We start from the raw sequence: 457,751 nt of genomic DNA on the forward strand, positions 1-457,751 counted from the left end.
GCGACCAGGACGGCCGAACAGCGGCGCAGCCAGCGGTGTCGGGTGCGCCGGTGCGTCTGAGGGGTGTGATCGTGCGTCATGGGTTCTCCTGTCGTTGGGTTCGGACCCGAATGGTGTGGTCATCGCGGCTGAGTGCGATGGATCCGTGCAGATCGGTACGCAGCACGGTCATGCCGCCGGTCCGCAAGGTCGTGAGGGTGCGGGCGGCTGGATGCCCGAAGGTGTTGTCGGCGCCGACCCCGATCAACGCCAAGCTCGCGCCGCTGTGCCGGAAGAACTCCGGCAGATGGTTGCCCGATCCGTGGTGGGGCACCTTGAGGACCACTGCGGTCGCGGCCGGATTGCCCACCAGCAGGCGTTGTGCCTCCGGTTCGATGTCACCGGTGAGCAGCACCGAGATCCGGTCAACGGTGGCGACAGCGACGATGCTGGCGTTGTTCTCCCCGGGCGACTCCCCCGTCGCTCTCGACGTCTGGACCACCTGCGGCCCGACTGACAGCGTCCGCCAGTCCACCGCCCCGGCGTGCCAGCGCTGGTCGACCCGGGCGACCTGGACCGGAATCTCCCGCCGCTCGGTCCACGTCGCAACCGCACGGGCCGCCGCCGCGGGCGAGGCCAGCGGCGACACCAGCACCATTCCGACCCCGCGGTCACCGATGCCGGCCAGTCCGCCGACGTGGTCGTCGTGGTAGTGCGTCAACACGAGAACCGGGATGGAACGCACGCCCAGGCTGGTGAGGCAGCGGTCCAGCAACTGCGGCTCCGGGCCAACATCCACCACCACCGCTGATCCGGATCCGGCCCACAGCACCGTGGCATCACCCTGGCCAACATCACACGCGACGATCCGCCAGCCCTGCGGCGGCCAGCCCGGCTGCAGCGGTGCCCGGATCCCTGCCAGCACCACGAGTAGCGCCAGCGCGATCACCACCACGGGCCTGCGCAACAGCAGCGGCATCCCCACCAACAGCGCCAGGCAGCAGGCACTCAGCACGGCCAGTCCGACCGCAGTGGTGGGCCAGGTCCAGGTGGCACCGGGCAGCGCTGCCCCGGCGCGAGCGATCCAGATGATGCCTTGGGCACACCAGCCACCGACCCAGCCGAGGAAGGCTGCACCGATCGGGAACACCAGACCCAGTGCACCGGCCGAGAGTCCGAGCACAGTCGCCGGCCCGACCAGCGGGCCCGCCAACGCATTGCAGATGATCCCGACCATCGAGACCACCCCGGACAGCCCCGTCACGATGGGTTGGGTGACCAGCTGTGCCGACAAGGGCACCGTCACCGCTTCGGCCACCCAGCCCGGCAGCCACCGCCGCAGTGCCTGCTGCCAAGGTCGGGCGCACCAGATGATGGCCCCGCTGGCGAGCGCCGACATCGCAAATCCGGCCGATCGGGACAGCCAAGGGTCGATGATGAGCAGGCCGACGGCGGCCACCGAGAGGTGGCGCAGGCCCTTGGTGGCGTCGCTGCCCTGTCCCAAGGCCGCCAACGTCACCAGTCCCATCGCCGCGGCTCGTAACACGCTGGGCTCGGTCCGGCAGACCAACACGAAGGCGACCACGCAGGCCACCCCAATCAGCCGCAGTGGCCAACCTCGTACGCCGATCCACCGCGCCGCGGTCAGGGCAAAGGCCAGGAACAGCGCCAGGTTGGCGCCCGAGACCGCATTGAGGTGGGTCAGGCCGGTCGCCTCGAACACCTGCCCCAGTTCGCCACTCATCTGGGACGTGTCGCCGACCACCAGGGCCGGCAGCAGCGCACGGCGATCGGCTGGTTCGGCGCTGACCGCCGCCCGCAGGGTGGCGCGGAAGTGGTCGACGGCGCGATCGACCGGTCCTTGGTCGTGCACCAGTTCCGGGGGCTGCCGGGCGATGAGGACGGCCGCCAACCCGTCGCCGGGGTCGGCGGGCCGGGCTCGGGCCCAGGTCCGGACGGTGGCTCCGGCGGGCACGGCAAGCCAGTCCTGGTGGGCCGAACTCGCCAGCAGCAGCACTGGCATCTGGGCCCGCCATCCTTCACCACGGCCGACCAGGCCCACCAGGTCGCCCCGAACCACCACGACCGGCCGATTGCTGCTGCTGAGTGAGGGGTCGGTGCCGACCTGGACCTCCACCTCGACCATGGCGCCGGCCTCGGCATGGCCAGCGATCACCGAGGAATCCAGCTGTGCCGCGCGAACGCCGGCCGAGGTGGCCATCGCCAGGGTCACCAACGCCAGCGCGACGCCCCAGCGTCGCCCTCGGCGCAGATGAATTCCTCGCCCTCGGCGCAGATGAACTCCTCGCCCTCGGCGCAGATGAATTCCTCGCCCTCGGCGCGGATGAACTCGTCGAGGGCCTATCCCCCACACCAGTGCCGCCACCCCGACCACGCCGAGGACGGGCCAGGCCCATGCCACGCCGCTGGTCGCCAGCCCGGCAACCGCCCACGATGCCGCCGCGATCGGCACCATCCGCCGGTCCGGGGGTGTCGCCGTCGGCTCGACCGCCGCCGGTTCAGACGGTGACATGCTCGGCCAACTGTTCGAACGTCTTGGGCCCGATCCCGGAAACTTCCTGCAACTCCTCGATGCTGGTGAACCGACCGTGCTCCTCGCGCCAGGCGATGATTCGGGCGGAGGTGGCTGGACCAACACCGGGCAGGGTCTCCAACTCGGCCGCGGTGGCGGTGTTGAGGTTGATCTTCGCTCCCGGTCCCCCGCCGCCAGGTCCGCCGGATCCGTCACTGCCCGAGCCGCCGCCGGCGCCGACCCGGCTCTCCTCCTCGTCGTTGTCGGAGACCAGGATCTGTTGGCCGTCCTGCACGGGCTGGGCCAGGTTGAGCGTGCCGAGCTGCGCGTGTTCAGTGGGCCCGCCGGCCGCGGTGATGGCATCGGCGACCCGGGAGCCGTCTGGCAGATTCACCAGGCCGGGCTGGCGTACGGCCCCCGCGACGTGGACGACCAACATTCGAACGCTGGGCGACGGGCTCGGGGCCGGCTCCAGTTCGGTCGCGGTCGGAGCCAGCGGCACCGCATCGGGAACATCACGGGCCCGCAGCACCACGTAGACGGCGACCACCAGACACAGCACCATCGCCACGGCGACCGCCCGCAGGTGGCTGCGAGTGAAGCGTCGGGGCGACGCGGCGGGCTCCGGTGTGAGGGCACGCCGCGGGGCACCCTCACCCGGGCCGGCCACCAGCGCCGCCAGGCGCTCGCTGGTCTTGTCCTGGTTGCTCACACCTGCACCAGCGGCACCTGATGCCGGAATGTGTCGGCGAATCACCGATCTGTGGAGAACTTCGGTCCGACCCTGGCCTGTGGACAACCACCCCCGGTGTAGCACCGCAGACCGACATGGCTAGCGTGAGTGGCGAGCATTCATCCGGAATGTGGCGTACAACCACCCGTGAAAGGGGACCGCCATGGACTTCGACTCCATTGACTGGCTGGGGATCCTGGGGAAGGTCCTGTTGGCCATCCTGATCCTCGTCGTCACTTTGATCCTCGCGAATGTGGCCAAGTGGGCCGTCGCGAAACTCATCAGCAAGGTCCCCGCCCTGCAACGCAAGGACGCCTCTGGGGCCACCTTGGGCAGCTCGCTCGGGCAGATCGCCAGCCTGCTGATCTGGCTGCTCGGTCTGGTCGCGCTGCTGGAGCTCTTTGGCCTCAACCAGGTGTTGGAGCCGTTGCAGGGCCTGCTGGGTGGCTTCGCCGCGTTCCTGCCGCGCCTGGTCGGCGCCGTCCTGGTGTTCTTCATCGGTTGGAAGCTGGCCGGCGTGGCCCGTGACCTGACTGTCTCGGGGCTGTCGGCCGTCGGCCTTGACCGCCGGGTTGCCGCCTGGACCGGCAAGGGCGAAGCCGCCCACCAGGGCCAGCAGCACCCTCAGGCGCAGCAGCACCCTCAGGCGCAGCAACAGTTCCAGCAGGGCCAGTTCCAGGGTCAGCAGCAGGGACAGGGCCAGCACCAGCCGCAGCAGCACAGCGGTCAGTCCTCGGTCTCGCCGTCGGGCCCGACCGGCATCATCGCCGGCATCGTCTTCGGCATCATCGTCATCCTGATCGCGGTCGCGGCCCTGCAGATCCTCGGCATTGCCGCGCTGTACGAGCCCGCCACCCAGATGCTGTCGACCATCACCACGGCCCTGCCGAGCATCATCACCGCCGTGGCGCTGTTGGCGCTGGGTGTGGTGGCTGCCAACTTCATCGGCAAGATCCTGCAGCCGGTGCTGGCCGGCACCGGTCTGGACCGGGCCGCAGCCAAGGCCGGCCTGCCGGAGGAGCGCAAGGCCTCTGACATCCTCACCCTGATCGTGAAGATCGCCATCGTGCTGTTCTTCGCGATCATGGCCACCCAGCTGCTCAACTTCCCGCAGGTCACCGAGCTGCTCAACGAGGTGCTGGTGCTGGGCGGCAACGTCCTCTTCGGCGCCGCCATTGTGGTGGCCGGTGTCGTGATCGCCAGCCTGCTGAAGAAGGTGCTGGGCAATGGCCTGACCGGCAAGATCGTCTCGGTCGCCACCATCATCCTCTTCGTGGCGATGGGCCTGAAGTTCATGGGTCTGGCCGATTCGATCATCAACATGGCCTTCGGTGCCTTGGTGATCGGCGGCGCTGCCGCAGCCGCACTGGCCTTTGGCCTGGGTGGTCGCGAGACTGCCGCCCGTACGCTGGCCAAGATCGAGGCCGGAGTCGAGGCCGAGCAGGCCAAGGAGGCCGAGAACCCGCCGGTCAAGGGGTTCGGCGACCAGCCCTACGGCAACCAGTCGGGCACCGACCAGGCCTTCGACCAGGGCCAGCAGCCGCCGTTCGACGGCGGCCTGTCCAACTGATCGTCACCGCACCAAAAACCGCCGGCTGCTCAGCAGCCGGCGGTTTTTCGTTGACTCCGGGTCAGATCTCTGTGGCGTCTTCGACCGCGCGCTTGGCGTCGGCCAGACCGACACCAGTCTGCTCACGATAGAGCTTGATCGCCTCGATCTTCTTGCCCTGGGCCACCAGATCGCGTACCTCCTGGGACACGGCATAGGGATCGATCGTGCCGAGGTCCAGCCCAACATGCTGCGCGAGCTGATCGATGAGGTGCTGCTGGGAACGGACCCGGCGGCGCAGGTCGGCGACCTGGTCCTCGAGGTGGCTCTTGAACAACATGGTGACTCCTGGTGAGGCAGAAACGGCGATCAGACAGACGGCGATCAGACAGACACGGGGTCAGGCAGGGACGATGGAGACCAGCTTGGGCAGCCGCGCGATCACCTTGCGGACCTCGCGACCTGCCAGCGCACGCTGGACCCCCTCGTCGGCCAACGCCTGAGCGATGACCTCGTCCTCGGCAGCATCCGGCGAGATCGCCAGCTTGGCGCGGACCTTGCCCTGCACCTGGACCACACAGGTCACGCTGTCCGCGACCAGCAACTCCTCCTGGTACGCCGGCCAGCTCGCGTTGGCCACTGAGGGTGCGTGGCCGAGCTTCTCCCACATCTCCTCGGCGACGTAGGGGGCCACCATGCTGAGCGCGATCGCGATGAACTCGGCCGCCTCGCGTACAGCAGGATCCGCTCCCCCGACCGATTCGATGGTCTTGCGGGTGGCATTGACCAACTCCATCACCCGGGCCACCGCAACGTTGAAGCGGTTCAGCTCGATCAGCTCGGCGATCTCCTTGATGCTGCGGTGGGTGACCCGCCGCAGTTCGGTGCTGCCCCCACTCGGGTCGGTGCCGACCTCGCTGGTGGTGTCGACGGCAATCCGGTGGGCACGCTGGATGAACTTCACCGATCCGGCCGGCGACATGTCCGCCCAGTCGATGTCCTCCTCCGGCGGGCCCGCGAAGACGATGGCCAGCCGGATCGCGTCCACACCGAACTCGTCGATCTGCTTGCCCAGGTCCACGCCATTGCCCAGCGACTTGCTCATCGCCTTGCCCTGATTGATGACCTGGCCCTGGTTGAGCAGCCGCACCATCGGCTCGGTGAAGGGCACCAGCCCCATGTCGTGCAGCACCTTGGTGAAGAAACGCATGTAGAGCAGGTGCAGGATCGCGTGCTCGACGCCTCCGACGTACTGCGCCACCGGCATCCAGGTCGCGACGGCCTCAGGGTCGAACGGCCCGTCTGTGTAGTTCGGGGAGCAGTAGCGGTAGAAGTACCACGACGAATCCACGAAGGTGTCCATCGTGTCGGTGTCACGCAGCGCCGGCGTACCGTCGGCAAGCTCGGTGGATCGCCACTCCTGCGCCGCGGCCAACGGGCTGGTGCCCTTGGGCGACAGCTGCTCACCGCGCATGTCGGGCAGCTCCACCGGCAACTGCTCCTCGGGCACCGGCACCTCGCGGCCGTCCTCGGTGTGCACGACCGGGATCGGGCAGCCCCAGAACCGCTGCCGGCTCAACAGCCAGTCCCGCAGCCGGTAGGTCACTGCGCCCTCGCCGCTGCCGTCGGCCTCCAGCTTGTCGACCGCGGCCCGGATGCCCTGCTCCTTGGTCTGGATGCCCTCCAGTTCCGGAGAGTTGACGTAGGCACCGTCACCGGCGGTGGCGACACCGGACACGTTCGGGTCCTCCTCGCCGGTGTCGACCACCACGCGCACCGGCAACCCCATCACCTTGGCGAAGTCGAGGTCACGCTGGTCGTGGGCCGGCACCGCCATCACCGCACCGCTGCCGTAGTCGGCCAGCACGTAGTCGGCGGCGTACACGGGCACCTGCTCGCCGTTGACGGGGTTGGTGGCGGTGACGCCCAGCGGGACGCCGGTCTTGGGTCGCTCGGTCGACTGCCGCTCGATCTCGGTGACCCGCTTGGTCTGTTCCGCGTACGCCTCCAAGGCCGCCCGCTGGTCCTCCGAGACGATCTCGGCAGCCAACTCCGACTCCGGCGCGACCGCCATGAAGGTGGCGCCCCACAGGGTGTCGGGGCGGGTGGTGAAGACCCGGACAGGGGCGCTTCGGCCCTCGATCCGGAAGTCCACCCACGCGCCCTCGGAGCGGCCGATCCAGTTGCGCTGCATCGCCAGCACCCGGTCGGGCCAATGCCCCTCGAGCTGATCCATGTCATCCAGCAGCCGCTGGGCATAGTCAGTGATCTTGAAGTACCACTGGTTGAGTTTGCGCTTGGTCACGGCAGCGCCACAGCGCTCACAGGCGCCTTGGACGACCTGCTCATTGGCCAGCACAGTCTGGTCGTTGGGGCACCAGTTGACGAAGCTTTCCTTGCGGTAGGCCAGCCCGCGCTCGTGGAACTTGAGGAACAGCCACTGGGTCCAGCGGTAGTACTCGGGATCGGAGGTGTGCAGTCGCCGGCTCCAGTCCAGGCTCAGGCCGTAGCGCTTGAAGGAGGCGACCTGGGTGTCGATGTTCTGGTAGGTCCACTCGGCCGGGTGCGCATTGCGCTTCATCGCCGCATTCTCTGCCGGCAGACCGAAAGAATCCCAGCCGATCGGGTGCATCACGGTGTAGCCGCGCAGTCGCCAGTACCGCGCCAACACGTCGCCCATGGCAAAGGCCTCGGCGTGCCCCATGTGGAGGTCACCGGAGGGGTAGGGGAACATGTCGAGCACGTACCGCTTCTCGCCCTCGGCGTCGTTGTCGACGTGGAAGGTCTGGTCCTCCTCCCAGAATCGCTGCCACTTGTCCTGTGCTGCGGCCGCGTCGTAGCGGCCCGCGTCGTCGGGCTCGGGTGCGTCAACGCGGCTGTCAGGGGACGATGAGTTGTCGGTGCTCTGGCTCACCGGCCCGATACTAGTCGAGGACGGCGGTGCCCGAGAGTCGTTTCGGGCCCTCACTGGTGCGCCGCCCGGGCAAACATGGAGGCGGCGATCTCGTGCCGCTGCTGCTCCCAGGTCCGCGGCGGGGTCTGGAACATCTCGGCCTGCCACAACAGTCCCGCCAATTCGTGGTGCGGATGGTGCGCCAGGCAACTCTCCAGAGCGTCGTTGGCCAGTGCTCCGTTGCCGGTCAGCCAACCCGACAGCGCCACCAGACACAGCGCGTCGGCGGCCTGGCCGGCGGGCACCAGCTGGGCGACCTGGCCCCACAGGTCCAGATAGGTCTCGGCAGTGTCGGTGGTGAGCCGGACGACAGGCAGGTCGCGGACCGCCTTGTCGGAGATCAGCACGGTCAGCTCGGCGGCCTCGGCTCCCGACAGCACCCAGGTGTCGGCCTCGAAGTCATCCAGGATCCACAGCAACTGGGCCATCCGTTCGGCCCGCGGTCGGTCCTGCCAATAGTCGCGGGCCTGGTGCCACAGGTCCTCGGCCTCCTGTTCGTCGGTGACCAGGCAGCCGGGTGTGGCGGCGGCCACACTGGCCTCCCGGCTGGGCATCACATCAGCCAGGTCGGCGACTCCCTCGATCCCGGCCGGTTGATAGGGACCGGACTCAGGCACTTCGGGCATGTTGGTGCCGACCAGTTCCCACTGCTCGCCCTCGATGGAGAAGGCAGCCGCGGCGAGGTTGGTCAGCCCCAGGAAGAGCACGGCTGCCGCGCCGTCCATGCCATCACCGAAGCCGCCGATGACGACGATCTCGCAGTGCTCACTGGTGGCCATCCGCTCGACGTAGTCGATGCGTTCAGCCAGATCGGATTCGGGTGGGAACCGCATCGCCATGACTCCCTCGGGACCGAGGAGAACGGCGACGACACAGTTGTCGGGATGGAACCCGAGGATCAGTGGGATCAGGGGGACGACTTCGTGGGGTCCGGCGACCCGCAAGCGTGCTGGTGTGGTCATACCCTCACCCATCGGTCGCTGGCAGGCGATTGCGCCGACGCGCACCAGATCTGTGGACAAGTTCGTCGGTCTCGCCTGCTGTGGACAACGTCTCGGCCACCGGGGCGCGGTAAACTCGGCGGGGATGTCTCAGTCGCACGGTCAGGGGCCCGGTCAAGAACCTCAGCAGCTCCCCGATTTCCTTCCTCCCCAGGGATCGGGTCCGCAGCCATCCTTCGATGCGCCTCGCGGACCGCAGTTCGACCACGGACCCCAGTTCGGCAGCGGTGGTGGAAGTCATCAGTACGGCGGCCAGCATCAGCAGGGGCATCAGTACCAGGGCTACCAACCCGAGCCGCCGGCGTACGGACAGCCGCTGACCCGCCAGCACGACTCCGTCTCGGTCGATGAATTCGCCCCGCAGAAGAGCAAGTGGCCCGCCATCATCACCGGCATCGTCATCGGCGCGATTCTGCTCACCGTGGTGCTCGGAATGTTCTTCGCGCGCGGCCCTGAAGGCCCCGCCGAGGACCCCTCCCCCAGCGAGACTCCCGCCACCGCCGAGCCGACCGGCTATCAGCCGCCCCCCGGTGACACGGTCCCCTTCGAGGACGGTGACGTGGCCGGCCAGTGGACCATCATGGAGACCCGATGGGACTCCTCAGCCAGCGCCTCGAGCGGCGACTACGGATCGGTGCTGGTCGAGGTCCATCTGGAGCAGGGCGAACTGAGCTATGAGTTCTTCGCCTTCGACATCAACGTCGAGGACGTCCAGCAGGAAACCCGGGCGCAGTACTCACCGGCCATCGCGACGAACACGATGCAGCCCGGTGACACCGTACGCGGCTGGGTCACCTTCGACATGCCGCGCGGCAATTCGACGGTCTATCTGACCGAGCGCTACGGCGGCCCGATCAGCGCCATTCAGATCCAGGGCTGAGCAAATCCAGGGCCGAGTCAGTTACGGGCCGTCTGGGTGCGGATCGCGAGCTCGTAGAGCTCCTCGAACCGGTCCAAAGTGGTGGCCATCGCGTGACTGGCCACGATCTCCTTGCTCGCCTCGCCCATCCGCTGCCGCAACCCACCGTCGCGCAACAACGGCGTCAGTCGGGCCACGAGGTCCTCGACATCGCCCGGTTCGTAGAGCCAACCATTGCGACCCGGTCGGACCAGGTGCGGCAGGGCCATCGCATTCGCAGCCACCACCGGCATCCCGGCGGCCATTGCCTCCATCGTCACCAGGCTTTGCAGCTCGGCCACCCCGGGCATGCAGAACAGGTCCGCCCGGCCGTAGGTCTCCAACAGCTCGTCGTCATCGATGAAGCCCCGGAATTCGATTCGGTCCGGCCCCAGCCCCAGCTCCGTGGCGAGTTGCTCCCATTCGTGACGCATGCCGCCCTGGCCCACGATCTCCAGCTTGGCCGGCAGATCAGCCGGCAGCTTGGCCATCGCCCGGATCGGGTCGTTGACGCGCTTCTCCTGGTCCAACCGCCCGACGAACAGGATCGTCGGGACATGGTCGGCGCGGGCCCGATGAGCGGCCCACCGTTGCTCGGCGGCGGCGTACGGCTCGACGTCAATGCCGTTGCTGACGGCCAGCGCCCGCATGTCGGTGGCTTCCTCGAGCAGGTCGACGGCCTTCTGGGTCGGGGAGGTGACGACTGCGGCGCAGCTGAATGCGCGCTCCAGGTCGTCCCACAGCCACCGCGACCCGATCCCGCGCACCGGCGCCGGCACCGGCACGTGATCGAAGAAGTTCTCCGGCACGAGGTGGTTGGTGGCAACCAGCGGATAGCCGTACTTGCGGCAGGCGTGGGCCAGACCGCGACCGATGAGGAAGTGGTCCTGCAGGTGCACCACCTCGGGGTCGATCACCTTGATCAGCTGCCGCGACACCGGATGAGCCTGCCAGGGGTAGATCACCCGAAAGCTCTTGTAGGCCCAGTAGTCGAAGGCGCGGACATGGTGCAGGATCATCCCGTCGCGCTCGACCGGGCCAACGTGGGCATCAGGCGAGGGGCACACGACGTGGACATCATGTCCGCGCCCCACCAGACCGTGGGCCAACCGCTCGCTGAAGTTGGCAGCGCCGTTCACGGTGGGCGGGTAGGTGTCGGTGCCGATGAGGATTCTCACTGGAGGGGCCCTTCCTGGGCGAGTCGATAGCTTGCTCGCAGTCGTTGGACATGGGTCGGGGTGCTGAACTCTTCCCGCGCCACCAGGGCGGCTCGGGAAGCGGCGACGACACGTTCGGGGTGCCGGGCCAGATCGATGAGAGCGGCGGCGTACGCCTGTTGATCGCCGAAGGCGGGGATCCCGGCGCCGTCGGTGCCGGCCAATCCCTCCACCAGGGCGGGATCCCGGTACAGCACCGGGCGCAACGCGCGGATCGACTCGGCGACGGTCATCGGCTGATTGTCCCACCCTCGAGAGGTCATCGCGCTCAGGTGCGATCCGGCGAGGCGCGCGATGACCTCTTCCCGAGGTAGCGGGCCCAGCACCGAGACGCCAGGAGTGGAACCGGCCAACTGCTGCACCTGGCCGCGCAGGTCGCCGTCCCCGATCACCTCGACCTCGAGCCGGCCCGGTCCCAGCTCGGCTTGGGCACTCCGGACCGCCCCCAGGAAGAACAGGATCTGCTTCTCGGGGCACAACCGCCCGATCCAGACCACCCGTAACGGCCCCTCGACGCCGTCCACCGGTGCTGCCTCGGGCAGCCCGGGGCCAGCGTTGGGGATGACATCGACGTGGTCGATGCCACAATCCCGCAGCCGACCGGCCTGGTGGGCCGAGGGGGAGATGACCCGGTCCACCCGCCGTGCCACCGACAGAGTCATGCCGCGCATCGCAGCATCGCCGGGCCGTTCGGCCAGACCACGCCAGTCCTGGTAAGCAGGAAACCGTAGCCCGGTGAGAGCCGAGTGCAGCGAGCCCGCCGTGGCCGCCAAGGCCTTCTGTACGGGCAGGGTGGTCTGCCAGAAGAAGGTATGGACGGTCTGCAGCACCGGCAGGTGTAACTGTCGCGCCGCAGCAATCGCAGCGGCCGCCAGCCCGAACTCCGAATGCAGATGCACCACCTGGGTCCGGGACCGGCGCAACAGCCCAGCGATCATCGAGACCAACCGGCGTGACCGCCTGGCCACCGGCATCTGGAGATGCGGCAGCCGGCCCAGGATCGGGGTGCCGACTGCTGTCACACCGGGGTAGGCGCCGAGCTTCGCCAACCGTGCCGAGGCCGGGCTGGCGACCAGCACCGGATGACCGGCCTCAGCCAGCGCCAATGCCGCCTGGCCGAAGGCATGCTCGGCACCGCCCAACGTGTCGAGGGTGTAGTCACTGACCAGGGCAACCCTGGCCGGCGGCGGATCAGGCAGCATCGGTCGATTCCGCCGCGGCAAGCTTGTGCTGTCGCTCTGCATTGCGTTCCAGCGCATCAGGGTGATACTTCGACAGCAGGAACACCCCCACAATCGCCAGGACCCCGAAGACCGCCATCCCGGCGCCAACCGGGCCGGTGATGAGGCTGCCCTCCCCCAACACCACCAGACCGAAGATCACGGCAATCAGTGGGTCAACCGTCGTCATCGAACCGACGACGATCTCGGCGGGACCGTTGGCGTACCCCTGCTGGATGAAGAACAGGCCGATGGCATAGCAGGCCAGCATGCAGCCGATGATGATCCACAGGAACGGATTGGTGAGCGCGCCCGGCTCCTTGAGGGTCTCCAGCGCGATCTTCATGAACCCCGACGCGAGACCGTAGAGCAACGCACCGCCGCAGGCACTGGCAAGGCAGCGCCACCAGTCCGCGCCGCGCTGACCGGACAGCGCCAGCACCAGCGCTGCGGCGACGATCGCGCCGCCGCCCCACGCAATGTGGGCCGGGTCGATGGTCATCTCGTCGCTGGCATGGGTGGCCGACAGCAGCGTGAACACCACGACACCAGTGATGGTCAGCGCAATCGACCCGATCACCGGCTTGGTGATCGGATAGCCGTGCAACTTGTTCGAGGCCAGCACCGTCCACGGGATCGCCAGGATGCCAACGGGCTGCACCACCGCCAGTGGTGCCATCGTCAGCGCGATCATGTGCAGGCCGGCACCGGCCAGGACCAGGACGCCACCGAGCACCCAACGTGGGTTGGTGAACTGCCGCAACAGGTGACGCATCGTCATCTGCGTCTGCTCGCCCATGTGCTTCTTCAGGGCCGTCGACTGGAGCATCGCCCCGGCCGCAAACCCGAAGGACGCCAGCACCACGAGCAGGACTGCAAGTGCAATCATCACGGCGCTCCTCCCCCAGTCCACGTCACGCCCGGTGCGTGATCACTGCACAGACTTTCACCAGACGCGGTCTCCGGGCCACCCGGCAGGCTGGAACGGGCCCGTGGTGCGACGGCAGCCCGGGGCAGGTCGGCCCCGGGTCGGATCCGCGTCGGCCAGCTCCGGGCAAACCCTCAGGACCGGAACACGATGACGGTGTCGCCCTCCCGGACCTGGCTGTAGAGCTCGGCGATGCCGTCCTTGTCCCGGACGTTGACGCAACCGTGCGAACCACCCACCTGGCCGCGGCGGGCGAAGTCGGCCGAGTAGTGCACAGCCTGACCACCGGAGAAGAACATGGCCCACGGCATCGGTGTGTGATACAGGCTGGAGACGTGGTTGCGGGACTTCCAGTACACCTGGAACTGACCCTCCCGGGTCGGGCTCAGCTCGGTCCCGAAGCGGACGTCGAAGCTGATCCGGACCGTCCCGTCCACGACCCACCACAGCATGTTGGAGGACTTGTCGATGCAGATCACCCGACCGGTCATGCAGCGCGGATCCAGCTGCGGCGCATTACTGGGCGCCTTCGGGGTCGGGGCGACGTTGTGCAGTTCGTCCTGGGTCGGCGTACGCGTCATGCCGACGAGCCGGTCCCAGGTGGTGCGGTCCACCACGCCGCTGGGCACCAGGCCCCGGCGCTCCTGGAAACTGGACACCGAGGCGACGGTCTGGTCTCCGTAGAAGTCGGTGACATTGCCACTGAACCAGTTGAGCTGTTTGAGCCGGGCCTGCAGTTCGCGCACCTGGTCCCCACGGGCGCCACGCTCCAGAATCACCTCACCGGGCTCAGGACGGTTGGCGAGCTCGGCCTCGGTCGGGGCCTTCGTCATCGACACCAGGGTGTCCCAGGTCTTCTGGTCCACCGCACCGCTGACCGGGAGTCCCCGCTTGGCCTGAAAACCCTCCACCGAGGCGGTGGTGGTGCGGCCGTACAGGTCGGTCACCTGCCCGACGAACCAGTCCAGTTGGCGCAACCGGGCCTGCAGCTCACGTACCTGCGGGCCGCTGCTGCCCGCTTTGAGGATCGCCGGCCCCGGGGTCGGGCTGGCGGCCGTGGTCGGGCTGGCGGCCGTGGTCGGGCTGGGTGAGGGCGTCGTGTCGGCGGGCCGCGTCGCCGCTGGCGTCGGGCTGGGCGCGGGCGTACTCGGCTCGATCGTCGGGGTCGGAGCGGGAGTCTCGGCCCCGGTGGGTTCGGGGACATCCTCAGGTGCGCTGGTCATCGGCGCAGCAGGGGTCGGCTCGACCGACTGGCCCTGCGCCGGATGGGCCAACTCGGGCCCCGGGGCACACCCGGTGATCACCAGGACCGCGATGGCGACGACGGCAGCAAGACGAGACAGATGATCACGCAACACAAGTTCACCTTTGTGACCGGACGGATAGGGGAAGGACAGCACCGTCGTGGCACGAGCGTACGCGGCCAGCGCCACCTGCACGCGGCACGACACGTCAACTTCTGGCCTGAGTGGTCTCGAGCTTTAGGCTGGCCCTCATGACCGCCGTTGCCGAGCTACTCCCCCGGGCCGTCTGGCAGCAGCGCGAGGCCGCCCACCTGGAGCGCTGCGGGGCCCTGTTCGGGGCGGATCTGCGCCGACGCCAGCGCGGCGAGAAGCACCCGATCGACGACTTCTTGTGGCAGTACTACTCGTTCCGGCCCGGGCAGTTGCGGACCTGGCATGCCGGGCACGGCATTGTCCTGACCGGCGCCACCGCGGCGGACCGGGGGCGGGACTATCGCGACACCGGCACGCCCGGCAACGGCCGAATCGTCGACACCGAGCAGATCCTGGCCCGACGAGGAGCGACCATCGGGCGTACCTTGCGGCTGCTGTCCGCCGTCCAGGGCCGCAGCCCGCAGCTGGGGTGTTTCGGCCTGCACGAATGGGCGATGGTGTACGCCGAACCGGACCTTCGCCGCCACCCGGCGCCCCTGCGACTGGGCGCCGCAGGCACCGATGAGGTGGTCCGCGACGGCCAGCTGCGCTGCAGCCACGTGGATGCGTTCCGGTTCTTCACCGAGCAGGCCAAACCGCTCAACCAGTTCACGCCGACCCGTGACAACCAGCTCGACCTGGACCAGCCGGGCTGCCTGCACGTCTCGATGGATGTCTACAAGGCGGCGTACAAGCTGTCCCCGCTGCTCGACTCGGCCCTGGTGCTGGACTGTTTCGCGTTGGCCCGCGAGATCCGCTGGCTCGACATGGCCGCCAGCCCCTACGATCTGGCCGACCACGGCTGCGAGCCGGTGCGGATCGAGACTCCGCAGGGTCGAGCAGAGTATGTACGCCGGCAGCGCACCTTCGCTGATCGGGCCGGGCAGTTGCGCGCCCGGATCCTCACCGCCGCGGGCGCCTTCACCACTCAGGACTGGTGAATCCCACCGCCGGTGCGCTTGATGTGGAAAAATCCCGAGGGAGTTTTCCGAATCATCAGGAGAGGCGATGTCGCGAGGACGCAATGGCAGCCAGGGCCCGACGCTCAAGGACGATCCCAACGTGGATTACCTGTTCAGGTCTCTTGGCCACCGCCTCGCGGGCGCTCAGCGGCGACCACCCGATGACCGCGGAGACTCGCGATCGGGTGCTGACCGCCGTCGAGGAGCTGGATCATCGGCGCAACCGGAAGGGCCGCCAGTCCGAACCTCACGTTGCGATCGTCGCGTCCACTCTGGGACATCTGGTCATCTCCGCCGTCGTTGCCGGGGTTGAGGACGCGAGCGCCCATGCCGGTCGGACCTGCACGATCACCGTCACCCACGCCGATCTGGACCGGGAGATCGCCACCTTGGAGGCGTTGTCCGACGACCCGCAGGTGGGCGCCGTGATCGTCGTGGGCGGGGTCTATCCCGATGGTCGGTGGCGGCGAACCGTTGAGGTGGTCGCCGCTCGCCTGAAGAACCGCGGGGTGCTGCTGGTCTTCTTCGGCCGGGGCGTTGCGGATCTGTCCGCCCCTGGGTTGACCGTCCTGGACTACGACAATGCGGGCGGTTCGGCTGCCGCCTTTGGCGTACTCGCCGGTTGCGGGCATCGTTCCATCGGGGTGATCCGGGGCCCGCGCGGCTTCTCCACCTCTGACGCCCGCAGCGCGGCGTCGCGCAAGCCTTCGCCGACCATGGTCTGCCCGATGAGCCGAGCCGGATTGTCGAGGGACCGCTGTCGACGAGCACCGGGGAGGCAGTCGCGACTCTGGTGGCGGCCCACCCTTACATCACCGTTGCCGCCAGCCGATCCGTAGATCATTCCGTCCCGCGCCGACCAATTCAGGTACGCCCACGCCCAGGTGTACGCCGGCGGATCGGCGTACCGACCGCTCACCGCGCCGAGCGTACGGACCGTGCCGTCAGGACTGACCTTCATCAGCTGTTCCTCGGCGACGCCCCACACGGAGCCGTCTGGGTCGACGAGCAGCCCGGTGACGCCCTCGCGGAGCCGCACCGGCGCCCCGGACCGCACCACCGTGCGGGTTTCCGGGTCGAAGACGACCAGCTGGCCGAGCTCGGGGATGCTGGTCGGGTTGGTGCCCATGCCGCCGTCGATGGTGGTGCCCAGATAGAGCAGCTTGTCGTGGGGATTCCAGACCGCCGACACGATGCCCTGGTTCTCCGCGATCTCGGCGCCGAAGAACTCGACCTTTCCCGTGGCGAAGCTGTAGATCGCCAGGCCACCCTGATAGACACCGTAGGCGGGCACGGAGCCGACGTACATCTCGTCCCGTTCCGGGTTGTACGCCATGCCGAAAGTCGAAGTTCTGGTCGGCGCTGGTGAACAGCTGCTTCGGTGCAGTGGCGGGCACCTCCGCATCCCACTCATACACCTTGCTCCAGGCGTACGCCGCGAGGTACATCTTGTCCTCGCGCACCAGCCAGCTCTCGTACTGGCCGCTGTTGAGGGTCTCGTTGGGCTCACCGCCGGCCTTGTTGCTCTCGGCCAGGCCCAGCATGTAGCCGGAAACGTACATCGAGTCGCCCGGGACGGGGAAGATCTTCTGGATCAAGGTGGGCTGCCGGAAGGACACATTCTGCTCGGTGCGCTCCCCCATCTCGATGTTCACCGTGAACGGACCGCCCTGGTCCGACCCGACGATCAGACCGGGCTCGGCCTCGATGGCGTGGGCGAAGTAACTGCGCACCTCACCTGCGACTGGATGGTAGGTGTGAGTGGCGAACTCGTACTTCTGGATCGTGCCGAACTGGGAGAAGTAGAAGCCGCTGCCATCCAGCGCCGGGGCGACGTGGTAGCCCGCGATCTCCTTCTCGCCGTTCCAGTATTCGATCTTGCCCTCCAGGTCGGTCACGATCATCGCGCCGCCGATCCGGGAGACCAGGTGGCCGTTGACGCAGTCGAGCATGCCGAGGAAGGACGTGGTGTCCAGCAGCGGAATGGCGGAGTCGTCAAGGATCTTCGACTTGGCGCCGAAACCCCCGTCCTCGATCCGCCCGATCGATGCGGACACGCCGCCCGTGGCGCAGAAGACAGCGTCGCTGGCGGGGTCCCAGTCGATGAAGTGGATGAGTCCTCTTCCGGGTTGACCGTGCCCAGGTTGGTGAGGACGCCGGTGGCGGGGTCGTAGCTGTGCAGCCGGGATCCGGAGTAGGTGCCGAGCAGCGCGGTGTTGTTCCGGCCGAAACCGCAGCCCATGACGTAGTCGCGCTGCACGTCGGGATCGATCTCGCCGTGGTCGGTGACCTCCTTGGTAGTCGGGTCGTACACCCACAGCCGATAGTCGTGGTATCCCGGGAGGTATACCTTGCCGTCGGTGGCAACCGAGAGGTCGAAGCAGCCTTCGGCGCTGGGGAGTTTGTAGGTGCGCAGCACTTCCCCGGTCAGCACGTGATGACGAAGGTGCCGGCAGGTCCGTTTTCGGGCAGCTGCACGTCAGCCCGTCAAGGCTTGGGCCGCTCCTCGCCGCTCACGACCAAGGTCAGGATGGCGGTCGCGATCATCGCACCAGCGGCCGCCGCGAAGATCCCGGTGCCCAGCACGATGGACAGCGTCATCATCGTCCACAGGCCCACCACCGCGCCGACACCGCCCACGGCCAAGATGCCGGTCACCGCCTGTTTGCGGATCGAACGCTTCGCCGGCAGCGCCGGGGTCGGCGGTCGGTGTTGCTGCGGCGCCGGCATCGGGATGCGCGGCAAGTCGGCCAGCAACGGGTCCAGATCGGCACGGGTCCGGGCGCTCATGCAGGTGCTCAGTCGTTCGTCGAACTCGCTCTGGGTGAGACGGCCCGCCGCGTAGTGGCTGGCCAACAGATCTCCGACGGCCTGCCGGGTCCGGTCCCCGACCCGTACCGTGCCGTTGGAGCGGCGTGACCGGGTCGGTCGCGGCACCGGTGTGTAGCCGGGGTGCTGGGCACGTTCGGGCAACCGGCGCTCACGGGGTGACTCAGACGGAGTGCTCGACATGCTGTCCATTGTGGGCGCTCCGGGGGTGAATCGCGACCCTGGCGCGACGAGGAAGTGCGCTCCGGGCGTCCGCGTCTGGGCTGGCGGCTGAACCGCTCGGGCATCGGCTGAGGCACGGAAGTCAATCGACATGGGGGCAGTCTGGTCCGCCCACTTGGCTCAGGGAAGAGGTCCGGAGCAGGTCACGACCACCGGCGCAGACGCCCACGACCGCGGTCATACCCCGGCGCGTCGCTCCCGCACCCGGTCGGCGACACTGATGAGCAGCGCCACTGCCATCAGCACGATGATGACCAGCCCGCACAGGTGCAGTGCGGCCAACCAGTCCCCGCCCGCTTCGGTGATGCTGAACAACATGCCGGGGATCAGTGCGGTGCCGACTGCGGTGCCGAGCCGCTGCCCCAGCGACATCACGCCACCGGCCACACCGCCAAAGGCCGGGTCGACCCCTTGCAGGGTCAAGGTCTGGTTGGGTCCGATCGTCATGCCCTGGCTGGCACCGATCAACGTCAATGGCAGCGCGAGCCCCCAGAACGGCATCGCACCGGACTCGACCAGGCCCGCCATGCCGAAGGAGACACCGATGCCGACCATGAGGACCGCCAACCCGATGATCACCATCCGGCGACCGAGCCGCAGCACGTGGCGGCCGGCAATCTGGGAACTGAACCCAGCCGCGATCGAGCTCGGCAGCCCGATGATCGAGGCCTCCAGGGCCGAGTGTGCCAAATGCATCTGCAGGTAGAGCGGCAGGATGATCCAGATGCTGGTGGCGCCCAGGAAGTACACCGCCACGATCGCCGAGCCGTTACGGAACACCGGGTCGCGCAACAATGCCGGATCCACCATCGGAGCCCTGCCGCGTTCCTTCACCCGACGCTCCCAGCGCCACCACACCAGTACGCCGACCAGCCCGATCGGCAGCGCCAACCAGACCCAGCCGGTGGCGCCGCGTTCCAGGAAGGGCAGCATCATCAACAGCACGGACACCGACAACAGCACCGTGCCGACCGGGTCGAGGTCCAACCGGCGCCCGGTGCGCACCCGGTCCTGGGGAATCCACCGCAGACTCAACACGATCGAGGCGACGCCCAACGGCACGTTGATGAGAAACATCCACCGCCAACCCCATTCGGGACCCAACGCATGGATCAACAGACCGCCGGTGACCGGGCCGATCGCGGTCGCCAGCGCGACCGCGGTGCCCAGTGCGGCGAAGGCCTTCGCCCGGTCCTGACCATGGAAGTGGCGTTGGATCAGCCCGATGGTCTGCGGGTTGAGCAGGCCCGACCCCAGCCCCTGCACGATCCGCGCCAGGTTCAGCATGGTCGGGTCCTGGGCCGCTCCCGCCAGCAGCGAACCGAGCGTGAAGAGCAGCAGGCCGATGATGACCATCCGGCGTCGGCCAGTGGCGTCACCCAGTCGCCCGGCCGGCACCAATGGCACCGCGAAGGCCAACGCATATCCCGACAGCACCCACTGCAACTGGGTCGAGCTCGCGCCCAGTGACTCCCCGATCGGGGTCAGCGCGACGTTGATGACCGAGATCGAGACCAGCGCCATGAACAGCGGCACCAACAGCACCACCAGCAGCCGACCGCGATGGATCGGGGCAACGGCGGCGGCGGAAGTCGATCGATCATCAGGCACCTCCGCACCCTAGGCCTTCGGGGCCAACCGTGTCAGAGTGCGCCACAATGGGACCCAGCCCAGCCAGCGCCCGGGCAGAGTTCCAGGGCATCGAGGAGGAACGGTGGCCAAGTCCCGCACCCGATTGACCGGCATCTCCAGTCGTGCCTGGGAGCATCCCGCCGACCGCGGCGCCCTGGTCGCACTGCGCAAGCTGCGCGGCTTCGACCGCGTGGTCAAGGCGCTGTCGGGACTGATCAACGAGCGGATGATCCGGATGGACCTGCTGGGGTCATCGGTACGCGTCAGCGAGCGCCAGTTCCCGCGGGTGCACCGCGCCTACATCGACGCTGCCTATGCCCTGGACGTGCCGACCCTGCCAGAACTGTTCGTGCTGTCGAGCCCGCAACTCAACGCCTTCTGCATCGGCATCGACACCCCCAAGATCGTCGTCACTTCCGGCCTGATGGAGATCGCCTCCGACGAGGAACTCCGTGCCCTGCTGGGTCACGAGCTGGGGCACGCGTTGAGCGGTCACGCCCTGTATCGGACCTTGTCGGTGAGCCTGCTGCAACTGTCCCAGCTGGTGTCGGGGATCCCGATCGGCTACTGGGGACTGCGGATGATCGTGGCCGGGCTGCAGGAATGGAGCCGCAAGTCCGAGCTGTCCAGCGACCGGGCCGGCCTGTTGGCCGGGCAGGACGTACAGGCTTCCATCAGCATCCTGATGAAGCTCGCCAGCGGCGGCAACAGCGACCAGATGGACCAGGCCGAGTTCATGGCCCAGGCCCGGGAAGTGCATTCCAACGACGATGTACGCGACATCGTGGCCCGGGTGTTGCTGGCGGAAACGGCGTCTCACCCGATGTTGGTGGACCGGGCGGGCGAGTTGCAGTCCTGGGTGGACAGCGGGGCGTACAAGCAGATCCTGTCGGGGAGCTACCCGACCCGTGACGGCGATGCCGACGCCACGATGACCGCCGAGGCGACGGCAGCGGCCCAGGAATACCAGGAGAAGTTCAAGCAGGGTCAAGCCACCCTGGTCAAGCTCGCCAAGGACCTCACCGATGGGGTCGCCGATGTGGGGCAGCGCCTCAGCGACCGGCTTTTCGGGGGTTCGCAGACCTGAGCCGGGCGACTCAGGTCAAGCGCGTCAGATCAAACCATGGATCAGGCCGCTGTCCTGATCGACCAGCAGCAGGTGCTCCCCGGCCGGTTGGATGGTCAGGTTGCCGATGAAGGTGGTCTCCCACCGCACTTGGGAGTTGTCCCACTCGACCGATGCCAGATGCACCCGGCCCGGTTCGATCGGAATGCCGCCGTTGTCGACCGAGGTGCCCTCGGGGAAGTAGGCGATGTAGTAGCCGCCATCGGTGATGAAGTAGCGCGGTCCGGCGCCGTCCCCGTCCTGCAGGGCGGCGGCCTCACCGGTCTCGGCGGACAAGGTGATGACCAGCGGGCTCTGGTAGGAGAACAGTTCGATCTGCTCCTCACGGGGCAGCACCAGAGCCACGCTCGGCAGCGGGCGGCTACGCCACATCGTGTCGCCGGTGATCGGATCGAGGCGTTCGATGATGTGGGTGCCGTCCTCCTCGACATTGTTGAGCAGCACCATTCCGTCGCGGATCTCCGGTGACCCTGACACCTCCCGGGCCCAGCTGACCTGACCGTTGGGGTGCAGGGATTCCAGCTTCAGCCCGTCGAAGCGATAGATCGAGTCATCGTCCAGCCAGTAGCTGGCGTACTCGCGCACCCACGGCGCCACGAAGCCAGTCTCGACATCGAGGGCGAGCAGGAAGGCGGCTGGGCGAGGAAATGCCCGGGAACCGTCGGGGCTGAGACTGATGGTGAGCCAACCCTCGCGCACGTCGGCCACCAGTACGCCTTCGGTCGCCATCACCGGCGGCACCTGGGACCGCCACTGGGGTTCGGCGAGGTTGACCGGGTCGTACTGGGCGACCTCGGTCTCGGCGATGGTGTAGAGCTTGTCGTCGGCGGCGACGACCGACCAGACATCAGTCAGCTCCGGTGACTCCGACACCACCTCGCCGCTACCGGCGTCGATGACGAACAGCCGTGCCCCGGCATCGACCGTAGTGGTCCACAGCCAAACCCGACTGCTGCCCTCAATCGGCCCGAACCGGGCGTACCCGCTGCCACCGGGTATGTCGAGGCGCCAGATCTCCTGACCACTGCGGGTGTCGAGCATGATGAGCGGGAGCGGACCCTCACCGCCCAGACCGCCGAGCAGGGCGCGATTGGCGTCGACCGTGACGACCTCAGGATGGACGCCCTCCCCCAGTCCTTCATGGGTCCAATAGGCCTCCGGCGGTTCGGCCTGGGCCTTGATCGGCAACACGCCATCGTGATTCTGGTTCAGCGCCAGATAGCCGCCGACGACCATCAGCGCGATCGCGGCCACAACTGCCACCGGCACCCACCACCAACGACGCCAACCGCGGGCGGGCGTCGGCTCATCCAGGGTCTCCACCTGGGAGCCGTCCTCCTCGACAGCAGCCTCGCGGTCGGGGTTGCTCATCGATTCCTCCTGCGCTGTGGACGTCGGCACGATGATCCCACATGTGCCGATCCCCTTCGCGCTGCCGCGGCCTCAGTCGGTGACAGTCTCCTGCCAAGCCGTCCGCAACGCCTGGGCGAACGCCTCCACCGGCTGCGCTCCGTTGAGGGCGTACTTGCCCCCGAAGACGAAGAACGGTACGCCGCTGACGCCGAGCTGGCGGGCATACAGCAGGTCGGCCTCCACTGCTGGCAGGAAGCGTTCCTGTGCCAGCGCCTCCCGGGTCTGGTCGGGGTCCATCCCGGACTTCTCGCCGATGCCGAGGAGCACCTCGGTGTCGGCGACATTCTTGCCTTCGGTGAAGTAGGCCCGGAAGAGTTCCTGCATCACCTCGTGTTGTTTGCCGGACTCGGCGGCGAGGTGGCTGAGCTGGTGGGCCGGCTTGGTGGTGGCCGTCTGGGCGAGGTCGAAGCGATAGTCCAGACCGAGCTCACGTCCCCGCGTAGCGACCTGCTCGTTCATGGCACGGGCCTGGGCGGGACTGATGCCTTTGGTCTTGCTGAGTACCTCGTCGATCGGCAGCGGGTCGGTGCTGACGAGCTCAGGCATCAGCTGGAAGCTGTGATAGGTGATGTCGACCTTGTCGGCGTGCTCGAAGTCGGCCAACGCCTGCTCCAGCAGCGTGTCGCCCATGTAACAGAACGGGCACACGACATCGCTCCACACGTCAACGCTGAGGCGGCCCGGGGTCGGGGTGAACAGTTCGGTCATCAGTGGCACACTCCGTCGGCATCGCAGAAACCGGCGCCTGCGCCGGTCGGGTCAAGGTTGGTCAGGTTCAGCCCAGTCAGCGGGGTGAGGTGCTGCAGCGGTGCCTGCTGCGGCTGATCCTGCTCGACATCCGGCGCGGTGTCCGGTTCGAGGTCGGTGACCGGTCCGCCTTCGGCGCGGGGATTACTCATGTCGGGGCAACGTCCGGGCGTACGCCCTTGTTCCCCGCCCCCGATTGGCCCCCGCCCTGCAGTACGCTGTCGCCCATGACAGGCCCAAACTCCGAGGCTCCTCGCGTGGTGTCCGCCAGCCGCGACATCGCCGCACCTGCCGCAGTCATCTTCGACCTCATCGCCGACCCGGCGCAGCAACCGCGCTGGGACGGCAACGACAATCTCGAGTCCGCCGATCCGGGCCAGCGGGTCCATGCGGTTGGTGACGTCTTCGTCATGCACAACACCGGCGGCAAGATCCGCCCCAACAATGTCATCGCCTTCGAGGAAGGCCGCCTGATTGCCTGGCAGCCGGCACCACCTGGTGAGCCGGTGCCGGGCCACATCTGGCGGTGGGAACTGGAGCCGGTGAGTGAGGACCGGACCCGGGTCCGTCACGTCTACGACTGGTCCAAGCTCACCGACGAACGGCGACTGCAACGCGCTGCTGACACCACCGAGGCCAACCTGCTGGCCTCCCTGGACCGGCTGGCTGACCTCGCCGAGACCACGGTCTGAGCAGGCTTCCTCGTCGGGATGACCGACGGTTGGACCATGCTCTATTCTTGCCTGCGTTCCCTATCTCGGAGGCGTTGAGCCACACGTGCATGCCGTGACCGGGTCGTCCCTTGACGACCCTTGCCACAGACCCTGTTTCGATCTGATCCAGATCCAGCCTGAGCGACGGTGCCAGTGCTGACAGCAGTCCTGTTACTCCTGCTGGGCCTCGTCCTGGTCTCGTTGATCATTGCCGCCAACGGCTACTTCGTCCTGCAGGAATTTGCCTACATGTCGGTCGACCGGGTCGCGTTGCGCTCCCAGGCCGACGCCGGTGACGACGCCGCAGCCCGGGCGCTGAAGGTGACCCAGCAGACCTCCTTCATGTTGTCCGGCGCCCAGCTCGGCATCACCGTCACCGGCCTGCTGGTCGGCTTCGTCGCCGAACCGCTGATCGGCTCCGCGATCAGCAGCCTGTTGGGGGGCGTCGGTGTCCCGGCTGCGGTCGGGGTCAGCATCGGCACCGTCGGCGCGCTGGTGTTGGCAACGGTGGTCCAGATGATCTTCGGTGAGCTCTATCCCAAGAATCTGGCCATCGCCAACCCGAATCCGTTGGCCCGCAGCCTGGCGCGCTCGACCCTGATCTATCTGACCGTCTTCGGTTGGCTCATCACCGTCTTCGACAAGGCCTCGACCGGCCTGCTGAAGCTGGTGGGCGTGGAGCCGGTGCACGACGTCGACAGCAGCGCCTCGGCCACCGACCTGGAACACATCATCGACGACTCCCGCGCCAGCGGTGACTTGCCCGAGGAATTGTCGCTGATGCTGGAGCGGATCATCGAGTTTCCCGACCAGCCGGTCGTGCACGCCATGATTCCCCGGGTCCAGGTGGACACCGTGCGCGAGCACCACACCATCGCCGAGACCCGCCGGATGATGGCCGCCGCCCACACCCGCTATCCGGTGATCGGCGACCACGACGAGCCGATCGGCGTGGTGCACCTGCTGGACGTGCTCGCCACCGAGATCGACGACCCGCGGCCGGTCACTGAGATCATGCGCGAACCGATCCTGGTGCCGACTCTGATGTCGTTGGGGGATGCGCTGAGGCAGCTGTCCGACACCCACAACGAATTGGCCTGTGTCATCGACGAGTACGGCGGTTTCGCCGGCATCATCACCATCGAGGATTTCGCCGAGGAACTCGTCGGCGAGATCAGCGATGAGCACGACGATTCCGGCCCGGAGGCCAACAGTGAGGCCGAAGGTGTCTGGGTGATGGACGGCGACCTTCACATCGACGAGGCCGAACGCAGCCTCGGTACGCCGCTGCCCGAGGGGGACTTCGAAACCATCGCCGGTCTGGTGATCAGCCACACCGGTCGCTTCCCCGAGGTCGGCGAGAAGCTCACCATCGAGCTGCCGAGCCGTGCCGATGACCACATCGCCGAGGTGCCGCAGCAGCGCCAGCTCGGGGTCGAGATCTTGGCGGTCGAGCGCCACATCCCGACCACGGTGCGGCTGTCGGTGTTGGTCGCACCGCTGGAGTCGGACTCTGAGGAGGTACGCCGATGAACGGCTGGGTCGTGACCTTGGTGACCATCGGGCTGATCATCCTCAGCGCCTTCTTCGTCATCATCGAGTTTGCCCTGCTGGGCGCGCGCCGACACCGTCTCGAGGAACGTGCGGCCGATGACGGTGCCTCCCGGGCCGCGTTGCGGAGCATGAACGAGCTGACCGTGATGTTGGCGGCTGCCCAGTTGGGGATCACGGTGTGCACGTTCGCGCTTGGTGCGGTCACCAAGCCGGCTCTGGACGGTTGGTTGGGGCCGGTCCTGACCTCGGTCGGACTGCCGGCATGGTTGGCCGGCGGCGCTGCGTTCGTGGTCTCGCTGCTGGTGGTCACCTTCCTCCACCTGGTGGTCGGTGAGATGGCTCCGAAGTCCTGGGCGATTGCCCATCCCGAGACCGCCGCGCGTGTCGTGTCGCCGATTGCGCGGGCGTACGTGTGGCCGCTGAGGCCCTTCCTGGAGTGGGTGAACCGGATCGCCAACCGGCTGGTACGCCGCAGTGGCGTGGAGCCGGTGGAGCGAGCGGCGGTCGGTGGCCGCGACGCCGACACGATTCGACACCTGGTGGAGTATTCCTCCCAGGTCGGTGTGTTGGAGCCCGAACTTCAGCACCACCTCACCGATGCCCTGGAGCTGAGCCGCCTCACCATCGCCGATGTCACCGATCCCGGGGAGCCGACCACGGTGGCTGCCGATGCCACGGTCGCCCAGGTGCACGAGGCTTCGCGAAACTCCGGACACCGACGCATCCTCCAGTTCGATGCCGACGGGACCCGCAGCTCGGTCATCCACGTCCGCGACACCTTGCTTGCTGATGCCGCGGAGCCGGCCTCGGACTACGCACGCTCGGCGTACCGCGTGAGCTGGGACACCCCCGCCCACGAGGTGCTCACCCAGATGCGCGAGCACAGCATCCAACTGGTGCTGGTCGACCACCCCGACGGCGTCGGCGTGGCGACGCTGACCGACATCGTGCAGCGGGTGCTGCCCGGTGGTGCGGCGGTCACCTCGTGACCGAGCCGCACGACGCTGAGCCCGAACCGTCCGTCCCGGCCACCATGGCCGACCTGAAGCGATTCCGCGACGCCATGGCGCGTTTCATGCTGAGCTACCGGTTCGGCATCGACGAGATCATGACCAAGATCGACATCCTCAAGACCGAGTTCGAACATCTTCACGAGTACAGCCCGATCGAGCACGTCAGTTCCCGGCTGAAGACGCCACAGAGCATCCTCACCAAGGCACGCCGGCGTGGTATCCCGGTCACGATGACCTCGATCCAGGAGAACATCCTCGACATCGCCGGGGTCCGCGTCGTGTGTAGCTTCATCAACGATGCGTACGCCCTCGCCGACCTGCTGACCGCCCAGCGGGACCTGACCGTGGTGCAGGTGAAGGACTACATCAAGCACCCGAAGTCGAACGGCTACAAGAGCCTGCACCTGATCGTCAAGGTGCCGGTCTTCCTGTCCTCGTCGGTGGAGGACGTGCACGTGGAACTGCAGATTCGCACCATCGCGATGGACTTCTGGGCCAGCTTGGAACACAAGATCTATTACAAGTTCGACCAGGACGTGCCCGCCGACATGTTGGATGAGTTGGCGGCTGCCGCGCACACCGCGAGCGAACTGGATGAGCGGATGCAGCGGATCCATCACGACGTGGCAGCTCTCAAGCCGGTGGCGCCGCCCGATGATCTGCGCAACGTACGCCTGCCTGCCGCATTGGACGAGTTCCTCGGCAACGGGCAGGACCAGCACTGATCAGCTGGGGCCACTTCGGGCGCCGGCGACGGTGAGCCAGGCAAGTGGCACCAGCACCACCATCGCCACCAACGACAAGGTGGCGAAATCGCTGGCGGCCAGCAAGGGTCCGGCAGCGAAGGCCGCCACGGCCGCACCGATGTTCGCCAGCGCGTCGACGCCGCCCTGGGCGGTAGCGCGGGTCTCCTCAGCCACCACGGCAGCGAACAGCGCCGAGGCGGCGACATTGCAGAAGGACCAGCCCAGCCCCAGCAACAGCAACGACACCACCACCCAGGTCAGGTTGTGGGGTCGGAGCGCGCCCACCAGCAAGGAGGCGACGAACAGCCCGATGCCGATGCCGATGGTGGCGCGATGCCCCACCCGGTCGGCCAGCTGCCCGACCACCGGCGACAGGGCGTACATGCCCACCACGTGCAGGCTGATGGTGATCCCCACGATCGTGATGTCACCGCCGGTGTGGGCGATGTGCACCGGGGTCATCGTCATCACCGCGACCATGACGATCTGGGCTGTGATGATGGCGATGACCGCATACCGTGCGCGCCGGTTGACGCGCAGTTCGTCGCGGATCAGGGCGAGACGTTGCCGCGCCGTCACCCGTGCCTCGGGGCGGGCCCGGCCTGCGGCCTGCCGGACCAGCAGCGGGTCGGGGCGCAACCAGATGAACACCACGACCCCAGCCAGTGCCAGACAGCAGGCAGCGATGAGGAAGGCCCCGGCGTACACGTTGATGCCGAGGTCCTTCATGGCTGCGGCGGGTACGCCGAGGTTGGGGCCCAGCACCGAGCCGAGCGTGCCGACCCATACCACCAGCGCCAACGAGCGGCCGCGACGTTGCGGGGTGGCCAGGTCGGTGGCAGCAAACCGGGACTGGAGCGCCACCGCCGACCCTGCACCGATCAGCAACAGGCCCGCGAACAGCGCGGGCACCAACCGGAACTGAGCCGCCGGCACCAGCACGGCTGCGCCGGTGGCCGCCACCCACCAGCCGGCCGCCAGGGCAACCCGACGACCGAACCGCGCCGCCAGCGCTCCCAGCGGAATGCCGAACAGTGCCGCCCCCAGAGTGCTGGCGGTGCGGGCCAGCCCGGCCCAGGCCTCGTTGGCGGTCACCTCACTGGCCGCCAGGATGCCGATCGAAGGAGCCACACCCACCCCGACGGTCCCGATCACCTGCCCTACGACCAGGGTTCGCAGGGTGCGCCGCTGCAGCGTCGCGTACCCACCAGTCGGCTGGTCTGTCGTCGGGGCATCGGGCACAGCAGGCACCCTACTCAGGTGGTGGCCGTCGGCACGACAGAATGCCCCCATGGCTGTCTATGCGCGCCCCTCGTGGCAACTGGTCCGGCAGGTCGTCGCCGACCTCTTCGTGGTCGGCTGGGGCGCGGCGTGGTGGTGGGTCTCGCGGCAGGTCCACGACGTCATCAACCTGTTGGCCGACCCCGCCCGCGAGATGCGCGACGTGGCCCAGGGGCTGCGCAGCAACACCGACGGTCTGGGCGAGGCGGCCGGTGACCTGCCGATCGGCGGCGACCTGTTGGAGCCGCCGTTCCGGGAGATGTCAGGGCAGTTGTTGACCTTGGAGGAGGCCGCCAACGCCCAGATCGCCGCGATCGAGACCACCGCCACCTGGGTGGGCTGGTGCCTCTTCCTGATCCCGCTGCTGACCCTGGTGGCGGTGTGGCTGCCGTGGCGGGTGTCCTTCATACGCCGGTCGGCCGCGGCGCAGGGACACATCGACTCCGGTGCCGATCTGGACCTCTATGCGCTGCGCGCCATGGCGAGCCAACCGATGCACAAGCTCGCGAAGATCCACGACGATCCGGTCGCGGCGTGGCGATCCGGCGACCGCGCCACCATCACCAAGCTCGCCGATCTGGAGTTTCGTCGAGCTGGGCTGCGTGCCCCGAAACAGCTGGACTGACGGCTGTCGGCGGGCCTGCGAATTGGCACCTCACGTTTGAGTCGGCTCGCCCGTCTACCTTGTGATGACGATGAACACGCCTTTCGAGCACGCCGTGGACCGGCATGGGGCAACCGTGCTGCGGGTCTGCCGCGCCGTGCTCGGCCCCGGGCCAGACGCCGACGACGCTTGGTCGGAAGCGTTCCTCGCGGCGCTGAAGTCGTGGCCGGAGCTACCCGAGGACACCAACGTGGAGGCATGGCTGGTCCGGGTCGCGCATCGTAAGTCCATCGACATCACCCGGGCTCGGGCCCGACAGATCCCGACCGACGCCTTGCCCGACCAGGTTGCCACCACAGGCATTCCGGACGCCGGCCAGACGTGGCTGTGGCAGGCACTGGCCGAGTTGCCGGAACGGCAGCGGCTGGCGCTCGCGTACCACTACTTCGGTGGCCTGAGCCATGTCGAGACCGCCGAGATCACTGGCAGCCGCCCCGACGCGGTCCGCCGCGCTGCTGCCGATGGCATCCGCAAGCTGCGGCAGGCCCACGGCGTACTCGAAACCCCACAAGGAGCATCCCGATGAGCACCGATGACATGTTTCCCGTGGCTGACAGTGAGGTGGAGGCACTGTTGACCCGATTGACCGGCCGGGCCGCCGATGAACATCTGCTGGATGTGGCCTACCGAACCATTGACAGCCCGATCGGGACCCTGCTGCTCGCAGCGACCGAAGCCGGTCTGGTGCGGGTCGCGTTCGAGTTGGAGGATTTCGACACAGTGCTGGCCAGCCTGGCGACCCGGATCAGTCCGCGGCTGCTGCAGGCGCCACGCCGACTGGACCAGACCGCGGCACAACTGGAGGAATACTTCGCCGGCACCCGACGGTCCTTCGACGTCCCGTTGGACTTCGGGATGTCCTCGGGCTTCCGCCAGCAGGTGCAGCAGTACCTGCCTCGGATCGGCTACGGCCAGACCCAGAGCTACAAGGAGGTCGCGACCGTGATCGGCAGCCCGACTGCCGTACGCGCAGTCGGCTCGGCCTGTGCCACCAATCCACTGCCGGTGGTGGTGCCATGCCACCGGGTGCTGCGCTCCGACGGCACCCTGGGCGGCTACTTGGGTGGCTTGGACGCGAAGACCACCCTGTTGACCTTGGAAGGGGCATCATGAGCGACACCGACCTCATCATCGGCGAGGACGGGCTGGCGCGGCCGGCGTGGGCCAGCACCGACCCCATGATGTGCGACTACTACGACACCGAATGGGGCATGCCGGTCCGCGACGAGCAGGGACTCTACGAGCGGATCAGCTTGGAGGCCTTCCAGGCGGGGCTGTCGTGGGCGACGATCCTGCGCAAGCGGCCGGCCTTCCGGGAGGCCTTCGACGGTTTCGACCCCGACCGCGTCGCCAGCTACGGGGATGCGGAGTTCGACCGGCTGATGTCCGACGAGGGGATCGTCCGCAACAGGGCCAAGATCACCGCCACCATCACCAATGCGAAGGCGACCATCGCCCTGCGCGACAAGGGCGGCCTGGTCGACTTCGTCTGGTCCTTCCAGCCGAACCAGACCCCCACCCCGCGTACGGCGGCGGAGGTCCCGAGCAGCTCCCCGGAGTCGGTTGCCCTGTCGAAGGCGCTGCGCAAGGAGGGGTTCGCCTTCGTCGGCCCCACCACGATGTACGCCCTGATGGAGGCTGTCGGCATCATCGACACACATCTGGTCGGTTCCCACCGGCGAGGCAGTTCGGGGATCTGGCCGGACTGAGCTGGCCGACCCGACCGGATCTCGCTCAGCGCAGCATGCGCTCCTTGGTCTGATCGATCAGCCCCACCAGCCTGCTGGCGTGGTGCTCGTTGACGATCCGTGCGAAGTCATTCGAGGCGCGCGGATCGTCGCCGTAGACCTCCCGGATCCGCTGGCCCATCGCCTGCGCCAGCCGCCGTGCGACAGCCGGGGTGGTGAGCACGTAATTGGGCGCGACGCAGGTCTGCCCGGCGTTGAGGAACTTTCCCCATGCCAGCCAACCGGCGACCTCGTCGAGGTCAGCGCTCGGCTCCACCCACACCGGGGACTTCCCACCGAGTTCGAGGGTGACCGGGGTGAGATGCTTCGCGGCGGCCTCCATCACGACACAGGCCACCCGGCCGTTGCCGGTGTAGAAAATGTGGTCGAAGCACTGCTCGAGCAGTGCCGTGGTCTCCGGGACCTCGCCCTCCACGACCCTGATCACCCGGTTCTCGGTGTAGCGGGGAAGGTACTTCGCCAGCGCGGCGGAGGTCGCTGGCGCCAACTCGCTCGGCTTGACCACAACGGCATTGCCCGCCGCGATCGCCCCGATCATCGGGCAGAGCGTCAGCTGGACCGGATAGTTCCACGGCGCGATCACCAGGACCACGCCGAGCGGCTGCCGCACGACGCTACCCAGGGCAGGTTGCAGTTGCATCGAGATCCGCACCCGCCGGGGTTTGCTGGATGAGTTCGACTCCGTCCGGCCCCCACATCAGCCGCATCACCCGCTTTTCGATGAGCGGCTGCTGGACGAGCCAAGCCACCGGCAGCGCCAGCTTCTTGGCAGCCACAGCGAGGGCGGATTTCGCCGGGCCGTAGCCCGCCCACCGGCGGGCGCCGCGGCCGAAGGCGCCCATGATGGGCAGTTCCCACAGCACGACCCGGATCTCCCGGACCGGGACCGACACCTACGGGACAGAACAGCTGGACTTCACGATCGAGGTGTTCTTGGCTGGCGTAGGAGCTCAGCTCCGGTGAGCCGAAGGGTGACCAGGAGTTGAACAGAAGAAAAGCCCGGCGGTGTGGCCGGGCTTGTCGCAGAATTCGCGAGTTCTGTGGACGCCGGTGGACTAAACCCCAACACGTGGGAGCGATTGGAGCGGCTGGGCGCCGCGTGGAAGCAGGCGAAACAAGGCGTCGGAAGTGAGAAACCACGAGCGGGAGAACCTGATTTTGGGGTGGTGGTCAACCCAACGAGACGGTCTCGAACACCACTCACCGAGAACGAGGTGGACGCGATCCGAACGGCGCGGGAGGCTGGCGAGACCGTGACGTCAATCGCGAGGCGTTTCGAGGTGCACCGGTTGACGGTCTGGGAACGCACAAGAGACTTGCCCGTTTCGAAGTAGTCCTTTCAGCCGAAACACCTGCGCTCTTCGTTGGCGGCGTTCCAACACCGCATACGAAAGGCCGGCGCTCTAGAGGTTGCCCTCGCACAGAGATAGGAACATATTCCCTCAATAGCGCGAAGTAGCGGGAGGCGGCGCCACCTGGCGCGTCGATCACGAGAGAGAGAACCCAAGCCGAAGACTAGGGTTGCCGGGTTAAGCTGCGGGAAGTAGCGCCTCCGCGGCGGAGACACCGGGGGGCAGAAGTCGTACTGTCCGCGCCACCGTGTCATATTCGATGAGACGGCTCTGGTGTAGTTGTTTCAGGACATCTTTGCGGAAAGACGGAAGCCCGGGATGCTCAAGCCAGCGGAATAGTTCGCTTTCTCCGACGTCACCCATTTCAGTCAACAGCAACAAAAGGGTTTGCTGCTTCCAAGTGAGGCCCGTCCGCAGAACCCGCCTTATATTGTCGTGCGTCCACACCCACGCCACCTCACGCTGGATCAGGCCCTCCACGACGGCGGTGGCTTCATCCGTCGTCAGAGCGTGAAGCAGCCGCACCAACTCAGCAACGAGCCACTTGGCCGTGTAGAGCACTACGGTTGCGCCCATTTGGTTCGGGTCAACCTCGGCACCGGCGTGCCCCACGCCTCGGTTGTTTCGAACGTCGTAGAGCCCGATCATCATCCGCGGGATAAGAATGCGTGCAGAGCGGCTATTGGGAACTTGCTGATAGCTGCTCTCCAACTCCCAACACTTTTGTGCAAAACGACTCGGTTTCTCTGCGCGCGCGGGATAAACTCCGCCCTCCAGCCAACCCTTGCAAATGGTGTATACGACTTCGCAGAGCTTGCCACCGTTGAGCTCTGACGGCTCCCACCGATGCTCTCGATAGTTCTTGATGATCTCATTGAAGGCGGTGAGCAAGTCGTCGCGTAGAGTGTCAGGCAAGACGGTCAGCGCATCCCGTGGGGCGAGCCCCATTTCACACGTCACTCTCGCTGTGCAACATGCCCTGAACATACGCAAGACCTTCGTGAGTCACTTTGTAGGTCTTGTTTGCCTGTCGACTATTGCCAGACTTCTTCAACTGAATCACGCGCTGCGGTTTCTTTCTCATGTTGCTGCTCAGCGCATCAGTAATATTGGGAATGGAGTGGCCTAGATTCTTGAGCTCAGCGTTGAGCAGGCGCGAGGCCCACGATTCATGAGCCTCATGGACCTGAATCCAGTAGGCGGCGACGAGAGCCTTGTCCTCATTAGATTTGGGCGACGCCGCAGCAAACAACTCCGCGAAGTGCTGGTAGTCGGGCACCTCTTCCGCGATCTCTTCTACCCCCGCGCGCGGGGATTCTCCGTTGACGCCACCCCCGACCGCTTGACGGCCGCCAGTAGAGATGGTCACTCCGTAGCGGTCGGCAGCCCACCGCAGAACACGGTCGCGCGACTCCTCCTCCAGATCTGCGAGCGCGTTGGCAACTGCCGACATCGCGTCGATCTCAGGGTCCCCCATTGACTCTCCTATTGCTCAATGCACATCAAGAACCATGCCAATAGTACCATCAGTGTTCTTCTTCAAGTCGACACAAGGACTCCCGCACTGCCGGGCCTGTCCTGTGTTCAACGCTAGGTCGGTCACTGGGGTCGGCCTCACGCGGCCGGACCTCAACCTGGTCGGCGCTCAACGATTCAGCCGGTCCGCCAAGTCCACGAAGGCTGAATCGCGCATCCACTTAGCAGATACCCCATCCTGACAAGCACGCCAGCGTCCGCTCACCCTCGATCTGCAAGACGCGTGGTAGCTCGGAGTGACGGTGTCCGAGCTACCGGTGGGGCGTTGGCTACGTCGATGCTGGGTCGCCGCTTCGCGGTGTGGAGCGCAAGCTCGAAACGAGGTCGTGGCGGTCTGGCGACCTCGGCGAACGCCGTTGAGCGCCTTCCGCTTCAGCATCTCCAGGTACGAACCGAACTGTCCGTCGATTTCCAACGGCGCAACGCAGCGGCATCCGAATCGCCCGCCGGCTCAATGTAGAGTTTCAGAAGTTGTCAACCATTGATCGGCGACGCGAGCGCTTCTTCGTTTCCGGAGTCGGCTACCACGCGAAGTGCACGCTCAAGCACCTGAAGATTCTCCACAGTCTCGACCGAGGTCACCTTGCCCCATTTGAGCGTCATGAACTGATAGACGGTGTTCTCGTAGCGGTTCCCGTCTGGCAAGGGCCCACTGACCTGTGAGCGCACAGCGATGCGGGTATTCCAGGGACCGCCGTTGACTAGCACCTCGCGGACGTCGAACGTCGCACCGGGAAGGAGGCGGAACGTGCGCTCCCACCAACGGATCATGGCTTCCTTGGACATTCGTCACCCGCCGAGGGCATGTTCGCCGTGGAACACGTACTCGAACGGTGTTCCAAGTCCATCAACCATAGCTTGGTAGTTGCCGGAGTTGATCATGGCAAACGTGTCACGCACTTTGCGGCGCACGATCTTCGCGTAGCTCATCTTCGTTGCCGTTCCTTCAAGCAGCCTTCCATGGTTTTGCCCGGCGGCTCCGTCGCAAGGCAATGATCTACTACGCCGAGCCGAAGGTCCAGCAGTCCCGCTCAAGCTTCGAGGGCTTGGGCGACATCGGTGACCGAGTCGAGGAAGGCTTGCGCCTGCTCCGGTGACCAGCGCTCGAACACTGCGCGTAGTTGGGCGATGCTGTCGGCGTAAAGCGTGTCGAAGCGTTCGACGCTGGTGGGGTGAATACGGATCGACCGGCGGTCGTTGGCGTCGGGTCGGCGCTCGATCCACCCTTGTTTCTCCAGCCGGGTGAGTATGCCGGTCATGGTGGCGACGTGGGTGCTGGTGCGTCGGGCGAGGGCGGTTGGGGTCTGTGGCCCTTCGCGGTGGAGCACTTCAAGCACCGTCAGGTCACCTTCTTTGAGATGCACCGACTCGGCGACCATGCGATCGCGAGTGGCGAGGTTGGTGCGGAGTCGCCGAAGCGCGAGCAGTAGGGGTTCGTTTGGGTGTGCGGGGTCGGTCACGATGACAGCCTCCGGGCGATGAGCGGGAACGGTGTGATTCCGACGTCGTGTAGCTGCTTGCGAACCACGCTGTAGAAGCTGGGCCGCATGAGCTGTCCGGCGAGGAAGGGCACCGTTTTCCCGGGGAGCACGGCGTAGTTCATGATGAGGAATGGGGCGTCCGGAGTGAACTCAAGTAGCGTCGAGTTGTCGACCTTTAGTGCACGGGCGTACCACTCGGAGAGCGACTTCCATGCCGCCACCGCTGTGCGGGAGGACGTGTCGCCGGTGAAGTGGTTCAGCAGGATCTCCCCGTCTTGCCCTTCGGTGTCGCCGAATCGGCCGCCGTTGCGGGCCGTCATCGCCAGCTCCGGCTTCGGGAAGCCCAGGGTTGTTGTGCGCTCGATGAGGGCGTCGCGCATCTGCTCGTTGGCGTGCACGAGCAGGGCGAGGTCGTACTGCGGTCCGCCCTTGATCGGTACGACAACCGTGACGGCCAGGGCATGCGCGGTGATTGCCCCTTCGGTGCGGAGTTCGTTGGCCAGGCTGACGAGCCGGTGCTGATATTCGTGGCGCTTCTTGCTCGCCTTCACGAACGGGCCTCGAAGACTCAGGTCGATGTTCCAGGCGAGGTGGGTGAACCAGCCGTCAAGTGGGGTGTCAAAGTTCATCACTGCACTCCTCCTTCTATGGGAATCATATTATATGCGATCCATAGTACTTGGTCAGTGGCGCCGGCCCGCAGCCAGCGCGCAGGAAACCCGGGCGATGCCTGCCCGCTGGGGCTAGGAGGTCGGGGATCGCAGCCTTGACTGAGCGTGATGGCGGCGGTCAGGCGCCGCGTCAGGTCGTCACTCACGGCACGCTCACGTCAGGGAGGCCGTAGGGCAAGGGGGCCTTCGTTGTGCGGGGCATCGCTAGATCAGTACTGCGATCGTCGCGTTCAGGAATGTCAAGACGCCGATCGCCCAGAACAGGACGCTGGGGACCGGCCGGTCGCAACGTTGCCGGGCCCCGCCGATCCCGAGGAGGGCGGCGATGGCGAGCAGCACAACAAGCTTGATGCCGAGCTTCGGGTAGTTGAGCTCATGATCGAGACCCCACGGTGCGGCAAGCGCGAGCCCGGTGATCAGGGCCAGGGACATGCCTCACTGCAGCATGGAGGTGATCCGGGGGCGCCGATGGCTGGCTTCAACGGCCCACGCGCCGAGCAGGAGCGCGAATCCCACCAGGTGCAGCAGGAGGACGATGTCACGAACGGCGTCCATCAGTAGGAACTCCTTCCTTCGCCGGCTAAGGGCTGGTCAGTTGGCGACGTAGATGTGCATGCGGCCAAGGTCGTCGCGCTCTGCAATGTCGAGCAGTGCGGTCGCCATGTCTGGGGCGGTGATCGTCCAGCCGCAAGGGAGGGGCTTGTCGGCGTCGAGACGGTAGCGGCCTTTCGCGGATGCTGATCGGATGCGGGGCGCTCGGATCGCGGTCCATTGCGCGTCGGATTCCCACAGGGTTATGTCCATGCGGCGCATGTCGTCATAGGTGGCGCCGAGGGCCTTCTGCAGCAGTGGTAGGACCACCCAGAGCTTGAACAAGCCCTGGTGGGCCCAGTGTGCGGCAACCTCGGAAGTGATCACGACGATGCGATCGACTCCGTGCTGTTTCATGCCCGCAAGCAGGTTCCGCGTGCCAGCCGAGTACAGGGTTGTGGGCTTCCTGGATGTGCCGATACCGACCGTACTGACGACCGCGTCGACTCCCGCCAGCAGCGGCTCGACCGCGTCAGCGTCGAGGAGATCGGCACGGACTTTCGTGAGGCGCGGATGGTCGATGGTGAGCCTGTTCGGGTGGCGGGCGAGCGCGGTGACCTCATGCCCGCGCCCCAGCGCCTGCTCGACGACGCAACTGCCGACCATGCCGGTGGCGCCTGGCACCAGGATCCTCATGACACTTCCCCTACACTCGCGATATAGTCCCTGTTCGGGATCATTTCATTTCGGGACCATCGAGGCAAGAGGACGGCGGTTCATGAGTGAGGAACTGGTAGCGCAGGTACGCTCCGCATTGCAGCACCAGGTGGTGCAGACGATCTTGGGCAACGACCAGGTAGCCCGTCAGCACGGGCTACGGGTAACCGACCTTCAGACCCTTCACCTGATGGTCCTACAACCCGAAGTGCGCACACCCCGGCAGATCAGCGACGCCACCGGCATCCCTACCAGCACGGTCACCAAGCTGGTCGACCGGCTCGAAGCTGCCGGCTACCTCCGCCGGGTGCCCGATGCCAAGGACCGTCGCAAGACACTGCTCCAGCTCATCCCCGAAGCCATCGAACCCCTCGCGGCACGGTACGGGACCAGCGATGACCAGGTCGACCGAGTCAGCAGGCAATTCACCGACGACGAACTGCGCACGGTCCTGCGCTATCTGCAGGCAGTCAGCGACCTGCTTGCACCACCGCCCACGCGTCCCTGACCTTCGACCGCGAATGCCAGCACGTCGTGCACCCACAGCACCCGCAGGCGGTTCTGGCGGGACCGGTCGCGTGGTACAGCAGACAGCTGTACCGCCCGATCACGTCCGGCCCGAGATCGCTACCGCCATACATGCAATGCACGACGAGCTAGCCCGTCCGTGGACCCTCACCGACCTTGCCGACATCACCCATCTCTCCCCTTCACGGCTGCGTCAACTATTCCTCACCTCCTACGGGTTAACCCCCATCGGGTGGCTAACCCACCAGAGAGTTCGCAAAATGGCGCAACTGCTCCGCGAGACTCATCAAGCAGTACGCGACATCGCTAAGACCGTCGGATGGAGGAATCAGGCTCGTGCTGCCCAGCAGTTCCGCAAACTCACCGGGCTGAGCCCGACCGAGTACCGAGCCAAGGTCCGTGAGGCGGCTGTAGTGGAGTGCTTCTGGTGCGGACAGCCCCTCCCCATCCCAGCTAGTGACGGTGATCCGCGCGTGCTTGACGGGGATCAGAGCGTCCATGGCTGAACTGCTGGACTCCCACTCTCGCCATGAGGTAGGCGTGAAGGCCACCGACAGAGTGCTCCATCCGGGGCGCGGTGCGCACCTGGCTGGTAAGCCTCCATTGGGCTCGCCGTGTCGCGAGGCACCGTGGCGCAACCCGGATCGTGCGTCATTCGGTGCGGATGGACGGCTTGGGAAATTTTCTCCCGCCGTGAACCACCCCACCCGGCACCCTCGTGCCCGATTCCGGAGGAAGGGACGGTCCCGGACATTTTCCGGAACCGTCACCACCCCGACCGTCCCCGCGGGTTCTGGGGTGGGGTGTCCACCTGTGGGGCATGAGGTATGCACGCACCACATCAAACGGGCGGCGCCTAATCGCAGAGCCCGTGCCCCGGGGCGAGCCGGACATGGACCGGCTGGTGGCGCTGGTGCTGCACCTGGCCGATTGTCTCCACGCCCACACCCCGCAGCCCGAACCCGATACAAGCTCGACGATGAGGACCACCGACCATGACCACCGCCGACACGAAGCCCCTGACCGTCCCGGGTGAGGGGCGGGTGACGGCGGTGACCTATCAGCGGGTCTCCACCAAGGAACAAGCCACCACCGGCGGCCGCGACGAAGGATTCTCCATCCCGGCACAACGGGAGGCGAACCGCCGCAAAGCCGACACCCTCAACGCCCACGTCGTCGCCGAGTTCGTCGACGCCGGGGAATCGGCCCGGTCGGCAAAGCGACCCGAGCTGCAACGGATGCTGGACTACATCGCAACCCATCAGGTCACGTATTGCATCGTGCACAAGGTCGACCGGCTGGCCCGGAACCGGCTCGATGACGTCGACATCCACCGCCACCTCATCGACGCCGGCGTCCAGTTGGTCTCCGCCACCGAGAACATCGACGAGACCCCGTCTGGGATGCTGCTGCACGGGATCATGTCCTCGATTGCGGAGTTCTACTCCCGCAACCTCGCCGCCGAAGTCACCAAAGGCATGACCCAGAAAGTCGCCAACGGCGGCACCCCATCCCGCGCACCCATCGGCTACCGCAACATCCGGCGCAAGGATGAGCAGGGCCGGGAGTACCGCACCGTCGAAGTCGACCCCGACCGAGCACCCCTCATCCGCTGGGTCTTCGACACCTACGCCGAAGGCGAGCACACCGTCCCCAACCTGCTGGCCGAAGCCACCGCCCGCGGATTGACCACCGTCCCGACCCCGAAGCGTCCGTCGGGGCCAGTGGGGCGCTCGACGTTCTTCAAACTCTTGCGCAACCCGTACTACATCGGGCAGGTCCGCTACCAAGGAGCCCTCCATCCCGGGGCCCATGAACCCATCGTCAATGTAGAGACGTGGCAGCAGGTCCAGACCCTCCTGGACACCCGCGCCACCGCTGGGGAACGCCGCCGCAAACACGACCACTACCTCAAAGGCACCCTGTACTGCGGCACCTGCAACGCCCGGTTGCAACTCGACTACGCCCGCAACAAACAAGGCATCCGCTACGCCTACTACATCTGCACCGGCCGAGCCACCCGCAAGACCGCCTGCACCCGGAAGGCCGTACCCGTCGGCATCGCCGAACAACTCGTCACCGACTGCTACCAACACATCGCCATCACCGAGCAGACCTACCGGCTGCTCGCGCAGCGGGTCGAAGCGGCCTTCGATGAGCGGCTCGCGGAGCGGTCCCAAGCCCTCGACGACCTCACCACCACCAAGCACCGTCTCGAAGCCGAAGCAGACAAGCTCCTCGAAGCCCACTTCGCCGACGCCATCGACCTCGACACCCTGAAACGGCATCAAGACCGGATCCAGATCGCCCTGGCCGACGTCACCCGCCGTCTGGAAGCCGAACGGCACGACCACGAAGGCCCCCGCCAGCACCTCGCCACCGCCCTACGACTGCTCGCCGACTGCGCCCAGATGTATGAGCGCACCGACGACCACGGCAAACGGCTCGCCAACCAAGCCTTCTACCAACGCATCCTCATCACCGAAGACGAAAAAGCGGCGATCCAGCTCAACGAGCCGTTCGCCGCCCTCGCACCCAACGATGTCAGGTGTTCTACTACGTCCGATCTAGTGGAGCTAAGGGGATTCGAACCCCTGACCTCTTCCATGCCATGGAAGCGCGCTACCAACTGCGCCATAGCCCCGCACTGCCAACCTGCGTCGGCAACCCCGACAGACTAGCGCAGGTTGGCGGCGTACAACAACTCGAGGACTCAGCCCAGCGTGAGGCGCAGCAGCCGGTCGTCACCGTCGCGAACGTCGCCGCGCCCGTCAGTGTTGGAGGTGCCCACCAACAGGGTGGTCTCGTCGATGGCGACGACCGCGCGGAGCCGGCCGTACTCCCCTTCGAACCAGGCTTTCGGCTCTCCCAGTCCGCCGTCTGGAGTCATGGGAATCTGCCACAGCCGCTCGCCCCGCAGACCCGACATCCACAGAGAGCCTGCGGCGTACGCCAGCCCCGACGGCGACGCCTGCGACGTGGGCCAAGACACCTGCGGGGCGGTGAATCCGTCGTTGCCCTCATCACCTTCGGCGTCGGGCCAGCCGTAGTTGTTGCCGGCCTCGATCAGGTTGAGTTCGTCTTGGTACTTGTCGCCGAATTCGCTGGCCCACAGGCGGCCTTCGTGGTCCAGGGCCAAGCCCTGAACGTTGCGATGTCCCATCGAGAAGACCTCGTTGCCGAAGGGATTGCCCTCGACCGGCTGTCCGTCGGGGGTGATCCGCAGGATCTTGCCGCCGAGCGAGTCCTCCTGCTGCGCGGTGGGGCGTTCGTTGCCGTCGCCGGCCGACACGTAGAGTTCATCGGCCGATCCGAACAGCAACTGGCCGCCGTTGTGGATGGTGGCCCGCGGCATTCCAGTCAGGACGTCCCGGAACTCCCCCAGCGTCTGTCCGTCCCAGCTGGCCGCGACCACCCGGTTGTCGCTCGAGGCGGTGTGATGCACGAACAGTTCCTGACCGCCGGGCCGCAGCGCCAGACCGAGCAGTCCACCCTCTCCCCCATGGCGTACGCCGGGCACTTCGGCGAGCTCGCTGACCTGGTCGCCGTCGACCACCTTGATCAGGGCGGTGTCGCGTTCGCTGACCAACAACCGACCGTCGGCCAACAGGGCCACACCCCACGGACTGGTCAGCCCGGTGACCTGCTCGACCACCTCGCCGATCTCAACCGGCTGGGCCGGAATCGCTGACGTGGGAGTCGGCGTGGGGCTGGGGCTCGAGGGAGGCGGGGTCGTGGGGCCGGCGCCGCTGGAGGCCGGCGCAGAGCCACTGGGCGCCAGTGTCGATTCCTGCTGCGGCTCGCTCGAGCAGGCTGCCAGCGCGAGTGCACCACCTCCAGCCAGGCCGAGGAGGAGGGATCGACGGGCAACGCGATGTCCATTCATGCCGCCAGCCTAGGCGCCTCGATTTCTCACGACCCCAGCGTGCTCGCCATTCGCCGGACCGCCTCGGTGATGATCTCCGGGCTGGTCGCCAGGTTGATGCGGACGAACTGTTCCCCGCCCGGCCCGAAGGGACCGCCGTTGTTGAAAGCGACCTTGCCGTGAGTGAGGAAGTGCGCACCCGGATCAGGCAGTCCCAGCGCCGAGCAGTCCACCCACGCCAGGTAGGTGGAGGGCCCCGGGGCGTACGCCACGGCAGGCACCTGCTCAGCCAGCAACGAAACGAGCAGCTTCTGGTTCGCCACCACCTCAGCCAGCATCTCGTCAAGCCACTCGCGGCCGTGATCGAGCGCGGCCTCGTGTGCGATGACGCCGATGTGGCTGATCGAATGGGTGACCTCGTCCGGCAGCGTGAACAGCCGTTCGGCGACGTCGGGGCTGCCGATCGCCAGCGCACCCTTGAGACCGGCCAGGTTCCACGACTTTGACGCCGAGGTCACCGTGACGGCATTGGTGATGCCCTCGATCGACAGCAGCGGGATCAGCTGGTGTCCGGGCAGGACCAACGGACCGTGGATCTCGTCGGACACGAGGCGTACGCCGTGCTGCTGCGCCAGCGCCACCAACGCGGTGAGCTCCTCGCGGGTCGCCAGGGTGCCATGCGGGTTGTGCGGGTTGCACAGCAGGAACGCATCCGGCTTGGCCCCGCCCTCGCCGGAGAACGCCCGGCCCAGTCCATCGAAATCGAGCCGCCCCTCGGCCGTCAGGGGCACCTCGATGATCGGTCGGCCGGCCCACTCGAGGTACTTGTAGAACTGGGGGTAGACCGGCGGGTTGATGACCACCGGAGCGCCGGGCTGACCCAAGTGGTCGAGCACCGCGACGATGCCCTGCATCACGTCGGGCACCGGCACCGCCTGGGTGGCCGGATCGAAGTCCCAGCCCCAGCGGTCGTGCGCGAAGGAGGCCATCGCGGCCTCGTAGCGCTGCCCGATCGGATAACCGGTGTCCCCCAAGGCCATGGCGCGATTGACCGCTTCGACCACGGCGGGCGCCGGCCGGGCATCGGACTCCGCCACGAACAACGGCAACACATCGGGCGGGTAGGCCCGCCACTTCATGCTGGTCCGGTCGCGCAATTCCTCCAGGGTCACATCAAAAACAGTCACGGGTGGACTGTAGCGAGCCCAGCGCGGGGGCTGCCTCAGGGAGCGCCGACGCTGCCCGCGCTGCCGGCCAGGCCGGAGGCAGCGCCGAGGATGCCCGGCGCGGTGAGGTTGTAGGCGAGCACTCGGAAGCCGTCGCGGCGCTGGTGCCGTTGCAGCACCGAGAAGCTGGCATTGGCCAGGCTGCCCAGCCGCAGCGATTCGTGGAAGTCCCAACCGAACAGGTGGCCAATCCCCATCCGGATCGCCAAGCCGTGGGAGGCGATCACGACGGTGTCGTCGGGCCCGGCCGCGGCTTCGATCTCACGAATCGCCTCGCCGACCCGAGCACCGCACTCGGCCGAGGTCTCCCCCTCCGGCGAACGGCGATAGTCGGTCTCATCGGCCCATGCCTGCTTGAAGGGCGGCTCGGCGGCAAAGATCTCGTCCAGCGTGAGTCCCTCCCAGGAGCCCACGTTGATCTCCATCAGCCGCGGATCGGTCGCCACCGCCAGCCCGGTCAGTTCGGCCAACGCTCCGGCAGTGGCGTACGCCCGCTGCAGCGGCGAGGAGATGATCGCGGTCGGCTGCCACTCATCTGCCAACACTCGCGCCGCCAGCCGGACCTGATGTTCGCCAGCCTCGTCCAGCGGAATGTCCGCCTGCCCCTGATGGCGGCCCTGCGCATTCCACGCGGTCTGACCGTGGCGCCACAGAATGATGCGCGGTGTCACTCCTGCTCCTCCTCGACCGGGGTCTCCTCGGTCGAGGAGGGCTGGGACGGTGACTGCGACGACTCGTCCAGGACGTCGCTGAGGTCGATCTCGGGGCAGTCGCGCCACAGCCGCTCCAGGGAGTACAGCTCGCGCTCCTCGCTGTGCTGGACGTGGATGACGACCTCCAGATAGTCGAGCAACACCCAGCGCTTCTCCCGGTCACCTTCGCGGCGGACCGGCTTCAGGTCGAGCTCGCGCAACTTCTCCTCGATCTCGTCCACGATCGCCCCGACCTGGGGTTCGTTGGAGGCCGTGATGACCAAGAAGATGTCGGTGATCGCCAACTGCTCGGAGACGTCGAAGGCGACGATCTGGCGCCCCTTCTTGTCCTCGGCCGCCACCGCGGCCGTCTTGGTGAGCGCAATCGCAGTGTCCGTCGCTGCCATGTCCTGCCTTCGGTGTCAGTTGTCCGAGCCGGCCAGCATCGAGACGGCCGGCCCACCTTCGCCACGGTACAGCCCGCGCTTGGCGATGTACTGCACGATCCCATCGGGCACCAAGTACCAGATCGGCATGCCTTCGTGGACCCGCTCGCGGCACGCCGTCGACGAGATCGCCATCGCTGGGATCTCCAGCAACGTCACCTTGTCCTCGGGCAGGTGCGCCAAGGTGTCCTCCGACAGGTCCACACCGGGCCGGGACACCCCGACGAAATGGGCCAAGTCGAACAGTTCGTCGGCGCCCCGCCACGTCAGGATCTGACTGAGCGCATCAGCGCCGGTGATGAAGAACAGGTCGACGTCACTGCCCCGCTCGGCACGCAGGTCCTTGAGGGTGTCGACGGTGTAGGTGTCACCCGGGCGCTCCACGTCGACGCGGCTGGTCGAGAATCGGGGGTTCGAGGCAGTCGCGATGACCGTCATCAAATAGCGATCCTCGGCCAGACTGACGTCACGATCCTTCTTCTGCCACGGCACACCGGTGGGCACGAAGACGACCTCGTCCAGCCCGAACCGGGCAGCGACCTCGGAACCCGCGACCAAGTGGCCATGGTGGATCGGGTCGAAGGTGCCGCCCATCACTCCCAGGCGGTAGCGGCGACCATTGCCGCGGTCGCGGGCAAGTCCGGTTTCGCTCACGTCAGCTGTGCGGCCGGCTGCGGCCTGCCGTCATCAGCGCCGCCAGGATCAGCGCCAGGAAAAGGCCGACGGCCACGCCGATGACCCAGGTCGGTACACCGCCGATGACACCGGAAGCCACACTGGTAAATGTCCAGAACATGAAGGTGATCCTAGCGATTGGGAGATGGGCGCGCAGCGTACGCCTCAGCCGCGGGTCTGACCCTGACCGTGGACGACGTACTTGGTCGTCGTCATCTCAGCCAGCCCCATCGGTCCACGGGCATGCAGTTTCTGGGTGGAGATGCCGATCTCGGCACCGAAACCGAACTCGCCACCATCAACGAATCGGCTGGAGGCGTTCACCAGCACCGCCGCCGCGTCGACCTCGGACACGAACCGTTCCGAGGCGGACAGGTCGTTGGTGATGATGGTCTCCGAATGCCCCGAGCTGTAGCGGCGGATGTGGTCCAGCGCGGCCCCGAGGTCATCGACGACTGCCACCGACAGGTCCATCGACAGCCATTCCTCCTCGAAGTCGGCCGGCACCGCCGGGACAACGGTGGACCCGCCGATCTCGACGGTGGTCTCGTCGCCGTGCAGGGTCACGCCGAGCCGGCCCAACGCCGGGACAGCCTTGCGGAGGAACTCCTCGGCGACCGAGCGGTGCACCAGCAAGGTCTCGACCGCATTGCACACTGAGCAGCGCTGAGTCTTGGCATTGCCCAACACGTCCAGAGCCATCCGCAGATCAGCCGAGGCGTCGACGTAGAGGTGACAGTTGCCCGTGCCGGTCTCGATCACGGGCACCTGGGCGCCGGTCACCACGGCCTGGATCAGCCCGGCGCCGCCGCGCGGAATCAGCACGTCGACCAGGCCGCGCGCCTTCATCATCTCGTCGGTGACACTACGGGGACCGGTCACCAGCTGGACGACGTCGCGGGGAATACCGAATGACCCGATGGCATGGCGCAGCACCGCGGTGATGGCACGGTTGGAGGACTCAGCCGAGGACGACCCGCGCAACAGCACCGCGTTGCCCGACTTCAGCGCAATGCCGGCAGCATCGGCGGTGACATTGGGACGGGCCTCGTAGATGATGCCGAGGACGCCGAGCGGGACCCGCACTTGGCGTACCGACATGCCGTTGGGCAACATCCATCCGCGCTCCACGTCACCGACAGGATCAGGCAAAGCGGCCAGGTCACGCAGCCCCTGGGCCATTCCTGCGACCCGCTTGCCGTCCAGCCGCAGTCGGTCGATGATCGCGGGATCGGTGCCGTTGTCGCGGGCCCGGGCCACGTCCTCGGCGTTCGCGCTGACGATGGTCTCGGAGGCCTCCTCGAGCGCATCGGCCATCGCCAGCAGCGCGGCATCCTTGCGCATCCGGTCCATCGGCGCCAGCGCCCGGGCAGCCTCCTTGGCAGCGGTGGCCTGCTCGATGAAGGGCTCATCGACGCGGGGGGTCTCAGCAGCTGTCGTCATGGCGCCAGCCTAATGGCGCTCACCCGCCCAGCGGGGTCACCTCGATGTTGCGGACAGCCATCATCAACGCGCGCACCTGGTCCTTGTTGGAACGCGGATTGTCGATCAGCGACATCTGCACCTCAGGCAGCGGCGGCAGGTCTGCGGTGATCTGGCGCAGGTCTCCGGGGATCCGGCCCTTGGCCAGCACACACACCCCGAGTCCTGCGCGAACCGCGGCCAGCACACCATTGATCTCGCGGGTGTTGCAGGTGACCCGCCAGGTACGCCCGGCGGCCTGCAGCGCCTGGATGGCGACGTCCCGACTCCACGACGGCGCCTGATAGGTCACCAACGGCACCGGCTGGTCGCGGGGTACCTGAACCGTTGGCAGCCCGGCCCACGCGAGCCGGTCTCGGCGTACGCGATAGCCACGCCCGGCGTCGGCGGCCTGGTTGACGAAGACCAGGTCGAGGTGGTTGGCCTCCAACCGACGCATCAGGGTGCCGGACTGGGTCACCGTCAGCTCCAGATTCAGCTGGGGGTTGTGGCGTCGGAATTCGCGCAGCACGCCGGGCAACTCGGTCATCGCCAACTCATCGGCCACACCAAACCGGAGCCGACCCGCCATCGCCGAACCGGTGAAGTACGCCACCGCCTCGTCGTGGGCGGACAGGATCTGGCGGGCGAACCCCGCCATCGCCTCACCGTTGTCGGTCAGTTCGACCCGTCTGGTGTCGCGGTTGAGCAGCTGTCGCCCGACCATCTCCTCCAGCCGGCGTACGTGCTGGGAGACGGTGGGCTGGGCCAGCCCCAGCACCTGGGCGGCTTGGGTGAAACTGCGCCGCGCCGCCACCGTCTGGAAGGTCCGTAGCAACACCGGATCGAGTTGGATCTGCTCAGCCATGGTGTCCTCCGACCCCGCTCGGCGTTCATTGCGGAGCACAATACAACATATAGTGCAAATAGGTTTGCTCAATTGCTGGGGCGCTGGCAGACTTGTAGCCAAGTCTTCTTCGCCCGTGACGGGCCCTCTTCCCCTTTTTTTGTTCACCCACCGCTGGATTCTGGTGATTTGTCGTGCCCTGGCACCGCATCCGTACGCTGACCCTGCCCTCCTTCGCCGTCCCCCACCTTCGCCTCCCCAAGGGCTTCGATGCCCTGGCCGTACGTGACTACCGCCTGTTCCTGGGATCCCAGGTCATCGCGAACACCGGCTTGTGGATGCAGCGCATCGCGCAGGACTGGTTGATCCTGCAACTCACCGGGAGCGCCGCTGCCGTCGGCCTGACGGTGGCCCTGCAGTTCGGCCCGGTCCTGCTCTTCGGCCTGTTCGGCGGCGCCCTGGCCGACAAGTTCGACCGGCGCAAGTTGCTGATGCTGACCCAGAGCGCTGCGGCGACTGTCGCCCTGTTGCTCGGTGTGCTGGCGATCAGCGGGTCCATCCAAGCCTGGCACATCTGGCTGATGGCTTTCGTCACCGGCCTCATCACCGTCGTGGACAACCCGGCCCGGCAGGTCTTCGTGACCGAACTGGTCGGACCCAAGCTGATCCGCAACGCGGTCTCGCTCAACTCGATGGTCTTCCAGACCTCCGGCCTGGTCGGCCCCGCGCTGGCCGGCGTCCTGATCGGTCTGGTTGGCGAGGGCCCCTCCTTCATCGTCAACGGTGTCGCGACCGCCCTGGTGGTCTTCGCCCTCGCCGCGATCCGGACCCGTTCGGAACGCTCCGAGGCGACCAACCTGGTGCCGACCCGCTCCGAGCTGGCCGCCGGGCTGAGCGCGATCGCCAACCGACCGCGACTGCTGTGGCCGATCATCGCGGTCGGCGCGATGGGCCTGGTCGCCTTCAACGGAGGCGTGCTGTACGCCGCCTTCGCCGAGCGGGAGTTCGAGATGGGCGTCGGCGGCTACAGCCTGTTCACCGCCGCGGCCGCCATCGGCGCCGTCATTGGCGCGGTGGTCTGCGCCCGGGTCCAGATCAGCATGCGGCTGCGCACCCTGGTCAGCATGGTGGCGTTGTCCGGCGTGCTGTTCACGCTGACCGCCCTGACCCCGACGCCATGGCTGATGGCGATCGTGCTGGTGGTCTACGGCGCCTCCACGATGCTCTTCCTCATCACCGCGAACTCGACGGTCCAGATCACCTGCCCGCCGCACCTGCGCGGTCGCGTGATGAGCGTCTACATCATGGTGCTGTTTGGCGGTCAGGCACTGGGCAACCCGTTGGCCGGCGCCATGACCGACCACCTCGGCGTACGTCTCACCTCACTGCTGTGCGGCCTGTTCGCGATCACGACCGCCCTGGCCGTGGGCGCGGTGCTGGCCCGCCGCGGCGACCTGAAGCTACAGGTCAACCGGACCGTACGCCGTCCGGTCGAGATCGTCCGGGCCCACGCCCACTGAACGCGCACTGAATCAGAAGCCGGCCCGATCGATCGCCGCGACCCACTCGTGGGTCCACAGCTGGTAGCCCCGGACGTTGGGATGGAATGCGTCCGGGGCGACCAGCCGCCGGTATTCCCACAGGGTCGGCTGCTGGCTCGCCTCGAACACCGGCACCAACCGGTGGCCGTGCGCGGCAACCACACGGCGGATCACCTCGTTGGCTCGGATGATCCGTCGGTTGAGCAGCCCGCCGCCGCTGATGCCGGGCAGGTCACCGATGAAACTCCCCGTCGGCACGGTCTCGGCGATGGTGGTCATGTTCGCGGTGAACCGATCCGGGTCAAAGCGGGCCTTCACCGCATCGTTGACCCCGATCGAGACTGTCAGCAGGTCCGGTGCCCCGTCCGTGGCGAGCAGGTCGCGCAACAACGGCAACTGCTCCCGGACCAGGTCCGCGGTGGTGGCGCCGCTGACACTGAGGTTGACCACCCCGACGGTGGTCCCCCATCGCTGTTCCAGATGGTTGGCAACCCCATGCACCCACGCCTGCCGCGGGTCGTCGACGCCGACACCCTGGCTCGAGGAATCCCCCAGTGCGACATAGCGTCGCTCTCCCTGGCTGCCACGGTCCTGCCAGTACGCCCGGTGCCGCTCGACGTGGGGTCGCATCGTCTGGACGCCAGCGAAGTAGTGGAATGCGGCGGCGCCAAGGCCCGCGGCGGCGACACCGGCGAGGATGAGGGGACCAGTCAGTTTCGAGGCAGGGGTCACGACGTCCATGCTGCCAGTCGGACCGAACCGCTCAGCGCTCGGCCGGCTCCGGAGCGACGCGCGCCTCCGGCGGCCTCAGCACCATGACGTCGCGGTGCACGATGGAACGCCGCAATTGCGGATCGAGGTCGCCGGTGGATCGTCCGATCAATTCGGGCAGCCGATCCGAGTCGTACGCCACCAGCCCCCGCCCGATGACCCGACCCTGCGGGTCGCGGAGCTCAACCGGGTCATGGGCCTGGAAGTGGCCCGACACGGCGGTGATGCCCGCCGCCAGCAGGGAGGCACCTCGCTGCTGCAGCGCGCGCACCGCCCCCTGGTCCAACGTCAGCACCCCCCTGGCCTTGCTGGCGTGAGCCAGCCACATGAGCCGGGCCGGCCGCCGCTTGCCGGTGCGATGGAAGAACGTGCCGACGTCCTCGCCGGCCAGCGCCTCGCGGGCCAACTGGGTGGAGGTGACCAGCGCCGGGATGCCGGCCGAGGTCGCCATCCGGGCCGCATCGATCTTGGTCTGCATGCCGCCGGTCCCCACCGAGGTGCCGCCGCGGGAGGTGTCGATCCCCGCCAGGTCGGCGACCGCATCGCGCACCTCACTGATCCGGCGGGCCTCGGGGTCGCTGGGATGGGCGGTGTAGACGGCGTCGGTGTCACTGAGCAACACCAACGCGTCGGCATGCACCAGATGCGCGGTCAGGGCGGCGAGCCGGTCGTTGTCACCGAATCGGATCTCGTCGGTGGCGACCGTGTCGTTCTCGTTGACGATCGGGACCACCCCGAAGTGCAGCAGCCGCTCCAGGGTCCGCAGCGCATTGCGATAGGACTGCTGTCCAGTGATGTCTCCCACCGTCAGCAACACCTGCCCGACGGTCAGGTCACGGGTCGCGAAATGTTGGGCATAGTGCTGGATCAGGATGCCCTGCCCCACCGCCGCTGCGGCCTGCTGGTCCGCGAGGTTGCGGGGCCGGCGCTTCATCGCCAACGGCGAGATGCCAGCAGCGATCGCCCCGGAGGAGACCAGCACCACCTCACGGCCACTGGCCCGCCAGTCCGCCAACGCATCCACCAGCGCGGCGATTCGGTCCAAGTCGGCGCGTCCGTTGGTGGTCAGCGATGAGGACCCCACCTTGACCACCACTCGCGTGGCGGCCGTGATCTCATCACGCATCAAGCATCCTTGACCGGGTCGCCGTCGGAGTCTTCGGCGACCGGGGCATACCGGCTGGTGTGTTCAGCGGCCCGCTCCTTGGCCTGGTGATAGGCCCGGTCGGCCTCCCGGCGTCGTACGGCCGCGGGACGCTGCTCCTCGAGACGGTGGTCCTCGCCACGACGGGCCAGGTTCTCCACCCCGGCCTCGACCTGCGGGGCGAAGTCGAAGACGACCGGGTTGTCACCGGCGCCGATCGCAACGGCGTCGCCGGCTTCGGCACCGAGGGCCAGCAGTTCGTTCTCGATGCCGAGTCGGTTGAGGCGGTCGGCGAGATAGCCCACGGCCTCAGGGTTGAGGAAGTCGGTCTGGCGCACCCAGCGCTCGGGCTTGGCACCGCGGACCCGCCACACCTGGCCACCCTCGCCGTCGCCCTGCCGCTTGATGGTGAAGTCGGCGCCCGGGCCACTGTCGACGGGGGTGGGCCGGATGACGATCCGGGTGGGTTCGTCCTCGACCGCAGCCGTACGCCGCTCCTCGACGAGGGCTGCCATGGCGTACAGCAGCGGCTTGAGTCCCTCGCTGGTCTTGGTGGAAATCGGGAAGACCGGCCAACCGAATTCAGCGACGTCGGCGGCGACGATCTCACTCATGTCGGCCGCATCAGGTACGTCGATCTTGTTCAACGCGACCAGCCGCGGCCGGTCCTCCAATCCGCCGTGGGCGGCCAGCTCCGCCTCGATGACGCGCAGGTCACTGACCGGGTCACGGTCGGGTTCGAAGGTGGCGAGGTCGACCACATGGACCAGCGCCTGGCACCGTTCGATGTGCCGCAGGAAGTCATGCCCAAGGCCACGACCATCCGAGGCACCTTCGATCAGCCCGGGCACGTCGGCGACGGTGAAGGTGGTCTCGCCGGCCTGCACCACGCCCAGGTTGGGGATCAGGGTGGTGAAGGGATAGTCGGCAATTTTGGGGCGAGCCTGGGAGATCGCGGCGATCAGCGAGGACTTGCCGGCGGAGGGATATCCGACCAGTCCGACATCGGCGACCACCTTGAGCTCAAGCTGGATCTCCCGTTCCTCGCCCTCCTCCCCCAGCAGGGCGAAACCCGGCGCCTTGCGGCTGGATGAGGCGAGCGCCGCGTTCCCCAGTCCGCCGCGGCCACCGGGGGCGATGACGACCTCGGCGCCGGCATCAGTGAGGTCGGCCACCACCTCACCTGTGTTCAGGTCAGTGACGCTGGTGCCCTGCGGCACCGTCAGCACGACATCGGCACCGCGCGCACCGTTGGCATGGTCACCCTTGCCGGGCTGGCCGTTCGTCGCCTGCCGCCGCGAGCTGCGGTGGTATTCGACCAGCGTCGTCAGGCCGGGATCGACGCGCAGGATCACCGATCCGCCGTCGCCGCCGTTGCCACCGTCGGGCCCACCGAGCGGCTTGAACTTCTCGCGGTGCACCGATGCGCAGCCATTGCCACCCTTGCCGCCGGCGACGGTGAGCCTGACCCGGTCAACAAAACTGGGAATTGCCATGGTTACTCCTCGGCCGTGGAAGCCCCCAGTCTAGGGTGTGTGGGCCGGTGTGCTCAGTCGATCCGGATCGCGTCGCCGCTGGCGGCAGAACGCCAGATTGCCTCACCTGCGGCCACCGCATCGACTGCCTCGGCCAACGAGGCCGAAGCGCCGAGTTGTTGGGTGCGACCGGTCGCACCCCGAAACAGATCCGCGCGCATCAGTCCATCGGCGCCGCCATGACCGTTTTCGGAGACGGCCGGGACCTCGATCGGCTGCGGTTCCCCGAAGAGCGGCAGCCACCAGGCGTACTCCCCCTGCGGCAGCGGGCCGCCGTCGGCGAGCCGCCCGGTCCGCATCTCCAGCCGCCCGGCCGTGCCGGAGATGCCGATGGTGGCGCCCTCCCACGGCGAGGAGAAGTCGATGGAATAGGTCGCCTGGACGCCACCGGCGTACCCGATGACCGCACTGTAGGTGTCCTCGACGTCGATGGCGTCGTCGTAGAGCCACAGCGGATTCTCGACCGGATACTCCATCGGGTAGCCGACACCGAGCAGGCCGGTCCGCTCGCGGTCGCCGGGCTGCAGAGCGTTGCTGTCGCCCTGCGCCAGGAAGTAGGGGTCCTCGCGCCAGGGCTGCTCGGCGGTGCTGGCGTACGCGCCGTCGGGGCCGTAGAAGTGGCGGGCGCCGCGGCCGAAGACCACCTCGGGCCGGGCGCTGGCCCACCACTGCAGCAGGTCGAGGTGGTGGCTGGACTTGTGCACCGACAGGCCGCCGGAACGGGCGCGCTCCCGATTCCAGCGCAGGAAGTAGCCGGCGCCATGGCGGGTGTCGACGCGGTGTTGGTATTCGATCTGGGTGACCCGGCCGATCGCGCCCTCCTGGATCATCTCCATCAGGCGCAGGTGCTTGGGGGCATAGCGCAGGTTGTGCGCGACCCGCACCCGGACTCCACTGGCCTCCGCCGCCTCCAGCAGTCGGCGGCCGTCGGCCGCCGTGGTGGTGACCGGCTTCTCGACGATCACCTCCACCCCGGCCTCGACCGCGGCCAGCGCATACTCCAGGTGGGTGTGGTCGGGGGTGGCGACGATGAGGCAGTCGCAGTTGGCCAGCACCTCATCGAGCTGGTCCGGACTGTACGCCGGCAGGTCTGCCTTGACTGCGGCGGCGACAGCCTGGGCGCGTACCAAGTCCTTGTCGACCAGTGCGGTGACCTCGGCAACGTCGCGATAGTCCTCGCCACTGGCTCCGTAGCCCAGGGTGGCGTCCTCCTCTCCGTTGACGCCCAGCAACGGCAGCAGGAAGCCGCCGATCCCGCGGTTGGAGGTCCCACACAGTGCGTACCGGATCACCTTTGCTCCTCAGAAGATCGCGTCACTGCAAGTGCAGCAACCGTTTGCACTGTTGTAGTGTAGGCGAGTATGAAGCCGGTTGACACCCCCGGTCACAGCATCCGCCCGAGCCTGGACGGCCATTGGGATGCCTCCCTCGATCTGCTGCGCCACACCACGAGTCGCACCATTGCGGCGGTGGCACGGCAGCGCCGCCAGGACCGCGATCTGCTGGCGGACGGTGGCCTCGATGCCGCCCGGGCCGAGATTCGGGCCCGTCTGGCGGTCGCGCTGACCATGGACCCCGACGCTGAGCCGGAGCCGCTGACCGGGGAGCGGGTGCGCGAGGCGACCGGCGATGCCCCGGAACTGTGGCTGCTGCGGACGCCCGCGGGCTCCCCGCTGACGGCGACGCGACACGTCCCGGCCGGCGACCCGAGGGCTCAGTTGATCATGATTCCCGGCCACGCGCTGGAGGGGAAGGCCTATCCGCAGTATCAGGCGGTGGGTGCGGCCATGGCCCGCGCAGGGATCCAGACCTGGACACCGGATCCGCTCGGGCAGGGGGAACGGCTGTCACGGCCGGGCGAGCTGGCCGGCAGCACGACCGAGCATGCCGACGCCGGATTCGAGGCGTGGCGGCGCGGGCTCAACCCGATGCGGTGGTTCCTGGCCGAGATCCGCAGCCTGGTGTCGCGGCTGCTCGCCGATCATCCCGAGCTGCCGATCTTTGTCATGGGACACAGCGGCGGCGGCACCCAGACCGCGCAACTCGGCGCGGTGGAGCCCCGGGTGGCCGGCGCGGTGATCGCCTGCAGCATCACCAGTCGCGCCGACCATGTCTGGTCGGGCAACCGGATCGACGCCGAGCAGGTGCTGCTGGGCGCCGACGGCCTCGATGCGCACCACCTGCTGGCGGCATGGGCGCCCCGGCCGACGCTGGTGCTCAGCACCACGGCGGACTTCTTCGGGCTGCGGGGCGCTCAGGGTGAGGTGGAGCGCGCGAAGCCCTGGTGGGATGGGTCGTCGCATGGGCCGGACGGGCTGCGCCAGGTCGTCGTGGATGCGCCGCATGCCCTCACCGAGGACATGCGCACCGAGGCGGTGAACTTCGTGGCGGGCCTGTGCGGCGCCGGGGCTTCGGAGTCGCTTGCAGCCGATTCCTCGAGGTCTGCCGCCCCCGCCCCTGCCGCCACGGCGCTGCAGGTGACCCGCAGCGGCCAGGTGCGAGGGGAGGTGGCCGGCCCGCTGCTGCTCGACCTGGCCCACGCCGCACCCGAGCTGCCGCTGACCGCCGAACGGGTCCGGGCGATGGTCGACCTCAAGGGTCGACCGCTGTCCGAACCGTACGCGAGGTGGCTCCCGGAGGCCGACCACATGGCCCACGTCCTGTGGCAGGTTGAGCCAGCACCCGAGGGTTTGGCCGAGGACACGCCGGCCGCGGGCCTGTATGGCGCGGGCATCTGGCAGCAGGCGCCCGACCGCAGCGCCCGCCTCAACCTGCACCTGTGCGATGTGCGGCAGCCGCCGGCGCGCCCGCGACTGCCCGGCGCCACCCTGATGGTCGACGTACGCGGACACGGTGCCCTGACCGTGCACCAGCGCGACGACCTCTCCCCCGACCATCCGGCCAGCAGCACCGCTCGGGTGCTGTCCGAACTGCTGGCGCTGGGCGACAGCCTCTTCGCGGGCCGGGTGCGCGACGTCCTCCAGGCCGCCCGCGTCCTGCGCGACCGCCACGGCGAACCGACTGCCCCGATCACCGTGACCGCCGAGCCAGACCTGGCCCGGGTGGCGTACGCCGCCAGCCTGGCCGACCCGACCCTGATCTGGGACGGGCCGAGCGATCCACCCGGGACCTGGCAGGACGCGGCACCGCTGCCCATGGACTGACGGCCCTGGTGACTCACCCCGCGCAGGTCAGCCGGGTGGGCCCGTAGCTGCGGCTCGTGCCCTCGCTCTGGCGTGCAGGACCTCGGTGAGGGCGCACTGGTCCCTTGACACTGAATCGACTGGTCTTCCGGTGTCGGGATCGAGTCGGTGGGTGCCGTTGGGGGTGACCTCGAAGCGTTGCCCGGCCGGGGTGCACCACTGGATGCTGCTCGGCCCCGTCACCGTGGAGGTGAACCCGGCGTGGGTTTTCGCCCGGTGGGCGCCTGCCACCAATGGCACCAAGTTGGTCTCACAGGTAGCACCGCCCGGCGCGGGGATGACGTGGTCGACCTGGATCGAGCGGACCCTGCTCCGGGTCGTGCTCAACGGGTACGCCTCGTGGTCCCAGCGCCATCGCAGGCGTTGCTTCATCGCCTTGTTCGGGAAGCGGGTCGTCGCCACCGTCGCATCGTTGAGGTTGATCACCGGCTGCACCACGACCTTTCCCGCCGTGCTGAGCACCTCAGCGATCTCACCCGAGGTCGCCGACGTGTCGAACGCCTCCCACCAACCACCACGACCACTCTCGAGGTCGGCGGCTTCGGCGTGGATCACGAGCTTCACGTGGTCCCCACCGCGAACGCCCGCCACCACCTCAGCCGCATGTTCGGCGCACAGTTGCCGGGTGGAGGAGCCCGGCGCGGTCGAGTGTCCGTCAGCCCACTGGTCCGGGCACCCCGGCCGCAGTCCCTGATCGGCCTCGACGTCCTGGTCGACGACCGGGTCCCCGGCATCGTCGACGGGCAGCGGATCCTGCGCCAACAAACTCGCCGCGGCCTGGGGCGTCGCGAGGATGCCGAGCGCCTTGGCGCGATACTCACCCTTGCCCCAATTCCATGCCGTCGTGTCGACCCCGTCCAGGTCGGCCAACCGGCGCGCCAGCGTGTCCAGGGTCTGATCGATCGCGTGCCCGTCCCGGGTATCGACCTGACCGCGCAGGGCCAACGTCCCCAACCCGGCGTCGCGACCATCGAGCTGCACATACCGGTGGGCCAACTGGCTCCGCCGCCGTTCCTCGGCCTCGTCATCGCGGCGTACGACTTCCTTGCGCACCAGCGACCGGATCCGACCCGTCGGCAACGACGGCAGCTTGGGGCTGACCTCCTCGTCCAGCTCCAAGCAGACCGGGAGCGGCAAGAGCCGAGTCTCCCGCGCGACCATCCGCGCATCACCGAGGTCGACCTCGAGATCCACGCACAGCTGATGCAGCTTCGGCAGCCGATGCCGCAGGTCCTGCACATCCCTGATCCAGTCATCGGCCGCCAAGGGCGACAGCCCCAGGGCCGGCCCCAACTCGAGCCGGAGAAACTCCGAGACCTGCGCAGTTCCGTCCCCGCCGAAGGTCACCAGCTTCTCGCCGTAGAGGGTGCGAGCTTCCATGCCCGCCTCATCGACCCCGTCGACCCCGGACCAGGCATCACACGCCGCCCCGATCAACAGCATCTTCTGGGCGACGAGCTCGCGCTCCCGGCGCGTGACGGCAGTCAACTCCGAGATCAACTCACGACGCGACAGCGTGGACAGATCCGCCGCCGGCGCGGTGTCGGGCTCGGCATCAGACTGGTCCATCAGGTCACCTCCTACTCGATGACCTCAGTCAACCACCCACCACCGACAAAAAATCACGCCCAACCGCCAACCGGCCAGAAACTATCGAAAGAACCAGCGAATCACGACGCCTCGCGCTGCGACGGATCGGGCACCGGCACCGCATCCAGGAGCGACTTCGTGTAGTCGTGCTGTGGGTTGTCGAAGATGTCGCCGACCTTGCCGCGTTCGACGATCTCGCCGTGCAGCATCACCGCGACGTCGTCACAGACGCGCTCCACCACCGACAGGTCGTGGGAGATGAAGAGGTAGGTCAGCCCCAGATCGGCCTGCAGTTCGGCCATCAGCTCCAACACCTGGGCCCGCACCGACACGTCCAGGGCTGACACCGCCTCGTCGGCGACCACCAGGCTCGGGTCGGTGATGAGTGCGCGCGCGATGCAGATGCGCTGCCGCTCACCGCCGGAGAAGGCGTGCGGGTAGCGATTCATCACGGCGGACTCCAGGCCGACCCGGCGCAGCATCTCGGCGATCTGGTCGCCCCGCTCCGCCTTGGTCGACTCGCCCTTGAGCATCAGCATCGGCTCCTCGACGATCTGGCGTACGGTCATCCGCGGATTGAGCGAGCCGTAAGGATCTTGGAAGACCATCCGGATCTTGCTGCGGAAGTGCCGTAGCTGCTTGCCGCTGAGCCGGGCCAGGTCCACCTCGCTGTCGCCCTGCCGAAACAGCAGCTTGCCCTCGGTCGGCTCGTACACCCGCAGCACACAACGACCCAGGGTCGTCTTGCCACTGCCGGACTCCCCCACCAGGCCGAAGGTGGATCCGGCCGGCAGACTCAGGCTGACGTCCTTGACCGCCTCCACCTTCTCCTTCTTGCGGGAGAAGATGCCGCCCGAAGCCGACGCGAAGGTCATCGAGAGGTGCCCCACCGACAGCAGCGGCTCGGCCTGCTCGGCGACCTCAGCGGCTTGGTCGGGCTCGCGGATCTCCAGCCGGGCCGCCGCTAACAGCTGCTGGGTGTATTCATGCTGCGGATTGGCGAAGATCTGGTGCACGTCACCGGACTCGACCACCTTGCCGCGCCGCATCACCACCACGTCATCGGCGATCTGCGCCACCACGCCCATGTCGTGGGTGATGAAGATCAGGCTCGTCCCCTGCTCCTCCTTCAGCTCGGCGAGCAGCTTGAGGATCTGGGCCTGGGTGGTGACATCCAGTGCTGTGGTCGGCTCGTCGGCGATCACCAGGGCCGGCTCCAGGATCAACGCCATCGCGATCATCGCGCGCTGCCGCATGCCACCGGACAGCTGGAAGGTGTACGCGTCGATCCGCTCCTCGGGGCGCGGGATCCGAACCCGCTCCAACGCCTCGATCACCAGCGGCCGGGCCTCCTTGCGGGACATCCCGCGGTGCACTTCCAGCATCTCCGAGATCTGATTGCCGATGGTGTGCACCGGTGACAGCGAGGCCATTGGCTCCTGGAAGATCATCGAGATCTGCCGGCCCCGGATCTTGCGGAACTCCGCCCCCGTCACGTCCAGTTTGCTCAAGTCGGTCGTGGGCCCATCGACCTCGGGCTGGAATCGGACGGTGCCCGCCACCTGCTTGCCGGGGTGGGAGAGGATGCCGAGCACCGAGCGTACGGTGACGCTCTTGCCCGAACCGGACTCACCGACGATCGCGAGCGTACGCCCGCGGCGCAGGGTGAAACTGGCGTCCACCACCGCCGGCACTTCGCCCTCAGGCGTGAAGAAGGTGGTCGTGAGGCCGTCCACCTCGAGGATGTTGTCGGTCATCGTCGACTCACTTTCCGTACGGGTCGGCAGCATCGCGCAGCGCGTCACCGACGAAGTTGAAGGCCACCACCGTCAGCACGACTGCCAGCCCCGGCAGCAGCATCCACGGCGCGTTCACGACCACCTGCAACTGCTGGGCGTCGCGCAACAGCACACCCCACGACACGGCCGGGGCGCGCAGGCCCATGCCGAGGAAGGACAGGGCGGTTTCGGCCAGGATCATCGAGGGCACCGCCAGCGACAGCGAGGCGATGATGTGGGACATGAACGACGGCATCAGGTGCCGAAGGATGATCCGGCCGTGGCCGGCGCCATCGAGTCGGGCGGCGGTGACGAAGTCTTCGTCGCGGGCCTGCAACACCCGGCCACGGATCACCCGCGCCATGCCGGTCCAGCCCACCAACGACAGGATGCAGGTCAGCACCAGGTAGGTCTGCACGATCCCCCACCGCGGCGGAATCGCGGCTGCCAGCCCGAGCCACAACGGCAGCGTCGGGATCGACATGATGAACTCGATCACCCGTTGGATCAAACTGTCGGCAACGCCACCGAAGTAGCCCGAGATGCCGCCCACGATGATGCCGATCAGCGCCGACAGCAGCACGCCGATCAGGCCGATCGACAACGAGATCTGGGCGCCGAAGTTGATCTTGGACAACATGTCCACACCGGCCTGGTCCGCCCCGAGCAGATAGACCCGCTCATTCGGATCCGACGGCCCGAGCAGGTGCCGGTCGGCTGGGATCAGGCCCAAGATCTTGTACGGGTCCCCCTTGGCGAAGAGTCGCAGCTCCACCACGTGCTCGGGGTCAGGCACGTACTCCCGGGCCAGGGTTTCCAAACTGGTTTCGGAGGTGAGTCCCAGCACGTGCAGGCCATGTTCGGGCGAGAAGCGCAGTTGTTGCGGGGGCGCGCCGGCATAGTCCGGCGAGGAGGTGGTCGCGTTGTGCGGCGAGAAGAATCCCGGCGCGGCGGCGATCACGTACAACACGATCAGCACGCCCAGACCGATCAGACCCAGCGGGTTGGTGCGGTACTTGCGCCAGATCAGTCGGGTCTGGCTGGCCGACCCGTCCCGCAGCGCCAACGCCTGCTTGCGCCGACGGGCCTGGCGCCGCGATTCCGGCTTGCTGCGGGCGAGCTCCGCCTGGGTCGGATCCTCGTGAGGGCTGTCGGCCTGCGGGGCCGGAGGGGGCATCAGAGACATGTCAGGCCTTCCCGAACCGGACTCGCGGATCGACCACTGCCAGCAGGATGTCGCTGAGCAGGGTGCCGATGACCGTGAGGACGGCGATGATCATGATGATGCCGCCGGCCAGATACATGTCCTGCTCACGCAGGGCCTGCAACAGCAGCGGTCCCATCGTGCCGAGCGCCAGCACCTGGGCGACGACCACCTCGCCGTCGAACAACGAGGGCAGATGCCAGCCGGCGGTCGAGATGAAGGGGTTGAGGGCGATCCGCAGCGGATACTTCATCACCAGCTTGCGTTCGGACAGGCCCTTGGCCCGTGCCGTGACGACATAGGGCTTGGACAGCTCGTCCAGCAGATTGGCGCGGGTGATCCGGATGATGCCGGCGGTGCCGGCCAGACCGATGATGAGCACCGGGATCCACAAGTGACTGAGCAGGTCACCGAACTTCGCCAGTGACCAGGGCGCGGTGGCGTACTCGGGTGAGAACAGACCACCGACGGAGGCGCCGAAGATCTTGAAGGCGGCGTAGGAGAACAGCAACGCGGCCAGGAAGTTCGGCACCGCCAGCGCGATGAAGCCGAGCGTCGAGATCGCGAAGTCGGCGAACTGGCGCTGCTTCATCGCCGACACGATGCCGCCGGCCAGCGCGATCACCCAGGTCACGATCAGCGTCGTGACACCCAGGATCAGCGTCAGGGGCAGCCGGTCGGCGATCTCGGTCGTGACCGGGCGTCCGGTCGAGAACGAGATGCCCATGTCGCCGTGGAAGATGATCCCGTACATCCACTTGCCGTACTGGACCGGCAACGGCTCGCCAAGCCCGTAGCGCTGCCGCAACGCCTCGAGGTAGGCAGAGTCAACCGTCTGACCCTGCGCCTCGAGGGATGCGACCTGCGCGGTGAGGAAGTCACCCGGCGGCAACTGGATGATGAAGAACGCCACCATCGAGATGGCCAGTAGCGTCGGGATGACGTACGCCGTACGGATCAGGATGAACCGAAGCACGCGTCAGCCCTCAACGATGCACAGCTGCTCCGGGGTGGAGAACTTGTCCCGACCCAGCACGAAGGCCAGCTGCGGCTCGTCCTCGCGAACGTTCTTGACGGTGTTGCTCACCACCACGGGGGCGAACGGGTTGCCGACCAGACCGATCATCACGCACTCATCCGAATGCAGCTTCTGGATGGCCTGCCCGGTCGAGATCCGCGCCTGGTCCGACGGAGCGGCGCGCAACTCGTCCCACAGCTTCACCAGTTCGGCGCAGACCCCGGTCGGCTCCTCACCTGCGGTGCCGCCCGAGGCGTACCAGTTGCCGAAGGCCGGCGCCGTGTGGGAGTTGCCCGCGGTCGGGATGTACCAGACCGGCTCGAGGTCGAAGTAGGACCGGGGCACCGGCGTACCGTCGAAGTCGAAGTCGTTGCTGGAGCGACTCTGGGCATAGAGCTGGCTGTCGACCGGTCGAAGGAAGAGCTTGACGCCGATCTTGGCCAAGTCGGCCACCACCGAGTTGTACGCCTCGGTCGGCTTGATTGCCCCGGCCGCGTTGTCGACGTACATGATCACGAAGTCGAGCGGCTTTCCCTTGAAGACACGGGTGCCGTCGGGGCCCGTCGCGGCACCGATCCCGTCCAGCAGCGAGGCCGCCTTGGCCTGGTCGAACTCGAGGTACTGCTCCCCCACCCCGGAGGTCCAGTATTCATCGGACTCGACACAGGTGGCCTGGGCGACCACACCGATCCCACCGAGCAGGGTCTTGTTGAGGGTGTCGCGATTGATGGCGTGCGACATCGCGACCCGGAAGTCGGTCAGGTTGAACAGCTCCCGTACCACCGGGTCGGCATGCGACAGGTTGGGCAGCAGGCCCAACACCGAGGGCTCCTCCCAGCGGCGGATCTGGTAGTTGTTCGCATCGGCGTTCTGCAGATAGACCTGCGCGGCACCGAAGCTGAGGCCGTACCCCTGGAAGTCGATGTCACCGTTGGAGACACGCAGGTCCAGCGCCGAACGGTCCAGCTTCTGGATCTGCAAGTCGTCGATGTAGGGCAGCTGCCGGCCCTCGCCGTCGACCTTGTAGTAGTACGGGTTGCGCTTCATGGTCGCGGTGCCCGAGGGGATGATCGGCTGGTCCAGCACGTACGCCCCCAGCACCGGCCGGTCCGGGTTGGTCCAGGCATTGTCCTTGAGCGCGAACAGCTTGTCCCAGGTGTCCAGTCCGGCCTCGGCCACCGCGGCATCGAGGGCCGCCTTGTCGGCGTAGTCGGCGTGGAACTCCTTGAGGTAGTGCGCCGGCTTGAGGAACTGGGTGCCCACCGCAGGGTTGCACAGGTACTTCCACCACAGCGGGTTGGGCATCGAGAAGGTGACCGTCAGCTCAAAGTCACCGTTCGCCTCAGCCGTCGGGAAGCTCTTGTCCGGCGAGGCCACCCAGTAGGGAGCCGACGGGACCATGGTCTTGTTGCCGAGCCAGTCCTCGAAGAGGAACATCAGGTCGGCAGTGGTGAAGGGCTCACCGTCGGACCATTTCAGCCCCTCGCGCAGCTTGATGGTGTAGCTGCTGAAGTCGTCGCTGGGCTCGAAGGACTCAGCCACATCCTCCACGAAGCTCTTGCCGTCGCTGCTCCACTCGATCAGCGCAGCGCCGGCCAGTGCCAGCAGGTTGGAGGTGTCGGTGTCGTTGAGGGTGGCGCGCCGCAACGTGCCGCCGTACGCCGCGTCCGAGCCGTGCGACTGGGCCACCGCCGGGGTCGCCGGCAGTCGCTCCTCCAGCGGCGGCAACTGGCCACTGTCGACCAGCTGGGTGAGCGAAGGGGCTTCCTTGGCGGCGGTCCCACCGCCACCATTGCCACCCGGACCACCGGGCGGCAGCGGTTCCTGCGGCGAACAGGCCTGCAGCGCCGGCAGCGCGGTCGCCGCGGCAGCAAGTCCCAAGAATGTCCTGCGTCGCAGCTGCGATCGAGGGGTCTGATGGGGAGTTGAAGGCGACATCACTGGATCCTTCCGTGTCGGTCCTGACCGGCCTCGAAGTAGGCGCGGAGGTTGGGGTCGAGGGTGGGAATCGGGAGAGTGCTGCCGCCGGTGCGCAGCGACTGGGTGGCGAAGTCCCCGGCTGCGACGGCATACCGGGCAGCGACTGGATTGGTCAGCGTCGGTACGCCGGTGCGCACGAAGGCCAGGAACTCAGCAAGCATGGTGGGGTCGGCGCCGTGGTGGCCGCCCTGGGCGGCGGGCACCGGAATCTCCTCGTCGCCGCGCTCATTGAAGGCCTTGCGGCGGTCCCAGACCCGGACCTGGCCTTCCATGCCGACGTTCTCGAGCCGGCCGCGGGTGCCGATGACGGTGTAGTTGCGCCAGTCATCGGGGGTGAAGTGGCATTCGGCGTAGGTCGCGTACACGCCGTTGTCCAGCGCCAGGTTGACCTGCTGCAGGTCCTCGACGTCGACCACCGGGTTGACGTCGGGCAGCTCGGTCGGGGGCCAGTTCTGGTCGCTGATCCAGTCGGTGACCCGCTGGCCGGCGTGGTCGTCGCGGCCTTCGATGTCGCCGTAGACGGTCAGCCCGCCCATCGCGGAGACGCGGCTGGTGTAGCCGCCGGCGAGCCAGTGGATGATGTCGAGGTCGTGGCTGCCCTTCTGCAGCAGCAGGGAGTTGACCCGACGCCGGTCGGCGTGCCAGTCCCGGAAGAATCGGTCCCCGCCCTCACCGATGAAGTGTCGCACCCAGACGGCCTTGACCTCGCCGATCCGGCCGGAGTCGATGATCTCCTTCATCAGCCGGATCACCGGCATGTGGCGCATGTTGTGGCCGACGTAGAGCTTGCTGCCGGTGCGATGGGCGGTCGTCAGGATCAGGTCCGCCTCTGCTGTGGTGATCGCCATCGGCTTGTCGCAGAAGACTGCGATGCCGGCCTCCAACAGCGCCACCACCTGTTCGCAGTGGGCGTCGTCGGGTGAGGTCACGATCGCGGCGTCCACACCGGCGTCGATGACGGTGCTCACGCTGTCCCCGACCGCGAGGTCGGCGCCGAAGAGCTCCTGGCCACGCTGTTGGGCGGCTGGCCCCGGGTCGGAGACCGCGACCACCTGGTCACCATGGCGACGGGCCTCGTCGGTGTCGAGGGCGCGGTGAGCGATGATGCCGCGGTTGCCGAAGCCCACCACGCCAATTCGCAGCGACCGGTCCGTCTGCACCAGCTGACCGTCCGTCACGCCCACACCTCCGCGTCTTTGCCATGAGCCGGAGGTTGGTCGATCAACCTCCGTGCACGATGCTGCAATTGCAGCAACCGTGTGCATCAAGAATGCTCATGGCTGGGACCGGTGTCAAGGGGTGCGTCCGCGTCAGCGCGGACAATCGCCGGTCGACCCGCGGACCACCAGCTCGGTCTCGAGCTGGATTGTCTGGGGTTCCACCCGCTTGCCCGAGAGGTGTTCGTTCATGATGTTGACGGCGGTGACGCCGGCGTCATAACAGGGCACCGAGACGCTGGTGAGAGTGGGATAGCTCATCCCGGACAAGGCCGAATTGTCCACGCCGATGACGGAGATGTCCCCCGGCACCGACACGCCACGCTGGGCCAGTCGCAGCATCAGACCACTGGCGATCAGGTCGTCGTACGCGATCACCCCGGTCGCGCCGCTGGCCACCACCAGGTCGGCAGCCCGTACGCCGGCCTGCATCTGTGGGTTGAACGGGCCGTACTCCACCAGTTCGACGCCGACCCGTTCAGCGGCCTCCCGGGCCGCGGCCCGGCGTACCTTGTTGGACCAGGAACGCGCTGGTCCGGCGAGGTAACAGACCCTGCGATGACCCAGTGCGTGGAGGTGCTCCACCGCCTGCCCAACCCCGACGCCGTCGTCGATCAGGACATTGACCGCACCCTCGATCTCACGGTTGATGAAGACGATCACCTCACGCGCGGCCAGGTCGGCCAGCGCGCCCGGATCGCTGCGCGGGGAGACCACGATGACGCCGTCGGAACGCTTCACCAGCTCCCGCACCAGACCCAGTTCGTCGCGAGTCTGCTCATCGGAATCGCTGATGAGGACCGAATGCCCCAGTCGCGCGGCACGCGCCTGGACCGCCTTGATGATCGGCGGGAAGAACGGATTGGCGATGTCGGGCACCACAATCCCCAATGCATCGCGGCGCCCCGAGTTGAGCGACTTGGCGACCTGGTTGGGGACGTACCCCATCGCCTCGACCGCCGCCATGATCTCCTGACGAGTCTGCGGATTGACCTTGTCCGGTGAGGACAGTGCCCGCGACACCGTCGAGGCACTCACTCCGACTCGCTTGGCGACATCTGCCAACGTGACAGTCATGCTCCGGCCTCCTGCCCGATCGGGCTGTTGTGCGTACACGTGATCGGCGTCGATTTCGCGGCACCATTTTCAGCGACAGCATTGCATTCTTGCAGCAAACGCTTGCATACTCACTCCATGACCAGCCAACGCTATCAAGACCTTCGGGTGGAGTTTCACTCCACCACCGCCGAGCTCGGCGCCGCTGCCGCACAGCAAGCCGCCGCGATCATCAACGCTGCCATTGACAGCAATGGCAGCGCCCGAGTCGTCGTCGCCACGGGCAACTCCCAGTTTCCGATCACCGACGCCCTGCCCAGCCAGGACGTCGACTGGTCCAAGGTGACCGTCTTCCACATGGACGAGTACGTCGGCATCGATGCCAACCACCCGGCCTCCTTCCGACGCTGGATCCGGGAACGGGTCGAGGAGCGCCTGCACCCGGCTCAGGTCCACTACATCGACGGCAATGCCGATCCGGAGACCGAGGCCCGTCGCTATGAGGATCTGCTGCACGAGGCTCCGCTGGACCTGGTGTGCATGGGCATCGGCGAGAACGGCCACCTGGCCTTCAACGAGCCCGGCGTGGCCGAGTTCGACACCGAGCGCTGGTGCCAGGAGATCGCACTGACCCCGGAATCGCTGCGTCAACAGGTCAACGAGGGCCACTTCCCCACCCAGGCCGATGTCCCGGCGACCGCGCTGTCGCTCAGCATCCCGGCGTTGCTGAGCAGCACCCACCAGATCGTGTGTGTGCCCGAGGAGCGCAAGGCCGCCGCGGTGGCCGCTGCCCTGACCGGCCCGATCACCACTGATTGCCCGGCCTCGATCCTGCAGCGTACGCCGACCGCCACACTGCACCTGGATCCCGAGTCGGCCTCCCAGCTGCCGAAATGACGCAGCGGCCCAGCGACTGGGTGCTGGTCGGCGGAGAGGTCCTGATCGGCGACGATCGGGTACGCCGGGACCTCGTCGTGACTGGCTCCACGTTGGCCGCAGTGGCCCCGCCGGGCCAGGCGCCGGCCGACCTGCCCCAGGTGGACGCGGCGGGGCGTCTGGTCACGCCCGGCATGATCGACACCCACATCCACGGCGCCGCCGGGGTGTCCTTCGGTGCCGGTGACCCCACGCCGGCGCTGAGCTGGCTGGCCAAGCACGGCACCACCACCGTGGTGCCCAGCCTGGTCTCCGGCCCGGTTGCGGACATGTGCCAACGGGCGGACGAGCTCACCTCGCAGACCCCGGCTCCCGAGGCGGCAGCGATCGCCGGCGTACATCTGGAGGGACCGTTCCTGTCAGTGGCCCAGTGCGGAGCCCAGGATCCCAAACATCTGGTCAGCCCGGCGGAGTCCAGCTGGCAGGAGTGGTTGCCTCGACCCTCGGTCGCGATGGTGACTCTGGCTGCGGAACGGGACGGCAGCGAGGAACTGTGCCGCGCACTGGCCGAGGCTGGCACCATCGCCGCGTTGGGGCACACCGAGGCCGGCGTCGCCGACCTGGCCCGCGCCGTCGAGGCCGGCCTGACCCATGCCACCCACCTGTGGAGCGGCATGACCACCTTCCACCGGCAAGGACCGTGGCGAGTGCCCGGCGCAATCGAGGCGTGTCTGGCCCATCCCAGCATCACCGGTGAGGTGATCGCCGACGGCTGTCATCTGCCGCCGGAGCTGTTGGACATTGCCCGGTCCTGCCTCGGGGAGCGACTCGTGGTGGTCTCTGACGGCACCATCGGCATCGGGATGCCCGACGGCTACCGCTACCGGCTCGGCGACGTCGAATGTGTTGTCTCTGACGGGGTCGGCATGGTGGTTGGCCAAGATGCCTTCGGCGGTTCGGTGACTGCGCTGGACGGCATGGTGCGTCACCTGGCTCTCCGGCTGGGATGGCCGCTCGCCGAGGTGATGGCGCTGGTCTCCGAACGACCGGCGCGACTGCTCGGGCGTACGGATCTGGGCGTCCTCGCCCCCGGCGCCCGCGCCGATCTGGTGCTGTGGCAGGCCGACCTCACCGTCAGCGACACCGTCCTCGGCGGGGTGCTGCTCTGACGCCCACCAGCAGCATCTGACACCCCACTCAAGTGACATCCGCCACAAAAAACTCGAGGCGGCCCCGCCATGGGGCCGCCTCGAGCAGATGCTTCAGATCAGTGGGACTGATTCACTCGCCGGCGATGTTGACGACCTTGCGGCCGCGACGGGTGCCGAACTCGACCCGGCCCGCGATCAGCGCGAAGAGGGTGTCGTCCTTGCCACGGCCGACGCCGTCGCCGGGGTGATACTTGGTGCCCCGCTGGCGCAGGATGATCTCGCCGGCGTTGACTTCCTGACCACCGAATCGCTTCACGCCGAGGCGCTGGGCGTTGGAGTCACGACCGTTTCGCGTCGAGGACGCGCCCTTCTTGTGTGCCATTTCCCGACCTCAGTTCTCGATACCGGTGACCTTGACCTGGCTGTAGCGCTGGCGATGGCCCTGGCGCTTGCGGTAGCCGGTCTTGTTCTTGTACTTGACGATCCGAATCTTCGGGCCCTTGGTTTCGGCCAGGACCTCGGCGGTCACGCTGACCTTGCCGAGGGCGTCGGGGTCGACGGTCACCTTGTCACCGTCCACCACCATCAACGGGCTCAGCTCAACACTGGAGCCGACCTCGTCGACAACCTTGTCAATCTCGACAACGTCGCCAACGGCCACCTTGTGCTGGCGTCCGCCACTGCGCACGATCGCGTACACGCCTGACCTACTCTCTGTCTGTCCCTTGATCCGCTCCCGCATCACCCCGGGGCCGCGAGGCCAGCCGGATGGCTGAGCGAGTCAACATTTGCATCTGGCAACGCTCGCCAGAGGTGGAACTTCCCGGGAGCGCACGCCGAGGACCAACTTTACGGTGTGCCCGGGAAACGGTCAAACCGCGACCGGCAGACCGCGCCGATACACTGCTGGGCGGCTCGCCCTCGACATCCAGGAGACTACATGGAGTGGCTCATTCCGCTGCTGGTCGGCCTGGGCGTCGGCATCGTGGTCGGCGCACTCGGCGCCGGCGGCGGCATCCTGTCGGTCCCCATCTTGATCTACGTGCTGGGCCAGGACCCCCACAACGCCACCGCCGAATCCTTGGTGATCGTGGGCGTCACGGCAGCCGTCAGCCTGATCCAACGCGCCCTGAAGAATCCCCAGCAGATCCGCTGGGGTGAAGGCATCAGCTTCGCCGCGATCGGCGTCATCGGCACCGTGGCCGGGTCCTTGCTCAACCCGCTGGTCCCCCAGGCCTGGCTGCTGACCACCTTCGCGGCGTTGTTGTTGGCCGTGGGCCTGCTGATGCTGCGCAAGGCCCGCCAGACCCGGCACCGGGAAGCGGCGGAGGCAACCCGGGTCAGCCAACCGGACGAGCCGGTGGTCGATCATCCCGAACCAGACACCACCCATGCGACCGGCCCGCAGCCGGGCCTGCGCGGACTGCTGAGCGACCCGCGCCAGCTGGTGGTGCTGGTGGCCGCTGCCTCAGTGACGGGTTTCCTGACCGGCTTCTTCGGCGTCGGCGGCGGTTTCGCCGTGGTGCCAGCCCTCACCCTGGCGCTGGGCTTCTCGATGCGCCACGCCACCGGCACCTCGCTGCTGGTCATGGTCATCACCACCGCGGTCGCGCTGCTCGCCCGGATCGGTCAGCCCGTGGAGATCAACTGGCTGCTGGTGGGACTGTTCACCCTCGGCTCCATGGTCGGCGGGCTGCTCGGCGGGCCGCTGGCGCAGCGAGCACGGCCCTCCACGCTGACGATCGTCTTCGGAGGTCTGCTCTTCACCGTGGCGGTGTGGACCGGCGTACAGACGTGGCTGCTGGGCTAGTCCGGCATGATGTGAACGTGCACATCGACCGACCCAACATCGTGGTCATCCTGACTGATGACCAGGGCCGCTGGGCCATGCCGCACCGGATGCCCGAGCTGCAGATGCCGCACCTGCAGGCACTGCTGGACACCTCCCTCGAGCTCGACAACCTGCACTGCGCCTCCCCGGTCTGTTCCCCGGCTCGCGCCTCACTGCTCACCGGGCGTACGCCATCGGCCACGGGGTGCACGACTGGCTGGTCGGCGGCCGCGACCCGCGCGACCACGCCGATGCCTATCTGGCCGGGCAGCCGACCACCGCCGAAACCCTCAGCCGCGCCGGTTATTGGTGCGCCATGTCGGGCAAGTGGCACGTCGGCGACGCGCGTACGCCGGCGCCGGGCTACGACTTCTGGTACGCCCATCGGTTCGGCGGCGGCCCCTATCTCAACGCCCCAATCTGGCGCGACGGTGAGCCCGCCACAGAACCGCGCTATTTCACCGATGCGGTGGTCGAGGAGGGCCTGCACGCGCTCGACGTACGCCCGAAGGACCGGCCCTTCCTGCTGCAGCTGAATTTCACGGCACCCCACGACCCGTGGTTCACCGGACATCCAAGGCGCTGGACCGACCTCTACGCCGGCACCGACTTTCCTTCGGTCCCCCGGCCGGCCGAACCCCATCCGTGGGCGCGCCGCGGAGCCTTCACGCAGGCATGGGCCGACCCGCGTACGGCCCTCACCGGCTATGCGGCGAGTCTGTCGGCCGTCGATGCCGGCCTGGGACGATTGCGTGCCGACCTGGCGCAGCGTGGTCTGGCCGCGTCGACGATCATCTTCTTCCTGTCCGACAACGGCTTCTCGTGTGGCCACCACGGCATCTGGGGCAAAGGCAACGGCACCGATCCGTTGAACTTCTGGGACAACTCGGTGCGAGTGCCCGGCCTGGTGCACGTCCCAGGCGGGCCGGCCGGGGTCAGCGACGCGCTGCTGTCGGGCACCGATCTGCATCCCACCATCTGCGAGTTGGCGGGGGTGTCGCCCGAGCCGGATCAGTGGGCAGCCGGGGAGTCCTTCGCCGGTCTGCTGCGCGGCGAGGTGGCCGGACGCGAGACCGTGGTGGTGGCCTCGGAGTATGGCGGGGGTCGGATGATCACCGACGGTGACTGGAGCTGGATCACCCGGCCCGACGGGCCGGTGGAGCTCTATCACCGGGGCGAGGATCCTGATCAGAGCGTCAATCGCGCCAGCGATGACAGCTGTGCCGGCATCCGTGCCGATCTCGATCAGGCGCTGCACGACTGGTTCGTCCGACGCAGTCGCCCCGGGATGTCCGGGTGGCAGCAGCCGGTCACCGGAGAGGGTCAGTTGCAGCCGGTCTCGCGGGGACTGCCCGCTGACCAGACCTGGGCCAGCGCCCCGGCGCCGGACGGCAACTGAACCGACCGGCGCCGACGAGCCAGGTCAGTTCTTGCGCCGCCGGCCACGACGGTTGCCGCCGCCGTTGTTGCGGTCACCACCATCGGCTGGGGCCTGGGTGTCCACCGGGGCGTCGTGGGTGTGATACCCGCGTCCCTCACAGTGCTCGCAGGTCTCGGTGAAGGCCTCTGCCAGACCGGTACCGATCTTCTTGCGGGTCATCTGGACCAGACCCAGACTGGTGACCTCGCTGACCTGGTGGCGGGTGCGGTCCCGACCCAGACATTCGACCAGACGGCGCAGCAGCAGCTCCCGGTTGGCCGGCAGCACCATGTCGATGAAGTCGACCACAATGATGCCGCCGATGTCACGCAGCCGCAGCTGACGCACGATCTCCTCGGCCGCCTCGAGGTTGTTCGAGGTGATGGTCGATTCGAGGTTGCCGCCCTTGCCGGTGAACTTGCCGGTGTTGACGTCGATGACGGTCATCGCCTCGGTGCGGTCGATGATCAGCGAACCACCCGAGGGCAGATAGACCGCCCGCTCCAGGGCCTTGGCGATCTGCTCGTCGATCCGGTAGGCCTCGAACACGTCCGGTCCGCGGCGGCGGGCCGGCACGTCAGCCGGCGAGGGTCGCTTCGGCGGGTGCGGCACCGGCTTGGGTGCCTCATCCGGCTCGGCCGTCTCCTCCGCGGGCGCCTCCTCAGCAGCGGCGTCCTCCGCGGGTGCTTCCGCGACGACCTCGGCCGGCTCGGCAGCGTCCTGCTCTGCGGAGTCGTTCGCCTCGGCCTGCTCGTCCTCGGTCTCATCCTCGGAGCCCCATCGGCTGATCCGGTCGGCCAGGTGCGGGGCGACGTTCTGTGCGTACGCCATCACACGCTCGTACGCGTCGTCAGGTCCGCCGAGACCGTCGATGACCAGTTCGGAGAAGTCCTCGGTGAACAGGTCCCGCACGATCCGGACGGTCAGGTCCGGCTCGGTGTAGAGCTGGTGCGGGCCGCCGCCGGACTTGGCCTTCTTCTCGATCGCCTTCCAGGCGTCCTTGAGGCGGGTGACGTCGCGAACGAGTTCTTCCTCGCTGGCTCCCTCAGCCGCCGTACGCACGATGACGGCTTCCTTGTCCTCGACGTGGACATCGAGGATCGACTTCAGCCGCTTGCGTTCGGCATCAGCCAGCTTGCGGGAGATGCCCGACAGGTGACCGTCGGGGCTGTAGACGACGTAGCGACCGGGGATCGAGATGTGGCTGGTGAGCCGGGCGCCCTTGGCGCCGACCGGGTCCTTGGTGACCTGCACCAGCACGGTCTGACCGGACTTGAAGACCTGCTCGATCTTGCGGTCCTGGCCGTGGGCCCCGAAGGCGTCCCAGTTGACCTCACCGGCGTACAGCACGGCGTTGCGGCCGCGGCCGATGTCGATGAAGGCGGCCTCCATCGAGGGCAGCACGTTCTGGATCCGGCCCAGGTAGACGTTGCCGATCAGGCTGGTGGCGCTCGCCTTGTCGACGTAGTGCTCGACCAACACGCCGTCCTCAAGGACGGCGATCTGGGAGTAGTCCTCGGCCTGCCGGATGATCATCTTGCGCTCCACCGACTCGCGGCGGGCCAAGAACTCCGACTCACTCAGGATCGGCGTACGCCGGCGGCCGGCGCTGCGTCCCTCGCGGCGACGCTGGCGCTTGGCCTCCAGCCGCGTGGAGCCCTGGATGGCGGTGATGCCGTCGTCCCCGGTGCTGTCCGAGGAGCTCGAGCCGCTGCGACTGCGACGCCGACGACGCCGGCGCGGCTGACCGTCACCGGAATCATCGCCGGTGTCCTCGCTGCCGCCCTCGCCCTGCTGGGAGTCGTCAGAATCCGCGTCACCGTTGTCGGAGCTGTCCCCCGACTGCTGGCCGTCGTTGTCGTCGCTGCTGCCACGACGGCGCCGACGACCGCCCCGACGGCGTCGACGCCGGCGCGGCTGGCCGTCATCGTCGCTGTCGGAATTCTCGGAGCTGTCGTTGGAGTCCTCGGAGTTGTCCGAACTCTCGTTGTCGTCAGTGTTCTCGTTCTCGGTCGAGTCCGCCGAGGTGGTGTCCTCGTCCTCGGACTCGTCGTTGTCATTGCCGTCAGCGGTGCCCTCGCTGGAACGCTGGGAGCGACGGCCACCACGACGACGACGCGAGGGGCGTCGGCTCTCGGTGGAGTCGTCCTCGTCATCGCTGCTCTCAGACGATGCTGCGCCCAAGGCTTCGGCCAAGGAGTTCAACCGCTCCGCAACCTCGTCGGAGGGTCCGGTCTGGGTGCTCGATGGTGCGGACTTCTGGTCGTCGGCGGGGTGCTCGGGGCTCGACTTCTCGGTGTTTGACTGCTCGGGGCTTGACTGCTCCGAGGTGATCGGCGACGCGGTCACCGGCGCCGGCGTACCTGCCTGGCGGGTGGCGCGGCGACGGGCGGGCCGGGGCGGGGCCTGGTCGGTTCCAGCGGCAGCCACCGGGGCTGCGGTGCCGGTGCGGGTCTGCGGGGCCGCGGCGGTGACAGGTTCGCCGACCGCGAAGACGGTGGCGGGGATCTGCGGCGGGCCGGCGGGACGGCTGGCAGCGCGGCGGCGCGGCGGCTGGGCAGCAGCCGCGTCGGAGGAGGCTGTCGTCTCGGAGGCGGAGAACTGCGGGGCCGGCGGCGTGGTCACCACCGGCTCTTCCTCGAACTCGTCGGCCTCGTTCTCGACTTCGTCGACCTCGACTTCGTCGACCGCCACCGGGGTCTCGTCGGTTTCTTCCTCAGCGGCCGGTTCGGCATCGATTGCCGCGTCGGTGGTGAGGGGAAGCTGTTCATCGTGCTGGTTGTCGTCCATGCACACTCCTTCAGGCGGACCAAAGGGTCCACCCCTGAAAGTCATCGCCCGGTCAGGACCGAGCGACGACCAAAGCTGACGGTGATTGGGCGCCTGCCGGTACCGCGGTCCAAGGGGCTTTCCGGGCCCACCACTGGTCGCGGTGCTCCGTGCTCGGGATCTCACCGGGCACCCAGTTGGGCACCCGGTTGGTGCCCCACCTGCGAGCCAGTATCGCACACCAACCCGAATCCGGTACGGCAACAGCACCCGTGCTGTCGAATGCCTCAGTTGAATTCGTGCCGGATCCGGCGCAGGTGTGCCAAGCCTGGCATCGGGCTCTGCGTCCGGGCCGCGAGTTGAATCACCTCGACCAGCACCGCCCCCAGGTCACGCGGGGAGGCATGGGCCGCCCAGTCCTGGTCGATGCCGAGGCTGACGATGGCGCCGGCGCTGACTTGCGCCTGCACGCGCTCATTGGCCGAGCGCACCAGCTGAGGCTCTGCAGCGCCCAACTCCTCCAACTGCCGACCGGTCTCCTGCTGCAGCGACCACAGCTGCATCAGGTAGTCAGCACGTTCGGCCCGGTCGAGCTGCCGGATCGCAATGCCGGCCCCGGCCTCTGCCTGAGCAGCCTGCTCGTCGGCGAGTGCCACCAGCACCGCCACCGCCAAGCCGGTGGCATCGCCGACCTGCTGCTGCCAGTCCTCGGCGACGTGCACGGCCACAATGCGGTCCAACTCGTCCACGGCCAGGCCGATCACCGGCACCGGCGCCGCCGCTGCATCCGCTGTCGGGGCACCGGTCGGATCGGCGTCCTGGCTGTCAGCCCGGGCCGCCGTCGGATCCTCCTCGATCTCCCACTGACTCATGCGGTGTAGGCCTCCCCGACCAAGAGGCGCAACGGACTGGTCCATGGCGGCAGCTGGTCGGCCAACTGGGTGATGGTGTCAGCCACGGTGCCGACCCGCGCGTAGCTGGTCGCCCACCGTTCCATACCGTCGGCCAGGCTCGTGACCTGCTGACGGATGAACGGCAACGAGATGATGGCACCGAATTCGCTGCTCACCCGACTGGTCGAGCTCGACAGCATCAGGTACGCCATCACCCACTCTCCGGCCAGGTCCAGCAGGGTGTCGTTCAGCTCCCGCTCCAGCGCGGTCAGCTCGCCATGGACCTTCTCGGTGCTCTCGATCAGTCCCGGCAGCGACTCGGCCTGCTTGCTGACCTGGCTGCGGTAGCCCTCACCTGCCAGGCCCTCCCACCATTCGCCCGGATGCAGGTTTTCCAAGGTGACCGGGGCCAGCTTCTCGGTCCAGGTCTCCAGGCCACGCTTGTGGTCGGCGACCTGTTCGGCGTACTGCTCCAGGTCGTCCCCGGTCCGGAAGGTGCTCGCCAGCTCCCGGGCCCGCTGCTGCAGTCGCTCGACTTCCTGACCCAACTCGACGTACTGACGCCGCGCCTGATCGGTCGGCCAGGCGGGCAGGGTCGGGATCTGGGGAATCGGCCGCAGCACCGCGGGGCCCGAGGAGACATCACTGGTGAATCCCGCGTCGGCCTGATGGGCAGGGGCGTAAGGCACCGCGATCGGCATCAGCGCCAGCTGGGCTCGCCGGATCACCGTGCGCGCCTGGTCAAGAGTGCGATTCAGCAGGCTGCTGTAGGGGTCCACCGGCAGCGGGATCATCGGCGGCTTGGGGAGGAAACGCCATTCGGGGCCGCCCTCCAGCCGGGGCCTGCGTTCCAGCCGGGGGCCGTCGCCGCGACCCCATTCAACCTCGGGAATCTCGTGGACCTCGGGCCCGGCTCCACTGCCCGAACCGAGTCGTGGCGCCTCGACCCCAGTGCCACCCAGCCGCGGGGTGCCCGAGATTGTCAGTCGATCACTCATCACTGGCCTCCGAACGGCTTGAAGTAGTGGCGTTCCAACTCGGGCTCGGGATCGGTGTTGTTCGCCAGATCCTCGGCCTCTTGTTCCTGCTCCTCGTAGATCTGTCGGGCCCGCCGCAGCGTGCTCTCGACCGCCGACATGGCATCGGAGGCCGTCGTCAACTCGTCGGTCATTGCCTCATCGAAGCGGCTCAGCGCCGCGCGCAGCCGCTGCCCCTCATCATCTGAACCACCCACGACGTGGGGGAAGCTTCGAAGCTTGGGCTGCAGGTCGGTTCGCTGGGCAAACTGCTCCATGTCATCGCTGACGCCGCCCCAGTAACGAATGTGGGCGTCGAACCATCCGCGGTCGTATCTGATCTCGGACACGTGCTCCCCTAGGTTTCGGGGGCGGCCCGAGTCGGTCGGTCACTGTACGAGCCTGCCCTCGCGGCTGACTCTAGGCGGGCACAGGTTCACCCCGCGCCACAACGTGAACATCCCTGACCCGACTGCGCCCCTTCGACCCTCAGGCGGCCTGTCGTGGCCTCCGGAAGACCGGCACGTCCGGCGTCGACAACTCGGGCTGGTAGCGATAGCCGCCCTCCTCGAAGCCGAGCAGCGCCCGCCGATTCCGGGCGCGATTGCGGACCAACCAACCCGCCATCATGCCGCGCGCCTTCTTGGCCGGGAAGGAAATCACCTTCCAGTCCCCCTTCGGCCCCTGGTCCTCGAAACGTGGTGACACCACCGGGACTCCGAGCCGGTCGAAGTCGACCACGCCGCTGTACTCCCCCGACGCCAGGTTGACCACCAAATCGGCGCCTGGCGATTCGGCCAGATCCTCGGTCAACAGATCACTCACCCGGGTGCCCCACCAGGCGTACAGATTGGCGCCACGGTCGGTGCGCAACGCGGTCCCCATCTCGAGGCGGTAGGGCTGGATCAAGTCCAGCGGCCGCAGCACCCCGTAGAGCCCCGACAGGATCCGTACGCTCTTGTTCGCCTCGGTGAAATCGCGCTCGTCGAAGGACGGCGCCGCCATGCCCCGATAGACGTCGCCGTCGAACATCAGCACTGCCGGACGGGCATTGTCCGGCGAGAACGGAGCGGAGAAGTCGCGGTAGCGCTCGACGTTCACGGCCGCCAACTCCTCGGAGATGTCCATCAACGAGGCCACCTCGGTCACCGACTTGTCGCGCATCACCTCGATCAGCTCACCGGCCTGGGACAACAGTCGCGGCTGGGTGTGCTTGCGCGTCGCCAGCGGCGACGTCAGATCAAGCGATTTTGCAGGCGAAAGGAGGGTCAGCACGGACCCAAGGCTACCGGCCCGAGGTGAGACAGCGGGCCCCATCGGTGCGCGAAACCCTCAGATGTGACAACGTAGGGCCGAATCCTGAGCAGATCTGGAGGGAGACCCATGTCCGAGTCCAGTCGCCCCGAGCGACCGACCAACCATGACGCAACCGAAGAACGTGATCCTCCCTCCGTCAACACGCTCGACCCGGTTGGGGAGATCAAGTCCGATCCGCTCGCCAAGGGACTCCTCGACGATCACGTCGGCGGCGTGGTGCCGATCGCCGAACCCGCCGACCCCACCGACGACGACGCCACCGTCGCCGCGCTGCGCCACCACGGCGTACGCCTGACCAAGGGCGGCGGCATTGCGCCGCGGGTGTTCTATCCCGGAGCCGCCATCGTGCTGGCGGTGGTCCTCGCCGGCATCATCTTCCCCGGTCCCACCGGCGATGCCCTGGAAGGAATCCAGGGCTGGATCGTGTCCAACCTGGGCTGGTACTACACGTTGGCGGTCAGCGCCTTCGTCGTCGTCGCGCTGGTGATCGGCATGTCCAAATGGGCAAGATCGTCATCGGGCGCCCCGGCGACGAGCCGGAATTCGGCCTGCTCGCCTGGTTCGCGATGCTCTTCGCCGCCGGCATGGGCATCGGCTTGGTCTTCTACGGCGTTGCGGAACCGCTCGGCTTCGCGACCGACAACATCAAACCCTCGGCACAAGGCCTGGAACAGAATGAGCTGATCCATCAGGCGATGGCGCAGACATTCCTGCACTGGGGCCTCCACCCGTGGGCGATCTACGTCGTGATCGGCCTGGCGCTGGCGATGGCGATCCACCGCCGCGGCCGCCCGGTCTCGATCCGCTGGATCCTGGAGCCGGTGCTCGGCGCCCGGGTCAAGGGCTGGATGGGTGACGTGGTGGACGTTCTCGCCATCGTGGGCACCCTGTTCGGCGTAGCGACCTCGCTGGGTCTCGGCGTCGGTCAGATCTCGGCAGGCCTGGTCCACCTGGGACTGGTCGATGAGGCAACCAACCCGCTGATGATCGGCCTCATCGTCGTCATCACGATCTTCGCCACCGCGTCCGTGGTCTCCGGTGTCGGCAAGGGCATCAAATGGCTGTCGAACATCAACATCGGCCTCGCCGGTCTGTTCGTGATCGCGGTCCTGCTCGCCGGCCCGACCCTCTTCATCGTCCGCATCATGGTCGAGGCATTGGGTGCCTACCTCGGCGGCTTGCCGTCAATGTCCTTCGACGTCTCCGCGCTGACCGGCGAGGACGGCCAGACCTGGCAGGCCGGGGCCACCATCTTCTACTGGGGCTGGTGGATCTCCTGGGCGCCCTTCGTCGGCGTCTTCATCGCGCGCATCTCGCGCGGGCGTACGGTGCGGGAGTTCGTGCTCGGCGCCCTCATCGTTCCGACCCTGGTCGCCGTGGTGTGGTTCTCGGTGTTGGGGGGTGCCGGCCTCTACCGTCAGTTCTTCACCGACAACCCGATGGTCCCCGAGGGCGGTGAACTCGACGCCAACATCGCCTTGTTCGACCTGGTTGGAGCATTCGCCGGACCGCTGGCGGCCGTGCTGTCGGTCTGCATCCTGATCATGGTCACGCTGTTCTTCGTGACCAGCTCCGACTCCGGCTCACTGGTGGTCGACATGCTCTCCTCGGGTGGCCACCCGAATCCGCCGATCTGGAGCCGGGTGATGTGGGCCGTCCTGGAGGGCGGTGTGGCCATCGCGCTGCTGCTGGCGGGCGGGCTGGGAGCCCTCCAGGCCGGCGCCATCGCCACCGCGTTGCCCTTCAGCATCGTGTTGCTGCTGGGCTGCGTCGGCCTGATCAAGTCGATGCGGGAGACGTACAGCATCGTCGATGCCCAGGAACAGCTGCAGCGACGCCACGACTTCGCCGCCGGGTTGGTTCAGACCGTGGAGGAGCAATTCCCCGAACGGTACGGACCGCTGGTGGACGAACGAATCGACTACCGGCTCAGCCGCAGTTACGAACGACGATCCGACAAGGGCAAGGACAAGAGGACGCCGGGCCAGCAATCCTGACCCCCACCCCGCATGAATCGGCCAGCCATCCCGCCCGGGATGGCTGGCCGATCTGTTTGTCCGGTGTGACCTCAGGCAGTTGCCGGCGCGCCGACCTCGGGCACCGACGTCTGTACGCCCGCGCGTCGCTGCCACCACACCACGATCGCGGTGGTGATGGCACCGCACACCAACGGCAGCACCAGCAGCGGCGAGCCGGTGCCGGCGGACCGGTCGAAGACCTCGGTGAGCTCGGGCAGGAAGGGCAGCGCCGCCAGCGACACCAGATTGTTGACCGCATGCATCACCACGGCCAGTTCCAGACCACCGGTCAACCAAGTCGCGACCGACATCAGCACTCCGAAGAGGAAGTAGTACGCCCACAGCCACGGATCGCTGGCGCCGTGGGCCAGGCAGAACAGCAGCGAGGTGATGACCACCGCGATGATCGAGGCGACCAGCCGGTTCGGCCCCAGCGAACCGATCGCCCGCGCACCGGCGCCACGGAAGAGATATTCCTCGGCGGCCGCCTGGAACGGGGTCACCAACACCACGACTGCAAGCAGAAACCAGGTGTCGGCATGGACGCCGATCTCGACGGACTCCATGCCGGCGCCACCGGCGGCAGGGAACAGACTGGTCAGCAGCGTGTAGATGATCCACAGCGGCAGCGCGACCACCAGCGCCCGCAGCACGCGACCCCAGCGGAAACCACCGGCCACCGAGCTGAGCCACTTCGGGCGCTGTCCCGTCCAGGCCCAGTGCAGCAACAGTGTCGCCGGCAGGCACAACGCCGACCCAAGGTGGTTGAACGCGAACAGCATCGGCGTGGTCTGACCGAGACTGTCCGCATCCACCCGCCCGGTGACCAGGTCGATGGCGATGCCGATGCTCACCACGACGTTGAGGATGGCGAAGAAGCCAACGCCCAGGGTGATGACCAGCAGGATCCCGCGCCACGCCGCCCAGCGGGGTGAACGGTAGAACCGCAAGAAGTCCTGTGGCTCGGTCGGCAACGGGCTCGGCTTCTGCGGCCCGCGTGACGGCGCGTACGCGGGTTGCTGTCCCGGTTGGGCCGGTGCGGGTTGGGCTGGCCCCGGTTGGGCCGGGGTCGGTCCAGCCGGGGTCGGATCAGGCTGCGGGGCTCCGAGGTTGGGCTGATTCACAAGGGTCCTCTCCAGTGCTGCCGTAGGTCGCCCCCAGTGTTCCAGAGCCCGGGCGCCTCCCAGTGCTCGGTGGCCACCCACTGCTCGGCGTCGGTCCCGTTCGTCAGTCCAGGAAGGCCAGGATGTGTCGTGCCACCATCACGGTGCGGCCAGCTTGGTTGACGATGGTGATGTCAGCGGTGGTGCGCTGCCGTTCCTGGTCCTGTTCGGCGATGGTGTAGGTCACCTCGAGGGTGTCCCCGATCGCGACCCCGGCCGTGAACCGCACGCGGTCGTAGCCGTAGGAGACGCAGGAGCGCCCCGACCGTCCACCCATCGCGGTCGAGGTGGCCCCGCAGTACCCCAACACCAGCAGGCCGTGGGCGATCCGGCCACCGTAGGGACCGGCCGCCATCGTCTCCTCGTCGACATGGTTGCCCGCCAGGTCGCCGGTGATGCCGGCGAAGAGGTACACATCGGACTCCCCCACCGTCTTGCGAAATCGGGTGGTGTCCCCGATCGCCGGCAACAGCTTGCGGTTGCTGGGCTGGTCACTCATGCTTCCCCCTCACTGGTGGTGTCCTCGGCGAACAGGCTGGCCGGCATCTCCTTGAGGTCGCCGATGACGGGCTGGAAGCCCATCTGGTCGAGCACGTCGCGTTGCAGGTCGATGCCCGGGGCGATCTCGGTGAGCACCAGCCCGTCCGGCCCGAGCTCGAAGACGGCCCGCTCGGTGACATAGAGCGCGGTGCGGCCATCGGCGTACGCCGTCGGTCCGGAGTAGGTGATCTCCTCGACCTCCTCGACAAACTTGGGGATCTGCCCCTCGCTGTCGATGACGAGCTTGCCGTCCCGGCGCGAGACCCGCAGGCCCTTGGCGGTGAAGGTGCCGCAGTAGACGATGCGGGCGGCGTTGGCGGAGATGTCGATGAAGCCACCCGGCCCCATGATCCGGCCGCCGACCCGGGAGACATTGACGTTGCCGGCCCGGTCCGCCTGCGCCATGCCGAGGGCGGAGATGTCGATCCGACCAGAGGCGAACACGTCGAACTGGTCGGTCGAGCTGATCAGCGCCTCGGATTGGTGCGACATGCCGAAGTAGTCGCCGCTGGCCAGGACGCCGCCGTAGTGGCCCTGCTCGATGATGGTGGTCACCGTGTCGAGCCGACCGTCGATGGCGAGCACGTCGGTGACGTGGGCAGAAATGCCGAAGCCGAGGTTGAGGATGACGTCCTCCTCGACCTCCATCGCTGCGCGTCGGGCAATGATCTGCCGGGCCGGGTCGGCGGGCAGGTCCGGCTTGATGGTGGCGTCGTAGGGGCCGCCGGCCAGCGAGTCGAGGTATTCCCCGGCGTACGTCTGCTGCTGCTCGGGCTCGATGACCACCCGGTCCACCAGCGGTCCGGGGATCTGGACCTGCTGGGGCCGCAGCCTTTCCGGCGCGGCCTCCTTGACCTGCGCCAAGGTCATGCCCCCGCTGCCCTGAGCTGCCAGCGCAAGGGCGAAGCTGTCGAGATAGGCCGCCTCGTGGCGCTGCGAGATGCCGCCCCGCTGGTCCAGCTGCGAGCCGCGGATGATCGCGGCGTCCAGTGGAATCGGCTGGTAGTGCAGGTATTCGGTGCCGTCGATCTCGACCAGGGTGACGAACTCCTCGGTGGCCTTGTCGTTCATCCGGCCACCAGCCTGCCGCGGGTCGACATAGGTGCCGAGCCCGACCCGGGTGGTGAGGCCCGGGCGGCGCGCGCCCGTCTCGCGCATGAGCTGATTGATGACACCGGCCGGGAAGGAGTACGCCTCGATCTCGTTGTTCATGGCGAGCTCGACCAGGCCTGGGGCCCAGGTCCAGTGGGCGCCGATGACGCGGGCGAGCAGCCCGGGGTGGCGCAGTCGGTTCAGGCCAGTGGTGGAACGGTCACCGATACCGAAGCCGTGCACGACGGTGATGCCGTGCGGGTGGCCGGTCTCGAGGAAGCGCCGCTCGATCGCAGCGAGGATGGCGTCGGCTTCCAGGATGCCGCCGCCGGAGCCCGACACGCCGATGGTGGCGCCGTCGGCGATGTCGGCAACAGCTTCGTCAGCGCTGCAGATGCGGGGGGTACGGGTGGTGGACAACGGTGCTCCTGTCAGGCGTTCGGGAAGGTGGCGTCGCGACGCTCGGCAAAAGCTGCCGTGCCCTCGGCGAAATCGTCAGTGGCAGCGGTGAGGGCGCCGCCCAGGCTCTCGCCGAGCTGGCCGGGGGCACCGAAGGGCGCCAGCGCCAGTAGTTCCTTCGCCACGGCCTGGGCCTGCGGGCTGGCGGTCAGCAGTTCGGCGACCAGCTGGTCCGTCTCCTGCTCGAGCTGAGCCGGGTGGGCGATCCGGGTGCAGATGCCCCAGTCCAGCGACTCCTGGGCACTGAGTCGGCGGCGGGTCAGCACCAGGTCGGCGGCGCGGACCGGACCGATCAGTCGCGGCAGTCGGCTGACGCCACCCCAGCCGGGGATGGTGCCCAGCCCGACCTCGGGCAGGCCAACCTCGGCCTTGGTCGAGATGATGCGGATGTCGCAGGCCAGCGCCAGCTCCAGGCCACCGCCGAGGGCGAGGCCATCGATGACCGCGACGGTCGGCATCGGCAGCCGGGCCAGCGCGTCGTACGCCTCGTGGCCGCGTCGCAGCCAGATCCGGTGCATCTGGACCGGCGTGAGCTGCAGGAACTGCTTGATGTCAGCGCCGACACAGAAGACCTTCTCGCCCGCGGTGCGCACAACGACCACCCGGGCGTCGCTGGTCTCGATCTCGTTGACCACCCGGTGCAGGTCGGCGATCATCTCCAGGCTCATCGCGTTGAGCTTGGCGGGCCGGTCCACCAGGATCGTGGCGGTCTGGCCGTCCTCGCTGGTCTGCCAGGTCACCTGGCCCTGCTGTGGGGTGGGCGCGTCGGCGGTGGTCATGCGGTCTCCTTCGTCAGGCTGTCGGGCCGGTGATCGTCTGATGTCGCCGTGGCGGGCAGCGGCTCGGGGCGCGGCGGCGCTGTGGAGCGGCGCACCACCAACGTGGTCGGCAGCGGCTCCGGTTCGGCAGGTGCCTCGTCGTTCAGGCCACCGATGAGCAGTTCGGCCGCCAGTCGGCCGGCTTCGGCGAGCGGCATGCGTACGGTCGTCAGCTCCGGGCTGGTGGCCCGGGACAGTTCCAGGTTGTCCCACGACAGCAGGCTGAGCTGGTCGGGCACCCGTACGCCGCGGCGGTGCAGTTCCGAGAGCACCGCGAGCGCCGTGCGGTCATTGAAGGCGATCAGAGCGGTGGCGTCACTGGCCAGCGTCGCGCGTGCGGCCGCATCAATCAGGTCGGGGCCGGCAGCCGCATCGGTGGGGAGATGCCCGACGGCGGTGAGGTCGATGTCATAGCGGTCGGCGCCGTCCCGCAGCGCACCCCAGCGGTACTGCTGGGTCGGTGCGTCGGGCTGACCGCCGAGGTAGACGACGCTGCGGTGGCCGAGTTCACTGAGGTGGGCCAGCGCTTCGGTGGCACCGATCGCTTCGTCAATCGCGACCGAGGGGATCCCCGGCACCGGGCGACCGGCAGAGACCACGGGTCCCGCCAAGCCGACGAGTTCCTCGTCGGAGGAACGCGGCAACGCCAGAATCACTCCATCGGAATGCAGCAGCAACCGCTGCGCTGCCGCGAGTTCGCTGCCGCGGTCGCCGTTGGAGTCGACCACCAGCAGGTTGTAGCCCTGCTGCCCCGCCGCCGCCTGGACACTCTTGGCCATCGCGCCGTAGAACCCGTTGGCCAGGTCCGGCACGACGAGGGCGATGGTCTGGGTGCGCCCGGTGCGCAACATCCGTCCGGTCGGGTTGGCCTGGTAGCCCAGTTCCCGGGCCGCGGCCAGCACCCGCTGCCGGGTCGGCTCGGCAACGAGATCCGACTTGCCCGAGAAGACCCGCGACACGGTCGGCTGGGACACACCCGCCGCCCGCGCCACGTCCCCAGAGGTCACCTTCGCCATGCACGCATCGTTGCATACGTATGCACGGCGTTCAAACCCTGCTCAAACCCTGTTCCCGCGGCAGGGCAGCAGGGGGGGTCAGTACGCGGAGTGAGGCGGGCTCAGATCAGGCCGGGAAACCACAGCGAGATTTCGCGGGCGGCCGACTCCGGGGAGTCAGAGCCGTGCACCAGATTCTCCCGGTTCGACAGGGACCAGTCGCCGCGGATCGTGCCCGGGGCGGCCTTGCGGCCGTCGGTGGCGCCGTTGAGCTGGCGGACCGTCTCGATCGCCTGGTCACCGTTGAGCACCAACGCGATGCTCGGGCCGGAGGTGATGAAGTCGCGCAGAGGAGGATAGAAGTCCTTCTCGACATGCTCGGCGTAGTGGGTGTCGGCCAGGTCACCGTCCACCTGTCGCAGCTCCATCGCGACGATGCTCAGGCCCTTGGCCTCGAATCGGGCCAGCACCTGCCCAGCGAGGCCACGGCGTACGGCGTCGGGCTTGATCAGGACAAAGGTGTTCTCAGTCACGACGGCAGCCTAACCGTTCTGTGTGGCCTGCTTGTGCTGGATCTTGCGGCCACCGGCGAAAGCCAGAGTCCAGATCAGGGCGAACATGCCACCCATCACATACATCAGCGGGGTGAGCAGGCCCAGCAGGATGCTCAGCGGCTGCGCGATCCACCCCAGCAGGTAGCCGACCTTGCTGCGCCGCAGCATCCCGGCTGCGACCAGGGTGAGCAGCGCCACCCCACCGACGACCGGAGCCACCAGCGACGCTGGATGGTGGTCGACCACGATCGCTCCCGGGATGGCCAGGCCGAGCACAATGAACTGGCAGACCAGGGTGCCCATCATGGCGCTGCCCATCGGATTCTTGCGGGGCAGCGAGACCGCATCGAGCAGGCTCATCGGGGGGTGTCCTCCTCGCCCCAGCTCGCGCCGAGCTCAAGGAGCGGGTCGTCGTGCCCGTTGACGCCGTCGGCCTCGTCGTCGGTCACCGCGACGGTGGAACGGTTCAGTCCGTCGCGTCCGACCAGGAGGTCCCGAGCGGCACCGGCCAGGATCACCGATCCGATCACCAGTACGCCGCCCAGCACGCCGTCCTCATCGGCCAGGCCGACCGCCCGATCCAGAGCATCGGCCAGCTGCGGTTCGACCGAAATCTGCTCCTCGGAGAACCAGTCGTGGGCCACCACCGCCAAGTCGGCCGCGGGCAGCCCGCGGTCGGTGTCCAACTCGGTCACGACGATCCGGTCAGCGATCGGCGCGAGCACCTCGAGCACGGTGGCCTGGTCCTTGTCCCGCATCATCGCCAGCACCACCACAAGTGGGCGCAGTTCGAACGCTTCCAGCAGGCCGGCCATAGCGGCCCGGACCGCGTGCGGGTTGTGACCGGAGTCCAACACCACCAGCGGCGAGCGGCGTACGACTTCCAGCCGGCCCGGTGCCTCGACCTGTGCGAAGCCGTCACGGATCAGCTCCGCCCCCAACTCGCGGTTGGCCAGCAGGGTCTGAACGGCGGTCAGAGCCAGCGCCGCGTTGTCGGCCATGTGGACGCCGAAGATCGGCAGCGCAACGTCCTCGCTCACCCCGTACGGGGTCTGCAGCCGCAGCACCTGACCGGCGACGCCGGGCGTACGCTCCACCAGCCCGAAGTCGACGCCCTCGACGACGACGTCGGCGCCGACCGACGCGGCCCGGGTCAGCAACACCTCGGCGGCATCCGGGCGCTGCCCCGCCATCACGACGTGGCTGCCTTCCTTGATGATGCCGGACTTCTCGGCCGCAATCCCAGCGACGTCGGAACCCAACAGGTGGGTGTGGTCGAGATCGATCGGGGTGATGACCGCAACCTCGGCGGTGGCGACATTGGTGGCATCCCACGTCCCGCCCAGCCCCACCTCGATCACTGCCACATCCACCGGCGCGTCGGCAAAGGCGGCGTACGCCAGCCCGGTCATCACCTCGAAGAAGGTCATCGAAATGCCGTCGATCTGCTCCTGGTCAACCATGGCGACCATCGGCTCGATCTCCTCGTAGATCCGCACAAAGTCCGCCGGCGGCAGCGGTACGCCGTCGATCGCGATCCGTTCGTTCACCTGTTGCAGGTGCGGGCTGCTGTACCGCCCCACCCGCAGGCCGGCCGACCGCAGCAGGGCCTCGATCATGATCGCGGTGCTGCCCTTGCCGTTGGTCCCGGTGATCTGGATCACCGGGCAGGCACGTTCGGGGTTGCCGAGCAGGTCGACCAATCGCTGGATGCGGGACAGCGACGGACCAATCCGGCTTTCAGGCCAGCGCGAGACCAGCCGCGCGGCCAGTTCCTCGAATCGAGCGACGTCAGCGGGGTCGGCAACCGCGGGGCGAACAGAGTCTTCAGTCATGGCCCGGCCAACTCTAACTGACCTGTTGCGAACTGACGCTACGATGTTGGCGGCCGCTTGCGCGCCGACCCATCTCACCCTTGGGAGCCATCATCACCACGCATGCATCACCCAGCACCGGCGGGAAGACTGCCCGTGCGAAGGGGACCAAGAACGGCACCGCCAACAAGTCCGGTGCGCCGCTGCGGGAACGGATCTTTGGGTGGGTCACGCTCGCGTTCCGCATCTGGGTCGGCGCGGTGTTCCTGTGGGCCGGCGCGGTGAAGATCCCGGCCCTGGAGGAATTCGTCATCAGTGTGCGGGCCTATCAGATCCTGCCGTTGGAACTGACCCGCCCGGTGGCCTATGTGCTGCCCTTCGTCGAGGTCGCCATCGGCCTGATGTTGATCGTGGGCATCTTCCATCGCCTCGCCGGCGCGACCACGGCCTTCCTGCTGGTGGTCTTCATGGTCGCCATCATCAGCGTCTGGGTGCGTGGCATCGCGGTTGACTGCGGCTGCTTCGGCGGCGGTGGCGAGGTGGCCCAGGAGGAGACCGAATATGGCATGAAGATCGTGGAGAACACGATCTGGTTCTTGGCATCGATGTGGGTGGTCGTCAAGCCGAAGAGCCCGCTGAGCCTGCAGGACAAAGTCTTTCCCGAAATTGAACTCGAAGGAGCCGACAGGTGAGCATGTCCGATCGATCCAGCGTCCCCGGGGGACGGTCCGGCAAGTCGAACGGGTCGCGCCGCTCCGACCGGACCAGCGCCACTGAGCGGTCCCGCAAAGCGCGTGAGGCGAGCGCGAAGGATGCCGGGGACGTCGACGACGTGGATGAGGCGACCGACGCGGACACCGCGACCGAGTCGAAGTCGACCACTCGCAAGACCGGCACGGCCGGCAAGGCCAGCGCTGCCAAGGCCAGCTCCAGCAGGACCGGCGCCACGTCTGCCGCCGGGCGTACGAGCACCAGCGCCAAGTCGAAGTCGGCGCGTGCCGAGGAGGCCAAGCGCAAGGAGCAGTCCGACCGCCGCGCCGCCCTCGCCGAACGCCGGCTCAAGGAAGCCCGCAAGGCCCGCACCAAGAAGATGGTGCTGTGGTTCCTCGCGATCCTTGCCGCCGTGGCACTGATCGCCGGCGCCGTGTTCGGCTACCAGTGGCTCCAGAACCGCAACCGGGTCCCGGACATTCCGGTGCAGCTGAATGCCGACGAAAGCGCGGTGGCGTTCTATCCCGGCCAGGCCCCCGACGCCCCGGTGGTGACCCTGTACTACGACTACCAGTGCCCGTACTGCCGCACCTTCGAGGACGCCAACGGCGAAACCTTGGTGCAGCTGGCCACCGAGGGCAAGATCCAGCTCGAGTACCACCCCATGATCTTCCTGGACCAGGGATCGGGCAGTGACAACTCGCTGCGCGCCACTTCGGCCGCGATGTGCACCATCACCACGCCGCGATTCTCCGCCTTCCACGACAAGCTCTTCGACACCCAGGGCAGCCAGTGGCCCGATGAGATGCTCTTCGATCTCGCCGAGGAGGCCGACATCACCGGTGACGACCTGGATCGGATGCGGGAGTGCTACGACAACCGCCAGATGGAGTCGTGGGTGCAGAACGCCAACCAGACCGCCTTCGACGCCGGCATCACCGGCACCCCTGCCATGACGGTCAACGGCCAGGAGGTCAACCTCGGCATGGTCACCTCTCCGGAGGATCTGGAGCCGCTGATCATGCAGACTGCGGGCGCCTGATCACGGCGCGCTCCGACGGCCGGGCGACCACACCACTTTTCGGTGTGCGCCCGGCCGTTTGGCTTGGCTAGGGTTGGGCTCATGACTGTGCCCGCTGATGACGCTGCCCGTACGCCCTCCCCCGCCGCCGGCGGCGTACGCCAGGTCCCGGACAAGCCCGTCCTGGAGGGGCTCGAGGCGACGTGGGCGAAGCGCTGGCAGGACGACCAGACCTACGCTTTCGTACGACCGGAGTCGCGCGCGCAGGTCTTCAGCATCGACACCCCGCCACCCACGGTGTCCGGGTCGCTGCACGTGGGCCACGTCTTCAGCTACACCCACACCGACCTGATCGCCCGCTATCAGCGGATGCAGGGCAAGCACGTCTTCTATCCGATGGGGTGGGACGACAATGGCCTGCCGACCGAGCGTCGGGTGCAGAACTACTACGGGGTGCGCTGCGACCCGAGCTTGCCCTACGAGGCAGACTTCACGCCGCCGGCCAAGCCCGACCCCAAGCGTCAGGTGCCGATCAGCCGCCGCAACTTCGTTGAGCTGTGCCACGAGTTGACCCAGGTCGACGAGCAGGCCTTCGAGGCGATGTGGCGTCAGTTGGGCCTGTCGGTGGACTGGTCACAGCTCTACACGACGATCTCTGATGAGTCCCAGGCGGTGGCCCAGAAGGCGTTCCTGCGCAACCTGAGCCGCGGCGAGGCCTACCTGTCGCAGGCTCCGACCCTGTGGGACGTCACCTTCCAGACCGCTGTCGCCCAGGCCGAGTTGGAGGCCCGTGACTACCCCGGCGCTTACCACCGGATCAGCTTCCACCAGGCCGACGGCACCCCGGTGTGGATCGAAACCACCCGCCCGGAACTGTTGCCGGCTTGTGCCGCCCTCATTGCTCACCCCGACGACGAGCGCTATCAGGGGTTGTTCGGCAGCACCGTCACCTCGCCGCTGTTCGGCGTGAAGATCCCGGTGCTGGCGCACCCCGCCGCCGAGATGGACAAGGGTGCCGGCATCGCGATGTGCTGCACCTTCGGCGATCTGACCGACGTGCAGTGGTGGCGCGAGCTGCAGTTGCCGACCCGCACCGTGATCGGTCGCGACGGCCGGGTGCTGCGCGAGAAGCCGGAGTGGATCCCGGACGGTCCGGGAGCCGAGCTGTACGCCGAGCTGGCCGGCAAGACCGTGTTCTCGGCTCGCGAGCTGACCGTGCAGGCACTGCGCGAGTCGGGTGAGATGCCCGAGGATCCGAAGCCGACCCAGCGCAAGGCGAACTTCTTCGAGAAGGGCGACAAGCCGCTCGAGATCGTCTCGACGCGACAGTGGTACATCTCCAACGGTGGTCGCGACGCCGACCTGCGCCAGCAGCTGTTGCGTCGCGGCGAGGAACTGGCCTGGGTGCCGGACTTCATGAAGCACCGCTACACGAACTGGGTCGAGGGCCTCAACGGTGACTGGCTGGTGTCGCGACAGCGCTTCTTCGGCGTCCCGTTCCCGGTCTGGTACGCCCTGGACGCCGACGGTGAACCGAACTACGACCAGCCGATCCTGCCCGCCGAGGATGCGCTGCCGGTCGATCCCAGCGTGGACGTGCCGCCCGGCTATGACGAGAGCCAGCGCCAGCAGCCCGGCGGTTTCATGGGTGATCCCGACGTCATGGACACCTGGGCGACCTCCTCGCTGAGCCCGCAGCTGGTGACCGGCTGGGAACGTGATCCGGAACTGTTCGCGCTCACCTTCCCGATGGACCTGGCTCCGCAGGCCCACGACATCATCCGGACCTGGCTGTTTTCCCGGGTGGTCCGGGCGCATCTGGAGAACGACGCACTGCCCTGGCAGCGGGCAGCGATCTCCGGCTTCGTGATGGACCCGGACCGCAAGAAGATGTCGAAGTCCAAGGGCAATGTGGTCGTCCCGACCGACATCCTGGACCAGTACGGCGCCGACGCGGTGCGCTGGCGCGCAGCTCGGGCCCGGCCCGGCCTGGACTCCCCCTTCGACGAGAAGGAGATGAAGGTCGGTCGCCGGCTGGCGATGAAGGTGCTGAACGCATCCAAGTTCGTGCTGGCCGACCGCGCCGGCGACCGCGACCTCAGCAAGGTCACCGAACCGATCGACCTGGCCCAGCTGGAGGCGCTCAAGCAGGTCGTCGAGCAGGCAACCGCGGCATTCGAGGCCTACGACTACAGCACTGCGTTGGACGTGGCCGAAGCCTACTTCTGGTCCTTCTGCGATGACTACCTCGAGGTCGTCAAGGAGCGTTCCTACGGCGCCCAGGGCGAGGATGCGGCCGCCTCGGCGAATGTCACGCTCACCACGGTGCTGCACATCGTGCTTCGCCTGCTCGCGCCCTTCATGCCCTTCGTCACCGAAGAGGTCTGGTCCTGGTGGCAGGACGGCTCGATCCACCAGAGCTCCTGGCCCAGCACGGAGGAGATCATCACCTCCGGCGACGCCGAGGTGATCGCCGCCGTGGCCGACTTCCTCATCGCCATCCGCGGCGTGAAGTCCACCGCGAAGGTCTCGATGAAGACCGAGGTGACCGAGCTGACCGTCCGCGGACCGCAGCCCACCCTGGACCGGCTGCAGCTGGCGCTGGCGGACCTCAAGGCCGTGGGCCGGATCGTCACCGAGCCGGCCTGGCAGGCCGAGGGTGAGGGCGTACAGCTGGACGCAGAGCTCGCTCCCCCGACGCCGAAGGCCTGAGTCACTCAGAAAACCGCGCCTCAGCGGGTACGCGGTTTTCTGCGGAACGTGCTTCACCTGGAGTGCCCCGGGCGTACGCCGACCTAGCGAGTGGACGTCTGGTGCAAGGTCGTCCCTCACTTGAGCACTCCGGGGTGGGCCAGGTCCGGAGTTGAGACGCATTCCAACATCCATAACGATTCGGTAACGGCCTCGCGACCAGCTTGGCACCATGTTAGCGCGACTCCCATATCGAGGAACTTTCCACGACGGACAAGGACAACCCAATGAAGCAAGCCATCGCGATCACATTGTCCCTCCTGTTTGCCCTCTCACTCTGGTCACCGGCAGCTGCTGCCCAAGCGGACGCCGTGTCACCATCGCAAGTAGCAACCTGGGCCTATCGGAACCTAGCAACAGGCCGATGCTTGGATTCCAACCAAGCGGGAGAGGTCTACGGACTCGCCTGCCAGAACAGTGGCTACCAGCGCTGGGAGATCTACGAGCGTCCGGGTGTCGACGAGTTCATGCTCGTCAACTCAGAGACCGCACGGTGCCTCGACAGCAACGCTGCTGGCGCGGTCTACACCCTTCCGTGCAACTTCGGGGCGAATCAGACTTGGCGGGTCATCTTCGAGGGTAACGTGAGGATGCTGCAGAACGTCGCCACTGGGCTCATGCTCGATGACAACGGCACGAAGATCTACACGCATCCGAGGAACAACAGCTACTTCCAGAAGTGGGCTCACATCTGAGCCTTGGCCCCAGGCCGGGAGCCGTCAGCCAGTGCGGCACGCTCCCCAACCACGCCCGCCGCGACGAAGCCCAGCGCCAGCAGGGCCGACACGGCACCGATCAGCGCTTCGCCGATGCTGTAGTCGACCTTGCCTGGTGCTTGGAAGACGCGGTAGGGCGCTACGGCCACCCAACCGGCGACGATCAGGCCCAGCCATCGGGCGGCAGGAGCGAACGCTTTCCGGTACGCCAAGATGCCCACCGGCAGCACCCAGACCCAGTGATGGGTCCAGGAGATCGGTGATGCGACCAGGGTGGCCATGCCCACCACACAGAGGGCCGTGCTGCGATCCGTGGATCGCAGCGCCGCCAGCATCGCCATCGCGACCACGGCCAGACTGATCACCAGTGCTGCACCGGTCGCGGCGGCGCCCTCCCCCAACAGTCGAGTGGTGGCCGCCCAGACTGACTGGTTGCTCATGTGAACCGTCGCAGAGTCGCCGCCCACTTCGGTCACGAGTTGGGCGAATTCAAGGCTGGCGCCAGGCATCAGGGCGACTCCCGCGGCCATCAACGCCGTGATGGCAACGGCAGCGACGAGCGCCCGGCGCCAGTCCCTCCGACAGGCGTCCGCCAGCACGAACAGCCCCGGCGTGAGCTTGACCGCCGTGGCCAGGCCGGTGAGGACGCCGGCCCACCGGGGTTGGGTGCGGCCGACCACGTCATCCAAGACAATGACCGCAGCCAGGATGACCCCAACTTGCCCGATCCGGATGGTTTCGAAGAACGGCGCGGCCAGGGCGACCGCAACCACGGCAACGAGGCCGGCAGTTAGCGGGGACAGCACCCCCGCCCAACGCACGAGCAGAAGACAGGCCGCTGAGGAGAAGGCGGTCCAGATCAGACCAGCCAGCAGGGAGGGGCCAGCCGCCAATGGCGCGAACAGCACCGCCGCGATTGGCGGATAGATGAAGGGCAGCCCGCCGGAGTGATATGGGGACTCACCGCTCGTGAATGCAGCGCCCGCTCGGACGAAAACCTCGATGTCGTCGGGCGAATGACCGAACCAGCAGCGCACCAGAAGTGCTACCGCGACGGTCGCCGCCAGCGCCAACAGCCACCCGATTGGACGTCCTCGACGCTGCTCCACGATGGTCACCAGCTCAGGCTCAGCCTTCGCCGCCACCCACCTCGGCAGCGCATTCCAGGATCACGTCGGTGGCCAGCTTGGCCTGGGCGTCATCCTGGGGGTCCTGGCCGTCAGAGATCTGGTTGAGCGCCTCGGTGTCGAGCTTGTCGTGCAGCTTCGGAGCGGCGCAGTCGGCCATGGCGGTGGCCTGTTCGGGGGTCAACCCGCTGGAGTTGACATAAATGTCCATCAGACCGGCGTGGACGTCCTCCACCGGCGGCTTCCCGCTGGAGCAGCCCAGCACCAGCAGCGGCGAGCAGGCCAGCAGCAGGCCTGCGGCAGCGCGACGAAGGTTCATGATCAGTGATCCTCTCGGTCCTGGGACTCAGGCACTCTTCTCACGTTTGGCGAGTCGGGCCCGGGGCACCATCTCACACTCGGCCTCACCGCGTACGGCCTCGGCCGTCACCAGCACCTCCGCCACGGTCTCCTCACTCGGCACGTTGTACATCACGTCCAGGAGCAAGGTGTCCAAGATGGCCCGCAGGCCACGGGCGCCGGTGCCACGCTCCAATGCCAGCTCCGCGACGGCAGCGATGGCTTCGTCGGTGAATTCCAGATCCACGCCGTCCAGTTCGAAGAGCTTGCGGAACTGCTTCACCAAAGCATTGCGAGGCTCCACCAGGATCCGCTCCAGGTCCTCGCGATCCAGCGGCGCCACCGTGGTGATCATCGGCAGTCGGCCGATGAACTCAGGGATCAATCCGTACGCCGTCAGGTCCTCGGGCCGTGCCTGCGCCAGCGGATCCTTGTCGGGCTCCTTGCGGACCTCGGCGTCATTGTTGAAGCCGAGTGGCCGCTTGCCGACGCGGGCGTTGACGATGTCGTCCAGCCCAGCGAAGGCGCCGCCAACGATGAAGAGGATGTTGGTGGTGTCGATCTGGATGAAGTCCTGGTGCGGATGCTTGCGGCCGCCCTGCGGCGGCACCGACGCCTGGGTCCCTTCGAGGATCTTCAGCAGCGCCTGCTGCACACCCTCGCCGGAGACATCACGAGTGATCGAGGGATTCTCCGACTTGCGGGCGACCTTGTCGATCTCGTCGATGTAGATGATGCCGTTCTCGGCCTTCTTGACGTCGAAGTCGGCGGCCTGGATGAGCTTGAGCAGGATGTTCTCGACATCCTCGCCGACATAGCCGGCTTCGGTCAGCGCCGTCGCGTCCGCCATCGCAAACGGGACATTGAGCATCTTCGCCAGCGTCTGCGCCAGATAGGTCTTGCCCGACCCGGTCGGGCCGATGAGCAGGATGTTCGACTTGCCCAGCTCGACGGTGTCGTCGTCGGCCGCGCGGCGGGCAGCGCTGGCGGTGGCAACCGACTGGACCCGCTTGTAGTGGTTGTAGACGGCCACCGACAACGCCTTCTTGGCATTGGTCTGGCCGATCACGTACTTGTCGAGGAAGGCGGCGATCGCCTGCGGCTTGGGCAGGTCCTCCAGCAGCCCGACATCGGTGCCTTCGGAGAACTCCTCCTCGATGATCTCGTTGCACAACTCGATGCACTCGTCGCAGATGTATACACCTGCGCCGGCGATGAGCTTCTTCACCTGCTTCTGCGTCTTGCCGCAGAAATTGCACTTCAGCAGGTCGCTGGTCTCTCCAATGCGGGCCATCGGTTCTCCTCCCTCCGTCCACCTGTGTCGCCCAACCCTAACCCGGGCGGCGACCACACGTGTGGAAATTCGCCGCCCGGATCGGATCAGTCGTCAGTGGACTTCAGGGACTCCAAGACCTCGTCGATGATGCCGTACTCCTTGGCCTCGGGGGCCGTCAGGTACTTGTCGCGCTCGACGTCCAGGCTGACCTTCTCGACCTCCTGACCGGTGGCGTCGGCGATCATCTGTTCCATCAGCTTGCGGATCCGCAGGATCTCGTTGGCCTGGATCTCCAAGTCAGAGGACTGCCCGTAGGAGGACTGCCCCATCGCCGGCTGGTGGATCAGCACGGTCGAGTTGGGCAGCGCCATCCGCTTGCCGGGGGTCCCGGCCGCCAGCAGCACCGCAGCAGCGGAAGCAGCCATGCCCAGGCAGACGGTCTCCACGTCGGGCTTGATGTAGCGCATGGTGTCGTAGATCGCGCTCATCGCAGAGAAGGAGCCGCCGGGCGAGTTGATGTAGATGCTGATCTTGCGCTCGGGATCCATCGACTGCAGGCACAGCAGCTGCGCCATCACCGCATTGGCGATGTCGTCGCTGACCGGCGTACCGAGGAAGATGATGCGATCCTCAAAGAGCTTGGTGTAGGGGTCGACCCGGCGTACGCCGTAGGAGGTGCGCTCCTCCCACTGCGGGATGTAGTAGTCCATCCGGGGCGAAATCAGGTCCTGTTGGGCGGCGTTGAAACGCGCCAGACCATCGGCATTGAAATCCATGTTGCTCACAACCTTTGTCGCTGGCGTGCTGGTCACTGGTTCGGAGCCTCGGACCCAGCGATCTGGGAGGCCTTCTCGTAGACGTGGTCGATGAAGCCGTACTCGAGGGCTTCCTGGGCGGTGAACCAGCGGTCCCGGTCGGAGTCGGCGTTGATCTGCTCCACGGTCTGCCCGGTGTGCTGGGCAATCAGGTCAGCCATGACCTTCTTGATGTGAAGCGACTGCTCGGCCTGGATCCGGATGTCGGAGGCGGTGCCACCCAGACCACCCGAGGGCTGGTGCATCATGATCCGTGCGTGCGGCAGCGCGTACCGCTTGCCCGGGGCGCCGGCGCTGAGCAGGAACTGGCCCATCGAGGCGGCCAGCCCCATCGCGACGGTGGCGACATCGTTCGAGATCCACTGCATGGTGTCGAAGATCGCCATGCCGGAGTCGACCGAACCACCGGGAGAGTTGATGTAGAGGTAGATGTCCTTCTCGGGATCCTCCGCGTTGAGCAGGAGCATCTGAGCGCAGATGGCGTTGGAGTTCTCATCCTTCACCTCGGAGCCGAGGAAGATGATCCGATTCGCCAGCAGCGACTGATAGACGTTGTCGGTCAGCCCACCACCGGAGGCCTGGGCGGCCATGAGGGGCGCGGGCACCGGATGTGCAGCAGCGTTGAGATTCACATGGCCGAACTTACCGCGTACCACTGACAGATCGAGAGCATTGGGTGCTGTGTTCGCCAACAGCGCAGCGCGGGACATCCCGAGCTGGGCCTGCCAGACTGCAGCCATGACACTGCCGCCAGCGAGCGAAGCCGCACCGCTGGGACCGACCACGGGCCTGAACGCACGGTGGCGCAATCGGCTCAGCTTCGGGATCGGCACCTTGGGTCGGGACATGACCGCAGCGCTGGTGTCGATGTATCTCATGTACTACCTGACCGAGGTGCTGGACCTGTCGCGTGGCACCATCATCGCCGTCACTGTCATCATCGTGGTGATGCGCGTCTTCGATGCGGTCAACGATCCGGTGATGGGGATCATTGTCGACAACACCCGCACCCGCTGGGGCAAGTTCAAGCCCTGGATCCTCATCGGCGCGGTGACCTGGGCGCTGGCAACGGTGGCGATGTTCTGGGACCTCGGCACTGAGGGCGTCGGCTTCCTGATCGCCTTCACCGTCGTCTATCTGGTGTGGGAGATCGCCTACACCATCAATGACATCTCCTTCTACGGCATGCTGCCGGCGCTGTCGCGCAGCCAGTCCGAACGCGAAGCCATCGGTGTCGTGGCCAGGATCTGCGCCAACATCGGCCTGTTCAGCGTCGTGGTGGGGGTGGTGCCCGTCACCACCGCCTTGGGTGAGTTGCTCGGCGAGCCCAGGCTGGGGTGGCTCGCGTACGCCGCCGTTCTGGCATGCCTGATGCTGGCGCTGCAGCTGCTCACCGTTGTCTTCGCCCGCGAACAGGTCACGGCCGCCCCGGTCGCCACCCCCGTACGCGAGCTGCTGTGGGTGATCGTGCGCAACGACCAGCTGCTGTGGGCGACGCTGGCGATGCTGGTCTTCATGACCGGCTACATGGTGCCGACCAGCCTGGGCATCTATTACTTCCGCTATGTCCACGGCGACGAGGGCATGTATTCGGTCTTCGCCCTGATCCTGGGCGTGGCCCAGCTGGTCGGCCTGGCGATCTTTCCGCTGGTCTCGCGGCGGCTGGGCCGGTTGCGGACCCACACGGCGGCCACGGTGCTGTGCCTGGTCGGGCTGGCGCTCTTCTGGGTGGCGGGCTCCCGGATGTGGCTCATCGCAGTGGCCGGCACCGCGCTCTTCGTGGGGCAGGCCTTCATCCAGCTGTTGATGCTGCTCTTCATCGCCGACTGCGTCGAATACGGCGAGTGGAAGCTGGGGCGCCGCAACGAGTCGATCACGGTGTCGCTGCAACCCTTCGTCTACAAGGGATCCAATGCGCTGGGCAGCGCGCTGGTCGGCCTGGCCCTGCTGGCGTCGGGGATCGCCGACGCCGCCAGCCCCACGGACGTCAGCCAGGCGGGACTGGAGCTCTTCAAGGTCGTCATGATGGGAGTGCCGATGGTCCTGATGGCGGTGAGTTGGCTGATCCTGCACCGGACCTATCGCCTCGACGAGCAGCGGTACGCCGAGATCGTCGCCGACCTGCGCGCCCGGGAGGGCGCCGCCGAAGCCCAGGAGAACCCCGATGCCCGAGCCTGATGCGCCGCTGACGTTGGATTCGCGGATCGCCGACCTGTACGCCCGGCCGCTGGGGCGCGATGTCGTGGACAAGGTGCTGCTCCAGCTGGGCCGCGGCCGGGCCTGGGTCACCAACCCGGCGGTGTCCCGGCTGCGGCTGCGGACCCTGGCACGGCTGGCCCGTCCGGTGGTGGGAACGGGCTTCTTGGAAGTGGTGATCGACCTGGTCAACGCCTGCCCGCCGGCGCCGCCGGTCGACACCGGGCCCACCGAGCCGACCTGGTGGAAGGAGGCCGTCTTCTATCAGGTCTATCCGCGGTCGTTCGCCGACGCCGACGGCGACGGGGTAGGTGATCTGCGCGGCATCATCGACCGGCTGGACCACCTCGCCGGGCTGGGCGTCGACTGCCTGTGGCTGTCGCCGATCTTCGCCTCGCCGGGCGCCGACAACGGCTATGACGTCTCCGACTATCGCGCGATCGATCCGCAGATGGGCAGCCTCGCCGATGCCGACGAACTCATCGCCGCCTGCCACGACCGCGGCATGCGGATCATCCTCGACCTGGTCGTCAACCACACCTCTGACCAGCACCCCTGGTTTCAGGAGGCCAGGCGTGATCCCGACGGTCCCTACGGCGCGTACTACTTCCTGCGGGAGGGCTCACCTGATGCCCCGCCCAACAACTGGACCTCCTTCTTCTCCGGGCCGGCGTGGCGATGGCTCGAGGGTGCGCAGCGGTGGGCGCTGCGGCTGTTTGCGCCCGAGCAGCCCGATTTGGACTGGGACAACCCGGCGGTCCGCGCCGAGGTGGCCGACATCGTGCAGTGGTGGCGGGCCCGTGGTGTCGACGGCTTCCGGCTCGATGTCATCAACTACATCTCCAAGGCGCCGCAGCTGCCGCAGGGCAACACGTTCGTCGGCAAACTGATGGGCTTCACCGGCGTCGAGCACTACTTCCACGGCCCTCGGCTCCACGACCATCTGGCCGAGTTGCGGCGTACCGGCTTCACCGACCCCGCCGACACGGACAACGTCGGCGTGATGATCGGCGAGACGCCAGGGGTCGGCGTCGAGGTGGGGCGGCTGCTCACCAACCAGGACCGCGGCGAGCTCGACCTGGTCTTCAATTTCGACCACCTCGAGGCGCCGGGCAAGCAGCGCTTCGACGACTATCGCTATGACCTCAACGATCTCAAGGCGCACTATCTGGACGTGCAGTCCCGGCTCGGCAGCCGGGAATGGATGAGCATCTTCTGGGACAACCACGACAATCCCCGGATGGTCTCCAAGGTCGACCCGGAGGGCAGCCACCGGGCCGGGGTGGCGAAGGCGTTGGCGACCATCCAGCTGACGATGCGGGGCACGCCGTTCCTCTATCAGGGCCAGGAGATTGGTGCCGCCAATCAGGCCTTCTCCGGGCCGGCCGACCTGCGGGACGTCGAGTCGCTCAACCGCTTGGCCGAACGGGCGACCGCCGGGGTCGATGGCTGGGTCGAGGTGATGGCCGGCAGCCGCGACCACGCGCGTACGCCGATGCGCTGGGACGCGAGCGCATCCCACGGCTTCACGACCGGTACGCCGTGGATCGGCTTCCACGAATCCGGCACCGGCTGGTCCGTGGCTGAGCAACAAGCCGATCCCGCCTCGGTGCTGAGCTGGACGCGTGACCTGATCGCCCTGCGCCGGGAACACCGGGCGCTGCGGCTGGGGTCGATCAGCTTCGTCGACACCCACGTGCGCGACTACTTCGCGTGGTGGCGCGAGTGGCAGGGCGAGCGCTGGTTCATCGAGATCAACCTGCGACCCCGCCCCCTCCCCCGGCGCCAGCGCAACCTGGACCTCGAGGTGGTGCACGGCACCGCCGCCGACCGCCGGAGCCCGATGGCGGCGTACGAGGCGTTGGTCTGCCGGGAACGCTGATGCCCCAGGGACCCTAGACCAAGGTGTCGGCGAGCCGGTCTCGTGCTCGGATGCCGGCCAGCGCCCCCAGCGAAGCGAAGCCCATGACCGCCACGATGCAGCCGACGGCCGCGATCAAGGTGGTTGCCGGCACGTAGAGGGTGTAGTCGTGTCGCGCGGCGACGAACAAGACGCTCGGCAACAGGCCCACGATCAGGGCCAATGGCACAACGATCGCGAGGAGCAACCCGATCTGCGTCGTCAACACCACCCGAGCCGTACGCCCCGGCAGCCCAACTGCGAGGAACTGAGCCCCGTGGCGCCGGATGGCGCGGCCCAACGCTCTGGTCGTGAGGAAGGCACTGAACACCCCGACCAGCCCGAACAGCACGGTTGCCCCGACCATCTCCCACGGGGTCTCCGGCGGTGGCGGCGGCGCATGATAGGTCAACATGCCGGGATTGTGTCCCGCATCAACGATCGCTTGGGTCATCTGGGCGATCTGAGCATCGGTGACGCCGGTGTAGAGCAGCGACTCCGGGGTCACGCGCCCACCGAGCGCTTCGGCGCGGTGAGCGATCAACGCACCACCAGCCGTGCGGGCCCACGCCTGCGAGAAGTCTTCGTGGACGGTCGGCACAGGTTGTCGGGACTCGCCGACCTCGACGGCCAGATCCCCCTCGGCGCCGCTGAAGTCCACCAATGCTCCCCCCTCGAAGGCCTGTGCTGTGGACGCACTGACCGGACCGCCGTTGATCCGCTCCAGGTCGGCGACCGAGTCGACCACGATGATGCCGAAGGCGTTTGACTGTGACCCCACCATGAATCCCTCCCAGCGGGACACGACGACAGGCGCATCGAGTCCGGCGGCGCTCTCGACGGCCTCCACCACCGACTGGTCCGGCAGGGCATTGCCCGCACTGAGGACCGCCTGGCCGGGGGGAAGGACGCTTTGGGCGGCCGTCGAGTACTGCACCGTCGCCACCAGGATGCTGAGGGAAGCCGGAAACCCCATGGTGATCGCCATGATCACGGCGATGACGGCGACTCGTCCTCGTTGCCAAGCCAGCAGCCGGGAGGCCATCATGCCGTTGACCCCCGGAAGCCGCACCAATCCCACCGCAATGCGCACCACATCTGGCACCAGCATTGCGGCCAGCACGGTCAGCCCAAATCCGAACAGCACCGCCTCGGTCAGCCCGTTGTCGGCCTGGCCCGCGTTGACGACCAGCAGGATCACCAGACCAAGCACGGCGCCATGTCGCAGCACCGTCGACCATGGCGCCGGCGACTTCGGCCCAGCCTCGGCAATCGGCTCATCAACCCGCCCTCTTGGTGCCATCCGCAGCAGCGCCATTCCAGCACCACCCAGGACCGAACACGCCACCATGACCGCCGCCGTCGCCCCCACCGCAGGGAAGGGCGAGATCGGCTGCGTCAGGACCATGGGGACGACGGTCACCCGCAGCATCGCTCCGATCGCCACACCAGCCGCAACCCCCGCCACGGCACTGCCCGTCACCACGGCCGAGACCACCGCCAGACCACTTGAAAGCGTGCTCGCCCTGGGTAGTCCGACACGGCCGAGTGACTCCTGCTGACGCCGCAGCTTCGGCGCGATCAGGCCAGCGACGGTGAGGCCAGCCACCAAGCCGAGCGCCATGGACGGATAGGTCAGAAGTGCGGGGATGCGCTCAACCAGCGTGCGAGGAGGATCCTCCAAGTACTGTTCGCGGTCATCGAAGGAAGTCTGCAGCACGTCCTCGGGCTCCCCCGAGACTCGCGCGATGGCCTGGAGGGCGATGCGCGGATCGCCGCCCCGCCAAGAAATGACAGTGGATGCTTCCACGCCGAACCGCTCGGCACTGACGGCGGGGATGAGTTCCCAGGTCCCGACCGCCGAGATCAAGCCGAAGGCCCGAGTCGCGTATCGGTTCTGGTAAACCCCGACGAGCTCGAGCCGTACTCCACCGGAGAAGGCCGTCAGAGTCGCCGGAAGGCGGCCGGCCAGCTCTTCAGAAACCACCTCGCCTGGGCGCTGCGGCCATCGACCGTCGACGAGCGACAAATAGCTCGGACGTTCCCCCGTCTCATACTGCCGGAGCGACAGCACGTCCTGCAGTCCGGTCGCCAGCCCCGACACGCGGACACCGTCGAGAGGAACGCCGCGAACCACGGTCATCACTTGCACATCAGTGGCACCCGACTCGCTCAGAGCTCGGTCCACCTGCTCGGGGACATCCGACCCCCCGGGGCCCCGGGGGCCCACAGAAACTTGATAGTCGGCCGATCCCATCGCCTGTTCTGCCGCCTGAGGCCCACTCAGCACGAAGGCGTTCAGCACAATGTAGATCGACGTCAGCAGCGCACAGGTCAGCCCGACCAACAGACCCGCCCACCAGCGCTCCGACGACCGGATCCACAAGACGACCAGCCGACCGGCCGGCCTCACGGTTCGATCCGCCCGTCACGAATCGTGAGCACCCGATCAGCGACCTTGGTGGCAGCCTGATCGTGAGTGGCAACTACGACACACATGCCATGGTCGTGCGCCAAGCCGGCCAAGTTCAGGAAGAGGGCATCCGAGTTTTCGGTGTCGAGCGCCCCGGTCGGCTCGTCCGCCACCAGCACTGGCAGGGCTCCCGCCAGAGCGCGAGCGATGCCCACTCGCTGTCGCTGTCCACCGGACATCTGGCCTGGCCACCGCTGCTCCAACTCGGCAATGCCCACCTCAGCCATCGCGGCCACCGAACGCTCCCGAGCCTCACCGCGACTCACACCCCGCGCCAACAGCGGCAATTCGACATTCTCAACCGCACGAAACTCAGCAATGAGATTGTCGTCCTGAAATACCGCCGCCACATGTTCCAAACGAAACTTTGCGCGCGCTTCCTCGCCGAGCTTATTGACCTGCAGGTCGTCGACCATAACGCACCCGTCATCAGGCACATCAATCCCGGAAATGAGATTCAGCAAGGTCGACTTCCCCGACCCGCTCGGGCCCATCAGGCAGACCATTTCCCCCGAGCCCATCTCGGCACTGGCCTCGCGAACTGCGTCAACTCGACCGAATGGCGTTGCGTAGCTCCGTGAAACTTTGTCCAGAGCGATCATTACCCTCCCCTTAAGCTCATCGACTGTGCAGGCAGCAGCGGGGGCACGACACGCCACTCCCGCTGCGCCGCCCTCAGGGGCAGGTGCCGTTGGTCGCCCAGGACGTCAACCTGTCGTTGTCATTCCAGCTGACCTCGTTGTCTTCGGTCTGACTGTGCATGTTCACGCACTTTTCGGAACCGTTGGGGCCGTGGTACCACCGTCCGTGGGATGTCGTCTTGTTCTCGTAGGCCGTCATCCTGTCATTTGCGGCCGCGGAGACATTCACAATTCCGCCACCACCGCTCCGATACCCGAGGAGATTTACCCAGCCCTTGTCTGCATACAGACATGCCCTGTACGCGGGGCAGAGATTACTCCCTGCATCTGCGCTAGCTCCGCCGCCCGCTGAGAGCGTCAACCCAGCTACGATTGCAAAAAAGCGCAGTCGCACCACTCGCTTCCTCATGAACCTTCTCCTTTGATGAGATCATGCTGTACGCACGAATCCTCTTGTTGAGAACCGGTGATGCGCCGATGCAGGATCACGGTATCCGGGCTCGAGAGCCGGCCGCAAGCGGTTCGGTCAGAAATCTTCTGTGTCATGACAGCATCCCGCCGCACTCCGTGAGAGCCAGGCCATGGCCGCGCCCGTCCCTGGGCAGCGGTCGCGCACCCAGGGGCTGTTGGACCTGCTTCGGCTAAGTCGCGATCTGTTTGGTGGTCTTCCCGGGTCAGGCGGGACGACACCGCCGCCGACCGCTGGGGCCGATGACGGCGTACGAGGCATGGGACTGCCGGGAGTGGTGGTCACACCTCCCGGGGGCGAGGGTCACCATTCCGGAAGCATCTGTCGATTGCGCCGACAACCGACCAGCTCGATGCTGAGGTTGACGTCCGCCTCCGCAACCCAACGCGGGCGGCATGGTTTCCAGCCCGGGTCTCACGGAGAAGCGAACGGCCCGCCGCAACTGCGACGGGCCGTTCAGAGCTTCAGAGCTGGCAGCTCACTCCGCGGAGTCGGGGCTGTCCGGGGAATCCGGCGAGTCGGGGCTGTCCGGGGAATCCGGTGAGTCCGGGCTGTCGGGCGAATCGGCCGACTCAGCCCCCTCGGCCCCGGGGGCCTGGGGCTCCTCGGCCTTGGGGAACTCGATCTCGTTGCCGTCGGCGTCCTTGACGGTGACCTGCTCGCACAGGAACTGCAGCGCCTTGGTGCGGCGGATCTCGACCATCCACTCCTGGGCGTGGTTGTGCTCCATCATGTGCTGGAGTTCCTGCTCCGGCGAGCTGCCCGACTGCTGGGCGCGCTGGAAGATGTGCTGGGTCAGGTCGGCCTGCTCGACGGTGATCTCCTCGTCCTCGCCGACCTTGTCGAGCACCATCTGGGCCTTGATGGCATCGTCGCTGCGTTGACGGATCGACTCCCAGAACTCCTCGGGGTCATCGGGCTCCTCGTCATTGTCGGCGAGGTAGGCCTCCAGCGTCACGCCGGCCTGGCCGAGCTGCTGGGTGATCTGCTGCTTGCGGGCCTCGAACTCGGCCTTAGCAAGCTTCTGGGGCAGCGGCATGCCGATCTCGGCGATCAGGTGCTCCAGCACCTTGTCGCGAGCCTGGGTCAGCTGCTGATTGCGGTTGATCTGCTCGAGGTTCTTGTTGAGGTCCTCACGCATCTCCTCCACGGTGTCGAACTCGGAGACCATCTGCGCGAAGTCGTCGTCCACCTCGGGCAGGTCGCGCTCGGCGACCTCAGTCACGTTCACGGTGATGTCGACCTCTTCACCCTTGAGGGTGCCGCCGACCAGCGTGGTGTGGAACTCGGCCGACTCGCCGGCCTTGAGGCCGGTGACGGCCTCGGCGAGACCATCGAGCATGCCCTCGGAACCGACGGTGTACTTGACACCCTCGGCCTTGGCCTCATCCAGCTCCTTGCCGTCCTGGACGCCCGACAGGTCGATGGTGACCTGGTCGCCCTCGGCGGCGGCGCGGTCGACCGGGTTGACGGTCGCAAAGCGCTCACGCAGCGTGGTGATCTGGCGCTCGAGCAGCTCGTCGTCGGCCTCACGGTTCTCGACCTCGACGGTGACACCCTCCAGCGCCGGGATGGTGAACTCGGGGCGTACGTCGACCTCCGCGGTGAAGATGACGTGCTTGCCGTCCTCCAGCTCGGTGACGTCGACGTCAGGCTGACCCATCGGGATGATCTCGGTCTCCTGCACCGCATTGGTGTACGCGGTGGGGAGATACTCGTTGATCGCCTCCTGCAGCACCAGGCCCCGGCCGAATCGCTGGTCGATCACCTGCGGCGGCACCTTTCCCTTGCGGAAGCCCGGAATCGTCACCTGCTGGGCGATCTCCTTGTAGGCCTTGGTCAGGGTGGGCTTCAGATCAGCGAACGGCACCTCAATGGTCAGCTTGACCCGGGTGTCCTCGAGCTGCTCAACAGTGGTCGGCAACGGGGTACTCCTGATAGATCGTTGGGGCCAGGGCACCGCCCCGGCGGCCACCCCACCCGGCGGGCAAGGCATACAGACCGAAGAATGCTACCGCGATCCCCTCCCCTGCGGCCAAACCAGCCCCTGCACTTTCGCTGGCGCCGGGTCGTGACCAAGTTGTGACGTCATCGCGTACACCGTCGCCGACACGGGGTTCCAGCCGATTCCAGCCGATTAGGGCGGCCAGGGCTGATCGGCCATCCGGACGCCCAGAAGAATCGGGCGTGAATCGACGAACGGCGGGGCATGTGCCCCGCCGTTGGGCGTATCAGAACCCTCGTCCAGGTGTCGGGGCGACAGGACTCGAACCTGCGATCTCCTGCTCCCAAAGCAGGCGCGCTAGCCACTACGCTACGCCCCGGGGCGCGACCATCCGTCGGCTCCGCTGCAACTGTAGCGGTTTCGCCGTTGTGGTGCGCTACACTGCCGACTGCTGCGGTCCACACTTGGTGGTCCACCACAGCGCGCGGATGTAGCTCAATGGTAGAGCCCCAGTCTTCCAAACTGGCTACGCGGGTTCGATTCCCGTCATCCGCTCCACTCCTCCCCTCGGCGGCGGCATCCCCTCGGAGGCCTCCCACCGGGGCGCCCGTGGCCGGCCACCGTGTCGCTAAGCTCGGGTTCGACCGACCTTGCACCGAATGCGCGATCTGAGCTGACTTCATGACGACTGCCTCTGCGACTGGGACCGCCGCCGAAACGACCCCTCGCACCGGGGCCTCGGAAGCAAAGCCCAACCAGGCCAAGCCGTCACGGACAAAACGGCGCCGCGACATCGAGGGCCTGCGCGGCCTGGCGATCGCGATGGTGGCCGGATTTCACATCTGGGGGCAAGGCCGGATCAGCGGCGGCGTCGACGTCTTCCTGCTGCTGTCGGCGTACCTGATGACACAGAGCTTCTTCCGCAAGCAGGACGACTTCAGCTTGAGCAACTACCTGGTACGCCGGTTTCGCCAGCTGCTGCCCAGCGCCGTCATCGTCATCATCGCCACCCTGATCGGCGCCGCGATCGTGCTGCCGCCGGTGCGCTGGGGCCAAGCTTGGGACCACGCGCTGGCAGCCCTGTTCTATTCACTCAACTGGACCCTCATCGACCAGACCGTCACCTACGGCGCCGACTCCAGCGCCAGCCTGTTCCAGCACTTCTGGTCGATGTCGATCCAGGGACAGATCTTCGTGATCTGGCCGCTGCTGATGGTGCTGGGGCTACTGCTGCGCCGCTGGTTCGGGGTGGCGCTGCGGCCCTATCTGATCGCGGTCTTCGGGGCGATCACGGTGGTCTCCTTCGTGTACGCCTGGCAGCAGACCTTGCTGGTGCCGGGCCGCGCCTACTTCGACACCATGGCCCGCGCGTGGGAGTTTGCGCTGCCCAGCGTCATCGCCGTCATCGCGATCCCGCGACTACCGGCGATCGCGGCAACCCTCCTCGGCTGGGCGGGGCTGCTTGCCGTGATCAGCACTCCCCTGCTGGTCGGCCACGAAGCCTTCCCCGGCCCCGCTGCGCTGATGCCGGTGCTGGGCGCCACGGCGATTCTGCTGGCCCACGACACGGGCCGGTTCAGCGCCGCGGCACTGCTGTCGCAGCGCCCCTTCACCTGGCTGGGATCGCGGGCGTACGGCTTCTATCTGTGGCACTGGCCGATCCTGATGCTGTATCTGCGGGTCACCGAACAGCCCGAGGCGGGCATCGTGGGCGGCATCAGCGTGATTCTGTTGGCGCTCGCTCTGACCGAACTGACCACGTGGCTGGTGGAGGAACGCTTCCAGCAGATCGACATGGTGCAGACCAAACGCGGCGGTGTCGCCGTCATCGCGGTGGCGGTGTTGCTGGGCGTCGGCACCGTGCAGGGGTGGACCACCATGCTCGACCTGCAGGTGCGCATCGGTGATCCGTCACCGGGCGCTGGCGCGGTCACCCCCGGCGCACCGGACCCGCCGACCGCTGCCCCCAGCCGCGGCGCCCCAGCACCGGGTGATGTCCGGGTCCGTGATGACGGCCCCACCGAGTATCCGGCCTGTGACCGCAGCCAGGTCCCCGTCCTGCCCGATGGCGAACAGTGCGAGGAGGTCGTCCCCGACGGCACCCCGACCAAGGTGGTGACCATGGTCGGCGACTCCCACACCCGGGACTGGATGACGGTGCTGGGTCCGATGGCCGAGGCTCGCGGCTGGCACCTGATCATGGTATGGAAGCCGTTCTGCCGCTACACCACCCGCGACTATCCCGACCCGATCGGTGAGGACTGCCTGCAGTACGGCGAGAAGGTCAGCGCATGGCTGCTGGAACTCAAGCCCGACATCGTCTTCACCATCGGCACCCAGGGCCACCCGGACCTGCCGGACCGGCTGACACCGGGGCTGATCGATGCGCTGCGCCCGGTCCACGAGGCCGGCACCACCATCGTGACGATGCGTGACAACCCACGTTTTTGGTGGGAGATGCCCGAATGCGTCCAGCTCAACGGCCTCGACTCACCCCAGTGCGTACGCCCGCGGGAGGAGAAGCTCGCCCTCATCGACCCGCAGGTGCAGATCCCCTACGAGCTGCCGGGGTCGTACACGATGGACATGTCCAACTATCTGTGCCCGCTCGACCTGTGTCCGGCAGTGCTCGGCAATGTGTACGTCTATCGCGACGCCAACCATCTCGCCCGCGCCTACGTCCTCACGCTCACCGATGAGTTCATCCGGCAGTGGGACGCCCAAGTCCCTGCCTGAACTCGTCCCCGCCTGATCCCTCGCTGCGGACTGCCCGGGAGTGTTGTCCGCTTTGCGCCACGATCATCGGCCCCACGTGATGTACTTTCACCGATCTGCACCGCACAATGGCTCCAGATGATTGTTCGGGGCGTACGCCCCTGCCCGTTTTCCAGAAGGCCCGCCGGTTTCCAGCAGGCCCGCCGGTTTCCAGAAGAATGCCCGCCCCGGAGGATTGATGCGCAGACGCGGATGGCTCGCCCTGAGCGGCGTCCTGTCGACCGTCATGCTGGCGTTGGTCATCTTTCAGTTCGTTCCTCGCGCGACCGAAGCCGCCGATCCGCAACCGCCGAAGGTGCATGGCGCCGTCGCCAAGGATCAGGCCCCGATCGCCACCGCCGCGCAGGTCTATCCCGAACCAAAGATGAAGACGCTGCGGCTGCCCGAAGGGGACCTTGACTACTGCTCCAACGGTGACCTGACGGACCTGTCGGCCGTCAACGAGATCGTCATCAGCGTGCACGGGCTGGACCAGGACTCCTGCCGGATCGCCGGCTCCGCCCTCGACTCGGCCGAACGGGCCAAGGCCCGCAACGTCCTGGTGGTCTCGCCCTTCTTCCGGGTCAAGGAGCGCCCCGAACTCCCGCGCCAGCTGCGCTGGACCTTCCTGGGCTGGTCCCAGGGCGATGATGCGATCGGCACCGACCTGTCCTCCTTCGAGGTGGTCGAGCAGATCATCCGCGAGGCCGGCACCATCCCCGTCACCGTCGTCGGTTTCTCCGGCGGCGGCCAATTCACCCACCGGCTGGCCGTGACCAGCCGGGTCGAGGCGCACCGCTACGTGGTGGTCAACCCGTCGTCCTACCTCTATCTGGACCGGACCCGCCCGTTCCCGATCGAGGGCTGCCCGGGCTTCAACGACTACCGCTACGGCTTGGAGAAGCCCAACCGCTACGTCAGCCACGCCGGCTCGGCCACGTCCTTCACCGCCCGTTTCGGCACCCGCAACGTCGTCTATCTGCTGGGTGAGCGGGACAACGACCCGCAGTCGAAGTCCATGGATGCCACCTGTGCAGCCCGGGCCCAGGGCCCCAACCGACTGATCCGCGGCAAGCAGTACTTCGCCTACCTCCAGGAGCTGTATGGCGCCGAGACCCTCGCGCGTACGCAGCAGTTGCTCTATGTGCCCGGCGCCGGCCACAACCACCACGACATGTTCGTCTCCGACCCCGGAGCGAAGGCGATCTACGGTTGAGGCCGGCCGTCCTGATTCAGCGGCTCAGCTGCTGCCAGGCCTGCCCGAAGCCAGCTCGGACCCGGTCATCGACGCCCGGCGAGAATGGTCCGAGGTTGCCGAAGGACCAGAATGAGTACGCCTCGTAGCCGCCTTCGCGCACCATGCGGTCACTGACGATGTAGGCGCAACAGTCGGTGTACCCAATGAACCAGACTTCGCCGCCGACCTGTTCGCGGACGATCTCCTTGAGGTCGTTGCACGGTTCGCCGCCCATGGTGGCCAGCACCATCCCCGGCGCCAGCTCCACCAGACTGCAGTGCAGCGGCAGCGCGTGGGCCTGGCTGTCGTAGTGCTCGGCCATGATCCGACCGCAGGTGACATTCGGATGCCCGGCGCCCAGTGCGGTGTTGGCAGCCTGCGCTTCGAACTCGGCGCGATCCCGTACGTCCAGGGGCAGCTCCACGGTGAACTCGATCCCCCGCGGCGCCAACTCGATCGGCTCGCTCGGCGCCTCCAGCAGGGCATCCACCCGGTCGGCGAGATCCTGGGCGAACGCGTCGACGACACCGAAGTCACGCGGTTCGAAGTGGTCACCGACGATGGTCGCGACCGGCCGGGCGTCACCGGCGGCGCCTTGGAAGTACATCGGAGTGCAGCCGTAGTGGCGAGCCTCCAGCAGCTGACACAGCCGGCCCGGGAACTCACTGGTGAGCACCTGCCGGTCCGGATAGAACACCGGATGGCAGGCGTAGGTGACCATCGCGACCCGCAGCAGCCCGGACCGGTCGTGCACCTGCAGCACCGTCATCTCGGTGTCCCGGGCAGCCTCGTGGTTGGGGGCCATGGTCACCCCCTCGTCGGTGACGACGCGACGGTTGACGTTGAGGTCGATGTCACCGCGAGCCAGGCTGACGTCGCCGGGCTGCAACTGGGCGATCGCCCGGTCCAGGGAGGACATCGCTCGCTCCCGGAGCAGGCTCTCGTACGCCGGTTCGCCGCGGCCGGGGTTGTAGCTCTCGACCGCCGGCGCGTTGTGGTTGTGGACCGCCGCCACGATGACCAGTTCGGGGTCGATGCCGTGCCGCTGCTGGGCATACGCCTGGATGTCCCGGTTGAGGGCGCGGTCATGGAAGAGCAGGTCGAAGGACACCCACACCACCGTGTGCTCGCCGCGCCGCAGCACCAGGGTGCGGACGTACACCTCGTCATGGACGTCGCGATAGATGCTGTCGAAGTCACCGGTGCAGGCCAACCGCATCGGTGCGGGCGGGGTGATGATTTCGCGGGCAACGCCGAACAATGTCTCAGTCACCCGCGCCAGCCTAGTCGAATGCCCACGGCAACCGATTGCTGCGGTCGCCGACAGCGAGAACCGTGACACCTGTCACGGGTGATTCGTGACAGCTCCCCATGGTCGGGCAGCGCTGCCGGGGCGAGTCTGGAGTCATGGATTCTCCCGCAGTGCAGTTGGACCAGTTGACCAAGACCTATGGCCGCGTCCGAGCCCTCGACAACCTGTCGCTGACCATCCAACCGGGTGAAGCGGTGGCGCTGCTCGGCCCCAACGGTGCCGGCAAGTCCACCGCCACCGAGGTGATGCTGGGGCTGACCCGTCCCGACAGCGGCCGGGCCCGGCTCTTCGGCGGCGCTGCGGTGCCCGCCGTGCGCGCGGGCCGGGTCGGCGCAATGCTGCAGGCCGGGGCGCTGCTGGAGTCGGTGACGGTGGGGCGGATGCTGAAGCTGGCGCGCGGTCTGCACGTGCGCGCGCTGCCGCTGGCCGAGGTCGTCGAGCGGGCCGGCGTCGGGGACATCCTCTCCACCCGCACCACCAAACTCTCCGGCGGGCAGGCGCAGCGGGCCCGGTTTGCGCTGGCGCTGCTGTCCGACCCGGACCTGCTGTTGCTCGACGAACCGACCGTCGGGATGGATGTCACGGCCCGGCGCGCGTTCTGGGACCAGATGCGCGGCATCGCCGACCGAGATCGCACCATCGTCTTCGCGACCCACTACCTGCCCGAGGCGGACGAATTCGCCGACCGGATCGTGCTGATGGCCCATGGTCGGGTCGTCGCCGACGGTACGCCGGCCCAACTCAAGCAGCGTTTCGGCACCACTGTGGTCAGCCTGCGCACCGACGACGCCACGGGGGACACCGACTGGCAGCAGCTGCCCGGCGTGACCGATGTCGATTTGGACGGCCACCAGGTCCGGCTCACGACCGACGACTCCGATGCCACCCTGCGGGCCGCGGTCAGGCGGCCGGGCACCCGCGACTACGCGCTGTCGACGACCAGCCTCGAGGACGTCTTCGTCCGCATCACCGGCGAGGACGCGCCCACCGAGACGGACGAACCGGCCGACCACGCGGCCTGACCCGATTCCCCACCAACCCCAAGGAGTCCCCCGTGACCACCGCCACCACCACCGCACCCGTAGACACCGGGCGTACCTCCCGCACCCGACCCGGCCTGCACTATCTCTTCGCCAACCTGGGCGTGGCCATGTCGGAACTCGGCTTCGTCATCTTCACGATCGTGATGCCGGCCTCGTTGTATCTGCTGTTCTCCGAGGTGTTCGGGAGCCCGGAGACGGGTGGTCCGGAGGCGAAGGCGTACATGATGGTGTCGATGGCCGCGTACGGCTCCATGGGTGCTGCCATGTCGGCCGGCGCCCAGATCCAGCACGAGCAGCGCTCCGGCTGGTTTCGTCAGCTGATGATCACGGGCCTGACGGCGCAGGAGTTCACCATCGCCAAGATTGTCGGCGCGATGGTGCAGGTGCTGCCGGCGATCGTGGTCGTCTATCTGCTCGGCATCGCCACCGGGGTCGACCTGAGTGTCGCGACGTTCCTCACCAGCGGCGCACTGGTGTGGGTGTCGCTGCTGCCAATGGTGGTGCTCGGTGTCGCCGTCGGAGTCTGGCTGAAGCCGGAGACCGCCGGCGCCGTGGTCACGTTGCTCATGCTGGCACTCGCCGCGCTCGGCGGGTTGTGGATGCCGGTCGAGATGTTCCCCGGCTGGATGCAGACGATGGCCAAGGGGCTGCCGTCCTACTGGATCGGCGAGATCGGCCGCTCCCCGCTGCTGGAGACCGGGCCGCCGCTGGCCGGCGTGCTGGTGCTGCTGGCCTGGACCGTGGTGCTCGGCGTCATGGCCGCGATCGGCTACCGTCAGGCCATTCGTATGTCGAAGCGATGAGGACGATGACAGCCGACGCCAGTCAGGAACGTGCCGCGGTGGGGTCGCAGCTGCGGGGGTGGCTGCGGACCGGGGTACGCGGCGGGCTACCGATTTATCTGGCCTGCCTGCCCTTCCTGGGTTTCGGCTACGCCGCTCTGTGGTCTGAACCTGCACTGCCGCGCGTCTTCGGTTTTGCCCTGCTGACGGGCTTTGGGCTGTGCTACGTCGCCGCCAGCTTCTCCGGCCCGTGGTCGCTGCGGACCCGGTTGGCGTACGCCGGCACCATCACCGCCCTCTTCCTGCTGCTGACCCCCCAGCTCGGTGCGGCGGTGGTGAGCTTCAACCCCTTCTTCTCGATCGCGCTGGCCGCGACACTGCCCTGGCGGATCTCCCGCTTTGCCATCGCCCCGATCGGACTGATCTGTCTGGCAGTGGCCTACTTCTCCAACAACCCGACCGGCCTGGTCCTCAACCTGATGGCCGTGATGATGGCCTACTCGGTGGTGATGTGGGGCCACAACGCCGAAGTCGCCGACGAGTTGCGGTCGGTGCGCGCCGAGAATGCGCTGCTGGCGGTCGCCGCCGAACGGGAGCGGATCGGTCGCGACCTGCATGACCTGCTCGGTCATTCGTTGACCGCGGTCGCAGTCAAGGCCGGGCTGGCCAGGCGGCTGGCCCAGCAGGATCCGGCCGCTGCCGAGCGAGAGATGGCCGAGGTGGAGAGCCTCGCCCGTGACGCCTTGATCGACGTACGCGCGACCGTCACCGGGATGCGCGAGGTGCGACTGCCCCACGAACTGACCACCGCCCGAGCGGTGCTGGAAGCCGCCGACGTGGCCGTGACGATCTCCCCGACCGTGCCCGACCTGACCGAGGAACGCAGCGAGTTGCTCGGCTGGGCGGTCCGCGAGGCCGTCACCAATGTGGTCCGGCACGCCGACGCTCGCCACTGCAGCATCGAGGTGACCGACACCGGCGTACGGATCCGGGATGACGGGCAGGGAATCCGGGCCGCGGCCGGCAACGGTCTGCGCGGACTGCAAGAACGCCTCGAAGCCGCCGGCGGCAGTCTCAGCCTGACGCCCGGATCGACCGATGCCCGACGTCCCGGGACGCTGGTCGAGGCGAGCGTGATGACATGACCGGAGCTGTCCCCGGCACCCGGGTGCTCCTGGCCGATGACCAGACGATGATCCGCGCCGCGTTGGCGACCATGGTCGACCTCGAGTCCGACCTGGTCGTGGTGGGACAGGTGGGCAACTGCGCCGAGGTGGTCGCTGCCGCCGCGGAGTTGCACCCCGACGTGGTGTTGATGGATGTCCAGATGCCGACCGGCGACGGCGGGCCTGCGGATGGCCTGGCCGCGACGGCAGCGGTGCTGGCTGCCTCGCCGACCACCCGGGTGATCGTGTTGACGACCTTCGGTCGGCCCGGCTACCTGCGCCGCGCGATGGAGGCCGGGGCGGTCGGCTTCATGGTCAAGGACTCCCCCGCCGATACCCTGATCGAGGGCATCCGCCGGGTCGCCGCCGGCCTGCGCGCCGTCGATCCCGAGCTCGCCGCCGCCAGCCTGAGCGCCGGCCCCAACCCGCTGTCGGCACGCGAGATCGAGGTGCTCACCGCCACCGCGGCCGGCGGCTCCACCGCTGCGATCGCGGCCCGCGTACACCTGTCGGAGGGCACCGTGCGCAACCACCTGTCGGCGATCTTTGCCAAGCTCGGCGCCGGCAGTCGGGCCGAAGCGGTGGCGGTCGCGACGGAGCAGGGCTGGTTGGGCTGAACAACCTGCGATGCTGGCCGCATGCGCATCGCACCTGTGGAAGCGGCCTGGCGGCTGGTCGCCGCCGAACTCCCGGAGGCGCCGGGAGGCCCGCGGACGGCGTACACCGCCGCCAGCCTGCTGGTCGGCGACAGTGATGGCGTACGTCTGCACCGCACCGGCGGCTGGGCGGCGTACTGGCGGGATGCGACCACCCCGCTGCCTGCCCAGGACTGTGTCGAGGTGACCGACCGACACCGGTTTGACCTGGCCTCGATCACCAAGGTGGTCACCGCCGTGGTGATCCATCAACTCGCCGAGACCGACACGCTGGCCCTGACCGATCCGGTGGTGGCACATCTGCCCGAGTTCGCCGGCCCCGGCAAGGACGGCGTACGCCTGCACCACCTGCTGAGCCACACCTCCGGACTGCCGGCGATGATCCAGCTGTGGCACCACGACCTCAGCGACCCACTGGCGGCCGTGGCCGGCGCCGGGCTGGCCGCTCCGGTCGGCACCCACACCTACAGCGACCTGGGACCGATGCTGCTGCGCTGGATCGCCGAGCGAGCCACCGGCACCGCGTGGGCCGAGCTGGTGCGCACCCGGATCACCGGCCCGATGGGGATGACCGCCACTGGATTCGGGCCGATCAATCCGGCCGACGCGGTCGCGACCGAGGACTCCACCACTGCGCTGCGCGGTCACCCGCGCGGCATGGTGCGAGGCGAGGTCCACGACGAGAACGCCTGGCTGCTGGATGGTGTCAGCGGGCACGCGGGCCTGTTCTCGACTGCGGCCGACCTGGACCGGTTCGCCCGTGGGCTGGTCGGCGGGCAGCTGCTGTCGGCGCATTCGTGGGCCCGACTGACCACCGATGAACTCGGACTGGAGGCCAATCGGCCCCGCTTCATGGGCCGCCTGGCCAACCGGCCGGGTGCCCGAGCCGTTGGTCACACCGGCTTCACCGGCACCTCGATGGTGATCGACGTCGCGGCACGGGCCTGGGCGATCCTGCTGACCAACCGGGTGCATCCCACCCGGGACGGGCTCTCGATCCAGCCGATCCGAGCCGCCGTCGGCGATGCCTTGGCCGACGCGATCGAGCTCAGCTGAGCGCGGGCTCGGCAGTCGGGGCGGCCGCCTCGACAGTGGCTTGGCTGGCCTTGATGGCCTTGCGCAGGGCAAGGAAGAACAGGATGAAGGCGGCGGTCAGGAACATGTGCCCGAGCCCGGAGATACCGGCGAAGGCGGGGCTGGTCAGCGGCGTGCCGAGCACCGTCATGGAGCCGCGCACCGCCATCATCACGCCGGTCAGGACCAGGCCGATGTGGAAGGTGATCTCGAACCACCCGAACAGCTTGCTCCGTGACATCGCGAACACCTTCTCCAGGGCCAGCACGACCAGCAGGAAGACGGTGCCCAGCACCAAGAAGTGGGTGTGGACCAGCCCGAGCTGGCTGTCCTCGGCGAACTCGTGGCTGCGGGTCAGTTCCCGATAGAACAGGCCTCCGGCCAGGCCGAGAACGGTGTAGAGGGCGGATGCGGTGAACAGGCGATTCACGGGGTTCTCCTTGCTTGGGATGGCGACACCAACCACCTCACCACCCCGGCGTGACGAATCCATCAGCCGTTTTGTTGATCTTCGGCTCGGTTGACCGACGGACCCCGTCGAGTCCGATCCGCAACCGTCCGCAATGTTGCACAAGTGTTGCAATCGGGTCGCGCCGGCCCTAGCGTGAGCCTCACCACCACCCAACGGAGGGTTCCATGCACCCCGCACCCACCCACACCGTCTCGCCGGTCCGCACCGGTCGGGGCTGGCTCACCACTCTCGTCATCACCGCCGCGCTGGCTCTGCTGGACACCGGCCTGACACCGGTGTACGCCCAGTCGACCGAGCCGACCGACCCGCGAGTCCAGGCGATCCTCGACCAGGATCCGGCCATCGAGCACCTCGGCACGCCGGTCACTTCCCACAGCCCCAGCCAGTCCGCGCTGGGCCAGGAGGACGGCCGCTGGATGAACTATCAGGTCTACAAGGGCGTCGCGACCTCGGAGTATCCGGCCGTGTTCGCCGTCACCGACGTGGAGACCGGCGAAATCCTGCGCACCTGCACCCTGGAGGGCGCCGAACATGCTCGCAACCTCAACAAGGCCTCCGACGGCAAGATCTACTGGGGCACCTTCTACAACGACGACTTCTGGCAATACGACCCAGAAACCCAGGAGTGCCGCAACCTCGGTGTCATCGACCCCAATGAGGGCAACTCCGAGGTCTTCGGCCTGTCACCCGGCCCCGACGGCACGATGTTCATCGGCGCCTACCCGGACTCCCGGCTCTATCAGTACGATCCCGCGACCGACGAGATCACGCTGCTCCACGCCGTCGATCCTGACGAGGAGTACATCCACTCCATCGCCTATCGCGAGGAGACCGACACCCTGTACGTCGGCACCGGCGGTCAGCACCCCACGCTCTGGAGCATCGCCGACGGCGGCCACGGCGAGGTGACCCTCTTCGCCGACGACACGACCGTGCCCGGCCTCAACGACACCGGCGAGTGGTTCGGCCGGATGGACATCGTCGAGGACCGGATCGTGGCCCAGGTCGGACTGCGGATGCTGGTGATGCAGTTCGACGGCACCATCGACTTCTGGGAGCCGGAGAGCTCCAACCGCTTCTTCGGTCACCACTCCTGGGCGGGCACCGAGCCGGGCCAGATCCTCTACTCCGGCCCGGACCTGCAGCTGTGGCAGTACGACGTCGCCACCAAGGAGACCGCCACCACCGGGCTGCAGCTGACCTCCTATGTCTCCAACGCGGAGATCGCGGTCGTCGACGGTACGCCGATGCTCTACGGCACCGAGGTCGGCAACGTCATCATCGCCAACCTGAAGACCGCCGAGATCGTCTCCCGGAAGGAGATCGACTTCCAGCAGCCGACCGTGCTGCGCACCCTGATCAACGGCCCCGACAACACCTTGTGGATCGGTGGCGCGTACGGCGGGTTGGCGAAGGCCGACAAGACCGGCGAGAACCACGAGTACAAGACCGAGCGGTCGGGCTTCTTCAGTGGTGTCACCGCTGGCGACAAGCTCTATCTGGGCTCCTACGGCAACGCCCAGTTCTGGGACATGCCGCTGGAGAGCGGCCAACCGAAGCTCATCACCGAGGGCGTCAAGGAGGGTCAGGACCGGCCCTTCACGATGGACTACAACCCCGACCGGGGCGAGGTCTACATGGGCACCGTCGCCGGCTACGGCAAGAACCAGGGCGGCTTGATGATCTACGACACCGCCACCGAGGAGGTCACCTGGTTGACCACCGAGATCACCGTGGACCAGAGCGTGATCTCGGTGGCGTACAACCCGGTCGACCAGCTGGTCTACATCGGCACCACGCTGGACGGCGGCAACGGTGCACCCGAGGCTGAGCCGACCCGCGCCGATTTGATCGTGTGGGATCCGGAGACCCGCGAGGTGGTCTCGCGGATCGAGCCGGTCGAGGGCGGCCGGGAAGGCATCACGGGCCTGGCTGTCGACCCCGACGGCAAGGTCTGGGGCGTCGGCGAGGACTCGTTGTTCGTCTACGACCCCGCCACCGGTGAGGCCGAGGTGACCGGGACGGTGGCGCCGCGCTATCGAGTCGACGGCACCTACTGGAAGTGGGCGACGCTGGGCTGGTCCGAGTCCGGACAGGCGATGTACGGCCACGCCGGGTCGAACGTGTTCCGCATCGATCCGGAGACCGGCGAGCCGACCCGACTGGTGACGGGCGTGAGCGAGTTCGTGGTGGACCCGGTCGGCGACCTCTACTTCAGCGCCGGCGCCCACCTGTTCCGCTACCCCGGCACACCGGAGGAGACGCCGACCCCGACGCCGACCCAGGGGCCCACGCAGACCCCGGCGCCGACCTCCGAGCCGTCCGCGACGCACCCGGCCACCTCGGGGGACCCCTCCCCGAGCGCGTCGGTGACGTCCTCGTCGACCGGCGGCAGCAGCCGACCGGGACTCCCGGACACCGGTGAACCCACGGCGGCTGCGCCACTGGTGGTCATAGGAGCGACGATCACTGCGGGCATCTGGCACCTGCGACGGCGCTGATCGGGCTCGCTGAGCGCCAGTCTGTCTCGAAAACCGCGCCCCAGCGGCGGTAGGTCGCAGCTAGGCGGTGCAAACTGGTCGATCTGACCGTCGTTTGTGCATACCCACGCCGACTGAGTCCACCATCGCGATGGCGCGGGTGCTACGACCCGAAGGGCATGAGCCCGCCCGGCTGACCCTCAGGGAAACAGCGTGAGCCAGGCCCTGACCTCCGGCTCCGGCTCGCGCGCCAACAGCCGCCGCCGATGCAGGCTCGCCAACTCCCCCGGCGTCATCCCCCAGGCCGGGCCCAGGTCGAGCTGGACCGGCTCGGGCAGCAGCGCCAGCGCCACCGTCGCGATGGCCCGTTCCGGCGCCGACGCCGGCCCGCGGCCGGGCAGACCGTGCCCCACCATGGCGGCCCAGCGTTCGGCCACCGCGGCGTCGGCACGCTGCAGCACCGTGGCGACCTCATCGGGCAGGGCCGGCGCCACCCGGCGCAGCGTCGCCAGCGCCGCCCCCGGCGTGATCGTGGCCGCCTGCACCGCGGCCAGCCCGGCCCCCGGGACCGCCGGGCAAGCCGTCAGCGCCGCCACCACCAGGCTTTCGTCGCGACCCCACCGCAGCGCGTCCCCCACTGCCGCCACCACGGCCAGCGGCCCCTCGCCGACCTCGGTGGCCCGGTCCAGGTCCGCCTCGAGAGCCTCGGCGTCATCGGCGCCGCTACGCAGCCACTCCTGCGCCAACACGCGCGCGGCGGCGTCGGGCAACCGCCCGGAGGCGGGCAGGTTCGCCGGTCGCCAGGTGGGCTGCTGGCTGAATTCGACGATCGTGGTGCCGTCGGCCTGGTGGACCAGCCAGGTCTGTTGCTCCTCGCCGTCGAGCGACACCTCCTGCACCTCGATGGCCGCATCGGGCAGCTCGAGCTCGGGGTCTTCACCGGTGGCGAGGTCGATCGCCGGCCACCATGGCGGCAACAGGTGGGACCGCAGCGCCGTCACCGTGGCGAATCGTTGCCCCGACAGGCTCCACAACCCCCGCTGGCCCGCCTCGACGCGCAACTCGATCGCGGCCCCCGGGCCCTGCGCCAGCGGCAGCGTGCCGCGTTGCATCCGCAGCCCGACCGGCTCGGCGCCCAGCCAGGACAGGAAGCCGTGGGCGCCGCCACCCCATGCCCAGGCGCCCGGACCCTGGGCCGCCAGGCGTACGGTCGCTGGCTGTGCGCCCGCCGACAGGCTGGCCCGCAGCAGCCACGGCCCATCGCCGTCGGGCAGGTGGTGGCGCAGCGTCAGCTGGCCACCACCGGGCAGCGAGAAGTCGGACTCGACCTCGTCGATGTCGACGCGGTCCTCCAGCCAGGTCGCGGGCCTGCCGGCCTCGTCGAGCACGCTCAGCTGGTGGTCGCCGAGGCGGGCCACCCCGCTTACGACCTGCAGCCCCGCCAGATCCGGCACCGGCCTCAGCGCAGTTCGGTGATCGGGCGGTGGTCCATGTCGTCGAAGGCCTGGTTTTCGCCGGCCATCGCCCACACGAAGGCGTACGCCGAGGTGCCGACGCCACTGTGGATCGACCAGCTCGGCGACAGGATCGCCTGCTCGTTGCTGACGATCAGGTGCCGGGTCTCGCTCGGCTCCCCCATCAGGTGCACGACGCGGGCATCCTCGGGCACGCGGAAGTACAGGTAGGCCTCCATGCGCCGGTCGTGGGTGTGGGCCGGCATCGTGTTCCACATGCTGCCCGGGTGCAGCTCGGTGAAGCCCATCACGATCTGGCAGCTCTTGACGCCGTTCTCGTGGATGTACTGGTGCAGCGTGCGGCGGTTGGACGTGAGCTGGTCGCCCAGCTCGCGTACGTTGCCGTCCTCGGGACGCACCAAGGTCGTCGGGTACGCCGTGTGCGCGGGGGCGCTGTAGAGGTAGAACCGGCCCGGCGCCGACAGGGTGACCTCGCCGGAGCCGCGCCCGACGTAGAGGCAGCCGGTGGTCGGCAGCGTGTAGGTCTCGCCGTCCACGCTGACCTCGGCCTCCTCGCCGATGTTGATGATGCCCAGCTCGCGGCGGGCCAGCAGCGAATCGGTGTGGAGTTCCTCGGGCGTCGGGATGACCAGCGGTTCAGTGGTGGGCACACCGCCGCCGACCAGCACCCGGTCGATGTGGGAGAAGACGAAATTCACCTCGCCGTCGACGAAGAGGTCCTCGACGAGGAAGCGGCTCCGCAACTCGTCGGTGCCCATCGTGGCAACGTGATCAGGGGCGCAGGCGTACCGAATGTTCATGCCCGCATCCTAGAGCCGCGCCCGCCACGGGTGCACCGGTCTCGCTCAGCCGCGACGCTGGCAGTTGGCGCACCAATAGAGGTTGCGGCCCTCCAGGGTGCCCGAGCGCACCGGCGATCCGCACACCAGGCAGGGCTGGCCGGCCCGGCGGTAGACATAGACCTCGCCGCCGTGCGGATCGTCCCGGGGCGCCCGGCCGGTGACCTCGGGGGCGTCCTCGGGGCGCACGGTGTCGATGCGCCCGTCGCGTACGCCGGCGGCCATCAGCACGACCAGGTCAGTCCAGATCGCCTCCCAGGAGGCCCGACGCAACAGTTTGCCCGGGCGGTCGGGCCGGATCCGCTGCCGAAACAGCACCTCGGCGCGATAGATGTTGCCGACGCCGGCGGTGATCTTCTGGTCCATCAGGAGCGCGCCGATGCTGCGGCCGCTGCGGTGGATCCGCTGCCAAGCGACCTCGGGGTCGGCGTCGGCGCGGATCGGGTCAGGTCCGAGCGGCGCCACCGCGGCGTCCCGCTCGGCGCGGGTGATGAGGGCGCAGTGCTGCGGGCCGTGCAGGTCAGCGGCGGTGCTGTCGTCGGCGATCCGCAGCCGCACCACCCCCACCGGCGGCGCGAGCGGATGGATGCGCAGTTTGCCGATCAGGCCGAGGTGGATGTGGACGATGCCCGGCTCGAAGTCGACGAAGAGGTGTTTGCCGTACGCCTCGGCGCCCAGCAACGGTTGCCCGTCCAGCAGCGCCGCGGAGTCGGCGAACCGACCCTGCGGCGAGGTGACCTGCACCGTCCGGCCGGCGAAGTGCTCATCGAGCGCGCCGGCGAGTCGGTGCAGAACGTGCCCTTCGGGCACTCAGCTGGCCTGGCCCGGACGGCTCGCCTCGTAGGCCGCCATCTTGTCGATGCGGCGCTGGTGCCGCGCCACGCCGGCAAACTCGGTGGCCAGGAAGACCTCTACCATCGCCCAGCATTCGTCGATGCTGTTCATCCGGCCGCCCAACGAGAGCACGTTGGCGTTGTTGTGCTCACGGGAAAGCTTCGCGAGCTCGGTGTTGTACGCCAGCGCCGCGCGTACGCCGGTGACCTTGTTGGCGGCGATCTGTTCGCCGTTGCCCGATCCGCCCAGCACGATGCCCAGCGACCCCGGCTCGCCGACCACGGCCTCGGCGCAGGGGATGATGAAATCGGGATAGTCGTCCTCGGCGTCGTACTCGTGGGCGCCGTGGTCCACGACGTCGTGGCCGGCCTGCTGGAGCCGCTCGACGAGGGCCTTCTTCTCCTCGAAAGCTGCGTGATCGGTCGCAATGTGTACGCGCATGGGGACATCTTGGCAGAGTCTCACCGCGTCTCGCCGCGACGGTCGGCCCACCCGATGCCGGGTGTCTTGCCCGCGTCGCTAACGTGGCTGCTTGTGACTGAGCTCAACCATGACGTCATCCGTACCGCCGAGACCCCCAACGACGACCGCATGCGCGGCTGGTGGGAGACCGTCCGGCTCGGCTTCCACGACACCAGGGGCACCGACGAGACCTTTGAGTTGTGGCGCAGATGGACCGTTGCGGATGAGGGCGTCCTGCGCGCGGCGTACGCCCCTGGTCGCGAGCACGGCCTTCCCAGCGATTGGCCGGTCGGCACCCTGTATGCGGCGCCGGGCTCGATCAATGCCGGCAAGGATCCGGTCAGGGCCACCCTCATCACCGATGTGACGGTGCGTCCCACCCATCGGCGGCGCGGCATCCTGCGCACCATGATGACTGCGCAGCTCACCGAGGCGCGCGAGGCCGGCGTACCGCTGGCGGCGCTGACCGCCTCCGATGCGCGGATCTATGGCCGCTTCGGATTTGGGATGTCGACGGTGCAGAACATCCTCGAGGTCGACACCCGTGGCTTCGAGTTGCGCCATCAGCCGGCCGGCACGGTGGAGTTTGCGGATCCGTGGCAGTTGGGTGAGCTCTATGACGACCTCAATGCCCGCTTCCACCAGTGGATGCCCGGTTCGGTGGGGCGGCTGAGCTTCCACCGACCCCTCGACACCGGCGAGGTGACCGACGAGGGCAAGCCGAATCCGCACCGGCGGGCGGCGCTGCACTACGACACCGACGGCACCATCGACGGGATGGTGCTCTTCAACATCGACGAGGGCGGCAAGTTTTCCGAGCGCACCGCCACCATCGTCGACATCATCTTCACGACCTGGGAGGCCTATCTGGCGCTGTGGTCCTTCCTCGGCAGCATGGAGTTGGTGCTGTCGGTGAGCTGGCGGCGCGGTCCGGTCGCCGACCCGCTGCCGTGGGCGATGGCCGACTCACGCGGCTACACCGTCAAGGGCCGCAAGGACTTCGTGTGGACCCGGGTGCTCGACCCGATCGCCGCCTTCACCGAGCGCGGCTATGACCGCACGGGGCAGGCCGTCATCGAAGTGGCCGACCCGATGGGCTTCGCCGAGGGCCGCTTCCGGATCGACGCCACCGCGGACGGTGCCGAGGTGACGCCGACCAGCGAGGAACCCGACGCGACGCTGGATCCGGAGGCGCTGGGTTCGCTCTATCTGGGCGGCGTCCAGACCCGCGAACTGGCCGCAGCCGGCCGGGTCCGCGGCTCGGATGACGGCATCGACCGACTCGCCCAGGTGATGGACACGGAACGTACGCCGTACAACCAGGCCAGCTTCTGAGGCGACCTTAGGCGTGATCGACGAGTCGTTCACTCACTCTGACTCGACTCGCCGCGACCAGTGACCCGAGGGCGGCGCTGATCAGGGCCGCCGCCGCGAAGCCCAGCACCCGTGGCCACGGCAGGAACTGCGGGACGAACTCCCCCGCGTGGACGCCCATGAACGCGAGGGTGAGCACGGTAGCGCCGACCGTCGCCGCGCCGATCGGCACCACCGCCGTGGCCACGAAGACGCCCAGCTGGGCGTGCCAAGCAAATCTGCGTGGCACCCCGAGAGCCGCAAGCCCGGCGAACACAGCCCGCTGTCCGGCCACGGCTGAGCCCGCAGAGAATCCGCCGATGGCCGCCAGGACGAGGGTCATGCCCACCACGACCACGACGACCTCCGTCCCGATGTCGAAGGTCTCCGTGGGCACGTGGAGGCTCACCACCGTCTGATCCAGGCCCGAGCCGCGCAGCACCACCTTGAGCCGTGCCAGTTCTTCGGGGCTGAAACCGGTGTACACGCTCGTGTCGAAGATCCGGCTAGGCGCGTCGGCAAGCAGGATCATCCCGACAATGCCGGACTGCCGCGCGCGAGGGATGTCCGCGGTCACTGCGGGAACCACCCGTTGCGATCCGTCATCGGCAAGCACCTCCTCCCCGGAGGTTTCCGGCCCCAGCATCACCAGGACGCCATTGGCAAGAGCTTGCAGATCCTGCTCGGTGAGTTCCGGGAAGAGCGCGGCGGCCGTTCGCCGATCAGCCACGGCCCACACCGCGCCCACCCCGGACACCCACCACCGCTCCGACACCATGGCCGGCTCGCCCGGGAGAGACAACACCTCTTGGTAGGTCTCGGCCTCCGCAGCATTGAGGTCGCCGCCGACGGCAACCACGCCTGGCGGCACCGGGGACCGCTGGCTGTCCGTCAGCGCCGCCATGGACGTGCTCGACAGCATGAGGATGCTGACGGTCACCGTTGCGGTCAGGGCGGTTGCCGCAGCGCTCAGTTTCGGGCGTCGGTTACCCGCCAGAATGCGGCCGGCCAATGTCCATCCTGTGGTAGCCAACCTTGCTGCTTGCACAGCAGGGATGGGCACCAAGGCGGTCAGGAGTGCTGCCGCGAGGGCCACGAGTGCAATCTGGGCCATCAGGTCGGTCGGTTTGGTCGACAGGAACAGGACAGCAGGTATCGCGACGGCACCGCACACCGCCACGGCGACCCATCCCACTCGACGTGCCCAGACTCCGGTGCCGGCTGGTCGCACTGGGCCCCGTGCCCTCGCCGCCGCAGTGGCCGACAGCATCAGGGACAGCACCAAAGCAACCTCGGTCACGGCCAGGAGCCCAAGCGGGAGGTCCTCCGACAGGGGTCGGCCCCCGTTGAACTCCTGCGCGATCGGGGCTGCGGCTCGGGCGGCCGCGAACCCCGCGACCGTCCCTGCAGCAATCGCCCCAAGACCCGCGACGCCAACGGCCATGAGCGTTGCCGAGCGAAGAACGGCCAACGGCACACCGAGCACGGCCATCTGTGCGTGCTGGCGCCGAAACCAGCCGCCAGCGGTGACGCCCGCTGCTATGACGAGGGCCGCGCCGGCGCCGATGGTCGGCCACCACAGCGCCAACAACTCGAAAGTGGTCACCGTCTCCTCTGCGGTGCCGCGTAGCTCGACCATCCTGACGCCCTCGAATCGGGATGCCGCCGCGTACGGGTCCGGCGCGGAGAAATAGACGCTCGCCGCCGCGGCCAGCGTCACACCCGGCCGTGGTTGCCACGAGGCCCACGTCCCTGGCGCGCACACCGCCACCGTGACGGTCGGGCGATAGCGCATCACCGCCGTGCCGGTCGGCACGACGGCCCCGTCGACAGCTGCCGAGACGCGTCTGGGTGAAGCCTCTGGCAACACGCATTCACCGGGGACGGCGGGCCATCGACCGGAGGTGAGATCGAATCGCCCCTGGGCGGCAGCACCCTCCGGAGGCAGTTCAAAGTAGTGGAGGACCGCGGCATTGCCGTGGTCGTCGACCATGCCCACCTGCGCGAAGAGCTGCACCTCGACGGCAGTGTCTGCGCTCAGCGCCCCAACCGGATCCTCGGGCAGGCGGTCCCCCATCGCGACATCCGATTCCAGCGTCGCCCATCCGTCTGCGGTGCCGAACTGATCCTCGGACTGTTGGCTCGTCGACAGGGAGAAGCTGGCCGCTGTCGTCGCAAACCCTGCGCACAGGGCGGTGCCCACAAACACCAGGCCGATGGTGAGCCAGAGAGACCGGCTGCGCAGCACCAGAGCCGTCAGCAGCCATCGGCCCTCAGCTGACCGCGCCGTCCGCGATCGCCAGTTTGTCATCACAGTAATCTTCCGCCCCGGGGTCATGGGAACACAGCAGCACAGCCACCGATCGCTCATCAGCAAATTGCTTCAGCAGACGAAAGAGCGCATGCGAATTTTCTTGGTCGAGCGCGCCGGTCGGCTCATCAGCCAGCAGGATCCGTTTGTCTCCCACCAAGGCGCGCGCGATCCCCACGCGTTGCCGCTGGCCGCCGGACATCTCCGGCGGTCGCCGGCGCGCCACCTGCGCAACGCCCATCCAATCCAGCGCTTCGAGCGATCGGTCTCGAGCATCGCGCCACGAAAGCCCACGGGCCACCAACGGCACCATGACGTTCTCCAAGGCGCTGAATTCCCGGATGAGATTGTTGTCCTGGAAGACGACCCCCAAGCCGTTGAGCCGGATCGCGGCACGCGTCTTCTCCGATGCGGCCACGACATCGACGCCCAGCACCTCGATCTCGCCACGGTCGGGCGTGTCCAGCCCCGCGAGCAGATTGATGAGGGTGGATTTGCCCGATCCGCTGGGTCCGGTGAGCAGCATCAGCCGGCCGGCGGAGAGACGCAGGTCCACGCCTTTGACGGCGTGGACCTGCTCAGCGCGAGTCACAAATGTGCGGTGCAGCCCGCGCGCCTCGACCAGGGTCTCAGCACCCATTACCCAGAGTCCAGGAGCTCATCTTGTCGTTGTCCCAGAGTGCGAAGGAGGCGCTGTTCGACCTACGGGGCATTTGGATGCACCGACCCGTGTAGTACGTGTCGTGCCACCACGCCCCGTCCCACTGCGTGTCATTGTTGTACGAGCTCAGAACGTTGTCGAAGCCCAGCCCCATGGCCGGGATACTCTCTGGGGCAGACGCCGTCCTGAACCCGATCCTGAAGTTCGTGTCCATGTACAACGTGAGGACGGCGTGGGCTGGCGCTTGGAGTGACCCAAGCATGGCTGCCGCGACCATTGTGGCCGCGACTACTCGTTTGCGGATCTTCATTGTTTGCCTCCTTTGGCATCGTCGCCCCCTTGGGCCGACTACGCTCAAGCTATCCCGCCACAGGGCGGGAACACAATAGCCAGGAGACACAAAATTCTACTCAACGGTGACCGAGTGTTTACGCCCGCAGCGTCACTCCCAGCCGATCGAGCCTTCCAGCTCAGCCGCGATGGTGGTGTCCTCGCCGTGGCCGGTGTGCACCACCGTCTCGTCGGGCAGCGACAGCAGCCGCGTACGGATCGATTCCTTGATCAGGTCGGCGTCGCTGAAGCTTCGACCGGTGGCACCCGGACCGCCGCTGAAGAGCGTGTCGCCGGTGAAGAGCACTCCTTCGGAGGGCACGTAGAAGCAGACCGAGCCCGGGCTGTGGCCCGGCGTGTGCAGCACCCGGAGCTCCGCGCCGGCGACCCGGATCCGCTGCCGGTCCGCGATCGGACCATCAGGGGCGTCGTCGTGGGTCAGCTTCCAGACCACCACGTCGGCCGGGTGGAGCAGCACCGGCGCATCCAGTAGTCGGCCCAACTCGGGCGCCTGGCGTACGTGATCGTCGTGGGCGTGCGTGCACAGCACCGCGACGGTACGCCGACCGCCCACCGCCGACTCGACCTTCGCCGGGTCGTGCCCGGCATCGATGACGACACACTCCTCGTCGTCGCCGACGATCCAAGTGTTGTTGTCGACCTCATGGGTCTCGCCGTCGAGGCTGAAGGTGCCCGAGGTCACGACCTTGTCAATACGCACACTCATGCTCCTGCCCCGTCCAGCACGACGACCGACCGCAGCACCTTGCCGCTCTTCATCGTCTCGAATGCCTGCTCCACCGATTCCAATCCGATTTCCTCGCTGACAAAGTCGTCCAGCGGGAATCGTCCCTGCTGGTAGAGATCCACCAGCATCGGGAAGTCCCGTTCGGGCAGGCAATCGCCGTACCACGACGACTTCAGCGCGCCGCCATGTCCGAAGACCTCCGCCAGCGGCACCTCCACGGTCATCTCGGGCGTCGGTACGCCGACCAGCACCAAGACGCCGGCCAGGTCGCGTCCGAAGAAGCCCTGCTTCCAGGTCTCCGGCCGCCCCACGGCATCGACGACCACGTCGGGGCCGTTGCCGTCGGTGAAGCCGCGCATCCCCTCGACGGGGTCCAGCTCGCGGGAGTTGATGGTGTGGGTCGCGCCGAAGGAGCGCGCCCGCTCGAGCTTGGCGTCGTCGACGTCGATCGCAATGATCGTGGTGGCCCCGGCCAGCAGCGAGCCGGCGATCGCGGCCATGCCGACACCGCCGCAGCCGATCACGGCGACCGAGTCACCCCGGGTCACGCCGCCGGTGTTGACCGCGGCGCCGAAACCAGCCATCACGCCGCAGCCGAGCAGGCCAGCAGCGGCCGGCCGGGCCGAGGGATCCACCTTGGTGCACTGCCCAGCCGCGACCAGCGTCTTCTCGATGAACGCACCGATGCCCAGCGCCGGCTCAAGCTCAGTGCCGTCGGTCAGGGTCATCTTCTGGGTGGCGTTGTGGGTGGCGAAGCAATACCAGGGCTTGCCCTTCTTGCAGGCCCGGCACTCGCCGCACACCGCCCGCCAGTTGAGGATGACGAAGTCGCCCGGCGCGAGGTCGGTGACGCCCTCCCCGACCGACTCCACCACCCCGGCCGCCTCGTGGCCGAGCAGATAGGGATAGTCATCGCCGATGCCACCCTGCTGATAGTGGAAGTCGGTGTGGCACACACCGCAGGCCTGCACCTTGACGACGGCCTCGCCCGGTCCGGGGTCGGGCACGACGACCTCGACCACCTCGACCGGTTCTGACTTGCGGCGCGCGATCACGCCTCGCACTGTTTGGGACACAGAACTCCTCCTCAGGTCCTGGACTGATCGTAAGAGGCGCGGATCGCCGCCCCGGAAGGGGGGTCGACGGGCCGCACCACGCTGGTCAGATCGCCTCGCATCGATCGACGAATCGCGACAGCCGCGCAAACATCTCCGGGTGCGATTCGGGCGTACGCGCGTAGGCAAAACCATGCTTGGTGTCCGGCTCGATCACGGTCTCGACCGCATGCCCCTGCCGGGCCAGCGCGCCGGCCAGCACCTCGACACCGGGGTGCAGGAAGTAGTGCTCATCCTCCGCCAGCAAAAACAGCCACTCGGCTGGCGTCAGCTCGCTAGGTGGCTGCCCAAACAGTGCCAGGTGCTCATCAGTGAGCCCCAATTGCCGCACCCGGGCCTGGCCGCTCTCGCCGAGGTGGTCATCGGCCATCGAGCCGGGCCCGTTGATCGACAGCACGCCGACCACGGGCTGCGGGGTGCGCTGCTCCAGCACCAGCGCGGTGGCCAGGTGGGCTCCAGCCGAACTCCCCACCAGGATCAACCGTTCGGGACGCAGCTTGTCGGTGACGATCGCCAATCCGGTCTCCAGGTCGGCGACCTTGTCGGCGTAGTCGGTGTCCTCTTCGATCCGATAGCCCAGCGAGGCGGTGGGAAAGCCTCGGCCGGCGGACCAGCGGGCCATGTTGGTGAAGGCATCCCGGGTGCCGCCATACCAGCCACCCCCGTGGATGAAGACCACCGCGGTACGCCGTGGTGCCCCGACGTGCTCGTGGATGTCGAGCTCCTGTCGGGGATCGGTGGCATCGGCGTACGCGATTGTGCGCAGATCCGGTGGGCCGGCGGCCTCGGTCATGGGCGGTCTCCTGAGTCGGTTGCGTCCCAACCCTAGAGGCGAGCCCATCGGCCCCTGCAACCGGTTGGTGACCTCAGGGATTCACGTCCACGATGCGGCGCACCATCGGGTTGGTCACCGCCACCGCTGCCAGCACCAGAACGATCGCTCCGATCGCCACTCCGACGAAGCTCAGCAGTCCGGACCAGGTCTGGACGATCATCCCCAACCCGATGGGCGCGACCAGCACCAGCGCCGCCAGTCCGGCGATCACCACGGCAGCCGTCACCGGCAGGGCCGCCTCCCGCAACCGGATCTGCCGCAGCACCTTCACGTCGGTGCCCGCGAGCCGCAGCCCGCGATAGGACTCAGCCTGGTCCCAGAGCCGGCAGGTCTGCGTGACGGCTGCCGACACCGCCGCCAAGACGCTGGTGAAGGCCAGCGTCACCCACGCTCCCAGACCGATGTCGCTGAAGAGTTGCGCGGTCTCCGCGTCGGTGCTCCACGACGCCATCGCGGGAGCGATGCTCAGCACGCCCGCGATGTAGGTGGCGAACGCGACGCCGGACACCATCCGCCACGCCGCGCGCGGGTCGTCGATCAGCCGCCGCGCCGCGACCAGGGCCGCCGCCGTCGCGGCCTGCCGGGCGGCGATCTTGCCGACCAGCCACAACACGAACGGCCCGACCAGATTGACGATGCCGATGCAGATCGCCAGGAAGGCGAGGATCACCAGCACGCTGGGCTGCTGCATCACCGCCGACCACAGCCCGAGCACCACCACCGCTGCGACGAGCCGCAGCACGCTCATGGCGCGCGGGCTGACCCGCTGCGCGACTCCCAGCGGGGACACCGACACCGCGACCAGCGACAGCGCCGCCGACGCCAGTGCGAGCACGACCATCACTGCCGCCAAAGCCGCGATCCGGTCCGGTCCGAGCCACATCTCCGACACCGAGAAACCAGTGCCTTGGAAGGGCAACAGCGTCATCACCGGGAGCAACAGCGCGTACGCCAGCACCCCCAGCAGCGCTCCCACCACTGCCTGCGCGCCGGTGTCGAGCAGGGCAATCAGGGTCGTCTGGCCACGGGTGCCGCCGGCGAGCCGGATGGCCGCCAGCCGCGCGTTGCGCCGGGTCACCGACAGCCGGGCAGCCGCAGCACCCAGGGTCAGGATCGGTACGCCGACCAGGATCCCGGCGATGCTGGCCGCCACCTGATAGGTGCCAGAGGGGTCGGGGCGCCCCAGAAATGCTTGGACGCCGCCGAGCACCGTGTAGAGGCAGGCGGCGGCTGCAGTGAACGCCACCACCGCCAACAGATCCACGCCACGCCCCTGGGACTGTCGGGCGAACTGCCACCACAACCGCAGGGCCGGCATCAGCGAGCTCCCTGGATCGTCGCGGGACGGCGATGGTCGGCCACGATGTGACCGTCACGCATCTCGATGGTCCGGTCGCAGTGGCGGGCCACGCCCGGGTCGTGGGTGACGACCACCAGCGCCGCGCCGACCACTCGCACCGTGCGTGTCAACACCTGCAACACGTCGTGGCCGGTGGCCTGGTCCAGCGCGCCGGTCGGCTCGTCGGCGAAGATCACCGCGGGCTCGGTGACCAACGCCCGCGCGATCGCCACGCGCTGCTCCTGACCACCGGACAGTTCACCCGGGCGCCGCGCCTCCAGGCCACGCAGGCCGAGTCGTTCCAGCCAGATCTCAGACCTCTTGAGGGCTTCCTTCCTCCCCCGACCCGCCAACAACATCGGCAGCGCCACATTTTCCACGGCCGGCAGTTCGGCCAGCAGCTGCCCGGACTGGAAGACGAAGCCGAAGTCGGTGCGCCTCAGCTTGGTCCGGGCGCCGTCCCCCATTCGCGCCAGGTCCTGGTCGGCGTAGCGCACCTCTCCCCCGCTGGGGCTGATGATGCCGGCCAGGCAGTGCAGCAGGGTCGTCTTGCCCGATCCCGACGGCCCCATGATCGCGGTGGTGCCGCGTTCCAGGTCGAGATCGACCCGGTCCAAGGCATCGATCGCCGACGGGCCGGAGCCGTAGGTCTTGGTCAGTTGTCGCGCAGAAATCACCATGGCCATCAGCCAAGTCCGTGCCCGAGGTCCGCACCATCGGTCGCGGGTCCCGCAGCCCTCGCCGCGCGGTCGCGTCACCGTCCACTCGGGCGGCACCGCGGGCGTACGGGCACTGCGACCGCAGCGGATCGGGCGACCCCGGTCACAGCTTCGTCACCGGCTCGTCATCGTGCGGTAACCTAGGCAAGCTGTACGCACTGATCCGTGACGACGGACGTGACTCGACCACAAGGCAGGTTGGATGTATCCGGCAAACCTCACCCGTGCTGAGGCACAGGAGCGCTCGACAGTCCTGGCGACCCACCACTACGACGTGGCGGTCGACCTCAGCGGTCAGGATGGCCGCGTCAGCGAGGACCAGTTCCTGTCGACCTCCACGGTCCGTTTCACGGCCAATCAGGCCGCCGAGACTCACATCGACCTGATTGCTGACGGGGTGCTGCACGCCGAACTGGACGGCGCCGAGCTCGACCCGGCCGCCTTCAGCAATCACCGCTTCCCGCTGTCGCTGGAGGCCGGCGAGCACACGCTGACCATCATTGCGCTGGGCCGCTACAGCCACACCGGCGAGGGACTGCACCGCTTCGTCGACCCCGCCGACGACAAGGTCTACTGCTACACCCAGTTCGAGGTCCCCGACGCCCGCCGAGTCTTCGCCTGCTTCGAGCAGCCCGACCTCAAGGCCACCTTCACCTGGACCGTGACCGCCCCGGCGGACTGGACCGTCATCTCCAACGCCAACACCGTGGACCCGGAGATCACCGGCGAGATCGGCGTGTGGCGCTTCGCCGAGACCAAGCCGATGTCGACCTACATCACCGCGATCATCGCCGGCCACTACCACGTGGTGCGCACGGCGTACGCCGGTCAGGGCCACGCCATCCCGATGTCGCTGCTGTGCCGCCAGTCCATGAAGGAGCATCTGGACGCGGATCGCATCTTTGCCACCACCAAGGCCGGTTTCCAGGTCTTCGAGGAGGCGTTCGGGATGCCGTACGCCTTCGGCTCCTACGACCAGGCCTTCGTGCCGGAATACAACGCGGGCGCGATGGAGAACGCCGGCTGTGTGACCATCCGCGACGAATACCTCTTCCGCTCCCGGATGCCGGCCAGCGCCTACGAGGGCCGCGACAACACCATCCTCCACGAGCTGGCCCACATGTGGTTCGGCGACCTCGTGACCATGCGTTGGTGGGACGACCTGTGGCTGAACGAGTCCTTCGCCGAGTGGGCCTCGCACTTCGCGCAGGAGGAGATCGCGCGCCAGACCGAGTCGGGTGTCAACCCGTGGGCCACCTTCGCCAACCAGCGCAAGGGCTGGGCCTACACCCAGGACCAGCAGCCCACCACCCATCCGATCGCCGCCGACATGGTCGATCTGGAGGCAGTCGAGCTCAACTTCGACGGCATCACGTACGCCAAGGGCGCCTCGGCGCTCAACCAGCTGGTCGCCTACGTCGGCCGCGACAACTTCCTGGCCGGCGTCCGGGCGTACTTCGCCGAGCACGCCTACGGCAACACCCAGCTGTCGGACCTGATCGGCAAGCTCGAAGAAGCCTCCGGGCGGGACCTGGCCGCGTGGGTGGAGCAGTGGCTCAACCATGCCGGGGTCAACACCCTGCGCGCCGAGTTCGAGGTCGCCGACGGAGCCTTCACCACCTTTGCGATCCGGCAGACTGCGCTGGAACAGTGGCCGACATTGCGCCTGCACCGGATGGCGGTGGGCCTGTACAACCTGGTTGACGGCGAGTTGGTGCGCACCGATCGGGTCGAACTCGACATCGACGGCGAGCTCACCGAGGTGGGCGAACTGGTCGGCAAGCAGCAGCCCGATCTGATCCTGCTCAACGACGATGACCTCACCTACGCCAAGGTGCGGTTGGACGAGCGTTCGATGCAGACGCTGGTCGAGCACATCGACGCCCTCACCGACGGGCTCGCCCGCGCAGTCTGCTGGGGTGCGGCCTGGGACATGTGCCGGGATGCCGAGCTGAAGCCGTCGGCGTACGTCGACGTGGTGCTGCGCGGCCTGGGCTCCGAGACCGACTCGACTGCCGTGGCCTCCTGCGTACGCCAGGCGCTCACCGCAGTGACCGCGTACACCCGACCGCAGGACCGCCCCGACGCGCGCAACCAGCTGCGGGCCGGCTTGGCCCGGCTGCTGGCCGCTGCCGAACCCGGCTCGGATGCCCAGTTGCTGATCGCCAAGGGGTTGGCTCAGGTCTGCGAGCTCGGCGCCGGTGAGGAACTGCTCAGTGGCTGGTTGGCCGGCGAGGAGGTCCCCGAGGGCCTCGAGATCGACACCGACCTGCGCTGGCACCTGGCGCGCCAGCTGGCCCGGATGGGCGCGTGGGACGCGAGCGACATCGACGCCGAACTGGCCAACGACAAGACCGTGAGCGGAGCCGAAGAAGCTGCAGGCGCCAAGGCGGCCCTGCCCGGGGCCGCTGACAAGGCCGCGGCCTGGCAGCTTGCCACCGCCGACGCCAGCGTCACCAACTCGGTGCACCGGATGGTCTGCATGGGATTCCACCAGTACGGGCAGGAGGAGGTGCTCGCCGACTACGCGCAGAAGTATCTGCAGGTCGTCGAGGACATCTCCAATGCCAGCAACGGCTGGGCCGACCGTGGCCAGCAGAGCACCGTTTATGTGCTGCTGGGCCTCTTCCCCGCCGTCACGGCCGATGAGGACTTCATCGCCGAGATGGACGAATGGATGGCACAGCGGACGTTGGCTGAGCAGCCCGCGCGGATCCTGCGGGAACGCCGCCACGACGTCCTGCGGGCGATCGCCTGCCGCAAGCTCTGAGGCGCCGCGGCGTCAGGCATATGCACGCCTGACACCGCGTGACACCAAGTGGTGTCGTCTAGCCCTTGCATGTGACACCATGATGGTGTCACACTGGGGTCATGGACCTGACCCCTTATCTCGACCAACTCCGTGACAGCCTGCTGCGCGGATCCGAGGACGAGGCTTCCACCCGGCGCCTGCTGGACCAGTTGGAACCGAGCTTTCGGCTCACCGTGATGCAGCTCCTCTCCGACGCCGCGGCCGGTCTCTCCCACGACCTGCCACCCGACACCGAGATCCAGGTGCGGCTGGTGGGACGCGACCCCTACCTGCACGTCGAGATCGGCCAACCGATCGCCCCGCCTCCGCCACCAGAGCCCGAAGAAGACCGCTCCGCCACGCGCATCACGCTGCGGCTGCCCGACGGCGTCAAGCGGCGCGCCGACGAAGCCGCCGAGGCCGAGGGCATCTCCCTCAACGCCTGGATCACCAACGCGGTCCGCCACGCCGCCGAACCCGGCCGCAACCGGGGCAGCCGCCACCGGCGCGGGATGCTCGGCAACCAGATGACCGGCTGGGTCTGACCAGCCACCCCGAAGGAGACCATCATGAGCCCCGACCTGTCCCTCCACCTCAGCGGCAACCTCGGTGACATCACCGTGAGGTCACACGACGGCACCGATGTGTCAGCCACCACCACCAAGGGCGACCCAATCTCATGGGATCGCCACCACGGCCATGACGGCACCGTGCTGAGCTGGGATGCCGGCATGCTGCGCCGCTCCCCCGGCGTACGCGTCGAGGTGCCCCACCACACCACCGTCCACATCACCTCACTGCAGGGCGACATGGACTTCGACGGCCAGTTCGGCACCGTGACGCTACGCAGCGCCAACGGCGACATCACCGTACGCGGGGAGGTCGCAGACGCGACGCTCACCGTCGGCAACGGCGACCTGACCCTGGAACGCTGCCTCGGTGACGCCGAATTGACCAGCGGCGCCGGCGACATCCGCGTCACCCACATCGGCGGAGACGCCAACTTGTCCAGCGGCACCGGAGACGTCACCCTGGAACGCGCCGAGGGCGAGGTGACGCTCGCCTCCGGCAGCGGCGACCTGATGCTCAGCGACGCCAGCGAACGGGTCGACCTCACCACGGGCAGCGGCGACATCAACGTCCGGCGCATGGCCGCCGGCCAGCTCAGCGCCACCAGTGCCTCGGGCGACATCCAACTCCAGGTGGTCGCCGGGATCCCGGTGTGGACCGACGTCCAGACCATGAGTGGAGACATCCGCTCCGACCTCAGCGGAGCCGGCGAACCCGCAGCCGACCAGCCCTCAATCCGACTGTCCGTCAACGCCGTCTCCGGAGATGTCGTCCTCACCGAGATCGAGGACGACTTCGGCCCCTACCACGTCCCCACACCCGCCGACACCCAGCCGATCAACTGACCAGACACCACAGGAGAAACTGACATGCTCGAATTCTGGGAGAGCCCCCACCACCACCTCCAGACCGAGGCCGAGGCCATCCGCGCCTGGCGGCAAGCCGCCCAGGCCCTCACCCATCCACTGCGCTGAGCCCATCCACTGCGCTGAGGCCACTGCCACCCGTTGGGTGACAAGATGAGCCCCATGGCCACCGTCTCGTCTGTCATCGCCGCCCTCGAGGAGCAACACCCCACCCACCGCGCCGAGTCCTGGGATCAGGTCGGGCTGGCCGCCGGCGATCCGGCCAGTCCGGTCAGCCACCTTCTGCTGGCCGTCGATCCGACCCTCGAGGTGGTCCGAGAAGCCGCCCGAGTCGGCGCAGAGCTGATCATCACCCACCATCCGCTGTTGTTGCGCGGCATCCATGCCGTCACCGCCACGGACCCCAAGGGCGAGATCCTGCGGGAGCTGATGCGCCACGACATCGCCCTCTACACCGCCCACACCAATGCTGACGTCGGCATCGCCGGTGTCAGCGAGGCGTTGGCAACGGCGGTCGGCCTGACCGATCTGACCCCGCTGGCACCGCAGCCGGCCGAAGCACTGGTGAGTCTGGCCACCCAGGTGCCCCGGGACTCGGCCGATGCGGTACGCGAGGCGCTCGCCGAAGCCGGCGCCGGCTCACTGGGCGACTACCGGGCCTGCTCCTTCTCAGTCACCGGCACCGGCCGGTTCCTTCCGGTCGAGGGCGCCGAGCCCACCATCGGGACCGTCGGCACCCCCGAAGAGGTCGAGGAGGAACGCATCGAGGTGGTGCTGCCGCAGCGGCTGCGCCGCCCCGTGCTGTCGGCACTACTGGCATCGCATCCCTACGAGGAGCCGGCCTGGACCATGACGACGCTGGAGCAGCCGCTGGGCGAGATCGGGCTCGGCCGGGTCGGACGACTGCCTGAGCCCCTCACCGCCGCAGCGTTTGCCGAGCAGGTGTCCGCCGCCCTGCCGGAGACAATCACCGGCGTACGCCTGGCTGGCGATCCCGAGCGAATGCTGAGTCGGATTGCCGTGATGGGCGGCGCCGGGGACTCTCACCTGGACCAGGCTCGAGCCGCCGGAGTGGATGCCTATCTCACCAGCGACCTGCGGCACCATCCCGCCAGTGAGTTCATCGCGCACGACGACGCCCCGGTGTTGCTGGACGTGGCCCACTGGGCAGCGGAATGGACCTGGCTGCCGATGGCAGCTCAGGCCCTGTCTGCTGCCGTCCCCGGACTCAAGGCCACCGTCTCGACGTTGCGCACCGACCCGTGGACACTGCGCGTCTGACCCGAGTCAGCTGAGCGAGACCTCGACGGTCTTGCCGAAGATGTCGCCCTGCAGCAGCGCCACGGTCGGCGTGCTCGCCTCGGGGACATCGAAGTAGACCGTGCCGGTGAGGGTGTTGCCCGGATTGATCTTCTCGTAGATGATCGCGTCGTCGTTGTAGCTGATCGTCGACTCGTACTCCGCACTGCCGTCGCCGACCTTGATGAAGCTGCTCGACAGGTCGACGGCCTTGCTGCCGGTGTTCTTGGCGGTCAGCTGCATCTTGCAGTATTGGCCCTGCGGATCCTCGGCCAGCGGGCTCTCCATCTCCACGCCGCACTCCCACGCGGTGATCGTGTACTCCACGTCACCGGCGAGCACCGGGGTGTTCAGCCCGGCCGGGGCCTCTTGGCCGCCGCCGTCGCTCTTCTCACCGCCGCCGTCGCTCTTCTCACCGCCGCCATCGCCCTTCTCGCCTCCGGCATCACTCTGGGCGCCAGCATCGCCGCCCGCTGCCGGATCACCGGCGGGAGGCGCGGTGTCCGTCCCGCCACCGCCCACGGCGCTCAGGCCGATGAGGACGACCACCACGATCGCGATCCAGACCCACACCCGCTTGAAGAAGGGCTTCTTGGGCTTGCCGGCCGGCTGGGCCGGGCCGGGGCCCTGCGGCGGGGTGTGGGCGTACGTCGGCTGGCTGGGGGAGGTCGGGTGACCGGACATGCTGACTCCTCGGGTCGGCCCCGTGGTCGATCCACGGGAGCGGTGAACGCTTCAAGCTTCGGCCGCAACGACCGTCTGGAGGGTCCTGCGAAAGGTCCGACCCCGCTGACCGAAAGGATGACTCTTGTCTCCGTCCGTCGGCCCGATCGAAGGACGGAAATGTCAGTGCGGACCCCTAGGCTCAGAATGTGCAAACTTCTCGTTCACCGCGATGGGTCAGTCAGGTCTGGTCCGTCGTGGTTTCGCTGCTGCTCTATCCGGCGCTGCTGCTGATCAACCTGCCCAATCATGCGGCGGTGTCCTGGTACTGGCCCACCCCGCTCGGTGCGGGCCAGCCCGTCGTGTCCTCACTCGGCCTCTTCGCGGTGCTGCTGGCGTTCATCTGCAATGCCACCGTCTTCGTCCGTCGCCGCCATCCCTGGGTCACCTGGGGCGCCGGCGCGGTGATGGTGCTGTTGGGGCAGTTCGATCCGTTGCTGCTCTTCGTCGGCACCCACGCGCTGATCGTGCATCGCGGCGGCCGGCAGGCCACCATCGGCACCATTGCCGCCGGGGTGATCGGTGTCTGGGTCGTGATCCGCAACGCCATCGCGCCGCTGCACTGGACCGTGATGCTCGATCCGGTCGGCCTACCGACCGGACAGCGGGTGTTGTTGGACCTGACGATGACGGGGCTGGTCTTCGTGGTCACCGTGATGCTGGGGCGGATGCGCCGCAACCGCCAACAAGCCAGAGCGGCCGACGCCCGGGCCGTACGCGCCGAGGGCACCGCCCGCGACCTGTCCGAACAGCTGACCCAACGCGCCGAACGGGAACGGCTGGCCCGGGAGATCCACGACACGCTGGCCCACCGGCTGTCCCTGGTGTCCCTGCATTCGGGTGCCCTGGAGGAGTTGGCACAGTCCAGCGACCCGACGCTGGTCCAGGCCGCCCAGGTGGTGCGCAACTCGGCCCACCGGTCGCTGGAAGACCTGCGCAATCTGATCGGCGCGCTGCGCGACCCGGCCCCGGCCGGTCCGGTGGAACAGCCCTCCCGGATCCCGCTGCGAGGGATGGCCGATGTCACCGACGTGATCGACTCGACGCTCGCTGCCGGCGTGAAGGTGAACGCGTTCATCATGCTCAGCTCCCCCGAGGAAGCCAGCGACATGCTCAACCGGGCCGTCTTCCGGATCGTCCAGGAGTCGTTGACCAATGTCGTCAAACACGCACCGGGCACCACGGTCGGCCTCGATCTGCGGGGCTCGCCGGGCGCCGGGGTGTCGCTGAAGATCCGCAACATGATGACCCACCACTCCAGCGGTACGCCCGGATCGGGCACCGGGTTGGTCGGAATGCGGGAACGGGTCGGCCTGTTGGGCGGGCGGATGAATGCCGGCCCGACCGGGGACGGCTGGTTCGAGGTCGACGTGCAACTGCCGTGGGCCGCAGCAGCGAAGCAGGGCCGCTAAAGTCACGCCCATGACTCCGGTGCGGGCCTTGATCGTGGACGATGATCCCATGGCGCGGGCTGGCGTACGCGCGATCCTCAGCACCGATCCCGGCATCGAGGTCGTCGGCGAGGCCAGTGACGGCGACGAAGTCACCGAAACCTGCAACCGGCTGCTGCCCGATGTGATTCTGATGGATCTGCGGATGGAACGGGTCAGTGGCGTCGAGGCGACAGCCGTCGTCCAGCGCCGGATCATGCCACCCAAGGTGATCGCGCTGACCGCCTTTGACCTGGATGACTACGTCTTCCAGGTGCTCGAGGCCGGTGCGGTCGGCTTCGTCCTCAAGGACTCCAGCCCTGACGAGTTGCGTCGCGCCGTTCACACCGCCGTTGCCGGGGACGCCTTCCTGTCACCGCGCAGCACCCGGCGGGTGATCCAGCGGCTGATCGCCCGAGAATCCCGCGAGCAGCGCTCCACCCGACAACAGTTGGACGGACTCAGCGAACGGGAACGCGAGGTCGCCCAGTTGGTCTGGCAGGGCTACTCAAACCGCAACATCGCCGACGAACTCTTCGTCTCCGAAACCACCGTGAAGACCCACCTGAATCGGCTGATGGTCAAGCTGGACGTGGAAAACCGCGTCCAGGTCGCGCTCGTCGTCGAACGCGCCGGTCACGACGGCGGGGTCTGAGTCAGGATTCGATGCGCGCGGTGTCAGACTCGGCCTCCAGAGCCTTTTCGGCGCGCTCGCGACGCAGCAACTCGGCCGAACTTGGCTTGTGCTTCCCGGCCAGGGTCGGGGCGTACACGAGCAGGGCAACGACGATCCCGACCACGACCGGAATGATCAGCAGGAGCAGTAGCTCCTGGAACACGGTGGGAATAGGCGCCTCGGGCCAGCCGGGCAGCGTCTGCAATGGCGTGAACACAGCCGTAGCCTAGCCGCCTCACCGCGGCGTGTCACGGCTGCGCGAGCGCACGGTCAGCTTGTATCCGAGCCGATGCCGCAACCGCGCCACCACCAGCAGAGCCGACCCCACCACCACCGCCGCGGTGAGGACGATCACCACCAGCGGCTGCTCGACCACGGCGATGACACCAATCAACGCCACGGCCATGATGAGAGTGAACTCCCGCAGTTCGCCGCGCAACTGTTGCCCCCTCGCGGGGCGCACTCGGACCGTGCCGAGTTGGGTGCCGGCCAGCCCGAGGCGTTCGCGCAGCGCCGCATCGACCAGGATTGCGGGTAGGTCGGGCGCGTGCCCCAGCGCGGTCGCCGCGTCGGGCATCCGAGCACCGAAGCCACCACCGAACTGGTGCCGTCTGCTGTCCAACTCGTGTTCGGGCACCTGGAAGGCCTTGACCTCCAGATGCGGCACCTCCCCCTGGTCATCGGCGCGCCCCTCGATGACGACATTGTCACCACTGTCCACACCAAGGACTTCCAGCGAAAGCGGATCGAGCAGCACGACGTCGCGTTCGGCAGTCGCAACCGTGGACAAATGAACTCGGGCGGAAATGGTGGCCGGTGTTCCCAGGATCGGATCGGCCACCCGGGACCTGCGCAGGGTCACGCCGCGATATCGCACCACCTCACCGGGCTCCAGGCCGATCGCAATCCGCAGCACCTGGTCGACCTGCACCTCGTCGTCGGGCTGGTCCGGATCAATCATCACCTTGGCGATCGTGGTGGGGGCAGGTGCGCCGACCACACGGCGCAACGCCGCGGACTGGAGCTCGCAGTAGTCACGACCGCCCACCGCCCGGTGCTGCCGTGGATTGAGCCGGATGCAACTCTCACCGCGCCGGTCCAAGGTCGCATCGAGCACCTTCCCGTACGCCGTCCTGGTCCCGTCGGCGGACACCGGCGCCACGCCGCCGTCCACGTCGGTTCCGGCAACTCCACCGCCCACCCGCGGGCTGAGCTCGCCGTACTGGACGAGCGGCTGGCTGCGCAGGTCCGGGAACCGGTCCGGATCGTTCCACGCATGGTCAAAGGCGTGGTGTGCCAGGGCTGCTGAGACCTGTTCGCGAAGGTCAGCGTCGGTGGCCAACCGCTGCCACGCGACGAGGTCCTCCCCCAGCACCCGCGCCACGTCGGGCCAGCCAGCACAGCGCTCCAGCACCGCTGGCTGGGCGGCCAACGCACCAGAGCGCGGGGCGTCGAGCTGGGACTGCATCGCCCACCAGTCCGGGGCATCCCCCTCCGCGTGGTCGGCCAGCGCCCCGGCGGTGTGGACATAGGCGTACAGACCGGGCAGCTCCTCCCCCGTGCTGAGGACGGTGCGGGCCTGCTCCCGCCCCAACCACACGCGCCGATAGCCGAGCTCAGAATCATCGACCAAGGCGAGCTGGTCCCGATCCAGGAACTGGACATACAGGCGTACCGACTCGCCGGGCGCCGGCAGCAGCGTGGTCGGCACATAGCCCTTGGGCGCGATGACCGGGGCAAAGCCGACCCGGGCATCACTGACCTCGGCCTGGACCATCGGGATCGTCAACGCCCGGGTCAGGACGTTGTCGACGAACTTGTCGCGGAGCTGGGCCGGTGCAGCATTGGACCCGACACACAGCACCGGCACCCGACTGTTGCAACCGGGCACGTTGAGACTCTCCAGCACCCGCCCGAGCATCGGCGCCGACTGCGCCTTGAGCCCCAGCGCGCGCTTGTCGCTCTCGGGCATCGCCAAACCCAAGTGGGGCAACCGGAAACCATCCCAGTCGACCGGATCATGGGCGCCCAGGGCAACGCCGTCGTAACTCCGCAACGGCCACATGGCCTGTCCGGACAGCAGCACCGATTCTTCGGGCCAGCGTCCGGGATAGAGCATCGGCTGGCGTCGCGGCGCCTGCTCGATGGCGTACGGATCCTCTTCCAGCGCAGTCACACGGCCAGCATAGGGATCGGGTACGGATTCATGTTCTGTGCCGTCACGCAGGGCGGCGGGAACAGCTAGATTGGGTGCCGACATCGTTGCGGAGGAGCGTGCGTGGACACCCAATCCGACCGTCCGGAGACCGGGCTCGGCGGCCGAGTCGTCCTCGACGCCGCCGAGATCTCCAGGGCACTGACGCGGATGGCCCACCAGATCGTCGAGTCCACCAAGGGGGCCGCGGACGTGGTGCTGCTCGGGATCCCGACCCGCGGTGTACCGCTGGCAGTGCGGCTGGCCGAGGCGATGGCTGACCCGGCCGGGCGTGCAATTCCCCACGGCATCCTCGACATCACCATGTATCGCGACGACCTGCGTCGCCACCCCACCCGCACCGTCGGACCGACCACCATCCCGCGGTCCCTGCAGGATGCGACCGTCGTGCTCGTCGACGACGTCCTCTACTCCGGGCGTACCGTCGCCGCGGCGTTGGACGCACTCAAGGACCTCGACGGCCGCCCTCGCTCGGTGCAGTTGGCAGTGCTGGTGGACCGCGGCCATCGACAGTTGCCGATCCGCGCCGACCACGTCGGCAAAAATCTGCCGACGGCAACCGAGGAACGCGTCTCGGTGCGCCTGACCGAGACCGACGACCTGGACCAGGTCACCATCACCCGCCCCAGCGAGGAGATCTGATGCGCCATCTGATCAGCGCCGCCGACCTCTCCGCCGAGGAGATCACTGCCCTGCTCGACACCGCCGCTCAGATGCAACAAGTGCAGCACCGCACCGTCAAGAAGTTGCCGGCGCTGCGCGGTCGCACCGTGGTGAACCTGTTCTTCGAAGACTCCACTCGCACCCGTACCTCCTTCGAGATGGCTGGCAAGTGGCTCAGCGCCGACACCATCAACGTGTCGGCAAAGGGCTCCAGCGTGTCCAAGGGCGAATCGCTCCGCGACACCTTGCTGACATTGGCCGCGATGGGCACCGATGCCCTGGTGATCCGCCACGCAGCCTCCGGCGTCTGCCGGCAGGCCACCGACTGGGTCGACTGCAGCATCATCAATGCCGGTGACGGCCAACACGAACATCCCACCCAAGCCCTGCTGGATGCGTACGCGCTGCGGCACCACTTCGAGGCGCTGGCCAGCAAGGACGAGGGCGAGGCTGGTTTCACCGGCAAGAAGGTGGTCATCGTCGGTGACCTCACCCATTCACGGGTGGTCCGTTCCAACGTGATCCTGCTTCGCGCACTGGGCGCCGAGGTCACTCTGGTCGCGCCCTCAACCCTGCTCCCGTCGGGAGTCGGGACCTGGCCGGCGACCGTGACCACCGAGCTGGACGACCAGCTCACCGATGCGGACGCGGTGATGATGTTGCGGGTGCAGCGGGAACGGATGTCGGGTGGATTCTTCCCCAGTGCCCGCGAGTACACCGTGCAGTACGGACTCACCAAGACCCGACTCGCGACCCTGAAGCCGGGCGCGGCCATCCTGCATCCCGGCCCGATGAACCGTGGCTTGGAGATCTCCAGCGATGCCGCCGACGCGGCCGCCTCGCTGGTGCTCGACCAGGTCGCCGCCGGCGTGGCGGTGCGGATGAGCGTGCTCTATCACCTGTTGGGTGGAGCCGATGAGGAGACCCATGATTGATCCGAGTGCTGGGCCTGACCAGTCCCACGTCGCTGCCCTGTCGACCCGTGATGCCCGGTCGATTCCCGCTCCCCTCTCGATTAATGGCGTCACCCTCCCCGACGGCACGACCACCGACCTGCACATCGCGCAAGGCCGATACGTCCAGGACCCGCCCGAGGGGGCCGAGCAGATCGACGCCGCCGGATTGCGGGTGCTACCGGGCTTGGTGGACCTGCACACCCACCTGCGGGAACCGGGGCGTGAGGACGCCGAGACCGTCCGCAGCGGCGCTGCCGCGGCGGCCCGGGGTGGCTGGACCGCAGTCTGCGCGATGGCCAACACCCGCCCGGTCACCGACACCGCCGAAGCCGCCCAGCACCTGCACGCCCTGGCAGCCGACGCTGATGCCCAGGTGGTGCCGATCGGCGCCATCTCCAAGGGGTTGGGCGGCGAAGAACTCGCCGAGCTGGGGCTGATGAATCGCCATGCGGGCGTACGCCTGTTTTCCGACGACGGTCGTTGTGTCGCCGACAGCCGGTTGATGCGCCGGGCCTTCGAGTACGTCCGCGACTTCGGCGGCGTGTTGGCCCAACACGCGCAGGATCCGGCGCTGGCCGGCGACCAGGCCTGCTGCCACGAGGGCGAATGGTCCGGTCGGCTGGGGCTCCCCAGCTGGCCGCCGCAGGCCGAGTCGGTGATTGTCGCCCGGGACGTCCAGCTGGCCGAGCTGACCCGCTCCCGGTTGCACGTCTGCCATGTCACCAGCGCCGAATCGGTGGAGGTGCTGCGGTGGGCCAAGGCCCGCGGCATCCAGGTGACCGCGGAGGTGACCCCACACCACCTGCTGCTCACCACCGACCTGCTCGCCGACTACGACACCACCTTCAAGGTCAATCCGCCGCTGCGCACCGATGAACACGTCGAGGCACTGCGGGCCGGTCTGGCTGACGGCACCATCGATGCGGTCGCCACGGACCACGCCCCGCATGCCCCCCAGGACAAGCACCACGCGTTCGTCGATGCCCGGCCCGGCATGCTTGGCCTGGAGCATGCCCTCGGGGTGGTCCTCGACACGATGGTCGCCACCGGCGCGCTGGACTGGTCCGGGGTGGCCGATCGGATGTCCCAGGCGCCGGCCCGGATCGCCGGGCTGGCCGATCAGGGACAGGGATTCACCGTCGGGGACCCGGCCTCGCTGGTGCTGGTCGATCCGAGCGCCCGCGCCGTGGTGGACCGCAGCCAGACCGCGTCGCTGTCGCGAAACAATCCCTACCACGGTCGCGAGCTCGCCGACCCGGTGGTGCGCACCATCTGGAACGGGCGCACGACCTGGTTGCGAAGCTGAGGCAACCGGAACGGACCGCCACCGCGTATGGAGTGGGTATGTTCAGCAAACATCGCACTGGCCCAGCCGCGTTCCTCGCTGGCATCCTGCTGGTCGTGGTCGCGATGACCGGCTGCGGCAACACCCAACAGGCGGCTCCCGGCGACACGCCCGACCCATCCGAGAGCACGCCAGGCGCACTCCCCTCGGGCGCCACCCAGGTCTGGCTCCACGGCGACCAGCGGTGGCCCGGCCCCGCCGAACCGCTCACCACCGATGTCCAGAGCGCCATCGATGCCTTCAACGAACTCCCCAGCGCACCTCCCAACCAGGTCTGCACGATGGAGTATCGGCTCGCCTACGAGGCCGTCTTCGACTATCCCGACGGTCGCCAGATCACGGTGGCCGGCGAACTGCACGGCTGCCGAACGGTCAGGCTGGGGGCTGCCGGTGATCCGAACGCCGACCGCCGCCTCGGCGGGGAGGGTTATCTCAACGAACTGCTGCGGCTGTGGCAGGCACAGGGTACGCCGGTCGAGACCCCGTAAGGGCTCAGGCCAGCACCCAGCTGGCCACCTTCTCGCGCATCTCGGCGCCGATCTCGATCGGCTTGCCGGACAGGTCCGCCATCACCAGCACCGTGATGCTGCGCGCATGCGGTTCGGTGGCGTCGCGGTCAGCGAAGAGTTCACTGACCAGGGTCAGCGAGGTCCGGCCCACCTTGATGATGCTGGTGCGAATGTCCAGCAATCCCGCCTGCCATGCCAGCGGCTTGAGGTAGGCGACGTCGTGGCGAGCCACCAACCACAGGTGGTCCATCCCCATCCGCAGGCCGGTCGGGTCCACCGCGATGGTCGCCGCGATCCGCGCCTCCTGGAAGTAGGTCAGGTAGGAGACATTGTTGACGTGGTCATAGCGATCCAGGTCGGACCAGCGCACCGTGCCCGCGTAGTGATGGCTGCGGTCAGCCTGGGTGCGTGCCTGCATCGGCAACTCCCGCAACTCCGGCATCGGGCCCTGCTCGGAACGCAACCACTCGGCCTGCGCCCCAGTGAGGCGCTTCGGGTGACCATTACCGTCGACCGGGCACAGCGTGGTGGTGGCCCGCAGCACCGGCTGGCCACCGTGGGTCAGCACATAACCGAAGTCGAACCGGCTGGCACCGACCTTGCCCACGACGACGTCGGCCACGATCGGCGTACCGTCATAGAGCACCGGCGCCAAGTACTCCAGCTGCTGTGAGACCACGACCACCCCGCTGCCCAGCAGGACACCGATCGGGCTGCCGTGCATCAGCGCAACCCGCGCCTCCTGCAGGTAGTCACCGAAAGAGGCATTGTTGACATGCCCCTGGGCGTCCTGGTCATCCCAGCGGGTCAGTACTTCGGTGCGCAATATCAGTCTTCCTTCGGGTACAGCGAGTCGACGACATCGGCATAGGTCTCGGCGACCTTGCCACGGCGGATCTTCATGTTCGCCGTCACCTGACCGTCCTCGACCGTCAGCTCGTGGTCGAGAATCGCGAAGTCCTTCACGGTCTCCCAGCGGTCCAGACGCTCGTTGGCCCGATCGATGAAGCCCTTGATCGACTCACGGATGTCGGGGTGCTGGCTGAGCTCGGCGTAGTCGGCCTTGAGCCCTCGCTTCTCACCCCAGGCGAGCAGCTGCGGCTCGTCCATGGTGACCAGCGCGACGGCGTACTTGCGGCCCTCGCCCAGCACCACGATCTGCGACAGATAGGGGCAGTTGGCCATGATGACGCCCTCGACCTTCTGGGGCGCGATGAACTTGCCACCGGAGGTCTTGAAGAGGTCACGCTTGCGATCGGTGATGGTGACGTTGCCCTCGGCATCCATCTCGCCGACGTCACCGGTGCCATACCAGCCGTCCTGGATGGCCTCCGCGGTCTTCTCGGGATTTTTGTGGTATCCGCGCATCACGCCCGGGCCCTTGATGAGGACCTCACCGTCGTCAGCGATCCGGACTTCCGTCCCGGGCGAAGCCTTGCCGATGGTGCCGAACAGCGGCGTACGCGGGTCGTTCAGCGTGCTGATGGCACTCGTCTCGGTCATGCCGTAACCCTCGACCACAGTCAGGCCGGCAGAGTAGAACCAAGCCTGCACCTGGGCGTTGAGTTTGGCCGAACCGGAGATGAAGAAGCGCAATCGGCCGCCCATTTTTTCGTGCAGCTTGGAGAAGACCAGCTTGTGGGCCAGGCCGTACTGCGCCTTGAGCAACACCGGCATCGACTTGCCCTCCAGCCGGTACGGACGAGACTTGGCGCCAACCCCGAAGGCCCAGCGGGCGATCTGGCCCTTGATGCCCTTGTTGCCGGTCAGCACCGCGACGCGCACCTTCTCGAAGATCCGCGGGGCGCCACACATGAAGGTGGGGTGCACGACCGACAGGTTCGGCACGATGTTGGGGATGCGGCCGTCGACGGCACTGGCGAAACCGATGATGATCTGGCAGGCAATCAGGCACTTGCCGAAGACGTGTGACAGCGGCAGCCACAGATACTGCAGGTCGTTTTCGGTGACGATGTCGAGGGTGTCCATCGCGGCGCCCTCGTAGGTCCAGTTGCCATGGGTCAGCTCGACCCCCTTGGGGCGGCCGGTGGTGCCGGAGGTGTAGATGAGCGTGCACAACGAATCGAGTCCCAGCGAGTCGACGATCTCGTCCAGGGCATCGGGATGCTCCGCGGCGTACGCCTCACCCTGGGCCACCAGGTCGTCCCAGCTGACCGCGCCCTCCGCGGTGCCGTCGATCAGGATCAGTGAGTCGAATTCCAGGCCGGTCTGGCGCATCTTCTCGAGCTGCTCGACGTTCTCGACGATCACCACCCGTGACTCGGAGTGGTCGAGGATGTACTGCACCTCGTCGGCGGTGGTGTTGGGATAGACGGTGGTGGTGACGCCACCCGCAAAACCGATCGCCAGGTCCGCCAGGATCCATTCGATCCGGGTGCCCGAGGCAATGGCAACCCGCTGCTCCCGTTCCAGCCCGAGCGCCAGCAGCCCATTGGCCAGCGTCTCGACCTTGCTGAGGGTCTCCTGCCACGTCAGCGAATGCCACTGTTCATTGGCGTCAGGAAACCTGAACGCCTCGATGCTGCTGGACTTGGAGACGCGGTTGCGCAGCGCGGCCGGGACCGACACCGGCCGGTTGGCAATCCGCTCCGCAACGTTGACAGGGGCTGCACTCATCTCGTGACCTTTCGAAGCGTGACGTCCACATGCGGACGGTGAAGGTCAGTTTGCCATGCTCTGTCGCTTTCCGCCCACGATCGGACCCAACGATTGAATCATCAACTCTGGGATAGGCTCGGGCCATGACAGCTGGCGCCGACACCGAGCCGGGCGCTGCCGATCGTGAACCGGACCGTCTGAACGTCCGATGGCTGACCGCGGCCCAGCAGCGCGTGTGGCGTACCTATTTGTTGGGCAGCGCCCGGATCACCGAGGTGCTCGACAACGATCTGCGCAGCCACGGCCTGGATCTGGGCGAGTACCAGATCCTCATGTGTCTGGAGGAGGCACCGGACCGGTCACTGCGGATGTCACAGCTGGCCGAACGGGTGCATCAGTCCCGGTCCCGACTCACCCACGCCATTTCCCGTCTGGAAGGGCGCGGCCTGGTCTCACGGCAGCGCTCCCAACGCGATGGCCGCGGTGTGTACGCCACGCTGACCCCTGACGGTTTCGCCCTGCTCGAGAAGGCTGCCCCCAGCCACGTCGAAGCAGTGCGCCGCATCTTTGTCGAATCCGTTGCCCCCGAGGATTTCTCTGCCCTGGGCCGAGCCTTCGACGACGTCCTGAACGTGGAGGAACAGCTGTGACGACGACCGCGCCCCATCCCGGCACTGCCTCCGGCATCGCTGCACTGGCGCGGGACTTGCCCGAGCTGGACACCTCCACGCTGGGGCGCGGCCTCTACAGCAGTGACTCCTCCATCTATCGCGTGGTCCCGCAGGCCGTGCTGCGCCCCCGCAGCCGGGAAGACCTGATCGCCGCGGTCCGAGCCGGGCTGGCGGCCGGCATACCGATCACCGTCCGCGGCGCCGGCACCTCCTGCGCCGGCAACGCGGTCGGCACCGGCTTGGTGCTGGACGTACGCCAACACCTGCGCACCATCCACAGCATCGACCCGCAGACCCGCACCGCCGTCGTCGATCCGGGTGTCGTCCAGTCCGAACTGCAGCGGGCAGCCGCCCCCTACGGGCTGCGCTTCGGGCCCGATCCCTCCACCGCGACCCGCTGCACCATCGGCGGGATGATCGGCAACAACGCCTGCGGTCCCCGCGCGATGGGTTATGGCCGCAGCGCCGACAATGTGGTCGCACTCGAGATCATCGACGGCACCGGCAACCTGGTCACGGTGCGCAACCCGCAGGCGGGTGAGGTGATCGAGGATCCACTCACCAGCGACCTGCGTGCCCTGGTGGGGACGCAAGCCGACGTGGTGCGCCGAGAGTTCGGCACCTTCGGTCGTCAGGTGTCGGGCTACAGCCTGGAGCACTTGCTGCCGGAGTCCTTCCAGCCAGCCTCCTTCTTCGCCGGCACCGAGGGCACCTTGGGCGTCATCGTGAGCGCGACCGTACGTCTGGTGCCCGACCCGGAGCACCGCCGGATGATCGCGTTGGGTTATCCGAGCATGCCCGATGCCGCCGACGCCGTGCCGGCGCTGCGGGCGTACGGGCTGACCGCCTGTGAGGGCCTGGACCGGCGCATCGTCGAGGTGGTCCGGCGTCGCCGTGGCGAGTCCGCGGTGCCGCCGCTGCCCCGCGGTGACGGCTGGATCTTCGTCGAGGTCGCCGGCAACGACCTGGCCGATGTCGACGCCCGCGCCGCAGCCGTGTTGGATCACTCGGGGGCCCTGGACGGCTGGGTCGTCACCGACGAGGCCCACGTGAGCCGGCTGTGGAAGATCCGGTCCGACGGCGCCGGCTTGGCCGGAGTCAGCCTGAGCCGCCCGGCGTACGCCGGCTGGGAGGACGCAGCGGTGCCGCCGGAGCGCCTCGGCGACTATCTGCGTGCCTTCGATCAGTTGCTGGAACAGCACGGCCTGGCCGGGCTGCCGTACGGCCACTTCGGCGATGGCTGCATCCACTGCCGCATCGATTTCGACCTGGACCAGCCCGGCGGACCGCAGCGATACGCCGCCTTCGTCACCGCGGCGGCTGACGTGGTCGCCAGCTTCGGCGGGTCGATGTCGGGCGAGCACGGCGACGGCCGGGCCCGGTCGGCTCTGCTGCCGGCGATGTACTCCCCCGCCGCGCTGGCGTTGATGGCCGACGTGAAGCGCCGATGCGACCCCGACAACCTGCTCAACCCCGGCGTTCTGGTGGGACCTCAGCCCGGCGTGCCGGTGCGGCCCGTGGAGGCCGACATCCGCGTCGCCAGCCTGCCCGATCTGCCGCTGGTGTCCGGCACGCTGGCCGCCGAGGTGCACCGCTGCACCGGCGTCGGGGCCTGCCTGACGGCCTCGGGCGGGATCATGTGTCCCAGTTATCGGGCCACCGGGGATGAGAAGGACTCCACCCGCGGCCGCGCGCGGATCCTGCAGGAGCTCGTCAACGGCAGCCTGGTGACCCGGCCCGATGCCGCCGAGGTGCACGACGCTCTGGACCTGTGCCTGTCCTGCAAGGGCTGCTCACGGGACTGCCCCACCGGCGTGGACATGGCCAGCTACAAGTCGATCGTGACTGACCAGGCCTGGGCCGGCAAAGTCCGGCCCCTCAACCACTACGCGCTCGGCTGGCTGCCGCGCTGGACCCGGATGATGGGCCAGGTGCCCGGACTGGCCCGGTTCGCGAACGCTGCCCTGCGGCTGCCGGTGCTCGGCAAGCTGGGCGCCCGAGTCGCCGGGGTGGACACCCGCCGGAAGCTGCCGAGCTTCGCGGCCCAGCCCGCGAGTCGTCGGCTGCGCCGCACGGATGCGCCGGCCGACGGCGTACCGGTGGTGTTGTGGGTGGATTCCTTCACCGAGGGCATGGCCGGCGCGGGTTCCCTCGAGGCGATCGTGGCGGTGCTGTCGGCCGCCGGATTTGCTCCGCGGCTGCTGGAGCGCAACGCCTGCTGTGGGCTGACCTGGATCTCGACGGGGCAACGCGAGGGCGCCCGGCGCCAGCTGCGGTCGGCCCTCGACGTGCTGCACCCGGTGGTCGCCGACGGGGTGCCGGTGGTCGGGGTCGAACCGTCCTGCCTGGCCGTGTGGCGGTCGGATGCCGCCGAACTGTTGCCTGAGGACCCGCGGGTGGCCGAGGTCGCCGCTGGCGTCCACACATTGGCAGAGGTGCTGGCACGCGCCGAGGAGTGGACCGGCCGAGCGTGGCAACCGCCGCAGCTGACCGGCGTACGCATCGTGGCCCAGCCGCACTGCCACCACGCGTCGGTGCTGGGGTGGGAGACGGATGCGGCGTTGCTGCGGGGCGCCGGGGCCGAGGTCGAGATCGTCGAGGGCTGTTGCGGGCTGGCCGGCAACTTCGGGGTCGAGGCCGGCCATGCCGAGCTCTCCAAGAAGGTCTTCGACCATGATCTCGGGCCGGCGGTCGCGAAAGCGGCTCCGGACACCGTGATCCTGGCGGACGGATTCTCGTGCCGCCATCAGCTCAGCGAGTATTCCGACCGTACGGCGGCCAGCCTGGCTGAGTTGTTGGCCGACCGGATCACAGCAGCAGCAACGCCAACGGCGCGATGATCGCGGCCGACAGTGCCAGCCATTCGAAGGTGGCCTGGGAGACCTTGCCAGTGATGCGGATGCCGATGATGGTGCCGAGCAGCACCACCGGGACCAGGATCGCGACGATGATGAGGTTGTCGGCGGAATAGAGGCCGAGTGCGGCGCTGAACGGCACTTTGGTCACGTTGACGATGAGGAAGTACCAGGCTCCGGTGCCGACGAAGGCGGCCTTGGAGACACCCGCGGCGAGCAGATAGAGCGCCATCACCGGACCCGCCGCGTTGGCGGCCATGGTGGTGAAACCTGCCGCGATGCCTGCGGTGCCGCCGGCCACCCAGCGGCCCAGCTTGCCCTGCTGAGGCAGCGGTTCCTCGTCCTCCGCCTCGACCTTGTGCCGGGCCCGTCGTTTGGCCCGCCACCGCTGCCACAGCTGCAGCGCGACGCAGACCGCCAGGATCGCGCCGATGCTGCGGCGCAGCACCAGATCGTCGACCGAGTTGAGGAACCAGGCGCCCAGGAACAGCCCGGGCAGCACCCACGGCAGCAGCCGCACCAGCAAACCCCAGTCACAGTCCCGACGAAATCGCGTCAGGGCGACGATGTCGCCGACGATGAGCAGCAACAGGATGGTGGCAGTGGATTCCTTGGTGGGCATCACCAGCGCGAAGCCGGCCACCGCCAGCGAGCCGAAGCCTCCGACCGAGGTCTTCGAGATTCCGATGATGAGGGCGCCTGCCACCAGGACTGCCCAGGTCAGCAACTGATCCATGTTCTCTCTCGTCAGCGACGAAGCGGCAGCCACCGATCGGTGGCTGCCGCTCGCGCAGGTGGTTGCCGCCCGCGTGGCGGCGTACGTCTCAGTCGCGGGTGAGGCGGCGGTGGGTGGCGGCGTGCGGTCGGGCCGCCTCCTCGCCGAGTCGCTCGATCTTGTTCTTCTCGTAGTCGGCGAAGTTGCCCTCGTACCAGAACCAGTTCGCCTGGTCCTGCTCGTTGCCCTCCCAGGCGAGGATGTGGGTCGCGATCCGGTCCAGGAACCAGCGGTCGTGGGAGATCACGACGGCACAGCCGGGGAATTCCAGCAGCGCGTCCTCCAGCGACTGCAGGGTCTCGACGTCCAGGTCGTTGGTCGGCTCATCGAGCAGCAGCACGTTGCCGCCCATCTTGAGGGTCAGCGCCAGGTTGAGGCGGTTGCGCTCACCACCGGACAGCACGCCGGCCGGCTTCTGCTGGTCGGGGCCCTTGAAGCCGAAGGAGGCGACGTACGCCCGCGACGGCATCTCGAAGTTGGCGACCTTGATGAAGTCCAGTCCGTCGGAGACGACCTCCCAGACGTTCTTCTTCGGGTCAATGCCGGAACGGCCCTGGTCCACGTAGGAGAACGACACCGTGTCACCGACCTTGAGCTCGCCACTGTCGGGCTGCTCCTCGCCGACGATCATCTTGAACAGGGTCGACTTGCCGACACCGTTGGGGCCGATGACACCCACGATGCCGGCGCGCGGCAGCGTGAAGCTGAGGTCGTGGATCAGGGTCCGGTCGCCGAAGCCCTTCTTGAGATCGGTCGCCTCCAGCACCACCGACCCGAGTCGGGGGCCGGGTGGGATGTTGATCTCGGAGACGTCGATCTTGCGGTTGCGCTCCGCCTCGGCCGCGAGCTCCTCGTAGCGGGCCAGGCGAGCCTTGTTCTTGGCCTGCCGGGCCTTGGGGCTGGAGCGGACCCACTCGAGCTCGCTCTCGAGAATCTTGGCGCGCTTGGCGTCCTTCTGGCCCTCGATCTGGAGGCGCTTGCGCTTGGTCTCCAGGTAGGTCGAGTAGTTGCCCTCGTAGGGGTGCAGCCGGCCGCGGTCGATCTCACAGATCCACTGGGCGACGTTGTCGAGGAAGTACCGGTCGTGGGTGACGGCCAGGACGGCGCCCGGGTAGTTCTTCAGGTGGCCCTCGAGCCAGTTCACCGACTCGGCGTCCAGGTGGTTGGTGGGCTCGTCGAGCAGCAGCAGGTCGGGCTGGGTCAGCAGCAGCTTGCACAGCGCGACACGACGCCGCTCACCACCGGACAGCACGTCCACGACCGCATCCGGCGGCGGGCAGCGCAGCGCGTCCATCGCCTGCTGGAGCTGGGAGTCGATGTCCCACGCGTTGCGGACGTCCAGTTCGGTCTGCAGCTCGCCCATCTCGGCCATCAGCGCGTCGAAGTCGGCGTCCTCGTTGGCCATCTCCGCCGAGATCTCCTCGAAGCGAGCCAGCATCCGCTTGGTCTCGCCGACCGCCTCCTCGACGTTCTCGAGGACCGTCTTGCCCTCGGTCAGCGGCGGCTCCTGCAGCAGGATGCCGACGGTCTTGCCCTTGCCGAGGTTGGCATCGCCGTTGTTGATGTTCTCGATGCCGGCCATCACCTTGAGCAGGGTGGACTTGCCGGCGCCGTTGGGACCGACGACGCCGATCTTGGCGCCCTCGTAGAAGGACAACGTGACGTTGTCGAGGATGAGCTTCTCCCCGACCGTCTTGCGGACGTTCGCCATGGTGTACACGAATTCAGGCATCAAGACCTCTGCGTTGCTGGGATGAGAGCTGGCGTACGCCGCCAGGAACGGTTGCCAGTATGCCAGCGCCCGCTGCAGGCGGCGAGCCAGCCCAACTCAGGTCAACGGCCGGGTCAGAGGAACCAGACGGCCAGGGCGAGCAACGCGACGTTGAGGACCAGTTCGACCGACTGGAGGATGGGCCGCCGGAGGGCCTTGCCGGTACTTCTGGCGCGCAGCACCGCCGCGACCACCGGCATCACCGCGACCGCGACCAGGAAGCCCCAACCCAACTCGGTGGCGTACTCCCAGGGACCGAATCGCAGTCCCAGCAGCGACACCGTCACCGCTGCCACTGTGGCGGTGACCACCGACATCCAGCTGCGGCCTCGCACGGCCATCACCCAGCCGCCGACCAGGACCAGCAGCGCGAGGACCATGCCGATCGTGTTGACGCCCGCCATCGGGTTCGGGGAGTCAGCCACGGTCGACCTCGGGGCATCGGGAGTGCCGACGAGCAGGCCGATGCCGATCACGTCGGTGGTCCGCTGGGTGTCGGCGACCACGAAGATCACCCGGGAAGTGTTGATGTCGAGGGCAAAGAAGGTACGCGTGCCCCCGGTGCCGCCGTTGTGCCATTGGATGGTGCCCGTCGGCGCCTCGGCGATCATCCAGGCGCTGCCGAGGACCATGTCGCCCTCGTGGCGAGGCTCGTAGGACTCTGACGCGCCAGGCACGTCCCCAGCCATGAGAGCCTCGCCATAGCGGCTCATGTCGGCCATGGTGGTCCAAGTGTGGGCGCCCGCCGGAGCGTAGAAATAGCCGTCCCACTCGGGCGCGGTATGTCCGTTGGTCTGGTGCGGGCGCACCCGCCGCTCCGGCAGCTCCGTGCCGGGTAGGTGGAAGGTGGTCGCGTTCATCCCCAGCGGTTCGAGGAACTGTTCGGTCACCATGGTCGGCCAGTCCGGGGCGCCGAAGTGGGCGGTCAGGGCGTGGCCCAACAGCGAAGCGCCGAGGTTGGAATAGACGTGGGTCCCCTGCTCAGCGAGCTCGACCTGCTTGACCTCTTCGAGCCCCTCGGCCACAGGACGGTCGCCAAAAACGTCGTCGTTGGTCCACACGCCCGTGGATGCCTCAAGGACGTCGGAAGGCAGCAGCGGCGGCAGTCCCGAGGTGTGCGTGGCGAGCTGCTCCAGCGTCACTTCCCCCGCCGGCGTACCTGAGAGCTCCGGCAGCAGTTCCTGCACCGGCTGGTCCCACTCCAGATCGCGAGCATCCACCTCGCGCGCCAGCAGGATCCCGTTGAAGGTCTTGGTGACCGAACCGAGCTCGATGGGGTCGTCGGGGCCGATCGGAGCCCCGGTCGAGGACGTGCCCAGCCCGGCGTAGCGGGTGGTGCCGTGGTCGTACTCCATCACCCCGAGCGCGCGGTAGCCCGCATCGGACCCGAGCCGGTCCTGGCTGCGCGCGATCAGGTCGGGATCGCCGGTGGTGGTGTCATCGAGGGAGGCTCGCGGCCCGAAACCGAACTGGGCCGCGGCGCCGACCAGCAGGGCAATCACCACGGTGAGGATCCACTTCCCGCGGAAGTCGAGGTACTTTTTCGTTGCGTCGGCGGACTGGTTCGCTGCTTGGTTCATGGGAGTTTGCTCCTTGGGCGGGTGCGTGCGGGGTCAGCTCGAGGGCAGTGCGATGGTGAGGACGACGGCCAGGGGGACTGCTCGGGCGGGCGGGATCGCGTAGCGCCCGCGGCCTTGGTGCTCCACCCAGCCGGCCGCGATGAGGATGCGGAGGTGGTGGTGCAGCTGACCGGTGCTGCCCAGTGCTTCGTCGGCGGCCAACCCTGCGGTGGTGTCGGTGCCGGCCATGATCAGCCGCAGCAGCTCCAGACGTACGGGGTTGGCCAACGCATCCAACCGGTCGGCCGCCAGCCGCCAGTCCTGGTCGGTCAGCCAGTCCTGAGTACGCGCCCAACTCCAGCCGACTGGGCCGCGCTGGGTGGTGAGGGCGCCGAAGAAGCCGATCGCATCGCGACCCCCGAGCTGGTCGGCCAACTGGTGGGCCAGCTCGCTGCTGGTCGGCAGCCCCTCGGATGGGTCGGCTGTCGCTGCGACCTGCGAGGCGGCTGCGGCCTCCAATGCCGCCACCCGCGCCTCGAGTGCCGCGAGTCTGTCATCACTCATGGTTCGATGATACGCACTTCCGAACTTTCGTACCATCCGGGTCACCGAGAGCCGCTCTAAGGTGGGACTCGTGGCAATCCTCATCGATCCGGCGGTCTGGCCCGCGCACGGCACCACGTGGGCCCATCTGGTCTCCGATGTCTCCTTCGATGAACTGCATGCCTTCGCCGATCGCGCCGGACTCCCCCGCCGCTCCTTCGACCGGGACCACTACGACGTGCCGTCCGATCGATGGACGGAGATGGTCGAGTTGGGTGCCCAACCGGTACGCGCGCGGGTGCTGGTGAAACGAGTCATCGCGGCCGGGCTGCGACGGCGCAAACACGAGGTCTGACACCTACCCGATGGCCCTATGGTGGCGGCATGAAGGTGCTGCTCATTCGCCACGCTGAATCCGCCAACAACCGTTCCATGCAGTCCTCGGGCTCCTCGGCGCCGTCGGCCGAACAGGCGCGTCGCGCCGCCGGGGGCCGGGTCGCCGACCCCGGCATCACCGAGCTCGGTCACCAGCAGGCCGCCGCCCTGGGCCGTTGGCTGGGCAGTGAGGAGCCTCGGCCGAGCCGCCTCTTCAGTTCGCTGATGACGCGCGCCATCGAAACCTCCCGCCCGGTCGCCGAGGCCCTGGACCTGCCGATCGAGGGACGCGACGACCTCTACGAGTGCGTCGGCCCCTACGAGGGCAGCTACGGCAACGCGACACTGCATCCCGGCAGTCCTCGCGAGCAACTGCAGGCGCTCACCCCGCGGCTGCAGCTGCCCGAGTCTGTCACCGACGAGGGGTGGTGGCGTGGCCCCATCGAAGACGCCGCCGGGGCGATGCAGCGGGCGCTGCGGATCGCCGACTGGCTGACAGGCTTGGACGAGGAGTGCGTGGCGATCGTCTGCCATGCCGCGATCAGTTCGATGATCCTCAGCGCGCTGATCGACCCGGATCGGCTCCGAGCCATGAGCGAACAGGACGACCCGGGCGCCCACGACCTGCCGGTCTGGTTTCCCCTGGACAACACCTCGATCAGCTGCGTCGAGCTCAACCCCGGCGAGCAGACCTTCGTGGACTGGGTGAACCGCATCGACCACCTGCGCGAGGTCGCCGACCATCAGCCCTCCAAGGTCAACTTCCCGTTCCCGCCCTCGCGGGCGCGAGCCAACGACAACCTGATGCGCTGAGCCGAGAGTCTTGGTGCGCGTGACTCAGACTCCCGTGGAGTCCAGGTCGGCCAGCCAGCGGTCGATGAGCCGGCGCGACCGGCGCAAGGCTGCCTGACGGCGGGCGATCCCGGCGCGCAGTTGCTTCAGTTGGTCGCGGGCACGGGACACCAGCACGTCTGGGCTGTCAGGGACGGCTGGGTCCGCGCGGGACTTCACGGCGATGAGCGCGCGGACATCGGCCATCGAGAAACCGGCCTCGCGCATGGTGTGGACGACGTGGAGCGCGTCCATGTCGCGCTGCGCAAAGCTGCGCCGCCCCGCGTCGTCACGAGCAGGGTCGACCAGCCCCTCGGCCTCGTAGTAGCGGACCGCTTCGACGCTCACTCCCAGGTGCCGCGCGACGGCGCCGATGGCCAGCGGAGCACCGCAGTCGTGGTCCTCGTCATCGGGATCAGGCACGGTCTCGAGTATGCCCTCCGGGCCACCCGCGCCGGTCACGGTTGCTGGTGCCCCACGACCCACACGACGCCGATGGCCACCGCCACCGCCCCGCGAACGGCGTGGTGCAGCAACACATTGGAGTGTTCGACCAGGGCACCGAAAACGATCGGCGCAATCGAGGCCAGCACCAGTCCGGCGATGACCAGCGCCGTACGCTGACTGATCCCGCCCCAGACCAGGGCACCGGCAGCACACACGAACAGGATGCACGGCAGGATCCGGGTGGCCAGCCGGCCGGGCGCCTCCACCGTGAAACCAGCTACGGCGAGAAAGGCGTTGAGGAGCGCGTAGAGGAGGACCAGGACAAGTCCGAAGATCGACATGCTCGGAACGCTAGGACCTGAAGTGCACTTCAGGTCAAGAGCGTGATCTTCGGAGCCGGCCTCAGAGATCGCGGGCTGGCTGGGGCCGAGGTCGAATCGGCTGGGCGCCGGCCGGCTCCTCCAGTTCTGGTGCGGCCGCGGGGCCTCCGCGCCGGCGTTCCCGCCAGCGCCGCAACCAGGCACGACCCGGATAGTCGACCGGCCCACCGGGCTCATCGATCGCGATCTCGCGCAGCGACCTGATCTCGAGGAGCAACGCCTTCTCGCGGGTGAGTCCTGCCTGGTCCACGATGCCGCGCACCATCGAGTCGCGCAGGTAGGCGAGTTCGAACATCAGGTACTGCATCCGCCAGGTACCGGCCAGGCGGCGTACAGAGGTCGTGAAGTTGGGCCGGAACAGCAGCCATGCGGCACGCCACCGGGCCGAGAAGATCTTCCACGGGCTCGAGAACATCTTCGGGTCAGTCGGCTTCAGCCAGCCCATCCGGCCGTAATCGACCAGCCGCTCGCGGACCCGGCCAACGTGGCGGATGTAGGCGATCACCAGCAGTCCGATGGTGGCAACCAGGAGCGGCAGCGCCACGATCTTGTACATCAGTTCGGCCGACTCGGAGCCGGCCATGCCGTTCCACAGTGCGTGCAGCAGCACCGCGAACAGGTAGCCGGCGACCGGGGCGAGCACGCGGACCAGCTTGCTGCGGGCACGCAGCGCGACGACCACACCGATCGCGGTCATTGCGGTGAACAACGGGTGGGCGAAGGCGGTGGCGAAACCGCGCAGGAAGATCAGTTCGTCGAGGTAGGTGTTGAGATCGACGCCGGCGCCGGCCTCCTGGTAGCCGACGATCGAGGCGATCATGTTGGTGAAATAAAGCAGGTTCTCGGTGAAGGCGAAGCCGACTGCCGACAGGCCCGCCAGCGGCACGATGTCCATCGCAGTGACGAGCCGGTAGCGCAGGAAGATCAGCAGGACGAAGACCACGGTGGCCTTGGTCAGCTCCTCACCGAAGGGCGCCGAGAAGACCGCGCTGGCCATGTCGCCATAGCCGCCCAAGTTGGTGAGCCGCGAATAGAACCAGTTGTTGATGTGCAGCGCCAACTCGGTCGACACCGAGGCGCCCCAGGCGGTGGCGATGATGAGCGCCGACAGTCGTGCCCGACCGAAGGAGGCGATCAGGAAGAAGATGCCGACCAACACCAGCCAGGTCGGCAGCGCACCGGGCAGCGCCAGATCCCAGATCATGTCGCGGGTGACGGTGACGTCGACGATCTTCTCGGGGCCGAGCACCACCTCCCGGGTGCCCGCCAACCGGTCGATGAAGTAGAACCACAAGGCGGTGCAGCCGGCCACCACCGCCAGCGTGATCCACAGCCACGGGTTGGTCAGGGTGCGCTTCCACCACGGGACCGACAGATCCGGCATCGCCGGAATGCCGTTGCGCCAACGCGCTCTCCGGTTGTCCCCGACCTGCAACATGTCACTCAGCCTAGCGACCTCTCGCGCCCCAGGTAGGAGTCGAACCTACAACCGGCAGATTAGAAGGCTGCTGCTCTATCCATTGAGCTACTGGAGCCGGGCAGGTTGATTCTAACGGTGCCCGAGGCAAACCGGACCACAACCCGACAGCGCTATGGTGCTGACAGTGTCCAGCACCGAACCCCCGATCACCATTCGTCAGCTCGCCGTGACGGCGTACCTGCCGACGATGCTGTCCTCGATCGGCTTCGGTGCGGTGGTGCCACTGATCCCACTGACAGCCACCTCCCTGGGCGCCGGCGTGGAGTTGGCGGCCTTCGTGGTGGCACTGCGTGCCATCGGCCAGCTGTTCGGGGACCTGCCGGCCGGCTGGATCGCCAGCCGGATCGGCGACAAGTACGCCCTGGTGGGCGCCTGCATCCTCGATGCGATCGTGATGGGCGCCGTGGTGCTGGTCCCCAACCTGTGGGTGCTGGCGCTGGCGGTGCTGCTGTCCGGGTTTGCCGGTTCGGTGTTCGGGCTGGCACGACATGCGTACCTCACCGAAGTCGTGCCGGTGCAGTGGCGGGCGCGGGCGATGTCGACGCTGGGCGGAGTGCACCGGGTCGGATTCATGGTTGGCCCGCTGGCCGGCGCCGCCCTGGTGAGCCTGTTCGACCTGAGCGCGGGCTACGTCTTCGCGGCCGCCATGAGCGTGATCGCGGCCATCATCATCATGTTGTTGCCCGACACCTCAGGTCCCCGGGGCGCCGCGGCAACCTCCTCGAGCGCCCCCGATCCGAGCCTGGTCAGCGTGCTGCGGGCCCATTCGAGGGTGTTGGCGACGCTCGGCGTCGGAGTGCTGTCACTGATGCTGATCCGCGGCGCACGGCAGGCGATCGTGCCGCTGTGGGCCGAACACGTTGGTCTCGACGCGGCCCAGACCAGTCTGATCTTTGCCCTGTCCTCCGCGCTGGACGTCGCGCTGTTCTTCCCCGCCGGCATGATCATGGACCGGTTCGGCCGGTTCTGGGTGTGCGTACCGGCCATGATCATCATGGGAGCGGCCTTCGTGGTACTGCCGTTGTCGACCGGCGCCTGGTCGGTGGCCGCCGTGGCCGCCCTGTTGGGCATCGGCAACGGCACCTCCAGCGGCATCGGGATGACGTTGGGGGCTGATTTGTCACCCGAAGTCGGGCGGACCAAGTTCTTGGCCGGGTGGCGTCTGTTCGGCGACTTCGGCTCGACGGTCGGGCCATTGCTGATCTCGGCCATCACCCTGTTTGCGCCGCTGGCAGCAGCCGCGGTGACACTCGGGGTGCTGAGCTGGGCGGGCGCTGCCTGGCTGGGGCGTTTCATCCCCCTCGGTGTCGGGCCGGTCCCGCGGCCGGGCGAGCAACGCACCCGCGGCTGAGTCCTACAGCGGCAGGTTGCGCCGGTGGTCCGAGCCCAACGCCGGGATCGGCTGGTCGTGTTCGCGCATGTACGCCAGCAGCTGCTGCGCCAGGGAGTTGCGATTCACGCGAGTCGTGTCGCGCCACAGCCGGCGCAGCACCGAGTCGCCGGAGGTGTCCTGCCGGCCCGGCTCGAGGCGGCCTGAGGCAAGGAGCACGTCATAGATCGGCTGCAGCTCGGCGTCGCTGAAACGCGAATTCATCAGCAGCAACAGCGGCCGACTCCCGCGTCGTTCCAGGTAGTTGGCGTCGGCACCGGCGGCCAACAGCCGGGCTGCCAGTTCGGCGTCACGGCGCGGATCCGCGTGTCCCCGCCTGCCGCCGAAGGGGTTGTACGCCTCAAACTGGATCAGCAGCGCCACCCTGCCGACGGGCCAGCCGTGGTCCAGCAGCAGGTTGGCCAAGTCGAACCGGGCGGAACTGCCGGGGTTGCGCAGGGCGCCGTGCAGCGCGGAGGTCCAGCCGCTGTCCGGGTCCTGCTCGTGGCTGCGATGGGCCGCCACCAAGGTCGGGATGTCGTACGTGGCCGTGAACCGGTCCAGGCTCATCGACTGGGCGTCACTGCTGGCCTGCATCAGATCGCCAACGATGGTCATTGCCGTTCCCCCTCGCTGTGATTGGCCTGGTTCTGATGGGCCTGGTTCTGATAGGCCTCATCCAGCCGGCTCAGCATCCAGTCCGGCATCCAGTCCGCGCTGCGCGGATGGCGCGCCTGCTCCTCGGCGTACGCGCTCGGGGGCACCTCGGGCTGCCAGGCCGGCTCGTGGTCCCAGTTGAGGCTGACCAAGCTGCCGCCGGTCGGCTTGGACTTGCCGATCCTGAGATTCATCGAAGCGGTGAGCCACGCGCCGACGTTCGGAGCCGCATTGGCTTCCCGGTGTTCTTGCAGGACCCGCTGCATCTCGGTGGGCATGTCGCCGGCCCGGACCTCGCCGTCCGGATTGGTCTGGCGCCACAGGCTCTGAACCTGGTCACCGACGCAGCGCAGCACCGCTACCACGGCCGTTCCCGCGGGCAGGTCGGGCAACGTCTCGGCGACGGCCGCCCCGAGGTGATGACCGCTCAGTGGGTTCAACTCTTCCGTTCCCGCCACGGGCAGGCTCGGATACGACTGGTCGGCCCGGGCGCGCGCGTCCGCCAGGGAGGTCTGCGCCCGCTGCCGCAGCTCGGCGATCACGCCGGGGCCGAGCTTGGTCTCCCGGTCGCCGTCGGTGATGGCCAGCCCGAATCCGGGCTCCACCAGCGACAGCACCAGCGGATCGGTCAACAACTCCCGGCCGGTCAGGCGGCGATGGAAGCTGCCGATGCGCGGGGTGCTCTGCAATTCGGCCTCATCGAGGAAGACGCGGAGGTGGGGCGCCTTCTTGATCGACCGAGTGACGAGACTGCCGGCGCCACCGCCCTGCTTGTTGAGCTTGGTGAGAGGCAGGTGAACGACGCTGGCGCACCACGGCCAGCTCAGCGTGTCGACATCGCCTGCGGCCAGCGCGGCGCGCAGATCGGGATGCAGCATCAAGCCTCCTGAGTGATTGCGAGGAGTCTAGCCAGCGACCGGCCGAGAAAAGGGGTGCGGGCGATAGGGTGCGATGGTGAGCACTACCAAGACTGACCATCTGGTCTGGATCGACTGCGAGATGACCGGCCTCAACCTGGAGACCGACGCTCTGATCGAGGTCGCCGCCCTCGTCACCGACGCCGACCTCAACGTCCTGGGTGAGGGCATCGACGTGGTGATCAAGCCCAGTGACGAAGCGCTCGCCTCGATGGGGGATTTTGTCCGCGACATGCACGTCAAGTCGGGGCTGCTGCCGGAACTGGCATCAGGCATGTCGATGGCCGACGCCGAGGCGGCGGTGCTGGCGTACGTGCGCGAGCATGTGCCCGAGGCGCGCAAGGCGCCGCTGGCCGGCAACACCATCGGCACCGACCGGATGTTTCTGGCCAAGGACATGCCCGAGCTGGAGGGGCACGTGCACTATCGCAACGTCGACGTGTCCTCGCTGAAGGAATTGGCGCGCCGCTGGTTTCCGCGGGTGTACTACAACACCCCCGCCAAGAACGGTAACCACCGGGCGCTGGCCGACATCCAGGAGTCGATCGAGGAGTTGCGCTACTACCGCGAGGCCCTCTTCGTGCTCCCGCCCGGACCCGATTCGGTGACCGCGCGACGCATCGCCCGCAAGGCCCAGGGATCGCTGACCGGAGCCACAGCTCCGGCGGAGCAAACTGAAGTGGCGCAGCCCACCTCCGATTGCTAACATTGGGCGCTGTGCCGCAAGGCACACATGGTGGGTATAGCTCAGTCGGTAGAGCGCCTGGTTGTGGTCCAGGAGGTCGCGGGTTCAAGCCCCGTTACTCACCCCAAGTGGTCCGTCGGCCACCGAGGAGTCAGTGCCATGGATCAGGATGAATTCGGCAACGGATGAGCGTCGGGGAGCCGGCCCCGCCGTCGTCACCAAAAAGGACGTGCCGCCGATGAGCGTGGCGGCCGGCGTGCCCGCCAAAGTCATCCGCCAGGTCGAGAACTGAGGACAGCCCGCGCAGGTGGAGCTGCTGCACTACTCGCTGTCGCTCACCGGGTGAGCAGCAGACCGGCCACGGCCAGGGCCGTGCAGGCGAGCAGCATGCCGGGACCGGCCACCAACGCGGCCAGCCAGCGCTTCGCGTGCAGCAGCCGGATGCTGTTCAGGCTGGCCGTGCTGAACGTGGTGTAACCGCCCAGCACACCGGTCCCCAACGCCGCGCCGAGCGGGTCGGACAGCGCGGCGCCGGCGACCAGGCCCAACGCGAAGGAACCGGTGAGGTTGACTGCGACGGTGCCCCACGGGAATCGCTCGCGGACTCGGGCCGGGATGCTCTGGTCGACCGTGAAGCGCAATGCGGCGCCGATCCCACCCCCGACGGCGATCAGCAGGACCCCCAGCAACTCACTCATGGCGAGTTCCGGTCCGGCTCCCGACCAGGATGCCCAGCCAGGTCGCAGCTCCGCCCACCACCACGGTCCCCAGCCCGTACGCCAGCGCCGCTCCGATCTGCTGATCCAGGACCAACTCGGCCACGTCGGTCGCGAGCAGACTGTAGGTCGTGTAGCCACCAAGCAGACCGACGCCCAGGAGCAGGCGTACACCCCGGCGTCGGCTGTCCTCGGGGCCGTGCCCCGCCAGGTGCTGCACCAGCCAGGCCAACAGGAAGGCGCCGGTCACGTTGGCGAGCAGCACCCCCAGCGGCAGCCAGCCAATCGCCGGCACCAGGTGACCGAGGCCGTAGCGGGCCAGCGTGCCGACCGATCCCCCAGCCGCGACCAGGCCGATGTCGCGCGGGTGCACAACCGGCTGGGCGGGCAACTGGAGTCGGGACACGACAGGCACACTAGCCCCATGAGCACACTCGAAGTCCTGCCGGATCAGTCGTGGCGTCGCGTGCTGTGTGTGGTGGCCCATCCTGACGACATGGAGTACGGCGCCTCTGCCGCTGTCGCCACCTGGACCGATCGCGGCATCGAGGTCGGCTACCTGCTCCTCACCAGCGGCGAGGCCGGCATGCAACGCGACCCTGCCGAGGTCGGTCCGCTGCGGGCTGCCGAACAGCGGGCTGCCTGCGACACCGTCGGCGTGACATCGCTGACCATCCTTGACCATCCCGACGGGATGCTGGTGCCCGGCCTGGAACTGCGCCGAGACATCGCCCGAGAGGTACGCCGCTTCAAGCCCGATGCCGTGATCACGGCCAATTTCGACCTGGAGGCGTACGGCGGCTTCAACCAGGCCGACCATCGCGCCGCCGGGCTGGCCGCGGTCGACGGGGTCCGAGATGCCGACAACCCCTGGGTGTTCCGCGAACTCGCCGAGACCGAGGGGCTGCCGAAGTGGCACACCCGATGGATCCTCATCGCCGGCCATCCCGACGCGACCCACGGCGTACCGGTCGACGAGGATGCGGTGGCCAAGTCCGTCGCCTCACTGCAGTGCCATCAGGCCTATCTGGCTGACCTGCCCGGGCATCCTGACCCGGCCGAGTTCATCCCCGAGATCCTTGCCGACGGTGGGAACGCGATGGGCGCCGACCATGCCGTGCTCTTCCAGGCCCACGACTTGGGCCCGGGCCTCAACGGCTGAGCGCGCCGATCACCAGATGACGGCGATGCCTGCGGCGAGCAGCGCCGTGATGCCGACACCCCAGAAGAGCCCGGCCGGTGCAGCCTCGCCGGTACGCCGCTGGCGGGCGTTCGCGATGCCGGTCAGCGCGCCGAGAATCAGCAGCAGCACCACCTTGATGCCGATCTTCATGTAGTTGAGCTCGATGCCGGCCGGCCAGGGTGCGGCGAGCGCCAGCCCGGACACCAGGGAGATGGCGACGCCAATGTCCATGATCGGCAGGGTGCGCATCTTCTTGGTCGCCAGCTGCGTCGCCCACGCGCCGAAGGTCACCGCAAAGCCGATGATGTGGATGTACACGACAACGTCCCGCAAAGTCTCCATGGCCGGATCCTAAGCTCCCCGAACGGCTCTCGGCGATGAGGGCTGCCTTGCTTGGCGGACACCGGGTGAACAATTGGTTTCAATTCCCGCGACATTCTCGCCTTCGATTCCGCCCATGTGGTTCGATCAGGTCATGGCGACAACAGAGTCCCTCGACAACACCTCACCCGCCGACGACTCCACTGCTCCCGCGGCCGCCGGCGGCCCGGCAGCGGGCAGGCAGGACACCCGCACCCTGACCGTCAACGCCGTCACAGCTGCCGTGATCGGCGTCACCGCGATGGTGATGGTCCACGAACTGATCCATCTGCTGACCGGCGCTGCGCTGGGTCATCCCTCCACGATGTACGCCTTTGGCGTCAACCATGGCGGCGACCCCAGCAACGGTCACCAAGTGCTGATGCTGCTGTCGGCGCCGGCCTTCAGCCTGGTCACCGGTCTGGCGATGACGGCATGGCAGCCGCTGCGACGCAGCGGAGGATTCTGGCATCTGGTGTGGCTGTTCTTCGCCTTCGCCTCCACCGCTGAAGGGATCATGTACCTGTGCCTGACGCCGTTCGGGGCGGGTGACACCGGGATGGCGGCCCAGCTTCTCGGCCTGCACCCGGTCGTGCAGATCGTGGCACTGGTCCTCGGACTGGCGGGCATGTTCGGCAACGCGCGACTGTTCGCACCGCATCTGGCCCGCCACGCCCGCGGGCTGGGTGAACGCAATGCGCTGGGCCTCTTCCCCTGGTTGTTCGGATCGTTGGTGACCGTAGCGCTGAGTGCTGTCTACATGGCGATCGCGCCCGAAAGCCCCGATGCTGTCAGCCAGATCGCTGTGCTGACCGCCGGCACGGCGCTGCTGGTCTTCGCGCCGATGGGCAACATCTTCCTGGGCAGGACCCGCGACGTCGAGTACCGGCCGCTGCGGTTGCCACGGATCCCAGTGGCCGGGCTGATGGTCATCGCCGTGCTCGTCGCGATCAACCTCACCATCAGCGCCCTCGGGCTGACCTTGGGCTGAGGCGGTTCGGCGTTGGGGTCAGGAGCCCTTGGGCCAGTTCTCCGGCGCCGGTGCGCCGCCGGGCACCACGGTCTCCTCGCCGGTGAAGCTGACGCTGGAGTCCTGGGGCCGATAGCCGAGCTCGACGGTGGTGTTGTCGATGCTCCAGCGCCGGTTGGGGTTGTCAGAGACGGTGTAGTAGATGCCGTAACCGATCTCGGTGGCGATCGCCAGGCGTACCGCCTGGGCACAGTCGCGGGGGCTCAGCCACATCGCGTGGAGCATTTCGGCATCCATTTCCAGCGGCGAATCGGCGAACCAGCCGATCCGCAAGCAGATCACCGACAGGCCGAACTCGTCGTGATAGAAGCGGCCCAAGGTTTCACCGAAGACCTTGGAAACGCCGTAAAGGGAGTCCGGTCGCGGCAACGTCGTCGGCAGCACCGGCCAGTCCCCGACCCGGTCGTGACCGCCCATGGCGTGGTTGGAGGAGGCGAAGACCACCCGGCGTACGCCCGCCTGACGAGCCGCCTCGTAGACGTTGCGGACGCCGATGATGTTGGCGGGCAACACCTGCTCCCAGGTCGACTCGGGCTTGACCGCGCCGGCGAGGTGGATGACGGTGTCGACGCCCTCCATCAACGGCGTCATCTCCTCCAGCTTGGAGACGTCGCCGGGCAACAGACCAGCCTCAGGATCAGCCTTGAGGTCCTGGCGACGAACGTCGAAGTCGGCGGCGAGTTCGGCGGCAAGGAAGCTTCCCACCCGGCCGCCGGCGCCAGTGATGAGCACGCGCGGGCGTACGTCGGCCGCCTCGTTGGTCGGGGCCATCGGATCCTCCTTGGAGCGGGGCGTGAGGGACAGTCTGCCGGATCCAGTTCTCGATTGGCGCAGCCGTCCCCACCTTGCTAAAGTTGCTCCTCGGCGCGCACCGCTAGCTCAACTGGCAGAGCAGCTGACTCTTAATCAGCGGGTTCAGGGTTCGAGTCCCTGGCGGTGTACCAATCCTTCGCCCTCCGGTCGATGACCGGAGGGCGATTGCTTTTTCCGACCAACCCGGTTCGGGCGACCGCCGAGGGCCCGGGGGTTAGAGGTAGAGCCCCGCTTCGCCGTCGGGGGTTTCTTCCTCCGACACTGCGTGCAGATCACGTTCGCGCAGCAAGATGTAGTCCTGACCGCGCACCTCGACCTCGAGCCGTTCGCTCGGGTCGAACAGCACCCGATCCCCCAGCTTGATCACTCTCACCGAGGACCCGGTCGCCACGACCTTGCCCCAGCCGAGCCGCTTGCTGGTCTCGACGGCCGCGGGGATGACGATCCCGCTGCCGCGGCGGCGTTCGCCGGACTCGCCGGCCGTCGACACGAGGACCCGGTCGTGGAGCATCCGGATCGGGACCCGCTCGTGGGTTGAGTCCGAGGTGGTGCGGTGAGGTTCTGCGGAGGTCACGCGGCCTTCGACTTCTGCGCGCGCGACACGATCGCCCGCAGCGCCAGCACGAAGGTCACCACGCCGACCACAGCGCCACCGATCATGCCGATCCGATCCCAGCGCAGGCCGTCCTCGTCCTTGAACTGCGCCTTGGCATTCTCGAACTCGGCCTGGGCCAGCCCCTTCGCCTCATCCACCGAGTTGCGGACGATCGCCTTGGGGTGGACGTTCTCGACCAGGGATTCGACGTTGGCCGCCAGCCGGGCACGCGCCGCGGCGATGTCTGCCTCGATCTGTTCCCGGCTGCGCGCCGGCTTGGTCGACTTTTTTGCCATGACCAGCCTCTCGTAGGGTTCGCTCATGTCAGGGTATTGCAGATCTCGAAGCCACCGCCAGCCACCCCTGATCCACCCCGACACTCTAGGCTGGCCGGCATGAGCGTACGCCTTGAGCCCGGAGCCATTGCCCCCGACTTCACCCTGCCCGCCGCCGGTGGTGACCAGGTGGCACTCTCCCAGCAGCAGGGGCGGGTGATCGTCTACTTCTACCCCGCCGCGATGACCCCCGGCTGCACCGTGCAGGCCGTCGACTTCACCGGCGCCATCAAGGACCTCGCCGCCGCCGGCTTCTCGGTGCTGGGCATCTCGCCTGACCCGGTCGCCAAGCTGGAGAAGTTCCAGGCGGCCGAGGACATCACCTTCCCGTTGCTGTCCGACACCGAGCGCACCGTGCTGCAGGCGTGGGGCGCGTACGGGGAGAAGAAGCTCTACGGCAAGGTCGTCGAGGGTGTCATTCGGTCCACCTTCGTGGTGAACGTCACCGACGGCGTCGCCACGGTGGAGTTGGCGCAGTACAACGTGCGAGCCAAGGGCCACGTCGACAAGCTTCGCCGCGACCTGGGCATTTGAGACCCAACGGGATCTGCCCTGAAGAAACGACCTGTGCCGGAGAAGGGACTCGAACCCTCACGCGCGTACGCACAGGAACCTAAATCCTGCGTGTCTACCAATTCCACCACTCCGGCGCCGGGTCGAGTCTAGGACAGAAACCGCTAGCCTGACGCCCGTGGCGGCCCCCGCCCGACAACCTCGACGGAGAGCGCGATGTCCTACCTGTGGTATTGGCCCGACAACAACCCCGACAGCTGGCACTTCGAGCGCTGGCGGCAGGCCCAGACTTGGCAGCCGGTCCGCAGCGAGCAGTCCGGACAGGCCGACCCGTTGCCACTGTTGCCCGAGGACGGCACCCTCGAGCAGTGGCGCACCGAACTGGCACCCCACTGGCGAGCCATCAGCGAGGAGGTGCTGGGCCGCCTCGCTGACGTCCCGCCGAGCTCGGCCTCCGGCCCGACGGGTGATCTCGCCATGGGTCCGGAGTTGCGCACCGACGCGTACACGATGCAGCGGTATCGCTATCCACTCACCGACGACGAGGCGGGATACGGCTGGCTACTGACCCCTCACCAGCCGGCCACCGATGCCGCAGTCATCGCCCTGCACCCCACCACCCCGGTCGGCAAGGACCAGAGCGTCGGCCTCGATGAGACCGACGTCCCCACCACCGGCGGTTCGTACGCCCGGGAGCTGGCCGAGCGTGGCTATCCCGTCTTCGCTCCCGACGCGATTGCCTTCGGGGAACGGCAAGCGGCCTCCAAGAAGGCCAAGTATCCCCATGCCACAGCGTTCTTCGGCGCCCAGCCGGAGGCGTCGGTGATGGGCAAGATGGCCTTCGACACCACCCGCGCCGGTGACTTCCTGGCCCGCCGCGGCCACCCGCGCTTGGCGATGATCGGCCACAGCCACGGTGCTTACGGGGCGCTGTTCGGGATGCTGGCCGATGAGCGGGTGCTGACCGCTGCGATGAGTTGCGGCTTCAACCTGCTGCGCGACGACCCCAGGCCGCAGCGGTGGTGGGAGCAGACCGCGATGATGCCACGGCTGGGCCTCTACGCCAGCATCGCCGACACTCCGATCGACTACCACCACTGGCTGGCGCTGGCGGCGCCCCGCCCGATCCTGGTCACGTTCGGCAGCCAGGATCACATCTATCCCGAAGGCGACCGGTTGGCGCCACGGCTGGAGGAGGTACGCCGGGTGTACGCCGCCCACGGCGTTCCCGATGACCTCATCGTCGCCGGCCACGACGGCGGCCACCGTTTCACACCCGAGATCCGCGAGGCCAGCTACTCGATGTTCGACCGGGTGTTCGGGGTCTGACGCCCCGGGTGCAAGGCCGGATCGTCCATCCCGAACGTTCGCACCGGCCCGGGACCGCTCTCGGCCGTCTCGAACCGCACGGTGACCCGCCCGAGTCCGGATCCCCACACCCAGCCCGGGCCATGCTCGTCGTGCCAGACGTCGGCACCGGGACGCCACGGGTCCTCCCGACGTCGGGCCCAGGCCGGGCCGCTGGCCTCGAGCTCATCTGGCCCTGGCTCGGCCACCGGAGCCACGGCTGGCGGCGACTCCACCGCCAACTCGCCCAGACCGAACAGCTCCTCCTGTGCGGCGGCGGCGAACCCGCTCACACCGACACCGAGCAGCCGCAGGCCCTCTCGCCACGGCACTGACTCCAACAGCCCACGCGCCAGTTCGGCGATCACCTCGGGTCGATCGGTGGCGCCCTCGAGGGTGCGCGAACGGGTGTAGGTGGTGAAGTCACCTGCGCGGGCCTTCAGCGTCACCGTCTTGGCGAACTGGCCCGACTTGGTCAGCCGTTGCGCCACCAGTGCCGCGTCCCGCTCGATCACCCGGTGCAACTCGGCCCGGTCGTTGACGTCGACGGCGAAGGTGTCCTCCACCGAGATCGACTTGGCCTCCCGCACCGCTTGCACCGGCCGGTCGTCGCGGGCGTACGCCAGCTGCCACAGCCACTCGCCGGAGGCTCGGCCCAGTTCGCGTACCAGTTCCTTCTCGCTCGAGGCCTGCACGTCGGCGATGGTGTCCAGCCCGATCCGTTGCAGCCGTTGACCGCTCACCGGTCCGATGCCGGGGATCGCGCGGACCGACAGCGGTGCGATGGTCTCGACCTCGGTGCCGGGCACCACCAGCCGTAGGCCGTCGGGTTTGGCGAGTTCGGAGGCGAGCTTGGCGATGAACTTCGAGCTGCCGATCCCCACCGAAGCGGTCAGGCCGCCGGTGGCCTCGGTGACCTTGGCGCGCAGCTCGGCGCCGAGTGCGGCAACGGCGTCATCGGACAGGTCCCGATCCGGGTCGCCGGCCAGATCGACGAAGGCTTCGTCGACGCTCAGCGGCTCGACCAATGGCGACAACTCTCGCAGCAGCCCCATCACGATCTGGCTCGCCTCGCGATAGACGTCATAGCGGCCCGACAGGAAGGCCGCGTGCGGCGCCAATCGCCGCGCCTCACCACCCGGCATCGCCGAATGCACTCCGAAGACCCGGGCTTCATAGGACGCGGTCGAGACCACACCGCGCGGGCCCGTGCCACCCACCACCACGGGTTTGCCTCGCAGCGAGGGTTTGTCGCGTTGCTCGACCGAGGCGAAGAAGGCGTCCAGGTCGAGGTGGAGGATCGCGGCTCGGCTGCGCATCAGCGTCGCCGACGGAGCACCCAGTCGAAGCCCTCGCGCGGTTCGCGCGCCACCTCTGCCCACTCCTGCGGATCGATCGCCGGGAAGTACGTGTCACCCTCGGGTGACTGGTGCACCTCGGTGAGGTCCAGGTCGGTGAGATGTGGCCAGGCCTGTCGATAGATCTCACCGCCACCGGACACGAAGACCTCACGACCAGTGGCACGCGCCTTGGCGAGGGCATCGGTCAGGTCGTACGCCACCTGCACCCGGTCGGCGTCCGCCTCGGCGGGTCGCCAACTCCGATCCCTGGTCAACACCACGAACCAGCGTCCGTCCAGTGCCCCATGGCCCTCGTAGGTGGTGCGACCCAGCACCAGCACACCACCCATGGTGACCTTCCGGAAGCGTTTGAAGTCCTCCGAGATCCGCCACGGCATGCCCCGGTCGGTGCCGATCACGCCGTTGTCGGCGACGGCAGCGATCGCGGTCACGCGCTGCCCGGTCTGGTCAGAGTGCTGCGTCATCTCACACTGCGATGGGGGCCTGGATCGACGGGTGCGCCTCGTAGCCGTCGAAGCGGATGTCGTCCATCCCGAATGCGTCGATGTCGGTGATCTCGGGATTCAGCCACAGCGTCGGCAGCGGCAGCGGCTCGCGCGTGAGCTGTTCGCGGGCCTGGTCGAGGTGGTTGAGGTAGAGGTGCGCATCACCCAGCGACAGCACGAACTCCCCCACCTCCATGCCGACCACCTGGGCAATCATGTGGGTGAGCAGCGAATAGGAGGCGATGTTGAAGGGCACGCCCAGGAAGATGTCGGCCGAACGCTGATAGAGCTGGCAGGACAACCGGTCCGGGCCATCCTCGCGCGGCTCCACCCAGAACTGGAACAGCGCGTGGCAGGGCTGCAGCGCCATCTCGTCGAGCTGGCCGACGTTCCAGGCCGACACCAAATGCCGACGTGAGTAGGGATTGCTCTTCAGACCCTCGATCAGGCCGGCAATCTGGTCGATGGTTCCGCCGTCGCGGTCGGGCCAAGCCCGCCACTGGTGGCCGTAGACCGGGCCCAACTCGCCGTCCTCGTCTGCCCATTCGTCCCAGATCGAGATGCTGCGCTGGTGCAGCCACTCGACGTTGGTGTCCCCACGCAGAAACCACAGCAGCTCGCCCTTGATCGCTCGCCGATACAGCTTCTTGGTGGTCAGCAGCGGAAAACCGGCACGCAGGTCGAAGCGCATCTGGTGTCCGAACCGACTCAACGTGCCGGTCCCGGTCCGGTCCTCCTTGCGTACGCCCTGGTCCAGGACCAGCTGCATCAGTTCCAGATATTGCTTCATGCTTCCTTCTCTCTGGCTTCCGGATCCGGCGCTTGCGCACCGTTCAGCATCTCGACCAGCCGCGCCACGATCGCGCGGACGGCCTTGCCCCGGTGGGAGATGGCATCCTTCTCCGCCGGGCTCAGTTCCGCGGCCGTGCGCTGCTGACCGTCGGGCACGAAGAGCGGGTCGTAACCAAAACCGTTCTCGCCGCGCTCCTCACCCAGCAGCCGGCCCGGCATCTCCCCGCGGACGGTCCACTCGCCCTGGTCGGTCACCAGCGCCATCGCACAGACGAACTGGGCGGTACGCCGCTGCGGCGGCAGGTCGAACAACTGTCGCAGCAACAGTTCGTTGTTGCTGGCGTCGGTGGCCTGTTCGCCGGACCAGCGCGCCGAGCGTACGCCCGGCATCCCCGCCATCGCATCGACCGCCAGCCCCGAATCATCGGCGAGCGCAATCAGTCCGGTCGCCTGGTGGGCGGCACGGGCCTTGATCAGCGCATTGCCCTCGAAGGTGTCGGCAGTCTCGGCCGGTTCGGGATAGTCGGCTACCTCGGACAGGCCCACCACCTCGAACGCCTGACCGGCAGCCTCGGCCGTCACCCGCCGCAACTCGGCCAATTTCTTGGCGTTGTTGCTGGCCAGCACCACCCGCACCGGCGTCGTTGCGGTCATGACCGCTCCCGCGGCTGCGCCTCGAGCGCCTGCCGCTGCAATTGGGTCAGCTCCGCACAACCGGCGATGCCCAGGTCGAGCAGATCGTTGAGGGTGTCCCGCCCGAACGGCGCCGCCTCGGCAGTGCCCTGGATCTCGACGAACTCGCCACTGCCGGTCATGACGATGTTCATGTCGGTGTCGGCAGTGGAGTCCTCGGTGTAGGCCAGATCGAGCATCGGCTGGCCGCCGACCACACCGACCGACACCGCCGCGATCGAATCGGACAGCGGCTCCCCCTTGAGGAGCTTCTGCTCCCGCAGGTGGCTGACGGCGTCCGACAGCGCCACCCAGGCACCGGTGATCGCAGCCGTACGCGTGCCGCCGTCCGCCTGCAGCACATCACAGTCGAGCACGATGGTGTTCTCGCCGAGCGCGGCATAGTCGATGACCGCGCGCAGGCTGCGGCCGATCAGCCGGCTGATCTCATGGGTACGTCCACCGATCCGCCCCTTCACCGACTCGCGATCGCTGCGGTCGTGGGTGGCGCGCGGCAACATGGCGTACTCGGCGGTCACCCAGCCCAACCCGGATCCCTTGCGCCAGCGCGGCACCCCTTCAGTGACGCTGGCCGCGACCAACACCCGGGTCCGGCCGAACTCCACCAGCACCGATCCCTCGGCGTGGTCCAGCCAGTTGCGAGTGATGGTGACCGGGCGCAGATCGGCGGCACCACGGCCGTCCTCACGAACCGGCGCAGCCGTCTGGGCGGAGTTCTGGCGGGATGCATCAGTCATGGTGTTGACCCTACTTCACCGCACCGACAGAAAACCCGGTCGACCGGCTCACTCGAGCGGGGCCGCGTCCCCGCGGGCCGGCGTTGCGAACGGCGATCCGACGTCGGAGACGAAACCGCCCAACAGCTGCCGTCCCAGCGTCTCGAACTGCTCCACATTGCCGGTGGTGAGGAAGCGGTGAGTCGGCTCCCCGGGCGCGGTCCGGGTCAGGCCCCGGCGCACCAACAACCGATAGGTCTCCTGGGCGCATTCCTCCGCACTGGAGACCAGCTGGACGCCCCCACCGAGCACATAGGACAGCGCACCGCGCAGCAACGGATAGTGGGTGCAGCCCAGGATCAGGGTGTCGATCTGCTGCGCCTGCAGCGGCGCCAGATAGTCCCGGGCCGCAGCCAACACCTCATCACCGGTGGTGATGCCCGCCTCCACGAAGTCGACGAACCGGGGTGCCGCCTGGGTGGTCAATTCGATGTGCGGTGCCGCGGCCAGCGCATCGTCATAGGAACGTGACGTGGCGGTCGCCTGGGTGCAAATGACGCCCACGCGGCCGGTGTGGGTCGCGGCGACCGCCCGGCGTACGGCTGGGGCAATGACCTCCACCACCGGCACCGGATAGCGTTCCCGGGCGTCGTGCAACACCGCCGCCGAGGCCGAGTTGCACGCGATCACCAGCACCTTGACGCCGTAGTCGACGAGTCGGTCCAGACACTCCAACGCGTACGCCCGCACTTGCGCGATCGGCCGGGGGCCGTAGGGCGCCCGGGCGGTGTCGGCCAGATAGATCAACTGCTCCTCGGGCAGCAGCTCAGCGATCGCGCGAGCCACCGTGAGACCGCCGAATCCCGAATCGAAGATCCCGATCGGAGCGTCACGCTCGCTCACAGCTCGCGCACCACGAGCTCAAGCAGGAATCCCAGCCACTCATACATCGTGTACGCGAACTGGCGCGGGTCCTCGTCCGGCAGCTGTTCCAACTCCGACAACGACACCTCATCGGTGATGTCGAGCCGGCTCGCCAGCGTCAACCGCAGACTGTTGATGCCCTTCAGCCAGGCATCGGTCTGGTCCTCTGCGATGACCACCACCGAGGACGCCTTCTCCGCGTCGCCGAGCTGGTCCAGGATCACCTGAAGCTGCGCCACCCGGTCGTCGCGCAGCTTCGCCTCGGTGAAGCGGCGATAGTCCGACTCGGCCTGCGGGTCGTGCGGATACGGATTGGGAAACAGTCGCTTGAGCGCCGGATCGGTCAACTCGGTCGGTTCGTCCTCAGCCGCATCGAGCTCGGCTTCCCAGGCGGCGAACGGATCGTCCGAATCGGTCGCCTGGCCCTCACCCATGGTGGCGGTCAGCAGTTCGACCAGCTGCTCGCACAACGACCGCAACAGGTCGACCTCGCCGGCGGCCAGTTCCAGTTTGATGCCCTGACGGGACTTCTTCGCGCGCACCATCGCTCACTCCGCCCGATCCAAGGTCGCCCACAGTCCGAAGCCATGCATGGCCTGGACATCACGTTCCATCTCCTCGCGGTTGCCCGTCGCGACGACGGACCGGCCCCGATTGTGCACCTCGAGCATGAGCTGATGGGCCTTGTCCTTGGAGTAATGGAAGTAGGTCACGAAGACGTGGGTGACGTAGGACATCAGGTTGACCGGGTCGTCCCAGACGATGCAGACCCACGGCGTCGTGTCGAGGATTGGGTCGGCGGGACGCTCGGCGACGGCTGCGCCGCCGGAGGGACTCTCGACCGGGGAACTCATGGGTGCGATTGTGCCACTAGGCTGCCGGACATGAGTGGCACCTCCACGGCCCTGCTGACCGATCACTACGAACTCACCATGGTCCAGGCGGCGCGCGCCTCCGGGACCGCCGATCGGCGCAGCGTCTTCGAATTGTTCGCCCGCCGGCTGCCGACCGGACGCCGCTACGGTGTCGTCGCCGGCGTCGGCCGCGCGCTCGAGGCGATCGAGAACTTCCGCTTCGGACAGCCCGAACTCGACTTCCTCCAGGCCAACTCGGTCGTCGACGACGACACCCTGCAATGGCTGTCGCAGTACCGCTTCTCCGGCTCGATCTGGGGGTACGGCGAGGGCGAGACCTACTTCCCCGGCTCTCCGCTGCTGGTCGTCGAGGGCACCTTCGCCGAGGCAGTGATCCTCGAGACCGTACTGCTCAGCATCTACAACTACGACTCCGCGGTCGCCTCAGCGGCCTCCCGGATGACGCTGATGGCCCAGGGCCGGCCCTGCATCGAGATGGGCTCGCGGCGTACCAGCGAGGAATCGGCAGTGGCAGCAGCCCGCGCCGCCTGGGTCGCCGGCTTCGCCTCCACCTCCAACCTCGCCGCCGGTCAACGCTGGGGCATCCCCACCGCCGGCACCGCCGCCCACTCCTTCACGTTGTTGCACGACAACGAGGAGCAAGCCTTTGCCGCTCAGATCGCCACGCTGGGCCCCGACACCACCTTGTTGGTCGACACCTATGACGTCGAGGCGGCGGTCCGGCTCGGCGTGGAGCTGACTCACGGCAAGCTCGGTGCCGTACGCCTCGACTCCGGCGACCTGGCAGTCCAGGCCTCCGAGGTACGCGAGCTGCTCGACTCGCTCGGCGCCACCGACACCCGCATCATCGTCACCTCCGACCTGGACGAGTGGCAGATCGCGCTGCTGGGCCAGGCCCCCGTCAACGGGTACGGCGTCGGCACCCAGCTGGTCACCGGGTCAGGTGCGCCGACCTGCTCGATGGTCTACAAGCTGGTCGCCCGCGCCCAAGGCGACGAGCCCGATGCGCCGCTGGAGCCTGTCGCGAAGAAGTCCACCAGCAAGACCACCGTGGGCGGCCGCAAGTTTGCGCTGCGCCGCCTCGATGACCGCGGCGTCGCCGAGGCCGAGGTGATCGGCATCGGCAGCCAGCCCGATGGTGACTGGAACGACCGGGAACTGCTGCTGCCGTTGGTGCAGGACGGCGCGATCGTGGGCCGCGAGGATCTGTCAGCCGCGCGGGACCGGCACCAGGCCAGCCGCGCCGAACTACCCCGCGCGATCGCGAAGATGTCCCGCGGTGAACCCGTCATCCCGACGGTCTATCTGGATCCTGACGCCGACCACGCCTGAGCCCGGCCGCGCCGGTGCGCAGAGCGTAAGGGAGAATGTCGGCATGACTCGTGCTCTCATCGTTGTCGATGTCCAGAACGATTTCTGCGAAGGAGGGTCGCTGGCGGTGGTCGGCGGCGCCGCTGTCGCTGACAAGATCGGTGAGCTTCTCGACTCGGACCACGGCTATGACCTGATCGTCGCCACCCGGGACCACCACATTGATCCAGGCAGTCACTTCTCCGACCAGCCCGATTTCGTCGACTCCTGGCCGCCGCACTGTGTGGTCGGCACCCGCGGCGTCGAGTTCCACGCGCCGCTGCAGGCCGACGACTTCGCTGCCGTCTTCGACAAGGGCGAGTACGCCGCGGCGTACTCCGGTTTCGAGGGCAAGAGCAGCGACGAGGTCAGCCAGTCCGAAGCGGGTCTTGACCTCGCGGCTTACCTGCAGCAACACGACGTCGACCAGGTCGACGTCTGTGGTCTGGCCGAGGACTACTGCGTCACCGCGACGGCCAGCGACGCCGCCGCCGCGGGCTTCACCACCCGCGTGATCACCCAGCTGACCGCCCCGGTCCACCCGGACAAGCAGGAAGCGACCTGGGCCAGCTGGGAACAAGCCGGCATCACCCGCGCCTGAGCCCGGACGCTCAGTCGCGGCGCTCCCGCATCACGTCCATCAGGCGGCGGGCGCGCGGGTTGCTGACCAGGTCCTCGAGCAGCACCGGTACGCCGTCGGGTCCGGCCAGTGGCACCCGCCAGTTCGGGTACTCCTGCCAGGTGCCGGGCAGGTTCTGCGGCCGATGGTCCCCGACCGCGTCGCTGAGCGTCGGGCACAGATAACGCGCCGGGCTGAGCGCCAGATAGCGGTGCATCGCCTCGACCAGCGACGTCTCGTCGGGCTCGTCGGGCAACAGCCCCCGCTGGCCGACGGCGTCGAGGATCTGGTTGACGTGCGCGCTCTCCTCCGCCAGCTCCTCGGCCAGCGGCCGGTCCAGCAGCCCCAGGTCGTGGCGCAGCTGCACGTGGCTGTTGGCCAGGTACGCCGGGGTGGTCGGCAGGTCATGGGTGGTGATGGAGGCCATCGAGTCGGCTCGCCACTGTTCCGGCGGCAACGGAGTGTCGCCGTCGTATTCGAACCACAGCAGCGAGGTGCCGCTGACACCGCGACTGGACAGATACTCGCGCACTCCCGGCTCGACCGTCCCCAGGTCCTCGCCGACCACGATCGCACCCGCCCGGGCCGCCTCCAGCACCAGGATGCCGACCATGGCGGCCGGGTCATAGCGCACGTAGGTGCCGTGGTCGGGGGTACGCCCCTGCGGCACCCACCAGAGCCGGAACAGCGCCATCACGTGGTCCATCCGCAAGCCGCCGCCGTGCCGCAGTAGCCCGGCAACCATGGTCCGGAAGGGACGGTACGCCAGCTCCTCGAGCCGGTCCGGGCGCAGCGGCGGCTGGCTCCAGTCCTGCCCCTTCTGGTTGAACGCATCCGGCGGCGAACCGACGGTGACCCCCACGGCGTACGCCTCTGGCTCGGACCAGACGTCGGAGCCGTTGACGCTGACGCCCACAGCGAGATCGTGGATCACGCCGATCGACATGCGAGCCTCGGTCGCGGCGGTCTGGGCGCGGGCCAGTTGCAGGTCGCACTGCCACTGCAGCCAGCACCAGAACTCCACCTCCGCTGCGTGGTCGCGGCTGAAGTCGGCGACGGCCTCCGAACGCGGGTCCTGCAGGTCCGCGGGCCAGTCCCGCCAGCCCATCCCGTGCTCGACGACCAGCGCGCTCCAGATGGCGTGGTTGAGGAGCCCGGCGCCCTCCCGATTGCAGTACTGCTCGAAGGCGATCTGACGGGCCGGCGTACGCCCGGCGGCAAAGATGGTGCGCAACGCCAGCTGCTTGGCTGCCCAGGTCAGGTTGCGGTCCAGCAAGTCGTCGGGGCCGCCGATCCTGGGGACGCCGGCGCGCAGCTGGTCCACCTCGACGCGATCGGCGTCCGACAGGTAGGCGTACTCCTCGATCGCCTCGGGCCGCAGGTAGATCGGGTTGATGAAGCGGCGGCTGGTCGGCAGGTAGGGCGAGTTCTCCATCGGGGCCGACGGTTCGGCCGCGTGGAGAGGGTTGACCAGCAGGAAGTCGGCTCCCTCGGCCCCGCTCCAGGTGGTCAGGTCAGCGAGATCGCTGAGGTCACCCAAACCCCAAGAACGGCGAGACAGCACCGAATACAGCTGGGCGGCGAAACCCCAGCCACGACCGTCGGTCAGGGCAGGTTCGGGCAACGTGGCCGGGGTGACGGCCAGCACGCCGGTGGCGCTCTGGTCACCCCAGTGGGCGGTGAGCTTGTGGTAGCCCAGCGGCAGACCGGCGGGCAGCTCGAAGCTGGCCTCGCCGATCAGTTGTCCGTCGACCTCGCGCGGGTCGCGCCACAGGTCCAGCTGCACCAGAGCGCGGGTCTCGCCACCCTCGGTGCGAAGCTCGACGTGCACCCCAGCGCCGTGGGGGACGTGGATCGCGACAACGTCGGAGTCGGTCTCGGTCATCACCGTGAAGGGCGGCACGACCCGACGCCACAGCCGGGTCTCACTCTCCACCAACGCTTCGGCGATCGCCTCTGAGCTGGTCGCGTTGATGCCCATCGCAGCGAGCACTCGGATCAGGGTTTCAGCGCTGACGGCACGCTCATTGCCCTTCCAATCGTGGAACTGGGTGGCAATCCCGTACGCGTCTGCGAGCTTGCGCAGCTCCGTCGAGGGCGGCTGCGGGACGGAATCGGGGCCTGCGGGCGACTCGTTCACGGGCTCAGCCTAAGCGGCTGGGCAGCTCCGATGCAGCAGGACGCGCCTCCGCGGTCGCGGCGACCACCGCGGTCCCGGAGAGGGTGTCGTGGAAGGCCTGCCCATCCTTGTCCCACAACGGCCGCAGCACGCTGTAGAGCAAGAGCACCCAGATCACCGCACCACCGTTGACCAGCAGCGTCCACAGGATGCTGCGGTGGATGACGGTGCCCCAGCCCAGTTTGTCGGTCGGCTTCGGTTCGGGGGCGCCGGGCCGCAGCCAGCGCGGCTTGGCGATGACCCGGAGCCCGAAGAGGCGCTGCCCCCAGGTCGCCGAACGGGTGCGCAGCAACCAGATGCCGTACGCCAGTGACAGCCCGACCGTGACACCGGTGAGGATCAGCTGCTCCTCGACGGTGATGAACTGCGCCGCATCAGGCATCGGCATCGGCTGGGTGCCGGCGTTGGCGACCATCCAGTCGTCAATCCTGGCGGCAATGCTGCTGAGCACCGACCAACACACCAGCATCGAGGCGAGCTGGACCACAACGACGTCGATGACCGTGGCACCGACCCGGCGCCACCAGATGCCCTTGCCGGTTGCGCCGGTCGGCCGCTGTCCCGGGTTGCGCCCCGCAGCCGTGTGGCCGGGTCGGACTCCGCTGCCCTCACGGGTCTGCGAGGACCATTGCCAGCCGTCCCAGTAGCGTTCCCGGGCGGCGTCCAAAGGGTCGGGGTACCAGCCCGTCGGCGCCGCGTGGCGTCCGGGCGGTGCAGGCGGCGAACCGATCGGCATCTCACTCATCACCCCTGAGTCTGCCACCTCGCGCCAGCAAACGTTGGGTGAAGAATCGCCCCTCGGACGGATCGGGATGGGCATCTTGAGCGTCGATACGCGACACTATGGAGGTCATGGAAAAGATCGGTCGCTACTCCGTCTCCGAGCGCATCGGCGCCGGCAGCTTCGCGACCGTGTGGAAGGGTCACGACGATGACCTCGATGTCCCGGTTGCGATCAAGGTTTTGGCGGACAACTGGACCAGCAATGATGACGTACGCCAGCGCTTCCTGACCGAGGCGCGGTTGATGCGCAGGATTCGCGACGACGCCGTCGTGCGGGTCTATGACATCGGCACCACCACGGGTGGCCAGCCGTACTTCGTGATGGACTACGCCGATGCCGGCTCGCTGGAGGAACGTCGCAAGAATCTGCTGCCTCCCCAGGAGGCGCTGTTGATCTGCGCCCAGGCGTGTCGGGCCCTCGATGTCATCCATCGACATGGCGTCATCCACCGCGACGTGACACCGGGCAACATCCTGCTCAGCCACGACAGCCGCGGCCACATGCGGGCCCTGATCGCCGACCTCGGCGTGGCGAAGTCAACCGTCGGGATGGCCGGCGCGACGATGACGGCGGGTACGCCGGCGTACATGGCGATCGAGCAGGCGACCGGCGTCGGTGTCCTGGACCACCGCGCCGACATCTACTCGATGGGTGCCGTGACGTACGCCATGTTGACCGGCCGGCCGCCGTTCCGGATCAAGAGCTTGCAGGATCTGTTGGCCCACGATCCGCACCAGCCGCCGGCGCCCGTGGCCCAGCGGGTGCAGGCACCGTCGACGTTGGACACCTTGTTGGCCTCGACGCTGTCAGCCGACCCGGAGCGGCGTCCACCGAGTGCGGAAGTGATGGCGCAGGCGCTGGAGCGGATCGCCAAGGCGACCGCGGGCGGTTTCGGGCTGCAGTTGCCGCCCGAGATGGCGGTTGATGCAACCGTGTTGCGGCCGCCGAGTGCCGGCAGCCCGCAGTCGCTCGCACCTGATTCGCTCGCACCTGATTCGCTCGCACCTGATTCGCTCGCACCGCAACCGCAGTCGCTGTCGCCGCAATCACTCGCGCCGCAGTCCCTGCCTCCGCAGTCGCTCGCCCCTCAGTCATTCGGCCAGCCACCACAGGGCCAACCATCGGCGTACCAGTCGCAGATCAGCTACTCGCCAACCTTCACCCCGCACCACCAGTCCAGTCCCAACCCGGTCGCCCCCAGCTCCCAGAGCAGCCCGCAGCCGTACGCCGGCAGCCAGCTGTCCCCGCCGCCGGCCGGCTCCGCCAAGGCCGGGCAACCTCGTCGGGCAGCCGGGCCGGAACCGGAGGGACGTTCCCCGCTGCAGATCGTGTTGCTCATCGTGAGCGGCTTCGCGCTGTTCGGCGTCACCTTGCTCGTCACGATCCTGATTGCCCAAGCCCTGGGGTGATCGACCTGCTGGGTTGATCGACGTGCTGGTCTGACCCTCAGCCGCGGATCGCCCAGTCCCGCAGCATCGCGATGCGCTGCCGAAGCTGTTCGGCATCGGCAACCGCCGACGGCGGGCCGCCACACTTGGCGCGCAGCTCGGAATGGATCACACCGTGTGGTTTGTCAGTGCGGTGGTGCCAGGCCCCGACCAACGAATTCAGTTCCCGGCGCAGCTCCCGCAGCTGCTGGTGGGTTGACTGCGCCTGCTGCGGGCTGTCCTTGCTGCTGCGCGCCAAATGGTCGGCCTGCCGACGCCGCAACAGCTCGGTGACCTGGTCCGGCTCCAGCAACCCCGGCAGCCCCAGGTATTCCTCTTCCTCGGGGGACCCGGCGACCGCCTGCATGCCGAACTCGCCACCGTCGTAGACGACCCGGTCGAAGTCCGCCTCGCTGTCGAGGGCGGCAAATCCGGGCAGGTCCAGGTCGGCGTCCGGCTCGGACTCGAGCCGGTTGGCCGCGGCCAGCAGTTCGGACTCGTCGGCATGCTTGGGCGCCTTCAGGACGTGGTCGCGCTGCACCTCCATGTGGGCGGCGTGCTGCAGCAGCCCCGGGACGCTCGGCAGGAAGACCGAGGCGGTCTCCCCCTTGGCGCGGGCGCGCACGAACCGGCCCACCGCCTGCGCGAAGAACAACGGGGTGGCGGTGGTGGTGGCGTACACGCCGACCCCGAGCCGGGGCACGTCGACGCCTTCGGACACCATCCGGACGGCGACCATCCACCGGGCATCACTCTCGGCGAAGGCGGAGATCTTCTTGCTCGCCTTGGGATCGTCGGACAGCACCACGGTGGGGCTGGTGTCGGTGAGCTGCTTGAGGAGCGCGGCGTACGCCCGGGCATGGGTCTGGTCGGTGGCGATCACCAGACCCCCGGCGTCGGGAAAGTGTCGGCGTACCTCGGTGAGGCGGGTGTCGGCGGCCCGCAACACCTGCGGGATCCAGGCGCCCTGCGGGTCCAGCGCGGTCCGCAGCGCCTGGCTGACCATGTCCTTGGTGAGCGGCTCGCCGAGCCGGGCCGTCATCTCGTCGCCGGCATTGGTGCGCCAGCTCATCTGACCGCTGTACGCCATGAACAGGACCGGCCGGACGATGCCGTCGGCGAGCGCCTCACCGTAGCCGTAGGAGAAGTCCGCAGCCGACCGCATGCCGCCCTCGCCGTCAGGTTCGTACGTGACGAATGGGATCGGGTTGGCATCGGAGCGGAACGGCGTACCGGTGAGCATCAGCCGGCGGGTGGCTGGTTCGAAGGCTTCCCGGACCGCATCTCCCCACGACAGCGCATCGCCGGCATGGTGCACCTCGTCGAGGATCACCAGGGTCTTGGCCTGTTCGGTGCGGATCCGGGCGGCCAACGGGTTGGCGGCCACGCCGGCGTACGTGGTGGCGTAGCCGACGAAACTCCTGCTGGTACGCGAGCGGCGCTGCCCGAAGTCGGGGTCGATCGCGATCCCGGCGCGGTCGCCGGCCTCGGCCCACTGGACCTTGAGGTGTTCGGTCGGGGCGACCACGACGATGCGCTGGATGATGTGGCGTTCCAGCAGGTCGGCAGCGAGGGTCAGGGCGAAGGAGGTCTTGCCGGCGCCGGGGGTGGCCACAGTCAGGAAGTCACGTGGCGCCAGGTCCCGATAACGCTGCAGCGCCGCGGATTGCCAGGCCCGAAGAGTCTTGGCGGTGCCCCACGCGGCCCGGGCCGGGTACGCCGGAGACAGTCCGGGCAGGTCGGGCAATGCGTCAGTCACGTGGGCTCATGTTAGCCCGCCGTGGCGACTCAGGCGTCCTGCATCTCTTCCCAGATGGCCTTGCAATCCGGGCAGACCGGATAGCGTTCCGGGTTGCGCGAGGGGACCCAGACCTTGCCGCACAAGGCAATCACCGGGGTGCCCATCACCATCGCCTCGGTGAGCTTCTCCTTGGGTACGTAGTGGGAGAACCGGTCGTGGTCGCCCTCGTCGGTGCGCAGGTCCTCGCGCTCGTCGACCTCAGGGCGCTCCTTGACGATCGTCTGGCTGCCGGGTGTCATCTGAGTCACGCCGTCCAGTCTAGGCGCATTTGATTACCTGCCCGCGGGGGTGTGGAATCGCTTCAATGAGCCCCTCCCCCGCCGCGCCCGCCGAGGACGGCATCGTCGGCACCCGCGGGCTGGGCGGGATCGGGGCGTTGGGGATTGGGCTGTTCACCGCGATCCTGGCGGTCGCCTTCGAGTCGATCGCTGTCAACACCGTGATGCCGGTGGCGGCCGCCGATCTGGGCGGCACCACGGCCTACACCTGGGCCTTCACGTTGGTGATGATCGGGCAGTTGGGCGCGACCGTGTTGGGGGGCCGCTGGTGTGACCGCGCCGGGCCGGTGCCGGCACTGGCGGTCGGCGTCACCATCTTCACCATCGGGCTGATTGCGGCCGGCGCGGCGCCGTCGTGGCCGGCGTTGCTGGCGGCCCGATTCGGGCAGGGGTTGGGCGCCGGTTTCCAGACCTCCGGCATCTTCGTGCTGGTGGCCCGCGCCTGGCCGCCGCACCGTCATCCGCTGATGATGTCGGTGATATCGACCGGCTGGGTGATGCCGGCCTTCTTCGGGCCGCCGGTGGCGGCCTGGCTGACCCGGGAACTGTCCTGGCACTGGGTGTTCTGGTCGGTGCTGGTGCTGGTAGCACTCGCGCTCGGCCTGAGCTCGATGCCGTTGCTGCGAGCCGGCCGCCAGCTGGGGCGGCCAGAATCGGACCCGGACGTACGCCCGGTGCCGCTGTGGACCGCGGCGGTGTTGCCGGTGGGTTTGGTCGCCACCCAGTTCGCCGGCCAGCAGTTGCGGTGGCAGTCGGTGCCGTTGGCGCTGGTCGGACTGACCATGGTGGTGCTGGCGAGTCGCCAATTCCTGCCGCGTACGCCGCAGGGCCGCCCCAACGTCGGCAGCCCGATCGTGGCGGTCTTCATGACCCGGCTGCTGGTGGCCGGTGCCTTCATGGCCAGCGACTCGCTGATCCCGCTGATGTTGCAGAACGGTCGCGGCGTCTCCCCGCTCTGGTCAGGGCTGGTGCTGACCTTCGGATCGGTCGGCTGGACCGCGGCCAGCTATGCCCAGACCGCGCTGGCGACACGCGTCGCCCGGAACCGCATGATCATGGTCGGTGCAGCGCTGGTGCTGGTCGGGCTGAGCTTCACCACCATCGTTGGCGCCACATCGCTGCCGCCCCTGTTGGCGATCCTCGGCGCCGCGGTCTGCGGGTCGGGCATGGGCCTGGCGATGCCCGGGCTGAACATCTCCTCCATGCGACTCTCCCGGCCGGCCGAGTTGGGTCGCAACCAGTCCGGGCTGTTGGTCCACGAAGGCATCGGGGTGTCGGTCACCGGTGCCGCCGCGGGCACCGTCCTGGCCGCACTGCTGCCGCTGCTGGCCGGTCAGCAGACCTACGCGTTGGTGTTGGCCTGCGTTCTGGTGCCGGCGGTGCTCGGTGTGTGGTCCGCTTCTCGGGTGCCGCGGACCGACTGAGCCGACTGACCACCCGCCTGTCTCACAGCGCGGCTTCGGGGGCGTACGCCTGCTGGCTGCCCTCGGCGATGTCTCCGGTGTAGCCCTTGCGTTGCGCTCTGGCACCAAGGATGAAGGTGTACGCCAGGAACGCCAGCCACATCAAGGTGCCGATCGCCACCCGTGCCCAGGCCGGCAGCGTTGAGGGCGTGATGAAGCCTTCCAGCGCGCCCGAGATCGCCAACCAGCACGCCAGACCGATCGCGATGGCCGCAGCAATCCGGCCCTCCTCGGCCAGGGCACGGGCCCGGGTCCGGGCCCCCGGGGCGATCCAGGCCCACCCGATCCGCAGGCCGGCGGCGCAGGCGACAAAGATGCAGGTCAGTTCGAGCAGCCCGTGGGGCAGCAGCAGGCCGAAGAAGACGTCGGCGCGGTCGTGCAGCAGCATGTAGCCGGCGATCAGACCGATGTTGGCCATGTTCTGCCAGACCATGATCAGGACCGGCACGATCAGGAAGCCGAGCAGGATCGCCATCGCCGAGACCAGCGAATTGTTGAGGAAGACCTGAAAGGCAAAGTCCTGGGCGGGTGACTCGGAGTAGTAGGAGGCGAAGTCGTGGTTGACCAAGGCGTCCTGGGCCTTGGGCGACAGCACTGCGTCGGCCAGCCCCGGCTCGTGGATCACCCGGTACGCCAGCAGCCAGATGATGCCCAGCGACACCAGTCCGACACTGATCCAGGCCCCGCGCAGCCGATACAGCGCGGCCGGCAACGTACCGGCGAAGAAGATCGCGACGTTGCGCAGCAGCGCCGGGCTGGAGCCGGTCACCAGAGCACGAGCGTTGGTGACCAGAGTCGACAGCCGCGCCTCCAACTGCGGGTCGTACGCACTGGCCCGCACCATCGACAGGTGGGTGGCGGTGCGGCGGTAAAGATCGACGGCCTCGTCGGCGTCCTCGCCGACCAGGGTGTCGGAACCACCGCGGCACAGCTCCTGGAGCCGTCGCCAGGTCGGCTCGTGCTCGGCCACAAAGGCATCGATGTCCACGGGGTCACCCTAGCCGGGCACCGGCCCCGGCCACGGGGCACCGATGGGCGTTACCATCGACGACGTGAGCCACATCATCACCGGAGACGCAGTCGTTCTCGACCTGCGCCCGGCGAGGCTCCCCACCCGAGTGCTCGCGGTCCTGCCCGACCTGCTCATCATCCTTGCCCTCAGCTACGGCTGGTGGTGGGTCCAGAGGCAGGCCACCGGCGCATCGGACGCGGGTTTCACCTCCGTGGTCCTGATCGGCCAGATCATCATCCTGTTCGCCGTGCCGATCAGCATCGAAGTCCTCACCAAGGGCCGCTCCTTGGGCAAATGGATGATGGGGCTGCGCGCGGTCCGCGATGACGGTGGACCACTGCGTTTTCGGCAGTCGCTGATCCGGGGGCTGGCCTTCTGGCTGTTGGATTTTGCGCCCTGGACCGGGCTGCTCGGGGGCATCGTGTCGGCCACCCTGCATCCGCACGGCAAGCGGCTGGGCGACCTGCTGTCCGGGTCGATGGTGGTCCGCACCCGGGCGCCGCGGATGACCGGCGAGACCCCCTCCCCCGATCCGACGCTGCGGGACTGGACCGACACCTTGGAACTGAGCCGGCTTGACGACGAACTGGTCGCCGCCGCTCGTTATGTGGTGTTGCGCGGCCCGCGGATGCGACCGGCGCCGGCCCGGCAGCTGGCGCTGGACGTGGCCGGTCAGGTGGAGCGCAAGATCGCACCCCAACCGCCCACGGTGCTGCCGCCGGAACAGTTCCTGGCCGAGGTGTTGTCGGAGCTCAATCGCCGGAGCCGCACCCGGCACACGTCGCGTCGAGTGCCGACGGCCGACCAGCTTCCGGCAGGGTGGCGCTGACGTGCAGGTGCGTCCCGCCGAGGTGCCATCGAGCGTTCCGTTGCCCCCGACCTTGCGCACACTAGGGTGATGGCCGTGTCATTCGTGCGTACGCTGATCCTGCTCCGACACGGAAAGTCGTCGTGGACCGCTGACACCAATGACTCCGACCGTCCGTTGGCCAGTCGCGGCCGGTTGGATGCGCACAATGCCGGCCGCTCCATCAAGCGTCACCGGCTCAACCCCGACTTGGTGGTCTGCTCCCCCACCCAGCGTTCCAAGGACACGTGGGAATGTGTCGCCGACGCCGGCCTGGAGCCGCAAGCAGTCGCGTACAGCACCAGCGTCGAGCACGGCCCGGCCAGCGAGTTGGCCCGCGACCTGGTCTCCACGCCCGGGATGGTCCGCTGCCTGATGATGGTGGGCCACACCCCGACGATGCGCGACCTCATCGATCAGTTGGCGCGCCCCGACGGGGACAATCCGGCGTGGCGCAAGCTGGGCGACCGCTTCCCCACCGGCGCCTTCGCGGTGCTGACCTTCGACGGCGGCTGGGAGGAATGGGTGGGCCCGACCGGTCAGCTCGCCCTCTTCGAGGCGCCCGGCCGGGCCGCCGTCACCGGCTGATTCTCAGTAGCGGTAGTTGTCGGCCTTGTAGGGACCTGCCACCGGGACGCCGATGTAGTCGGCCTGCCGCGGCGTCAGGGTCGTCAGGCGTACGCCAAGAGCGGCCAGGTGGAGCCGGGCGACCTCCTCGTCCAGGTGCTTGGGCAGCACGTACACCCCGACCGGATAGTCCTGCGGTCGCTGGTGCAGCTCGATCTGGGCCAGCACCTGGTTGGTGAAGGAATTCGACATCACGAAGCTCGGGTGACCGGTGGCATTGCCGAGGTTGAGCAGCCGCCCCTCGCTCAGCACGATCAGCGAGTGCGCGGGGCGGTCGTCGATGGCGGGGATCTGCCATTCGTCGACCTGCGGCTTGACGTTGCGCTTGCCGATGCCGGGCACCTTGGCGAGCCCAGCCAGGTCGATCTCGTTGTCGAAGTGGCCGATGTTGCCGACGATCGCCAGGTGCTTGAGGCGGGTCAACTGGTCGGCGGTGACGACGTCACGGTTGCCGGTGGCAGTGACGACGATGTCAGCTTGGTCGATGACGTCGTCGAGCTGCTGCACCTGGAAACCGTCCATGGCGGCCTGCAGCGCGCAGATCGGGTCGATCTCGGTGACGATGACGCGGGCGCCTTGGCCGCGCAGCGCGTCGGCGCACCCCTTGCCGACGTCGCCGTAGCCACACACCACCGCCACCTTGCCGCCGATGAGGACGTCGGTGGCGCGGTTGATGCCGTCGATCAGGGAGTGGCGGCAGCCGTAGCGGTTGTCGAACTTGGACTTGGTGACAGAGTCGTTGACATTGATCGCGGGAAACAGCAGCGAACCGGCGCGGTCACGTTCGTGGAGTCGCATCACGCCGGTGGTGGTCTCCTCGGTGACGCCGCCGATGCTGGTGGCCAACGCTTCGAAGTCGAGCCGGTCCTCGGCGATGACGCGGCGCAGCTGTTCGAGCAGGACGCCGTACTCCTCGGAATCCTCCGGTCCCGGCTGGGGCACCTCCCCGGCGCGGGCGAACTCGAGGCCCAGGTGAACGAACATGGTCGCATCGCCACCGTCGTCGAGGATCAGGTTGGGCTGCTGACCGTCCGGCCAGTCGAAGATCTGGGTCGCGCACTCCCAGTACTCCTCCAACGATTCGCCCTTCCAGGCATGGACCGGTACGCCGCGGGGATCTTCGGGCGTACCGTCGCCGACCACGATGGCCGCGGCGGCCTGGTCCTGGGTGGAGAAAATGTTGCACGAGGCCCAGCGGACCTCCGCGCCGAGCGCGGTCAGCGTTTCGATGAGCACGGCCGTCTGGACGGTCATGTGCAGGGAGCCAGCGATCCGGGCGCCGGCCAACGGCTGCTCCTCGCCGAACCGTTCCCGCAGGGACATCAGGCCGGGCATCTCCTGCTCGGCAAGCTCGATCTCGATGCGGCCGGCGGCAGCCAGGCCCAGGTCAGCGACGCGAAAATCCATGGGCCTCAGGCTACCGGGAGATTCAGTCCTCGCGGGCGTCCCGGCGGGCGGCCAGGTGCGCGAGCGCGAGGTCGTAGCCGCCCAGACCCAGGCCGGCGATGATGCCAGTGGCGTACGGAGCGGTCAGCGAGGTGTGGCGAAACTCGTCCCGGGCGTGGATGTTGGAGATGTGGACCTCGATCAGGTCTGCGGTGCGCTGCGCCACCGCGTCGGCGAGGGCGTACGAGTAGTGCGTCCAGGCGGCACCGTTCAGCACCACCGGCAGTTGCTCGTCGGCGGCCTCGTGCAACCAGCCCAGCATCTCGTGCTCAGCGTCGGTCTGGCGTACGTCGACATCGAGTTCGAGGCGGCGCCCGGTCTCGACGAGGTGGCGGGTCAGCCCCGCGAACGTCGTGGTGCCGTAGATCTCGGGCTCGCGCCGACCGAGCCGTCCGAGGTTGGGGCCGTTGAGGACAAGTACGCGTTGCATGCGGGCAGCGTACCGGGCGGGGCCGATCCGCCCGCGACGGCGTCGGTGGCCGATTCTCCGGCTGCGGGATCAGTGCTCGTCGAGGGTGACGCCCAGGCCGGTCGCAAGGTAGGCGGCCGCGAACAGCCCGGCGCTGAGCAGGCAGAGGTAGCGCTGCACCGACCCGGCCTCACCGCGATCGCCACCAGCAGATCCGGTGTCGTGCTGGACCAATGACACCCGTACCTCTCGGGCCTCGGCTCGGCGCCGCAGCATCACCTCGACGCCATGCGGGTCAGGTGCGCCGTCCGACATCAACACCAGCACCGGTCGGGCCTGGGGCACGGGATCGGCGAACGGGTCAGCGAACACGTCGACCGGTTCGACCGCGTCGATCACAGGCACCAGCGCAGTCGCGTCGGCGGCCAACGCGGCCCGACCGCTCGCCTCCCGCAGCGCCTCGGCGAACCGGCGGCTGGCGCGGGCGGCCAGGACCGATCCACCCCACACCAGCGGCTGCGCGTCAGCCAGTTCATAGGCCAGTTCCTTGGCGGGGTTACCGGCCAGATCCACGCCCGGACCGCAGGCGCCGGCGACCGCATCCACTGCGTCCGCGGCCGCGGCCAGGTCGACGGCCGGGCCAAGTTGCAGCCGGTGCAGACCGGCCAACATCACCACGGCCGCCGACACCGGATCCTCGCCGTCGCTGGGCAGCCAGGTCGTGGCGCGCTGCGAGGTCGCCCCCACCAGCGCCGAATCCTCCGGGGAACTCAGCAACACCCGGCTGCCGCGCCGGGTCGCCTCGGCCACGGCCGGCAGCAGCGCCTGCTCATCGCCGCAGCCCAGCACGACCACCAGATCCAGCGGTCCCACCCAACCGGGCAGCGTCGCGGCGCTCCACGCGACCATCGGGACCGGGCAGACCGGCTCCAGCACCGCGCGTACGAAACGGGCCTCCGCCCCGATCACCAGAATCGCCCGTGGGGTCCAGTCAATGCTGAGCTCGCGCAACGCGTCCTGCGCGGCCCCGGCGCCCACCCGGATCCTGGCGCCGGCGCTGGCAATCCAGCGCAGCCGGCCGTCATTGCTCAGCAGCGCCTGCGGGTCGGCGAGCCGGGAGTCGTCGAAGTCGGGCATCGTTCAGCCCCGTTCGGGCTTGCGAGCCTCATCGACCAACAGCACCGGAATCTCGTCCTGGATCGGGTACGCCAGACCGCAGCTCGGCCCGGTGCAGACCAGTTCCTCGCGGTCGTGGTCGACGGCAAGACCCGAGCTGCAGTTGGGGCAGGTGAGGATCTCGAGCAGTTCGGGTGGCAGGGACACAGCCATGTCAGTTCCTCTCGTGGTGTGTGGTCAGGAGCCTCGGACGATGGCCAGGACCTCATCGCGCAGCGCCACCATCGAGGCCTCGCTGCCGGCCTCGATGTTGAGCCGGAGCAGCGGCTCGGTGTTGCTGGGACGCAGGTTGATCCACCACTCCACGCTGCCGGCAGCCTCGGAGACGACGTCATGGCTGCGGATCAGCAGCCCGTCGTCCATGCTGGCCGAGCCGCGTCCCTCGAAGGCCGCCGCCACCTCGGCCATGGTGGCCTGGGCGTCGGCGACGGTGGAGTTGATCTCGCCAGACGCGGCGTACCGGGAGAACTCCCCGGCCAGCTCCGACAGCGGCATGTCCCGGCGGCCCAGCATCGCCAGCACATGCAGGCCGGCCAGCATGCCGGTGTCCGCGGACCAGAAGTCCCGGAAGTAGTAATGCGCGGAGTGCTCACCGCCGAAGATGGCGTTGTGCTGCGCCATTGCCGCCTTGACGTAGGTGTGACCGACCCGGGAGGTGACGATGTGGCCGCCGGCCTCGGCGACCACCTCGGCCACGGTCTGGGAGGTGATGGTGTTGCGGACGATGGTGCCGCCGGGCTCACGCTGCAGTTCCTGCTTGGCGATCAGCGCGGTGACGGTGGAGGGCGAGACGACCTCGCCGCGTTCGTCGATGATGAAGCAGCGGTCGGCATCGCCGTCGAAGACCAACGCCAGATCGGCGCCGTGCTCGCGTACGGCGTTCTGGGCATCGACCAGGTTTTCCGGCTCGAGCGGGTTGGGCTGGTGGTTGGGGAAGGAGCCGTCCAGGTCGGTGAAGAGCTCCACCAGTTCCAGATTGAGCGGGCCCAGCACCGAGGGGATGGTGTGGCCGGCCATGCCGTTGCCGGCATCGACGACGACCTTGAGGCGGCGATCGCCGTCCAGCGGCACCAGCGAATGAAGATGCGCGGCGTACGCGGGCAGCAGGTCCTGCTCGGTGACGGTGCCGGGTGTGCCGCTCGCGGTGACGCCGCCCTCGTCCTCGATGCGGTGGGCCGCGGCGGCGATGTCGATGAGGTGCTGCGGGGTGACCGGGCGGGCCTGGGCAAGGCAGAACTTGATGCCGTTGTAGGCAGCCGGGTTGTGGCTGGCGGTGAACTGTACGCCGGGCAGGTCCAGGTGACCCGAGGCAAACCACAGGCCGTCGGTGCTGGCCAGCCCGATGTCGATGACGCTGGCGCCGCGAGCGGTGGCGCCCTCGGCGAAGGCGGCGGCGAACTGCGGGCCGGTGACGCGCATGTCACGGCCCAGCACGAAGCTCTGACCGGTCAGGCCGAGCACCTCGACGAAGGCGGCGCCCAGCGCCCGGGCGCCGGCCTCGTCCCACTCAGCCTCGGGCCCACCGGCGATGCCGCGGATGTCATTTGCCTTGAAGATGTCTGCCTTGAGCACGCAGCAACACTAGCCCCACCGGAGCCCCAGATGAGTGCGTGTCGGCCTCAGAGTTCGGGATCGCGCAACACCCGCAGGTGACCGCGTCGGCGTACCTCCACGACCTCGGGCGTCTGCTCGATGACGGCGTCGGGGTCGGCGAAGCCGACAGCCCGGACCGCCTCGGCCAGCGCCAACAGGTCGTCGTGGTCTGGCTCGGGGGTGACGTCCGGCTCCGGCAGCCGGATCACTTCCCAGCCCTTCGGCACCGACATGCCCTGGGAGTGCTGCTGGCACAGGTCATAACTGCCCGGCTCGGCCACGGTGGCGAGCGGCCCGAGGACAACCAGGGAGTCGGCGTACACATAGGTCAATGTCGCCACTGCCCGCTGTCCGCACGCCGTCTTGCTGCACCGCCTCGCACTCACAGGGGTCACCGTACGCCGGCGGCACCGTGGCCGGTGGGAGGCGCGACGTTGGGGTACGTGATGGAGCGGGTCAGCCGGGATCGGTCCAGCGCAGGTGCGCAGCGCCGCCGACCAGCGCCGATGCCAGCACCGTGGCGACCATCGCCTGAACGAGGATGGGCGGAACCAAAACGCCGGGCGCGCCAGCTGCGAGCATCAGGATCAGAGCAGCTGGCAGGCCAGCCACGAAGCCTGCCGCGGTCGCTGCCAGGACGATGCCGCTGGTGGTGGCGAGGAATAGGATTGTCGTCGCCCCGCGGCCCATCCCCAACCCGCGCAGGAGCCGGTAGGTCGGCGCGTCGTCCCATGCCGTCCCCAGGTGGGATACGCAATAGAGCGTCGCCATCCCGATCTGTGCGGCGATCACGATCGCTTCCACCACGGGAGGGGTTCGCACAGGCGGCGGCGCTCCCCAACGCAGGTCGGTGGCAGGAAAGCCCGAGGCCTCGACTAACTGGGAGACGCGTGTGCGAAGGGCCGGATCGATCGCACCGCCCGTACGCGAGACGAGAAGCTCAGGCCATGGCGTGATGCCCTGATCCCGGAGAGTGTCAACCGACATGAGGCAGTCAAATTCCGCCGAATCCCCCGGCGGGGCACTGACCAGTGACAGTGGCTGTCCCTGCACTTGTTCGTCAATGCTGATGATGCCGGTGGACGCGGACACCGGACGAAGTGCCACCACAGCACCCGCCTCAAGAGCCTGCCGCTCGCCGGGCCCCAATCCACGGCCGGTGAGGTTGTACCACGCATCTCCATCGACGTCGATCGCGTTGAGAACGCAGGTGTCGCCACCGGCCATTGCGATCACGGCTCGAGGCGCCGCAGTCCAGACCGTCGTGGGTTCACGTGCGCCTATCGCCTCGAACTCCGCCTCGACAGGAGCCGGCGGGTCTTGCCCACGAAGAAGCAAGGTGATGCCCCCAGGCGGCCAGCCCGATGCCTGTGCTTCCTGCTCCGAGGCGCTGATCGTCGCGACAGACAATCCCAGCACAGTCATGGCGAAGGTGCCTGCTGCCGCAGTGAGGCCAAGCGCCCAGGTGCGGCGAGGATGACTGCGAACAAGTCGCCCGATCACCCCGTCCAAGCCCGAAACACGCGGCTTCAGAGTCGGAGCGAGTGTGGCCGCGTTCGAGCTTGGCCGCGCCTCCAATGCCGCGGCCAGGCCGAGCATGATCACCAGTGCCGTGCCGAGAAGCACGAGCCGGGCGGGCGTGTCGCCCAGCCCCGAATAGGTGAACCCCTGCCGATCGGCCACGAGACGCCCCAGCACGCCGCCGAATCCCAGTGCCACAAGAGCGCCGGCGAAGACGCCCACCATGGCGGGGATCAAGGCCTCCACGCAGGCAGCCGTCCGCCAGATGTGGCCGGGGACTCCCGCGGTTCGGGCCGCTTCAGCACTCGCAGCCCACCCCTTCCCTGTTGCCCGCCTCAGCACGAGCAGAACGGCTGCCGCCAATACGATCGATGTACCGAGCAGCACGATCGGACGGCTGTCCAACGGCGATCCGGTGGCAGTGATCGCGTCGGTAGGGGTCGGCATCAACCCGGCTTCGGATTGGAGCGTCGCTCCAGCGGCTTGGCTGCCCGGGTCAGAGCCGACGAACCACACGCGCGTTGGGGGCCCGACCGAGGGCATGTCTTCGAGGCCGATGAAGACGGCCAGAGAGGTCGGGCCATAGGCCGGAGTGTGCCCGACCCCACTGACGGTGTGCTGCGACTCTCCCAAGTCGATCGCGGATCCGACGGACACATTGGCCCGCCGGGCAAACTCCTCGGTGACAACCACCCCACCCCCCGACGGAATCTGCCCCTGCTCCACGGTGAGTGTCATGCCGAATGCCCTGCCCGCCCAGTCCCGCGCTGAGACCATCGTCGGGAAGGTGGTCGAATCCCCACGGGCCGGCACATCGGCGGCAACAAGGGCAGGCTCGGCCGGGCCAAAGCCCGCCTCCTCAATCTGCTCGGCCAGCTGCTCCACCCGGTCCCACTCCGGCACAGGACCTAACACCTCGAACAGGACGGGGGCGGTGCCGGCTCGCTCGAGCCGCAGGCCTGACGAGGAGATCCGGCCGGCGGTGTCGACTGTCATCACCAAGCCGCCGGCTGCAGCCAACACAAACGCGACGCTGGCGGTGATCCACGCCAGCGTTCGCCTGCCCCGGAGCAATCGCAGGCCGAGCCATAAGACCCGGTTCACGAGACCGTCGCCCCGACCAAGTCGACGGTTCGATCAGCGCGTTTCATTACGGCAGGATCGTGGGTCGCGACGATCGCACCGCTGCGGCCCCGTATCGCCGACCGCAGGGTCCCCATCATCTGTTTCGTTGCGTCAATGTCTAGGGCAGCCGAGGGCTCGTCCAGCAGCAGAACCCGCGCCGATGTCGCTACCGCTCTGGCGATCGCCACCCGTTGCTGCTGACCGCCCGATAACGAGTCGGGAAAGCGCTGGGCGAGCGCCGCCAAGCCAAGCTGATCCAACGCCTTCTGGGCCGGCATCCGCCGGCTTTCAGGAGAGATGATCCCGGGCAACTCAACGTTCTCCAGGGCCGTTAGTTCTCGGACCAACTGGAGGTCCTGCGGCACGAACGCAACAATGGCCGGCCGCAGCAACCTCCGCTGACGGGCCGTGGTGATCTGCTTTCGTCCCAGCCACAGCTCGCCGTCCGTCACCGGCAACATTCCCGCGATCGCGCGCAGGATGGTCGTCTTGCCGGTGCCGCTGGGGCCCGTCAGTGCCACCAGTTCGCCCGCCGAGAGGATCAGCTCCTCCATCTCGATGACCGCATCCGGCGCATACTCATGCCGGAACTCGTGCAGCCTCACCAACGGTTCCGCCGCCCGCATCGATGGCCTACCTCCGTGGTAGCGATTGGCACGCTCCCCTGCGTGCTGTCCTCATCGTCACACTCACACACACGGTTGGCAAGAGGTGGAATATCTAGCCGCCTGCCGCTATCACGGTGGTGCTCGTCCGCAGAGGTCAACTCGCGAAGCAACTAGGCTGCCCCCATGTCTCGTGACCGTCACGACCGTGGGCTGCGCGGCCCGCTCGCCACTCGCAACCGGCTCACCGGGTCGGTGGTGCCGCTGCGGCGCGCCCCCAGTGGCCGGGAGTTCTTCGAGAGCTGCGTCAGCGACGCGGTGGATCGCATCAAGCGCCACGCGCCCCAGGTGTTGGTCAATGTCGAGGTCGGTGTCGAGGAGGTGCCGTTCCTGCAGAGCGGCTGGATTTCGGAACGGATTCCGTTGGCCGCCGCCGTGGAGGCCGACGGGAAGCCCGGCGGCCGGGTGGTGCTCTATCGCCGCCCGCTTGAGCATCGGGCCGCGACCCGGCGTGGACTGCAGATCTTGGTGCACCGCACTCTGGTCGAACAACTGTCCGCGCTGACCACCTTCACCGTCGAACAGATTGACCCGGAGGGTCTCACCGACGAGGACTGAGCCCGCACACTCGTCCCCACCAGGTCAGCCCAGTTGCGGATCCCTGGGCGGCACTGGCTGTTCCTGGGCACCCATCGCCGGCTGCGGCGTCAACACCGCCAGCCCCGCGCGGGGCCCCACCTCACGGGTCAGCTGGACGCCGGCGTACACTCGCGGCGCCGCCCCGAAGGTCACCAACGCGGTGCCCTGCGGGACTTCACTCACCACCGCTGCGCCCGGGCCGACCTCGACCTCTCGGCGTTCCAGTTCCTGCCCGCTCGGGTCGATGAAGCTGAGCTCCACCAGCGCGCTCTCCTCGCCCTCGTTGACCAGGTGGGCGTACGCCTGTCCCTCGCGCGGCAGGACCACCACCGCCGGGTCGATGAGTTGCGCCGCCGCCGGTGCATCGCCCAGGTCGGATCGAGCCAGATCCTCGGCGCTGCCCGTGCGTACGCTGGCCACCACCGGCTGACTGCCGGTCACCACCAGGCTGCCGGCCTCGTCCTGCAGGCCTGCGGTCAGGTCGACCGCGAGCGTGGACTGGGCGGCCATCGAAATGTTCTCGGTGCCGATCGGCACGATCCGACCGGTCTCGGTCACGAACTCGACATCGACCTCGGCACGGCGGTCGTGCGGGGTCGCGAGCAGCAGCGTCCGTTCCCCTTCCCCGCCGGCCGCGACCGGGATGACCTGACTGATGGCGGGCTCATGGGTGGCGACGATGAATCGGTTGAGGGCCGGCTGGCCGACACTGCCCTGCTGCCAGACCGACGAGTCCACCCGACCCACCGAGGCGTGGACTCCGACGGTGACACCAGCCGACTCACCGACGCCAGGCTGACCCGCCAACAACGGCTCCAATGGCACCCGAACGGTGCCGCCTCCCGGCACCTCGATGCCTCGGCTGCCGGGCGCCACGATGCGGCCCTGGCTGCCGTAGAGATCAAGATCGACCACCGCACGTGAGTCGTCGGGGTTGGTGAGAGTCAAGGTCGCGTGCCCGTCCTGACTCTCCTGCACGCCGCTGAACCAGCGTTGCGTCGACGGTGCTGCACACGACAGCGCCGCCAGTCCGCCTCCCGGCGCCTCCGGTTGGGCATGGACCACGGTCGCGCCGGCCAACACGGGGCTGCCCAACGCCACCGCCAGCGGGTCCCGGTAGGTCTCCACACTCGTGACGCCCAGCTCACGTGGGCTGGGCTCGACGCCGACCGGCCCCAGGCTCACCGAGCCCACACCCTGGGCGTCGCCAGTGCCGACAGCATGCGACCCGACCACAGCGATCGACTCGCCGTCCCCGGGCACCGCCGGACACAGGGTGGTGCTGGTGCCGGTCACCTCGACGGCATTGACTGGGGCGGGTTGCTGGGTCGGCATCACGATCGATCCGGCCACGACACCGCCAACCGCGACCATGCCGGCCAGCCCCAATGCAAGGCGTTGTGCAGCACTCATGCCGACTCCTCCCCACTGACCATGACATCACTGACCGCGACCCGGCGGGCGTACAGAGCCGGGTCACGTGCCTCCAGCCGGCGTACGCCCGGTGCCGCCGCCACCAGCACCACAGCCAGCCCCACCAGCAGGCCGACGCCCCACCAGATGTGGCCGACCGTCAGTGGCGCCGCCCCGGTTCGGGGCTGCGCATCGAGCACCAGCCAAGTGGTCGCATCCTGCAGTGACGCGCCGCTGCCGAGGCCCGGCGCATTCTCCACCCGTGCCTGGAGCTCGGCATCGCCGCCAAGCAACCGGACGTGCCCCACCCCCAGCTGGTGCAGGTCAGCGGCCAACTGGTCGTCAGCGACTCCATTCAGCAACCGCAGCACGACCGATTCGGCCAGTTCGCGGCCCTCGACATCGGTCCCGAACGGCGCATTGCGTTCGCTTGAGCCGAGCTGGCCGCTGGTGTTGTCCTGCAGATTCCAAGTTGGCTGGCCGGCGCGGGCATCAATGGTCAGCGTCGCCAGGCCCTGGGCCTCAGCGCCACGCAGATAGGCCGGCACGGCGTCCTCGCTGCGCTCCAGCGGCGTCCCGGTGCCACCCAGGAGCCACCAGCCTGATCCCAGCACCAACACCACGGCGGCGATCAGGCCGCCGATCACGGTCAGCACGTGGGCACCGCCCAAGTTGCGACGCGTCAGGCTCGCCACCAGCCCCTGCCAGCCGCGTCCAGCGACCACCAGCGCCGCGGCATAGCCGAGCAGCAGCCAAGTCTCCACCGCCGGGCGCACCTGCCCCGCCGGCACGATCACCACGAGTTGGCTGAGGGCGGCCGCCAGACCGAGGCCGAACACCATCACGACCAGTCCGATGACCTGGCCACGGTCGGCGCGCAGGAAAAGTCCGACCAGCGCCAGGACCAGGATGCCGCCGGCGGCGATCGCATTCAGCCACAGCGGCGCCTGACCGACCACATCGGTCTGACCGAAGAGCAATTGCCACGGATCCTGGGCGGTCAGCGACGCCAGGACCGGGTCGGTGCCGGTCACGAGCCGGCCCGGATACTGCGCCAGGGTCGGCCACCACGGCGACACCAGCACCGCCCAGGCGCCAATCGCCACCAGCAGCCCGACCCAGGTCCTCCAACCGCTGCGATACAGCAGCCCGGCCACGACAACCACGACCGCGTATGCCGCGACCGCTGTCGGGGTGATGGTGCCGAGCAGCAGCAACGCCAAGGCGCTGAGGGCGGCGCCGCGCCACCGCTCGGTGGGCAGGGAGTCATGAGCCGTCACCAGACGTACGCCAGCGGCCACCGCCAACGGCAGCCCCAGCACCCAGACGGCCAGGTCCCAGATGCCGCGGGTGCCGATGCCGATCAGCACCGGCACCAGGGCGTACGCGACGGAAACGATCCAGCGCAGCCGATTGCCAGGAATCAACTGCCGCAGCGCCATTCGCGCCGCCCACAGTCCGATCGGGACCGCGCCGAGAATCATCACGGTCACCAGCCAGTCCGGCTGACCCAATGTCACCAGACTGCTGAGGCCCAGTGCGCTGACCCACGGCGCCCCCGCCAGTCCGCCGCCGCTGGCAAACATGTCGGCAAGGGTGGACACGAAACCCTGCGGCGGAGTCAGCAGCCGGGGCCCGCTGAGCTCACCGGTGCCGAAGAACTGACGAGAGGCGATCAGGGTCGCCAGCACCGCGATGAGGACCCCGACCCAGGTGCGGGAGCGTTGCGTCTGGACCCGACGCGGGCCGGCGAAGTCGTCGCCGGTGAGTTCATCGAGGCTGGCGCGGTCCTCGTAGTCGCGGTAACGCCCCACCAGGGCACCGGCCACCCCTTCGACGGCGCGCGCGACGCTGGACCACCAGCCCGGCACCATCGCATCGGCGCGTTGGCTGGTCTCCCGGTCGGGGCTGAGCCGCCCCACCTTGGCGCGCAGGTCGCGTACCACCGAGCCATGGCGCAGGAAGCCGCCGACCGCCCGGAACTCGTCCCGGGCCCGGCCCGGGGCCTTGCCGAGCAGGAAGCCCAGCGAGCGTAGGCAGCCGGCCAGCACCAGCAAGACCGTGGTGAGGACGGTACGGGCGCCGCCGCGGTGGCCGGCAATGACGCGCATGCCGAGCTCGGCGTCGACGCTGGCAGGCGTACGCCCCTGCAGCCATGGTGCGTCCTCGCGCAGCCCGGCCCGCCCCACCTGGCGGTGGGTGATCTTCGCCTCGGGACAGGTCTTGACGGTACGGCCGGTGAGGTTGACCCGCCAGCCGAAGTCGACGCCGTCGCGAAACAGCGGCACCGTCTCGGTGAAGCCAACCTCGGTGAGGATCTGCCGGTCGACCAACATGCCGCAGGTGGAGACGCCGAGCACTTCGGCCGGCTGATGTTGGCCCTGGTCGATCTCCCCGGGCTCCAGACTGAGTTCGCGGCGGCCGGTCTCGGCGATGGTGACGCCGAGCTCGCTGAGCTGGGCGGCCTCACCGGCTCGGCGGGGGCGGCGCAGCGCGGGGCCGACGGCAGCGACCTGGGGGTCGGCCGCGGCTGCGCTGAGGAGTTCAGTGAGGCTGGCGGGCTCGACCCGGGCGTCGTCGTGCAGGGTCCACACCCACTCTTGCCGATCCGGATCGGTCCGGGCCTGGGCCGGGTCGGAGGCGAGGGCCTCGGCGTCGGCGGCCAGCGCCCGTTCCACAGCAATGCCGAAGCCGGGGGCATCGGGCATCTCGATGACGGTGGAGACCACTGGATGCGTACGCAACAGCTCGACCGAATCATCTCGGGAGCCGGTGTCGACCGCGATCACGCGGTCCGGTTGGTGGTCCAAGCCCACCAGTGAATCAAGCAGGTCCCCCAGCCAAGCCGCGCCATTGCGGGTGACGATCACCGCGCTGACGTGGTGGTGGGAGAGGTCGACGGAGGAGTCGTCGTCGCGTTCATCCACCCATGCCCATGGGTCCTGGTTCACGTCGTGACTCCTGCTCGCCGGTTCGGACAAGCGGCAAGCCTAGCGCCGCAGGCGCCAAGCCGAAGTGCCTCGGTTCAGACCGCCCTCTTCTTCAGCTTGCGACGTTCCCGCTCACTGAGTCCGCCCCAGATTCCGAAGCGTTCGTCGTGAGCCAAGGCGTACTCCAAGCACTCGGCCCGTACGTCGCAGGACTGACACACCTTCTTGGCTTCCCGGGTGGATCCGCCCTTCTCAGGGAAGAACGCCTCGGGGTCGGTCTGCGCGCACAGCGCTCGTTCCTGCCAGCCGAGGGCACCTTCGTCCTCATCGGCCACTGCAATCACAAGATCCAGCATTCGCCCTCCTCGACCATCGGCCACGCAGCCGCATCCTCGTCAACACGATCGGGACGATCCATGCCGGAACACGAACTACATACGTGAAATTACAGCCGCGTGGGCGCAGCAAGTCAAGCGGGAGGGCAAAAAATCAACGAGCCACGCCGAACTTGGCACAGGATTCATCGGCTTGACACCGCGTTCGACCCACTCGCGCCCTGCCACCTCAGTCCGGGGCCGTCGGAGCCGAGATGGGACCCCTCGCGATCAGGCCTCACAGATAGGCGTCTCCGTGCTGTTCGGCGACGTCGGTGAGGAGCTCCTTGACCCGCTCAGCGTCGCTGACGGGGACCACCATGGTGACTTCATCGGTGTGGACGACGGCGAGATCGTTGACCCCGACCAGAGCCACCAGATGGCCGTCCTGACGGTTGATCGCGAGCGAACCGTGAGCGCCGGTGAGGGTGGTGATGCCCTCGCTGACATTGCCGTTGGCGTCGGCGGGCAACTGCTCCAGGAGGGTGGCGTACCCACCGACGTCGTGCCAGGAGATCGGCAGTCGAACCGCCACGACATGCGCATCCGTACGCCCGCGGGAGGCCGGCTCCATGACGGCATAGTCGATGCTGATCTTGGTCAGTCCGGGATAGACCGCCTCGAGCCGCTCCGGGTGCTCGGCGATCTCGCGTACGCCGGCCGCCACATCGGGTTGCAACTGCTCGACCTGGTGCAGCAGGGTCGCGGCCCGCCACACGAACATGCCGGCGTTCCACCAGAACTCACCGCTGGCCAGGTATTCCTCCGCGGTGGCCAGATCCGGCTTCTCGCGGAACTCCTTGACCCGGACCACGGCCTCGCCCGCCCCGACCGGCTCGCCGCGGTGGAGGTAGCCATAGCCCGTGTGGGCGCGCGTCGGCAGCACACCGAAGGTCACCAGCGCCTGCTCATCGGACTCGGCCGCGTCGAAACCACGGCCCAGCGCGTCGCGGAAGGCGTCGACCGGCTCGATCAGCTGGTCCGCGGTGAGCACCGCGATGGTGGCGTCGGGGTCGCGGCGGTGGATGACCGCGGTCGGCCAGGCCACCGCGTTGAGGGTGTCGCGGCCCTCGGGCTCACCCAACAGGTTGGCGGCGGGCAGCTCCGGGAGCTCCTCGGCGACCACATCGGCATAGTCGGCGCCGATGCAGACATAGATCTGGTCATCGGGCACCAGCCCCTGGACTCGTTCGTAGGCGAGCCGCATCAGGCTCTTGTCCTCGAAGAGTCGGAGCAACTGCTTGGGGGTGTCGCGTCGCGACAGCGGCCACAGACGCTTGCCCGACCCGCCAGCCATGATGACCACGTAGCGCATGCGACCACCCTAGGGATCGGGTCGGACAACCGGGGGTAGCTCGCGGGTGTGTCGCCCTATCCTGAGCCATGTGAGCCTCATCGAACACCTCGCCCGTCGCGTCGCACGCAACCCCGGACCGCCCCTGGTGACCTGGTACGGCCGGGGCCCGGACGGGGTTGCCGACGCCCGTACCGAACTGTCGGCGACCACGTTCGCCAACTGGGTCGACAAGATCGCGAACCTGTTGGCCGACGAGATCGACCTGGCCGACGGGGACACTGCCGCGATGCCGGTGCTGCAGCAGCATCCTGGCCATTGGCAGAGTCTGGCGACTGTGTTGGCGGTGTGGCAACGCGGCGCAACTGTGACCGTCGGCGTACCGGGTGGCGACGCCACCATCGTGGGCCCGGACTCCCCTGCTGGCGCCGGCTGGACCGCCGCGCTGTCGCTGCACCCGCTGGGGCTCGGCCTGCGAGACCAGCTGGTCGACGGTGTGGTGGACCTGTGCCCGGAGGCACTGAGCCAACCCGATGCCCATGACGAGGGCTACCTGGACCTCGAGGCGGAGGCCTGGCAGGAGGAGGGCTTCGACCAGACCCACGCCTCGCTGCTCGAGGTCATGCCCGAGCCCGAACGACGGCTGGTCGACCTGACCAACTGGAGCGGCTCGGTCTGGCCGGTGATCGAGGCCGCCGTGATCGCGCCAATCCTGGGCGGCGGTTCGGCTGTGGTCGTCGACGCCGGCGACGTGGCAGCCCTGGCGGCCGCGGAGAAGGCCACCACAATCGTGCAGCTGTAAGCGCGCGCACTACGTGCAGTCGATTCTCGAAACGGACCCGAGATCGGTGTCCGTGCGAATCGACTGCACGTCTTGCGCGAGAGCTGCGGCTGAACCTTCCCATGCATCTCTCCGAGCCCGAGTTCGCCGCGCTGGCCGCTGACCTTGAGTCGGTGCTCGGCCAGCTGCGGATCCCGGTCACCCTCGAGACCCGGCCCTCCCAGGCCTGACGCCCGCCGGTGCGCGTACGCCGGTCAGCCGCGACCCAACCTCAAGATGCTGTAGTTGTGCAGGTCAAACCGCCCGAATCACCTGCGCATCCACGCGATGCTGTAGTTACGCAGGCCGGCGTACGCCGAGCTCAGGGCCAACCGGCGACCCAACGGCAGGTGGCGGGGCGGTGTCGGGGTGTGGTCGGGCGTACCGGAGGGGTACCCGGCGGAGCCGGGGCCCGCGGAGGTGGGCGGGACGCCACCCCCGCCAGCCGCCGGAGACCTACGCGTCCCAACGCGGGCCGGCGTACGCCGACCTCAGCGCTTCAGGCCACGCAGGAAACCGGCACCCCAGGACAGATGCATGCAGGCCAGGACGGCGGGCAGCCGCCAGCGGACCCGCCAGGGCAGTTCGCGACGCAGCAGGGCGGCGCCGGCGGTGACGATCGCGGCGTACCCGATCGGCGCGGCGATGGCGAGCGTGGCGAGCACCGCCAGCCAGCGAACGCGAGCCAGCGGGCCGCGGCCCAGCAGACCGAGGATTCCCACCGGCGCCACGACCGAGCCGACCGCAACACCGGCGGTGGCGATGGGCGGCGCCAAGTAGCGCAGGGTCGCGGTCTCGGGGTGTCGGCGTACCACCTCGCGGCGCCACTGACCGGTCTCGTAGAACTGCCGTGCCAACGCCTTCATCGTGGAACGCGGCCGATAGGTCACTCGCAGCCGCGGGTCGAACCACACCGTGTGGCCGGCCTTGCGCAGTCGATGGTTGAGCTCCCAGTCCTGGGCGCGCCGCATCGTCTCGTCGAAACCACCGACCTCCGCCAATGGGCCACGCCGGAACACGCCCAGATAGACGCTGTCGCTGGGCCCGGCCGGGGAGCGAACCAGATGGAAGGTGGAGTTGCCCAACCCCAACCGCGACGTGTACGCCACTGCAACCGTCTGCTCGAAGGGCGTGCGTCCCTGCGCGTCCATGACGCCGCCGACGTTGGCGGCACCAGTCTCGGCCATCACCTGGACCGCCAGTGTGATGTAGCCGTCGGTCAGTTCTCCGTGGCCGTCGACCCGCACCAAGATGTCGTGGCGAGCCTCGGCAATGGCCAGGTTCAGCCCGACCGGGGTCCAGCCGCGAGGGTTGTCGACCACCCGCACCTGCGGATGCTGCCGCACGATCTCGGCGGCCACCTCGGCGGTGCGGTCCTTGCTGGGAGCCAACGCGATGATGACTTCGACCTCACCTGGATAGGCCTGATCCATGATGCGCTGCACGGCGGCAACGAGGTGCTTCTCCTCGTTGCGTACCGGCATCACCACCGAGACCGGCGGCCAATTCTGGGGGTCCACGTCTGGAAGGCTAGCGTGCCGCGCAGACCTCACCCAGATCGTCGGTGTTGCCACCCGCCCCTTCGGGCTGCGGATCGGCAGGCGGCGCATCCGCCGGCTCGTCCCGGGGAGCATCGGCTGCCGGCGCATCCGAGGCGGGCGGCTCGTCAGCCGGCGACTCATCAGCCGGCGCATCCGCGGTCTCCGGCGACTGCTCGGGCGCCTTCTCCCCGCCGTCCTTCTCCGCACGCTCGGCGTCCAACCGCTCCGACACCGCAATCTCGTCGGCAACCATCTGGTGCATCCGCGCGAAGTCAGGGTCGTGCGGGGTGATTGCCGGCGGGGTGAACATCACGCTGCGCAGCGGCAGCTTCTGGGCGCCGCCGGCCAGCTTCATCAGGTCATCGATCTGGTCCGGGGGCACGTTCGTGCGCACGATCTGCTTGCCGGCCGCGGCGAGGTCCTGGAACTTTGTCGCCACCGTCACCGGGTCGAGCTGGTTGAGCATCGCCGCCATCACGCACTTCTGCCGCTGCATCCGCGCATAGTCCGACGAATCGACCCGGGAGCGCGCGACCCACAATGCCTCGTAGCCATTCAGCAGCAGGTCCTCGCCGGGGCCGACGTAGGACTCGACCTTCTGGCCACCGCCACCGATCGGCACGGCCTGATTGATGTCCATCCGGATCCCACCGACCGCATCGACCAGGGCTTCGAAGCCGGCCATGTCGATCAGGGCGAAGTAGTTGATGTTCAGGCCGGTGGCGCCGGAGACCGCGTCGATGGTCGCTGCCAGCCCAGGATCGTCAGCGTCCGGGTAGAGGTCGTGGCGGTTCTCGGCGTACGTGTGGACCGCGTTGAGCATGCACTCGTTGTCGGGGCAGTCGAAGCCGGCGGGGAACTCCTGCCGCATCGGCGACCCCTCCGGGAAGGGAATCTTCTGCAGGTTGCGGGGCAGGCTGATCAGCACCGTACGCCCGGTCTCCTCGTCGACACTGGCGACGGTGATCGAGTCCGGTCGGATGCCCTCGCGGTGCACGGTGGCGTCGACGCCGAGCAACAGCACGTTGTAACGGCCCGCATGGGCTTCGGTCTCGCCGCCGCCGCCGAATACCTCACCGATCATCCCGGCGTGGGAGCTCAGGGTGCCGGCCGCGAAGACCGATCCGCCCATGATCGCGAAGGCGAGGCCGCCGGCCAGCAGCGCAAAACCCGGCCGGTGCTGGCGGGAAAGGTCCGGCGGGTTGGCGATCCGCCAGGCGTCCACGATCAGCAACGCCCAACCAATCGCGGCGATCACGACCACGACCGCCGTCAACTGCACCAGCCACGGCTGGGTCGCCCATTCGACCAGCACCGAGGGGGCACTGAATCCGATCAGGACCAGGATCGCAACCAGTGCCAGGAAACCTCCCCAGACCCGCATCCCCCACCGTCCGACGGTGCGGTTGCCGGCTGCGAGCTGGGCGGAGCCTGGGACCATCACGGTCATGGCGATGAGGACGAGGGCGCGACGAAGTTTGATGCGACCACTCGACAGCGCGACAGCGTTCTCGGGGGCGCTCGTCTCGGACGAGCTCGCACCTCGAGGGTGGTCACGGGTCGGGCGTGGCGTCGCAGCAGTCACCGGCGTACCTCGGTCGTTGGGGGAAGAACTGACCGGCTCCAGTATGGGCGGCTCACCAGCCGAGTCGACCGCAACACGCCGCTGGACCACTGGCTCGGCTGGCGCGGTGACGTAGCTTTGTCGCATGGGAGATCGGAAATCGGACCTCGACTGGCTGTATGGGCGGGAGCCTTCGGAGCCGCCCGCGGAGGCCACTCGGCAGATGTCTGCCGAGGAGATCGCGGCGTACGAACGGTCCACCCAGCAGGGCGGCCAGCAGTCCCCTCACCAGCAGTCCGCTCACAAGCAAGCGCCTCACCAACAGGCCCAGTACCAGCAGCCTCAGCCCGCACCCCAGCCGCAGTACCAGCAACCGCAGTATCCCCAGGGCCAGTACCAGCAACCGCAGCAGGCGCCCCAGCAGCCGGCCCCGACACGCACCCGCCGCACCAAGCGGCGCCGCCCGCTGCGTACGTTTCGCCGAGTTCTCACCACCGTCGTGGTGCTGTGGCTGGCGTACCTGGTCGCGGTGCCATTGTTGGCCTGGAATGACGTCGAGCGCGCCGACGTCGGCGAGATCGAGAACCGGCCCCCGGAACAGCCCGGCACCGCGGTGCTCTTCGTCGGTTCAGACTCCCGCGAAGGACTCAGCCCCGAGCAGCGGGAGCAGCTGCGCACCGGCGACATCGAGGGCAAACGCACCGACACCATGATGCTGATCTATCGGCCCCCGCAGGGAAAGTCGGTGATCCTGTCGCTTCCGCGCGACTCCTTCCTGCCGATCCCCGGCCACGGCGAGAACAAGCTCAATGCGGCGTACGCGTTTGGCGGCCCGCAGCTGCTCATCGAGACGGTCGAGCAGGCCACCGGCATCCGCATCGATGGATATGTCGAGATCGGCTTCGGCGGTTTCGTCAATCTCGTGGATGCCGTCGACGGCATCGAGGTCTGCCTCGACGAACCGATGCAGGAGGGCAACTGGCTCGACATCCCCGCCGGCTGCAACACCCTGGACGGGGTGCAGGCGCTGGGGTACGCCCGGATGCGCAAGTCTGATCCGACCGGCGACCTGGGCCGGATGAAGCGACAGCGGGAGGTGCTCTCCAAGGTCGCCGACAAGGCACTCAACCCGATGTCGGTGATCAACCCGGTGCGCTACTGGAACCTGGCCCACGCCGGCACCGCCAGCCTCGTGCTCAGCCAGGACACCAGCCTCCCCAACGCGGTCGGCATGGTGTTGGCGCTGATGCGACCCGACGAGGCGCACACCCTGATGGTCCCGATCAGCGACCCGAATGCCCGCACCAGTGCCGGCTCCTCGATGATCTGGGACGAGGACCAAGCGGCAGAACTGTTCGCCCAGATCGCCGAGGGCAACACCGAGGGGCTGGAGCGGTTCAGCTGACCTGATCTCAGGCAGGATGGGTCAGGTGAGAGGACAGAACGCGATGTCGAGCGAGCCGATGTCAAGCAAGCCGCTGCGGCGGGCCATGGCACTGCTGCTGGCCTTCGGTTGTCTGGTGCTGACCGGCTGCGTACGCGTCGAGGCCCGCGCCACCATCGACGGCGAGGGCAAGGTGCACGCGGTGGTGGACATCAACGTCGACACCACCGCAGTGCAGGCGTCGGGTGAGCAGGTCTGTGACTACTTCAGCGCCGCCTTTGGGCTGTCCGGCACGCCGTATTCGTTGACCGATCGGGCCGGCTGCCTGGCCGAGGGCGACGTCGGCCCCGGCTCGGCGATCACCGTACGCCACGTCGAGGACACCTTCGTCTTCGAATTCGCCCTCCCCGCCGGCGACCCGACCGGCGGCAACATCGGCGCCGCGGGCATCGAGTCCTTCACGGTCGCGGTCAGTTTCCCCGGCACGGTCAGGGAGGTCAGCGGCACTGGTGAGAAGTCCGGCAACACCGCCACCTGGACCGACCCAGCCGACCTCTTCAGCAGCGCCGGGCTCCGGGCCGTGGGCGCCGACGGCAGCGGATGGTCCAGCCTGGTCTGGATCGGCCTGATCGTGCTCGTGCTCGCCGCGGTCGGCGCCATCATCTATCTGGCTCTGCGCAAGCCCAAGGCGCCGCCGCCACCGCCGAACCCGTTCGACCAGGCCGGCGGACCCGGCCAGTTCGGAGGTGGGCAGCAGTTCGGTGGGCAGCAGTTCGGCGGGCAGCAGTTCGGAGGGCAACAGTTCGGTGGACAGTCGGGCAGCCCCTTCGGCGGGACCGGCCAACCGGACGGCTGGAATCCCCCGCCCCCGAGCGGCGGGTCGGGGTGGAACCCCGGGGGCCAGACCGGCGGTTGGGGCCAGTCCAGCTAGTCTGCGGACATGGTCAGCCCACTGCAGGACACGACCCCGTGGCAGGGCGCCCTGCCCCCTCGTGCCACCGCCACCAGCTCCGCTCCCCAGATCAGTCTGGACGGCCCGTGGGCCTTCCGCCTCCATCCCGCCCGCGACATCGACGCCGCGCCGGGAGCTCCGGGTCACGACACCATTCAGGTGCCCGGCCACTTCCAGCTCCAAGGCCTGGAGCCCGACAAGCGGCTCGACGAGGCCAAATGGGGGCTGCCGGCGTACACCAACGTCATCTATCCGCTGCCGGTCGACCCGCCGCGGGTGCCGCTGGGCGACATCCACGGCCAAGCCAATCCGGTCGGTGAATATCAGCGCACCGTCACCGTGCCAGACGATCCCGACACCGAGACCACCCGGTGGGTGTTGCGCTTCGAGGGCGCTGACTCCCACCTGACGGTGTGGTGGAACGGGCACCGGGTCGGGCATTCCACGGGCAGTCGACTGCCGGTCGAGTTCGACGTGACGCCGTGGCTGCGGCCCGGCGAGAACACGGTCGTGGCCCGGGTGGCGCAGTGGTCGGCGGCGACCTGGATCGAGGACCAGGACCAGTGGTGGCTGTCGGGACTGTTCCGTTCGGTAGCTCTGCTGCCGCGCCCCAGCGACGGTATCGACGACCATCGCGTGGTCGCCGACTACGACCCGGCCACCGGCACCGGACATCTCACGGTGACCGCCGAACGGGCCGGCGAACCGGTCGAATGCACCTACGCGCTGCCCGAGTTGGGGCTGCACGAGGCCGTCACCGGGCAGACCTACACCGTGCAGGTGACACCGTGGTCGGCCGAGCGCCCCACCCTCTATCAGGGCGTCCTGCGCGCTCCCGGTGAGGAGATCCGGCTCTCGGTGGGCTTTCGTCGGGTCGAGGTTTCCGGCCATCAGGTGCTTGCCAATGGCGAACCCGTGCTCTTCCTCGGCGTCAACCGCCACGAATGGCACCCGCGCACCGGGCGTACGCTCGACGCCGCCACCATGGAGGCCGACGTACGCCTGATGAAGCGGCTCAACGTCAACGCCGTGCGGACCTCTCACTATCCGCCGCACCCCTATTTCCTGGACCTGTGCGACCGCTACGGCCTGTGGGTCATCGACGAATGTGACCTGGAGACCCACGGTTTCGAGCTGGACGGCTGGCAGGGCAATCCCGGGACCGACCCGAAATGGGCTGACGCGCTGCTCAACCGGGTCCAGCGGATGGTGCACCGCGACAAGAACCACCCCAGCATCATCATGTGGTCGATGGGCAACGAGTCCGACACCGGCCCCAACATCGCCGCGATGGCGCAGTGGACCCGCGACAACGACCCAACCCGGCTGATCCACTACGAGGGCGACCAGGCCGCGGCCTACGTTGACGTCTTCAGCCAGATGTACACGGGCCTGCCGCAACTGGAGCGGATCGGCAAGGTCGAGGAGGGCCCCGAATCCCGGCAGGGTGAGCTGACCACCGAGCAGCATGAGGTACGCCGGACCCGTCCCTACCTGCTGTGTGAGTACGCCCATGCGATGGGCAATGGGCCCGGCGACCTGGCCCAGTACCGCGAGCTCTTCGACCGCTACGAACGTCTGATCGGCGGTTTCGTGTGGGAGTGGATCGACCACGGGATCCTGCGCCGCGCCCTCAGCGGCCCCAACAAGGGCCAGGAGTTCTATGCCTACGGCGGTGATTTCGGCGAGGAACTCCACGACGGCAACTTCGTCATCGACGGGCTCATCTTCCCCGACCGTACGCCCTCACCGGGCGCTCTGGAGATGGCTGCGGTCTACTCCCCGATCGCCATCAGCATCGACCCCGACCAGCGCGTCGCCACGGTCAGCAACCGCTACCGCGAGCTCGACACCACCCATCTGGACTTCCACTGGATCGCCGGCGACGAGACCGGTGCGCGGGCCGAGGGTCCGCTGAACCTGGAGGTCATCGCGGCGGGCGACCAGGCCCAGGTCGACCTGCCGGCGCTGCCCGACGCGAATCTGGGCGAACCCACGGGGGAACGGTGGTGGCGGGTCGAGGCCCGGCTGGTCACCGACCGGCCGTGGGCCGACCGCGGGCACGTCGTCGCCCGCGGCGAAGCCAGCATCTCGACGACGCCGAAGGCCACCGGGCCGGTGTCGACGCCTCGGCGTACCGGCGCAGGCTTCCAAGCTGGCGCAGCTGTCTTCGACGACCGGGGCCAACTGGTGCGGCTGGGCGAGCACGCCATCACCGCGCCAAGGGTCGAGCTGGCCCGCGCCCCGATCGACAATGACCGCCGCTCCCCCGTTGCCGACGACGCCTGGCACCGGCTGACTCCCGGGGCGCAGTGGCACGAACTCGGACTGGACCGGCTCCACGACGAGGTGCTCGAGGCCCAGCTGTCCGGCTCCCAGCTGCGGGTCGTCACCCGCACCGCCCCGGCCGGCCGTCAGCTGGGCGTCCGGACCAGCTGGCAGTGGACGGCGTACGGGTCCTCGGTCGAGCTGGACGTCGCGCTGGACTTCGAAGGTGACTGGCGGGGCATCGAACTGGGCCGGATCGGCCTGACGTTCGCGCTGCCCCGCTCATGGCAGCAGGTGACCTGGTTCGGTCTGGGGCCGGGCGAGTCCTATCCCGACTCCCGGACGGCGGTCTGGCTGGACCGTCACCAGCTCTCGGTGGCGCAGTGGCAGACGCCCTATGTACGCCCGCAGGAGAACGGTAATCGCAGCGGCGTGCGCTGGGCCGAGGTGGCGGATCATCAGCACCACGGCGTCCGGATCAGCTCCGACATCCCCTTCGATATCGCGCTGGCGCCGTGGTCGACGGCTGCCCTGGCTGCGGCCGAGCACACCATCGACTTGGTTGGCGAGGACCAGGTCTGGTTGCATCTGGACCTGGCTCAGCGCGGGCTCGGATCGGCCGCCTGCGGCCCTCGCTTGAGCGAGGAATTCGTGCTGCGGGCCGAGACGTTGACCGAGCAGCAGCGGCGGCGGCGGTTCCGCTTCGACCTGCTGGGGTGAGCGAAGGTCACGATTCGGCACGAGTTGGGCTCCACTGCGGCTCAGGTCTTTCGCCGGTAATCCTTTTCCTCTAAGCTGGAGCGAACTTACACCGGTGCGCCACGACGCCCGGTGCGCTCACCCCGTGAAAGGACCGACGCATGACTTACCCCTGGGGCCCCGCTCCCGCCACGGAGGCGGAGCTGGAGGAACTCCTGTCGACCCCCCGACCGGGGGTCGGCGAGGCACTGGCGGCGGTTGACGGCGACATCGTGATCCTCGGCGCCGGCGGCAAGGTCGGCCCCACCCTGGCGATGATGGCCGTCAACGCGCTGCGCGAGGTCGGCTCCAATGCCAAGGTGATCGGAGTGTCGCGCTGGAGCGACGCCGGCGCCCGGGAACGCATGGAATCGGCCGGCATCACCACCCATGCCGCTGACCTGTCCGACCCGGACTCCTACGCCGACCTGCCCGACGCCAAGGCGATGTTCTATCTGACCGGCCAGAAGTTCGGCACCACCGGGCAGGAACACCTCACCTGGTGGTCGAATGCCGCCATTCCGACGATGGCCGCCAACCGCTACCGCGGCGTGCCGAGCGTGGTCTACTCCACCGGCAACGTCTATCCGTTGGTCCCGATCAACCAGGGCGGTTCGATCGAGTCCGACCCCACCGGTCCCGTCGGCCAGTACGCCCAGTCCTGCTTGGCCCGTGAGCAGGTCTTCAGCCATGCCGCTCACCAGTTCGGTACGCCGGTGACGATCTTCCGGCTCAACTACGCCGTCGAGCTGCGCTACGGCGTGATCGCCGACATCGCGACCAAGATGGTCGCCGGTGAGGAGATCGACGTCACCATGCCGGCGGTCAACGTGGTGTGGCAGACCGACTCGAACATCTGGACGCTGCGCAGCCTCGAGCTGGCCAGCAACCCGCCCCACATCCTCAACGCGACCGGCCCGGAGACCATCGGCACCCGCCGGATCGCCGAGCTGTTGGGCGCCGAACTCGACATCGAGCCGACCATCGTCGGCGAGGAAGCCGACACCGCGCTACTCAACGACTCCAGCCACGCCCACGGCCTCTACGGCTATCCCGAGGTCACCGTCCGCCAGGCCATCGCCTGGGCCGCCGAGTGGATCAAGGGCGGCGGTCGCCAGCTCGGCAAGGCCACCAAGTTTCAGCAGCGTGAGGGGAAGTTCTGATGCAGCAGGCAGATCTGGTCGCGAAGCTTCGCGCCGGCGTCGTCATTCCCGCCCACCCGTTGGCGCTGTCGCAGGATCGTCAGATCGACTGGCGTTCCCAGCGCGCGCTGACCCGCTACTACCTCGACTCGGGGGCCAGCGGCTTGGCGGTAGGCGTCCACACCACCCAGTTCGAGCTGCATGACGACCACGGCATGCTCGCCGAGGTCTACCAATCGGCAGCCGCTGAGGCGACCGCCCATGCCGAGGCCAAGGGTGAGGACCGGCGGCTGCTGATCGCCGGCATCGCCGGCGACACCGAACAGGCCGTCACCGAGGCCCAGCTGGCCGCCGAGGCCGGCTACGACGCCATCTTGGTGGCGGGCCGCGGCACCGCCGGTTGGGACGAGGATCAGCTGATCGAGCGCACCCGCGCCATCGGTGAGGTGCTGCCCACGCTGGGCTTCTATCTGCAGGAGAGCGTCGGCGGTCGGTTGCTGTCGCGTGACTACTGGTCGCGGCTGTTCGAGGTGCCGACGGTGGTCGGCGCCAAGGCGGCCCCCTTCGATCGCTACCGCAGCCATGACCTGGTGACGGCGATGATCGAGTCGGACCGCTGGCAGGAGCTGGCATACCTGACCGGTAACGACGACACCATTGTCCATGACCTCATCACCCCGTTCCGGCGGGAGGTCAACGGCGAGGATCGGGTCCTCTACTGCCACGGCGGCCTGCTGGGCGAATGGGCCGTGGGTACGCGCGCCGCGGTGGGCCTGCTGGATCAGGTGCTGACCGCCCGCGACGAGGGTTCGGTCTCGTTGGCGCTGCTGAGCGCGGCACCGGAGGTCGTCGAGGTGAATGCGGCAGTCTTCGACACCGCCAACAACTTCGCCGGCTGCGTGGCGGGCATCAACGAGATGCTGCGCCAGCAGGGCGTCATCGACACCGCGGTCTGCCTCAGCGACAACGAGCGGCTGTCGCCTGGCCAGGACGAACTCATCGCCCAGGTGCTGCGGATCCATCCCGATTGGTGCGACCAGCAGTTCGTCGCCCAGAACCGCGACCACTGGCGGTCCTGAGTCCGAGACACAAGGAACCCCAACCCGATCGGGTTGGGGTTCCTTGTTGTTGGGGGCGGTCCGCGGCACGGGTGACGCCGAGCGTCGTCAGGGCACCTGCACCGGATCGCCCGTCCACGTCCATGTCATGTCGTGCTCCAGCACCTCGTAGACATCGTGGCGGTCGCGGGGCGATCCGCAGGCGTCGTCGACCGGCACTGCCCAGAAGATTGGTTCGCCCTCGGCCGGGTAGAGGTAGACGATCTCGCGATTGCCGGGCTGCGAGCCGCAGGCCAACACCGCGCCGTTCCGGGTGACGGTCGGCGGCGGCGTCGTCGGAATCTCCTCGATGAGTTCAACCAGCGGCTCCACCTCCGTGGTGAACCGCTCGATGAGTGGATTGTCTGGAACCGGGCGCGAGCACCAGGTCACGGCCTCGATCTCGAAGCCATCCGGGATCTCCTGCCGCGGCCCGCCTGTCTCGTTGTTGTACGCCGCGTCGTCGGTCGGGCAGAGCCCTTCGATCCGCGCCGGCGCAGCGGCAGCGCCTCCGCCACAACCGGTCACCAGTATGCAGGCAGCCGCAGCAACAGCCGCAAACCATCGCGCCATCATCAGGTCAGCCATAAATCAACTCGCCTCCGTAGAGCAACCGCTCGATCTGAACGAAGTACACCACGTTGTTGCACTCCTCCACCGCAGGGTCGACGTTTCCGCACGTGACCTCGTTTGAGCCGGCGCTGATGATTCCAACGGCGTGCACAAGATCCTGGTTGTGGAAATCGGGAACCAGAACAGGGCCGCCGCTGTCCCCTCCGCCCACTGCCACGTAGCTCTGATGATTGGCGCGGGCACGGACCCCAATCACGTCACCGACATCATCGACCCACCAAGAGACATTGGTGTCTTCAACGGTGATCAAGCAGTGCACCCCGACTCCAGTACAACGTAACCGTCTAGGAGTCAACATCGATCTCCACTCCCGCGTAGCCCTCGGACGGGACAGCTTCTTCGATACCTTCGCCAATGAGGGTAGCTGCATCCAGTAGTGGCTCCTGAAGCTGTTGCACTCGCATGGCTTCAAGCCACTCATCTTCCGGATCTTCGGCCCACGCCGCCTGTTGCCCTACTACCACAAGAAGGATTGCCCCCCAAGTGCCGCACACTTGGTCGAGGCCAAGGTCACGGTCTCGCTTCTGGCGGGCGATGAAGCCGCCGGGCAGCCGGAGGTCCAGTCAATCGTAGACTTCACCCCTGAGTCGACCTGAGATCCTGACCGGCGTCAAGGTCGGGACCGCTGGCGTTCCTGACGCCGACACCCAAGAACCCCCAACCCGGTCGGGTTGAGGGTTCTTGTTGTTCTGGCCGGCCCTCAGCTCACTTGGTGAGCTGGTCGTACGCCTGCTGCAGGTGCTCGGCGATGTAGTCGGCGTCCTCGGTGGTGTAGTTCTCGTTCAGCTGCATCACCATCAGGCCCGAATCCAGCATGCCCTGAGCGACCGGGACGTTGACCGCGGCATCGGAGTAGTCGACATCGGTGATCGGCCAGCCGGACTCGCCGAAGGTCTTGTGCTCGGCGAAGGCCGGGGTCTGGTGGATCAGCCGTTGCAGGTAGCCACCGCCGATCGGCAGGCCGGCCTGGCCGGTGATCGCGGTGAACTCCTTGTGCCCGAAACCGAGCTTGGCGCTGTCGATGATCATCGGGAACAGCCAGAACGAGTGCCGGTCCGGCTCGGCCACCAGCTGGATGCCGGGCATGTCCACGGCGTCGATGATGCGCTTGGCGATGCTACGCCGGTCGCCCACGATCGAGGGCAGCTTGGGCAGCTGGGCCCGGGCCACCGCGGCCGTCAGGTCGGTCATCCGGTAGTTCAGGCCGAGTCGCAGGTGGGTGCGCTCGCCCGTGTCACGCGGCCAGCCCTTGTCGGAGAAGAGACGCATCCGACGGGCGATGTCATCGTCGTTGGTGACGGTGAAGCCACCGTCACCCGCGGTGATGTGCTTGGACTGCTGCAGGCTGAAGCAGCCGATGTCCCCGAAGGAACCGACGTAGCCGTCCTCCCCCTTGGGCTGGGCGAGGTAGGCCTGGGCACAGTCCTCGATGACGGCGATGCCGCGCTGCTGGGCCCACTGGCGTACGCCGATGACGTCGGCTGCACCACCGAAGAGGTGCACCAGCATGATGGCGCGGGTCCGCTCGGTCGCCACCGCCTCAATGGTCTCCACCGTCATGCAGCCGGTGGTCGGGTCCAGGTCGGCGAAGACCGGGACGCCGCCGTTGGCGAGCACCCCCAGGACGGTGCCGAAGTCGGTGATCGGCGGGCAGATGAACTCATCGCCGGGCTCGGGCTGGATGCCGGCGACCGCCAGGTGCAGCGCCGAGGACCCCGAGGTCGAGGCTACGGCGTGCTTGACGCCCAGCAGGGAGGCGAACTCCTCCTCCAGCGCGGGGGTCTCGACACCACCGACACGGCTCAGGTGACCGGTGCGGATCACCCGCTCGACGGCGGCGAGTTCCTCCTCGCCGATGCGACGACCGGAAGCATTTTCGGTGGTGGGGAACGTGCGGGTCATGTCACTCCAATGACGGGTATCCTGCGGCACCGCTGCCAGGAATGCCGCGGTGCAATCGTTTTCTAAGGCTAGGCCCCGCGCCGTCGAACTTTCAACCCTGACTCAGCTCAATCTAACGCTCAACCCTGGGTGAGTTCGCGCCGCTGCGCCTGCTGTCGCTCGGCGAACTTGCGCAGCAGCCGTCGATCCCGGCGGTTCGGATGCCGCACCTGCACGGTGCTGCTGGTGACCCCGCGCAGGATCAGCGCCGCCGGGATCCGCGCCTCCATCTCCTCAAAGGTCAGCCGCTCGTCAACGACGGCCTCACGCAGCAGTGTCGCCGCGTGATCCCGCTGGGCCGCCGACACCCGAAGCGAGGCGTCGGGCAACTCCGTCGGATCAGGCATGCGGTACGCCAGCGGTCAGGACCGCGCCGGCCCGGTGGACTCCCGCACGATCAACTCCACCGGCAACTCGATGTCGACGTTGGAGATGTCGCCGGTGCGGGCGCTGAGCTTGACGGCCTCGGCACCCATCTCCTCCAGCGGCAACCGCACCGAGGTCATCGGCGGGTTCAGGTCACGGCTGGGCCAGATGTCGTTGCAGCCGATCACCGACATCTCCTGCGGCACCGTGATCCCCTGCTCACGCAGGTACGCCATCGCCCCCATCGCCATCTGGTCGGCGGTGCCGGCGATCGCGGTGATGTCGTCATGCTCGGCGAGCAGCTGCTGGGCGCCGGCGTACCCACCGTCACGGGTCGGGTCGACCGGCAGGGCGACCGCCTCGGGCAGCACCCCCATGATCCCGGAGACGCGGTCCTTGGTGGAGCTGATGTGGGGGTCACCAGTGAGGATGCCGATCTTGCGGTGCCCCAGGTCCGCCAGGTGCTTGCCCATCAACCGACCAGCCTCGGCATTGTCAGCCAGCACCCGGCCCGCCTGAACGTCGAGCTCGTGCCGACCGATCAGAATGGTGGCGCGACCGTCCCGGCCGAAGGAGCGGATCCGCTGCTCCATCTTGGCCTGGTAGTCCTCGTCGTCATAGCCTGATCCAGCCAGGATGACCACGCCGCAGCGCTGGCCCTGCAGGGTACGGAAGGCGTCCAGCTCGAGTTGCGGGTCGCGGCGGGTGTTGGAGATCGTCACCATCGCGCGACGCTCGGTCGCAGCCTGGTGGATGCCGGCGATGATGCCGGAGAAGAACGGGTCACCGGTGTCGCCCACCAGGACGCCGATCGTGTTGGGGTTGCCGTGCAGCAGGCCCTGCGCCTGCGCATTGGGCACGTAGTCGAGTTCCTCGGCGGCTTCGATGACGCGCTGCCGGAGATCGTCACGGACGGGGTACGTACTGCCGGACAGCACCCGCGAGGCGGTCGCCAGCGACACACCCGCCTTGTGCGCCACGGCTTTGAGGTTCACTACAGCCACCTTGGCACCATAGCGTAAGAAACGATTACTCTCGGGAAAATCAGGCGGACGTCTCGTCCCCCAGCAGTCCCCGCGTCACCAGGACGCCACCGGCGACCGCTGCCGGGAAGACGATGATCGACAGTCCGGGGATGGCCATCAAGGCGAACGTCGGCAGCCCGAAGCCAAAGACGTACATGCGGCGGGACCGCATCGCAGCACTGCGATCAACCAGGTCCATCAGTCCACGGGACTGGAACGGCGTACCCACCACTTCCTTGGTGATCGCCCAGCTGCCCCAGGCAAAGGAGATCGCAATGCCAGCGACCTGCCCCACCACCGGGATCAGTCCGATCGCGAACACGCCGACCGCCACCAACGCACTCTGCGCCAGGGTCACGATCAGCTGGCCGATGGTCCGCACCACGGTGTACGCCAAGGTCTGCGGCGCCGGGTCAGTGAGGCCGAGCTGTCTGTCGACCTCCGCGGCGATCAGGTCATAGATCGGCGCGCCGACCGCCAGCGTCACGGCGACGAAGGTGATGATCGCCAGGAAGGCCGCCGCGATCGTCACCATGATCTGCAGCGCCAGCCGTGCCAACTCGACCACGGCCGGATCCCAGCTGGCCATGAAACCGGTCAGGCTCTCCACCCAGGACGCGGCGTTCATTGCCAGCCAGACGATCGCGGCGATCTCCACGATCGACACGATCAACGGCGGCAACAGCCCAAGGCCGAGCAGTTTCTTGCGCCGAACGATCCAGCCGAAGCCCCGCCCCAGCGTCGCGACCCCGCTGAGGAAGCCGGCCACCCCGTAGGGGGCGGTGGGCTCCGGCGGCGCGGGCGGCGCCATCGGCTCGGCCGGATCGGGCTGATCAGTCATCACTGACCCCTGCGGGCCCCCCGATCCGTAGCTCGGCGGGCAGGTTGGCGTTCTTGGCGTCGGCCACGCGTTCCAGTTCGGCTTGGAAGTCCACCATCGCCTGCCGCAGCTGCGGGTCGCATGCGGCCAGGATGCGGACCGCCAGCAGTCCGGCATTGCGGGCGTTGCCGATCGCCACGGTCGCCACCGGCACCCCGGCGGGCATCTGCACGATCGACAGCAGCGAGTCCAGGCCGTCGAGTTTGGCGAGGGCGACCGGCACGCCGATGACCGGCAGTGGGGTCACCGAGGCGAGCATGCCGGGCAGGTGGGCCGCGCCGCCGGCACCGGCGATCAGCACCTCCAGGCCGCGTTCGTGGGCCTGGCGGCCGTAGTCGATCATCCGCTGCGGCATCCGGTGCGCCGAGACGACGCCGACCTCGTGGGCCACGCCGAACTCGGCGAGCGCGGTCGATGCCGCCTCCATGGTGGGCCAGTCCGAATCCGACCCCATCACGATTCCGACCCGTGCCATGCTCAGTCCCCCGTCGCTTCCTGGTCTGTTTCTTCGGTCTCTTCGATGCCCATCAGGTAGTTGGCGGCGTGCCGGGCGCGCCGGCGTACCTCCTCCAGATCATGCCCGTACGCAGTGACGTGGCCGACCTTGCGGCCCGGCTTCACCTGCTTGCCGTAGAGCTGCACCTTGAGGCGGCGGTCCCGCGCAAAACAGTGCAGCAGGGCTGAGGGCAGGTCCTCGACCGTGCCACCCAGCACGTTGTGCATCACGGTGACCGGCGCACGTACCCCCGGATCACCCAACGGCAGGTCCAGCACGGCTCGCAGATGGTTCTCGAACTGGGAAGTGACGGCCCCGTCGATGCTCCAGTGGCCGGTGTTGTGCGGGCGCATCGCGAGCTCGTTGACGACCACTGTGCCGTCGGCACGTTCCATCAGTTCCACCGCCAGCAGGCCGGTGACGCCGAGTTCCTCGGCGATCCGCAGCGCCAGTCCTTGCGCGTGGATTGCCTGCTCCTCCGACATCCCGGGCGCCGGGGTCGTGGTCTCGACGCAGACCCCGTCGCGCTGCACTGTCTCACTGACCGGATAAGCCACCAGTTGCCCCGAGGGGCTGCGGACCACCAGCGCGGACAGCTCGCGTACGAACGGCACGAACTCCTCGGCAACCACCTGTACGCCAGGTGCCAGCCCCTCGAAAGGCGCGGCCACGTCGGCTGCGGAGTCGAGCTTCCAGACCCCCTTGCCGTCGTACCCGCCCCGCGAGGTCTTGGCGATGATCGGCCACCCCAGTTCGTCACCGAAGGCCGTCAATTCGGCCGGGTCGGCAACGACCCGCCAGGTCGGGCACGGAATCCCCATCGCGGTGAGACGCTCCCGCATCACCGCCTTGTCCTGGGCGTGGACCAGGGCGGCCGGGCCCGGGCGTACGGCAACCCCGTCAGCCTCCAGGCGTTGCAGGATCGCGGTCGGGACGTGTTCGTGGTCAAAGGTGATGACATCGCAGCCGCGGGCGAACTCGGCGACAGTCTCCTCGTCGGTGTGATCACCGAGGACCACCTCGTGCACCACCCGGGCGGCGGAACTGTCAGGCGCCTCGGACAGCAGGCGTACATCGACACCCAAACCGATGGCGGCGGCATCCATCATCCTGGCGAGCTGGCCACCCCCGATGATGCCGATCACCCAACGAGGTCCGTCTGCTGTCTCCACCCGGCCCAGCCTAGTGGAGCTCGCGGCGGGTCGTGGATCAGTCGATCGTGAAGATCCAGACCCGCTGGACGATGAAGTTCACCACGGTGGCGACGCCCTGACCGACCACAAAGCCGACGGTGCGGGCGACCAACTCCAGGGTGGCTGGGTCCTCGATGGTGCCGCCGCCGTTGGTGTTGACCCACCAGTGCAGCAGCGTGGACAGCCCCACCTGGAGGGCGAAGGTGAGGGCGTACAGGATGACGACCGCGATGAATCGCTTGCGGGAGGGTTCGGCACGGAACGTCCAGCGACGGTTGATCAGGTACGCCGTCGTGGTGCCGGCAATGAAGGACAGCGCCTTGGCCGCCCAGAAGGGCAGCCCGGCGTACATGAGGAGGTTCAGCAGACTGAAGTCGACGATCGCGGACAAGACGCCGGTGAGGAAGAACCGCCAGATCTGGGTCCACAGCGTGCTGCCACCCGGATCCCCCTCGGTGCCCGGGGATCCCAGCGGGACCTCCGCCGGTGCGGGGATGCCCGGCGATGCGGGCGCGTTCTGGTCACTTCCTGCCACGGGGCTCAACCCTACTCGTCCAGGACGTGGGTCGGGCGGTGTTGGGCGGCCGCGCGGGCATCAACTCACACTCGTTGCCCCACACCCGACCTTGACACCGCCGTTTCGTGCATCGAGTGTGGATTGGCGCACGCGGACCTGCGCCTCAGGGCTGCTCGAGGCCGAGCTCGGTGTGGACCATGGCGAGCTGACGGCGCGAGGCGGCCTCAGCGCTGGCGGCGTCGGCACCCGCGATCGCTTCGGCGACCAGCAGGTGGTGGCGTACGGCGACCGGGTCGGTGCGGGTGGTGCGGTCCTGGTCAGCGCGGCCCTGCAGCACCTCGGCGACCATGCCCCGCATCGCATAGAGCATCTCGTTGCCGGAAGCTTCCAGCAGCAGCGAATGGAAGTCGATGTCGGCGGCCAGATACTCATCGGCCCAGCCCAGACCCGACGCGTCCAGCTCGACCATCTGGGTGGCGAGCGTGACCAGCCTCTGCCGCTGCGCCGGCGTGGCGGCGGTCACGGCGAGCCGGGCTGCCATCGGTTCGATCGCGGCGCGGACATCAGTGAGCGAGGCCAACTGGCTGCGCCGGTCCCGGGTCGACAGCCGCCACGCCACCACCAGCGGGCTCAGCACCTGCCAACTGGAGCGGGGCTGGATCGAGATGCCGGCGCGGCGCCGGCTCTCCACCAGTCCCAGGGCCTGCAGGGCCATGACGACATCACGGGCCAGGGTGCGGGAGATGGAGTGCCGGTCCTCCAGGTCGGACAGCGTCAGCCGGGTGCCGGGCGGTACGGACTCGCTGACGATCGACAGACCCACTTCACGCAGGACGTCGTCGAATCGGGATCTCGCCACCCCCACACTCCTTTCTGATCCGAACCGGATGCTCCGGGCAAGTCTGCCGCACCGGCGTGCGGGCCGCTCGGAGCCCGCCCTGCCGGGAGACGTACGCCGGGGGATGCGGCAAACAAGACCGGGGCCAGCCGGGCGTAACTACAGCAGGCTGTAGTTATGCAGGCCAACTGGCCCATTTCGCCTGCGTAGCTACGAGAAGCTGTAGTTATGCGGGTCGGTCCGTCGGGCACCAAGCTCCGGCGTACGCCCGCCGCGACAGAACCACAGCAAGCTGTAGTTGTGCAGGTCGGCCGGCGCCTCAAAGGTGGGGATTGGGGGCGGTGTCGGGTGTGGCGGGCGTACCGGATCGGTATCCGCCGGAGGACCAGGCCCACGTCCCGGCAAACTGACCGAACCTCTTGTCAATCATACGATCTTGTGTTTATCGTACTATCAATGCCGCTCAAGCGGCGCCCTGCAGTGCCGCAAACCAAGGAGAAGTCTGTGACAGACACGATCCAGTCCGCTGAGGTCCTCGTCGCGAGCCCGAGCCGCAACTACGTCACGCTGCGCATCACCACAGCCGACGGCATCGTCGGTCTGGGTGACGCGACCGTGAACGGCCGGGAGCTCGCCGTCGCCAGCTATCTGCGCGACCACATCGCCCCGCTGCTGATCGGCAGCGACCCCAGCCGCATCGAGGACACCTGGCAGTACCTCTACCGCGGTGCCTACTGGCGTCGCGGCCCCGTCACCATGGCCGCCATCGGCGCCATCGACATGGCCCTGTGGGACATCCAGGGCAAGCGCGCCGGACTGCCGGTGCACCAGCTGCTCGGCGGCCGGGTCCGCGACAAGATCCCCGCCTACCAGCACGCCTTCGGCTGGGACGTGCCCGCCTTGATGGACGCCATCGACGCCCAGCTCGACCAGGGCGCCACCCACATTCGCGTGCAGTCCGGCATCCCCGGCGTGGACAAGGTGTACGGGGTCTCCAAGAACCCGTCCTATGAGCCTGCCGGCCGTGGCGCCCGCCCCAGCGAGGAGGTCTTCAACTCCGCGGCGTACCTGCACCATGCCCCGCAGATTCTTGCCGCGGCGCGGGAGAAGGTCGGCCCACTGGTCCACCTGCTCCACGACGTCCACCACCGCCTCACCCCGACCGAGGCCGCTCGGCTGGCCCGCGAGGTCGAGCCGCTGCACCTCTTCTGGCTCGAAGACATCACCCCCGCCGAGGATCCCGAGGCGCTGCGCGTCGTTCGGGACGCCAGCATCACTCCGTTGGCGATCGGTGAGGTCTTCAACACCATCTGGGACTGCCAGCGCCTGATCGAGGACCGCCTCATCGACTACATCCGGGTCGCGGTCAACCACGCCGGCGGCATCAGCCACGTTCGCAAGATCTACTCACTCGCCGAGTTGCACGGCGTCAAGGCGGGCCCGCACGGCCCCTCCGACATCTCCCCTGTCGCGATGGCCGCCTCGATCCAGCTCGCCACGGCCACCCACAACTGGGGTGTCCAGGAATACATGGGCTATCCCGAGATCGTGCACGAGGCCTTCCCACACGACTGGCGCTTCGAACAGGGCCACCTGTACGCCGGTGACGCACCGGGCCTGGGAGTGGACCTGGACGAGTCGGTCCTCAATGCCCATCCCTACGAAACCGCGTACCTGCCAACCGCCCGTGATGTCACCGGCGCCGTCCTGGACTGGTGAAGGAGAGCCCGTGACCACTCCCCTGCGCGTACTCGTCAGCGACCCCAACCTCGTCGAGCACCAGAGTCGGCTCGAAGAGTTGGTGGCCGACGTCGCCAACTGCCACTGGGTCGCCGATCCCACCAACAAGGACGGCCTGAACGCCCTCGCCCAGGCCGACGTCTTCGTGGGCACCACCTTCACCCCGGCGATGACCGAGCATGCTTCCCGGCTGCAGGCCGTGCTGGTGCCCGGCGCCGGCCACGACGGCATCGACAAGTCGGCGCTGCCCGCTGGCGTACCGGTCGCCAACACTTTCCATCACGAAGCCTCGATCGCTGAGTACGTCGTGGCCTGCGCGGTGATGCTGCGCCGGTCGCTGTGGCAGCAGGCCCATGCCCTCACCGACGGTGTCTGGGCCTCCTCGGTGCACGACCCGAGCCTGAGCCAGCCGGCCACCCTGGGCGCCAGCACCATCGGCATCATCGGCTACGGCCACATCGGCCAGGCCGTATGGCGGTTGCTGCAGCCCTGCTGGCGTGGGGGTGGCGCACCATCTTCTGGTCCAGCATTCTGGTCACCATCCTGGCCATGATCGTGCGATCCCACCTGCACGAAAGCCCGGTCTTCACAGAACTCAAGAAGGCCGTCGACGTCGAGGACCGGGCCCCGCTCGCGGAGGTCTGGCAGACCGGTCGCGGCACCGTGCTGCGGGTGATGGGCGGCTTCGTGGGCGCCTCCACCCAGTCCTACATGTATCAGGTGTTCATGGCCTCCTATCTGGTCAATGTGTTGATGATGGAGGACGACTTCGTCCCGCCGGTGCTGCTGGCCGGTTCGCTGGCCGCAGCGGTCTCGGCCTTCGTGTCGGGGTGGGTTGCCGACAAGATCGGTCGCCGCCCATGGCTGCTGGTGCTGGCAGCGATCCTGACGGTGACGCCCTTCCTGGTCTTCCCGATGATCAACACCACCAGCAAGGTGCTGATCGCGGCGGTGATCATCTTCGGCTACATCTTCGCCGCCCAGGGCATCACCGCCCCTCAGATGAGTTATTTCTCCGAACAGTTCGGCAGCCGTTACCGGTACGCGGGCGTCACCCTGGGCCGCGAGTTCGGTTCGGTGCTGGGTGGCGGCTTCGCACCGCTGATTGGTTCGGGACTTCTGGCGCTGTTCTCCAATTCCTGGGTGCCGGTGGCGATCTACATGGGCCTGATGATGGCGATCTCGTTCGTGGCAACCTGGCTGTCGCCCGAGACCCGCAACCGCGACCTGACCGTCGAGACCAATGCGGTGCCCGGTGAGGCGCTGGTGGAACGCAACGGCAGCTGGCACCGCGACAGCTGATCCGTAGCCGCGCAAGCAACCCCGCAGGCAGGCCGCCGGTGGGCTGGTTGACTGGAGACATGAACGTCTCCACTGACCAGTCGGCCGGCGGCCTTGCTGATCTTCAGGTGCCGGGCTGGCAGATCGAGCACCTGCCCTCGGTCGGCTCCACCAACATCGAGGCGCTCGCCCGGGTCGCCGCCGGCGTCGCGCCCGGCCTGGTGTTGGTGACCGATGACCAGACCGCCGGCCGGGCCCGATTCACCCGCAGCTGGCGTACGCCGCCGGGGTCAGCCGTGGCGATGTCGGCCGTGGTGGCCCCCCACGGCATCGCCGCAGACCAGTGGGGTTGGCTGCCGCTGTTGACCGGGGTCGCGGTCGACACCGCACTGAACCAGCTGGGCGTCCCGACCGCCCTGAAGTGGCCCAACGATGTCCTGGCCGCCGAGCAGGCACCGGCCCCGGGAAAGCTCTGCGGCATCCTCGTCTCCCGTGCCACCGGGCCGACCGGGACGGACCTGGCCGTCATCGGGATCGGCATCAACACCGCCATGACCCGCGATCAGCTCCCGGTGCCGACTGCCTCCTCGCTGGCGCTCAACGGGGTGGGCAAAGGCGGCGTCGTCTCCGCCGCCGAGGTGGTGACACGGGTGCTGACCGCGCTTGCCGCGGAGCTGGCGGCCTGGGCCGCCGGAGCTGATCCGGCAGCGCGTTATCGGGCCCGGTCAGCGACCATCGGGGCGCGGGTCCGGATCACCCTGGATGCCGAGGATTCCGGCGCAACCGGGGCTCGCAGAGCCGCTGCCGGCGTGGTCGGCACTGCCGTCGACGTCGACCGGACCGGTTCGCTGGTCGTCGAGACCGAGGCCGGTCGGCAGAGTTTTGCAGCCGGCGACGTCACCCATCTGCGGTTGGCCGGGACCGATTCCCCCGATTCCCCTTAGGCTGCCGGACATGAGCATCCGACTCGTGTTGGCCTCCCAGTCCCCCGCCCGGCTGGCAACACTGCGGCGCGCCGGCCTGACGCCTGACGTGATCGTCTCCGGGGTCCCCGAGGACGACGTCACCGGCACCCCCGCGGGGATCGCCGAGCAGTTGGCCCGCCGCAAGGCCCTCGCGGTGGCCACGCAACCGCAGGCTGCCGACGCGCTCGTGCTGGGCTGCGATTCGGTGCTGGAGCTGGACGGGGTCGCGTACGGCAAGCCGTGGCAGCCCGACGTCGCCACCGAACGTTGGCGACTGATGCGAGGCCGCAGCGGGATCCTGCACACCGGTCACTGTTTGGTACGCGGGGAGCAGCGCGCCGAGCGAGTGGGCTCGACCACGGTGCACTTCGCCGACGTCAGCGACGCGGAGATCGAGGCGTACGTCGGCACCGGTGAACCGTTGGCGGTGGCCGGGGCGTTCACCCTGGATGGCTACGGCGCCGGCTTCGTGACCGGCATCGAGGGCGACCCGCACAATGTCATCGGGGTGTCGGTGCCGTTGTTGCGGTTGTTGTGTCAGGACCTGGGCCTCGACTGGCCGTCGTTGTGGCAGCCCAGCACCGGCGCCAACGGCTAGGCTGATGCCAACATGAGCGAGCAGACACCTCCCCAGTCGACTGTCCCCGCCGAGTCGGCCGATCAGGCGCCGGCCGAGCGCAGGAAGTCCCGGCTGCCGGCGCCGATCCGTGCCATGCGGCCCAAGCAGTGGATCAAGAACATCCTCGTTGTTGCCGCGCCGATGGCCTCGGGGCAGCTCTTCGACGGCGAGGTCGCGCTCAACACGCTGGGCGCCTTCGTGGCCTTCTCCCTCATCAGCGCCACGGTCTATCTCATCAACGACGCCCGTGACGTTGAGGAGGACCGGCTCCATCCCAAGAAGCGGTTCCGTCCCATCGCCGCCGGCGAGCTGAGCATCCCGGCTGCGTTGGTGCTGGCCGGGGTGTGTGCGCTGGTCGGTTTCGGGCTCGGATTCTTCATCTCGATCGGTCTGGGTGTCACCCTGGCGGTCTATCTTGTGGCCCAGGTCCTCTATTCGGTCCTGCTCAAGAACCAGCCGGTGATCGACCTGGCGATGGTGGCGTCGGGCTTCCTGCTGCGTGCCGTCGCCGGTGGCGTGGCCTCGGACATCGAGCTGAGCCAGTGGTTCCTGTTGGTCGCCTCCTTCGGCTCGCTGTTCATGGTGGGCGGCAAGCGCTACTCCGAGATGATCGCGCTCGGCGCCCAGGCCGGCACCCGCAAGTCGCTGCAGCGTTACTCCGACACCTATCTGCGCTTCGTGTGGCAGCTCTCGGCTGCGGCGGTGGTGATGTCGTTCAGCTTGTGGGCCTTCGAAATGGGCAACCAGGGCATCGGTGGATTGCCGTGGGCGGCGTTCTCGATCGCCCCCTTCGTGCTGGCGATCCTGCGCTATGCGATGGACATCGATTCCGGCAAGGCCGGCGAACCCGAGGACGTCGTCATGGGCGACCGGGTGCTGCAGGCCTTCGGCCTGATCTTCGTCGTGCTGGCCGCGCTGGCCGTGCTGTCCTGAGCTCGTCAGCACCAGCCGCGGCAGCTCAGCCGAGCAGCACCCGACGCAGGTCCCCGATCTCGTCGACGACGGCATGGGCTGATTCGGCACGGAGCTCGCCCGGTACGCCCGCGCCCCAGGTCACCCCGACGCCCACCATGCCGGCAGCCTGTGCGGCCCGCAGGTCCACCAGCGCATCGCCGACATAGACACAGTCCCCGGGCTCGGATCCGAGCCGTTCGGCCGCCAGCAGCAACGGCTCGGCGGCCGGCTTGTGCTGGGTGGAGTCCTCGAGCCCGACCAGCAGCGGCAGCCGCTCGTCCAGCCCCACCAAATCCTTCAGCCGCTGGGCGCTGCCGCGACGGCGCGACGTCGCGATGCCGACCTTGGCGCCGGCTTCGATGAGGTCGGACACCAACTGGTGCATGCCGGCGTATGGCAGCAGGTGCTGCTCGGCGTTGTCGTGTTGCCAGGTCGAGTAGATCTCGGTGAGTTCGGCGACCCGGTCCGGGCCGGCGAGTTCGGTGAACATGTCGGGCAGGGTGCGCCCGATCCAGGATCGGATGGTGGCCTCATCAGCCGGGGGCAGACCGACCGTGTCGAACGTGTGTCGGTAGGAGGCCAGGATCAGCGGCACCGTGTTGGCCAGGGTGCCGTCGAAGTCGAACAGGATGGTCGGGCGCAGCAGCTCGGTCACGCCCGGCAGCCTAGCCGCGAGTCACGCCCACTCCTGACCGTTGTCACTGCGGCGTCAGGCGTACCTCGAACATCGCCGGCCACAACTTGCCGGTCACCAGCAGCACCTCTCGGTCCAGGTCGTAGGCGATCCCGTTCAACACCGCGTTGCGCGGGTCGCTGAGGCCCTGTCGGTCGGCCTGGCTCAGCAGCCCGCTGGCGTCGATGGTGGTGACCACCTGGCCGGTGGCCGGGTCGATGATGAGGATCTCGTCGGTCTGCCAGACGTTGGCCAGCACCAAGCCGTCGAGGCATTCGAGCTCGTTGAGGTTGAGGATCGGGCTGCCGTCCCGGGTGACGGCCACCTCGCCGATCACCTCGAAGCTGCTCGGGTCGCGGAAGGTCAACGTGTCGCTGCCGTCGCTCATCACCAGCCGGTCCGGTTCGTCGCACAGGCCCCAGCCCTCGCCGTCATAGCTGACCTGACCGGTCTCGGCGAGGGTCTCCCTATCGAAGGTGTACGCCACTCCGGCCCGCCAGGTCAGCATCCAGATCTGATCGCCGACCACGGTCAGTCCCTCACCGAAGTGGTCCTCCGGCAGCGGTGTGCTGGTGATGGTGGCGCCGGTCTCGGGGTCGATCCGGGTGATCGCCGAGGACCCGTACTCGCCGCGGGACTCGTACAGCTGGCCGTCGTGGAACTCCAGGCCCTGGGTGAACGCCGTCGGGTCGTGCGGCAGTCTGCGCTCCACCTCGAGCGTCATCCGGGGTGACAGCTCCCCCAGCGCAGCACTGGTGACCGCCGGTCGGTTCGGATCAGCCGGGACCGGTGGTGCGCTCTGGCAGCCTCCGGGGACGAGGACGGCAACGAGGGCGAGCCAGGCGGCTGATCGGCGCATGCGGCGAGCGTAGTACCGACCCACCCTGTACCGACCGACCCGGTTCACAGGACGATGAGGCCGATGACGGCGGCGCCGATGACAACCGCCCACGACGGTGCCTGCCACTTCGCCAGGGCCAGCCAGCAGGCGACGGCCACCGCCAGCGACGCAGGTCCGGTGACGCCGGCGGTGAAGACCGGGTCATACAGCGCGGCGGCGAGAATGCCGACCACCACCGCGTTGACGCCGGCCACGACTCGCTGCACGCGTACACCGGTGCGCAGCTGCTCCCAGAAGGGCAGTACGCCGATCACCAGCAGTGCCGCGGGCAGGAAGATCGCCAGCAGCGCGATGGTCGCGCCGACGACGCCGGTTGGGCCGCTGGTCATGCTGGCGCCCAGGAAGGCGGCCAAGGTGAACAGGGGCCCGGGGACAGCCTGAGCCGCGCCGTAGCCGGCCAGGAAGGTGTCGTGGTCGACCAGGCCGGTCGGCACCAGTTCAGTCTCCAACAGTGGCAGCACCACATGGCCGCCGCCGAAGACCAGCGAGCCGGAACGGTAGAAGATGTCGACCAGCCGCAGCGTCGCGTCGCCGCTCGCGGCGACCGCCACGGGCAGGCCGACGAGCAACACCACGAAGAGCACCAGCGCACCGATGCCCAGCCCCCGCGACAGGCGGACGGGGCTGCGCGCATCCTGCGGGGCCGGCGTGGCCTCGGGGCGGATCAGCGCCAGTCCGGCCAGGCCACCCAACACCATCACCGCAACCTGGGCGGCCGGGTGGGAGACCAGCAACAGCACGATCATCGCCGCCACCGCGATGGTGGCGCGGCGGGCATCGGGGGTGAGGTTCTTCGCCATCCCCATCACGGCGTGGGCGACGACGGCCACCGCGGCAGCCTTGAGGCCGTGCAGCCAGCCCGCCTGGGACAGGTCTCCGATCGCACCGAGGCCGAGCGCAAACAGCGTCAGCACGATCGCCGACGGCAGCGTGAAGGCGAGCCAGGCCACCCCCAGCCCGGGCAGCCCGGCCCGGCGCAACCCGACAGCCATCCCGACCTGACTGGAGGCGGGGCCTGGCAGGAACTGGCACAGGGCGACAAGGTCGGCGTACGCCCGGTCGGTCAACCAGTGCCGCTTCTCGACGAAGGCTTCCCGGAAGTAACCCAGATGGGCGGTGGGCCCACCGAAGGAGGTCAGTCCCAGCCTGCCGAAAGCCGCCGCCAGTGCGCCGATCCCGCCGGACTCCGGGGCCGTGCCCGGCTGCTGTGTCATGACCCCAAGTCAACCCGAACCGGGACGAGGCCGCCAGCGGGTCAGCTGGCTTGCGGAGCCGCCACGTCTTTGCCTTGCCGGGCGCCATGATGCCGGGCACCAGTCAGGTCGGCGTCATCGGCACAGGGCACCACCATCGGGGTCCCGGTGACCGGGTCCGGCACGACCACACAAGCCAACCCGAACACCTCGCGGACCAGTTCCTCGGTGACGACCTCCTCGGGGCCGCCGGTGGACACCACGACGCCGTCCTTCATGGCGATCAGGTGGGTCGCGTAGCGGGCGGCCTGGTTGAGGTCGTGGAGCACCGCGACCACGGTGCGGCCCTGATGATGCAGTTGCCGACACAGGTCCAGCACGCCCACCTGGTGGGCGATGTCGAGGAAGGTGGTCGGCTCGTCCAGCAGCAACAGCGGGGTCTGCTGGGCCAACACCATCGCGATCCAGACCCGCTGCCGCTGGCCGCCGGACAGTTCGGCAACTGGTCGGGCAGACAGGTGGCTGGTCGAGGTCTGCTCCAGCGCTTCGTGGACGGCGCGGCGGTCGTCCGGGGTCCACTGCTGCAGCAACCGCTGGTGCGGGAACCGACCTCGGGCGACCAGATCGATGACGCTGATGCCGTCAGGGGCCAGCGAGCTCTGCGGCAGCAGCCCCAGTTGTTGCGCGACCGTCTTGGGCGGCAGCCGGTGGATGTCCTTGCCGTCCAGTACCACCGACCCGGCAGTGGGACGCAGCAGCCGCGCCAGCGCCCGGAGCAGGGTCGACTTGCCACAGGCGTTGGGGCCGATCACCACCGTGAATGAGTCCTCGGGCACCGCGACGCTCAGGTCCTGACTGACCGGTCGGTCACCGTAGCCAATGCTGATCCGGTCGGCGTGGAGCCGGCTGGTGTGGGAGGTGGGGGTGGTCATCGTTGCCATGCCTTTCGACCTTCACGGATGAGCAGCCAGACCAGATAGCCGCCACCGAGGGACACGGTGACGACGCCGACCGGCAAGGGGGTGTCGGGGTGGATGCGTTGGGCGATCAGATCACTGCCGAGCAGCAGCACCGCGCCGGTGAGGGCGGAGGCGACCAGCGGCACCCCGGTGGCGTTGACCACCCGGCGGGCGATCTGGGGTGCGGCCAGGGCCACGAAAGCGATGGGGCCGGTGGTGGCCGACACCAACGCGACGGCGGTGATGCCCACTCCCATCAGCAGCAGCCGACGGCGCTCCACGCGTACGCCCAGCGCTGCCGCCATGTCATCGCCCATCTCCATCAGTTGCAGCGAACGGGCCAGCAGCGCGGTCGCGACCAGGATCGCGGCAACGATGCCGGCGGCCGGGATCGCCTGCTCCCAGGTGATGCCGTTGAGGGAGCCGGCGCCCCAGATCGCGACCCGCATCGCGTCCTCGAGTTCAGCCTTGAGGATGAGCCAGCTGTTGACCGCCGACAGCATCGCGGCCACGCCGATGCCGGTGATGATGAGCCGGAATCCGTCGCTGGAGTGGCCGGACTGGCCACGTCGCAGGGACAGCGCGTACACCACCACGGCGGTGGCGATGCCGCCGATCAGGGAGCCCCCGGCCACCGCCAGGTAGCCGCCCTGGAAGACCAGCATCACGATCAGGGCACCGGTGTAGGAGCCGGTGCCGAACCCGATGATGTCGGGGCTGCCGAGTGGGTTGCGGGTCAGCGACTGGAAGATCGCGCCGCCGACCCCGAGCCCGGCCCCCAGCAGCAGCGCCGTCAGGGTGCGGGGCAGCCGCCACTCGCGTACCACCAGCACGTCACCCTCGTCACCGAGGCCGACCAGGGCGGCCACCACTCGGTCCGGGGAAATGGGATAGTCGCCGGTGGCGAGCGCCAGCACTGCGACAGCGAAACCGAGAGCAGCGATGATTCCCGCCACCACCAGGCTTCGGACCGGCAGCGCGATCTCGCCGCCGCGCAGCGGGACCCACCACGTACGCCGGCCCAGGTCGGGACGGCCGAGCTCTGCGTCGCCGGTGGGCGACGCAGTGGTCCGGTGCGTTGTCGAGGTGCTCACAGGCCCGACACCCCCCGACGCCGGCTCATGGCGATCAACACCGGCGCGCCGATGAAGGCGGTGACGATGCCGACCGGCATGCCGCCGGTGATGATGACCCGGCCCAGCACGTCGGCCGACAGCAGCAGGGTGGGGCCGGCCAGCAGCGACAGCGCCAGGATCCAGCCCTGGTTGGGTCCGATCAGCCACCGCAGCAGGTGCGGCACCATCAGGCCGATGAAGCCGATCGGTCCGGCGACCGCGGTCGCGGCGCCGCAGGTGAGCGTGACCGCAATCACCGCGATGATGCGGGTGCGTTGCACCCGTGCACCGAGGCTGACCGCCAGGTCATCACCCAGTGCGATCGCGTTGAGGGAACGGCACACCACCAGGGCCAGCAGCAGACCCACCAGGATCAGCGGCATCGCCATCAGGATCGAATCCATCCCGCGGGCCGACAGCGACCCGACCGACCAGTAGCGCAGGGTGTCGAAGGCGTGGGGGTTGAGCAGGGTGACGCCGGTGGTGAGTCCACTCAGCACCGCGGCGAGGGCAACACCGGCCAGGGTGACCCGGCCCGGGTCGAGGGTGCCGCCCGCCATCCCGATGGCGTGCACCGCCACGGTCGCGACCAGTGCGCCGATCAGTGCGGTCCACAGTTGACCCTGCATGCTTGCGATGCCGAGAGTCGCGCCCACGGCCATCGCCAGCGTGCCGCCGGCGTTGACGCCGAGGATGCCCGGGTCGGCCAATGGATTGCGGGTGACGGCCTGGATCAGGGCCCCGGCCACCGCCATCGCCGCTCCGACCAGCAGCCCAGCAAGGGTCCTGGGCAGCCGCCAGTCCCACACGATGTCGTGGGCCAGGTCACCGGGAATCCGGCTGGTCAGCGCCTGCCAGGTGGTGGCCGCGTCAATGGGCCGCTCCCCCACCCCAATGCTGAGCAGACTGGCGGCGACCAGGCCGGCCGTGAGCAGCACCGCCCAGAGGATGCGGCGCCCCCACTGCGCAGTCGGGGACGCCGCCGCCTCGATGTCGGCCGGCGACTGGGCAGCAGTGTCCAGGGTTGGGGCGAGCGTCACGAGACGATGTCGTCGGCGGACTCGAGCAGATCGGCCAGTTCGGTGAGCCAAGCGGCGTACAGCTTGGAGGTGTAGGCGCGCTTGTCGTCCCAGTCACCGACCTGGCCGGCCGCCACGGCGGGCAACCGCTGATAGAGCGGGACCTCCTTGACGGCATCGGGCGAGGTGGCGGCGAGCAGCACCACGTCGGAGGGGTAGTCGCCAATCACTTCCCAGCTGTTGGTGGCCCAGGCCGATTCGGCCGGCGTGGGCGGGGCGACCAGGTTGAGGCCGGCGGCGTCGAGCATGCGGATCACGCCGAGCTTGTCGCTGGTGTAGACCTCGTCGGCGGTGGCGTTGATGGCCAGCACGCTGATGTCGGGGCGGGCGGCAGCGACCTCGGTGAGGCGCTGCAGGGCGGCGTCGTAGTCGGACTGTTCCTGGCTGGCCGGGGAGTTGGCCACGTCCACGCCGAGCGCTTCGGCGATCGCGGCGTACTCGGCGATCATCTGGTCGGGAGTGTTGCCGCTCATCTTGACCGGCAGGAAGGGCGCCACCTTGCTGGCTTCGGTGGTGACCTTCTCGTCCCACCAGGTCCAGCCGCTGCCGTCGGTGTTGCCGACGCCGATGACGAGGTCAGGGCGGGCCGCCTGCAGCTTCTCGAGACTGAACTCGCCGTCCAGGCCGAGCACGTTCTGGGCGTCCATGTCGAGGTCGCCCTTGCCGGCCCCATCGTGGCCGTAGCCCCAGACGCCGACCGGCTGGATGCCGTAGGGCAGCAGCGCAGCGGCCGAGTAGATGTCGCAGACGACGCGCAGCGCCGGGCCGTCGAGACTGATCTCGAGGCCCTCGTAGCCGGTGGGGCGATAGCTGAAGGGTTCGGTGGGTTGCGGTCCGCCCGCCGGCCCGGTGGCCGGTTCGGTGGTCTGGCTGGTGCAGGCGGCGACCAGAGGCAGCGCGGCCAGGGCAGCAAGCAGGTGACGGCGGTTCACGATGGTCCCTTCGGCGTGATCAATAAGCAAGAGCGAATTTACGGAAACTTAGGTTTGCCTAAATCCACGAGAACAGTAGAGACTCAGAGGGCACCAGCACAACCCATCCCACGGACGGAAACATGACCAGCCTGAGCGAGACCAGCACTGACAACCGCACGCTGTGGCAGGGCCGCACCGAAGCAAGCCCGTGGCTCGCCACGGTCTCGGCGGTGATCGATCCGGCGCCGCGAGTGAGACGGCTCACCCTGCAGGCACCCGAATTTGCCAACTGGTCGGTGGTCGGCGCGGATGAGTACTTCGGGTTGCTGATGGCCCATCCGGAGCGGGGACTCACCATGCCCGAATGCGCCGGGGTGGCCGACCTGCGCAAGGCAGTCGCCGAAGTGCCGGAGGATCACCGCCCCGGGCTGCGGTGGTACACAGTGCGGGCACACCGGCCCGAATCGGCCGAGGTCGACGTCGACATCGTGATCCACACCGACGGCCCGGGTGGCGCGTTCCTGGCCCGCGTGGCGGTCGGCGAGGTGGTCGGATTTGCGCCCGGCAACGGCCACTATCTGGCCAAGGACCCCAGCTGGGAGCAGTTGCTGGTCGCCGACGAGACGGCCTATCCGGCGCTGTCAGCGATCGGCGAACTTGTCGCCCGCGAGGGTGGCGCAGACCGGATCCGGGCCATCGTGGAGGCCCCGAACCCGACCTTCCTCGCGACCGTCGAGCTGCCCTTCGAGACCACCGTCATCGAGCGCCGCGACGAGATCCCGGGCACCGCCGCCCTGGCCCACCTGCGCCACTTCGAGCTGCCCTCATTGGACTACGCGTGGGTGTGTGGCGAGGGCGGCATGGCGACCGCGATCCGCAAGCACCTCACCGAGGACCGCGGCACCCCGAAGGACTGGGTCCTCTATTCGGGCTACTGGCGGCTCGGCAAGGCGCGGCCCTGAGGCCCGGGATCAGTGCAGCTTCGTCTCCGCGTGGTCGCGCAGCAACCGGGCGGCTTCTGCCAGCGAACCCGACAGCGACGGATAGACCGTGAAGTCCTTCGCGAAGCTCTCCACCGTGATCCGTTCGGCGACCGCCAGTGACAGCGGGTGGATGAGCTCGCTCGCGTGCGGGGCGACGACCACGCCACCGACGATGATGCCGGTCGTGGGCAGGCAGAAGACCTTCACGAAGCCCGCCGTGATGGACTGCATCTTGGCGCGGGCATTGGAGCGCAGCGGCAACTTCACCCCGATGGCGCGGGTGCGCCCGTTGTCCACGTCATCCTGGGTGACGCCCACGGTGGCAATCTCCGGCGCGGTGAAGACGTTCGAGGCGACCTTCGTGAGGTCCAGTGGCTCGACCGCGTCACCGAGAGCGTGGAACATCGCGATCCGACCCTGCATCGCCGCCACCGAGGCCAACGCGTGTACGCCGGTGCAGTCGCCGGCGGCGTACACGCCGCGCAGCGAAGTGCGCGAGACCCGGTCCACGGTGATGAACCCGCGCTCGTCCAGCGCGATGCCGGAGTCCTGCAGCCCAACTCCTTCGGTGTTGGGGATCGAGCCGACCGCCAGCAGCAGGTGGGATCCGCTCACCTCGCGGCCATCGGTCAGGGTCAGCGTCACGCCGTCCTCGGTCCGCCTGGCTGACTGCGCCCGGGAACGGGACATGACGGTCATGCCGCCACGCTCGAAAACGTCCTGCAGCACCTGGCCGGCATCGTGGTCCTCCCCCGGCAACACCAGATCCCGCGACGACACCAGCACCACGTCGCTGCCGAGCGCGTCGTAGGCGCCGGCGAACTCCACCCCGGTCACACCCGACCCGACCACGATCAATCGTTCCGGCAGCTTGTCGAGGTCATAGAGCTGCTTCCAGTTGAGGATCCGCTCGCCATCCGGCATCGCCTCGGGCAGCTCGCGCGGGTGGGTGCCCACAGCCAGCAGCACCACGTCGGCCTCAAGGGTCTGCTCCTGGCCGTCGCCCTGCTGCACCAGCACCTGCCCCGCCCCGGCCAACCGCCCGGTGCCCTGCACCAGATGCACGCCGGCGCTGCGCAGCGTACGAGTGATGTCTTCCGATTGCTGTTGCGCCAGGTGCTTGACGCGCCGGTTGACCGCAGCCAGGTCGACGCGCACCGACGACATCACCGTGTTGTCGTCTCCGGTCTCGGCCACCGACAGGCCCAGCTCCAGCGAGTTCGCCATCGTGTTGAGGACCTCGGCGGTCGCGATGAGGGTCTTGGAGGGTACGCAGTCGGTCAGCACCGCCGCACCGCCCAACGCGTCCGCCTCGACGAGGGTCACCTCCGCCCCCAACTGTGCGGCGGTCAATGCCGCCTCATAGCCACCGGGTCCACCGCCAACAATCACCACTGAAGTCACCCCGGCAGTCTTCCATGTCCCACTATCCTGAGCCCCATGGCCTCCGCCCCCGACCGTCCGCCGCTGCGCCGCAGCGCCATCCTCGCCTCGGTCGCCGCGGTCGTGTTGGCCGTGGTGGGCATCGCACTGGTGATCTGGGGGTGGCCGATGACCTCCCCCACCCAGGCGGCGGCCGTGCGCTGGGCGATGGTGCCGATCACCTTGTCGGTGCTGGCCCCGGTCACCCAGATGGCTGCGGTTCGACAGGTCTGGCGACGTGGCGTCGCCTGGCTGTACGCCACCCTGGCCGTCGCCTTCTTGGCCGGCTTCGTCTGGATGGTCGTCTCGATCGCTTCCGGCGGCGACTCCCTGTTGCCGGCCGCGCTGGCCTGGACCGGCCTCGGAATCGCGTTCGTGCACCTGGCTGGCATCGCGGTCGCCCAGGAAGTCCGCACGGTGCGCTGGGAACAGGAACAACTCGACACCGACGACGGCCTCAGCGACGAACCGGCGGTGCCCGTGGAGGTCCTGCGCGGTGAGGATGCGCCAGACGATCACCGCACCGAAACTGATCAGGAGCGCCCATGACCCTCATCACCGACGCTGCCGACCAGCTCCGCGAGGCCGCCGGCGGGCCGCTGCGCGCCGGGGTGGTGCTGGGGTCGGGTTGGGCCGCAGCCGCCGACGCGCTGGGCACCGAGATCGCCCGGTTTCCGTTGTCGGGGCTGCCCGGATTTCGCGCTCCCACGGTTGCCGGCCACGGCGGCGAAGCGATCATCGTCCGGGTCGCTGGCCAGCCGGTCGTGGTGTTCACCGGGCGCACCCACCTCTACGAGGGCCATGGCACGGATGCCGTGGTGCACGGCGTACGAGTGCTGGCCGCTGCCGGCGCCGACCGGATCATCCTCACCAACGGCTGCGGAGGCCTCAACCCGGACTGGCCGGCCGGCACCGTGGTGGCGCTGCGCGACCACATCAACCTGACCGGCGCCAGCCCGCTCAGTGGCCCGACCTTCGTTGACCTCACCGAGGCGTACAGCCCCGAGCTGCGCGCTCGCGCCCAGCAGGTGGATCCGTTGCCCGAGGGGGTGTACGCCCAGTTCCGCGGCCCGCAGTACGAGACTCCTGCCGAGGTGCGGATGGCCGGCATCCTGGGGGCCGATCTGGTCGGCATGTCCACCGTCGTCGAGACCATCGCCGCCCGCGCCGCAGGTCTGCAGGTGTTGGCACTGTCGCTGGTGACCAATCCCGCCGCGGGCACGGTCGCCGGCGCCGCCCTGGACCATGCCGACGTGGTCGCAGCCGGGCGAGCCGCCGGGGATCGGCTGGCCGCGCTGATGGCCGGCATCGTGAGCAAGGTCGTGCAGTGAACGCCAGCCCCGCCCCGCTGGCCGACCCTGCGCTGCAGGCCCGCGTCGATGCCTGGCTGGCCGCCGAGACGGACGAGGGTGACGCCGGCCGGCTCCGTAGTCTGGTGCGGGCTGCTTCCGCTCACGATCCCGAGGCGCAACGCGAACTCGTCGATGCCTTCGCCGGCGACCTGACCTTCGGCACCGCAGGCCTGCGAGGACCGCTGGGCCCGGGGCCGAATCGGATGAACAGCCAGGTGGTGACCCGGGCGGCGGCCGGCCTGGCGGTCTGGCTCACCGAACAGCACCCAGACGACCACGGTCAGCTCCGGGTGGTGATCGGTCATGACCATCGGCACCGCTCCGCCGACTTTGCGGCCGTCTCCGCCGAAGTCCTTGCCGGCGCTGGGTTCGAGGTGATCCGCTGGGACCGAGCCGTGCCCACTCCCCTGCTCGCCTCGGCGATCCGACGTTTGGGAGCGGCGGCGGGGATCATGGTGACGGCCTCCCACAACCCTGCCCCCGACAACGGTTACAAGGTCTACCTGGCCGACGGCCGACAACTCGTTGCCCCGAGGGATGAGCAGATCGCCGACCGGATCCGGGCGGTCGGGCCGGTCACCGACCTGCCCCGTACGCCGGTCGCTGCCACCCCACCGACGGAGCTGGCCGAGGCCTACCTGACCCGGGCGATCTCCCAGCTGGCCGTCACCGAGACCGCGGTGCGCTGGGCGTACACCCCGGTCCACGGCGTCGGCGCACCGTTGTTGACGACGCTGGCGCACCGCTGTGACTTCCCGGCGCCGTCGCTGGTCGCCAGCCAACTCAACCCCGACCCCGACTTCGGCAACCTGCCCTTCCCCAACCCCGAAGAGCCCGGCGTCATGGACGCCGTCATCGCTCAGGCGCTCCAGGTCGACGCCGACATCGCGCTGGCGAACGATCCCGACGCAGACCGGCTCGGGGCAGCGATCCCCGACGCCGGTGGATGGCGCCGCCTCACCGGCGACGAGATCGGTCTGCTGCTGGCAGCCGACGCGCTGGAACGCGGCGTCCACGGCACGTACGCCGCCTCGCTGGTGTCCGGCACGGTCGTTGGTGACCTGGCCCGCAGCCATGGCCAGCCGTACGCCACGACGCTGACCGGTTTCAAGTGGATCGCTCGGGTGCCCGGGCTGGTGTTCGGCTACGAGGAGGCGCTGGGGTTCTGCTGCGATCCCGGCGGTGTCGCCGACAAGGACGGCATCACCGCCGCGGTCGCGCTGCTGGCACTGACGGCGCGTACGCTCGCCGCCGGCGCCACGGTCGCAGAGCGACTGGCAGCCCTCGAAGCCCAGTACGGACCGCAACGCACCAGCCAGATCGCGCTGCGGGTCACGGACCTCGCCACCATCACCACACTGATGCGGCGACTCCGGGGGCAGCCCCCCGGCCAGGTCGCCGAAACTCCGCTGGCCTGCACCGACCACAGCACCGGCACGGCTGAGTTGCCACCGACCGATGCACTGGAATTCACCGGCGGCCCGTTCCGGGTCATCGTGCGGCCCTCGGGAACTGAGGCGAAGCTGAAGTGCTACCTGCAGGTACGCCACCCGGCCGGAACGCCCGGCGCCGTAGCGGATGAGGACCTGAGGCGGTTGACCGCTGCGGTGCACTCCTGGTTGGCCGATGACTGAGACCCGCCCGCCGGCCATCCGGTGGTGGGCGTGGTGGCCGGTGCTGCTGCTGATGGTTGCCGGGGTGGCACTCACCTTTCAACTGTTCGTGATGACCAGCCGCGGCCAGTTGCTGGACCAGTGGGCGATGGACGGCGCCGTCACCCAGTTCGTGGACTCCGGCGCCTGGAGCAAGCGGGTCCTCACCCTGATGCCGGAGATCGTCGGCGTCACCGGGGCCGTGATGTTCGTGTTGCTGACGGTGATCCGGCGCCGGTGGGGCGCCTCGGCGATCGCACTGGCCGGACTGGCCGCCGCCAACCTCAGCACCCAGATCCTCAAGCGGGGCATCCTGATCCGCCCCGAACTCGCCAACGGCGTCCCCTACTACACGGGCAATTCGTTGCCGTCCGGTCACACCACCTTCGCCGCGTCGGCGATGCTGGCGGTGCTGATCATCACCGGCAGCAGGCTGCGTCCGGCGATGGCGCTGGTGGGGCTGCTCTTCGCGGGCGCGGTTGGACTGGCGACTCTGGTCGAAGGCTGGCACCGACCTTCCGACATGGTCGCGGCCTATCTGGTGTCGGGTTTCTGGGCGGTGCTGACCGGTTGGATCGCGATGCGCATCGGGCCACGCTGGAACAGTCGCCGTCCCGACCGGGGCAGCCTCGCCTGGGCCGGGGTGGCGCTGGCGGTGCTGGGCGGCTTGGCGATCCTCTCGGCGTACCTGTGTTTCCTGGCCGGTGGTGGTTGGGCTGCGGTGGACGATCCGGCGCTACGCGAATCGGTCTGGCATGCCAGCTTCGGTCTGTTGTTGTCGGGCGGTTCGGCGACGCTGGTGTTCGGATTCGTGACGGCCCTGATGGCGTGGGAGGAAGGCGTACGCCCGCGGGGCTGAGCCTCACTCCGGGTCGGGCTCGAAGATCTCCTCGATTGGCCGTCCGAAGACCGCCGACATTCGGAACGCCAACGGCAGGCTCGGATCGTAGCGCCCCCGTTCGATCGAGATGACGGTCTGGCGGCTGACATCCAGTGCTTGGGCGAGTTGCGCCTGGGTGAGACCGGCCTCGGCGCGCAGCGCGGCCAGATGGTTGCGCATCAGTACCTCCGCGCCACGACCAGTGAGGCGATCAGCCAACAGGCCATGTAGACCGGCATCGCCCAGATGATCGACAGCTGCGGCAGTCCGGCCTGGCTGAACAGGCCCCAACTGAAGGTCAGCATCGAGCCACCCGCGAAACCGATCGCCAGCGATTCCACCACCTGTCGGGACTCCCGTTCGTCGGCCTCCCGGACATAGCTCCAGACCGCTCGGACGATCAGCACCAGCGAGGGCAGCACCAGCAGCATCGCGGCCGGCCGCCACGGGCTGTCGCCGAGCACCGACAGCAGCCACATCGCCAACGGGAGGGTGATGGCGTACGCCGCCATCCCGATCGCGAACCGGATCAGGTAGCGCCGGTTGGTTGCGGTCATGGAGCCTCCTTGCTCAGGCCGTCACCGTCACGACAGGGCGATCAGCAGGGTCGGCAGCCCGAGCCCGACAATGTCGACGAGGGCGTGCGCAATGATGAGCGGCATCAGCCGCTTGCGCCACCAGTAGAGCAGGCCGAAGACGATGCCGACCAGCAGGGTCGAAACGACCTTGGAGACCAGCGCCTGCGGGGAGGTGAGCGCGAAACCGATGTGCTGCAGGCCGAAGACGAGCGCCACCAGCAGCATCCCGGGCCAGCGGCCCAGCTTGGCCTCGAAACGGGGCTGCAGATAGCCGCGATAGAGCAGTTCCTCGGCGATGGCGATCGTGACTGCGGCGACGATGGCCAGGATGCCCACGGCCAGTGGCAGCCGGAGCTGCTCCTGCGAGACCGGCGGCGCGCCCTGGTAGGCAACCAGGTTGCCGATGATGGTGGCCACGAGGAAGACGACATAGAGGATGACGGCGAGCAGCAACCCCCAGCCGAGGTCGGCGAGCTTGAAGTGGAGCAGTTCACCGATCCGCTTGCCTTCCCGGGCCAGCAGCCAGCCGACGAGCGCGATGGTGAGCAGGTCGACGACAATCACGGTCGCATTGGTCCAGAAGGCGCCCTCGAGTGCGGTGGTGTCCGGCACGGCCAGCCGCACCAGGACTGGGGTGAGCAGCCCCAACGCCAGAATCATCAGGAGCCGGGATACCAGCGCTCCGACCAAGATCGGTGTGGACGGAGGGGTCTGGCTCGTCGAATCAGCAGCCTGTGCCGTAGCGTTCATGATTGAAGTAAAGCTCCCTTGACACTCGGATGTCAAGCTCACTTGACATGGCCTTGCTGAGTCTGAGGGGTCTGGGCCGGGGAGGATCGCCAGCGGCGGGAGGATCCAGGGTTGGGTGTGGTCGATGTCGAGGTGGCCGTCCGGCCCGTGTTGGCACCGACCCGATCCGACCCGCATTGATGCGGAACCCTCCTCGGCCCGCATCCGCCCCACGGGCGGTACAGCTAGGGTGACCCCATCGGTGCCGTGCATCCCGACTCGAGGAGATCCCGTGACAGGCCTGACCGCGTACGTCCTCTACCCCGAAGCGCCCGCTGATCTCGCGCAGGCGTTCGCAGGCTCCGACGGCATCAAGCCGTCCCCCACCGGTCAGCAGGCCACCGTCTCCACCCCCTCCGACTTTCGCGTCGAGCTGACCCTGGGCGAGCGGATCTCCAACCCCGACCTGGCCGCCGACGGGTCGCTCAGCCTGATGCACCAGCGGGTGATGCCGGTGGTCGCCGGCCACCAGGCGACGCTGAAACTGACGGCCGATCCGGAGTTGCCGCCCGCCAGCCAGATCCGGGCGCTGTGCGAGACGATCGCGATGTCCAACCCGCTCACCGACGCGGTGGTGTGGCTGCCGCAGCGACATCAGGCCACCACGCTGGTGCTGTTCGTCGGCGAGCTGTCCGAGGACCCCGCGCGGATGTACTTCTGGGTGCACGCGAGCGGCACCGCCGACGGTGGGTCGGTCGGCACCGTACGCGGCCTGGACGCGCTGGGCGCCACCAACATCCAGATCCGCCACCCCAAGGCGACCGCCCAGGCGCTGTTCAACGCGCTCCGGGAGTACGCCAGCGGCCTGCTCCGCAAGGGCGGCCTGCCCACCGAAGGAGCCGAGGTCAGCTTCGCCGGACAATCCTGGCTGGCGAAGGCTGATGTCGATGTCTTCACCGGTACGCCGCTGCTCGGCCTGGTCAGCCCGGACGCCGCCGAGGAGCCGGCGACTCAGGCCCCTGCGGCCGATGCTGCTGCCACCGACGCTCCTGCCGCTGACGCCCCGACCCAAGCCCCTGCCGCCGAGGTGGCGCCGGCCCCCGCAGCCGCTCCCAGCAACGCTCCGGTGGCCGAGCCTGCGCCAACGCCCGAACCCGCCACCGAACCCGCCCCCGTCGAAGCTCCTCCCGCCGAAGCTGCGCCGGCCCCCGAGCCGGACCTCGACCCGACCGCGGCGCCCGCGCCCGATCCCACGCCGGAGCCGGTCAGCGAGCCGGAGCCTGCCGTTGCGGCGGCGCCCGGTGCTCCCGCTCTCGCTGCTCACGATCCGGCCGCGGACGGCGTCGCCTGGTATGTGCTGCTCGCCGACGTGCCGCCGACGCTGGGGCACGTCATGAACGACCTGATGCCCAACTACGCCCAGCATCTGATCGAGGAGCAGGCGACGACGGGCGAGGTGCCCTACGAGGACCAGCAAGCGGCGCTCCACCTGACGCTGCAGGGCCCGGTCCCCGAGCTGCCCGAGCATGCCGCAGCCGTACGCCTGGTGGCCCGGCCGCTCGACGGCGGCTCGCCGTCGGTGGCCAATCAGGTGCTCCTCCAGGGCGCGATCTCCTCCGAGCTCGCCAAGATCCCCGCCGCCCGCGGGATCTGGATCCCCGACCAGGAACGGTTGCTGACCGACCCGAGCGCCTTCGGCAACGGCGCCCCGATCGAATTCGCCGTGCACCAGAGCACCGGCCCCGACGGCGCCACGGTCCACTACACCCGGGGCCTGCGCCGCTTCGGCGGCAAGGACGTCTCGATCGCCGCCGCCCCCGGTGTCACTCCGCCCCAGGAGCAGCTGCTGAGCCATGCGGTCGCCACCCGCCTCGCTGCGGGTCGGGTGCCGCAGGCCGGCGAGACCGGTGAGGTCGCCACCCGGGACCTGACCGCGACCTTCCGGGACGCCCCGGACCCGCGTACCGGCGAACCTGCCCTCGCCATCGAGCTCGGCAAGCGCAAGAAGTTCCTGGGTCTGTTCTGAGGTGCGCCTGTTCTGAGGTACGCCGGTCCGCAGCGTCGGATTCGGCGCCCAGAGTCAGCTTGCGAGGAAGTCCAGCAGCGCGGCGTTGACCTCGCCGGCGTGGCTGGCCGTCAGCCCGTGCGGGGCGCCTTCGATGACCACCAGTCGGCTGCCGGGGATGTGCTCGTGAGCCAGCTGGGCGCTGACCTCCAGCGGCACGATGGCATCGGCATCGCCGTGGACGATCAGCGTCGGCAGGCTGAACGCAGCCAAGTCACGCCTGAAGTCGGTGCGGGAGAACGAGGCGACGCACTCCACCATCGCGGTGAGGTCAGCCTCGGCCGCCCAACTGAGCAGCAGTTGCCGGGTGGTCTCGTCGACCGCCACCTCGTCATCGACGCCATAGAAGGTGCGCGAGAAGTCCTCCATGAAGCCAGCGCGGTCAGCCCGTACGCCGTCTTGCATGCCGGCGATGGCCTCGTCATCCATCGGGCCGGTCGGGTTGTCCTCGCTGTGGTGCAGGCAGGGCGGCACCGCGCCGAGCAGGACGGCCTTGGCCACCCGCCCCATGCCGTGCCGGGAGAGGTAGCGAGCCACTTCCCCGCCCCCCATCGAGAAGCCGACCAAGGTCGCCCGCTCGACGTCGTACGCCTGCAGCACCTGCGCCAGATCATCGGCGAGGGTGTCGTAGTCGTAGCCCGAGCCGTCCGGATTCAGCCCCGGCTTCTCGGACCGGCCAAAGCCGCGCCGGTCATAGCTGATGACCCGATGCCCGGCGGCTGCCAGTGCGGCTCGCTGTGGCGTCCACATCTCGGCGCTCGCCGGCCAGCCGTGGATGAGGACGACCGGGGAGCCGTCGCGCGGGCCTTCTTCGATCACGTGCAGGTCGGTCATGGTGCCTCCGTTTCTTGGGATGTCAGGCGTGCCGGTGCAGGGCTCCTGCGTCAGGAATCCTGGGCGATCGGCGCGAAGGAGGGCCCATTCGTGGCGAGGCTCTCGTCCAGCTTGGTGAACAGTGGCGCCGGCTTGGACAGCGGCGTACCGGGCACGATCGGACGTGATTCCCAGACCGCCTGCTCGCTGGCGTAGTCACCCATCAGCACCGGATAGGGGGCGTTGCCCGGCTCGGTGACCTCGCGCATCTCCGGCTGCGCCGCCCAGACGCCGCGCCCGCCGAGTGCCTCGAAGACGAGCTGCGCCGAATGCGGCAGGAAGGGAGTCAGCATGGTGTTGACGTCGCTGACCACCTGCAGTGCGGTGTGCAGCACCGTGTCGCGACGGGCCGGATCGTCCTTCAGCTTCCATGGCTCGGTGTCGGAGATGTAGCGGTTGGCCGCCTGAACAATCTTCATCGCCTCGGTGATGGCGTTTTTGATCCGGTTCTTGCGCAACGACGCACCCACAGTGTCGAAACCGGACTTGGCCAGCGTCAGCAGCTCTTGGTCCTTCTCGGTGAGGGTGCCGGGCGCCGGGATCGCGCCGATGTTCTTGTGCGCCATCGACAGCGATCGGTTGACCAAGTTGCCCCACTCGTTGACCAGCTCAGTGTTGTTGCGGCGCAGGAACTCGTCCCAGGTGAAGTCGGTGTCGTTGTTCTCCGGGCCGGCCACGGCGATGAAGTAGCGCAGCGGGTCCGGGCCGAACTCCTCAAGGAAGTCCCGGACGTAGATGACCCGGTTGCGGGAGCTGGAGAATTTCGAGCCGCTCATCGTCAGGAACTCACTCGACACGACCTCGTTGGGGAGGTTCAGCTCGCCGAAGGGACCCGGCGCACCTCCCTTGTCGCCTTGGCCGTTGTGACCGAGCAGGATGCCGGGCCAGATGACCGAGTGGAAGGTGATGTTGTCCTTGCCCATGAAGTAGTAACCCAGCGCCTCGGGGTCGGTCCACCACTTCTTCCAGGCCTCCGGATCACCGGTCCGACGGGCCCACTCGACCGAGGCGGACAGATAGCCGCAGACCGCGTCGAACCAGACGTAGATCCGCTTCATCGGCTGGTCCTGCCAGTCGGGCAGCGGGATCGTGACGCCCCAGTCGATGTCGCGGGTGATGGCGCGTGGCTGCAACTCCTGGAGCAGGTTGCGGGAGAAGTTGAGGACGTTGGGACGCCAGTCCTCGCGGGTGTCCAGCCAGCTGCCCAGCGCCTCGGCAAGGGCGGGCAGGTCGAGGAAGAGGTGCTCGGTGGTGACGAACTTCGGGGCCTCGCCGTTGATGGCCGAGCGCGGGTTGATCAGGTCGATCGGGTCGAGCTGTTTGCCGCAGTTGTCGCACTGGTCGCCGCGGGCGGAGTCGTACTTGCAGTTGGGGCAGGTGCCCTCGATGTAGCGGTCCGGCAGCGTACGCCCGGTGCTCGGGCTGATGGCGCCCTCGGTCTCCTTGGCGACCAGGTAGCCGTTCTCGTACAGCGCGGTCACCATCTGCTGGACCACCTCGGCGTGGTTGCGGGTGGTGGTGCGGGTGTAGAGGTCGTAGGACAGGCCCAGTCCCTGCATGTCCTCGGCAATGATGCGGTGGTACTTGTCGGCGCATTCGCGCGGCGTGATGCCTTCGGACTCGGCCTTCACCTGGATCGCGGTGCCGTGTTCGTCGGTGCCCGACACCATCAGGACGTCGTGCCCGGCCATGCGCATGTACCGCGCAAAGACGTCGGAGGGGACACCGAAACCGGACACATGTCCGATGTGACGGGGGCCGTTGGCATAGGGCCAGGCGACTGCTGCCAGCACGCGATCACTCATGTTTGCCACCCTATCGCCCTCAGCCGGTGCACTCTCGCGCCCGCCGCAGCCCTTCCTCGGGGAAGACCATAGAATCGACAGTCCCCGACTCCGAGAGTGCTCATGACTGCCCCGACCGACACCCGCGGCCGCCCGCTGCGCGTCATCTTCGACCTGCGCTGGACCGCCGATGACATCGCCGGCATCTCCCGTTTCAGCGTGGAACTGGCCAAGGCCCTGGCCGCGCGCCCCGAGGTGGAGCTGATGGTGTTGGTGTGTCGCGACGACCAGACCGACCTGGTGCCCGGGGTGGCGCAGTTGCGGGTCCACGATCCACGGGACCCGGGCCAGGCCCTGGCTGAGGCCCGGCTGCCGAGGCTGCTGAACCAACTGGAGCCTGATGTGGTCTATTGCCCGGTCTTCTACATGGGTTCGTGGGGAAGGCGCTATCAGGCGATCTTCACGATCCACGACATGATCCCCTTCCACTTCCCCAAGCCGCCCTCGGACCTGTCGTTGGGTGCGCGGATCGGCTGGCGGGCCCTGTACGCCACCACCCTCCCGATGCGATGGATGTTGCGGCAGGCCGATCGGGTGGCAACGGTGAGCCAGACCGCTCGGGCCGAGATCGAGGGGCGCTTGGTTTCCGGCGACCTGGCCGTCATTCCCAACGGGGTGGAGCAGTTGGAACCTGCGCCACCGGCTGACCACAGCGGGTCGGACGACATCGTCTACATGGGTGTCTTCTCCCAGCACAAGAACGTCGAGACCCTGATCCGGGCGCTGCCGCAGCTGGCGCGGGTGCGGCTGCGGTTGCTGTCCAGGATCGATCCGGGCCGCCGCGCAGAACTCACCGCGGTTGCGCACGAGGCCGGCGTCGGTGACCGGATCATCTTCCACGACGGCGTCTCCGACCAGGAGTACGCCGACCTGCTGGCGCAGGCCCGGTGCCTGGTGACGGCATCCCGGCTGGAAGGTTTCGGCCTGCCGATCGTCGAAGCCCAACAACGCGGCGTACCGGTGGTTTGCAGCGACATCCCGATCTTTCACGAGGTCACCGGCGAGGTTGCCACCTTCTTCGATCCTTCCGACCCGGCCGACTGCGCCCGCGCCATCGACGAGGCGGCCGATCCGGAGCTGAGCCTGCGCCACAGCACCGACGGGCTGGCCAACGCCGCCCGCTACACCTGGCCCCGAGCCGCCGAAGCCGCGTTGGAGCTCTTCCGGGCTGCAATCTGAGAGCGTGCGCCCGTCAGACGACTTGGCGCACCAAGGCTTCGGCGGCGTTGACGATCTGGGCGGTCTGGTTCTGCCAGTCCGGCTCCTGACCCCGGAACGGGCCCGTCGACAGTGAGATCACCACCGCGGCGGCACGGAGCCGGAGCTCGGTCGGATCGACCCGTTCGTCGAACACCGGCACCCAGGTGCGCAGCAGGTGCTGCACCCGGGAAGCCTGCTCGGCGTTCATCCGCTGCACCGTCGACAGGTGCGCGATCAGACAGGCCAAATCATCGGCCCGGCGCCCCGGCCCGACCGTGTCCACGTCCAGCAACCCCACGATCCGACCACCGGCAGTGAAGACCTGTCCCTCGTGGAAGTCACCGTGGGTGGGTTCGTTGCCGGGCGGGATCAGCCGCAGCCCATCAGAGATCTGGTCCACCATCCAGTGCAGCTGGCGTTCCAGCTGCGGCATCGCCTGGATCACCATCTCGGCGTAGTGGGCCACCGCGTCGGTCCAGGGTGGCCGGCGTTCCAACCCCGCCACCGCCGGCGGCATGGCATCCAGCACCCCGATCAGCTGCTCAGCGGTGCACGGCGGCGTCGGATCAAAGATGGACCGCGCCAGCACGCGGCCCGGCAGTTCGCGCATGATCAACAGGTAGTCCGAGGTGGTCGCCGCCAACGTGGGCGCCGGGATCCCGGCAGCCAGCAACAGTTCGTGGCGCTGCACGACCTCGTGGAACTGGCGCCGCCGCAACACCTTCACGAAGACCGTGGTCCGATACTTCGGGACGCTCACCCGCAGCACCGCTCGGCGCCGGGGCCGATAGCCGATCATCTCCAGTTCGACGTCCTCGGGCACCACGGGCCCCGGCATCACCCGGTGCCGGTTGAGGGTGGCCGTCATGTCCTCCACGTAGGTGGCCCGTGGCAACCCCGGCAGGTCGGGGTCCTTGGGATAGAGCCAGACCGCGACCTCGCGGTCACCGTCGGCGAAGATCTCGGCACGGTCGTCGTTGCGGCCGCGCCCCTGCGCGCGGGCCGACACCCCGAGCAGTTCGTCGCGGCGCCCGAACTTCCAGTCGACCACCGCCGAATAGGTGGCCGTGGTCGAGTGCTGCGGATTGGCATCCACGTGGTCCAGGCTCCACGTCACCAAGGTGCCGCCGGCATGCTCGACCGCGGCGCGCAGCAGTTCCCCCACGCCCTCACCGGTCAGCAGCTGCGAACCATCCGGATCGGTGTGTCCGAGGCTCATTCCTCACCCTCCGGAAGTACCTCCCCGAGCCGGGTCACAGCCACTTGGTCGGCGCGCCGGCCGTCCAACTCAATGATCTCGAAGCCAAACCGGTTCGGCTGTCCCTGCTCGGGGTCGACGGGCGCCAGTACCGACTCGGTACGCTGCCCCACCGCCGGCAGTTGTCCGGTCTGCGCCATGATCCAGCCGGCGACCGTGTCATAGGGGCCCTCGGGCAGCAGATAGCCGCAACGCTCGGCCCACTCCTCCAGCGTCATCAGGCCCTCGACGGTGAACTCGTCATCCAGCAGCGGGGTCTGGTGGTCAGTGGCGTCGGTGTCGTACTCATCGGTGATGTCGCCGACCAACTCCTCCACCAGGTCCTCCATCGTCACGATGCCGGCGGTGCCGCCGTACTCGTCGCGAACGATCGCCAGGTGGGCCGATTCGCGGCGCATCGTCGACAGGGCATGCAGCACCTTGACGCTGTCGGGCAGCGAGACCACCGGGCGTACCAGCTCGGCCACCGTCATCGCGGTGGACTGACCGACCTTCGGGTTGAACAGGTCGCGTACGTGGACGAAACCAATCACGTCGTCGCTGGAGTCCCGGGTCACCGGATAGCGCGAGTGGGGTGCGTTGTAGACCTCGGCGGCGGCGGTTCGGGCCGGCAGGTCACCGGGCAGGAAGTCGACCTCAGTACGCGGCACCATCACCTCCCGCAGGCTCCGAACGCCAGCGGCGAAGACGTCATCCATGATCTGACGTTCTTCCTCGCCCAGTGTCTGGGAACCGTGCACCATCGCGCGCAGTTCCTCGTCTGAGACCTCTTCCTTGGCGGCATTCGGGTCGCCGCCCAGCAGGCGTACCAACACATTGGTCGACACTCCCAGGAACCAGATCACCGGGCGCAGCACCCGGGAGATCCCGTCGATCAGCGGCCCCAGCACAAGTGCGAAACCTTCGGCCCGCTGCATCGCGAGCCGCTTGGCGGTCAACTCACCGATGACGATCGAGAAATAGGAGATGACGATCGTGATGATGACCAGGGTGATCGTCCCGGCTGGCCCCTCCGGTACGCCGAGCTGGATCAGGTAGGGGGTGAAGTAGGGAGCCAGGGTGGCACCACCGAAGGAGGCCGACAGGAAGCCCGACAGCGTCACACCGACCTGCACCGAGGACAGGAACAGGTTGGGGTCGGCCGTGATCCGGGCCACGGCCTTGCCGCGCTTGCCTTTGCCGGACAGTTGCTTCACCTGGGAGTCACGCAGCGACACCAGCGCCATCTCAGCGGCAGCAAAGACACCACCGATCACGACGAACACCAGGATCAGCGCAATGTTGAGCCACAGCGACATCAGGCCCTCCGCCCCATGCCACTCGAGCAGAAGGCCTGGCCAGGCAGGGCCACCACAGGTTGGTTCACAGGCACAGCCTAATGGCGCGAGCCCCACCCTGCCCATCGAACGGATGAGCCAACCGCTGGCCCGACATGCAAGGATGCACGCGTGCCTTTGAACATCGCAGTGATCGGAACCAACTACCTCGGCGCGACCCATGCCGCCGGGATGGCGGAGTTCGGCCACAACGTGATCGGCGTGGACATCGACGCCGACCGGGTGGCCACCCTCAACCGCGGCCAGTCGCCCATCTTCGAAGACGGCCTGGAGCCGCTGCTCGAGCGTCACACCAGCTCGGGCCGGCTGCGCTTCACCACCGACTACCGCGAGATCGCTGACTGGGCCGATGTTCACTTCATCTGTGTCGGTACGCCGCAGGGTGACGATGGCGCCGCGGATCTGTCGCAGGTGCGCGCGGTGACCGAGACCTTGGCGCCGCTCCTGACCAAGCCGACGGTCATCGCCGGCAAGTCGACCGTCCCGGTCGGCACCGCCCCGAAGCTGCAGGCGCGGATGCGGGAACTGGCCCCGGTCGGCGACGGCGTCGAGGTGATCTGGAATCCGGAGTTCCTCCGGGAGGCGCACGCGGTCGAGGACACCCTGCGCCCGGACCGGATCGTGCTCGGCTCCCAGAACGAGGCCGCCCTCCACCTGATGCGCCGGGTCTACGCGATCCCGCTGAGCGAGGACACCCCGGTGGTGGAGTGCGACATCGCCACGGCCGAGCTCATCAAGACTGCCGCCAACGCCTTTCTCACCGTCAAGATCTCCTTCATCAACGCGATGGCGCAGCTGTGCCAAGCCGCCGGCGGCGACGTCGTGCTGCTGGCGGACGCGCTGGGCTACGACAAGCGAATCGGCCGCGAATTCCTCAACGCCGGTCTCGGTTTCGGTGGCGGCTGCCTGCCCAAGGACATCAGTGCGTTGGCGGCCCGCTCCGACGAGCTCGGCGTCGACGTCCTCACCAACCTGATCCGCAGCGTCGAGGCGATCAACGAGGGACAGCGCCGCGAGGTCGCCGAACTGGCCGTGGAGCAACTCGGCGGCGACGTCACCGGGAAGAAGGTCGCCGTGCTCGGCGCCGCGTTCAAGCCGGGCACCGACGACACCCGCAACTCCCCCGCGCTGGCGGTGGCCCATTACCTCGCCGACCAGGGCGCCAATGTCTCGGTCTACGACCCGCAGGCCGTCATCCCCGCCGATGCCGCGATCTCGCAGGCCGCCACGATCGAGGAGTGCCTGCGCGACTCCGAGATCACCCTGCACCTGACCGAATGGCCCGAATTTCGCCACCTCGACCCCGAGGACGTTTCCGAGCTGCCGGCCAACAAGGTCATCATCGACGGCCGCCTCAAGCTGCACCGCAAGACCTGGCAGCGCGCCGGCTGGAAGGTCGTCCAGATGGGTCGCGCCGCAACCCTGTGACCGGCACCACCAGGGAGGGAATTTTGGCAGGAGGGAATCATGACGTCCACTGATCAGGTCCTGACGCTGCAGAGCGCTGACCAGCCCGGCATCGTGCACCGGATCACCGGTGCGATCGTGGAGTGCGGAGGCAACATCACCGAGCTGCAGCAGTTCTCCTCGACCGACACCTTGCGCTTCTTCACCCGGATCCAGGTCACCGGCGCGCGCGGGCTGACCGATGCGGCGGCTGCGCTGGCGGAGGAGTTGGACGCCGAGGTGAGCGTCGACCAGGTCGGGCGGCCGATGCGTACGCTGATCCTCGCCAGCAAGGCCGGCCACTGCCTCAACCAGCTGCTCTATCGGCAGCAGACCGGGCAGTTGCCGATCGAGGTGACCGGCGTCCTCGCCAACCATCCCGACCTGGCCGAGATGGCGGGCTTCTACGGGGTTGATTTCCGACACCAGCCGATCCCGACCCCCGAGGACAAGGACGTCTTCGAGGCGTTGGTACGCGAAGCGGTCGCCGAGCGGGACGTCGAGCTGGTGGTGCTGGCCCGCTACATGCAGATCGTCTCGCCGCAGCTGTGCGAAGAACTGGCCGGCCGCGCCATCAACATCCACCACTCCTTCCTGCCCGGTTTCAAGGGCGCGAACCCCTACCGTCAGGCCCACGCCCGCGGCGTCAAGGTGATCGGTGCCACCGCCCACTTCGTCACGCCCGACCTGGACGAGGGCCCGATCATCGAGCAGAACGTCCAGCCGGTCACCCACCAGCACACCTGGCAGGACCTGCGCTCGGTCGGTGAGGACGTCGAGTCCCGCACCGTCACCGAGGCGGTCCGGCTGTACGCCCAACACCGCGTCTTCCTGGACGGCAACCGCACCGTCATCTTCCCCTGAGTCACGTCAGTTGAGCCGTTCTGCCTCAAGTCGCGCTGATCTGTCTGAGTTGCCGGAGGTGCGCCGATGAACCGCCAGTTCCCCACCATCGACCCGGACCGCCTCGCCGCCGATGACGCCCGGACATTGCTCCGGGACCGGGCCCGCTCCGCGCTGCGCCAGACCGCGGAGTTGCTGCCGGGCCGGGCGGACTACCGGGGTCTGCGGGGCACGTGGAAGGCCGATCTGGTCGCCGGCGTGACGGTCGGCATCGTCGCGTTGCCGCTGGCGTTGGGCTTCGGCGTCAGCTCCGGTCTGACCGCCGAACAGGGTCTGGTCACCGCGATCGTCGCCGGCCTGCTGGCCGCGGTCTTCGGCGGTTCCAACGTGCAGGTGTCGGGCCCCACCGGCGCGATGGTCGTGGTGTTGCTCCCGATCGTCGCCAGCCATGGCGCCCGCGCGGTCGCGGCGGTGACGCTGCTGGCCGGTTTGATCGTGTTGGCCACGGGCGTAGTGCGGCTGGGCCGGGTCGTGAGCATCATCCCCTGGCCGGTCATCGAGGGCTTCACCCTCGGCATCGCCTGCATCATCTTCCTCCAGCAGGTCCCGCTGGTGACCTCACCGGAGCAGGCCGCGCCCGGCGAGCTGAGCACCAATGCGCTGGTGGCCGCCATCCAGTCGCTGGCCAAGGCGGACCCGCTCCATCTGGCGTGGGCGCTGGGGGCGGTGGCGATCGTGGTGGTCTGCATGATCGTCTGCTCCAAGATCAATCCGCTGGTGCCCGGGTCGCTGATCGGGATCGCGATCGTGGCGGTGCTGGCGCTGGTCGTGCCGAACCCGCTGGCGACCATCGGCGCCATCCCGGCCGCACTCCCGGCCCCGTCCCTCCCGGCCCTGGATCCGGACCTGGTGGCCACGCTGTTGCCCGCCGCGCTCACGGTGGCGGCACTGGCCGCGATCGAGTCGCTGCTGTCGGCGCGGGTCGCCGCGGGCCTCGCCGACACGGGCGTCTATGACCCGGACCGGGAGTTGGTTGGGCAGGGCGTCGCCTCGATCGGGTCGTCGTTGTTCGGCGGCATGCCGGCCACCGGCGCGATCGCGCGCACCTCGGTCAACGTCCGCGCCGGCGCCCGCACCCGTCTCGCCGCGATCATCCACGCGGTGATCCTGTTGGCCGTCGTGTACGCCGCCTCCGGACCGGTCGGCACCATCCCGTTGGCGGCCCTGGCCGGCGTCCTCTTCCTGACCGCGGTCCGGATGGTGAATGTGGCGACGGCCCGCATCATCCTGCGGTCCAGCCGCTCCGATGCCCTCACCTTTCTCCTCACCGCCCTCATCACCGTCGCCTTCGACCTCATCGCTGCGGTGCTGATCGGCGTGGTGCTGGCGGCCGTGTTCGCGCTGCGTCGCACCGCCCGCAGCAGCGGCGTCACCCTGGAACCGATCCGGAGCGAGGATCCGCAGCCCGGCGACGAGGAGATCCTGGCGGCGCGGTTCACCGGCCAGCTCTTCTTCGTCTCGGCCGAACGGGTCTTCGAGACCGTGATGGCGGTCGGCCCGGCGACCGTGGTGATCCTGCGGATGTCGCTGCTGGAGGCGGTCGACAGCTCCGGCGCCCGGGTGCTGTCCGAGTTGATCCGTGGCCTGGAGCAGCGCGGCATCACCGTGTTGATCAAGGGCGTCCGGCCCGGCCACGCGGAACTGCTGCGCAAGGTCGGCGTCGTCGACGCGCTGCGACACCACCGGCACCTCTTCGACACCTTCGACGAAGCCCTGGAGCACGCCCGGTCCCACGTCCGCCGTGCCCGTGCCGTCGAGAGTGAACCGGATCGCTGACCGCCGACCACCGACCCCAGCGGTCGGCGCTAGGCTGCTGGCGTACGCCATCTGAGGAGAAGGAAACTGTGACCACACCCGTGAAGATCGCCGTCACCGGCGCCGCCGGCCAGATCTGCTACAACCTGCTGTTCCGGATCGGCAGTGGCTCGCTGCTCGGCGACACTCCGGTCGAACTGCGCCTGCTCGAGATCACCCCGGCCCTCAAGGCTCTCGAGGGTGTCGTCATGGAGCTCGACGACTGCGCCTTTCCGAATCTGACCAACATTGTCATCGGCGATGACCCCAAGGAGATCTTCGACGGCGTCAACCTGGCGATGCTGGTTGGCGCGATGCCGCGCAAGGCTGGCATGGAGCGCGCCGACCTGCTCAGCAAGAACGGCGCCATCTTCACCGCCCAGGGCCAGGCCCTCAATGAGGTCGCCGCCGACGACGTCAAGGTGCTGGTGACCGGCAACCCGGCCAACACCAACGCCCTGATCGCCCAGCGCAACGCCCCCGACATCCCGGCCGAGCGGTTCAACGCGCTGACCCGACTGGACCACAACCGCGCCATGACCCAGCTCGCCGCCAAGGCCGGCGTCAGCGTGAACGACATCACGAAGCTGACCATCTGGGGCAACCACTCCTCCACCCAGTACCCCGACATCTTCCACGCGGAGATCAACGGCAAGCCGGCCGCCGAGGTCATCAACGACCAGGCTTGGCTGGAGAACGACTTCATCCCGACCGTCGCCAAGCGTGGTGCGGCGATCATCGAGGCCCGCGGCGCCTCCTCGGCTGCCTCAGCTGCGAACGCCACCGTCGACCACATGCGTGACTGGGTGCTCGGTACGCCCGAGGGCAACTGGGCCTCGATGGCGGTGCCCTCCGACGGCTCCTACGGGGTCCCCGAAGGCATCATCTCCTCCTTCCCCTGCACCGTCAGCAACGGCGAGTACAGCATCGTCCAGGGTCTGGAGATCGACGACTTCAGCCGCGCCAAGATCGATGCCAGCACTGCTGAGTTGGTCGAGGAGCGTCAGGCCGTCACCGAGCTGGGTCTGATCGAGGCCTGAGCCTCATCCTGGTCCACCTGGGCGGTCCCGACCTGTCGGGGCCGCCCAGTTCTGTCTGTCGAGGCGGCGAACATTTCGGGTACGCCGGCAGCGCGGCATACTGGATCCATGAGTCAGCCCACCGACCCCTATCAGGCCAACGGCAACGAGCAGGACTTCGGTCCCTATTCGGCTGACTCTGCCGCTGATTTCTACGGCAATCCCACCAGCGCCGACTACTACGGGCCCTACTCCGCGGCCTCGGCGAGCTACCCCGACCATCTTCATTCGGCGTCGGCACCGCCGCCGCGCCAGCAGTTGCAGCCCAATCCCTACCTGCACCAGGCCAGCCCCTACAGCTCACCTGCCTACCGACCCGACCCGCGTCGCAGCGCCTCCAACTACGGGACTCCGGCGCTGGTGCTGGGGATTCTGTCGATGGTGATGATGCCACTGCTGGGCCCGTTCGCGTTGGGGCTGGGAATCGCCGGCGTACGCAGCAATCCCGGCGGCGAGAACGGCACCTCGATCGCCGGCATCGTCATGGGCGCCTTGTCCACGCTGGGCATGATCGCCTTCGTCATGCTGATGGTGGTCGCCCTCGGCGTGTCCTGAGGTTCAGGCACGTCTGATTCACGTGCCGCCACCGGGCACCACGATCGCCAACACGATGATCGCTGCACCCAGCAGGGTGTACCAGCCGATGTCGAAGCCACGGTCCCGCACCCGCAACAGACCGATCCGCTGACGAGACAGCACCAGCCGCAACACGGCACCCAGCACCAGCCCGGCACCGATGACGACCGATCCGGTACGCCAGTGGCCCAGCGCCAGGATGACCATCCCCACCGCCCACGGCAGCAGCACCGCGAGCAGCGGCAGCCAGCCGGTGCCGCTGGAGCGGGGCCGCGCCATCATCAGTCCAGTCCTGCCAGCTGCTCGGCTCGGTCGACCACATTGGCCAGCAGCATCACCCGGGTCAGTGGACCGACTCCGCCCGGAACCGGAGCGATCAGCGAGGCGGTGTCGGTGACGTCGGCGGCGAAGTCGCCGACCAGCCCCTCCTCGGTGCGGGTGATCCCCACCGCGACGCACACCGCTCCAGGCCGGAGCATCTGGCCGGTCACCAGGTTCGGTACGCCGGCGCCGGCGATGACGACGTCCGCGGCACGGGTGTGGGCGGCCAGGTCCGTGGTCCCGGTGTGGCAGGTGGTGACGGTCGCATTGACCGCCCGGCTGGTCAGCAGCAGTCCCATCGGTCGCCCGATGGTGGTGCCGCGACCGATCACGCAAACCTCGGCACCGGACAACTCGACACCGTGCGCGCGCAACATGTGCACGATGCCGCGGGGCGTACACGGCAGTGGCCCCTCGGCGTCCAACACCAGCCGCCCCAAGTTGGTGGGATGCAGGCCGTCGGCGTCCTTGTCCGGATCCATCAACTCCAGCACCCGATCTTCGTCGAGATGCTTCGGCAGCGGCAACTGGATGATGTAGCCGGTGCAGGCCGGGTCCTCGTTGAGGCGGATCACCTCGGCCTCCAAGCCTTGCCGGGAGACCTCGGCGGGCAACTCCACCTGGATCGAGGTGATGCCGACCTGGGCGCAGTCGCGGTGCTTGCCACGCACGTACGCCTGGCTCCCGGGGTCGTCGCCGACCAGGATCGTGCCCAGTCCGGGTGTGATCCCCTGGGCGCGCAACCGGGCCACCCGCTGACTCAGGTCAGCCTTGATGGTCTCGGCCAGCGGCTTGCCGAGCATCGGCGTCGCAGCCATCGAAACTCCTCGTCCGGGAAGCGGTCAGTGGAAGAAGTGGCGGGTGCCGGTCAGATACATGGTGATGCCGGCCTTCTGTGCCGCCTGGATGACCTCACCGTCCCGGGTGGACCCACCGGGCTGGACCACCGCGCGTACGCCGCCGGCCGCCAGCACCTCCAGCCCATCGGCGAAGGGGAAGAACGCATCCGAGGCCGCCACCGAGCCGGCCGCCCGATCGCCGGCGCGTTCCACCGCGAGCCGGCAGGAATCGACCCGGTTGACCTGCCCCATGCCGATGCCGACCGCGGCGCCCTCGCTGGCGAGCAGGATGGCGTTGGACTTCACGGCGCGGCAGGCGCGCCACGCGAAGATCAGGTCGGCCTTGGCCTGCTCATCGGCAGGGTCGCCGCTGACGAGCTCCCAGATGCCCGGGTCGTCACCCTCGGCGTCGATGGCGTCGGCATCCATGGCGAGCATGCCGCCCTCAATGAGCCGCAGTTCGCGGCCGCCGACGGCCCGGTTGTCGCACTCGAGGATGCGCAGGTTCTTGCGGCCCTTCAGCACCTCGACGGCGCCGTCCTCGTAGCCGGGCGCCACGATCACCTCGGTGAAAATCTTGGCGACCGCCTCGGCCATCTCCACCGACACCGGCCGGTTGGCCGCGATCACGCCGCCGAAGGCCGACACGGGATCGCAGGCGTGGGCGAGCCGGTGGGCCTCGGCGACGTCGACGCCGATCGCGATGCCGCACGGGTTGGCGTGCTTGACGATCGCGACCGCAGGCTCCTGGAAGTCGCCGGCTGCGCGGCGGGCGGCATCGGCGTCGACGTAGTTGTTGTAGGACATCTCCTTGCCCCACAGCTGCTTGGCGGTCGGCAGTCCGGCGCCGCCAGCGGTGTCGCGATAGATGGCGGCACCCTGGTGGGAGTTCTCGCCGTAGCGCAGGTCACTGACCTTCTCCCAGGTCCGGCCGGTCCACGGGCTGAAGTCGGTCTCGTCCTCGTCGAGGCCGCCCAGCCAGGTCGCCACCTGGACGTCGTACGCCGCGGTGTGCCGGAAGGCCTGCGCGGCCAGTTCGCGTCGTTCCTGGTGGGTGAATCCGCCGGCGGCGACCGCCATCGGGATCCGCTCGTACTGATCCGGGGAGGTGATGATCGCGACGTTGGCGTGGTTCTTCGCGGCCGCACGCACCATCGCCGGACCGCCGATGTCGATCTGCTCAATGCACTGCTCCTGGTCGCGGCCGGCCGCCACCGTCTCCGCGAAGGGATAGAGGTTGCTGATCACCAGGTCGAAGGCGCCGATGTCGTGCTGCTCCAGCTGCTCGCCGTGGCTGTGCTGCCGCAGGTCGGCGAGGATGCCGGCGTGGATCCGCGGGTGCAGGGTCTTGACCCGACCATCGAGCATCTCGGGGAAACCTGTCACCTCCTCCACCGGGCGTACCGGCACGCCGGCATCCTGCAGCCGCTTGGCGGTGGAGCCGGTGGAGACGATCTCGACGCCGGCGCGGCTCAGTTCGGAGGCGACCTCGATCAGGCCTTCCTTGTCATAGACCGACACCAGGGCGCGACGCAGCGGGCGGCGTTCCTGCGGGGTCTCGGGCTGCTGACTCATCGGGGTTCTCCTTCAGTGGTGGGGGTCGGGGTTGTCGCCGGGCGCAGGCCCGGGGTGAGGTGGTCGTGCGGGACGCCGGCGGCGATCTCGGCGCAGACCTGGACCAGCAGCGGCCGCTCGACCTGCTTGATGCGTTCGTGGAGCGAGTCGACGGTGTCGGTGGGCAGCACGCGTACGGCCTCCTGGGCGATGATCGCGCCCGTGTCCAGGCCGGCATCGACCCAGAACACCGAGGTGCCGGCAACCCGTACGCCGGCAGCGAGTGCGTCGCGGGGGCCGTGGACCCCCGGGAAGGAGGGCAGCAGCGAGGGATGGGTGTTGATCATCCGGCCGCCGAACTCTGCCAGGAATGCCGCACCGACCAACCGCATGAAACCGGCGCTGACCACCAGGTCCGGATTGTGAGCGGCCACGGCGTCCCGCAGCCGGGCATCCCATGCGGCCCGATCAGCGCCACGTTCCAGGACCACGGTCTGGCTCGGGACGCCGGCAGCGCGGGCATGCTCGTGTACGCCGGCCTCGGCCCGGTCGCTCACCACGGCGACCACGTGGGCCGGCACCTCACCGGTGCTGCAGGCGGCGATGAGGGCCTGCGCCAGGCTGCCCGATCCGGAGGCGAGCACGACGATGCGCGGCGACGATCCCGATGCCGGGGGCTCCGTGGTTGCAGACACAGCCCAAACCCTAGTTGGTCAGCGGACAGTTGGTCAGTTTGCCGAGCTGGCGGCAGCGTCCGTTCGTGGCGGACGCCGCACGAGTCCCCACACCAGACCGACCGCGACGCCACTGAGGCCCAACACGCCGGGTGCCAGCAGGGCCAGCTCGATCAGCCGCGGGCCCAGGTCGACCAGTCGTCCGGTGCCGAGGTTGCCCGTCGACAGCCACGCGAACAGCAGCAGCACTGCGGCGGCGCCCACTCCCGCCAGACCACCGGCCAGCGCGGTTTCGTCGAATCGGGCCCGCGGCCGCGCCTGCACCACCCATCCGGCCGCGACGGCACCCGCGAGGACGCCCACCAGCAGCCACAGCCACGGGGCGGCGGTCTGGGTGCCGGCCTCGGGCACCACGGCCAACACCGGGATGCCGGGCATCAGGCCAAGTTGGGTCGCCGCTGGGGAGACCAGCGAACCGTCACCCAGGGTGAAGCCGGCGCCGAGGACGTAGGAAACCACCCACAGCAACAGGTTGGGCAGATAGGCGAGCTGGGCCAGCAGCATCACCAGGTTGCCGACCCAGCCGAGGTGCAGGTGGTCGGCCAGTCCGATCATCCGAGCGCCGCCGTCGACGACGGCGTACGCCAGCACGGCGCTGGCGGCCGCCGTCAGCACCAGCAATGACGCCAGCACAGCGCGCGGCACCGCTCGCAACCACCGGGGCCAGCCGCGCCAGGGCAGCTGGGAGGCTCCGGCGTACGCACCCCACAGCGCACCGATCGCGGCGATGACGGTGCCGGCGATGGCGGCTCGGATCAGTTGTTCCTGGCTGCCGAGGGTGCCGGCCACGGTCAGCAGGGGCACCAGGTAGCCGGCGGCAGCGATGCCGGCCGGGCCCAGCAGGGCAGCCAGCGGCGGGTCGTCCTTGCCATCCGGTTGGGCGATCCGGGCGGCCCAGCCGGTGAGCCAGTGCAGGATCAGCACCATCAGGCCGGTGAAGCCGAGTGGAGTCAGCGTCACCAGGACCCCGTCGATCACGCCGCCGGCGCCGTTGGCGAGCAGCCAGAACTGGGTGCCGAGCTGGACCGGGAAGCCGCCCACCGGGGCCGACACCCAACCGACCCCGGCGATCGCGGTCGCCAACAGCCAGCCCGCCGCGGCAGCAGCGAGCCCGGCCAGCGCCGCCGCCACCTGCCACGGCAACCACCGCTTCAGCGGATGCTCCTGATCCGGTTCCGGGTCTGGTCGAGTCACGCGCAGCCGGGTTGCTGAACGTGGGCTCCTGGGGCTTGGCACTGGGTGTCCTCCCAACAAAAATGGTCTCGGTCGACCCGACCGAGTATCGTGGGCTTCCTCTGCCCGCTCGCGGGACCGTCACATTTGCCTCTAGGGAAGGAGTCCGCGTGTCCGATGAGACACCGCGTCGCGCTCGTCGCGCGCTCCCTGAACCCTCCGAGCCGAACGCCTCAACCCTAGACGAAGGCCCGGACGAGCCCGCCGTCGAAACGCCGCGGGGCCGCCGACTTCTCGGAGTTGTCGCTGATCCGGAGCCGCAGGTGGCCGAGGAGTCGCCCGCCGACGACGATGCCGAGGACACCGCCGCGGAGGCCGAGGAGAGCGAGCCCGAGACTGTCGATGACGACAGCGCCTCGGACAGCGAGGACCTCGAGCCCGAGGCTGAGGACGCCGACACCAGCGCCCCGACCCCGGCCTCGACCATCGGATCCGGCAGTGCCCCGGAGTTCCTGGCGCCCGGCGCCATCCACGATCGTCCCAAGCAGTTGCAGACCCGGCAGCAGGCCGAGCGCCGCGCCAGCACGGTCCGCGCCAGTGACATCGCCGTCCACGCCACGGCCCCGGAGTCCAAGCGCGGTGTCCGCACCAGCATTGCCGTCGGGATTGCCGCGGCCACCGTCATCGTCGCCCTCGTCGCCGCCTTCGTGCTGCCGATGAATCGTGGCGAGATGGCCGCTTCTCCCTCGGTGCCCGCCACTGATCCGGAGCCGACCCAGGTGGACAAGCTCACGGATGTCTCGATGCTCGACCCGGTGGACCTGTCGGCCATCGGCGGCCAGACCTGGCAGGTCGAGGAGACCACCGAGCAGATCACGGCCGAGTCCAGCCAACCGCGCTGCATCCAGATGAACGACCCGAGCGCACCGGTGCCCAGCGAAGCCATGCTGCGGACGCTGACGGTGCCCGGATCGGTCACGGCGGTGCTGCACCGCGCTGAGGCGTACGCCGATGTCGCCGCCGCCGAGCAGGTCTTCGACCTGCGCAAGGCCCAGTTGGGTGACTGCACCCTGCAGCCGCTCTACATCATGGGTGCCGCGGAGATCTCCCAGCTCGGCGACGAGGCCGTTGCAGTCCAGGTGGTACGTCAGGAACAGACCGCCGAATATCACGTTGTTGCGCTGGTGCGCACCGGATCGGCGATCAACGTGGTCGACATTGTCACGGCCGAGCGCCCCGCCGACACCCGCGAGCTGGCCCAGGCCATGACCGGTGCGGTGGATCGTCAGTGCAGCCTGACCGGCGGCCTGTGCAGCCTCGATCCGGAAGCCACCCCGACCCCTCCGCCCGCCAGTGGCGCCACCCCGGGCTGGCTCGCCGGCGGCGACCTGCCACGGGTACGCCCGGGCTCGGGTCGCTGGAACGCCTTGGATCCGACCACCAACATCGACTTGACCACCACCCAGTGTGAGGCGGTCGACTTCGCCGAGGACGCTGGCCCGGACGAGCGCGAGCAGCGGACGTACCTGTTGGCCGATGACCCGCGGGCGCCGACCGACTTCGGTGTGGACCAGCTGGTGCTGACCTTCCCTGACGAGCAGAAGGCACAGGAGTACGCCGAGACCATCCTCACCAACATCGAGGAGTGCCCCGAGCGCAGCCTGACCCCGCGCGTCGAGGACCCCGTCCCCTTCGAGGGCCAGGGTGTCGACGGAGCGACCTACTCCGGCAGCACCATCAAGGTCACCCAGGCCGTCGGACAGGGCCAGTCGGCACAGTTCCGGGTCGCGATCCTCACCCAGGGCAACACGATGGTCTACCTGTTGATGACGCCTCGCGAGGACTTCAACTGGACCGACGAGCAGTGGACCGCCGTCGCCAAGCGCGCCGGCGAGCGGCTGACGCAGGCTGCCTGACCACCCCCCGGCTGAGCCGTACACCGCTCAGCGCGGCAGGTGTCGCCGCGGCGCCATTCTGGGGCCGCGTCGGGGCCGGGTCGCACCGGCCATTTCCAACAGTCGCTGCACCCGATAGCGGTGTCCGAGGTAGGGCTGCAACAGTTCGGCGGCGCGCGCATCATCGGCCTCCCGCTCCCCCGCCAGCGCCCAGCCAATGTTCTTGCCGACGTGGTAGTCACCGAGGCTGATCGCGTCCGGGTCGCCGTGGGCTCGCTGGCGTACCTCAGCAGAGGTCCAGGGCCCGACGCCGGGCACCGCCTGCAGCCGTCGATCGGCGTCTTGGCTGCTCATCGCCAGGCTCTCCTCGAGCCGGTCCGCCACAGCGGCCGCCCGCACCACGGCTGCGCTGCGTTCGGGACCGACGGGCATCCGGATCCATTCCCAGCTGGGGATCTGGCGTACGGTCTCCGGCCCCGGCGGCACCATCAGCCCCAGCTCTTTCACTTCCGTCGCTGATCCGGGCGCCGGACTCCCGTAGGCCCGCACCAGCCGCCCCTGCCCCCCGAACGCTTCCTGGCCGGTGACTTTCTGCTCCAGGATCGCGGCGTACAGGGCCGGCCACACCATGCCGCCGCGGGTCACCCGCCAATGCCGGTGGCGCTGCCAGGCCTGCTGCAGCACCGGATGCTGGGGCTGGAAGTCACCCGCGGTGTCGTCGGCATCGCCGAGCATCGCGGGCAACTGGTCCAGCACCCAGTCCGACCCGGCCCCCCATGCCTGCGCGCGCACCTCACGCAGGTCGGCCCGGACGCTGACCGCCAGCGTCGCGGGCCCCGCTGGCGTGAGCAGACCACGCCAGTGCCGCCCCGCTGTGATCCGGTACGTCGGGTCCCCCGACCCGCGTCGCCAGGTCGACCACAGCGAGGCCAACTCAATCGGCCGGTCCGAGATCCAGACCCGCACGTCTTCCGTTTGTCCGGTCACGATTCGGACTGCCCCGCCCCGTCGGGGAGCCGCAAGACAGCCGTGACCGCCGGCATCAGCACCGATTCGAGCATCGTGTACTTCTGGGCGACCGGCAGCGAATGCAGCGCACCGACGCCACACAGCGAGGTGTATCCGTGCACGGCCGACCACAACGTGACGGTGTGGCGAAACAATGCCGCCTCGTCGGCGTCCGGCAGCGCCTCCCGCACGAGCTGCACCAGCAGCCGAAACGGGTCCGGATCCTCAGACGGGTGCATCGGTTGCCGGCTGACCAACGCCCGGAAGAGGTCAGACTCCTCCACCCCGAAACCGAAGTAGCCCCGGCCGGCCGCCAGCAGCACCTCGGCATGACTCGCGCCGGGCGCCAGCCACGCCAGCTCCAAACAGATCCGCCGGTGCAGCGCGGCGAGCGCGGCCTGAAGGATCGCGTCACGGAGTTCATCCTGGCCGCTGAAGTGCCGGTACGCCGCCGAGGCCGAGACCCCTGCTCGCCTGGCCACCTCGCGCAACACCACGGCCTCGGGTCCCCCGTCGGCGGCGAGCTCGACCCCGATCCGCACCAACTCGGCGCGGAGGTTCCCGTGGTGGTAGGCCATGTTGACAGTGTTAACCCAGGCGACCTATCGTGTCAACGCACCATTAATGTGCACGGTGTTTACATTGCTCGCAATCCTGTCCGCCAACCCGAGGAGTTCCGTCGTGGACCTGCTGCTGTTCTTCACTCTGGCCGCCACCGGATTTGTCGGCTGCGCCGAGTTTGCCTCGGTGTGCCTGGTGCACCCGGTGATCCGTCGACTCCCCGAGGACAGCCAGCTCGTGATGGAGCAGGGACTGTTGCGCACGTTCGGCGCGGCGATGCCGGTCGGCATGACCGCCGCGCCGATCCTGGCGGGGATCGGCGCCGGGACCACCGGAAACGCCTGGTGCATCGCCGCCGCTGTCGTGCTCACCATTGCCTTGATCGCCACCATCCTCGGCAACGTTCCGATCAACCTGCGCACCTTCTTCATCAAGGGCACCAGCGCACCGGAGGGATTCATCCCGATGCGGCGCCGCTGGGACATCTTCCAGGCGATTCGAGGCAGCCTGCAGTTGATCGGCTTCCTCCTGGTGTGCGTCGCGGTGGCCACCGCGCCATGACACGCGGTGGCCACCGCGCCATGACACGCGGTGCCGGCCGGCGCCACAGGCGTACGCCGGCCCGACCCTTTGCCCCGCCGCCCCAGGAAAGCACTGAGCCGGGCCCCCGATCGGGGCCCGGCTCAGTCGTGTCGTGCGTGGGTCAGCTCAGCGAGCTCATGATTTCCCGCATCAGGTTGGCGGTCTCGCTCGGGGTCTTGCCGACCTGTACGCCGGCAGCCTCGAGGGCCTCCTTCTTCGCGGCGGCGGTGCCGGCCGAGCCGGACACGATCGCGCCGGCGTGGCCCATGGTCTTGCCCTCCGGCGCGGTGAAGCCCGCGACGTAGGCGACCACCGGCTTGGTGACATTGGCCTGGATGAAGGCCGCAGCCCGCTCCTCCGCGTCGCCACCGATCTCGCCAATCATGACGATCGCTTCGGTCTCGGGGTCGTCCTGGAAGGCCTGCAGGCAGTCGATGTGGGTGCTGCCGATGATCGGGTCGCCGCCGATGCCGACGGCGCTCGAGAAGCCGAAGTCCCGCAGTTCGTACATCATCTGGTAGGTCAGCGTGCCCGACTTCGACACCAGGCCGATCTTGCCGGGGTTGGGGGCGATGTCGGCGGGGATGATGCCGGCGTTGGACTGGCCCGGGGTGATGACGCCGGGGCAGTTCGGACCGATCAGGCGCGTGCTGCCCGATTCGGCGGCCAGGGTGTAGAACTCCGCGGTGTCCTTGACCGGGACACCCTCGGTGATGCACACCACCAGCGGCATCTTGGCCTCGATGGCCTCGACGACAGCAGCCTTGGTGAACTTGGCCGGAACGAAGATCACCGACACGTTCGCGCCGGTGGCCTCCATCGCCTCGGCGACGGTCCCGAAGACAGGCACCTCGGTGTCGCCCTCGAAGGTGACGGTGGTGCCGGCCTTGCGGGGGTTGGTGCCGCCGACGATCTGGGTGCCCGAGTTGAGCATGCGCTGGGTGTGCTTCATGCCCTCGGAGCCGGTCATGCCCTGGACGATGACCTTGGAATCAGCATTGAGGAAAATTGCCATTGTCTACTCGTCCCTTACTCAGTTCGCGGCCAGCTCGGCGGCCCGCTTGGCGGCGCCGTCCATGGTGTCTACCTGCTCCAGCAGCGGCAGGTTCGCCTCGGTCAGGATCCGGCGACCCTCCACCGCGTTGTTGCCGTCCAGACGGACGACCAGCGGCTTCGGCTCGGTGCCGGCCTCGGCCAGCAGCGCAAAGGCCTGGACGATGCCGTTGGCGACTGCGTCACAGGCGGTGATGCCGCCGAAGACGTTCACGAAGACGCTCTTCACCTGGGCGTCACCCAGGATGATGCCCAGACCGTTGGCCATCACCTCGGCGTTGGCGCCGCCGCCGATGTCGAGGAAGTTGGCGGGCTTGGGCTGCCCCGGGAATTCCTCGCCGGCGTACGCGACGACGTCCAGGGTGCTCATCACCAGGCCGGCACCGTTGCCGATGATGCCGACGCTGCCGTCGAGCTTGACGTAGTTGAGACCCTTCTCCTTGGCGGCGACCTCGAGCGGGTCAGTCGCGGAGACGTCGGCAAGCGCAGCGTGGTCCTCGTGGCGGAACTCGGCGTTCTCGTCGAGGGTGACCTTGCCGTCCAGTGCGACGATCTTGCCGTCACCGGTCTTGACCAGCGGGTTGACCTCGACCAGCGAGGCGTCCTCCGCGGCGTACACTCCGCCGAGCTTGACCAGCACGTCGGCGATCGCGGCCCGGTCGGCCTCGTCGAAGCCGGCGGCCTCGACGATCTCGGCAGCCTTGGCCGCGTCGATGCCGACCAGCGGATCGACCGAGACGCGCGCCAGCGCCTCAGGGCGCTCAACGGCGAGCTGCTCGATCTCCATGCCGCCCTCCTTGGAGCACATGGCGAGGTAGGCCCGCTCGCTGCGGTCCAGCAGCACGGAGAAGTAGTACTCCTCGGCGATGTCGGCGCCCTCGGCGATCATGACCTTGTGGACCGTGTGGCCCTTGATGTCCATGCCAAGAATCTGCTCGGCGTGGTCGGCGGCCTCCTGCGGACTGCGCGCCAGCTTGACGCCGCCGGCCTTGCCGCGGCCGCCGGTCTTCACCTGCGCCTTCACCACCACGACACTGGTGCCGAGCTGCTCAGCGGCAGCCTTGGCCTCCTCGGGTGTGGTGGCGACGATGCCGCGAAGCACGGGCACACCGTGCTTCTCGAACATGTCACGCGCCTGGTATTCGTACAGATCCACGACGGCTCCATCCTGTCTGGGTGCCAGTACACCCAACGTCACGTGCACCGGCCCTCCCGGACCGGAGGGCGCCCCTGCGGACGCTCAACCCTGGCTTGGGTTTCTCTTGGAAACACTAGTGCTCAGGCCCTCACAACGCCATCGGGGGCCAGTTTGGGGCTGCCGTGAACAGGTTTTCTCGGTCCCGTGAGAAGATTCCTGAAGCCATTACCGGTTCACCCTGAGAAATGCTAAGGTTGCTCGCGGCTGAGTCGGAGCCCTTCCCACACACCCGGGTGACGCAGCACAGCAGAAGTCGTACTGAGGAGCGAGTGTCGGTGAACGCAGGACTCGTAGGCCGCCTGGTGGGCAAGCGGCGCGCGCGTCGAGCTCTGGAGACAGAGCCCGCCGCAGCGACCGATGACAAGGCCGAAGCACTCGACGCCGCCGACGAGGACCTTTCTTGGGGCGCGATGCTGCGTCACGGACTGGCCACCTGTGCCATCTCCGGTCTCGGACTGGTGCTGATGGGCACGGTCGCCATGACCTCCTCAGCGCAGGCAACTGACACCCACCCGGTGGCGGGCTTGCAGAGTGACCAACCCAACATCACGGCGGCCGAGCCCCGCCCGCTGTCGATCAGCGAGCGCAGCGAGGCCGCGCTCAGCATGACCGAGGAGCGCAAGGCGACCTCCAGCGACGAGGGCGAGGACGGCGGCCTCAGCAGCTTCAACCAGGGTGACGGCCAGAGCACCACTCCCCTGCAGAGCCGATTGGACAAGGCGGTCGGCGCCCAGGTCGAGCAGCAGCGCAGCAGCTCCCTGAACGAGACCAGCCGCAATGCTGACAAGACTTCCGGTGGTGCAGTTGCCGATCGCCGCGAGGAGCAGAAGGCCGAACGCGATCAGCAGATCGCCCAGGAGCAGGAGCGCCTGGTCGAGGAGAAGCGCAAGCAGGAGGAAGAGCAGAAGCGTCAGCGCGAAGCTGCTCTGGCCGGCAACGGCCTCACCCTGCCGCCCAACTTCGAATTCCCGCCGATGGGCGAGATCAGCGGCAAGGGTGCGCTGCCGGTGCCCTCCCCCGCCCGGGTCACCGCTCGCTGGGGTCAGACCGGCCCCTACTGGGGTCGCTACCACACCGGCCTGGACTTCGGCGCTCCCAACGGCACCCCGATCTATGCCGCCGTCGATGGCGTCGTGCTCGCCTCCACCGCGGGTGGCTGGGCCGGCAACCACGTCATCATCCGCGCCTCGGACGGCTCCGGCACCCTGTACGCCCACATGTCCGCCAAGGTCGCCCAGCCCGGCCAGACCGTGACCGCGGGCCAGTTGATCGGCTACGTCGGCTCGACCGGCAACGTGTCCGGCCCGCACCTCCACTTCGAGTACTACCCGCCGGGCACCCGCCCAGGCAGTGTGTACGAGAGCCGCGATCCCGCCGCTTTCCTGCGCAGCCTCGGCGTCCAGGTCGGCTGACCAAGCCCTTCCACACCAGCCCCTCCAGACGGCGTCCGCTTCGGCGGGCGCCGTTTGGCGTACGTGGGGATGGCGTGCGGCTCAGAGCTTTTCGAGCGGGGCGCGCTGCACCAGCAGCCGCTTCAGGCCAGCCGATCCGAAGTCCACATCGGCCTTGAGGTTGCGACCGGCGCCGTGGGTGGCGACCACCGTCCCCATCCCGAAGGTGCTGTGCAGCACCCGATCCCCGGTGGCGACCTGCAGTTCGTTGCGCGTCGACGCGCTGGGGATGCCCGAGCCGATGCTGCGCACCGACGTCTCGGCCTCGCGCTGCCGTGGACCGACGCTGCTGCGCCAGCCGCCGACGGTGCCGACCCGGCGCCAGTCCATCAGGTGCTCGGGGATGTCGCTCCAGAATCGGCTGGCCGGGTTGTGTTGCGGGCTGCCGAACATCGACCGGACCTGGCTGCGGGTGAGATAGAGCCGACGCCTGGCCCGGGTGAGTCCGACGTACGCCAGTCGCCGCTCCTCGGCGATCTCGGCCGGATCGGCCAACGTGCGCTGGTGCGGGAACATGCCGTCCTCGAAGCCGGTGAGGAAGACCGTGTCGAATTCCAACCCCTTGGCGGTGTGCAGCGTCATCAGGGTGACCATCTGGTTGTCCGCATCCGGGATCTGGTCGGCATCGGCGACCAGCGCCACCCGTTCCAGGAAGGCCGGCAGGGAGTCGTCCGGCTCCGGCGCGCCGGCCACATTGAGTCCGTTCTGCGCCAGCTCGGCGCCGGCATCGCCGTCGGGCGGGCCCTGCTCGAGCGCTTCCTCAGCATCCTCCTCGAGGTCCGCCTCGGTGAGGTCGGTGGTGGTCGCCGCGGCGACGAACTCCTGGGCCACCGAGACGAGTTCGACAAGGTTCTCCAACCGGGTCTCGTCCTGGGGATCGGTGCTCTGTTCCAGTTCGGCCACATAGCCTGAGGCCCGCAGGATGCTCGACAGCACCGCATCGGCCGGCTCGCCGGCTGCGACCATCTCGCGATGCTGGTCCATCAACTCCACGAAACCCTGGATCTGACGTACCGATCGGCTCGCCAGCCCCAACTCTCCCGCGTGCGGCAGGGCATCCGCGAAGGACACCCGGTGCTGGGCCGCCCACCGTTCCAGTGCCTCCTCGGCCTTGGCACCGATGCCGCGGCGGGGCACGTTGAGGATCCGGCGCACCGACACGTCATCGCTGGGGTTGGCGATCGCACGCAGATAGGCGATCGCATCACGGATCTCCTTGCGCTCATAGAACCGCACCCCACCGACCACCTTGTAGGGCAGCCCGGTGCGGATGAAGACGTCCTCGAAGGCGCGGGACTGGGCATTGGTGCGATAGAAGACCGCGACCTCGTTGTAGCCCGTGCCCTGGTCGTGCAGCCGATCGATCTCCGAGGCAATGAACTGGGCTTCTTCGTGTTCGGTGTCGGCGACGTAGCCCACGATCTGTTCGCCGTCGCCGGCGGCCGACCACAGCTTCTTGTCCCGGCGCTCGGGGTTCTTCACGATGACCTGGTTGGCGGCCGTGAGGATGTTCTGGGTGGAACGGTAGTTCTGGTCCAGGGTCACCGTGGAGGCGCCCGGGAAGTCCCGCTCGAAGTCGATGATGTTGCGAATCGTCGCGCCTCGGAAGGCATAGATCGACTGGTCGGAGTCGCCGACCACCATCAGGTCCGCCGGCTCCACCACCGGCTCGTCCGGGCCCGCGTCGACCTCCCCGCACAGCTCGCGCACCAGCGCGTACTGGGCGTGGTTGGTGTCTTGGTACTCATCGACCAGCACGTGCCGGCACCGGCGGCGATACTGCTCGCGTACGGCTGGGAAGGCGCGCAGCAGATGGACGGTCGTGGAAATCAGGTCGTCGAAGTCGAGGGCCTCTGCCTGCCGGAGCCGGCGTTGGTACTCCCGATAGGCCTCCACCATCGGCTCGTCGAAGGGCGAGCGTACGTGCGTGCTCGCCGATTCGGGGTCGACCAGCTCGTTCTTGAGGGAGGAGACCCAGTTCATGACCGTACGCACGGGATAGCGCTTGGAGTCCAGGCCCAGGTCCTTGATCACCAGCTGCATCAGTCGCTTGGAGTCGGCGTCGTCATAGATCGAGAAACCGCGCTTCATGCCGAAGGCACCGATCTCGGCCCGCAGGATCCGAACGCAGGCGGAGTGGAAGGTCGAGACCCACATCAGCTTGGCCCGATTGCCGATCAGCTCAGCCACCCGAGAACGCATCTCGGCGGCCGCCTTGTTGGTGAAGGTGATCGCCAGGATCGAACCAGGATGCACGTTCCTCTCCGCGACCAACCAGGCGATCCGACGGGTCAGCACCCGGGTCTTGCCCGAACCTGCGCCGGCGACCACCAACACCGGCCCACCCTCGTGACTGACGGCTTCCCGCTGGGCATCATTGAGACCCTTGAGGAGGTCCGCGGCGGTGAGCCGGGGCCGCTTGTTGCCGGCGGACTTGGTCGCCGGATCCTCCGCTGGCGCGCGGCTGGGAGCGGCTGGATCGGCGGGCACGAAAGCTGGAAACAAGGAATCCGACATGACCGGTCCAGCCTAGTCGAGCCGCCCCCGGTCCGAGGGAGCACCTAGGATGGCGGCCATGCCCGCCCCGCGTCACCGTCCCCGCGTCCGCACCGCTGTCGCTCGGGTCCACCGATGGCCGTGGCGCACGATCGTCAATCGCGGCCTGCTCGGCATCGCCGCCCTGCAGGTGACCGCCGCAACGGCTCTGACACTGACTGATCGGCACCGCAAGCGGGGCCGCCCGGCACCCGACCTGGCGCCCGGTGACCTGCGGGAGGTCACCACCGGTGACGGTGATCGAATCACCGTCTACACCTATGGCCAGGACGCCTACGACGCGATGCTGGAGGCCATCGAGGGCGCGCAGTTCAGCATCGCCTTGGAGTCCTTCATCTGGAAGGGCGACGAGACCGGACAGCAGTTCAAGGAGGCGCTGATCCGGGCGGCCCAGCGGGGCGTGGAGGTACGCTTGGTGTGGGACCGGTTCGCCAATCTGGTGGTCGACCCGCGCTTCTTCCGGTTTCCCCAACACCCCAAGCTGCACGTCCAACCGCACCCGTTGGTCTCCGGTGGCCCCGGCTTCTTCCTGCCCCAGCACTGGGGGCGCAACCACCGCAAACTTCTGGTGGTCGACGAGCACACCGCCTTCACCGGCGGTTACAACCTGGGCAGCCTGTACGCCACCGACTGGCGTGACACCCACGCCCGGATCGTCGGCCCCTCGGTGGCCGAACTGGCCAACGCATTCGAGGACTACTGGAACGCCACCAAGGCCGGTCGCAAGTCTCCGCTGCCCGACTCCTCGGACCGGGGCTGGTTGCCGAGCCTGCGGGTACAGCGCAATGTGCCGCCGCGGTGGGTGTTCCCGATTCGCTACATGTATCTGGAGGCCATCGACCGGGCTTCCGAGCGGGTCTGGCTCACCCACGCGTACCTGATCCCTGACGATGACCTGATGCATGTCCTGCTCAAGGCGGTGCAGCGTGGCGTCGATGTCCGCATCATCGTGCCGGCTGATTCCAATCACGTGGTGGCGGACTGGTTGAGCCGCGGCTACTACGACCGGCTGCTGGCCGGCGGCGTGCGACTCTTCCTCTATCAGAACGCCATGGTGCACGCGAAGACCGCCACCATCGACGGGCAGTGGTCCACCATCGGCACCGCCAACCTGGACCGACTGAGCCTGATGGGCAACTACGAGGTCAACATCGAGGTGATCGACCCCGCGCTGGCGCAGCGGATGGAGGAGGTCTTCGAGGCGGACCTGGAGCGGTGCGTGGAGGTCGACTTGGCCCGATGGCGCCGCCGTCGGGTCTGGAAACGCGCCACCGAGGCGATTCTCGCCCCGCTGCGACCGCTGCTCTGATCCCCGCCCAGCGGGCGCCTTGCAGCCGTTTGTCGACAAAAGCACACGTTTGCTCAGCGACAATTCAGCGGAAGTTGTGGTGCTCAGGGGACAGCCCCCGCTGTCAGCGCCATTACCGAGGGGGTAGCCTGAACCCTATGGGAACTATCATTGCGTACATCGTCATCGGGCTCCTCGGCGGAGCAATCGCCAAGGCCATCCTGCCCGGCAGGCAGGGCGGCGGCTGGATCGCCACCATCCTGCTCGGCATCGCCGGCGCCCTCATCGGCGGCTTCCTGGGCGGCCTCCTCTTCAACGTCAACTACAACGACGTCTTCAGCTTCCAGGGCCTGATCACGTCGATCATCGGCGCCATCGTGCTGCTCGTCATCTACGGTTTCATCACCAAGAACAAGAAGGCCTGACAACCGCCGATCGGTTCCAGGTACGCCGAAGGCCCGCTTCAGATCGCAGCGGGCCTTCCGCTTTCCCGTGACCGATCAGGTGACGCGCCAGACGCCTCAGATCAGGCGCCGGTCCGAGGCCCAGCGAGCCAACTGGTGCCGATTGCTGAGCTGCAGTTTGCGCAGCACCGAGCTGACGTGGGTCTCGACGGTCTTGATCGAGATGAACAGCTCGGCGGCGACCTCCTTGTAGGTGTAGCCGCGGGCGATCAACCGCATCACCTCGCGTTCTCGCTGCGAGAGCCGGTCGAGATCCTCGTCGACCTGGGCGACATCGATGTTGCCGGCGAAGGCATCCAGCACGAAACCTGCCAGCCGCGGCGAGAAGACCGCGTCCCCTTCGGCCACTCGTCCGATGGCCTCCACCAACTCGTCACCGCTGATCGTCTTGGTGACGTAGCCGCGGGCGCCGGCTCGGATGCAGCCGATGACGTCCTCGGCGGCATCGGAAACCGACAGCGCCAAACACTTGATGTCGGGGGCGTCGGTGCCCAGCTGCCGCAGCACCTCCTGGCCACCGCCGCCGGGCAGGTGCACGTCCAGCAGCACCACGTCGGGCTGCTGCTGCTTGATGACGCTCAGCGCCTCGTCCACGTCGCCGGCCTCGCCGACCACCTGGACCCGGGTGCCGATCTCGTGCCGCACGCCGGCGCGGAACATCTCGTGGTCGTCCACGAGGACGACTCGGCGACGACCGTCATGCTTGCTGTGGCTCACGGGCCGCAGTCTAGCGGCGTACGCCCTCGGTCCCCTCGGCGCTGGGCAGCGGCATCTGCAGTTGCACCTCGGTGCCCTGCCCCGGCGCGGTGCGGATCCGTACGCTGCCGCCGTGCCGCTCCATCCGGCCGACCACGCTGTCACGGATCCCGTGCCGGTCCTCGGGCACCTGGTCGGGGTCGAAACCGGCGCCGCGATCGCGTACGAAGACCTCGATCTGGTCGGCGACCTCGGCGTAGACATCGATCTTGGTGGCGCCGGAGTGCTTGGCGGCGTTGGTGGCGGCCTCGGCGGCCGCGTCGATGATCGCCGAACTCTCCAGCTCCGCATCGCCGACCACGACGAGTTCGACGGGAATGTCGTACTTGTCCTCCACCCGTGCGCAGGCCTCGGTGAGCCCGGTCCGCAGCGCGATGCCCGCTCCCCCGTCGGCGCTGTCACCCCGCGGATAGAGCCAGGCGCGCAGTTCACGTTCCTGTCGCCGCGCCAGGGTCTGCACCGCTGCGGGGTCGTCGCTGCGCTTCTGGATCAGTGCCAGGGTCTGCAGCACCGAGTCATGCAGGTGGGCGGCCATCTCGGCGTGCGCCTTGGCCCGGACCTCTTCCTCCCGGGAGGTCGTGACCGCTTGCCGGGCCCGGTAGAGCCACGGCGCCAGCACCAGACCGAGGCCGCCAAAGAGCATGGTGCCCATGGCGATCGCCTGCGGGACAAATGCAGCCTCCTCGGCAAACACGATGCCGATGGCCCACAGGATCAGGCCCAGGCCAACGACCGTGCGAACGATCACCCACTCCCGGGACCGGCTCAGCAGCGGCGCCAGCCAGGCCGGCCGGTCTGCCTGGTCCGAGTCGGGCCGGGACTGGATCCAGACCAGCAGGATGCCGGCACCGCCGAGCAGTGCGGCCAGCCACGGCAGGCTGCCGGTGACGCCATCGAGGATGATCCCCAACGACATCGCGGCCAGGATCGCGAGCGCGATCCAGCGCCAGGTGCCGTGCTTGGCGCGCTTGCCGCGGGATCGGCCGTGGCGGCTGGGCCGGCGTTCGTCGGCGGGCAGCCAGATCCACAGGCCGACATAGACCAACGAGCCGACGCCGTTGAGCATGGTGATGAAGACGAAGAAGGCCCGCAGGATCCCGACCGGGATGCCGGTACGCCGACTCAGCGCAGCGTTGACACCGGCGACCCAGGGGCGGATCGGCGGGCGTTCGGGGCGCTGCGGCAGGGCGGCCGGCGTACGAGCAAGGTCGGTCATGATGGGTCAAGACTCACACGCGCCGGGCCCCCGCACCAGCGTTCCGGCGCCTTCCCCGGGACCTTTCAGGGGATCCCCTGACGACCATGAGGCGTCGACACGAGATGATGGAACCATCCACGAGAGGAGCCGCACGATGTCCACGACCGGCAAGCAACTGAGGCGCAGCACCAGCGACAAGATGCTGGGAGGTGTCTGCAGCGGGCTCGCCAAGTATCTCGGCGTCGATGTGACCATCGTCCGCGTCGGGGTGGCGGTGCTGTCACTGCTCGCCTTCACCGGCGTCCTCGCCTATGTCGTCTGCTGGTTGGTGATCCCGCAGGAGGGCGCGACGGACTCCGAGGCCGAGCGCCTCATCGAGACCGCCAGCCAGCGCTGGCAGGAGCACCAGCAGAGCAAGAGCGATCCGTACGCCCAGGGCGACGCGGATCCCTACCTGCAGCACGACACGAACCACAGCGACACGAACTACACCGACCCGAACCGTCCCAGCGGCCTCTGATCGCCGCCAACGAAAGGACATTCACCATGGCTTCCGGACAGCTTCGTCGCAGCACCAGCAACAAGATGATCGGCGGTGTGTGCGCCGGCATCGCCCGCTACTTCGGCTGGGACGCCACGCTGGTGCGCCTCATCCTCGTCGCTCTGGTGCTGTTTGCTGGCGTCGGCATCCTCGCCTACCTGATCGCCTGGCTGGTCATGCCGGCCGACACCACCTACTGAGCCACCATCTCCTGAACCAGCCAGACCCGAACGGCGCCGCGGACCTCCGCGGCGCCGTTCGCGCGTCACTCCCACTCGCGCGTCACTCCCATTCAATCGTGCCCGGCGGCTTGCTGGTCACGTCGAGGACGACTCGGTTGACCTCGGGCACCTCGTTGGTTATGCGGGTTGACATGGCCTCCAGCAGGTCATACGGGAGTCGACCCCAGTCGGCGGTCATGGCGTCCTCACTGGTCACCGGCCGCAGCACGATCGGGTGGCCATAGGTACGCCCATCTCCCTGGACGCCGACCGAGCGTACGTCGGCCAGCAGCACCACCGGGAACTGCCAGATGTCACGATCCAGGCCCGCCTTGGTCAGCTCCTCACGCGCGATGGCATCCGCGCGGCGCAGCGTCTCGAGGCGTTCGGCGTTGACGGCACCGACGATCCGGATCGCCAACCCCGGCCCGGGAAAGGGCTGCCGCCACACCATCGCCTCGGGCAGGCCGAGCTCGGCCCCGACGGCGCGGACCTCGTCCTTGAAGAGCAGCCGCAGCGGCTCGATCAAGGTGAACTGCAGATCCTCGGGCAGTCCGCCGACGTTGTGGTGGGACTTGATGTTGGCCGCACCCTCGCCGCCACCGGACTCGACCACGTCGGGATAAAGGGTGCCCTGGACGAGGTAGTCAATGCCTTCCTCGTCGGCGATGGCGCGGGCGGCGTCCTCGAAGACCCGGATGAACTCGCGGCCGATGATCTTGCGCTTCTGCTCGGGGTCGCTGACCCCGTCGAGGGCGCCGAGGAAGCGTTCCTTCTCGTCGCGGACCACCAGCTTGGCGCCGGTCGCAGCGACGAAGTCGGTCTCGACCTGTTCGGCCTCGCCGGCGCGCAGCAGGCCGTGGTCCACGAAGACACAGGTCAGCTGGTCGCCGATCGCGCGCTGCACCAGCGCCGCCGCGACGGCGGAGTCGACGCCACCGGACAGCGCGCACAGCACTCGCCGGTCGCCGACCTCGGCGCGGATCGCTTCGACCTGCTGAGCAACGATCGAGGAGGCAACCCAGTCGCCGCGGCAGCCAGCGACGTCCCGCAGGAAGTTCTCGATGACCTGTTGGCCCTGCTCGGAGTGACCCACCTCGGGGTGCCACTGCACGCCCGCGAGCCGCTTGGGGAGGTTCTCGAATGCGGCGACGGGGGCACCGGGCGTACGGGCAAGCTCCGCGAACCCCGCGGGCGCCTTCTGCACCGAGTCGCCGTGGCTCATCCACACCCGAGGCTGGTCGGCCACGCCCGCCAACAGCGCCCCGGCATCGCCGATCACCGCGCCGGTACGCCCGTACTCGCGCTGACCGGTCTGCTCGACAGCGCCACCCAGGGCGGCGGCCATGGCCTGGAAGCCGTAGCAGATCCCGAAGACCGGCACGCCGGCCTCGAACAGCGCCGGATCGATCTGCGGGGCGCCCTCGGCGTACACCGACTGCGGGCCGCCCGACAGGATGATCGCCTTGGGGTCACGGGCCAGCATGTCGGCCACCGACATCGTGTGGGGCACGACTTCGGAATAGACATTCGCCTCCCGCACCCGACGCGCGATCAGCTGGGCGTACTGGGCACCGAAGTCGACGACCAGCACGAGCTCGTGTGAATCCATGGCGCGATCCTATCGGTGTCAGCCGACAGCTCACGCCAGCGAGATCTTGGACTTCCAGGAGACCGCAGTACGCCAGATCAGCACGACCGGCACCAGCACCATGACCGGCACGAATCCCAACGGCACGATGTCATTGCTGCTTGCCAGCTCGGTCAGGGTGATGCTGATCAGGCCGATCCCGCCGCCGCTGGGACCGATCGCCAACGGCAGCAGGAACATCGCTGCCAGCACCAGGACCTGATAGACGAAGTAGAGGACCGTGAAGACGATGATCGGGCCGGCGGCCGCGCCGAGTCGACCGAAGCGGGCCTCGCTGCCGACGGAGGCGGCGAAGAAGTACTGCACCGGCGCCGACACCAGCATCCAGACCATCACCAGCAGCCCGACAACCAGGATCGGGAGCGGCAGCAGGGCGGTCGTCGAGGTCCACAGCTCCTGCAGCGTCGCGCCGAAGTTGGGCACCGTCAGGGCTGAGCCGACCAGGACCAGAGCCAGTGCCCACACCAGTGCGGCCAGGATCACCGTGAAGGACCAGACCAGCTTGGCGGGAAAGATGCGCGGCCCGGGGATGGGCAGGGTCTGGGTGAAATAGCCGGTGCGCCCGTGGCTGGAGCGCCAGTAGTCGATGCCGAGCACCAACGGAAGGGCGCCCACCAGGACGGTCGGGGCGATCAGGATCAGCTGAGCGCCGAGCGATGAGAACAGCGGCAGGTCGGTCACGACGAAGACGACCGCCACCGCGACCACCGCCAGTGCGGCGCCGAAGAGCAGACCGAGCAGGCTGCGGGTGCGAAGGAATTCATGCTTGAGCAGGGTGATCATGCTGCGTGGACCTTCCGGAAGAGGGCATCGAGGGACATTTGGTGTTCGACGCGCAGGTCGTCGACTGCGCCGGTGAGCACCACGGTCCCGGCGCGCATGATGACGGCTGCGTCGAGGACCGGTTCGAGGTCGTGGATGAGGTGGGTGGAGACCACCACCAGGGCTTCGTCTGCCGCGCTGGAGATGATCCCGTCGAGGATGACCTGACGAGCGGCGGGGTCAACGCCGGAGATCGGCTCGTCGAGCAGATACACCTCGGCCCGACGAGCCATCACCAGCGCGATCTGCACCTTCTCCCGCATGCCCTTGCTCATTTGCTTGAGCCGCATGTCCAGATCCAGCCCGAAGAAGTCCAACAGTTCGGCAGCCTTGGTTCGGTTGAAGTCGGCGAAGAAGTCGGCGTACATCCCGATGCAGAAGCGAGGCGTGGCGCCGTCGGACAGCAGGCTGGCGTCGGGCAGGAAGGCGACCTTGGCCTTGGACTGCGGCCCCGGCTCGTGGCCGGCGATGCGGACGTCGCCGCTGTAGTCGGCCAGGACGCCCGCGAGCACCTTGAGCAGAGTGGTCTTGCCGCAGCCGTTCTGACCGAGCAGGCCCACGATCTGGTTGCCGGACAGGCTGAGGTCGAGGTTGTCGACGGCACGATTGGCACCGTAGGTCTTGGTCAGGCTCTGAATTTCAATGGCCGGGCTGTTGTCAATGGCCATGGCTGTTTCCTCCGGTCGCATCGCCGGGCTGAGAGTCGGATGCGGGGTGGTCATGCTGATCCCATCTGTCGTGGAGCAAGGCGGTTGCCTCGTCCCGGGTGAAGCCGTGGCCACGCAGGCCGCGGATGAAGTCGTCGGTGGCGGTGGCGGCAAGGTCCCGTCGCAGCGCCCGGATCCGGTCGGCGTCGTCGGTGACGAAGCGGCCGGTGGTGCGGTGAGCACGACACAGGCCTTGGCGTTCGAGCTCGGCCAGGGCGCGCTGGACGGTGTTCGGATTGACGCCCACTTCCAGGGCCAACTCGCGTACGCCACCAATCCGCTCCCCCGGGGTCCAGACTCCCGTGACGATGCGCCGGGAGAACTCAGCCACGAGCTGCAGCCAGATCGGCTGAGTCGGGTCGAAGTCGGGTTTCACGTCACCTCCTGGGGTTTAGGACCTGTATTGCTGTACTAGGTGCTTAATACAATAACACGCGCATGGCTCCAGGTCCACTGCAAGTGAGGATGAGGCGTACACCCCCGCCGCCACCCCGGCCCCATCCGAGATCTGGACCCGGCTGGAATATCTGGAAGGAATGTGCGTTTATATGCCTATGACGATTTTTGATGATGCCACCGCTCTGGTCGGACGTACGCCGCTCGTCCGCCTCGGAAAGCTCTTCGCCGACAGCCCCGCCAATGTCGTTGCGAAGCTGGAGTTCTACAACCCCGCCAACTCCGTCAAGGACCGCATCGGAGTCGCGATGATCGACGCTGCTGAGCGCTCCGGCGAGCTCAAGCCTGGCGGCACCATCATCGAGGCGACCTCGGGCAACACCGGCATCGCGCTGGCCTGGGTCGGCGCCTCGCGTGGGTACACCGTCAAGCTCGCCATGCCCGAGACCATGTCCAAGGAACGCCGCGCACTGCTGCGCGCCTTCGGCGCCGAGCTGGTGCTGACCCCCGGCCCCGAGGGCATGAAGGGTGCGGTCAACAAGGCCGAGGAGCTCGCCGCCAACGGGGAGGGCGTGCTGGTGCGCCAGTTCGCCAACCAGGCCAACCTGCAGATCCACCGCGACACCACCGCCGAGGAGATCTGGACCGACACCGAAGGCAACATTGACGCTTTCGTGGCCGGCATCGGCACCGGCGGCACCATCTCCGGCGTCGGCCAGGTGCTCAAGGAACGCAAGCCCGAGGTGAAGATCATCGCCGTCGAGCCCGAGGAATCAGCAATCCTGTCGGGCAACCAGCCCGGACCGCACAAGATCCAGGGCATCGGCGCCAACTTCATCCCCGAGATCCTGGACCGCTCCGTCATCGACGAGGTGCTGCCGCAGAACATCACCTCCTCGGTCGAGTGGGCCCGCAAGATCGCCACCACTGAGGGCCTGCTGGTGGGCCTCAGCTCCGGCGCCGCACTGGCGGCCGCCAATGAGCTGGCCGGCCGCGAGGAGTACGCCGACAAGACCATCGTCGTCGTGCTTCCCGATTTCGGTGAGCGTTACCTGTCCACCCTGCTCTTCGAGGGTCTGGTTGACTGACCGGGTGACCGAGCTGAGCTTCTGGGGACGGATCCGCGAGGATCTCGACGCTGCCATGCGTGAGGATCCCGCGGCCCGTTCCCGGGTCGAGGTGGCCCTGATGTATCCGGGCGTCCACGCCGTGTGGGCACACCGGGTCTGCCACCACATCTGGACCACCCAACCGGCGTTGCGTCCGCTGGCCCGCGGGATTTCCCAGCTGGCACGGGCACTGACCGGCATCGAGATCCACCCGGGCGCGGTGATCGGCCGCCGGGTCTTCATCGACCACGGCATGGGCGTGGTCATCGGTGAGACCGCCGAGGTCGGCGACGACGTGCTGATCTATCACCAGGTCACCCTCGGCGGGCGCTCGCGGGGCCGCTTCAAGCGCCACCCCACCGTCGGCAACAACGTCCTGCTCGGGGCCGGCGCCAAGATCATCGGCCCGGTCACCATCGGCGACGGCACCAAGGTCGGCGCCAACGCGCTGGTCGTCAAGGACGTCGCCCCAGGATCGGTGGTCACCGGCGTACCGGGTCACATCAACGAGCCCTCGGGCGACGTCATCGCCTGAGGGCGTACGCCGCTGGTGGCCCGCTGGCCCAACCCAGCCGTACGACTACGCGAAGCTGTAGTTGTGCAGCCCACCGGCCCAATCCAGGCGCGCAACTACCGGATGCTGTAGTTGTGCAGGCCGTCCGGCCCAAACCGGGTGCGCAACTACAGGATGCTGTAGTTGCGCAGGCCATCTGGGCCACCCCCGGCGTACGCCCGTACGGGGCATCCCGCATGATGTAATCTCGGCGCATGTCGAGTCCACCAGCCACGGCCGCGTCGGCCCGCCACCGCGCTGCGGGGTTCATCGAACGGCACGGCCTGACGCTGGCCGGCATCGGCTTCAGCCTCTTCCTGCTCCAGGTGCTGATCAGCATCTTGGGCCTGCCGCCGCTGTACTGGCTTCCCCCGTACGCGCTTCAGGCCATCGTGCTGATGGTGCTGGCCATGGCCGCCACCAGGCTCGGCCCCACGCGGATCGCCCGACTGACAGGGATCGCCCTCACCACGCTCATCGCCGCAGCGATCTTCGGCCTGGTGCTCACGACGCTCCACCGGGGCGGTTGTTACGACGCCGGCCGACAACTCCCCTACGCCAGCGACGTACAGGTGCCGGAGAGCTGGGACCAGTCCGCCATCATGTCCTGGACGTGGACCGGGGACATCCGTTGCGAGCTCTATCTCGACTCGGGAGAGATGAGCTACGAGATGACGTGGTGGGAGTACCTCACCGTGCTGGGTGACTGACCCGGCAACCCCGCGGCAACCCTTGCGCAACGTTTTCTGCGGGCTTACCGTGGTGCTCGGCGTCGACTCGCGACGCCTGCGAACCCAACGGAGGGCTCATGGTTCACCACTCACCCGGCACGGCGCCTGGGAATCGGACGGCGGCCGACGGCGTACGTCGCCTCGGTCGGCTGCTGGCCACCATCACCGTCGCGGGTGCGATGGCGCTCGCGCCGTTCACCCCGGCAAGCGCGCAGGACGTCGCCGGCGGCATTCCCAGCGACGACCCCCGCGTCCAGGAGGTCCTGGCCCAGGACGACAACCTGGACTATCTCGGTACGCCGGTCACCACCCAGATCCCCAGCCAGGCTGCCCAGGGCACCGAAGACGGGCGCCACGTGTCCTACCAGGTCTTCAAGGGCCGACCCGACACCGACTATCCCGCCACCTTCGCCGTCACCGACATCGAGACCGGCGACCAACTCTTCACCTGCCCGGTGACCGGCGCCGAGCACGTCCGCAACCTTGACGTCGCCACCGACGGCCGGGTCTACTGGGGCACCTACTACGACTCGAAGCTGTGGCGCTACGACCCCGCCAGCCAGGCCTGTGAGGACCTCGGGGCGATCTCCGACGGTGACGTCGCCGACCACGCCTTCGGCGTCGCCCCCGGCCCCGACGGCTCCATGTTCCTCGGCGTCTACCCCGACAGCCGCCTCTATCTGGTCGACCCCGAGACCGACGAGATCGAGCTGCTGCGCGAGGTCGACCCGGGCGCCGACTACATCCACGGCATGGCCTACGACCCCGCGAGCGACACCGTCTACGTCGGCTCCGGCGGCGTACGGCCCCAGATTTGGGCCATCACCGAGGGCGGCCGCGGGGAGCAGACCCTGATCGCCGACGAGTCCAACGCACCCGGACTCGGCGACGGCGGCGCGACGACCGTCGGCCGCATGGACCTGGTCGGCGACCGGCTCTTTGCCCAGGTCGGGTTGCGGATGCTGATCCTCGACCTCGACGGCAACGTCGTCCACTGGGACGCCAGCCAGACCCGCTACTTCTTCGGCCACCACGCCATCGAGGGAGCCGAGCCGGGCACCGTGCTCTTCTCCACCGAGGGCTGGAACCTGGTCGAGTACGACATCGCCGCCAACACCTTCCGCGAGACCGACATCAACCTGCGCGGCTACATGTCCAACGGTGTCGTCGACGATTCCAGCGGTACGCCGCTGCTCTACGCGACCTCCTCGCTCGGCGTCGTCGTCGCGGACCTCACCACCGAAACGGTGCTGTCGGACAATCCGATCAGCTTCGCCGTCCCGACGCTGATCCAGAAAGTGCTGAAGGGCCCGGACAACACGATCTTCGCCTCCGGCTACATGGTTGGTCTGGCGCAGGTCGACAAGACCGGAGCCGAGCACGGCACCACGATGCAGCGCGGCCAGTACGAATCCTCGACGGTGCGCGACGGCAAGATGTATCTGGGGGCGTACGGGCACTCGAAGTTTGAGGAGCTCGACCCGGAGACCTTCGACCCGAACGACCCGAACACCGTGCCCCGGCTCTTCGAGAGCGCCGACCAGGGCCAGGACCGGCCCTTCGGGATGGCGTACAACCCCGATCGCGACGAAATCTACATGGGCTCGGTCGCGATCTATGGCCAGACCCAGGGCGGCTTGGCGATCTGGGACGGCGCCACCGGCGAGCACGTCTGGTTGACCGAGGAGATCGGCGCAGGCGAGAACGTCGTCGGCGTCGCCTACAACCCCACCGACGGCATGGTCTACATCGGCACCACCGTCGACGGTGGGCTGGGGTCTGCGCCCAGCGGCAACACCGCCGGCAAGCTGATCGTCCTGGACCCGGAGACCCGCACCGTCGTGAAGACGCTGGATCCGGCCGGTGAGGAGCGCGAGGGCGTCACCGGTGTCATGGTCGCCGATGACGGCCGCGTGTACGGCGTCGCCGAGGAGGCCCTGTTCGTCTACGACCCCACGACCGGCGAATCGACCGTGGTCGGCACCGTCGGCGGCCGTTACGGCTCCGGGACCCAGTGGGCGTACGGCAACGTCAACCAGTCCCCCAAGGACGGCAGGATCTACGTCACCGCGGGCTCGCGCTTCAGCATGTACGACCCGGCCACCGGGCAGACCACCCGGATCGCGAACGGGCTGAGCTGGTCCAACGTCGACGAGGACGGCGACGTCTATCTGGCCACCGGCGCGCACCTCTTCCGCTACAACGTGGAGCCGGCGGTGGCGCAGTGCGACACGACCATCACCGAGGACCACACCGGTCCGCTGACCATCACCGAGCGCATCACCTGCATCGAGGGCGCGAGCGTACGCGGCCCGATCCAGGTCACCGACGGCGCCGGACTTCGCCTGGTCAACGCGGAGATCCGCGGCCCGATCACGGCCAGCGGTGCCGCCGAGGTCACCATCCTCGACAGCGACATCCGGGGTCCGGTGACCATCACCGGCACCACCGCCTCGGTCGAGATCCGGTCCAGCACGATTGCCGGCCCGGTCCGGGTCACCGGCACCGGCGAGGGAGTCACCCCGGTGATCGCCGGCAACCAGATCACCGGTCCGCTCGCCTGCTCCGGAAACGCGAACGCTCCGGTGAACGAGGATGCGGCCAACACGGTCCGGGGTCCGGCCTCCGGGCAGTGCGCCGGGCTCTGACCAGGCCGATGAGGCCCTGACCCGGCCTCATCCCCCGCTGGACCGGGACGCCCCGGGCCCGCTGCGGCGGGTCCGGGGCGTCGTGTGCGCGCACTACGTGCAGTCGATTCTGCACAGGTCCCGAATACGGGGGTCGCGACGAATCGACTGCACGTCTTGCGCGCAACTCTGTCGATTCAGGCGGGTTCTTCGCCGCGGGCGATGGCCTCGTGGTGCCGGACCACCTCGGAGACGATGAAGTTGAGGAACTTCTCGGCAAACTCCGGGTCGAGGTGGGAGTCCTCGGCCAGATGACGCAGCCGGGCGATCTGTTGGGCCTCGCGTTGCGGATCGGCCGGCGGCAATCCGTGCCGGGCTTTCAGGACCCCCACCCGCTGGGTAATCCGGAATCGTTCGGCCAGCAAGTGCACCAGCGCGGCATCCATGTTGTCGATGCTGGCGCGCAGCCGCATCAGCTCGGCGTACACCTCGTCCTCGGGGCTGTTCGGCTCGGCCATGGCCCAGACGATACCGGCGTACGCCCATGCGGGCCGAGATTTCTCGGCCAGCAGGACCGCCTCAGACCAGCACGACCTCGCAGCGCTGGAACTCCTTGATCTCGGTGTAGCCGGTGGTCGCCATCGCCCGCCGCAGCGCGCCGACCAGGTTCATCGACCCATTCGGTTCGTGCGAGGGACCCAGCAGGATCTCCTCCAGGGTGCCGACCTGACCGAGGTTGGTGCGTTCGCCGCGGGGCAGGTCAGCATGCCAGGCCTCCGGGCCCCAGTGGTAGCCACCGCCGGGAGCCTCCACCGCACGGGCCAGCGGCGCGCCGACCATCACGGCATCCGCGCCGCAGGCGATCGCCTTGGCCAGGTCACCGGACGAACCGACCGAACCGTCGGCGATGATGTGGACGTAACGACCGCCGGACTCATCCAGGTAGTCACGGCGGGCCTCGGCCACGTCACTCAGCGCGGTCGCCATCGGCACCGCGATGCCGAGCACCTGGCTGGTGGTGTAGGTGGTGCCGCCGCCGAAACCGACCAGGACACCGGCCGCGCCGGTCCGCATCAGGTGCAACGCGCCCTGGTAGGTCGCGCAGCCGCCGACGATGACGGGGATCTCGACGTCATAGATGAACTGCTTGAGGTCCAGCGGCTCCTGCGCCTGGGACACGTGCTGGGCGCTGACGGTGGTGCCGCGGATCACGAAGAAGTCCACGCCTGCCTTCTCCACCACACCCGCGAACTCCTGGGTGCGCTGCGGCGACAGCGAGCCCGCCACGGGCACGTCGGCATCGCGCAGTTCACCGAGGCGCTGCTCGATGAGTTCAGGCTGGATCGGGGCGGCGTACAGCTCCTGCAGCTTGCGGGTGGAGCGGGTCGGGTCGTCGATCGCGGCGAGTTCGGCGAGCTTGCTGGTGGGGTCGTCGTACCGGGTCCACAGCCCCTCGAGGTTGAGGACACCCAGTCCACCCAGGCGCCCCATGGCGATGGCGGTTTCGGGCGACATCACCGAGTCCATCGGCGCGGCCATCAGCGGGAAGTCAAACTCGATGGCATCGATCTTCCAGCTGAGGTTGACCTCTTCGGTGCCACGCGTACGCCGCGAGGGCACGATGGCGATGTGATCGAGGCCGTACGCCCGGCTCGCCCGCTTGCTCCGACCGATGTCTTCCATGGGACTCCTGTCCACCGCATCCTGCGCCAGCCACGAACGGCCAGCCGCCTGCGGCGTACAGCTTATCGTCGCGGCCGGGGCCGGCCCAGTTCAGTCCGAGCGCCCCGCCGTGACTCAGGAGTAGTTGGGAGCCTCGACGGTCATCTGGATGTCGTGCGGGTGCGATTCGCGCAGCCCCGCGGAGGTGATCCGGACGAAGCGGCCGCGTTCCTGCAGCTCGGGGATGGTGCGGGCGCCGGAGTAGAACATTGACTGCCGAAGGCCGCCGACCAGCTGGTACGCGACCGCCGCGAGCGGGCCGCGGTAGGCGACCTGACCCTCGATGCCCTCGGGGATCAGCTTGTCGTCGCTGGTGACGTCGCCCTGGAAATAGCGGTCCTTGGAGTAGGAGGCCTTGCGGCCGCGCTGCGCCATCGCGCCCAGCGAGCCCATGCCTCGGTAGGACTTGTACTGCTTGCCGTTGATGAAGACCAGCTCGCCGGGCGACTCCTCACAACCGGCCAGCAGCGAGCCGAGCATCACGGTGCTGGCGCCGGCCACCAGGGCCTTGGCGATGTCACCGGAATATTGCAGGCCGCCATCGCCGATCACCGGGACGCCTGCGGGGCGGGCCGCGCGGGCAGCGTGGTGGATCGCGGTGACCTGGGGTACCCCGACACCGGCGACCACCCGGGTGGTGCAGATCGAACCGGGGCCGACGCCGACCTTGATGCCGTCCACACCGGCGTCGACCAGGGCCTTGGCGGCCTCGTAGGTGGCGACGTTGCCGCCGATGATGTCGACCTTGGCTGCCGCCTTCTCCTTCTTGAGTCGGGCAATCATGTCGAGCACGCCGTTGGAGTGGCCGTGAGCGGTGTCGACCACCAAAACGTCGACGCCCTCCTCGACCAACGCCATGCCGCGTTCCCAGGAGTCGCCGAAGAAGCCGATCGCGGCACCGACCCGGAGCCGGCCCTGGTCGTCCTTCGATGCGTGGGGGTACTGGTCGGACTTCACGAAGTCCTTCAGCGTGATGAGGCCGCGCAGCTTGCCGGCGTCATCGACCAGCGGCAGTTTCTCGATCTTGTGGGTGGCCAGCAGCCGCATCGCGTCGTCGTTGCTGATGCCGACCTTGCCGGTGATGAGCGGCATCTTGGTCATCACGTCGGCGACCTTGCGGGTCGGGTCGGTCTCGAAGCGCATGTCGCGGTTGGTGACAATGCCGAGCAGCATCATGTTTTCGTCGACCACCGGGACGCCGGAGATGCGGTACTGGCCGCACAGTTCGTCGACCTCGAGGATGGTGGCCTCGGGCGAGATGGTGATCGGCTCCTCGATCATGCCGGCCTCGGACCGCTTGACCTGATCGACCATGTGGGCCTGGGCTTCGATGGAGAGGTTGCGGTGCAGGATGCCGATGCCGCCCTCGCGGGCCATCGCGACGGCCATCCGGGTCTCGGTGACGGTGTCCATCGCCGAGGACAGCAGCGGCAGCCGGAGCGAGATGCGGCGCGAGAGCTGCGAGGTGGTGTCGACCTCGGAGGGGATCACATCGGACTGCTGCGGCTGCAGCAGGACGTCATCGAAAGTCAGGCCCATCTCCGCGAACGGGGCCGGCACCCCCTGGGGGCTCAGATCGCTGCTCACGTTTCCCTCTCCTGACCTGTGTCACGTCGTACGCACGGAGGAGACACCCGCCGGCCAGCACCGACGGCCTAGCATCCCCGGGTGTGCCGTGCGCCCACTCTAGCGCCCCAAAACCGGGGGTCCGAACGGGTGACGTTCGCCTCCGGCGTACATGGTTCGCCTCCGGCGTACGTGGGCTGGCCTCCGGCGTACCTGCTCCGGCTGAGGAGGGCTCAGATGTTGTCGAGCGTCGAGGTGTGGTGCTCGACGCGGGACTTGGTGAGGCGGTCGGACCAGAAGTAGAGCAGTACGGCGGGCACCAGTGAGATGACCGAGGAGCTGATCACGGTGTACTTGAGGTATTCGTTCAGCACGCTGACCAGCAGCAGGTAGAGCACCAGCGACATCGACAGCCGGGTCAGCAGCCGGCTCGGTTTGGTCAGCGTCAGCAGCGGCAGCCCCCACAGCACGTACCAGGCCTGCAGGCTGGGTCCGAGCAGGGCGACCGCAAGCAGGCTGTAACAGACGAAGTGGAGCGGCTTCTTCCAGCTGTACTTGACGAACCAGTAGCCGATCAGCACCACCATCGCGGCGGTGCCGATGAATTCGAAGATGGGCCGGAAGTCATAGTCGCCGAGATTGGCCACCCCGGCAGCCTTCTCCAAGGTCACGGCCGCCATGTTCAGCGGCGCCATGGTGTCGACCGCGCTGGGCGCACCCGAGCCGAACAACCAGCCCAGATCCAGGCCGGTCGCCACGGTGATGAGCAGGAAGGTGCCCAACGCGATCGCGCCGCCAGCGAGGCTGGTCCACACGATTCGACCCCACCGCTTGGCCGCGGTCCAGGTCTTGATGTCCTTGGGCAGCACGAGCATCACGACGCCGACGCCGGCCAGAGCGGCGGGCTGCTTGATGGCGACTGCGCAGCCGATCAGGATCGCGCCGGTCACCAGACCCCACCGCTTGGTCGCGGCCCACAGCGCCAGCACCATCACGCCGACCATGCCGGCGTCGTTGTGGGCGCCGCCGATGAAGTGGATCAGCGTGAGCGGGTTGACGACCGCGGCCCACAGGGCGATCTGGGGGCTGACGCCGACCTTGCGTGCGAGCTTGGGAAGGAAGACCGCCATCAGGATCACGGCCCCGATGGTCGGCAGCCGCATCCCGTAGACGCCCAGCATCGGGACGAATCCGGTGATGGTGATGACCAGCGCCTGCAGCGCCAACGCGAGCGGCGGATAGACGGTGGTGGTGCCGGCCCAGATGCCGTCCACCAACTGCCAGTACGGGCCTGGCAGGGTGCCCATCGGGGTGACGTACGGGTTGAAGCCCAGATGCAGGATCCAGCCCTGGTCGGTGTAGGCGTACGCGTCACGGCTCAGCATCGGCGGCACCGCCAGCATCGGCAGCGACCACAGGATTGCGACGACGTGGTGGCGGATGTGAGGTTCCACCTGGGGTCGGATCCGCAGCCAGGCGTACGCCATCGCCATGACCCCGAAGATCGCCATGGCCTCGGACAGTTCGCGGCCGGTGCGGGTGCGGGCGACGTGGAGCAGCCAGACTTCCTGCACGATCCGGGGCGGCACCCAGGCCAGCGCGAAGGTGGCGGCGGCGAGCAGGGTGGAGCCGATCAGCCCGATGACGACCGCGCGTACCTGCAGGGTCGCCTTGAGGGTGCGGACCAGTCCCCCGGCCCATTGCGCGCGAGCGCCGGTCGGATGTTGGGTCGCCGCATCGGCGGTCGTGACAGACACGGTCCTCCTCAAGCGGCGATGGGTCGCAGAAAGAGTAGCCGAACGACCCGGCGTACGCCGGTTGTCGTCGCCGCGACGGCGCGATACGTACGAAAACCGCGCCCCAGCGGCGGTAGGTCGCAAATAATGACACCTACCGCCGCTGGGGCGGCGCGTTCACGCTCGCAAAACGCAAAAGGCGGGGCCCGGATCGGGCCCCGCCTTCACGCGATCAGAGGATCAGTCTTCGTCCTCGTCCTCGGGCTTCTCGACCACCAAGGTCTCGGTGGTGAGCAGCAGGGAGGCGATCGACGCGGCGTTGGTGAGCGCGGAACGCGTCACCTTGACCGGGTCGATGACACCCTGGGCGATCAGGTCGCCGTACTCGTCGGTCTTGGCGTTGTAGCCGTGACCGGGCTCCATCTCGGCAACCCGGGTCGTGACGACGTAGCCCTGCTTGCCGCCGTTCTCGGCGATCCAGCGCAGCGGCTCGACGACGGCCTTGGCGACCAGCAGGGCGCCGGTACGCTCATCGCCCTCGAGGTCGAGACCGTCGGACAGCACCTTGGAGGCCTGGATGAGAGCGGCGCCGCCACCGGCGACGATGCCCTCCTCGATGGCCGCACGAGTGGCCGAGACGGCGTCCTCGATGCGGTGCTTCTTCTCCTTGAGCTCCACCTCGGTGGCGGCACCGACGCGGATCACGCAGACGCCACCGGCGAGCTTGGCAACCCGCTCCTGCAGCTTCTCGCGGTCCCAGTCGGAGTCCGTACGCTCGATCTGCGCGCGCAGCTGGGCCACGCGAGCCTCGACGTCGCCAGCCTCGCCGGCGCCGTCGACGATGGTGGTGTTGTCCTTGGTGACCAGGACGCGCTTGGCGCGACCGAGCACCTCCAGACCCACCTGGTCGAGCTTGAGGCCAACCTCGGCGGCGACAACCTGGCCGCCGGTGAGGATCGCGATGTCCTCCATGATCGCCTTGCGGCGGTCACCGAAGGCCGGGGCCTTGACGGCCACGGAGGTGAAGGTGCCGCGGATCTTGTTGACGACCAGGGTCGACAGCGCCTCACCCTCGGTGTCCTCGGAGATGATCATGAGCTGACCCGAGGCGCCGATGACCTTCTCCAGCAGCGGCAGCAGGTCGCTCATCGAGGAGATCTTGCCCTGATACACGAGGATGTAGGGATCCTCGAGCACGGCTTCCATGCGGTCGGTGTCGGTCACCATGTACGGGGACAGGTAGCCCTTGTCGAACTGCATGCCCTCGGTGAACTCGAGCTCGGTGCCGAAGGTCTGCGACTCGTCAACGGTGATGACACCGTCCTTGCCGACCTTGTCGAAGGCCTCGGCGATGAGCTTGCCGATCTGCTCGTCGCGCGCCGAGATGTTGGCGACGTGCGCCATGTCCTCGGTGGTCTCGACCTCACGGGCCTGCTCGCGCAGCGCCTCCTCGACGGCCTTGACGGCCTTGTCGATGCCCCGCTTGAGGGCAATCGGGTTGGCACCAGATGCCACCGCGCGCAGACCCTCGTGGACGAGAGCCTGGGCGAGCACGGTCGCGGTCGTGGTGCCGTCACCGGCAACGTCGTTGGTCTTGGTGGCAACTTCCTTGGCGAGCTGCGCGCCGAGGTTCTCGTAGGGGTCGGACAGCTCCACCTCACGGGCGACGGTCACGCCGTCGTTGGTGATGGTGGGTGCGCCCCACTGCTTGTCGAGGACCACGTAACGGCCCTTGGGGCCGAGGGTCACCTTCACGGTGTTGGCGAGGATGTCGACGCCACGCTCGAGCGAGCGACGCGCCTCCTCGTCAAACTTCAGAATCTTCGCCATGCGTTATCGCCTGCTCACTTGTTGACGACGGCGAGGATGTCACGAGCGTTGAGGAGCAGCAGCTCCTTGCCGTCGTACTTGACCTCGGTGCCGCCGTACTTCGAGAAGATCACGACATCGCCCTCGGCGACATCCATCGGGATCCGGTTGCCGGAATCGTCAACGCGACCCGGTCCGATCGCGATGACCTCGCCTTCCTGCGGCTTCTCCTGAGCGGTGTCGGGAATCACCAGGCCGGAAGCGGTGGTCTGCTCGGCCTCGAGCGGCTGAACGAGGACGCGGTCCTCGAGCGGCTTGATCGTGCTTGCCACGTCAAACCCCTTTCACAAATCGAATCGTTGTCAGTGCGATGCCCGGGGCGTCGTCGCGGTGCCGTCCCGAACCGTTGGCACCCTCACACGGAGAGTGCTAACCCCGAATCTATGCCCGCTTTGGCACTCGGTCAAGCGGAGTGCCAAAGATGTCGCGTTGAGTTCGGCGCGCGTGCATGGAGCCACACTCGATGCACAAAACCCGGTCTCCAGGCCCGGTTTGGCGGATCGAGTGTGACCTGATGCACGCCACGGGCCAGGGCCGGGGTCAGACGCGTTCGACGTGCAACGCGGTGGTGCCCTCGGACGTGGGCGTGAGGACGATCGTGGCGCTGCCGGGCCCCTTGGGTTTCAGTTCCCGGCGCAGCTGGGCCGGGTCGATGTCGAGGCCGCGGACCTTGATCTCCACGGTGCCGATCTGGTTGGCCCGCAGCCAGGACCGCAGCGCCTTGGGGCGATGGTCCAGCCGCTCGATCACCCGGAACCTGGTCAGCCAGGGCGAATCGATCGCCGCGTCCCCGGTGAGATAAGCGATGCCGGGCGCAACCCGATGCAGGCCCTGCGCGGCGAAGCTGCCCAGTGCTTTGGCCCGCGAGGCGGCCGGATCGGGTTCGTAGAGGTGGCTGCCGATCGGACCGGCCGGCAGGTCCTCACCCGTGGCGGGGAGGGTCAGCGAGCCGGGCAGGCGTACGCCTTCGCGGACTGGCTCGGTGTGGGTTTCATGCCAGACGCTGCACTCGACCAGGTCGCCGGCATCGCTGACCCAGCGGACACTGTGCTGGGCTGGGAGATGTTCGTACGCCATCCCGGGCCCGAGCTTCACGCAGCCGGGCCGGTCAGCGAGCCAGTCCCGTACCACCGGCCAGGGTGGGCTCAGGTCCTCGATCCGCCAGCTGCGACCGCGGGCGGTGCGGCGGGCCGGGTCGGCAAAGACGGCCGTGCCGCCGGTCAGCAGCTGTGGGGCGAGTGCGACGGCGTCCCCGACGATGACCTCGGCGGGCAACCCGGCGAGGTTGGCGCGCGCGTACGCCGCGGTGGTCTCGTCCGCCTCCACTGCCACCACCTCGATGCCAACCTGCGCCATCGCCCGGGCGTCCAGCGCCAAGCCGCAGCCCAGGTCGACGATCCGGCGTACTCCTTGGTCCAGCAGTTGTTGGGCGCGCCAGGTTGCGACGCTGGGGCGGGTGGCCTGTTCGAGGCCGTCGCGGGTCCAGAAGAGAGTGTCGGCCAGGCCCCCGAACCTGCCGCGAGCCCGGCGCCGAAGCCCCACCTGGGCAGCGACCTGGGCGGCGCGTTCGGGATCGACGCGCTCGCGGAGCCAGGTCGCCGTCGAGAGCGCGTCGGGGTCCCGAGCCTCGACCTCGGCCAACAGCTCGGCCGCCTCCGGCCCGGTGATCCACTCCACCGCCTCATCATGACGCAGCAGCCAGTGGTGGATGTCAACATTCGAGACTCGAATCGCACCATAAGCAGCATCTGATCTACTAGTCGCCGTCACTGAAACATCAGTGACCCACATCTATCGCATCAGTTGTCTTTCATTGGAGGATCCGATGGCCTTTCCGCGACGCACGCTCCTGGGCGCTTCGCTTGCCGCCGCCACCATGGCCGCCGTCGGTTGCTCTGCCGCTGACTCGTCTGGCTCGCCCAAGATTTCCTTCCTCTACTCCCCCTACGCCGACTACGCCCCCTTCTTCCTGGCGCAGGACAAGGGCTACTTCAGCCAGGCTGAAGTCGAGGTGGAGTTGCTGGCCAAGGGCGGCACCTCCGGAGAGACCTACCAACTGGTCAGCACCAACAACGTCACCTCCGGCGGAGCCACCTGGGGTGCGGGACTGTTCAACGCGAATGCGGCCGGCGCCTCCCTCAGTGTGATCGCCAGCGTCTCCCGGATTCCGCTGTCGGGCCCCAATCCCGCACCCTTCCTGGTCTCCACCAGTTCTGGCATCACCAGCGTCGCCGACCTGGCCGGCCGCCGGGTAGGAACCCCGGGCGATGGCGGTTTCGGCATCTACTCGATCGCCAAGGCCCTGGAGTCCGGCGGCCTGACCCTGGCCGACGTCGAACTGGTCAATGTCGGTCCGCCCGAGACCGGACCGGCCCTGTCCGGTGGATCCATCGATGCCGCATGGTCGATCGAACCGATCTCGACCGCCCTGACCAGCCAAGGAATCGCCGAGGAGCTCCTGCCGATCGACTATCACGCCGGCACTGAGCTCGGAGCCTTGGTCTTCAGCAGTGACTTCGTCGATGAGAACCCCGAGGCCGTGGTGAACTTCACCGCCGCCTACCTCGCGGCGGCCGCGGAGCTGAAGGCCGGGGGCTGGGATGACCCCGACAACCAGCAGATCATCGCCACTTACACCGAGCTCCCGGTGGAGACCTTGACCTCGCTGGCGCTCACCGAACAGGACCCCACCGGCACCATCGATTGGGACGACGTCCACCTACAGGAGACCTTCTTCCGGGAGCGCGGCACCCTGGAGTTCGAGGGCCAGAGCGACATCGAGAACGCATTCCGCTCCGACCTGCTCGAGCAGGCCCGGCAGCGCTCGGCGGAGCTGGGAGCATGAGCGCGGTCGTCGTCGACGGACTGTGGAAAGGCTTCTACGACCAACGTCGCGATGACGTTCTGATTGCCCTCGAGGACGTCTCGTTGCAAATCGAGGAGCACGAGTTCGTCTGCGTCCTCGGTCCGTCCGGCTGCGGCAAGAGCACCCTGCTGCGGATCCTGGCCGGGCTCGAACATGCCGACCGAGGGATCGCCGAAACCAGCCAACGCTCATCGGTGGTCTTCCAGGATCATGGCGTGCTGCCTTGGCTGACCGTCGAGGAGAACGTCGCCTATCCGTTGCGCCTGCGCGGTATGCGGCGCTCCGAGCGCCGCGCTCGGATCGAGCCGCTACTGGAGCTAGTCGGTCTGGCTGACTTCCGCAGCTACTACCCGCATCAGCTCTCCGGTGGCATGAGGCAGCGGACCTCTGTGGCCAGGGCGTTGGCCGATGACGGGGAGACCCTGCTGATGGATGAGCCCTTCGGTGCTCTGGACGAGCAGACCCGGGTCGTCCTGCAGCAGGAGCTGTTGAAGATCTGGGCCGAGACATCCAAGTCAGTCCTGTTCATCACCCACAGCGTCGACGAGGCCCTGGTCCTGGCCGACCGCGTACTGGTGATGTCGGCACGCCCCGGCCGGATCGTGGCGGACGTGACGATCCCCTTCGACCGGCCCCGCGACATTCTGGAACTCCGTCGGGACCCTCGCCACGGTGAGATCACCTATGAACTGTGGCGCCTCCTGCGCGATTCGGAATCCGACCCCATGGAGGAGAGCGCATGAGCACCAAGGTGAGCACGCCATCCCGTACCGCCCCCTCCGGATCTGGCCGACGGGCTGGCTCCAACGAAGCCGAGGCCGTCGAGGTACGGGTGGACCTGCGCCGCTCGCGAGGCCGGCTGGTCCGCATCATCGGGCCGTTCACTCCGCTGCTGATCCTCGTGCTGTGGGAGGTGGCCAGCCGGGTAGGTGTGCTGGATGCCCGGTTCTTCCCGCCGCCCTCGGCGATCGCAGAGACCTTCTGGACCATGCTCAGCACCGGTGACTTGGTGGAACATGCCGCCGTCACGCTGTCGCGGATCGCGATCGGTTTCCTCATGGGCGGCATCCCCGGACTCGTTCTCGGCATCGCGCTCGGCTCGGTGACCTGGCTGCGTACCCTGCTCGGTCCGATCTTCGCCAGCCTGCTTCCGGTGCCGAAGGTCGCGATCTTTCCGCTGCTGCTGCTGGTCTTCGGCCTCGGCGAGATGAGCAAGTACGTGATCGTCGGGATCGGCGTGTTCTTCTACATCTTCTACAACGCGATGGGCGGGGTGCTGCAAACCCCGCAGATCCATTTCGATGTGGCGACCGCCAACGGCGCCAATCGACTGCAGCGATGGTCCACCGTGGCGCTCCCCTCCGCCCTCCCGAGCATCTTCACCGGCCTCAAACTCGCGGTTGGTGGCGCCTTCGTCATCATCGCCGCTTCCGAGTTCGTCGGTTCCCGCAACGGCCTGGGCTATCTGATCTGGAGTTCCTGGACCACATTCGCGGTCGCCAAGATGTACGTCGGGATCGTCACGATTTCCGCCCTCGGCTATCTCTCCACCACCCTGGTCACTCTGCTCGAACGTCGCCTCATCCCCTGGTCGCGGCAGTGATGGTCTCGGCAATGAAACGATCAGCTGACATGGTCACGCCCATGGAACGATTCACGTCGCGTCTGCGGCCTGCCGCGCTCGCACGCCCACAGACAGGGGTGTGGCGATGAGCGTGGCCCCAGCCTCGGAGCGGATCTATCGCGAGCTGCGCCGCCGGATCATCTTTGCCGAACTGAAACCCGCCGAGGAGATTGATGTGACCGAGGCGGCGGCTGAGTTCGGTACCTCCCGGACCCCGGTCCGCGACGCCCTGCACCGTCTTGATCACGATGGCTTGGTTCGGATCCGGCCGCGGGCGCTGTGCCAGGTGAGCCCGGTAACCCTCAAGACGGTGGTCGACGTGCTGGATGTCCGGGAGGCGACCGGCCCGATGGCCACCCGCCTGGCGGTCAATCACGCCACGGCCGACGATGTCGATGCTTTGGAGGCCATTGCCGAGAACGGCTATGCCGGCGCCGAGGACGTCAGGTCGATCCTGTCGGCCTCCCATCTCTTTCACTGCCGGGTCGCCAAACTCTCCGGCAATCGACGCCTGCACGACATCACCGAGATGGCCTTGGAGGACCTGGAGCGGGTGTTTCGGCTGTGCGGTCGGCAACCCTTGGAGCCCGAGCAACCGCTCGCTGACCATCGCGCCCTGCTGCAGGTCTTCCGCGCCGGTGACGCCGAGGAGGCCGCCCGGCTGGAGCTGGATCACATTCGCCGAGGCCGAGAAGTCGTGATGAAGGTCGCCATCGACTCTGGCTTTTTCTTCCGGGAGGGATGAATGAGCACGTCTGCGCCCGATCCGGATGTTCGGGAGGATCTCACCGTCACCGCCGACCAGGCGCGTGACCTCGTTCGCGCCGCCCTGCTGGGGTACGGCGAGGCGGAGGCCGAGCTGGCCGCCCGCGCCCTGGTCAGCGCCCAGGCTTCCGGCTGGCCCGAGTTCGGTCTGAACCTCCTGTTACGCGACCTCGCCGGTCTGCCGTCCAGTCCCCCACCTGCCCCTTCCCCGAATCCGGGCGCGGTCGCGGTGCTGGATGGTGCTGGACTTCCCGGGCCGATCGCCCTGGCGCGTGCGGCCCTGCTCGCCGAACAGCGTGCGCAGACCGCCGGGATCGGAGCGGTCGGGGTCCGCGACGCCACCGGTACCGGCCGGATCGGCGCCTATCTCAGACCGCTGGCCGAACGTGGCCGGCTGGCGTTGACCTGTGCCCAATCGCGGCCGATCGTGGCCCCGTACGGGGGTCAACGTGCCGTGCTGGGCACCAATCCGGTGGCCGTGGCTTGTCCGGCCACCCCGCCGGTGGTGATTGACTTTGCCACCAGCACGGCCAGCCTGGCGCAGGTCCGACGCCAGGCCGAGGCCGGTGAGCCACTGCCGCCCGCGGCCGCCCTCGATGCCGATGGACTACCCACGCAGGACCCGGCGTCGGTGGCCACCCTGCTGCCGGAGGGACTCCTGGGATCCTTGATGGGGCTGACCGCGGAGATGCTGGCCGGTTTGTTGGTCGGCGGACGCGACTTCGGCCCCGATGGCGCCCGCGGGCTGTTCGTCCTGGTGCTCGATCCGGCAGCGTTCGGGGTGGGTGACCTGGCTAAGCGGGGTACCGCCCTGGCCCAGGAGTGGGCTGCCGCTGGCGGTCATGTCCCCGGAGCTTCGCCCGAACCGAGCACCTGCACCGTGGCCGAACCGATCTGGGCGGCCCTGCAAACCGCTGCTTCCGCGCAACGGACTGGAGACCCCGCATGACCCTCACCCTGACCGTGTCCCCCGCCGATGACCTGCTGGATGTCCCTCGCCACATCACCGTCACCGGCGCCCGGCCCGGCACCTTGGTCACTCTCGAGGCGACCACCGTACGGGCGGGGCAGCCCTGGTCGGCGCAGGCCACCTATCGGGTCACCCCCGACGGCAGCATCGATCTGGATCGGGATCCGCCGGCTTTCGGCGACTATGGCCGGGTGGACGGGATGGCCCTGCTGACCTCACAACAGCGCGAGTCGGCCAGCGGAAGGTCCAGTACTGGCCCCGGTATCGCTGCCCTTGTCACCGAACCGTTGGTGACCGCGGTACGGGCGTGGTCCGAGCACGAACCGCACCTGCGCGCCAGCGCCACGCTGACCCAGCGATTCCTCTGCGCCGGGGTGACCCGGCAGGAGGTCCGTACACCCGCTGCCGACGCGTTCCCGGGTCTGGTGGGCACCCTCTTCGTCCCGGCTGGACGCGGGCCTCATCCCACCATCATGGTGCTGAACGGCTCCGGCGGCGGGATCAATGAGGAACGGGCCGCGTTGTATGCCTCCCGCGGGATTCAGGCCCTGGCGTTGGGCTACTTCCGTGCCCCCGGGCTTCCCGACCACATCACCGGCACCCCGCTGGAATACTTCGCTGCCGGACTGCGGTGGATGCACGCTCAGCTGGCCCCTCGCAACGGCGTGGTGGTGGTCAGCGGACAGTCCCGGGGCGGTGAGTTGGCCCTGCTGTTGGGCAGCCTGTTCCCCGATCTCGTCGGGGCAGTGGTGGGCTTCGTTCCGGGCGCTCACGTGCACGGATCCCAGGGCGCCGCTGACCCGGAGCAAGGCTGGGACTCCCCCACCTGGACGCTGGCGGGTGAGCCGCTGGATCATCTCTGGGATGCCAATCCCGGGGTGAGCTGGCAGCCCTGGACCGGTGGCGAGCCCCCGCACCGGCACCGCAATGTCTATGTTGACGGTCTGCGCGACCGCGAGTTCGCGGCGCGCTCGCGGATCGCCATTGAACAGTTCCCCGGGCCGGTCGCCTGTGTGTCGGGCATGGATGACCGGTTGTGGCCCTCCAGCATGTACTCACGCCAAGTGATGGACACCCTCCGCGAGGCCGGGCACACCCAGGAGCAGTTGCACCTGGACTACCCCGATGCCGGGCATGCCATCGGGCTGCCCCAGCTGCCGGTGCCGCAGGGGTTGACCACGCATCCGGTCTCGGGAATCACCTACACCACCGGAGGAACTCCCGCAGGCAACTCCTTGGCCAATGCGGACTCCTTCGCCCAGATCTGCCGCTTCGTCCAGCGCTGCACGCAGCACGCTCCCCAGCCTCAACCGCATCAACCCTGAAAGGACCCCCTCATGAGCCTCAGCCCCGAATACCGCCAGGCCTGGGAAGACTGGCATGCCCGCCGCCTCGAGGAGCTCAACGGCCCGTACGGATGGCGTTCCCTGACCAACCAGAGCTGGCTGACCCCCGGTGAGGCGCTCAGCCTGGAGGGGATCCCCGGCACCTGGTCCGTCGACGGCAACGAAGTCATTCACACCCCTGATGACTCCGGCGAGTTCGCCACTCTCAACGGTGAGCCGATCACCGAGCCGACCGCCATCTCGACCGGGCGGAAGTACTCCCTGGAGCCGGCCTACTTCGGCGACCTGCGCATCGAGACCATCCAGCGCCGGAATGCGGATGGGACCGACATCTTCGGCGTCCGGGTACGCGACCCGAAGGAGGCCGCGAGCAAGGTCTTGGCCGACATCGACACCTACCCGCTCGATGAACGCTGGGTGGTCCCGGCGCGGTTCGTCCGGACCCCGGAACAGCCCTCGGACTATCCGACCGTGGAGCGGGGGGTGTTCGAGGAGCAGATCGTCATCGGCCAGGTGAGCTTCACCCTGGACGGGCAGGAAATCGTCCTCGACGTGGCCGGGCGTCCCGATGATGACACCGGGATTGAACGTGGTAATGCCCACTTCACTGACCTGACCAGCGGCAACGAGACGTACGGGAATGGCCGGATCCTGCGGGTCCCTGACATCGAGACCGATGGTGAGACCACGGTGGACTTCAACCGCGCAATCTCCTTCCCGTGCGCCTTCACCAATTACGTCACCTGCCCACTGCCCCCGCCGCAGAACCGGATTGAGCTGGCGGTCACGGCTGGGGAAAAGAACCCGCCGGTCACCATCGAGCGGATCCAGACCTACGGCGGGTAGGTCCCGGCCCCCTGAACCGCCAGCCCGGCAGCCGTACTGCGTCGACAAATGCGGTGCGGTCTGCCGGGGCGGTTCGCCAGGGTGACGACATGATCTCTTGAGATGTGTGTCCCTCGCCAACGCTGTTGAGCCCCATCTGGAGATCCATGTCTTTTTCGTCCCCCATTTCCCTTCCTTCCTCCACCGGTGGCCGGTGCCACGAAACTGCCGGACCCCAGGAAACTGTCGGAGGCCCGTGAGAGGCTGCCTCCATGTCCACCTCGCCCCCGGATCGCCCCTCGAATTCACCGCCCCACGACCCGCCGCCGACCGAGCTGTGGCCCGACGAGCCACCACCGGAGCCGTGGGAGCTGCCGCCTGATCCCGACTACGACCGCCCCGATGACGCCGACTTGGCGTGGGCAGACGGGACCAGTTCGACAGCCGCTGCTCCACGGCGTACGCCGAAGGCCGCCACGGGAACGGTGGCCCAACGCGGCACCGACGGACTCCGCGAGGAGGCACTGGCGATCCTGCGGGAGCTCACCGGCCGACCAGATGCGGACTTCCACGCCGGACAGTTCGAGGCGATCGAGGCGCTGGTGGCTCGCCACGAACGCGCCTTGGTGGTGCAGCGCACCGGTTGGGGCAAGTCGGCGGTCTATTTCATCGCCGCGCTGTTGCAGCGCCGCGCCGGCGCCGGACCGGCCCTGATCGTGTCCCCGTTACTAGCGTTGATGCGCGACCAGGTTGCCGCTGCCGAACGGGCCGGCGTACGGGCGGCGGCCATCAACTCGGCCAACCGCACCGAGTGGGACGACATCGAGCGGTTGCTGGACGAGGATGCCGTTGACGTGCTCTTCGTGTCCCCGGAACGCCTGGTGAATCCACGCTTTCGCGAGGAGCAACTACCCCGGTTGGTGGCGGCGATGGGGCTGTTGGTGATCGACGAGGCCCACTGCATCAGCGACTGGGGGCATGACTTCCGCCCGGACTATCGGCGGATTCGTACGCTGATCGCCGACCTGCCGACAGGAGTGCCGGTGCTGGCGACCACCGCGACGGCGAATGAACGGGTGGTCGCCGATGTGGCCGAGCAGATGGAGGCCGGTGGGCACGAGGTGTTCACCCTGCGCGGCCCGCTGGCACGGGACTCACTGCGACTGGGCGTGTTGGAGTTGGGGACGCAGTGGCGCCGGTTGGCGTGGCTGGCCCAGCACCTGGCCGAGCTGCCCGGCAGCGGCATCATCTATTGCCTCACCGTGGCCGCCGCCGAGGACACCGCCAGTCTGCTGACCAAGGCCGGCCACGATGTGGTCGCCTACACCGGGCGTACAGATGCGGCCGCCCGGCAGGAAGCCGAGGAGGCACTGAAGGCCAACCAGGTGAAGGCCCTGGTGGCGACCTCGGCATTGGGCATGGGCTTCGACAAGCCCGACCTGGGCTTCGTGGTGCACCTGGGCGCGCCGAGCTCGCCGGTGGCCTATTACCAGCAGGTCGGCCGCGCGGGCCGCGCCACCGACAATGCCGATGTGTTGTTGCTGCCGGGCACAGAGGACCAGGAGATCTGGCACTACTTCGCCACCAACGCGATGCCCACCCAGGCTCGCGCCGACGCCACGCTGGCCGCACTCGCGGACTCCCCCAAACCGCTGTCGGTGCCCGCCCTGGAGTCGCGGGTCGATCTGCGGCGAGGTCAGTTGGAGCTGTTGCTCAAGGTGTTGGCGGTCGACGGCGCGGTGGAGGCTGTCTCGGGCGGTTGGGTGGCGACGGGGCAGCCGTGGATCTACGACGCCGAGCGCTACGACCGGATCGCGCAGGCCCGCAAGGACGAGCAGCAGGCGATGCTCGACTACGAGAGCGGCAAGACCTGCCGGATGGCGTTCCTGACCGAGCAGCTCGACGATCCGCACGCAGCGCCGTGTGGGCGCTGTGACGTGTGCGCAGGCGTCTGGTTCGACCCGGAGGTCAGTGTCGAAGCCGGTCAGAACGCCCAGCAGACCATCGATCGGGTCGGCGTGGAGTTGCCGCCCCGGGCGACCTGGCCGAGCGGTCTGGATCGAGTCGGAGTCAGCGCCGACGGGAAGCCGGTGAAAGGCAAGATCGCTGCCGACGAGCAGGTGCTGGAGGGGCGGGCGGTCGCCCGGCTCACCGACTTGGGCTGGGGCGGGCCGCTGCGCGAGCTGTTCGCGACCGACGAGGACGGCCGGCCCGTCGACGCCGAGGTGCCACGCGAGTTGGTGGCGCCCTGCCTGCGGGTGCTGAAGGAATGGGACTGGGAGCAGCGTCCTGCCGCGGTCGTGTGGATCCCGAGTGTGACGCGGCCGAGCCTGGCGAAATCCTTGGCGACCGGCATCGCGAGCGCCGGGCAGTTGGAACTGTTGGGGCCGCTTGACCTCAACCCGCGCGCCGAGCCGCTGGAGGGTGCCACCAACAGCGCCTTCCGGGTGCGGGACGTGTGGCATCGGTTCGCGGTCCCCGACGAGATCGCCGGGCAGTTGGGCGGTTTGAGCGGCCCGGTGCTGCTGGTCGACGACCTGTACGACTCCGGCTGGACCATGACCGTGGCCGGGCGGCTGCTTCGCCGCGCCGGCGCCCGAGCCGTGCTGCCTCTGGCGCTGGCGTCACAGCGCTGAGACGTTCCTGCGGGAAACCTCCTCAGCCTCGGTCGCGTTGCTGGTAGCCGCGCAACAGTCCGGCGGCCGTCGTCGCGTCATCGACGGTGACCGTGATCCGCTTCCCGTTGGTGCGGGTGACGAGGAGCGCTTCCCCAGCGCGCATCACGATCCCCTGCCCGTACGTGGAATTGAAGCGCCAGCCCCAGCCACCAAAGTCGCCCATCGGGTTGATCTCCACGACCTCCACCGAGGCGATCTCATCGATCGGGATCTGCACCCGAGGCCAACCCACGAGCGACCGCGCTTGGAAACCTGCGGCGTCAAAGCGCACCCGAAACGCGGTCATCATCAACACCAGCAGGGCGATCAGGACCCCGGTCCCGGCGATGGCCCATCCTGCCGCAACCTCGCCGATGACGAAGAGATAGACAGCCATCAGCACCAGCGCCACCTGCGAGACCACCAGCACGATCACCCCTGGCCGCGCCATGGTGACGGTCTGCAGCCAGGCCGCCTGCTCCCCGGGCCGCAACGCAATCGGGTCCGGGCGTACGCCATCGGCGGCCTCGGCCGCCACCCGCGGTGTGAGCTGCCAGCCGACCACGCCCAGGACGACTCCGATCGCGAACGCCGCGGCCATCCCCCACCACGGCAGCGGCACCGAGCCGGCGTCCTCGAGGTCGAGTTGCACGATCACGAGCAGCAGCATCAGTACGCCGAAGAAGCCGACGGTCCACAGGTTGATGGCCGAGATCATCCGCAGGTCGAGCGCCCCGCGTCGGCTGCGGCCCGCCAGCGCCAGCAGCGAGATCAGCGCAATCAGAGCCCCGCAGATCGCGCCGGTTGCCACCGGATAGGCCCATGGCGCACCCCAGCCGTCGGGCGTACCGCTGAATCCCCAGTGGGTCGCGACGCGGTCGGGCAGCCGTGGCAGCAACGCCAGCTGCACGACCACCACGGCCGCCGTCAGCACCAGCGGGATCAGCACCCCGACGAGCCAAAACCGCGCCAGCGCGCGCCGATGGTCCGGGTCCCGGCCGTCAGCAACCTCGGTCACATTGATGTCAGCCGCGTCCATCGGCGTCCCCTTCGATCCTGGTGCTTCTTTCGATCTTGGCGTCCCCGTCGATCCCGGTGTCCCCGTCGATCCCGGTGTCCCGCACCAGTTCGGCCACCGTCGCCTGCGACACTCCGAGCGTGCCGGCCCGGCGTACCAGCGCCTCGATGTCGCCGCGCAGCCCCACCACCGCGGTTGCCAGGTCGGTGACCACCGCGCCGCGTCCGCGTCGGATGTCAACCAAGCCCTCGGCCCGAAGTTCCTGGTAGGCCCGCAGCACCGTGTGGAGGTTGACGCCCAACGAGGCCGCCACCTCCTTCGCCGCCGGCAACTTCTCCCCCGGTCTGACCCGACCCGCGGCCAGCTCCTGCCGGATGGCAGCGGCCAACTGCGCGAACACCGGCACCTCGCTGCCGGGATCAATACGGATGAGCATGGGTTAATTCTAGCGCAACTAGCATTACTTGGATCGAGCCGGGCAAGCACCGACTCGGCTCGGAGGGACCCCTCCCCCACATCCACCACCAACACGAAGGCGAGGCGTTCCCGCGGGAACGCCTCGCCTCGTGAACAGGCCGCTTGTCAGCTCGCCAGCGCCTCCTCGGCGGACTCGGCGATGCCGGCTCGGGGGTCCTCGGCGAGCCGCTTGAGGGCAGCCGTCACCACGGTGCTGTCCGCCTCCCGCAGCGCCTGCTTGGCGGTCTCGACCTCGGCGCTGACCCGCTTGCGGGCGATGGTGCCGCGGGTCATCGGATCGATGATGCGCACCAAGATCTCGGCGACCTGATCCACGATCACCGGGTCATCGGAGCCCAGGTAGGACACCAGCGCGGCGACCGAATCCGGGCCGCGCTGCACGAACGCCCGGTTCAGCGCCTCCCGCCGCTCGGCGTTGTCGCCGCCGAGGTGGGCGGCCAGCGCTGCCGGGTCGGCGTTCAGGCGCGCCATCGCCCACCACGCCTTCGCTGAAACGGCCGGGTCGGGGTCGTCGGCGTACGCCTGCACCTGCGGCAGCGTGGCCGGGTCGCCGACCTTGGACAAGGCATGCAGGATGCGTACCCGGGCTGGGTTGCCGATGTCGGAGTCGAGGGCGGCCAACAGCTTCGGGGTCGCGGTCTCGCCGTACGCCACCACCGCCCAGGTCATCGTCTCCACGACAGGGTCGATGGTCTCGTGGCACAGCAACTCGACGAGTTCGTCCAGGGCCTCGGCCGGCTGGTGGCTGCCGATCTCCAGGGCGGCCTGGCTGCGGATCTCGGGATCGTCGTTGCGGGCTGCCTTCAGCAGCTGGTCCACGGGAGTCTTCATGCCGACAAGCCTAGGCGGGCGGTGCGGCGTACGCATGGGAATATGCCGCAGGCGGAAGGGTGGCTCAGGTCGGCGCAGTCCCAAGGTTTCTGTCGGCGTACGCCGTTAGGGTGAGCCCATGGCGCTGGACAGTTCCCCGGACAACCCGCAGCCGCTGCGCGTGATCGCGCTCGCGGTGCAGCAGTGGGTCGGGCAGCTCGGCGCCGTCTGGGTCGAGGCGCAGATCGTGGAGATCAACAACCGCGGCGGCCGCGCCTACCTGACGTTGCGCGACCCCACCGCCGACGTGTCGGTGTCGGTGTCGACCACCTCAGCGGTGCTCGATGCTGCCGGTCCACTGCCGGCCGGTTCCCGGGTCACCGCCTGGATCAAGCCGAACGTCTGGACCAAGACCGGCCGTCTGAGCTACGACTGCCGGGAGATCCGTCCCACCGGGGAGGGCCGCCTGCTTGCACAACTCGAACAGCGCAAACGGATGCTGCAGGCCGAGGGTCTGTTCGACCCGAGCCGCAAGGCGAAGCTGCCGCTGCTGCCGGCCGGCATCGGCCTGGTCACCGGTCAGGGCACCGCCGCTGAACGCGACGTCATCGACACCATCGCCGCCCGGTGGCCGCAGGCGTACGTCCGCACCGTGCATGCTCGGGTGCAGGGCGACACCACCGTCACCGAAGTCATCGGTGCGCTGCAGCGGCTCGACAACGACCCCACCATCGAGGTCATCATCATCGCCCGCGGCGGCGGGTCCCTGGACGACCTGCTGCCCTTCTCCGACGAGTCCTTGGCGCGTGCTGTCGCGGCTGCCCGTACGCCGGTCATCAGCGCGATCGGCCATCAGACCGACACCCCGATCCTGGACCTGGTCGCCGACGTACGCGCCTTCACCCCGACCGACGCCGCCAAGCAGGTGGTGCCCGACATCGCCGAGGAACGCACCCGGCTGATGCAGGCCCGCGCCCGACTCGACCAGGCCATCGTCGGACGCATCGAACGCGAGACCCAGCAGTTGGCGGCGCTGCGCAGCCGTCCAGTGCTGCAGGATCCGACGGCCAGCTTCCGGGGCCACGAGGATGTCCTGGCCCGACTCCGGGATCGGCTCGACCACGCCGTCGACCGGCACCTGGAACGGGCCAGCGCCGAGTTGGGTCGCAGCCTCGCGCAGGTCCGCGCGATGTCACCAAAGGCGACCCTGGAACGCGGCTACGCGATCCTGGCCGACGCCGACCGGGCCTCGGTCACCTCGGTCGACGACGTTGAGGTCGGGGCGCCACTGTCGGCTTACCTGGCCGACGGCGTACTCGACCTCGAAGTGCTGGGCCACCACAGCCCTGACACCGGCCCACCCCATGCCGATCCCACTGACGCCGACCCCACTGACGCCGATCCGACCGACACCCACGCCGAAGACGAGGAGACTGCATGAGCGAGGAACTCAGCTATGAACAGGCCCGCGACGCGCTCGTCGACGTCGTGCAGAAGCTCGAATCCGGCGGCGTGCCGCTGGCCGATTCGATGGAGCTGTGGCAGCGCGGCGAGAAGCTGGCCGCGATCTGCGAGAGCCACTTGGCCGGCGCGCGGCGTACCGTCGAACAGGGGCGCGCAGCTCGAGAGGCCGACGAAACCGACTGAGGTCGGGTCCGGAGACGTCCGGGGCCCATCCGTGGCGTCAGGTCGGTGGACGCCAACTCAGGCCAGGGTGCTGGCGTACGCCTCGATCGCCTCGTAGCTGGTGTCGGCGCTGACCACGGTGGTCACGCCGTCGGCGCTGCGCACCAGACTGCGGGTCCGGCCGTCCTCGCTGACCAGCCGTTCCCATTCCTGCCCGTTGATGCTGCTGGCGCCGTCGGCGGTGCCTTCCCGACTCATCTCGGGGACGATCCGGTCGGCCGCGGGCCCATCACGTTGGGTCAAGGAGTACGCCACCTGGTCCGGTCCCAGATAGACCAGCCGCCAGGTGTTGCCGGGCTCGGGTTCGCCGTTGAGGCCGGGCTGGCCCTGATTCAGCCAGCTGGCCCGCATCGGCTGCCAGGCCTCCGGCAGGTTGTCGGGGACTAGGACCGCGTACGGGGACTGCTCGCGCGCCGCCTCGATGGCCAGCTCGACCTCGGGGTCACCGGTCGGCCCCTCGCCGGGTCGCTGCGCCAGCCACTGGATCAGGATCACGGGCAGCAGAATCACCAACAACGCCACAATGATGTGGATGGCGGGGGGATTCGGTCGGCGGCTCATCGCTGCTCATCGTGCCACGGGCGACCGAACAAGACGAACCGCGACCAGACACCAACCGCGCCGTCAGCGGCTCGCGCGGTCCCTGCCGTGCCTGCCGCCGCAACGTCTGCGCGTTGGTTAGGCTGACCGCGTGCGCGTGGTGGAGGAGTTCGGCCTGCTGGCCAGCGAGATGCTGAGCCTGTGGCTGCGCTATTTCCCGCAATTGGGCGTGTGGTTCTGCCTCGGCTGGACGCTGAACAACCTCACCCTGTGGTGGGCCGGCAACCTCGGCGGCGACCTGCGCTGGCTCGCGATGATGGTCTTCGTCATCGGCGTGGTCGGCATGGTGATGGGTCTGGTGATGATGATCCATTCCATCGAACCTGGGCTGCACACCCCCGCGGAGATCCTGCGCCGCCAGGGCCGCGGGGAACCGCTCACCGTCCCCGAAGGCCTGGTCACCAGCGAACGCGCGATGGATGTCGCGACCTCGGCACTGGGACCCTTTCTGGCCGTGTACGCCGTCTGGGGTCTGGTCGAGGACCAGGTCAGTGCCCTCTTCCTGACCACCTCCCTGCACAACCGCGAACTCGATGATCGCAGCATCGACCTGCGTGACTGGCAGCTCTATCTGGTGATGGCCATCGGCGCCTGGGTGCTGAAGAGGCTGCTGACCTGGCTGTCGACCAAACGGCCCGGGCCATGGTTCAGCCTGCCGGCGCTGCTGGCTGAGGGCGTGATGGTGTTCACCAGCTTCTTGGCAATCTTCCGGATCAGTTCCAATGTCATCGACTGGCTGTCCGGGCGCCGCCTTGGCGAAGCCATCGACCACGCCTGGCGGACTCTCGTCGACGCCATCCCGGACCTGCACCTGCCCTTCGACCTGACGCTGCCCAAGGTGATCGAAGGCGCGCTCAGCTGGCTCTGGTCTGACTTCCTGCCGGCCATGTGGCAGGGCCTGATGCTGCCGCTGATGTGGCTGGCCCTCACCGCAGTGGTCTTCGGTTGGCGCGAGATCCGCGGCCGCGACCTGCTCGAGGGCACCCGCTTCGACCTCACCAACGAGGCCGTCGCCGCCCGCGCCGAACGCCTCGCTCCCCTGGTCCGCGGCCCACTGGGCCAGGTGCTCGACGCCCTCACCGCCGACCTCAAGGACAAGTACATCCCCGTCGTCCGCGCGCTGCGCCTGATCGCACGGTCGGGGCTGCCGTTCATCGGGGCGTACCTGGTGCTCGCGACGCTGATCGCCGTCGCCGGCGACCTCTTCTCCGTGCTGCAGCTGCAGTTGATCGGACCGCAGTCGGCGCCGGTCGCGTTGGCGTGGATACCCCTGCTGGATCTGATCCAGGGCCTGCTGTTCACCAGCTTGTCGATCGCCCTGTACGCCGCCGCCTTCGACCGCGGCATCGCGGACGTGACCGGCGCGGACTGGCGCCGCCGCCGCATCCAGCGGGCCACCCGCATCGCCGCTCCGAACTGAGCCCGCCTCAGGGCCGCAGGTCGATGCTGGTCTGGCCGTCCCACCGGACCCGCAGGCGCAAGTCGTTGTCGACGACGTCGGCCGGGACCACGAAATAGACCTGCAGCTGCCGCGGTTCGCCGGGCACCAGCGGCTGTTCCTCGGTGCCGGAGCAACTCGCCATCGGTGTGTCGGCGCCCTGCAGTAGTACGCCGTCCCGGGCCCAGACCCGTTCGTCGGCGTCGCGCAGTTCGAAGACGCAGTACCAGCTGGCCGGGACCTCGGCGACGGTCACCTCGACCGTGGCAACAACGATCACCGAACCGTCCGGGGCGGCGATCGTCTCCCCGTCCCGGGTCGCCGGCACCGAGGCGCGTTCCTCGAAGCCGAGCAGTCGAAACTCCCGCCCTTGATGGGCTGCCGTCCCGCCATTGGCCGCCGCGGCGACGACGATGTCGCGCTGGGAGGACCCGTCGGTGAAGCCCAGGAAGCCAGCCGCTGCCAACGCCACCGCCAGCATCGGCAGGAAGAACCACCACGCTCGTCGGGTGCCGACCTTGGTGGTGGGTTCATCGGGCACCGCCCGAAACCACTCCGGATCGACCGGGTCGGCCGATTCGACCGGCTGTTGCTGATCGCTGGCGGGCACGGCCCGAAACCAGTTCGGGTCGACCGGATTGCCCGGCCCCTGCTCCCCCGTGCTCATCTCGTCGTCTCCACGGTCCGGCGCTCGGGCACCCGCGACTCCGCCACCGGGCTGGGGTCCAGGTCAATCCGGAGGCCCTCGGCGTACACGATCACAACGCCGTACTCGGGCCGAATCTCCAGTCGTGCAGGGGTCGCGTCGGCGGGGATCTCGAAGACCACCGAGGCTGTCATGGTGAAGCCGGCCGGCAGCGGCGCGAAGCTCCAGCCACCGGTACGGACCTGTTCATACTCGCGGCCATCGGTGGTCACCAGCCAAATCTTGGTGAGCAGCTGCTGCTCGCGCAGCGCGCCGACCTTGAGCCGTGCGACCACCAACTGGTGGTCGGTCTCCACCACCGGGGCGGTGGACTCGCCGGCGTACATCACCGTGGTCGTTTCGCTGGACAGCACTTCCCCGGCGATCCATTGACCCTGCCCCGGGTCCCCCTCCGCGACATCCACCCAGCTGATCGGCACCTCGTTGGGCGGCGGTCGCAGCAGCGTGATGCCGCCTGCCACCACCAGACACACGAGCAACCCGACCACCCCGGTGCGATACCACCGGGGCCGCGGATCGTACTGATCGCGCTTCATGATGACCCCACCCGGTGTGCGCTCACAGCGGCCTCACCGGCAGGTCAACATGACCGACCACATCACCCAGCGTCCATGACGAGCTGCGGCTCAGCAGGCTTTCGGAGGTGGTCTCGTCGCGGATGACCACGCGGATCCTCTGCGGCGCCTCCGGTACGTCGACCGTCAGCTGCCCGGCCTCGGGGATGTCGGGGCCGAAGCTGCCGGTGCGCGCCTCGCGCCTCACTCGGGCATCCTCCAGCACGGTGCCGTCCTCGGTCTGGATCGTCACCAGGCCGGCATCGAGGTGCTCGGAGGCCTCGTCGGTGAGGAGGACGTCGAGGCTGACGACCAGCTGGATCCCGTTGTAGGTCTCCTCGATCCAAGCTTCGCCTACGGTGATCTCCCAGCGCTGCAGTTCGACCGTCTCGCCGCTGGCGTACGCCCGCCCCACGGCCTCGTCGGCCGGCCGGAAGCCACCCAGCACCCAGACCAAACCGACCAGGACCACCAGCGAGCCGGCGACGATCGCGGTGATGCGCCAGGCCTGTCGGCGTACCGCCTCCTCGAGCAGGAGTTGCTCCAGCTCGGGGTCAGCCCCATCGTCGCGGGAGTCGACTTCCCGCGGTGAGGCCGGCGACGCGTTCATGACGGCAACTCTAACCGCTCGGCCCCGCTCTGCGACGGAGGCGAAATCCGGGCACAATGACGCCATGACTGACTTCCGCATCGAGCACGACACCATGGGTGAGGTGAAGGTCCCGGCCGCGGCGCTCTACCAGGCGCAGACGCAGCGAGCCGTCGAGAACTTCCCGATCTCCGGCACCCCCATCGAACCCGCCCTCATCAAGGCGCTGGCCCAGATCAAGAGCGCCGCCGCCCGCACCAACGCCGAGCTGGGCACCCTGGACCAGGGCCGCGCGGACGCGATCGCCGCGGCGGCCGCGGAGGTCGCCGAGGGCCGCCACGACGGCGAATATCCGATCGACGTCTTCCAGACCGGTTCGGGCACGTCGTCCAACATGAACACCAACGAGGTGCTGTCGACGCTGGCGACGAAGGCGCTCGGCGAAGAGGTCCACCCCAACGACCACGTCAACGCGTCACAGTCCTCCAACGACACCTTCCCGTCGGCGATCCACGTCGCCGCCACCGACGGCCTCGTCAACCAGCTGATCCCCGCGCTGGAGCACCTCCAGGGCTCGCTCGAGGCCAAGGCGGGCGAGTTCGCCGAGGTTGTGAAGTCCGGGCGTACGCACCTGATGGACGCCACCCCGGTCACCCTCGGGCAGGAATTCGGCGGATACGCCGCGCAGGTCGCGTACGGCATCGAACGCGTCCAGGCCGCGCTCCCCCGAGTCGCCGAGCTGCCGCTGGGCGGCACCGCCGTCGGCACCGGTATCAACACCCCGGCCGGCTTCGCGGCCGGCGTGATCAGCAAGCTCGCCACCGACACCGGCCTGCCGCTGACCGAGGCCCGCAACCACTTCGAGGCCCAGGGCGCCCGCGACGCGCTCGTCGAGGCCTCCGGCGCGCTGCGCACCATCGCGGTGAGCCTGGCCAAGATCGCCAACGACCTGCGCTGGATGGGTTCGGGGCCGCGGGCTGGCCTCGGCGAGATCGCGCTGCCGGACCTGCAGCCGGGCTCCTCGATCATGCCCGGCAAGGTCAATCCGGTGCTGTGCGAAGCAACCCTGCAGGTGTCGGCGCAGGTGATCGGCAACGACGCGGCCGTGGCGTACGCCGGCACCACCGGCAACTTCGAGCTCAACGTGATGCTGCCGCTGATGGCGCGCAACCTGCTCGAGTCGATCCGGCTGATCTCGAACGTGTCGCGCCTGCTGGCCGATCGTTGCGTGGCCGGCATCACCGCCAACGTCGATCACTGCCGCGAGCTGGCCGAGTCCTCGCCCTCGATCGTGACGCCGCTGAACAAGTACATCGGCTACGAGAACGCCGCCAAGGTCGCCAAGACCGCGCTGAAGGAAAACAAGACAATCCGCCAGGTCGTCGTGGAGTCGGGTTTCGTCAGTGACGGCAAGCTCACCGAGGCGCAGCTGGACGAGGCGCTCGACGTGCTCAGCATGACCCGCGCACCCCAGTGACACGCAGCTGACCGAGTTCGCGCGCAGGGCGTGCAGTCGATTCCCCCCGAGTCCGGTTCTGGGCCCTTCCGGAGGATCGACTGCATGCCCTGCGCGCGTTTGGGTGACAGACCGTGCACCAACTCACACTCGATGACCACAACCGGGGCTCAACGGAAGCTGTCAAGCGGCAGTTTCAGCGATCGAGTGTGAGTTGGTGCACGCGGGGCTCAGCCCTCCAGCAGGTTGGTGACCAGGGCGGCGATCTGGGAGCGCTCAGACCGGGTCAGGGTCACGTGGCCAAACAGCGGGTTGCCCTTGAGCTTCTCCACCACCGCCACGACTCCGTCGAAGCGGCCGACCCGCAGGTTGTCGCGCTGGGCGACGTCGTGGGTCAGCACCACCTTGGAGTTCTGGCCGATCCGCGACAGCACGGTCAGGAGCACGTTGCGTTCCAGCGACTGCGCCTCGTCGACGATCACGAACGAGTCGTGCAGCGACCGGCCCCGGATGTGCGTCAGCGGCAGCACCTCGATGAGGTCCCGCGCGATGATCTCCTCCATCACGTTCTTGTGGACGATCGAGCCGAGCGTGTCGAAGACCGCCTGCGCCCACGGCGCCATCTTCTCGCCCTCGCTGCCCGGCAGATAGCCGAGCTCCTGGCCGCCGACGGCGTACAGCGGGCGGAAGACGACCACCTTGGAGTGCTGGCTGCGTTCCATCACGGCCTCGAGCCCGGCGCACAGCGCCAGCGCCGACTTGCCCGTACCGGCGCTGCCACCCAGCGACACGATGCCGACGTCCGGGTCGAGCAGCAGGTCCAGCGCCACCCGCTGTTCGGCGGAACGCCCGTGGATCCCGAACGCCTCCCGATCGGCGCGAATCAGCTGCAACTCCCCGCTGGGGAGCTTGCGGGTCAACGCCGACGAGCCGCCGCCGCGTACGACGACGCCGGTGTGGCAGGGCAGGTCCTCGACCCCGGGCACCTCGGCGGTCTGGGTGTCATAGAGCGCGTCGACGACGTCAGCAGTGACATCGATCTCGGCCATCCCGGTCCAGCCCGAGGTGATCGCCAGCTCGGCGCGGTATTCCTCCGCGGCCAGACCGACCGAGGCGGCCTTGACCCGCATCGGCAGGTCCTTGGAGACCAGCACCACCTCGCGACCTTCGTTGGCGAAGTTCAGCGCGACCGCCAGGATCCGCGAATCGTTGTCGCCGAGCCTAAAACCCACCGGCAGGATCGTCGGATCGGTGTGGTTGAGCTCGACGTGGAGGCTGCCCTCCATCTCGTTGACCGGCACCGGGGAGTCGAGCCGGCCGTGCTTGATCCGCAGATCGTCCAGCAGCCGCAGTGCGCTGCGGGCGAAGTAGCCCAGATCGGGATGGTGGCGCTTGGCCTCGAGCTCCGTGATGACCACGATCGGGACGACCACCTCGTGTTCGGCGAAGCGCGTCAGCGCGTTCGGGTCGCTGAGCAGGACGGAGGTGTCGAGGACGTAGGTCTTGAGGTCGGTCTGCTGGCCGGCGTCGTCGTGGACGCTCGGTGACAACTGGATCTCCGGGCTGTCCGGAGTGAAGGAGCTGCTGTGGGACACGCGTGAGTCGGACACGAGGTTCCTCTCCAGGGCCGCGTGTCACCCACACCCGGCCCGCCTGGTTTCAGGTCAGGGCCGGTCAGCTTCGGGGCCTGGTGGTGGCCCTGTGAGTACGTTCACGAGAATCCTCCCGGGTGGCCGGCTTCCCCACCGACCACGTGCCCAACGTAGGCCGCGAAGGGCCGGGATCGGCGTCGCCACACCGACCGTCACCGATTGTTCACCTGGACCTCAGAACACCCTGCATCTCAGAACACCCGCCCCAACAGCACCAGCAGCCCCCAGATCACCGCCACGGCGACCGCAATCATGATCGCCAGCGTGATGAGGACCACGCCGATGGCCTTGATGAGGTACGCCGTGGTGCTCTCGTTGCTGGTGTGCCCCTTGCTGAGTGCATCCTCGAGCAGCCGGTAGTTCTTCCGGTTCGCCCGATGCGCGGCATCGGCGACGTCGCCCACGGCAGGAACCAATCCCAGACCGGTGTCGATGATGAGGTTGCCGGCCATCCGCAGCAGGGTCGGGACCGGGACCCGCAGGCGTACGGCATCGATGAGGATCACGCTGGCCAGACCGGTGGTGGTCGCATCACCGATGCCGGGCACCAGCCCGATCAACGCGTCCAGGCCGAGGCCGAACTTGGTGCCGGGCACCGTGACGAGGTCGTCCATCAGCCGGGCCATGCCGCGGCTGATCGGAGCCGGGCGGTCGTCGGCCTCATCGGGGTCAGGTTGCTTGTTCACGGAGCAACCTTACGGCCGGCAGCCCGCCCGGCCATCGGGGAAACCCCGGGTTTGGCGTCGGTCCGCGCCGGCTGATCGTTCAGGATCCGACGACCCGCCACGCGAAGGCGTACATGAGGGCGCTCATCCGGGCCCGCTGCTCGTTGGTGGCAGCGCCGCCGTGGCCGCCCTCGATGTTCTCCCAGGACCTGACGTCCGCCCCCAGCGATCGCAGCGCCGCCGCGAACTTGCGGGCGTGTCCGGGGTGGACCCGGTCGTCGCGGGTGGAGGTCAGCACGAAGCTCGGCGGGTACGTCACGTCCTCGCGCAGCAGGTGATAGGGGCTGAAGTGCTGGATGAAATCCCAGTCCTCGGTGTCGGGGTCGCCGTACTCCGCCATCCACGACGCGCCGGCCAGCAGGTGGCTGTAGCGCTTCATGTCCAGCAGCGGCACCTGGATCACCACCGCGCCGAACAACTCCGGATATTGCGTCAGCATGTTGCCGGTCAGCAGCCCACCGTTGGAGCCGCCCTGGGTGGCCAGGTGCGCGGCATCGGTCACGCCTCGCCGCGCGAGATCGCGGGCTACGGCGGCGAAATCCTCGTACGCCCGGTGCCGATGCTGCTTGAGCGCCGCCTGGTGCCAGGCGGGGCCGTACTCCCCGCCGCCGCGGATGTTGGCCAGCACGTAGGTGCCGCCACGTTCGAGCCAGGCCTTGCCCATGACGGGCTGGTAGCCCGGCGGCAGCGAGATCTCGAAGCCGCCGTAGCCATAGAGCATCGTCGGCGCGGGACCGGCGTCCGGCGCCTCCGGCCCGACCTGGAAGTAGGGCACCCGGGTGCCGTCCTCGCTGGTCGCGAAGTGCTGGCTCACCACCAGCCCGGTCGCGTCGAACCGTTCGGGGGTCGTCTTGATCTCCTCGGTGGCGAACTCGGCGTCGCCCACGTCGGCCAGCAGCAACCCCAGTGGCGTGGTGAAACCGGAGGCGTCCAGCCACACCCGGTCATCGGCATCGGCGTCATAGGGGCGTACGTGGACCGAGTCGAGCCGCCCCAATCCGAGCGCGTCGAGGCCGAGCTCGGTGCGGCGCCACTGCCCGGCGTCATCCCGCGTGTGCACCTCGAGGCGCTGCACCACGTCCTCCAGCACCGCCAGTACGACGCAGTTGCGGGTCAGCGTCACGTCGTCGAGGAACGCCTTGTCGGTTGGCTCGAACAGCGTCGTCGGCTCGGCATCACCGGCCAGGAAGTCGGCCAGGTCCACCACGGCAACCGAGCCGGCCAGATGCGTGCGGCCGGCGTACGCCCAGTCGCTGCGGGGACGCAGGACCAGCAGGCCGCGGTGGATGTCCACCTCGATGTCGCGCGGCAGGTCGAGGGCGGTGAGCTCGCCGGAGGTCGGGTCGAGGACGTGCGTCGTGGTGTTGTAGAAGGCGTGCATCTGCACGACACCCCAGCGTTCGTGGTCGACGCTGTCGTCGTGCCACGGCGAGGCGACCATGTCCTCGGCGGCAGTTTCGAAGAGCAGCTCGGCCTCCGCCAACGGGGTGCCGCGGCGCCACCGGCGTACCTGCCGGGGATAGCCCGAGGTGGTCATCGTGTCCGGTCCGAAGTCGGTCGCGACCAGCAGGGTGTCGGCGTCCATCCACACGGCGTCGCCCTTGGCCTCGGGGCGTACGAAGCCGCCCTCGCCCTCGGGCACGAAGCTGCGCGTGGTCAGGTCGAACTCGCGCGTCACGTCGGCGTCGGCGCCGCCGCGGGAGAGGGTGACGAGCACCCGGGCGTACGGCTCTCCCTCGACGGGGCGCAGGGACTGGGAGCCGTGCCAGACCCACTTCTCCCCCTCGGCCTCGCTCAGCTCGTCGAGGTCGAGCAGCACCTCCCACTCGGGCGCGTCGGTGCGATAGCTGGCCATGGTGGTCCGTCGCCACAGCCCTCGTACGTGCTCGGCGTCGGTCCACAGGTTGTAGACGAAGTCGCCGTGCACGCCGACGTGCGGGATCTTGTCGGTCGCATCGAGGATGGCGACGAGCTGATCCTGCAGTTCGTCGGTGATCGGCTCGGCGTCGAGCTCGGACTCAGCCTCGGCGTTGCGCTCACGCACCCACGCCAGCGGCTCGTCGCCGGTGACGTCTTCGAGCCACTGCCACGGATCGGTGGTGCCGTCGGGACTGGGCAGGCTCAGTCGGGTTTCGTCGGTCTGGCCGGGTGCGTCAGTCATGGCCGCCACCCTACTGATGGGGTCAGACGACAGCCATGGTGATGGCGGCGAAGTGGCAGGCGGCCGCGATCACGGTGCACAGGTGGAAGACCTCGTGGAAGCCGAACGTGCCCGGCCACGGGTTGGGACGCTTGAAGGCGTACGCCACCGCCCCGAGCGAATAGATGAGGCCGCCGACGATGATCAGCGCGACCGCCAGCGGGCCGCCGGCCTGGTAGAACGGCACGATCCAGCCGATCGCGATCCAGCCCATCGCGACGTAGAGGACCGTGTAGAGCTTGCGCGGCGCGCCCAGCCAGATCATCCGCGACGCCAGGCCGAGCAGGCCGACGCTCCAGACCAGGACCAGCAGCACCGTACGCGAGGTGCCCTCCAGCAGGCCGACCGCCAGCGGGGTGTAGGTGCCGGCGATGAAGACGAAGATGTTGGAGTGGTCCCAGCGGCGCAGCACGTTCAACGCCTTCGGCGACCAGGTGCCGCGGTGATAGGTGGCACTGACGCCGAAGAGCATCAGGGCCCCGAGCAGATAGACGACCACGGCGATCCGGGTGCCGGTGTCGCGGGCGAAGAAGAGCAGGATGCCCGCGGCGATGACCAGGATCGGGCAGGCGACCAGGTGCAGCCAGCCCCGCATCCGCGGCTTGGTGACCGGCGCAACGGCGTTGGTGTGGCTCGACGGGCCGCTGGTCGGCTGGGCGTCGGTGTGGGTCATGCGGTCCTCCGCGAAAACATGGCTACGCGAGCGTAAGTTACTCCTCCGTAGGTAACTGTAACCGCTATTGGTGACGTACCCAAGACTGCGCCGCCACAGATCCGGCAGCAACCGGTTGTCGACACCAGACCGCGGTGGTACGTGCAGCTGGCCGGTGGCTGAGTACTCTGTGCCGCATGGCTTGGTGGCACGATCTCAAGGAGCGCCTCGCGGGGGCGCCCCGGGACCTGGCGTACCAGACGTATGAGCAGCAGCTGCGCAATGAACTGGTACGCGAGCGGCTCCCCAAGCACGTCGCCGTCCAGGCCGACGGCAACCGGCGCTGGGCGCGTACGAATGCCCCCGACCAGCCCCTGATCGCGGGCTATCGGGCCGGCGCTGACAAGCTCGTCGAGTTTTGCCAGTGGTGCGCCGACGTCGACATCGAAGTCGTCACCTTGTGGGTGCTGTCCACCGACAACCTCAACCGAGCCGGATCCGAGGTCGACGAGATCCTCACCGCGATCGAGGAACTCGTGACCGCGCTGGCACGCGTGCCGGAATGGCATGTCGGCACGGTCGGTGACCTGTCGTTGCTGCCCGAGTCGATCGCCGGGCGGTTGCGAGCAGCGGCGAGCGAATCCGAGGCCACCGCCGGTTCGCTGCGGGTCAACGTCGCCGTCGCCTACGGCGGCAAGCACGAGCTGCGGGATGCGGTCCGTTCCCTGCTCGCCGCCGAGGCGGACAAGGGCACCACGCTCGCCGAACTGGCGCGCACCGTCGAAGTCGAGGACATCGCCGACCACCTCTACACCAAGGGCCAGCCCGACCCCGACCTGATCATCCGCACTTCCGGTGAGCAGCGGCTGGGCGGCTTCCTGATGTGGCAGTCGGCGCACAGCGAGTACTACTTCTGTGAGGCGCTGTGGCCCGATTTCCGCAAGGTCGACTTCTATCGCGCACTGCGCTCGTACGCCCAGCGGGAGCGGCGCTTCGGCAAGTGAGGGGTTCGCCCGGGCTGGATGAACCTCAACTTGTTGAGGAAACGTACGTCGGCACGGCCGGTCCGGTCTCGCACCGTCGCCAGCACCGCCTCAGGAGCGCAACAGGTCCCGCACCAGCGAACCGGCGCTGCGCGGCGTACGACTCAGCACCGCATCGGCCGACCGGGCCCAACTTTCGGCGCGCTGATCCCACTGGCTGTCCCCCAGCTCGGCGAGCAGCCGGGCCGCGGCAACCGCACTACCCAACCCGGAAGGGGTCGGCGAATCGTGCGGGTCGCGGGGGCGCAGGATGAGTTCCTCGGCGTCGGAGGCGGTGTCGGCCAGCCCGTCCCCGACGGCGTACTGGTCGGCAACCGCCTGCATCAGCGCGGTTGCACGTTCCTGCCAGACGTGATCGCGGCCGGCGATGGCGAGCCGCGCGTACGCCAGCGCCACCGCCGCATGGTCCTCCAGCAGGCCCCGCGCCGGGCCCGCCTCGCCAGCCATCGACACCCGCGCCAGCCCGACGGTGCTGGTGTGGACCCGGTGCAGGTGCGTCGCGATGCCTTCGGCGAGATCGATCCAGTCGCGGCGTTCCAGGGCTGTGCCTGCGACGACGAGCGCGGCGGCGAGCCAACCGTTCCAAGCGGCGACCACCTTGTCGTCGCGGCCGGGCCGGAAGCGTTGACCGCGTTCGGCCCGCAGCAACAATTTGGCCTCCTGCCAGCGGCGGCGCTCGTCCTCGGCGGGTTCGCGGAGCCGGCGCAGCGTCGACAGGCCGTGCTCGAAGGTGCCCTCGTCGGTTACCCCGCACAGGTCGGCGACCCAGCCGGCATCGTCGGTGCCGAGCGCGTCGCGCAGCAGCGCCGGGCTCCAGGCGTAGTAGATGCCCTCGTGCTGGTTGCCGTGGATGTCGGCGCTGTCGGCATCCAGGCTCGAGGCAAACGCCCATTCCTCGCCGGTCACCACCGCCAGGTCGCGGACCAACCAGTCGATGGTGTCGGCGAGCACTTCGGTGTAGCGGCGGCGGGTCGGCTCATCGGGTGCGGTGCGGGCTCCGATGGCGTACGCCTCGATGAGCAGCGCGTTGTCATAGAGCATCTTCTCGAAGTGGGGCACCTGCCAGTGGGCGTCGACGCTGTAGCGGTGGAAGCCGTCGCCGAGCTGGTCATAGATGCCGCCGTCAGCCATCTGGCGCAACGTCAGGTGGGCCTGCTCCGAGGCGGTCGGGTCGCCGCTGGTGAGCAGCGCCGGCAGCAAGGTGTGCGGCGGAAACTTCGGCGCCCCGCGGAAACCGCCATGGGCCTGGTCGTAGTCGTTGGCGAGCGCGGCGAGCACCTCGGCGGGCGCGGGTTTCGCGCCGGGGGCGGGCATCTCGCTGATCTCGCGGAGCTGGTCGACGATGGCGGTCGCTGACTCGGTGACCTCGTCGCGCCGGTCGGCCCAGGCGCCGGCCAGGGCGGTGAGGACCTCGTCGAAGCCGGGCATTCCCCCGCGGCGGGTGTCGGGGAAATAGGTGCCGGCGAAGAACGGTTTGCCTTCGGGGGTCGCGAAGACCGACATCGGCCAGCCGCCCTGCCCGGTGAGGGCCTGGGTGGCGCGCATGTAGACGGCGTCGACGTCGGGCCGCTCCTCACGATCGACCTTGATCGCGACGAAGTTGTCGTTGAGCAGCGCCGCGATGTCGGGGTCCTCGAAGGACTCGTGCGCCATCACATGGCACCAGTGACACGCGGCGTACCCGACGGAGATGAAGACCGGGACGTCTCGCCGCTTTGCCTCGGCGAAGGCCTCCGGACTCCACTCCCACCAGTGCACCGGGTTGCCGGCGTGCTGCTGGAGATAGGGGCTGGACGAGCTGCCGAGACGGTTGACCATGCCCGCAGTGTGCCGCATCGGAGGTAACGGCGGCCCCGGCCACCGAGTGGGGGCGCGGTTTTCGTGCGGAACCGGCCCGACTGACGCCCGCCCAGCCGGCCAGGGCCCGCGATCTGCTCGTTTACGCGCATCCCCATCCCTCAAATGTGCGTGAAGTGGGCGTTCACGCACATTCGTGGCCTGTGGGGCGGCCCAGATTAGGCGACGTGTTAAGAATCGGCGGAAAAGTTGACACATTCTCGCGACCTGTCAGCCTTCTTCACACATGACAGCGGGCAGCCGCAGCCGAGCCCGGAATCAGACATCGACACGAGCGAGCAGCTCGTCCTGCGACCGGCCCACAGCCAGACACTGGACCGCGGTTCGATCGTGAACTGCTCGTTTACGAGCATCCCCATCCCTCAAATGTGCGTGAAGTGGGGTTAGAGTTACATTGTGGATCTGACGATGTTTCAGCCGGCGGCACCCGGGAGCCTCGTGCCCATCACCGGCAGCGACCCCGCCCTTGGCGCTTGGGAGCACCGGGCCTTCCTCCCAAGTCCGCTGTCGACCACCGCACCGAACTTGTCCGTCCAGACGAATCTCGTCATAGGCAACGCCCGCGCCGCGCTCGCAGCCTTGGACAGCACGGCGCGCCAGTTGCCCAATCCGAGGCTGCTGCGCCTCCCCACCCTGCGACGCGAAGCGCAGAGCACGTCAGCACTCGAAGGCACCTATGCCCCACTGGCAGACGTGCTGATCGCCGACGACGAAGCACCGACGACGCCCGAACTCACCGAGATCCTCAATTACGTGGCTGCAGCGAACTTCGGATTCTCCTGGATCGCCGATGGCCGTCCGTTCACGACGTCCTTCGTGTGTGACCTCCAGGGGCGGCTGATGAAGGGGACCCCGCTCGAGCCGATCTCTGGTCGTCTGCGAGAGGGGCAGGTCGTCATCGGCCAACGCCCTGATGCCGACCCTCGTGAGCACCCGGTGCACAACGCTCGATTCATCCCCTGCCCGCCCGGCTTGGAGCTCGAGGCGGGACTCAGCGCTCTGGTGTCCTGGTTGAAGGAGGATCACAGCCAGCAGATCGACCCGGTCGTCGCAACCGCGATGTCGCACTATCAGTTCGAGACGCTCCACCCCTTCCATGACGGGAACGGACGAATCGGACGCCTTCTGATCGTCCTGCACCTGGTCACATCAGGCATCCTGAGCGAGCCCACCCTGACTGTCTCACCATGGTTCGAAGCACGCCGCACGCAGTACTACGACGCGCTGCTGTCAGTCAGCACGGCGGGGGCTTGGGACCCGTTCGTTGCATTCTTCGCGGAGGGCATTCGCCAAGCCGCGGAGACGACGCATGCCGAGATGCTGGACCTGGTCACGGTCCAGGCCGAGCTCAAGGCGATCATTCGAGACTCCAAACTCCGGGCGGACAGCGCACACTCGCTCGTGGACGTGGCCATCGCCAACTCGAGCTTCACTGTCCGCAAGGCGGCGGCGGCACTCGGCCTGTCCTACCACCGGACCAACACCCTCGTCGGACAACTCGGCGACCTGGGGATCCTTCAAGAGGTCGGCGGAGGCTACAACCGGATCTTCTATGCACCGCGCGTCCTGGAGGTCCTGACCAATCGCACGTCGGAGTGACGCATCCACCGGAGGACCCATGGCGTACGACATCAAGAAGGACCTCAAGCATCTCTACCGCCCGGGCGCGGGAGACTTTGTGGAGGTGACCGTGCCGCCGCTGCGGCACCTGGCCGTCGACGGGCACGGCAACCCGAACACCTCCCCCGCGTACGCCACCGCCGTCCAGTGCCTGTACGCCGCCGCGTACACGATCAAGTTTGCAGCCAAGGCCGGCGGCAACGACTTCGTGGTGCCACCGCTGGAGGGTCTGTGGAGTTCGGCGGACCCGGCGGCGTTTGCCGCGAGCGACAAGGACAGCTGGGACTGGACGATGCTCATCGTCATCCCCGACCTCGTGCCGGAGGCCGACGTCGAGACTGGTTTGGCGCAGGCGGTGAACGAGAAGCCGGAGCTGCCGGTCGGCGATGTGGCGATCCGGACCCTCGCCGAGGGTCGGTCCCTGCAGATCCTGCACGTCGGCGCCTACGACGACGAGGCCGCGACGTTGCACCGGCTGCACCACGAGGTGATGCCGGCCCGCGGCCTCACCTTCAACGGCCACCATCACGAGGTCTACCTGAGCCACCCGCGCCGGGTACCACCCGAACGTCTCAAGACGATCCTGCGGCAACCGGTGCGGCGGGCTTCATGAGGATCTGCGCGCAAGAGCCGCAGTCGATGCACCGCAACCCCCTGATTCGGGCCGAGGCACGAATCGACTGCGCGTATTGCGCGCGGCCGTACCAACGCTCGACCAGAACTTGGGTAGATGGTGCGGCAGGCCCCGGAACCCTGTCCCACCCCGCCGCACTGGCCCTGCGGCCTGGGCCGGCACCGCTGGGCTAGCGCCTCAGGACGATCCAACGCCCGATTCGTCCAGCCGACGGCTGAGGCGCGCCCCGCGCGGCCGGTCGACGGTGCAGTAGGCCAGCTGCAACGCGCCGAACCCCAGCCCAAGGCGGCGGGGCCGACGGCGTACGCCCAGCACCCGGGCCTCGGCGATGTCGAACAGGTCCTCGATCAGTGCGTCGTGCAGGCTCACCACGACGTCGAGCAGCCAATCTGCGCGCAAGACGCGCAGTCGATGCGCCGAGACCGCCGGAATCAGCCCTCAGCGACCATCAACTGCGCCTAGTGAGCGCAGAGTTGCCCACAGGTCCGAAGAGCCAGGGAATTTTGCACAGCTTCGCGTCGGTGCGACGAAAACCGCCCGCGGCGACCGCTGATGTAGGCATGAACGAACTCCAGCAGCACCTCGAGGAGCGCGGTGCGGTGTCCGCACGCCGACGCCCGCATCTCCGCCACCGAATCCGCCATGCCGTCGACCGCGGCGAACTGGTGCGGGTCCTGCCAGGCCTCACCTGCGTGCCGGCCGGCGAGGAACGCCACTGGCGAAGCCTCGCCCTCGCCGCGGTCGAGCAGGACCCGCGCAACGTCATCATCGGCACCGCCGCAGCCGCGCAAACATACTGGCCAGCCCGCCAGGTCCACACGGTCGATGTGGCGTCCCCCTTCAGCCTCACCGCGAAGGGGTTCCACTTCACCCGCACCTGGGTCGACCCCACCTACGTTGAGCAGCAGATCGCCACGGACGTGTGGGCAGCGGTCGACCTGCTCGGCACCATCGGCCCGAGGGCAATTGACCGGCTACGGCGGTCGCGCATTGTCGACCGCACTGAGCTCGAGACCGCGCTCAACTCGATGAAGGGCCGCCGAGGAAATCGGCGGCGTGCCTCCATCATCAGCGCGGACGCGTGGTCGGAAGCTGAGCGCCGCGCCCATCGACTCCTGGCCAACGCCGGGGTCACCGGCTGGTTGGCGAACCATACGGTGTACCTGCAGCACGGGCACCAAGTCGTCGACCTCTGCTTTCCCCGCCACCGACTCGTGATCGAGATCGATGGCTGGGAGTTCCACGGCACCCGCAAGGCTTTCGAGGACGACCGTCGCGAGGACGCAGACCTGGTCCGCGAAGGATGGCGGGTCGTCCGAGTCACCTGGATGCAACTGCTGGAGCGCGGCTACTTCATCGACCTCGTGACAGACCTGCTGGCGGGTCGCGCGCACTACGCGCACTCGATTCGCTGAACACCCCAGATCTGGGTCGCCTGCAGCATGCACTGCCGCTCTTGCGCGCACCACCACCGGCCCGGGCGGGAACACCCCAGAGAGCGCGGCACCGCAACCGCGTCCTTCGGCCAACACCGTCACCCAGGGTGCAACCGGTCGGCCCAGCCGCGCGCACTGGCCGCACTCGATTCGCTGAACACCCCAGATCTGGGTCGCCTGCAGCATGCACTGCCGCTCTTGCGCGCACCACCACCGGCCCGGGCGGGAACACCCCAGAGAGCGCGGCACCGCAACCGCGTCCTTCGGCCACCACCCATGATCAACGGGCCTCCAGCACCGTACCGGCGTCAGGCTCGAGGCTGCCCAGCCGCGCACTACGTGCAGTCGATTCACTGAGACCCCCCGAAAACCGCACTCTCTGAGGATCGACTGCACGTAGTGCGCACCAGCCTCACTCAGCCTTCGCGTTCACCTCGTAGGCCGTGTTGGTGGACTCGAAGAAGTTGACCAGCTGCAGGGTGTCGTTGGCGGTCGCCATCCACTTGGCCGGGTTGGCGACCCGATACTCCGGTTCGAAGCCGAGCTCCTCGAGGCGCCGATCGGCCAAGTACTGCACGTATTGGTTGATGTAGTCCGCATTCAGGCCCAGGATCCCGTTCGGGAGCATGTCCCGGTTGTACGCCGCCTCCATCTCGACCGCGTCCAGCACCATCTGCCGGATCTCGTCGGCGAAGTCGTCGGTGGCGATCTCGGGGTTCTCGTCCAGCACGGTCAGGATCAGGTTGATCCCGAACTTCAGGTGCAGGCTCTCGTCGCGCACGATCCAGTCGATCAGCGATCCGAAGTTGCGCAGCAGATTGCGCTGCCGGAAGCTCAGCGCCACCATGAAGCCGGAGTAGAACCAGATCCCCTCCAGGATCACGTTGTACGCCACCAGGTTGCGCACGAAGTCCTGCTTACCTTCCACCGTGGTGATGTCGAGGGTTTCCTCGGTCATCCGGCGGATGTACTTGACCTCGAACTCCTCCTTCGCCGCCATCGATGGTTCGGTGACATGGGACTCGTACGCCTGCTCCCGGTTGATCGGGAACGTCTCCAGCACGTACTCGAAGCTCATGCAGTGGTTGGCCTCCTCCCACATCTGCTTGGCGAGATAGAGGTGGCATTCGGCCGCGTTGACGTACGGGTACACCCCGAACGCCAGCGCCTTGTTGACCAGCAACTCGTTGGGGTTGAAGTAGGACATCAGGAAGGTCAGCGCCTGCCGTTCGTCCTCACTCATCCGGGCGAAGTCCTGCAGGTCCTCGCCGAGCTGGATCTCGTTGGGAAACCAGGTGTTGGCGACGGCCTGGTCATACAGCTCCATCGCCCACGGATAGGTGACGGGCTTGAGCAGCAGCCCCTCCTGGATGCCGGTGCCGAGGATGGAAGTCATGGTGGTCCTCTCGTTCGTGTCGTTGGTGAGGCGGGTGTCGGTCGGCAGGTCAGTGCTGGTCACTGGCACGACTCGCACTGGAGCCGTTCCTGCGGGTCGACCGGGCAGGCGGTGCCGTCGACCTGTTCGGTCTCGGACTCGATCACCGGCAGCGCGACCGGAGCCGTACGCCCGAAGCCCACCTTGGGCGGCGTACCAGAGTCGGCCGGCGTAACGGGGGCCCCGGATTCCACAGCCGGGGCAGGCGCCGTACGCCCGAACCCAGCGCGGCCGCCGAAGCCCCGCCGTCCCCCGGTGTCGTTGGCAGCCTTGTTGACCTTGACGGTCGACTGTTCGGCGGTGTGGCGCTGCATCATGTGCAGGTAGTAGGTCGTCTTGACGCCCATCCGCCAAGCGGCCTGATAGAGCTCGGCCATCCCGCCGACGTCGCGGCTGGCGAGGTAGATGTTGCGGCTGATGGCCTGGTCGATCCACTTCTGCGCCCGCGCGGCGACGTGGAGGAAGGCGTACGGGGAGACCTGGAAGGAAGTCTGATAGATCTCGCGGAGGCGTTCCGGGATCCCGTCGACCTTGGTCAGGTCCCCCTGGTGGCGCAGCAGCTCCTCGCGTACGTCCTCCCACAGCCCGGCGTCCTTGAGGTCGGCGACGAGGTTGCGGTTGACCTCGAGGAACTTCCCCGAGCTGGTGGCGCGGGCAAAGATCTGGCTGAACTGCGGATCCAGTCCCGGCGTGGTGCCGGCGACCAGCCCGATCGAGGCAGTCGGGGCGATCGCCATCAGGGTCGAGTTGCGGATGCCGCGGCGTACCTTGATGCGCAGTTCGTCCCAGTCCATCCGGGAGCTGCGGTCGACCTCGACGCTGCGGCCGCGGTCGGCCTCCAGCAGCTCCAGGGTGTCGATCGGCACCATCCCCTCGCTCCACCGCGAGCCCTCGAAGTTCGGGTACGCACCGCGCTCGCGGGCCAGGTCTGCACTGGCATCAATCGCATGCCAGGAGATGAACTCGGTGAGCCGGTCGATCAGTTCGTACGCCTCGGGCGAGGCATAGCTCCAACCCATCCGCTCGACGACGTCGGTGAACCCCATCACGCCCAGGCCGAGCGCCCGGTTGAGTTCGTTGGAGCGTTCGGATTCAGGCACCGAGCTGATGGTGATGTCGATGAGGTTGTCGAGCTGGCGTACGGCCCGTCGGGTCGAGTCCGCGAGCCGGTCCCAGTCGATCGTGACCTCGCCGGCGCCGTGGCGGCCGTGGACGTGGCGGGACAGGTTGATCGAGGCCAGGTTGCACACCGATACGTTGTCGCGGTCCTGCGGCAGCGTGATCTCGGTGCACAGGTTGGAGCTGTGAATGGTGCCGGTGTTGTGGTTGAGGGCGCGGGTGTTGATGCTGTCCTTCCACGTCAGCCACGGGTGGCTGGTGGTCTGCAGCGACACCAGGATCGCCTTCCACTGCTCGCGGGCGCGGATCTTGGTGTGCCGGATCTGCCCCTGCCGGGCCTGCTCGACGTACTCGGCGTAGCGCTTCGAGAAGTCTGCGCCGGTGAGTTCGACCAGGTCGCCGACCTCGAGCGGGTCGAAGAGATACCAGTCCTCGTCGGCGGCGACGCGCTTCATGAATTCGTCGGAGATCCACACGGCGGTGTTGGCGGTGCGGGTACGCCGGTAGGGGTCACCGGAGTTCTGCCGCAGGTCGAGGAACTGGCCGAAGTCCAGGTGCCAGTTTTCGAGATAGAAGCACAGCGCGCCAAACTTCTTGCCGCCACGGCTGACGGCCCGCAGCGTCGAGTCGATGGTGTGCATGAAGGGGATCGGCCCGGTGGAGACGGTGTTGTTGGAGCGGATCGGGCTGCCTTCGCAGCGCAGCTTGCTGACCGACATGCCGATGCCGCCGGTGCCCTTGGTGAGCCACATGACGTCGCGTACGGACTTGGCGATGTGCTCGATGTCGTCCTCCATCTGCATCACGAAGCAGTTGGAGAGCTGGCTGTACGCCGTGCCGGCGTTGACCAGGGTGGAGCCGGCTGCGAGGTATTCCAGTCGCGACATCGATTCGTAGAAGCCGAGGGCAGCGGTGGTGGGGTCGTCCTCGTTGAGGGACAGGCCCATCGCGACGCGCATCCAGAAGTATTGCGGGGTCTCCAGCACCCGGCGGTCGGGGCCGACCAGGGCATAGCGGGTGCGCAGCGTCTGGGCGCCGATGTAGCGCAGCAGGTCGTCGCGGGTGGGGTCGAGAGCCGCGGCGAGCAGGTCGAGGTCGAAGAGGTCTCCGAGGCGGCTGTCGAGCAGGCCCAGGCGTACGCCCTGGTGTACGTAGCCGGCGAAGTGGTCGCGGTGCTTGGCGGCGATGATGTCCGGCTCGTCCTCGCCGAGCAGGTCGCGGGTGTCGCCGAAGACGGCCTTGTAGAGGGTCTTGATCAGCAGCCGGGCTGCGATCGTGTCGTAGGCAGGGTCGTCCTTGACGTTCTGCAGGGCGACCTGGATGACGGCCTGGTCCAGTTCTTCGCTGGTGATGCCGTCAAACAGGGTGATCTCCAGTTCGGACTGGAGCTGGGTGCTGCGCAGCACCGCGTCGTCGAGTCCGCGCGCCGCGGACTCGATGGAGCGGGCGATTTCGTTGCCGTCGTACGGTGCGCGGCTGCCGTCGCGCTTGATCACTGTGATCATCGGTTCATCCCTCGTGAACTCGCAGGTGTGCGCCTGGACCGAGGGGAGGTGGCGGTGGGTGCCGGCGTACGCCCGGAGGGTGCCGGTTGCCCGATTCCAGCCCTGACCCTCCCACGGGGTCGTGAGCCACGGGCAGCGTTGGGTTGCCCGTGCACTGGCAGGTCTTCGGACTCGTGGGCGATCCGCGCCACCGGCGTACCGGCGGGTGCGGAACCTAATGGTCGCGGCTTCCCGCGTCTGTCGACGCAGTGCCACCAGTGCGACGGTCGTTCCCATTCACCGCTGCGGGGCAGTCCCGGAATCTCACCGGGTTCCCTCTTGCGACGACCCACCGTCACGGCGACGGCGAATCGAACCAGCTGCATGAGACACCATATGTAGTGAATGACACCGATGCAAGTACCAATATCTAGGGGTGGGCGGAGGTCCCGCCCCCAGCGCGAACCCCTCGCCCGGCGGAGCCCTAGTGTGGGCCCATGGCCGTCGATCTCGCGCTCGCTGAGCAAGTCCGCACCCTCCTCGCCGAGGAGAATCCCACCGAGAAGTCGATGTTTGGCGGGCTGGCCTTCCTCGTGGCCGGTCACATGACGGTGGCCGTCGGCGACGACGGGCTGCTCGTCCGCGTGGACCCCGACGCGCAGTGGCCCACCACGGACCCGCGCGCCAGCGAGGCGATGCCGGGCCGCCCGATGCGCAATTGGCGATCCTTCGACGTGGACGCCGACACCGAGGACCTGCCCGACTTGGTGGCTCACGCCCTGGAGCAGGTACGCCGACTGCCCCCGAAGGGCTGAACGCGGGCACCCGCCACCGGGGCCCTCCTTATTGGACAGGTGCTCCCCACCCACTGTCCAGAATTGGCCAGTTCCGGAATCGGCCACCCGGCCGTTTGTCGGCACCTGCAGCGCTACCGTTGACATCCGAAGCGTCGACATCTGGGGGGATCGTGTTGACCGGTACGACCACCTGGGGACCAGTGGGGCTCATCGACTTGGTCGCCCATGCGCAGCTGTTCGGCGTCGAACTCACGCCAGCCAAGGTGGCGCTCGCACTGGCCATGGTGGCCGTGGGTGTGGTGCTGGTGCTGATCGTGCGGGCTGCCAATTCCGGCACCGAGATGGAGCCCCGTATGCCGGACGCACCCCAACCAGAGCCGACGGTTGGACCGGAGGCGCCCACCGAGCCGGACAGGACTACTTCGGATAGTCCTGCTGGTAGTACTCCTCCATCGAGTCGTTCCGCAGCGCCTCGGACATGAGCCGCAGCTGCTCCGGATCAGGATCAGCGACCCAGGCGCCGTTGCGCATGCCCGTGAAGCCGACCGGCACCTGCATCGAGCGGATGTCGCGCGGATTCATCCGAATGCTCAGTGCCAGGTCGCGGATCTGGTCATTGCCCAGTTCGTTGTCGACGGTCATGGCACGACCAAGCACGGCCATCGCATCACCGAACTTGCCGGGGTTGGCGATGGTGTCGCCGCTGGCGAGCTTCTCGAGGATCGCGGCGACAACGGCTCGCTGGCGTGCCTGTCGATCGAAGTCACCATTGGCCAAGCCGTGGCGCTGGCGTACATAGGTGAGCGCCTCTTTGCCCTCGATGGTGATCTCACCGCGGGGAAAGTCGTAGCCCGCATAGCTCGACGCGGTTCGGTTGAAGACCGTGACCCCGCCGAGCGCGGTGGTGAGCTCCATGAAGCCCTCGAAGTCAATGACGGCGACATGGTCCATGCGCACTCCGAACAGCTGCTCCACCGCGGCGACGGTCAGCGGCGCGCCGCCGTAGGCGTAGGCGTGGTTGATCTTCTGGTTCGCGTGGCCGGGGATGTCGACGGCCAGGTCGCGCGGGATCGAGATCAGCTGAGCGGACTTTCGGTCGCCCGACAGGTGGGCAATCATCAGCGAGTCACTGCGGCCCGGGTCATTCGGTGAGATGTTGCCTTCGTCGGATCCGATCAGCACGAAGGTCACCGGCGCCGGTCCCGCCTCTGGCGCCGGTCGCGGCTCCGGCCGGGGCACCTGGGAGTCGGTCGGCGGCATCAGGTCGGTCCGCTTGATCTGGTCGAGCGCCGAGTCGGCGCGATAGGCGTAGTAGGCGACCACGCCGACCACACCGAGGATGATCACGAGCAGCCCGCTGAAGAAAATCAGCGCAAACTTGCGACCGCGCCGCCGCCGCGCCGGTGACTCCTCGGCATCGCCGAGCAGGGCGTCGTCGAGACGCTCGTCGTCGGTGTGGTCGTGTTCAGTCATGGTTCTCCCCGGCAGGCTGCGACCGATCGTAACCCTCAGCCAAGAGTCTGTCTGCAACCTGGCGTCACCATTGTCTTGACCATGGCGCCGGTTTCATAAACCAGCTGGCCGACCACAATCGGCCAACCGAACTCCACCCCGTCGGATCGGTAGCGCAGCGGCCCGTCGTGGCAACGGCCCATCAGGATCGAGGTACGCCGCAGGTGTGCCCGGTGGGTGACCACGGTGATGTCGGTCCACCCGTACGCCGCCGCCAGCTCGGACAGCTGGATCGCTTCGCCCTGGGTGGTCATCGGATCAGGCTGCGGACACAGCACGAGGTGGCCACGATGATCTCCGGTGCGGCAGACCTCCCGCTGCGGGTCCGCGGCGGACAGGACCAACACCTCGGCCTCGCCCCGGTCCAGGGCGGCGAGGCCGAGATCGATGCGATCCTCCGAACCGAGCACATAGAGCACCTCGGTGCGGGGATCCTCGCTGGTCCGGACGGTCAGGAAGAACGTCGGTGCCGCGACCGCCCACGCCAGTAGCAGAGCCCCGAGCACCACCAACGCACGCGGCACCCGCCGCCGATCCGATGCCATGGTCGCGATTCTGCCACCGGTGGCAGAGTACGGAAATTTTGCTACTTTGAGGGGGACATCAGCATCACCGCCTCAACCGCCAAGGATCTGACATGGGCGTCGAGCATTCGACCTATCCCCGGACCAGGGTCTCCTGGAACCGGCTCGCCGTCGCGACCTGGGACGTACTTGCGTGGCCGGTGGCGACGCTGGCGATGGTCGCCGCCCGCTATGACTTCAACCTCAACGACGCGCAGTTGGAGGACGTCCTCTACTACGCGCTGATCTGCATGGTGCTGCAAGGCATCTTCGGTGTCGTCTCGAAGATCTACATGGGTCGCAACCGACTCGCTTCCTTCGAGGATGCCATCAGCATGGTGCTCGTGGCGGCCGCGACGGCGCTGGTGGCGACCGCTGTTGTGCTGGCGATCCCGCCGAACGTGCCCCGTGGGCTGCTGGTCACGGTGCCGGTGTTTGCGGTGTTGCAGATGATCGTCGGCCGGTTCGTCTACCGCGCCATCTCCGAGGCCGCGCTGGCCAGAAACCGTTACGCACAGGAGCGTCAGCCGGTCCTGATCTATGGCGCCGGTGAGGCCGGCCGTCAGCTCGCAATGTCGATCAACACCGATGAGAGCACCGAATACAGCGTGGCGGGATTCATCGACGACGACCCCCGCAAGGCCAACTTGCGGCTGGGCCGGGCACGGGTGGTCGGCAACCGTTCGACGCTGCTGCGGGAGGCCGAGCGGCTCGGGGTCCGCACCGTCCTGGTGGCCATCCCCCAGGCCAGCAAGGAGTTGCTGAATCTCATCGACGAGACCGTCGTCGAGGTCGGCGGACTGCGGCTGCTGACGCTGCCCCCGATGTCGCAGATCGTCGGCCGACAGGTGACCTTCGGGCAGCTCAAGGAGGTCGACATGACCGAGCTGCTGGGCCGCTCGCAGGTGGAGCTCGATCTCAGTGAGGTCGCGGCGTACATCACCGGCAAGGTGGTGCTGGTCAGCGGCGCCGGCGGCTCCATCGGTTCGGAGATCGCCCGACAGGTCCACCAGCTCGGTCCGGCCGAGCTGGTGATGCTGGATCGCGACGAATCCGGCCTCCACAGCACTCAACTCTCAATTTATGGTCGAGGTCTTCTCGACACCCCCGACATGGTGCTCTGCGACATCCGCGACGAGGAAGCCCTGGACCGCGTTTTTCGCTATCACCAGCCCCAGGTCGTCTTCCACGCTGCTGCGCTGAAGCACCTGCCGATGCTGCAGCAGTATCCCGAGGAGGGCTGGAAGACCAACGCCCGCGGCACCCAGAACATGCTGGCGGCCGCCACCCGCTATGGCGTGGAGCGGTTTGTGAACATCTCCACCGACAAGGCCGCCGACCCCAGCAGCGTGTTGGGCAAGACCAAGCGCCGCGCCGAGGAGCTGACCGCGTGGTTCGGCACCCGATATCCGGGCGACTACATCTCGGTGCGCTTCGGCAACGTGCTCGGCTCGCGCGGGTCGGTGCTGCACACGTTCGCGCACCAGATCGACAGCGGTGGCCCGGTGACCGTGGTGCACCCGGACATCACCCGCTTCTTCATGACGGTCCAGGAGGCCTGCCGACTCACCCTGCAGGCCGGCGCGGTCGGCAACGACGGCGAGGTGCTGGTGCTCGACATGGGCGAGCCGGTGAAGATCCTCGACCTCGCCAATCGGCTGATCCGCCGCTCCGGCAAGGAGATCGAGATCCACTTCACGGGTCTGCGAGAGGGCGAGAAACTGCACGAGGTGCTCTTCAGCGACGGCGAGGAGTACCGCCCGACCCGTAACCCCAAGATCCGCCGGGTCGAGGTGCCGCCGGTCGCGCCGACGTCGATGGAGCCGATCCACGTGCAGGTGAGTGCTTCTTCTCCCCCGTCGGCCGGCCAAGGTGACGCCTCGACCGCGGATTCGCTGAGGTGAGCGCCCGTATTGCCCTCTCGCTGCCCGACATGACGCAGCTGGAAGAGGATGCCGTTGTCCGGGCGATGCGTTCGGGCTGGATCGCACCCCTGGGCCCCGAGGTTGATGCGTTCGAACGGGAGCTGGCCGACTACTGCGGGCGTACGCATGCTGTCGCGTTGGCGTCGGGCACCGCCGCGCTGCACCTGGGGCTGCTGTCGCTGGGCATTGGCCCGGGCGATCACGTCCTGACCTCCAGCTTCACCTTCGCTGCCACGACCAACGCGATCACCTACACGGGCGCCACCCCGGTGCTGGTGGATGCCGACGAGTCGGGCAACATCAATCCGGATTTCTTGGCCCAGGCCGCCGACCGGCTCCGCGCCGAGGGCCGGCCTGCCAAGGCAATCGTCCCGGTCGACATGATCGGCAAGGTCGTCGACCACGAGGCGATCGGCGAGGTTGCCGCCGCGCATGACATTCCAGTGCTGTCCGATGCGGCGGAGTCCTTGGGCGCCACCCGTCACGGTCGGCCGGCAGCCTCCTTCGGTGTCGCTGCGGCAGTGTCCTTCAACGGCAACAAGGTGATGACCACCTCCGGCGGCGGCGCGCTGCTGACCGATGACGCCGAATTGGCCAAGCAGGTCCGCTATCTCGCGACCCAGGCCCGGAAGCCGGTGGTGCACTACGAGCACACCGACATCGGCTACAACTACCGACTGTCCAACATCTTGGCTGCGTTGGGCCGGGCCCAGCTGTCCCGTCTGGACGACATGATTCAGCGACGCCGCGACCTGCGCGGCCACTATCGGTCCATGGTTGACGGGATGCCGGGCGTCGAGATCTTTGGGGAGCCGTCGGGATGGGCCGGCGGTGAGACCCGGGACAATTGTTGGCTGACCTCAGTGCTGGTTGATCCCGAGGTTGCTGGCTTCACGGCCGAGGACCTGCGGCTGGCGCTGGACGAGGCCAACATCGAGGCCCGACCGCTGTGGAAGCCGATGCACCTGCAGCCGGTGCACGCCCACCTGCCCGCCGTCGTCGACGGCACCGGCGAACGTCTCTTCCGCACCGGGCTGACGCTGCCCAGCGGCTCGGTGCTGACCACCGAGCAGATCCAGCGCATCACCCATGTCATCACCGAGTTTGTGGAGTCGCGTCGTGTCCGCTCGTGAACGCCGCCCCTACGACCGCACCAAGCGGGCCATCGACATCGCCGCCAGCGCGATCGGGCTGGTCGTCAGCGCTCCCCTCCAGGCCGCAACTGCTGCGGTGGTGTTCGCGGCGCACGGGCGCCCGGTGCTGTTCCGGCAGGAGCGGCCGGGCCGGGACGGCAAGATCTTTCAGCTCGCCAAGTTCCGGTCCATGCGCCATCCCGACGCGGCCCACCAGACCGACGCGGAGCGACTCACCAAGGTCGGCAAGTTCATTCGGGCGACCAGCCTCGACGAGCTGCCCTCGTTGTGGAATGTCCTCAAGGGCGACATGAGTCTGGTGGGCCCTCGTCCGCTGCGCACCTATTACCTGCCGCTGTACAACGAACGGCAAGCACGCCGCCATGAGGTCCGCCCCGGCATCACCGGCTTGGCGCAGGTCAACGGACGCAACCTGCTCAGCTGGGAAGAACGCTTCGAGCTCGATGTCGAATACGTCGACAACCGGTCGCTACGCCTGGACCTGAAGATCTTGGCAATGACCGTCACGGCAGTGTTCAAGCGATCGGGGATCTCAGCGGAGGGCCAAGCGACGATGACCGCTTTCACTGGGACCCCCGACCATGCCTGAGGCCGGACGTGAGTTGGTGGGCATCGGAGCCGGCGGCAATGCCACCTGCATCGCTGAGCTGGCGGACAGCTGCGGCCATCGCATTACGCGTTTCTTGGATGACGCCCCCGACAAGTGGGGCGCCTCGATCGACGGCATTCCCGTCACGGGCCCCATCTCGGCCGGCCTGGACGAGTTGGCTCCCGGCGCTCCGGTGGCATTGACGTTCGGCAACAACCAGTTGCGCTGGTCGTGGCACGCCTCGGTGCGCAGCCGCGGGCTCAGCATTCCGTCCTTGATCAGCCCGTTGGCAGTGATCAGCCCATCGGCGAAGCTCGAGGACGGTGTGTACGCCCATCCCCTCTCACACGTCTGGTCTCATGCCCGGATCGCGACCGGCACCATCCTGCATCCGCACGCGACGGTCTCCCACCACTGCACCGTGGGGCGCGGCAGCTTCTTGGCCACCAACGTCAACATCGGCGGATCCATCACGATCGGCGAAGGAGCCATGTTCGGCACCAGTTCAACCGTGTCGACCGGGGTGCATTCCGTCGGCGCCCAGACCTATGTCGGCGCGGGCGCAGTGGTCATCCGCGACACCGAGCCATTCGGCGTCTACGTCGGCAATCCGGCCCGCCTGATTCGCCGCCTCGATGACATCGCGTTGGACGATTGGAAGGCTGAAGGATGAACCCTCGCAAGCTCGTCGTCGGCCTGACCATCGGTGGCAGCGCCTGGGCCCTGATGCGGGGGCAGCTGGCCTGGTTCCGGGAACAGGGGTGGCAGATCACTCTGGTCACCTCACCCGACGATCGCGCGAAACAGACCGCCGACCGCGAGGGCGTGCCCGTACGCGGCATCCCGATGCATCGTGGCCTATCACCGGTGAAGGATGTCGTCGCGCTGCTGCGATGGGTGTCGTTTCTTCGTACGGAGCGGCCCGATGCCATCAACGTTGGGACACCCAAGGCTTCCCTGCTCGGTGGCATTGCGGCATGGCTGACCGGCGTCAAACGCCGTCTCTACGTGGTGCGCGGCCTGCGTCTGGAAGGGTCCACCGGCCCCACTGCCCGACTCCTGTGGGCAATGGAATGGCTCTCCCACAAGCTCGCCACCGATGTGCTCTACGTCAGCCGCTCACTGGCCCAGGAGGCCGAGCGGCGAGGGCTCGTCATGCCGGGCAAGTCCTGGCTGATCGGATCCGGAAGCAGCAACGGCGTCGACACCGAGAAGGTGCGAGCCAGGGCTGGCACGGTGGACGCCGCGGAGCTCCGGAGCAGGTTGGGACTGGGCGCCGAGGACTTCGTGGTGGGCTTCATCGGCCGCATCGCCGCTGACAAGGGCGTCGAGATGATCCTGGACGCAGCGGCCAATCCGCAGCTTCCCACCAACGCAACATTTCTCTTGATCGGGTCCACCGATGATCCGGCGCTGGCGGCCCGAGTCTCCGCTCAGCCGGACCGGATCCGCACCGTCGGGTGGACCGACGACGTCTGGGGCCATCTGGCGGTCATGGACGTGCTGTGCCTGCCGACGCGACGAGAGGGCTTCCCCAACGTCGTCCTGGAAGCCGCTGCGGTCGGCGTACCGACGATCACCACCCGCGCCACCGGAGCAATTGATTCGGTGGTGCCCGAGGTGACTGGCCTGCTGGTCGACGTCGACGATGCCGACGCACTCACCCAGGCGATCAGCCGCCTCGCAGCCGACCCCGAGTTGACCACCCGCCTCGGTGAGGCGGCACAGCGCCGGGTCGATGACGAGTTTCGCCCCGAACAAATCTGGAGTGGGGTCGAAGAGATCCTTTCTGGAGATCCCAACCCTGTCCACGCTGCCCGCTTCACCACCAAGGGAGACCGTTCGTGAAAGTTCTCATCACCGGCGGGGCCGGTTTCATCGGCCACAACCTGACCCGGGCGCTGCTCGACACCGACGGGATCGACGAGGTCCGGATCCTCGATGACCTGTCGACCGGCTCGGCGGACAATCTGGCCGGAATCGGTGAGGCTCAGTTCACCGAAGGCAGCTTCTTGGACATGGACCTGCTCGGCGGCGTGGTCGCCGGTGTCGACGCGATCGTGCACTTGGGTGCCATCCCGAGCGTGCCGCGCTCAGTGGCCAACCCGCGGGCGTCGCACGAGGCCAACACCACCGGCACCCTCAACGTGCTGGAAGCAGGCCGGGCCAACAATGTCGGCCAGGTCATCGTCGCCTCCTCCAGTTCGGTCTACGGCTCCAACCCGAAGCTGCCCAAGAACGAGAACGACTGGACCCGCCCACAAAGCCCCTACGCGGTCACCAAGGCCGCCACCGAAGGGTATGCGCTGGCCTACCAGGCCTCCTACGGCCTGAAGACCCTCGCCTTCCGCTTCTTCAACGTCTATGGCCCCGGCCAGTCGGCTGGGCACGCGTACGCCGCAGTGATCCCGAAGTTCATCGAGGCGGCGCTGACCGGCAAGCCGCTGGAGGTGCACGGCGACGGCACCCAGTCGCGCGACTTCACCTATGTGAAGACCGTCTGTCGTGTGATCCAGTCCGCGCTCCTGCGCGGGGTGTCCAGCCCGGATCCGGTCAATCTGGCCTTCGCCACCAACACCAGCCTGCTGCAGCTGATCGACGAACTGGAGCGGGTGTCGGGCACGGAGCTGGAGAAGAACTTCACCGATCCTCGGGTAGGTGACGTCAAGGCATCCCAGGCCGATGCGATCCGACTGCGGGAGCTCTTCCCCGAGATCGAGTTGGTGCCGCTTGCCGAGGGGCTGGCGGAGACCTGGAACTGGTACGTCCAGCAGCAGGGTCAGCAGTGATCGGCTCGTCACTGCGCCACACCGCGGCCGTCGCGCTGACGCGAGGGCAGCTCGAGCCGGTGGCCGCGGAGGTTGAAGCCGCCTTGCGGGGCGGACAGCCGACCCCCGCCAAGCGCATCGCCATCATGAAGCATGCCCTCGAGCAGGTGCCGTTCTACCGACGATTGGGGGAGGTCGCCTTCATTGATCTCCCTGTCGTCGACAAGGCCCTGATTCGCGCGTCCCAGGACGACTTCTTGGCCGCCGGTTTCGACCGGAGCAAGCTGGCCGCGACCCACACCTCCGGCTCGACTGGAATTCCCTTCACGACCTACCAAGATGGCGCAAAGGTCCTTCGCCACCGAGGCTCGCTGGTGGCGAATTACCGCTTTGTCGGTGCGGATCCTTGGGGCCCGTTCCTGCACACAAAGCAGTGGGGAACCTTGACCTCCCGCCAGCGATGGGTTATGCAACTCACCAAGAACCACTTCGCGTATGCCGGAGTCCATCAGGACCCCCGACCTCCCGCCGCGATCGCGGGCTGGTTGAAGCGTCATCCGGGCGCTGTGGCGATGGGATACTCGTCCTACTTGGAGGGGCTGTTCCGCGCTTGGGACGAGTCTGGCCTCTCCATTCCGCCAGGGACGGTACGGGCTGTCGTTGGCATCTCCGAGCCGGCCTCCCCCTTCCTCACCATTCTGACGAAGCGCCTCTTCGGGGTGTCGCCGAGGATGCGTTACTCAAACATGGAGATGGGCCTCATCGCCTTCTCCGGTGAGGACATGTCCGTCTATCACATCGACACAAGCTCCTTCCATGTTGAGATCCTCGAGGTGGATTCGAACCGGCCAGCCGACCCTGGGCAGTCCGGACGGATCATCGTCACCGATCTCACCAACCGCGCCATGCCATTGCTTCGTTACGACACGGGCGATTTGGGCCGGTTCGTCGTGAGCAACGACGGCGTGCTGGACCGTAGCCGACTTACCGACATTCAGGGGCGACGGCTCGACGTCATCCACGCCGGCGACGCCGAGCACCCCCGCCGCCTCCATGCACTGCAGATCTGGGGTCTCACAACACGCATCAGCGAGATCCGCCAGTTCCAGCTCCGGCAACATTCCTTGGGCCATTTCACTTGGATCCTCAACGCCCCCGCGTCGGCGGAGCTGGAAGGTCGCCTGCGGGCGATCCTTGAGGCCGTGGTCGGGCCCACCGAGCAGTGTGACTTCACCTACGTCGATGAAGTCCCCGTCCTCGCCTCGGGCAAGCGGCAATTCTTTGTGAACGAGATCGAAGAGAGCCCATGATCATCAACGAAGGAAGTCCGATGCACGACCTCAGCACCACCACCATCGCAGTCCTCGGCCTGGGTTATGTCGGGCTGCCGCTGGCGGTGGAGTTTTCCAAGAAGTATCGGGTGATCGGCTTCGACATCGCCGCCGACCGGGTCGCCGAACTGCGCGAGGGCCGCGACCGCACGTTGGAGGTGCCCGAGGACGAGTTGGCCGCCGCGACCACGCTGCGGTTCACCGATGATGCCGAGGAGATGCGGGAGGCGAACGTCTACATCGTCACCGCGCCAACCCCGATCGATGAGCACAAGCAGCCCGACCTGAGCCCGCTGCTGGCCGCCGCCCGCTCCATCGGTGGCGTTCTCGCCGCCGGGGATGTGGTGATCTTCGAGTCCACGGTCTATCCAGGCGCCACCGAAGAGGAGTGTGTACCGGTCCTGGAGGAGGTGTCGGGGCTGCGGTTCAACGAGGACTTCTTCGTCGGTTACAGCCCCGAACGCATCAATCCCGGCGACAAGGAACACCGGCTGCCGACCATCATGAAGGTGACCTCGGGCTCCACCCCCGAGGTCGCTGAGTTCGTCGATGACCTGTACGCCAGCATTATCACCGCCGGCACCCACAAGGCTCCGTCGATCAAGGTGGCGGAAGCCGCCAAGGTCATCGAGAACACCCAGCGCGACGTCAACATCGCGCTGATCAACGAGTTGGCGATGCTGTTCGGCCGGCTCGGCATCGACACCTCTGACGTGCTCGAGGCAGCCGGCACCAAGTGGAACTTCCTCAAGTTTCGCCCCGGGCTGGTGGGTGGTCACTGCATCGGAGTCGACCCCTACTACCTGACCTACAAGGCGCAGGCGGTGGGCCACAATCCCGAGATCATCCTGGCCGGTCGGCGACTCAATGACGGTATGGGCGAGTTCGCCGCAGCCCGGCTGGTGAAGGCGATGACGAAGAAGGGCGCCCGCGTCAGCGACGCTCGCATACTCATCCTGGGGCTCACCTTCAAGGAGGACACCCCCGACCTGCGCAACACCCGGGTGGTCGACATCGTCGCGGAGCTGGCCGACTACGGCGCCAACGTCGACGTCCACGACCCGTGGGCGGATCCGGCGCAGGCCAAGCGCTTCTACGGCATCGACCTCATCGACACGCCACAGGAAGGCTCCTACGACGCCGTCATCCTGGCGGTGGCCCACCGGCAGTACCGTGACTATGACACCGCAGCGATCCGCGGCCTGCTGGCCGATCCCGACTCCGGTGTGGTGATGGATCTCAAGGCCGCGCTACCGCGCGAGGCCACCGACATCAGGCTCTGAGAGACCGGAGGACTCATGGGCACCTTGCAACGCATCTATGACCGCTCTCCGGCCGTCGTGCAGGACCTGATGGCCTCGGCCAAGGGGGCCGTCAACAACCGTCGACGCTACGGCAAGACCTACTGGGAGCAGCGCGCCTGGTTGCAGCACTACGATCATTGGTCGCTTGACCAGATGATGGCCGATCAGCAGCAGCGGCTCACCGAGTTCGTCCGATTCGGCGCCACCGAGAGCCCGTTCTATCAACGCTTCTGGGCAGATGTGGATTGGCACGCAGTCCAGGGCTCAGACGACCTTCCCGAGCTTCCGATCTTGGAGAAGGAACTGCTCCGGGAGCACATGTCCGAGCTTTACACCGTCGACCCCAAGCATTCGACCGAGGGTCATACCGGCGGCACCACCGGCAAGTCACTGGTCGTGCGCTACACGCTGAACGACGGCATGAAGCGGATGGCCATGCTGGATCATTTCAAGGCCAAGCACGGCTTTGAGAATCGAAAGATGCGCAAGGCGACCTTCAGCGGCAAGCACATCGTGCCGCCGGGATATCAAGGCGATCGTTACTGGCGCTACAACGCCCCGGCACGGCAGATGCTCTATTCCACTTTCGACATGTCCGAAGCCAACCTCCACCACTACGTGGCTGGGCTGAATGACTTCAAGCCGGTGGCCATGGAGGGGTTCTTCACGTCGATGTGTGATCTGGCCAGCTACATCGAACGCCACGAACTGCCACTGACATTTACTCCCACGGCCATCTTTCCGACCTCAGAAGCCGTCACCCCACGCGGTCGGGCGCTGCTGGAACGAGTCTTCAAGACCAAGGTCTACGACCAGTACGCCTCCAGCGAGGGCGCCCCCTTCATCACTGAGTGCTCGGCCGGCAAGCTGCATCTTGAACCTGCCAGCGGCATCTTCGAACCGCTCCCTGGTGCGATCGAGCCCGATGGCACCTGCGAGACCTTGGTGACAAGCTTCACCACTCACGGCACCCCCTTGGTGCGCTATCAAATCGGTGACGCACTGAAGTTTGGCTCCGCTACCGGCGACCGGCACTGTGAATGCGGCTATGCGGCGCCGACGGTGGCTGGCATCCGTGGCCGATCCAGCGATCACCTGCTCCGTGCGGACGGCACGAAGATCAACGGCGGACACGTCGCCAACCTCTTCAAGAACATGCCCAACGCCTTGGTGCAGGCCCAGGCGATCCAGACCGAACTGGGGTCAGTGACGATCAACCTGGTCATCGACCCGCAGCACTACGAGGCCGACTTTGACGACCTCCTTCGCCAGGAGTTCGTCCACACCTTCGGCCACGAGACCGAGTTGCACATCAATCACGTCGACGAGATTCCGCGCGAGAAGAGCGGCAAGCTGCGTCTGATCAAGAACAATGTTTCTTCGTCCTGAGGCAGCACCGATGCGGAGCCCCTCGCGGGCCGACCTGTTGCTGGTCGGAGGCATTGCGCTGTCCCCGGTCACCGAGCTGGGCATTGGGCCGCTCAACGCCGGCGAGATCATGGTGCTGCTGTGGTGCGTGATCGAATGGACGATTCGACGTCCCCGCCCAGCGATCCGTCTTCAGGACGGCTTGTGGTGGTACCTCTTCTTCCTCTGCATCGTCATTGGAACGTGGATCGGGATCCAACTGACTCCCCATGCCACGGGCGTCGCAGGGCTCCTGACGTGGGCGTACTTCGCCTTCGTCTTCTTGACCATCGTGGCTGCATTGCGGGCCTGCACACGTGACTATCTGGAGCTCCTTCTGACACGAGTCGGCAGTTGGGGAGCGATCTTCTTCAGTTTCCTCCTGACGTGGTCGATCCTCGTCTCGAGGTCACTGTTCGGGCTCAGTCTCTGGTACTCCGGGTCTCGGTTCTCGGGCGGTGGCGCCAACCCCCACTACGTTGCGCTGGTCGCCGTCGTCTGCGCTTCCATCAACCTGCGAACCGCTGTCAGAGCGAGCACGCTCCGCTCCCGTGTCTGGGCTGGCCTGCTCATGCTTGCCAGTCTCGTGGCCGGCGCCGCCACCCTGTCGACCACGCTCGCGGCGGCGATCGCGCTGACCGGCTTGGTCATGCTCCTGTGTTACATGCTCCACGCCCGCAACGTTGGGCTCCTGTGGTTGGTCATGCTCATCGCCGCCGTCGTCGCAGTCATCAACGTCGGCTGGGTCCTCGATACTGCCGTGAAGGTCGTGGAAGGGGACGCCAACGGCCTTGGCCGCATCGACATCTGGGCCAGCTACACCCAGACCTTTGCCCTCAGCCCCGTGTTTGGCCTGGGCCCTGGAACACACGGAATGGGCGGCACGATCGAGTACCACAATGCGTTCATCGAGATTGCTGCCATGTCCGGGCTACTCGGCCTCCTAGTGTTCCTGATCCTCTGGGGCCGCGTCTTCCTCGCTGCGCTCCGCACCGATCTATGGCTCACGGCCCCGGTCCTCGTTGGCCTGATGTACGGCGTCGGTGGATTCTCGGTTCGGCGGCTGGTCTTCTGGGGCGTCCTCGGCATCATCGCCGCCCTTGTCCAGAGCGCGCGGGCAGAGGAGTCCTCGACCGAGAAAGCCCTCGCGGTCCATCCCACCGCCGCCGTCACACCGCGACCATGACCTGCTTGGAGCCCTCAGGCTCCGTCTTGGTCACCCCTGCGTCGCGTCGTCCACGGTCGCAATCTGGCGTCGGACGACGACTGCCATGACCGCGAAACGCGTCATCCCGCCCGCGGCAGCCATCGCCGCTCCGACGAGAACGTGCGGCGATCCGAGCAGGATCATCAGGCCGCCCACAGCGATCGAGGCAATGCACGCCATCGCGACCGCTGCGGTGACCGAGCCGTAGCGGTTCAGCACCTGCAGTGTCACGTCCTGGATGTAGGCCACCACGATTGAGGCCGCTCCGACCCCGATCAGCAGAAGCGAGGTCCAGTCCATCCCAAACTCCGGGCCGTACACCAGTCGAAGGACCGGGTCTCCCACCAGCGCCACCAGCGCCACCAGCGGGACGGCCGCTAGAGCCGCCCGCCGTGTCAGCCGCGCGGAGTATGACTTCAAGAACTGAGTCCCCGATTCATCGCGACGTCGTCGCAACGGCGTGATGATGATGGTCTGCATCGTCGAGCCCAGCAGGGCAGCGGCGGTCAGGAGGTAGGCCGCCGCCGTGAAGACACCGGTGTCCACGGGGCTGGCGATGATGCCCAGGACCAGCACAGGGATCTGGAACAGCAGGGACGCCAAGGCCTGACTTCCAGCCGCGAACATGCCTCCCTTGAGGATGTTCGACACGGCTCCGTCGACGGCGTCATGCTCGTAGGGGACGCTGCGACCGTTTGACCGTGCCCAGACCGCAGACACCAAGGACATCACGGCCGACATAGCAACGCCGGTCCATCCGAGCCCGGTGAGCACGACCAGCACCGTCGCTCCGACCGCGGTGCCGATAGCCGAGACGATGAGGATCTGTCCCTGCTTGGCCATCCGGTTGCCGTACTGGACCCTCCCCAGCTGGAGGTCGCTCAGAGAACTGGTGACCTTGAGGGCCGCCATCGGCAGGCCCATCTCCCAAGAGATCATCGGCACCAGCCAGGTCAGCCCAACGACGATGACCACGCCAATGACACACCCCAGCCAACGCAACCGCACGTAGGTGTGCCAAGGCCAGCGCACGCTCGCGGACAAGAAAATTGTCCGAAGTCCCATCTGGCACAGGACGAAGATGGGAGTGAACAGGGCGAGCACAAACCCGTACTCGGCCACCGCGGCCGCGCCGCCCTCGGTCCGCGCAAAAAGCCAGATGAGATACCAGCGCACCAACGAGGAACTGGCGATCCCGAGGGTGACCAGCATCGCTCCGCGCTTGGCCATCAACGGTCCGATTCAACGGGTCTGGTCAGCATGATCTCCAGAAACATCACCATGATTGCCGCGCAGGCTCAGACGGCAGCGACGGGCCGCTGTTCGTGCGAGGTGTAGTAGGAGCTGTAGTAGCCACCCGCACGCTTGTCCACCGGCACACCGTTGAGCACCACACCCAGCAGCGTTACGTCACCGGATTTCAGAAGGTCCAGCGACGTGGTCAACTGTGGGCGATGCACCACTCCGGAGCGCGCCACCACGATGGCTCCACCGGTCTGCGCGGACAGCACCACGGCGTCGGTGACCGGGAGCAATGGCGGGGTGTCGAAGAGCACGTAGTCATACTGACGCTCGACTCGTGCCAGCAAGTGTGCCATGGCCTCCGACCCCAGCAGCTCCGAGGGGTTGGGCGGCACGGTGCCGGCCGGCAGCACCGACAGGAATTGGGTGACCGGGATCGTCAGTGCTTCCAGGGATCCCCGGCCGGTCAGCACGTCCGACATGCCGAGCTCGCTGTCGAGCCGCATCCGGGCCGCCACCTGGGGGCGTCGCAGGTCAGCATCGATGAGCAGCACCGACTCGCCGGCCTCGGCCAACACGCGGGCAAGGTTGACCACCGTCTCCGTCTTGCCCTCAGCCGCGACCGAGGAGGTCACCACCATGGAATTGCGGCGTTCCCCGCCGAGTCCGACAAAGCCGACATTGGTGCGCAACCGCCGATAGGCCTCGGCATTGGCCCATTGCTCACCATCGGGCAGCGCCCGATCAGCCGAGGCAACGATCTGACCGATTGACGCAAGCACGGGCGCCGGGGTGATCTTGGCGACGTCATCCTTGTTGCGGAGTCGGGTGTCCAGCACCGACCGCAGCACCGCTTGCCCGAGCCCGATGAGCACTCCGACGACCGCACCCAGCGCAATGTTGAGGGCCGGGCGAGGCGCCACCGGACTACCGGGCACCACGGCTGGATCGATCACCGATGCGCTCACCAGACGTGTGCCGTCGGCACCAGCCGGCGACAACTGCCCCACGGTCCGGACCAAGCTGGCGCTGACGTGGTTGGCCAGCAACGCCGCCTGCTCAGGATTGGCGTCATTGACCTGAATCTTGATGATGGAGGTCGAATCGGGGGCGCTGACGGTCAACTTCCCCGCCAACTGCGACGGGGTGAGTGGCAGACCGAGCTCGTCGATGACCGGTTGCAGCACAGTCGCCGTCTTCGTGACCTGAACATAGGAGTCCACCTGACGCTCGGCATAGGTGGCGCCCGAGGACAGTTCCCCAGCGGTTTCGCCGGCCTCCACCGTCAGGAACACCTGCGCGGCTGCGCTGTAGGTCGGCGACTGCAAGAGCGTCATGCCGGCCGCGATCGCGATGCATACCAAGACGCTCGCAACGGCACTACGCCAGTAGCGCCGGAAGATCCGCGCGTATTGCTGCAGCTCCATCAGCAGTGTCCTTCTCCGAGCCGACGGCCCTGGGTTGTTCTCTGTGCCCCGCGCCAGTGCTGCGCCTAGGATGGTCCAACGCTGGCCGGTCTGGGCCAAACACTAGCGCACCGCAACCGGTTTCGAGGCCCCGAAGGTCGACCCGGGGTTGAGGGCACCAACGTCCGAGATGAGGAGTGATGGCATGAGTCAGGCGCACGCCGAGCGGACCGACATCCCGGGGCTGCTCGTCGTCCGGCTCCAACTGCGCCACGACGAGGTTGGTTGGATCAAGGACGCCTGGCACCGGACTACCATGACTGCCGCGGGCCTGCCCGAGTTTGCCCCGGTCCAACACCGGTTGCGACAGGTCGCTGCGCGCGGCACCACCCGTGGCTTTCACGCCGTCGCCTGGGACCAACTCATCGGACTGAGTCACGGCCGGGCGTTCGCGGCCTTCGTGGACCTGCGCGAGGGCGACGGCTTCGGGCGTACGTTCTCCGTCACCTTGGACCCGGGCACGTCGGTGTTCGTGCCGCGCGGGGTCGCCATGGCGGATCAGGTGTTGGAGGACGGCACCACATTTGGTCACCTGCTCTCCCACCACCCCACCGACGGCGCACCCACCGCCCAGGTCCACCCCTTCGACCCCGCCCTCGACATTGCCTGGCCGCTGCCGGCGGCAAGAGCGGCGCTGAGCCGTCGCGACGACCTGCTGCCGCTGCTGAGTGAGACCACCCCAATGCCACCCCGACGCACGCTGGTGGTGGGCACCGACACCTCATTGGGCCGGGCGTTGCTGGCTGAGATGCCGGGAGCCGGCGGGATCACCGAATCGGAGCTGGCCTCTGATGATCTCGACCTGTCCGGCTGGAACACCATCATCAACGCCTACGGCGCTGTCGCCTCGGGTTGGGACCGGGATCCACTGCGGGTCGAGCACTGGAACGAAGCCGCCGCCAGGGCTCACCGCATCGCCGTCCTCGCCCAACGGCACCAGTTGCGCCTGGTCCACGTCTCGGCCGACCCGTCATTTGAGCGGCACGCGCCCGAGCATGACGAAGCCGCAGATCTGGACCTGCGTGACCCCCACGCCGAGGCGCTGGCTGCTGGCGAACTCATCGCCACCGGCGTACCGGGCCACCTGATCATCAGGACCACCTGGGTGATGCGTGCCACCGACGGATTCCTGACCGAACTCGCCGCCGAAGCCCGACACCACGCCCCCAACGAGGTCACCGCCGCCACCGGCCGGATCACCTTTGCCGACGAGCTGGCCGCCGCCATCACTCACCTGTTGGACTCGGCAGCGCCTGCCGGCACCTACAACGTCACCGGTGAGGGACCGGTGGTGTCGTGGGCTGACATCGCCCGACGGGTCTATCTCACCCTCTGTGCTGACCCTGCCCTGATCAGCGAGAGCCACACCGGTCCACGCCAGGATCAGGCCGCCCTCACCTTGGCCCGACTTCGCGGCACCGGCTTCCGCACCGGCAACTCGTGGCTGGAACTGGACGAACTCATGTCGGCCCAGGCCGGGCGTCGCGCCCGGACCTCACCCGCCCCCGCTCCGGCAGCGGGCGCACCGTCCCGCGTGCCAGCGCCGGTGGCTCAAGCTGCGGCCCCGGCGCCAGACCCCACCCGGCCCTACCGGGTGCTGTTCGTGTGCACCGCCAACATCTGCCGGTCCGCCTATGCCGATGTCGCGGCACGCCATCTCTCCCCCGAGGGGCTGCACTTCAGCTCGGCCGGCACCCAAGCCCTGGTCGACCAGCCGGTGGACCCACCGATGGCAGCCCATCTGGCTGTCCCCGAGACCGGCCAGCAGCATCGAGCACGTCAACTGACCCGGCACCTGGTCGACGAGGCCGATCTGGTCCTCACCATGGCCGCCGACCACCGCCGCCACATCCTCGACGACTGGCCCACAGCTGCGCCCAAGGTCTATGTCATCGGCCACGCCGCCCGGGAACTTGCCCACCTCCCCACGGAGGTGGACCTGCCGGGCGTCACCCAGCATCTGTGGACCCACCGCTCCTCCGACCCGGGCGATCAGGTGCCGGACCCCTACCGGCGCGGCCCGGAACGCGCCGCCCAAGCCGCCAGTCAGATCGATGGCTATCTCGACACCATCACCAGCACGCTGAGCGGCCTGGCGCAGACTGGTGCGTCCACCCAGCCAAGCTGAGTGTGAGGTAGCGGTCGAAGGTCGCGGGTCACCTCGCCGGTGATCCGTGTAGCCTCACATCCGCAGCAACCGGATGCAGGAGGGGGACAGCCGTGAGCATCAGACAGTCACCGTGGGCCTCGGCGACGGGTTTGGCCGTCCTCGCGATCGTCACGATCGTCTTGGTGGCAATGGCGCTCAATCGCACCGCGCCTCATTCGGACCCCAGCCAGATCGGCGCCACGCCGGCACCGCCGCCGGTCACCCAGCCAGCCCCGGCCAGCACGCCTGAACCGACACCGGACGACTCGGAGCAGGCCCCACGCAACGACGAGTCCCCGGGCAACGATGAGACTCCCAGCGACGACCGGACTCCGGGGAACTCGGAGAGCCCCGGCCCTGGTTCGTCGAGCAGCCCCCGCCCTTCGACTGAGGGCAATCCCAGCCCGGGCCGCGAGAGCGTGCTCGAACCGGGCGGCTTCTGCGGCACCCTCGGCTCCCGGATGCGGTACGCCGGGGAGTACTACTTCTGCGTCGACTGGGAATGGGTCCACGAGGACGACGCCTGACCCGTCGAGGCCTGACCCCAAGCGGGCCGGCCCCGATCAGTCGGGCCAGCGCGGCGTGTCCGGCTTGGGGCGCAGCAGTGTCTCGCGATCGAACCAGTTCCCGTCGGCCATCGTCGGCTTCGGCGCCGGCGCATCCTCATCCACCGGATCCGGATTGGCCATCGCGGCCTCATGGTCGGCACGGTTCTTGGTCATCGCTGCCCGGTCAAAGACGTATGGCGCACCCTGACTGGGGGCGCTGCGCGGGGCCTCCGGTTCGCTGACCGGGTCGTTGGTCTCCGGGGTCGGGTCCGGCCGAGCGGGAGCCGCCGGATGCGCGGTGCCCGCGTCGGTGGCCGATCCCTCAGCAGCCGGCTCGGCGGTGTCTTTGCGCAGCGACGGTCCAGCCGGGACCACCCAGGCATCGGGGTCCTCGGGCTCGGACCGGTTCTGCCAGTCGGGCCACTGCCGGCGCAGGAACCGCAGCGCGACAAGAGCACCGATCGCACATACCAGCAAGATCGCTTCGACGGCGATGATGTCGAGGCCGAAGTAGACGCCCAGGCCCGCGCCCAGGTTGGCGACGAAGTGCGCCAGCACCGCCAAGCCCCAGCCCAGCTTCTCGCGGCCCTTGATCAAGCCCCACATCACCAGGGCAGAGAAGGCGAGGTGGAGGCACAGCGCAAAAATCCGTTCCAGACCACCGGCAAACGCCATGAAAGGCGACATCGCCGCGAACTGGGCCAGCACCTCCTGCTGACGTTCGGGCGGCAGCGCTGCCAGCACCTGGTCGGCGGTGCCACCGTCGATCGCGAGCGCCACCATCAGGTTGTTGATCGCGGCCAGTCCGACGATGACCAGCATCTCCAGCCCGGCGTGGCCCCAACCGAACGCGATCGCGTCCTTGAAGCGACGTTCCTTGGCCATCAGGTACTTCATCGCGATCCAGCGCCCGGTCTCCTCGAAGAGACCAGCAGTCAGGGCCGCGATCACCACGCCGGTGACGCCGACCATGACCGCACCCAGCGGTGTCGCACCTATCGCCGACATCAGCGGCATGCGGACGATCAGCTGGCTGACGAAGAAGCACAGCATGCCGATGAAGAAGACCTTGGCGATGCGCCACTTGCGCAGCTGCATGACGATCAGCCCCGCCCAGGGCAGCAGCAGTGCAACGACCGCAGTGAAAAACAGGCCCCACATGACCATCAGTGGCATGAACGTGACTCCAGCAACCTCGCCCGACAAGTGCGCTCAGGCTAGCAGCGGGCGCGTCATTCAGTCCGGGAGTCGGCCTCGCCCTCGGCGGTCGGAGCCGAGTCAGCCGCCGGCTCCGGATCCTGGGTCGTCGGCTCCGGATCCTGGGTCGGCTGCTCCGGATCCTGGGTCGGCTGCTCGGGATGGTCGGTCGGCTCCGTCTTGGCCTGCTCGGCCTTGGCCTGCTGAGCCTGCGCGTACCGAACCTCGTCCCGCCGCGGCAGGTCCACCCGCTTGGTGGCCCGCTTCATGAACTGGTAGCCGACCAACAACAGCACCAGCAGTCCGACGATCAGGAACAACGGCAGCAGACCAGCCACCACATCTTCTGGCTCCGGCGGCGCCACAGGTGTCGCCTGAAGCACGGTGAAGAACAAACCGATCATGGCCGTCATGCTAGTCCTGTCAGCCCGACCGACAGGACACCCGACAGAGAGGGCTCAGCTGGCCCGCGACGCGGCCTCGACCGCGATGCCGGTGAACAAGTCGTCCTCGGGTCCGATCTCGCCGACCTCACTGCGGACCAGTTCGTACTCCTCGGTCGGCCAGGCTTCCTGTTGCACCTCCAGCGGCACCGCGAAGAAGAAGCCGTTCGGGTCGATCTGGGTGGCGTGGGCCAGCAGGGCCCGGTCGCGGGTTTCGAAGTAGTCGCCGCACTCGACATGGCAGGTGGCCCGGTCCCGGCGGTCGTCGGGGAAGTTGGCCAGCCGTTCGGCGTACGGGGACTCCAGACCCCGCGCGGTCATGGCCTGGTCGAGGGCCTCGAAGCGGGCCTTGCTGAATCCTGCGTGGTAGTAGACCTTCTGCACCTGCCAGGCCGGGCCGTGCTCGGGCCACGCCTCCGGGTCGGCGGCCGCGTCGACGGCAGCCATCGAGATCCTGTGACACATGATGTGGTCGGGGTGCGGGTAGCCACCGTTCTCGTCGTAGGTGGTGAGCACGTGCGGTCGGAACTCGCGGATCGCCTTCACCAGCCGACCGGCCGCCTCGTCGACGTCCTCCAACGCGAAACAGCCCTCGGGCAGCGGCGGCAGCGGGTCACCCTCGGGCAGGCCGGAATCGACCCAGCCCAGCGCCACATGGTCCACGCCCAGGATGGCGCGGGCCGCAGCCATCTCGTCGGCGCGGATCCGGGTGATGTTGGCCAACACGTCGGGCCGGTCCATCGCCGGGTTGAGGATCGAGCCACGTTCCCCGCCGGTGCAGGTCGCGACCAGCACCTCGACGCCCTGCTCGACATACATCGCAGTGCTCGCGGCTCCCTTGCTCGACTCGTCGTCGGGGTGGGCGTGCACATGCATCAGTCGCAGCGGATCGCCGGCGGCATCGGTACGCCGGGGGGACACAGACATGTCGACCTGCCTTCGCTGGTGGATGAACTCGGGTGGCGGATGAATCAGGGTGCGTCGGTGTGCGGCCGGAGGCCTGCGACAGCCCGCAACAGCCGCCCAGAACTGTAGTCCATCGCCGCAATCGTGCGATCCGGCTTGAGGTGCGCGAACATGGGCGACAATGGGACGGTGAGCAGCACCGAGGACACCGCATCAACTCTCGACACCACTGGGGTCCACGCACCCTCGGCCCAGGACCCTGAGGTCCAGCAGAGACTGGAGCGTCGCTATCCGCCGGACCGGATCTCCCGTCCGGTCAAGATCACTGCCACGGTGGCCTTCGCCGCGATCGCGCTGGCCTGGTTGGTGTGGGCGGCGCTGTTTCACTCCAACCCGCCGGTCGGCGCCCAGGTCAGTGAGTTTGCCGTGGTCGACGCCGGAGAGATCACCGCCACCTTGGTGGTGGACCGTCCCGACCCGTCGGTGGCCGTCACCTGCCAGGTGTATGCGGAGGCGGTGGACTACGAACGCGTCGGCGAGAAGGTCGTCCACGTCGGCCCCGGCACCGAGACCGTGGAACGCATCACCGTGTCGGTGCGGACCTTCCGTGAGGCCGCCTCGGTCGGCACCACCGGTTGCACCGTCGACTGAGCCCGAATCGCCCTAATCCGTTGGAAAAATGGGGCCTTCTGCTAAGCTCTCCCGATGGCTGAAACCATCGATACCCACGACACGGTGTGGCTGACGCAAGAAGCGTTCGACAAGCTCACCGCCGAATTGGCCCACCTCGAGGGCCCCGGGCGTACCGAGATCGCTAACAAGATCGCGGCTGCCCGCGAAGAGGGCGACCTCAAGGAGAACGGCGGCTACCACGCCGCCCGCGAGGAGCAGGGCCAGAACGAGGCCCGGATCCAGATCCTCAAGGACAAGCTGCAGCGCGCCAAGGTTGGCGAGAGCGCAGCCAAGTCCGACACCGCCGAGCCGGGCACCCTGGTGACCGTGGCCTACGACGGTGACACCGACGACACCGACACCTTCCTGCTCGGCTCCCGTGACGTGCTGGGCCTGGACGACTCGGTCGACGTGCAGGTGTTTTCCCCGCAGTCCCCGCTGGGAGCGGCGGTGGTCGGCCAGAAGCTCGGCGCCGAGGTCAGCTACGACGCACCCAACGGCAAGCCGATCGCGGTGACCATCACCAAGCTGGAGCCCTGGACCTGACCGAATCCTTCCTTCGGCCATACGACAGCCGCACCGGTGAACTTCGCCGGTGCGGCTGTTACGTATGGGCCTTTTGTGCGAGGCGCGACTGACAGGGGTCAGTCCTGGTTGCCGACCTTGATCTGGGCATACCCCATGACCACCGACACATCCAGGCGCGCGGCACCGTTGCCCATCACGACCTCGTCACCGGAGCCGGAGTGCTGACCCGACCAGGCGATCCGGCCCAGCTGAGTGTCGGCGTGCACGGTCACGTTGGAGCCCTCGGCCAGGCGTACGATCAGCGACCCCGACTCGCACCGGATCCGGTTGCGGCCGGTGCGGATCCGCCCCTCGACAGTCACCTGACCGGCCTGCACCAGCAGGTTGTCCAACTCGTTGACGTCCTGCAGGTGAGCGCCTGAGGCGGTCACCCGGACGGTGCCCAGCGCCGGCATCGACTGGGTCGACAAGCTGCCGGCAATCAACTCCACATCGGCCAGCAGGCCCGGGTTGACGCGCACGATCAGCTCCTTGCCGAGCCCCATCGACTTGATGTCGTCGAAGCTGCCCGGCAGCTTCGGCAGCCCCAACAGACCCCGCTCCGGCTTCTCGTCCCCATCGCTGGTGACCTCGATGACCGCACCGTTGCGCCGCAGCACGTGCGGACCCTCCACCTCGACCGCGGCGACCTTCGCATCGCCGACCACGCGCAGCCGACGCCCCACCACGCGTACCGAAACCCGCTCGACCTCGGCATCATCGTGCTTGCTGAAGTCCTCCTCGGCTTCGGTCGCCGACTTGGCCTCGGGTTCCGGTTCCGCCTTGGTTTCGGCAGTCTTCTCCTCTTGGGCAGGCTCGCTGCGGAAGCTCTCCCGGCTGTACGCCCGCCAGTCGCCGTTGCTGCGCCAGTCGGTGGGCTTGTCGCCGGTCTTCTCGGTCGACTTCTCCCCTGCCTGCGCCGCATCCGTATCTGCGGCAGCGGTGTCCTCGGGCTCGACATGCTCGGCCACGTCCTCGACCTGATCGACCGTCTCAGCCTCGGTCCGACCGCCGCCCGGCTTCACTCTGCGGGCGCCAGCGGCATCCACCGGATCATCGGCCTGACGGAGCTGCTGGATGCGTCGCTGGGCCTCGGCTGCGTCAATACGTCCGGCGGCGAGATCGTTGAGGATGGGGGTGAGATCGGGCGCGTCAGTCATGGGTCCGAGCCTAGTCCGATGTGCGGTCGAGTGATCACCCCGGAGTCTGAATTCTTCGGACTAGGGTGGGGCCGTGAACCGACTGGCGAGGTGGTGGCGTGACCGCAGGCAGGGATCAGCCACTCTCCCCCGCGACGTCTACGTGTTGGCGATCGTCGCCTTCTTGGTGATGGTCGGCTTCGGGGTCGTAGTGCCAGTGCTGCCGCCCTTCGTACAAAGCTTCGGCGGCGACAACCTGGCCGTCGGATTCGCGGTGTCGAGCTTCGCGCTGATGCGGCTGCTGACCAGCCCTTGGGTGCCCAAGGTGGTGTCCGCACTCGGCGCCCGCAGCACCTTGGGCATCGGCATGTTCATCGTCGCTGCTTCCAGTGCGCTGGTCGGCTTCGCCGCCAACTACCCCCAGCTGGTCGTCTTTCGGGCGATGGGCGGCATCGGGTCGGCGATGTTCACGGTGTCGGCGATGGTGCTGCTGGTCAACGCAAGCCCGGCCAACCGCAGGGGTCGCACCATGAGTCTCTATCAGGGCGGCTTCCTGCTCGGCGGCATGGCCGGGCCCGCCGTCGGTGGGCTGTTGGCGCAGATCTCGCTGACCGCCCCGTTCTTCTTCTACGCCGGCACCCTCACCGCCGCCGGCGTGGTCGCCCTGGTGCTCATCCGCCCGACCGACGCCACCTCTGCCAAGCGCGACACCACGGTGGTGCCGCTGCGGACCCTGCTGCGCGACTCCCGCTATCAGGCCGCATGTGTGGCCGGCTTCGCCAACGGCTGGTCCAGCATGGGCGTACGCAACTCGCTCATCCCGATCTTCGTGGTCTCCACCCTGATGCTGGAACCAGCCTGGACCGGCTACGCCTTCGCCATCGCCGCCGTGGTGCAGACCATCACCCTGACCCAGGCCGGCAAGTGGAGCGACACCTTGGGGCGTCGTCCGGTCATGATCGCCGGCGGTCTGATCGCGGCTGGCGCGATGATGGCGGTGCCTTTTGTTGGCAGCTACTGGCTGCTGGTGGTGGTGCTGTGCTTCTACGGCATCGCCGCTGCCCTGCAGGGCACCGCGCCGGCCGCGCTCGTCGGCGACATTGCCGGCGGTCGCAGCGGCCCGCCGTTTGCGCTGTGGTCGATGACGGTCGACTTCGGGAGCATCCTCGGTCCGCTGGCAGCCGGTTGGCTGGCTGACCACACCAGCCTCTACGCGGCCTACGGGATCAGCGCCGCCTTCCTCGCCCTGGGCGCGCTGATGGCGATCCGGATGCCCGGTGGTCGGCCCATCGACGAGGATGCTGACACCCCAGCCCCTACCAGGAGCAGAACCGATGACCGCCCAACCCCTGACCGAACTGATCGCCCCCGACTGGGCCGAAGCGTTGGCCCCGGTGGCACCCGTGGTCGCCTCGATGGGTGAGTTCCTTCGCGCCGAAGTCGCCGCCGGCCGCGGCTACCTGCCCGACGGAGCCGACGTGCTGAAGGCCTTCACCCGCCCGCTGGCCCAGGTGCGGGTGCTGATCGTGGGCCAGGACCCCTACCCCACCCCGGGCCATCCGATGGGGCTGTCGTTTTCGGTCGCACCCGGCGTACGCCCGCTGCCGCGCAGCCTGCAAAACATCTATGCCGAGCTGGAATCCGACCTGGGCATCCCGCCGGCAGCCTCCGGTGATCTGACGCCGTGGTTCGATCGAGGCGTCCTGCTGCTCAACCGGTGCCTGACGGTGGCGCCTGGCCAACCCGCCTCCCATCGCGGCAAGGGCTGGGAGCAAGTCACTGACCGGGCCATCGAGGTGTTGTCTGAGCGCGGCGGGCCGCTGGTGGCGATCCTGTGGGGTCGCGACGCCCAGTCCCTGCAGTCCCGGCTGGGCGGGATTCCGGCGATCACCTCGCCCCATCCCTCGCCGCTGTCGGCCAGCCGCGGATTTTTCGGCTCCAAGCCGTTCTCGCGCGCCAATGCCGCCTTGGAGTCCCAGGGCGGGGAGCCGATCGACTGGCGGCTGGGCTGACCGTTCATGGCTGACGCTGTCGTTGGACGGCGGTGGAAGAATGACGCCATGTTCGGTTCTCTCTTCGGTGACAAGCAGACCATGGTGACTCCTGAGCGCGCGCTGCGCGGTCGCGAGACGCCCGTGCTGACCAGCTTCCCCGAGCACCTGGTGCTCGAGGTGCCGATCGACGCCGAACCGCCGGGCAGCGAGGTCGCCTACTTGGCAGGCGGCTGCTTCTGGGGAATCGAACGGATCGCGTGGCGGCTGGACGGTGTCGTTAACACCGCCGTCGGCTACATGGGTGGCTACACGCCGAACCCGACCTACGAGGAGACCTGCACCGCCAAGACCGGCCATGCCGAGACGGTGAAGGTGGTTTTCGACCCGAAGCACATCAGCTACGCGGAGCTGCTCCAGGTCTTCTTCGAGAACCACAACCCCACTACCGCCAACCGGCAGGGCAACGACATCGGCACCCAATACCGCTCGGCGATCTTCACGACCTCCGAGGAGCAGGCCCAGATCGCCAACGACGCGATCATCCAGCTGGACCCACGTTTCCGTGACGCCGGCCACGGCCCCATCACCACCCAGGTCAGCCCTGCCGGAACCTTCTACTATGCCGAGGCCGAGCACCAGCAATACCTGGACCGCAACCCGAATGGCTACTGCAATCACGGGCCCAACGGGATGAGCTGCCCGATCGGCGTGCTCGACTGAGGCAGGGCGACAGGAGCGAGAGGCACCACGTGTCACGGGTGGTACGATTTCTTGTACCAACAGGAGGTTCTCATGCCCGTCACTGCCAGTGAAGCCCGGTCGCGCCTGTTCCCGCTGATCGAGCAGGTCAACGACGACCGGAGCGCTGTCGAGATCACGTCGAAGCGCGGCAACGCCGTGCTGATGTCAGCCGATGACTACTCGGCGTGGCAGGAGACGGCGTACCTCTTCCGGTCCCCCGCCAACGCCCGGCGGCTTCTGGACGCCCTGGCGGCCGTCGAGAACGGCGAGGCCGTGCCCCGTGACCTTGACCGATCATGAGGATCGTCTTCGCGCCCCAAGCGTGGGAAGACTACGTCCACTGGCAACAGGTCGATCGGACCTTGGTCAAGCGCATCAACCGGCTGATCGACGACTGCGCAAGGGACCCGTTCGACGGCATCGGTAAGCCCGAACCCCTCAAGTACGGCGTGCCCAATGCCTGGTCGCGCCGCATCACCGACGAGCATCGCCTCGTCTACATCGTTCGCGACGACGACCTGATCCTGCTCCAAGCGCGCTACCACTACACGCGCTGAGCAGCGCCGAACACCGCCTCAGCCCCGGTCGCTGCGCAACATCGCGTAGATGAAGGTGTCGGTCCACTCCCCCTTGGACCACCAGTCCTGCCGCAGGTGCGCTTCCCGGCGCATCCCGACCGCTTCGGCCAGCCGTGCCGAGGCAGTGTTGCGCGCATCCATGTTGGCCACCACTCGATGCAGTTGGTGGTGGTCGAAGGCCAGGTCGAGCACCGCAGCGACCGCCTCCCGGGCGTACCCATGGCCGCTGTGGTCAGGTGACAGCACCCAGCCGATCTCGGCGACGCTGCCGCGGTCGTGCGGGGCATCCCGGGTGAGCCACAGCGCCACGTCACCGATCAAGGCACCGTCGTGTTCGATCGCCAACGCGATCGCCGCAGCGGTGTCGATACCGGTGCGGCCCAGCCGGGTCTCGATCTGACGCTCAGCTGCTGCCTCGTCCCACGGCTCCTCCAACAGAAACCGCGCCACCTCAGGTCGACGATAGATCCCGTGCAGGGCTTCCCGGTCGGCGGCGGTGAACAGCCGCAGCCGAAGCCGTGGCGTGGTCAGCGGCAGCGGGCCACTCATGCGCGAGGGTTCTCCGGGTCCGGCGGATAGTGGGGCTCGGTGACCTCACCCGGCTCCGGCACCGTCGTCGGCGCCACCCGTGGGGTGGGCTGGTCCGAGCCGCTGCTGTCGGTGCCGGTGACCTTCCCGAGCAGGTTCATCAGGTGATAGATGCCCAGCGCCCCGATGGTGCCCAGCGCGATGCCCTTCAGTTCGATGCCACCCGAGGCCCACGTGACGTCGGCGATGCCGATCACCAGCGCGACGCCGGCGGTGAACTGGTTCTTGGGCTTGGCGAAGTCGACGCCGGCATCGACCCACATGCGTACGCCGATGATGCCGATCAGGCCGTAGAGGATGAAAGTGACACCGCCCAGGACACCTGCCGGGATCGAGTTGATCACCGCGCCGACCTTGGGCGACATCGACAGCAGGATCGCGAAGATGCCAGCCACCCAGTAGGCGGCGGTCGAGTAGACCCGGGTGGCGGACATCACGCCGATGTTTTCGCCGTAGGTGGTGGTCGGCGAACCACCGAAGCCGGCCGACAGCGCGGTGGCGACACCGTCGGCGGTCAGGGTGCGGCCGACCATGTGGTCCAGGTTGCGGTTGGTGAGCAGGCCGACGCTGGTGACGTGGCCGACGTTCTCGGCGATCAACACCAGGATCACGGGCAGGAACATCGGCAGCAGTTCGGGATGGAAGGTCGGCGTGGTGAAGTCGGGCAGCCCGATCCAGGCCGCCTCACCGACGGCGGAGAAGTCGACCTCGCCGCGGACCACCGCGGTCACATAGCCGATGGCGACACCCACCAGCACGGCGATCCGACCGAGGAAGCCCTTGAACAGCGCCGTGCACAGCACCACCGCGAGCAGGGTCACCACCGCGGTCACCGGACCCTGCTGGAAATTCTGGTACGCCGTCGGGGCCAGGTTGAAGCCGATCAGCGCCACGATGGCACCCATCACGACCGGCGGCATCAGCAGGCTGATCCACCGGGTGCCCACCACGTTGACCAGCAGACCGATCAGCGCCAGCAGCACACCGACGACCAGGACGCCGCCGAGCGCTCCGCTGGGGCCGGTTGAGGCGGTCGCGGCGACGATCGGGGTGATGAAGGCAAACGAGGAGCCCAGGTAGCTGGGCACCTTGTTCTTGGTGATGAGCAGGAACAGGATCGTGCCAACGCCGGAAAACAGCAGCGTGGTCGAGGGCGGGAAGCCGGTCAGCAGCGGCACCAGGAACGTAGCGCCGAACATGGCGACGACGTGTTGGGCGCCGATGCCGATCGTCAGCGGCCAGGCGAGCCGTTCTTCGGGGGCGACGATGCTGTCAGGGGCGACGCTGCGCCCGTTTCCGTGCAGTTTCCACAGCGGCATGAGTGTCTCCTAGGCTGATCGCCGCGAGACCTTCCTCACAGCTCAGCCGGAAATCTTGCCACAGGTTTGCCCGCCCTGTGCAGCGTGAGTCGTGTGCAGGTGTGAGCCGAGGGCTCAGGCGATGCCCATCTTCGCGAAGGCGTTGCGGAAGATCTGCAGTCCGTCCAGACCCGGCATCCGCTGGACGCGCTTGTCGAGACCGTCGAGGTCGTCGCGGCGACCTTCGAAGAGGTGGCGCATGACCGCCTGGACCTCGTCGTCGCTCATGATCCCCGACCCGACGGGGCGCCAGACGCGGCCGAGGATGAGGCGGACGAGCTTCTGCGCCTCGGGCCGTTCGGCCATTTCCTCACGGGCCTGAGTGGTGTAGAAGGCGACGTGGCGAGTCTCCTGCTGCGCGATGCGTTCGAGCAGGGGCGACAGGGCGGGGTGGTCCTGCATGGCGGCGAGGCGACGGTACGCGGCGACGGCGGACAGTTCGTTGGCGGCACCCCAAGCCATGTGGACGGCGATGAAGTTGCGGCCGATGAGGTTGGACAGGGCGCCCTGCTTGGCGGGCCCGAGCGCGTCGGCCCAGCCGAGCTTGACGCGGCGGGCCTTCACCTCGTCGTAGTCGACGATGATGCCGTGGCGACGCAGGACGTCGGCGAGGGCCTCGCCGTGCCAGAACTCCTCGCGATTCCACACGGTCATGAAGCCGGCGGCCTCGGTCTTGTGGCGCGAGGGGGTGACGAGCAGGTCCCGCAGATAGCAGGAGGTGTGGTATTCGACGTCGCACATGTAGCGCAGGGATCGCAGGGTCTGCGCGTCGAGGGGGCGGTCGTCGAAGGTGTCAAAGTCGAGGTCGTCCCAGTTGACCCGTTCGGAGGTCTCGGCGAAGCGTTCCAGGTCGAAGGCCATGATCAACTCTCTTTCGCGCGGCGAGCGGGCGTGGGGCGGCGTGCCGGGGCGGCGTGACGCAGCGCCCGGCGTACGGACCGCAGCGACGGGGTCGGCCTCCCCGGCACGAGGTCGGCGATGACGGCATCGGAGGCGGCGAGGGCGGACTGGGCCGCGGCGCTGCCGTAGAGGCTACGCAGGGAGCGGCGGGCGTCCGCGTCGCCGACGCCGCCGACGCGCAGCGGCGCCCAGTTGGCCAGCGCCCAGGCGGCGGCGAGGCGTTCCTGGGGACTGCGGGCAAGGCGGGCGGTGGCCTCGGCGCGGAAGAACGCGATCATGGGGCGGCGGCGTTCGATGAGTTCGGCGACGGCGGCGTACGTCCCGCCGCTGAGCTCGGGCAGGAGTGTCTCGTACGCGACCTGAAGCGCGCCCTCGTGGATCGCCATCTTGGCCATGTGGCCGGCGGTGATGGGTTCGCGGATGGCGAAGCCGACGACGGGGGTGACCAGCGGGAGGATCTTCTCGACGTACGCGCTGCGGGCCCGGTCGAGGCCGCGCGGCGGCAGCGGGGTGGGGGCGTCGCCGTCGACGGCGAGGATGTCGCGGATGGCCACGGCCATCCAGTGGCGTTCGAAGGCCCAAGTCGCGAGGAAGGCCGTGATGCGTGCCTCGACGCCGGTCCACGACGAGATGACTTCGCGGAGTTCGCTGATGGCGCCGTTCTCGACGCGCCACAGGAAGGCGAGGTCGGCGCGGCGGGCGTCGGGCAGTTCGCCGGGGCCGGGAGTCTCGCGGATGCGGCCCTTGGCCTGGCGGGTGTAGGCGGCGACGTCGAAGTCGGTGTGGAGGACGGCGTGGGCGGGGTCGCCGTCGAAGTAGACGTGGCCGTTGCGGTAGCCGAGTTCGTCGGCGGCCGAGCGGGCGGTTGGCGGGGTGGAGGGTGCGGCGGTGGAAGGGTCGTCCTGCTTGTGGACCTGGGTCACCCGGCATCTCCCTACGCGTGGCGTGTCAACGACCCCTATCTTGCCCCATCGGCGCGGCGGATCCCACGCGCTGTCGTCTATCGGTCATCCCGCGGACGACCGGGTGCACAGGTGGTCACGGGCTCGTGTTTCACTGGGCGCCATGGCCTTCGAGATTCCGCCGGTGACCGCCTTCGTCCTGTTGAGCGGGGCCGACGCCGGCCTCCTCGACGGGGAACGGATTGCCGCGCAGCTCGCGGCGGACTGGTCGCTCGACACGGGGGTGTCGCCGGTCCAGGCGGCGCTGCCCAGTGATCGGCCCGAGCCGGCGACGGCGGTGGCGGCGGCCGCGCTGACGGTGGCCGACTGTGCGGTGGACCTCTTCCTGATGCAGGGGCGGCTCGCCGAACCGGACGGGCTGTCGGAACTCGCGCTCGAGGGCAGCGGCTGGTATGCCGACGAGCCCTTCGACGGTGAGCATGTCGCCTATCTGGAGGTCCGGATCGCCGAGGGGGACGGGGAACGGTCGCGCCCCGTCCTGGGGACGCTGCTCACCCAGGTGGTGGCGAGCCTGCTGGCCCTCGAGGAGCGGGCGGTGGCCGTGCACTACATGCCCAGCTTCACCATCGTCGACCCGCCGTCCTTCCGGGAGGTCGCGACCGGCTTCCTGCCGGACCGGTCGCCCTATCCGATCTGGCTGCAGCTGCGGATGCTGGAGGCGGAACTCCCCGACGGAGAACCGATCACGAGCGGCTTCACGCTCGGCCTGGCGTGGCTGGGGTTCGCCGAGCTGGAACTCGAACCGCTGCCCGCACCCGGCGACTACGGCGCGGCGGTGCTACGCGCGGCGGCGGCCTCGGTGATCGGCGGCGACCTCGAACTGCGCGACGGCGCCGAATTCGGCGGCGACCAGAAGTTTCGACTCACCCGCAGCGACGAGCCCCGCTACTCGAACGCGGAGGTCGTGTACGCCGTCACCCCGGTGTTCGAGGACTGAGTCCGGTGGGTTTGCTCGGCTCCCTCGGACCGGCTCCCACCGATGGCCCCCAGGGCCACGCCAAGTACGGATATGGTGAGCGCATGCTCCCGGCCCTCCTTCGCACAACGATTGGCCGCCGTCGGTCCCGACGCGGGGAGTCCCGCGCGGCCTGGTATAACAGCCGTCTACCCCGGCCCGAGGCTGAACGCTTCCAACTAGCTCGGTTCAACACCGTCTGGTCCAAGGCACTGCACGAAGTCCCCTTCTACCAGTCCTGGGCCAAAGAGCATGACTTGCCCGACAAGATCGCCGCGCTGTCCGAACTGCGCGCGTTTCCGGCCCTGACCAAGACGGTCATCCAAGAGCGGCACGATGAGATCTTCACGGACGGCGGGGGGAGGACAATCGAGCGCGCGTACTCCACGGGCGGGACGACGGGCACCCCGACGCGCTACCCCCAGGGCGACGGAGAAGGAGCCAACGCGTACGCGAACGCGTACGCCGCGCGCGGCTGGTGGGGCATTCGACCCTTTGATTCATACGTGCATGCATGGGGTCACGCCCACCTTTTTGGTGGCGGCCGACTCGCGAAGGCTAAGCGACAGGCAAGGGACCTGCTGGTCAATGCGACCCGGATTAATGCCTACGACATGACGAGCGAGGCTTTGGCTTCGCACGCTCGCACGATTCTGCGACGCAATCCGTCATACCTAGTAGGGTATACCTCCGCGGTGTTCAAGATCGCTCGCCACATCGAGGCAACAGGCTTGGACACGTCGGGGCTTACGAACCTGCGAGCGGTCATCGTCACAGCCGAAACAGTCACTGCCGCCGACGCTGACGTGCTCGGCAGCGTTTTCGGCGTCCCTGTGGTCATCGAGTACGGCGCAGCCGAGACGGGCGTCATGGCGTATTCGCGGGGAAGAACGTGGCCCTTGCAGGTGCTTTGGCGCAGCTTTATCCTCGACGTCCAATCTGACTCCAGCCTTCGCGTCACAACCCTGGATGACGCCGGCCTCGTGGGCACCTACCGATTCATGGGCGCGGACCCCTACGGCGCCTTCGTGCACTGCCGCGCGTGGTCCGGCATGAGTCGACGCCAGCGCCTGGTCATGGCGGCCAAGAACCATCTTCCCTACTCCGGCGTACATCACGCGTCCGCGACTCCCGCGGACGTAGCGCACTGGATGTCCCGGCGTCGTGGTGTCGGCATCATGGGCTACTCCTCCTACATTGAGGGCCTCCTGCGTGCGCTCGAGGACGGCAGAGTCCCGGTGAGCCCCGGCGCGGTCACAGCCGTGGTCGGCGGCTCCGAACCGTCCACTGCCTACTTCGCCGCAGCCTCACAGCGGCTCTTCGGCGTGACCGCGCACATGCGGTACGCGAACATGGAGATGGGCATCATGGCCGTCACCGGCGAGGACGTTGACGTCTACCACGTCCTACCACCTCGAGATTCTGGACGATGCCGACACCCCCGTCAGCCCGGGCGAGTCCGGCAGAGTCGTCATGACCGACCTGCACAACACCGCGATGCCCTTCATTCGCTACGACACTGGCGATCTCGCGCGTTACTTCGTCGACGACAAAGGCGTCGAGCACAGAGATCGAATCACCGACATCAAGGGTCGCCGCCTCGACGTCCTGTTGGCCGGCAGTACGGAGCGGCCAATCAAGCTCCACGCCCTTCAGGTCTGGGGACCCACCGCGAAGATCCAGGAGCTTCGGCAGTATCAGTTGCGCCAGCACGCGATCGGCCGCTTCACCTGGATTCTCAACGCACAGCCATCTACGGACGTGGAGGAGCGGCTGAGAACGATTCTGACCGATGTCGTCGGACCGGTCGAGCAGTGCGACTTCACCTACGTGGACGAGGTTCCGGTCATGGCGTCAGGGAAGCGGCAGTTCTTCGTCAATGAGGCGCACGCCGGCGAACCGCCGGCGAGGTAAGCCTCGATCGACTAGCTATTGGCGACCTCAGCGCCGGGCACCGGCCAGCGACCGAAGGACGGCGAGCGGCCGCAGCCGTGGCATCTGTTGCACATTGAAGCCGATTCCGGCTTCGTTCTGCATTAAAGCCACGAACTCATCGGTCAGCATTCCCTTCGACCCGATCTGGGCGTGCGCGACGTCCCAATCATGGTTCCCCTCAACGAACACCGGACCATCGGGCGTACTAGCGACGTCCCAACCTATGAAGCGATTCCGCCCGGCTTCCCGCGCGAAAGATGTCGCCAAGTCCACAACCCTGTCCCAGAACGGCACCGATCGCCCCGCGAACGTCACCCCTGAGTCCGCGTGCGAATCCACCGTCTCGAGGGCAAACTTCGCCTTCTGATAGCCGCGAGCAGCAAAGGCTCCGGTCGACGGGTCCACACGCACGCTGTAGCCGCCTTGATTGTAGGTATCGATCTGGGAGTGGACGCGCCCCAGCCTCAGGACCGCAAAGAGGATCAGTACAGAACCGTCACGGCGGCGAAACGTTCCGAGGCGCAAAGTGTTCAGGGAGGTCGAGTTGAGCGCATCCAGATCTGGATGCTGAGAAAGACGCGGCTGAATGATCCACACCCCCTCTCCCGTTGTCTCTATCAGTTCTTCGACGTGCATCCGCTCATTCGTTGAGAGGACAACCTCCTGGCCATCCACACTCGAAATGACGGTAACGCCCTGACCTTGCGAAGCGGCAGCCGGCTTGACCACAACCCCCCGTCGCTGCGCCTCATCGAGGACAAAGTCGCGTACCTGACGAGCCGAGGTAAGAGTCAACCTCCCGTGTGGATCAGCCTCTGTGGAAATGACCGCCAGCGTCGGAGGCACCGGAAGGCCCAGGCCACCGAAGTGCCGCTCGAACTCCAGCTTGTTCTCGAGCACCTCCGGCTCTGGGTTGAGCGCCGGCCGCAGCGCCTTGGCGCGCGGCCCCGACAGGAAGCGAAGGGCATCCCGTCTGCGCACCCCCCTCATGTAGAGGCGATGGGTACGATAGTCGTTCGGTGTAGCCAACAGCCGGCCACCCCATGACAATGTCTCCCAGACTTGGCGCGGGGTGCTCTTTGCCCCTTGCACACGGACTGGCCGCAGCTTATTCAGCATCTGACCTCCTTGATCGCACCTCGGACGCTCCCGTGTTCATGCCCCCGCGACTCCAAGGCTGTCGATGGCCATGACTTCACATCATGAACGGAAACCACCTTCTCCGCCAGTACCATACACTTCCCGCCCTCGGCCCCGAGCCATGCAACAGCCAGCAGCGCACCCCAAGCTACGCCTTGTTGATGAGCTTGCTCCGGTGGATGCGGAAGTCGGTATCGGTGACGTCCGGCGGGGGCGACTCGACCCAGCCGCCACGTTCGGCGAGTACCGCCTCGATGCGCGCGACCTCGGCCTCCACCGCCTCGATATTGGTGGCGATGTCGATGCCGTCCTCGTAGAGCACCCGGTAGGGCATGTTCTCGTCCGCCGGCCGCTCCACCGCCACACCACCCAGCTCCTCGATGACCGCGGTGGCCTCGGTACGCAGCGGGTTGTCGTCGCCGGGCTCCGTGGTCGGCAGCAGGCCCGCGACCAGCCACACGACCAGCACGAGGGCGACGACCCCGCCGACCACGGCGAGCACCAGGCGGGATCGTGACGGACGGGCTGTACTGGGCGAAGTCATCACTCCAGTGTGAGGCGAGCCCGGGCCACACGCTCCCCCGCAGGCGAACGCTGGCATCCAGGGAAGAATGATCCCGACACTCTCACGCCCACTCGAAGGTCAGCGACCACGTGGTGGTGGTGGGCACCTCTTCGCCGGGGGCGACCGGTCGTACGAAGGCAGCCATGGTCACCATCGCCTGGCGTCCGTTGATGAGCTTGGTGCGGTGGATCCGGACGTCATGGTCGTTGATGTCGAGATAGCCCGCGTCGGACCAGCCGCCACGTTCGGCGAGCGCCGCCTCGACACGGGCCACCTCGGTCTCGACCGCCTCGCGGGTGGTGGCGATCTCGATGCCGCCCTCGTGCACCACCCGGTAGGGAAGGCCTCCCTCGGCCGGCCGTTCGAGCGCCACGCCGCAGAGGTCCTCGATGACCGCGGAGGCCTCGACATGGAGCGGGTTCCCCTTGCCGGGCAGTGTCGTCGCCACCAGGCCCCCCGCCACCCACGCGAGGCCCAGAACCACCACCCCGCCCACCAGGATGAGCACGATTCGGGAACGTGACGGACGGGCGGTACGGCTCGAGGTCATCAGCCCAGTGTGAGGCGGGCCGGGTCAGGGCGTACTCAAGACAGGCTGCCAGCGCTGGGAGCGTCAGCGCCAAGGTGTAACATCGAGAGCGAAGGCCGGTGAAAAGAGCTCCAGGGGAGCCTTTCCCTTACGGGATAGCCGGCCTTCCTTCATGCCTAGTCCCAAGGCCCGTACGACGACTCTGTCAGCGGCTGGACGACCGTCGGATACCACTGGCACGGCTTGTCATCCATCTCGCGCTGCATCGCCCAGGAGCAGTAGTCGGCGACCTGGATCCCCCACGAGCTTCGGGCCTCCCATAGGCAGGCCGTCACGGTCTTGTCGAACGACAACTGCTCACAGACATCGGCGAGGGCCACGCGCGCGCCGCGCTGAGAGTGTTCTTCGTCAGGTGGATCGTGCCGGCGATCACGTACACGGTCGCCAGCGTGAGCAAACGAGGGGACAAGGTGCTTCAGGTGGAGAAAGAGGGCCAGCTGGTAGAGGTACGGCTTCCCTTTGGCCCTGACGGAGGGATACGCCTTGGCCTTCGTGAGGTAGGTGAAATCGAAGCGCGAAGGCGGTTGCTCCTGGATGACCGCGAAGACATCGCCACGGGTTCGTCGGGAGTCGTCGGCCGCGTGGAACCCCTTCTCGAGCCGGATCCCTTCGGACTCAAGCCGGGCGCGAAGCTGAAAGCCCTCCCAGATGCTGTCGCGGTGGTCCCCCTCGAACGTCGCACTTCCGATCGCAAACCGCGGACCGGATGCTTCCGAGTAGTCAGGCGATCCGGTCTCGTCGAGGTACACGTAGAACTCAGCCACGTCGGTCGACCCTGACACGCGAGCCGGCCACTGCGGTGCCAGCGGCACAGAGCGACGAACGAGACATCTTCACGAAGGCAAGCTGGGTGCTCAGGACGCCTGCGCGGTCCCGAACCGCTTCGCGCTTCGGGCCTTGGCCTTCTCACGTTCGACGTCGCGGTCCTTGGGCGGGGCGGTGGTGACGAGGGAGTCCAGAAGTTCGGCCGTGATCGCCGAGATCTGCTCGACGGCGCGGTTGAACGCCTCCTCGTTGGCCTTCGACGGCTTCGTCGCGCCCGAGACCTTGCGCACATACTGCAGGGCGGCGTCGTGGACCTCGGTGTCGGTGGCCGGCGGCTCGAAGTTGTTCAGGGGACGAATGTTGCGGCACATGGACACAGCGTAAGCCCGCGGCGTACGTCCGATCCAGACCCTGAGCCCACCCCGTGGCGCCGCCCCCTCCGGTCGGGCAAGCTTGGCCCCATGGCGGAGTTCTTCGGAGTGCGGCACCACTCCCCGACCGCCGCGCGGCTCGTCGCCGAACGCATCGCTGCCGACCCGCCGGCCGCCGTCCTCGTCGAGGGCCCCAGCCATTACACCCCCGAGCTCGACCAGCTCCACCTCGGCCACCAGCTGCCCCTGATGATCTACAGCTGGGCCCCGCTCTTCCCCGACGCGCCCGAGGGCAGCGAGGAATGGGCCCACCGCCGCGGCTGCTTCTATCCCCTCACCGACTACTGCCCCGAATGGACCGCGGTGCAGGCCGCGTACGCCGCGAACGTCGAGACCGCCTTCATCGACCTGCCCTGGCTCGGCGTCGTCGACATCGCACGGGCCGAGAACCGCTGGGCCGAAGCCACCGCCGACGCCGACGACGACCCCGCGATCGCCCAGCTGCTCAAGGAGTTCGGCGCCGACGACGTCCCCGCCCTCCTCGACGAACTCATCGAGATCGACTCCCACCTCGACCACGACACCTATCGCGAACGCGCCCGCCTCATCGGCGCCATCCTCCGCCGCGCCGACGAGGACCCCGAGACCGAGGCCCGCGAACGCTTCATGGCCGCCCGCATCCGCGAGGCCGAGCAACGCCACCCCGACGGTACGGTCCTGGTCGTCTGCGGCGCCGCCCACATCAGCGGCCTCACCGCCCTCCTCGAGGGCGACGCCCCGCTCGAAACCGGCACCGAGGACTGGCAACCCCCCGCCGACGACGACCGTTACGGCGTCGCCCTGACCCCCACCTCGTACGCCGCCCTCGACGCCCTCGACGGCTACAACGCCGGCCAGCCCAACCCCGGCTTCTACGATGCCCTGTACGCCGACCGCGCCGCCGGCCGCCTCGACACCGCCGAACGCCTCCTCATGCAGGTCGCCGCCTCCCTGCGCGACCGCCAGCAGTTCGTGGCCCCGGCCGACCTCGTCGCCGTCCTCGGCACCGCCCGCGCCCTGGCCCAACTCCGCGGCCACCCCCAGGTGTGGCGTACCGACCTCGTCGAAGCCATCGGCACGGCCCTGGCCAAGGACGACCTCGGCGACCGCAACCCCCTCCTGCGCCACGTCCGCGCCGTCCTGCGCGGCGACGCCGTCGGCCGCCTCGCCGCCGGCACCCGCCAACCACCCCTGGTCGAAGAACTCCGCGCCGCCCTCACCAGCCTCGACCTCGAACCGGCCGCCGCCGAACGCGTCATCGACGCCAACCTGCTCGACCCCACCGGCCTCGAACGTTCCCGCCTCCTCCACAGCCTCCTCCTGCTCGACATCCCCATCGGCGAGCTCACCACCGACCTCGGCGACGACGGCACCGAACGCTGGACCATCCGCTGGAGCGACAACTTCGAGACCGCCCTGGTCGCCGCCGCCCGCTTCGGCGGCAGCCGCACCGACGCCGTCAGCGCCCGCCTCCTCGACCGCGCCGCCGACATCACCCACGACCTCGCCGCGGCCGCCAACCTCATGTTCGAAGCCGCCCTGTGCGGCGTCGAACGCCTCTCGGCCGACCTCCAGGCCCGCACCCAAACCCTGCTGTCCACCACCGGCGACCTCGCCCACCTCGGCGCCGCCCTCACGACCCTGATGCAGCTCTACCGCTACGACCCGATCCTGCGCGCCACCGGGCGTACGGACCTCGGCGGCCTCGTCGCCACGGCGTACGACCGCGCCGTCTCGCTGACCGACCGCCTCGCCCCGCTGCCCGAGGACGCCGACCTCGACGACCTCGTCGACGCCATCCGCGCCACCACCGACACCGCCGAACGCGTCGGCGAAGACCTCGGCCTCGACCGCGCCCGATGGGACCGCGCCCTCGCCGGCGTCGTCGCCGACGACCGCCAAGCCCCCGGGCTGCGCGGCGCCGCCCTGGGCGCCCGCTGGCTCACCGACGCCGTCCCCGACGACGCCATCGCCGAAGCCATCCACCTCATCGCCACCCCCACCGCGCTCGGGGACTTCGTCGCCGGCCTGCTCACCATCGCCCGCGAAGCGGCGCTGCGCCGCCCACCGCCCTGCACGAACTCGACGCCCGCATCACCGCCACCACCCCCGCCGACTTCCTCGCCGCGCTGCCGGGCCTGCGCCGCGCGTTCTCCGGGTACGCGCCCCGCGACCGCGCCCAGGTCGCCGACATCCTGCTCGGCGTCGACGCCGCCCGCGCCCTGCAGTCCTTCAGCGGCGACGCCCTCCGACGCCGCCGCCATCGCCGGCTTCGAACAGGCCGTCGTCGACCAGGTCCGCCGCTTCCTCGGCGTCGACCTCACCGAGGAGGCGTCATGACCGACCCCACCGACACCAACCCCACCGACCCCCTCGACCCAGAACGGCTCCGGCGCTGGCGCCTCGTCCTCGGCGCAGGGTCCGAGGCCCTCGGCGACCTCGACGCCGCCTCCGCCGACCAGGACCGCGCCCTCACCTTCCTCTACGACCGCGAAACCAACGCCGGCCAACGCTCCGCCCCGGGCGCCCACCGTCGCGGCGCCGGCCGGGGCCCGAGCACCATGACCGTGCCCGAATGGATCAACACCCTCCACGAACTCTTCCCCGCCGCCGTCGTCGAGACGCTCGAGGCGGACGCGCTCGACCGGTACGGGCTCACCGATGTCGTCACCACCCTCGAGGCGCTCGAGCGCGTCCAGCCCTCCGAACACCTCCTCGCCGCGATCCTCCAGACCAAACACCTCATGAACGCCGACGTGCTCGCCGCCGCCCGCACGATCGTGCGCAAGGTCGTCGCCGACCTCCTGGAACGGCTCCGCCCCGAGATCCGCCAGTCGATCCTCGGCAAACGCGACCCCCAGCGCCGCAGCCACCACCACGTCGCCGCCAACTTCGACCCCCACCGCACCATCCGTGCCAACCTCAAGCACCTCGACCCCGCGACCGGCAAGCTGATCATCGCCGAACCGATCTTCGCCGCCCGCACCCGCCGCGAATCCCAGAAGTGGCAGACGATCATGGTCGTCGACCAGTCCGGCTCCATGGCCAGCTCAGTCATCCACTCCGCCGTCACCGCCGCGATCTTCCACGGCATCGGCGCGCTGCGCTCCCACCTGGTCGTCTTCGACACCGATGTCGTCGACCTCAGCGCCGACGTCGCCGACCCCGTCGAACTCCTCATGCAGGTCCAGCTCGGCGGCGGCACCGACATCGCCCGCGCCATGGCGTACGCCGAGACGCTCGTCTCCGAACCCCGCCGCGCCATCGTGTGCCTCATCACCGACCTCTACGAGGGCGGCTCGGCCTGGTTCGGGGACGGCACCCCTCGCGGCGCCGACCTCGCCGAAGCCCTGGTCGGGGCCGCACTCAGGACGACCCCGAGGACCGGTCGAGGCTGCAGGCGTACCTCACTGCCCGCGTCAAGGACCGCACCGGGGAGCTCTGGGACGAGCTCTACCGGCAAGCTGCTGAGTGAGGGGTGGGGATGATCGCTGGGACGTCGTCCGATGGGGAGCTTCGCGTACGCCCGTGCCTCAGGTCAGCATCTCCCGGGCCACAGCGGTGATCCGCTGGTCGGCGGCTGTCTGGTCAAGTCCGGCAGTCATCACGGCCAACACCCGGAGCTGGTCCCCCTCCCCGACGAAGGCGACGTCGTGGCGGAAGCCCTCCACCCAGCCGGATTTCGAGCCCCAGTCGACGCCGGGTGGCAGCGTGGTGCCGATGATCGGGATCTGTTGGTCGCGCAGCGCCGCCATCAGCGTCGGGTCATCGCGACGTACCACCGACCGCATCGTGTACGCCAGGTCCGCGGCACTGGTCTCATTGGTCGCTCCCGAGGCCAGCGCGGCCGCATCGCCGATCAGGCGTTCTACCCGGGTGGCGCGGAGGCCCAGGTCGGCAATGGTTGCCGCCACCGCGGGCAGTCCGACCAGCTCAATCACGTGATTGGTGGCCTCATTGCTGGACCGGTCGATCATGCGCCGCAGCAGCTCCCCGACCTCGATCGGGCTGCCGTCGGTCGGATGGGTCGGCTCCAGGTGGTCGCCGGTGAGCGTGAATGGGGCGCCGTCTGCGCCGGTGAAGGTACGCGTCGCGGATACCTCGGCGGTCAGGTCCAGCTCGCCCCGGCCCGCCGCTGCCAGCACCGCCAGCGCCACGTGCAGCTTGATGGTGCTCGCCGCGTAGTAGGGGCGATCGGCATCCTCGCCGCCCAGCACCCGCCCCGTCGCATCCAGCAACTGGAAGCTCACCATGCTCTCGTCCGGCGGTGTCGCCGTGGGGATGGTCATGGGGGCGAACCTATCGCGAGTCGGCGGCCCACAAACGGCCGATGCGTACGAAAAGGCCACCCGGTCGGCACCCACGAGCTCGAAGGTGGGGTGGCGGGGCGGCGTCGGGGTGTGGCGGGCATACCGGACGGCAAACCCGACTCCCACCTCCCCCGCTAGGCTGCCGCCCATGGCCATCCAGCACATCGTTCTGATCGACCTCGCCGGAGACGTCACCGCCGAAGACTCCACCTACCTCACCGAGGCCGTCGGGAGCTGGGGCGAGCGGATCGGCTTGGCGACCGAGGCGCGCATCGGCGCGGACACCAGCGGCCGCGCCGGCGAATGGGACTTCCTGCTCTACACCGTCTTCCCGACCCAGGCAGATCTGGAGGCGTACGCGATCCACCCGGTCCACCTGGAGTTCGTGGCCTGGCTGGATCAACGCGGTTCGAAGCGGATGGCTTTCGACTACGAGATCTGAGTCGCGCGGGTCGGTGTTGCTCCCGGCCCGAACGCCGTCACGCCCGTAGCATTGCCCCCATGGCCTGGCAGTCGACTTCCTCCCACGTTCTGGCGGCTCCCGCTTCCTTGGTCTGGGAGCTGGCAGGTGACCCCAGGCTGCTGCCCGAATGGCACCACTGGTTTGCCGATCTGCTGCTCGACCACGATGTGCCCGCGCTCGGCGGACGCGGTGAGTACGTCCCCAATTCGCCGCTGCGCGCGATGCACCAGATGGTCTCCCAGCCCTTCACCGTCACCCGCCTCGACGAGCGGGTCCTCGAGATCCGCCAGCTCCATCCCGGCGGCGACCACATCATGCGCTGGCAGATCCAGGACCACCCCGACGGCTCCGAGTTGGTCCAGACGATGCGCATCAGCGGACGCCTGCCCGGCCCGATGATCCGGATGGCCGGCCGCCCCTCGGCTGCCGACTTCGGCCTCGACGCTGCCCGGCTTTGGGGTCTGCTCTCGACCCGCCCCGTCACCCGCAACAGGATCAAGGCGATCATCGCCGGCGGCAGCGGTTCGCTGGGCCGGCGGCTCGCGGCCGACCTCCTCACCCGCGGCCACGCCGTGGTGATCCTGACCCGTCAGGTCGACCCGGAGTTGCCCTTCCGACAGGCCGTTTGGGACGGCCAGACGGTCGGTCCCTGGGCCGCCGAACTCGCCGACCCGGCGGCCTGCATCGTCAATCTGGCCGGCAAACTCGTCGACGTCCGCCCCACCAAGAAGAACATCGACGAACTGCGCGACAGCCGCGTCAACGCCACCCGCGCCCTGGTCGAAGCCAGCCAGCAACACCCGGTACGCCGCTGGCTCCAGTCGAGCACCACCGCCATCTGGGCCGACTCCGGCGACACCGCGCTGCAGGAGGACTCGCCGGTCGACGCGACCGGGCTGCCGCAGATGACCGGCGTCGCCGACGCCTGGGAGCGGGCCGTGAACGGCGCACGCACCGACCACCTGGGCATCCTGCGTACCTCGATTGTGCTCGCGCCCGACGCCCCGGCCTACACCCGACTGGCGGGGTTGGCGCGCGGCGGGATCGGACGGATCGGCACGGGTAAGCAGTGGTTCAGTTGGATCCACGTCGAGGACTGGCTCGCGATCGCGCGCAGCATTCTGGGCGTCGGTCCGGTCGACCTGCCCGACGGCCTGGTCGTCGCAGCCGCGCCAGAGCCGGCACGCAACGCCGACCTGATGAAGCAGCTGCGGGCCTCGCTGCGCGACACCGGACTGGGCGGCAGGATCGCCTTGGCGACGCCGAGCGCGATCACGAAACTCGGCGCCACCGCGATGGGGACCGACCCGGCGCTGGCGTTGACCGGCCGTCACGCCACCAGCACCGTTCTGGAGCAGGCCGGCTTCCAGTTCCAGCACCCCGACCTGCCGTCGGCGCTGGAAGCGCTGGCGACCTGAGCGACGACGCGCAACCTCACGACCCCAGTCGCAGCGGAACTGTGGCGAGTCGGCGTTAGGCTGCGCCTGTGACCGACTCCGCCGCCATCGCCCTCGCCATCGTTCTGGCGGTCCTCGCCTCCTTCGCATACGCCTTCGGGATCGCGTGGCAGCACCGTTCGGTCGACGCCAGCAGCGACGGTTCCGAGACGGTCGGGCTGAAGAAGTTCCTGGCGCTGCTGACCAACCCCCAGTGGCTGCTCGGTCTGGCCGGCATCGGCGTCTCCGCGGTCGGGCACCTGATCGCGGTCTCGCTCGCCCCAGTGACGGTGGTGCAGCCCATCGGCATCCTGGCAGTGGTGTGGGCGGTGCTGATCTCGCGCCGGGTCTACGGCACCCCGATCCCCCGGCGCACCTGGCTTTTCGTCGCCCTCACCGTCGGCGGCCTGACCGCATTCACCGTGCTCAGCTCGATGCACGCCAACACCGCCACCGTCATCGACCCCTCCCGGATCCTGCCGGTCGCCGGCACCATGTATGTCCTGGCCGGCATCCTGTGCCTGGTCGGCTGGCGTGGTCCGCACTGGATCCGCTGCATGGCGTGGGCCGCAGCGGCCGCCTGCCTCTACGGCCAGGCGACCGGACTGATCAAGGTCGGGCTGACGTCACTGCAGCGCGGTGAGGGCATCACCAGCCCCTGGATCTGGGGCACCGTCCTCGCGCTGATCGTGCCGTACGCCCTCGGCGCCTGGATCGTGCAGCAGGCGTACGCCACTGGTGCGGCCGAGATCGCGGTCGGCACGATGACCACCATCGATCCGATCTGCGCGGTGATCTTCGGGATGCTCGCTCTCGGTGAGGGCGAAGGAGTCGGGCCACTCACCCTGCTCGGGATGGCGGCCTTCGGGCTGATCGCCGCGGTGGGCGTCGCGCTGCTGTCGCGCTATCACCCCGACACGTTGGCGCGGCAGGAAAAACGGGCGCTGGCCGCCGAAACGGTCTGAGGCGGCGACCTCAGCCCGACCCGGTGAGCCGGGCTGCCACCTGCGTCAGGGCCGGCGCGGGATCCTGTCCCTGGTCCAGCGCGTACAGCACCCCATGCCAGGGCGCCAGCAACCACCAGTCCCGCGCGCGGGCGGCCAGCTCGTCGTCGACCCCGTACGCCTGCCCGAACGCCGCCGCGTACGCCGGGCTGGTCCCATGCAGCCCCCACGCCAGGTCCAGCGCCGGATCGCCGGCGCCGGCGTCCAACCAGTCGATGATCCCGGCGGGCCGCCCGGGCGCGGTCCGGATGTGCACCGCGGTCAGGTCCCGATGGATCAGCGCCGGCGCATCGACCAGCACCTCCTCGGCCTGGGTGAGTCGCATCAGCAGGCCCAGTCCGGCAATCCGGGACTGGGGGTCCAGCAGCGGCACCACCTCACGGGCGCACCGATCGCGTACCTCGGCCGCCTCGGCGGCGGCCCGCTCGGCCGACAGGGCGCCATGGGCGACAGCCTCGTCGAGGTCAATGCGGTGCAGCGCCGCCGCGAAGTCGCCGAGCTGCCGGCCGCGTTCCGGGTCGGTGCCCGGGTCGGGATCGCCGGGCAGCAGGGTGTGGCGGACGCGCAGCGGCTCGTCGCTGTGGACCACCGGCTGCGGCACCGGCAACGGGAGCTGATCCGCGAGCCAGCCCAACAGGGACACCTCGCTGAGCAGCCGTTCGGCGACCTCGGGGCGGCGCGGACCGCGCCACACCTGGTCCCCGGTCAGCGCCGCGCGGCAGTCCCAACCGTCGTCGAGGAAGGCCGCCACCTACTGCAGACCCTGCTCGATGAGCCGCCCCAACGCGGCGACGGCCTCGTCATCGCCGTCGATGCTGATCTCCTCGGCCCCGGTCGACAGGATCGGGAGTGCCTCGGCGCGGCCCCACAGCCACAGATTCAGCGCCGCCACCGAACCGGTGACCTGCGCCCGCGGCAACTCGGCCGCATCGGCATCAGCGGGCAGCCGCCTCCCGAGCAGAAACTCCTCGTCGGCGCCGTTCTCGCCCTCTCCCCACCAGTGGGAGATCTCGAGGATCCGGCCCTCCCCGATCTCCGCCAGGGCCACCCGCTCCACCTCGGCCGAGTCGGGCACCCACGCGTACACCTCGGCCATCATCACGTCGATGCAGTGATCGATGCCGGCCGTGGACACCTGCTCGCTCGGCGTGGTCACCTGTTGCCCGGCGGTCAGTTCCGCATCGACGCGGTGGATGGTCGCCTCCTGCACCTGCATCCGGCGGGTGGAGCCGACGGTATGGTCCGCTCCCCAGAACCACGCCGCCTCGGTGTCCTCGCGGCGCCCCAACTCCTCGACCAGATTCTTGGTGGCGGCCGTACGCCGGGCCGCGATCCGCTGAACGTCCTCGGGACGGGGCTCCTTGGCCTCCTCGATGGCACCGACTTCCTCATCGGTCATGGCGCCGCTGGACAGGACCTCATGCCAAAACTCATGCACCTCGGTCAGGTGCCACAGCAGGTCCACCGCCGTCCAGCCCGGACAGGTCGGCACTTCCCGGCGCGGATCGGTGGCGGCCAACACCGCCGCCAATCGGTCAGCTTCGTCCTTGATCACCGCTGTGGGGTCCATGCGCTCAATCCAACCACGCGGAGTCACCGGCGTACGGTCGGGGCCGGTCGGTTGCCCGCGGGCAACCGACCGGCCCACTCCCCCTAGGCTCGGCACCATGGACGTCATCGACATCATCCGCACCAAGCGCGACGGCGGCGAACTGTCGGCCGAGGAGATCGCCTGGGTGATCCAGCGGTACACGGCCGGTGAGGTCGCCGAGGAGCAGATGGCGGCCTTGGCGATGGCGATCTTCTGGCGCGGCCTCGCCCCGGCCGAGCTCGCCAGCTGGACCACGGCGATGATCGATTCCGGGGACCGGCTGGATCTGTCCGAGGTCGGCCGGCCCACCGTCGACAAGCACTCCACCGGCGGGGTCGGGGACAAGATCACCTTGCCGCTGGCACCGCTGGTCGCAGCCTGCGGGGTCGCCGTCCCGCAACTGTCCGGCCGCGGTCTGGGCCACACCGGCGGCACCCTCGACAAACTCGAAGCGATCCCGGGCTGGCGGGCCGAGCTCAGCACCGAGGCAATGATCCGGCAGCTACGCGAGGTAGGCGCGGTGATCTGCGCGGCCGGCGCCGGTCTGGCGCCCGCCGATCGCAAGCTCTATGCGCTGCGGGACGTCACCGGCACCGTCGAGTCGATCCCGCTGATCGCATCCTCGATCATGAGCAAGAAGATCGCTGAAGGCACCGACGCACTCGTGCTGGATGTGAAGGTCGGCAGCGGCGCTTTCATGCGGGACCTGCGCCAGGCCCGCCAGCTTGCCGAGACCATGGTCGAGCTCGGCACCGCGGCCGGTCTCACCACCACCGCGCTGCTCACCCGGATGGACCAGCCGCTGGGCCGCGCCGTCGGCAACGCCATCGAAGTGGCCGAATCAATCGCGGTGGTGCGAGGCGAGGGACCCGCCGACGTCACCCACCTGACACTGGAACTGGCCCGCGCGATGGTCCAGGCTGCCGGCGTCGACGCGGATCCGGCGGCGCGGCTGGCCGATGGGTCGGCGTACGAGGTCTGGCAGCGGATGATCCGCGCCCAGGGTGGCGACCCCGACGCGCCCCTGCCGAGGGCGGCCCACCGGCGTACGGTCACCGCCACCGAAGAGGTCACCATCGGCCGGATCGACGCGCTCGCGGTCGGGCGGGCATCGTGGCAGCTCGGCGCGGGTCGGGACCGGCCGGGCGCCCGGGTGCAGGCCGGCGCCGGCATCGAGATCCTTGCCCAGGCAGGGGAAACCGTACGCCGGGGCGACCCGCTGTTCGAACTTCACAGCGACACCCCGGAACGATTCGAGGACGCCGAAGCCACGCTGGCCGGGGCTGTCGTCGGGGGCGAGCACCAGCCCGCGGACCGCGTCATCGAGAAGGTCGGGACCTGACGAAAGCGTCAGTCGCGATCGGAGGCGACGTACGCTGCGCCGGCGGCCACCGCGGTCACGGTCAGCACCGCCGGCCAACCGCCCATCTTCTTCGCGAGCGGGTGCGACAGGCCGAACGCCCCCAGATAGGTCGCGCTCAGCGCGGCGGTGGTGGCCGGGCCGCGCTTGGTCAGCCACGACCGCGCCGCGTACGCCCCAGCGGTGGCGAGCACCACCCCACCGAGGCCCCGGACACCGGACTCGCGGGCGGTCAACCAGCCGCCGATGAGACCCCCGGCGACGACGGTGGCGGTGGATACGGTCCAAGCAGGGCGAAGAGACATGCCGTGATCGTACTCGGCCCGGCCAGCGGGTCTCAGCGACGACCGCGGGCGGCCAGATCCTTCAGCTGTTCCCAGACCCGCAGCACCTGGGAGGTGAGCTGTTCGGGGGTGCCGTCGTTGTCGATCCAGATGTCAGCCACTGCGGCCCGGGCCTCGTCATCAGCCTGGGCGGCCATCCGCTTGCGCACCTGCTCTTCGGTGACGTCCCGGGCCCTCAGCACTCGCTGCAGCCGCAGTTCCTCCGAGGCGCCGACCACGATCACGACGTCATAGTCGTCCGCGCGGCCGGTCTCCACCAGCAACGGGATGTCGTGGACCACCACCGCGCTCGAACAGGCCTCCCGCGCCCGCCGGGTCAGCTCCCGGATCCGCGGATGGGTGATCGCCTCCAGGTCGGCGCGGGCCTGCGGGTCGGCGAAGACGATCCGGCCCAGCGCGGACCGGTCCAGACTGCCGTCGTCGCTGATCACGTCGGGGCCGAACCGTTCGGCGACCTCGGCCAGCCCGTCAGTGCCGGGCGCGAGGACATCGCGGGCGAGCCGATCCGCATCGATGACGGCCGCCCCGAGACCGCCGAGCTCGCGCGCCACCGTCGACTTGCCCGACCCGATCCCACCGGTCAGCCCGACCCACAGATGATCCCTGCCACCACTCACGCTGACCCTCCGTTGCGACTCATATCACCACCCTAGATTCACCGACCGACCCGGCCACCATCAGGTGAATGATGGGTGAAAACCCTTCCCTTGCCCCGGGACGGGTGTGGAAGAGTGAGGCCCATGTCGAGCGGTGTCGAGCACTACCCGGTCCCCGAGGAGCCACCCCGGTACGACACCGCACCCACCAAAGTCATCGTCGCTCCCCGAGTCGGCATCTACGGCCTGCTGGACGCGCTCTTCATCGCCGCGGCCCTGCTGTTGGCGCTGTGGATGGCAATCGTCCTCTTCCTGGAGGGACTGTCGTTCTCGCCCGCCCGGCTGGCATACCTGCTGGTCTTCTGGCTGTTCGTCACCTACTTCGCGCTGCCGCGGGCGCACCAGCTCTTCACGCTGGTCTACGTCCCCAACTACTTCATCGGCCGCACCCGCACCAGCGACGGCCTGCTCGGCGACCCGGTCAACCTCGCCTTCGACGGCGCCCCTGCCGACATCCACGCAGCCATGCAGAAGGCCGGCTGGGTGCTGGCCGATGAGCGTACGTTGCGCTCGGCCTGGCGGATGATCGTCTCCTCGGTGCTGGGCCGCTCCTACCCGGAGGCGCCCGTCTCGGACCTGCACCTGCTCGGCAACCGGCACGAGTTCGCCTACCAGCAGGAGGTCGACGGCAACACCGCCAAGCGACACCACGTCCGCTTCTTCAAGGTGCCCGCCGGCTGGGTGCTGCCCGGCGGTCACCGCGCCGAATGGCTGGCAGCAGGCACCTATGACCGGTCGGTCGGGCTGTCGAGTTTCACCTTCCAGATCACCCACAAGATCGACGCCGACACCGACCGGGAACGCGACTACATCGTCAACTCGCTGCGCTACCACGACCCCGAGATCCAGGTCCGTGTCATCGAAGACTTCTCCACCGCCTATCACCACCGCAACGGTGGCGGCGACCAGATCCACACCGACGGCGACCTGCCCGTGGTCGACGTCTCCCGCGCGTACGCCCGATACGCCGAAAACACCGAGCTGCCGCAGCCGCGGGACAGCCACGACCACGAGATCCCGCCGCCGCCACTGCTGTTTGCGATGTTGGTGATCGCCCTGGACCTCCTGGCGATGGCGCTGCTGTGGATCGGCCTGGGCATCACCGGCCAGGCCCCCGAATTCCTGTACGCCGGTCGCCAGGCCGGCGTCGAGATCGGCTTCCTGACCGCCAGTTCGGTGTTGTCGGTGATCTTCCTGATCGGCACGCTGCGGCGCAGCCGCTGGGCCCGAATCGGGCTGATGGCGGTCGCCAGCCTGACCGCGCTGCGGCTGATGTTGGCGTACGGTCCCCCCGGCGACGGCCACCTCACCACCATCCTGGAGTGCAGCGTCGCGGTGCTGGTGCTGCTGTCGGTCAGCGCCGACCGGGTACGCCAGTGGGTGCTGACCGAGCGAACGAATCGTCGCTGGGGAGCGCCGCTGCTCGACTAGCATCTGGCCCATGCAGAGCCTGAGCCCACGGTCCCTCTGGCGGTTGTTGGCCGCCCTGCTCATCGCGACCGCCGGACTGCTCGGGTCGACGGCGTACGCGCAATCCCCCGACCCGGACGAGGTCTCCATCGAGGGCGTCGACTTCACCTATTGGTTGGGCCGCGACGCCGACGGTCTCGCGACCCTGCAGGTCACCGAGGTGTGGCGGATCAATTTCCCCGCCAGCGGCGACTACAGCAACTTCAACCGGGACATCCCCCGCCACTACCGCGACGCCGACGTCTGGGGTGAGGAGCCGACCGCGCAGGCGAGCTCGACCGGCGTACCGATCGAGACGTCGGTGACCACCCGCGACGACGGCGACGAGGTCCGCATCCGGCTCGAGGGCCAGGGTGAGGTCACTGGGCTGCAGGTGTGGACCATCGAATACTCGCTGGTCGGCGTCGCTTTCGACCCCAACAGCAGCGACAACGACACCAACGACCAGCTCTATTGGCAGGTCGCTCCGGCCGAAATGCCCGTGCCGCTGGGTGAGGTGACCGCGCGGGTCGAGGTCGCCCCGGATCTGATGGGAGCTCTGGACGGCCGGACCCGTTGCCTGATCGGCGCCTCCTATGACGACCACGCCGCCGCGGCCGACCTGCCCGACGTCGACTACGGCTGGACCACGACCCTGACGATGCCGGCCTGGGACACCGGGCTCGCCGCCATCGGCACCGGCTCCACCCTCGACTCCGGCGGCAGTGGCGGTGGCAGCTACGACGGCGGCGGTTTCAGTGGCGGCAGCGACGTCGGTGGTGGCGGTGGCGGGGGCGGCGGCAGCTTCGACTGAGGCTGCCGGCGTACCGCAGACCGCCCCACCGACACCTCCCGAACCGGCCCGGGGCCGGTGGGCGTACGAAAAGCCCGCCCCAGCGGGGGCGGGCTTTTCTGTGGCATCAGTGCCGGATCAGTGCAGAGTGACCCGCGCCGGCAGCCAGGTCAGCACCCGTTCCCGGCCCAACGGCCACGCCAAGCTCGACAAGCTGACGCTGCGCCCCTGCTCGGGCAGCAGGCCGGCGAGCTTCCCGGGGCTGACCACTTGGGCGGGGGCGTCCTCGGCCAGCCCACCCAACTCCCGGGCCAGCGCGATGCCGGCCTCGAGATCACCCAGGTCGTCGATCAGACCGTGCTCCTTGGCCTCGGTGCCGGCCCAGATCCGGCCCCGGCCGAGCTCGTTGACCCGTTCCTTGGTCAGGCCGCGACCGTCGGCGACCCGTTCCAGGAATCGGTCGTAGACGTCGTCGATCATCGCGGTCAGCCAGACACGTTCTGAGTCGGAAAACTCCCGCGAGCTCGAGAAGATCAGCGCCTCGTCGCGGCCGACTCGTTCGGGGTTGATGCCGTGTCGTTCCTGCAGTTCGGCCAGCACGGCCTTGCCCGCGACCACACCGATGCTGCCGGTGATGGTGTAGGGGCTCGCGAGGATCTTGGTCGCGTGGGCGGCGACGTAGTAGCCGCCGCTGGCAGCCACCTCCCCCATCACTGCAACCACCGGCTTGGATGCCCGGCGTACCTCCCGGTCGATCAGGTCCGAGGCCAGGGCTGAACCGCCGCCGGAGTCGACGTGCAGCACGATCGCGCGGACGTCGGGGTCCCGATCGGCCTTGCGCAGCGCCGCCACCACGGTGTCGGATCCGGCGGTGGCGCCGCCGAAGAGCGGCGAAGGCGAATAGCGGCTGCGTCCGGTCACGATCCCGCCGTGCACCTGGACCACCGCGACATGGGCGCCCTTCTTGGGCCGCTGCGGCATCACCAGGTCGAGGCTGCTGCCGAAGTCCGGCTCGGTGATGGTGAGGATCTCGTCGTCGTAGGCCACCCGGGTGATGAGACCGGCCCGGTGCAGATCGGCCGCGCTCACCGGCGGTGAGTCCAGCACCCCGCGTACGGCGTCCACCGACAACTCCCGGGCCTTGGCCAGGTCGGCCACCCAGGTCTGCTCGACGGCGTCGAGATAGGCCTGCATCTGCTCGCGCTGGTAGTCATCCATCGCGTCTTCGCTGAACGGAGTGAGCGCCGACTTGTACTCCTTGATGCGGAGGTTTTCGAAGCCGATGCCGTGCTTCTTCAACAGCCCACCGAGATAGAGCTGCTCGACCGCGAAGCCGTGGATGTTGACCGCGGCCGACTCCGGCGCGATCACCTCGGCGACCTGGCTCGTCAGCGCCAGTTGAAACATCGTGACGTCCGGCAGGTACGCCACCACGCGCTTCTTCTTGGCGAGGTCGCCGAGCAGCCGGCTGATCGCCCACGTCGTCGCCGGGCCGCCGGTGTAACCGCCGGTGGTGACGAAAACCGCTGAGTAGGAGGACTCGCCGATGCGTTCCAGGCGCTGGGTCAGTCCCGCCAAAGTGTCGTTTCGCTGGCGGATCGCTTCGAGGGGATTCTGGGGGCGACGGGACGGAAACGAACCACGCAGGTCCACCACCACCCAGTCCGCGCCTTCGTCAGACTTGCCGAACTTTCCGAACAACCGCGGCAGCGAAATCATGCAGCACAGTGTACGCAGCGGCCCAATCTCGCCCCGGTGCCCGGCCTCGTTCCAGATGCCTGCGACGGCTCTCACGTTAGGCTGGGGCCCGTGAGATCAACCCGAGGTTTGCGGGCGTTGGCCGCCGGCGCCTTGGTGGCAGCGGTCGGCGCCAGCGCCTGTGCGCCGGCCGGCTCCCCCCAGCCCGGCGCGACGACACCTGCGACCACGCCGACCCCGTCGCCGGTCGCGTCGGCGACCCCGCAGGCGGTCGATCTCACCCGCCCCGGCAAGGCTCGCGACGTCCTCGAACAGTTGCAGGCAGCGGCCGGGTCCAACCGGATCGTGCAGGTCGAGGTGACCCGCTGGACCGCCAAGATCCAGATCCTGCGCGGCAACGACGTGATCGCCTGGCAATGGGACCGCGGCGTCATCGACACGGTCGTCAGCGATGTCGAGTATGTCGGGCAGGCCGTCTTCACGTTGGACGACTTCGAGCTGGATGACCTCGGATCGCTGTTTCGGCAGGCCAAGCTGGTCTCCCAATCCGGCAACGAACAACAGCTCCAGGTGGTCGACTACAACCGCGGCACCGTGATGATGACGGTGGCTACCGAGCCGGAGTCGACGTCGGTCTTCTTCCATCCCGACGGCACCATCGTGCCGGAGGTGGACACCGCCGATCCGGAGTCTGTCGCGCTGACCCTGGATGAAGTGGTGGGCGACACCGACAACGTACAGCTGATCGAGATTCAGACGACCGGCATCCAGGCCGATCTGCCTGCCGGCCCCGACACGGTGATCCGGCGCACCCGGCTCGGCCGGATCCCGCTGTTGGAGGCACAACGAACCGAAAGCCTCGACCAGCGCGCCTTCGACCCGGACCTGATCGACCCCGAGGTGATCGCCGACCTGGTCGCCACCCACGAGGGCACGCCCCTCACGATCTCCCAGGAGGCCGGCGACCGCCGACCCCGGATCCGAGTGTCCGGGCTGACCGGGACCACGGTGTACACCTTGAACGGCGAAGAGTTGCCGCAGGGCTGAGGCGTACGCCCTGCCCCGACCACATCCTCCCCACAGCGCACCGTCCCAGAACGCAGCCGATCCCGGCCCCACTGGGACCGGGATCGGTGTGCGTGATCGCGAGGAGCGTCAGCGCCGCAGGTAGGACAGCAACCGCAGCATCTCGAGGTAGAGCCAGACCAGGGTGACGGTCAGACCGAAGGCGCAACGCCACGAGGTCTCCACCGGCACACCGGCCTTGACGCCCTGCTCGATGAAGGCGAAGTCGCTGACCAGCGAAAGTGTGGCCAGCACCACCGCGAGGATGGTGATGCCGATCGACAGCAGGCCGGCGTTGGGGCCGATCTCACGCAGGCCCAGCCCGGAGCCGCCGTTGAACAGTGCCACGCCGAGGTTGAGCAGCATCGCCGCGGCGAAGCCACCGATGGCGATGGTGAGGTAAGTGTTGAACTTCTTGCCGACCTTGCGGCCCAGGTCGAAGAACCGGTAGACGATCAGCGTCACCGCGGCGACGGCAAAGGTCGCCAGCACCGCCTGCATCACGATGCCGGGCCACAGCATCTCGAAGAACTTGGAGAAACCACCCAGCACGACGCCTTCGACCAGGCCGTACGCAATCGCGCTGACCGGCCCCATCTGGCGGCGGAAGGCGAGCACCAGGGCCATCACGAAGGTGATCACCGAGGCGCCGATGACGAAGGGCAGCACGACCTCCACCGGCACGAAGAGCCACGTCAGCGCAGCCGTCACGAGGAGGCCAGCAAAGATGATCGCGGTCTTGGTGACCACGTCGTCGATGGTCATGGTGCGCTGCGGCTGCATCTGGCCGACGCCGTGGGCGTACGGGTCGAAACCACCCTGCGCGCCGTGCGGCTGCTGGGCATGCCAGCCGTAACCCTGCTCATTGGTGAACTGCTGCTGGTAGCCGCCGTACTGCTGCTGGTACTGCTGGCCCTGGAACTGCTGCTGGTGCTGCGGTGTGACGTTGTCAAACGCCCGACTGAGCGCTGGGTTCGGCGACGGCATGATCCTCCTCGAATGGCGTGACATGATTCTACCCAAGTCCACCGACATTCCCAGTCGATGGCCAACGCGTCGACGCTCAGATCTCAGTGCGGCGTACGCCCCCGTAGCCCAACGGCAGAGGCAGGCGGCTTAAACCCGCTTCAGTGCGGGTTCGACTCCCGCCGGGGGCACCCCTCGGGTGTCAGCTCAACCGAGCGTCCCGCGTACGCCGCGGGCAATCGCCTCGATGTCGGTGCTGATCGCAAACGCCTCGAAACCGATCGCCCGGGCCGCCGGCTCCCGCTCCGGTACGCCCAGGAACATGCAGGGTCGCTTGCCGGCCCGTCGGGTCGCCGCCACGACGCGCGGCAGCGGATCGTCCTCACCGGTCGCAGCGAGCAGCGATTCGGGGTCGGTGCCGAGCGCGAGCGAGAGGTCCATCGGACCGACCAGGATGCCGGCAACGCCGTCCACCGCAAGGATCTGGCCCAGATTCTCCAGGGCGCGGGCGGTCTCGATCATCACCCAGACCTCGGGCTCCCGGCGTACCTCGGTGTCGCCCCACAGGCCATTGAGCGGGCCCCAGCTGCGGGCGCCGCGCGGCGGATAGAACGCGGCCCGCGCGACCTGCTGCGCCTGGTCGGCGGTCTCCACCATCGGCACGATGACGATGTCGGCGCCGGCATCAGCGGCCCGCCCCACCGCCGGCCCCGGATCCTCGGGCACCCGCACCGCGACCGGCGGGCGCTGCGGCAACCCGGCCAGGACCTGCATCGCGGCCAGGGTCGAGGCGTCGTCGAAGGCGCCGTGCTGCTGGTCCAGGCACAGCCAGTCGGGAGCGGCCATGGCGACCTGGGCCACGGTCAGCGGATCATCGAGCAGGCACCACAGCCCAGCACCCCTGGCGTCGATCTCGACGCCGCCCTTACCGACGCCGTCGTTCTGCAAACCGTCGCCATACCCAGCCATGACGCCTCCTTTGACATCGACGCGGTCGCGCCTGCACTCAATCTAGCCAGCCACCGGCGGCCACTCCTCGCGTCGCCACCGATTGGGCGGCCGGCCAAACCCCGAGTTTCGGCGGGCCCAGTCGCGCCCGCGCACCCCCGATGCAACGCCCGTGAGGGTGGGGCAAGAATGGGGGGCGTCGGCAGGGTCTGGGCCGACGAAACTGGCACGCGGAAGGTGATCACATGCAACTCGGAATCGTCGGGCTGGGCAAGATGGGCGGCAACATGCGCGACCGGTTGCGCGCAGGCGGCCACACCGTTGTCGGCTACGACCAGAATCAGGAGATCTCCGATTCGACCTCGCTGGCCGACATGGTCGACCAGCTCGGCGGCGAACAGCGGATCGTGTGGCTGATGGTGCCGGTGCAGGCGATCGACGCCGTGCTGAAGGACCTCACTCCCCTGCTGAAGGCAGGCGACATCGTCATCGACGGCGGCAACACCCGCTGGAGCGAGGACGGCCCGCGCGCCGCCGCGCTCGCCGCGTCTGGCATCCATTTCCTCGACTGCGGAGTCTCTGGCGGTGTCTGGGGCAAGGACCTGGGCTACGCGCTCATGGTGGGCGGCCCGGCCGAGGTCGTCGAGACCTGCCTGCCGATCTTCCAGACCCTCAAGCCCGACGGCGAACACGGCTACGTCCACGCCGGTGACCACGGCGCCGGACACTTCGCCAAGATGGTCCACAACGGCATCGAGTACGCGGTGATGCAGGCGTACGCAGAGGGCTGGGAGTTGCTCGAGGCTGCCGACACCGTGACCGACCACGTACCGGCGATCTTCGAGTCCTGGCAGGACGGCACCGTGATCCGATCCTGGCTGCTGGAGCTGTTGGTGCGCGCCCTCAAGGCTGACGACGACCTGTCCGAGATTCGTGGCTACGCCGAGGATTCTGGTGAGGGCCGGTGGACCGTCGAGGCTGCCATCGACATGGCCGTGCCGGTGCCGGCGATCTCCAGCGCCCTGTTTGCCCGCTTCACGTCGCGGCAGGAGGATTCGCCGGCGATGAAGATGATCGCGGCGATGCGCAACCAGTTCGGCGGGCACGCGGTGATGCCCGAGACCGAGGACTGACCCCGGCAGCTAGCATTTTTCGGTGCCCAACCCGTACGCCGAACGCGCCGCCGCTGAGCTGCAGTCCCAAGGCTGGACCGAGATCCGGACCCGTGAGCTCGGCGTGCGAACCGCGATGCTGCTGTTTCTGGCGATCTCGCCGCTGCCGCTGGTCGGCGGCGTCGGGATGGCCATCGGCGGCCTGGTCGGCGGCATCACCGAGTTGATTTGGATCGGCCTCGTCATGGCGCTGGTGGGGGATGCGGGGCTCATGATCGGCTTGCAGATCCGGCGTCGATCCTTGCGACCCACCGGCCCGGTGTGGCGGCTGGATCCCGCCGGCATCACCGTCGCCGGGACCGGGCCGGTGCCGTGGTCGGACCTGGAGCCGGCCAAGCAAAGAATGGAACGCAACCCTTACGACGACGGCTGGCAGCTGGCGTACGGCATCCCCCTCACCCCGGCCGGACAACAGCGGGCACTGGCGTTGGCGCCGGCCCACCGCCGCGTCCTCAACCCCGGCGTACGGGTGACCGTGATCGGTGGCCCGCAGCCCCTGCAGAGCCTGCGGGTGCCGACCCCGGAGGGCATGTCGGACGCCGAATTCACCCAGGTGCTCAACTCAGCTCGCGCCCACTTCTTGGGCCAACGCTGAGCGCGGGCAAACCGAACCCGAGCCGCGCGCAAGACGCGCAGTCGATTGCCGTCGACCCCCAAAATCCGAGAGTCTGGGCGATCGACTGCACGTAGTGCGCGCAGGCGCTGGCCGCCGCCAGCTGCGGCCGGGGCCTCAGCCCAGGTCGCGGTGTCGGAATCCCCACAGCCCGACCGCCGTCAGCGCCACGGCGATCCCGCCCAGCACCAGCAGCGGAGCCGCGGTGACATCGGCGCCGGGCACCGCCGGGACGTGCCAGAACGGGGAGATCCCGGCCAGCCAGTCCGGCAGTTGCAGCAGTTCGCCCAGGAAGAGCACGATGGCGGTCCACCCGACCACCACCCAGGCGATCACCCGCAGCCGCGGCGAAGCGCCCTGCAACGCCGCAGCCACGCCGACCGCGGCCACCAACGCCGGCAGATACACCAGCGACGCGACCACCAACTCGCCGAGCCAGGACCAGGTCCCGGTCGCTGCGGACACGCCGATGCCGACGCCCACCCCACACACCAAGGTCAGCGCCACCACCTGTACGACGGTGGTCAGCAACCATCCCGACAGCACCGAGGTACGCGAGCGGCCCCCGACCAGCAGCCCCTCCAGCCGACCGGTGCTCTCCTCCGCATTGAGACTCAGCACCCCACTGACCCCGACCACCAACGGCGCGATCAACGTGAAACCAAGGATGATGCCGGCGAAATCGGCGGTCAGATCGCCACCGGTCAACGCGATCCACTGAGCCAACTCGGGGTTGCTCTCCAGCAGCGTGTCGACCTCGTTTGCCAGCGCTCCCATCGCGACCGCGAAGAACGCCATCCCGACGGTCACCGCGAGGAAGGAACCGCGCATCAGCGCCTCGGCGAGGCCGGCCGGCGTACGCAAGGCCGCCCCGGCTCGGGCCGGACCGGAACGGGCAGAACGCAGGCCGGCGCCGATGTCGCGACGCCGGATCAGCGCGGCGGCCACCCCGAAGAGCAGCAGCGTCGCGCCGGCGGAGACCAGCAGCGGCCACCAGCGCAGGTCAACGTAGAGCCTGGTCTGCTGGGCCCAGGCCAGCGGCGAGAACCACGACAGCCAGGACCCGGTCGGCTCGATCACGTCGCCGACCCCGCGCACCAGGAAGGCCGCGGCGAGCAGCCCCAGACTGGCTGCGCTGACCGTACGGGCGCTCTCGGTCAGCTGCGCCACCACGGCCGTCAGGCCGGCGAACACCATCCCGGTCAGCATCGTCGCCAGCCCGAAGGCCAGCGAGTCCACCACGGGCATCTCGGCGGCGACCAGCGCACCGGCGGTGGCGGCGCCGACCAGCCCGGTCGCGACCAGCAGGGTCAGCATCGCGGCGGTGGCCGGGGCGTACCGGCCCACCGGCAGTGCCCGGACCATCTCCAGACGACCACTCTCCTCCTCGGTGCGGGTGTGGCGTACGGTCCACAGGATCGCCATGATCGCGACGGCGAGCAGGACGTAGAGGGACAGCTCGTTGGCGGTCGCCGCGGCCAGCGTGTAGTCGTCCACCGCGAACGCCGGGCCGGTCATCATCACCGCAGCGGGGTTGCCGAGCAGCGCGGCGCGGGCATCCAGGGCGGCCTGGTCGGGATACGCCTCGGCCAGCGCGACCACGCTGCTCCAGACGCCGACGAACATCGCGACCACCCAGATCGCCAGACCGATCCGGCCCAGTCGCAGGTTGAGCCGCAGCAGCCGCCCAGTGCCGGTGAAGTCGCTTGACCGGCCGATCGGGTCCGTGTCGGTCCCACCCGAGTCGTTGACTGTCGTGTCGGAGTTCATCGGTCAGCCGCCTCGCTGCCGTCGTAGTGGCGCATGAAGAGTTCCTCGAGCGAGGGCGGGGTGATCGTCAGGTTGCTGACGCCCGCCTTGGCGATCAGCCGGACCACCTCATCCAGGTGGCTGTCATCGACCTGGAAGTGGACTTCGCCATCAGTCCCGGTCAGGTCGTGGACGTGCGGGCTGCGGTGCAGCGCCCGCAGCGAACCGTCACTGACCAGGCGGACGCTCGAACGGGTCAGGTGCCGCAGCTCGGCGAGCGTCCCCGATTCGACCGCCCGACCCGCGCGGATGATCGTGACGGTGTCACACAGCTTCTCGACCTCAGCCAGGATGTGGCTGGAGAGCAGCACTGTACGCCCCTCCGCCTTGAGCCGGCGTACTTCCTCGGTGAAGACCGCCTCCATCAGTGGATCAAGCCCCGAGGTCGGCTCATCCAAGAGATAGAGGTCGGCCTCGGAGGCGAACGCCGCGACCAGCGCGACCTTTTGCCGGTTGCCCTTGGAATAGGTGCGGGCCTTCTTGGTGGGGTCGAGCTCGAAACGTTCCAGCAGCTCGTTCAGCCGGCTCTGCTGAGGGCCCCTTCGAGATCCATGATTGCCCCGCAGGTTGCTGAGCACGTCGATGGCCTGGCCGCCGGTGAGGTTGGGCCACAGATTCGTGTCACCCGGGACGTAGGCCAGTCGCCGATGGATCGCGACCGAATTGGACCAAGCGTCCTGGCCGAGCACCCGAGCGGTGCCGGAATCAGCGCGGATCAGGCCGAGCAGGACTCGAATGGTGGTGGACTTGCCGGCGCCGTTGGGACCCAGGAACCCGGCGACGCCGCCGGTCGGCACCTGGAGGGTGAAGTCGTCCAGCGCGCGGGTGGCGCCGAAGGTCTTGACGAGTTGGGAAACGTCGATGGCCAGGTCAGACATGCGGGCTCTCTTCGCCGGGTGTTGGAGTTGCGGGTGCTTCGCTGTGGTCAGTCATCGGGACGGTTGGCGAGGTCGGAGTTTGAGATGACGCGTAGGCCTCGAGCAGACTCGGGTCGGTCAGCAACGGCACCGTGTACATCTCCAGTGCCGGGGTGAGGATCCGATCGGAGTAGCGCCGGAACCAGCCGGGCAGCTCGTCGATCGAGGGGGTGCCATCAGTGGCAATGGCGACCAACATGCCGCCGAGTGCTTGTTCGACCAGCAATCGGGCGCGCTGCTCGGGAGCCTGGCTGGGACTGACCATGCCCGCGGTGACGGCGTCGGCGAGGTAGCTCTCGGTCTCCTCCACGAGCGCGTCGACCAGCTGCCGGGTGAAGGAGCCACCGGCCTGCAGGCAGCGCAGCACGTAGCCGACCACTGGGGCGTACCCCTCGATCTGGGAGAGCTGGATCATCAGCGCGCTGGCGCCGCCGCCGGGCATCAGGGCGTCGCTCTTGGTCTCACCGATGACCTCGACGACGGCGGCATCACAGGCTGTGATCAGGCCGGCACGGCTGCCGTAGTGGTGCAGGATCAGGGCCGCGCTGACGCCGGCCTCCGCGGCGATGGCGCGCAACGGCACCTGCAGCCCCTGCGCTGCGACCATCCTGATGGCGGCATCGCGGATCCGTGCCCGCACCGTGAGGTCCTCGGCCCGAGTCTTGGATCCAGCAGGGGTTGAACGCATGTTCAGTAGTCTAAACGCCTGTTCAACGGAGGGCAAGCGGGAGGTGTCCACAGACAACCGCGCCCCAGCGGCGGTAGGTCGCGTCAAACGACAGCTACAGCCACTGGGGCGCGTTTGCGTCACTCAGCCAGGCAGGGCTCCAACCAGAACTCCCCCAGCAGCGCCACCGTCTCGTCACCCAGCGGGTTGACGCCGGGCCCAGCAGCCAGCGCGTGGCCGACCAGGGCGTGGAGACACTTGACGCGACTCGGCATGCCACCGGCGCTGAAGTCGTCGATCTCGGGCACGTCCCCCACCCCCGAGACCCGACCGAGCTCAGCACGGGAGGCCAGATAGGACCGGTGGGCCTCGGCGTACGCCTGCGCGAGGTCCTCGTCGTATCCGAGCCGGGCGTTCATTTCGTTCATCAAACCGCTGGCCTCGAGCCGGGAACAGCCGCGGATCGCGACCGGACAGCTGAGATAGAAGGAGGTCGGGAAGGGGGTGCCGTTCGGCAGCCGGGGCGCGGTCGCGACCACGCCGGGGTTGCCGTCGTGGCAGCGCCACGCGATGCCGACGACACCTCGCATCGGGCGGCCCAGCTGGGCCTCGAGCACGGCCAGGTCCCGGTCGGTGGCGATGTCGATGCTCATCAACGCCCTCCGGTCGGAGTGGCGCTCGGCGAGGGTGACTCCAGGGTGATCGGCGGCCCGGTCGGCTCTTCTTCCTCAGGGTCGGGGATCCCGTTCGGGTCCTCGTCAGTCGCCTCTGCGGGGTTGTCGGCGGCCTTGACCGAATCCCAGACGTTGCCCCACCACGGCGGCGGCGCCTCCTCCTCGGTGGCAGTGTTGAGCTGAGCGGCGGGCTCGATCGGGCGACCGTCGGCGCCGACCACGCGATAGCCGGTGTCGCCAGGCACCACCCAGCCGAGCCGGTGCCGGGCCTGAGCGGCGATGTAGTCAGGGTCGTTCCAGCGTTCCAGCTCGTCGTTCAGGGCGGCGATCTCCTGCTCCCGCTGCACGATCTCGGCGTTGGCCTCGGCCAGCGCGCGCTCCTGATCGAGATAGACCCGCAGCGAGTTGGCGTACGACACCATCAGCACCGCGACCACCACGATCAGCGCCACGGCCCGGCGAGTGATGCCGAGCTTGGCGGGCAGACCGAAGTCCGGGATCAGCGGCTGCGGTTGGCGGGCGTCCTCGGCGGGGCGCTCATCGCCACGGACCGGCGTACGGTCCTTGGCGGTGCGTCCGGTGGTACGCGACTGGGTGCGCGTACGCGGCGATCCTCGACCGGGGCCGGATCCGGCCCGGGAGCTGCCGGTGCGCGAGAGACGGCGCGGGGAAGTTGGCGGCATGCGCCCCATTGTTGCGCGATCGCGCGGTCTGGCCGGACTGACGCGCCGGGCGGCGGGCGCACCCGGCCTCGGACCCCACCGTTGCGTACGAGAACCGCGCCCCAGCGGCTGCAGGTCGCACTATTGCGAGCAACGTCGTCCTGGGCGGGGTTTTCGTACGGAAACGCGACTCGGCCCGGGCCGCGGCACCACCGCGACCCGGGCCGAGAAGGGCGGGATCAGCCCTGGAAGTTCGGGAAGGCCGAACGACCGGCGTACACCGCTGCGTCGTCGAGCTCCTCCTCCAGGCGCAGCAGCTGGTTGTACTTGGCGACCCGGTCCGTACGCGCGGGGGCGCCGGACTTGATCTGGCCACAGTTGGTCGCGACCGCGAGGTCGGCGATCGTGGTGTCCTCGGTCTCACCGGAACGGTGGCTCATCATGCTGTGGAAGCCGTTGCGGTGGGCCAGGTCGACCGCATCGAGGGTCTCGGTGAGCGAACCGATCTGGTTCACCTTGACCAGCAGCGCGTTGGCGGCCTTGGTCTCGATGCCGCGGGTCAGCCGCTCCACGTTGGTGACGAAGAGGTCGTCGCCAACGATCTGGACCTTGTCGCCGAGGGTGGCGGTGAGGTGCTGCCAGCCCTCCCAGTCCTCTTCGGCCAGCGGGTCCTCGATCGAGACGATCGGGTACTTCGCGGCCCAACCGGCGAAGACGTCGGTCAGCTCCTGGGCGGACAGCTGCTGCCCGTCGAAGCTGTACTTGCCGTTGTCGAAGAACTCGGTCGCGGCGGCGTCGATGGCCAGCGCGATGTCGGTGCCCAGGCTCAGACCGGCGGCCTCGACAGCCTCGGCGATGACCTCGAGGGCAGCCTCGTTCTTGGGCAGGTTCGGGGCGAAGCCGCCCTCGTCGCCCAGGCCGGTGCCCAGACCCTTGCCCTTGAGGACCTTCTTGAGGGCGTGGTAGACGGCGGCGCCGTTGGCGACGGCCTCGTGGAAGGACTTGGCGCCGATCGGGGCGACCATGAACTCCTGGACATCGACATCGGAGTCGGCGTGAGCGCCACCGTTGAGGATGTTCATCATCGGAACCGGCAGCACGTGCGCGTTGGGGCCACCGACGTAGCGGTAGAGCGGCAGGTCCGCGGAGTTGGCGGCAGCCTTGGCCACGGCCAGCGAGACGCCGAGGATGGCGTTGGCGCCGAGCTTGCCCTTGTTGTCGGTGCCGTCGAGCTCGATCATGGCCTGGTCAATGGCGCGCTGGTCGGTCGCCTCGAAGCCGAGCAGCTCCTCGCCGATCGCCTCGATGACGTTGTCAACGGCCTTCTGTACGCCCTTGCCGCCGTAACGGGAATCGTCGCCGTCACGCAGCTCAACCGCCTCGAAGGCACCGGTCGAGGCGCCCGAGGGCACCGCGGCGCGACCTTCAGCACCGTCATCGAGGAAGACCTCGACCTCGACGGTGGGGTTGCCGCGGGAATCGAGGATCTCGCGGGCGTGAATGAGTTCAATGCTTGCCACGTGTCATCCCTTTCACATGTGGGGGTTGTCAACCATCGGGATTGTTGGGGGCGAATGTCTTTCGAGCTCCACCCTAGCCCTGTCGCGCGGAGGCGTACGCATGGTGGCCCGGCGTGGTCGTGAGCTGCCGCTCAACGTCCCAGAACGCTGGTGTTGTGCAGATTTCGGCGTTGAGCGGCAGCCGGTGACCAGCGTCCCCTTCGCGTCTCAACTCTCGGCCTCGACGACGCGGGCCTCCAGCGCGCGCAGGGCGGCGCGCAGCGACTGGTCAGCGTCGATACCGCTGGCGTGGGCGCGCGCGATCAGCGCCAGGATCTCGGCGCCTACCTCATCGCCCACCGGTTCGGCGGGCAGGTCGAGCTCGAGACCGTGGCTGCGGGTCCGGGCGATCACCTTGTTGGCACGGGCAACTGGCGCGGTCAGTGCGATCCCGTCCAACGCGGACCGGCGCCCCTTCTCGGCCTTCTTGCGGGCCTCCCAGGTGGCATCCAGATCGTCGGGCGCGTCCTCGTCGCCGAAGACGTGCGGGTGCCGGCCGATCAGCTTGTCCGCGATCGCGTCGGCGACCTGAGCCAGGTCGAAGCGACCCTGCTCGGCGGCGAGTTCGGCATGGAAGTAGACCTGCAGCAGCAGGTCGCCGAGCTCCTCCCGCAGGTCACCGGCGTTGGCGTCCTCGATGGCCTCGACAACCTCGGCGGTCTCCTCGATGAGGTACTGCACCAGACTCTCGTGGGTCTGCTGGGCATCCCACGGGCATTCGCGGCGCAGCCGATGCATCACATCGGCCAAGCGCTGCAGCGAGGCGGCCGGCTGGGGCAGCCTGTCGTGCCGGGCACCCCGGCCAGCCGTCTCGCTCATCTCAGGCCGCTGTCGTACGCTCAGCGCATCGCCGGCACGCTGAGCGAGCCAGTGGTCGGCAGCAGCGGCATCTGGCCGGTCGGATCCCAGTCGCCGTAGCGGGGGTTGACCTCGACGTTCACGTTCAGCACGGCATCGGTGAGCTCGCGGCGCTCCTGGGACAGGGTCGCCAGCGCATTCCAGCGCGCCAGGCCGCGGTAGAGGTCCGCAATCTCCGGGTTGGCGAGGTAGGGGCCGTAACCCATCCGCTCGGCAAACGAGTTCAACTGGGCCTCGCTGAAGCTGATGCCGAGATCGTTGCCGGCCTGTTCGCTGACGTCGCCGGCGATCAAGGAGGTCAGCACCGAGTAGCGCAGCTCGAGCGACAGTTCGTCGCCGCTGGCCTCGGCGACCTTGGCGGTCAGCTCGTCCAGTTCGGCCTCGGTGATCCGGTCACCGGCCACCGTCGCCACCGTGTTTCCGGTCTGGCAGGCCGTCAGGCCAAGGGTGAGCACTACCGTCACGGCGGCCAGTAGCCGCATCCAAGTCGTCTTTGCACGCACGACCGTGATCATAACGTGACCTACCCCAGGGCGGTGACCAACTGCCGGGCCCACGCCAACAGTTCCCGCCCGATGATCGGCGGAGCGCCGACTCGTCCGGGCCGGGGTCGCGGCACCATGACCTGCTTGGAGGCTGCCCGGACCTTCGTTCCCGGATGGAGACGCTGGAGCCGCATCACCGTGGAATCGGGCAGTTCCAGCTGCCCCAGGCGTACCTGATTGCCCTGCAGGATCAGCTCGGTCAGCCCTGCCGCCCGGGCCGCGATCCGCAGCCTGGCCACCTCGAACAGCGCCTCGACCGGCTCGCCGGGCTCGCCGTACCGATCCACCAACTCGGCATGTACGCCGGCCAGGTCCTCCTCGGTGCGGGTCTCGGCGAGCCGCTTGTACATCTCCAGCCGCAGCCGCTCGGACTCGATGTAGTCCACCGGCAGGTGGGCCTCCACCGGCAACTCGATGCGTACCTCCGGCTCCGGTTCGACACCATCGCCGCGATACTCGGTGACGGCCTCGCCGACCAACCGCAAATAGAGGTCGAAGCCGACATCGGCGATGTGCCCGGACTGTTCACCGCCGAGCAGGTTGCCCGCGCCGCGAATCTCAAGGTCCTTCATGGCGATCGCCATGCCGGCCCCCAGATCGGTGTTGGCAGCCATCGTCGCGAGCCGGTCGTGCGCGGTCTCGGTGAGCGGCTTCTCGGGCGGATAGAGGAAGTAGGCGTAGCCGCGTTCCCGACCTCGGCCGACCCGACCCCGCAGCTGATGCAGCTGCGACAGGCCAAGCAGGTCAGACCGTTCGATCAACAAGGTGTTGGCGGTGTTGATGTCCAGGCCCGCCTCCACGATCGTGGTGCACACCAGGACGTCGGCGCGGCGCTGCCAGAAGTCCTCCATGACCTGTTCCAGCGCCTTCTCGCTCATCTGCCCGTGGGCGGTCGCGATGCGCGCTTCGGGGACCAGCTCGCGCAGCGTACGCGCCGTCTTCTCGATCGACTGGACTCGGTTGTGGATGTAGAAGACCTGCCCCTCCCGGGCCAGTTCACGGCGAATTGCTGCGGTGACCTGAGCCCGGTCGTAGGGCCCGGCGAAGGTCAGCACCGGGTGTCGTTCCTCGGGCGGGGTCGCGATCACCGACATCTCACGGATGCCGGTCACCGCCATCTCCAACGTACGCGGGATGGGCGTGGCCGACATCGCCAGCACATCGACATTGGTCCGCAGCCGCTTCAGCTGCTCCTTGTGTTCGACGCCGAAGCGCTGCTCCTCGTCGATGATGACCAGGCCGAGATCCTTGAACCGCACCTCGCCCGACAGCAGCCGATGGGTGCCGACGATGACGTCGATGGCACCGGATTCGACCTCCTCGCGGGTCTTGGCCGACTCCTTGTCCGACTGGAACCGGCTCAACTGCCCGACCCGGACCGGGAAGCCGGCGTACCGCTCGGCGAAGGTCTGGTAGTGCTGGCTCACCAGCAGCGTGGTCGGCACCAGGACCGCCACCTGCTTGCCGTCCTGGACCGCCTTGAAAGCCGCGCGGACCGCGATCTCGGTCTTGCCGTAGCCCACGTCTCCACAGATCAGCCGGTCCATCGGGACCACCTGCTCCATGTCGTGTTTGACCTCGTTGATCGCCGACAGCTGGTCGGGAGTTTCGACGAAGGAGAAGGAATCCTCCAGCTCCCGCTGCCAGGTGGTGTCCGGGCTGAACGCGTGGCCGCGGGTGGCCTGGCGGGCGGCGTACAGCTGGATCAGCTCACCGGCGATCTCGCGGACGGCCTTGCGGGCGCGGGACTTGCGGCGCTGCCAGTCGCCGCCGCCCATCCGGTCCAGCGTCGGGGACTCGCCGCCGACGTAGCGGGTGAGCAGGTCGAGCTGGTCCATCGGGACGAAGACCCGGTCGCCGGGTTGGCCGCGCTTGGAGGCGGCGTACTCGACGACGATGTATTCGCGGGTCGCGCCACCGACCGCACGTTGCACCATCTCGATGTAGCGGCCGACACCGTGATGTTCGTGGACGACGGCGTCGCCCGGCGACAGTTCGAGCGGGTTGACCTGGTTCTTGCGGCGCCGGGTTGGCATCGGCGCGTCGCGTTCGGCGCCGCTGCGGCCGGCCAGGTCGCCGCCGGTCAGGTGCAGCAGTTTGATCGCGGGCCACTCGATGCCGCCCCGCAGCGGGGACTGATCGATCACCACCACCGCCGGGTCGAGTTCGCCGCCGACCCGCACCGGCAGGTCAGCCTCGCGCAACACCGCGGCCATCCGGTTGACCAGACCCTGGCCCTCGGCGGTGATGACCACCTGCCAGCCCTCGGCCAGAGCCCGGCGGGCCCGCGCCACGACCGCGTCGGTGTCGCCACGCATCGATTCCGCAGGCTTCGCATCGACCGTCACCGAGGTGACCACCCGAGCATCGGCGCCGGCGCCGGACAGGTCGATGATCTCGCCGTCGTCGGTCCGCACCGGCTCCGCGGCGGGGCCAGCCGAGAACGGGGACAGACTCCACCAGCCCAGACCGCGGTCCAGGGCGTGTTCGCGGACCTCGCCGAGCTCCCAGTACGCCGACTCCCCCAGGTCGATCGGGGCCTCGCCGCCGCCGGCGGCAGCCGCCCAACTGGCGCCCAGGAATTCCTGGGAGGTCCGGGTCAGGTCGGCTGCTCGCGTACGCACCAGCTCTGGGTCGCAGACCAGCACCACCGTGTCGGCGGGCAGCACGTCGACCAGCAGCTCCATCGCGTCGACGAGGACCGGCGACATCGCCTCCATGCCGTCGACCGCGTGTCCCTCGGCGATCCGGTCCAGCATCTCGGCGAGCTCGGGGTGTGCCTGGGCAAGCTCGGCGGCGCGAGCCCGTACGCCGTCGTCGAGCAGCAGTTCCCGGCACGGCGGTGCGATGATGACCGGGCCGGCCGGGTCGGTGGAGCGCTGGTCAGCAACCTGGAACCAGTGGATCTCCTCGACCTCGTCGCCGAAGAAGTCGATGCGCACCGGATGGTCGTCGGTGGGGCAGAAAATGTCGACGATGCCGCCGCGGACGGCGAATTCGCCGCGTCGCTCCACGAGGTCGACGCGGTGGTACGCCGCCGCCGAGAGGTCGGCTGTCAGCTCGTCGAGGGGATACTCCTGGCCAATCTCGATCCGCACCGGCGTCAGCTCGGCCAGTCCCTTCACCTGGGGCTGGAGAACGCTACGTACCGGCGCGACGACGACCCGCGGAGCCGGCAGCGTGTCGTGGCCGGCGAGCCGGCGCAGCACCGTGAGCCGCTTGCCGACGGTGTCGGAGCGCGGACTGAGGCGTTCGTGCGGCAGGGTCTCCCAGGCCGGGTAATAGGCCACGTCGTCGGCGGGAAGGAAGGCTGCCAACTCGGCGGCGAGCTGCTCGGCCTCGCGATAGGTCGAGGTGACGACCAACTGGGTGGGTGCAGGCGTACCGTCGGCACGCGGCTGAGCAGCCAAGCCGACCAGCCAGGGCCGCAGCTCGTCAGGGCCGGTGACGTCACCGGTGTCGGGGCCCGGGATCGACCGATCCCGGCCAAGGATCGGGGTGAGGACCGGGTCCTGGCCGGCGCGCTGCAAGAGTCCGGAGTTCACAGCGTGCCAATCTAGCGCGCGCGACTGACGGGCACGATCGTGACGCCTGCACCAGGGGCGGCTGGCCCGAGCCGGTTGCCGACGACAAGGCCGCCCTGAACGACACAGGTCGCACTATTTACGACCTACCGCCGCTGGGGGTGTTGGTAGCAGCCCCGCCCTCAGATCGCCTGCATCGCGGCGATCAGGTCCCCCGCCCAAGGGCTGTCCGCGCGTACGAAGGCGGCCGGGTGCCCGATCGGCGCCGCCACCGTGTGGTCGGTGTCGCCGGCGTACACCTCGCCGGTGAAGAGGTGGCGCCACTGCCCCGGCGGCAGCGTCACCTCCACCTCCTCGGCGTCGAGGTCCAGCACCGGGGCCAGGAAAACGTCAGGGCCGAAGAAGAACTGGTCGTCGCGTTCGGCGGCACGGCTGCCCGGCGCCATCAGCCAGGCGTGCCGAATCGCCGGCATCCCGGTCTGCCGAGCCTCGCGGACCACTTCCTTCCGGTACGGCTCGAGCGCCGCAAAGATCTGGGTGTTGCGCGCGTACGCCGCCAGCTCCTCGGGGTCGTAGACCTGCGGGTTCGGCCCGGGGCGGTTGCCCTCGTGACTGCGCATCACCACTCCGAACGCGGCGAACTCACCCCACCGCGCCAGCAGTTCGGGCGCGCGTACGTAGTCGTGAACGACCGCGTTGATCGAGGTGTAACCACCCAGATCCGCGTGCGCCAGCGGCCAGCCGGACACTCCGGCGTGGAAGGTGCCGAGCAGCGCCGAAGCCAGCCCGTCGTCGGGGTCGGTGGTGACGAGCTGGTCGCCGTTCCACAGCAACGCGGCGTGCTCGGGCGTGCTGGAGGATCCGACGCGGAACCAGGTCGCGCAGTCGGGCCGTTCGGCGATCTCGCAGGCCCGCGCCACCGTCTGCGCCCACAGCGTCGGCCAGGCATTGTGCAGGTCCTCGGCGCCGCCCCCGGCCGGCCGAGCATCCGGCGGCGGCCCCTCACCGAAGTCCGCCATGAACCCATCGACCCCGTGCGCGAGCACCTCGGAGGCGATCACCTGGGCGTACCACTCGCGCGACTCAGGCCGGCTCAGGTCGACCATCGCGGCGTCGAACTCGCCCTGATCCATCAGGTACGGACCACCGTCCGGACCCAACACCAGGTGCCCGGCGGCGGCCGCCTCGGCGTACAGGTTGCGGATGCCCTCATCCTGCTTCGACTCGGCCTGTTTCGGCGCAGCGTTGACGACGAACGCATTGACGTAGCTGGTGGTGCGGATCCCCTCGGCGTGCAGCTCGGCGACCAGCTCCTCCCAGTCTGGGTAGAGCTCCCGGTCGACCTGCCAGGTCCACCAGAGCCGATCACCGAAGGAAGTGGTACGCCGGCCGGTCCAGTCCTGCAGCCACACCCCCGAGACCACCGCACCGGCGTCTCGGGCCGCGGCGACGCTCGCGCGGACCTTCTCCGAACCGCCCTGGATGCCCAACACGGCGCCCTGGTAGAGCCAGTCCGGCGGCTCGGCCGCCCCGGTCAACTTGCGCTGCTCCAGCAACTCCGCAGGGCTGTCGGCGGCCACCAGCTGCGCGGTCAGTTCGGTGCCCCAGACCTCCAGCGAAACCCGCCGCGTACCGGTCGTGTCAGCCACCACGAAGGCATCGGTGCCGGCAGCGCCGGGCTGCAGGCGTACGCCGGTGAGGTCCGCGGTGACGTAGCTCGGCCACGCCGCGTAGGTGAACTGGTCGGTCGCGCCGGCGCCGGCGTTGGTGAGGTCGGCCAGCAGGGTCAGGGGCTGGACGCCGCGGCCCACGCCCTGCTCGCGGGTGACGATCGGGATGACCCGTCCGGACAGGTCGAAGCCGGCGAACTGCTCCCCCAGCCCGTGCACCGCCGCGTCCGGCGTACGTCCACTGACCAGTGCGATCGAGTCGACCTCAGCGGCGGCCAGGTGCAGCGCAGCACCCGCCCCGTCGGCCCGGATGGTGGCAGTCCAGGCCGGCGCGGCTGGCCCGCTGCCGAAGACACCGGTCAGCTCGACTGCTGCACCGGTGACCCGTACGCCAGTGACCTGCTGGTGGCGCAACCGCTCGGTCCGTTGGGTGTGCGGCCACAGGTAGCCGCGATGTTCCTGCCAGCCGACCTGGCCGCGGCCCGCGACCGCGAAGGGTTTGCCTGCCTCCGATGCCCACACCTCCCGGTCGCCACGCAGGATCCGCATCCGGTCCTCGGCCAGATCGACGCTGAGGTCACCCACGGCGTACGTTCCACGCACATCGGACGCAACGCTGAGCCGGCCCACCGGCAGCGACGAGACCCGATCCCGGGGCAGCTGAATCAGAAATCCGACGAGCAGGGCGGCAACGACCAGGGCAACGAGGAGACCGACGCGGCGGGTACGGGAGGCAGGCACGCGCCCATCCTCCCGCAGCGGCGCCCCGACCGCGCCGAAGCGGCCCCACGATTCCAAGGCCCGGACAATCGAGGGTAGCGGCGGCGGAGTGCTGCAGAAAACCGCGCCCCAGCGGCGGTTGGTCGCAAATATCTGTCCCGAAACGCTGGGCCGGGCCATCGCAGCGGCCCTGGGGGGCGAGCTCGTCATCGATCCTCGGGTCGCCCGGCTGGCGGTCGGGGCCCGCCCCGAGGACGTCGACGAGGACCCGCTGGCGGTGCTCACGTCGGCCGAACACCGGGCCGCGCGCGGCCTCAGCAATGCCGAGATCGCTGCCGACCTGGTCCTCTCGGAGGGCACCGTCAACGCTCGGGTTTGGACGCCGTGCCCGTCGCGCTGGACGGCTGTGCTCACAAACAACCGGTGCCCTCCACCCGCTCCTGCCAGAATGGAGCCGTGCCACCGTCATCCCCGCTCGAGCCGGACACCCCGACCCGGCTGCGCCGCTGGGGTCGGCGCATCAGCCGCGGCGTGGACGCGATCGGCGAACGGCTCGGCATCACGATGCGCGACCACGCCCCGCGGGAACCCCGCCGGCGCCAACTCCCCCGCACCGAGTGGCACAGCGAGACCCATCGGGTGGGTGAGATCTGGGTGCGTCATCACGTACGCCCCGGGCGCCGTCGCGCATCAGCTCCTCACCCGACCGGCGCGGCGCCAGCTCCGGGCTCGCCCCGCACCACCGTCGTCTTCGTCCATGGGTTGGGGATGGCGGCACGGTCCTTCCTGGCCCTGGCCGACCAGTTCCGCGACCACGACACCGTGCTGATCGACCTGCCCGGATTTGCCGGCCTGCCGCACCCGCCCGAACCGCTGCGGATGGATCAGTTCGCCGACGCGGTGGTCGGGGCGTGCCGCCAGCTCGCCATCACCGACCTGATCCTGGTGGGACACTCGATGGGGTGCCAGGTCGCCAGCCTCGCCGCGCAACAGCTCGACTGCCGCGCAGTGGTGCTGCTCGCCCCGCCCGACACCCGCGCCCCGCTCCCGCTGACGGCCTGGCGGTTCCTCCGCACCGTCCACCACGAGCCTTGGATCGCGCGCCGCAAGGCCGTCGCCAACTATCTGTGGGGCGGGGTGCACTGGGCTCTGGAGGTGCTGCCGCTGATGCTGGAAGACCGCACTCGTGAGGCGCTGCGGGACGTGCATGATCCCGTCATGGTGGTCCGCGGCGAGCATGACCGAGTCAGCCCGGCGGCCTGGGTCGACGAACTCTGGCACACCTGCCGCGCCACCGAGCGGGTCGTCGACGGCGGTGCACATTCGATGATCTTCGACCGGGTCGGCGCACTCACGATCCACCTTCACGATGCGGTTCGCTGACCGGGTCGCGGACTACGCCAACGTCCTTGCCGCGCAGGCACGGTCGCTGGTGCCGCGGCGTACGCCCCCAGCCGCCCCGTGGGGACGGGACCAGCGGGTGCTGTTGCTGCCCGGGGTCTGGGAGAACCCCCGCTATCTGTCCGGCCTTGCGGACTGGCTCGGCGAGCACGGCTGGTCGACACGCACGGTGCCCAGGCTGAACTGGAACACCTTCACGCTGGCCCGCTCGGCCCGGATCGTCGCCGCAGAGTTGGAGCGGCTCGGCGCCGCCGAGGACCCGGTGTTGGTGGTGGCCCACTCCAAGGGCGGGCTGATCGCCAAGCACGTGATGGCCGACCCGGCGTACGGAGACCTGATCGCTGGTTGCGTCGCGGTGTCGACACCCTTTGAAGGGTCCTGGCTGGCGGGGCTGTTCCTGCCGGGCTTCGGGGTGCGCAACCTCCGCAGCCGCAATGCTGCCATCCGCGCCCTGGCGCTGCAGGCCGAGGTGAACGCGCGCATCGTGTCGATCTATCCCCGCATGGATCCGCACGTGCCCGAAGGCTCCCGGCTGGCCGGCGCGGCCGCCAACATCGAGATCGACACCACCGGCCACTTCCGCGTGTTGGACCATCGCGACGCCCGTGCCGCGATCCTGGCGGGGCTGGATCAGCTGGCCGGCTGAGAAGCCGTGCCCCCGACAATGGCGACTCGTCAGCCGTGGTGTTCCATGCCCAGCTCCACCCCGTGGGCGAGCACCTCGGCGACCTGGGCCGGGTGAGTCGTCGGCATCAGGTGGGTGGCGCGCGGGATTGTGACGATCTCGACCGGCGCCCGTTCGACCGCCCTCGCATACCGGGTGACGTGGAGACGCATCTGGTCAAACTGCCCGTTCGCCAGCACCACCGGGCAGGTGACGTCGTGGAGCAGGTGCGGCCCGGCGTGGTCCATCACGGCGGCCCAGGCCGCGGGCAGTGCCGCGTACGCCGACCCGTCCGGCAGATTGTCGGCGGTCTCGCCCCGAGCGCCGAGCCCCCGCATCACCCCGTTGGTGAGTTTCGCCAGCCGCTCATGCCCGATCACGGGCACCGCCTTGGCGAAACCCCGATACAGCGCTGTGAACGGTCCGGAGGGGTCCGCGGTCGCGCCCAGGATCACGAGCGCGTCCAGTTCGCCGGGGTGGGCCGCGGCGTACCCGGTGGCCAGGTAACCGCCGAGGCTGTGGCCGGCGAGGATGACCGGCCGGTCGTCGTCGGGGTCGCGGTCGCGATGGATGCCCTCGCTGATCGCCTCGAAGGCGGCTTCGGTGGTGAAGGGCTGCCCCACCTTCGCTCCGTGCCCCGGCAGGTCGATCGGCACCAGCTCGGCCGCAGGGATCCGGGCGTCATAACCCGCCCACTGGGTGGTCGAAAACCGGGTGCCGTGGACCAGCACCAACCGCGGGCGTGGCGTCATGTCGCCAGATTAGTCGGCGCCCGAGCCGCTGAGGCGTTGCGGCGGGAACGCCTCAGCGCTGCTGCTGGATGATCGCGACCTTCTGCCAGATCTTGCGGGCCATGTCCGAGGTGAGCGATTCGATGCCCTCGACGGCATCGACCACCTCGCCATCGGAAGTGTCCTCGGCGAACAGGGCTGCGGTCTTGCCGACCAGCGACAGCAACTCGGTGCACTGGTCCAGATAGACGGCGACTTCGGTGCGGGTGAGGCCGAGCTGCGCCTCCTCAGTGGAACTCTCCAGGCGTTCGGGCACCTTGCTCAGCTGATGCATGTCGATGACGTGGGCCAGCGAGCGAAGCCGGTGCAACACCCGCAACACCCGGGCGCGTTCCATCCGCTCGGGGACTGCGATCAGGAAGAAGACGGCAATGCCACCGAAGACCAAGTCATTGACCAGGGTTTCGATCAGGCTGAGCCAGTCCAGGGGTCCGACGGTGTCCGGACGGCTCCAGATCTCCACCGCCGCCAGGGCCACGGCACCACCGAAGATCAGGACCACAATCGCGACGCCGACGCGGGACAGCACCCGCGCCAGCCGCACTCGCCGGCTGCTCACGCCATCGTCCGAACCGATCTCGTCGACCAGTCCGACCAGCTCACCGCTGACTTCCCACAGGCTCCGCCGCGGGAACCGAGCCTTGATCCGCCGCTGCAGGTCGACGGTGGCCCCGCGTACAGCCGCATGATCCAGCCGCTGATAGCGACTGCCGCGCGGCGGACCATCGGGATGCTCCGGCTCCCCGGTCAACGCAGGCAGCACCGGTTCGTCGGGCAGCCGCGCAGGCTCATTCGCATCAGGTCGGGGCACGCCGCCAGCGTAGAGCGTCGCCTTCGATGGTCACCAGCTGACGCTCAACGCCCCAACTGCACAGAAGGCCGTTTCTCGGGGTTGAGTGGCGGCTGGTGACCACGAGCCGGGCCGTCGAGACGTTCCCACGGGAACGCCGGCCGACATGCACATCCACAGCAGGCTGTAGAAATGCAGGTGGATCCGACCGTTTCGGCTGCACAACTACAGCATGCTGGAGAAGCGCACCTCGGTGCCGGCGTGGCGGGGCAGACGACGGGCGCCGGCGTACGCCGTCGAGACGTTCCCGCGGGAACACCGCCGCGATCAGAGCCCACATCGCGCATGGCATGCAGTCGATGCTCCAACGCACCCCACAACTGGGCTCTCGCCGAATCCACTGCACGTAGTGCGCGCGAATCTTCGTCGCTTCCCAAGTCCGTGCCAACACTGGGCCATCTGAGGGTGCGATGCTGGCGCCGTGGACTCGTCAGCCGCCCTCAATGCGATCGCTCAACGTGCCCCGGTCGGCTCGGGCTCCGGCCGATGGATGGTGGCCGTGGACGGCGTCGGCGGATCCGGCAAGACCACCTTCGCCCGCGAGCTCGCTGCACTGATTCGTGGACGGCCCGTGATCGTGCTGCACGCCGATGACTTCCTCAACCCCGCTTCCGCCCGGCATGTTCGAGGACCGAACTCCGCCGAGGGATTCTGGTTGGACGCGTACAACTACCCGGCACTCCTCGATCGTGCCCTCCTCCCGCTGCGGTCAGGCGCCAGCACCTTCGCAGCCTCGGCCATTGATCACGCGACCGGTGAGGTCATCGAGCCTGACCTGACACCTGCTCCGCCAGATGCGGTGATCATCACCGAAGGGACTTTCCTCCTGCGAGACGAGCTCGTCGATGTCTGGGACCACTCCATCTATCTGGATGTCGACCTCAACGAGGCAACGCGCAGACTCGCGCAGCGGAACAGACTTCCCCAGGACAGCCCCAAACTGGCGCGCTACACGGGGGCTCAACGGCGCTACTTCGCCGAGGCCCGGCCATGGCTGCGCGCGTCAACCGTCATCGACAACAGCACGCCCGGGGCACCGCGCCAGATCGCCGCGGGCGCTGCCCGCGCCGCCATGGACCATCGCCGGGGGCCGACATCGCCGGACTCCAGCCAGACGTAGCAGTTGGAGAAATTCCCATGCCGGGGCTGACCGCCTATGTGAGATTTCGATCATGCAACCACTGCTTGGGGACGCCTTCGGTGAACTCCTCCTCGCCAGCACCGCGACTGAGACCGCGCCCACAGGAAATCATCGAGCGCGACGACCGCTTCATCAGCGCCAGCGACGCACGGACATACTTCTCGACCGAGGACACCTGGCACCCGTTGGACCGCCTGGTGTGTGATCAGGCCCGCGGCCGCGTCCTCGACATCGGCTGTGGCGCTGACCGCCACAGCCTCGCCCTCCGCGAGCGGGGGCTCGAGGTCACCGCCCTCGAGCCGTCCCCGGGCGCTGCGCAGGTCTGCCGCGACCGCGGTGTGACGGTGATCGGCTCGGCGGTTGAGGACCTCACGGTCGGCGGCTGGGACAGCCTCGTCCTGCTCGGAAACAACCTCGCGCTGCTCGGCAGCCCCATGACGGCCGTATCCACGCTGCGCAGTCTGGCCGACCATGCTGCGCCCGGCGCCGTTCTGCTTGGGCTTGGCACGCAACCGTACGCCACGACGGATCCGCTCCATCTGGCCTACCACGAGCGCAACCGCGCCGCCGGTCGCCCCGGCGGCCAGCTCCGGATCCGAGTGCGGCATCGAGAACTCGCCACCGGCTGGTTCAACTACTGGTTCATGGCTGTCGACGAGGTCACTCGGGCCGTCGACCAGACGCCCTGGCGCCTCGTCGATGTGACCGCCTCGGGCGCGGCGTACCTGGTCCACCTCGAGCTCGGGCGCTGAGCGCCCCCACACCGTCGAGGCGTTCCCACGGGAACGCCGGCCGACATGCACATCCACAGCAGGCTGTAGAAATGCAGGTGGATCCGACCGTTTCGGCTGCACAACTACAGCATGCTGAAGAAGCACACCTCGGGCACCGGTCGTGGGCGGGGCAGACGACGGGCGCCGGCGTACACAGGGCCGTCGAGACGTTCCCACGGGAACTCCGCCGGCCAACGCGTACGCCCTACAGCACGCCGTCGCGGTGCAGGGCCCAGCGGATCGGGTCCAGGCACCGGAACGAGGCGATGCCACGGTCGTGCAACTGTTCGCCGTCGGTGGGGGCACCGAGCGCGGACACCGTGAAGAAGCGGTGGTCCAAGGTACGCCCGGAGTTCGGCCGTTCCACGGCCGTCACCAGGTTGGTGGCGCCCAGCCGCTGCAAGAGGCTACGCACCTCGGCATGGAGCAGCGCCGCATCCTCGAGGTCGAAGCTGGTCTGCTGGGCGCCCGGGTCCCGCATGAACGCCGCGCCCATGTTGGACATGATTCGCGACAGCCCGGTCCCCTCGACCTTCCGCAACGCCTGCATGGTGTCGAACTTGCTCAGCACCACCGCCAGCCGCGGGCGGCCGGCGCCAATCAACAGGTTGAGGTTGTTGAGCACCACCGCCGGGTCGCCGCCCTCGTGAAGCTGGGCCGGGATCAGGTCCTGCAGCTGGTCGCGTACTTCGCTGACCCGGGTCGGGTCGAACATGAACAGCACGGCCGACGCGTTCGCGAAGAACCGCAGGTGGTGGTGCTGTTCGACCTGACCCTCCAGATCCTCACCGGCGACATCACGGAACACCAGGAAGCGGCGTTGCCCACCGACCACGCCCAGCGACAGGATGATCGGGTCGCGCTGGTAGGAGTCAGCCAGGTTGGCGCGCGGAGTCGGCGGGATGATGCCGCGGGTCTCGTACAGCGGCCGTTCATAGACCGTGTGATAGGTCTCCCGCGACGCCGAGTTCACGAACGACAGCGTCGTGCCCATCGCCTGCGCCAACAGCTCCAACTGCTTGATGACCACACCGATGTAAATGCTCTTGCCGGTGGCACGCGCCCCAGCCAGCGCAAAACAGGTCGCTGTCCCCTCGCGCCACTGCCCCGGCAGGATGTAGTGGCAGATCGGACAGCATTCCCGGGTCGGCCCGCCGCACCGCTGACACTGCACATTGGCCGGCGGCCGCCATCCCGGTACGCCGCGGGGCGCGTTCGCGATCACCGTCGGGCGCCACGTCGTCGGCGCCCCGTGAAACAGGCTGCCCTGTTCGTCGGGGACCGCATCGCACCGACCCGAGTCGCACTGGAAGGCGTACCGCTCCGGGCTGAGGAAGTTGAAGCAATGGGGACAGCGCGTCATCGGTTGGCCACCCCGGCCTCGGCCAGCCCGAGTTGCGCGGCCCGTTCATCGGTCAACACCCGCCGCAGCAACGGCAGCACCGCCACCCGCAGACTGTTGGGGTCGGCCAACAGCTGTTCCCGGATCAGTTCGGCAGCCGGGCTCTCGGCCTGGCCGACCTGCTCGGGAGTCAGGTCGCACCACAGCGGCGATGCCCCCGGCAGCCGATGCTCCATCACCTGCCAGGTCGAGGGGCGTACGGCCACCATCGGGTGCACCTCGGGCGGGGTCGCAGCGACGAGCCCGTCGGTGAGCATCACCCAGACCTGGCCTGCTGCCGAGCTGACCAGATGGGAGGGGTCGAAACCGCTGCTGTCCTCGGCACCGGTGACCTGTTCGGTGACGGCAGCGATCGGGTCGTCCCCACCGGCAACGGACCGATCGGTGCTGCCGGCGTACACCTGCGGCGTCTCGTCCGGCGCGTACACCCGCCCCACACCAACCAGGATCTCGGTCGCCACCGCGGCAGCGCCGACGCTCAGCGGCAGGTGCATGGAGGCGGAGGTGTCGATGAGCAACGCCAGCGAGCCCTGCTCGGCCGGCGGCAGCGCCTCAGCGCCCAGCACCGAACGACACAGGTCACGGGCGGCGGTCGCCAGCGGCGACAACGGGGCTTCGACCCGGCGACCCTGCGCAGTGATCGCGACCCGGCTGCCCTCGCTGCGGATCACCACCAGCTCGCGGCGTCGCAGGCCGGACACGTCGACTCCGGAGAGCACGGCCCGCTCCGGGTCGACCTCGCCGCGGACGTCGCTGCCGATGGTGACCGTCAGTCGGGAGCCGGCACCGAATTCGTCGGCGCCCAGCGGCACCACGGCCACCTCGACGTCGTCGTCGATCCGCGGCAGCACCAAGGTCCCGGCCGCGGGCAGGATTGCCTGTTCGGCGGGCTGTCCGGCCACGGTCGCGCGCAACTCACAGGGCGCACCCTGCACCCGCAGCGTCAACGGTCGCGCCGGCAGCCGGGTGGTGTTGCCACCATCGAGTACGTAAGTCGGCATCAGCGACTCCTCTCTGTCCCACGTCCCCACACGTTGGTGATCCGGTCAGCGATGCCGACCTTGGGTCGGTTCTTGCGGACCCAGCCCTTGAGGAACTTCTCCACTCCCCGCTGCCCGCCAGCCCGGCTGCGCGGGGTGTCGACCTCGTCGGCGAGCCGGCCCGACATGGCGATCAGGTCGGTGCCGAAGTCCTCGCCCTTGCGCTGCGGGACCTCGCCCTGCCACCCCAACTCGACCACCAAGGCGGTGGGCAGCGTACGCCGGGTGTGCCGGCGGTCCTCACCGACGACCTGCATCGCCCGCCCGAACCGACCCAACACGTCGTCCTCGGCGGCGGCCGGCGAATCGGGTTCGGTACGCAACAACCAGGTCGCCACCGCGGGGATCTCGGTGCCGTGGCGACGGCACCACCGCACCAGATCGGACAGGTCGCTCGCCGACACGTCGGCCTCGGCCACCAACCCGAACCAGGAGGTCGGCACGTCCTCACCGGCCAGCAAGGCCAGGGTGAGCAGCAGGCCGTACTGGGTCGCCACCCCGGGCTCCATCGCCTGTTCCGGGTCGCTGGTCTGCTCGGCGGCCCCGGCCAATGCCCGCGCCAGCTCAGCAGCCTGATCGGCCCGGGTGTGCTGCAACCAGCCCTGTCGGGCGACATGCTCCCGGGCCCGGACCGCGCCACCCAGCGGCGTCGATGCGAGCACCTGACACAACGGCGCCAGTGCACTGTCGAAAGGGGATCCGAGCAGCGACCGGGCCGCCCACGGCATCGGTACGCCGGGCCCGAACCGCCGCAACAAGGTCGCGACCCGGTCCGCGGGCCAGTCCGGTTCGACCAACAGGTCAGCAAGGTGACTCTGCGGATCAGGCGCTGGCTGGCGATTCTGTTCCCGGTGTTCCAGCGCGGACCAGACCGCGATGAACCGTGCCGACGCCATCACGCGCTCGTCGGGGACCGGCTGGCGTACCCGCTGCCAGGCCAACTCGGCGGCCAGCGGCGGCATCCGGCCGTCCCGGTCGGCCCCGGTGAGGATGAGCGGATCCGGGGTGCCAGGGTCGGCGACCGGGGTGACCCAACTCAGCACCGCCGGCGGGATCCGGGTGCCGGGCGCGGCGGCCCCGAGGGGACGGTGCGCCAGCATCCCCCACAGCCAGGACCGGGCCGCCTGGTGCAGCTGACCGTCGAGAGACGCGACCAGCCGTTCGCCGGTGGATCCGTCCATGAGGATCGGGATGATCACCCGCTCACACATCTGGGTGCTGAGCCGGTTGACCTGCTCGTCGTGGGCCAGACCCAACAGCAGCACCAATTCCAACGTCCGTACGCCGCAGCGCGCCAGCCGCAGCTGGGCGGCGTCGCCGGCGGGCCCCGGGACTGCCACCGCGGCCGGGTCGGGCAGCGCCATCAGCGCGTCGGCCGCGATCGACAGCAACGGATCGTCGGCGTCGGGTTCCTCGGGGGCGCCGATGCTGGGCAGTTTCGACGTGCCGCTCTCGCCCAGCCAGTTCGGGTCCCGTAGCGCCAGTTCGGCGTACTGCCGACCCAACAGCTCCGAGACCACCCAACCGCTGCCCGATTCGGCCTCGGCGACCGCCTGCCAGGCGGCGGCGACGTCGTCGCCGGTGTCCTCCCGCAGGTGTTGCGCGGTCAGTGCCCACAGTTCGGCCTCGTCGCGCAGGTGCGCCGGGGTGGACCGCCGCATGATCCGGCGTGCCTCGGTGACCACATCGGGGTCCAAGCCCTGGGCGACCAACATCGCGACCGGCCAGTCCGGTTCCAGGCCAATGTCGCCGACCCGTGCCGCCAGCGCGTCGATCTGCCCGATCACGCCGGGCACCTCGTCGGGGTCGGCGAACAACTCAGCGATGATCGCGGACCATTCGGTCACCACGATCTCGTCGCCGTGATCGGTGCGGTGCGGCTGCCCGTCGAGGTCGCCGAGCTGGACCGGTTCCTCAGCGTCGATGACGACCACCGACCGGTCCCGCGCCAGGGCATCCAGGTCCCCGGGCGGCACACAGGCCAGATGGACGCCGCGACGCCAGGCCTCGGCCAAGGTGGTGTGGCGTTCGGAGGTCGAGAACGAAAACCGGCGTGCGGCACCGGCCGACATGCACCACTGCACCGCGGCAATCCAGGCGGCAGCCTCGTCGGTGTCAGCGGCGGCCAGCACCACCCGCTGGCCACCGGCCAACGCTGCCGCGCAGGCGTCCAACACTGCGGCCAGGGTGCCGATTCGGGTGGTGCGGGGCTCGAAGAGGAAGTCGGCGATGTTCTCGGGCGTGAACGGCCCGGGCGCGGGCGGGTCGACGCTGGTCAGCGTCGCGGCCACCACATTGTCGGGGCCGTACGGCGCCAACCAGCCCGAGCTGCGCCAACGCTGGATTGGCCGGATCGGGTCGGCGGCCTGCTCCGGGGCCCGGTCGGTGATGACGTGGGCAAAGACATTGCCGGGGCGACCGGAAGCGTCGATGCCGGCGGGGACGGCATGCCAGTACGCCATCGCGCCGTCCTGACCGGGGGCGTACAGCAGCCGCCGCGGCAGTTGGCTGATCTGCTCGGCGGTCGGAAACCGCGGCAGTTCGACGCCGGAGTCGAACTGGGTCGAGACCCGGGACCGCAGAAACTCGATCTCGCCGGGCGCCAGACCGCCGGTGGTGTCCTTGACCTGCCAGCCGCCCGGCTGGTCACCCCGGTCGAAGGAGGTGTAGGTCAGTTGACCCCAGCGCTGCGCCGGGGCCGCGGCAGCGGAACTGGCCGAGGAGGCCGAGCCGGGCTGCCCAGCACCGTACTGACCCGCACCGTACTGATTTGCGCTGGGCTGACCCGCGCCGTACGGATTCGCGCTGGGCTGACCCGCGCCATAGGGAGGCGCACCGTACCCGCCAAGTGCTGGCGCGGCACTGCCGCTTTCTCTCTGGCCGATACGCATCATCGGCGAGGTGCTGCTGCCCGGATCCCAGTTGCCCGACTGCGGCAGAACCGGATCCGAATGGTGGCCAGCAGGGTCGGGGTGGTCGAGCGCGGGCCCACCAGCATGTGACCCACCAGCAGATCCGGCGCCGCCCGCACCGCTGTCCGGCGTGGCGAAATCCGGATGCGCCGGCTCGAAGTCGCCGTGCATCTCATATGCCCCGTGCCCTGCCTCGAACCCGGGCTGGCCCGGCTGACTCATGCCCGGCCTCCCAACATCAGCGCTCGCAGCGGCGGATCCAGCAGGGCGACGGCTGCCTGGTGCTCCGGGCGTACGTCGATGAAGACCCGCAGATAGCCCGAGCTGAAGCGGGACAGGTCCGCATACCAGGGCTGGGACCAGGCCGTCGTGAGGCCGTTGAGCGGGGAGAACCGGGCCCGGGGCTGCTGGTCACCGCCAGCGACCACTGACACCGGGGTGCCGTCGTTGGCGTCGAGTGGCAGCCGCCCCGGGTTGTGGACCAGCACCATCGGCGGCGCCGACCGATTGTCGCGTTCGGCGCGGACCCGCACCTCGGCGGTACTGCCCTGCAGTTGGATGCCGTACCAGATGCGCAGCAGGCCCGGGTAGTTCACCGTGGTGATCCGGCCCTCGACCCGCTCCCCGGCCGCGAACGAGACCGGCAACAGGTGCAGGTCGCAGCCGCGACCGTCCAGCTGTTCGGTGAAGTGCAACCCACCCAGGCGCTGGTACGCCTCCGCGGAGATCTCGGCCAGCGGCGGGCCCTCGAGCACATCGTCAATCGCCTCGCCGGGCACCGAACTGTAGACCTGCACGGTCGCGGCGCCGTCGGGCCAGGCCATCGTCAACACCTGAGAGGTGACCCGCTCATAGACCTCGGCGTCGGTGACGGCGCGGGTGCGCACCTGCGGCAACGTACGCCCGACCCGGGCCTTGCCGTCCAGCACCGTCACCGGGGTGAAGTAGGTCCGCACCCATTCCCGGGGCCAGGGCACCTCGCGCATCATCGTGCTGCCCTCGTCGCCGGCGCTGATCGGGTGCGCCAGCCGATCCTCAGTGCGCAGCTTCATCTGGGGCAGCTGTTCCTCGCTCACCGTCTCCGCATCGGCACCGGGCAACGGCCCTGACGCGGTCCGGTAGATGTAGACCCGGCCCGCCGGCGGCGCGGTCCAGCGCAGGTCAAACCGCGGCCGTTGCTCGTCGTCGCTGAGGGTGCAGGTCAGGTCCGTGACCGGATCCAGCACCGCGGTGACGTTGACCGGCACCGACGTCGGCGAGGACAACTGCGCGACACCGTCGACATCGGCCTCGGCCAGCAACTGATAGATGTAGCGCCGACCGGTCTCGGCGTCCTCGTCGACGAAGCCGCCCAGGTTGGCCTCGTCGGGCAGGATCCGATAGCTCGGGTCACCGGCCGCGGCCTGGGCACGCTCGGCCGGCACCCGATAAACCTGCACCTTGCGGGCGCCAGGATGCACCGACCACTGGCCGATCACTCGGCCCTCATCCTCGCGGATGTCGACATTCTGAGGCCGGGCCACCATCGGCAGCTTGGCGTGCAGCTTCGGCTGCGCAAACAGGGCGTCGGTCCGGTCCGTGCCGACGTTGACCCAGACCTGGTAGTGCCGCACCGCCGAGCTGAACTCGCGCCGGTCCTGGGCGTTGGTGTTGGTGGTCACGGCCACCACATCGGAGGCATCCGGCGAGTAGGGGACGTGGTCGTCGTCGGCGATCAGCCGATAGACCACGAAGCTCTCGGGGTCGTCGGGCTGGTACGCCGGCCAGCGCAGCTGTTGGCCACCATCACGCAGCGACGAACTCCGCATCCCGCCGGGCTCACCGACCGGTTCGGAGAAGTCGGTCTGGGCAAAGTCGGACAGCAGTTGCAGCATCGCCTCGGTGTGGTGCCAGGCGACCTCGATCCGGTCACCCTCATCCAGCGGGCCGGGGTCCGGCGTACGCTCCGGCTCCGCCTGGCGCTGCTCGGGCTGACCCGACGGCTGGGCCGATGAGCCCTGGCCGGACGGGATGCTGCCGTGCTGTGCCGGGTCGGCGGAACCGGTCTGGCCGCCGCTCGGCTTGGCGCCACCGGCACCACCGGTCAAGCCGGCGATCAGGTCGGCGATGGTGCCGGCGTGGTCCTTCGCCGAGGCCGGCAACAGCCCGGCGATCTCCTCGGGCGTACGCGCGTCGGCGTTGGCGACCTGCCGCAGATGCCGGTCCTTGACCTGGCTGGCATCGGAATCCTGCCGCCAGGCCCGCAGCCGGGTCAGCACCCGGTCGGCCAAGGGGGCCGAGTCGGGCTGCAGGTCCGTCGGCGCCGGGGCCGGGTTGTCGGGGTGGGGTTCGGCCGCCGACTGGGGCTGCGCGGGGCCGGCGCCGCCCTCGGTGCCGGCGTCGGGCTGGATCGCCGCCGAGGTGGCCGCCGAGGTCGAGGAATGCGGGCCGATCGCCGACGACTGCGGATTGGGGGCCACCGCCGACTGCGGCGACAGGCCCTGCCCGGCGTTGGCCGGTGCCCAGCCGCCGGGCCGGGCCGGCTGCTGGGAGGCACTGGGCTGTGACATCGCGCTGGGTTGCGACATCGCGCTGGGCTGGAAACCGGGCTGGTTGGGCTGCTGCGTGACCGGCTGGCCCGGCCGGGCCGGCTGTTGCATCCCGACCGGCGGCTGCCCCGGCAGCGGTTGCCCCGGCACGGGCTGGCCCTGCGGCGGCGGGAACTGCCCGCGCCGCTGCGGCTGGCCGGGCGCCTGCGGCTGGCCGGCTCGCGGCTTGCCCCGCAGCACCTGCGGCAGCGGATCGGGGTGGCCCGAGTCCGACAGCCACATCAACTGGTTGAGCACCGGACGCCACCGCATGATCAGCGGTCCGTTGGCGCCGGGCGGGAAGCCCCGGCTGTTGGCGACCAGGGTCAGCGTCTGGTCATCGGGCACCGGCAGGCCACGGACCCGAGCGTCCTGGGCCCACTGCAACAACACTGCGCGGCGACGTTGTGCCTGATTCATCATCGGGGTGCCGCCTCAGAAGACCAGGCCGTCGGGCATCGCGGTCCCGGCCGGCGGTCCGTCATCGGTCTGCGCGGCGCCCGGCGTACCGGTCGCGGCCTGGGAATCGGCCGCGGACGCACCGGACTGCTCCCAGGTGGTCTGTGCCGGCGCACTGGCCGGCTCGGCCTGCCAGGAGCTGTCCGCCCAAGAGGCGGCCGCGGTTTGCTCGGGCTCCTCGGTGTGGGTCAGGTCGATCTCGTAGCTGGGGAAGGCATCACCCAACTCGACCAGCACGGCGCGCCGGGACAGGCCCTCGGCGCGGACCTGGGGCCACCGCTGGCGTACGGTCGCCCGCCCTGACATCCGAGCGTCACGATTGAGCACCCGGGCGTCCAGATCACCCGAGGCGGGCGGCTGCTCGTCACCGATGCCACGCCAGAACTTCGCCGCCGGCACGGTGTCGCCGTCGGCGGTGCGGACCTGACCGATCAGTTCCTCGCGCAGCTGATGGGAGTTGGGGTCGGTGAGGCGCCGCATCACGTAGTCCCACAGCTCGTCGCCGCCGGTCCGGGAGACCCCTTCGGCCTCCAGCACATCGGCCCACCGGGTCAGGAAAGATTCCTGTACGCCGGCCCGCTGCAGCCACATCCGGCGCGGGTCCTCGGAGATCTCGTACGCATCGGGTCCCAGTCGGCGCCCGGCATCGGCCAGCATCGACTCCCACGGCCGGCTCAACCAGCCGGCTCCGAAGGTCTCGCGGCGCAGCAAGGAGACCACCTTGGCGATCGCGGCCGGCTCGGCCTGGGCAGCGCCGAGGGCCACATTGCGCGGCAGCCCAGCCGACAGCTGGTCCACCGACTCGGGTGGCGGCACCGGCGGCCCAAAGGGGCGGTGCGCGAGCACGCCCAGGGCACGGGTCCACTCCAGGAACTGGCCGTACGCCTCGGTCTGGCGCCGCAGGTCACGCATCGCGGTGCGCAGGTTGCGTTGGTCGGCCTCGGACTGGGAAACGGCGACCTTGCGCCGGTTGATGTCACGGAAGAGTTCCCGCTGCCCCATCACGAAGAGCACGAAGGAACCGATCAGCCACACCAGGAAGCTGATTCCGATGGTGATGCCACTGGTGGACCATTCCCACCACTGCTGCCAGCCGCCGACCAGCATCAGCGCGACCACGACCAGGAAGACGATGAAGAGCACCCGCATCCACAGCGCGATCGACTTCTGTCGCGCGGCGCTGCCGGAATCGACCTGTTCGGCCTGGGCGGCCTGTTGCACCCGCTGCATCAGACCGCGCACCTCGTCGGCGGTCCGCATCAGCTGCTGGGCGATCATCCCGCCCATCCGGGAGGCATAGGACTGTTGGCCGCGAGCCTCCCAGGCGTCCAATTCCTGCAGCGTCGAGTCGACGTCGCGGGCCAGATTGGGCCGGCCGGACACGTGGTGCAGCCGCTGCCGCAGCGTGTGGGTGCCGAGCGGATCGGCGGCGCGCACCTTGGTGATGCCGACGGCGCTGGCGACCCGCGGCGGGATCTTGTCGAAGCCGCTGGCCGGCACCAGATCGGTCATCCGACGCAGCACACCGCGTTCGTTGCCGACCTGGATCGGGGCAATGTTGTGGGAGCGGTCACCGGCATCGACCAAGGTCAGACCACATTCGATGTAGTCCCGCCAGACCGCCGAGAAGTCACCGGTCACCTCGTGCTGACGCGGCGTACCGTCCGAATCCAAGGCATCGCCCAGGGTGGCGCTGGCGCGGGCCAACTGCTGCCAGTCGGCGTTGCCGCCGGCCAGTTCACCCTTCGCGACGACGTTGTACGCCGACGGGTCGGATCCGAAGACGACCGAGTGGACGCCGCGGGCAGCCGCCGAGGAGACGTTGCCGACCACCATCGAATACCACTTCATCGGCGCCAACGTGATGGAGGCCCAGATGAAGCCGAAGAGCATCGTGATGGCCTTCCACATGCCCACGTTGTCGGCCTCCACGGCCGCGGGCTGCACCCGTTGGCCCCGGAAGGTCGAGGCGTGCTTGCGCAGCACCGCCGCGGCCATGTCATTGGTGGCCATCTGGGTGTCGTCGATGTAGACCGCAGGCCGGCCGTGCTGGTTGGGCAGCGGCACCTCATCACGCAGTTCAGTGATCTCGTTGCGCACCGTGGCCTGGATCCCGCTCGCGTCGAGGTCGCGGTAATAGCCACGCATCAGGCGTACGTTCTGGCCGTACGGCGCCGGCGCGTCGTCCAGCGGACCCTCGTCGATCCCCTGCCACAGGCCCGTCAGACCGGCCAGCGCAGCCGCGGCGTACGGGGCGATTTCGTGGGGGTCCACGCTGGGCGGCAGCGGGCTGTGGCCGGCGCCCGGGCCGGGCGAATCCTCCGGCGACAACAGCACGTTGTGCCAGCCCTCCCGCACCAGGTCGACCCGGCCCTGACCGCTGCCGGGGCGGGTGACGATGGCGCGGATCAACTCCACCTTCGGGACCGCACCAGTCCCCAGGATGGCTTGGTGAACGCCGTGTTCGGCAGCGGCCGACAGCCCCGGCGCCTCCCCGATCGCGGGCACCAGGACACACAACCGCGCCCGGTCGTAGCGCTGCGAGGTGAGCACCTGCTGGATGTTGCCGCCCCACCGCTGCCCGTCGGCGACGTAGCTGACCGGGAAATCCTGTCCGCGTACGCCACTGGGGTCGAGCACGACCATCGGCGACAGCAGACCTGCCGCCGACCAGTCGACGAGGGTTTCGGTCACAGCATCCAACGGGCCCGGAGGCACCACCACCACGACGAGTGCGGTCATCTCAGAAGATTCCTCCCTCGGGGATCTGAATCGTGTTCTGCTGCACCTGGCCCGGCGCCGGCGCCGCCGCCTGCTCCGGAGCGGTCGCCCGCGACGCCGCCTCATCGACCATCGCGGTCAACTCGCCGGTGGCCCAGAAGACGTCCGGGGCGAGGTCGCGGAAGATCGGCGACTGGGCGGCGACGGAACGGTCTTTGACCTGTGAGAAGGCGCCGCCACCGGGTGCCCCGTCCTGACCGGGCGCCATGAAGTGGGTGCCGGCCAGGTCGTGGATGGTGGCGAGGAACTTCTTGGCGGCCTCGGCACGTTCCTCGACGGTCGTCGCCTCGGTCGCACCGGGGACCCGCGACAGCGCACCCGAACCGATGTCGCCGTCGCGCAGCCAGTCCTCCAGCAGCTTCTTGCCGCTGCGCTCGACGATGCCGGCGGCAGGCCCCAGCTGGCTGGAGTCGAAGACACTGCGCAGCGCGTGATAGGGCGCCAGCGAGGCCATCGGCGGGTTGTCGTGGCTGCGGGCGTACGCCAGCAGGATCGACTCCATCACCGCGGGCAGCCAGTCATAGCTCGCCTTGAACCGCTCCGGCGGAGTCAGCAGCGGATTCGGGAAGGCGTACCACTCCCGCTCGGTGCTGCTGAAGACCTCCACCGGCTTGGTGTAGGGCGATTCGGGCAGGCGCAGCGCACCGACCAGCTGGGCCAGGAACCAGCCCGCCACCATCGCGCGACGTTCCGGCTCGGCCATCGGCAACGCGGCCTGCAGAGGCCGGGCGCGGCGGTGGGTCCAGAAGGCTTCCCGGCCCGCCGGCGAGGTGGTCGCCCACTGCTCGGCGACCGGGCGCAGCACCGAGTCGAAACAGATCGGCGCATAGAGCGGGTAGGAGCCGAAGACGTCCAGCCGGCGTACGTGGTCGGAGTCGTTGATGGAGCGCTGGAAGTTGTCCCGGGTGGAGGTGTCGATCTGCGGGTTGTTGACGATCACCCGGTCCAGTTCGTCGGCCACCGGCAGGTCCGCGAACGGGGCCGCGGAGAACTTGTAGCGATATTCGACCGAGTGGCCGCCGTGCAGCAGCTGCACCGCCGCATCGTTGGCGGAGCTGAGCGGCAACGCCAACGTCAGCGTCTCGGTGAACTTCTTCAGGATGTCGCTGACCCGGCCCTGACGTTCGGACTCGGCGGCGCCGACGCCCCGGACGTAGTCGCGCAGCGACACCGAGCAGAACCGTTCGAAGCTCTCCTCCGGCCGTGCCACGAAGAGGCGGGCCCGTTCCAACACCTCGGCGGGACGGGCATGGACGTCAAACTTGGCGCGGCTCGGCACGATCGATTCGCCGTTGCCCGGATGGGTCGGGAAGACCCGCGACTGCCAGCCGGTGGTGATCTCGATCAGGCCGCCGGGCGGCTGCATGCCACCGGTGGTCTCCCACTGCCCCACGATGACACGGCGGGCGACCGCATTGCGGGCCGGCGGGAAGCCGGGCGACTGGGTCTCGACCGCGGCCTGGATGTCGGCGACGTACTGCGGCAGGAACTCCCGCGAGGAGGTCAGCAGCACCTCGTTGTTGGCCTCGTCGAACCGCTCCGGCGCCTTCATGTCCTCATCGGAGGGCCAGGCGGTGTACTGGTCGGTGGCGAGCCGGGCCAGACCGTCGTGGCGGACCGCCGCCGCCCGAGCCTGCTCCAGGATCCGTCGCTGCTCGTTGATCGCGTCCAGCAGCGGCGTGATGACGTCGGTCGAGTAGGACCGCAGCACCTCCACCAGCATCCGCGAGGCCTTGGCGTACACGTGGTTGCGCAGGTTGTCGCGCAGCCCGTCGCTGATCTGGCCGACGATCTGCGCGCCGCCCACGATCTTGCCGCGGGTGCCCGACAGGGTCGCCTGAACGTTGCCGGGCAGCGCGGTGATGTCGCTCTGGTCGTGCCGGCTGAGCTCCTGCGCGGCCGGGATGATGGTCTCCTTGGCGTGCGCATCGACCCGCTGCAGCAGCGCCGCCGCGTAGGACAGACCCAGCGTCGAGATCGCCTGTTCAGTGGCAGCGAGGGTGTTGTTCAGCAGTTGCTGGTGCCAGTCGAAGGCCCAGCCGTACGCCATCCGCTCGGCCTCCTCCGAGACCGCGCCGCGGCGGGCATTGAGCACACCGGACAGGATCGGCATCCATTGGCTGGACTCGTGGCCGTCGGGCGGCGGCAACTGGCTGATCACCTGGCGGGTGACGATGCCGTTGGCGTTCTGGTCGACGACGCTGCGCGGCATCGCCTGTCCCATCAGCCAGCGGGCCACCTCGACCGAGTTCTGCGCGGAGCCGTTGTAGAGCCCCATCTGGGCGCAGGCCTGGGCAAACTGGGACTGCACCAGCGCCTTGACCTGTTCGGTGCCCGAGGCGGTGTTGCCCTCCTGCAGGTGGCCATCCAACATCCGGTCCACCGAGGTCCGGGCGATCCGCTGGGCCGAGTATTCGGCGTACCGGTCCCGCCCCATCGACAGCGACGCGAAGCCGAACGAACCCCACGGCAGCGGATCCATCTGGGCGCCCCAACCGAGGTAACGCGAGTCGGGCGGGACCGAGCCGGTGTTGCCGAGGTCGTAGGAGACGAACTGGCTGGTGGCCTGCTCCGACATGATCATGCCGGCCAGGCCGCGGGCCAGGCCGCGATAGATCGCCTTGGGCGAGCCGTCGCCAAACATCGTGCGCTGGGAGCCGACGAAGCGGCCCACCGGGAAGACCCGGGCGAACGGAATCTCGGCACCGGCGCCGGCGGACTGCCCCAGCGCCTTGAGCAGGTGGGTGTCGTGTTCCCGGGAGGTGCCGGTCTGGGCGGCGACGATCTCGCCGAGCATGGCCAGCGCGTTGGAGCGTACGCCGCTGCGGGCGGACTCGGGCAGCGAGTCGAAGATGTCGGCCGAGACCATGAACACGGCCATCAGCTTGGGATCCAGGCCGGTGATGAGGGTGAGGATCCGGCAAACGTCGAGGGCCATCGAGGCGCCGGCGCCGCCGGCCATCGAGGAGACCACCAGCACGATCGGAACGTCCTGGGGGCTGTAGCCGCTGCGGGTCTGGCGAGCGGTGGCTTCCATCTCGGAATGGGTCTCGACCCGATGCAGGTCGTCCCAGGCCGACTGGAGTCCGCCTCGAAGCGTGTCGGCGCGGCTCAGCGAAATCATCCGTCCGACGGCGCGGTACTGGCCCGCACCGACCGAGATCGGCGTGGAGACTGCGGCCGGGTTGCGCGGTGCCCAGGTGGCAATGTCGCCGAGTGCGTCGTTGGGGGCCAGCTTGCGGGACAGGGCGTGGTCCAAGTCGGCGTACGACCCGGCCTTGGGGCCCAGACCGAGATAGCGGCCGCCCTGCTGTTCGACGTTCCCGATCCCGTCCGGGCCCGGTTCCTCACCGCTGGGCACATCGAGGTGCACGAACTGCCAGCCGGCAGGCAACTTCTGGACCTGGTTTGCCGCTAGGTCCGAACGGAGCTGGTCCATGATGTACGCGAGCGTGGCGCCGCCTGAGCCGCCGCAGCCCACCACAAGGAATCGCCTCATTGTGCCGTGCTCTCCTATCCGTTCCTGCGTGTCGGAGACCGGCTGAGCCGGCCCCGTCCCTCACCTCTCCGGCAGCCTATCCAAACGGGGAGCCGCTGCCCCCGAACGGACCCCCGGAAGATCCGGTTTGCTGCTGAGGAGGTTGTCCCTGTTGCGGGGGCGGTCCCTGCTGCGGCGGCCCCTGCTGCTGCGGCGGCCCGACGCTGAAGCCGCCGCCACCGCCACCGCCGAACGGGTCGTCGGAGAAGGGAGCCGGGCCGCCACCGGGTCCGCCGGATCCACCGGGGCCGCCGAACGGCTGGTCCTGACCGCCGCCCGAGCTGGGCCCGGGCGCGATGCCGGCCAGGTTGCTGATCGCATTCGGTGCCTTGGTCGCGAGGTCGTTGAAGAGTTCCTCACGCTGCTCGGGGGTGGAGTTGCCCGCCACCAACACCACTGCCATCGCCTGATCGGCCGGCATACCGGGCTGGCGCAGCAACGCCCAGGTGTTGTGGACCGCCAGCGGCAGCCGCGCGTGTTGCTCCTTGCCGTGCGGCGTCGGGTATTCACTGGACACGCCCACGGCGGAACCGCTGACTGCCTCGACCCAGCCCATCCCGAACGGCGAGCCGCCGGTCTTGGCGAGCAGGTCGATGTCTCCAAAGCTGAGCTTGCGGGCACCGCCGGAGGTGATCGGCACCATCTGGGTGAAGTCGCCCTCCCGGATGCCGACCTCGGCGCCGTCGCGCAGGGTCTGGCCGTGCTCGACCTGGACCAGGAAGCGCGTCACCAGCAGCGGGTTGTCCGGAATCTTCGCCGTCGCAAACTTGGTGAGATAGAGCAGCCCGATCGGGATGCCCGGGCCCAGGATCAGCGCCACGATCAGCGCCACCACGAAGTTGACCTGGTTCAGCGGCTGGTAGAGGTCAGCGGTGTAATCCACCGTGACCGTGTGGGCCCGGCTGAGATCCTCCAGCGGGGCGACCGTGACGGTGAAGTCACCGTTGACGCCGCCGTTGCCCGCCTGCTCGCTGACCAGCCGCAACGGCAGTTCGGCGGTCTGGCCCTCCTCGATCTTCAGGCAGGTCTCTGCGCTGTTGTTCGGTGACTCGAGCCGAAGGTCGGTGACCTCTTCGGGCGCGGCGCGGACCCTCATCGGCGGTTCGGCGCCGAGCCAGACACAGCCCGGCCCCTCCACCGGCAGCACCGCGCTGAGGTCCACCGGGCCCTCGACCGAACCGAAGTTGACCTGGCCGGTGGTGACGTTCGGGAAGCCCAACGGCGGCTGCACCGAGAACGGGATGTCGACCCGCTGCGGCGCCAGTTCGGTGCCGGGGATCTGTTCACCGGCCTGGTTGGTGGTGCCGGCGGTGGTGATGCTCAGATTCAGCTGCAGGGTGTACGCCCCCGGCGCCAGGTCGTCGCTCTCCAGCAGCACCGGCTGGCTCATCTCGTTCTTGTCCAGACCGGTGGCGAGCTCCTGTTCGACGCCGTCGGGACCGTAGATCGAGACGTCCAAGGTGGCCTGGCCGAGCAGTTCGGTCGGGTCGATCTCGGTGCCGGCGGAGTTGGTCAGCGTGAACTCGAGCTCGGCATTCTCCTCGGCGCGAATCACCGGACGGTTGTCGTCGGGCCAGCGCGGGAAGATGTCGGCGTACACGTGCAGGCTGGTGCGCGACTCCGCGTCGGCCGGGGCATCGGGGGCAACGAAGACCACCTGCCACTGGCCGGTCCAGGAGTCCGCGCCGTTCTGGTCGGCGTTGATCGCGACCGTCTTGTCGGTGTGCCAGGTGTAGTTGACCGCGACTCCGTCGATGTCGAGGTCATTCGGTTCGCCGAGCTGCCCCTTGTCGAGCTTGGTCTCCAGACCGCTCGGGGACACCAGGTAGACGTCGGCCGGGATGTCAGCCTGGGCGAGGATCGAGACACCGCTGACCGACGCGTCCAACACGAACGAGTGCGCGCCCTCGGGGCAGACGGTGCCCTCGCAGACGTCGCCGGTCTGCTGGCCACCCTCCGAGCCGCCCGGGGCATAGTCGTTGAACGCCCACAGCAGCGAGTCGATGTCGGAGGCGAGCGTGAACTCACCGGGCGAGGGTTCCTGCACCTCGCCGCAGGGGCCGTTGGGGCCCTGGCCGGTGGCAACGCCCTGCATCAGCGCGAAGTTGTCGGCGCCGGCCTCGGCCGAGGTCAGACCAACCGCCAGGATCACCGCGGGTGAGAGCCGGATCTGGTCGGCGAGGCCGCCGGGACGACACATCGACTCGGCGGCCCGGTCGCGGGCCCGTTGCCGGTCCGCGTCGTTGTTGAGCGGATTCTCCGGGTCGTAGGGCCGGTCGATCGGGTTGGAGTCCTCGTCGGGGGCCTTGTCGATGTCAAGGGCGCCGTCGGAGAAGAAGACGATCGACTGGCAGTTGGTGGGCCGGTTCTGCTTGCGGGCCGCCAGGTCGCGGCGGGCACCTTCCAGGCCGAGCCAGTAGTCGGTGCCGCGGCCGGTGTCTCGGCTGGCGTACTCATCGATCCGGTTGAGGACCTGGTCCTGGCTGGAGGGGTTGAGCTGGACCCAGTCACCACTGGGCGACTCGTAACGGTTCGCGAAGCCGGCCAGGTTGACGGTGAGATCAACCCCGGCGCGTTCAGCGAAGCTGGCCAGGCTGGTCAGCAACAGTCGGCCGGCCTGGACGCGGGCCGCGTCGGCGTCAGAGGACTGCAGGCTGGCCGAGGTGTCGATGAGGATCAGCAGGTCGCCCCGCTGTTCGTTGGCCATGCAGGCGGTGAGGCGCTCGACGGCACCGTCCTCCTCCTGGGCCTGGGCCGGCGCCGCGCCGCCCAAGCCGAGGCCGGCGGCGAGCGCCATGATCAGGCCTGCCAGCACGGCCAAGCGCGCCAACGGGCGTACCGGGGTTGTCATCACAGCCTCCCGGCCCACTCGGCGATGCGCCAGGCCGGCGCGAGGATGCACAGCAGGCACACCACGACGGTGACCCAGTAGAGCGGTTGCACGAAACCGGGCGAGGCGTACAGGCCGGACGCCCGGGCCTTGCTGTCGCCGCGGACGTAGAGCCCGATCATGCCGATCGCGACCGGTCCAGCGAGTGCCCAGCAGATGAAGGCCACTGCGATGTGACCGAAGATCAGTGCCACCACGCCGGCGGCCAGGCCCAGCCCGAGCGCAATCAGCAGCATCCAGAACGGCGGCGCGGCTGCCACCAGGGCAGGGCGGGAGGTGGACATCATCGCCGCGGCGCCGCCCCCGGAGACCGCGGGGCCGCCGAAGGGATCGTTGCCGTTGTTGCCGGCGAAGGGGTCGTTGGCGAAGGATGGCTGAGGGCCCTGCTGTCCCTGCGGGCCGCCACCGAAGCCGCCACCCTGCGGGCTGCCGAAACCGCCCTGCTGCGGGGGCTGCTGGGCATCGGCGAACGGGTCGGTGCCGCCACCGAAGGGCTGGCCCTGCCCGGAGGACGGCTGCCCACCCTGACGTGACCCGGACCCCTGCCCGTAGCCGGAAAAGTCGAATGGATCGCTCATCGGACCCTCCAGTCGTTCCCCATCACGGGGTCAACTGTAGGGGGAGGTCGGTCAGATCGGGAGGAATCCCGGCGGGGGCGCTCCCCTGCTGAGCCGATCCTGGGCCGCGTCGTACCGACAGAAAACCCGCCGCTGGGGCGGGGTTTTCGTACGCCACCGACCGTGGCGCTCAGGTGTTGAACTTGTTCTGGGCCGCCGCCAAGCCCTCGGTGATGAGCACCGTCAGTGCCGCGGCAGCCGATTCGAGCGCCTCGGCGAGTTGGTCCTGTTCGCTGCGGTTGAACTTGCTCAGCACCCAGGACGGGCCGGCCTTGCCGCCCGGCGGCCGACCGATCCCGAGGCGTACGCGATGGAAGTCGCCGGTCTTGAGGTGGGCGCGGATCGACCGCAGGCCGTTGTGGCCGTTGTCCCCGCCGCCTTGCTTGAGGCGGAGCCGGCCAAGGTCCAGATCGAGTTCATCGTGGACGACGACGACCTGCTCGGCCGGGATGGAATGAAACCGGGCGATCGCGCCGACGGCCTGCCCCGACTCGTTCATGAAGGTGGTGGGGCGGGCCAGAATCACCTTGGTCGATTCACCCTTGTCACTGACGACCAGCCGGGCCGTCATCGCCTGGAACTTCGACGTGGACCAGGTCTGGCCGGCCGATTCGGCGATCAGCTCGACGACATCGAAACCGACGTTGTGTCGGGTGTTCTGGTAGGTCGGGCCCGGATTACCGAGCCCGACCACCAGCCAGGGCGCCTGGTCAGCGCGTTGCGCCACCTCGACCTCCTGTGATGTACGCGGGGGTGAGGATCAGTCCTCGGAATCGCCCTTGGAGCCGGACGCCTCGCCGCCGTTGTCGGCCTCGGGCTCGTCGCGCTCGATGCCGGCCTCGGCCTCAGCCTCGGCGAGCTCCTCCTCCAGCTGGTCCGCGGTCGGAGCAGCGTTGACGGCGACGATCAGGTCGTCGTCCTCACCCTGATAGACGGTGTCCGCGGGCAGCTTCAGGTCGGCAGCCTTGATCTGGTCGCCGACGTTCAGGCCCTCGACGGAGACCTCGATGCTCTCGGGAATCGCGATGACGGGCACCTCGACGCTGATCTCGTTGCGGTCGACCGACACCAGGGCCTCGGGCTCGGCCTCGCCAACAAAGGACAGCGTGACGTCGACGACAACCTTCTCGTCGCGACGCACGATGATGAAGTCGACGTGCTCCAGGAAGCCAGTGATCGGGTCACGCTGGACCTGCTTGGGCAACGCCAAGGTCTTGTTGCCGCCCTCGACGGTGACCTCGACCAAGGCGTTGGAGTTGCGCAGCGCCAGCTGGGTCTCGTGGCCGGGCAGCGTGATGTGCAGCGGCTCGGTGCCATGGCCGTAGACGACGGCGGGCACCTTGTCGTCGCGACGGATGCGGCGGGCAGCGCCCTTGCCGAATTCGGTGCGCTGGGTGGCAGGAAGCTGGATGATGTCAACGGCCATGGGAGGCTCCTCGGATCTGTGGGCCCTGGTGGGCCTTGACGGGACGGCGGCGGCCAGCAAGGAAACAAGGGACCTTCACAGAAGGTGGCCTTCGTCGATCACGGACCCTTGGGGTCCCTCGCCGGGCAACCCGGGCACTCTACCGCAGCGCTTGCTCGCCGCTCAAGCCCCGGATCCGGCGTACGGGTGCCGCCGCTGCGTGCAGAAACGACGGCAACTCGGCCCGATCTGCAGCGGAGAAGCAGACTGGGCGAAGTTACCGTCGTTATCGCACAGACGGAGGCCGTACGCCGGCGGCGCGGACCGGCTTGAAGCCCGGCCCGCGGCCCGGATGGGGCGGTGTGCCGGGCGCCGGCGCGCCCCGGGCTCAGGCCTGGCCGTCGAAGAGGCTGGTGACCGAACCGTCCTCGAAGACCTCGGTGATCGCGCGGGCGATCAGCGGCGCGATCGACAAGGTGGTGAGCTTGTCGATCTGGTGATCCTCGGGGATCGGCAGGGTGTTGGTGACGATCACCTCGGCGAAAGCCGAGTCATTCAGCCGCTGGACCGCGGGGCCGGACAGCACCGCGTGGGTGGTGGCCGCAATGACCTTCGAGGCGCCGCGGGCCTTCAGCGCGTCGGCGGCCTGGCAGATTGTCCCGGCGGTGTCGATCATGTCGTCGACCAGCAGGCAGACCTTGCCGTCGACCTCACCGACAACCTCGTGCACGGCGACCTGATTGGCGGTGTTGGGATCACGACGCTTGTGGATGATCGCCAGCGGTGCGCCGAGCCGGTCGGTCCACATGTCGGCCAGTCGCACCCGGCCTGCGTCGGGCGAGACCACCACGATCTCCTCGCCGGCGTACTTCTCCTTGACGTAGTCCGACAGCACCGGCAGCGACCAGAGGTGGTCAACCGGGCCGTCGAAGAAGCCCTGGATCTGGGCGGCGTGCAGGTCGACCGACATGATTCGGTGCGCGCCGGCGGCCTTGAAGAGGTCGGCCATCAGCCGGGCGGAGATGGGCTCGCGGCCCAGGTGCTTCTTGTCCTGCCGGGCGTAGGGATAGAACGGTGCGACCACGGTGATCCGCTTGGCGGAGGCGCGCTTGAGCGCGTCAACCATGATCAGCTGCTCCATCACCCATTCGTTCACCGGCGCCACGTGGGACTGGATCACGAAGGCATCGCTGCCGCGCACCGACTCCTCGAACCGGACATAGATTTCGGAGTTGGCGTAGGTGACCTTGCGCGTGGGGACCAACTCGACGCCCATCAGCTCAGCGACTTCCTCGGCCAACTCGGGATAGGCCCGCCCCGAAAACAGCATCAACTGCTTGTCGTTGGGCCGCTTGACTCCGCTCACTGATCCTCCTCGCGGGCGGCGCTGCTCGCGTCGTCCTGCTGTGCTGTCGACTGTTGAGGGGTGCCCGGGGCCTGGTCCCGCGCCACCCGACCGGTCACTGTATCGGGCCGGTTGCGCTCGACCCAGTCGGGAATGTTGCGCTGCCGGGCGCGGCCGATCGCCAACTCCCCCGCCCCGACCGCGTCGGTGATCGCCGAACCGCCGGCGACGAAGCTGCCGCCGGCGATCTCCAGGGGTGCCACCAGAGTGGAGTTCGACCCCACGAAGGCCCCCTCCCCCACGGTGGTGCGGTGCTTGGAAACCCCGTCGTAGTTGGCGAAGATCACCCCGGCACCAATGTTGACGCCGGCGCCGATGGCCGCATCGCCGACGTAGGACTGGTGGGGCACCTTGGCGCCGTCACCAATCTGGGAGTTCTTGGTCTCCACGAAGGTGCCGACCTTGGCCTGGCTGCCCAGTTGGCTGCCGGGCCGCAGATAGGCGTACGGCCCCACCTCGGCGCCGTCGCCGATCTCCGACAGCAGCACGTGGCTGCGAACGATCCGGCAGTCCCGTCCCACGCCCGCGTCGGTGAGCGTCACCTCGGGGCCGATCACGCTGCCCGCCCCGATCGAGGTCGCGCCCTCGAGATGGGTGTTCGGCAGCAGCGTGACGTCCTCCTCCAGCGTCACCGACTCGTGGATCCAGGTGGTGGCCGGATCGAGGATCGTGACGCCCTCACGCATCCAGTGGTGGCACAGCCGCCGATTCTGCTCGGCGTTCATCCGCGCCAGCTGGGCCCGGTCGTTGACGCCTTCGGTCTGCCACAGGTCGGTGGTGGTGTACGCCCCGACGCGGTTTCCCCGCTCCCGCGCGATGCCGAGCACATCGGTGAGATAGAGCTCCCCCTGGGCGTTGTTGGTGTCCAGATGTGACAACCCCTCGCGCAGCGCCACCGCGTCGAAGAGCAGGATCCCGGAGTTGATCTCGTTGATCAGCAGCTGCTCCTCGTCGGCGTCCTTGTGCTCGACGATGCCCTGGACGTGACCGGCCTCATCCCGCAGGATCCGGCCATACCCAGTCGGATCGGGGACCTGGGCGGTCAGCACGGTGACCTGGTCGCCGTACTGGCGGTGCTGGCTCAGCATCGCCTCCAGCGTGTGGCTGCTCAGCAGGGGCACATCGGCGTACGTGACGATCACCTCGCCGGAGAGCTCGCCGAGCTGTTCGAGTGCGACCGCGACGGCGTGGCCGGTGCCGCGCTGTTCAGCCTGGAAGGCGGTTTCGATGGCGAAGGGCAACGCAGCGAGGTGTTCTTCGACCTGTTCGCGGCGGTGCCCGACAACCACGACCGTACGCTGCGGGCCGAGTCCCTCGACCGCGTCCAGCGCCCGGTCCAACATGGTCCGGCCACAGACTTCGTGGAGCACCTTGGAACGACTCGACTTCATGCGGGTGCCGCCGCCGGCGGCCAGCACCACTGCTGCTGCGACCCCTGGATTGTCGTTGTCCACCACGTAACTCCTCGGGTTGGGGTAGTTGTGGAAACGACCCTAGCCCGCGCGCGGGTGGAGCGCGAGACCTGTGTTCCCCGGGTAGGAGTCGAACCTACGTCGCTAAATCCTGATTCAAAGTCAGGCGGGCCCTGCCGGCAGACCAACCGGGGAATGTGCCCCTCAGCCTCAGGGGAACAACGCAGCCCACTCTAGAGGACCGCGGGCCGGTCGTGCTCAAGTATGTCGGATCGGGGGAACCCGTCCCCCCCACACACCGTTTAGGCTGGCAGCCATGTCCGACAAGCGGCGCCGCCAACGCATGACCAGCCACGAACGTCGTGAGCAGCTCATCGCCGTGGCCCGCGCCGTCTTCGGCAGCAAGGCCTTCGAAGCCGCCACGGTCGAGGAGATCGCTGCCGAGGCGGGCGTGTCCAAACCGGTCGTGTACGAACATTTCGGCGGCAAGGAAGGCCTGTACGCCGTGGTGGTGGACCGCGAGGTCAACACCTTGTTGGATGCGATCCGAACCAGCTTGACGACCCCGCAAGGACCACGACAGACCCTGGAGGCAGCCACCATCGCCTTCCTCGACTACGTCGAAACCAACTCCGACGGCTTCCGGATCCTGGGCCGCGACTCGGCGGTCGGGTCGGGCAGCGGCTCGTTTGCGACCATCCTCAACGACATCGCCAGCGAGGTGGAGGGTATCCTCGCCGATCAGTTTCGCGACAGCGAACTGGATCCGAAGATGGCGCCGATGTATGCCCAGATGCTCACTGGGATGGTCGCCATGACGGGCCAGTGGTGGCTCGACGCGCGCCGCCCCAGCAAGGCCGACGTCGCCGCCCACGTGGTCAATCTGGCCTGGAACGGGTTGCGGGGGCTGCGCCCGCAGCCACGCCGCAACCGCTGATCGTTCTAGGATCGAGCCGTGGACACGTACGCAGCCGAGGACGAGGTAGAGGGCCTGATCGAGGCCTGGCACCAGGTCCGGCCCGATCTGGACACCGCGCCGATGGCGGTGCTCTCCCGAGTGCATCGGATCTCCCAGCAACTGGCCCAGCTGCGGGCCACGGCGTACGCGAAACATGACCTGGAGATCTGGGAGTTCGACGTGTTGGCGGCGTTGCGCCGCGCCGGCGAGCCCTACACCCGATCACCTGGCCAGCTCGTCGCCGAGACCCACGTCACCTCCGGCACCATGACCAACCGGGTGGGCAGGCTGCTGGCGCGCGGTCTGGTGGAGCGCTCCAGCCACCCCAGCGACAAGCGCGGGGTCGTGGTGCGCCTGACACCGGCCGGTCTGGACCTGGTCGACGGCGCGATCAGCGACCTGCTGGACGCCGAACGAGAGTTGCTCGCCGACATGAGTGCAGCGGACCAGCAGACATTGGCAGGGTTACTGAGTCGCCTCATGGGGTGACCGGCTCGCTGGGCTGGGGCGAGAAATCCTCAGCCGCGAGACCTTCAGCCGATGATTTTGGCGCCTGCGACCGGGGCCTGCACCCGTACCACTTGGTGCCCCTCGGCCTTGAGCTGGCGGGCCACGTCCAGGGCGGCGGATTCGCTGGCGGCGAGGAAGGCGGTGGTCGGGCCGGAGCCGGACACGATTCCGGCCAGCGCACCAGCTGCCCGGCCGGCCTCGAGGGTCTCCCCCAGCTTCGGCTGCAGCGAGATCGCGGCCGGCTGCAGGTCGTTGAAGAGTTGCTCGGCGACGGCGTGCGGGTCGCCGGAGGTGAGCGCCTCCAGCAGGTCCGTCGGTACGCTCGGGCTCGCCGGGGTCGGGTTCAGTTCGTCGAAGCGCCGATAGACCTCCGGCGTCGACAGGCCGCCCTCAGCACCGAACACCAGGACCCAGTGGTAATGGCCCCGCGACAGCGCCGGCGCCAGCCGGTTGCCCCGATCGGTGCCCAACGCTGCGCCGCCCATCAACGCGAACGGGACATCACTGCCGAGTTGGGCGCCGTACATCAGCAGGTCGTCGGGATCCGTGTCGAGGTCCCACAAAACCGAACAGGCCAGCAGCGCGGCGGCGGCATCGGCCGATCCTCCCGCCATCCCGCCGGCGACCGGGATCCGCTTGCGCAGCCGCAGTCGTACGCCGCTGGTCGGCTCGAACCGCGCCATCAACAGCCGCGCGGCACGTATGGCGAGGTTGTCCTCGCCGACGGTGACCCCGTCGGGCAGGTCGCCGAGGAGCTCGCAGACGCCTGGTTCGGCGAGTTCGGCGACCAGCTCGTCATAGAGCCCGACGGCCTGGAAGACGGTGGCAATCTGGTGATACCCGGACACGACGGGACCCACGGCCAGCCCCAGGTTGACCTTCGCCGGTACCCGGACCTTGACCATGGTCGGTTCCATGCTCATGCTCGACGCCACAGCGGCAGGCTAACCGGGTCAGTGCTGGGCCGGCGACTCGCCACTCTCATTCGAGTGATCGGGTTCGAGTCGATTGGGTTCGAGTCGATCGGGTTCGAGTCGATCGGGTTCGAGGCGGGCGGGAGTGATTCGTTCCAGACTTTCCGCGACCGCGATGAACTCGGCCAGTTCGAGTCGTTCGCCGCGCGCCTGCGGGTCGACGCCTGCGGCCTCGAGCACCGCCGTGGCCTGCTCACTGCCACCGCAAATCCCGGCCAGGGCGCCGCGCAGCATCTTGCGGCGCTGCGAGAAGGCCGCATCGATCACCCGGAACACCTTGACGCGGCTGACCTGGGAGGTCGGGGCGGGGTGTCCCGTCAGGCGTACCAGTCCGGAATCGACCCGGGGCACAGGCCAGAACACCTGGGGCGCGACGTTGCCCACCCGGGCAACCGAGGCGTACCAAGCGAGCTTGACCGTGGGGATCCCATAGGTACGCGAGCCGGGCGCGGCAACCATCCGGTCGGCGACCTCGGACTGCACCATCACCAGGCCGCCCCGTAGTCCGACGGCGCCGTCGGCGGGCGCCATCAGCGCGAACAGGTGCAACAGCACCGGGACCGCGACGTTGTAGGGCAGATTCGCGACCACCCGCACCGGCTGGGGGTCAGGAAAGGCGGTGAGCTGCAGGGCATCAGCCTCGGTGACGGTGAGGCGGGCCGGGTCGCCGTCCTGCTCGGCGACCGTACGCGGCAGCCGCGCGGCGAGCACCGGCTCGATCTCGACGGCGTGAACGTGGGCGACAGCATCGAGCAGGCCCAGGGTCAGCGAGCCCAGGCCGGGGCCGACTTCGGCGACCACGTCGTCGGCTTCGACCTCGGCCAGTGACACGATCTTGCGGACCGTGTTGGCGTCGGTGACGAAGTTCTGGCCGCGGGTCTTGGTGGGCCGCAGGCCGATCTCCTCGGCGATGATGCGGAGTCGGCGCGGGTCGAGCAGCCTGGTCATGCCGCACCCGATTCGCGCGTGCCCGATCCACCCGCGCCCAATCCACCCGTGCCCGATCGACCCCAAGGCCCGTTGAAGGCGGCATAGGTGTTGGCCAGGAGCTGGTCGCACCAGTCAGTCAGGGCGTCGGTGTCCTCCGGGTCGATGCCGCGCTGGGCGGCGGTGTAGCGGACCGTGATCGGCAGCAGATAGGGCGAGTTCCGGCGGCCCCGCAGCGGCTCCGGGGTCAGGAATGGCGCGTCGGTCTCGACCAACACCTTGTCATCGGGCGTGATGGCCAGTGCCTCGCGGAGGTGATGGTTGGGCTTGAAGGTGACCGTGCCGGGGAAGGACAGCCAGGCGCCGCGGTCGAGACAGGCCCGGGCGAAGTCCGCATCACCGGAGAAGCAGTGCATGATGACGCGGTTCGGGACCCCCTCGGCATCGAGGATCGACAGGATGTCGCTGTGGGCGTCGCGGTCGTGGATCACCAAGGTCTTGTCGAAGCGGTGGCACCAGGCGATGTGCGCGGCAAACGAGGTCTGCTGCCGCGCGATGCCGTCCGGCGTACGGGTGCGGAACCGGTCCATGCCGGTCTCGCCGACGGCTCGCAACCAGTCCTGGTCGGCGTACGTGGTCAGCAATTCCTCGATCCCGGCCAGCGCCTGGGGCAGGTCATCGCCCAGCGTCGCGGCGTCGTTGGGATGGATCGCGACGGCGGCGATCACGCTGGGGTTGTTCGCGGCCAGTTCACAGGAGAACCGGGAGCCCGGCAGGTCAAAACCGATCTGCGCGGTGCGGGTCACGTTCACCTGGGCGGCGGCCCGGATCGCCAACTCCGGGGAGATGCCACTCATCTCCACCGAGCTGTTGTAGTGGGTGTGCGAATCGGCCACCGGTGCCGGCAATGGCTCCGGCAGCCCGGGCAGCCCCAGTTCCTCAAGTGCCGCGGCAATCGGTTCAGTCACCCCGCGAGCGTATCGGTTCGGGACCGTGCCACCGGGCGTACGCCTCAGATCCAGCTGTGGAACCACATCCGGTTCAGCCACTGCTCCCGGGTCAGCAGCCCGTCGGTGTAGATCGGCCAGAAGTACGCGAAGTTCAGCACCACCAGCGCGACGATGATGCCCGCCGCCCAACTGCCGAGCAGACGCCGGCGCCTGGCCGCCGGTGGCGATTCCTCCGTCACCGCGGGGCCGATGAGTTTGCCGAGCATCAGGGCGACCGCGGTCACCGTGAACGGGATCAGCAGGATCGCGTAGAAGAAGTAGAGCGGCCGCTCGTCGTACTGGAACCACGGCAGCCAGACACTCATGAAACCCACCACCGGCACGCTGAAGCGCCAGTCCCGGTCCCCGATCCACCACAGGATCGCCAGCACCAGCGCCACGCAACCGATCCACCACAGCAGCGGAGTGCCCAGCGCATTGATCACGCGCAGACAGCCCTCAGCCGCATCGGTGGGGCAACCCTGCTGGCCGGCCTGGATGCCGTTCTGGGCATCGAAACCGATCCCGCGCACCATCAGCGGCCAACTCCACGGGTCAGTCGCATAGGGGTGGGTCTGTTCGGCGATGTAGTCGCCGGTGTGGAAGTTGTAGGTGTTGATTTGGTACGCGATCAGCGACGCCAGCGGTTTGCCGAGCAGCCGGGTGCTGAGCGCGTCCGGGTTGTTCTCGCCCCAGTCGCGCATGTAGCCGCCGGTCGACAGCAGCCACGGCAGGTAGCTGAGCAGGTAGATGATGCCGGGCACCACGACCTGCAGCACAAAGGCCGGGATTCCGTCCCGGAGCAGCCCCCAGATCGCGCTCTTGCCGCCACCGGCGAGGTGCCGCGCGCTGATGTCCCAGGCCAAGGTCAACAGGCAGAAGGCCGCCAGCACATAGAGCGTGTTCCACTTCGTCGCGACCGCGCAGCCGAACATCAGCCCGGCCACCAGCCGCCAGGGCCGCCAGTAGATCACCGGCCCGAAGCTGCCCTTCAGGTCCGGCACCGGCAGCGTCTCCAGATGGTCGGCGAGCTTGCCGCGGAACCAGTCGCGGTCCACCACCATCGCGAGCACCCCGGCCATGATGAAGAACGCTTGGAAGATGTCGAGCAGGCCGATCCGCGACATCGTGAAGACCAGTCCGTCACAGATCATCAGGATCCCGGCGACCGCGCCGATCATCGTCGAACGGGCCAACCGGCGTACCAGCAGCACCGTCGCACCGATCAACAAGGTGCCGAAGATCACGGCCATGATCCGCCAGCCGAACGAGTTCATCCCGAAGAGCACCTCACCCAGCCCGATGAGGATCTTGCCCATCGGCGGGTGCACGGCGTTGGCGGGACCGTCGTTCCAGACATTGGTCTGACCCTGGATGATCAGGTCGTTGGCGCCGTCGGGCCAGCTGCGTTCGTAGCCGAAGTGCCACAGCGACCAGGCGTCCTTGGGGTAATAGGTCTCGTCGAAGATGAGCCGATTCGGGTACGCCAGGTTGGCGACCCGCGTGATGAACGCCACCAGCATCAGGCCCAGCGCCACCAGCCAGGCGGTGCGGTTGTCCTGCGGCATCCCCGCTCGGAGTCGGTCGATCGCCGACAGGGGTGTGCGGCGTACCGGTGGCCGGGTGGTGGCAGTCACGGCGACCATCCTAGGCATCCCGGAGCCCTCGAGAGGCGGGGCGACGCCGGGAGTGGCCGAACCGCGATCCGGGAGGCGGCGTGGGGTGACTAGGGTCGACGCGTGAACGAAACCTCTGGCGTACTTGTCCTGGCCGGGACCCCGATCGGCAATGTTGCCGACGCTTCGCCGGCGTTGGCACGGGCGCTGCTGGCAGCAGACCGGGTCGCAGCGGAGGACACCAGACGGTTTCGGCAGCTGTGCGACCGGCTCGGCATCGAGGTGACCGCGCCGGTGGTCTCCTACTTCGACGGCAACGAGGCCAGCCGTACGCCGACACTGACCCAGCACCTCGCCGACGGGGAACGGGTGGTGCTGGTGACCGACGCCGGGATGCCGTCGGTGAGCGACCCCGGCTATCGGCTGGTGGTGGCCGCAATCGAGCTCGGCGTCGAGATCACCGCGGTGCCCGGCCCCTCGGCCGTCACCACAGCACTGGCCGTGTCGGGCCTGCCGGTGGACCGGTTCTGTTTCGAAGGGTTCCTGCCGCGCAAACCCGGCCCGCGCCGGCGCCGCCTCGAGGAACTCGCCACCGAACCTCGCACCATGGTGTTCTTCGAGGCCCCGCACCGGCTGGAGGCGTTCCTGACCGATGCGGCCCAGGCGCTCGGTGCGGAGCGGACCGCTGCGGTCTGTCGGGAACTGACCAAGACCTACCAGGAGGTCAAGCGCGGCGGCCTGGCCGCCCTGGCGAGCTGGGCGGCTGAGGGCGTACGCGGGGAGATCACCGTGGTCATCGCGCCGGCGCCCGAGGAGCAGACCGATCCTGACGACGCGCTCGCCCAGGTCGCGGCGCTGGTCGCCAGCGGCACCAAGATGTCGGCCGCGGTGCGCCAGGTGGCCGCCGCGACCGGGCTGGACCGGACCGAGCTCTACAACCAAGCGGTGGCGAAGAAGTAGCCGCGAACCACGGTGGGCGTACGCCGACCTCCCCCTGCCCCACCCTCAACCAGCCCCTCCGGCTCGGATTGGGCGTTGCTCCCCCCACAGGCGTATCTTGTCCGCTCGAAGCAGGTGCGGACCTTGTGTCCTGTTCTTCACGTTTGGGTAACGGTGGCGTTGGGTTGTTGACTCTTATTCCCGTCGGCAGCAAACTCACAACGACGTCGTGGGCGTGGTCAAGATCGGCCAAGCTTCCGGCGACAACCATGGGAGGCCCAGGCGCGAGGAACCGCAGTCTGAACTCAACATCAGAAAGGCCGAGGATTCCTCATGCCACGACAGGTAGCTGACCCCCGTGCGGGGGTGACGAAGCGGTGATCAAATACATCATCCGCAAGGCCTTGGGCTGGATCTTGATGATCTTCCTGGCCACGAACATCACCTACTTCCTGGCGAACAACTTCCTCGACCCTGCATCGAACTATCAGGAACGTCGGCCGCAGCCCAGCCCCGAGCAGATCGCGAACATGCTCGAGCCCTACAACCTGGGCGCCAACATCCCCCTCTTCGAGAAGTGGTGGACCTGGCTCACCGGCATCCTGCTGCGCTGGGACTGGGGCCAGTCCCCGCTCGGTCAGGACGTCAACACCGAGATCTCCTACCGGATCTGGACCTCGGCCCAGCTGGTGCTCGGCGCCACCATCATCTCCACGCTGCTCGGCGTCGGCCTGGGTGTGTTCACGGCCGCCCGGCAGTACAAGCTGGCGGACCGCTTCTGGCAGGGCGTCGGCATCATCACCATGAACATCCCGATCGTGGTGGCGGCGTTCATGATCGTCAGCGCCGCCATCTGGTTCAACCAGTCCACCGGCCAGCAGTGGTTCTACGTGACCGGCTCCGGCACCCCGGGCCTGTCGGGCATCGACGCCTTCGTGAACATGCTGCAGCACCTGATCCTGCCGACCACGGCACTGGTGCTGACCGGGTACGCCGGCACCCACTTCACCCAGCGCTCGCTGCTGCTGGACAACATCAACGCCGACTACGTGCGTACCGCCCGGGCCAAGGGCGTGCCGAAGGCGCAGGCGATCCGTCGCCACGCGCTGCGTACCTCATTGATCCCGGTCGCCACCGGCGTGGCCTTCGCCATCCCCAACGTCTTCACCGGCGCCCTCCTGACCGAGCGGATCTTCGCGTGGCGCGGCATGGGTGACTACTTCACCATCACGTTGGGCCGTTCCGACATCCACGGCGTGGTCGCCGTCGCCGCCTTCGGCGCACTCATGACCGCCATCGGCGCCATCCTCGCTGACATCGTGGTCGTCGCCCTCGATCCGAGAGTCCGGGTGAACTGATGAGCAACGACCAGATCGAAACCCAGACCGTCGAGACGGCGACGCCGACGACCCGCAAGCGGTTGTCGCGCAGCCAGCTCTACGTCAAGCGCTTCTTCCGCAACAAGCTGGCCGTCATTGGCCTGGCGGTCTTCTTCCTGCTGATCCTGTTGTCGATCTTCGGCAAGGTGATCTCCCCCTACGACTTCTCCGAGCTCGACTTCATGGCGTTCAACCAGCCGCCGAACTCACAGCACTGGTTCGGCACCAACGCGCTGGGACAGGACAACTTCACCCGGACCGCACATGGCCTGCAGCGCTCGATCATCATCGCGGTGTGTGTCTCCAGCGCCACCACGCTGATCTCGGCGATGGTGGGCGCGACCGCGGCGTACTTCGGTGGCGCCTACGAGCGGATCGTGCTGGCCATCATCCACTTCCTGTTGGTGGTGCCGACCTTCCTCATCCTGGCGATGCTGTCCAACAGCGCCGGCGGTGACTGGCGGGTCCTCATCGTCGTGATGATCGCGATCGGCTGGATGTACGCCGCCCGCGTCATCTGGTCGCTGTCAATGTCGATCCGCGAACGCGAGTACGTCACCGCCTCGCGATACATGGGCGTCAACCCGTTCGTGGTGGTGTGGCGCCACATGGTCCCCAACATCGGCTCACTGCTGGTGATCCAGTTCACCCTGGGCATCGTCGGCACCGTGATGTCGGAGACCGGTCTGTCCTTCCTCGGCTTCGGCATCAAGCTGCCCGATGTCTCGCTGGGCACGCTGCTCCAGGAGGGCAACGCGACCCTGACCACCACCCCTTGGCTCTTCTACTTCCCGGCTGGAGTGCTCACTCTGCTCACCACCTCGATGGCTCTGATCGCTGACGGCCTGCGCGACGCGCTCGACCCGTCCTCCGCGGCAGGAGGTCAGGCATGAGTTCAGCTCCGCAGCATCCCCACGCGACCGGTCCTCACCCGACCGGCCTGGAGCCCAATCCCGACGCGCTGCTGTCGGTACGCGACCTCAAGGTCGCCTTCCCCTCGGAGGCCGGCCGGGTCAATGCCGTACGCGGTGTGAACTTCGACCTGATGGCCGGCGAGAGCCTGGCGATCGTGGGCGAATCAGGTTCGGGCAAGTCGGTGACGGCCCTGTCGATCATGGGTCTGCTGCCCGATTCGGCCAATGTCTCAGGTCTGGTCTCCCTCAACGGGCGCAACCTGTTGGGGTTGACCGACAAGCAGCTGTCCAAGGTCCGCGGTTCCGAGATCGGCATGATCTTCCAGGACCCGCTGTCGTCGCTGACCCCGGTGTTCACCGTCGGCTGGCAGATCGTCGAGGCGCTCAAGGTCCACAATCCCGGCATCGCCGAGAAGGATGCGTGGAAGCGCGCCGTCGAGTTGCTGGAATTGGTCGGCATCCCGCGTCCGGAGCGGCGCGTGAAGTCCTTCCCGCACGAATTCTCCGGCGGCATGCGGCAGCGGGTGGTGATCGCCATCGCGATCGCCAACGATCCGAAGCTGATCATCGCCGACGAGCCGACCACCGCATTGGACGTGACCATCCAGGCTCAGATCCTGGAGGTGTTGCGTACGGCCCAGAAGGAGACCGGCGCCGCGGTCATCATGATCACCCACGACCTGGGTGTGGTGGCCGGCACCGCCGACGACGTGCTGGTGATGTACGCCGGCAAGCCCGTCGAGCACGCCGAGGTGGACCGTCTCTTCGCCCAGCCGAAGATGCCCTACACCATCGGCCTGTTGGGTGCGATCCCGCGCGTGGACCGCAAGGCCAAGGAGCCGCTGGTCCCGATCAAGGGCAACCCGCCGATCCTCATCGACCTGCCCGACGGCTGCCCCTTCGCGGCCCGCTGCCCGGTCGTCATCGACGCCTGCCGCAACTCCGAGCCGCCGCTGGAAGAGTTGGGGCCGGATCATCAGGCCGCCTGCATCCGGGCCGGTGAGATCAACGACCAGCAGATCCAGGGGCAGCCGATCTATCCGCTGCCCGAGCCTCCGGAGCCGATCATCAGCGCGCCGCGTGAGGAACGCAAGCCGATGTTGGCGGTGGACGATCTGGTGCGCAGCTATCCGCTCATGAAGGGTTCGGTGCTCAAGCGCCGTGTCGGCACGGTCCACGCGGTCAACGGCATCAGCTTCGACATCCGCGAGGGCGAGAGCTTCGCGATCGTGGGTGAGTCGGGCTGTGGCAAGTCGACCACGCTGCTGGAGATCATGGACCTCGGCAAGAACTCCACCGGCGAGATCAGGATCGGCGACCTGTCGGTACGCAACCTCAAGCGCAGCCAGCGGCGTACGGCCCGCGGCGATCTCCAGATCGTCTTCCAGGACCCGATGGGCGCCTTGGATCCGCGCATGACGGTGTACGACATCATCGGCGAGCCGCTCAAGGCGATCGGCGTACCGAAGGCCAAGTCCAACAGCCGGGTCGAGGAACTGATGGACCTGGTCGGCCTCAACCCTGAGCATGCCGACCGGTTCCCGGGCGCCTTCTCCGGCGGTCAGCGACAGCGCATCGGCATCGCCCGCGCACTGGCGACCGAGCCGAAGCTGCTGGTGCTCGACGAGCCGGTCTCGGCGCTGGACGTGTCGATCCAGGCCGGTGTCATCAACCTGCTGGACTCGCTCAAGGCGAAACTCGGTCTGTCCTACCTGTTCGTGGCCCACGACCTGTCGGTGGTGCGTCACATCAGCGACCGGCTCGCGGTGATGTATCTGGGCAAGTTCGTGGAGACCGGCGACATCAACTCGGTCTTCGACGATCCCCAGCATCCCTACACCCAGGCCTTGCTGTCCGCGATCCCGCTGCCTGATCCCCAGGCGGAGCGGACCCGACAGCGCATCATTCTCACTGGCGACCAGCCCAGCCCGACCGATGATCAGGTCGGCTGCTCGTTCGCCAGTCGGTGCCCCCTGTTCCCGACGCTCAGCGCGGAACAGCAGGAGAAGTGCACCACGCAGACTCCCGCTCTGGTGGCGAGCCGGGAGGGGGTGGACCACACCAACGCGTGCCACTTCCGGTAGACCCCCTACCGCAGTCATCACCAACACCTGACAGCAACCGCAGTCAGATCAACACCATCTCGTGGCGGGCGCGCCACGAGGGACAAGGAAGCGAAGATGCGAAACGTTCGCAAGGGCGCCTTGGCTGCTGTCGCGGCTATGGCCCTGGCCTTCACTGCCGCTTGCACGCCTGCCGACAACGGCACCGGCGGCAACAACGGCGGCAACGGCGGCGGCAACGGTGGTGGCAACACCCACACCGAGCTGGCCGAGCCCCAGATCAACGAGACCCCCTACGACCAGGTCAAGGACGGCGGCACCTTCACCACCGCGATCGGTGAGATCACCCCGCAGTGGAACATGTTCCACGGCAACATGACCACCGACACCTCGACGCTGTGGCAGTGGTACAACCCGCAGATGGCCTTCTACACCCCCGAGGGTGAGTGGTCGTTCAACGAGAACTACCTCACCGACGTGCAGGCCGAGGAGAACGAAGACGGCACCATCGTCACCTACACGATCCGCGAGGAAGCCGTCTTCAACGACGGTACTCCGATCGACTGGACCGCCTTCGAGGCTGTCTGGAAGGGCAACAGCGGCCAGGAGGGCTACAACGCCAACTCCACCGACGGCTACGACAAGATCGAGTCGGTCACCGCTGGCGAGAACGACAAGCAGGCCGTGGTCACCTTCGGCACCCCGTGGCCGTGGTGGAAGGGTCTGTTCAACAACATCCTGCACCCCGCCGCCGCCGAGGTGGACGTCTTCGAGCAGGGCTACGTGGACAACCCGCACCCGGAATGGGGCGCCGGCCCGTACAAGCTCGAGAGCGTGGACCAGGCTTCTGGCACCGTGACCTTCGTCCCCAACGAGAAGTGGTGGGGCGACCCGGGTAAGCTCGAGAAGCGCATCTTCCGCCAAATGGAGTCCGAGGCCACCATCAACGCCTTCCTCAACGGTGAGATCGACGCCGCCGGTGTGGGTTCGGCTGACTACTACGCTCGCGTTGCCGAGCGTGGCGACGAGTTCGAGATCCGGACCGCTTCGCGTCCGGCGACCTTCCTCCTCACCCTCAACTCCGACAGCCCGAACCTGTCCGATGTCGAGGTCCGCAAGTCCATCGCCATGGGCATCAACCGTGAGCAGTTCGCCCAGGTCCGCTTCCAGGGTCTGAACTACACCGAGACTCCTCCCGGCTCCTTCACCCTGTTCCCGTGGCAGGAGGGCTACAAGGACTCCTTCGGCGAGCTCGCTCCCTACGATCCCGATGCCGCCAAGGCCAACCTTGAGGCCGCGGGCTACACCCTGAACGGTGAGGGCATCTACGAGAAGGACGGCCAGCCGCTGTCGCTGAACTACCCGATCTTCGGCGACTCGCAGCTGAACCGGAACACCGCCCAGGCCATGCAGGCCATGATGCAGCAGATCGGCGTCAAGGTGAACGTTCTCGAGAAGCCCAGCTCGGACTTCTCCAGCACGATCGCGGCGAAGGACTTCGACTTCCTGCTGTCCGGCTTCGCCTCCTCCGACCCGTTCGGTGTGGCGTACTTCTGCCAGATCTACTGCTCCGACAGCTCGCTGAACAACTCGGGCACCGGTTCGGCGGAGATGGACGCCAAGATCGACGAGGTGGCAACCCTGCCGACCGCTGAGGAGCAGATCGCTGCTGCCAACGAGCTCGAGACCGAGCTGCTCAGCAGCTTCGGCCTGCTGCCGATGTTCGGTGGCCCGATCATCGTCGCTGTGAAGCCCGGTCTCGCCAACTACGGCGCCGGCATCTTCTACACCGGCCCGGTCGAGAACGTCGGTTGGACCGAGTGATCGAGTGACCGTGCTCGGATCCCAGTGATCCGAAACACCATGCGCGAGGGCGCCGGGGATCTCCCCGGCGCCCTCGTCGTTTTCCTGCCCCGACCGGTCCATGCATGCCATAGTGGGGGCGTGATGTTTGACGGGATCAATCGCCGTACGCTGCTCGGCCTGGCTGCGGCCGCGGTGGTCACGACGGTGGTCGGCTGCAGCGATCCGGGATCGGAACCGCCACCGCGTCGCCCCTCGGTCGTGATGCCCGACGAGGATGTCACCCGCGCCGAACCCAAGGACCTCCGCGTCGGCGCCGGCGAACTGCGCCTGCAGGTGCGCGGTCTGCCCTCGACCTGGAATCCGCTGCACAGCGACGGTCCGCGCGCCAGTCAGACCCCGATCCTCTCGGCCGTGATGCCGCAGTACTTCCACTTCTCCGCCCGCGCCGAACCGAGCCCCAACCCCGACTATCTGGTCGAGGCCATCGCATCCGAGGACGCCACCCAGGTCCGGTTCGAGCTCAACCCCGACGCGGTCTGGGGTGACGGCGCGCCGCTGACCTCCGAGGACTGGGTGGCGACCTGGCGAGCCATGTCCGGTCAGCTCGGTGACGTACGCCGGCGTACCGGGCTGGGCTGGGAGCGGATCACCGAGGTCCGCGCCGACGGCGCCACCGGCGTCGAGTTCAGCTTCGATGCGCCCTTCCCGGCATGGCCGGGTCTGCTGCGTACGCCGCTGCGCGCCAGCGCGATCGGCAATTCGGGCGCGTTCAACGAGGGTTGGTCCGAGCTCGCACCTGCCATGCAGGCAGGCCCCTTCCAGGTCGCCCAGGTCACGGAGGACCGGGTGGTGCTCAGTCCCAACATGCGCTGGTGGGGCATCGAACCGGCCCTGCTGCGGGTCACCTTCAAGGTGATGGACGACGAGGACGCGGCGGCGGCGTACAGCACCAACGAGATCGACGTCCTGGAGATCGACACCGACACCCAAGCCCTGACCCGCGCCCGGGAGGTCAGCAACGGCACCATCCGCCGCGCGGCCGGCCAGACCGCCCGGCAGCTGCTGCTCAACACCGCCAGTCCTCAACTGGCCGATGTCGCGGTGCGCCTGGCAGTGCTGCGGTCGATCGATCGCGACGAGATCGCGGTGTCGGACCTGTCCGGGCTGGAGCCGGTCACCGCGCACGGCAACACGATCTTCACCGCCAACCAGACCGGCTATGTCGACCATTCCGAGCTGGCCCGGTTTGATCCGGAGGCAGCCGGGCTTGAGCTGGATGCGGCCGGGCTGGCGCGCGGCGCTGACGGCGTCCGCACCCTCAACGGTCAGCCGTGGAAGCTGCGGGTGCTGCTGCCCGAGGGCGATCCGCTCGCTGAGAACGAGGGCCTGCAACTGCAGCGGATGCTGTCCGAGGCCGGAGCCGAGGTGGAGTTGGTGACCGAGCCCGAGCCTCGGGTACGCGAACGGCTGGCCAGTGGCGAGTTCGAGTTGGCGGCGCGGCTGCGGACGGTGGATGCGATGCCGACCGCGACGGTCGCGGCCCGATTCGACGACGGCGGCGACTTGGCCGCGACGGCGCTGCAGCACGAGGGCTTGGCGGCTGAGCTGGAGGCGCTGCGGCAGGCGCCGACACTGGCTGACCAGGCCGCGGCCGCCAACCGGGCCGACGAGATCCTGTGGCGGGAAGGTGCCTGCGCGCCGCTCTACAGCGCCCCGCAGTTGGTCGGCGTACGCCAGACCGTGGTCAACATCGGTGCCATGGGATTTGCCACCGTCGACTGGACCCAGGTCGGCTACACCGGCTGAGGCGGCTCCCGTCGGCGTACGCCCTCAGCGCAGCCCGGCGGCCGTCAGTGCCGCAGTGGTGCCCTGGATGACGCTGCCGAGTTCGCCGCGCTGTTGCTGCAGCACCGGGGCGACCGGGCCGCCGATGCGGGCGATCCGGTGTTCCAGGAAGGCAAGTTCGGTGACCGCTTCGATCAGGCTCTTGGCGTCAGCGCGGGCCGGTTTGGGGAGCGACTTCAGGTGGTCACGGCGACCCTTCAGCGAGGACATCCAGCTCACCTCCTGGGCGCTGATGAGGCCCACCTCAGCCATCTTGGGCAGTTCGGCGGCGATCAGCCGGCCCTCGTGGCGGCGAGCAAACCAGGCGATGACGGCCAACGCGACCAGCACGACGAAGGTGAACGCCTTGACCAGATAGAACAGCGTCATGTCATCCGAGGTCCCCGCCGCGACGGCGGCGCCGTTGTGGATGCCGTGCAGCAGCACCGCGACGGCGTACCCACCGACACCGCAGCCGATCCGGGCCAGCACGCTGCGCCGATTCATGGCAAACCAGATGCCGAGCGAGAAGCACATCGTGTAGAGGCCGTGTCCCAGCGCGGAGCCGCCGATGCGGATCGAGGCGAGTTCGGCGGACTGGTCAAAGGTGGTGGTGCTGGCGATGTAGAGCTGGTCCTCCAGGAAGGAGAAGCCGGCGCCGACCAGGACGCCGTAGATGACCCCGTCGGTCAACGCGTTGAACTCGAACCGGCCTCGCTTGCCGGCCACCAGCAGCAGGATGAACAGGCCCTTGGTGAACTCCTCGACCACCGGCGCCTGCAGCCAGATCCCTGCCTCCGGGGTGGGCGCCAGGAATGGCGTCATCAGCGTGAACGGCAGCGACAGCGAGGTCGCGATGCCCGATCCCCACAGGAACGCAGCCACCAACAATACGACGGGTTCGGGCTCCCAGCGATCCAGCCACCACAGGATCAGCAGCGCCACCAGCAGCACCGCGGTCGCGGCCACGAAGCCCAGGTCGGTGCCCTCGACATTGGCGGACAGACCAACCGCGAGCAGGAAGAAGAAGGTGGTGAACAGACCGATCGCGATCGCTGCCACCGGCAGCACCATCGGGCGACGCTTGCGCCGCGGGCCGCGGCTCTTGGCGGCTGTCGGGCTCCCCGCGGGCGAAGTCTGCAGGTCGGCGGGACCCTGCGGCGGCGCGGGCTGCGGGTGCCGTTGCTCGGGACCTACCTGATACTGGCCGGCCTGCTGCGGACCGCCGTACGGTGTCGGGCGCTGCGTGCCGGGCTGCTGGGGTTGTCCGTTCGCCGGTCGCTGCGAGTCGCCGTAGAAGTTGCTCACCCAACGATGTTAGGACCTGCCGGGGCCGGGCAAATTCCCGGCCACTCCCCCGCTGTCGCGCGCAAGACGTGCAGTCGAATCTCACCGACCCCGCTGTTCGGGGGTCTGGGCAAATCGACTGCACGTCTTGCGCGCAGTTCGCGTGTACGCCTCGCCCGAGAACGACCATGTGGAGACCACCGGCGCGGCAACGGAAGGCCGGGGCCGGGTGCCGGGCGGCGCCGATCCGCACCTCAGCTGCACTACCTCAGGACCCTGTAGTTGTGCACGTCAAACCGCCGATGTGACCTGCGTAGCTACGTGATGCTGTAGTTACGCAGATCAGGCGTGCCCCGGGCCTCCCGCACTGGAAGCCACCCCGAGGCGTACGCCCACGCAGCCCAGGTGCCCGGGCCAGCAGGGGGACGCTTCCTCAACAAGTTGAACTTCTACGCCCCAGATCCCCGATCCGGGGCCAACTTCGTCAACAAGTTGAGGTTCTGTCTCCCCCGTACCCGACAGGTGGCCTCCCGTTCCGGACTCGCTAGGGGTGGTGTTCCCCGCTTGTCGCGCGCAAGAGCCGCAGTCGATTCTCACCAACCCCGCTGCAGGGGCGCCCGGACGCATCGACTGCGCGTCTTGCGCGCAGCTCTCGCGTACACCTCGCCCGAGAGTGGCCAGGGAGACCACCGACGCAGCAACGACCGAGATCGGCCGGGCGGCGCCGATCCGCACCTCAGTTGCACAACCTCGGGCCCCTGTAGGCATGCAGGTCAAACTGCCCATTTCGGCTGCGCAGCTACGTGATGCTGTAGTTGTGCAGCCAAGGCGTACGCCGCCTGGCCTCAGATTTCGTGGCCGCCGGCGGCGTGCCAGCTGTCGGGTCCGTCGTCGATGCTGCCGTCGGCACGGCGCACTGGGGTGACGCTGTTGGTGATCGGCACCACCGTGGGATAGTTCGGCTGCCACATCTTCTTGTAGACCTGCTGGATCGGGCTGTCGAGCTCAACCTCGGCGACCCCGTCGGCCACCGCAGCTTCCGCCACCGCGATCGCGACCGTCGCCGACACCGACCGCAGTTCGGAGGCAGCCGGCAAGATCGCGCTGCCGAGCCGGCGTCCGTCCGCCAGCCCCGCCAGCGCCTGCGCCGCCGCCGAAATCATGCCCGGGGTGACCCGGGAGGCCTGCGAGACGATGGTGCCGAGCCCGATGCCAGGGAAGACCAGCGCGTTGTTGGCCTGCGCGATCGTGTACGTCTGCTCGTCACGTTCCACCGGGGCGAACGGGGACCCGGTCGCGATCAGCGCCTTGCCGCCGGTCCAGGCGAGCAGGTCGGCCGGCAACGCCTCTGACTGTGAGGTCGGATTGGACAGCGGCAGGATGATGGGCCGCTCGACGTGGGCGGCCATGTCCTTGACGATCGCCTCGTTGAAGGCGCCGGGCTGCGCGGAGGTGCCGATGAGGATGGTCGGCTTGACGTTGCGAACGACGTCGGCGAGGGCGTACCTGTCCGGTTCGTCGAGCTGCCAGCCGTCAAGCTCGGCCTGGCTGCGGGCGTACGGCTCCTGGAAGTCGCGCATCCGGGTGCCCTCGCGGAGCAGGCCGCGGCTGCCGAGACCCCAGAAGCAGGCCCGGGCCTGGTCGGGATCCATGCCTTGGTCGACCATGATCTCGACCAGCAGGTCGGCGATGCCGATGCCGGCCGAGCCGGAGCCGTGGATGACGACGCGCTGATCGGCCATCCGAGTGCCGCTGGCCTGGACCGCGGCGAGCACGGCAGCGGCGACCACGGCGGCGGTGCCCTGGATGTCGTCGTTGAAGGTGCGGTAGTCGTTGACGTACTTGGCGAGGACCCGGTGGGCATTGCTGGCGCCCAAGTCCTCCCAGTGGATCAGCGCGCGGGGATAGAGCCGGGCGGCGGTGGTGACGAACTTCTCGACGAACTCGTCGTAGGCCTCGCCCCGGACGCGCGGATGACGCAGACCCAGATAGCCGTCGTCGTTGAGCAGCGCCATGTTGTCGGTGCCCGGGTCGAGCACGATCGGCATCACCCGCAGCGGATGGATGCCGGCGGCGGCGGTGTAGACCGCGAGCTTGCCGATGGCGATCCGGATGCCACCGATGCCCTGGTCGCCGATGCCGAGGATGCCTTCGGAGTCGGTGACCACGATCAGGTCGACGTCGTCGGGTCCCTGTCCGTAGTTGCGCAGCGCCAGCTCCATGTCGTCCTGCTGGTCGATGCCGAGGAAGACGCCACGGGGCCGGGTGTACCAGGCGGAGTACTCGCGGATCGCCTCGCCGATGGTCGGCGTGTAGATGATCGGCAGCATCTCCTCGAGGTGCTCGGTCACCAGGCGATAGAAGAGGATCTCGTTGCGTTCCTGGAGGTCGGTGAGCAGGACGTACTTGGCGAGGTTGTTGGGCTGGCGTTTGAACTGTTTGTAGAGCCGTTTGAGCTGATTGCTCATCGACACCACTGCCGGCGGCAGCAGGCCGTTGAGGCCGAGCTGGTCGCGCTCCTCGTGGGTGTAGGCGGTGCCGAACGCGATCATCGGGCGGGCAAGGATCTGCCTGCCCCGCACCGCGATCTCGACGATCTCACCGGCTTCGGTCTGCTTGTACTCAAACTGGCGTGCCACGGTTTTCAGCCTAGTGGCCCGAGCAGACCAGTGGCCACACTGGTAGGCCGTGCCGCCATGGTCGTCAGTTGCCCCGCGCCGCCGGCGCCTGCAGAGAAAGGTCGTCTCTCGTTGGCGTCAGCTGAGGCGCGGTTTTCTGAAACGACGAGCAGATCAGCCGCCGTGCAGAGCCTCCAGATGGCCCTCGTCGACCGGCAGCCGGCCCTGTTTGATCGCGGCCAGCAGGGCTTCGTGGTCGGCCAGGGTCTGATCGGCGTACGCCTTGGCGAACCGGGTGAACGCCTCGGCGACGGAGTCGTGTTTGCCGACGTAGCCGGCGATCATCGAGGCGCCGCTGGTACGTGAGTGCCCCCGCGCCAGCAGGTCGCCGGCGATCCGGGAATAGTCGGCCAGCGCCTGCCCGGTGACCCGGGTCAGGTCGATAGTGCCCTTGAGATTGCGCCACTGGCGTACATAGAGCTGCTGCCCCAGCGCATCCGTCCAGCCCAGCAGCGGGTCGGACGCGGTCTGCACCGTCTGCTGGTATTCGACGACCCGCTTGCCCTGGTGACGGTGCCAGGCCCTGTCACCATGGACGTAGGGCGCGATGACCGACCGCTGCGCCTCCTTGAGCTGCAGGAAGAGCACGTCGTCAGGACCGGATCCTTCCAGCAGGGCGATGTACGCCCCCAGCCCCACCGAGCCGATGCCGACCACCTTGCGCGCGACATCGACCAGCGTGTACCCGTCCAGCACCCGGCGCCACGCCGGCGGGATCGTCTGCAGATAACGATCCAGCGCCAGCCCCAACTCCTGGGCGTCCCCCTCCCTGAGCCGGGTCAGCAGCGGCGGATCCTCGATGATCCGGCGGGTGCCCTGTTCCTCGGCGGTGACCTTGGGCAGCTTGCGGTCCGAGGTGTGTTTGGTGGCCTTGCGGATGGTGCGGTCCAGTTCGGGGGCGAGCGCCTCCGAGGCAGTCGCCTGCAGTTCGTCGACGTCGAGCCGGTTGAACGCCCGGGTCAGCAGCGGCTGGCGCGCCAGCGAACGGATCCGGTCGCGGTAGGCATTGACGCACGACATCACCGCCTCCGCGCAGGTGTCCTCGCTGGCACCGTTCTCGAGGCCGGCGATCCACACGCTGGCGACCAGCCGGCGTACATCCCACTCCCAGCCGCCGGTGTGTGCCTCGTCGAAGTCGTTGAGGTCGAGGACCAGTGCGCCTTCCTGGGTCCGGTAGAAACCGATGTTGGACAGGTGCATGTCGCCGCAGATGACCGGCTGGATGCCGGTGGCGGGCAGGCTCGCGGCGTCGCGGGCGCTGATGTTGGCGGCGCCGCGGAGGAAGCCGTACGGGGTGGCCGCCATCCGCGCCATCCGCAGCCCGATCAGGTCAGGATTGCGGCCCTCATGGGACTCGATCACCATGTCGACCGGGTCGGGGCGGGTGTCGTCGGCGCGCCAGTACGCCAGCGCCTCGTGGGGCACTTGGTCGCGCAACGATTTGCCGTGGGCCCAGCGCTCATCCCGGCCAACGCCCGGGTTGAGGACGCTGACGTTGATCAGGTCCGGGTCCGGGGTGCCCTGCATGGGTGAATTCATCGCTTCATCGTCCGCCCCGGAGCCGGGTCACCGCAACCTTCAACCTCCGCTTCTGAGCTGTCGCGGATGCTGGACAGGCTGGCCGACCCCGTCGCTAGACTCAGCCGACACCTGTCGCCCTAAGGAGCGCTGTGAGCATCAATTATCCCCCACAGGCGGAGGCCGATCCGGCGCCGCCGACGGCGACCAATCGCCAGACCACCCTGGGCCCGCAGCTGAAGCGGATCCTCCATCCGGGCGAGATGCCATTCGTCGTCACCGGTGCGGTCATCGCGGTGATCGTCTACGTCGCCGCCGCAGTGCTGATCCTGCCGGTGTTGGCGGTCCAGTTCATCAACTTCGTCACCAACACCCCAACGGATCCGGCGCCGCCGCCCTCGCCCTACCCGTGGGACCAGGTGATCAACGACGGCATCGGCTGGGTGGTCGTGCTGCTGATGGTGGCGACGGTGTCGCCGTTCTTGGTGCTCTTCATCCGTGGTGTCTACTACGCGCAGTATCGGGTCAGCGGCGTACGCATGTCGCCGACCCAGTTCCCCGAGGGCTACAAGATGGTGGTCGAGGCGGCCCTGTCGGCTGGCCTGCGCAAGATCCCCGATGCGTACGTGATCCCCGGCCAGGGCGTGGTCAACGCCTTCGCGTCCGGGCACGGTTGGCGGCGGTTCATCGTGCTGCACTCGGACATGTTCGAGGTCGGCGGCGCGGCGCGTGATCCCGAGGCGTTGCGGTTTGTGATCGCGCACGAGGTCGGTCACATCGGCGCCGGGCACGTGTCCTACTGGCGAACCCTGCTGATGCAGATCATGCAGCAGATCCCACTGCTGGGCATGTTCCTGTCCCGCGCGCAGGAGTACACCGCCGACAACTTCGGCTACAAGCTGACCGGTCAGCAGGGCGGCTACGGCGCGATGAAGGTGCTGGCTGCCGGCAAGTACCTCAACGCCAACGTCAACCCCGACGAGCTCGCCGACCGCGCGATCACCGACCGCGCACTGTGGGTGCCGCTGGTCAACGTGCTCGGCAGCCATCCGATCATCACTTGGCGCATCCAGGCGATCCGCGACCGTTCCAAGGGCGGGTCGCTGCTGCTGTGGCCCAAGGGCCCGCTGGCCGGTACGCCGTCGCTGCCGGATGCCTCGAAGCCCACCAAGGACTACCCCTCGCCGCAGGAGGCCAGCGCCTTCATCGAGACCTACCCGCCGACCGGCGAGCCGCAGTTCGGCAAGGTCTTCCCGTCCCCGCTGCCCGGCGCAGAGATCCGTCAGGGCGAGGACTCGACCTATGGCCAGCGGATGCTGCGCCGCGGCTGGCGTACCGCTGAGCTGCCTCCGGGTGGCCAGGGTGGTGGATTCGGCGGTCAGGGCGGATTCGGCCCGGCCGGCCCGCAAGGACCGGGCGGACCCGGCGGCTTTGGCCCGCAGGGGCCGCAGGGTCCGGGTGGCTTTGGCCCCCAGGGGCCGCAGGGACCGGGTGGGTTCGGTCCGCAGGGTCCGCAGAGCCCCGGTGGCCCCGGCGGTTTCGGCCCGCAGGGCGGTCAGCCCGGCGGTGCCGGGATGAGCCCGCAGAGTGCCGGGTTCAGCCAGGACCAGGCCGGTTCCCAGCCGAGCGCCGAATGGCCGTCCTCGGCCCAGAGTGCGTCGTGGCCCGAGCAGACCGGTCCGGTCTTCCAGGGGCAGGGCTTCCAGGGCGAGCAGTCCGGGCAGGGGTTCCAGGCTGAGGGTCAGTCCGACCGCGGCCAGCACTTCCCCGCCGAGCAGGGTTCCTCCGAGCCGGCCTTCGCCGATCAGCCCCGGTCCGATCAGGGTCAGGGCCAGGCGTACCAGGCTGAAAGCGAGGACTGGCGCAACTCGACCCGCTGGCAGGACTGGGACTCCGGTCGTCAGGACTTTGGCCAGCAGGACTCGGGTCGGCAGGCTTCCGGCGAATCCGGCTCGGGTCAGTCCGAGCAGCACAACGAGGGCGACCAGCAGGATCCTCAGCAGGGCGACTCCGGTCCGCAAGGGACTCGCTGGTGATCACCACTGATCGCGGACCGCTCACGGTCGCGCTGGTGCATGCCGGCGCGGCGGTGGTGGCCGCGCTGCGGGGAGCTGGGCACACCGTGCTCGAGCCGGACCCTTCGGCGTACGCGGACACCACGGCCGCCGACGTCCTGGTGATCGGCAACCCGCATCCGGGGCAGCCGATGCCTCGCGGTGAGGACCTCCTCGCGCTCACCTCGCTGCCCTATCGCTGGATCGCTGGCAGTGACGTGTGCCATGTCGTCAGCCTGGGCAGTACGTCGGTGATGGATGGGTACGCCGACGGCTGGCACTGGGATGAGGACTGGGCGCCGCGCCCCAGTTCGGCCGCGTTGCCGGACTGGTTCTTCGAGACCGTCGCGCGGGAGGTGCTGCGGGCCGCGCCCGGGCTGACCGGGGTTGCCCTGCGAGCCGACCGTCCTTGGGCGCAGCCCACCGACGACATGATCGCCGCGGTGCTGGAGGCGGTCCAGCCGCCGCCGGCGCTGCGCGTGATGACGATCGACGATGCGCTGTGGCGACCCCGCCACATCCTTGCCGACCCGCTGCCGAGCAGTGCCGAGGAACCAGCGTGGCCGACGGTGACTCCGGTCCGTCAGGTGCCGCGACCTCGTCGGATCACCCTCTACGGCGCCGGTCCGCTCGGGGTCGCGACAGCTGAGGCAATCATGGCTGCCGGCATCGAACTGGTCTGGGTGGACCTGCGATCGCTGGAGGAGATCGCCGCCGCGCCGCCGCAGGCGCCGGGCGCTCCGGTGCCGGGGCCGATCGCGGCGCCGCATCGGGCCGCGATCTGTGACGTCACCGACGCCGACCAGGTGCTGGAGGCGGCACGCGGATCGGACTGCCTGATCAACGTGACGGTGCTGCGGCACCAGCTTGACGGCGGCATGCAGGTCAACCTGCAGGGCGGGATGAATGTGGTGACCGCCGCGATCGAGCTCGGTCTGCAGCGGATCGTCCACACCGGCCCGACCCGCCTGATCTCGGGGTTCCCGTGGGGTTACAGCGAGGCCACCGGGGTGGGCGATGCGTCGCCGTCACGGCCCGGCGCCGACCCGTATTCGCTGTCGAAGCACCTGGCCGCCGAGTACGTCCGGACCCTGGCGGCCGAACATGGCCTGATGGCGCCGATCCTGGAGTTCTGCCAGTTGGTGCACCCGGATTACGTGGACGTCCAGCCCTCCCCGCTCCAGCAGGCGATCAACCCGTACACGATCTCCTGGCGCGACGCCGGCGAAGCGGTGCTCGCGGCCGCACTGGTGTCCGACCTGCCCGAGCCTGCGCCGGTCATCCAGATCCTGGCTCCGCATCCCGCGGGCCGTTATCTGGGCGATTCGGCCGAGCGGCTGCTGGGCTGGCGGCCGCAGGACCGGTTCCTGCCGGTGGTCTGAGCCGTGCGCGGCGGGCGCCCCTTGGCCCCGCCGCGTCGCGCCCCCTTCCCCGGCCCCAGCCTCGGTAGCGCTCGGGGCCAACCACCGGTCCGGGAAGGCATAGGACAACTCCCGGATCTCCGGTGGAAACGCATGTGGCCCGCGATCCATCAGCGAGACGAACCGGTCCTCGTGTCCGAGACTGACGTACAGCTCCATGCGCTGGACGTACGCGTCACCGATCGCCTTCCAGTTCGAGAAGATCGAATCGCCTTGCGCGAAGTGGTCGAGCATCGGCGTCGGTGCCACCAATGCGGCGATCTGGGTGTACCTTTCACTGGCGCCGCGGCAGCAGGCGTCCCTCAGCCGGGTCGCCGGCGGCGAGCCACACCTCGCCGTCGCGCAACCCCAGGTAGGGCTCGCCGGCGGCTTCGTGGATCTCGGCCACCCGCGCCAGGACCGCCGTCTCGAAATGATCAGGTGAATCGAGGTGGGGTACGACCACCCGGTCGAGCACGCCGAGCCCGTCGAAGCGGGCTTGCGCTCCGTATGCCTCGGTCAACTCCGCGACCGGGTCGCAGATCTCCAGCCCACGCAGGTGCGGGCCCAGCACGCAGGGACCGGCGCTGTATCCGCCGTAACAGAAGGTGTCCCGCGCCAGGTGCTCGACGATCATGGCGTCGGCGCCAGTGACGGCGAGCAGGTGACGCAGCACGAACACGTTGCCGCCGCGCACCCACACCAGCTCGGCGGCGGCCAGGCGGTCCGCCAGCCCGGCGCGGTCAGACAGGTGGTCCCGCAGATCGAGTTCGGACACCTCGTACCCCAGCCCCGCGACCCGGTCGAGTTCCTCTGCTACCCGCTTCGCACGATCCTCGCTCGGGGCGGCGTCAATCGCGTTGGCGATCACCACAGCGGGACCCGGCGGCGGAGCCAACTCCGTCAATGCCTGGGTGTGATCGCCCAGCCGAAAGGAGGACAGGTAGAGGCGCATGCGCCGAGCATGTCAGGCGACGCCGAGGCGGGACGCCGCCGGTTGCCGACGAAAACCGCGCCCCATGTCACGTCGCGCACTGCGTGCAGTCGATTCCCCAGAACCGCCGGAAACGGGCCTCGCTGAGAATCGACTGCACGTCTTGCGCGCGGTTCGCCGCTTCGGACCGCCTCCATTTAGTGGGACTCGGTCAGTTCTGGTCTACTGATGACACCAATGACGGGAGGACATCATGGCAGCGTGGGTCGTGCGGGCAGGCGGGCTCGGCGAGAACGAACACTGGAACATTGAGCACGGGCGCGCCACGATCGGGTGGTCCGAGATCGGTGACCTGAGCGGCTGCCAGAGCCGAGATGACGTCCGGGCCCTCGTCGAAGCGGCGTATCCGGAGGCGTCACTGGGCCGGCAGACCAACCACACCGGCCAGCTTTGGGCCTTCCGCAACTCCATCAAGGTCGGGGATTTGATCGTCCTGCCGCTGAAGACGAAGCCCGGCTACATCCAGTTCGGACGAGCGACTGGGAGTTATGCGTACGACCCGTCCCAGCCCGACAAGTCTCGCCGGCACCACCTGCCGGTGAAGTGGGCAAGCGAACCAATAGCCAAGACGGTGCTGAGTGAAGACCTCGTCTACACGCTCAACGGATCGATGACCGTCTTTCAGGCGACCCGCAACGGCGCAGCCGAGCGTCTGGAAGCCGTCGCAGCTGGCGAGACCGACACCGGCGCGACGCCAGAAGCCAACGCCACGACCACCCAAGCGCCCGCCCCTGACTCATCGCTGGACGTCACGGACCCGGAGACCGCGCCGACCATCGAGGCGATCCGTGATCGGGTACGGACTCACGTCGCCGAGCGGTTCAAGGAGCACCAGCTCACCCACCTCGTCGCTGACATTCTCACGGTGCTCGGCTTCCGATGTGAGGTCTCCCCTCCCGGCCCGGACGGCGGCGTGGACATCGTGGGAGGCATGGGCCCACTCGGACTCGACGCCCCGACCCTCATCGTCGAGGTCAAGTCGGAGCCCTCGGCCATCGACGTGAAGGTCGTCCGCGGCCTGCATTCGGCGATGGTGCAACACAAGGCCGACCAAGCCCTGCTCGTCGCGTGGGGCGGAGTGACCAAGCCAGCCCGCAAGGAATTCCAGCGCGACCGGACCATGCTGCGGGTGTGGGATGCAGAACAACTGCTCGACCAGCTCTTCGCCACCTACGAACGCCTCCCCGCCGCCACCCGAGCGCAGATTCCGCTGCGCCAAGTGTGGGTGCTGGAGGACGACGCCTGACCACCGCACCGGTGGCCGGCCCACTCGATGCCTGGCTGCCGGTGGCCTGAGGTCGACGCCAGCTTCCGTGGTCACCCGGGATCCCGCGCACTACGTGCAGTCGATTCGCAGGAACCCCCGAAAACAAGGCTCCTCAGGAATCGACTGCACGTAGTGCGCGCGGTTGCCCCGCCGCCGCGCGCTGACGCGCTGCCCCTAGGATCGGGGCGTACGCCAACGCCGCCGAAGGGAACCGCCATGGATCTGCGACCACTGGCCCGCACCGGAGTGAAAGTCAGCCCGCTGTGCCTGGGCGCGATGATGTTCGGGCCGATCGGCAACGACAACCGCGCCGACGCGGTCCGGATCATCCACGCCGCATTGGATGCCGGCATCAACTTCATCGACACCGCGGACACGTATTCCAAAGGGGTCTCGGAGGAGATCGTCGGCGAGGCGCTCCAGGGTCGCCGTGACGACGTGGTGCTGGCAACGAAGTTCTATTCGGCGATGGACAAAGACCCCAACCACCGGGGCGGCTCCAGGCGCTGGATCATGCGTGAGGTCGAGGACTCGCTGCGACGTCTGGGCACGGACCACATCGACCTCTACCAGATGCACCGGCCCGATCCGGACACCGACATCGAGGAGACCCTCGGCGCGCTGACCGACCTCGTCCGACAGGGAAAGGTCCGCTACATCGGCACCTCGTCCTTCTCCGGATCGCAGATCGTCGAGGCGCAGTGGGTTTCGAAGGAACGGCGCCTGGAACGGTTCGTGACGGAGCAACCGCCCTACTCCCTGCTGGTCCGCGGCATCGAGACTGACGTGCTGCCCACCCTGCTCCGGCACGGGATGACCAGCCTTGTCTACAGCCCGCTGTCCGGTGGCTGGCTGTCGGGCAAGTGGGGCAAGGACAACCCACCGCAGCCTGCCTCGAAGGGGCGGCCGGCATTCCGCTTCGACATGGCCAACCCGGCCAACCAGCGCAAGCTGGAGATGGTCGATGACCTGTCGGCGCTCGCCGCCGACCTCGGCATCACTCTGACCGAGCTCGCCATCGCCTTTGTGATCCGCCACCCCGGTGTGACCTCGGCGATCATCGGGCCCCGCACGATGGAGCAGCTGGAGACGGTGCTGCCGGCCGTCAACGTCGAGTTGTCCGACGAGACGCTGGATCGGATCGACGAGATCGTCGCGCCGGGCCTGACGGTCAGCCTGGCCGACCACAGCTACGGCGAACAGGAGCTGAAGCCCGAACGCCGGCGGCGCTGAGTCGGCTTTCTGGCACGGTGTCGGGTGGACCGCTACGAAAAGCCCCAGCGGCTGTAGGTCGCAAATCACGCGACCTGCCGCCGCTGGGGACGACTTTTCTGCGGCACTCAGGCCGATTCGGCCGGCCGTCGCCGCGGCTGCATCGCCAGGCCGGCAAAGGCCACGATCACCAGGCCGCTGATCGGGGCGACCAGCAGACCGACCCGGAGTTCGGTGGCGTCGGCGATCGCGCCGACGATCGGCGGAGAGGCCAACATCCCGACCCGCAGCAGCCAGGTCACGATCGTCAGGCCCATGCCGGCCCGCAGCCCGGGCAGGTCGTCGGCCTCCTGCATCGCCAACGGGATGGCCGCCGCGCAGCCGAAGCCAGCCGCCGCAAAGCCGAGGATGGTGCCGGGCACGGTCGGAAACGCCAGCGCCGCCCCCATGCCGATCGTGACGACTGCACCGCCCAGCCACAGCACCGCCCGCTGCCCCATCCGGTCCACCATCGCGTCGCCGACGAACCGTGCCACTGTCTGCACCGCGACCATCGCGATGTAGCCCATCGCGGCGATCTCGTGCGGCGCTTCCAGCGAGTCCGACAGATACAAGGTGGCCCAGGAGTTGCCGGCGTCCTCGACCAGCGCACCCGCCACGGCGATCAGCACCAGCGCGGCCAACATGATCCAAGTACGCCGCGGCACCGCGACCCGGCGCCTCGCGTCCGTCGCGGCCTCCCCCGACTGGACCGGTTCCTCGTCATGGCCGGGCAGCGCAAACCGCAACGCGACGCAGGCGACCACGATCGCCAGCCCGCCGCTGGCCCCCAGGTGAATCGGCAGCGGGATGCGCAGCGCGATCGCGCCGGCCGACATCAGACCGCCGGTGACAGCCCCCACCGACCACACCGCGTGGAAGGAATTGATGATGGAACGCTTCATGTGACGCTGCACCCGCAGCCCGTGCGCGTTCTGCGCCACGTCGGTGATCGCATCGGCACCGCCGGCGACCAGCAACGCCAGGATCAGCGGCAGGTACGCCGGCGCCACCGCCGCCGAGATCACGCCCAGCGAGGACACCACCGTGCCGACCACCGCCACCGGACCGGATCCGAACCGGCGGATCAGCGAAGGCGAGGCCAGCCCTGCCAGGAACGCGCCGGCCGGAAACGCCGCGACCGCGATGCCGAACTGGGTGTTGTCCAGCTCCAGGGCAGCCTTGATCTCAGGCAGCCGCGGCAGCAGGTTCGACAGCAGCAGGCCGTTGGTGAAGAAGAAGGCCGCAACGGCGCCGCGGGCACGGCGTACCGCGGCAGGAGTGGGGGCGTCGGTCACCCGGGCGATCGTAGTCGGCCCGGATCAACCTCGCGGACGCCAGACCTGCACAACTACAGCAACACGTAGCCACGCAGGCGAAACAGACCAGATCACCTGCACAACTACAGCATCACGTAGTTACGCGCCAGATGTAGTTACTGCGCGCGGACCAGCGGGACCCAGCGGCGTACGCCGGGTTCCCACGTCCCGCCCCGGATCAGCCCTGCCGCCGCGCGGCCACGGCGCTGCGCAATCGGGCGATGCTGCGGGTCACCTTGGGAACGTCGGCCTCGTGGAATCGCACCACGACCACGCCCTTGCGGCCCCGGCCCGGACCGAAGATCCGGGTGAAACTGCGGGCGTTGGCCAGCCGGGCATCGAAGTTGTCCGGGTCCGGAGTGAGGACCAGGTCGGTGCCATCCATCTCCACCGCCGCCAGGTTGCCGACGGTCGCCCGCCACCCTCGCGGGCCCTCCATGACGATGTCGGAGGCGTTGATGACGATGTCGCTGCGGCTGACCTGCCGATTCGCCCATCCCTGGAAGGCGAACAACAGCATCAAGAACACCGCGACGGACAGCCCCAACGTGATGCCACTGTCGACGATCTGGAAGATGATCATCCCGACAGCGCCCACAATCCCGACCAGAAAAAACCACATTAGGTTGCGGGCCACGGGGTTGTCGGGGCGTACGCGCATGATCAGCCTTCGTCGGTACGCCCAGCGAGCTTCTCCCGGGTCGACCACAGACCCGCCGAGGGGGTCGAGATGTAGAAGACTTCCTCACCGTCGGGCATGGTGTTCCAGCCATCGGTCATGGTCTCGGGGTTGTAGCGCGCCAGCGCCTCGTCCAGATCCATGTAGCCGTAGCCGACGCCCTCGATCTCTTCCTTGGTGAGGCCCGAGGGGGCGTACGTGATGGTGAACCGATCCTCCGAGGAGCCGTGGATCAGGTGTGCGGTGCCGTGCGGGATGTCCTGCATGTCGGCCTCGGTCTTGTACAGCTCCAGGATGGTGTCCTTGGGGCGGTAGCCGTACTTGCGGACCAGCGCGTCGACCTCGGGCTGCTCACCGAACCGCTCCACGCCGGGCGCAATGATGAGCAGTTCGCCGCCGTCGGCGATCGCCATCCGGGTGCGATAGACGGCCTTGTTGGCCACCCAGGTCGCGTGGAACTCGTCGGCCTGCATGACCGCCACGACCTTCTTGACGGGCTCGTCGAAGACGGTGATGTTCTGGTCACGGCTGGCGCGGGCAGCCGACAGGTAGGTCTCGAGGTCGTCGCCGACGAAGACGCCGGTGTGGCGCAGCTTCTGGTCCTCGTCGTAGTCCATGACGACCTGGAAAAAGACGTCAGGCAGGTGGCTCAGGAAGCGTTCCTGGGCCTCGTTGAAGCACTGGCGTACGGGGGTGAGCAGGTTGGCGAGGTTGTTTTCGATGCCATACATCGCCGAGGCGATGTGGGAGGCGCCGAGCAGCCGCTTGCCGCCCAGTCCGATGAAGTAGTTCTTGTTGTGGTTGGCGAAGCCGAGCACCTCGTGGGGCACGACGTGGCCGATGTTGATGATGAGGTCCCATTCTTCGTCGACCAGCATCGAGTTGAGGTCGATCGGGATGTCCCAGTCGGCGATCCCGCCGGTCTTCTCCTTGAGGAAGTCGCCCTCCAGGGTGCCGACGTTGGTGACGGTGTTCTTCCAGTCGTGGGCGTGGATCTTCTCGTGCGGGATCGACCCGAACATCCACGTGTTTTCCTCGGGCGTGTGCGGCACATGCTGTCCGAGCGTCGGGATCACATGCACGTCGCAGCCCTGCGCATCGAGCAGCTCATAGAAGTGCTCGGTGATGTAGCCGGCGCCGGAGTGCGCGCGGGTGATGTCCGGCGGCAGCAGCAGGACCCGGTTGAACTTGTCGATGTTCATGCGCTGCGCGGCCTCGTCGAGGGTACGCGCGGCGGCCTCCAGGACCTGTGCCCGCTCGAGGAAACGCTGCTCTTCTGCAAACCACACCATGGCGGCAGCCTAGCGCTCAGCGGTCCTGCGTGTCCGCCGGGAAGTGTCGTCCGAGCCACCTCACCAGCTGCTCGGTGTCGACCTCGTGGCCGCCGTCGAAGATGTGGATCTCGGCGCGGTCACCGACACCGAGCTCGTCCCAGAAGCGGCGGCTGCGCTCGAACTCCTCGGCGATCGCCGGCGCCCAGCCGATCGGATCGCGCTGGCCGTGCTGCACCAGGAAGGGCCGCGGGCACACCAGCGAGGCCAGTTCGGTGTCGCCGAAGATCCCCAGCTGGTTCCAGTAGTACGCGTGGTGTTCGGCGCGGCCGAGGAAGCTGCCGAACTTCGGGTCGCCGGCCGGGGCGGCCATCTTCAACAACCGGTCGTTGTAGAAGCCGATGGTCGCGGCCACCGCGAAGCGCGGCTCCAGCGGGGTCCAGTACTGGGTCGCCAGCCCACCCCAGCTG

417 protein-coding genes, 9 tRNA genes, 4 pseudogenes and 1 riboswitch (2 of these 431 cut by a window edge) are annotated in these 457,751 nt (G+C 68.3%); of the genes and pseudogenes, 171 read left to right on the forward strand and 259 right to left on the reverse strand.

Going from position 1 to position 457,751, the window contains the following annotated elements:
* The 3 genes in view from CGZ91_RS00295 to CGZ91_RS00305 are tightly spaced (each overlapping or abutting the next) and all read right to left on the reverse strand, a layout consistent with a single transcriptional unit that may run on beyond the window.
* Positions 1-80 carry the beginning of an LPXTG cell wall anchor domain-containing protein gene (locus CGZ91_RS00295; RefSeq protein ID WP_094452035.1) on the reverse strand. Its footprint begins 1,183 nt before the window's first position, so only the first 80 of its 1,263 coding nucleotides appear in the window; the start codon lies at positions 78-80; its stop codon lies beyond the left edge, outside the window.
* On the reverse strand, positions 77-2,512 hold the full coding sequence (locus tag CGZ91_RS00300; protein ID WP_144008434.1) for a ComEC/Rec2 family competence protein: 2,436 nt from the start codon (positions 2,510-2,512) through the stop codon (positions 77-79). Before CGZ91_RS00300 ends, CGZ91_RS00295 begins: the two co-directional genes overlap by 4 nt.
* The gene (locus tag CGZ91_RS00305) at positions 2,499-3,224 is read right to left on the reverse strand and encodes a helix-hairpin-helix domain-containing protein (RefSeq protein ID WP_229116321.1); all 726 of its coding nucleotides are present in this window, start codon (positions 3,222-3,224) and stop codon (positions 2,499-2,501) included. The genes CGZ91_RS00300 and CGZ91_RS00305 overlap by 14 nt, the downstream gene beginning before the upstream one ends.
* A gap of 184 nt (positions 3,225-3,408) precedes the next feature.
* Between CGZ91_RS00305 and CGZ91_RS00310 the strand changes: the two genes are divergently transcribed.
* Positions 3,409-4,815, forward strand: coding sequence for a mechanosensitive ion channel (locus CGZ91_RS00310; protein ID WP_094452037.1), 1,407 nt, complete (start codon positions 3,409-3,411; stop codon positions 4,813-4,815).
* Positions 4,816-4,876: 61 nt separating this feature from the next.
* Here the strand turns inward: CGZ91_RS00310 and CGZ91_RS00315 are convergent, their stop codons facing one another.
* From CGZ91_RS00315 to CGZ91_RS00325, 3 genes are read right to left on the reverse strand one after another with little or no spacing between them, the layout of a single operon-like run.
* A complete protein-coding gene (locus CGZ91_RS00315; protein WP_094452038.1) occupies positions 4,877-5,134 on the reverse strand; it encodes a ribosomal protein L7/L12 in 258 nt (85 codons plus the stop codon).
* Positions 5,135-5,194: 60 nt separating this feature from the next.
* On the reverse strand, positions 5,195-7,708 hold the full coding sequence (leuS, locus tag CGZ91_RS00320) for a leucine--tRNA ligase (protein WP_094452039.1): 2,514 nt from the start codon (positions 7,706-7,708) through the stop codon (positions 5,195-5,197).
* Positions 7,709-7,758: 50 nt separating this feature from the next.
* Positions 7,759-8,709, reverse strand: a complete 951-nt coding sequence (locus tag CGZ91_RS00325; RefSeq protein ID WP_179229147.1) for a DUF4192 domain-containing protein — start codon at positions 8,707-8,709, stop codon at positions 7,759-7,761.
* A gap of 124 nt (positions 8,710-8,833) precedes the next feature.
* On the opposite strand from CGZ91_RS00325, the gene CGZ91_RS00330 reads away from it, so the two are divergent.
* Positions 8,834-9,628, forward strand: a complete 795-nt coding sequence (locus tag CGZ91_RS00330; RefSeq protein ID WP_094452041.1) for a hypothetical protein — start codon at positions 8,834-8,836, stop codon at positions 9,626-9,628.
* 17 nt (positions 9,629-9,645) lie between these two features.
* On the opposite strand, the gene CGZ91_RS00335 is transcribed toward CGZ91_RS00330, so the two are convergent.
* The 4 genes from CGZ91_RS00335 to CGZ91_RS14735 form a co-directional block, all read right to left on the reverse strand.
* Complete coding sequence (locus CGZ91_RS00335; RefSeq protein ID WP_094452042.1) at positions 9,646-10,824, reverse strand: glycosyltransferase; 1,179 nt, start codon at positions 10,822-10,824, stop codon at positions 9,646-9,648.
* Positions 10,821-12,065, reverse strand: a complete 1,245-nt coding sequence (locus CGZ91_RS00340) for a glycosyltransferase family 4 protein (protein WP_179229148.1) — start codon at positions 12,063-12,065, stop codon at positions 10,821-10,823. The genes CGZ91_RS00335 and CGZ91_RS00340 overlap by 4 nt, the downstream gene beginning before the upstream one ends.
* Complete coding sequence (locus CGZ91_RS00345) at positions 12,055-12,972, reverse strand: hypothetical protein (protein ID WP_094452044.1); 918 nt, start codon at positions 12,970-12,972, stop codon at positions 12,055-12,057. The genes CGZ91_RS00340 and CGZ91_RS00345 overlap by 11 nt, the downstream gene beginning before the upstream one ends.
* A 173-nt stretch (positions 12,973-13,145) precedes the next feature.
* Positions 13,146-14,462, reverse strand: a complete 1,317-nt coding sequence (locus CGZ91_RS14735) for a L,D-transpeptidase family protein (RefSeq protein ID WP_267490214.1) — start codon at positions 14,460-14,462, stop codon at positions 13,146-13,148.
* Positions 14,463-14,506: 44 nt separating this feature from the next.
* Between CGZ91_RS14735 and CGZ91_RS00355 the strand changes: the two genes are divergently transcribed.
* Complete coding sequence (locus CGZ91_RS00355; RefSeq protein WP_094452045.1) at positions 14,507-15,388, forward strand: 3-methyladenine DNA glycosylase; 882 nt, start codon at positions 14,507-14,509, stop codon at positions 15,386-15,388.
* Between the two features lie 134 nt (positions 15,389-15,522).
* Here CGZ91_RS00355 and CGZ91_RS14420 read toward each other — a convergent pair whose 3' ends face one another.
* On the reverse strand, positions 15,523-16,041 hold the full coding sequence (locus CGZ91_RS14420; protein ID WP_094452046.1) for a hypothetical protein: 519 nt from the start codon (positions 16,039-16,041) through the stop codon (positions 15,523-15,525).
* Positions 15,984-16,745 carry a hypothetical protein gene (locus tag CGZ91_RS14425; RefSeq protein WP_094452047.1) on the reverse strand — a complete coding sequence of 254 codons (762 nt, stop codon included), beginning with the start codon at positions 16,743-16,745 and terminating at the stop codon, positions 15,984-15,986. Before CGZ91_RS14425 ends, CGZ91_RS14420 begins: the two co-directional genes overlap by 58 nt.
* Between CGZ91_RS14425 and CGZ91_RS14430 the strand changes: the two genes are divergently transcribed.
* Positions 16,744-17,583, forward strand: a complete 840-nt coding sequence (locus CGZ91_RS14430; RefSeq protein WP_229116322.1) for a hypothetical protein — start codon at positions 16,744-16,746, stop codon at positions 17,581-17,583. The two genes, CGZ91_RS14425 and CGZ91_RS14430, sit on opposite strands and share 2 nt — an antisense overlap.
* Before the next feature lie 313 nt (positions 17,584-17,896).
* Here the strand turns inward: CGZ91_RS14430 and CGZ91_RS00375 are convergent, their stop codons facing one another.
* Together CGZ91_RS00375 and CGZ91_RS00380 are read right to left on the reverse strand one after the other, a co-directional pair.
* Positions 17,897-18,421, reverse strand: coding sequence for a DUF1707 SHOCT-like domain-containing protein (locus CGZ91_RS00375; RefSeq protein WP_179229150.1), 525 nt, complete (start codon positions 18,419-18,421; stop codon positions 17,897-17,899).
* A 216-nt stretch (positions 18,422-18,637) separates the two neighbouring features.
* Positions 18,638-20,071: an MFS transporter gene (locus CGZ91_RS00380; protein WP_229116324.1), complete on the reverse strand. Its 1,434-nt coding sequence runs from the start codon at positions 20,069-20,071 to the stop codon at positions 18,638-18,640.
* A 103-nt stretch (positions 20,072-20,174) separates the two neighbouring features.
* On the opposite strand from CGZ91_RS00380, the gene CGZ91_RS00385 reads away from it, so the two are divergent.
* A complete protein-coding gene (locus CGZ91_RS00385) occupies positions 20,175-21,179 on the forward strand; it encodes a M48 family metallopeptidase (RefSeq protein ID WP_094452050.1) in 1,005 nt (334 codons plus the stop codon).
* Positions 21,180-21,203: 24 nt separating this feature from the next.
* On the opposite strand, the gene CGZ91_RS00390 is transcribed toward CGZ91_RS00385, so the two are convergent.
* From CGZ91_RS00390 to CGZ91_RS00400, 3 genes are all read right to left on the reverse strand, one after another.
* The gene (locus CGZ91_RS00390; RefSeq protein ID WP_094452051.1) at positions 21,204-22,589 is read right to left on the reverse strand and encodes a PQQ-binding-like beta-propeller repeat protein; all 1,386 of its coding nucleotides are present in this window, start codon (positions 22,587-22,589) and stop codon (positions 21,204-21,206) included.
* Between the two features lie 72 nt (positions 22,590-22,661).
* On the reverse strand, positions 22,662-23,339 hold the full coding sequence (locus CGZ91_RS00395) for a DsbA family oxidoreductase (protein ID WP_094452052.1): 678 nt from the start codon (positions 23,337-23,339) through the stop codon (positions 22,662-22,664).
* Complete coding sequence (locus tag CGZ91_RS00400) at positions 23,339-23,530, reverse strand: hypothetical protein (protein ID WP_094452053.1); 192 nt, start codon at positions 23,528-23,530, stop codon at positions 23,339-23,341. Before CGZ91_RS00400 ends, CGZ91_RS00395 begins: the two co-directional genes overlap by 1 nt.
* A gap of 75 nt (positions 23,531-23,605) precedes the next feature.
* Between CGZ91_RS00400 and CGZ91_RS00405 the strand changes: the two genes are divergently transcribed.
* The 4 genes from CGZ91_RS00405 (at position 23,606) to CGZ91_RS00420 (ending at position 27,383) form a co-directional block, all read left to right on the forward strand.
* Entirely contained in the window at positions 23,606-24,070 is a 465-nt protein-coding gene (locus CGZ91_RS00405; RefSeq protein WP_094452054.1) for an SRPBCC family protein, read from the forward strand.
* Between the two features lie 168 nt (positions 24,071-24,238).
* Complete coding sequence (locus CGZ91_RS00410) at positions 24,239-25,624, forward strand: hemolysin family protein (RefSeq protein ID WP_229116325.1); 1,386 nt, start codon at positions 24,239-24,241, stop codon at positions 25,622-25,624.
* Positions 25,621-26,634, forward strand: coding sequence for a CNNM domain-containing protein (locus CGZ91_RS00415; RefSeq protein ID WP_094451345.1), 1,014 nt, complete (start codon positions 25,621-25,623; stop codon positions 26,632-26,634). Before CGZ91_RS00410 ends, CGZ91_RS00415 begins: the two co-directional genes overlap by 4 nt.
* Complete coding sequence (locus CGZ91_RS00420) at positions 26,631-27,383, forward strand: GTP pyrophosphokinase (protein ID WP_229116326.1); 753 nt, start codon at positions 26,631-26,633, stop codon at positions 27,381-27,383. Before CGZ91_RS00415 ends, CGZ91_RS00420 begins: the two co-directional genes overlap by 4 nt.
* On the opposite strand, the gene CGZ91_RS00425 is transcribed toward CGZ91_RS00420, so the two are convergent.
* Positions 27,384-28,646, reverse strand: coding sequence for an MFS transporter (locus tag CGZ91_RS00425; RefSeq protein ID WP_229116328.1), 1,263 nt, complete (start codon positions 28,644-28,646; stop codon positions 27,384-27,386).
* A gap of 49 nt (positions 28,647-28,695) precedes the next feature.
* Between CGZ91_RS00425 and CGZ91_RS00430 the strand changes: the two genes are divergently transcribed.
* From CGZ91_RS00430 to CGZ91_RS00445, 4 genes are all read left to right on the forward strand, one after another.
* Positions 28,696-29,310 carry a hypothetical protein gene (locus tag CGZ91_RS00430; RefSeq protein WP_094452056.1) on the forward strand — a complete coding sequence of 205 codons (615 nt, stop codon included), beginning with the start codon at positions 28,696-28,698 and terminating at the stop codon, positions 29,308-29,310.
* 70 nt (positions 29,311-29,380) lie between these two features.
* Positions 29,381-29,875 carry an RNA polymerase sigma factor gene (locus CGZ91_RS00435; protein WP_094452895.1) on the forward strand — a complete coding sequence of 165 codons (495 nt, stop codon included), beginning with the start codon at positions 29,381-29,383 and terminating at the stop codon, positions 29,873-29,875.
* Positions 29,872-30,462, forward strand: coding sequence for a methylated-DNA--[protein]-cysteine S-methyltransferase (locus CGZ91_RS00440; RefSeq protein ID WP_094452057.1), 591 nt, complete (start codon positions 29,872-29,874; stop codon positions 30,460-30,462). The genes CGZ91_RS00435 and CGZ91_RS00440 overlap by 4 nt, the downstream gene beginning before the upstream one ends.
* Positions 30,459-31,058 (forward strand): DNA-3-methyladenine glycosylase I, encoded by a 600-nt coding sequence (locus tag CGZ91_RS00445; protein WP_094452058.1) that lies wholly within the window; start codon positions 30,459-30,461, stop codon positions 31,056-31,058. Before CGZ91_RS00440 ends, CGZ91_RS00445 begins: the two co-directional genes overlap by 4 nt.
* A 25-nt stretch (positions 31,059-31,083) precedes the next feature.
* Here the strand turns inward: CGZ91_RS00445 and CGZ91_RS00450 are convergent, their stop codons facing one another.
* The 10 genes from CGZ91_RS00450 to CGZ91_RS00490 form a co-directional block, all read right to left on the reverse strand.
* Positions 31,084-31,737 carry an aldehyde dehydrogenase family protein gene (locus CGZ91_RS00450; protein WP_094452059.1) on the reverse strand — a complete coding sequence of 218 codons (654 nt, stop codon included), beginning with the start codon at positions 31,735-31,737 and terminating at the stop codon, positions 31,084-31,086.
* Positions 31,712-31,990 carry a hypothetical protein gene (locus CGZ91_RS00455; RefSeq protein ID WP_094452060.1) on the reverse strand — a complete coding sequence of 93 codons (279 nt, stop codon included), beginning with the start codon at positions 31,988-31,990 and terminating at the stop codon, positions 31,712-31,714. The genes CGZ91_RS00450 and CGZ91_RS00455 overlap by 26 nt, the downstream gene beginning before the upstream one ends.
* 636 nt (positions 31,991-32,626) lie before the next feature.
* Positions 32,627-33,397: a hypothetical protein gene (locus CGZ91_RS00460; RefSeq protein ID WP_094452061.1), complete on the reverse strand. Its 771-nt coding sequence runs from the start codon at positions 33,395-33,397 to the stop codon at positions 32,627-32,629.
* 1 nt (position 33,398) lies between these two features.
* The gene (locus CGZ91_RS00465) at positions 33,399-33,926 is read right to left on the reverse strand and encodes a hypothetical protein (RefSeq protein WP_094452062.1); all 528 of its coding nucleotides are present in this window, start codon (positions 33,924-33,926) and stop codon (positions 33,399-33,401) included.
* Between the two features lie 533 nt (positions 33,927-34,459).
* The gene (locus tag CGZ91_RS00470) at positions 34,460-34,771 is read right to left on the reverse strand and encodes a nuclear transport factor 2 family protein (protein ID WP_229116330.1); all 312 of its coding nucleotides are present in this window, start codon (positions 34,769-34,771) and stop codon (positions 34,460-34,462) included.
* A 3-nt stretch (positions 34,772-34,774) separates the two neighbouring features.
* Entirely contained in the window at positions 34,775-34,915 is a 141-nt protein-coding gene (locus tag CGZ91_RS14435) for a hypothetical protein (RefSeq protein ID WP_229116331.1), read from the reverse strand.
* 101 nt (positions 34,916-35,016) lie between these two features.
* Complete coding sequence (locus CGZ91_RS00475) at positions 35,017-35,445, reverse strand: MarR family winged helix-turn-helix transcriptional regulator (RefSeq protein ID WP_229116333.1); 429 nt, start codon at positions 35,443-35,445, stop codon at positions 35,017-35,019.
* Complete coding sequence (locus CGZ91_RS00480) at positions 35,442-36,095, reverse strand: hypothetical protein (protein WP_144008439.1); 654 nt, start codon at positions 36,093-36,095, stop codon at positions 35,442-35,444. Before CGZ91_RS00480 ends, CGZ91_RS00475 begins: the two co-directional genes overlap by 4 nt.
* Positions 36,096-36,341: 246 nt before the next feature.
* Positions 36,342-36,569 (reverse strand): hypothetical protein, encoded by a 228-nt coding sequence (locus tag CGZ91_RS14440; protein WP_229116335.1) that lies wholly within the window; start codon positions 36,567-36,569, stop codon positions 36,342-36,344.
* A 159-nt stretch (positions 36,570-36,728) separates the two neighbouring features.
* The gene (locus CGZ91_RS00490; protein ID WP_094452064.1) at positions 36,729-37,364 is read right to left on the reverse strand and encodes an NAD(P)-dependent oxidoreductase; all 636 of its coding nucleotides are present in this window, start codon (positions 37,362-37,364) and stop codon (positions 36,729-36,731) included.
* An 82-nt stretch (positions 37,365-37,446) separates the two neighbouring features.
* Between CGZ91_RS00490 and CGZ91_RS00495 the strand changes: the two genes are divergently transcribed.
* From CGZ91_RS00495 to CGZ91_RS14870, 3 genes and pseudogenes are all read left to right on the forward strand, one after another.
* On the forward strand, positions 37,447-37,893 hold the full coding sequence (locus CGZ91_RS00495) for a MarR family winged helix-turn-helix transcriptional regulator (protein WP_094452065.1): 447 nt from the start codon (positions 37,447-37,449) through the stop codon (positions 37,891-37,893).
* 136 nt (positions 37,894-38,029) lie between these two features.
* Positions 38,030-38,419 carry a helix-turn-helix transcriptional regulator gene (locus tag CGZ91_RS14865; protein WP_407670826.1) on the forward strand — a complete coding sequence of 130 codons (390 nt, stop codon included), beginning with the start codon at positions 38,030-38,032 and terminating at the stop codon, positions 38,417-38,419.
* Between the two features lie 489 nt (positions 38,420-38,908).
* Positions 38,909-39,985: pseudogene (locus CGZ91_RS14870) on the forward strand (recombinase family protein); the annotation flags it as partial.
* Between the two features lie 499 nt (positions 39,986-40,484).
* Here CGZ91_RS14870 and CGZ91_RS00510 read toward each other — a convergent pair.
* From CGZ91_RS00510 to CGZ91_RS00545, 9 genes are all read right to left on the reverse strand, one after another.
* A tRNA-Ala gene (locus tag CGZ91_RS00510) sits at positions 40,485-40,557 on the reverse strand.
* A gap of 69 nt (positions 40,558-40,626) precedes the next feature.
* Complete coding sequence (locus tag CGZ91_RS00515; protein WP_094452066.1) at positions 40,627-41,799, reverse strand: PQQ-dependent sugar dehydrogenase; 1,173 nt, start codon at positions 41,797-41,799, stop codon at positions 40,627-40,629.
* 26 nt (positions 41,800-41,825) lie between these two features.
* Complete coding sequence (locus CGZ91_RS00520) at positions 41,826-42,965, reverse strand: MalY/PatB family protein (RefSeq protein WP_229116336.1); 1,140 nt, start codon at positions 42,963-42,965, stop codon at positions 41,826-41,828.
* Positions 42,966-43,000: 35 nt separating this feature from the next.
* Entirely contained in the window at positions 43,001-43,675 is a 675-nt protein-coding gene (locus CGZ91_RS00525) for a histidine phosphatase family protein (protein WP_094451337.1), read from the reverse strand.
* The gene (rsfS, locus tag CGZ91_RS00530) at positions 43,672-44,103 is read right to left on the reverse strand and encodes a ribosome silencing factor (protein ID WP_094451336.1); all 432 of its coding nucleotides are present in this window, start codon (positions 44,101-44,103) and stop codon (positions 43,672-43,674) included. Before rsfS ends, CGZ91_RS00525 begins: the two co-directional genes overlap by 4 nt.
* A 15-nt stretch (positions 44,104-44,118) precedes the next feature.
* Positions 44,119-44,736 (reverse strand): nicotinate-nucleotide adenylyltransferase, encoded by a 618-nt coding sequence (gene nadD, locus CGZ91_RS00535; RefSeq protein WP_407670827.1) that lies wholly within the window; start codon positions 44,734-44,736, stop codon positions 44,119-44,121.
* 61 nt (positions 44,737-44,797) lie between these two features.
* Positions 44,798-44,938, reverse strand: a complete 141-nt coding sequence (locus tag CGZ91_RS14155; RefSeq protein ID WP_179229085.1) for a hypothetical protein — start codon at positions 44,936-44,938, stop codon at positions 44,798-44,800.
* Positions 44,939-44,982: 44 nt separating this feature from the next.
* On the reverse strand, positions 44,983-46,260 hold the full coding sequence (locus CGZ91_RS00540; protein ID WP_094452067.1) for a glutamate-5-semialdehyde dehydrogenase: 1,278 nt from the start codon (positions 46,258-46,260) through the stop codon (positions 44,983-44,985).
* Between the two features lie 19 nt (positions 46,261-46,279).
* Complete coding sequence (locus tag CGZ91_RS00545; RefSeq protein WP_094452068.1) at positions 46,280-47,146, reverse strand: LysR substrate-binding domain-containing protein; 867 nt, start codon at positions 47,144-47,146, stop codon at positions 46,280-46,282.
* Between the two features lie 173 nt (positions 47,147-47,319).
* On the opposite strand from CGZ91_RS00545, the gene CGZ91_RS00550 reads away from it, so the two are divergent.
* The gene (locus CGZ91_RS00550; RefSeq protein WP_094452069.1) at positions 47,320-48,645 is read left to right on the forward strand and encodes an MFS transporter; all 1,326 of its coding nucleotides are present in this window, start codon (positions 47,320-47,322) and stop codon (positions 48,643-48,645) included.
* 12 nt (positions 48,646-48,657) lie between these two features.
* Here the strand turns inward: CGZ91_RS00550 and CGZ91_RS00555 are convergent, their stop codons facing one another.
* From CGZ91_RS00555 to CGZ91_RS00570, 4 genes are read right to left on the reverse strand one after another with little or no spacing between them, the layout of a single operon-like run.
* Positions 48,658-49,407, reverse strand: a complete 750-nt coding sequence (locus CGZ91_RS00555) for an SGNH/GDSL hydrolase family protein (RefSeq protein WP_094452070.1) — start codon at positions 49,405-49,407, stop codon at positions 48,658-48,660.
* A gap of 22 nt (positions 49,408-49,429) precedes the next feature.
* On the reverse strand, positions 49,430-50,563 hold the full coding sequence (proB, locus tag CGZ91_RS00560; protein WP_094452071.1) for a glutamate 5-kinase: 1,134 nt from the start codon (positions 50,561-50,563) through the stop codon (positions 49,430-49,432).
* Positions 50,563-52,077, reverse strand: coding sequence for a GTPase ObgE (gene obgE / locus CGZ91_RS00565; RefSeq protein WP_094452072.1), 1,515 nt, complete (start codon positions 52,075-52,077; stop codon positions 50,563-50,565). Before obgE ends, proB begins: the two co-directional genes overlap by 1 nt.
* Positions 52,078-52,130: 53 nt before the next feature.
* Positions 52,131-53,408 carry a Gfo/Idh/MocA family protein gene (locus CGZ91_RS00570; protein WP_094452073.1) on the reverse strand — a complete coding sequence of 426 codons (1,278 nt, stop codon included), beginning with the start codon at positions 53,406-53,408 and terminating at the stop codon, positions 52,131-52,133.
* A 69-nt stretch (positions 53,409-53,477) separates the two neighbouring features.
* Here CGZ91_RS00570 and CGZ91_RS00575 point away from each other — a divergent pair, with 69 nt between their 5' ends.
* Positions 53,478-55,280, forward strand: a complete 1,803-nt coding sequence (locus CGZ91_RS00575) for an alpha/beta hydrolase (RefSeq protein ID WP_094452074.1) — start codon at positions 53,478-53,480, stop codon at positions 55,278-55,280.
* 27 nt (positions 55,281-55,307) lie between these two features.
* Here CGZ91_RS00575 and CGZ91_RS00580 read toward each other — a convergent pair whose 3' ends face one another.
* The 7 genes from CGZ91_RS00580 to CGZ91_RS00610 form a co-directional block, all read right to left on the reverse strand.
* Positions 55,308-56,888: a DUF222 domain-containing protein gene (locus tag CGZ91_RS00580; protein WP_094452075.1), complete on the reverse strand. Its 1,581-nt coding sequence runs from the start codon at positions 56,886-56,888 to the stop codon at positions 55,308-55,310.
* 101 nt (positions 56,889-56,989) lie between these two features.
* The gene (locus tag CGZ91_RS00585; protein ID WP_094452076.1) at positions 56,990-58,666 is read right to left on the reverse strand and encodes an ABC transporter ATP-binding protein; all 1,677 of its coding nucleotides are present in this window, start codon (positions 58,664-58,666) and stop codon (positions 56,990-56,992) included.
* Between the two features lie 7 nt (positions 58,667-58,673).
* A complete protein-coding gene (locus tag CGZ91_RS00590) occupies positions 58,674-59,873 on the reverse strand; it encodes an ABC transporter permease (protein WP_229116337.1) in 1,200 nt (399 codons plus the stop codon).
* A gap of 1 nt (position 59,874) precedes the next feature.
* A complete protein-coding gene (locus CGZ91_RS00595; protein ID WP_094452077.1) occupies positions 59,875-60,867 on the reverse strand; it encodes an ABC transporter permease in 993 nt (330 codons plus the stop codon).
* A 3-nt stretch (positions 60,868-60,870) separates the two neighbouring features.
* A complete protein-coding gene (locus CGZ91_RS00600; RefSeq protein WP_179229151.1) occupies positions 60,871-62,790 on the reverse strand; it encodes an ABC transporter substrate-binding protein in 1,920 nt (639 codons plus the stop codon).
* A gap of 56 nt (positions 62,791-62,846) precedes the next feature.
* The gene (locus CGZ91_RS00605) at positions 62,847-64,067 is read right to left on the reverse strand and encodes a Gfo/Idh/MocA family protein (RefSeq protein WP_229116338.1); all 1,221 of its coding nucleotides are present in this window, start codon (positions 64,065-64,067) and stop codon (positions 62,847-62,849) included.
* 132 nt (positions 64,068-64,199) lie between these two features.
* On the reverse strand, positions 64,200-65,183 hold the full coding sequence (locus CGZ91_RS00610; RefSeq protein ID WP_094452080.1) for a LacI family DNA-binding transcriptional regulator: 984 nt from the start codon (positions 65,181-65,183) through the stop codon (positions 64,200-64,202).
* 117 nt (positions 65,184-65,300) lie between these two features.
* Between CGZ91_RS00610 and CGZ91_RS00615 the strand changes: the two genes are divergently transcribed.
* Positions 65,301-66,059 carry a 6-phosphogluconolactonase gene (locus CGZ91_RS00615; RefSeq protein WP_094452081.1) on the forward strand — a complete coding sequence of 253 codons (759 nt, stop codon included), beginning with the start codon at positions 65,301-65,303 and terminating at the stop codon, positions 66,057-66,059.
* The gene (locus CGZ91_RS00620; RefSeq protein WP_094452082.1) at positions 66,056-67,207 is read left to right on the forward strand and encodes an N-acetylglucosamine-6-phosphate deacetylase; all 1,152 of its coding nucleotides are present in this window, start codon (positions 66,056-66,058) and stop codon (positions 67,205-67,207) included. The genes CGZ91_RS00615 and CGZ91_RS00620 overlap by 4 nt, the downstream gene beginning before the upstream one ends.
* 112 nt (positions 67,208-67,319) lie before the next feature.
* Here the strand turns inward: CGZ91_RS00620 and rpmA are convergent, their stop codons facing one another.
* Positions 67,320-67,571: a 50S ribosomal protein L27 gene (rpmA, locus tag CGZ91_RS00625; protein WP_094451314.1), complete on the reverse strand. Its 252-nt coding sequence runs from the start codon at positions 67,569-67,571 to the stop codon at positions 67,320-67,322.
* A gap of 9 nt (positions 67,572-67,580) precedes the next feature.
* Positions 67,581-67,889, reverse strand: coding sequence for a 50S ribosomal protein L21 (rplU, locus tag CGZ91_RS00630; protein ID WP_094451313.1), 309 nt, complete (start codon positions 67,887-67,889; stop codon positions 67,581-67,583).
* Positions 67,890-68,129: 240 nt separating this feature from the next.
* Between rplU and CGZ91_RS00635 the strand changes: the two genes are divergently transcribed.
* From CGZ91_RS00635 to CGZ91_RS00640, 3 genes and pseudogenes are all read left to right on the forward strand, one after another.
* Entirely contained in the window at positions 68,130-68,999 is an 870-nt protein-coding gene (locus CGZ91_RS00635) for a sulfite exporter TauE/SafE family protein (protein ID WP_094452083.1), read from the forward strand.
* An 89-nt stretch (positions 69,000-69,088) separates the two neighbouring features.
* A pseudogene (locus CGZ91_RS14875) lies at positions 69,089-69,172 on the forward strand (hypothetical protein); the annotation flags it as partial.
* A gap of 53 nt (positions 69,173-69,225) precedes the next feature.
* Positions 69,226-70,419 carry a sulfatase-like hydrolase/transferase gene (locus CGZ91_RS00640; protein WP_179229152.1) on the forward strand — a complete coding sequence of 398 codons (1,194 nt, stop codon included), beginning with the start codon at positions 69,226-69,228 and terminating at the stop codon, positions 70,417-70,419.
* 24 nt (positions 70,420-70,443) lie between these two features.
* Here the strand turns inward: CGZ91_RS00640 and CGZ91_RS00650 are convergent, their stop codons facing one another.
* From CGZ91_RS00650 to yaaA, 5 genes are all read right to left on the reverse strand, one after another.
* On the reverse strand, positions 70,444-73,230 hold the full coding sequence (locus CGZ91_RS00650; RefSeq protein ID WP_229116339.1) for a ribonuclease E/G: 2,787 nt from the start codon (positions 73,228-73,230) through the stop codon (positions 70,444-70,446).
* A gap of 266 nt (positions 73,231-73,496) precedes the next feature.
* Positions 73,497-74,081 carry a hypothetical protein gene (locus CGZ91_RS00655; protein WP_094452084.1) on the reverse strand — a complete coding sequence of 195 codons (585 nt, stop codon included), beginning with the start codon at positions 74,079-74,081 and terminating at the stop codon, positions 73,497-73,499.
* Complete coding sequence (locus CGZ91_RS00660) at positions 74,078-75,100, reverse strand: hypothetical protein (RefSeq protein WP_094452085.1); 1,023 nt, start codon at positions 75,098-75,100, stop codon at positions 74,078-74,080. Before CGZ91_RS00660 ends, CGZ91_RS00655 begins: the two co-directional genes overlap by 4 nt.
* On the reverse strand, positions 75,100-75,468 hold the full coding sequence (locus tag CGZ91_RS00665; RefSeq protein ID WP_094450426.1) for a hypothetical protein: 369 nt from the start codon (positions 75,466-75,468) through the stop codon (positions 75,100-75,102). The genes CGZ91_RS00660 and CGZ91_RS00665 overlap by 1 nt, the downstream gene beginning before the upstream one ends.
* A gap of 139 nt (positions 75,469-75,607) precedes the next feature.
* Complete coding sequence (gene yaaA, locus CGZ91_RS00670) at positions 75,608-76,393, reverse strand: peroxide stress protein YaaA (protein ID WP_094452086.1); 786 nt, start codon at positions 76,391-76,393, stop codon at positions 75,608-75,610.
* 108 nt (positions 76,394-76,501) lie between these two features.
* On the opposite strand from yaaA, the pseudogene CGZ91_RS00675 reads away from it, so the two are divergent.
* A pseudogene (locus CGZ91_RS00675) lies at positions 76,502-78,432 on the forward strand (BCCT family transporter).
* A gap of 71 nt (positions 78,433-78,503) precedes the next feature.
* Here the strand turns inward: CGZ91_RS00675 and CGZ91_RS00680 are convergent.
* The 8 genes from CGZ91_RS00680 to CGZ91_RS00715 form a co-directional block, all read right to left on the reverse strand.
* Positions 78,504-79,577 carry a CPBP family intramembrane glutamic endopeptidase gene (locus CGZ91_RS00680; protein WP_179229153.1) on the reverse strand — a complete coding sequence of 358 codons (1,074 nt, stop codon included), beginning with the start codon at positions 79,575-79,577 and terminating at the stop codon, positions 78,504-78,506.
* Positions 79,578-79,680: 103 nt separating this feature from the next.
* Positions 79,681-80,115, reverse strand: coding sequence for a MaoC family dehydratase (locus tag CGZ91_RS00685; RefSeq protein ID WP_094452088.1), 435 nt, complete (start codon positions 80,113-80,115; stop codon positions 79,681-79,683).
* Complete coding sequence (locus tag CGZ91_RS00690) at positions 80,112-81,668, reverse strand: acyl CoA:acetate/3-ketoacid CoA transferase (RefSeq protein ID WP_229116340.1); 1,557 nt, start codon at positions 81,666-81,668, stop codon at positions 80,112-80,114. Before CGZ91_RS00690 ends, CGZ91_RS00685 begins: the two co-directional genes overlap by 4 nt.
* A gap of 11 nt (positions 81,669-81,679) precedes the next feature.
* Positions 81,680-82,486 carry an enoyl-CoA hydratase/isomerase family protein gene (locus CGZ91_RS00695; protein ID WP_094452090.1) on the reverse strand — a complete coding sequence of 269 codons (807 nt, stop codon included), beginning with the start codon at positions 82,484-82,486 and terminating at the stop codon, positions 81,680-81,682.
* Positions 82,483-83,541: a LacI family DNA-binding transcriptional regulator gene (locus CGZ91_RS00700; RefSeq protein ID WP_094452091.1), complete on the reverse strand. Its 1,059-nt coding sequence runs from the start codon at positions 83,539-83,541 to the stop codon at positions 82,483-82,485. Before CGZ91_RS00700 ends, CGZ91_RS00695 begins: the two co-directional genes overlap by 4 nt.
* A 101-nt stretch (positions 83,542-83,642) precedes the next feature.
* Positions 83,643-84,053: a nucleoside-diphosphate kinase gene (gene ndk / locus CGZ91_RS00705; RefSeq protein ID WP_094452092.1), complete on the reverse strand. Its 411-nt coding sequence runs from the start codon at positions 84,051-84,053 to the stop codon at positions 83,643-83,645.
* Positions 84,054-84,062: 9 nt separating this feature from the next.
* Positions 84,063-84,434: a DUF4233 domain-containing protein gene (locus tag CGZ91_RS00710; RefSeq protein ID WP_094450434.1), complete on the reverse strand. Its 372-nt coding sequence runs from the start codon at positions 84,432-84,434 to the stop codon at positions 84,063-84,065.
* On the reverse strand, positions 84,431-85,909 hold the full coding sequence (locus CGZ91_RS00715; protein WP_094452093.1) for a bifunctional folylpolyglutamate synthase/dihydrofolate synthase: 1,479 nt from the start codon (positions 85,907-85,909) through the stop codon (positions 84,431-84,433). The genes CGZ91_RS00710 and CGZ91_RS00715 overlap by 4 nt, the downstream gene beginning before the upstream one ends.
* A gap of 80 nt (positions 85,910-85,989) precedes the next feature.
* Here CGZ91_RS00715 and CGZ91_RS00720 point away from each other — a divergent pair, with 80 nt between their 5' ends.
* The 4 genes from CGZ91_RS00720 to CGZ91_RS00735 all read left to right on the forward strand — a co-directional run bounded on the left by CGZ91_RS00720 (position 85,990) and on the right by CGZ91_RS00735 (position 91,066).
* Complete coding sequence (locus CGZ91_RS00720) at positions 85,990-86,580, forward strand: MauE/DoxX family redox-associated membrane protein (protein WP_179229154.1); 591 nt, start codon at positions 85,990-85,992, stop codon at positions 86,578-86,580.
* A 2-nt stretch (positions 86,581-86,582) separates the two neighbouring features.
* On the forward strand, positions 86,583-87,641 hold the full coding sequence (locus CGZ91_RS00725) for a DsbA family protein (protein ID WP_094452095.1): 1,059 nt from the start codon (positions 86,583-86,585) through the stop codon (positions 87,639-87,641).
* Positions 87,642-87,722: 81 nt separating this feature from the next.
* A complete protein-coding gene (valS, locus tag CGZ91_RS00730; protein ID WP_094452096.1) occupies positions 87,723-90,332 on the forward strand; it encodes a valine--tRNA ligase in 2,610 nt (869 codons plus the stop codon).
* Positions 90,333-90,598: 266 nt separating this feature from the next.
* The gene (locus CGZ91_RS00735) at positions 90,599-91,066 is read left to right on the forward strand and encodes an RICIN domain-containing protein (RefSeq protein WP_094452097.1); all 468 of its coding nucleotides are present in this window, start codon (positions 90,599-90,601) and stop codon (positions 91,064-91,066) included.
* On the opposite strand, the gene CGZ91_RS00740 is transcribed toward CGZ91_RS00735, so the two are convergent.
* The 5 genes from CGZ91_RS00740 to CGZ91_RS00760 all read right to left on the reverse strand — a co-directional run bounded on the left by CGZ91_RS00740 (position 91,057) and on the right by CGZ91_RS00760 (position 95,234).
* Positions 91,057-92,205: a glycosyltransferase 87 family protein gene (locus CGZ91_RS00740; protein WP_179229155.1), complete on the reverse strand. Its 1,149-nt coding sequence runs from the start codon at positions 92,203-92,205 to the stop codon at positions 91,057-91,059. The two genes, CGZ91_RS00735 and CGZ91_RS00740, sit on opposite strands and share 10 nt — an antisense overlap.
* Positions 92,206-92,215: 10 nt before the next feature.
* A complete protein-coding gene (locus tag CGZ91_RS00745) occupies positions 92,216-92,533 on the reverse strand; it encodes a hypothetical protein (RefSeq protein WP_094452099.1) in 318 nt (105 codons plus the stop codon).
* A gap of 27 nt (positions 92,534-92,560) precedes the next feature.
* Positions 92,561-93,847, reverse strand: coding sequence for an ATP-dependent Clp protease ATP-binding subunit ClpX (gene clpX / locus CGZ91_RS00750; RefSeq protein ID WP_094452100.1), 1,287 nt, complete (start codon positions 93,845-93,847; stop codon positions 92,561-92,563).
* Positions 93,848-93,933: 86 nt separating this feature from the next.
* Positions 93,934-94,605 carry an ATP-dependent Clp protease proteolytic subunit gene (locus CGZ91_RS00755; RefSeq protein ID WP_094452101.1) on the reverse strand — a complete coding sequence of 224 codons (672 nt, stop codon included), beginning with the start codon at positions 94,603-94,605 and terminating at the stop codon, positions 93,934-93,936.
* Between the two features lie 32 nt (positions 94,606-94,637).
* Positions 94,638-95,234, reverse strand: coding sequence for an ATP-dependent Clp protease proteolytic subunit (locus CGZ91_RS00760; RefSeq protein WP_094452905.1), 597 nt, complete (start codon positions 95,232-95,234; stop codon positions 94,638-94,640).
* Positions 95,235-95,382: 148 nt separating this feature from the next.
* Here CGZ91_RS00760 and CGZ91_RS00765 point away from each other — a divergent pair, with 148 nt between their 5' ends.
* Positions 95,383-96,822: a glycoside-pentoside-hexuronide (GPH):cation symporter gene (locus tag CGZ91_RS00765; RefSeq protein ID WP_229116341.1), complete on the forward strand. Its 1,440-nt coding sequence runs from the start codon at positions 95,383-95,385 to the stop codon at positions 96,820-96,822.
* Positions 96,809-98,722 carry an alpha-glucosidase gene (locus tag CGZ91_RS00770; protein ID WP_094452102.1) on the forward strand — a complete coding sequence of 638 codons (1,914 nt, stop codon included), beginning with the start codon at positions 96,809-96,811 and terminating at the stop codon, positions 98,720-98,722. Before CGZ91_RS00765 ends, CGZ91_RS00770 begins: the two co-directional genes overlap by 14 nt.
* Positions 98,723-98,735: 13 nt before the next feature.
* Here the strand turns inward: CGZ91_RS00770 and CGZ91_RS00775 are convergent, their stop codons facing one another.
* The 4 genes from CGZ91_RS00775 to CGZ91_RS00790 form a co-directional block, all read right to left on the reverse strand.
* On the reverse strand, positions 98,736-100,883 hold the full coding sequence (locus CGZ91_RS00775) for a hypothetical protein (protein ID WP_144008441.1): 2,148 nt from the start codon (positions 100,881-100,883) through the stop codon (positions 98,736-98,738).
* Between the two features lie 266 nt (positions 100,884-101,149).
* The gene (locus tag CGZ91_RS00780; protein ID WP_094452104.1) at positions 101,150-101,815 is read right to left on the reverse strand and encodes an ABC transporter ATP-binding protein; all 666 of its coding nucleotides are present in this window, start codon (positions 101,813-101,815) and stop codon (positions 101,150-101,152) included.
* Positions 101,816-102,801: 986 nt separating this feature from the next.
* Complete coding sequence (gene tig, locus CGZ91_RS00785) at positions 102,802-104,247, reverse strand: trigger factor (protein WP_094452105.1); 1,446 nt, start codon at positions 104,245-104,247, stop codon at positions 102,802-102,804.
* Between the two features lie 327 nt (positions 104,248-104,574).
* A tRNA-Pro gene (locus tag CGZ91_RS00790) sits at positions 104,575-104,647 on the reverse strand.
* Between the two features lie 105 nt (positions 104,648-104,752).
* Between CGZ91_RS00790 and CGZ91_RS00795 the strand changes: the two genes are divergently transcribed.
* From CGZ91_RS00795 to CGZ91_RS00805, 3 genes are all read left to right on the forward strand, one after another.
* Positions 104,753-104,826 (forward strand) — tRNA-Gly (locus CGZ91_RS00795).
* Between the two features lie 123 nt (positions 104,827-104,949).
* Complete coding sequence (locus tag CGZ91_RS00800) at positions 104,950-107,004, forward strand: acyltransferase family protein (protein ID WP_094452106.1); 2,055 nt, start codon at positions 104,950-104,952, stop codon at positions 107,002-107,004.
* A gap of 217 nt (positions 107,005-107,221) precedes the next feature.
* Positions 107,222-108,238 carry an alpha/beta hydrolase gene (locus tag CGZ91_RS00805; protein WP_094452107.1) on the forward strand — a complete coding sequence of 339 codons (1,017 nt, stop codon included), beginning with the start codon at positions 107,222-107,224 and terminating at the stop codon, positions 108,236-108,238.
* A gap of 16 nt (positions 108,239-108,254) precedes the next feature.
* On the opposite strand, the gene CGZ91_RS00810 is transcribed toward CGZ91_RS00805, so the two are convergent.
* On the reverse strand, positions 108,255-109,532 hold the full coding sequence (locus CGZ91_RS00810; RefSeq protein ID WP_144008443.1) for a hypothetical protein: 1,278 nt from the start codon (positions 109,530-109,532) through the stop codon (positions 108,255-108,257).
* A gap of 134 nt (positions 109,533-109,666) precedes the next feature.
* On the opposite strand from CGZ91_RS00810, the gene CGZ91_RS00815 reads away from it, so the two are divergent.
* Genes CGZ91_RS00815 through CGZ91_RS00835 form a run of 5 tightly spaced genes read left to right on the forward strand, consistent with a single transcriptional unit; the run spans position 109,667 to position 114,274 of the window.
* Complete coding sequence (locus tag CGZ91_RS00815) at positions 109,667-110,593, forward strand: ABC transporter ATP-binding protein (RefSeq protein ID WP_094452109.1); 927 nt, start codon at positions 109,667-109,669, stop codon at positions 110,591-110,593.
* Between the two features lie 32 nt (positions 110,594-110,625).
* Complete coding sequence (locus tag CGZ91_RS00820) at positions 110,626-111,417, forward strand: ABC transporter permease (protein WP_094452110.1); 792 nt, start codon at positions 110,626-110,628, stop codon at positions 111,415-111,417.
* Positions 111,414-112,541 carry a sensor histidine kinase gene (locus tag CGZ91_RS14445; protein ID WP_229116342.1) on the forward strand — a complete coding sequence of 376 codons (1,128 nt, stop codon included), beginning with the start codon at positions 111,414-111,416 and terminating at the stop codon, positions 112,539-112,541. Before CGZ91_RS00820 ends, CGZ91_RS14445 begins: the two co-directional genes overlap by 4 nt.
* Positions 112,538-113,179 carry a response regulator transcription factor gene (locus CGZ91_RS00830; RefSeq protein WP_094452111.1) on the forward strand — a complete coding sequence of 214 codons (642 nt, stop codon included), beginning with the start codon at positions 112,538-112,540 and terminating at the stop codon, positions 113,177-113,179. Before CGZ91_RS14445 ends, CGZ91_RS00830 begins: the two co-directional genes overlap by 4 nt.
* A 21-nt stretch (positions 113,180-113,200) precedes the next feature.
* Entirely contained in the window at positions 113,201-114,274 is a 1,074-nt protein-coding gene (locus CGZ91_RS00835; RefSeq protein WP_094452112.1) for a serine hydrolase domain-containing protein, read from the forward strand.
* On the opposite strand, the gene CGZ91_RS00840 is transcribed toward CGZ91_RS00835, so the two are convergent.
* On the reverse strand, positions 114,267-114,722 hold the full coding sequence (locus CGZ91_RS00840) for a DUF2871 domain-containing protein (protein ID WP_094452113.1): 456 nt from the start codon (positions 114,720-114,722) through the stop codon (positions 114,267-114,269). The two genes, CGZ91_RS00835 and CGZ91_RS00840, sit on opposite strands and share 8 nt — an antisense overlap.
* Before the next feature lie 206 nt (positions 114,723-114,928).
* Between CGZ91_RS00840 and CGZ91_RS14160 the strand changes: the two genes are divergently transcribed.
* On the forward strand, positions 114,929-117,265 hold the full coding sequence (locus CGZ91_RS14160) for a ligand-binding sensor domain-containing protein (protein ID WP_094452114.1): 2,337 nt from the start codon (positions 114,929-114,931) through the stop codon (positions 117,263-117,265).
* Between the two features lie 179 nt (positions 117,266-117,444).
* Here the strand turns inward: CGZ91_RS14160 and CGZ91_RS00850 are convergent, their stop codons facing one another.
* The 4 genes from CGZ91_RS00850 to CGZ91_RS00865 are packed head-to-tail and all read right to left on the reverse strand — an operon-like array spanning position 117,445 to position 120,833.
* Positions 117,445-118,698, reverse strand: a complete 1,254-nt coding sequence (locus CGZ91_RS00850; RefSeq protein WP_094452115.1) for a serine/threonine-protein kinase — start codon at positions 118,696-118,698, stop codon at positions 117,445-117,447.
* A gap of 5 nt (positions 118,699-118,703) precedes the next feature.
* Positions 118,704-119,519, reverse strand: coding sequence for a 5-dehydro-4-deoxy-D-glucuronate isomerase (gene kduI, locus CGZ91_RS00855; protein ID WP_094452116.1), 816 nt, complete (start codon positions 119,517-119,519; stop codon positions 118,704-118,706).
* Between the two features lie 45 nt (positions 119,520-119,564).
* On the reverse strand, positions 119,565-120,368 hold the full coding sequence (locus CGZ91_RS00860; protein ID WP_094452117.1) for an Fpg/Nei family DNA glycosylase: 804 nt from the start codon (positions 120,366-120,368) through the stop codon (positions 119,565-119,567).
* Entirely contained in the window at positions 120,369-120,833 is a 465-nt protein-coding gene (locus tag CGZ91_RS00865) for a ribose-5-phosphate isomerase (protein ID WP_094450459.1), read from the reverse strand.
* A gap of 93 nt (positions 120,834-120,926) precedes the next feature.
* On the opposite strand from CGZ91_RS00865, the gene CGZ91_RS00870 reads away from it, so the two are divergent.
* Complete coding sequence (locus CGZ91_RS00870; RefSeq protein WP_179229007.1) at positions 120,927-122,189, forward strand: GNAT family N-acetyltransferase; 1,263 nt, start codon at positions 120,927-120,929, stop codon at positions 122,187-122,189.
* A gap of 7 nt (positions 122,190-122,196) precedes the next feature.
* On the opposite strand, the gene CGZ91_RS00875 is transcribed toward CGZ91_RS00870, so the two are convergent.
* From CGZ91_RS00875 to CGZ91_RS00910, 7 genes are all read right to left on the reverse strand, one after another.
* Entirely contained in the window at positions 122,197-124,518 is a 2,322-nt protein-coding gene (locus tag CGZ91_RS00875) for a hypothetical protein (RefSeq protein ID WP_144008444.1), read from the reverse strand.
* On the reverse strand, positions 124,481-125,158 hold the full coding sequence (locus CGZ91_RS00880) for an ABC transporter ATP-binding protein (protein ID WP_094450462.1): 678 nt from the start codon (positions 125,156-125,158) through the stop codon (positions 124,481-124,483). Before CGZ91_RS00880 ends, CGZ91_RS00875 begins: the two co-directional genes overlap by 38 nt.
* A 463-nt stretch (positions 125,159-125,621) precedes the next feature.
* Entirely contained in the window at positions 125,622-126,236 is a 615-nt protein-coding gene (locus tag CGZ91_RS00890) for an MBL fold metallo-hydrolase (RefSeq protein WP_094450464.1), read from the reverse strand.
* Entirely contained in the window at positions 126,233-127,333 is a 1,101-nt protein-coding gene (locus CGZ91_RS00895) for an S-(hydroxymethyl)mycothiol dehydrogenase (RefSeq protein WP_094452118.1), read from the reverse strand. The genes CGZ91_RS00890 and CGZ91_RS00895 overlap by 4 nt, the downstream gene beginning before the upstream one ends.
* Positions 127,334-127,418: 85 nt before the next feature.
* Positions 127,419-128,165: an alpha/beta hydrolase gene (locus CGZ91_RS00900; RefSeq protein WP_179229156.1), complete on the reverse strand. Its 747-nt coding sequence runs from the start codon at positions 128,163-128,165 to the stop codon at positions 127,419-127,421.
* 73 nt (positions 128,166-128,238) lie between these two features.
* The gene (locus tag CGZ91_RS00905; protein ID WP_094452120.1) at positions 128,239-129,525 is read right to left on the reverse strand and encodes a hypothetical protein; all 1,287 of its coding nucleotides are present in this window, start codon (positions 129,523-129,525) and stop codon (positions 128,239-128,241) included.
* The gene (locus tag CGZ91_RS00910; protein ID WP_229116343.1) at positions 129,525-130,226 is read right to left on the reverse strand and encodes an ABC transporter ATP-binding protein; all 702 of its coding nucleotides are present in this window, start codon (positions 130,224-130,226) and stop codon (positions 129,525-129,527) included. Before CGZ91_RS00910 ends, CGZ91_RS00905 begins: the two co-directional genes overlap by 1 nt.
* Before the next feature lie 241 nt (positions 130,227-130,467).
* Here CGZ91_RS00910 and pepN point away from each other — a divergent pair, with 241 nt between their 5' ends.
* From pepN to CGZ91_RS00930, 4 genes are all read left to right on the forward strand, one after another.
* Entirely contained in the window at positions 130,468-133,035 is a 2,568-nt protein-coding gene (gene pepN / locus CGZ91_RS00915) for an aminopeptidase N (RefSeq protein ID WP_094452122.1), read from the forward strand.
* Between the two features lie 101 nt (positions 133,036-133,136).
* The gene (locus CGZ91_RS00920; protein WP_094450471.1) at positions 133,137-133,601 is read left to right on the forward strand and encodes a YlcI/YnfO family protein; all 465 of its coding nucleotides are present in this window, start codon (positions 133,137-133,139) and stop codon (positions 133,599-133,601) included.
* A gap of 24 nt (positions 133,602-133,625) precedes the next feature.
* Entirely contained in the window at positions 133,626-134,471 is an 846-nt protein-coding gene (locus CGZ91_RS00925) for a DUF4097 family beta strand repeat-containing protein (RefSeq protein ID WP_094452123.1), read from the forward strand.
* 183 nt (positions 134,472-134,654) lie between these two features.
* Positions 134,655-135,773 (forward strand): Nif3-like dinuclear metal center hexameric protein, encoded by a 1,119-nt coding sequence (locus CGZ91_RS00930; RefSeq protein WP_229116344.1) that lies wholly within the window; start codon positions 134,655-134,657, stop codon positions 135,771-135,773.
* Between the two features lie 6 nt (positions 135,774-135,779).
* Here CGZ91_RS00930 and CGZ91_RS00935 read toward each other — a convergent pair whose 3' ends face one another.
* Positions 135,780-136,475 (reverse strand): DUF4352 domain-containing protein, encoded by a 696-nt coding sequence (locus tag CGZ91_RS00935; protein WP_094452124.1) that lies wholly within the window; start codon positions 136,473-136,475, stop codon positions 135,780-135,782.
* 188 nt (positions 136,476-136,663) lie between these two features.
* On the opposite strand from CGZ91_RS00935, the gene CGZ91_RS00940 reads away from it, so the two are divergent.
* Both CGZ91_RS00940 and CGZ91_RS00945 read left to right on the forward strand, forming a co-directional pair.
* Positions 136,664-137,926, forward strand: coding sequence for a sensor histidine kinase (locus CGZ91_RS00940; RefSeq protein ID WP_144008445.1), 1,263 nt, complete (start codon positions 136,664-136,666; stop codon positions 137,924-137,926).
* A gap of 10 nt (positions 137,927-137,936) precedes the next feature.
* Positions 137,937-138,599, forward strand: a complete 663-nt coding sequence (locus CGZ91_RS00945) for a response regulator (protein WP_094452126.1) — start codon at positions 137,937-137,939, stop codon at positions 138,597-138,599.
* Position 138,600: 1 nt separating this feature from the next.
* Here CGZ91_RS00945 and CGZ91_RS00950 read toward each other — a convergent pair whose 3' ends face one another.
* Together CGZ91_RS00950 and CGZ91_RS00955 are read right to left on the reverse strand one after the other, a co-directional pair.
* The gene (locus CGZ91_RS00950) at positions 138,601-138,837 is read right to left on the reverse strand and encodes a hypothetical protein (protein WP_144008446.1); all 237 of its coding nucleotides are present in this window, start codon (positions 138,835-138,837) and stop codon (positions 138,601-138,603) included.
* A gap of 18 nt (positions 138,838-138,855) precedes the next feature.
* Positions 138,856-140,796, reverse strand: a complete 1,941-nt coding sequence (locus CGZ91_RS00955; protein ID WP_094452127.1) for a hypothetical protein — start codon at positions 140,794-140,796, stop codon at positions 138,856-138,858.
* A 102-nt stretch (positions 140,797-140,898) separates the two neighbouring features.
* On the opposite strand from CGZ91_RS00955, the gene pyrR reads away from it, so the two are divergent.
* The 4 genes from pyrR to CGZ91_RS00975 are packed head-to-tail and all read left to right on the forward strand — an operon-like array spanning position 140,899 to position 144,287.
* Positions 140,899-141,477: a bifunctional pyr operon transcriptional regulator/uracil phosphoribosyltransferase PyrR gene (gene pyrR / locus CGZ91_RS00960; protein ID WP_094450479.1), complete on the forward strand. Its 579-nt coding sequence runs from the start codon at positions 140,899-140,901 to the stop codon at positions 141,475-141,477.
* The gene (locus CGZ91_RS00965; protein WP_094452128.1) at positions 141,477-142,433 is read left to right on the forward strand and encodes an aspartate carbamoyltransferase catalytic subunit; all 957 of its coding nucleotides are present in this window, start codon (positions 141,477-141,479) and stop codon (positions 142,431-142,433) included. The genes pyrR and CGZ91_RS00965 overlap by 1 nt, the downstream gene beginning before the upstream one ends.
* A complete protein-coding gene (locus CGZ91_RS00970) occupies positions 142,426-143,760 on the forward strand; it encodes a dihydroorotase (protein ID WP_094452129.1) in 1,335 nt (444 codons plus the stop codon). The genes CGZ91_RS00965 and CGZ91_RS00970 overlap by 8 nt, the downstream gene beginning before the upstream one ends.
* Before the next feature lie 38 nt (positions 143,761-143,798).
* Complete coding sequence (locus CGZ91_RS00975) at positions 143,799-144,287, forward strand: hypothetical protein (protein ID WP_094452130.1); 489 nt, start codon at positions 143,799-143,801, stop codon at positions 144,285-144,287.
* Between the two features lie 4 nt (positions 144,288-144,291).
* On the opposite strand, the gene CGZ91_RS00980 is transcribed toward CGZ91_RS00975, so the two are convergent.
* Entirely contained in the window at positions 144,292-145,134 is an 843-nt protein-coding gene (locus CGZ91_RS00980; protein ID WP_094452131.1) for an acyl-CoA thioesterase, read from the reverse strand.
* 2 nt (positions 145,135-145,136) lie between these two features.
* Positions 145,137-146,945: an AMP-dependent synthetase/ligase gene (locus CGZ91_RS00985; RefSeq protein WP_094452132.1), complete on the reverse strand. Its 1,809-nt coding sequence runs from the start codon at positions 146,943-146,945 to the stop codon at positions 145,137-145,139.
* Between the two features lie 125 nt (positions 146,946-147,070).
* Here CGZ91_RS00985 and CGZ91_RS00990 point away from each other — a divergent pair, with 125 nt between their 5' ends.
* On the forward strand, positions 147,071-147,577 hold the full coding sequence (locus CGZ91_RS00990) for a MarR family winged helix-turn-helix transcriptional regulator (RefSeq protein WP_094450485.1): 507 nt from the start codon (positions 147,071-147,073) through the stop codon (positions 147,575-147,577).
* Positions 147,574-150,438, forward strand: a complete 2,865-nt coding sequence (locus tag CGZ91_RS00995; protein WP_229116345.1) for an FAD-binding and (Fe-S)-binding domain-containing protein — start codon at positions 147,574-147,576, stop codon at positions 150,436-150,438. Before CGZ91_RS00990 ends, CGZ91_RS00995 begins: the two co-directional genes overlap by 4 nt.
* On the opposite strand, the gene CGZ91_RS01000 is transcribed toward CGZ91_RS00995, so the two are convergent.
* The 4 genes from CGZ91_RS01000 to CGZ91_RS01015 all read right to left on the reverse strand — a co-directional run bounded on the left by CGZ91_RS01000 (position 150,407) and on the right by CGZ91_RS01015 (position 155,122).
* On the reverse strand, positions 150,407-151,189 hold the full coding sequence (locus CGZ91_RS01000; protein WP_094450486.1) for a sulfite exporter TauE/SafE family protein: 783 nt from the start codon (positions 151,187-151,189) through the stop codon (positions 150,407-150,409). The two genes, CGZ91_RS00995 and CGZ91_RS01000, sit on opposite strands and share 32 nt — an antisense overlap.
* 88 nt (positions 151,190-151,277) lie before the next feature.
* The gene (gene ettA, locus CGZ91_RS01005; protein WP_094450487.1) at positions 151,278-152,960 is read right to left on the reverse strand and encodes an energy-dependent translational throttle protein EttA; all 1,683 of its coding nucleotides are present in this window, start codon (positions 152,958-152,960) and stop codon (positions 151,278-151,280) included.
* A 113-nt stretch (positions 152,961-153,073) separates the two neighbouring features.
* A complete protein-coding gene (locus CGZ91_RS01010; RefSeq protein WP_094452133.1) occupies positions 153,074-154,579 on the reverse strand; it encodes a serine hydrolase domain-containing protein in 1,506 nt (501 codons plus the stop codon).
* Between the two features lie 33 nt (positions 154,580-154,612).
* Positions 154,613-155,122 (reverse strand): winged helix-turn-helix domain-containing protein, encoded by a 510-nt coding sequence (locus tag CGZ91_RS01015; protein ID WP_094452134.1) that lies wholly within the window; start codon positions 155,120-155,122, stop codon positions 154,613-154,615.
* Between the two features lie 70 nt (positions 155,123-155,192).
* On the opposite strand from CGZ91_RS01015, the gene CGZ91_RS01020 reads away from it, so the two are divergent.
* Complete coding sequence (locus tag CGZ91_RS01020; protein ID WP_094452135.1) at positions 155,193-155,456, forward strand: DUF4031 domain-containing protein; 264 nt, start codon at positions 155,193-155,195, stop codon at positions 155,454-155,456.
* Between the two features lie 29 nt (positions 155,457-155,485).
* Positions 155,486-156,289: a histidine phosphatase family protein gene (locus tag CGZ91_RS01025; protein ID WP_094452136.1), complete on the forward strand. Its 804-nt coding sequence runs from the start codon at positions 155,486-155,488 to the stop codon at positions 156,287-156,289.
* A gap of 24 nt (positions 156,290-156,313) precedes the next feature.
* On the opposite strand, the gene CGZ91_RS14165 is transcribed toward CGZ91_RS01025, so the two are convergent.
* From CGZ91_RS14165 to CGZ91_RS01040, 4 genes are all read right to left on the reverse strand, one after another.
* Positions 156,314-156,730, reverse strand: a complete 417-nt coding sequence (locus tag CGZ91_RS14165) for a MerR family transcriptional regulator (RefSeq protein WP_179229157.1) — start codon at positions 156,728-156,730, stop codon at positions 156,314-156,316.
* Positions 156,731-156,765: 35 nt separating this feature from the next.
* Positions 156,766-157,095, reverse strand: coding sequence for a hypothetical protein (locus tag CGZ91_RS14170; RefSeq protein WP_179229158.1), 330 nt, complete (start codon positions 157,093-157,095; stop codon positions 156,766-156,768).
* Between the two features lie 61 nt (positions 157,096-157,156).
* Positions 157,157-158,572 carry a PrsW family intramembrane metalloprotease gene (locus CGZ91_RS01035; protein ID WP_094452138.1) on the reverse strand — a complete coding sequence of 472 codons (1,416 nt, stop codon included), beginning with the start codon at positions 158,570-158,572 and terminating at the stop codon, positions 157,157-157,159.
* A 24-nt stretch (positions 158,573-158,596) separates the two neighbouring features.
* A tRNA-Arg gene (locus CGZ91_RS01040) sits at positions 158,597-158,669 on the reverse strand.
* Positions 158,670-158,738: 69 nt separating this feature from the next.
* Here CGZ91_RS01040 and CGZ91_RS01045 point away from each other — a divergent pair.
* On the forward strand, positions 158,739-159,965 hold the full coding sequence (locus CGZ91_RS01045) for an MFS transporter (protein WP_229116346.1): 1,227 nt from the start codon (positions 158,739-158,741) through the stop codon (positions 159,963-159,965).
* Positions 159,966-159,968: 3 nt separating this feature from the next.
* Here CGZ91_RS01045 and CGZ91_RS01050 read toward each other — a convergent pair whose 3' ends face one another.
* A complete protein-coding gene (locus tag CGZ91_RS01050) occupies positions 159,969-160,601 on the reverse strand; it encodes a hypothetical protein (protein ID WP_094450494.1) in 633 nt (210 codons plus the stop codon).
* Positions 160,598-161,518, reverse strand: coding sequence for a hypothetical protein (locus tag CGZ91_RS01055; protein WP_094452140.1), 921 nt, complete (start codon positions 161,516-161,518; stop codon positions 160,598-160,600). The genes CGZ91_RS01050 and CGZ91_RS01055 overlap by 4 nt, the downstream gene beginning before the upstream one ends.
* Positions 161,519-161,594: 76 nt before the next feature.
* Here CGZ91_RS01055 and orn point away from each other — a divergent pair, with 76 nt between their 5' ends.
* The 3 genes from orn (at position 161,595) to CGZ91_RS14740 (ending at position 162,534) form a co-directional block, all read left to right on the forward strand.
* Entirely contained in the window at positions 161,595-162,263 is a 669-nt protein-coding gene (orn, locus tag CGZ91_RS01060) for an oligoribonuclease (protein WP_267490215.1), read from the forward strand.
* A gap of 30 nt (positions 162,264-162,293) precedes the next feature.
* Positions 162,294-162,369, forward strand: a tRNA-His gene (locus CGZ91_RS01065).
* 42 nt (positions 162,370-162,411) lie between these two features.
* The gene (locus tag CGZ91_RS14740; RefSeq protein WP_267490216.1) at positions 162,412-162,534 is read left to right on the forward strand and encodes a hypothetical protein; all 123 of its coding nucleotides are present in this window, start codon (positions 162,412-162,414) and stop codon (positions 162,532-162,534) included.
* Between the two features lie 43 nt (positions 162,535-162,577).
* Here CGZ91_RS14740 and CGZ91_RS01070 read toward each other — a convergent pair whose 3' ends face one another.
* Both CGZ91_RS01070 and CGZ91_RS01075 read right to left on the reverse strand, forming a co-directional pair.
* The gene (locus tag CGZ91_RS01070; protein WP_094452141.1) at positions 162,578-162,940 is read right to left on the reverse strand and encodes a fluoride efflux transporter FluC; all 363 of its coding nucleotides are present in this window, start codon (positions 162,938-162,940) and stop codon (positions 162,578-162,580) included.
* The gene (locus CGZ91_RS01075) at positions 162,933-163,364 is read right to left on the reverse strand and encodes a fluoride efflux transporter FluC (RefSeq protein ID WP_229116347.1); all 432 of its coding nucleotides are present in this window, start codon (positions 163,362-163,364) and stop codon (positions 162,933-162,935) included. Before CGZ91_RS01075 ends, CGZ91_RS01070 begins: the two co-directional genes overlap by 8 nt.
* 18 nt (positions 163,365-163,382) lie before the next feature.
* Between CGZ91_RS01075 and CGZ91_RS01080 the strand changes: the two genes are divergently transcribed.
* Entirely contained in the window at positions 163,383-164,120 is a 738-nt protein-coding gene (locus CGZ91_RS01080) for a PIG-L deacetylase family protein (protein ID WP_094452917.1), read from the forward strand.
* Between the two features lie 9 nt (positions 164,121-164,129).
* On the opposite strand, the gene CGZ91_RS01085 is transcribed toward CGZ91_RS01080, so the two are convergent.
* The gene (locus CGZ91_RS01085; RefSeq protein WP_094452142.1) at positions 164,130-164,483 is read right to left on the reverse strand and encodes a Fe-S protein; all 354 of its coding nucleotides are present in this window, start codon (positions 164,481-164,483) and stop codon (positions 164,130-164,132) included.
* 133 nt (positions 164,484-164,616) lie between these two features.
* On the opposite strand from CGZ91_RS01085, the gene CGZ91_RS01090 reads away from it, so the two are divergent.
* Positions 164,617-165,492 (forward strand): hypothetical protein, encoded by an 876-nt coding sequence (locus CGZ91_RS01090; RefSeq protein WP_229116348.1) that lies wholly within the window; start codon positions 164,617-164,619, stop codon positions 165,490-165,492.
* Between the two features lie 18 nt (positions 165,493-165,510).
* Here CGZ91_RS01090 and CGZ91_RS01095 read toward each other — a convergent pair whose 3' ends face one another.
* Positions 165,511-166,302, reverse strand: a complete 792-nt coding sequence (locus CGZ91_RS01095) for an NAD-dependent epimerase/dehydratase family protein (protein WP_094452143.1) — start codon at positions 166,300-166,302, stop codon at positions 165,511-165,513.
* Between the two features lie 97 nt (positions 166,303-166,399).
* On the opposite strand from CGZ91_RS01095, the gene CGZ91_RS01100 reads away from it, so the two are divergent.
* A tRNA-Lys gene (locus tag CGZ91_RS01100) sits at positions 166,400-166,475 on the forward strand.
* A gap of 83 nt (positions 166,476-166,558) precedes the next feature.
* Here the strand turns inward: CGZ91_RS01100 and CGZ91_RS01105 are convergent.
* Positions 166,559-166,918, reverse strand: coding sequence for a GroES family chaperonin (locus CGZ91_RS01105; protein WP_267490217.1), 360 nt, complete (start codon positions 166,916-166,918; stop codon positions 166,559-166,561).
* The gene (locus CGZ91_RS01110) at positions 166,915-167,262 is read right to left on the reverse strand and encodes a DUF3618 domain-containing protein (RefSeq protein WP_229116002.1); all 348 of its coding nucleotides are present in this window, start codon (positions 167,260-167,262) and stop codon (positions 166,915-166,917) included. The genes CGZ91_RS01105 and CGZ91_RS01110 overlap by 4 nt, the downstream gene beginning before the upstream one ends.
* Positions 167,263-167,334: 72 nt before the next feature.
* On the opposite strand from CGZ91_RS01110, the gene CGZ91_RS01115 reads away from it, so the two are divergent.
* A complete protein-coding gene (locus CGZ91_RS01115; protein WP_094450504.1) occupies positions 167,335-167,808 on the forward strand; it encodes a peroxiredoxin in 474 nt (157 codons plus the stop codon).
* 34 nt (positions 167,809-167,842) lie between these two features.
* Here the strand turns inward: CGZ91_RS01115 and CGZ91_RS01120 are convergent.
* Positions 167,843-167,924, reverse strand: a tRNA-Leu gene (locus CGZ91_RS01120).
* A 79-nt stretch (positions 167,925-168,003) separates the two neighbouring features.
* Here CGZ91_RS01120 and CGZ91_RS01125 point away from each other — a divergent pair.
* Positions 168,004-169,116: an alpha/beta hydrolase family protein gene (locus CGZ91_RS01125; RefSeq protein ID WP_094452144.1), complete on the forward strand. Its 1,113-nt coding sequence runs from the start codon at positions 168,004-168,006 to the stop codon at positions 169,114-169,116.
* Here the strand turns inward: CGZ91_RS01125 and CGZ91_RS01130 are convergent.
* The 8 genes from CGZ91_RS01130 to clpS are packed head-to-tail and all read right to left on the reverse strand — an operon-like array spanning position 169,083 to position 174,959.
* Complete coding sequence (locus CGZ91_RS01130; protein ID WP_094450506.1) at positions 169,083-170,453, reverse strand: DNA polymerase IV; 1,371 nt, start codon at positions 170,451-170,453, stop codon at positions 169,083-169,085. The two genes, CGZ91_RS01125 and CGZ91_RS01130, sit on opposite strands and share 34 nt — an antisense overlap.
* A complete protein-coding gene (locus CGZ91_RS01135; protein ID WP_094452145.1) occupies positions 170,453-170,959 on the reverse strand; it encodes a dihydrofolate reductase in 507 nt (168 codons plus the stop codon). Before CGZ91_RS01135 ends, CGZ91_RS01130 begins: the two co-directional genes overlap by 1 nt.
* A 1-nt stretch (position 170,960) precedes the next feature.
* Positions 170,961-171,770: a thymidylate synthase gene (locus CGZ91_RS01140; protein ID WP_094450508.1), complete on the reverse strand. Its 810-nt coding sequence runs from the start codon at positions 171,768-171,770 to the stop codon at positions 170,961-170,963.
* Complete coding sequence (gene rdgB / locus CGZ91_RS01145; RefSeq protein WP_094450509.1) at positions 171,767-172,426, reverse strand: RdgB/HAM1 family non-canonical purine NTP pyrophosphatase; 660 nt, start codon at positions 172,424-172,426, stop codon at positions 171,767-171,769. The genes CGZ91_RS01140 and rdgB overlap by 4 nt, the downstream gene beginning before the upstream one ends.
* Complete coding sequence (gene rph / locus CGZ91_RS01150) at positions 172,423-173,202, reverse strand: ribonuclease PH (protein WP_094452146.1); 780 nt, start codon at positions 173,200-173,202, stop codon at positions 172,423-172,425. The genes rdgB and rph overlap by 4 nt, the downstream gene beginning before the upstream one ends.
* Positions 173,203-173,250: 48 nt before the next feature.
* Entirely contained in the window at positions 173,251-174,084 is an 834-nt protein-coding gene (gene murI, locus CGZ91_RS01155; protein WP_094452147.1) for a glutamate racemase, read from the reverse strand.
* On the reverse strand, positions 174,081-174,650 hold the full coding sequence (locus CGZ91_RS01160) for a DUF2017 domain-containing protein (protein ID WP_094450512.1): 570 nt from the start codon (positions 174,648-174,650) through the stop codon (positions 174,081-174,083). Before CGZ91_RS01160 ends, murI begins: the two co-directional genes overlap by 4 nt.
* A 3-nt stretch (positions 174,651-174,653) precedes the next feature.
* The gene (gene clpS / locus CGZ91_RS14450; RefSeq protein WP_229116003.1) at positions 174,654-174,959 is read right to left on the reverse strand and encodes an ATP-dependent Clp protease adapter ClpS; all 306 of its coding nucleotides are present in this window, start codon (positions 174,957-174,959) and stop codon (positions 174,654-174,656) included.
* A gap of 30 nt (positions 174,960-174,989) precedes the next feature.
* On the opposite strand from clpS, the gene CGZ91_RS01165 reads away from it, so the two are divergent.
* Positions 174,990-176,312 (forward strand): nicotinate phosphoribosyltransferase, encoded by a 1,323-nt coding sequence (locus tag CGZ91_RS01165; RefSeq protein WP_229116349.1) that lies wholly within the window; start codon positions 174,990-174,992, stop codon positions 176,310-176,312.
* A 43-nt stretch (positions 176,313-176,355) separates the two neighbouring features.
* Positions 176,356-176,931, forward strand: coding sequence for an isochorismatase family protein (locus tag CGZ91_RS01170; protein ID WP_094452149.1), 576 nt, complete (start codon positions 176,356-176,358; stop codon positions 176,929-176,931).
* 10 nt (positions 176,932-176,941) lie between these two features.
* Here CGZ91_RS01170 and malQ read toward each other — a convergent pair whose 3' ends face one another.
* A complete protein-coding gene (gene malQ, locus CGZ91_RS01175; RefSeq protein ID WP_407670810.1) occupies positions 176,942-179,089 on the reverse strand; it encodes a 4-alpha-glucanotransferase in 2,148 nt (715 codons plus the stop codon).
* Positions 179,090-179,093: 4 nt separating this feature from the next.
* Positions 179,094-179,873 carry an RDD family protein gene (locus CGZ91_RS01180; protein ID WP_179229159.1) on the reverse strand — a complete coding sequence of 260 codons (780 nt, stop codon included), beginning with the start codon at positions 179,871-179,873 and terminating at the stop codon, positions 179,094-179,096.
* 107 nt (positions 179,874-179,980) lie between these two features.
* On the opposite strand from CGZ91_RS01180, the gene CGZ91_RS01185 reads away from it, so the two are divergent.
* Positions 179,981-181,321: a serine/threonine-protein kinase gene (locus CGZ91_RS01185; protein ID WP_179229160.1), complete on the forward strand. Its 1,341-nt coding sequence runs from the start codon at positions 179,981-179,983 to the stop codon at positions 181,319-181,321.
* Between the two features lie 37 nt (positions 181,322-181,358).
* Here CGZ91_RS01185 and CGZ91_RS01190 read toward each other — a convergent pair whose 3' ends face one another.
* Both CGZ91_RS01190 and CGZ91_RS01195 read right to left on the reverse strand, forming a co-directional pair.
* Positions 181,359-183,098 (reverse strand): DEAD/DEAH box helicase, encoded by a 1,740-nt coding sequence (locus tag CGZ91_RS01190; protein ID WP_456095291.1) that lies wholly within the window; start codon positions 183,096-183,098, stop codon positions 181,359-181,361.
* 29 nt (positions 183,099-183,127) lie between these two features.
* Entirely contained in the window at positions 183,128-183,379 is a 252-nt protein-coding gene (locus tag CGZ91_RS01195; protein ID WP_094450517.1) for a DUF3039 domain-containing protein, read from the reverse strand.
* Between the two features lie 65 nt (positions 183,380-183,444).
* On the opposite strand from CGZ91_RS01195, the gene CGZ91_RS01200 reads away from it, so the two are divergent.
* Positions 183,445-184,842, forward strand: a complete 1,398-nt coding sequence (locus CGZ91_RS01200) for an MFS transporter (protein WP_094450518.1) — start codon at positions 183,445-183,447, stop codon at positions 184,840-184,842.
* 22 nt (positions 184,843-184,864) lie between these two features.
* Here the strand turns inward: CGZ91_RS01200 and CGZ91_RS01205 are convergent, their stop codons facing one another.
* The gene (locus tag CGZ91_RS01205; protein WP_094452152.1) at positions 184,865-185,869 is read right to left on the reverse strand and encodes a stage II sporulation protein M; all 1,005 of its coding nucleotides are present in this window, start codon (positions 185,867-185,869) and stop codon (positions 184,865-184,867) included.
* Positions 185,870-185,933: 64 nt separating this feature from the next.
* On the opposite strand from CGZ91_RS01205, the gene CGZ91_RS01210 reads away from it, so the two are divergent.
* Complete coding sequence (locus CGZ91_RS01210; protein WP_179229010.1) at positions 185,934-186,722, forward strand: RDD family protein; 789 nt, start codon at positions 185,934-185,936, stop codon at positions 186,720-186,722.
* Positions 186,723-186,791: 69 nt separating this feature from the next.
* Complete coding sequence (locus CGZ91_RS01215) at positions 186,792-187,328, forward strand: SixA phosphatase family protein (protein WP_094452153.1); 537 nt, start codon at positions 186,792-186,794, stop codon at positions 187,326-187,328.
* Between the two features lie 3 nt (positions 187,329-187,331).
* On the opposite strand, the gene ahcY is transcribed toward CGZ91_RS01215, so the two are convergent.
* The 8 genes from ahcY to CGZ91_RS01255 all read right to left on the reverse strand — a co-directional run bounded on the left by ahcY (position 187,332) and on the right by CGZ91_RS01255 (position 195,242).
* Positions 187,332-188,774, reverse strand: coding sequence for an adenosylhomocysteinase (gene ahcY, locus CGZ91_RS01220; protein WP_094452154.1), 1,443 nt, complete (start codon positions 188,772-188,774; stop codon positions 187,332-187,334).
* Positions 188,775-188,796: 22 nt separating this feature from the next.
* Positions 188,797-189,243 (reverse strand): type II 3-dehydroquinate dehydratase, encoded by a 447-nt coding sequence (locus CGZ91_RS01225; protein ID WP_094450523.1) that lies wholly within the window; start codon positions 189,241-189,243, stop codon positions 188,797-188,799.
* Positions 189,244-189,312: 69 nt separating this feature from the next.
* Complete coding sequence (locus CGZ91_RS01230) at positions 189,313-190,359, reverse strand: phosphoheptose isomerase family protein (protein ID WP_094452155.1); 1,047 nt, start codon at positions 190,357-190,359, stop codon at positions 189,313-189,315.
* Between the two features lie 3 nt (positions 190,360-190,362).
* Positions 190,363-190,551 carry a Trm112 family protein gene (locus CGZ91_RS01235; RefSeq protein ID WP_094450525.1) on the reverse strand — a complete coding sequence of 63 codons (189 nt, stop codon included), beginning with the start codon at positions 190,549-190,551 and terminating at the stop codon, positions 190,363-190,365.
* Positions 190,552-190,575: 24 nt separating this feature from the next.
* Complete coding sequence (gene manB / locus CGZ91_RS01240; protein ID WP_094452156.1) at positions 190,576-191,970, reverse strand: phosphohexomutase domain-containing protein; 1,395 nt, start codon at positions 191,968-191,970, stop codon at positions 190,576-190,578.
* Positions 191,971-192,017: 47 nt separating this feature from the next.
* The gene (locus CGZ91_RS01245; RefSeq protein WP_267490218.1) at positions 192,018-192,377 is read right to left on the reverse strand and encodes a DUF3499 domain-containing protein; all 360 of its coding nucleotides are present in this window, start codon (positions 192,375-192,377) and stop codon (positions 192,018-192,020) included.
* A 70-nt stretch (positions 192,378-192,447) separates the two neighbouring features.
* Entirely contained in the window at positions 192,448-194,508 is a 2,061-nt protein-coding gene (locus tag CGZ91_RS01250; RefSeq protein ID WP_144008447.1) for a hypothetical protein, read from the reverse strand.
* 104 nt (positions 194,509-194,612) lie between these two features.
* Positions 194,613-195,242 carry an ABC transporter ATP-binding protein gene (locus CGZ91_RS01255; protein WP_179229161.1) on the reverse strand — a complete coding sequence of 210 codons (630 nt, stop codon included), beginning with the start codon at positions 195,240-195,242 and terminating at the stop codon, positions 194,613-194,615.
* 186 nt (positions 195,243-195,428) lie between these two features.
* On the opposite strand from CGZ91_RS01255, the gene CGZ91_RS01260 reads away from it, so the two are divergent.
* Positions 195,429-195,860 (forward strand): metallopeptidase family protein, encoded by a 432-nt coding sequence (locus CGZ91_RS01260; RefSeq protein WP_094452160.1) that lies wholly within the window; start codon positions 195,429-195,431, stop codon positions 195,858-195,860.
* A gap of 24 nt (positions 195,861-195,884) precedes the next feature.
* Here CGZ91_RS01260 and CGZ91_RS01265 read toward each other — a convergent pair whose 3' ends face one another.
* From CGZ91_RS01265 to CGZ91_RS01280, 4 genes are all read right to left on the reverse strand, one after another.
* Positions 195,885-197,294 (reverse strand): DUF5719 family protein, encoded by a 1,410-nt coding sequence (locus tag CGZ91_RS01265; protein ID WP_094452161.1) that lies wholly within the window; start codon positions 197,292-197,294, stop codon positions 195,885-195,887.
* Positions 197,291-200,245, reverse strand: a complete 2,955-nt coding sequence (locus tag CGZ91_RS01270; RefSeq protein WP_179229162.1) for a glycosyltransferase — start codon at positions 200,243-200,245, stop codon at positions 197,291-197,293. The genes CGZ91_RS01265 and CGZ91_RS01270 overlap by 4 nt, the downstream gene beginning before the upstream one ends.
* A 74-nt stretch (positions 200,246-200,319) precedes the next feature.
* Positions 200,320-200,580, reverse strand: coding sequence for a WhiB family transcriptional regulator (locus CGZ91_RS01275; protein WP_094450533.1), 261 nt, complete (start codon positions 200,578-200,580; stop codon positions 200,320-200,322).
* 256 nt (positions 200,581-200,836) lie between these two features.
* Positions 200,837-201,913 carry a mannose-1-phosphate guanylyltransferase gene (locus CGZ91_RS01280; RefSeq protein WP_094452163.1) on the reverse strand — a complete coding sequence of 359 codons (1,077 nt, stop codon included), beginning with the start codon at positions 201,911-201,913 and terminating at the stop codon, positions 200,837-200,839.
* A gap of 70 nt (positions 201,914-201,983) precedes the next feature.
* Between CGZ91_RS01280 and CGZ91_RS01285 the strand changes: the two genes are divergently transcribed.
* Entirely contained in the window at positions 201,984-202,694 is a 711-nt protein-coding gene (locus CGZ91_RS01285) for a TIGR03089 family protein (RefSeq protein WP_094452164.1), read from the forward strand.
* Positions 202,695-203,203: 509 nt separating this feature from the next.
* Here CGZ91_RS01285 and CGZ91_RS01290 read toward each other — a convergent pair.
* Both CGZ91_RS01290 and CGZ91_RS01295 read right to left on the reverse strand, forming a co-directional pair.
* Positions 203,204-204,232, reverse strand: coding sequence for a glycosyltransferase family 2 protein (locus CGZ91_RS01290; RefSeq protein WP_267490219.1), 1,029 nt, complete (start codon positions 204,230-204,232; stop codon positions 203,204-203,206).
* A 10-nt stretch (positions 204,233-204,242) separates the two neighbouring features.
* A complete protein-coding gene (locus tag CGZ91_RS01295; protein ID WP_179229163.1) occupies positions 204,243-205,838 on the reverse strand; it encodes an LCP family protein in 1,596 nt (531 codons plus the stop codon).
* Positions 205,839-205,962: 124 nt separating this feature from the next.
* On the opposite strand from CGZ91_RS01295, the gene CGZ91_RS01300 reads away from it, so the two are divergent.
* The 5 genes from CGZ91_RS01300 to CGZ91_RS01320 all read left to right on the forward strand — a co-directional run bounded on the left by CGZ91_RS01300 (position 205,963) and on the right by CGZ91_RS01320 (position 213,380).
* Complete coding sequence (locus tag CGZ91_RS01300; protein WP_144008448.1) at positions 205,963-207,222, forward strand: LCP family protein; 1,260 nt, start codon at positions 205,963-205,965, stop codon at positions 207,220-207,222.
* A gap of 58 nt (positions 207,223-207,280) precedes the next feature.
* A complete protein-coding gene (locus CGZ91_RS01305; RefSeq protein WP_179229164.1) occupies positions 207,281-208,132 on the forward strand; it encodes a hypothetical protein in 852 nt (283 codons plus the stop codon).
* Positions 208,133-208,141: 9 nt separating this feature from the next.
* Complete coding sequence (locus tag CGZ91_RS01310; protein WP_094452169.1) at positions 208,142-211,141, forward strand: glycoside hydrolase family 2 TIM barrel-domain containing protein; 3,000 nt, start codon at positions 208,142-208,144, stop codon at positions 211,139-211,141.
* Positions 211,142-211,281: 140 nt separating this feature from the next.
* Positions 211,282-212,322 (forward strand): NAD-dependent epimerase/dehydratase family protein, encoded by a 1,041-nt coding sequence (locus CGZ91_RS01315; RefSeq protein ID WP_094452170.1) that lies wholly within the window; start codon positions 211,282-211,284, stop codon positions 212,320-212,322.
* Positions 212,322-213,380: a dihydrodipicolinate synthase family protein gene (locus CGZ91_RS01320; protein ID WP_094452171.1), complete on the forward strand. Its 1,059-nt coding sequence runs from the start codon at positions 212,322-212,324 to the stop codon at positions 213,378-213,380. The genes CGZ91_RS01315 and CGZ91_RS01320 overlap by 1 nt, the downstream gene beginning before the upstream one ends.
* Before the next feature lie 87 nt (positions 213,381-213,467).
* Here the strand turns inward: CGZ91_RS01320 and CGZ91_RS01325 are convergent, their stop codons facing one another.
* From CGZ91_RS01325 to CGZ91_RS01375, 10 genes are all read right to left on the reverse strand, one after another.
* Positions 213,468-213,986 (reverse strand): hypothetical protein, encoded by a 519-nt coding sequence (locus CGZ91_RS01325; protein ID WP_094452172.1) that lies wholly within the window; start codon positions 213,984-213,986, stop codon positions 213,468-213,470.
* Positions 213,979-214,281 (reverse strand): hypothetical protein, encoded by a 303-nt coding sequence (locus CGZ91_RS01330; protein WP_144008450.1) that lies wholly within the window; start codon positions 214,279-214,281, stop codon positions 213,979-213,981. Before CGZ91_RS01330 ends, CGZ91_RS01325 begins: the two co-directional genes overlap by 8 nt.
* A 455-nt stretch (positions 214,282-214,736) precedes the next feature.
* Complete coding sequence (locus CGZ91_RS01340; RefSeq protein ID WP_094452175.1) at positions 214,737-215,933, reverse strand: DegT/DnrJ/EryC1/StrS family aminotransferase; 1,197 nt, start codon at positions 215,931-215,933, stop codon at positions 214,737-214,739.
* A 119-nt stretch (positions 215,934-216,052) separates the two neighbouring features.
* Positions 216,053-216,319 carry a DUF1707 domain-containing protein gene (locus CGZ91_RS01345; protein WP_094452176.1) on the reverse strand — a complete coding sequence of 89 codons (267 nt, stop codon included), beginning with the start codon at positions 216,317-216,319 and terminating at the stop codon, positions 216,053-216,055.
* A gap of 15 nt (positions 216,320-216,334) precedes the next feature.
* Positions 216,335-217,342 carry a LacI family DNA-binding transcriptional regulator gene (locus tag CGZ91_RS01350; protein ID WP_094450545.1) on the reverse strand — a complete coding sequence of 336 codons (1,008 nt, stop codon included), beginning with the start codon at positions 217,340-217,342 and terminating at the stop codon, positions 216,335-216,337.
* A 40-nt stretch (positions 217,343-217,382) separates the two neighbouring features.
* Positions 217,383-218,204, reverse strand: a complete 822-nt coding sequence (locus CGZ91_RS01355; protein WP_094452177.1) for an EI24 domain-containing protein — start codon at positions 218,202-218,204, stop codon at positions 217,383-217,385.
* On the reverse strand, positions 218,197-218,718 hold the full coding sequence (purE, locus tag CGZ91_RS01360) for a 5-(carboxyamino)imidazole ribonucleotide mutase (RefSeq protein WP_094452178.1): 522 nt from the start codon (positions 218,716-218,718) through the stop codon (positions 218,197-218,199). Before purE ends, CGZ91_RS01355 begins: the two co-directional genes overlap by 8 nt.
* A 2-nt stretch (positions 218,719-218,720) precedes the next feature.
* On the reverse strand, positions 218,721-219,911 hold the full coding sequence (locus tag CGZ91_RS01365; protein WP_267490220.1) for a 5-(carboxyamino)imidazole ribonucleotide synthase: 1,191 nt from the start codon (positions 219,909-219,911) through the stop codon (positions 218,721-218,723).
* A 37-nt stretch (positions 219,912-219,948) separates the two neighbouring features.
* Positions 219,949-220,467: a GtrA family protein gene (locus CGZ91_RS01370; protein ID WP_324252644.1), complete on the reverse strand. Its 519-nt coding sequence runs from the start codon at positions 220,465-220,467 to the stop codon at positions 219,949-219,951.
* 145 nt (positions 220,468-220,612) lie between these two features.
* Entirely contained in the window at positions 220,613-221,308 is a 696-nt protein-coding gene (locus CGZ91_RS01375; protein WP_094452179.1) for a FadR/GntR family transcriptional regulator, read from the reverse strand.
* 483 nt (positions 221,309-221,791) lie between these two features.
* Here CGZ91_RS01375 and manD point away from each other — a divergent pair, with 483 nt between their 5' ends.
* Genes manD through CGZ91_RS01405 form a run of 6 tightly spaced genes read left to right on the forward strand, consistent with a single transcriptional unit; the run spans position 221,792 to position 226,825 of the window.
* The gene (gene manD, locus CGZ91_RS01380) at positions 221,792-223,006 is read left to right on the forward strand and encodes a D-mannonate dehydratase ManD (RefSeq protein WP_229116350.1); all 1,215 of its coding nucleotides are present in this window, start codon (positions 221,792-221,794) and stop codon (positions 223,004-223,006) included.
* 10 nt (positions 223,007-223,016) lie between these two features.
* Complete coding sequence (locus tag CGZ91_RS01385) at positions 223,017-223,580, forward strand: Rossmann-fold NAD(P)-binding domain-containing protein (RefSeq protein WP_094452181.1); 564 nt, start codon at positions 223,017-223,019, stop codon at positions 223,578-223,580.
* The gene (locus CGZ91_RS01390; RefSeq protein WP_094452182.1) at positions 223,499-224,329 is read left to right on the forward strand and encodes an MFS transporter; all 831 of its coding nucleotides are present in this window, start codon (positions 223,499-223,501) and stop codon (positions 224,327-224,329) included. The genes CGZ91_RS01385 and CGZ91_RS01390 overlap by 82 nt, the downstream gene beginning before the upstream one ends.
* Positions 224,330-224,388: 59 nt before the next feature.
* Positions 224,389-225,252 carry a biotin--[acetyl-CoA-carboxylase] ligase gene (locus CGZ91_RS01395; protein ID WP_094452183.1) on the forward strand — a complete coding sequence of 288 codons (864 nt, stop codon included), beginning with the start codon at positions 224,389-224,391 and terminating at the stop codon, positions 225,250-225,252.
* A gap of 10 nt (positions 225,253-225,262) precedes the next feature.
* Positions 225,263-225,871, forward strand: a complete 609-nt coding sequence (locus CGZ91_RS01400; protein WP_094452184.1) for a Maf family protein — start codon at positions 225,263-225,265, stop codon at positions 225,869-225,871.
* A gap of 12 nt (positions 225,872-225,883) precedes the next feature.
* A complete protein-coding gene (locus CGZ91_RS01405; protein WP_094452185.1) occupies positions 225,884-226,825 on the forward strand; it encodes a decaprenyl-phosphate phosphoribosyltransferase in 942 nt (313 codons plus the stop codon).
* Between the two features lie 25 nt (positions 226,826-226,850).
* Here CGZ91_RS01405 and CGZ91_RS01410 read toward each other — a convergent pair whose 3' ends face one another.
* From CGZ91_RS01410 to CGZ91_RS01440, 7 genes are read right to left on the reverse strand one after another with little or no spacing between them, the layout of a single operon-like run.
* Positions 226,851-227,501, reverse strand: coding sequence for an HAD family hydrolase (locus CGZ91_RS01410; protein WP_179229165.1), 651 nt, complete (start codon positions 227,499-227,501; stop codon positions 226,851-226,853).
* Positions 227,502-227,544: 43 nt separating this feature from the next.
* Positions 227,545-228,378, reverse strand: a complete 834-nt coding sequence (locus CGZ91_RS01415) for a glutaminyl-peptide cyclotransferase (protein ID WP_094452187.1) — start codon at positions 228,376-228,378, stop codon at positions 227,545-227,547.
* Between the two features lie 44 nt (positions 228,379-228,422).
* The gene (chrA, locus tag CGZ91_RS01420) at positions 228,423-229,634 is read right to left on the reverse strand and encodes a chromate efflux transporter (RefSeq protein WP_094452188.1); all 1,212 of its coding nucleotides are present in this window, start codon (positions 229,632-229,634) and stop codon (positions 228,423-228,425) included.
* A 41-nt stretch (positions 229,635-229,675) separates the two neighbouring features.
* Positions 229,676-230,554, reverse strand: a complete 879-nt coding sequence (locus CGZ91_RS01425) for an ABC transporter ATP-binding protein (RefSeq protein ID WP_229116351.1) — start codon at positions 230,552-230,554, stop codon at positions 229,676-229,678.
* Entirely contained in the window at positions 230,542-231,666 is a 1,125-nt protein-coding gene (locus CGZ91_RS01430) for a FecCD family ABC transporter permease (protein WP_229116352.1), read from the reverse strand. Before CGZ91_RS01430 ends, CGZ91_RS01425 begins: the two co-directional genes overlap by 13 nt.
* Positions 231,663-232,727: an iron chelate uptake ABC transporter family permease subunit gene (locus tag CGZ91_RS01435; RefSeq protein WP_229116353.1), complete on the reverse strand. Its 1,065-nt coding sequence runs from the start codon at positions 232,725-232,727 to the stop codon at positions 231,663-231,665. Before CGZ91_RS01435 ends, CGZ91_RS01430 begins: the two co-directional genes overlap by 4 nt.
* A complete protein-coding gene (locus tag CGZ91_RS01440) occupies positions 232,724-233,698 on the reverse strand; it encodes an ABC transporter substrate-binding protein (protein WP_094452191.1) in 975 nt (324 codons plus the stop codon). Before CGZ91_RS01440 ends, CGZ91_RS01435 begins: the two co-directional genes overlap by 4 nt.
* 122 nt (positions 233,699-233,820) lie before the next feature.
* On the opposite strand from CGZ91_RS01440, the gene CGZ91_RS01445 reads away from it, so the two are divergent.
* A complete protein-coding gene (locus tag CGZ91_RS01445; protein WP_094452192.1) occupies positions 233,821-234,642 on the forward strand; it encodes a siderophore-interacting protein in 822 nt (273 codons plus the stop codon).
* A gap of 9 nt (positions 234,643-234,651) precedes the next feature.
* On the opposite strand, the gene CGZ91_RS01450 is transcribed toward CGZ91_RS01445, so the two are convergent.
* Entirely contained in the window at positions 234,652-236,067 is a 1,416-nt protein-coding gene (locus tag CGZ91_RS01450) for an NAD(P)H-quinone dehydrogenase (protein WP_094452193.1), read from the reverse strand.
* Between the two features lie 36 nt (positions 236,068-236,103).
* Here CGZ91_RS01450 and CGZ91_RS01455 point away from each other — a divergent pair, with 36 nt between their 5' ends.
* The 4 genes from CGZ91_RS01455 to CGZ91_RS01470 are packed head-to-tail and all read left to right on the forward strand — an operon-like array spanning position 236,104 to position 239,948.
* The gene (locus CGZ91_RS01455; RefSeq protein ID WP_094452194.1) at positions 236,104-236,634 is read left to right on the forward strand and encodes a hypothetical protein; all 531 of its coding nucleotides are present in this window, start codon (positions 236,104-236,106) and stop codon (positions 236,632-236,634) included.
* Positions 236,631-237,416, forward strand: coding sequence for a purine-nucleoside phosphorylase (locus CGZ91_RS01460; RefSeq protein WP_094452195.1), 786 nt, complete (start codon positions 236,631-236,633; stop codon positions 237,414-237,416). Before CGZ91_RS01455 ends, CGZ91_RS01460 begins: the two co-directional genes overlap by 4 nt.
* Positions 237,413-239,071, forward strand: coding sequence for a phospho-sugar mutase (locus CGZ91_RS01465; protein ID WP_094452196.1), 1,659 nt, complete (start codon positions 237,413-237,415; stop codon positions 239,069-239,071). Before CGZ91_RS01460 ends, CGZ91_RS01465 begins: the two co-directional genes overlap by 4 nt.
* Positions 239,064-239,948: a phosphatase PAP2 family protein gene (locus CGZ91_RS01470; RefSeq protein ID WP_094452197.1), complete on the forward strand. Its 885-nt coding sequence runs from the start codon at positions 239,064-239,066 to the stop codon at positions 239,946-239,948. Before CGZ91_RS01465 ends, CGZ91_RS01470 begins: the two co-directional genes overlap by 8 nt.
* Positions 239,949-239,951: 3 nt before the next feature.
* On the opposite strand, the gene CGZ91_RS01475 is transcribed toward CGZ91_RS01470, so the two are convergent.
* The 3 genes from CGZ91_RS01475 to CGZ91_RS01485 are packed head-to-tail and all read right to left on the reverse strand — an operon-like array spanning position 239,952 to position 241,297.
* The gene (locus CGZ91_RS01475; protein WP_094452198.1) at positions 239,952-240,149 is read right to left on the reverse strand and encodes a helix-turn-helix transcriptional regulator; all 198 of its coding nucleotides are present in this window, start codon (positions 240,147-240,149) and stop codon (positions 239,952-239,954) included.
* A complete protein-coding gene (locus tag CGZ91_RS01480; protein ID WP_094452199.1) occupies positions 240,149-240,526 on the reverse strand; it encodes a hypothetical protein in 378 nt (125 codons plus the stop codon). The genes CGZ91_RS01475 and CGZ91_RS01480 overlap by 1 nt, the downstream gene beginning before the upstream one ends.
* Before the next feature lie 27 nt (positions 240,527-240,553).
* On the reverse strand, positions 240,554-241,297 hold the full coding sequence (locus tag CGZ91_RS01485) for a CPBP family intramembrane glutamic endopeptidase (protein WP_179229166.1): 744 nt from the start codon (positions 241,295-241,297) through the stop codon (positions 240,554-240,556).
* Positions 241,298-241,568: 271 nt separating this feature from the next.
* On the opposite strand from CGZ91_RS01485, the gene CGZ91_RS01490 reads away from it, so the two are divergent.
* On the forward strand, positions 241,569-243,302 hold the full coding sequence (locus CGZ91_RS01490) for a hypothetical protein (RefSeq protein ID WP_094452201.1): 1,734 nt from the start codon (positions 241,569-241,571) through the stop codon (positions 243,300-243,302).
* 54 nt (positions 243,303-243,356) lie between these two features.
* On the opposite strand, the gene CGZ91_RS01495 is transcribed toward CGZ91_RS01490, so the two are convergent.
* Positions 243,357-244,175 (reverse strand): alpha/beta fold hydrolase, encoded by an 819-nt coding sequence (locus tag CGZ91_RS01495; RefSeq protein ID WP_094452202.1) that lies wholly within the window; start codon positions 244,173-244,175, stop codon positions 243,357-243,359.
* A 50-nt stretch (positions 244,176-244,225) separates the two neighbouring features.
* The gene (metG, locus tag CGZ91_RS01500) at positions 244,226-246,019 is read right to left on the reverse strand and encodes a methionine--tRNA ligase (RefSeq protein WP_094452203.1); all 1,794 of its coding nucleotides are present in this window, start codon (positions 246,017-246,019) and stop codon (positions 244,226-244,228) included.
* Positions 246,020-246,121: 102 nt separating this feature from the next.
* Here metG and CGZ91_RS01505 point away from each other — a divergent pair, with 102 nt between their 5' ends.
* A complete protein-coding gene (locus tag CGZ91_RS01505) occupies positions 246,122-247,237 on the forward strand; it encodes a glycosyltransferase family 4 protein (RefSeq protein ID WP_094452204.1) in 1,116 nt (371 codons plus the stop codon).
* Positions 247,238-247,250: 13 nt separating this feature from the next.
* Here the strand turns inward: CGZ91_RS01505 and CGZ91_RS01510 are convergent, their stop codons facing one another.
* Positions 247,251-248,477 carry an aminoglycoside phosphotransferase family protein gene (locus tag CGZ91_RS01510; protein ID WP_094452205.1) on the reverse strand — a complete coding sequence of 409 codons (1,227 nt, stop codon included), beginning with the start codon at positions 248,475-248,477 and terminating at the stop codon, positions 247,251-247,253.
* Complete coding sequence (locus CGZ91_RS01515) at positions 248,474-249,814, reverse strand: hemolysin family protein (protein WP_094452206.1); 1,341 nt, start codon at positions 249,812-249,814, stop codon at positions 248,474-248,476. The genes CGZ91_RS01510 and CGZ91_RS01515 overlap by 4 nt, the downstream gene beginning before the upstream one ends.
* 150 nt (positions 249,815-249,964) lie before the next feature.
* Between CGZ91_RS01515 and CGZ91_RS01520 the strand changes: the two genes are divergently transcribed.
* From CGZ91_RS01520 to CGZ91_RS01540, 5 genes are all read left to right on the forward strand, one after another.
* On the forward strand, positions 249,965-251,281 hold the full coding sequence (locus tag CGZ91_RS01520) for a UDP-glucose dehydrogenase family protein (protein WP_094452207.1): 1,317 nt from the start codon (positions 249,965-249,967) through the stop codon (positions 251,279-251,281).
* Between the two features lie 36 nt (positions 251,282-251,317).
* On the forward strand, positions 251,318-252,163 hold the full coding sequence (locus CGZ91_RS01525) for a formyltetrahydrofolate deformylase (protein WP_179229209.1): 846 nt from the start codon (positions 251,318-251,320) through the stop codon (positions 252,161-252,163).
* Between the two features lie 66 nt (positions 252,164-252,229).
* Complete coding sequence (locus tag CGZ91_RS01530; protein ID WP_094452209.1) at positions 252,230-253,978, forward strand: SulP family inorganic anion transporter; 1,749 nt, start codon at positions 252,230-252,232, stop codon at positions 253,976-253,978.
* Between the two features lie 68 nt (positions 253,979-254,046).
* Complete coding sequence (locus tag CGZ91_RS01535; RefSeq protein ID WP_094452210.1) at positions 254,047-255,036, forward strand: malate dehydrogenase; 990 nt, start codon at positions 254,047-254,049, stop codon at positions 255,034-255,036.
* Positions 255,037-255,144: 108 nt separating this feature from the next.
* Entirely contained in the window at positions 255,145-255,630 is a 486-nt protein-coding gene (locus CGZ91_RS01540) for a DUF4190 domain-containing protein (RefSeq protein ID WP_094450580.1), read from the forward strand.
* Positions 255,631-255,648: 18 nt separating this feature from the next.
* Here CGZ91_RS01540 and CGZ91_RS01545 read toward each other — a convergent pair whose 3' ends face one another.
* The 5 genes from CGZ91_RS01545 to CGZ91_RS01565 are packed head-to-tail and all read right to left on the reverse strand — an operon-like array spanning position 255,649 to position 260,293.
* The gene (locus tag CGZ91_RS01545; RefSeq protein WP_094452211.1) at positions 255,649-255,933 is read right to left on the reverse strand and encodes a DUF3017 domain-containing protein; all 285 of its coding nucleotides are present in this window, start codon (positions 255,931-255,933) and stop codon (positions 255,649-255,651) included.
* Positions 255,933-256,790, reverse strand: a complete 858-nt coding sequence (locus CGZ91_RS01550; protein WP_094452212.1) for a bifunctional methylenetetrahydrofolate dehydrogenase/methenyltetrahydrofolate cyclohydrolase — start codon at positions 256,788-256,790, stop codon at positions 255,933-255,935. The genes CGZ91_RS01545 and CGZ91_RS01550 overlap by 1 nt, the downstream gene beginning before the upstream one ends.
* A 24-nt stretch (positions 256,791-256,814) precedes the next feature.
* Complete coding sequence (gene purH / locus CGZ91_RS01555) at positions 256,815-258,386, reverse strand: bifunctional phosphoribosylaminoimidazolecarboxamide formyltransferase/IMP cyclohydrolase (protein WP_094452213.1); 1,572 nt, start codon at positions 258,384-258,386, stop codon at positions 256,815-256,817.
* Entirely contained in the window at positions 258,383-259,060 is a 678-nt protein-coding gene (gene purN / locus CGZ91_RS01560; protein WP_094450584.1) for a phosphoribosylglycinamide formyltransferase, read from the reverse strand. Before purN ends, purH begins: the two co-directional genes overlap by 4 nt.
* Before the next feature lie 33 nt (positions 259,061-259,093).
* Positions 259,094-260,293, reverse strand: coding sequence for a cell division protein PerM (locus CGZ91_RS01565; RefSeq protein WP_094452214.1), 1,200 nt, complete (start codon positions 260,291-260,293; stop codon positions 259,094-259,096).
* A gap of 149 nt (positions 260,294-260,442) precedes the next feature.
* Here CGZ91_RS01565 and CGZ91_RS01570 point away from each other — a divergent pair, with 149 nt between their 5' ends.
* Positions 260,443-262,188, forward strand: a complete 1,746-nt coding sequence (locus CGZ91_RS01570; protein WP_144008452.1) for a hypothetical protein — start codon at positions 260,443-260,445, stop codon at positions 262,186-262,188.
* 27 nt (positions 262,189-262,215) lie between these two features.
* Here CGZ91_RS01570 and CGZ91_RS01575 read toward each other — a convergent pair whose 3' ends face one another.
* Both CGZ91_RS01575 and CGZ91_RS01580 read right to left on the reverse strand, forming a co-directional pair.
* Positions 262,216-263,154 carry a DNA-3-methyladenine glycosylase family protein gene (locus tag CGZ91_RS01575; RefSeq protein ID WP_229116354.1) on the reverse strand — a complete coding sequence of 313 codons (939 nt, stop codon included), beginning with the start codon at positions 263,152-263,154 and terminating at the stop codon, positions 262,216-262,218.
* The gene (locus tag CGZ91_RS01580; RefSeq protein WP_094452217.1) at positions 263,151-263,753 is read right to left on the reverse strand and encodes a TetR/AcrR family transcriptional regulator; all 603 of its coding nucleotides are present in this window, start codon (positions 263,751-263,753) and stop codon (positions 263,151-263,153) included. The genes CGZ91_RS01575 and CGZ91_RS01580 overlap by 4 nt, the downstream gene beginning before the upstream one ends.
* 103 nt (positions 263,754-263,856) lie before the next feature.
* Between CGZ91_RS01580 and CGZ91_RS01585 the strand changes: the two genes are divergently transcribed.
* Positions 263,857-264,297: a DUF1772 domain-containing protein gene (locus tag CGZ91_RS01585; protein WP_229116355.1), complete on the forward strand. Its 441-nt coding sequence runs from the start codon at positions 263,857-263,859 to the stop codon at positions 264,295-264,297.
* Positions 264,298-264,439: 142 nt separating this feature from the next.
* On the opposite strand, the gene sucD is transcribed toward CGZ91_RS01585, so the two are convergent.
* Together sucD and sucC are read right to left on the reverse strand one after the other, a co-directional pair.
* Complete coding sequence (gene sucD, locus CGZ91_RS01590) at positions 264,440-265,333, reverse strand: succinate--CoA ligase subunit alpha (protein ID WP_094452219.1); 894 nt, start codon at positions 265,331-265,333, stop codon at positions 264,440-264,442.
* 18 nt (positions 265,334-265,351) lie between these two features.
* A complete protein-coding gene (gene sucC, locus CGZ91_RS01595; protein WP_094452220.1) occupies positions 265,352-266,527 on the reverse strand; it encodes an ADP-forming succinate--CoA ligase subunit beta in 1,176 nt (391 codons plus the stop codon).
* A gap of 317 nt (positions 266,528-266,844) precedes the next feature.
* Between sucC and CGZ91_RS01600 the strand changes: the two genes are divergently transcribed.
* Positions 266,845-267,981 carry a M23 family metallopeptidase gene (locus CGZ91_RS01600; protein WP_179229167.1) on the forward strand — a complete coding sequence of 379 codons (1,137 nt, stop codon included), beginning with the start codon at positions 266,845-266,847 and terminating at the stop codon, positions 267,979-267,981.
* A gap of 81 nt (positions 267,982-268,062) precedes the next feature.
* Here CGZ91_RS01600 and CGZ91_RS01605 read toward each other — a convergent pair whose 3' ends face one another.
* Positions 268,063-270,537 (reverse strand): UvrD-helicase domain-containing protein, encoded by a 2,475-nt coding sequence (locus tag CGZ91_RS01605; RefSeq protein WP_094452222.1) that lies wholly within the window; start codon positions 270,535-270,537, stop codon positions 268,063-268,065.
* A gap of 58 nt (positions 270,538-270,595) precedes the next feature.
* On the opposite strand from CGZ91_RS01605, the gene CGZ91_RS01610 reads away from it, so the two are divergent.
* Both CGZ91_RS01610 and CGZ91_RS01615 read left to right on the forward strand, forming a co-directional pair.
* Positions 270,596-271,885, forward strand: coding sequence for a phospholipase D-like domain-containing protein (locus tag CGZ91_RS01610; RefSeq protein ID WP_094452223.1), 1,290 nt, complete (start codon positions 270,596-270,598; stop codon positions 271,883-271,885).
* A 137-nt stretch (positions 271,886-272,022) separates the two neighbouring features.
* On the forward strand, positions 272,023-272,289 hold the full coding sequence (locus CGZ91_RS01615) for a GlsB/YeaQ/YmgE family stress response membrane protein (protein ID WP_094452224.1): 267 nt from the start codon (positions 272,023-272,025) through the stop codon (positions 272,287-272,289).
* Between the two features lie 96 nt (positions 272,290-272,385).
* Here the strand turns inward: CGZ91_RS01615 and CGZ91_RS01620 are convergent, their stop codons facing one another.
* Together CGZ91_RS01620 and CGZ91_RS01625 are read right to left on the reverse strand one after the other, a co-directional pair.
* Entirely contained in the window at positions 272,386-273,045 is a 660-nt protein-coding gene (locus tag CGZ91_RS01620; RefSeq protein WP_407670812.1) for a response regulator, read from the reverse strand.
* A gap of 10 nt (positions 273,046-273,055) precedes the next feature.
* Positions 273,056-274,300 carry an ATP-binding protein gene (locus CGZ91_RS01625; RefSeq protein WP_094452225.1) on the reverse strand — a complete coding sequence of 415 codons (1,245 nt, stop codon included), beginning with the start codon at positions 274,298-274,300 and terminating at the stop codon, positions 273,056-273,058.
* A 136-nt stretch (positions 274,301-274,436) separates the two neighbouring features.
* On the opposite strand from CGZ91_RS01625, the gene CGZ91_RS01630 reads away from it, so the two are divergent.
* The gene (locus CGZ91_RS01630; RefSeq protein ID WP_094452226.1) at positions 274,437-274,802 is read left to right on the forward strand and encodes a PspC domain-containing protein; all 366 of its coding nucleotides are present in this window, start codon (positions 274,437-274,439) and stop codon (positions 274,800-274,802) included.
* Between the two features lie 26 nt (positions 274,803-274,828).
* Positions 274,829-275,023: a PspC domain-containing protein gene (locus tag CGZ91_RS01635; protein ID WP_094450598.1), complete on the forward strand. Its 195-nt coding sequence runs from the start codon at positions 274,829-274,831 to the stop codon at positions 275,021-275,023.
* A gap of 82 nt (positions 275,024-275,105) precedes the next feature.
* On the opposite strand, the gene guaA is transcribed toward CGZ91_RS01635, so the two are convergent.
* Genes guaA through CGZ91_RS01655 form a run of 4 tightly spaced genes read right to left on the reverse strand, consistent with a single transcriptional unit; the run spans position 275,106 to position 278,600 of the window.
* Positions 275,106-276,656 (reverse strand): glutamine-hydrolyzing GMP synthase, encoded by a 1,551-nt coding sequence (gene guaA / locus CGZ91_RS01640; RefSeq protein ID WP_094450600.1) that lies wholly within the window; start codon positions 276,654-276,656, stop codon positions 275,106-275,108.
* 30 nt (positions 276,657-276,686) lie between these two features.
* A complete protein-coding gene (locus CGZ91_RS01645; RefSeq protein ID WP_094452227.1) occupies positions 276,687-277,478 on the reverse strand; it encodes a hypothetical protein in 792 nt (263 codons plus the stop codon).
* Positions 277,475-278,185 carry an ABC transporter ATP-binding protein gene (locus CGZ91_RS01650; RefSeq protein WP_094452228.1) on the reverse strand — a complete coding sequence of 237 codons (711 nt, stop codon included), beginning with the start codon at positions 278,183-278,185 and terminating at the stop codon, positions 277,475-277,477. The genes CGZ91_RS01645 and CGZ91_RS01650 overlap by 4 nt, the downstream gene beginning before the upstream one ends.
* Complete coding sequence (locus CGZ91_RS01655) at positions 278,175-278,600, reverse strand: GntR family transcriptional regulator (protein ID WP_094450603.1); 426 nt, start codon at positions 278,598-278,600, stop codon at positions 278,175-278,177. Before CGZ91_RS01655 ends, CGZ91_RS01650 begins: the two co-directional genes overlap by 11 nt.
* A gap of 178 nt (positions 278,601-278,778) precedes the next feature.
* Here CGZ91_RS01655 and cysK point away from each other — a divergent pair, with 178 nt between their 5' ends.
* The 4 genes from cysK to CGZ91_RS01675 all read left to right on the forward strand — a co-directional run bounded on the left by cysK (position 278,779) and on the right by CGZ91_RS01675 (position 283,661).
* Complete coding sequence (gene cysK / locus CGZ91_RS01660; protein ID WP_094452229.1) at positions 278,779-279,708, forward strand: cysteine synthase A; 930 nt, start codon at positions 278,779-278,781, stop codon at positions 279,706-279,708.
* Positions 279,709-279,712: 4 nt separating this feature from the next.
* Positions 279,713-280,264, forward strand: coding sequence for a serine O-acetyltransferase EpsC (gene epsC, locus CGZ91_RS01665; RefSeq protein ID WP_267490221.1), 552 nt, complete (start codon positions 279,713-279,715; stop codon positions 280,262-280,264).
* A gap of 233 nt (positions 280,265-280,497) precedes the next feature.
* Positions 280,498-280,992 carry a hypothetical protein gene (locus CGZ91_RS01670; protein WP_094452231.1) on the forward strand — a complete coding sequence of 165 codons (495 nt, stop codon included), beginning with the start codon at positions 280,498-280,500 and terminating at the stop codon, positions 280,990-280,992.
* Positions 280,993-281,090: 98 nt separating this feature from the next.
* Positions 281,091-283,661 carry a PQQ-binding-like beta-propeller repeat protein gene (locus CGZ91_RS01675; RefSeq protein WP_094452232.1) on the forward strand — a complete coding sequence of 857 codons (2,571 nt, stop codon included), beginning with the start codon at positions 281,091-281,093 and terminating at the stop codon, positions 283,659-283,661.
* A gap of 176 nt (positions 283,662-283,837) precedes the next feature.
* On the opposite strand, the gene CGZ91_RS01680 is transcribed toward CGZ91_RS01675, so the two are convergent.
* The 7 genes from CGZ91_RS01680 to CGZ91_RS01710 form a co-directional block, all read right to left on the reverse strand.
* Positions 283,838-284,158, reverse strand: coding sequence for a chorismate mutase (locus CGZ91_RS01680; protein ID WP_094452233.1), 321 nt, complete (start codon positions 284,156-284,158; stop codon positions 283,838-283,840).
* 61 nt (positions 284,159-284,219) lie between these two features.
* A complete protein-coding gene (locus CGZ91_RS01685) occupies positions 284,220-285,323 on the reverse strand; it encodes a GuaB3 family IMP dehydrogenase-related protein (protein WP_094452234.1) in 1,104 nt (367 codons plus the stop codon).
* Between the two features lie 114 nt (positions 285,324-285,437).
* Positions 285,438-286,901, reverse strand: coding sequence for an IMP dehydrogenase (gene guaB / locus CGZ91_RS01690; RefSeq protein ID WP_094452933.1), 1,464 nt, complete (start codon positions 286,899-286,901; stop codon positions 285,438-285,440).
* Positions 286,902-287,161: 260 nt separating this feature from the next.
* Positions 287,162-288,808, reverse strand: coding sequence for a polyprenol phosphomannose-dependent alpha 1,6 mannosyltransferase MptB (mptB, locus tag CGZ91_RS01695; protein ID WP_267490222.1), 1,647 nt, complete (start codon positions 288,806-288,808; stop codon positions 287,162-287,164).
* 96 nt (positions 288,809-288,904) lie between these two features.
* Complete coding sequence (gene groL / locus CGZ91_RS01700; RefSeq protein ID WP_094452236.1) at positions 288,905-290,494, reverse strand: chaperonin GroEL; 1,590 nt, start codon at positions 290,492-290,494, stop codon at positions 288,905-288,907.
* A 14-nt stretch (positions 290,495-290,508) separates the two neighbouring features.
* A complete protein-coding gene (gene groES / locus CGZ91_RS01705; protein WP_094452237.1) occupies positions 290,509-290,805 on the reverse strand; it encodes a co-chaperone GroES in 297 nt (98 codons plus the stop codon).
* A 268-nt stretch (positions 290,806-291,073) separates the two neighbouring features.
* Entirely contained in the window at positions 291,074-292,210 is a 1,137-nt protein-coding gene (locus CGZ91_RS01710; RefSeq protein ID WP_094452238.1) for a class I SAM-dependent methyltransferase, read from the reverse strand.
* Between the two features lie 148 nt (positions 292,211-292,358).
* On the opposite strand from CGZ91_RS01710, the gene CGZ91_RS01715 reads away from it, so the two are divergent.
* The 8 genes from CGZ91_RS01715 to CGZ91_RS01750 all read left to right on the forward strand — a co-directional run bounded on the left by CGZ91_RS01715 (position 292,359) and on the right by CGZ91_RS01750 (position 301,565).
* A complete protein-coding gene (locus CGZ91_RS01715) occupies positions 292,359-293,378 on the forward strand; it encodes an ABC transporter substrate-binding protein (RefSeq protein ID WP_229116356.1) in 1,020 nt (339 codons plus the stop codon).
* Entirely contained in the window at positions 293,375-294,142 is a 768-nt protein-coding gene (locus tag CGZ91_RS01720) for an ABC transporter ATP-binding protein (protein ID WP_094452239.1), read from the forward strand. Before CGZ91_RS01715 ends, CGZ91_RS01720 begins: the two co-directional genes overlap by 4 nt.
* Positions 294,139-295,002: an ABC transporter permease gene (locus CGZ91_RS01725; RefSeq protein WP_094452240.1), complete on the forward strand. Its 864-nt coding sequence runs from the start codon at positions 294,139-294,141 to the stop codon at positions 295,000-295,002. Before CGZ91_RS01720 ends, CGZ91_RS01725 begins: the two co-directional genes overlap by 4 nt.
* 106 nt (positions 295,003-295,108) lie before the next feature.
* Complete coding sequence (locus tag CGZ91_RS01730; RefSeq protein WP_094452241.1) at positions 295,109-295,768, forward strand: GntR family transcriptional regulator; 660 nt, start codon at positions 295,109-295,111, stop codon at positions 295,766-295,768.
* Entirely contained in the window at positions 295,769-296,737 is a 969-nt protein-coding gene (locus CGZ91_RS01735) for an Ldh family oxidoreductase (RefSeq protein ID WP_094452242.1), read from the forward strand. It abuts the gene before it with no gap.
* Entirely contained in the window at positions 296,734-298,083 is a 1,350-nt protein-coding gene (locus tag CGZ91_RS01740) for an acyl-CoA thioester hydrolase/BAAT C-terminal domain-containing protein (RefSeq protein WP_094452243.1), read from the forward strand. The genes CGZ91_RS01735 and CGZ91_RS01740 overlap by 4 nt, the downstream gene beginning before the upstream one ends.
* Before the next feature lie 12 nt (positions 298,084-298,095).
* Entirely contained in the window at positions 298,096-298,950 is an 855-nt protein-coding gene (locus tag CGZ91_RS01745) for a DUF1684 domain-containing protein (protein ID WP_094452244.1), read from the forward strand.
* 251 nt (positions 298,951-299,201) lie between these two features.
* Entirely contained in the window at positions 299,202-301,565 is a 2,364-nt protein-coding gene (locus CGZ91_RS01750) for a RecQ family ATP-dependent DNA helicase (RefSeq protein WP_094452245.1), read from the forward strand.
* Between the two features lie 22 nt (positions 301,566-301,587).
* On the opposite strand, the gene CGZ91_RS01755 is transcribed toward CGZ91_RS01750, so the two are convergent.
* The 3 genes from CGZ91_RS01755 to CGZ91_RS01765 form a co-directional block, all read right to left on the reverse strand.
* Positions 301,588-302,625 (reverse strand): DUF1648 domain-containing protein, encoded by a 1,038-nt coding sequence (locus CGZ91_RS01755; protein WP_094452246.1) that lies wholly within the window; start codon positions 302,623-302,625, stop codon positions 301,588-301,590.
* The gene (locus CGZ91_RS01760; RefSeq protein WP_094452247.1) at positions 302,612-303,040 is read right to left on the reverse strand and encodes a GntR family transcriptional regulator; all 429 of its coding nucleotides are present in this window, start codon (positions 303,038-303,040) and stop codon (positions 302,612-302,614) included. The genes CGZ91_RS01755 and CGZ91_RS01760 overlap by 14 nt, the downstream gene beginning before the upstream one ends.
* 146 nt (positions 303,041-303,186) lie before the next feature.
* Positions 303,187-303,912: a HEAT repeat domain-containing protein gene (locus CGZ91_RS01765; protein WP_179229170.1), complete on the reverse strand. Its 726-nt coding sequence runs from the start codon at positions 303,910-303,912 to the stop codon at positions 303,187-303,189.
* Positions 303,913-304,030: 118 nt separating this feature from the next.
* Between CGZ91_RS01765 and xseA the strand changes: the two genes are divergently transcribed.
* Positions 304,031-305,332 (forward strand): exodeoxyribonuclease VII large subunit, encoded by a 1,302-nt coding sequence (gene xseA / locus CGZ91_RS01770; protein ID WP_094450625.1) that lies wholly within the window; start codon positions 304,031-304,033, stop codon positions 305,330-305,332.
* Positions 305,329-305,538, forward strand: a complete 210-nt coding sequence (locus CGZ91_RS01775; protein WP_094450626.1) for an exodeoxyribonuclease VII small subunit — start codon at positions 305,329-305,331, stop codon at positions 305,536-305,538. Before xseA ends, CGZ91_RS01775 begins: the two co-directional genes overlap by 4 nt.
* Positions 305,539-305,595: 57 nt before the next feature.
* Here CGZ91_RS01775 and CGZ91_RS01780 read toward each other — a convergent pair whose 3' ends face one another.
* Entirely contained in the window at positions 305,596-306,138 is a 543-nt protein-coding gene (locus CGZ91_RS01780) for a DUF4245 domain-containing protein (RefSeq protein ID WP_094450627.1), read from the reverse strand.
* A gap of 130 nt (positions 306,139-306,268) precedes the next feature.
* On the opposite strand from CGZ91_RS01780, the gene CGZ91_RS01785 reads away from it, so the two are divergent.
* Complete coding sequence (locus tag CGZ91_RS01785; RefSeq protein WP_094452249.1) at positions 306,269-307,597, forward strand: hypothetical protein; 1,329 nt, start codon at positions 306,269-306,271, stop codon at positions 307,595-307,597.
* Between the two features lie 7 nt (positions 307,598-307,604).
* On the opposite strand, the gene CGZ91_RS01790 is transcribed toward CGZ91_RS01785, so the two are convergent.
* The 3 genes from CGZ91_RS01790 to CGZ91_RS01800 are packed head-to-tail and all read right to left on the reverse strand — an operon-like array spanning position 307,605 to position 309,485.
* Entirely contained in the window at positions 307,605-308,282 is a 678-nt protein-coding gene (locus tag CGZ91_RS01790) for a hypothetical protein (protein ID WP_094452250.1), read from the reverse strand.
* The gene (locus CGZ91_RS01795) at positions 308,279-308,857 is read right to left on the reverse strand and encodes a DUF4352 domain-containing protein (RefSeq protein WP_094452251.1); all 579 of its coding nucleotides are present in this window, start codon (positions 308,855-308,857) and stop codon (positions 308,279-308,281) included. The genes CGZ91_RS01790 and CGZ91_RS01795 overlap by 4 nt, the downstream gene beginning before the upstream one ends.
* 22 nt (positions 308,858-308,879) lie before the next feature.
* Entirely contained in the window at positions 308,880-309,485 is a 606-nt protein-coding gene (locus CGZ91_RS01800) for a hypothetical protein (protein ID WP_094452252.1), read from the reverse strand.
* Positions 309,486-309,549: 64 nt separating this feature from the next.
* On the opposite strand from CGZ91_RS01800, the gene CGZ91_RS01805 reads away from it, so the two are divergent.
* Positions 309,550-310,941 carry a class II fumarate hydratase gene (locus tag CGZ91_RS01805; RefSeq protein ID WP_094452253.1) on the forward strand — a complete coding sequence of 464 codons (1,392 nt, stop codon included), beginning with the start codon at positions 309,550-309,552 and terminating at the stop codon, positions 310,939-310,941.
* Positions 310,942-311,150: 209 nt separating this feature from the next.
* Here the strand turns inward: CGZ91_RS01805 and CGZ91_RS01810 are convergent, their stop codons facing one another.
* The 4 genes from CGZ91_RS01810 to trhA form a co-directional block, all read right to left on the reverse strand.
* A complete protein-coding gene (locus tag CGZ91_RS01810) occupies positions 311,151-312,476 on the reverse strand; it encodes a PhoH family protein (protein ID WP_229116424.1) in 1,326 nt (441 codons plus the stop codon).
* A 287-nt stretch (positions 312,477-312,763) separates the two neighbouring features.
* Positions 312,764-313,258 carry a DUF4112 domain-containing protein gene (locus tag CGZ91_RS01815; RefSeq protein ID WP_229116357.1) on the reverse strand — a complete coding sequence of 165 codons (495 nt, stop codon included), beginning with the start codon at positions 313,256-313,258 and terminating at the stop codon, positions 312,764-312,766.
* Positions 313,259-313,337: 79 nt separating this feature from the next.
* Positions 313,338-315,458, reverse strand: coding sequence for a prolyl oligopeptidase family serine peptidase (locus CGZ91_RS01820; protein ID WP_094452254.1), 2,121 nt, complete (start codon positions 315,456-315,458; stop codon positions 313,338-313,340).
* A 22-nt stretch (positions 315,459-315,480) separates the two neighbouring features.
* Entirely contained in the window at positions 315,481-316,170 is a 690-nt protein-coding gene (trhA, locus tag CGZ91_RS01825) for a PAQR family membrane homeostasis protein TrhA (RefSeq protein ID WP_094452255.1), read from the reverse strand.
* A gap of 176 nt (positions 316,171-316,346) precedes the next feature.
* On the opposite strand from trhA, the gene uppS reads away from it, so the two are divergent.
* Positions 316,347-317,153 (forward strand): polyprenyl diphosphate synthase, encoded by an 807-nt coding sequence (gene uppS, locus CGZ91_RS01830; protein WP_094452256.1) that lies wholly within the window; start codon positions 316,347-316,349, stop codon positions 317,151-317,153.
* Between the two features lie 90 nt (positions 317,154-317,243).
* Here uppS and CGZ91_RS01835 read toward each other — a convergent pair whose 3' ends face one another.
* Positions 317,244-319,010, reverse strand: a complete 1,767-nt coding sequence (locus CGZ91_RS01835) for a thioredoxin domain-containing protein (protein ID WP_179229171.1) — start codon at positions 319,008-319,010, stop codon at positions 317,244-317,246.
* A gap of 435 nt (positions 319,011-319,445) precedes the next feature.
* Between CGZ91_RS01835 and CGZ91_RS01840 the strand changes: the two genes are divergently transcribed.
* Together CGZ91_RS01840 and CGZ91_RS01845 are read left to right on the forward strand one after the other, a co-directional pair.
* Entirely contained in the window at positions 319,446-320,648 is a 1,203-nt protein-coding gene (locus tag CGZ91_RS01840) for a Fic family protein (protein WP_179229172.1), read from the forward strand.
* Positions 320,649-320,667: 19 nt separating this feature from the next.
* On the forward strand, positions 320,668-321,282 hold the full coding sequence (locus CGZ91_RS01845; RefSeq protein WP_094452258.1) for a GyrI-like domain-containing protein: 615 nt from the start codon (positions 320,668-320,670) through the stop codon (positions 321,280-321,282).
* Positions 321,283-321,480: 198 nt separating this feature from the next.
* On the opposite strand, the gene CGZ91_RS01850 is transcribed toward CGZ91_RS01845, so the two are convergent.
* The gene (locus CGZ91_RS01850) at positions 321,481-321,702 is read right to left on the reverse strand and encodes a hypothetical protein (protein ID WP_094452259.1); all 222 of its coding nucleotides are present in this window, start codon (positions 321,700-321,702) and stop codon (positions 321,481-321,483) included.
* 62 nt (positions 321,703-321,764) lie between these two features.
* On the opposite strand from CGZ91_RS01850, the gene CGZ91_RS01855 reads away from it, so the two are divergent.
* On the forward strand, positions 321,765-322,718 hold the full coding sequence (locus CGZ91_RS01855; protein WP_144008454.1) for an endonuclease domain-containing protein: 954 nt from the start codon (positions 321,765-321,767) through the stop codon (positions 322,716-322,718).
* A gap of 433 nt (positions 322,719-323,151) precedes the next feature.
* Here CGZ91_RS01855 and CGZ91_RS01860 read toward each other — a convergent pair whose 3' ends face one another.
* A complete protein-coding gene (locus CGZ91_RS01860; protein ID WP_094450672.1) occupies positions 323,152-324,135 on the reverse strand; it encodes a ribonucleotide-diphosphate reductase subunit beta in 984 nt (327 codons plus the stop codon).
* Between the two features lie 59 nt (positions 324,136-324,194).
* Positions 324,195-326,798 carry a ribonucleoside-diphosphate reductase subunit alpha gene (locus CGZ91_RS01865; RefSeq protein WP_094452943.1) on the reverse strand — a complete coding sequence of 868 codons (2,604 nt, stop codon included), beginning with the start codon at positions 326,796-326,798 and terminating at the stop codon, positions 324,195-324,197.
* A gap of 139 nt (positions 326,799-326,937) precedes the next feature.
* Positions 326,938-327,174: riboswitch (cobalamin riboswitch) on the reverse strand.
* A 100-nt stretch (positions 327,175-327,274) separates the two neighbouring features.
* Here CGZ91_RS01865 and CGZ91_RS01870 point away from each other — a divergent pair.
* Positions 327,275-327,592, forward strand: a complete 318-nt coding sequence (locus CGZ91_RS01870) for a TfoX/Sxy family protein (RefSeq protein ID WP_094452261.1) — start codon at positions 327,275-327,277, stop codon at positions 327,590-327,592.
* Between the two features lie 399 nt (positions 327,593-327,991).
* Here the strand turns inward: CGZ91_RS01870 and CGZ91_RS01875 are convergent, their stop codons facing one another.
* Together CGZ91_RS01875 and CGZ91_RS01880 are read right to left on the reverse strand one after the other, a co-directional pair.
* A complete protein-coding gene (locus tag CGZ91_RS01875; RefSeq protein ID WP_094452262.1) occupies positions 327,992-329,047 on the reverse strand; it encodes an LCP family protein in 1,056 nt (351 codons plus the stop codon).
* 35 nt (positions 329,048-329,082) lie between these two features.
* Entirely contained in the window at positions 329,083-329,631 is a 549-nt protein-coding gene (locus CGZ91_RS01880; RefSeq protein WP_144008455.1) for a YdcF family protein, read from the reverse strand.
* A gap of 92 nt (positions 329,632-329,723) precedes the next feature.
* Between CGZ91_RS01880 and CGZ91_RS01885 the strand changes: the two genes are divergently transcribed.
* From CGZ91_RS01885 to CGZ91_RS01930, 10 genes are all read left to right on the forward strand, one after another.
* Entirely contained in the window at positions 329,724-331,553 is a 1,830-nt protein-coding gene (locus tag CGZ91_RS01885) for a nucleoside-diphosphate sugar epimerase/dehydratase (protein WP_094452264.1), read from the forward strand.
* Positions 331,550-332,707, forward strand: coding sequence for a DegT/DnrJ/EryC1/StrS family aminotransferase (locus tag CGZ91_RS01890; RefSeq protein ID WP_229116358.1), 1,158 nt, complete (start codon positions 331,550-331,552; stop codon positions 332,705-332,707). The genes CGZ91_RS01885 and CGZ91_RS01890 overlap by 4 nt, the downstream gene beginning before the upstream one ends.
* The gene (locus tag CGZ91_RS01895; protein ID WP_324252645.1) at positions 332,694-333,317 is read left to right on the forward strand and encodes a sugar transferase; all 624 of its coding nucleotides are present in this window, start codon (positions 332,694-332,696) and stop codon (positions 333,315-333,317) included. Before CGZ91_RS01890 ends, CGZ91_RS01895 begins: the two co-directional genes overlap by 14 nt.
* Positions 333,310-333,990 carry a PglD-related sugar-binding protein gene (locus CGZ91_RS01900; RefSeq protein WP_094452266.1) on the forward strand — a complete coding sequence of 227 codons (681 nt, stop codon included), beginning with the start codon at positions 333,310-333,312 and terminating at the stop codon, positions 333,988-333,990. Before CGZ91_RS01895 ends, CGZ91_RS01900 begins: the two co-directional genes overlap by 8 nt.
* Positions 333,987-335,165 (forward strand): glycosyltransferase family 4 protein, encoded by a 1,179-nt coding sequence (locus tag CGZ91_RS01905; RefSeq protein ID WP_094452267.1) that lies wholly within the window; start codon positions 333,987-333,989, stop codon positions 335,163-335,165. The genes CGZ91_RS01900 and CGZ91_RS01905 overlap by 4 nt, the downstream gene beginning before the upstream one ends.
* Positions 335,162-336,106 (forward strand): NAD-dependent epimerase/dehydratase family protein, encoded by a 945-nt coding sequence (locus CGZ91_RS01910; RefSeq protein ID WP_094452268.1) that lies wholly within the window; start codon positions 335,162-335,164, stop codon positions 336,104-336,106. The genes CGZ91_RS01905 and CGZ91_RS01910 overlap by 4 nt, the downstream gene beginning before the upstream one ends.
* On the forward strand, positions 336,103-337,395 hold the full coding sequence (locus CGZ91_RS01915; RefSeq protein WP_094452269.1) for a phenylacetate--CoA ligase family protein: 1,293 nt from the start codon (positions 336,103-336,105) through the stop codon (positions 337,393-337,395). Before CGZ91_RS01910 ends, CGZ91_RS01915 begins: the two co-directional genes overlap by 4 nt.
* The gene (locus CGZ91_RS01920; protein WP_324252646.1) at positions 337,392-338,699 is read left to right on the forward strand and encodes a nucleotide sugar dehydrogenase; all 1,308 of its coding nucleotides are present in this window, start codon (positions 337,392-337,394) and stop codon (positions 338,697-338,699) included. Before CGZ91_RS01915 ends, CGZ91_RS01920 begins: the two co-directional genes overlap by 4 nt.
* 15 nt (positions 338,700-338,714) lie before the next feature.
* A complete protein-coding gene (locus CGZ91_RS01925; RefSeq protein WP_094452271.1) occupies positions 338,715-340,109 on the forward strand; it encodes a phenylacetate--CoA ligase family protein in 1,395 nt (464 codons plus the stop codon).
* Between the two features lie 109 nt (positions 340,110-340,218).
* A complete protein-coding gene (locus tag CGZ91_RS01930) occupies positions 340,219-341,313 on the forward strand; it encodes an O-antigen ligase family protein (RefSeq protein WP_144008456.1) in 1,095 nt (364 codons plus the stop codon).
* A 30-nt stretch (positions 341,314-341,343) separates the two neighbouring features.
* On the opposite strand, the gene CGZ91_RS01935 is transcribed toward CGZ91_RS01930, so the two are convergent.
* Both CGZ91_RS01935 and CGZ91_RS01940 read right to left on the reverse strand, forming a co-directional pair.
* Entirely contained in the window at positions 341,344-342,564 is a 1,221-nt protein-coding gene (locus CGZ91_RS01935; RefSeq protein WP_094452273.1) for a lipopolysaccharide biosynthesis protein, read from the reverse strand.
* 68 nt (positions 342,565-342,632) lie between these two features.
* Positions 342,633-344,003: a polysaccharide biosynthesis tyrosine autokinase gene (locus CGZ91_RS01940; RefSeq protein WP_094452274.1), complete on the reverse strand. Its 1,371-nt coding sequence runs from the start codon at positions 344,001-344,003 to the stop codon at positions 342,633-342,635.
* Between the two features lie 184 nt (positions 344,004-344,187).
* Between CGZ91_RS01940 and CGZ91_RS01945 the strand changes: the two genes are divergently transcribed.
* Positions 344,188-346,170 carry a dTDP-4-dehydrorhamnose 3,5-epimerase family protein gene (locus CGZ91_RS01945; RefSeq protein ID WP_179229173.1) on the forward strand — a complete coding sequence of 661 codons (1,983 nt, stop codon included), beginning with the start codon at positions 344,188-344,190 and terminating at the stop codon, positions 346,168-346,170.
* 92 nt (positions 346,171-346,262) lie between these two features.
* Positions 346,263-346,718, forward strand: a complete 456-nt coding sequence (locus CGZ91_RS01950) for a hypothetical protein (RefSeq protein WP_094452276.1) — start codon at positions 346,263-346,265, stop codon at positions 346,716-346,718.
* A 36-nt stretch (positions 346,719-346,754) separates the two neighbouring features.
* Here the strand turns inward: CGZ91_RS01950 and CGZ91_RS01955 are convergent, their stop codons facing one another.
* From CGZ91_RS01955 to mca, 3 genes are read right to left on the reverse strand one after another with little or no spacing between them, the layout of a single operon-like run.
* Positions 346,755-347,915: a YhfC family intramembrane metalloprotease gene (locus tag CGZ91_RS01955; RefSeq protein ID WP_094452277.1), complete on the reverse strand. Its 1,161-nt coding sequence runs from the start codon at positions 347,913-347,915 to the stop codon at positions 346,755-346,757.
* A 56-nt stretch (positions 347,916-347,971) separates the two neighbouring features.
* The gene (locus CGZ91_RS01960; RefSeq protein ID WP_144008457.1) at positions 347,972-348,340 is read right to left on the reverse strand and encodes a hypothetical protein; all 369 of its coding nucleotides are present in this window, start codon (positions 348,338-348,340) and stop codon (positions 347,972-347,974) included.
* A 54-nt stretch (positions 348,341-348,394) separates the two neighbouring features.
* Positions 348,395-349,306: a mycothiol conjugate amidase Mca gene (gene mca / locus CGZ91_RS01965; RefSeq protein ID WP_094452279.1), complete on the reverse strand. Its 912-nt coding sequence runs from the start codon at positions 349,304-349,306 to the stop codon at positions 348,395-348,397.
* Between the two features lie 168 nt (positions 349,307-349,474).
* Between mca and CGZ91_RS01970 the strand changes: the two genes are divergently transcribed.
* Together CGZ91_RS01970 and greA are read left to right on the forward strand one after the other, a co-directional pair.
* Complete coding sequence (locus CGZ91_RS01970; RefSeq protein ID WP_179229174.1) at positions 349,475-349,936, forward strand: DUF4307 domain-containing protein; 462 nt, start codon at positions 349,475-349,477, stop codon at positions 349,934-349,936.
* Between the two features lie 54 nt (positions 349,937-349,990).
* Positions 349,991-350,503 carry a transcription elongation factor GreA gene (gene greA, locus CGZ91_RS01975; protein WP_094452281.1) on the forward strand — a complete coding sequence of 171 codons (513 nt, stop codon included), beginning with the start codon at positions 349,991-349,993 and terminating at the stop codon, positions 350,501-350,503.
* 98 nt (positions 350,504-350,601) lie between these two features.
* Here the strand turns inward: greA and CGZ91_RS01980 are convergent, their stop codons facing one another.
* Entirely contained in the window at positions 350,602-351,684 is a 1,083-nt protein-coding gene (locus tag CGZ91_RS01980; RefSeq protein ID WP_094452282.1) for a hypothetical protein, read from the reverse strand.
* Positions 351,685-351,757: 73 nt separating this feature from the next.
* Between CGZ91_RS01980 and CGZ91_RS01985 the strand changes: the two genes are divergently transcribed.
* The 5 genes from CGZ91_RS01985 (at position 351,758) to CGZ91_RS02005 (ending at position 354,955) form a co-directional block, all read left to right on the forward strand.
* Complete coding sequence (locus CGZ91_RS01985) at positions 351,758-353,086, forward strand: MFS transporter (RefSeq protein ID WP_229116359.1); 1,329 nt, start codon at positions 351,758-351,760, stop codon at positions 353,084-353,086.
* Positions 352,998-353,675, forward strand: coding sequence for a uracil-DNA glycosylase (locus CGZ91_RS01990; RefSeq protein WP_094452283.1), 678 nt, complete (start codon positions 352,998-353,000; stop codon positions 353,673-353,675). The genes CGZ91_RS01985 and CGZ91_RS01990 overlap by 89 nt, the downstream gene beginning before the upstream one ends.
* A 48-nt stretch (positions 353,676-353,723) precedes the next feature.
* Positions 353,724-354,377 carry a peptide-methionine (S)-S-oxide reductase MsrA gene (gene msrA, locus CGZ91_RS01995; RefSeq protein ID WP_094452284.1) on the forward strand — a complete coding sequence of 218 codons (654 nt, stop codon included), beginning with the start codon at positions 353,724-353,726 and terminating at the stop codon, positions 354,375-354,377.
* Positions 354,378-354,449: 72 nt separating this feature from the next.
* A complete protein-coding gene (locus tag CGZ91_RS02000; RefSeq protein WP_094452285.1) occupies positions 354,450-354,698 on the forward strand; it encodes a type II toxin-antitoxin system Phd/YefM family antitoxin in 249 nt (82 codons plus the stop codon).
* The gene (locus CGZ91_RS02005) at positions 354,695-354,955 is read left to right on the forward strand and encodes a Txe/YoeB family addiction module toxin (RefSeq protein ID WP_094452286.1); all 261 of its coding nucleotides are present in this window, start codon (positions 354,695-354,697) and stop codon (positions 354,953-354,955) included. The genes CGZ91_RS02000 and CGZ91_RS02005 overlap by 4 nt, the downstream gene beginning before the upstream one ends.
* An 18-nt stretch (positions 354,956-354,973) precedes the next feature.
* Here CGZ91_RS02005 and CGZ91_RS02010 read toward each other — a convergent pair whose 3' ends face one another.
* From CGZ91_RS02010 to CGZ91_RS02025, 4 genes are all read right to left on the reverse strand, one after another.
* Positions 354,974-355,525 (reverse strand): GNAT family N-acetyltransferase, encoded by a 552-nt coding sequence (locus CGZ91_RS02010; RefSeq protein ID WP_094449615.1) that lies wholly within the window; start codon positions 355,523-355,525, stop codon positions 354,974-354,976.
* Positions 355,522-356,883, reverse strand: a complete 1,362-nt coding sequence (locus CGZ91_RS02015) for a uracil-xanthine permease family protein (RefSeq protein WP_094452287.1) — start codon at positions 356,881-356,883, stop codon at positions 355,522-355,524. The genes CGZ91_RS02010 and CGZ91_RS02015 overlap by 4 nt, the downstream gene beginning before the upstream one ends.
* A 114-nt stretch (positions 356,884-356,997) precedes the next feature.
* A complete protein-coding gene (locus CGZ91_RS02020; protein WP_094452288.1) occupies positions 356,998-357,783 on the reverse strand; it encodes a ferritin family protein in 786 nt (261 codons plus the stop codon).
* 2 nt (positions 357,784-357,785) lie between these two features.
* Positions 357,786-358,745: a hypothetical protein gene (locus CGZ91_RS02025; RefSeq protein ID WP_094452289.1), complete on the reverse strand. Its 960-nt coding sequence runs from the start codon at positions 358,743-358,745 to the stop codon at positions 357,786-357,788.
* A 142-nt stretch (positions 358,746-358,887) separates the two neighbouring features.
* Here CGZ91_RS02025 and CGZ91_RS02030 point away from each other — a divergent pair, with 142 nt between their 5' ends.
* Positions 358,888-359,721: a hypothetical protein gene (locus CGZ91_RS02030; RefSeq protein WP_094452290.1), complete on the forward strand. Its 834-nt coding sequence runs from the start codon at positions 358,888-358,890 to the stop codon at positions 359,719-359,721.
* A gap of 1,491 nt (positions 359,722-361,212) precedes the next feature.
* Positions 361,213-361,653 carry a hypothetical protein gene (locus tag CGZ91_RS02035; protein WP_144008458.1) on the forward strand — a complete coding sequence of 147 codons (441 nt, stop codon included), beginning with the start codon at positions 361,213-361,215 and terminating at the stop codon, positions 361,651-361,653.
* 27 nt (positions 361,654-361,680) lie between these two features.
* Here CGZ91_RS02035 and CGZ91_RS02040 read toward each other — a convergent pair whose 3' ends face one another.
* The 5 genes from CGZ91_RS02040 to CGZ91_RS02060 all read right to left on the reverse strand — a co-directional run bounded on the left by CGZ91_RS02040 (position 361,681) and on the right by CGZ91_RS02060 (position 365,104).
* Entirely contained in the window at positions 361,681-362,793 is a 1,113-nt protein-coding gene (locus CGZ91_RS02040; RefSeq protein ID WP_094452292.1) for a sugar-transfer associated ATP-grasp domain-containing protein, read from the reverse strand.
* Positions 362,794-362,962: 169 nt separating this feature from the next.
* Positions 362,963-363,358, reverse strand: a complete 396-nt coding sequence (locus tag CGZ91_RS02045) for a hypothetical protein (RefSeq protein WP_144008459.1) — start codon at positions 363,356-363,358, stop codon at positions 362,963-362,965.
* A gap of 82 nt (positions 363,359-363,440) precedes the next feature.
* The gene (locus tag CGZ91_RS02050) at positions 363,441-363,929 is read right to left on the reverse strand and encodes a hypothetical protein (protein ID WP_094452294.1); all 489 of its coding nucleotides are present in this window, start codon (positions 363,927-363,929) and stop codon (positions 363,441-363,443) included.
* A gap of 155 nt (positions 363,930-364,084) precedes the next feature.
* A complete protein-coding gene (locus CGZ91_RS02055) occupies positions 364,085-364,732 on the reverse strand; it encodes a DUF3800 domain-containing protein (protein ID WP_179229175.1) in 648 nt (215 codons plus the stop codon).
* A gap of 90 nt (positions 364,733-364,822) precedes the next feature.
* Positions 364,823-365,104: a DUF2277 domain-containing protein gene (locus CGZ91_RS02060; RefSeq protein WP_094452296.1), complete on the reverse strand. Its 282-nt coding sequence runs from the start codon at positions 365,102-365,104 to the stop codon at positions 364,823-364,825.
* 90 nt (positions 365,105-365,194) lie between these two features.
* Here CGZ91_RS02060 and CGZ91_RS02065 point away from each other — a divergent pair, with 90 nt between their 5' ends.
* Both CGZ91_RS02065 and CGZ91_RS02070 read left to right on the forward strand, forming a co-directional pair.
* A complete protein-coding gene (locus tag CGZ91_RS02065) occupies positions 365,195-367,483 on the forward strand; it encodes a DUF5682 family protein (RefSeq protein ID WP_094452297.1) in 2,289 nt (762 codons plus the stop codon).
* Positions 367,480-368,631 carry a VWA domain-containing protein gene (locus tag CGZ91_RS02070; RefSeq protein ID WP_094452298.1) on the forward strand — a complete coding sequence of 384 codons (1,152 nt, stop codon included), beginning with the start codon at positions 367,480-367,482 and terminating at the stop codon, positions 368,629-368,631. The genes CGZ91_RS02065 and CGZ91_RS02070 overlap by 4 nt, the downstream gene beginning before the upstream one ends.
* A gap of 45 nt (positions 368,632-368,676) precedes the next feature.
* Here the strand turns inward: CGZ91_RS02070 and CGZ91_RS02075 are convergent, their stop codons facing one another.
* Positions 368,677-369,432, reverse strand: coding sequence for a serine hydrolase (locus CGZ91_RS02075; RefSeq protein WP_094452299.1), 756 nt, complete (start codon positions 369,430-369,432; stop codon positions 368,677-368,679).
* 169 nt (positions 369,433-369,601) lie between these two features.
* Here CGZ91_RS02075 and CGZ91_RS14175 point away from each other — a divergent pair, with 169 nt between their 5' ends.
* From CGZ91_RS14175 to CGZ91_RS02090, 3 genes are all read left to right on the forward strand, one after another.
* Complete coding sequence (locus tag CGZ91_RS14175) at positions 369,602-369,895, forward strand: Dabb family protein (RefSeq protein WP_179229176.1); 294 nt, start codon at positions 369,602-369,604, stop codon at positions 369,893-369,895.
* A gap of 59 nt (positions 369,896-369,954) precedes the next feature.
* Positions 369,955-371,334 carry a DUF1731 domain-containing protein gene (locus CGZ91_RS02085; protein ID WP_094452300.1) on the forward strand — a complete coding sequence of 460 codons (1,380 nt, stop codon included), beginning with the start codon at positions 369,955-369,957 and terminating at the stop codon, positions 371,332-371,334.
* A 68-nt stretch (positions 371,335-371,402) separates the two neighbouring features.
* Positions 371,403-372,317 (forward strand): DMT family protein, encoded by a 915-nt coding sequence (locus tag CGZ91_RS02090; RefSeq protein ID WP_094452301.1) that lies wholly within the window; start codon positions 371,403-371,405, stop codon positions 372,315-372,317.
* Positions 372,318-372,327: 10 nt separating this feature from the next.
* Here the strand turns inward: CGZ91_RS02090 and CGZ91_RS02095 are convergent, their stop codons facing one another.
* On the reverse strand, positions 372,328-373,107 hold the full coding sequence (locus CGZ91_RS02095; protein WP_094452302.1) for a phosphotransferase: 780 nt from the start codon (positions 373,105-373,107) through the stop codon (positions 372,328-372,330).
* Positions 373,108-373,926 carry a maleylpyruvate isomerase N-terminal domain-containing protein gene (locus tag CGZ91_RS02100; RefSeq protein WP_094452303.1) on the reverse strand — a complete coding sequence of 273 codons (819 nt, stop codon included), beginning with the start codon at positions 373,924-373,926 and terminating at the stop codon, positions 373,108-373,110. It abuts the gene before it with no gap.
* 97 nt (positions 373,927-374,023) lie between these two features.
* On the opposite strand from CGZ91_RS02100, the gene CGZ91_RS02105 reads away from it, so the two are divergent.
* Positions 374,024-375,289, forward strand: coding sequence for a thymidine phosphorylase (locus tag CGZ91_RS02105; protein WP_094452304.1), 1,266 nt, complete (start codon positions 374,024-374,026; stop codon positions 375,287-375,289).
* An 8-nt stretch (positions 375,290-375,297) separates the two neighbouring features.
* Here the strand turns inward: CGZ91_RS02105 and CGZ91_RS02110 are convergent, their stop codons facing one another.
* Together CGZ91_RS02110 and coaE are read right to left on the reverse strand one after the other, a co-directional pair.
* The gene (locus CGZ91_RS02110; protein ID WP_094452305.1) at positions 375,298-375,612 is read right to left on the reverse strand and encodes a hypothetical protein; all 315 of its coding nucleotides are present in this window, start codon (positions 375,610-375,612) and stop codon (positions 375,298-375,300) included.
* Positions 375,613-375,644: 32 nt separating this feature from the next.
* The gene (gene coaE / locus CGZ91_RS02115; RefSeq protein ID WP_229116360.1) at positions 375,645-376,268 is read right to left on the reverse strand and encodes a dephospho-CoA kinase; all 624 of its coding nucleotides are present in this window, start codon (positions 376,266-376,268) and stop codon (positions 375,645-375,647) included.
* 123 nt (positions 376,269-376,391) lie between these two features.
* On the opposite strand from coaE, the gene CGZ91_RS02120 reads away from it, so the two are divergent.
* A complete protein-coding gene (locus CGZ91_RS02120) occupies positions 376,392-377,738 on the forward strand; it encodes an LssY C-terminal domain-containing protein (protein ID WP_094452306.1) in 1,347 nt (448 codons plus the stop codon).
* Between the two features lie 10 nt (positions 377,739-377,748).
* Positions 377,749-378,570, forward strand: coding sequence for a DUF2207 domain-containing protein (locus tag CGZ91_RS02125; RefSeq protein WP_094452307.1), 822 nt, complete (start codon positions 377,749-377,751; stop codon positions 378,568-378,570).
* 117 nt (positions 378,571-378,687) lie between these two features.
* On the opposite strand, the gene sppA is transcribed toward CGZ91_RS02125, so the two are convergent.
* Positions 378,688-380,268 carry a signal peptide peptidase SppA gene (gene sppA, locus CGZ91_RS02130; protein ID WP_094452308.1) on the reverse strand — a complete coding sequence of 527 codons (1,581 nt, stop codon included), beginning with the start codon at positions 380,266-380,268 and terminating at the stop codon, positions 378,688-378,690.
* A gap of 90 nt (positions 380,269-380,358) precedes the next feature.
* On the opposite strand from sppA, the gene CGZ91_RS02135 reads away from it, so the two are divergent.
* Entirely contained in the window at positions 380,359-381,294 is a 936-nt protein-coding gene (locus tag CGZ91_RS02135) for a hypothetical protein (RefSeq protein WP_144008460.1), read from the forward strand.
* A gap of 108 nt (positions 381,295-381,402) precedes the next feature.
* On the opposite strand, the gene CGZ91_RS02140 is transcribed toward CGZ91_RS02135, so the two are convergent.
* Positions 381,403-382,299: a Bax inhibitor-1/YccA family protein gene (locus CGZ91_RS02140; RefSeq protein WP_229116361.1), complete on the reverse strand. Its 897-nt coding sequence runs from the start codon at positions 382,297-382,299 to the stop codon at positions 381,403-381,405.
* A 97-nt stretch (positions 382,300-382,396) separates the two neighbouring features.
* Between CGZ91_RS02140 and CGZ91_RS02145 the strand changes: the two genes are divergently transcribed.
* Positions 382,397-382,469, forward strand: a tRNA-Leu gene (locus CGZ91_RS02145).
* 16 nt (positions 382,470-382,485) lie between these two features.
* On the opposite strand, the gene CGZ91_RS02150 is transcribed toward CGZ91_RS02145, so the two are convergent.
* Positions 382,486-383,247, reverse strand: a complete 762-nt coding sequence (locus tag CGZ91_RS02150; RefSeq protein ID WP_094452310.1) for an HpcH/HpaI aldolase family protein — start codon at positions 383,245-383,247, stop codon at positions 382,486-382,488.
* Positions 383,248-383,471: 224 nt separating this feature from the next.
* On the opposite strand from CGZ91_RS02150, the gene gnd reads away from it, so the two are divergent.
* Together gnd and CGZ91_RS02160 are read left to right on the forward strand one after the other, a co-directional pair.
* Entirely contained in the window at positions 383,472-384,359 is an 888-nt protein-coding gene (gene gnd, locus CGZ91_RS02155; RefSeq protein WP_094452311.1) for a phosphogluconate dehydrogenase (NAD(+)-dependent, decarboxylating), read from the forward strand.
* 22 nt (positions 384,360-384,381) lie between these two features.
* Positions 384,382-384,993 carry a hypothetical protein gene (locus tag CGZ91_RS02160; protein ID WP_094452312.1) on the forward strand — a complete coding sequence of 204 codons (612 nt, stop codon included), beginning with the start codon at positions 384,382-384,384 and terminating at the stop codon, positions 384,991-384,993.
* Positions 384,994-385,128: 135 nt separating this feature from the next.
* Here the strand turns inward: CGZ91_RS02160 and CGZ91_RS02165 are convergent, their stop codons facing one another.
* The 10 genes from CGZ91_RS02165 to CGZ91_RS02210 all read right to left on the reverse strand — a co-directional run bounded on the left by CGZ91_RS02165 (position 385,129) and on the right by CGZ91_RS02210 (position 398,637).
* Positions 385,129-386,781: an ABC transporter permease gene (locus CGZ91_RS02165; protein ID WP_229116362.1), complete on the reverse strand. Its 1,653-nt coding sequence runs from the start codon at positions 386,779-386,781 to the stop codon at positions 385,129-385,131.
* Complete coding sequence (locus CGZ91_RS02170) at positions 386,778-387,698, reverse strand: ABC transporter ATP-binding protein (RefSeq protein ID WP_094452313.1); 921 nt, start codon at positions 387,696-387,698, stop codon at positions 386,778-386,780. The genes CGZ91_RS02165 and CGZ91_RS02170 overlap by 4 nt, the downstream gene beginning before the upstream one ends.
* Complete coding sequence (locus CGZ91_RS02175) at positions 387,691-388,425, reverse strand: TetR/AcrR family transcriptional regulator (RefSeq protein WP_094452314.1); 735 nt, start codon at positions 388,423-388,425, stop codon at positions 387,691-387,693. Before CGZ91_RS02175 ends, CGZ91_RS02170 begins: the two co-directional genes overlap by 8 nt.
* 119 nt (positions 388,426-388,544) lie before the next feature.
* Positions 388,545-389,057 (reverse strand): DUF501 domain-containing protein, encoded by a 513-nt coding sequence (locus tag CGZ91_RS02180; protein WP_094452315.1) that lies wholly within the window; start codon positions 389,055-389,057, stop codon positions 388,545-388,547.
* Positions 389,057-389,761 (reverse strand): FtsB family cell division protein, encoded by a 705-nt coding sequence (locus CGZ91_RS02185; protein ID WP_179229177.1) that lies wholly within the window; start codon positions 389,759-389,761, stop codon positions 389,057-389,059. Before CGZ91_RS02185 ends, CGZ91_RS02180 begins: the two co-directional genes overlap by 1 nt.
* Before the next feature lie 218 nt (positions 389,762-389,979).
* Positions 389,980-391,260: a phosphopyruvate hydratase gene (eno, locus tag CGZ91_RS02190; protein ID WP_094449578.1), complete on the reverse strand. Its 1,281-nt coding sequence runs from the start codon at positions 391,258-391,260 to the stop codon at positions 389,980-389,982.
* A 207-nt stretch (positions 391,261-391,467) separates the two neighbouring features.
* Positions 391,468-392,118, reverse strand: a complete 651-nt coding sequence (locus CGZ91_RS02195; protein ID WP_094452317.1) for a MazG family protein — start codon at positions 392,116-392,118, stop codon at positions 391,468-391,470.
* Between the two features lie 20 nt (positions 392,119-392,138).
* Entirely contained in the window at positions 392,139-392,660 is a 522-nt protein-coding gene (locus CGZ91_RS02200; RefSeq protein WP_179229178.1) for a SurA N-terminal domain-containing protein, read from the reverse strand.
* A gap of 20 nt (positions 392,661-392,680) precedes the next feature.
* Entirely contained in the window at positions 392,681-396,247 is a 3,567-nt protein-coding gene (mfd, locus tag CGZ91_RS02205) for a transcription-repair coupling factor (protein ID WP_094452319.1), read from the reverse strand.
* A 161-nt stretch (positions 396,248-396,408) separates the two neighbouring features.
* The gene (locus CGZ91_RS02210; RefSeq protein ID WP_179229179.1) at positions 396,409-398,637 is read right to left on the reverse strand and encodes an alpha-glucosidase; all 2,229 of its coding nucleotides are present in this window, start codon (positions 398,635-398,637) and stop codon (positions 396,409-396,411) included.
* Positions 398,638-399,072: 435 nt separating this feature from the next.
* On the opposite strand from CGZ91_RS02210, the gene CGZ91_RS02215 reads away from it, so the two are divergent.
* Positions 399,073-399,999: an alpha/beta fold hydrolase gene (locus CGZ91_RS02215; RefSeq protein ID WP_094452321.1), complete on the forward strand. Its 927-nt coding sequence runs from the start codon at positions 399,073-399,075 to the stop codon at positions 399,997-399,999.
* Positions 399,986-400,663, forward strand: coding sequence for an esterase/lipase family protein (locus CGZ91_RS02220; protein WP_094452322.1), 678 nt, complete (start codon positions 399,986-399,988; stop codon positions 400,661-400,663). The genes CGZ91_RS02215 and CGZ91_RS02220 overlap by 14 nt, the downstream gene beginning before the upstream one ends.
* 29 nt (positions 400,664-400,692) lie before the next feature.
* Here CGZ91_RS02220 and CGZ91_RS02225 read toward each other — a convergent pair whose 3' ends face one another.
* Entirely contained in the window at positions 400,693-401,433 is a 741-nt protein-coding gene (locus tag CGZ91_RS02225) for an alpha/beta fold hydrolase (protein WP_094452323.1), read from the reverse strand.
* Positions 401,434-401,485: 52 nt separating this feature from the next.
* Entirely contained in the window at positions 401,486-402,283 is a 798-nt protein-coding gene (locus CGZ91_RS02230; RefSeq protein ID WP_229116363.1) for a hypothetical protein, read from the reverse strand.
* A gap of 460 nt (positions 402,284-402,743) precedes the next feature.
* Between CGZ91_RS02230 and CGZ91_RS02235 the strand changes: the two genes are divergently transcribed.
* The gene (locus CGZ91_RS02235) at positions 402,744-403,442 is read left to right on the forward strand and encodes a nucleoside/nucleotide kinase family protein (RefSeq protein WP_179229180.1); all 699 of its coding nucleotides are present in this window, start codon (positions 402,744-402,746) and stop codon (positions 403,440-403,442) included.
* Positions 403,443-403,660: 218 nt separating this feature from the next.
* On the forward strand, positions 403,661-404,215 hold the full coding sequence (locus CGZ91_RS14180; protein ID WP_179229181.1) for a class I SAM-dependent methyltransferase: 555 nt from the start codon (positions 403,661-403,663) through the stop codon (positions 404,213-404,215).
* Positions 404,216-404,441: 226 nt separating this feature from the next.
* Here the strand turns inward: CGZ91_RS14180 and CGZ91_RS02245 are convergent, their stop codons facing one another.
* The 13 genes from CGZ91_RS02245 to CGZ91_RS02305 all read right to left on the reverse strand — a co-directional run bounded on the left by CGZ91_RS02245 (position 404,442) and on the right by CGZ91_RS02305 (position 426,859).
* A complete protein-coding gene (locus CGZ91_RS02245) occupies positions 404,442-405,599 on the reverse strand; it encodes a hypothetical protein (protein WP_094449563.1) in 1,158 nt (385 codons plus the stop codon).
* Positions 405,596-406,639 (reverse strand): hypothetical protein, encoded by a 1,044-nt coding sequence (locus CGZ91_RS02250; protein WP_094452325.1) that lies wholly within the window; start codon positions 406,637-406,639, stop codon positions 405,596-405,598. The genes CGZ91_RS02245 and CGZ91_RS02250 overlap by 4 nt, the downstream gene beginning before the upstream one ends.
* Positions 406,639-409,812, reverse strand: a complete 3,174-nt coding sequence (locus CGZ91_RS02255) for a GAP1-N2 domain-containing protein (RefSeq protein ID WP_144008463.1) — start codon at positions 409,810-409,812, stop codon at positions 406,639-406,641. The genes CGZ91_RS02250 and CGZ91_RS02255 overlap by 1 nt, the downstream gene beginning before the upstream one ends.
* Positions 409,809-412,577 carry a hypothetical protein gene (locus tag CGZ91_RS02260; RefSeq protein ID WP_144008464.1) on the reverse strand — a complete coding sequence of 923 codons (2,769 nt, stop codon included), beginning with the start codon at positions 412,575-412,577 and terminating at the stop codon, positions 409,809-409,811. The genes CGZ91_RS02255 and CGZ91_RS02260 overlap by 4 nt, the downstream gene beginning before the upstream one ends.
* A 15-nt stretch (positions 412,578-412,592) precedes the next feature.
* On the reverse strand, positions 412,593-415,358 hold the full coding sequence (locus CGZ91_RS02265; RefSeq protein WP_094452328.1) for a hypothetical protein: 2,766 nt from the start codon (positions 415,356-415,358) through the stop codon (positions 412,593-412,595).
* A gap of 1 nt (position 415,359) precedes the next feature.
* Positions 415,360-418,896 (reverse strand): tubulin-like doman-containing protein, encoded by a 3,537-nt coding sequence (locus CGZ91_RS02270; RefSeq protein ID WP_094452329.1) that lies wholly within the window; start codon positions 418,894-418,896, stop codon positions 415,360-415,362.
* A 76-nt stretch (positions 418,897-418,972) separates the two neighbouring features.
* Complete coding sequence (locus tag CGZ91_RS02275) at positions 418,973-421,786, reverse strand: vWA domain-containing protein (RefSeq protein ID WP_094452330.1); 2,814 nt, start codon at positions 421,784-421,786, stop codon at positions 418,973-418,975.
* On the reverse strand, positions 421,786-422,403 hold the full coding sequence (locus tag CGZ91_RS02280) for a hypothetical protein (RefSeq protein ID WP_094452331.1): 618 nt from the start codon (positions 422,401-422,403) through the stop codon (positions 421,786-421,788). The genes CGZ91_RS02275 and CGZ91_RS02280 overlap by 1 nt, the downstream gene beginning before the upstream one ends.
* A gap of 169 nt (positions 422,404-422,572) precedes the next feature.
* Positions 422,573-423,169 carry an aminoacyl-tRNA hydrolase gene (gene pth, locus CGZ91_RS02285; protein ID WP_094452332.1) on the reverse strand — a complete coding sequence of 199 codons (597 nt, stop codon included), beginning with the start codon at positions 423,167-423,169 and terminating at the stop codon, positions 422,573-422,575.
* 33 nt (positions 423,170-423,202) lie between these two features.
* Positions 423,203-423,868, reverse strand: coding sequence for a 50S ribosomal protein L25/general stress protein Ctc (locus tag CGZ91_RS02290; RefSeq protein WP_094452333.1), 666 nt, complete (start codon positions 423,866-423,868; stop codon positions 423,203-423,205).
* A 367-nt stretch (positions 423,869-424,235) separates the two neighbouring features.
* Positions 424,236-425,213 (reverse strand): ribose-phosphate diphosphokinase, encoded by a 978-nt coding sequence (locus tag CGZ91_RS02295; RefSeq protein WP_094449553.1) that lies wholly within the window; start codon positions 425,211-425,213, stop codon positions 424,236-424,238.
* Entirely contained in the window at positions 425,210-426,706 is a 1,497-nt protein-coding gene (gene glmU, locus CGZ91_RS02300) for a bifunctional UDP-N-acetylglucosamine diphosphorylase/glucosamine-1-phosphate N-acetyltransferase GlmU (protein WP_229116364.1), read from the reverse strand. Before glmU ends, CGZ91_RS02295 begins: the two co-directional genes overlap by 4 nt.
* A gap of 73 nt (positions 426,707-426,779) precedes the next feature.
* Positions 426,780-426,859 (reverse strand) — tRNA-Gln (locus tag CGZ91_RS02305).
* Between the two features lie 148 nt (positions 426,860-427,007).
* Here CGZ91_RS02305 and CGZ91_RS02310 point away from each other — a divergent pair.
* A complete protein-coding gene (locus CGZ91_RS02310) occupies positions 427,008-427,601 on the forward strand; it encodes a TetR/AcrR family transcriptional regulator (RefSeq protein WP_456095292.1) in 594 nt (197 codons plus the stop codon).
* Between the two features lie 18 nt (positions 427,602-427,619).
* Positions 427,620-428,111 (forward strand): MarR family winged helix-turn-helix transcriptional regulator, encoded by a 492-nt coding sequence (locus CGZ91_RS02315; RefSeq protein WP_229116365.1) that lies wholly within the window; start codon positions 427,620-427,622, stop codon positions 428,109-428,111.
* Between the two features lie 44 nt (positions 428,112-428,155).
* Here the strand turns inward: CGZ91_RS02315 and CGZ91_RS02320 are convergent, their stop codons facing one another.
* The 4 genes and pseudogenes from CGZ91_RS02320 to CGZ91_RS02335 all read right to left on the reverse strand — a co-directional run bounded on the left by CGZ91_RS02320 (position 428,156) and on the right by CGZ91_RS02335 (position 432,590).
* On the reverse strand, positions 428,156-429,055 hold the full coding sequence (locus CGZ91_RS02320) for a 4-(cytidine 5'-diphospho)-2-C-methyl-D-erythritol kinase (RefSeq protein ID WP_094452334.1): 900 nt from the start codon (positions 429,053-429,055) through the stop codon (positions 428,156-428,158).
* Between the two features lie 147 nt (positions 429,056-429,202).
* A pseudogene (rsmA, locus tag CGZ91_RS02325) lies at positions 429,203-430,054 on the reverse strand (16S rRNA (adenine(1518)-N(6)/adenine(1519)-N(6))-dimethyltransferase RsmA); the annotation flags it as partial.
* Complete coding sequence (locus tag CGZ91_RS02330) at positions 430,051-431,001, reverse strand: TatD family hydrolase (RefSeq protein ID WP_229116366.1); 951 nt, start codon at positions 430,999-431,001, stop codon at positions 430,051-430,053. The pseudogene rsmA and the gene CGZ91_RS02330, both read right to left, overlap by 4 nt.
* A gap of 44 nt (positions 431,002-431,045) precedes the next feature.
* Positions 431,046-432,590, reverse strand: a complete 1,545-nt coding sequence (locus tag CGZ91_RS02335) for a dolichyl-phosphate-mannose--protein mannosyltransferase (protein ID WP_229115886.1) — start codon at positions 432,588-432,590, stop codon at positions 431,046-431,048.
* A 171-nt stretch (positions 432,591-432,761) separates the two neighbouring features.
* Between CGZ91_RS02335 and rsmI the strand changes: the two genes are divergently transcribed.
* The 6 genes from rsmI (at position 432,762) to CGZ91_RS02365 (ending at position 441,545) form a co-directional block, all read left to right on the forward strand.
* A complete protein-coding gene (rsmI, locus tag CGZ91_RS02340; protein WP_094452336.1) occupies positions 432,762-433,598 on the forward strand; it encodes a 16S rRNA (cytidine(1402)-2'-O)-methyltransferase in 837 nt (278 codons plus the stop codon).
* Positions 433,599-433,954: 356 nt separating this feature from the next.
* Positions 433,955-434,935: an ABC transporter permease gene (locus tag CGZ91_RS02345; protein WP_094452337.1), complete on the forward strand. Its 981-nt coding sequence runs from the start codon at positions 433,955-433,957 to the stop codon at positions 434,933-434,935.
* The gene (locus tag CGZ91_RS02350) at positions 434,935-435,849 is read left to right on the forward strand and encodes an ABC transporter permease (RefSeq protein WP_094452338.1); all 915 of its coding nucleotides are present in this window, start codon (positions 434,935-434,937) and stop codon (positions 435,847-435,849) included. Before CGZ91_RS02345 ends, CGZ91_RS02350 begins: the two co-directional genes overlap by 1 nt.
* Entirely contained in the window at positions 435,846-437,954 is a 2,109-nt protein-coding gene (locus CGZ91_RS02355) for an ABC transporter ATP-binding protein (protein WP_094452339.1), read from the forward strand. Before CGZ91_RS02350 ends, CGZ91_RS02355 begins: the two co-directional genes overlap by 4 nt.
* Before the next feature lie 96 nt (positions 437,955-438,050).
* Positions 438,051-439,757 carry an ABC transporter family substrate-binding protein gene (locus tag CGZ91_RS02360; protein ID WP_094452340.1) on the forward strand — a complete coding sequence of 569 codons (1,707 nt, stop codon included), beginning with the start codon at positions 438,051-438,053 and terminating at the stop codon, positions 439,755-439,757.
* Between the two features lie 123 nt (positions 439,758-439,880).
* On the forward strand, positions 439,881-441,545 hold the full coding sequence (locus tag CGZ91_RS02365) for an ABC transporter substrate-binding protein (protein WP_229116427.1): 1,665 nt from the start codon (positions 439,881-439,883) through the stop codon (positions 441,543-441,545).
* A gap of 24 nt (positions 441,546-441,569) precedes the next feature.
* Here the strand turns inward: CGZ91_RS02365 and CGZ91_RS02370 are convergent, their stop codons facing one another.
* The 3 genes from CGZ91_RS02370 to CGZ91_RS02380 form a co-directional block, all read right to left on the reverse strand.
* Positions 441,570-442,871, reverse strand: a complete 1,302-nt coding sequence (locus CGZ91_RS02370; protein WP_094452342.1) for a PrsW family intramembrane metalloprotease — start codon at positions 442,869-442,871, stop codon at positions 441,570-441,572.
* 824 nt (positions 442,872-443,695) lie between these two features.
* Complete coding sequence (locus tag CGZ91_RS02375; RefSeq protein WP_094452343.1) at positions 443,696-445,489, reverse strand: NAD-dependent malic enzyme; 1,794 nt, start codon at positions 445,487-445,489, stop codon at positions 443,696-443,698.
* Between the two features lie 153 nt (positions 445,490-445,642).
* The gene (locus tag CGZ91_RS02380; RefSeq protein ID WP_094452344.1) at positions 445,643-447,067 is read right to left on the reverse strand and encodes a DUF2252 domain-containing protein; all 1,425 of its coding nucleotides are present in this window, start codon (positions 447,065-447,067) and stop codon (positions 445,643-445,645) included.
* Positions 447,068-447,198: 131 nt separating this feature from the next.
* Between CGZ91_RS02380 and CGZ91_RS02385 the strand changes: the two genes are divergently transcribed.
* Both CGZ91_RS02385 and CGZ91_RS02390 read left to right on the forward strand, forming a co-directional pair.
* Positions 447,199-449,082: a M48 family metallopeptidase gene (locus CGZ91_RS02385; RefSeq protein WP_094452345.1), complete on the forward strand. Its 1,884-nt coding sequence runs from the start codon at positions 447,199-447,201 to the stop codon at positions 449,080-449,082.
* Positions 449,079-450,482 carry an NAD-dependent epimerase/dehydratase family protein gene (locus CGZ91_RS02390; protein WP_094452346.1) on the forward strand — a complete coding sequence of 468 codons (1,404 nt, stop codon included), beginning with the start codon at positions 449,079-449,081 and terminating at the stop codon, positions 450,480-450,482. Before CGZ91_RS02385 ends, CGZ91_RS02390 begins: the two co-directional genes overlap by 4 nt.
* Positions 450,483-450,795: 313 nt before the next feature.
* Here the strand turns inward: CGZ91_RS02390 and CGZ91_RS02395 are convergent, their stop codons facing one another.
* Positions 450,796-451,455, reverse strand: coding sequence for a Type 1 glutamine amidotransferase-like domain-containing protein (locus CGZ91_RS02395; RefSeq protein WP_094452347.1), 660 nt, complete (start codon positions 451,453-451,455; stop codon positions 450,796-450,798).
* A 232-nt stretch (positions 451,456-451,687) separates the two neighbouring features.
* Between CGZ91_RS02395 and CGZ91_RS02400 the strand changes: the two genes are divergently transcribed.
* Together CGZ91_RS02400 and CGZ91_RS02405 are read left to right on the forward strand one after the other, a co-directional pair.
* Positions 451,688-452,740 carry a restriction endonuclease gene (locus CGZ91_RS02400; RefSeq protein WP_094452348.1) on the forward strand — a complete coding sequence of 351 codons (1,053 nt, stop codon included), beginning with the start codon at positions 451,688-451,690 and terminating at the stop codon, positions 452,738-452,740.
* Between the two features lie 237 nt (positions 452,741-452,977).
* Entirely contained in the window at positions 452,978-453,994 is a 1,017-nt protein-coding gene (locus CGZ91_RS02405) for an aldo/keto reductase (RefSeq protein WP_094452349.1), read from the forward strand.
* A 107-nt stretch (positions 453,995-454,101) separates the two neighbouring features.
* Here CGZ91_RS02405 and CGZ91_RS02410 read toward each other — a convergent pair whose 3' ends face one another.
* The 4 genes from CGZ91_RS02410 to CGZ91_RS02425 all read right to left on the reverse strand — a co-directional run.
* Positions 454,102-455,310: an MFS transporter gene (locus CGZ91_RS02410; RefSeq protein ID WP_229116367.1), complete on the reverse strand. Its 1,209-nt coding sequence runs from the start codon at positions 455,308-455,310 to the stop codon at positions 454,102-454,104.
* A 199-nt stretch (positions 455,311-455,509) separates the two neighbouring features.
* Positions 455,510-455,992: a hypothetical protein gene (locus tag CGZ91_RS02415; RefSeq protein ID WP_144008465.1), complete on the reverse strand. Its 483-nt coding sequence runs from the start codon at positions 455,990-455,992 to the stop codon at positions 455,510-455,512.
* Positions 455,993-455,994: 2 nt separating this feature from the next.
* A complete protein-coding gene (locus CGZ91_RS02420; protein ID WP_094452351.1) occupies positions 455,995-457,302 on the reverse strand; it encodes a lactate racemase domain-containing protein in 1,308 nt (435 codons plus the stop codon).
* A gap of 16 nt (positions 457,303-457,318) precedes the next feature.
* Positions 457,319-457,751, reverse strand: the 3' portion of a protein-coding gene (locus CGZ91_RS02425; RefSeq protein WP_094452352.1) for a dienelactone hydrolase family protein. 608 nt of this gene lie beyond the right edge of the window; 433 of the gene's 1,041 nt are visible here — the last part of the coding sequence; its start codon lies beyond the right edge, outside the window — the gene reads right to left on this strand; it ends in the stop codon at positions 457,319-457,321.

The organism is Parenemella sanctibonifatiensis (assembly GCF_002250565.1).
Taxonomy (GTDB): domain Bacteria; phylum Actinomycetota; class Actinomycetes; order Propionibacteriales; family Propionibacteriaceae; genus Parenemella; species Parenemella sanctibonifatiensis.

Excerpts from the sequence above, each read along its gene's own strand:
- CGZ91_RS00300 (WP_144008434.1), bottom strand. The coding sequence starts at position 2,512 with ATGTCACCGTCTGAACCGGCGGCGGTCGAGCCGACGGCGACACCCCCG.
- CGZ91_RS00310 (WP_094452037.1), top strand. The coding sequence starts at position 3,409 with ATGGACTTCGACTCCATTGACTGGCTGGGGATCCTGGGGAAGGTCCTG.
- CGZ91_RS00315 (WP_094452038.1), bottom strand. The coding sequence starts at position 5,134 with ATGTTGTTCAAGAGCCACCTCGAGGACCAGGTCGCCGACCTGCGCCGC.
- CGZ91_RS00325 (WP_179229147.1), bottom strand. The coding sequence starts at position 8,709 with ATGACCACACCAGCACGCTTGCGGGTCGCCGGACCCCACGAAGTCGTC.
- CGZ91_RS00330 (WP_094452041.1), top strand. The coding sequence starts at position 8,834 with ATGTCTCAGTCGCACGGTCAGGGGCCCGGTCAAGAACCTCAGCAGCTC.
- CGZ91_RS00340 (WP_179229148.1), bottom strand. The coding sequence starts at position 12,065 with ATGCTGCCTGATCCGCCGCCGGCCAGGGTTGCCCTGGTCAGTGACTAC.
- CGZ91_RS00345 (WP_094452044.1), bottom strand. The coding sequence starts at position 12,972 with ATGATTGCACTTGCAGTCCTGCTCGTGGTGCTGGCGTCCTTCGGGTTT.
- CGZ91_RS00355 (WP_094452045.1), top strand. The coding sequence starts at position 14,507 with ATGACCGCCGTTGCCGAGCTACTCCCCCGGGCCGTCTGGCAGCAGCGC.
- CGZ91_RS14420 (WP_094452046.1), bottom strand. The coding sequence starts at position 16,041 with ATGCCCGCAACCGGCGAGTACGCCAAAGGCGGCAGCCGAACCGCCCGC.
- CGZ91_RS14430 (WP_229116322.1), top strand. The coding sequence starts at position 16,744 with ATGCCGAAAGTCGAAGTTCTGGTCGGCGCTGGTGAACAGCTGCTTCGG.
- CGZ91_RS14425 (WP_094452047.1), bottom strand. The coding sequence starts at position 16,745 with ATGGCGTACAACCCGGAACGGGACGAGATGTACGTCGGCTCCGTGCCC.
- CGZ91_RS00375 (WP_179229150.1), bottom strand. The coding sequence starts at position 18,421 with ATGTCGAGCACTCCGTCTGAGTCACCCCGTGAGCGCCGGTTGCCCGAA.
- CGZ91_RS00390 (WP_094452051.1), bottom strand. The coding sequence starts at position 22,589 with ATGAGCAACCCCGACCGCGAGGCTGCTGTCGAGGAGGACGGCTCCCAG.
- CGZ91_RS00395 (WP_094452052.1), bottom strand. The coding sequence starts at position 23,339 with ATGACCGAACTGTTCACCCCGACCCCGGGCCGCCTCAGCGTTGACGTG.
- CGZ91_RS00400 (WP_094452053.1), bottom strand. The coding sequence starts at position 23,530 with ATGAGTAATCCCCGCGCCGAAGGCGGACCGGTCACCGACCTCGAACCG.
- CGZ91_RS00405 (WP_094452054.1), top strand. The coding sequence starts at position 23,606 with ATGACAGGCCCAAACTCCGAGGCTCCTCGCGTGGTGTCCGCCAGCCGC.
- CGZ91_RS00415 (WP_094451345.1), top strand. The coding sequence starts at position 25,621 with ATGAACGGCTGGGTCGTGACCTTGGTGACCATCGGGCTGATCATCCTC.
- CGZ91_RS00430 (WP_094452056.1), top strand. The coding sequence starts at position 28,696 with ATGGCTGTCTATGCGCGCCCCTCGTGGCAACTGGTCCGGCAGGTCGTC.
- CGZ91_RS00435 (WP_094452895.1), top strand. The coding sequence starts at position 29,381 with ATGAACACGCCTTTCGAGCACGCCGTGGACCGGCATGGGGCAACCGTG.
- CGZ91_RS00440 (WP_094452057.1), top strand. The coding sequence starts at position 29,872 with ATGAGCACCGATGACATGTTTCCCGTGGCTGACAGTGAGGTGGAGGCA.
- CGZ91_RS00445 (WP_094452058.1), top strand. The coding sequence starts at position 30,459 with ATGAGCGACACCGACCTCATCATCGGCGAGGACGGGCTGGCGCGGCCG.
- CGZ91_RS00450 (WP_094452059.1), bottom strand. The coding sequence starts at position 31,737 with ATGCAACTGCAACCTGCCCTGGGTAGCGTCGTGCGGCAGCCGCTCGGC.
- CGZ91_RS00460 (WP_094452061.1), bottom strand. The coding sequence starts at position 33,397 with ATGGGGCTCGCCCCACGGGATGCGCTGACCGTCTTGCCTGACACTCTA.
- CGZ91_RS00465 (WP_094452062.1), bottom strand. The coding sequence starts at position 33,926 with ATGGGGGACCCTGAGATCGACGCGATGTCGGCAGTTGCCAACGCGCTC.
- CGZ91_RS00470 (WP_229116330.1), bottom strand. The coding sequence starts at position 34,771 with ATGTCCAAGGAAGCCATGATCCGTTGGTGGGAGCGCACGTTCCGCCTC.
- CGZ91_RS14435 (WP_229116331.1), bottom strand. The coding sequence starts at position 34,915 with ATGAGCTACGCGAAGATCGTGCGCCGCAAAGTGCGTGACACGTTTGCC.
- CGZ91_RS00480 (WP_144008439.1), bottom strand. The coding sequence starts at position 36,095 with ATGAACTTTGACACCCCACTTGACGGCTGGTTCACCCACCTCGCCTGG.
- CGZ91_RS14440 (WP_229116335.1), bottom strand. The coding sequence starts at position 36,569 with ATGTCCCTGGCCCTGATCACCGGGCTCGCGCTTGCCGCACCGTGGGGT.
- CGZ91_RS00490 (WP_094452064.1), bottom strand. The coding sequence starts at position 37,364 with ATGAGGATCCTGGTGCCAGGCGCCACCGGCATGGTCGGCAGTTGCGTC.
- CGZ91_RS00495 (WP_094452065.1), top strand. The coding sequence starts at position 37,447 with ATGAGTGAGGAACTGGTAGCGCAGGTACGCTCCGCATTGCAGCACCAG.
- CGZ91_RS14865 (WP_407670826.1), top strand. The coding sequence starts at position 38,030 with ATGCACGACGAGCTAGCCCGTCCGTGGACCCTCACCGACCTTGCCGAC.
- CGZ91_RS00515 (WP_094452066.1), bottom strand. The coding sequence starts at position 41,799 with ATGAATGGACATCGCGTTGCCCGTCGATCCCTCCTCCTCGGCCTGGCT.
- rsfS (WP_094451336.1), bottom strand. The coding sequence starts at position 44,103 with ATGGCAGCGACGGACACTGCGATTGCGCTCACCAAGACGGCCGCGGTG.
- nadD (WP_407670827.1), bottom strand. The coding sequence starts at position 44,736 with ATGGGCGGCACCTTCGACCCGATCCACCATGGCCACTTGGTCGCGGGT.
- CGZ91_RS14155 (WP_179229085.1), bottom strand. The coding sequence starts at position 44,938 with ATGTTCTGGACATTTACCAGTGTGGCTTCCGGTGTCATCGGCGGTGTA.
- CGZ91_RS00540 (WP_094452067.1), bottom strand. The coding sequence starts at position 46,260 with ATGACGACAGCTGCTGAGACCCCCCGCGTCGATGAGCCCTTCATCGAG.
- CGZ91_RS00545 (WP_094452068.1), bottom strand. The coding sequence starts at position 47,146 with ATGGCTGAGCAGATCCAACTCGATCCGGTGTTGCTACGGACCTTCCAG.
- CGZ91_RS00555 (WP_094452070.1), bottom strand. The coding sequence starts at position 49,407 with ATGGACGTCGTGACCCCTGCCTCGAAACTGACTGGTCCCCTCATCCTC.
- proB (WP_094452071.1), bottom strand. The coding sequence starts at position 50,563 with ATGCGTGATGAGATCACGGCCGCCACGCGAGTGGTGGTCAAGGTGGGG.
- obgE (WP_094452072.1), bottom strand. The coding sequence starts at position 52,077 with ATGGCAATTCCCAGTTTTGTTGACCGGGTCAGGCTCACCGTCGCCGGC.
- CGZ91_RS00575 (WP_094452074.1), top strand. The coding sequence starts at position 53,478 with ATGAAGCCGGTTGACACCCCCGGTCACAGCATCCGCCCGAGCCTGGAC.
- CGZ91_RS00580 (WP_094452075.1), bottom strand. The coding sequence starts at position 56,888 with ATGGACCAGTCTGATGCCGAGCCCGACACCGCGCCGGCGGCGGATCTG.
- CGZ91_RS00585 (WP_094452076.1), bottom strand. The coding sequence starts at position 58,666 with ATGACCGACAACATCCTCGAGGTGGACGGCCTCACGACCACCTTCTTC.
- CGZ91_RS00590 (WP_229116337.1), bottom strand. The coding sequence starts at position 59,873 with ATGTCTCTGATGCCCCCTCCGGCCCCGCAGGCCGACAGCCCTCACGAG.
- CGZ91_RS00610 (WP_094452080.1), bottom strand. The coding sequence starts at position 65,183 with ATGACTGTCACGTTGGCAGATGTCGCCAAGCGAGTCGGAGTGAGTGCC.
- CGZ91_RS00615 (WP_094452081.1), top strand. The coding sequence starts at position 65,301 with ATGACCAGCCAACGCTATCAAGACCTTCGGGTGGAGTTTCACTCCACC.
- CGZ91_RS00620 (WP_094452082.1), top strand. The coding sequence starts at position 66,056 with ATGACGCAGCGGCCCAGCGACTGGGTGCTGGTCGGCGGAGAGGTCCTG.
- rpmA (WP_094451314.1), bottom strand. The coding sequence starts at position 67,571 with ATGGCACACAAGAAGGGCGCGTCCTCGACGCGAAACGGTCGTGACTCC.
- CGZ91_RS00635 (WP_094452083.1), top strand. The coding sequence starts at position 68,130 with ATGGAGTGGCTCATTCCGCTGCTGGTCGGCCTGGGCGTCGGCATCGTG.
- CGZ91_RS00650 (WP_229116339.1), bottom strand. The coding sequence starts at position 73,230 with ATGGACGACAACCAGCACGATGAACAGCTTCCCCTCACCACCGACGCG.
- CGZ91_RS00655 (WP_094452084.1), bottom strand. The coding sequence starts at position 74,081 with ATGAGTCAGTGGGAGATCGAGGAGGATCCGACGGCGGCCCGGGCTGAC.
- CGZ91_RS00660 (WP_094452085.1), bottom strand. The coding sequence starts at position 75,100 with ATGAGTGATCGACTGACAATCTCGGGCACCCCGCGGCTGGGTGGCACT.
- CGZ91_RS00685 (WP_094452088.1), bottom strand. The coding sequence starts at position 80,115 with ATGAGTGACCAGCCCAGCAACCGCAAGCTGTTGCCGGCGATCGGGGAC.
- CGZ91_RS00695 (WP_094452090.1), bottom strand. The coding sequence starts at position 82,486 with ATGACCACCGCCGACGCGCCCACCCCACAGCAGGGCCAGGTGACCTGG.
- CGZ91_RS00700 (WP_094452091.1), bottom strand. The coding sequence starts at position 83,541 with ATGGCGAAGGTGACCTCTGGGGACGTGGCGCGGGCGGCGGGTGTGTCC.
- CGZ91_RS00710 (WP_094450434.1), bottom strand. The coding sequence starts at position 84,434 with ATGAGCCTGCTCGATGCGGTCTCGCTGCCCCGCAAGAATCCGATGGGC.
- CGZ91_RS00715 (WP_094452093.1), bottom strand. The coding sequence starts at position 85,909 with ATGACTGAAGACTCTGTTCGCCCCGCGGTTGCCGACCCCGCTGACGTC.
- CGZ91_RS00725 (WP_094452095.1), top strand. The coding sequence starts at position 86,583 with ATGTCCGATCGATCCAGCGTCCCCGGGGGACGGTCCGGCAAGTCGAAC.
- valS (WP_094452096.1), top strand. The coding sequence starts at position 87,723 with ATGACTGTGCCCGCTGATGACGCTGCCCGTACGCCCTCCCCCGCCGCC.
- CGZ91_RS00735 (WP_094452097.1), top strand. The coding sequence starts at position 90,599 with ATGAAGCAAGCCATCGCGATCACATTGTCCCTCCTGTTTGCCCTCTCA.
- CGZ91_RS00745 (WP_094452099.1), bottom strand. The coding sequence starts at position 92,533 with ATGAACCTTCGTCGCGCTGCCGCAGGCCTGCTGCTGGCCTGCTCGCCG.
- clpX (WP_094452100.1), bottom strand. The coding sequence starts at position 93,847 with ATGGCCCGCATTGGAGAGACCAGCGACCTGCTGAAGTGCAATTTCTGC.
- CGZ91_RS00755 (WP_094452101.1), bottom strand. The coding sequence starts at position 94,605 with ATGGATTTCAATGCCGATGGTCTGGCGCGTTTCAACGCCGCCCAACAG.
- CGZ91_RS00760 (WP_094452905.1), bottom strand. The coding sequence starts at position 95,234 with ATGGCCGCCCAGGCCTCCGGTGGTGGGCTGACCGACAACGTCTATCAG.
- CGZ91_RS00765 (WP_229116341.1), top strand. The coding sequence starts at position 95,383 with ATGACACTGCCGCCAGCGAGCGAAGCCGCACCGCTGGGACCGACCACG.
- CGZ91_RS00770 (WP_094452102.1), top strand. The coding sequence starts at position 96,809 with ATGCCCGAGCCTGATGCGCCGCTGACGTTGGATTCGCGGATCGCCGAC.
- CGZ91_RS00775 (WP_144008441.1), bottom strand. The coding sequence starts at position 100,883 with ATGACCGTGGTTCGCGGCGTTCCTCTCGACGGTGTCCGCGTGTCGGGG.
- CGZ91_RS00780 (WP_094452104.1), bottom strand. The coding sequence starts at position 101,815 with ATGATCGCTCTGGACAAAGTTTCACGGAGCTACGCAACGCCATTCGGT.
- CGZ91_RS00800 (WP_094452106.1), top strand. The coding sequence starts at position 104,950 with ATGACGACTGCCTCTGCGACTGGGACCGCCGCCGAAACGACCCCTCGC.
- CGZ91_RS00805 (WP_094452107.1), top strand. The coding sequence starts at position 107,222 with ATGCGCAGACGCGGATGGCTCGCCCTGAGCGGCGTCCTGTCGACCGTC.
- CGZ91_RS00815 (WP_094452109.1), top strand. The coding sequence starts at position 109,667 with ATGGATTCTCCCGCAGTGCAGTTGGACCAGTTGACCAAGACCTATGGC.
- CGZ91_RS14445 (WP_229116342.1), top strand. The coding sequence starts at position 111,414 with ATGAGGACGATGACAGCCGACGCCAGTCAGGAACGTGCCGCGGTGGGG.
- CGZ91_RS00830 (WP_094452111.1), top strand. The coding sequence starts at position 112,538 with ATGACCGGAGCTGTCCCCGGCACCCGGGTGCTCCTGGCCGATGACCAG.
- CGZ91_RS00835 (WP_094452112.1), top strand. The coding sequence starts at position 113,201 with ATGCGCATCGCACCTGTGGAAGCGGCCTGGCGGCTGGTCGCCGCCGAA.
- CGZ91_RS14160 (WP_094452114.1), top strand. The coding sequence starts at position 114,929 with ATGCACCCCGCACCCACCCACACCGTCTCGCCGGTCCGCACCGGTCGG.
- kduI (WP_094452116.1), bottom strand. The coding sequence starts at position 119,519 with ATGAACATTCGGTACGCCTGCGCCCCTGATCACGTTGCCACGATGGGC.
- CGZ91_RS00865 (WP_094450459.1), bottom strand. The coding sequence starts at position 120,833 with ATGCGCGTACACATTGCGACCGATCACGCAGCTTTCGAGGAGAAGAAG.
- CGZ91_RS00875 (WP_144008444.1), bottom strand. The coding sequence starts at position 124,518 with ATGACAAACTGGCGATCGCGGACGGCGCGGTCAGCTGAGGGCCGATGG.
- CGZ91_RS00880 (WP_094450462.1), bottom strand. The coding sequence starts at position 125,158 with ATGGGTGCTGAGACCCTGGTCGAGGCGCGCGGGCTGCACCGCACATTT.
- CGZ91_RS00890 (WP_094450464.1), bottom strand. The coding sequence starts at position 126,236 with ATGAGTGTGCGTATTGACAAGGTCGTGACCTCGGGCACCTTCAGCCTC.
- CGZ91_RS00900 (WP_179229156.1), bottom strand. The coding sequence starts at position 128,165 with ATGACCGAGGCCGCCGGCCCACCGGATCTGCGCACAATCGCGTACGCC.
- CGZ91_RS00905 (WP_094452120.1), bottom strand. The coding sequence starts at position 129,525 with ATGCCGGCCCTGCGGTTGTGGTGGCAGTTCGCCCGACAGTCCCAGGGG.
- CGZ91_RS00910 (WP_229116343.1), bottom strand. The coding sequence starts at position 130,226 with ATGGTGATTTCTGCGCGACAACTGACCAAGACCTACGGCTCCGGCCCG.
- pepN (WP_094452122.1), top strand. The coding sequence starts at position 130,468 with ATGTATCCGGCAAACCTCACCCGTGCTGAGGCACAGGAGCGCTCGACA.
- CGZ91_RS00920 (WP_094450471.1), top strand. The coding sequence starts at position 133,137 with ATGGACCTGACCCCTTATCTCGACCAACTCCGTGACAGCCTGCTGCGC.
- CGZ91_RS00925 (WP_094452123.1), top strand. The coding sequence starts at position 133,626 with ATGAGCCCCGACCTGTCCCTCCACCTCAGCGGCAACCTCGGTGACATC.
- CGZ91_RS00930 (WP_229116344.1), top strand. The coding sequence starts at position 134,655 with ATGGCCACCGTCTCGTCTGTCATCGCCGCCCTCGAGGAGCAACACCCC.
- CGZ91_RS00935 (WP_094452124.1), bottom strand. The coding sequence starts at position 136,475 with ATGTCCGGTCACCCGACCTCCCCCAGCCAGCCGACGTACGCCCACACC.
- CGZ91_RS00945 (WP_094452126.1), top strand. The coding sequence starts at position 137,937 with ATGACTCCGGTGCGGGCCTTGATCGTGGACGATGATCCCATGGCGCGG.
- CGZ91_RS00965 (WP_094452128.1), top strand. The coding sequence starts at position 141,477 with ATGCGCCATCTGATCAGCGCCGCCGACCTCTCCGCCGAGGAGATCACT.
- CGZ91_RS00970 (WP_094452129.1), top strand. The coding sequence starts at position 142,426 with ATGATTGATCCGAGTGCTGGGCCTGACCAGTCCCACGTCGCTGCCCTG.
- CGZ91_RS00975 (WP_094452130.1), top strand. The coding sequence starts at position 143,799 with ATGTTCAGCAAACATCGCACTGGCCCAGCCGCGTTCCTCGCTGGCATC.
- CGZ91_RS00985 (WP_094452132.1), bottom strand. The coding sequence starts at position 146,945 with ATGAGTGCAGCCCCTGTCAACGTTGCGGAGCGGATTGCCAACCGGCCG.
- CGZ91_RS00990 (WP_094450485.1), top strand. The coding sequence starts at position 147,071 with ATGACAGCTGGCGCCGACACCGAGCCGGGCGCTGCCGATCGTGAACCG.
- CGZ91_RS01000 (WP_094450486.1), bottom strand. The coding sequence starts at position 151,189 with ATGGATCAGTTGCTGACCTGGGCAGTCCTGGTGGCAGGCGCCCTCATC.
- ettA (WP_094450487.1), bottom strand. The coding sequence starts at position 152,960 with ATGCCTGAATTCGTGTACACCATGGCGAACGTCCGCAAGACGGTCGGG.
- CGZ91_RS01010 (WP_094452133.1), bottom strand. The coding sequence starts at position 154,579 with ATGAACCAAGCAGCGAACCAGTCCGCCGACGCAACGAAAAAGTACCTC.
- CGZ91_RS01015 (WP_094452134.1), bottom strand. The coding sequence starts at position 155,122 with ATGAGTGATGACAGACTCGCGGCACTCGAGGCGCGGGTGGCGGCATTG.
- CGZ91_RS01025 (WP_094452136.1), top strand. The coding sequence starts at position 155,486 with ATGAAGGTGCTGCTCATTCGCCACGCTGAATCCGCCAACAACCGTTCC.
- CGZ91_RS14170 (WP_179229158.1), bottom strand. The coding sequence starts at position 157,095 with ATGTCGATCTTCGGACTTGTCCTGGTCCTCCTCTACGCGCTCCTCAAC.
- CGZ91_RS01035 (WP_094452138.1), bottom strand. The coding sequence starts at position 158,572 with ATGTTGCAGGTCGGGGACAACCGGAGAGCGCGTTGGCGCAACGGCATT.
- CGZ91_RS01050 (WP_094450494.1), bottom strand. The coding sequence starts at position 160,601 with ATGACCATCGTTGGCGATCTGATGCAGGCCAGCAGTGACGCCCAGTCG.
- CGZ91_RS01055 (WP_094452140.1), bottom strand. The coding sequence starts at position 161,518 with ATGCTGCATCCCGATCTGCGCGCCGCGCTGGCCGCAGGCGATGTCGAC.
- CGZ91_RS14740 (WP_267490216.1), top strand. The coding sequence starts at position 162,412 with ATGAATTCGGCAACGGATGAGCGTCGGGGAGCCGGCCCCGCCGTCGTC.
- CGZ91_RS01070 (WP_094452141.1), bottom strand. The coding sequence starts at position 162,940 with ATGAGTGAGTTGCTGGGGGTCCTGCTGATCGCCGTCGGGGGTGGGATC.
- CGZ91_RS01080 (WP_094452917.1), top strand. The coding sequence starts at position 163,383 with ATGAGCACACTCGAAGTCCTGCCGGATCAGTCGTGGCGTCGCGTGCTG.
- CGZ91_RS01085 (WP_094452142.1), bottom strand. The coding sequence starts at position 164,483 with ATGGAGACTTTGCGGGACGTTGTCGTGTACATCCACATCATCGGCTTT.
- CGZ91_RS01090 (WP_229116348.1), top strand. The coding sequence starts at position 164,617 with ATGGCGACAACAGAGTCCCTCGACAACACCTCACCCGCCGACGACTCC.
- CGZ91_RS01095 (WP_094452143.1), bottom strand. The coding sequence starts at position 166,302 with ATGGCCCCGACCAACGAGGCGGCCGACGTACGCCCGCGCGTGCTCATC.
- CGZ91_RS01110 (WP_229116002.1), bottom strand. The coding sequence starts at position 167,262 with ATGAGCGAACCCTACGAGAGGCTGGTCATGGCAAAAAAGTCGACCAAG.
- CGZ91_RS01115 (WP_094450504.1), top strand. The coding sequence starts at position 167,335 with ATGAGCGTACGCCTTGAGCCCGGAGCCATTGCCCCCGACTTCACCCTG.
- CGZ91_RS01125 (WP_094452144.1), top strand. The coding sequence starts at position 168,004 with ATGTCCTACCTGTGGTATTGGCCCGACAACAACCCCGACAGCTGGCAC.
- CGZ91_RS01130 (WP_094450506.1), bottom strand. The coding sequence starts at position 170,453 with ATGCGCAGCCGAGCCGCGATCCTCCACCTCGACCTGGACGCCTTCTTC.
- CGZ91_RS01135 (WP_094452145.1), bottom strand. The coding sequence starts at position 170,959 with ATGACGCAGCACTCTGACCAGACCGGGCAGCGCGTGACCGCGATCGCT.
- CGZ91_RS01140 (WP_094450508.1), bottom strand. The coding sequence starts at position 171,770 with ATGAAGCAATATCTGGAACTGATGCAGCTGGTCCTGGACCAGGGCGTA.
- rdgB (WP_094450509.1), bottom strand. The coding sequence starts at position 172,426 with ATGACCGCAACGACGCCGGTGCGGGTGGTGCTGGCCAGCAACAACGCC.
- rph (WP_094452146.1), bottom strand. The coding sequence starts at position 173,202 with ATGACTGATGCATCCCGCCAGAACTCCGCCCAGACGGCTGCGCCGGTT.
- CGZ91_RS01160 (WP_094450512.1), bottom strand. The coding sequence starts at position 174,650 with ATGGTGCGCGCGAAGAAGTCCCGTCAGGGCATCAAACTGGAACTGGCC.
- clpS (WP_229116003.1), bottom strand. The coding sequence starts at position 174,959 with ATGAGTTCCCCGGTCGAGAGTCCCTCCGGCGGCGCAGCCGTCGCCGAG.
- CGZ91_RS01165 (WP_229116349.1), top strand. The coding sequence starts at position 174,990 with ATGAGTGGCACCTCCACGGCCCTGCTGACCGATCACTACGAACTCACC.
- CGZ91_RS01170 (WP_094452149.1), top strand. The coding sequence starts at position 176,356 with ATGACTCGTGCTCTCATCGTTGTCGATGTCCAGAACGATTTCTGCGAA.
- CGZ91_RS01180 (WP_179229159.1), bottom strand. The coding sequence starts at position 179,873 with ATGAGTGAGATGCCGATCGGTTCGCCGCCTGCACCGCCCGGACGCCAC.
- CGZ91_RS01185 (WP_179229160.1), top strand. The coding sequence starts at position 179,981 with ATGGAAAAGATCGGTCGCTACTCCGTCTCCGAGCGCATCGGCGCCGGC.
- CGZ91_RS01195 (WP_094450517.1), bottom strand. The coding sequence starts at position 183,379 with ATGACACCCGGCAGCCAGACGATCGTCAAGGAGCGCCCTGAGGTCGAC.
- CGZ91_RS01200 (WP_094450518.1), top strand. The coding sequence starts at position 183,445 with ATGAGCCCCTCCCCCGCCGCGCCCGCCGAGGACGGCATCGTCGGCACC.
- CGZ91_RS01215 (WP_094452153.1), top strand. The coding sequence starts at position 186,792 with ATGGCCGTGTCATTCGTGCGTACGCTGATCCTGCTCCGACACGGAAAG.
- ahcY (WP_094452154.1), bottom strand. The coding sequence starts at position 188,774 with ATGGATTTTCGCGTCGCTGACCTGGGCCTGGCTGCCGCCGGCCGCATC.
- CGZ91_RS01225 (WP_094450523.1), bottom strand. The coding sequence starts at position 189,243 with ATGCAACGCGTACTTGTCCTCAACGGCCCCAACCTCGGACGGCTCGGT.
- CGZ91_RS01230 (WP_094452155.1), bottom strand. The coding sequence starts at position 190,359 with ATGCCCGACTTCGACGACTCCCGGCTCGCCGACCCGCAGGCGCTGCTG.
- CGZ91_RS01235 (WP_094450525.1), bottom strand. The coding sequence starts at position 190,551 with ATGGCTGTGTCCCTGCCACCCGAACTGCTCGAGATCCTCACCTGCCCC.
- CGZ91_RS01250 (WP_144008447.1), bottom strand. The coding sequence starts at position 194,508 with ATGACAGTCGACACCGCCGGCCGGATCTCCTCGTCAGGCCTGCGGCTC.
- CGZ91_RS01260 (WP_094452160.1), top strand. The coding sequence starts at position 195,429 with ATGTCTCGTGACCGTCACGACCGTGGGCTGCGCGGCCCGCTCGCCACT.
- CGZ91_RS01265 (WP_094452161.1), bottom strand. The coding sequence starts at position 197,294 with ATGAGTGCTGCACAACGCCTTGCATTGGGGCTGGCCGGCATGGTCGCG.
- CGZ91_RS01275 (WP_094450533.1), bottom strand. The coding sequence starts at position 200,580 with ATGCTGGATCTTGTGATTGCAGTGGCCGATGAGGACGAAGGTGCCCTC.
- CGZ91_RS01280 (WP_094452163.1), bottom strand. The coding sequence starts at position 201,913 with ATGCGCTACGTGGTCATCATGGCTGGCGGGTCGGGCAAGCGTCTGTGG.
- CGZ91_RS01300 (WP_144008448.1), top strand. The coding sequence starts at position 205,963 with ATGGGAGATCGGAAATCGGACCTCGACTGGCTGTATGGGCGGGAGCCT.
- CGZ91_RS01305 (WP_179229164.1), top strand. The coding sequence starts at position 207,281 with ATGTCAAGCAAGCCGCTGCGGCGGGCCATGGCACTGCTGCTGGCCTTC.
- CGZ91_RS01310 (WP_094452169.1), top strand. The coding sequence starts at position 208,142 with ATGGTCAGCCCACTGCAGGACACGACCCCGTGGCAGGGCGCCCTGCCC.
- CGZ91_RS01315 (WP_094452170.1), top strand. The coding sequence starts at position 211,282 with ATGACTTACCCCTGGGGCCCCGCTCCCGCCACGGAGGCGGAGCTGGAG.
- CGZ91_RS01320 (WP_094452171.1), top strand. The coding sequence starts at position 212,322 with ATGCAGCAGGCAGATCTGGTCGCGAAGCTTCGCGCCGGCGTCGTCATT.
- CGZ91_RS01325 (WP_094452172.1), bottom strand. The coding sequence starts at position 213,986 with ATGGCTGACCTGATGATGGCGCGATGGTTTGCGGCTGTTGCTGCGGCT.
- CGZ91_RS01340 (WP_094452175.1), bottom strand. The coding sequence starts at position 215,933 with ATGACCCGCACGTTCCCCACCACCGAAAATGCTTCCGGTCGTCGCATC.
- CGZ91_RS01345 (WP_094452176.1), bottom strand. The coding sequence starts at position 216,319 with ATGCCTGATCCGACGGAGTTGCCCGACGCCTCGCTTCGGGTGTCGGCG.
- CGZ91_RS01355 (WP_094452177.1), bottom strand. The coding sequence starts at position 218,204 with ATGACTGATCAGCCCGATCCGGCCGAGCCGATGGCGCCGCCCGCGCCG.
- purE (WP_094452178.1), bottom strand. The coding sequence starts at position 218,718 with ATGGCACGGGTCGGAATCGTGATGGGGTCGGATTCGGACTGGCCCACC.
- CGZ91_RS01390 (WP_094452182.1), top strand. The coding sequence starts at position 223,499 with ATGGCGGTTGCTGCAGCCCTGCTGGCGTGGGGGTGGCGCACCATCTTC.
- CGZ91_RS01395 (WP_094452183.1), top strand. The coding sequence starts at position 224,389 with ATGAACGTCTCCACTGACCAGTCGGCCGGCGGCCTTGCTGATCTTCAG.
- CGZ91_RS01400 (WP_094452184.1), top strand. The coding sequence starts at position 225,263 with ATGAGCATCCGACTCGTGTTGGCCTCCCAGTCCCCCGCCCGGCTGGCA.
- CGZ91_RS01405 (WP_094452185.1), top strand. The coding sequence starts at position 225,884 with ATGAGCGAGCAGACACCTCCCCAGTCGACTGTCCCCGCCGAGTCGGCC.
- CGZ91_RS01415 (WP_094452187.1), bottom strand. The coding sequence starts at position 228,378 with ATGCGCCGATCAGCCGCCTGGCTCGCCCTCGTTGCCGTCCTCGTCCCC.
- chrA (WP_094452188.1), bottom strand. The coding sequence starts at position 229,634 with ATGACACAGCAGCCGGGCACGGCCCCGGAGTCCGGCGGGATCGGCGCA.
- CGZ91_RS01425 (WP_229116351.1), bottom strand. The coding sequence starts at position 230,554 with ATGGCAACGATGACCACCCCCACCTCCCACACCAGCCGGCTCCACGCC.
- CGZ91_RS01445 (WP_094452192.1), top strand. The coding sequence starts at position 233,821 with ATGACCAGCCTGAGCGAGACCAGCACTGACAACCGCACGCTGTGGCAG.
- CGZ91_RS01455 (WP_094452194.1), top strand. The coding sequence starts at position 236,104 with ATGGCCTCCGCCCCCGACCGTCCGCCGCTGCGCCGCAGCGCCATCCTC.
- CGZ91_RS01460 (WP_094452195.1), top strand. The coding sequence starts at position 236,631 with ATGACCCTCATCACCGACGCTGCCGACCAGCTCCGCGAGGCCGCCGGC.
- CGZ91_RS01470 (WP_094452197.1), top strand. The coding sequence starts at position 239,064 with ATGACTGAGACCCGCCCGCCGGCCATCCGGTGGTGGGCGTGGTGGCCG.
- CGZ91_RS01475 (WP_094452198.1), bottom strand. The coding sequence starts at position 240,149 with ATGCGCAACCATCTGGCCGCGCTGCGCGCCGAGGCCGGTCTCACCCAG.
- CGZ91_RS01480 (WP_094452199.1), bottom strand. The coding sequence starts at position 240,526 with ATGACCGCAACCAACCGGCGCTACCTGATCCGGTTCGCGATCGGGATG.
- CGZ91_RS01485 (WP_179229166.1), bottom strand. The coding sequence starts at position 241,297 with ATGAACGCTACGGCACAGGCTGCTGATTCGACGAGCCAGACCCCTCCG.
- CGZ91_RS01495 (WP_094452202.1), bottom strand. The coding sequence starts at position 244,175 with ATGACCGACCTGCACGTGATCGAAGAAGGCCCGCGCGACGGCTCCCCG.
- metG (WP_094452203.1), bottom strand. The coding sequence starts at position 246,019 with ATGAGTGATCGCGTGCTGGCAGCAGTCGCCTGGCCCTATGCCAACGGC.
- CGZ91_RS01505 (WP_094452204.1), top strand. The coding sequence starts at position 246,122 with ATGACTGCCCCGACCGACACCCGCGGCCGCCCGCTGCGCGTCATCTTC.
- CGZ91_RS01510 (WP_094452205.1), bottom strand. The coding sequence starts at position 248,477 with ATGAGCCTCGGACACACCGATCCGGATGGTTCGCAGCTGCTGACCGGT.
- CGZ91_RS01515 (WP_094452206.1), bottom strand. The coding sequence starts at position 249,814 with ATGTCGCTGTGGCTCAACATTGCGCTGATCCTGGTGTTCGTCGTGATC.
- CGZ91_RS01530 (WP_094452209.1), top strand. The coding sequence starts at position 252,230 with ATGAACCGCCAGTTCCCCACCATCGACCCGGACCGCCTCGCCGCCGAT.
- CGZ91_RS01540 (WP_094450580.1), top strand. The coding sequence starts at position 255,145 with ATGAGTCAGCCCACCGACCCCTATCAGGCCAACGGCAACGAGCAGGAC.
- CGZ91_RS01545 (WP_094452211.1), bottom strand. The coding sequence starts at position 255,933 with ATGATGGCGCGGCCCCGCTCCAGCGGCACCGGCTGGCTGCCGCTGCTC.
- CGZ91_RS01550 (WP_094452212.1), bottom strand. The coding sequence starts at position 256,790 with ATGGCTGCGACGCCGATGCTCGGCAAGCCGCTGGCCGAGACCATCAAG.
- purH (WP_094452213.1), bottom strand. The coding sequence starts at position 258,386 with ATGAGTCAGCAGCCCGAGACCCCGCAGGAACGCCGCCCGCTGCGTCGC.
- CGZ91_RS01580 (WP_094452217.1), bottom strand. The coding sequence starts at position 263,753 with ATGGCCTACCACCACGGGAACCTCCGCGCCGAGTTGGTGCGGATCGGG.
- sucD (WP_094452219.1), bottom strand. The coding sequence starts at position 265,333 with ATGGCAATTTTCCTCAATGCTGATTCCAAGGTCATCGTCCAGGGCATG.
- CGZ91_RS01605 (WP_094452222.1), bottom strand. The coding sequence starts at position 270,537 with ATGTCGGATTCCTTGTTTCCAGCTTTCGTGCCCGCCGATCCAGCCGCT.
- CGZ91_RS01610 (WP_094452223.1), top strand. The coding sequence starts at position 270,596 with ATGCCCGCCCCGCGTCACCGTCCCCGCGTCCGCACCGCTGTCGCTCGG.
- CGZ91_RS01615 (WP_094452224.1), top strand. The coding sequence starts at position 272,023 with ATGGGAACTATCATTGCGTACATCGTCATCGGGCTCCTCGGCGGAGCA.
- CGZ91_RS01625 (WP_094452225.1), bottom strand. The coding sequence starts at position 274,300 with ATGACCGACCTTGCTCGTACGCCGGCCGCCCTGCCGCAGCGCCCCGAA.
- CGZ91_RS01630 (WP_094452226.1), top strand. The coding sequence starts at position 274,437 with ATGTCCACGACCGGCAAGCAACTGAGGCGCAGCACCAGCGACAAGATG.
- CGZ91_RS01635 (WP_094450598.1), top strand. The coding sequence starts at position 274,829 with ATGGCTTCCGGACAGCTTCGTCGCAGCACCAGCAACAAGATGATCGGC.
- guaA (WP_094450600.1), bottom strand. The coding sequence starts at position 276,656 with ATGGATTCACACGAGCTCGTGCTGGTCGTCGACTTCGGTGCCCAGTAC.
- CGZ91_RS01645 (WP_094452227.1), bottom strand. The coding sequence starts at position 277,478 with ATGATCACCCTGCTCAAGCATGAATTCCTTCGCACCCGCAGCCTGCTC.
- CGZ91_RS01650 (WP_094452228.1), bottom strand. The coding sequence starts at position 278,185 with ATGGCCATTGACAACAGCCCGGCCATTGAAATTCAGAGCCTGACCAAG.
- cysK (WP_094452229.1), top strand. The coding sequence starts at position 278,779 with ATGACGATTTTTGATGATGCCACCGCTCTGGTCGGACGTACGCCGCTC.
- CGZ91_RS01670 (WP_094452231.1), top strand. The coding sequence starts at position 280,498 with ATGTCGAGTCCACCAGCCACGGCCGCGTCGGCCCGCCACCGCGCTGCG.
- CGZ91_RS01675 (WP_094452232.1), top strand. The coding sequence starts at position 281,091 with ATGGTTCACCACTCACCCGGCACGGCGCCTGGGAATCGGACGGCGGCC.
- CGZ91_RS01680 (WP_094452233.1), bottom strand. The coding sequence starts at position 284,158 with ATGGCCGAGCCGAACAGCCCCGAGGACGAGGTGTACGCCGAGCTGATG.
- CGZ91_RS01685 (WP_094452234.1), bottom strand. The coding sequence starts at position 285,323 with ATGGAAGACATCGGTCGGAGCAAGCGGGCGAGCCGGGCGTACGGCCTC.
- guaB (WP_094452933.1), bottom strand. The coding sequence starts at position 286,901 with ATGGGCCTGACTTTCGATGACGTCCTGCTGCAGCCGCAGCAGTCCGAT.
- groL (WP_094452236.1), bottom strand. The coding sequence starts at position 290,494 with ATGGCGAAGATTCTGAAGTTTGACGAGGAGGCGCGTCGCTCGCTCGAG.
- CGZ91_RS01715 (WP_229116356.1), top strand. The coding sequence starts at position 292,359 with ATGGCCTTTCCGCGACGCACGCTCCTGGGCGCTTCGCTTGCCGCCGCC.
- CGZ91_RS01720 (WP_094452239.1), top strand. The coding sequence starts at position 293,375 with ATGAGCGCGGTCGTCGTCGACGGACTGTGGAAAGGCTTCTACGACCAA.
- CGZ91_RS01725 (WP_094452240.1), top strand. The coding sequence starts at position 294,139 with ATGAGCACCAAGGTGAGCACGCCATCCCGTACCGCCCCCTCCGGATCT.
- CGZ91_RS01730 (WP_094452241.1), top strand. The coding sequence starts at position 295,109 with ATGAGCGTGGCCCCAGCCTCGGAGCGGATCTATCGCGAGCTGCGCCGC.
- CGZ91_RS01735 (WP_094452242.1), top strand. The coding sequence starts at position 295,769 with ATGAGCACGTCTGCGCCCGATCCGGATGTTCGGGAGGATCTCACCGTC.
- CGZ91_RS01740 (WP_094452243.1), top strand. The coding sequence starts at position 296,734 with ATGACCCTCACCCTGACCGTGTCCCCCGCCGATGACCTGCTGGATGTC.
- CGZ91_RS01745 (WP_094452244.1), top strand. The coding sequence starts at position 298,096 with ATGAGCCTCAGCCCCGAATACCGCCAGGCCTGGGAAGACTGGCATGCC.
- CGZ91_RS01750 (WP_094452245.1), top strand. The coding sequence starts at position 299,202 with ATGTCCACCTCGCCCCCGGATCGCCCCTCGAATTCACCGCCCCACGAC.
- CGZ91_RS01755 (WP_094452246.1), bottom strand. The coding sequence starts at position 302,625 with ATGGACGCGGCTGACATCAATGTGACCGAGGTTGCTGACGGCCGGGAC.
- CGZ91_RS01760 (WP_094452247.1), bottom strand. The coding sequence starts at position 303,040 with ATGCTCATCCGTATTGATCCCGGCAGCGAGGTGCCGGTGTTCGCGCAG.
- CGZ91_RS01765 (WP_179229170.1), bottom strand. The coding sequence starts at position 303,912 with ATGAAGACTCCCGTGGACCAGCTGCTGAAGGCAGCCCGCAACGACGAT.
- xseA (WP_094450625.1), top strand. The coding sequence starts at position 304,031 with ATGGCGCTGGACAGTTCCCCGGACAACCCGCAGCCGCTGCGCGTGATC.
- CGZ91_RS01775 (WP_094450626.1), top strand. The coding sequence starts at position 305,329 with ATGAGCGAGGAACTCAGCTATGAACAGGCCCGCGACGCGCTCGTCGAC.
- CGZ91_RS01780 (WP_094450627.1), bottom strand. The coding sequence starts at position 306,138 with ATGAGCCGCCGACCGAATCCCCCCGCCATCCACATCATTGTGGCGTTG.
- CGZ91_RS01790 (WP_094452250.1), bottom strand. The coding sequence starts at position 308,282 with ATGAGCACGGGGGAGCAGGGGCCGGGCAATCCGGTCGACCCGAACTGG.
- CGZ91_RS01795 (WP_094452251.1), bottom strand. The coding sequence starts at position 308,857 with ATGAAGCGCGATCAGTACGATCCGCGGCCCCGGTGGTATCGCACCGGG.
- CGZ91_RS01800 (WP_094452252.1), bottom strand. The coding sequence starts at position 309,485 with ATGAACGCGTCGCCGGCCTCACCGCGGGAAGTCGACTCCCGCGACGAT.
- CGZ91_RS01805 (WP_094452253.1), top strand. The coding sequence starts at position 309,550 with ATGACTGACTTCCGCATCGAGCACGACACCATGGGTGAGGTGAAGGTC.
- CGZ91_RS01820 (WP_094452254.1), bottom strand. The coding sequence starts at position 315,458 with ATGACTGACGCACCCGGCCAGACCGACGAAACCCGACTGAGCCTGCCC.
- trhA (WP_094452255.1), bottom strand. The coding sequence starts at position 316,170 with ATGACCCACACCGACGCCCAGCCGACCAGCGGCCCGTCGAGCCACACC.
- uppS (WP_094452256.1), top strand. The coding sequence starts at position 316,347 with ATGGCTTGGTGGCACGATCTCAAGGAGCGCCTCGCGGGGGCGCCCCGG.
- CGZ91_RS01835 (WP_179229171.1), bottom strand. The coding sequence starts at position 319,010 with ATGGTCAACCGTCTCGGCAGCTCGTCCAGCCCCTATCTCCAGCAGCAC.
- CGZ91_RS01845 (WP_094452258.1), top strand. The coding sequence starts at position 320,668 with ATGGCGTACGACATCAAGAAGGACCTCAAGCATCTCTACCGCCCGGGC.
- CGZ91_RS01860 (WP_094450672.1), bottom strand. The coding sequence starts at position 324,135 with ATGACTTCCATCCTCGGCACCGGCATCCAGGAGGGGCTGCTGCTCAAG.
- CGZ91_RS01865 (WP_094452943.1), bottom strand. The coding sequence starts at position 326,798 with ATGATCACAGTGATCAAGCGCGACGGCAGCCGCGCACCGTACGACGGC.
- CGZ91_RS01870 (WP_094452261.1), top strand. The coding sequence starts at position 327,275 with ATGGCCGTCGATCTCGCGCTCGCTGAGCAAGTCCGCACCCTCCTCGCC.
- CGZ91_RS01875 (WP_094452262.1), bottom strand. The coding sequence starts at position 329,047 with ATGACTGAACACGACCACACCGACGACGAGCGTCTCGACGACGCCCTG.
- CGZ91_RS01880 (WP_144008455.1), bottom strand. The coding sequence starts at position 329,631 with ATGGCATCGGATCGGCGGCGGGTGCCGCGTGCGTTGGTGGTGCTCGGG.
- CGZ91_RS01885 (WP_094452264.1), top strand. The coding sequence starts at position 329,724 with ATGGGCGTCGAGCATTCGACCTATCCCCGGACCAGGGTCTCCTGGAAC.
- CGZ91_RS01900 (WP_094452266.1), top strand. The coding sequence starts at position 333,310 with ATGCCTGAGGCCGGACGTGAGTTGGTGGGCATCGGAGCCGGCGGCAAT.
- CGZ91_RS01905 (WP_094452267.1), top strand. The coding sequence starts at position 333,987 with ATGAACCCTCGCAAGCTCGTCGTCGGCCTGACCATCGGTGGCAGCGCC.
- CGZ91_RS01920 (WP_324252646.1), top strand. The coding sequence starts at position 337,392 with ATGATCATCAACGAAGGAAGTCCGATGCACGACCTCAGCACCACCACC.
- CGZ91_RS01925 (WP_094452271.1), top strand. The coding sequence starts at position 338,715 with ATGGGCACCTTGCAACGCATCTATGACCGCTCTCCGGCCGTCGTGCAG.
- CGZ91_RS01930 (WP_144008456.1), top strand. The coding sequence starts at position 340,219 with ATGGTGCTGCTGTGGTGCGTGATCGAATGGACGATTCGACGTCCCCGC.
- CGZ91_RS01935 (WP_094452273.1), bottom strand. The coding sequence starts at position 342,564 with ATGGCCAAGCGCGGAGCGATGCTGGTCACCCTCGGGATCGCCAGTTCC.
- CGZ91_RS01940 (WP_094452274.1), bottom strand. The coding sequence starts at position 344,003 with ATGGAGCTGCAGCAATACGCGCGGATCTTCCGGCGCTACTGGCGTAGT.
- CGZ91_RS01945 (WP_179229173.1), top strand. The coding sequence starts at position 344,188 with ATGAGTCAGGCGCACGCCGAGCGGACCGACATCCCGGGGCTGCTCGTC.
- CGZ91_RS01955 (WP_094452277.1), bottom strand. The coding sequence starts at position 347,915 with ATGCCACTGATGGTCATGTGGGGCCTGTTTTTCACTGCGGTCGTTGCA.
- CGZ91_RS01960 (WP_144008457.1), bottom strand. The coding sequence starts at position 348,340 with ATGATCGGTTTGTTCTTCACCGTGCTTCAGGCGACACCTGTGGCGCCG.
- mca (WP_094452279.1), bottom strand. The coding sequence starts at position 349,306 with ATGTCTGTGTCCCCCCGGCGTACCGATGCCGCCGGCGATCCGCTGCGA.
- greA (WP_094452281.1), top strand. The coding sequence starts at position 349,991 with ATGGCTGAAACCATCGATACCCACGACACGGTGTGGCTGACGCAAGAA.
- CGZ91_RS01980 (WP_094452282.1), bottom strand. The coding sequence starts at position 351,684 with ATGACTGACGCGCCCGATCTCACCCCCATCCTCAACGATCTCGCCGCC.
- CGZ91_RS01990 (WP_094452283.1), top strand. The coding sequence starts at position 352,998 with ATGACCGCCCAACCCCTGACCGAACTGATCGCCCCCGACTGGGCCGAA.
- msrA (WP_094452284.1), top strand. The coding sequence starts at position 353,724 with ATGTTCGGTTCTCTCTTCGGTGACAAGCAGACCATGGTGACTCCTGAG.
- CGZ91_RS02000 (WP_094452285.1), top strand. The coding sequence starts at position 354,450 with ATGCCCGTCACTGCCAGTGAAGCCCGGTCGCGCCTGTTCCCGCTGATC.
- CGZ91_RS02005 (WP_094452286.1), top strand. The coding sequence starts at position 354,695 with ATGAGGATCGTCTTCGCGCCCCAAGCGTGGGAAGACTACGTCCACTGG.
- CGZ91_RS02010 (WP_094449615.1), bottom strand. The coding sequence starts at position 355,525 with ATGAGTGGCCCGCTGCCGCTGACCACGCCACGGCTTCGGCTGCGGCTG.
- CGZ91_RS02015 (WP_094452287.1), bottom strand. The coding sequence starts at position 356,883 with ATGCCGCTGTGGAAACTGCACGGAAACGGGCGCAGCGTCGCCCCTGAC.
- CGZ91_RS02020 (WP_094452288.1), bottom strand. The coding sequence starts at position 357,783 with ATGGCCTTCGACCTGGAACGCTTCGCCGAGACCTCCGAACGGGTCAAC.
- CGZ91_RS02030 (WP_094452290.1), top strand. The coding sequence starts at position 358,888 with ATGGCCTTCGAGATTCCGCCGGTGACCGCCTTCGTCCTGTTGAGCGGG.
- CGZ91_RS02035 (WP_144008458.1), top strand. The coding sequence starts at position 361,213 with ATGACCGACCTGCACAACACCGCGATGCCCTTCATTCGCTACGACACT.
- CGZ91_RS02040 (WP_094452292.1), bottom strand. The coding sequence starts at position 362,793 with ATGCTGAATAAGCTGCGGCCAGTCCGTGTGCAAGGGGCAAAGAGCACC.
- CGZ91_RS02045 (WP_144008459.1), bottom strand. The coding sequence starts at position 363,358 with ATGACTTCGCCCAGTACAGCCCGTCCGTCACGATCCCGCCTGGTGCTC.
- CGZ91_RS02050 (WP_094452294.1), bottom strand. The coding sequence starts at position 363,929 with ATGACCTCGAGCCGTACCGCCCGTCCGTCACGTTCCCGAATCGTGCTC.
- CGZ91_RS02060 (WP_094452296.1), bottom strand. The coding sequence starts at position 365,104 with ATGTGCCGCAACATTCGTCCCCTGAACAACTTCGAGCCGCCGGCCACC.
- CGZ91_RS02065 (WP_094452297.1), top strand. The coding sequence starts at position 365,195 with ATGGCGGAGTTCTTCGGAGTGCGGCACCACTCCCCGACCGCCGCGCGG.
- CGZ91_RS02070 (WP_094452298.1), top strand. The coding sequence starts at position 367,480 with ATGACCGACCCCACCGACACCAACCCCACCGACCCCCTCGACCCAGAA.
- CGZ91_RS02075 (WP_094452299.1), bottom strand. The coding sequence starts at position 369,432 with ATGACCATCCCCACGGCGACACCGCCGGACGAGAGCATGGTGAGCTTC.
- CGZ91_RS14175 (WP_179229176.1), top strand. The coding sequence starts at position 369,602 with ATGGCCATCCAGCACATCGTTCTGATCGACCTCGCCGGAGACGTCACC.
- CGZ91_RS02085 (WP_094452300.1), top strand. The coding sequence starts at position 369,955 with ATGGCCTGGCAGTCGACTTCCTCCCACGTTCTGGCGGCTCCCGCTTCC.
- CGZ91_RS02100 (WP_094452303.1), bottom strand. The coding sequence starts at position 373,926 with ATGGACCCCACAGCGGTGATCAAGGACGAAGCTGACCGATTGGCGGCG.
- CGZ91_RS02105 (WP_094452304.1), top strand. The coding sequence starts at position 374,024 with ATGGACGTCATCGACATCATCCGCACCAAGCGCGACGGCGGCGAACTG.
- CGZ91_RS02110 (WP_094452305.1), bottom strand. The coding sequence starts at position 375,612 with ATGTCTCTTCGCCCTGCTTGGACCGTATCCACCGCCACCGTCGTCGCC.
- CGZ91_RS02120 (WP_094452306.1), top strand. The coding sequence starts at position 376,392 with ATGTCGAGCGGTGTCGAGCACTACCCGGTCCCCGAGGAGCCACCCCGG.
- CGZ91_RS02125 (WP_094452307.1), top strand. The coding sequence starts at position 377,749 with ATGCAGAGCCTGAGCCCACGGTCCCTCTGGCGGTTGTTGGCCGCCCTG.
- sppA (WP_094452308.1), bottom strand. The coding sequence starts at position 380,268 with ATGATTTCGCTGCCGCGGTTGTTCGGAAAGTTCGGCAAGTCTGACGAA.
- CGZ91_RS02140 (WP_229116361.1), bottom strand. The coding sequence starts at position 382,299 with ATGCCGTCGCCGAACCCAGCGCTCAGTCGGGCGTTTGACAACGTCACA.
- CGZ91_RS02150 (WP_094452310.1), bottom strand. The coding sequence starts at position 383,247 with ATGGCTGGGTATGGCGACGGTTTGCAGAACGACGGCGTCGGTAAGGGC.
- gnd (WP_094452311.1), top strand. The coding sequence starts at position 383,472 with ATGCAACTCGGAATCGTCGGGCTGGGCAAGATGGGCGGCAACATGCGC.
- CGZ91_RS02165 (WP_229116362.1), bottom strand. The coding sequence starts at position 386,781 with ATGAACTCCGACACGACAGTCAACGACTCGGGTGGGACCGACACGGAC.
- CGZ91_RS02170 (WP_094452313.1), bottom strand. The coding sequence starts at position 387,698 with ATGTCTGACCTGGCCATCGACGTTTCCCAACTCGTCAAGACCTTCGGC.
- CGZ91_RS02175 (WP_094452314.1), bottom strand. The coding sequence starts at position 388,425 with ATGCGTTCAACCCCTGCTGGATCCAAGACTCGGGCCGAGGACCTCACG.
- CGZ91_RS02180 (WP_094452315.1), bottom strand. The coding sequence starts at position 389,057 with ATGAGCATCGACATCGCCACCGACCGGGACCTGGCCGTGCTCGAGGCC.
- CGZ91_RS02185 (WP_179229177.1), bottom strand. The coding sequence starts at position 389,761 with ATGCCGCCAACTTCCCCGCGCCGTCTCTCGCGCACCGGCAGCTCCCGG.
- CGZ91_RS02195 (WP_094452317.1), bottom strand. The coding sequence starts at position 392,118 with ATGAGCGAGACGGCTGGCCGGGGTGCCCGGCACGACAGGCTGCCCCAG.
- CGZ91_RS02220 (WP_094452322.1), top strand. The coding sequence starts at position 399,986 with ATGCGGTTCGCTGACCGGGTCGCGGACTACGCCAACGTCCTTGCCGCG.
- CGZ91_RS02225 (WP_094452323.1), bottom strand. The coding sequence starts at position 401,433 with ATGACGCCACGCCCGCGGTTGGTGCTGGTCCACGGCACCCGGTTTTCG.
- CGZ91_RS02245 (WP_094449563.1), bottom strand. The coding sequence starts at position 405,599 with ATGACGCGCTGTCCCCATTGCTTCAACTTCCTCAGCCCGGAGCGGTAC.
- CGZ91_RS02250 (WP_094452325.1), bottom strand. The coding sequence starts at position 406,639 with ATGCCGACTTACGTACTCGATGGTGGCAACACCACCCGGCTGCCGGCG.
- CGZ91_RS02255 (WP_144008463.1), bottom strand. The coding sequence starts at position 409,812 with ATGAGTCAGCCGGGCCAGCCCGGGTTCGAGGCAGGGCACGGGGCATAT.
- CGZ91_RS02260 (WP_144008464.1), bottom strand. The coding sequence starts at position 412,577 with ATGAATCAGGCACAACGTCGCCGCGCAGTGTTGTTGCAGTGGGCCCAG.
- CGZ91_RS02265 (WP_094452328.1), bottom strand. The coding sequence starts at position 415,358 with ATGACCGCACTCGTCGTGGTGGTGGTGCCTCCGGGCCCGTTGGATGCT.
- CGZ91_RS02270 (WP_094452329.1), bottom strand. The coding sequence starts at position 418,896 with ATGAGGCGATTCCTTGTGGTGGGCTGCGGCGGCTCAGGCGGCGCCACG.
- CGZ91_RS02275 (WP_094452330.1), bottom strand. The coding sequence starts at position 421,786 with ATGACAACCCCGGTACGCCCGTTGGCGCGCTTGGCCGTGCTGGCAGGC.
- CGZ91_RS02280 (WP_094452331.1), bottom strand. The coding sequence starts at position 422,403 with ATGAGCGATCCATTCGACTTTTCCGGCTACGGGCAGGGGTCCGGGTCA.
- CGZ91_RS02290 (WP_094452333.1), bottom strand. The coding sequence starts at position 423,868 with ATGGCCGTTGACATCATCCAGCTTCCTGCCACCCAGCGCACCGAATTC.
- CGZ91_RS02310 (WP_456095292.1), top strand. The coding sequence starts at position 427,008 with ATGACCAGCCACGAACGTCGTGAGCAGCTCATCGCCGTGGCCCGCGCC.
- CGZ91_RS02320 (WP_094452334.1), bottom strand. The coding sequence starts at position 429,055 with ATGAGCATGGAACCGACCATGGTCAAGGTCCGGGTACCGGCGAAGGTC.
- CGZ91_RS02335 (WP_229115886.1), bottom strand. The coding sequence starts at position 432,590 with ATGCCGCAGGACAACCGCACCGCCTGGCTGGTGGCGCTGGGCCTGATG.
- CGZ91_RS02350 (WP_094452338.1), top strand. The coding sequence starts at position 434,935 with ATGAGCAACGACCAGATCGAAACCCAGACCGTCGAGACGGCGACGCCG.
- CGZ91_RS02355 (WP_094452339.1), top strand. The coding sequence starts at position 435,846 with ATGAGTTCAGCTCCGCAGCATCCCCACGCGACCGGTCCTCACCCGACC.
- CGZ91_RS02360 (WP_094452340.1), top strand. The coding sequence starts at position 438,051 with ATGCGAAACGTTCGCAAGGGCGCCTTGGCTGCTGTCGCGGCTATGGCC.
- CGZ91_RS02365 (WP_229116427.1), top strand. The coding sequence starts at position 439,881 with ATGTTTGACGGGATCAATCGCCGTACGCTGCTCGGCCTGGCTGCGGCC.
- CGZ91_RS02380 (WP_094452344.1), bottom strand. The coding sequence starts at position 447,067 with ATGAATTCACCCATGCAGGGCACCCCGGACCCGGACCTGATCAACGTC.
- CGZ91_RS02395 (WP_094452347.1), bottom strand. The coding sequence starts at position 451,455 with ATGCGCCTCTACCTGTCCTCCTTTCGGCTGGGCGATCACACCCAGGCA.
- CGZ91_RS02400 (WP_094452348.1), top strand. The coding sequence starts at position 451,688 with ATGGCAGCGTGGGTCGTGCGGGCAGGCGGGCTCGGCGAGAACGAACAC.
- CGZ91_RS02405 (WP_094452349.1), top strand. The coding sequence starts at position 452,978 with ATGGATCTGCGACCACTGGCCCGCACCGGAGTGAAAGTCAGCCCGCTG.
- CGZ91_RS02415 (WP_144008465.1), bottom strand. The coding sequence starts at position 455,992 with ATGCGCGTACGCCCCGACAACCCCGTGGCCCGCAACCTAATGTGGTTT.
- CGZ91_RS02420 (WP_094452351.1), bottom strand. The coding sequence starts at position 457,302 with ATGGTGTGGTTTGCAGAAGAGCAGCGTTTCCTCGAGCGGGCACAGGTC.